Genomic DNA, 448,066 nt, shown 5'->3' with positions numbered 1-448,066 from the left:
TTGTTACCCTTCTGCCAAAATGGTCACAACCGGCGAGCGCTTCGCGCTGAATCTAAGACCCTTGGGGGCGGCGGGTCAGTCGGGGGCGCGTCGCGCCGGTCCCGACCGTTTCGATTAGCCTGGCGGCCCTTCCGTCGCGCCCATCGAGCAGCTTTCCTCGACGGCCTTCGATGACCCACCCCAAAAGCAAAAGAACCCCCCTGTTCGGGAGGTTCTCCTGAAAGGACGGTTGGACTTTTGGGAAATGCAAACGTCCCGGAAGGCCAGTCTGCTACCACATCTTTGCAGAAAATGCAAATTAGATGCGGCGGGCTTCGCCCAGACCAATGCCGAGCTGGTGTGCCTTCGCCCGCAGCGCAGCCGGCGTGCGCTTCATCGTCTTGGCGACCTTCGCGATCGGCGTCCGCGCCTTCGAGTGCGCCTTCAGCGCCTTGATGTCATCGCGTGAGTAGCGCTCCCGCGTCTGAATCTTCGTCTTCTTCTTGGCTGGCATTACATCTCCTTCATGCTTCAGGTGAGAAAGTGCGGAATCCGCTCGAACGCCGCGATCAACGTTCTGTTCCCTATTTTTCCGAGGGATTTGTGGGCGTGTAGATGCCGGGGCGCTCCGCGCCATTCTCATAACCGAGCACCGCGTCGGGCAGCGTCGCGTTGAGCAGCATCACACAGATGTGTATCGCAATCGCGAGCAGCAGCGTCAGCAAGGCGACCGACAGCGTGGCCTTGCCGGCCAGGACTAATGATTGCATCGAAACCTCGAAATAAGAAACGGACGGCCCCGACAAGGCCTGGGGGCTGATCAGTTTTGCCGAGACCGTCCGAGTGGTCCAAGTCAGGACGAGCGCGGGGTGCCCGCCCAATGTGACGAGAATGTGGATTGCAGAAAATTTGCTGCAAGCTTGCATTTGCAGAGCTGCCTTGCAGGAGCGCAGGTTCAGTTCCGCGTCAGCATGAGCAAATGCAGCGAGCGCTCCGCGCTGATCTTTAGAACCAAGAGGAGGAGGCCGTGTTGGCCGCGATGACCGACGACACTAACCTCTACGACGAAGTTGCAAACGCCGCGGCCCTTGCGCCGGTCATTGCCGGCGGCATGATGCTGTGGTGGATCGAGAGGCTGGGGGAGGGAAACATGAGCGATCCAGGCTTCACCGTCGTGCAGCTGCGCCAGCTGATCGCCATGCGCGACATCATCCGCAAGATCCTGCGGGGCCCGAACCCGGAGAAGGAGATCGCCGCCTGGGCGATGCGTGGCGGCAAGGCCGAGGTGATCCCGTTCCCCGTCAGAACTGATCAGCCACGCGAGAATAGGCGGGGTGCGCCCGGTTCTTGACCTTGATCCAGTCGCACGTCCGCGGCCGGTAGCGGCGCTCGCGGTGCTTTGACACCAAACCCTCGAGCCCCATGCGGCAGGCCGCGTCGAACAGAGTGGGCCCGATCTCGCCCTGCTCGAAGGGCGCGATGAAGATGCCCTCGGGCCGGCGGTGCAGCAGTTTGGCCAGCCGGCTCTTGCGCTCGAACAGCGGCAGGTCCCGCAGGTCATCGCCGTCGAGCACGACCAGGTCGAAGGCATAGAGCTGGGCGTCGTCGTTGTAGTGGCCAGAGTGCAACCAGTCGAATTGCGAGATGCCCTGGACGTCGAGCACACAGATCTCGCCGTCGATGACGAAGCGCTGCTGCTTCATCTTCAGCGCCGCCTCGGCGATCATCGGATAGCGCCACGTCCAGTCGAGCCCGGCCTTCGAGAGCACCTGCACGGCCTTACCCTCGCGGACCACGCGCCCGCGGTAGCCGTCGTACTTCACCTCGTGGATCCAATCGGGGCCGGCCGGGACGACCTTCTTCGCCGCCGGCCTGCAAAATTCGAACTTGGTTGGCATAGCCGGCATCTATGCACCGCCGGCCAAATTGCGAGTTAGAATTGGCGCAGCGGCAGCAACAGCTGCACGCCGAGCGCCCGCCCGGTGAAGCGCTCGATGAACTCACGCACAGTCTCTGTGACCTCGAACCCTTCCGCGACCCGCTGCTCCAGCTCCTTGGCGACATCTTCGGTGGCGTCGCGCGACCAGCCTTCGAGCGGATTGAACGCCACCACGCGCAGCGGATGGTCGTACTGGCCGCTGAGGAGATCGCTGATCAGGGTCCGGTAGTCGGTCCGGTCCTCGTCCGTCTCACGCCAAGCCGGGCCGCTGCTGAAATCCTCCAGCACCAGGTACATGTCCCGGTCGAGCCGGTCTGCTGGGATGATCGAGGGCGAGGCCATACGCGGAACTCCACTGACCGGAGTCCAAGTTAGTCATGACCGGATGGAATGCGAGTCGCCGAGGCCCCGGTGCGCCGCCTGGACATGCCGCTCGATCGAGGAACTGGTGATCTCCTCGCCGCAGAAGCAGCGAGCCCGGCCGCTCTCGCGCTGGGTTGGCATCGGCAGCCGCTCGTCGTTCATCCGGTCCTTCCAGGCGTGCCAGTCTCGCGACCGACGCCAGATCTCGAAGTGCGCCTCGGTGCGGGTGGAGAGCAGCTTCCGCCAAGCCTCCTCGAAGCCGTCACGCGCCTGCTCGAAGGACTCGGCTGTCCCGTTGGTCGCCTGGCCCGGATCACAGCCGGGGTAGAAGCCGCAGTTCCAGCCCCACTGCGGGGCATTGGTCGGAACGCCGGCACGCTTGCCAATGTGACCGACCCGGACGTCGCCGTAGTAGATGAACCATCCGCCGGCTCGGTGAGGATCTCCGTCAGGGCGTCGGGTGAGCTGGGGCAATTGTGTCAAACCTGTGGTTTCTGACAGGCCCCGCACATGGGGCGGGGCGCTGTCGCGCCCAGATCTAACCCGACACGCGCGCCGCCGCGAGGGGACCACCGGCAGCAGGTGCCGGTGTGGTAATTTGAACACGGCAGGAGCTGCCGGTTGCAAGCGGCGGGAGCTGCCGCTACCACCGGCAGGAGCCGCCGGTACCACCGGCAGGAGCTGCCGCTGAACCATCATATAACCATCAGTGAACCATCACCCTAACCGGTGACCGCCTCCGGCTGGTCGATCGGATCGGTTTCAACACCTGGGACGAATTTCGCCTGGAACTGTTGAAACCACACGCCGGGCGAGTTCCCGAATTTGCATTCCATTTGCATTGCTCTTGACGAAACCGGGGGACCGGTGTATTGGTCGGCGTAGATTAGCATTCGTGCAATCATTCAAACCTCTGTTCGCCCCAACCTCGGAACAGCCGGCTCAAACCCGCGCTGATCCGGGGGACGGCGGCCTTTTGTCCAATTCAACCCGGGAGCCGCGACATGATGGACGACATCGTCTTCGTCGCTGTGCTCGGCCAGCTCATGATCAAGCTGGTGCTCCTGTGCACAGGAGCCCTCACGATCGGAGCGATCACTTTGATCGTCGCGACATTGCTGGCGCCGGATCCAACCGACGAGGCTCCGCAATGAGTTCCGATCCCATCCTCAATTCCGTCATCGGCTTCGAAGTCGCCTGTCTCATGGCGCTCGGCCTGATGACGCTGTCGTTCCTGCACTGATTACCCAGAGCCCGGTCTCGTCTGAACGGCGAGCCGGGGCACCATTCCAAGCGGAGACATCATGGGCGTGATGGAAAAGCTGACGAATGCGGCACTCGACGCATTCGAAGACGAGCTGAAGTGCTGGCAGCGTGTCGGCACCTGGTCTCCGAAGACAACGCGGCTGATCAGGTATCCGCTCATGCGTGATCTCGGTCCGATCGGTCCCGCCGATTACGTCCCGGCGATCGAGGAGAGCGTCCAGATGGTCGAACTGCCGGACGACAAGGTCCACATGTTCATCGTCCGCGCTGCCATGGAGAAGGCGGTCACCGCCGTCCGCGAGGAGCTCGGCCGATGATCCCGCCGGAAATCACCCAGCTCATCATCGGCATCGCCCTCTCGATCGCCTTCGCCATCGTCATCGCCGACATGGGATGAAGCCTGATCCGATCTCGACATCGCCGCTGGCGATGCAGGCCTACCAGGTCATCAAGCAGCTCGAAAAGCACGTCGGCACCGTCGAGGCGCAAGCCTGGATGCTGCGCGGCAACGAGCTACTGGGCGGCATCACGCCCATCACCGCGATCAAGGAAGACCGACTTCCGGACGTCCAAAGGGCGGCCCGCGTCGTCGCCATGGAGAAGGGCGTCTTCACATGAATGCAGTTATCGCCGAGACCACGCATATCGCGGAGCAATACATCAAGGCCTTCGGCCTCGACACCCGCTTCTGGCGTGTCTTTCGCCACTCCGACAATCCGGCCGGACACCGCTTCGACCGCCTCGTGATCATCCGCCCGCACTGGCGCGTCACCTTCGAGCAGTACGCTGCTTTCGAAGAGCGCTGTGAGAACTGGTTCACGCGGGTCAGTCACGACGGCCAATACGCGATCCTCTGACATGACAGGGCACTATCCCATGGCGTACTTCGCCTTCGCTTACATCGCTTGCCTGCTCGCCGCGCTCGCCGCGTGGGTTACCCACGTTGTGGTCTGCATCAAGTCGGCGTCCTACCTGTTCCTGATCGCCGGAGCGGTCCTGCCGCCTGTCGGCGTGATCCACGGCTGGGGCGTCTGGCTGGGGGTCTGGTGATGATCATCGAAGCCATCCTCATCATGGTCGGCCTGATCGCAATCGGCGGCAAGATCCGCGACGGCATCGAGTACGCCGCAGACGAACTATCCTATCGCCTCGACCGCGTCATCGATTTGCTGGAGCGGGATGAAGAGGAAGACGAGTAATGCCGTTTCCTCTCTCCGTCTTCATGTTCAGCTACGCCATCTGGCAGGCCTCGATCGAGCGCGCATTCACCCTCAATCCTTTCGAGGTTCGTTATGACCCGCCGAAGGCTACCCGATCGGCGGAAGCTTCCGACCACGATTAAGATCGGCATCTACGTCTACACTCTGAAGCACTGGGATCCCGCCGAGGCCGAGGAGAAGGAGTGCCTCGGTCTGTGCGACCGCTTCAACTTCATCATCTACGTGCGTAACGACCTGCCGGACTCATCGTTCGCGGAAGTGCTTGAGCACGAGATCAACCACGCCTGCTGGCACGCGGCAGCTCTCAAGAGCCGCGCCCAGGAAGAGACCGTCGTGAACCGGCTGACGCCGGTCATGATCATGGCCCGACGCGACAATCCGGAAATCTACGCCTGGATCGATAAGGCCATCGCCCAGAAAGAATGACCATGCTCAACGCAATGGTGGCCGACACCAAGAAGGCGGCCGAAGCGATGATCGCCTGGCTGCGCCTCGATCCCAAGCAATGGGAGCCGGTGGTGTACGGGCAGGTCGTCACCAAGCTCTACTCCAACGCAAAGCTGATCCGGCCGCTCAGCGGCGTCCAGCAGGCCCACACCGACTGGGTCTTGGAGAAGCTCATCCCAAACCTGTGCCTTTCGGTTTCGACTGTCCCGCCGCACTGGGGCATACCGCAAGAGCACGTCGCCTGAGGACATTATGGCCAAGAAAAAGAAGATCATCAGCAAGGCGAGGGCGCTCCTCGAAATCCTGCTTGAACGACGCCGCCGCAGGAAACGCCTGAAGGCATCTGGCGGCTAACATCGATACCCGGAACTGTTTGTGTAACAGGGAGGCGCGCACCGAAGGGTCGTCGCGCACCGTCTGACCCAGCCCGGCTGCACGGCTGCGGGGTTTCCCTCCTTTACCCGCCCCGTGCGCCAGAGAACAAATCAGCTGCGCCCACGGCTGCAAAACCTCTGGCTCCATCAAGCCCCAGGAGCGGTGACGCAAACATGCGTCCAGCGCAAGAACTGCGCGATGGCGATGGTGCCCCACGAGCCCTGTAATCCGACACGAGGTGCGTCGCTCTTGCTTTCTCTCCTCGGTGCCAAGGTTGCCAGTATGCTGAAACACGGACATTCACGAGACTGCGGCGAAAGCCCAACGTACAGGTCGTGGGTCGCAATGATCCAGAGGTGCTACGATGAAGATGCCACTTCATACGATCGATACGGCGCTCGCGGTATCACTGTGTGCGACCGCTGGCGCTTTGGCGCCGATGGAATGTCCGGCTTCGAATGCTTCCTCGCCGATGTAGGAGAGCGTCCGTCGCTGGAGCATTCGATCGACAGGATTGAGAACGAACTGAACTACGATCCCGACAACTGCAAATGGTCGACCGTCAAAGAGCAGAACCGCAATAGGCGGTCCACGCGCTGGGTCGAGTTCATGGGCAGGACGATGTCGCTCGCTGAGGCGATCGAATTGTCGGGACTGCCACAAGCCAGAGTGAAGCGCCGGCTCTACGTCTACAAGTGGACGGTAGACGAGGCGCTCGCTGCCCGCTGAGTTCGTGGCGCATGATTCGAGGCTCCAGTTTCGAGAGCACCCGGGCTTGCTGCTGGCTCGACCCGGTCGCGAATGACCCATTAGCCGACTCGGCCTCAACCGTCCGACGGGTATTGAAGGTCGCGAGGAAGGCTTTGGCCAAATGCGGCGGTGTTCGCTAAGCGATCGGACTATCCCGCAGACCCCTCGCCTGTCGTCCGCAGTTCGCCCAGCGGCAGCGCTGGCGATTGCAGGATCCTGAACGGCTCGACGCCATCGGCGCGCGGACTGGCGACCGCGAGATGAATGTTCTTCTCCAGCAGTCCGGGCGTGGTGCTGCCGAACACCACGAAACCGAACGCGTTCCCGAACTTGGCCTGCAATGTCAGGATGTGCTTCTCTGGTGAGAGCGAGAACTTGTATTCGAACTGATCGTTCAGGTAGGTGCCCGATCGCGTCAGCAACGGCGCGTTGCCTGCGAGGTGCTGCAGGCTTTCGAACAGCTTGTATCCGCCGTCGCGCGCCACGTCGGCGTTCGTGTACCAAGTCATCGCGAGGCCACCGTCGTTCGGGAAGATGTCCTGCGTGTGTCGCCAGTAGATGCCCTTGGCGAGCTTCGCGGCGAGCACGTCGACGGCCTGGCGCATCTCGTCGGTGATCTGCCACTCGCCGCTCGCCTGCGGTTGTCCGTCCTCTCCGATCGCCAGCATCCGTTCGAACATGCCAGGGTGCCGCTTGTGCGCCCGTGCCATCAGGCCGGGCACCTTCCCGTCCCGATCGCCTCTGTTCTCGAGCGGATCGACGCGGGCCAGCATAGCGATCAGCAGGTCGTCGTCGCGCGTGCCGCCGTTGCATCGATCGCATGCTGGGAACTCGAAGCCTTCCGGCCACTGCCGGTTCTGAAACATCGCGCGCGGCGGGCAGTGCTCGATCGTCGTCGACGGCGTGACACCACCGCAGAACGCGCAGACCGGGTGCGCGAGCAGGAAGGCTTTGCGGTGTCGTGTGGCGGATCCCATGGTGGTGGAGACCTAGCAGTGAGTCGCCGGTCTGGCAAACCGTCCGCCCGGCAGATTTATGGGTTCACGGCCTAAATTTCTCGGTGCCAGCCGAAACGTCAAATAAAACGACATAGGGGTGGCTGGTTAAATGAGGCCATGCGTCAAGCCGCGCGCTCGCTTTTGCGAGCACAGCCCGTCATCGCATTCGGTGACGGGCATCCAATTCGCCAGTGTAGCTCAACGGTAGAGCAGCGGAATCATAACCCGCAGGTCGTTGGTTCAACTCCTCCCGCTGGCACCAATTCGGTCGAGGACGGAACGGCCTCCCGTCGCGCCACGATGACGGTGGCAAAGTAGCGATCCGCCTCCTGTTTGGCGGCGCGAAGAGATGCGGGCGTGGGCAACCCACCGACCGAACAGTTTAAGCCGCAAGGCGCACGCCAACCCCCAACAAAGGCGTCCCGACGACTGGGAAATCCGTCGCGAGAAGAAATCGGGCGGGGGATCAATCATGCATCGGGGTCCTCCGGCGTAGGCGGCCGGTCTCCAAAACTGCGCTGCGAGAGTTCGAGTCTCTCCTCCGGTGCCAACAAAAATGAGAAGAACGGATGAGCACGTTACGGTATCGGGTCATATCCCCGAGCGGAATCCACATCGGCACTGACTTCTACGACACGAATGAGATCGTCATCCTCACCGAGCGTGGCGCCAAGTACCTTCTCATCAACAAGCAGATCGCACTGGCTTCTGAACAGGCGCCGGTTGGAGTGCCGGATGGTCCGAGCGAGGATGACGTCGAGATCGACATCCACGTCAACAACAAAGAGAAGACGGTTTCGCTGACTGAGCTTCGGGATCTATTTCCTCGCGTCCAGGGGCCGGAGGGCGGCCCTGGACCGCAGGGGCGTCCTGGACCAAAAGGCGACAAGGGCGACAAGGGTGACGTTGGTCACGGCATTGCGCTGAAGGGTGCGGTCGCGAGTTATCTTGAGCTTCCCGCGCACGCAAATGATGGCGATGTTTACCTTGATCAGGGCACCGGTCACGGGTTGGCCTGGTCAGACGGCAACTGGATCGACATTGGGCAATTTAAGGGTCCAAAGGGCGATCCCGGAGAGTCTGGTGATCCATCCTACGCAGTGCAGACGGAACAAAATGCTGCGGCTGCTGCGTCATGTGCACTTCAAGCGGCTCAATCAGCAGAGGGTATTTTCGAGGCGGAGGTTGCTGCACAAGCAAGCGCAAGTGCGGCTGCTAACAGTGAGAGCAACGCGCGATCCCACAAGGACGCCGCGGCCACCAGTGAGAGCAACGCAGCATCCAGTGCCTCAGTTGCATCTACGAGTGCGACCAGCGCTTCAAACTCGGCCTCTGATGCGGCAACTTCGGCCAGCCACGCGGCGACCTCTGAGGCAAATGCGGCCACTTCGGAAAGCAACGCGCTCGCGAGCAAGAATGCTGCTGCTACCAGCGCAACCAATGCAGCAACCAGCGAGAGCAACGCACTTGCCTCGAAAAACGCTGCAGCCACCTCAGCCGCGAACGCTGCAACATCTGAGAGCAACGCGCTAACGTCTAAAAACGACTCTGCGACGTCGGCATCCAACGCGGCGACGAGCGAGAGCAACGCACTCAGCTCCAAGAACGCTGCGGCCATCTCGGAAAGCAACGCGGCAACCAGTGAAAGTAATGCTGCGACGTCGGCCTCAAACGCGCACACCAGCGAACTCAACGCGGCCACGTCCGCGTCGAACGCTGCTTCTGCGGTTCAGGCTGCTGCCGGCACGGCTTTGCCTGTTGGCGACGACGGCGCTGGCGCGGTAGGCACGGGTACGAAGTGGGCGCGCGAGGATCACAAGCATCCCACGGACACCACTCGTGCTCCCGTGGACTCGCCGAATTTTACTGGCACTCCCACGGCACCGACGCCAACTGCTGGTGACAACAGCACCAAGGTTGCCACCACGGCATTCGTGATGGCTAATGCCGGCGGCGCCCCTGCGACCGCAGCGCCTCTCGCTGACGGCACGGCTGCTGTTGGTGTGTCGACCAAGTACGCGCGTGAGGATCACGTTCATCCCACGGACAGCTCTCGTGCGCCCGTAAATTCTCCGGGCTTCACAGGGTCGCCTACCGCTCCAACTCCGACGGCTGGCGACAACAGCACAAAGCTCGCCACCACGTCCTTTGTTGCCACGGCTGTGTCGAATCTCGTTGGATCGGCCCCCGGGACGCTCGACACGCTCAATGAGCTGGCTGCCGCTCTCGGCAACGACGCCAACTTCTCGACCACGATCAGCGCTGCTCTCGGCAACCGCCTGCGGGTTGACACCAACGCGCAGGGTCTGACCGGCACGCAGCAGACCAATGCCCAAACCAATCTTGGCCTCGGTAACGCTGCGACCAAGAACGTCGGCACCACCGCCGGTACGGTCTGCGCTGGTGATGACTCCCGCTTCACCAATGGCGCATTCTCGACCCTCACGGTCGCGGGTAGCGCCGTCTGGCACGCAGGCAACTTCAACCCTGCCAGCTATGCGCCAGCCGCCAGCCCGACTTTCTCCGGTGTGATCGTTACCGGTGCAGTGTCTTCGCCCATGTCGGCGGACTCGACTGCCTCGATCCAAGTCCGCAACAACGGGGGCTCCGGCGACGGCGCCTTGGCGATGATCTCGTTCCTCGCGCAAGGCGCCTACGGCATCAAACTGGGCATCCGCGCGGACGGCTATTTCGGCCTTGGCGGTTGGTCGCGAGCGGCTTGGTCATGGTACTCGGCCCCGAACAGCGACATGGTCGCGGGTGGTAACATCACTGCCTATTCCGATCCGGATCTGAAGGACGACGTCAGCCCCATCGCAGATGCCATCGACATCATCCGGCAACTCGACGGTGTTCGCTTCACCTGGAACCACAAGACGAGGCTCATCGGTCGCCCCGGCGAGCGCGATGTCGGTGTGCTCGCCGACCAGGTCGAAGCCGTGCTGCCGGAAATCGTCGGCCGCTCGATCCCGGACGATGAGAACGACGGCAAGCAGTGGCGCACTGTCGCTTACGACAAGCTTGTTCCGGTCCTCATCGAAGGCGTCAAAGCGCAGCAAGACGTGATCGAGCGGCAGCAAACGCAGCTCGATGCTCTGCTGGGTTGGGCGCGATCGAACGGTTTTCCCGGCTAAGCCTTCATCACCGTAACCTCTTAAACCACAGGCCGCCCTTCGGGGCGGCTTTTTCTTTCCTAAGGAGACCGCTATGACCATCAAGCAAGCCGCCAAGAAGGGTGTCGCCCACCTGCTCGAAGCCGGCATGAAGAAGAAGACCTGGACCCTGGCCGAGAACCGGAAGTGGACGGCGGCCTACAACGCGCTGCTGAAGCTGGCCGAGTAAATGTGGGTCTTCAAGCTGCTCAGCTTCATCCCTGGACTGGCGTCCGGGTTTCTGGAGTGGCTCAACAAGAAGACCGACGCGGATCTGGAGAAGTGGAAGACCGCTGTCGGCGGTGACGTGACGCTCAACGTGGCTGAGCTGCGCTACAAGGTCGAGGTCGCCCGGATGGCGGCCGAGATGCGCAAGGATGACCGCGAGCACTGGTTCACGGCGTGGATGGTTCCCGCTGCATTCGGCGTCTTCCTGCTCCATGTCGCGGCCATCGTGCTCGATTCCATCCCGCTGTTCGGCCACGAGGTCGGCAGCTGGCAAATCTCAAAACTCCCGGCGCCCTACGACAGCATGCAGTGGAACGTGATGCTCACGGTCTGTGGCGTGGCCGGCGTCTCGTCCCTCAAGAAGATCTTCTCAAAATGAAACCCCTAACCGACACCACCTTCGTCGAGGCAATTGAAGGTGCAACAAAGCCGATCGTCATCAAGTTCGAGGCGAAGTGGTGCCAGCCCTGCAAGGCGATGACGCCGCTGCTCAATGACATCGAGAAGCAGCGCGGCGACGTCGATTTCTACACCGCAAACGTCGAGCACTGCATGCTGGTCACGCAGCGCTACAAGGTCAACCAGATCCCAGCCCTGTTGGCGATCGACAAAGGCGTCGTGACCGCGATGCGGACCGGCGCCGGCTCCAAGGCTGAGATATTGCAATGGATCAAAACGGCGCTGCCGACCCGCGAGGGGTCGTAGGCTTCACCATCGACTTCGAGTCGATGAGCATCGTGTACGAGGGCGGCTTCTCGGTTCCGATCGTCGCCATGATCGATCGGTTCGACATGGAGACCGACGATCCCGAGGAGGCGGAAGAGATTCTCGTTCGAGTGCCTCCTGACGGTTACGTGGTCGTGATCGTCATGGACGACATCATCGATAGCGAGGTCGTCATCCCCGAACTCAAACACTGACAGTCGAGAAGAAGAACAAGAAATGACTGATCTGCCCAAACGTCGCCGCGGCCGGCCGACGAAGGAGGAGGCTGCTGCTCGCGAGGCCGCAGCCAAAGCCGCCGCCGAGAAGGAAGCCAAGGAAACCGCGTTTCTCGATGAGCTTCTCGCTCGCCCGATCGGGCCTCGCAAGACGAAGCTCCAACCTGATGAGGATACGCTACGTGCCCTGGCTGAGATCGCACGCCTTTTCGGTACACAAGAGGAGGCCGCCGCAATCCTCGGTGTAAGCCCTCGGACCCTGACCAACTTCTTCAACGCATATCCCGATGCGCGTGAGGTCTGGGACGACGGACTGATGCACGCAAAGGTCTCGCTGCGAAGGAAACAGATGGCGCTGGCCGACAAGAACGCGCCAGCGTCCATCTTCCTCGGCAAGAACTACCTCGGCCAGAAGGACGAGAACCACACCAACCTCAATGTCCGCAAGGAAGCGACCGAGATGTCGGAGGACGAGCTGCTTGAGCTTGCCAGCCGCGCGAAGAAGCCCAAGGCGGAGGAGAAAAAAGAAAGCGTCCACTGATGAAGGGCCGACGTACCTCAGAGGATGTGCGTCGGCAACGCATCGCGGCGCTCATGAACCCCCACCGGCCACTCATCGTGCCGGCCCCCAGCGAACCACGGCAGGATAGTCAGCGACCGGCTGACGACGTCCCCTCCGTGGTCATCGCTCCACCCGAGCAGATCGAACCGCCCAAGGAGCCCGAACCAGTTCGGGAGACTGAGCCGTCGCCTGCTCCAACCCCTCCAGCCATCGACCCCGGTCCACCAAAGGAGACTACCATGCCATTCGTACCCAACCTGCCCACCGTCGTGATCGTGGGCGCTGACAAAGGCGGCGTCGGCAAGACCACGCTGTCCCGCGTCATCCTCGACTATTTCGGCGCCCAGGGCCTTGCGACCCGTGCTTTCGACACCGAGAGCCCGAAGGGCAGCCTGAAGCGCTTCTTTCCGTCCATCACCGAAGTCGTCAACCTGCGCGACTCCGATGACCAGGTGAAGGTGTTCGACACCATCGGCACCTCGGCGATCACGCTGATCGACATCCGGGCCGGCCTGCTCACCGACACGCTGACGCTGCTGACCGAGATCGGCTTCCTCGACATGGTCAAAGACGGCAAGGTCAACACCGCCGTCATGCACGTCATCGGCTCGACGATGGACTCGTTCGGCGAGATCGAGGCGACCTCGAAGCTCCTGGCCGGTGCGAAGCACTGCATCGTGCTCAACCGCAACAACGGCGCTGAGTTCTTCAAGGGCATCGACGATGTGGCCCGCCAGGCGCTCAGCCTCGGCAGCTCGATCATCGATGTCCCGATGCTCGATCCGCGCGCCATGGAGCACGTCGATGCGGCGTCCGTGCCGTTCGGCGAGTTCGAGAAGGATCCGAAATTCTCCTTCGTGATGCGCGGCAAGGTTCGTCACTGGGAGAAGCAGGTCTTCGCTCAGCTCGACGCTGCCGACTTCAACATCCACTAAAGGCTGTTCGCAGTCCGTTCGATTTCGGAAAGAAGTTGCCCGTGTTTGGAAAGGTTTTTCCGGGCACGGGACGTTCCGCGAACCAAACAAGTCCCCTGACGGGATCGCGTCACCGCGCGACCGCAATACTAAGTCCTGAACTGACAGGACGATCCGCTTGGCCAGCGGGCGTGGGGACCTCCTTTTCACTCTGACCGAGTCGCCGCTTCGGGGGCGTTCGCTGCGTATCGCAGCCTCGGTCGGAGTCTAAACCGCGTCGCGGCGGCGTCGCTCACCTTCAAAAACAATCACAAACAACGAGGTGTGATGTCTTTCTTCGATGAGTTCAACCTTCGACAGGTGCTGTCCCACCTCCTGGAATCCCACACGGAGCACGTCCGTTTGGGAGACGGTCGCTATCGGGCGATCGAAACTCACCTCCACCAACTGAAGGATCTATTCATGGCTCTTACCCCTGCTGTCCAGGCTCTCGTCGACCAGGATGCTGCTCTCAAGGCGGCTGTTCATGGTCTGCACGGCAAGCTGGACGAGGTGTCGTCCAAGGTCGCTGATCTTCAGGCCCAGCTCGCCGCGGCGCCCGCCGCCGGCATCTCGGCCGAGGATCTCGAAGCGATCAAGGACGTGACCTCCGACATCGCGGCCACCGTCGCGGAAGCGCAGGCTGCTGTTGCTCCGGCCGCTCCGGTCGAAGCAGCTCCGGCTCCCGAGGCTCCGGTTGCTGACGCGCCGGTCGCCGATGCGCCCGCTGCCGAGGCTCCGGCTGCCGATGCGCCGGTCGCCGACGCTCCCGCTGAGGCGGCGCCCGAGGTTGCCCGCAACATCTAACCTGTAATTCCCCTGAGAAGGGGAGTTCATCTGCGCTCTGGCCGGGCACTGTCTCGGCTGGAGCCTTTTTTTTGCGAACACAATGAACCCGTACACCGATGTCTCCCCCGAGGAGGCAGCGGCCGAAATCCTGCGTCGTAGGAGGGGCCGCGAGCACCTCATCGACTTCACGCAGTACACGCTTCCGAAATATTACGCCGACCCGTTTCACTTCAAGGTCGCCGAAGCGCTGGAGCGAGTAGAGCAGGGGCTCTGCAAACGACTGATGATCTTTGCGCCTCCGCGGCACGGCAAGTCCGAGCTGTCGACGCGGCGCTTCCCGGCCTACTTCATGGCCAGGAACCCCAGCAAGAACATCATCTCGGCCTCGTACAACTCAGACTTTGCGACGACGTTCGGCCGTAACGTCCGCGACATCATCAAGGGCCGCGAGTTCGAGCGGCTCTTCCCGAGCGTCAAGATTCGCTCCGACCTGCGCGCTGCCGATGAATGGCAGCTCGATTACGACTGCGGTGGCGGTCAGTACTACGCGGTCGGCGTCGGCACCGGTACCACCGGTAAGGGCGCCCATCTCTTCCTGATCGACGACCCGATCAAGGACCGCAAGGAAGTCAAGTCGGCATCGTTCCGCGATGACCAGTGGGACTGGTACCGCGACGTCGTCTACACCCGTCTGGAAGAGGATGCAGCTATCGTCCTCACCCTGACGCGGTGGCACTACGACGATATCGCCGGCCGCCTCATCGAGCTGATGAACGACGGCAAGGGTATCCCGTGGGAGATCCTGTATCTGCCGGCGCTGCCTTACGTGAAGAAGACGCCGGACGGCGAAGTGATCCTCAATGAGGATGGCACCGTCCCTGGCGATCCTCTCGGCCGCAAGCACAACGAGCCGCTCGCGCCACACCGCTTCTCCTACAACGCGCTCTTGGATCGCCTCGACGTTCTCGGCGAGCGGTCCTTCGCTGCTCTCTATCAGCAACAGCCGATGGCGGACGACGGCGGCATGTTCCGCGCTGACTGGTTCGTCCCGGTCGCGCTCGCCGATCTGCCGCCTCGCCGGGCTCGAGTTCGCGCGTGGGATTTGGCTGCATCAGCTGACGGTGACTACACGGTCGGCGTTCTGATGTCGAAGGATGCCAGCGGCATCTTCTACATCGAGAACATCGTCCGCTTCCGCGGGTCACCGCTCGAAGTCGAAAAGAAGATCTTCGAGACGGCCAAGAACGATGGCCGCTCGGTCCAGATCTCTCTCCCCCAAGACCCAGGCCAGGCCGGCAAGAGCCAGGCGCAGGGCTTTATCCGCCGGCTCGCCGGCTACATCGTCAAGGCACAACGCCCCACCGGATCGAAAGAGGTCCGCGCTGCCGCATTCGCTGCGCAGTGCGAGGCCGGCAACGTGAGAATGGTCCCAGGTCACTGGAATACCTGCTTCACGGATGAGTTGGAAACCTTCCCGCTTGGTACCTACGACGACCAAGTGGACGCGGCATCCGACGCATTCAACGCGCTCCTCGGTCCCAAGAAGGCGGCAGTCCTTGACTGGTAACGTCAGGACACCATCCAGAAATGGCCGACACTCAAGTCAAGTACACCCCGTCTCCGAAGGCGGGTAACCCCGGCCTGTTGTCTTCCGCAGCCACGACCATGCAGCAGCGCACCCGAATGCTGCGCGCGGTCTACGGCGGCACGGAAACGATGCGGGCCATGGGCGCGGAGTTCCTCCCGCAATACGACAAGGAAAACGACACCCGCTACAATTCGCGACTCGCCTCGACCTTCGCTCTCAACAAGATGCGTGAGGCCGTGGACGCTGCGTCGGCGAAGCCGTTCCGGACGTTGCTGAAGGTGATCAACAGCGATCCTGACCTCGATCTGTGGGTCCAGGACATCGATCTGCAGGGCAACCACCTGCACGTCTTCGCCCACCAATTCTTCAACAACGCCCTGCTGGACGGCATGTGCCACTTCCTGGTGGACCACCCGGACACCTACAACATGAAGAGCCTCGCCGACCAGAAAGCGTCCGGCGCTCGCCCGTTCATGAAGGCGTTCAAGGTCGACGATGTTGCTGCAGCCTACGACATGTATGTCGGCGGTGACGTCAAGACCGTCCACGTCCGCATCCGCAGCCAGCGCGCCGAGCGCGACGGCTTCAAGGAGGTGCTTTACAACCAGATGCGGGTGATCGAGATCGACCCGACCAAGACGTCCGGCATCGTCCAGCTCTGGGAGCAGAAGGCGACCTCGGGCGGCTCGAACTGGGACTTCATCGAAGAGACACCGCTCCAGAACATGGCCGAGGTGCCGTTCGTGACCATGTATGCCGGCGAAAAGGAAGCCGACTACCAGGTCCGCCCGGTCTTCATCGATCTCGCCTACAAGCAGATCGAGCACTGGATCTCGACCTCTGACCAGCGCTCCATCCTGTCGGCGGCGCGCTTCCCGATGCTGGCCTGCTCCGGCGTCCAGATCGATCCCGATGACGAGGCGCAGTTCGCGATCGGCCCCTACAAGGTGCTCTACGCTCCCGAGGCCAACGGTCGCTGGTACTTCGTCGAGCCCAAGGGCACGGCGATCGAGTCCGGCCTGAAGGACCTCGAAAAGCTCGAAATGCAGATGGACATGATGGCGCTGAACCCGGTCACGGGCACGCATCGTCAGTACGTTCCGCAGAACGAGCGCGACATCCAGGAGACCCGGGTCCACTCGGTCGTCCACGACTTGGCCATCCAGTGCCAGGACGCGATCGAGAAGGGCATCCGCTTCATGGGGCAGTGGACCGGCAAGGACTACAGCCAGGTCCAGGTCATCCTCAACACCGAGTTCTCGAACACCAAGGACCGGCTGCTTGAGGTCGCCCAGCTCGCCACCCTGTGGCAGAATCGCGGTATCAGCCGCGAGGTGCTGTTGCAGGAGATCCGTGCCCGCAACCTGCTCGGTGACGATTTCAATCTCCAGGCCGAGCTGGCTCTCTGGCAGAAGGTCGACGAGATGATGGCGACTGGCGGTGACAACATGTTCCCGGGACGCTGGACTCAGGCAGATCCTGCCAAGGAGTCCGGTGGAAGTTCGGGGTCATCGACCACCGGCACGCCTCCGGCCGCTTCGGCAGTTCCGGCTGCTCAGCCGAAGCCGAACTTCCCGCCCGGCCAGCTGCGTCCGAGAAAGCAAATCTGAGCAAATCGGATTGACTTGCCGGAATGCAATTGGTATTTGCCGCGGTCCTATGTCCAGGGTCGAGCTGACATTCAAAGCGGAACAGTATTACTGCGTGCCCTGCTCTTTGAAGCAGGGCACGCTGGTGACTGAGCTTGTCAGGATGATCCCGAAGTCCGTGGTGATGTTCGGTAAGCTGGTCGGTGACGAGTACTACTGCTGCCCGATTTGCTTTGACCCTAAGTTCAACGTCAAGGGTAAGACGAAGGTCAAAGATGGAGCCCGGATCAAGCAAAAGCCAGCTGTGGCAGCGGATTCTGAAAGCACTGGAGCAGGACCCGGAGGCGATGGCGCGAAAGCGTCAGTTCTACGAGTCGTCGCAGACAATGGAAGCGTGGAAGGAGACGCTGAAGCCTGACCCGGTGTCCCAGCTGGTGGTCGAGCAGCGTCGGTCGAACATGCTGAAGTTGGCGATCGTCTTCGCCCTTCTGGCCCTGTCGGCGCCCGTCTGGGTTCCAGGGCTCTTCACCCTCTACCTCGTCGTCTACATGTGGCTGCACTAAGGCCGTTTGCAGGCCCCTTGCATTGGGGGCTTGACAAAAGGCGGGTACTGTGCTTTTTCATTTGCTTGAATGCAAATGGAGTGCCCGTGCAGCTCTTCACCCGCAATATCTTGGTCCAAGCCTTCAAACTGCCCCTCTGGGGCCAGGTTGCCGACGAAGTTCCACCTGCGTGGCTGGTTCGTCGCCTCCAGTCGGGCGAACTTTCGATCAACCGCCTCGGCGGTCTCACGATGAACACCCAGTGGGGCGTGCAGTCCTGCGCAGCTGGTGACTTCGTGCTCCTCACTGAGGATGACCAGATCCAGTTCGCGACCCCCGACGAGTTCGAGAAGCTCGAACCCGTCGAGCAGCTGCAGCAGGCAGCTTAATCGAGGAGCCCTCCGGGGCGGTCAGGTCTGCAACCTCGTTAAACAAACGCAGGCGGGCGGTCGGTAAGCCCTCCGTAGGATCCGACACGATCCAGAAGCCGCATAGGACGCTCTCTCCGGGCCTCCTATGCGGCTTTTTCGTTTCCTCGCTCTGACACTTCCCCGCTCGTGCCAACGCATGGGCGGGGACTTTTTCGGCCGCGCCGGGCCAGCATAGCGGCGACAGGTTCTTTTCTGCGCTCCCCGATCGGATTGAGCGCAGTTTCAGCGGTCTCAGCTCGCATCCCGCACAAGACGAGCAGAGATACCCCAAAGAGCGTGTCGCACGCCCACGCCGCCGCTGAACAATCTTGGCAAGTAGCTCAGATCGGTAGAGCGCCTCGCTGTTAACGAGGATGTCGCAGGTTCGAGACCTGCCTTGTCAGCCGCCACACCAGTTTCGCCAGCATGACCAACCGAGCGCCGGGATGGCCTCGGAACGATCGCTGCTGGCTCCTCCGATTCCCCGACCTCTCGGGGATATCGCCGGCCCTCAGGCGGGATGCTTGACGGGCCTTTTATCACGAGGGGCGGGACGCCCCGCATTTCCGGGATGGATATGCTTAAAGCAGTCGTTACTGATCTCAACACCGTCGACGAAGCTCACCGTGGCTTTTACGTCGAGAAGGACGGGAAGTTCTTCCTCAACGTCACCGCCAGCGAGGGCTACGAACTCGACAACGTCCAGGGCCTCAGGAGCGCCCTCGGAGCGGAGCGCAACAACGTCGCCGTTCTGAAGGAGAAGCTGAAGCCCTACGAAGGCCTCGACGTGACCGCGGCTCGCACCGCGATCGATCGTGTGGCCGCATTCGGGGAAATCACCCCTGACGCAGCCAAGACGGCCATCGAGACGGCAGCACGACTGTCCGCTATCGATCCCGCGAAGGAAGCTGACAAGCTCGCCAACGAAAAGTTCGAGACCCACAAGGGCCAGCTCACCGCGCAGTTCAACCTGCGTGAGACCGAGCTGACCACGAAGGTCAAGGGCTTGGAGGAGACGAACGCCAGCCTCACGGGGCAGTTGCAGACGCTGGTTCGCGACAACGCGATCAAGTCTGAACTCGCAAAACTCAATCCGCTGGACGATGCGCGGGATGCCATCGAACTTCTGGCGGGCCAAATGGTCCAGACCAAAGTGGTCAACGGGCAGGTGACGGTCGAGGTTCTCGACGTCAACCGCAACCCGCGGATCAAGGACCACCTCGGTTCTCCGTTCACCATCGCTGACCTGCTCGTGGAAATCCGCGAGACGAAGCCTTCTCTGTTCAAGCCGGACGAGAAGCGTGGACTGGGCACCCAACCGGGCACCACTCCGGCTGCACCCACGGGCGTTGTGAACCCCTGGTCGGCGGAGACCCGCAACATCACCCAGCAAATGGTGCTGGAAAACACCAAACCTGAACTGGCCAAGCAGCTCAAGGCTGCAGCCGGCGTCACGGACTAACACCCGAAAACGTCTGCCTTCATCGCACCGCCGGGGTCATTGCGCTCCGGCGTTTGCATGAATGCAAAGCTGCTTCCTGAAAAGCAAAGGCCGGTCAAAACTCAAGAGTGAGAAATGACTGAGACTCGTCTCGCGGACATGATCGTCCCGACCAAGTTCAACAAGTACGTCCAGGTCCTGTCGACCCAGAAGTCCGAGCTGTTCCAGTCGGGCATCATCACCGACCTGACCAGCGTCATCGACGCCGAGATCGAAGGCAAGACGGTCAACATGCCGTTCTTCAACGACCTCGATGCGTCCGACGCTGAGCAGGTGCTCGACGACACCACCGACCTGACCGTCAGCAAGATGACTTCGGGCCAGGACGTGGCCGTGAAGCTTCTGCGCGGTAAGGCGTTCGGCTCGACCGATCTGGCGGCCGACCTCTCCGGCGCCGACCCGATCGACGCTATCGCGAACCGTTTCGCCGACTGGTGGAACAAGCGCATGCAGACCGCTCTGCTCGCGACCCTGGCCGGCGCCATGGGCTCGACCGACATGGCGGCCAACGTGAACGACATCTCCGCCCTGACCGGCGGTGCCGAGTTCTTCGACGCCGACTCGTTCATCGACTCGGCCTTCTTGCTCGGTGACGAGCAGGGCGGTCTGAGCGCGGTGGCCGTCCACTCGCTGACCCTCAAGGCGATGGTGAAGGCCGACCTGATCGACTTCGTGCCCGACAGCCAGGGCAAGCTGACGATCCCGACCTACCTCGGCAAGACCGTCATCGTCGACGACTCCATGCCGGTCTCCGGCGCGGGCGCGAACCGCGTGTTCACGACCTACATCTTCGGCCCCGGCGCGGTCGGCTTCGGTGAGAAGTCGCCCAAGGTGCCGGTGGAAGTCGAGCGCCAGGCTCTGAAGGGCATGGGCCAGGAGTACATCGTGAACCGCCGCCAGTGGGTCATGCATCCCCGCGGCATCAAGTGGCTCGGCACCAACCAGGCCGGCGTCACCCCCGCGAACTCCGAGCTGGCCGACGTCGCCAACTGGAAGCGCGTGTACGATCCGAAGATCGTCCGCATCGTCGCCTTCAAGCACAAGCTGGCGGCCTAATCGTCACTGACGGTTAGAACTGAAACACAAGGCCCTCCTCGGGAAACCGGGGAGGGTTCTTTGTGACTCTGGAGACAATCATGATTGGAGCGAAGGGCTTTCGGGCCCGTGAGGCGGCTGCGAACTACAAGCGCCGTGATCGTCGGCTCGCCTCTGAAGAGGTCCGTGCTGCTCGCGCAGCCCAGCTTCCCGGCGTGTCCTATCACGCCAGCGAGGAAGTGAAGGACGACGTAGCTGCAAAAGCTGCTGCGGAAGCCGCCGCCAAGGAAGCCGCCGAGAAGGAGGCTGCCGAAAAGGCTGCTGCCGAAGCCGCTGAAAAGGAAGCTGCCGAGCAGGCTGCTGCCGAAACCACCGAGCAGGCTGGCGATGACGCAGGCGAGCAGGCCGGCGAAGAGACTGCCGACAAGCCCGCCAAGAGCAAGAAGAAGAAGTAATCATGACCTACGCGACCAAAGAGGACATCGACGAGCTTTACGGCACTGACCTCCTTGTTCGCGTAGCCGATTACAACAAGGACGGCACGCCCGACCCGGAAGTCGTGGCGCGCGGCCTTCAGGGTGCCGACGAGGTTTGTAACGCCTATCTGTCGGCGCAGTACACCATCCCGGTCGTTCCAACGCCGGGTGTCGTCCGGACCTGTGCCATCGACATTGCCGTCTACAAGATGGCGCTCGGGCGCGGCGTCCGCACCGACGAAATGCGGGTGCGCTACGAAGATGCGCTCGCACTGTTGGAGAAGACTTCGACTGGCAAGGTCGGCCTCGGCTTGCCGCCGACGACCGTCGACAATGGCGACGGCACGACGACCACCACCGATCCCAACGTGAAGCGGAGCGGGCGGTCGTTCGATACCGGGAGGGCCTGATGCCGGGCCTTCAGCTAAAGATCGACCTCAGCCACATCACCAAGCTGAGTCAGCGAATCCAGCGCCTGCTTCACCAGTCAGAGGATCTGACCCCGGTGATGCGTCAGGCTGCCGACTACATGGTCAACTCGACCCGTAATCGCATCCTGCGAACCAAAACTGGTCCTGATGGCGAGCGGTGGAAGGCGATCAGCGAACTGACGGCGCAGCTGAAGGGCAGCACCTCGATCCTGTTCGAGCACGGCGATCTGGCCAGGAGCATCAAGATCGGCGACGTCAGCAATGACGGCTTCATGATCGTCACCGATGCTGAGCAGGCTCAGTGGCTCCAGGGGGGCGTCCGCAGGGTGAAGGGCAAGTACCGGCCGAAGAAGCCGGCGCCGCAAATTCCGCCGCGCCCGTTCATGGGCTTTTCGGCAGAAAACAATTCCCGGATCGCAAGGATGATCCGTGACTATCTCAACAACTGAGGGAGCGACAGATGGGCAAGATCGTCGACTTCCGCCAGAACATCATGGACGGGCTGAAGCTCCTGCTCCCTGAGCTGGACGTCGAATGGTACGACGGACTCTTCGACGAGCACGACATCGCCGACTGGACGCTGAAGACCCCGTGCGCGCGTGTCGCCGTCATGAACGTGCCGACCGAGCACACCACGACCGGCGAGCTGAATGCCTGTCTCCGTGTGGTCTGCGTCATCATCGACGAAAACAAATACGCCGAGCTGGATGGCGATGCTCGCGCCTGGGACATGGTCGAGAAGGTCGCTGTCTGGGCCAACCAGAATTACTTCGGCAATCCGGATGCTTCTGCGGCGACGAAGATCAAGTTCCAGCGACTGAGTCAGCCGGTGCTGCGCCGCGAAGGCGTGTCCGTTGGCGTGGTCGAATGGCAGAGTGATCTGATGATCGGTACCAACAAGGCGCGCGAGCGTGACACGGTCTACTACAACGGCCAGAGGGTCACGCAGGTGCCGCAGAGTACGGTCATCGCCCGCGGCAACGTTCACACCGAACTCTTCAGCCGCAACGACGAGATGGATGTAACACCAGAGGTGCCGTAATGGTTCGCGCAATCCACGCCATGGAGCGCAGGCTCCAGGACTTGGAGCGCAAGTTCCAGAACAAGGAGCGGCTCGGAAAGATCGTTCAGGTCAAGTACGAGAAGGATCGCTGGTACGTCAAAATGAACGACGGCGATGACCAAACGCCGTCCGGCAGCGAGACCTTCTCGCAGCAGGATACGTTCAAGAGCACCTGGATGCCGTGGCAGAGCTTCTCGCACGGCACCATCAAGTATTCGACGCCGCCGAAGGTGGGGCAACATGCCCTGCTGCGATCGGTCGGCGGAATGCCGGAGCTTGCGACGGTCGAGCCGTATCACTACGGCCCTGACACTCCGTCGCCGCACGGCAAGCAGGACGAAACGGTTGGCCTGATCCACGAGAAAGAGGATCAGCAGCACTGGGTCCATCAGACCAAAGACTCCAACCACCTGATCATCAAATCCAAGAAGCAGGGCGGGGGCATCCCTGGCCTGGGAGACATCGGCGGTCTCGGCGATCTTGCAGGACTCGGTCAGCTGGTCGGCCTGAGCGGCATGGACTTCTCCGGCATGCTCGGCGGCCTCGGCAATCTGAGCAACCTCGGCAATCTCGCCAATCTCGACATCTCGAACCTGACCAACATGACGCAGCTCACCCAGCTGACCCAGCTCGGTGGCCTCGCCAACATCTCGCAGCTCGCAAACATCGGCAACCTGGCCAAGATGGCCGGCCTCCCCGATCTGGCGAAGCTCGGCAACATCGTGAACATCGCACAGCAGGTCAAATCCGCTGGGCTGATGGGTGTCGTCGGCAAGATGATCGGCGGCGGCGCTGGCGGTGCAGCTGGCGTTCCGGCTTCGCTTGGCGGTGGTGGTGGTTCTGGCGGCGGCGGTGACGCGGCCGGCGGCGGTGGCCAAGGCCAGTCGCAGCAAACGCAAGCACCGAAGCTTCCTGAGGTCTCCGAGGACGGCGAAGACGGGGTGACCCGCACGCTGAACGACAAGGAGAAGATCCTCAAGACGGTCGGCAAGAACAAGTCCTACTACCGGCAGGACGAAGAGAAGGTCAACATCCGCTACGGCGAGAAAGACGCCAAGGGCGACGTCCTGATGGACGAGAACCAGGTCAAGGTCCAGTTCAAGGACAAGAAGGCCATGGTGAAGTGGACCGAGGAAGATCTCACCGTCCAGATGGGCGATGACGACAAGTCCAAGATCCACCTGACCGAAGATGTCGTTCACCTCTCGCAGGGCGAGAACGCCCACATCGAGATGAAGGAAGACGGCATCCTCTACAAGGTCGGCGAAACGTCGATGTACCTGGCGGATGACGGCCTGACCATCACGGCGGGCGGCACCTTCTGGAAGTTCTCCGGCAGCGGTCTGCATCAGACCGGCGGTGACATCGGCCACAACAAGAAATCCATCGGCTTCTTGCACATCCACGGTGCAACGCCGCCTCCGAGCCTGCCTTTCAACGGCGACGAGGGCGCTCCGCATACTGGCGGTCCCACGGACGCTGGTGGCGGACCCGACCCCGGCACAGGCACGGCATAAGAAAGAAGAAACATGAAAGAGTACACCGTTGTCCGCGACTTCTGGCGCAAGGGCATCCTGCAGACTGCAGGTTCTGTGATCTCCATGGTCGAAGCGGAAGCCAAGTACCTCATGCATGCGCTTGAGGAAAAGGCGACCGAGGTCGAGCAGAAGGTCGAGAGCGCAGTCAAGAAGGCACGGGCTGCTGTCAAGCCCATGACCGTGGCTGTTGCGGAGGCGCCTGCCGATGGCGAGCCTTCCAACTAAGCACCTGGTCGACATCGACCGTGAAACCGGCGAGCTGATCTCAGGCTGGCCGCGCATCAAGCAGAGCATCTACGTCATCCTCACCACCCGCCTCCGATCGCGGATCATGCGGCTGTGGTGGGGGTCTGACTTCCTCAACATCCAGGACAAGCCCGGCAACGAAGAGGTTCTCTTCGGCGGCATGATGGCGGCTATCGCCGCGATCAACACCTACGAGCCGGAGTTCAAGGTGACGAAGGTCGCGATCGATGCGTTCGACTCGACCGGCGATATCACCTTCACGATCGAGGGACACGACCTCGTGGATGCTCAGCTGAAGAGGACAAAGCAAACGATCTAACGGGAGCCTCCCAATGCCCAGTTTCGAGTCTCCCGCGCTTTACATCGACTTCGCGAGACTTCCGCCTCCTCAGGTCATCGAGGAGATCGACTACGAGGTGCTGCTCAAGCGGTACCAGGACGACGTAGTCGCAAAGAACGCCAAGCTCGCAGCGGCTATCGCCCTGGAGCAGTCGCCCACCAACATCATCCTCGAGTCCGAGGCCTACGGCGAGATGATCGTCCGCAAGCGGATCAATGCCGCAGCGCGGGCGTGCATGCTGCCGTTCGCGAACGGCTCTGACCTCGAAGTCATCGGCGCCAGGTTCAACGTGGCGCCGATGGACGGCGAAGACGACACCCGCCTCCGCAGGCGGATCCAGCTCTCGATGGAGAGCTTCACCACTGCCGGAAGCACCGGCGCCTATATCTTCCACGCTTTGAGCGTCTCGACCGCAATCCGCGACGCATCGGTTGTCGCGGAGCGTGGGACGGGCAGGGTCACCGTGACGATCATGGCGGACGGCACCAACCCGGTGCCGCCTTCGTCGATGGTCGACGCGGTCTATGACCGGCTCATGTCAGATGGCATCAAGCCTCTGACCGACGACATCTCCGTCCTGCCGGTCGTCAAGATCCCGGCGGACATCGAAGGAAAAATCACGCTCTATCCTGGCCCGGACGCCTCGTTGGTCGTCGCAGATATCAACAAGGCGCTGCAGTCGCTTCGCACCCGAGTCTCAATGATCGGTCGCGATCTGAAGCGATCCGCGATCCTCGCGGCTCTCAACCAAGAGGGTGTGCAGAACGTCGAACTCGATTTCGATGATATCAACGTCGGACCCGACTCGGTCGTCTGGATCGAATCCGCCAGCGTGAGCATCTCAAGCTTTCGCGAGGAATAATCCATGGCCGAGCGCCTGATGGACAACATCCTGCCGCCGAACGCGACGGTCTATGAGCGCACGCTCGCCTCTGAGGTTGAGCGGCTGCTTGCTCTGGATACCGATCGCATCCGGCGGCTGTGGGATCCTTTCCGATGCCACATCGACGACCTGCCGTACCTTGCCTGGTCCTTTTCGGTTGACCTCTGGGATCCGAACTGGCCCGAGGCCAAGAAGCGCAAGATTGTCGCCGATGCGATCAAGCATCACCGGCTGAAGGGCACCAAGCTTGGTGTCTCGACCTACCTCGACATCGTGGACTGCGCGCTGAACGACCTGATCGTTCCGCCCGCGCGTGGCTACCGCATCCCGGCGATGACGAACGAAGAGTTCATGTCGTGGCTGGTGAAGTTGCCGCAGATCCGCATGTATCCCTACGTGATCCGCGATCCGGCCGGCCCCCGCGAGTTCCGTATGCCGGTCAACTACTTCCGGAACGACAATTTCCGGGAGAAGAGCCTCGGGCCTCAGCTCTACGGGCGCAAGGCGTCGATCTACAAGAACGGCGTCGAAGCCTTTGTGAAGCTCGAAGCGATGACCGAGATCGGCGGCCAGGCCGTCGAGCGGGTCTCATTCGGATCGTTGTCGAACCGTGACTATCACACCGATGGTTTCCGCGGTCACAAGTTCTACGAACCCACGGATGCGACGGACAACATCGTCACCGTGCGGATCAATCAAGCTGCTTCCGATCTGATCTCGGTGACGCCGGGCCTCACGCCGCAGGACGTCAAGCCGGTTCAGGTCTCGGAGGTGCATACGGCTTATCCGGCCCAGCACTTCCACGATTACAACGGATCGTGGCGCGGCGAGAACTTCCGCTGCGAAACGGACGCGGCCCATTGGGTCTACGACCGCATTTCGCTGCACAGCAAGGATGACCTGCCCGCAGGTCTGTCCGCCAAGTCTTATCGCGGGCACATGCGATACGGCATCCCGGCCTACACGGCGCAAGCGAAGGTCAGCGTCCCGCTGCTGCGCTCGCCGGCACAAGGCTTCGGTGGCCGTTTTCGCAATGGCTTCCGCGTTCCCACCGACATGTCGAAACTCGACGACGCCTGCGGGGCGATCGTCGCCGCCAAGCCCCTCCGCGACACCGTCCTCGTCGACACGGTCAATTACCGAGTCGTGCGCCTCAGGGAACGGCGTCGACTGGGAACGTTCAAGCTCGGCGAAATCAAAAAGGTCGCGTAGCGATCTAGGACCATCAAGATCAACCCCAAGCCGCCCCTCAACCGGGCGGCTTTTTCATTTTGGGAACACCAGTGGAAAACAAAATCATCTTCCATGCGAACATCGACGATGATCCGACCGACTTCACGCGGTTGCAGGATTTCGCCGAGGCTTCGCTCGATCACGTCGTCCTCGACGGCATCAGCAACCTGACCAAGTACACCGGCTTTGGAACGACTAAGTCGGCAGTGACTCAGATCTCGGTGCAGCCTGGCCGCCTCTATTCGGCCGGCAAGGTCTACTCTTCGTCGGAGACCGCCTGGAGCAAGGACTTCATCACGCAGCTACCGGTCGCCGGCAAGCGCATCGCTTCGGTCGTGACCTGGGGTCAGGAGACGGACACCGACATCCGCCCGCGTCAGTTCCTGATCAACGCCGAGACCCGCCAGGCGGAGCCGCAGGCCGTGCCGTTGGTTCACGCCCGTGTCGCGAGCCTGAACGTCGTGCTCGGCACCGAGGCTCCGGACCCGAGCGCGCCGCTGGTTGACGCTGGCTACACGGTCATCGCCAACGTGGTCCTGACGCCGACCGGCGTCGACACGATCACGATGATCACCGACAACCAGCTGCCGAGCGTCCAGGCACACGAGCAGCGCATCGACGACCTCGAAGTCTTCGAGGAGACCGCTGGTCTCCAGATCAAGACGCTGGCGTCCGACATTGCGGCGCTCAAGGAAGCGGGCTCTCGCGGTGACGTCGATGCGGCCACTATGGGTCGCACCCTGACTCGTCTGGCGGTGCTCGAGTCCAAGAACGGTGTGGTCTACAACGCGATCGACTCGGACGCGAACTTCTTCCTCGACACGTCGAAGACGCTGCTCACCGACCCGCTGTCGCATGTGAAGTGCGAAGAGGGCATCCGAATGCCATCGGCTGCCGAAGGCGCTGCGGCGCTCCAGATCTTCAACCCGCTCGATCCGAACGCGACCATCAAGAACGGCATCATGTTCCCGGCCTACACCCGGCAGGCATGGCTCCAGTCTGGCAGCATCACGGGCGAGCTGCAGGTTGCAGCCTACTCGGTGCAGTCCTTCGACATGGTCCAGAAGATGATGTCGAAGCAGCGCATCCGCTACGGCGACGAGTTCTACGTCTGTACGAACAGCCTGTTCTGGCAGACTGGTACCTACAACGGCGCCGGCCTGTTCTTCCGCGACGGCCAGACCTACGAGGTTGAGAACCCGGAGGCCACGCCGTACCACGCATTCATCCGTCTGCGTCAGATCTGGATCGACACCTGGCAGGAGCCCTATTGGGAGAAGGTGATCACCACGAACACGGTGCTGGGAACTCAGATCGCTGAGACCTGGCTCCAAGGCCAGAACATGTGGCTCGATGCTGTCGGCGTCTGGTTCACCCGTCTGGCGGCCTCCGGTTCGTGCCATTTCGCGATCTGCGAGGTCTCCGATTACGGTCTGCCGAACACGAAGGCGGTCATCGCTCAGACCACGATGCTCCGCGAGCAGCTCGTTCAGGGCGGCGAGACGGTCGTCGCGTTCCAGCCAACCTTCCTCCAGGCCGGTAAGCGCTACGCTGTCGTCGTGACCACGGCTGCCGACCACTGGGTCGCCACGGTCCCGGGTCAGAGCTTCACCTCCGGCACGTTCTTCTACGTGCTCGATGGCGCATACGCTCAGGGCGATGCGTTCAAGGACCTCTGGATGCGGCTCTATCGCTGCAAGTTCAACACGGCCCGTGCGGTCATCAACTTGAATCCGTTGCAGCTGGCCGGCGGCATCCTCGCGATCGACCTGCTCACCGGAACGGTCATCCCGGACGGCACTTCGCTCACGTATGAGATCCAGATCGGATCGACCTGGTACAACTTCCTCGACGTGGACAAGTACATGCTCGGCCAGGGCGGCACGATCCCGCCGCTGCTGCCGCTGCGAGCCGTCTTCAACGGCTCGGTGGACTGTATGCCGGCGATCAACCTCGCCGACAGCTCGGTCTTCGTGTCCCGCCCGGACGTCTATGCACAGCACGTCTCCACGACGCGCACGCTGCCGGCGGCCTCCACGTCGATCCGCGTGATCGAGCGCTACGAGTACTTCGATCCGGTATACCACACCGCGAGCTGCAAACTGCTCACGGGCGCTGGCTTCGGAACGCAAGTCTCGCCGTCTTCGGTCACCACCTGGATCGACCCGGTCGACGGTGCCTACGAGCGAACCTACGTGTTCAACCTCGGTGCCGCGATCACGCAGTTCCGGAAACTGACCCGTCTCGACACCTCGACCAACCAGCGTGTGTTCCACGTCGGCTGGCAGAAGGACTACGCCGTCTAAGGCGAGAAGGACAACCACAACATGACCGACAACACGAACGCGGCCACCCCCGAGGTGGTCGCGGTAGAACCGGCTGCGCCCGCTCCGGAGCCCGTCTATTACGACGTGAAGCTCAACGCGCGGTTCACCTGGCAAGACTTCAATTACCTGCCGAGGGATCATCACATCGTCGATAAGACCATCTTCGATGCGATGACGGCTGCGGGGGTGGTTGCCGATGTCAAGCAACTATCCTGAGCTAGTATTCACCGAGGATGAAGACTTCACGGCAGATCGTTTGAACTCGGCGATGGGGGTGATCGATAGTCGCCTCCGCGCCCTGGAGCCGTTTACTCCGTCATGGCAGCAAGCGGTTAACGATCTGCGTGACGTCGGTCTTTCTCGGCTGAACGACACCATTCTGCCGGCGTACAACCGCATCCAGCTGTTGTCGACGCTCGGCTTCCTCTTCGCTGGTTCGTCCAGCGAGGTCACTCTCACCGACGAGATGACTGCGACTTTCATCATCGACGATGAAACGCAGAAATCTCTGTTCACCCCGACGCCATTCCTGGCGCTGACCCGGTCCTCGACGATCGACGACTACGCGATTGCGCGGTTGATCTCGTATGAGGCGGCGACCGGCACCTTGATGGTTAAGGTGAAGGCGATCACCGGCAACCCCGGTCCTCACTCGGACTGGCAGGTTGGCGCGCTGGCGGCCAGTACGGCTGCGGCGATGGAATACTATGCGCAGATCGATGCGGCAAGGAACCAGGCTAATGCCGCGAAGGCCTCGGCCGCTGCAGATCGCATCCAGACTGGACTTGACCGAGTCCAGACCGGCGCAGACGTCATTGCTGCGAATATCGCCAAGGAGGCGGCACAAGCGGCTGCTTCGGGTGCTGGCACCTGGGATCCGACCAACTACGCGCTGAAGACGTATGTCGACAGCAAGATCGCTGCAGTGGTGGGCGCGGCTCCGTCGACGCTCGATACGCTGCAGGAGATTGCGGCCCAGTTTACGACGGATCACAACGCATTCAACACGCTGACCACCACGGTGTCCGGCAAGTTGCAGAAGTCGTTCAACTTGAGCGACCTGACCGATACGGTCGCAGCGAGGGCCAATCTCGGAATCGCCTTTGCCAACCCGACCAGCAAGTCGGGGATGGCAGCGGTCAATGGATCGGCTGTGACCTACATGAGGTCGGACGCAGCTCCTGCGATCGACCCGGCTATCAATCCGACCTGGACTGGCAAGCACATCTTCCAGTTCAACTCTGGACAGACCTACCTGCACAACTATTCGAGTTGGGGCGGCTTGTCGGTCTACGCCCCCGACCAGGGGTCTGCATTCATAACCTTCCATCGCGGCGCTTACGCGATGCAGATGGGTCTCGACGGCGACAACTGGTTCCGATGGGGTGGCTGGTCTGACGGTGCTTCGTACCGCCTGGCACTCGGTGCTGGTGGGCTGGTCTACACGCCTGGCGGCTTCGGCGCTGCGACGACGCCTGTATCCGGCCAGCTCCGCGCTGCCGGCGACATCATCTACGGCGTCTCCGACGAGAGACTGAAGACCGAAATCGAGGTCATCGAGGATGCGCTGGAGAAGATCGCCCAGCTCCGCGGTGTCACCTGGTCGCAGAGCGATCTGGCCAAGGAATTGAAGGCGCCCGAGCAGCATGGTCGCAAGGCCGGTCTGCTGGCTCAGGATCTTCAGAAAGTCCTGCCGGAAGCGGTAGGCCTGGCGCCGTTCGATGCCGATAAGAACATGAAGAGCAAGTCGGGCCTCAACCTGCTGAACATCAAGTACGACCAGGTGACTGGTCTGCTGGTCGAAGGCATCAAGGCGCTGAAGGACAAGAACGAGGCGCTAGAAGCGCGGCTGGCCAAACTCGAAGCAGCATTGGGGGTGTAAGAGATGGCGGTTCCTGCATCAGGAGCGGTCGCCTTTTCGACCGTCAACTCCGTCTTCGGCTTGGGCACTGCGATGAGCAGCTACGTCGGCCGGACCTACTACTACTACAGCGGCGGCGTGTGGACCGGAACTTTCCCGGGATCCAACTTCCCGATGTCCCTGTTCTACGGGAAATCGAACCACGACGAATGGAACTGTGCCTGCGATTGCAATTGCAATTGCGGCAAATGAGGTCACATGGATACGAAGTTCACCTTCAAAGTGAAGGACTGGAGCGCTGATGGCTCAGCCCGCGTGGAGTACATCCACGCCACGCTCGGCACCGTCACCAAGTCAGTCTTCATCCCGCTAAACTTCTCCGAGGAGGAGCAGCGTAGCGCGATCGTCATGCAGTTCCCGTCAACCATGTTCCACTCTCGGTGGCTTGGTTACCTGCAGCGCGAGGCTCCGCTTCCGGCACCCGCCGCCATGGAAGGGGAGTTCGTGTTCAGCCTTGAACGGCCGGATGACAATCTGGTCGAGCAGGCGCATGAGATCGAAAAGGTCTGATGCGCCGCAAGCGTCTGCGGTTCGGCAGCTTTATGGTCACGCTCTTCACCTGCTATGCGGGTGAGGAGCGGATCATTCCTCCTGGCGAACTGAACCGGGGCATCACTGAAGCCCCGATCGATGATCTGATCAAGATCAACAAGAATGCCAAGCCGCTGAACCCAATCACGGTCTTCACCAAGGGATCGTTCGAGATGGACCTCGGCTGGGACAAGCCATTCCCCATCAAGGCGGGTGAGGGTGGATATAGAGGCGCTTTTGCGGAGCGCCTGGACAACATTCGGCTACGTGCAGTCGAAGATGGTAGTGAATATCACTGCATTCTTCCGCTCGATCGAACGGCTCGATACTGGGACAGGCGCCCGGTGAGCTGTGACGCGGGTCAATCGATCGAGCTTTCCGCCGGCCATTTTCTCTACGTCGCGACGGGCGAGATCGAGATCGGCGGCAAGACCTTCACCGGTCCTGCCATGGTGGAGTCCTCCAAGGACCAGACTGCAACGGCCACAGAGCGTGTGATCGGTGCAAAGATATGGATCTGAGTTTCAAACCCAAACACTACCTCCCGGTCCTGTACACGGGATTGGCTGCCCTCGTGCTCGGCGCGATCCTCGTGTTGACCGGCGTGGTTTGGTGGCCGTGGCTGCTGCTGACCTGGGGTGTCTACTGCTTCCTGGCCATCACCAATTCGGCCGGTCACCACCGGCTCTTCTGTCATGGCTCATACGAGACATCGACGTTCTGGGAAGTGTTCCTGATCCTGACCGGGACACTGTCCTGCTACAGCTCGTCGCTGCAGTATTGCGTGACCCACAGCTGGCACCACAAATACGCCGACACTGATGGGGATCCCCATCACTTCGAGTCGTTTTGGGACGTGTTCCGCGAGAGCTATCGCATGGAGAACGCCCCGCTCAGCAGCCGCAAGGCAATGGCCAGGCTCCTGAAGCGTCCGGGTCATGCCTTCTTTCATCGCTACTTCTGGGCTTTCCCGGCCCTGTTGGTGATGATCCTGGCCTTCATCGGCTGGAAGGTGCTCCTGTTCGGATATGTGGCTCCTGTCGGTGTCATCCTCTTCTCGGCGGCGATGTTCAACTTCCTGTCCCACGACGACGACGGCCCGAACAACAAGACAATCGCGTTGTTCGTCTCGGGTGAGGGCAGGCACAAGCTCCATCACGAAAATCCGCACCTTTGGGATTTGCGGCAGAAGTGGTGGCACATCGATCCGAGCGCCTGGCTCATCATGCTCATCAAGAGGTAACGATGCCGACGATCCGCTTCCTGACGCCTGCGGACTATCCTGACATCTGCGACATCCTGGACCAGCACACCAGCGGTCCAGGTGCCTACGCAAACGATAGGGATGCGCCTCCGTCGCAATACTTCCATGACCACGCCAAGGAGTTCATCGACAGGATGTTCTTCGAGGCGATGTCAAACTTCTACGGCTACTTCGACGACGAGGGGCGGTTGGCTGCCTTCTGCCTGTTCGTTCGTTGGGAGAACGTCACAGACATCACCATCAGCATCAAGGTAGAAAACCCGTCACTCGATCTCCCTCGTGCGGAGGGCGCCCGATGGTCGGACGCAACGATCGAGTTGGTGAACTGGGGTATCGGCTATTTCTGGTCGGAGGGTGTGACCACCTTCTGGACCTTGCAGATGAGGGGGCAGGAGCCGGCAAGCTTCATGGCCCATCCGAACTGCATCCTCAATCAGTACCAGCGTGAGAAGGTCTTGGATCTTCCGGCCGGCACGAGGCCGCCGGCAGAGTACAGCAGGGTGACGTGGAAGCTGCTGTTCCAGGATGCCTCGATCGTAAAATACACCGATCCGCTTCCGCTGGCGGAATATCTGAAAGCAAAGAATGATCCGACTGGAGATGCTGGATAGGGACGGGGAGGTCGTGCCCCTGTTCTATGATCAGCACACGTCACGACTGATGGACCAGAACGGCTGGCGAGCCATCGACTTCACCGGGCACCCGCTTCTCGACGCCGAGCCTGTTGAGCGTCGCAAGTTCATCGCCGTCGATTACGACGAGCCGGGCAAGAAGGTCAGGGCCATCAAGAAGCTGAAGATTCAGCTCGGCCTCGGCTGCAACTATTCCTGCGCCTACTGCCTCCAGGCAGTCCAGATCCACAAGGCTGCGGCGACATCCACCCGCGATGCCAGCGAGTTCCTCGCCAACATCGACAACTGGATCGAGCAGCCGGAGGGCATGGACAAGGTCGAGTTCTGGGGCGGCGAGCCGCTCCTCTACTGGAAGAAGATCGAGATCCTCGCTCCGGCGCTGAAGGAGAAGTTCCCGAACGCCAAGTTCTCGATCATCACCAACGGGTCGCTCCTGACCCGGGAGATCATCGATCAGCTGAAGGCCTGGGATTTCTCGGTGTCGATCAGCCACGACGGTCCCGGACAGAGCATCCGCGGTGAGGACCCCTTCGAGGACCCGTACAAGTTCGCGTTCATCCAGTATGCCTTCAAGCAACTGCATCCGCGCTTCTCGTTCAACTCCGTGCTGACGCCGTCGAACAACGATGCCAGCGAGATCATCGACTGGTTCCAGGATTACTTCCCGGAGTGCAACGTCGTGTTCGAGGGCGTGGTCCACAGCTACGCCAGTGATCCGTCGTCGATCTTCACGGTCGAGCAGCTCCAGCAGTTCAGCGACCGCCTCGCACACCAGCTGGTGGATGGCAGCGCGCTCCGCTCGCCTGGCATGGTCGACAAGCTGCGCAGGGCTACCGAGTCGCTCGTCAACGAGCGCCAATCGGACACGCTCTTCCAGAAGTGCGCGATGGACACGCCGGAATACCTGGCGGTCGATCTCAAGGGCAACGTGATGACCTGCCAGAACGTGGGCGCCAACGGCAACCACAAGATCGGGCACGTCAATGACTTCGAGAACATCGCGCTCAACACCTCGCGCCATTGGAGCAAGCGCCCCGAGTGCCAGAGCTGCCCTGTGTTGCAGCTTTGCCAGGGCGCCTGCATGTACCTGGGCGGCGATAACTGGACGCACAGCTGCAACGCTGAGTTCTACTACAACCTGGCCTTCTTCCGGGTCGCTCTCTACGGGCTGACCGGTCGATGGCTGGCGGCCTTCGGTGGCGACATCGTCCGGCCGACGCTGAAGAAGGATCGCGATGTCCAAGTTCGTTAAGCTGGCCGCCCAGCTGGACAAGATCCCGCACCTCGATCTCGGCCGGAGCTTCGACGTGGCCCGGCTCCAAACGGAGCTGGACGCAATGGACCCGGCCCTCTTCGTGCCGTATCGGTCCAAGAGCCACAACACCAAGCACATCGCCAAGTCCTGGCACGGCCTGTCCCTGATTGCTCCGGGCGGCACGATCCACACCGATCTGACCGAGGAGCCCTACGCGGGCCGGACGGACTGCGTGTGGACGCCGATCGCCGAGGCCAGCCCCTACATCAAGCAGGTCATCACCGAGCTTGGTGGCGAGGGGCAGCGCGCCCGCTTCATGTGCATGCGGGCCGGTGGCAGCCTGACCTGGCATCGGCACGGCACCGAGATTTCGATCGAGCAGGGCAACATCATGGGCCAGCTCAGACCGAACTGGTACGAAGTGATCGTCCATGTCCCGGTGAGATCGACTCCGGAATACAGCTACGAGGTCATCGCCGCTCACGACTACGAGCTGGGCGACTTCTTCGAAGCCGGTCTGGAGGTTCACCAGATGAACTATCCGGAAGGCGAGGCGTGGGCCTTCAACGGCACCCACTACCACAACGTCTTCAATCGCTCTGCGACGGTGGATCGCTACTCGATCATGCTGACGGCGGATATCAGAAGGAAGAAGACCTTCGACATCGTGTCGAAAGCGGTCGCTGCCTACGACGGGCCGCTGATCGAGAGGAGCATCTGATGTCGAAGTTCGTTGATCTGGCCGGGAAGCTCGACCGCATCCCGCACCTCGATCTCAGTAAGAAATTCGATACGGGTCTCTTACAGGCAGAGCTGGACAGCATCGATCAGGCGCTGTTCGTGCCATACAAGTCAGTCAGCAAGCGGCATCGCGAAATGGTCGCCAAGAGCTGGCAGGGCGTTTCGCTGATCTCTCCGGACGCCACGCTTCACGGCGACCTGAGCGAAGAGTACGTCGGCTCCCCGCCGACCTTCGGATGGACAAGCCTCGCCGATCAGGTTCCTTACATGAAGGAAGTGATCACGGAGCTGGGCGGTGTCGGGCAGCGCGTGCGCCTGATGCGCGTCCAGCCGGGCGGTCGCCTTGCTTGGCACCGACACGGCGGTGAGGTTTCGACGGCCGGCGAGAGCGGGCGCTTCAACGGCGCCGAGCTTCGGCCGAACTGGTACGAGCTGATCGTGCATGTGCCGGTCAGGACCAATCCGGACTTCAGCTACGAGGTCGCAGAGGTGGTCTCATACCAGATCGTCGATTTCCTGACCGAGCAGCCGGCGGTGCATCGCAAGAACTATCCAGCAGGTGAGGCATGGGCCTTCAACTCGACCCACGTCCACAACGTGTTCAACCGCTCCAAGACGGAAGCGCGATACGCCTTGATGCTCAACCTCGACATCAGGATGCGAAAGACGTTCGAGATCGTTTCGAAAGCCGTCGACCGCTACATCGCGAACGGCGAGGGGCCTTTAATGCCAGGGCTCTGAAATGGAAACTGTCCTTGCTTCGGGACCGCCTGACGTTCTCGAAGATTCGTTCCGGGTCGCCACCAACGAGGATTGGACTCGTGACTGGCAACTCAAAAGCGGTGACGATGTCATCCCGTTCCAGGCTGGCTGGAAGCTGTACATGCAGCTCCAGCAGGATGAATCCGGCGACATCGCCATCATGTGCTCAACCGACAACCGCCGGCTCATGGTCATCGACCAAGACGCCGGAAAATTTGGACTGAGGGTGAAGCAGGCCGACGCCTGTCAGGTCACTCCCAGCGCCTACGTATATGACATCGTCCTCGTTGCTGGCGATGGCATCTACCGCCTCGTCGCAGGCTCAATCGCGGTCGATCGCGGGATCACAACGGTCCCCGGTCTGGAGAAGTGGACTCACTATCCGCTGATCAAGCGACCGTAACATCGCCAACAACTCCAACCCTCCAGCCGCCCCTCCCGGGCGGCTTTTTTGTTTGGGAGAACCATACGTGACTGTTCAATATCTCCACGGCGTCGAGACGATCGAACTCGATAGCCCCTCTGGCCCGGTCGAGACCGTCAAGTCGAACGTGATCGGCTTGGTCGGCACCGCGCCCGACGCAGACCCGGACATTTTCCCGCTCAACACTCCGGTGGCTGTGTTCGCTGACGCCCTGAAGGCTGGTCAGCTCAAAAGCGAAGGCACCCTGCTCGACGGCATCGACGCCATCTTCAGCCAGAAGTCGGCTGTCGTGGTCGTGACCCGCGTTGCCGAAGGCGTGAGTCAGGAAGAGACCTGGTCGAACGCTGTCGGTTCTCCGACCGGCAAGACCGGCGTCTGGTCGCTGCTCAAGGCACGTCCGACCCTCAAGGTGATCCCGAAGCTGCTCGTCGCTCCGGGCATGACCAGTGGTCGCCCGACCAACGGCGTGAAGAACCTCGTGATCGCGGACCAGGGTTCGGCCTACGTGCTCGCAACCACGACCATCACCATCGAAGCGCCCCCGGCCGGCGGTCGTCAGGCCACGGCGGTGCCGCAGGTGGTTGGCGGCAAGCTGACCGGAGCGATCATCACCGACCCCGGCTACGGCTACACCGCTGCTCCGGCCGTGACGGTCGCGGGCGCTGGTGCCGGTGCCACGGTCACCGCAACGCTCGGCCACGTCGCCAACCCGGTTGGTGTCGCCCTCGCCTCGATCGTCGATCGCCTCCGCGCGGTGGCGTTCCTGGATGGTCCGGGCACCGACTACGCCGATGCGGTCGAGTACCGCAACGACTACGGTAGCCAGCGCATCAGCATCGTCGATCCGGGCGTTCTGAGCTGGGATACCGAGAACTCCATCTACGTGACGAAGCCTGCTTCGGCCTACGCGGCCGGCATCCAGGCTCGCATCGATGAGGAGAAGGGCTTCTGGTACTCGTTCTCGAACGAGGTCATCCAGAACATCGGTGGCCCCGCCCGTCCGGTCGACTTCATGCCGAACGACCGTGACTGCGAAGCGAACATGCTCAACGCGGCCCAGATCACGACCATCATCCACGATGACGGTTTCCGCTTCTGGGGTCTGCGTGGCGCGGGTCAGGACCCGCTCTGGGCCCAGCTCTCGGTTCGCCGCACCGCGGACATGGTCTACGAGAGCCTGGAGCGCGCCGAGCGTTCCCGTCTCGACAAGCCGTTCAGCTACCAGCTGCTCTCGGGCATCGAAGGCGACGTCAACTCCTACCTCCGACTGCTCCGCGCTCGCGGCGCCCTGATCGGCGGCAAGTGCTGGATCGACCCGACCGTCAACACTCCGCAGACCTTCGCTGCGGGCGAGCTGACGGTGGACTTCGATCTCGAGCCCCCGGCTTGCTTGGAGCACCTCCAGTTCCGCGCTCGCCGTAACCCGCAGTACTACACGGACTTCATCGAGCAGTTCTCGCGGGCGATCACCAACGCCTAAGCGTCGGCCATCACCAACCATCACCAACAATGAGCTAGTCACGAGCCGCTCGGTCCTACGGGGCCGGGCGCGCTCTGGCATGGCCGGAGAAATAAATGACCAACCTTCGTGACTCCAACATCCTCCAGGACTTCACGGTCTGGATCGACGACGTGGGCAAGATCGGCGAGGCCCCCGAGTTTCAGCCGCCGGAAATCAACATCTCCGTGGAAGAGTTCCGCGGCGGTGGCATGGACGGCACCGTCGAAATCCCGATGGGCATCGAAAAGATCGAGTTCGACTTCCAGCTTCACACCTGGGACGAGCAGATCTGGACGAAGCTGGGCTATGGCCCCGGCTCGCTCGACGTGCCGATCACCTTCCGCGGCTACCTGCTCACGCCGGGCGGCGCTGAGAAGGGCGTCTACATCTATACCCAGAGCCTGATCAAGTCGATCAAGCCGGGCAAGGTGAGCGCCGGCAAGAAGGTCGAAATGACGATCAGCCTGGTGGCGAACTACTACCAGCACATCGTCGACGGCAACACGCTGGCCGAGATCGACGTCTTCAACAAGGTGACGTTCCTCAACGGTCAGGACAAGAGCGCGTTCGCTCGCCGGACGCTGGGCTTCAACTACTAAGCCCCAACCAACACGCCAACCAACCTCAGGCCTCGCCATTCCGGCGGGGCCTTTTCTTTTACCCCAAGCATAGGTGTGCAACCAAATGGCTAACGAAGTTTTCAACCTCACCCACCCCTTCGAGTACCGCGGCGCGAGCTACGTCGAGTTCAAGCCCCGCCGGCCGAAGGTTCGTGACCTCCGCAACTTCATCAAGAACGTCGACAAGGACGGCGTTGGCGCGATGGAGAAGGTGCTCGCTGACCTGTGCGAGGTCGACGACAAGGTCATCGCCGAGATCGACATCGAGGACTTCGCTCCGATGAAGGCGTGGTTCGAAGGTTTTTTGAAGCCCATGCTGAGCGGATCGGACGAATAATCCAGGACGCTTTCCCGATCTTCGAGCGGTTCGGATGGACCCTCGAAGACGTGGAGAACATGGAGTTCTTCGACTTCTGCCTCGTGGCGGACGGCGTTTATGAACTCAACAAGCGTGACGCTGAAATAGCGGCAAAGGCTCGGGGCGGGAAATAGCCCCGGGCCATTTTTCTTTGTATCTATGGAGCGGTTCGTGGAGAAATCTCGACGTCAAAGCTAGGTTGTCCCTAGAGAACGACCTCTCGCCCGAAATGCGGCGTGTCGCCGAGGACATTAAGCGCTTCGAGAAGAATGCTCAGCGTCTGAAGAAGTCGTTCGAGTTTCCGCTCAAGGGATCGATCCTCGACTCGAAGGTGCTGGGCGAGGTCCAGAAGGAACTCGGACAGACTGGCAAGAAATTCAACCGGCTCACCAAAGACCAGATGGCGTGGGCCCGCGAGCAGAAGCGTATCGGTGCGCTCACGACCGACACGTGGCTCGACATCAAAAATCACATCGATGACGCGGTCAAAACATTCCAGAGTGCGACCGGCAAGAAAAAGAAGGAACTCGCAAAGCAGTTGAAGGATGACATCGGGTACGCCCGAGCATTCCGATACGTCTATCAGGGCGAGCATGAGCGTTATGAACGCGCCGTGGAGCAGCACCATAGGGCGCTGACCCGACTTGGCCTGATGAAGCAGAAGCGGGAGGAAGCGGTCGCTCGCGCCAAGCAGCGAGCAAACGACAAACAGGCGAAGGACGAGGCCAGAGCCGCCGCCCGCGCCGAGCGTGAAGCGAAGCGTCAGGCTGAAGCAGCGGCCCGCGAGGTCCGCAGGCAAAACCGTATTCGCGAGCGCGAAGAGCGCCAGCATGCCGAGAACATGGTTCGTGCGCGCCGGGCTGCATTCCGCAGCGCCAGGCGCTTTGTGAACATGGCTGGCAACAGCGGTCGTGGCATCGGTCCTGGACTGGGCTCGGCCGTCAGCGCTGGTGGCGCGATCTTGGGAGCGCGCTCTGCGATCCGTGCGTCGACCACCGTCGACACCGAAAAGGCCTATGCCCAGATCTTCCAGGGCATGACCGCGGAGCAGGCCGACAAGCTCTACAAAGAGTGGGCTGTTCCGACCGGCGCCAGGATGGGCATCAGGCCCTCCGAGCTGATGCGCTCGACGAACGAAGCGGTGCAGCAGGGTGTGCCGGAGGATCTTGCTCCGAAGTACGCCGAACTCGTCACCAAGGCGGCAAAGCAGCTGCGTATGCCGACCGCACAGCTGACCGAAAGCTTCGGTCCGATGATGGCGCAGCTCAGAGGCCAAGGCCGGCTGAAGACCACTGACGACGCCGAGAAGTACATCAACCTCGCCGTGACCATGGCGAACCAGTCGGCGGCGACCCGCGAATCCGTCATCTCCGCGATGCGTACCGGTTTCGGTGCGACCGATTTGATGGGTATGGACGACGCTCACGGCATGGCCTTGATGACGACGCTCATCGAAGGCGGCTCGCAGGGCCAGCAGGCGGCGCGCGGCGTCGGCCACATGGCTCAGCGTCTGGCAAATATGCCGCTGCATGCCAGGAACATCCGGCGCAAGGAGACCCGGTCGGCTGAGGATCAGTTGTTCCTCCAAGCGCCGAGCAAGCTCGGCTACGGCAGCTTCGAGGAGATCTCGCGTCGGTTCAAACAGAATCCGAACCAGGCTCCGTTCGAGTTCCTGCAGCGGTTCAACCGCATCAAGGACGTCCAAGAGCGATCCAACCTATTCTTCGCCCTGATGGGTCAGGACTTTGCGCGGTTCGAGCTGAACGTCGTGAAGATGTCGGAGAGCGTCACCCGCAACATCGACCTTGCCAACAAGGCGATGGGTGAAAAGCCGGGCGACAATGCTCTGTCGAGGGGCTTCGACGTCTGGCTGACGACGTTCGAGTCCATCCAGGAACGTATCGGGGCAATGTGGGAGCCGATCATCGCCGACCTCGGCGACGGCTTCAAAGACTTTGCCCATGACTTCATGGATGTCTTTGCCGACTTCTCGAAGAACCTGACGGGCAACCTCAAGAAGTACGTTCAGGAGTTCGGTCGCGGTCTGATCGCGGGCTTCGGCTTCAATTCGCTGAAGGACCTGCTGCGCTACATCATGCCCACCGAGGGCATGAACCCTGACAGCTTCTTCAAGTTCGGCAAGGGCTTGGCGGAAGGCATCAAGAGCGTTGGCTCGGCTATCGCGTCTGCCGGCAGGCTGATCATCGCGGCCTTCGGCGGCAATCCGGCAAGTCCGGAAGCGCTCGGAAAGCTGGTTGGCCAGATCGGCGCGCTCGTTGCGGCATTGGGACTGCTGTCTCCGGTGCTGACCGTGTTCGCATCGATGGTCACGATCATCAACGGACTCGCTGTTGCCTTGGGCGCTCTCGCCGCCACGGCGGTCGGCAGGTTCCTGTTGAGCAGGGTCGGCGCCCCTGGCGCTGCTCTGGCAATCGCATCTGACCCGCGCAGCAACAGCACCCAGGACATCACTGGCCTTCAGGACGCACTGCGCGAGGAGAAAGCGAAGAACAAGGCGCTCGGTCTCGACAAGGAGACCAGGCGCAAGCTCAAGCGCCTCCAGAACTACAAGACGCCGGCTGAGGCAGATCCACTGTTCCAGCCGACGAGCTACACCGGCTCGACCGATTTCTCCGGTCGGGCCCGAGTGCGCAGCCAGGTCGACGAGCTGAGCGATCAGCTCAAGAAGTTCGGCGGCACCGTCGAGCGCGCGTCGTTCATCGGCTCGACCGGAAGTGCATTCTCCGGGTACGGCACCGGCTATCGCGGCGGTGGCGGATCGGGCGGAAGCGCTATCTCTTCCGTCCCGTCCTCGCTGACGCCCGGCGGTGGCGGCGCATACAGCCTGTTCAGCAGCACTCCGGGTGGGGCACTACCCAACTTCGGTGTGGGATCTGGCGGTATCATCCGTCGCAGTGGCGGCGGTGGCGGTGGCGTCGGTGGCACCGACATCCCGGCAGGCGGACCGGCAGACATGTCAACCGGTGAAGGTCTCGCCGGCAACTCCTTCTTGGCGGCCCGTCGCGCTCGCTTCGGCGAAGAGTTCAAGAACGATCCGAACCTGAGACTGCACCTCGCGGCCATGCAAATGACCGAAGGTGCCAGCCGGGGCGGAACGATCGAGAGTCTCATGAACCGCACGGACATGCAGGGGTCTTCTCTCCGGAGGATGCTCGGCTACACCGCTGACGGCAGGATCAATCCGAGGAGCTTCTACGGACCCATCCGTCGAGGCGAGCTTGGACCTGCAATCGAGAAGCTCAAGCGTAACCCGAAGCTGTTCCAGTACTATGACGGCTTCACGCAGCGCGCTCTCGAAGGCAGCCACGTCGTCGGCGGCCATACCGACCAGGGCTTACCCACCGATCCCAACGGATCGGCGCGGACCGGTATCCCTGGGCTCAGGCTCCGCGATTCGAAGACCGGCAAGTTGGACGGCAACGAGTTCACTGACTGGGTTGGTCCTGGATCGGGTTGGGGCAAGGGTCGCGCAGGCGCGATCAACTATCGCCGCTTCATCGAGCAGGGCATCAGCGCCGTGCCATCTGGCGCGGACGCAGTCAAGAACGTTCCTGCTCCGCAGTCGAGCGCCCCGATGAGGGGTGGCTTTGGTGCGGGTGGCGGCGGCAACGTCGCGATCCACATCAACGGCAACAGCCACGATCCGGAAGCGCTCGCAACGCTGATCCAGCGTCGCGTCGACGAGTCGATGAACTGGCGCACCCACGACAGCGAGTCTGAATACACCTGATGTCTGCGTTCGCTGACATCCGGGAATGTCGGCGCTCGCTTACATAACTATCCCGGCCCTACGGGGCCGGGCTTCCCCTTCAATTCAGATGAGAGGATTCCATGGCATCTGTGCTCATGGGTCTGGGTTCGCTCGACCCGAAACAGCCTGACAACCAGATCCTTTTCTACGTTCCCGTCCCGACCCAGGACACCCCTGGCTTCGAGACGCTGCAGCGTGACGCGCAATACACCTGGGTCTCGAACGACCGCCTGTCCCGTGACCCGGCGATGCAATTCACCGGTCCCGGCGAAGAGAATATCTCGGTCGAAGGCCGGATGTTTCCGTACCATTTCGGCGGTCTCTCCACTCTCGACCGGCTGCGTGACGCTGGTCGCGCCGGTAAGCCATACATTCTCGTCCGATTCTATCCGCTGGCGGATGAGCTGGACGCGAAGCAGAGCATTGCCGAGGTCGCCTTCAATAATAAGGTCGTCTGGGGTTGTCAGAACCTCGGCAACTTCGTCATCAAGCGGGTCCGGACGGTCGAGTCGAAGATTGGCGCGGTTGGTATCGCGCACAAGATTGACTTCACGCTCGAACTGACGCGCTACGGCGATGACCTCATATCCGTAACCCCTGGCGATGTTGGGATCTTCAGCTGATGACCACCTACGTCACTAAGATGTTCGACCGGCTCGACCGCATCTGCTACGACAGGTACGGTTCGACCAGCAATCAGATCGTCGAGTGGGTCATGGATCAGAACCCTGGCATCGAGATGTGCGCGATCGTTCTGCCGCTCGGCATCACCATCAATCTTCCCGATGCCCCGAGGAAGCTGACGCCGCCTCCGGTGCTCAAGCAAATCTTCCTCTGGAAGTGACTCATCCGCGTTCGCGTATAAAAACGAAAACTATACGTGAGCGCGTATAGAAATCCCCCTGGCAAAGTAAGTCATAGCTTCTTTTTCTGAGGAAATAAGCCCCGTGTAACCGTGGCAGGAAGCTACGCTTGAGTCAGACAGGCCGTCCTTTGGGGCGGCCTTTTTCTTTTTGGAGGCTGTGCGTGTCTACCAGCTACACCCCGATCTACCGGATTGAGAAGGACGGGGTCGATATCACCAACAGGTTCAACGATCGAACCACCCAGATCAAGGTCGAGTTGACGGCCGGCGGTGGCTCGGGCGATCGGTGCGAGATCGTTATCGATGACCGCGACTGGGCCCTGGAGAGGCCGGCCGGAGCTGCAAAAATCCAGGTCTGGCTGGGCTACCAAGAGATTGGCCTGGCCTACATGGGCACGTTCGAGGTCGATGACGTGATCCTCCAGGGAATGCCGCGATCGATGCAGCTGACCGGCACGTCCACCGGTTTCAACGACATGAAGAAGGCGCCGCAGATCGCCAACTGGGACAACAAATCCGTCGCAGAGATCCTGGGCGAAATCGCCGGTCAATCTGGCCTTGGCATGTCAATCTCGGAAGAGCTTGGCAGCATGAAGATCCCGTTCAAGAACCAGGTGGTCAGCAACCTCCACCTGATCCACGAACTGGAGCGCATCACAGGCGCTGTCGGAAAGGTTGTCGATGGCAACCTGATGTTCGTTCCGCGAGATTCGGACAACAGCGCGAGCGGGGTCTCGTTGCCGATGCTGGTCCTGCAGCCCGAGCACTTCGGGCAGTGGCGGGTTCGCTTCACGAGCACGCCAAAATACACGGGCGTCAAGGCGCGCTGGTGGGACGAGGCAAGCAAAACGTACAAGGCCGTGGAGGCTGGTGTCACTGGTTTGCTGAGCGGCGGTGCAGGAGCCACTCCGTACACGATCGGCTCACAATTCCTATCGCAGGCAGAGGCCCTGGCCGGAGCACAGTCGAAAGCGCGGGCGCTGAAGCGAGCCGAGAAGGAGGGCAACTTCGACCTGGCAAAAGGTGATCCCTGGATACGTGACCAGCAGAAGATCATCATCACCAAAATGCGCGAGGGCATCAACGGCGGCTACACCGTCGACAAGGCCATCCACACGTACATCAAAAGCACAGGCATCAGAACGACGCTTGAATGCCGGGCACCGGGCGATGACGTGGACTACTCCGACCTGAGTGAGGGTCCGTATTTCCTGCTTCAGCCGAAGCCCGGCGAGCCGATGGGGACCGTGATCCCGGACGGCTCATTCAATGGGTCCGTTCCGTTCTAACGAAAGCACTAAATGTTCAGTCAAGAGATCATCGACGCCATCGTCGCGGCGGCGAACAAAGAAGGCTGGCCCGCTTCGGCGCTGCTGGCCGTGGTCGAATGCGAGACGTCGGGCAAGCCGTTCGAAGTTGACGGTCACACCCCGACGCTCCTGTTCGAGCGACACAAGTTCTATTCCGAGCTGCAGGAGCATGAGCCGAGCAAGCTGAAGGCGGCTATCGCCAAAGGCCTGGCCATCCCGAAGTGGAGCCGGAACACCCAGTACAAGGACCAGGGCACTTCGTCCGGCCGCCTCAGCGTCATCGCCAAGGCACGAGCCATCGACGAGGAAGTCGCCAACAGAGCGGCGTCCTGGGGCCTTGGCCAGACCATGGGCTTCAACGCCGAACGCCTCCACTACGATAGCGCCACCGCCATGGTGGACGAGCTGTCCCGCGGTATCGCGGAGCAGATCGATGCTCTCGTTCGCGAGATCAAGTCCAGCCACCTCGACCGCTATCTGGTCGCCAAGAACTGGGCAGCCTTCGCGAAGGGCTACAACGGCGCTGGCTACAAGCAGAACAAGTACGACACCCGCATGGCAGCGGCGGACGCCCAGTGGGCACGTCGTCTGGCGAACGGCGATCTGAACGCCAAGCCCGGCAAGGCCATCACGCTGGTCTATCAGACCAAGCTCAAGGAGCTGAACTACCCGATCGGCAAGATCGACGGCGACTGGGGCGACCTCACCACGGGCGCGACCTCCGCGTTCCAGCGGCGCGAGGGCATCAAGATCACCGGTCATCCAAACGACGAGACCACCGAGCACCTCGACAAGGTCAACGAGCCGCGCCCTGTGGTGCAGGAGCGTGCCGAGTCGACGGTCGATGACCTCAAGGCTGCGGGCTCGCAGACGATCGAGGCTGCGACCAAGGGTTCCACGCTCACGAAAGTCATCGTGGGTGCCGGCGCTCTCGGCGGTGCTGATCAGGCCGGCGTCCTCGACCAGGTGCAGGAGACGGTTGGCAAGGTCCAGAGCGCGAATGCGGTCCTGGACTCCATCCATGACCTCGCCATCGGCCTCAAGCCGTACTGGTGGGTCGGTCTCATCGTGGTCGGCTTCGTCATGTGGCGCTGCTACGGCGACGTCATCAAGGCCCGTCTTGCCGACCACCAGAGCGGCGCGAACATCGGCAGGTAATCCATGTCCATCATCGAAAAGATCGTGGGGGCTCTCCCCACGGTCCGGGATCGTGCGCGCACGGTCCTGGACTTCGCAATGTCCACCAAGGGCAAAGTCATCCTGGCTCTCGCCGCAGCGGTCATCGCTCTCGGTCACGCACACCACCGAGGGGTCGAGAGCCAGGAACCTCGGATCGCACAGCTCACGAAAGAGCTGGGTGAGGTGAAGAAGGAGCTGGGTGAGGCGAAGCTGAAGGCGGCCATAGTCGTCCAGCAGACCGCCGCTCCCTCGCCCAAGGTGCAGAATTGGCTCGAAGAGCAGGCTCGCGTCAACGAACAGCTCGACCTGAAAGTGAAGACCTATGAGAAAGAACTGGCAAGGCGTCCTGCGGGCAATGGTGATCGCCTCACTGACGCTGAGTCTCGCCGGCTGCTTGACATCCGGTAACGAGGATCTCCGCGACGTTCCTCCCACCCTGGCGGACTGCATCAAGATCGCCAGGAAGGTGGCGCTGCCGCCGATCCAACCGGGCATGAGCAAGGTGGCGCTGATCGCGCAATACCGGGCGGCCCTCATCAAAGCCGATAACCGCATCGAAGGGGTCGCTGAGTGCCTCGCCGAGATCGATACTCTGGGGGCTCAGAAATGAACTCTAACGATATCCTGTCCTACCTGACGAGCCTGGCGGGACCGCTCATCGCGGCAGCCGGCTTCGTCAGTGGCGTCTGGTACCGCATGGAAAACCGAGTCGAGAACGCCCGCAAAGAGGCGAGGGAGTCGGTCGACAAGGTCCGGACCGAAGCCAGCGACAAGTCTCACGCCGTCGAGAAGGAACTCGCCGAGCTGAAGCTCAAGATGGCCGAGGAATACGCCTCCTGGGACACCGTGCGTGCCATCGAGAGCCGTCTGACCGAGCGGATGGACGGCCTCTCTGACGCGGTCATGAAGATGCCCGACGCCGTGGTCGATCGCCTCATGAAGTATCTCGCAATAAAGCCGGCGCCCTAAGACCGGCAAACTGAGACTTGCCCCTGGCCATCGTGCCGGGGGCCTCTTTTTTTATGCCCGGATTTGCCGCAAATTTGCACGAATGCAAATTTTGTGGTAGGCGGTCAACCAGAATTTCCATCCATTCATGGGGTTCCATGCTCTCCACCGAAGAACGCGCCCGCAGAAAACAAGTCATCGAAGACCTTCTCAAGCTGGGCTACCACCCGCAGGGTCAACGTGGAGGCCTTGCCTCCGCCACCAAGACTGCGGAGCGCCGCGAAGGCATCAACTATCCGAACTGGGTCCGCACTGAGGAAGCGCTGAAGCGCAAGCGCAAAGAGCACTTCGCTGTCGACTGGTCCCTGTTCGTCCCGCCCGCACCCGCCGCCACCGTCACCCGCGGCTCCGAGGAGGCCGGCGAAGAACTGTCTGCCGAAGACCACGCGCACAAGCGCGCCCAGGATCTCTCGGGAGAGGTTACCGATCTCATCACCCGCTCGAACTACCCGGTCATCAACCCGGACGCCATCATCATCGACTCCTACCTTGTCCGCCGTTACGATCGCGAGATCGGCGGTTACGTCATCAAGGAGGGCACGCCGCGGACGTGGATGACCGACACCTTGCGTGTCGCCCCGATCACGGATCCGCGGAACCAGAACTTCATCTTCACTGGCGCTCAGAACGACGCCATGCTGCATGAGGAGTTCTGGGCGAACCTGCTCGCCTATGCAGCCTATCTCGACGCCAAGATCATCGTCGGTCCCTGGACCTACGAGACGCAGTGGTGGGCCGAGAACAATCCGACCGCGCGTGCCTACGCCACCGAGCTGACGCCGTATCTGTGCTTCGGCCAGATGAAGATCGGCGACAACTTCGTGTTCTGCGGCGAGATGAACACGCTGCCGACTGCCTCGCAGCCGATCTCCGATCTCGTCACCTACAGCCGGGGCCGCTGGGCCGTGTTCCCGCACGCCAAGCGCCAGCTCAAGAGTGTGCCCTCGACCGATCCCGCCATCCAGGCGCATCAGGTCATGACCACGGGCGCGGTGACGCGGCCGAAGGTGATTCCCCGTAAGGCGGGCGTGAAGTCCATCTTCCACCAGGTCATCGGTGCAACCGTCGTGCAGTTCGACGAGGCCGGCGACGTGTTCTGCCGCCAGATCACCGCGAGCGAGGACGGCTCGTTCTATGACCTCGACGCCCATGTGTCGAACGCCGAGGTCACGACAGGGCACCGCGTCAAGGCGCTGACCTGCGCCGACATCCACGTCCGCAAGCTCGATGCCGCCAACACCATGGCGACGTTCGGCTGGGACATGCGCGGCAACGTGGCGAAGTATCGGAACAGCGTGGTCGATGTCCTCAATCCCGAGAACATCATCGTTCACGACATCTTCGACAACGAGCCCGGCAACCATCACCACGTCGGCGATAACGCCTACAGCTACGAGATGGCGATCCGGGGCCGCGACAGCGTCGAGGAAGAGACCGTCCAGTGTGGCGACTTCCTGATGCGTACTGCCGGCGACGACCGCCAGATCATCGTGGCGGAAGGCAACCACGACCTGGCGCTGGAGAAGTATGCGAGGGAAGGGCGCTACCGCAACGACGGCATCAACGTCCGCTTCGGCCTGCAGCTCGAAGATGCGTATCTCGGCTACGTCGAGGCGCGCTCTGAGGCGATCGACAACGACCAGCCCGTGCCGCGCTTCTCGCTGTTGGAGCACGCCATCCGCCTGAAATACCCGGAGATGCGGGCTGCGGTCGAGTGGTGTCACGACGGCTATTCGCGGCTAATCGACGGCATCGAGGTCGGCAACCACGGCTTCCGTGGAGCCAACGGCGCCAAGGGCACGGTCGCTGGCTTCGCCCGCATGGGCCGCAAGATGACGATCGGAGACAAGCACACCGCCGAGATCAACGAAGGCGTCTACGTGGCAGGGGCAATGAACCTGCGGCATGGCTACAACCGCGGACCGAGCGGCTGGAGCGTCAGCCATGTGGTTCAGTACCATGATGGTAAGCGAGCCATCATCACGCTCCAAAAGGGAAAATGGAGGCCTGAGAAACCGGTTATCCGGCTTCCGGCTGTGTCTTCTGCTGCCTAAAGGTTTGCTTGAATGCAAATATTCGAACTGCGAGAGCGCGTTCTCGATCTCCTGGAGTACGACCCAGTCGATGGGTCGTTCACCTGGATCCGTCCGACGCATCCCCGCATCAAGCCGGGCCAACTCGCCGGCAGCGTGGGCGAGAACAACAACCGGTACGTCCGCATCAAGATCGATGGCGTGACCTGCGCGTTTCGCGGGATCGTGAGCGCGGATTTCAGGGGATCGTGAGCAGAGATTTCAGACGATCGTGAGCAACGATTTCGCGGGATCGTGAGCAAGGCTTTCGGAGCCTTGCAGCGCTTCGGCCGACAACTCAACCGGCTTAGGGATGACCTCGTGGTTAACGAGGAAGTCCAATGCCTACCCAGAGATTGTCGATGCGCCGGATCAAGGAAGTCCTTCGGTTAAAACATTTTCAAGGCCTGCCAGAGCGGGCCATCGCGCGGAGCGTGGGCGTCAGCAACGGCGTTGTGCACAGCTACCTGAGCCGCGCCCGCTCTGCTGGGTTGAGCTGGCCGCTTCCGGAGGGAATGACCGATGAAGACCTGGAGCTTTTGCTTTTCCCGGCCCCACGACCAGCGTCTCAGAGCCCGCAGCGGCCGGTGCCCGACTGGAGCTACATCGATAAAGAGCTCCGCCGGCGCAACGTAACCCGTCGCCTGCTCTGGGAGGAGTATCGCGCCGTTAATCCCGACGGTTTCGGGTACACGTGGTTCTGCACTACCTACGAGGCCTGGAAGGGGCGGGTCCGACCTTCGATGCGGCAGATTCATCTGGGCGGCGAGAAGGTGTTCGTGGATTTCGCCGGCGACACCATCGACATCGTCGATCCCCTGACCGGGGAAGTGCAGCCGATGAAGCTGTTCGTCGCGGCGATGGGCGCTTCGAACTACACCTACGCCGAGGCCTGCCCCAGCGAGAGCTTGGCCGACTGGATCCGGGCCCACGTCAACTTGTTCACGTTTTTGAGCGGAACGCCGACGTTCGTGGTCTGCGACAACCTCAAAGCCGCCGTCAGCAACCCCGACCGCTACGATCCCGGCCTCAATCGCACTTATGCCGAGATGGCGAGCCATTACGGCACGGCCATTCTCGCCGCACGGCCGCGGCGCCCAAAAGACAAGGCGAAGGTCGAGGTCGCGGTGCAAATCGCCCAGCGCTGGATTCTGGCCCGGCTGCGCAATCAGCGCTTCTTTTCCCGGGCCGAGCTCAACGCCGCCATCAAGACACTCGTCGACGAACTCAATGCTCGTCAAATGCGTGGCTTCGGCTCAAGCCGCGCCGAACTGTTTGCCGAACTCGACAAACCCAAGCTAACCCCGCTGCCAGATCAGCCTTATGCCTTCGCACGCTGGAAGCGCTGCCGCCTCGCTCCCGATTATCATGTCGAGGTCGACGGCCATTGGTACTCCGCGCCGTATCGTCTGATTGGCGAGCTGGTCGATGCCCGTATCGACGATCGGACGGTCGAGATCTTCCACAAGGGCCAGCGGATCGCCAGCCATGCCCGCGCGCCCAACCGACGCGGACACACCACCATCGCCGACCACATGCCCAGCGCCCATCGCCGCTACGGCAAATGGACCCCCGCCGCGGTGATCGCCGCCGGCGAGCGGATCGGTCCTTCGACAGCAGCGTTTTTCCAGGCCGTGATCGACGCCCGCCCCCATCCAGAACAAGGCTTTCGAACCTGCCTTGGCATTCTGGCGCTCGTCAAAAGCTACGGCGCCGAACGCCTCGACGCAGCCTGCCGGAGGGGCATCCTCATCAAGGCGCGCTCCGTCGCCTCGATTAGATCGATCCTCCAGAACGGCCTCGATCGCACGTTCTTCGACGAATCTTTCGAGCACCAGCCCCTGCGCCACGGCAACATCCGCGGACGCGACTACTTCCACTGAAGCAAGGAGAGACCCGGCATGCTTAACCACCCAACCCACGAACGGCTGATCGAGCTTGGCCTGACCGGAATGGCCAAGGCCTTCGAGGAGCAGCGCCGATCGCCCGATCTCGAAGCCCTGCCGTTCGAAGATCGCATCGGCCTGTTGGTCGACCGCGAAGCCGCCGAACGCGACACCAGGCGGCTCACCACGCGCCTCAAGATCGCCGCACTGCGCCAGACTGCTTGCGTCGAGGACGTCGATCTGCGCACCCCGCGGGGCATCGACCGCGCCGTTTTCGCCAAACTCGTCGAAGGTCGCTGGATCGATCGCCACGAGAATTTGCTCGTCACCGGGGCAACCGGCCTGGGCAAAAGTTGGTTAGCCTGCGCGCTCGGCCACAAGGCCTGCCGCGACAACCGATCAGTCCTCTATCATCGCGTTCCAAGGCTGTTCGAGGCGCTCGCGCTCGCGCGCGGAGACGGACGTTACGCTCGGCTCCTCAAAAGCCTCGGCCGCGCTCAGCTTCTGATTTTGGATGATTGGGGACTATCGGTGCTCACCGCCGCGGAACGCCGCGATCTGCTCGAAATCCTCGAGGACCGCCATGGCCGCGCATCCACCATCGTCACAAGTCAGCTCCCCGTGGACACCTGGCATGGAGCCATTGGGGACCCCACGGTCGCCGACGCCATTCTCGATCGCCTCGTCCACAACGCCCACCGCCTCCAGCTCACCGGAGAAAGCATGCGAAAACGCAGCGCCAAAACCATCACCCTTGACGGCCAACCAGAACACTGACTCTATCTCCCATCGGCCGTAGCGGGCTGCTCACGATCGTCTGAATTCAGTGCTCACGATCGCGCGAAATCGATGCTCACGATCCGTGAAATCCGCAGCGTGACCTACTACGGGCACCGGCTGGCATTCCTGATCATGGAAGGCTGGATGCCGGATGAGGTCGATCACGAAGACCTCAACCGCAGCAACAATGCGTGGGCGAACATTCGCCCAGCAACTCGTGCTGAGCAGAACCGCAATCGTCCAGTCCAGAGCCGCAACAAGCTCGGGATCAAGGGCGTGTCGTTCGAGTACGGGCGCTATCGCGCCAAGATCCGGGTCGACGGCCGGTCGATGAATCTCGGTTCGTTCACGACAGAGCAAGCAGCCATTGAGGCCTACGCAACCGCCTCTCGCCGCCACCACGGCGAGTTCGGTCGCGCGTCTTGACGATTGCATGAATGCAAACAAAGGAAAGCGAAAGTGACAGTAGTTGGTCTTTCGGGGTTCGCTCAGTCGGGTAAGACGACGGCGGCCTTGTACCTGGAGAAGAAATACGGCATCCGCCGTAAGCAGATCGCCGAGCCGCTGCGGGCCATGCTCGCGGTGCTGCTCAAGGCGAATGGCATGTCGAGCGATATGATCACGCGCTACCTGGAGGGCGACCTCAAGGAGTCCGTGATCCCGGAGCTTGGCGTGACCTCCCGTTATGCGCAGATCACCCTGGGCACCGAGTGGGGCCGTGAGCTGATCGGCGATGACGTCTGGGCCAACACCTGGGAGCGCGGCATCGAGGACGGCGATTCCGTGATGAACGACTCCGTCCGCTTCCCGAACGAGGCTCACGCGATCCGTCGCCGCGGTGGCGTGGTCATCATGATCAAGCGTCCGGGCACCAAGCCGGCCAAGTTCAAGTGGGGCAAGCTTGGCGAAGTCCTCTACGACAAGCTCGGCCTGCTCTGGGGCGTCCACGACAGCGAGCGCATCGACCGGATCAAGCCGGACTTCGTCATCCACAACGACTCCAGTGTGGAGCAGCTCTACGCGGATCTGGATGAGGCCATGGCGCTGCACTTCAAGAAGGTGCAGCGGACCTCGTTCGCTGGCTCAAAGGCTGCCGCCGGCGCCGCTGTGGGCCTCGCGCTCGCGAGCGCATCGGGGCTGTAATGGAGCAGTCCCGCGTAATGTCGCTGGTTGAGGTGGTGACGTCGAGCCTGATCGGGTTCGTCGTCTCTATCTGGGCCAATTACGCCGTGCTGCCGCTGTTCGGGTTCAAGGTGAAGCTCGCTGAGAGCTTCGCCATCACCCTAATCTTCATGGTGATCTCGATCATCCGCAGCTATCTGGTCCGCAGGTTCTTCGCGGTCTACCTCAAGCGCTTCGCTGCCTGGTGCCAGGAGATCTGCGACGACTTTTCGAGCAGAGGCACCTGACGTGAAGCAGCTCCGTTGATCAAAATGCCACCTCCGCCAGCGACGTCACGACGCTATAGTCGACGCCGATGCTCTCAAAATGCTTACGCCCGCAGGCGATCTTCTGGTTTTCCTTCGTCCGCAGCTCTTCTGAGTCCACAGTGCTTTTGGTTTCTCGCACGAAATAGAGCTTCTCTTCGCGCTCGGTGACAAAAGCCCAATCGGGATTGTAGGAGCCGATGGGCGTGTCAATCTTGAACCAGGACGGCAGCTTGACGAAGAGCTTGACGTTCTCGTTACTGTCCAGATCGCGAGCGAACTGCTTTTCGACTTCTGATTCGTACTCAATCGCATCGAACAGCGACTTCTCGCGGTTCTGCACCTTGTAGAGGTTGCTCAGATAGCGGACGATCCCTTCCTCCGCGTCCTGCTCGATGCGGCTCTGCTCCCAGTGCGCGCCCGCTACCTTCTCGTACTTGATGCCCTCCAGCATCAGGTCATGGAGCGCGCGCGAGATTTCCTTGGCGACGGCCGCCATGAAGGCCTGCGGGTTGATCTTGAACTCGGCGAGCCTCCCGGAGCGTTTGAGGATTTCGGCAAGCGTATGCCGGGTCAGCTCGGTTTCCTTCTGCAAGAAGGCGAGGATGTCCGGCAGCACCTTGACCGGCTCCGCGTCGCGCACGTGGGTGGCGATCTGCCTGTCCGCCGACACGCCTGCGTCGGTGATATCCACCTCTACAACGGTCGTGGCAACGCGCGGCGCCTTGATCGGCTCGATCTGCTTGATGCGCGCAAGCGCGCGGTCGATCAGGTCTGCCGTATCGAAGGTGACACGATAGCGGGTGCGGTGCTTGATCTTCTCCCACAGTTTCTGGAAGTCCTCGCTCAAGTGGACTTCCTTGCGGAATTTCAGCTCGCGCCGGTCGCGGGCATTGACGATGCGGTTCTTGAAGACCTTGCGGTTGACCTCGTCGGTGATCGCGGCCCGCAGGTCTTCGTAGCCTTCCGGCACCTTCAGCTCGAAATGCGGGTTCTTAGGATCGAACTTATCGAGGATGTCTCCCGCCGCGTTGAGATAGCCGTTGGCAACAAGGTCGGCCCAAACCTTGGCCGACTCGTCCTGCCCGATCTCGGCCTCCGTCCCGTCTTCCGCGCGCCGCACAAGCTTCGCAAAGGCGATCTTCTCGACCTTGCCGAAGCGGATGCCGAAATCCTCCTCGAACTCGGTCTGAAGGGTGCGGGCGAAGTCTTCATAGGACTCGTTGGCAATGACGGTCAGCCGGTTCACGGTTTCATCGTGCACGCGCTCGCCCGCCTCGTTGACGGGCAGGCGCAGCCCGCGCCCTATCTCCTGCCGCTTCTTATCGGCGGACTGGGTTTCATTGAGGGTGCAAATCTGGAAGACGTTAGGATTATCCCACCCCTCGCGGAGGGCCGAGTGCGAAAAGATGAAGCGCAGCGCAACGTTGGGATCGAGGAGCCGCTCCTTGTCGCGCATGATGAGGTTATAGGTGTCTTCGTCGTCGGTGGTATTGCCGCGCGTGTCCTTCGCGTGGCCCTGCTTGTCCTGCGAGAAGTAGCCGTTATGCACCTCGTCAACGTCGAACGGGATCAGACCCTTATAGATCGGCTTGACCGTCAGCTCCCGGTAAGCCTCCTCGAACCATTGCCCGATCTTGCCAAGACTGGTCGTGCCGTCCTCATTGTAAATGCGGTAATTGGCGACGCGGTCGATGAAGAAGAGCGAGAGCACCTTGATGCCCTTGCCCTTGAGCGCGCGCTCCTTCTTGAGGTGCTGCTCGACGGTTTCATAGACCTGCGCCTTCATGATGTCGTCGGCGAGGCCCCCGGTTTCCTGCCCCAGCTCAAGGAACCGACCCTGATTGAATTCGACGTACTCGGAGCCGGGCGTGCAGTCGATGTTCTGCACCATGTACCCGTTGCGGTACGCTTCGCGCTCCTCCGACTTCACAAACAGGTCGTCCCCCTGCTTCACCCAGAGCTTGGTCGGCTTCGGCCCCAACTTGCCTTCCTTGTGAATCTCAAGGCGGGCGCGGATGCCGTTCGTATTGTCCGTGCTTATCAGCTTCACATAGGCGTCGTTGAAATTCTCGTCCGAGCGGACGGACGCCACCTCGATCCGTTTCACAAGGCGCAGGTCGTAAGCCTTGATGGGATCGAGCTTGTAGACGAGATTGTACGGGTTCCTGTGCGTCGCGCTGTAGCGCAACGTCACCATTGGATTGAGATTGCCGATAGCCCGGCGCGATTTCTCGGTCGTATCTACGCTCTGCGGTTCGTCAATGATGACGATGGGATTGGCGGCCTGAATGAACTCGATAGGCCGCCGCCCGGACATGCGGTCGTTTTCGCGGTTGATGACGTTGAGCTTCTTCAGCTCGTCCTCGGTCATGTCCGCCAAGTCCTTGTCCGCAACATCCTTCTGAAAGGACTGGATGTTGATGACCATGATCTGAATCTGGTTGCTGGTCGCGAACTGCCGCACCTTGCCAAGGCGCTTGCTGTCGTAAACGAAGTGATCGAACGGCGCCTTGTCGTAGAGCGTCTCGAAATGCTCCTTCATCACGTCGATGCTCTTGAGCACGCCCTCGCGGATGGCGACGCTCGGCACGACGATGATGAACTTCTTGAAGCCGTACGTCTTGTTCAGTTCGAATATGGTACGCAGGTAAACGTACGTCTTGCCGGTGCCGGTCTCCATCTCGACGGAGAACTCGCGCCCCTCAAGCGCCGCGACCTTCTCGATCTCATTGACTTCCTGCGTCCGTTGGACGTTCTTCAGTAACTCGTCGTCGGGCAGGTTGAGCCGGTTGCCCATGCCAAGCTCGGTCTGGAACAGCCCGCCGATCTGGATCGACTGGAACGCCATCGCCCCGGTCTGCACGAAGGGCTGGCCGTCGAACACGCCGACGACGGCACTGATCGCATCCTGCTGATACTGAAGGGAGGGGTCGAACTTAAGCTTCATCCGACCACCTCAATCGCGTCCGGAAGCGAATCGTACTTCGCGATATTGCAGGGTGGGCAGGCCACCTGGCCGTTCGATACCGTGGTTTTGCCGCCTTTCGAATGAGGCACCCTGTGATCAGCGTGCCAGTCAGACCAACTTAGCTTCTCACCCTTGCAGTGAGTGCGGATCTGGCAGCAGCCGTCATCCTTGCGATAGATCGCAAGCCGTTGTTCCGGGGTGAAAGCGCGGATGGCATCGATCGTGGGAATATCGGGACAGGCAAGAAAGAAGCGCTTTTCGAGGGTTTCGAGGCGCCCCCTGATCGACTCTTCACCGTCAGTCGAATAGCTGGTTAAGCGCCGGTACTCGACAAGCTGAGAATCTCTGTGCTCTTCATCGAGTTCTTCCTGCTGGCGGCGCTCAGTTTCGAAGCCGATGAACCAGCTCGCAACCGCCGCCTCGGTGCCCGTGTGTACATACGTCTCCATGAGTGTCGAAGCGAGGCAATAGAGCGTAATGACGTTGTACCGCTCCAGCTCGGGAGTTTTGTCAGGAAACGCCCGGAGCAGATAGTCCAGAACACGCCGAACCTTCTTTGCTACCTTTCCGTTCGCATCAAAGGCCGCATTTTCCGAGTACATCCGGTTCAGATCGGCGTCACGAACGCTTGTCGGCCCGCCTGCCATTTCCAGGCAAACCACCTGCGCTGCGACCTGATCGAATGTAAACCGGCTGTTGCTGAACTTGCAGCTTTCGAAGAATTTGTGCTGCGCAAGCGACTTCACGAAGTCGCGCATCTGCCCTTGCATGGCATTGCGCTTCTCCTGAGCCTTAAGGGTCGTACCGTTTTGAAGCCGCAGGAACATGTCGCGGACTTCATCTTCTTCTTCGTTCTGCACGGCATCATCGACAATGACCACGTCCACAGGGTAGGCATCGAAGATCGTACTAACATCGAGGTCGAGTTGATCGTAGGTCTTTCCCGCGCAGGGAAAACCATTGACGGGATCGGCGTCCCTCGCAAGCGCAAATTCGCCAGCCCGAAACTCCCAAATGGTCCGCAGCCGCTGCTGCCCGTCGATAACCTCGTATTTGATACCGTCGGGGCGATTGACGGCGCGCCAGTACATCTTCGGCACGTCGTACTCACGCAGAATGGAATCGATCAGAAGTTGCTTTTGCTTTTTCGACCATGCGGGAGGGCGCTGATAGTCCGGCGTTGGATCAATGCGGTTCTGCCAACTACAAATCGTGGAGATCGGAAGGGGTTTCTTGCTCATTCTCATGGTCATCCCCCTCACACCGTCTTGAAGACGATTTCTGATTCCTCGGCCTTAGCCCGCGCCCGGAAGGTCTGAACCGCATTCGCCTTGAGCTGGTCGTTGCCCTTGAAGCCTTCGTCCAGGCAGATGACCTGCAACGGATTCGCCTCGGCCAACGCATCGATCAGTTCCGGCGTGATCTCCTTTTCAAGACAGATGAGCAGCGTGCCATCCTCGATGGAGAACGTATCCCTGCCAGCAAGTTTGATCGCCTGAACCTTGGTCGTCAGCGGAAAGCCTGCTTTGAGGAGCAATTCGTAGAGAACGTCTTCGGCAGTGCTGGCGTCCGATAGGTGGTCGATGTGCATTTCAATCTGTTCGCCAAGATCGGATTCCGCAGTTGCATCGGCATCCCATACCTTGAAATTCGAACGCGAGAGACCGAACGCCTTGAATCCCATATCGAAAGAAACCTGCCCCTCCAAGGCGAGTTCACCGGAGTTCTCGGAACTGATCTTCTCCGCCGCTCGCCTCATTCTGTCACGGCCAATGTCGGCGATTGTCTTGTAGCCGGACTTGAAAGCTGCTGATTTTGGATCACAGATTTCCGGCAGTTGAACCATTATAAAGCGCCTGCTGCCGCCATCTTCCGCGTTTAGTCGCATCACAGATTCTGCGGTGCTGCACGATCCAGCGAAGAAGTCCAGAACCGTCAGCTCTTTGTCGTTGCCACCGCAATATACAATCAAGCGAGCAAGAATCTCGTGATCCTTCGGATTATCAAAGATCTTCTTTCCCATGAGCGACCTTAGATACTTCACTGCCACTTGGGCCTGCTTGTAAATGACGCTCGGCATCACCTGAAGACCAACGGCAGTTTCCTCCTCATTCTCGCTGTCCGCTTCCTCGTCGATCTCCTCAGGCTCAACGTCGTCAAGTTCCTCCGGAATGGGGACCAGATGGGCTTTTCGAAACGGCGGCTGAGTGTGATCCTCGCGAAAGACCACAAGACCCATCGCGATTTGACGTTGCATCGTTTCTGGCTCGGAGAAGCGCCAACCGGCCTCCGGAACCGCGCATGGCTTCTTGGTTACCGGATGCATTACGTCATACCTCGGGCCGCCGCCGCCCGGCCAAGAAATATCCCGATCCCTCCATGGCCCATTGTTGTCGACCCACTTGTATCTGCTCAATTTCTTGGAAGGATGATTTTTAGGAAGCGACGCATACCATTCCCTGAGATCGGATTGCACGGCCTCATCGTCATCACCATGCTTGGCGCGGAGGGCTTGATATTGCGCGATTATCTCCTTGGCGCCGGGCTTTGGCTCGCGCCACACCGTCTTTAGCTCTCTGAGGTTGGCCAACGATTTTGCGTAAACGAGGAGATACTCGTGCCCTATCGAGAATAACTTTGCGTCGTTCTTTCGCGTCTTTTCCCACACCAATTGGGCAACGAAATTTTCCTCACCGAAGATGTCGTTACAAAGCTCTTTCAGGTGGTGCACTTCTTCATCGGATATGGAGAGAAGCATTACACCATCTTCAGTAAGAAGATTTCGCGCAAGATAGAGGCGCGGATACATCATACTGAGCCAGCGCGAGTGATAGCGACCCGATGCGTCCGTGTTGGTCGCGAACCTTCGGCCTTCGGCGTCGATCTGACCCGTGTACGCGAGATAGGTTTCAAGCGTCTCCGCATACTTGTCAGGGTAGATAAACTCCCCACCCGTGTTGTAGGGAGGATCGATGTAGATGATTTTGATTTTGCCGAAGTACGCCTTCTGAAACAGCTTCAGGATTTCGAGATTGTCGCCTTCGATAAACAGGTTCTGGGTCGCATCGAAATCGACCGACTCCTCGCGCAGCGGCTTGAGGGTCGCCACGCTCGGCTGCTGAATGATCTTCATGCATTCGGCCTTGCCGGGCCAGTTGAGGCCGAAGCGCTCCTTTCCGGGATCGACCCATTCGCCAAGAACGCGCTTGAGCTGATCGAAGTCAATGATGCCTTCCGCGAACACCTGCGGGAACGCCTGCCCGAGGTAGCGTTTTAGTTCGCCGCGCTTCTCCGCCGCCACGTCCATTGACGCGAGGCTCATCTTTTCCGGTTTCGGTTCCGGCTTGTTCATGGGCTCTTCCTCACACAATCTCGAACCTGACGGCGAACAGCTCCTCGTCGGATACGCTCTGCCCGAGGCGCTCTTCCACTTGATCCAGAAGGCCGTCCTTCTGGACCTCAATCTCTTTCGCCGCGGCGTCGTAGGCGCGCCACGCTTCATCCCGTTTGGTTTCCAGCGTCCGCGCCTGCCGCTGTAGCGCGAGCTTGTCCGGCAAATTGCCGGTCTGGCGGATTTCCTTCTTGAGCGCCTTGATCTGCTCGTCCAGTTCCTTCAAATCGGCCTTCAGCCCGGCGCGCTTGTCTTCCGCCCAGTTGTCCAGCTTATCAATTTCCTCGTCGAACCATGCAGATTGCCGCGCGGCCATGCCGTCAAGGATCGTCTTGCGCTCGCTTTCGACGGTTTGCTTGACCGGATCCGGCAAGCTCAATTCTGACGCGCCGTTAGTGCGGGCGGGAAGCTCAAACAGGCGCATGGCGGCCTTCGGGTCCAGCCGTCCGCCGTCCTCGGTCATGGCCACCAGGATGATATGATCCTGATCATCGGCCCCGCGCACGGAAAGCTTGTGCGCGACCAGGGTGCCGGACTTGCCGACAAAGCGCTCGATAGCCACGGCTGTCTGCGGCCAGGCCGTGTAGTCGAATACGATGGACGCGCCATTGAGCTTGCGCGAAGCGGCGGTGGAGAGAAGGTGCTGGGCCAGCGGATGGCGGAGCCGGTAGCGGTGACCGTCGATGCCGTGACGGGACATGAAATAGCTGCCCGGCGTGACATTGATCCCGGCGGGCGCACCCTTGAGGGTAAATGTGAAATAGTCGTCGTCAAACTTCGCCTGCTTGCCAAGCTCGTGCTTCGTGACCGCCCAAAGCATCCGCGCATAGCGGTCGAGATATTCCTTGCTCTGGCTCATGTTGATCTTGAGACGGTCGTGCACCTCGGCGTCGAAGTTTTCAAGCAGCTTGCGGCGGGTGTCCTCCATCGGGATGCTGATGTTCGATTCCATTTCCGTGCGCAAGCGCTCAAACTCGCTTTCGATGTCTTCGGTCGAGCGGCAGTTCTGGTAGATCGACACGATGCGCTTTTCGAACTCGACGCCGGATTCAATCGCGCCGAGCACTTCATCGGATGCGCCGAAGACGCCGGAGAAGAGCTTGAACTTCTCGGCGAGCAGCTCGTACACACGCTGGTCGGCGGCGTTGTTCTTGTTGAGGAAGTTGACCACGACCACGTCGTAGCGCTGGCCGTAGCGGTGGCAGCGCCCGATGCGCTGCTCGATCCGCTGCGGGTTCCAGGGGAGGTCGTAATTGACCACCATGGAGCAGAATTGAAGGTTGATGCCCTCGGCAGCGGCCTCGGTCGCGATCATGATCGCGGCCTTCTCGCGGAAATAATCGACGAGCGCCGCGCGCATGTCGGCGGTGCGCGAGCCGGTTACGCGGTCGGTGCCCTTGTGCCGTTCCACCCAGGCCTCATAGATGGCTTTGGACTGCGGGTCTGAATTCGAGCCGTTGAACAGGACAAGCTTGCCGTCGTAGCCGTTCGCGCAGAGCAGCCGGACGAGATATTCCTGCGTGCGGCGCGACTCGGTGAAGATGATGGCCTTCTCGGCGCTGCCAAGCTCCAGCGCCTTGGCGAAGCCCGCGCGCAGCGCGCTGAGCAGTGCCTGTCCCTTCGCATTTTCCGAGATCGAGACGGCGAGATCGCGGAAACCACGCAGGTCGGCAATCTCCTGCTCGATATTGGCGATGTCGGCGGGCGTGAGAAGCTCTGGCTCGCCGCCCTCCTCTTCCCATTCGTCGGCGACGTCCTCGAACTCCTCGTAGTCCTCGGCGATCTCCTCTTCGAGCTTCTGGCGAAGGTTCTTGTCGTCGCGAAGCTGGCGCTCCAGCTTCCGTGCGAGGGTGTCCAGCGCCCCGGCAATGGCGAAAGTGGATGATGCGAGCAGCTTGCGCATGATGAGCGTCATCAGCGTGCGCTGGCTCGAAGGCAGCGCCTGCAAGGAGGGCCGCCGCAGATAGTCCGACACCATATCGTAGAGCTTCTGCTCCGCCTCGGTCGGCACGAACTCCTGCGTTATGGGAATGCGATTGGTGTACCGGATATATTCGAGCACCTGCCGCCGCAGCGTCCGGTGGCACACAGGTTTCAGCCTGCCCTTCAGCTCGTCAAATAGGTTGTCGCCTGCGAGGCGGGCATACTGCGCGCGGAAGCTCTTGGCATCGCCGAAGGCATAGTCGTCGATCAGACTGACAAGCCCGTATAGCTCCATCAGCGAATTCTGAAGCGGCGTTGCCGTAAGCAGCACCTTGGGGGCGTTCGCAAGCGCGCCCTTGAGCGTCTTGCCGATGCGGTTGTCTGGCCGGTAGACGTTGCGCAGCCGGTGCGCCTCGTCGATGACAACCAGATCCCACGGAATGACCATCAGCTCTTCGGCATGGCGTGCGGCGAACTGGAAGGAGCAGATGACAAGGGCCTTCTGCTCGAAAGGGCGGCGGACGCCATCCTTCTTCATCTTGTTGTAGTTGCGAGCCTCAAGGATGACCGTGGGAAGGAAGAACTTTTCGGCGATCTCCTGCGACCACTGCTTGCGAAGGTTGGCGGGCGCGATGACGAGTATGCGGCGCCGCCCCTCGGTCCATTTCTGCGCAAGAACGAGGCCGGCCTCGATCGTCTTTCCGAGGCCCACCTCATCGGCAAGAATTGCTCCCTTGGAGAGGGGCGATTTGAATGCGAACAGCGCGGCCTCCACCTGGTGCGGGTTGAGGTCAACTTGCGCATCCAGGAGCGCAGCCGCGAGTTTCCCCGCGTCGGCGACGGAATGCCGCCTACCGAGCTCATGAGCATAGAGTTTCGCGTGGTATTCCGTCGTCACCCCTGCCGCCCCTGCCGCTTGGTCTGGCGCTTTGTCCGGCTCTCGATTCCCCCCGGTCGAACCGCCACGAGCCACCCACCTTGAAGGCGGGAATCGCACCCTTGGTGGTCAACTTGTAGGCCATCTTATTGATCTTCAAAAGCGCGGTCCCTAGGAATGTGGCAAAACATCGATAATCCTATTGTATTCAAACACTTGGGTGACGATTCGGAGGATGGTCAGGCGCGCAGCTCGGGGATGGCGATGTACCCCCGGCTGTGACGCCGGGGGAGTTTCTGCTTGAATACTTCAGAGGTGTATTTCTTCATGTGGGCGAGACCCAGGCTCGGATGCGGTTGCGCGAGTAGACAGCCTCTCGGACGCGGCCACCGTGGTTGCCGCTGATGACGATCGGATCACCGTTCTTGGTGAAGCCTGACACGATGCCGACGTGTCCACCGCCGCGGCGGCCCATGGTCACGACTGCTCCGACCTGCGGGGCGATGTGCTGATGACGCTCCCATGAGAGCGCACGATCATCGACGTCCTGGGCGCCAGTGATCTTGCGTAGGAATGCCGAGCACCAAAGAGTGGTACGGACTCCGACCTGGCTCGCAGTGTCGCCGACGAATTGGCGAGCACGGGAAACGATACCATTTCCTGCTGCGGAGCCTTGCTGGAATCCGTCTTGGAAACCAGAGATGAACGACGGTTGCTCCACCGGCTGCTGCACCACTTGGTGATGGTGGTGGCGATGACGATGATGGGGACGAGCTTCGGCCGTACTTACTGTCACGGCTAAGGCAGCGGCGCAGAGCAGCGCCGAGATCACTCTCTTCACAATATTCTCCTGGGTTATGCTGCTTGGGATGCGATCGGATCGATCGCGGTCTTCAGCTCCGGCTCACCGACCGGAGTGAATTTCTCGAGTTGATCGCCGAAGGCGTCCCAGCCAGGACGCAGCCGTCGCGCGAACACGTCTGCCTTCGGGTACGGACCTGCGATGCGCTCAGCGAGGTCGTAGCCTTCCTCGGGCTTGCGAGAGTGCTCGCGCCGCGGCGACAGGATTGCGGAGCGGCAGCCACGGTCATGGACCTTTGGCTTGCCGATCTTTCCGATCAGGAAGGGCTCGTGGCAGTTGCGGAGAACGTAGCCGGTGCCGAAGGTCGGCCGGCTGTTGTCCTTCGTCATCTTCACCCACACGCCATTGCTGACGTAGGTGACGCCCCATCGCTTGAAGCACTCGATTGCTTCGAGGAGCATGGGAGCTGTGGTGTAGAGCCAGACCCACATGCCATCGGGGTGAGCCAGCTCTGAGATCGGCAGCGAATAGATGCGCTCGATGTCCCAGCACTCGTAGTGCTGCTCGGCTGACTTGCCTTTGCCATCTTCGGAGTACGTCTCGAAGCGCCAGGGCGGATCGATCTTGGCGAGCCCGTAGTGTCTTCTGACCAGCGGGAACAGGGCGAAGTTATCGTTCATTTGCTCTCTTTGCATTCAAGCAAACAACAGGACGCACGTATCCCGTCGATGCTGTTGGATTAGTGACAGACGATCGATCGACCCATGGTGCGGCAGTTACCGCTCGGGAAGTCCGACTTGATCAGCTGCTGGCACCGCTCGTTGCAGGGCACCAGAAGCATGAACGCCAGGATCGATGCGATGATCGTCACGCCGAAGCCGAAGAACCACATCAGCGCGGCGTTAAAGTCAGATCGAAGTGGCGGCCGACGTAGAAGGCCTTTTTGTTTCGATCGTTCATTGGGACGCTGACGGCGATGTTCATCCACGGGCGCCATTCAGCGTCGGCTACCGCGCGCCCCTGGCCTTTGACGTGGAGCTTGTCGCCCATATCCAACACCTCCAGCACATGTCCTTCGATCTTCACTTCGGCTCCTCCAGCCACTTCGGTTTCCAGTCCGCCGCCTCTTCGATGAAGGACGGCTTGATGATGTCTGCCTTGCTCTCCGCCATGATCGCCTGCACGAGCAGGGCATCAGGCAGGATTGACTGACACGGCTGCTTCTTGATGGGCCGCTGGCAGTTGGCCGCAGTCAGCTTCTCGCGGACGACGAACATCTCCCGGTCAGGACCGAAGCGCTCGATCAGGCCATCCTTCTTCAGCCGGCCCTCGCGCTTGCACTGGGCGCACGCCACGCGGACGTAGGGCAGCGGCCAGTCGTCGAGCCTCATGGACGGAACCCGGTGTACTGGATGTACCCCGGCTCCTTCGTCTTCTGGTCGAGGTCGATCAGTTTCCAGCGGACGCCGGCCTCGTCATAGAGAGCGTGCGCCAGCTTCATCGACTCCGCCCAGCGCTCGATGTCGTAGGTGGGCGAGACGATGCGCTTGATGCCCGCCTGGATGATCAGCTTGGCGCAGCCTGCGCACGAGAAGAAGGTCGTGTAGATGGTGTAGCCGTGCAGCGGCTCCCGCGCCGTCAGGATAGCGTTGGCCTCCGCGTGGACCACCAGCTCGTACTTGGTCGGACGATCGTTCAGGCGCTCCCGCGTGTCAGCGATCCCGCGTGGAAAGCCGTTGTAGCCCCAGGCAGCCGTGGTCCTGTCAGGGCGCACGATGACGGCGCCGACCTTGGTGCTCGGATCCTTGGAGGCCTCGGCGTATTCCTTGGCGCAGCGGATGAAGTGACGATCCCACCAGTCCTGGTCGCGGCGATCGGTCTGCTTCAGGTGGACGAAATCCGTGTCCATCACGCCACCTCTTTCTGGTTCAGGTGGTCATAGCCGTCGCTGTCGGTGCATGGCGGGCACTTCGTCACCTTGCCGGACGCGATGAACCGCTCGATCTGGTCGAGGGTGTCGGGCGTGAGCATAGCCTTGCCTCCAGCTGCGCGGTAGCGATGCACGGCGCGGGCGCGGGCCTGGATCTTCGGCGACAGCGTGGCTTCGAGCTGCTCGACCGCGGTCTTGTCGAGGTTCAGTTTCGGCGGCTCGCTGCGATAGCGCTGCCGGTGGATTGCCGCTTCTTCCTTGCTGAGGCCCAGCTCGATCTCCTTCGCCGTGCGGCGGAATCTCTTGCCGTCAGGCATGATGATGGTTGGCTCGGTGACCGAGACCTTTGCGCGGACGCCGCGCTTGGCCATAGCCTGCTCGCGGGAGAGGCCGAGCCGGATCTCTTCCTTGGTGCGGCGGAAACGCTTGCTAGTCTTATTGTCGTCGCTCTCACGGGGAAGTGTCGCGACAGACAACGCATCTGTTGCTACGACGCGCAGCCTGCGGCGACGGACGACAGGCGAGTGTGTTGCTGTTGCAACATTTTCCTGAGACGGTTGCTCGCGCTCCGAAGCATGCGGAACGACGCCGGCATTTGCGGCGTTGGGGAGCACGTCAACAGCGACGGCTTCAACCCTGGTTGAGTAATTTCCCGCCAGGGTGCTCGTTTTATTTGCGCGCAAACGATGGAACAGTCCCGAAACACTTGAGAAAAGTGGCGTTACAAAATTGCGCAAGGTTGATCTCCGTTTGCATTATTGATTTGCGTTACTACAGCAAATGCAAACTATCAATAGCCAATTGTTGATCGCCAGCAGCGGCAATTAGGTCAAAATGGCCGGTTTTTCAGGGGTTCTATGTTGAACCCCGTAGGGCCACGGATATGACACAATTACTTGCATTTTTCTGCAGCTGGCTTTAGTGCAAACAGAAGTAGCGGGACCGCTGGGGTCCCGGAGGAAATGGCTTTGTTGCCCAATGAAAAACAGTTTCGAATACCGTAGTTACGTAATTTCCAATGAGAGAGGCCGTTACGTCGCCCGGCCGGAAGAAGGCGACGACTTCTGCATTAAGTCCGTCTACCTGCTGCGTGTCCTGCGCAGCGTCGATGCTCTTTGGACAGCACTTGATCAGATCGGAACAGCAGCCGCTGTGACGATTCCCATGTGGATCAGAGAGTGGCTCGCTGAACCGGTCGACTTCATCGACCTTGATCTGGCAAACGGAGCGGAGCCTCCCTCAACTCAGGTCCAGATCATCTCCTTCCCGACGCACAAGGTTGCCTATATCGGCAAATCTGCGGCCACCGCTTAAGAACAAAAGGCCTGGGCGATGCGTGAGAACTTCGAATATCGGGGGTATGAGGTTTCACGGAACGGCGCTAACTACGTCGGTCGCTCGCTAGATGACGGCGATGACTTCGTTTTGGTCTCGCGCGATGTCGAGCGGATCACTCAGGCCATAGATCAGCTCTGGGACGGGCTCGAAAATGGTATCCCCCCTGACTGGCTCAGGGGCTCAACCATTGATCTCGACGAGCCATCGGTCGCTGAGCACATCGGAGTGGCCGCGCAACCGCGACCACTTAATAGGTCTGGGCACCAACGTTGCATTCAGATCTTGCTCGCACTGGCCATGTTCTCCATCGCCGTGCCCTTGGCCATCTTCATGCATTTCGAGCTGTCGGAGTGCGAGCCGGAAATCGTGTTCACTCTCGCTGTGAGCGCGGTTGCCATGATCGACATGATGCCGGCGCTTCTGCTCTCCGTGTTCTCGGCTTTGGCATTTAACTTCTCAATCGTGCCGCCGGAAACCACGTTCACGGCGCCGACCAGGGGAGAGATCGTCTATTTCCTGATCAACATCATCGTGTCTATCGCGATCCCGCTGCTTCTCGGCTGGATCGGAGGGGCACGAAGGGCTCGAGTCCGTACTCCCAACACCTGATGTGCCACGACCTCCGGGGAAGGCGATGGCATACTCCGGCCGGCCTTCGCGCAGCATGCGCTCGTTCCGGTACGGACCCGCCGCGGCGTCGTAGAGTTTGCCGCGGCGGTTTCTTCTCACTACAGCTCCGGGACGAGTGATGTTGCCCCAGTCAGCCGGGTATGGATCGACGGCGACACCGCGGTCCTCCGCCCACGCACGCGCGAGCAAATCGGCGCCCGACATCTCGCCTTCGATGATGCAAGTGATCAATCGATCGACGTGAACCGCATCCAACACCTGGTACAGCCACCGCCGGTCGTCGAAGTCACGACCGCCGAAGACGACGACCCGCATCAGGTGTGCTCCTTCAGCCAGCTCAGCTGCTCGCCGAACGCAAAGCCAGGCATCGGCACCACGATCTCTTTGAAGCGATCGAGCAATGGCATCTCCAGGTGACGTCGGTAGTTGAGACCGGCGAGGACGACGGCCTCGTCACCCCGCACCTGGGCCAGGTCCATCTGCTTGGTGACCAGCTTGGCCCAGCCGCGCCGCTCGGCGATCGGCATCTTGTTGAGCGTCTTCTCGTAGGGCTCGATCACCCGGTCGGGTTCGACCAAGCCATAGGCGGCCGAGAGGATGAACCAGCGGTCGGCTATGGCGTGGGCATATCTTCTCGCCATGACGAACCATGGCGAGATGTAGAGGCGCTCCGCCGGCCGAGCCGAGTCGGCCTTGGTCTTCACGCAAGAGACGAACGCGACCCTCATTCCGGTAACCCCCAGTTCCGATCTGGATCGTTGCGACGATTGTTGATGTGCTCGTCGGTGATCGTGTGATGACTGCCGTCCGAACCGGTGAGCCATCCGGCCCAACGGGTTGTCTTGCCGCTGTTGGACAGTTGAGGCGACCAATGGTCGACGTAGGTGACACCGTTGAACACCAGCGGGTTATCGCTCTTCCATTGCTTGCGCTTCTTTCCTGGCTGGTGAGGGCACTGCTCCATCCAGTTGTAATAGGCGTCGATCGGATTCTTCGGATTGCGGCGACGTTCTTCACGGCGTGCCAGCCACTCCTGGTGCTTCGCCTCTTCGCGAGCGCGCTTCGCATCTTCCTTCCGCCGCTGTTCCTTGTACTCGTCAGACTCCATCCACTCCTTGATCCAGGGCTCGATCTCGGGCTCTTCGTCGCTTTCAACCGGCTCGGGGTCTGGAGGCGGGATCGTCCCCGTCTCCATCGCCTGCTTCAGCCTCCTGTGGAACGACATGCCCTCGTAGTTGATCCGGACGCTTCGGCGTCGGAGGTCGCGACGTTGGTAGTCGTCGACGACAAAGTTCCTGTCCGTCCAGAACTTGACGGTGCGTGCCACCGTCCCGCTAGACAACTTCAGCACACGTTCTATGTCTCGCAGGTAGCCGCCGCCTGTGTGCTCAGCGAGCAGGATGAAGGTCTGCAGCGTGTTCATGGTCGGGCGACCACCCAGCTCGGCCTTGATCATCTCCAGGGCTAGGGGTGCGTTCTTAATATCGATGGTCATGGTCCTTTATGATTCCACTTTCTCGAACTGGCCAGCGGACTGCCACTGGAGCGATCCTGCCAGCACGATTTCGCCGCGGCTGGCGCCAACCGCCTCGACACGCCTCGGCTCCCGACGATTGGTGTCTGGGATGGGGGCGCCGTTGTCATAGAGAACCTGGCGCACCAAGTCCCCGATCTTGATTGGTTGGCCGTTGATGTCTGGGACGGTCCTCATCTGTTTCAACGCTTCACTCTGGGTTGGTGGGGCGGGGCCCGCCGCGTATGCAGCGGACCCCAACGCTTCACGATCGGCCGCCAAAGGGGTTGGGCATCATCTTCATCGAGCGCTGTCGGCTCGTGACAGCGTCCTTCGCCGCCTTGGGAGCTGCGGCGCCCAGTTGCGTTACAACGCTCTCCAGCGCCTGCCAATCGGCCACGCTGTTGTTCCAGGGATGCAGCGACAGGGCGACCGCCTGTGCGTGCAGCTCGGCATTGCCGCGCCGGCTTGCGGGCTTGGCCTTGCCCATCACCGGAACGCCTTGCAGTAGTCACCACTCCTGAACGTCCCGGATGGGCAAGCCGTGCCCGGGACGTAGGGGTAGGCGCGCGGGGTGTCCTGGTGGAGCGCCTCGCACTTGTTGCCCACGCCCACGTAGCCGGTGGGGCACGTGCCATGGCGCGGCAGCCGCTCTCGGCCGTCACGGGTGGGGGTCGGATAGGGGCTCTCAGCGACCGCCGCAGCGGCGCTGATAATGGTCAGAGACAGCGCTGCGATCACACAGCGCGCGAGCGTCGTTGTCATGTCGTTCTCTCGATTTTGGTGATGTGCTATCGTGGACGAAGCCAGCACAGAAGGGGAATGATCGGCAAACCATTCTGTGCACCAATCTGTGCACCGAGAATTTGCCGATTTTGTAAGTGCTTGATTTCAATGGTGGGCCCGGCAGGACTCGAACCTGCAACCAGACCGTTATGAGCGGCCGGCTCTAACCATTGAGCTACAGGCCCCGCCGCGAGGCGGCCGATTCAGGGGCGGCCGGCAACGGTGCGCGGTTCGTTTACAGGGCCTGAGGCGGAGGTGCAATCCTCAAGCGTTTTCAAGGCGAAGCGGGTCTCGGCCCGCGTCGGGCAATGCGTGGAACGGGGCTGATCGAGGGAACGCCAGGGGTGTGTGGAACGCGCGGCGCGGTGACGGTCGCCGAATTCGGAATAGTCGCATTCTGCCACTGTTTTGCCCGACAAGTCAAACGACCTCGCGATCATCCGGCCGCGCCTCATTTAGCGCGTCCGTAAGCCCCTGTGATTGCTCAAGTCTTCTACTGTGCATGGGGTTGTTTTCGCACTTTTTGCTTTGAGAGGGCCTGTCGGCCCCCTCAAACGTCGTGCCGGCGAGCGGCGGCCTCCGCGGCGGGGCCGGTGCCTAGCCCGTCCTATTCGTGAGAGTGCGGCTTTTTGGCCCGATTGATGCGGCCGCACATCTTGTCTGACGAGGCGCACAGGATTGCCTTCGGCTTTTCGCCGCCTGACGACCGGTACTTTGCAACGCGCTTGAGGGATGGGTTGGGCGAACGGGGGCGGACGCCCCGCCGGTCAAGGACCGAGCGGCAGCAGCGCGCCGGGCAAGCCGCAGATCAGGTCGGCTTCGGGACATGCCGCGGCAAACGCAAGGCGAATGCGGCTCGTGGTCTCGACGACACGGGCGGCGATTTTCAAGAGCCGAAGACGCAGCGTCGCGAACTCGGCAGCGGCCAATTCCCGGGCTTTGGGAATGGCGTCGCGCACGGTCAGCATCAGCCAATAAGCGGCCGTATGGAGCACGAGACGGACCTGGTTGGCGAGCGCCGAACGGCAGCTGGTGCGATCGGAGGCGAGCTGCGTCTTATGCAGCTTGATCAGATTCTCGGCTTGGCCGCGCGCGCAATACAGGCTGTCGTAGATCCACTCGGCCGAGCCGACATCGAGGCTGGTGACGACGAAGCGGATGTCGAGGCCGAGCATCGTCGCCTCAATACGGGCGACAGTGCGCCGTTCGCGATCCCAGGACTTTGCCTTGTGGCGCGTCTCGGTATAGCCACGCAGAACCGGCAGGTTCTCGATGGCGCGTCGCGTGCGGATGTCGTCGGCGACCTCGTCGACTTTTCTGGCGAGAGGCTTGGTGCCGGACAGACCGAAGATGTAGTCGATGCCGTTGGTCTCGCACCACGCCATTGCCTCCGGCCGGGCATAGTGCCCGTCGCCACGGAACGTAATTTGCGTGTTGTGCCATCGCGTCCGGATATGCCGTACCAGGCGGCGCAGATGGGCACGCACCTCGACGCCGCCCGGCGTCTTGCCGGGCCGCAGCACGACGGCCACGGGCCGGCTCTTCTCCGTGTCGTAGACGTGGATCGGCAGGAAGCAGCGTTCGTCATAATGAGCGTTGAACAGCGAGAGCTGCTGATGGCCGTGGACGACGTCGCAGGTATCATCGATGTCGAGCGTGACGGATGCCGGCTCGCGCGGGTAGCTATCCATCCATGCGTCGACCAAAGTGTAGGTCAGCCGGATCACGTCGCGCAGGCGCGGAGCATTCTCCAGCCGCGACAGCGTCGGCTGGGAACACAAATCCCGGCCCGTGTCCGGTAGGCGACCGCAGGCCAGTTTGAATGCCGGATCGGACCTCAGATGATCGAGGTCGTCGGCGTCCTCGTAGCCGCAGCAGATCGCGAACATGCGAGCGCGGAACATATCGACCAGGCTGTGCACGACCCGCGTCGGATCGCGCCGATCCGGGAACACCCGGGCCAGATTGTTGGCCAAACCGAGACGCCGCTCGGCCATCGCCAGAAGCATCACGCCCCCGTTCGAGGTTAGGCGCCCACCATCGAAGGCAGCTGTGACTTTCTTGGCGTGAACGGCTGGAAACGAGAAGGGCGGAATCGTATCGTCGGTCATGGCGGGCGTGGCGTTCGCGGTTGGAGGTGATGGGGTTGGCTTCGCAACCGAATCCTACGCCGCATCAGCGCTTTACCCCTCAGGCGCACTCTTACGAATAAGACGGGTTAAGTTGAAGAAAGATTGAGTGACTCCCGATCATTTCTGTGCCGAAACGTGGAGTCGCGGTCGTGCCGCGTCCAAAGAAACAGAGCTGGCCCCGCAAATTCGGACAGTAGCTTGAGTGGATTTTCTGCCTGACAGCGGCGAGGATTCTTGCTGCGAATCAGGAGCGAAGATGACGAAGAAGAGCCGCCGGACGCATTCTCCGGCATTCAAGGCGAAGGTTGCTTTGGCTGCGGTCAAAGGCGACAAGACACTGGCGGAGCTGGCGCAACTGTTTGATGTTCATCCGAACCAGATCACGATCTGGAAAAACCAGCTCCTGGAAGGCGCCGCCGGCGTGTTTGGGCATGACAAGACATCGGCCGAGACGCCGGTCGATTTGAAGGCGTTACATGCCAAGATCGGCGAGCTGGCGTTGGAAAACGATTTTTTGTCCGGCGCGCTCACCAAGGCGGGCCTGCTGAGCGCAAAGCGATGATCGACCGCGATCATGATCTTTCTATCGTGCGCCAGGCGAAGGTCCTGAAGCTGGCTCGCAGCACGGTCTACTATGAACCTCGGCCAGTTTCGGCCGAGGACCTTGCCTTGATGCGTCGGCTCGATGAGCTGCATCTCGATTATCCCTTCGCGGGAGCGCGTATGCTGCGATCGTTGCTGCGGCGGGAGGGCGTATACGCCGGTCGCCGCCACATCGCGACGCTGATGAAGCGCATGGGGATCGAGGCGGTCTATCGTCGCCCGAACACGAGCAAGCCGGCTCCGGGTCACAAGATCTACCCGTACCTGTTGCGCGGATTGAAGATCGAGCGGCCCGACCATGCGTGGGCAATGGACATCACCTACATTCCGATGCGGCGTGGCTTCGTCTATCTCGCGGCGGTCGTCGATGTGTTCAGCCGACGGGTCCTGGCCCATCGCGTCTCGATCACAATGGAGGCGGCCTTCTGCGTCGAAGCGGTCCAGGAGGCGTTGGCGAAGCACGGCAGGCCCGAGATTTTCAACACGGATCAGGGCAGCCAGTTCACCAGCCTCGAGTTCACCGATGTGCTGCTGGACGCGAAGATCGCCATCAGCATGGACGGCAAGGGCGCCTGGCGCGACAACGTGTTTGTCGAGCGGCTCTGGCGCACGGTCAAATACGAAGAAGTATATCTCCGCGCCTACGACAGCGTGTCCGAGGCGCGAGCGTCAATTGCCAAGTATCTGGCCTTCTACAATCAGGGACGCCCTCACTCGAGCCTTGACGGGCGCACGCCCGACGAGGCTTACTTCGGCACGCAAGCTATGGTGATGGCCGCATGACCGTCGCCGACGGTTTTGTCGTCGCTCTGGTCGGGCTACGCCCTCCCGACGCAACGACAAAACCGTAAAGCCCCGCGTTCAGCATAACCCGGCAGGAATCCACTTAAATCCAGCGGGGCGCTGTCCAAACAACCGGGGCCAGCTCTAATTGTCGAAGATCAGCTGCACCTTGTTGGAGATGATGTCGGGGAACGCGATGGCCGAGCCGCGATAGGGCACGTGCACCATGGCGCACTTCGTCATCACCTTGAACAGCTCGGCCGACATGTGCACCGAGGTGCCGTTGCCGGACGAGGCAAAGGAGATCTTGCCGGGGTTGGCCTTGCAATAGTCGATGAACTCCTGAACCGTCTTCGGCGGAAACGCGTTGGAGACGACCAGCATGTTGGTGAGTTGCATGATGCTGGCCACCGGCACGGTGTCGCGCAGGAAGTCGAACGGCAGCTTCTTGTAGAGCGAGGTCGAGATCGCGTTGTTGGGCGCGACGAACAGCAGCGTGTAGCCGTCCGGCGGCGAGTTGATCGCGGCGGCGGCGGCGATGTTGCCGCCGGAGCCGGTGCGGTTCTCGACGATGACCTGCTGGCCGAGCCGCTCCGACAGCCACTGCGCCATGATCCGCGCCACGATGTCGACCGGGCCGCCGGCGGAAAAGCCGATCAGCCAGTGCACGGGACGGTCGGGATAGGCGGCGGAGGCGGGAAGGGTGGTGCTGAAAAGACCTAAGAGGACTGCGAGCCCGAACAAACCGTGACGCAAAATTCGCACCATGACGTCTCCCATTGCTTTATTGTCGTTGGCTGCATGCTTTCACAAAATCGGGTCGCTGCCTATATCGTCGCAAGTCGGTGTTGACGCAGGTCCGCCAGGAGCGACCATGAGATTCGCGATGATCCTTCTCGGTGCGGCGCTGCTCGCAAGTCCCGCTGCCGGCCAAACCGGAGGCACGGCCATTCCGACCACGACGATCAGCCAGACAATCAGCCTCGGCACCGCGACGCCCGGCGGCGGCTTCCCGCTCTACGGCAACGCCTTTGCGGAGGTGATGAACGCGGCCGATCCGCAATTGTCCATCGCCCCCCGCAACACCAGGGGCAGCAACGAGAACATCCCGCTGCTGGAGAAAGGCGAGCTCGATCTCGCGCTGGTCGCGGGCGAGCCGGCCTATGAGGCCTTCGCCGGCATCGGCCGCGCACCCGTGCGGCTGAAGATCCTCACCGCGATCTATTCCAACCCCGGCATGTTCGTGGTGCGCGCGGACAGTCCCTACAGGACGATCCGCGATCTCGTCGGCCAGCCCGTCGCGTTCGGCGCGAAAGGCTCGGGCTTGCCGATCCTGGCGCGCTACGTGCTGGACGGGCTCGGCCTGAAGCAGGACGAGGACTTTAGGGCGGTCTATCTCGACCGCGCCGGCGATGGCCCGGCGATGGTCGAGGACGGCCGCGTTGCCGCGCTGTGGGGCGCCGGCATCGGCTGGCCCGGCTTTGCCGCGGTGGCCTCAAGCGCGGCAGGCGCGCGCTTCATCGCGCCCAGCGCCGAAGAGATCACGCGCATCCGCGCCAGGCACGCGTTCCTGAAGCCGCTCACCGTGCCGGCGGGCTCCTACCCGAAGCAGACGGAGCCGATCGCTTCGCTCGGCTCCTGGAGTTTTGTCCTCACGCGCGAGGATCTGCCCGACGATGTCGCCTACCGGCTCGCGAAGACGCACGGCGTCGAGGCGACGTTGTGCAGGAAGCTCGCGCAGGCCTGCGAGACCAATGCGGCGAACACGGTCGCGGCCGCGCCGAAGGCCGAGCTGATCCATTCGGGCGTGATGAAGTATCTTCGCGAGATCGGGGTGGTGAAATAGCGAATGGCGAGTTGCGAATAGCGAATGGAGGTGTTCCCCCATTCGCCACTCGCTATTCGCCGTTCGCCAATCTCACTTCTTCACCATCGCACACGCCGGGTCCGGCGGGCCGAACGCCTTGTCGCCGGAGATGGTCGTGAGGATCTTGTAATAGTCCCACGGATATTTGCTCTCCTCCGGCGTCTTCACCTGCACCAGCCAGAGGTCGTGCACCATCAGATTGTCTTCGCGCAGCTTGCCGTTGCGGGCGAAGAAGTCCTCGATCGGCTTTTCCCGCATCTTGGCGGCGACCTTGAGCGGATCGTCGGTGCCGGTCTCCTTGATGGCGTTGAGATAGTGCATCACGCTGGAATAGACGCCGGCCTGCCACATCGACGGCATCTTGTTCAGCTTGGCGAAATAGCGCTTCGACCATTCGCGGGTCTTGTCGTCCATGTCCCAGTAGAACGACGTGGTCAGGAGCAGGCCTTGCGCCGCCTGCAGGCCGAGTCCGTGGATGTCGGTGATCAACGCGAGCAGCGCCGCCATCTGCTGGCCGCCCTTGAACACGCCGAATTCCGAACCGGTCTTGATCTCGTTCATGTTGTTGGGGGGACCGGCGGCAATGCCGATGATCTTGGCCTTGGAGGCCTGGGCCTGCAGCACGAAGGAGGAGAGGTCGGGCGTTGCCAGCGGCGGCCGTACCGAGCCCAGCACCTTGCCGCCATTGGCGGTGACGACGGCGGACGCATCGCGCTCCAGCGAGTGGCCGAAGGCGTAGTCGTCGGTGATGAAGAACCAGCTGTCGCCGCCGCGCTTGACCACGGCGTCCGCCGTGCCGACCGCGAGCGCGCGGGTGTCGAACACCCATTGGATCGCGTAAGGCGAGCAGAACTTGCCGTGGAAATCCGCGGTGCCGGTGGAATGGGTGATGAACAGCCGCTTCTTCTCGTTGGCGACGTTCTGCACCGCGAGGCCGACCGCGGAGACCGGCACGTCGACGATCAGATCGACCTGCTCGACGTCGTACCAGCGCCGCGCGAGCGAGGCGCCGATATCGGCCTTGAGCTGGTGGTCGCCGATCACGACGCGGATCGGCTTGCCGAGCACGGTGCCGCCGAAATCGTCGATCGCCATCTGCGCCGCGGTCACCGAGCCCTGGCCGGTCGGCGCGGAGGCGGGACCGTTCATGTCGGTGAGCACGCCGATCTTGACGACGTCGTCGGAGACCTGCGCCATTGCGGCACCCGGCAGCAATGCCGTCACCAAGGCAGCCGCGACCGGCAGTCCAAATCTGGTTGGATACACGCTTGTCCTCCCCTGAGCCGGCTCGTTGGCCGGTGTTGCATCCGGGTATGGCCCGGCTGAACTGGTTTCTTTTGCAACTATTCGGGGGCGGGCGTCAATGTCAGGCTGCGAAGCGGATCTGTCCTGCGGGCGAGGGATCGTAGCCGGTCAGTTCCTCGGCGCGCTGGTGCAGCCGCCGGTCGTTCAGGAAGCGGAGCACGGCCTGCATCGCCGGGCGGAAATAGCTGCGCTGCCGCATCGCGAGGTCAAGATTCTCCCAGACCAGCGGCACGAAATCGAGACCGGCCGAGCGCGCCGCGGCGCGGGTCGCGATGCCGCAATCGGCCTGGCCGGCGCGGACCAGTTCGGCGAGATCCGGCCCGGTCAGGGCCGCGGTTTCGATCCGGCGCAAATCGCGCGTCGAGGCGCCCGCGCGCTTCAGGAGCACGTCGAGCAGCATCTGCGCGCCCGTGCCCTGTTGCCGCATCGCCATCCGGGCGCCGAGTGCAAGCACGTCGGTCAGGCCGTGCAGCCGCTTGGGATTGCCGTGCGGCAGCACCAGACCCTCTTCGCGGCGCACGAACGCGACCAGCACCACATCATGCAGGTCCGGCGTCGCCCGCAGGGCTTCGATACTGGCATCGCTGGCGAGATCGTCGGAGGGGGTCAAGGCGTGGAAGTGCACCGCCGCGGCCATCACCTCGTTGCGCTGCAGGCGCTCCAGCCCGCGCGCGCTGCCCTCACTCATCGATCCCAGGCCAGAGCCGGATTCGCGCAGGCTCCAATCCAACAGTTCGTCCTGGCTGCCGCCGACGACCGGCGGCGGCTCCGCGATCAACATGCCGGCCGGACGTGCCAGGCCCGACAGGACCCAGAGGTCGAGCTCGTGCCGCGGGAAGAGCCATTTCCCCGTCACTTTGGTGCAGGGGATCGCACCCGTGGTGACGAGTTCGTAAAGCTTGCGTTCGCCGAGCCGAAGATATTCGGCGGCTTCACTGGTCGTCAGGAATTCCATCCTGCATTCCTATGCAAATTATTGCTTCTTTTTGACGCCCGACGCAGGTGGAATTCTGCATTTCAGATTTTTTGTCGGCGGGAACCATGCCCGATCATCTCGCCGCTTTGCAATACATCCCGCACGCGCGTTTTCTGCTTTGGTGAACGATCCTGAATCAATCTCGCGCGGCGCGCTCGGCGGCGTTGCCGAAACTTCCCGGGCGGGCCGCGCGAAAACGCGTCACGAGTGCGGCGCAATCGCTCATCATCATGATCGCGTCATAGCCAAGGGAACCCCGATCATGGGCCGCCTGTCCGTTGTATTTGCGCTGCTCTGCGGGCTTGCCGCGGGCATTGCGGCGTCATCCGCGCAGGACCGCGGCCTCGTCCTCGCCACGACCACGGCGACGCAGGAGTCCGGCCTGCTCGATCATCTGCTGCCGATCTTCCGCGACAAGACCGGCATCGAGGTCACGGTGATCGCGCGGCGCGCCGACGAAGTGCTCGACGGGGCACGACGGGGCGAGGTCGACGTCGTGCTGATGCACGCGCGGCCGCAGGAAGAGAAATTCGTCGCCGACGGATTTGGCGTGAAGCGCTACGACGTGATGTACAACGATTATGTGCTGATAGGGCCGAAGAGCGATCCCGCGGGCGTGAAGGGCAAGGACATCGCGACGGCGCTGAAGGCGATCGAAGCCAAGGGCGCGCCGTTCGTGACGCGCGGCGATCGGTCGGGCACCCACGCCGCGGAACTCGCGCTCTGGATCGTCGCCGGCATCGACATCGCCGCCGCCAAGGGCGCCTGGTATCGCGAGGCCGGGCAGGGCATGGCCTCGGCGCTCCACGCAGCGCGCGCCGCGAATGCATATGTGCTGGCGGACCGCGGCAGCTGGATCGCCTTCAAAGATCGCGGCGATCTCGACATCGTCGTCGAAGGCGACAGGCGCCTGCTCAACCAGTACGGCGTGATGCTGGTCAACCCAGAGAAGTTTCCGAACGTGAAGAAAGACCTCGGGCAGGCCTTCATCGACTGGCTGACATCGCCGGAGGGGCAGACGGCGATCGCCGGCTACAAGGTCGACGGGCAGCAGCTGTTCTTCCCCAACTCCGACAGGTCGGGCGGTTGAAGCCCGCATCGCCGGCGGTTGCCAAAGCGGGCGATGCATGGTCCATCATGGCGCATGACCCAGCGCCTGCCGCCCTCGCTGACGCCGCTCGACACCGCGCTCGCCGCGTTGCTGCGAGGCGTTGATCCCATCGCGCCGATGGAGGTGCCGTGCGCGGAAGCGGCCGGCTGCATCGCGGCGGGCACGCCGCTGCTCGCGGCCCGCCCGTCCCACGACATCGCCGCCGCGGACGGCTGGGCGCTGCGCGCCAACGATCTCGTCGGCGCGTCCTCTTATTCGCCGCTGCCTTTGACAAGCGCGCCCGTGTGGGTCGAGGCCGGCGACGCGATGCCGGCGGGATCCGACTGCGTGCTCGATGCCGATGCCGTGGAGGTGTCGGGGCCGCTCGTGCAGGTGCTGGCGGAGGGCGTGCCCGGACAGGGCGTCCGGCGCGCCGGCAGCGACATCGCCGAAGGCGCGCCTGCCGGCGCCGAGGGCCATCCGGTCGGTGCGGCCGATCTCCTGATGGCGCGCGTTGCGGGTCTGGAGAAGCTGGGCGTACGGCGGCCCCGGCTGCATATTGTCAATGTTCCGGGCGCAACGGCAACGACGCATATGGTCGCCGGGCTCGCGCGGGCGGCGGGACTCGACGTCGAGACGCGTCACGCTCGAGCACGCGATGAAGCATCGATTGCCGATGTGCTCGATGCGTCCTCTTGCGATCATCTGCTGATGATCGGCGGCAGCGGCGTTGGCCGCCATGACGCCGCCATCACGGCCCTGGCCCAGCGCGGCGAGGTGATGGCGCACGGCCTTGCGCTCCAGCCCGGACGCACTGCCGCGGTCGGACGGCTCGGACAGGTTCCCGTCGTCGCCTTGCCGGGCTCGCCCGATCATGCGCTTGCGGCCTGGCTCGCGCTCGTGCTGCCGCTCGTCGATCGTCTGTCGGCGCGCCGGCCGCGCCGACGGGTGACCTTGCCACTTGCGCGAAAAGTCGCATCCGGCGTCGGCATCGCCGAGATCGCTTTGCTGGCCGGGGAACATCGCGCCTGGATGCCGCTTGCCGTGGGCGAATGGCCGCTTCAGGCCATCGTCCGTGCGGACGCGTGGCTGCACATTCCCGCCAGTCACGAGGGATTTGCGGCAGGTACGCCGGTCGATGCCCATCTGTTGCGGGAGTGATATGGGTCCTGGCATGACGATGATCCCGAAATCACCGGACCGCAGCGCGCTCGAGCAGGAGCAGTTCCTCAGGATACTCTCGCGCGAGGAGGCCCTGGCGCGCTTCGAGGCGGCCTTGTTCCCGCGCACGCTTCCGAGCGAGTCGCGCAAGCTCGCTGCCGCGCTCGGTGCGGCACTCGCCGAAGACGTCACCGCGCCGATCGACGTGCCGCCGTTCGACCGGTCCAATGTCGACGGCTTTGCCGTGCGCTCCGCGGATCTTACGGCGGCCGGCGAGGGCGCGCCCGTGCGCCTCGCACTGAATGGCGAGACCATCCATTGCGGCACCGCGCCGAGGCTGCAGGTGGCGGGCGGCACCGCGACGCCGATTGCCACCGGCGGTCCGCTGCCGCGCGGCGCCGATGCGGTGGTCATGGTCGAACACACCCAGCCGGCGGGCTTCGATGCGATCGACGTCCGTCGCGCCGTCTCGCCAGGGCAATTCGTCTCGTACGCCGGATCCGACATCGCGCGCGGCGAGGCGCTGCTGCGCGCCGGCACTCTCATCGGCTCGCGTGAGATCGGCATGCTGGCGGCTTGCGGCATTGCCAAGGTGAGTGTCGTGCGCAAGCCGCGGGTTGCCGTGATCTCCACCGGCGACGAACTGGCTCAGCCCGGCCAGCCGCTCGCACCTGCCGAAATCTACGATACCAACGGCGCCATCGTCGCGGCCGCGATCGACGAGAATGGCGGCGAGGCCATCTTCCTCGGTGCCATTCCCGACGACGAAGCCAGGCTCGAAGCGGCCATGCGCCGCGCGCTTGCAAACTCCGACATGCTGGTGCTGTCGGGCGGTACGTCGAAAGGCGCGGGCGATCTCTCCCATCGCATCATCGACCGGCTCGGCGCACCCGGCATCATCGCGCATGGTGTTGCGCTCAAGCCCGGCAAGCCGCTGTGCCTTGCGGTGTGCGACGGCAAGCCGGTGGTGATCCTGCCGGGCTTTCCGACCTCGGCGATGTTCACCTTCCACGACATGATCGTGCCGGTGCTGCGCAAAATGGCCGGCCTGCCGCCGCGCGCCGATGCCAAGGTCAACGCGACTGTGCCGGTGCGCATCGCCTCCGAGCTCGGTCGCACCGAATTCATCATGGTCTCGCTGGTCCAGGGCAGGGACGGCCTGATCGCCTATCCCTCCGGCAAGGGGTCCGGCGCGATCACGTCATTTGCGCAGGCGGACGGTTTCTTGCGCATCGATGCGCTGGCAGACCAGATGCCGGCCGGGACTGAAGCCGAAGTGACGCTGTTCACGCCGCATGTGCGCGTGCCCGATCTCGTCATCGTCGGCAGCCATTGCACTGGCCTCGATCTCGTCACCGCACCGCTCGCGCATGCCGGCCTGACGGTGCGCTCAATCGCGGTCGGCAGCCTCGGCGGGCTTGCGGCGGCCAGGCGCGGCGAATGCGACCTCGCGCCGATCCACCTGTTCGACGATAGAAGCGAGACCTACAACACACCTTATCTCGTCGAAGGGCTCGAGCTCGTCCCCGGCTGGCGGCGGATGCAGGGCATCGTGTTCCGCAAGGGCGACACGCGCTTCGAGGGCCTGAACGCGAAGGATGCGGTCGCTGCCGCGCTCGCTGACTCCACCTGCATCATGGTCAACCGCAACCAGGGCGCCGGCACACGCATCCTGATCGACCGGCTGCTCGGCGGCGTGCGGCCGGAAGGCTATTGGAACCAGCCGCGTTCGCACAATGCGGTTGCGGCGGCTGTCGCCCAGCGCCGCGCCGACTGGGGCATGACCATTGCGCCGGTCGCCCATGCGGTCGGCCTCGGTTTCATTCCGCTGGCGGAAGAGCATTACGACTTCGCGCTGGTGACGGCGCGCAAACACCGGCCGGCCGTGCGGGCCTTTCTCGACGCACTCGGCTCGGACGAGGCGCGCGCGGCACTCGAGCGAGCGGGATTTCGGCCTGCATAGCAACCTTGCGGGAGACCTCGCGCGCCAACATCTGGCTGGAGGAAAGGACCAGCACGCGCAGGGTCTATGGTGACGGGGCTGGTGGTACCGCTGGCGGCCTGAGCGGAGCGGTCTGGTCTAGGGCCATGAACTTGGACGGCCGCCGCAGCGACCAAGGGACGTGAGCCAGATCATGACCGCGTCAACATCCGCAAATTTCCGCAAGATTGCTGCACTCGTCGCAGCGGCCGGCACGCTGTTCTGGCTCTACACCTTCTACTTCATCGCTCATGTCCCGTCTGGGGACGGCACCGGCTTTCAATGGCTCGCGGTGTTTCCGCTGGGCATGATCTTCATGCTGTTCTTCGTGCCGGCCTGGCTACTGATCGCGATCGGCCGCTTGCCGCGGTTCACCATCGTGGTCGGCCTCTGCGGCCTGATCGCGTTCGCGATCATCTGGTCGCAGCTGCTCAACGAGTTTCCGAAATCTTGAAGTTGCTAGGATGCCTCATCCAGCGCCGCCAGGCGCTCGGCTTCGGAGATGTCCTCGACCGTGTTGGCATTGAAGAACGGATCGAGCGGCTCCGCCGGCCACGTCACCGTTGCGAGCGGATAGCGCGCGGTCCAGCGGTCGATCTTGCGGAGGTCCTCGACGACCAGCGCGTGGCGCAGCTCGTTGCGCAAGGCGACGCGCCACAGGCCGATCACCGGATGCGACTGCTTACCCGATGCGGCGACCGCAAGCTGCGCATTCTCACGCGCGCGTGCGTCATGCAGCCGTGCGACGAGATCGCGCGGCAGGAACGGGCAGTCGCCGGCGGCGCTGAGCACCCATTCGATCTCCGGCCGGTTCGTCGCGGTCCAGTCGAGCGCAGCGAGGATGCCGGCGAGGGGACCGGGAAAGCCGGGCACGTCGTCAGCGACGACGTGCAGGCCGAACGCAGCAAAGCGGGCGGGATCGCCGTTCGCGTTGAGGATCAGCCCGCTGCACTGGGGCGAAAGGCGCGCGATCACGCGCTCCAGGATGGTACGCCCCCCAATGGTGCGCATCGGCTTGTCGCCGCCGCCCATGCGCCGCGCGAGACCGCCGGCGAGCAGCACGCCGAGAGTCGAAGGAACGCTCGTTGCCGGAACCCTAGTCGTCACCACCTTCACCCTTGCGCTTGTGCCTAGCCGACTCCTCCTCGACATAAGCAAGGTTCTGGTCGTAGACGATGCGCTCCTCGCCTGCGAGCGCGATGAAGCGCTTTCCGCGGGTGCGTCCCACCAGCGTCAGCCCGACCTGCCTTGCGAGATCGACGCCCCAGGCGGTGAAGCCGGAGCGCGACACCAGAATCGGAATGCCCATGCGGACGGTCTTGATCACCATCTCCGAGGTGAGACGCCCGGTGGTGTAGAGGATCTTGTCGCCAGGCTCGACGCCGTGGCGGTACATCCAGCCCGCGATCTTGTCGACCGCGTTGTGGCGGCCGACGTCCTCGGTGTAGCAGAGCGGGGTGCCTTCCTTGCACAGCACACAGCCATGGATCGCGCCCGCCTCGAGATAGAGCGAGGGCATGGTGTTGATGGTCTGCGTCATCTGGTAGAGCCAGGAGGTGCGCAGCTCGGCCTTCGGCAGCGCGACGCTCTCGACCGCCTCCAGCAGATCACCGAAGGCGGTTCCCTGCGCGCAGCCCGAGGTCTGCGTGCGCTTCTTCAACTTGGCTTCGAAATTGGTGTGGTGGGAGGTGCGCACCACGACCACCTGGAGGTCGTCGTCGTATTCGACCTCGGTGACCACGTCGCTAAATTTCAGCATGTTCTGGTTCAGCAGATAGCCGAGCGCCAGATATTCGGGATAGTCGCCGATCGTCATCATGGTGACGATCTCCTGGGCATTCAGGTAGAGCGTCAATGGCCGCTCCATCGGGACCTTGATCTCGACCCTGGCGCCGGTCTGGTCGGTCCCGGTCACGCTCTGGGTCAGGCGCGGGTCGTCGGGGTTGGGGATGATCAGGGGTACCGGGGCTTTGTCGATCTTCATCATGGCGGCGAGGTTAGCATGACATTCGGGTCAAGCCGATATATGCATGGCGGAGAGATAACGAAATGCCGCTTCGTCGTCTTTGCGAGCGCAGCGAAGCAATCCGGACTCCCACGCTGCGCTCGCAATGACGGGGAGAGGCCGCAGGTTCCATCGGCCAGCGAGCCGTTGGCGGAGTCGAACGGTTATGAAAGTCATCGGTCTTGCGGGCTGGAGCGGTGCGGGCAAGACCACGCTGTTGACGCGGCTGATCCCGCATTTCAATGCGCAAGGCCTGCGCGTTTCCGTGATCAAGCATGCGCATCACCAGTTCGACGTCGACGTGCCCGGCAAGGATTCCTGGCGCCATCGTGAGGCCGGCGCGGCGGAGGTGCTGGTCGCTTCCTCGAACCGCTGGGCCCTGATGCATGAGCTGCGCGGGGCGGCGGAGCCGCGGCTGCCGGAGCTGCTCGGCAAGCTCTCCGCCGTCGATCTCGTCGTGGTCGAGGGTTTCAAGCGTGAGCCGCACCGCAAGATCGAGGTGCACCGCGCCGGCAATGGCAAGCCGCTGCTGTTTCCCGATGATCCCGGGATTGCCGGAATCGCGAGCGACGTCGCGATTGACACAAGGCTGCCGACTGTCCATCTCGACGATATCGCGGCTGCCGCGGAACTGTTGCTGCGCGCGGCGATGCCGGTCGAGGAAGCGGTGGCAAAGAGCGCCGCGATACGCTGACGAGGCACCATGGCGCAACTATCGGACGATTGTTTTGCCTTCGGCGGTCCTATGATGTCGGTCGACGAAGCCGTTGGCCTCATCACGACGCGTGTCAACGCGATTGTCGATCTCGAAACCGTGGCGCTGGTCGATGCCGACGGCCGCGTGCTCGTGCGCGATGTGGCCGCACCTTTGCCGCTGCCGCCGTTCACCAACTCCGCCGTCGACGGGTACGCCCTGCGCAACGCCGACCTTCCGGAAAGCGCCGAACGGGCATTCCCGCTCGACGGTCGCATCCAGGCCGGTGGTCTTGCACAGGCGCCGATCAAGCCCGGTCACACCGCGCGCATCTTCACCGGCGCGCCGATGCCGCCCGATGCGGACACCGTCTTCATGCAGGAGGACGTCCGCATCGATGATTCCGGCAGGATCGTGCTGCCGCCGGGGTTGAAGCGTGGGGCCAATGTCCGTCCCGCAGGCGAGGACATTCCGCAAGGTCACGTCGCGCTCCGTGCCGGCCAGCGCTTGCGACCGCAGCATGTCGCCCTTGCCGCCGCATTCGGCCTGACGGGGCTCGAGGTCGTCAGGCGCATCCGTGTCGCCGTGTTCTCGACCGGCGACGAATTGGCGTCGCCCGGCGAACCGCGCACCGCCTCGCAGCTGTTCGATTCCAACCGTTTCATGCTGATGGCGATGCTGCGCCGGCTCGGCTGCGAGGTCAGCGACCTCGGCATTCTGCGCGACGAGCGGACGTCGCTCGCGAACGGCTTGAAGCAGGTCGCGGGTCACCATGACCTGATCCTCACCACCGGCGGTGTCTCGACCGGCGAGGAGGATCACGTCAAGGCGGCGGTCGAGAGCATCGGCTCGCTGGTGCTGTGGCGGATGGCGATCAAGCCCGGACGTCCTGTGGCGATGGGCATCATCGGCGGCACGCCGCTGATCGGATTGCCCGGCAATCCCGTCGCGAGCTTTGTGACGTTCGCCCATGTGGTGCGACCGACGGTGTTGGCGCTCGCGGGTGGCTTGCCGGAGCCGTTGACGCCCATCCCGCTGCGCGCGGCGTTCACTTACAAGAAGAAGGCCGGCCGGCGGGAATATGTGCGCGCCTCCCTGCGGCGCGCGCAGGACGGTGCGCTCGAGGCGATCAAGTTTCCGCGCGAAGGGGCCGGGCTGCTGTCCTCGCTGGTCGAGACCGACGGCCTCGTCGAACTCGGCGAGGACATCACGAATGTCGAGCCGGGGCAGGACGTCGGCTTCCTGTCCTACGCAGGTCTGCTCTAGTACCCACTTTTCGTGGAGCGTGAGTCGTGATTCAAGGTCGGGATGATACCCGAAGCAAGAGAAGTCCACCTTTCGAGGAAAGATCGCAAGGTGCTTGAGGCGTGCTGTCGCTCACCGGTGACGTTGCAGCGCGATTTGAAGCGGGCGCGGATAGTTCTGTTGGCGGCGGATGGGCGCAGCACCCGGTCGATCGCCAAGGAAGTTGGGGTCCAGCCGCGGATTGTCAGCCTTTGGCGGCATCGCTATGCCGACCATGGCCTTGAAGGGCTGCAAGACAAGCCGCGGCCTGGCAAGCAGCCGATCTATACGAAGACGACCGACAAGCGGATTCTGAAGCTGCTGGATAAGCCGCCACCGCAAGGGTTTGCGCGCTGGACCGGCCCCCTGCTGGCCGAGGCGCTGGGCGATGTCGATGTCCAATATGTCTGGCGGTTCCTGCGCAGCCACAAGATTGACCTGGTGGCTCGCAAGTCCTGGTGCGAGAGCAACGACCCGAACTTTACGGCCAAAGCCGCCGATGTTGTCGGCCTCTATGTCGCGCTGCCGGCGAAGGCCATTGTGCTGTGCGTGGACGAGAAGCCCTCGATCCAGGCTTTGGAGCGAGCGCAGGGTTATCTGAAGTTGCCCAATGGCCGCGCCTTGACCGGCCAAAGCCACGATTACAAGCGGCATGGCACCACAACATTGTTTGCGGCGCTCGAAGTCGCCACCGGAAAGATCATCGCGACCCATTCAAAACGCCGGCGCCGCGTCGAGTTTCTCGATTTCATGAACAGCGTCACCGCGGCTTTTCCGAACCGCAAGCTTCACGTCATCCTCGACAACCTCAACACCCATAAAAAGAACGAGGACTGGCTCAAGGCCCACCCCAACGTGCAATTTCATTTCACGCCGACAAGTGCGTCATGGCTCAATCAGGTCGAAGTATGGTTTTCCATCTTGCAGGGGCAGTCGCTCAGCGGCACCTCCTTCACGAGCCTCAAGCAGCTTCAGGAACACATCGATGCCTACGTCAACGCATACAACGACAGAGCCGAGCCCTTCGTCTGGACCAAGAAAAAGGTCCGTCAACGCCGTTTCAAAGGCCGCCGTATCACTCAGCTCTGATTCCGGGTACTAGGCGCCTTTGCGTTGACGCGATCGACTGGTCCCGCCATGTTGCAGCCATGACCCGAACGACGCTCGATCTCACCGGACTGAAATGCCCGCTGCCCGCCCTCAAGACGCGCAAGGCGCTCAAGCCCTTGCAGCCGGGTGATCAGCTCGAGGTTCACTGCACCGATCCCCTGTCGGTGATTGACATTCCGAACCTGATCCGCGAGACCGGCGACAAGGTCGAGATCACCGAGCGCAACGAGGCGCGCATCGTGTTCCTGGTCGAAAAGAGCGGCGCCCTGTAAAAGGGCGAATGTTCACGGCGGCGACGTTTGACTATGCTGCGCCTGCGGGGGAACGGCCGTAGCTTCGCTGCAATGCGAAAGACGCCGATTGTTGCGGTGGATGATCTCAAACCCAAGATTCTCAAACCTAAGACATCGGGCATGACTTTCTCAACATCGAGGGCAAGCGCAACCGCAAATTCCGCGGTGGGACGCGAGCCTGACGTCAAGCTCGGCAAGACGGCCGCAGGGCCGGAGTTCAGCGCGCTGGCGCAGGCCTCCATCCTGATCGTTGACGACGAGCCGGGCATGCGCAACTTCCTGGTGCGCACGCTTGCGCCGCGCTGCAAGCTAGTGGACGAGGCGGCCGATACCGACCAGGCTTCGCGCAAGCTCGATTCCAACCGCTACGACGTCGTCATTCTCGACAACATCATGCCCGGCAACGAGGGGATTGAGGAATGTCCCTGATAGTGAGTCTGACGAATCATTTCCGGAGGTGGTCGAGGTTCGGGACCCCCACCATCCTTTGTGGGGGCGCTCATATCGAGTGATTAGGAAGATCGGTCAGCGAGGCCGAGGCATTCCCGCTTCGTATGAAGTTGAGTATCGCGCAGGAAGCAGTCTTCTGATTCAAGCAACCGCAATCGAATATTATGAGCAAGAGGCAAATCAGATTAAGCTGAGTATGGAGGCTCTACTCGAGCTTTTATCGACAGCGGATTGTCCCGACGCACATGAGCATGGATCCAGCCGATCTTTGGTCGACGCTGACGCCCGCGCTCCGACGCCAGATCGTCGAAGACGTCGCCGCAATTTTGGCGGAGATCCCTCATGAAGTCCGAGCTGGTCACACCAAGCCACTTGGCGCGCAAAGCCGTAGTCTACATCCGGCAGTCGACGCCCCATCAGGTCGTAAGCAATCAGGAGAGCCTGCGCCTTCAATACGCGCTTCGCCAGCGCGCCCGCGAACTCGGATTGGCGTGAGGCGGCCATCGACGTGATTGATGCCGATCTCGGGTTGAGCGGCGCGTCTATAGCACAGCGTAACGGCTTCAAGGAACTCGTTGGCCGTGTTGGCCTGAGTGAAGTGGGACTCATCCTGTCGATCGACGTGACCCGCTTGGCGCGTAATTGTACCGACTGGTATCCGCTCCTGGATATCTGTGGTCTACGTGGCTGCCTGATCGCCGACCGCGATGGTGTCTATGATCCGGGCACTCCCAACGGACGGTTGCTTCTCGGGCTGAAGGGTTCGATCTCCGAGCTTGAGCTACATACGATCCGCAGCCGGCTGACCGCCGGCCTGCTGGCCAAAGCCGAACGCGGCGAACTTGCGGTTATGCTGCCAATCGGGCTGATGCGGGACCCGAGCGGTGTGGTCGTTAAGGATCCCGACATGGCCGTGCAAGGGCGGCTCGGTCTCGTCTTCCAGTTATTCCTGCAGCTGCGCAGCGTTGCCAAGGTCATGCGAGCGTTGAACGAGCGTGACCTGGAACTGCCGCGTCGTGATCGATATGGCGATTTGTGCTGGACGCGCGCGACGCTGGCTGCCGTCGCGGCGATCTTGAAGAACCCCGCATACGCGGGCGCCTTTGTCTATGGACGAACCCGCTTCCGGCCGCCGAAGCGGGAGGGGGCCCTGCCACAAAAGGCTCCGCGGCCGATGGAGGAGTGGCGGATCGTCGTTAAAGATCGATATCCAGCCTATATCGACTGGCCAATTTATGAAAAAATCCGATCCGTCATCAGAGATAACCGAGCCGAATACATGCGCATCAAAACCCGCGGCGCGCCTCGCAATGGCGAGCTCCTGCTCCACGGCATTGCCTGGTGCGCACGATGTGGCCATAAGATGTACGTCCGCTACAAGGGCGGCGGCGAATATGTATGCAATCACCTGCGTACCCAGGAAGGTCAGCCAACCTGCCAACACATCCGCGCCGCCCATATCGATGCAGCCGTTGGCGACGCATTCCTAACCGCACTAGTACCCGGAATCAGAGCTGAGTGATACGGCGGCCTTTGAAACGGCGTTGACGGACCTTTTTCTTGGTCCAGACGAAGGGCTCGGCTCTGTCGTTGTATGCGTTGACGTAGGCATCGATGTGTTCCTGAAGCTGCTTGAGGCTCGTGAAGGAGGTGCCGCTGAGCGACTGCCCCTGCAAGATGGAAAACCATACTTCGACCTGATTGAGCCATGACGCACTTGTCGGCGTGAAATGAAATTGCACGTTGGGGTGGGCCTTGAGCCAGTCCTCGTTCTTTTTATGGGTGTTGAGGTTGTCGAGGATGACGTGAAGCTTGCGGTTCGGAAAAGCCGCGGTGACGCTGTTCATGAAATCGAGAAACTCGACGCGGCGCCGGCGTTTTGAATGGGTCGCGATGATCTTTCCGGTGGCGACTTCGAGCGCCGCAAACAATGTTGTGGTGCCATGCCGCTTGTAATCGTGGCTTTGGCCGGTCAAGGCGCGGCCATTGGGCAACTTCAGATAACCCTGCGCTCGCTCCAAAGCCTGGATCGAGGGCTTCTCGTCCACGCACAGCACAATGGCCTTCGCCGGCGGCGCGACATAGAGGCCGACAACATCGGCGGCTTTGGCCGTAAAGTTCGGGTCGTTGCTCTCGCACCAGGACTTGCGAGCCACCAGGTCAATCTTGTGGCTGCGCAGGAACCGCCAGACATATTGGACATCGACATCGCCCAGCGCCTCGGCCAGCAGGGGGCCGGTCCAGCGCGCAAACCCTTGCGGTGGCGGCTTATCCAGCAGCTTCAGAATCCGCTTGTCGGTCGTCTTCGTATAGATCGGCTGCTTGCCAGGCCGCGGCTTGTCTTGCAGCCCTTCAAGGCCATGGTCGGCATAGCGATGCCGCCAAAGGCTGACAATCCGCGGCTGGACCCCAACTTCCTTGGCGATCGACCGGGTGCTGCGCCCATCCGCCGCCAATAGAACTATCCGCGCCCGCTTCAAATCGCGCTGCAACGTCACCGGTGAGCGACAGCACGCCTCAAGCACCTTGCGATCTTTCCTCGAAAGGTGGACTTCTCTTGCTTCGGGTATCATCCCGACCTTGAATCACGACTCACGTTCCAAGAAAAGTTGGTACTAGCGCCGGCCGAACTCGATGCCTTGTCGCGCTCCCGCCGGGTGCAGCAGCAGACGAACAATGCGCTACGCTCCAGTGCAGAACGAGAGCTCGAGCGCAAGCGATACACGGCGGCGCTCGCCGAACGGCAGTTCAACCGAGCTGATCCAGATAATCGGTTGGTCGCCTCGGAACTCGAGCGTCGATGGGAAGCGGCGCTAAACGACGTGCGCGCCGCCGAAGAGGCGCTTGCCCGACAGACGCCGCCCAAAGCCATCACACAAGTGGCCATAAGCAAGGAGCTCAACGACAAGGTCATCAGCCTCACCGGCCGCCTCCCGCAGATATGGGGTGACGAGACTATCTCGGATGCGCATCGCAAGGCGTTGTTGCGATGTCTCATCGAAAAGGTCGTTCTCGACCGCGGTGAGCGCGACTTGGCCCTGGCTAGGATCGTCTGGCGGGGAGGCGCCGTGACGGAGCTCGAAGTGAAGATGAGCGTCAACTCCGTCACCAGATTGACGCGAGGCACAGAGATGCGGGAACGCCTTCTGACGCTCGCTCGCGACGGCGTCCCAGACGACAAGATCGCCACAATCCTTACTCGGGAAGGTCACCGCTCTCCCCGTTGCGCCGATAAGGTGCTGCCTATCACCGTTGGGCGGCTCCGTCGTGCCGCCGCCATCAAGGTAACTGCCCAGCGCAGCCGATGGGAGCATGACGACTCATACCTCAGCCCGCCCGAACTGGCCCGAAGGCTCGAGATTCCAGTAAACTGGCTCTATGTTCAGATCCGAACCAAGCGTTTGCTAATTGATCGCCAGCCCAGCGGCGCCTATCTCTTCCCGAATACACCATCCGTTCTTCACGCCATCGGAGACCTTCGAAACCACGTCATCGCGCAACTTGATCTAAGAATCTGTCAGCCTAACAAGGAGGGGCATCAACATGGGTGATCGAAGAATGGCGTCGACTGGCTCGCCGAGCAGCGCGCCGTCGGCTTCTTCGCCGATGCCATCCTGATCACCGCCTATGCCGACCTCGACACCGCGATCCAGGCCCTGCGCGCCGGTGCGGCCGATTTCGTGCTCAAGCCGTTCCGCTCCAATCAGATCCTCAACGCGGTGGCACGATGCCTCGACCGCGTCCGTCTCCAGCGCGAGAATTATGTCCTGCGCTACGCTCTGCGTGCCTCGTCCGACCGCACCTTTCTGCGCGACAATCTGGTCGGACAGTCGGCAGCGACGCTGCGCGTGCGATGAGACCATCGCACGCGTCGCGCGCCTGCCGACCTCGATCCTCCTCACCGGCGAATCCGGCACTGGCAAGGAAGTGGCAGCGCGGTCGATCCACTCGCTGTCCGACCGCGCCGACAAGCCCTTCGTGCCGGTGAATTGCGCGGCGATCCCGCCGGACATGATCGAGGCCGAGCTGTTCGGACACATCAAGGGCGCCTTCACCGGCGCCGATTCGGGCCGCGAGGGCTTGTTCCTGTATGCCCATGGCGGCACGCTGTTCCTCGACGAGATCGGGGAGCTGCCGCTGCCGATGCAGAGCAAGCTGCTCCGCGTGCTCGAAGACCGCCGCGTCCGTCCGGTCGGCTCCGAGCGTGAAGTTCCGGTCGACCTGCGCTTCATCTTCGCGACCAATGCCGAGCTTCAGCAGGAGGTCGAGAAGGGCCGCTTCCGGGCCGATCTGTTCTACCGGCTCAACGTGATGCAGATCCGCCTGCCGCTCCTGAAGGATCGCGGCGACGACGTGCAGGAGCTTGCCACCATCTTCATGAGCAAGCTGTCGGTGCAGTTCGGCATGCCGCCGGTGCCGATCGACGCCTCGGTGCGGGCGGCGCTCGCAAGCTATGACTGGCCGGGCAATGTGCGCGAGCTGCGCAATTTGATCGAGCGCACGCTGATCCTCGGCGCCTTCCCCGACGATTTCGCCGGTCCCCGCAACAACGGTCAGTCGGCGCCTGCCGACAGTCTTGCGGAACTCGAGCGCCGTCACATTCTCGGCGTGCTGAAGGAGGTCAATGGCAACCGCGAGGAGGCGGCTCGGCGCCTCGGTATCTCGCGCAAGACCATCGACCGCAAATGCGCGTTGTGGGATGTCTGATGCTGCCGGCCGCAGCGACGAGCCCGTGCGGGGACGCTCCGTCCGCTTCCGGCTGCTCGCGATCGCGCTGCTGCCGATGCTGGTCATCCTGCCGCTCCTGCTCGGCGTTGCGATCTATCGCTGGAACGCGAAATTCGACGCGACCCTGATCTCCAAGGTGAACGGCGATCTCACCATTGCCCACCAATATCTTGCCCGCATCCTGGAAAAGACCGGCGTCCAGATCCGGGCGCTCAGCCTGTCGGCCCGCTTCCACGAGGTGCTGGCGCCGGAGGCGCGCAGCTCCCTGCAGAAGCTGCTCGACGAGACCCGCAGGGAAATCGGTCTCGATTTCCTGTATCTGACCAACGGTCGCGGCGACGTCCTGGCTTCATCGCCGCCGTTGCAGCATCAGCCGAGAAGTGACTGGCCGATCATCATGTCGGCGCTGTCGGGCCAGGTCCCTGCGACGGGCGTCGACATTTTCGGCAATGACGAGCTCGCCGCAATTTCGCCGGCCCTGGCCGAGCGCGCGCGATTGGACCTCGTGCCGACCCCGAACGCGGTGCCGACCGACCGCAGCACGGAGACGCGCGGCATGGTCGTGCATGCGGCGAGTCGGGCGATGCTGCCCGACGGTGGCGCCGCTGCGCTGGTTGGCGGCACCCTGCTCAACCAGAACCTGGAATTCATCGACACGATCAACGACCTTGTCTATCGCGCGGCGAGCCTGCCGGAGGGCAGCCAAGGCACCGCGACGCTGTTCCTGGACGACGTGCGGATATCGACCAACGTCCGCCTGTTCGAGGGACGGCGCGCGCTCGGCACGCGCGTGTCGGCGGCGGTGCGCTCGGCCGTGCTGGGCGAGGGGCGCACCTGGCTCGACAGTGCCTTCGTGGTCAATGACTGGTACATCTCCGCCTACGAGCCGCTGGTCGACAGTTATGGCAAGCGGGTCGGCATGCTCTATGTCGGCTTCCTGGAGAAGCCGTTCAGCGAAGCCAAATACCAGACATTGGTGATCATCGTCGCAGCGTTCATCGCGATCACCGCCGCGACCGTGCCGATCTTCCTGCGCTGGGCGACCTCCATCTTCATGCCGCTGGAGCGCGTCACGGCGACGATCGCCGAGGTGGAGCGCGGGAACCTCTCCGCCCGCACCAGCATGCCGGTGTTGGGTGACGAGATCGGCCGCGTCGCGGTTCATCTCGACAGTCTGCTCGACCAGATCCAGGAGCGCGACCGACAGCTCCGGGAATGGAATGAGGAGCTGAACGTCCGCGTGCGGGAGCGCACCCGGGATCTCGAGCACGCCAATCTCAAGCTCGAGGCCACCACCAAGCAGCTCATCATGTCCGAGAAGCTGGCTGCGATCGGCGAGATCACCGCCGGCGTTGCCCACGAGATCAACAATCCGATCGCGGTGATGCAGGGCAATCTCGACGTCATCCGCAGCGTGTTCGGCGCCGATGCCGACAAGGCGAAGGTCGAGTTTCGCCTGCTCGACGAGCAGATTCACCGCATCAGCCAGATCGTGACCAAGCTGCTGCAGTTTGCAAGGCCGGAGGAGTATGCCGGCTATGTCGAGCGCCATGCGCCGGCCAGCGTCATCTCCGACTGTCTGCCGCTGGTGCAGCATCTTCTGAACAAGACCGAGATCGCCGTGGTCAGGGACGATCGCGCCAACAGGCTCGTGCTGATGAACCGCAACGAACTGCAGCAGGTACTGGTCAATCTCATCGTCAACGCGATCCACGCCATGCCGGACGGCGGAACCCTGACGCTCCACGCCTTCGATGCCGAGCACGACGGCCATCAAGGCGTCGCCATCGAGATCGCCGACACCGGCATCGGCATGAGCACTGAGGTGATCGAGAAGATATTCGATCCCTTTTACACCACGAAGCGGCGGCAAGGCACCGGGCTCGGCCTCTCCATCAGCCAAACGCTGATCGAGCGCCAGGGCGGACAGATCACGGCCGAAAGCCGCGTTGGCTCCGGAAGTACATTCACGGTGTGGCTGCCGGAAGCGGCCTGATTGGACATTTTGTCCGAGGCTTCCAGGACATTCTGTCCGGCGCGGCACATTGCGCTGCGGGAAGTCGTTGAATCGTCACGATGCGACTTCTGGCACGCGCGTTGCTCATCTCAGGACAGGGTGTTGAGGGGGATGAGGGCGCGATAGCCGTCATTGCAACGCTGATTGCGAGGCGAAGGGACAACCCGCGATCGGCTGCTTGCTCGGCGCATATGACGCGAGGCGCACCGGATAATTCCGCTTCGGCATGAAATTCGACCTGTCATGCGCGGCTGCCGAGCTCGCGCGCGACCGGTCTCAAACCGATTTGCCGGCAAGGCCGCGCCTGGGAGGTAATGCTTATGACGACTGCCGATACTGTTCTTGCACCGGTCGGTGCTTCCGGCTTGCTCGATCGTGAACGCACGATCGCGACGGCCGGCTTCAATCGCTGGCTGGTGCCGCCGGCGGCGCTGTGCATCCATCTCTGTATCGGCATGGCCTACGGCTTCTCGGTGTTCTGGCTTCCGCTGTCGCGCGCGATCGGCATCACGGCGCCGAAGGCCTGTCCGGACATGTCGCTGTGGCAGGAGCTGTTCACCACGAGCTGCGACTGGAAGGTCGCCAGCCTGGGCTGGATGTACACGCTGTTCTTCGTGCTGCTCGGCGTCTCCGCCGCGATCTGGGGCGGCTGGCTCGAGCGGGTCGGTCCGCGCAAGGCCGGCTTCGTCGCAGCTCTGTGCTGGTGCGGCGGCCTGTTTCTCGGCGCGATCGGCATCTACACCCACCAGCTCTGGCTGATGTGGCTGGGCTCGGGCGTGATCGGCGGCGTCGGTCTTGGCCTCGGCTACATCTCGCCGGTGTCGACGCTGGTGAAATGGTTTCCGGATCGCCGCGGCATGGCGACCGGCATGGCCATCATGGGCTTTGGCGGCGGTGCCATGATCGGCGCGCCGCTGGCGAATCTCCTGATGAACTACTTCAAGAGCCCGTCCTCGGTCGGCGTCTGGGAGACGTTCGTTGCGATGGGCGTCATCTACTTCGTGTTCATGATGATCGGCGCGTTCCGCTATCGCATTCCGCCGACCGGCTGGCAGCCCGAGGGCTGGACCGCGCCGGTCAAGGCCAATGCGATGATCTCCAAGAACAACGTCCACCTGAATAACGCGCACAAGACGCCGCAGTTCTGGCTGATCTGGTGGGTGCTGTGCCTCAACGTCTCCGCCGGCATCGGCGTGATCGGCATGGCCTCGCCGATGCTTCAGGAGATCTTCGCCGGCAAGTTGATCGGCCTGCCCGACGTCGGCTTCAATCAGCTCGATGCCGGACAGAAGGCGCAGATCGCGGCCATCGCCGCGGGCTTCGCCGGCCTGCTGTCGCTGTTCAACATCGGGGGCCGGTTCTTCTGGGCCTCGCTGTCGGACAAGATCGGACGCAAGAACACCTACTACACGTTCTTCATCCTCGGCATCGTGCTTTACGCGCTGGCCCCGACCTTCGCGGCGATGGGCTCGAAGCTGCTCTTCGTGCTCGGCTTCGGCATCATCCTGTCGATGTATGGCGGCGGCTTCGCCACCGTGCCGGCCTATCTCGCGGACATGTTCGGCACCCAGTTCGTGGGTGCCATCCACGGCCGGTTGCTGACGGCATGGTCGACCGCGGGCATCATCGGCCCGGTCGTGGTGAACTACATCCGCGAGTTCCAGCTCGCGGCCGGCGTTCCCCGCGACCAGCTCTACAACACCACCATGTACATCCTCTGCGCGATGCTGGTCGCAGGCCTGATCTGCAACTACCTGATCAAGCCCGTCGACTCGAAGTGGCACATGAGCGATGCCGACGTCGCCAAGCTCCAGGCCGCGAGCGCCAGCGCCGCCGCCGCAGGACCGCACGGCTCCTACGGCATCGGCTTCGGCGGGCTCGACGCCAAGACGGCGCTGTTCTGGGCCTTCGTCGGCGTGCCCCTCGCCTGGGGTGTCTGGAAGACGCTGGAGAGTGCGGTCAAGATTTTCTGATCGCGCATTCACCGCCGGCAGCGCGCCATGCGCGCTCCCGCGATACGATTTCGCTATCGCAGCATGGGAAGCCTTTATTGATCTCCAGACCAATTCGGGCTTCGTTCTGTCATCAGGCGCGTTGTGACGAGCGCAAGGCTGTGTTCAGGCAGGAATCATGGTTGGCCTTGGGCCGCGCTTAACTGCTTCCGAGTGCATGAGAAATCGCTTGGCATCTGGCATGCCAGAAGCTAGAAGTGGAGCCGTTCTAAAAGTCGAGATCGGGACGAATCGATGAGCCATGACGACGTGCACAAGGTCCGCTCCTTCGAGCATCCCGGAGAGGGACGCCGGCGCGCCAAGGCGACCCCGAAGGGACGCCAGGTCGATCCGGCCGCTGCGCATGAAATTGAGTTGCTGCTCGGCGACCGTCCACGGCGGCGCGACCTGCTGATCGAATATCTGCACCTGATCCAGGACAAATATCACCAGATCTCGGCCGCGCATCTGGCAGCCGTCGCCGACGAGATGAAGCTCTCCTTCGCCGAGGTGTTCGAGACCGCGACCTTCTACGCCCATTTCGACGTGGTGAAGGAGGGCGAGCAGGATATTGCGCCGCTCACCATCCGCGTCTGCGACTCCCTCACTTGCGCGATGCTCGGCGGCGAGAAGCTGCTGCAAGATCTGCAAAGCAAAGCTGGACCGGGCATCCGCGTCGTGCGCGCGCCCTGTGTCGGCCGCTGCGACACCGCACCCGCTGCCGAGGTCGGTCACAACTTCGTCGATCACGCCACCGTCGACAATGTGATGGCGGCGGCAAAGGCCGGCGACACTCACGCGCATCTGCCCGGATATGTCGACTACGACGCCTATGTCGCCGGCGGCGGCTACAAGCTGCTGGGCCGTGTACGCTCGGGCGAGCTGCCGAAGGACGATCTCCTGAAGGCGCTCGACGACGCCTCGCTGCGCGGGCTCGGCGGCGCCGGCTTCCCGACGGGGCGCAAATGGCGCGCGGTGCTGGGAGAGCCCGGCCCGCGGCTGATGGCGATCAATGGCGACGAGGGCGAGCCCGGCACGTTCAAGGACCGCTACTATCTGGAAACCGATCCGCATCGTTTCATCGAGGGCATGCTGATCGGCGCGCAGGTGGTCCAGGCCTCCGACGTCTACATCTATCTGCGCGACGAATATCCGGCCGCGCGCGAGATCCTCCAGCGCGAGATTGCAAAGCTGCCGCCGGGCGGCCCGACGCTGCACATGCGGCGCGGCGCCGGCGCCTACATCTGCGGCGAGGAATCCTCGCTGCTCGAGAGCATCGAGGGCAAGCGCGGCCTGCCCAGGCACAAGCCGCCTTATCCGTTCCAGGTCGGACTGTTCGGCCTGCCGACCCTGATCAACAACATCGAGACGCTGTGGTGGGTGCGCGACATCGTCGAGAAGGGCGCCGACTGGTGGAAGGGCCATGGCCGCCACGAGCGTCACGGCCTGCGCAGCTTCTCGGTCTCCGGGCGCGTGAAGAATCCCGGCATGAAGCTCGCGCCCGCCGGCATCACCGTGCGCGAGCTGATCGAGGAATATTGCGGCGGCATGGCCGATGGCCATCAGTTCTACGCCTATCTTCCGGGCGGCGCGTCCGGCGGCATTCTGCCGGCGTCGATGGACGACATTCCGCTCGATTTCGGCACGCTGGAGAAATACGGCTGCTTCATCGGATCGGCCGCGATCGTGATCCTGTCGCAAAAGGACAGCGTGCGTGCGGCGGCGCTGAACCTGATGAAGTTCTTCGAGGACGAGAGCTGCGGCCAGTGCACGCCGTGCCGGGTCGGAACCCAGAAGGCAGCGCTGCTGATGCAAAAGCCGGTCTGGAACCGTGTCTTGCTCGAAGAATTGAGCCAGGCGATGCGCGATGCCTCCATCTGCGGGCTCGGACAGGCGGCATCGAATCCGCTGTCCTCCGTGATCAAATATTTCCCTGACGAGTTCAAGGAAGCGGCCGAATGACGAAGATTACGTTCGAGCTCGACGGCAAGCAGGTCGAGGCCAATCCCGGCGAAACGATCTGGCAGGTGGCAAAGCGCCAGGGCCGCGAGATTCCGCATCTGTGCTATTCGCCGGCACCGGATTATCGCCCCGACGGCAATTGCCGCGCCTGCATGGTCGAGATCGAGGGCGAGCGCGTGCTGGCGGCGTCCTGCAAGCGCACCCCGTCGGTTGGCATGAAGGTGAAGACCGAGTCCGCGCGCGCGGTGTCGGCGCAAAAGATGGTGATGGAGCTGCTCGTCGCCGACCAGCCGGCGCGCGAGACCTCGCACGATCCGGATTCGAAATTCTGGCACTGGGCCGAGACGACGGGCGTCACCGAGAGCCGCTTCCCCGCCGCCGAGCGCTGGGCGACCGACGCCAGCCATCCGGCGATGCGCGTCAATCTCGATGCCTGCATCCAGTGCGGCCTCTGCGTGCGCGCGTGCCGCGAGGTCCAGGTCAACGACGTCATCGGCATGGCCTATCGCAACCATGGCGCCAAGATCGTGTTCGACTTCGACGATCCCATGGGCGAGTCCACCTGCGTCGCCTGCGGCGAATGCGTGCAGGCCTGTCCGACCGGCGCCTTGATGCCGGCCGTGATGCTGGACGAGAAGCAGACCCGCGTGACCTATGCCGACAGGAAGGTCGACTCGCTCTGCCCGTTCTGCGGCGTCGGCTGCCAGGTGACCTACGAGCTCAAGGACGAGAAGGTGATCTATGCGGAGGGCCGCGACGGCCCCGCCAATCACAATCGTCTTTGCGTGAAGGGCCGCTTCGGCTTCGACTACATCCACCATCCGCATCGCCTGACCAAACCGCTGGTGCGGCTGCCGAATGCGAAGAAGGACGCCAACGACCAAGTCGATCCGGCCAATCCGTTCACCCATTTCCGCGAGGCGAGCTGGGAGGAAGCGCTCGACATCGCGGCCAGGGGACTCGTCAAGATCCGTGACGAGAAGGGTGTGAAGGCGCTGGCCGGCTTCGGTTCGGCCAAGGGTTCGAACGAAGAGGCCTATCTGTTCCAGAAGCTGGTGCGCACCGGTTTCGGTTCGAACAACGTCGACCATTGCACCCGCCTGTGCCACGCATCGTCGGTGGCAGCGCTGTTCGAAGGCTTGAGCTCGGGCGCGGTGTCCGCGCCGTTCTCCGCCGCGATGGATGCCGAAGTGATCTGGGTGATCGGCGCCAACCCGACCGTGAACCATCCGGTCGCCGCGACTTTCATCAAAAACGCGGTCAAGCAGAACGGCGCAAAGCTGTTCGTGATGGATCCGCGCCGGCAGACGCTGTCGCGTCATGCGACCAAGCATCTGCAGTTCAAGCCCGGCTCGGACGTCGCCATGCTGAACGCGATGATCAACACGATCATCACCGAGGGCCTCACCGACGACCAGTACATCGCCGGCTACACCGAGGGGTTCGAGGACCTCAAGGAGAAGATCAAGGAGTTCACGCCGGAGAAGATGGAGCCGATCTGCGGCGTCCCGGCGCAGACGCTGCGCGAGGTGGCGCGAACCTATGCGCGGGCGAAATCGTCGATCATCTTCTGGGGCATGGGCATCAGCCAGCATGTCCACGGCACCGACAATGCGCGCTGCCTGATTGCGCTGGCGCTGATCACCGGCCAGGTCGGCCGTCCCGGAACCGGTCTGCATCCGCTGCGCGGCCAGAACAACGTGCAGGGTGCCTCCGACGCCGGGCTGATTCCGATGTTCCTGCCGGACTATCAGCCGGTCGGGCGCGACGACATGCGCGGCGCTTTCGAAAAGCTTTGGCAGCAGGATCTCGATCCCGTCCGGGGCCTGACCGTGGTCGAGATCATGAACGCGATCCATGCGGGCGAGATCAAGGGCATGTATATCGAGGGCGAGAACCCCGCGATGTCCGATCCCGACCTCCAGCATGCCCGCCAGGCGCTGGTCATGCTCGATCATCTCGTGGTGCAGGATCTCTTCGTCACCGAGACGGCGTTCCACGCCGACGTCATCCTGCCGGCCTCGGCCTTCGCCGAGAAGGAGGGCTCGTTCACCAACACCGACCGCCGCGTGCAGCTCGCGCGTCAGGTGATCAAGCCGCCCGGCGATGCGCGGCAGGATCTCTGGATCATCCAGGAGATCGGCAAGCGCATGGGCCTGCCGTGGAATTATGCCGGCGCCGGCGACGTCTTCACCGAGATGGCGCAGCTGATGCCGTCGCTGAAGAACATCACCTGGGAGCGGCTGCTGCGTGAAGGCGCGGTGACCTATCCGGTCGACGGTCCGGACCAGCCCGGCAACGAGATCATCTTCACCACGGGCTTCCCGACCGCGAGCGGCCGCGGCAAGATCGTGCCGGCCAAGGTGATCCCGCCGGACGAGTTGCCTGACGCCGAATACCCGATGGTGCTCTCGACCGGCCGCGTGCTGGAGCACTGGCACACCGGCTCGATGACGCGCCGCGCGCAGGTGCTCGACCAGATCGAGCCGGAGGCGGTCGCCTTCATGTCACCGAAGGACATGCGCAGGAAGCAGCTCGCACCCGGCGACTTCATTCGGCTGGAGACACGGCGCGGCGCCGTCGAGGTCAAGGTCCGCTCCGACCGCGACGTGCCGGAGAACATGGTGTTCATGCCGTTCTGCTACGCGGAAGCAGCGGCGAACCTGTTGACCAACCCGGCGCTGGACCCGTTCGGCAAGATTCCCGAATTCAAGTTCTGCGCGGTGCGTGCCGAGCGCGCGGAGATGCGGGACGCGGCGGAGTAGGACTTGGCGCACTCCGCGGTCTTTCGACGTCACGAAGCCGCCAGGCCCTCGGTGTCGTCCCGGCGGAACGCCGGGACCCATACCGCGTGATTCACTCGAGTGGGGACGGTCGCAGTCCCGGACCACGAGTCTTCGCCAAATTCCTCCCTGGGGTTATGGGTCCCGGCGTTCGCCGGGACGACACCGGGTTTGTGGCGCGGGTGTGGATTCCATCGCATCGCTTCGCTCCTCGCAATGACGGTGGTAAACGTGGCTCATGTCCAAAGTCACGCCCGCTACACGCACGCTCACAGCCGCCGGTGTTGCCTTCACCGTCCATGCTTACGACTACGATCCCGACGCCGAGAGCATCGGCCTTCAGGCGGCTGCCGCCCTCGGCGAGGACCCGGCACGGGTCCTGAAGACGCTGATGGCGCTGGTGGATGGCAAGCCGGTCTGCGTGATCGTGCCGTCTGACCAGGAGGTCTCGATGAAGAAGCTCGCCGCTGCCGCGGTCGGCAAGTCGGCGCAGATGATGAAGCCGCCCGAGGCGGAGCGCGTCACCGGCTACAAGGTCGGCGGCATCAGCCCGTTCGGCCAGCGCAAGCCGGTACGTACCGTGATCGAGCAGAGCGCGCTCGCGCACGAGCTGGTCTATCTCAATGGCGGCCAGCGCGGATTGCAGGTGCGGCTGGAGCCGGCCGATGTGCGGGATGTCTTGAAGGCGGTCGTGGCGGATGTGCTGGCGTGACGGAGCGGGATCGTGAGGTGCACGCTGCTGCTGTGGTTCGCGGCGCTGCTCGGCATCGCTCTCCCGGCTGAAGCGCATCAGGTCAACCTCGTCACGGCGCGCGTGGCGCTGACCGCCGATCGCACGGTGAGCGTCGAGATCGGATTGAAGGGCAGCGATGTCGATCGCCTGATCGGCACGAGGACCTATGATGCAAGACAGGATACGGTCGATCCTGCGGCGGTCGAAGCTGCCAGATCCGCCATCCTCGTCTATATGAGCACGCACCTGAATGTGACAGGCGGCGCCAGGGCTTGTTCGGCCGGAGATGCAGCGATCCTGGCGGACGGCGACGGCATCATCTATCGCAACAGCTTTGCCTGCGCCGAGGCCCCCGGCGACCTGATCTATCGCTCGACCGTGCTGACCGAGAAAGACCCGGCCGCGCGACAGGTCGTGCTGATCGCGCAGGGCAGATCGGAAGCGCAGGCCTTGCTCGACGCCGGCAACACGACGGTCACGCTCTCGACCGCGCCGCCGCCGCTGTGGTCGACGATGCAGCGTTATCTCCTCACGGGTATCGAGCACATCTTCCTCGGCTACGACCACGTCGCATTCCTGATTGCCGTGGTGCTGTGGGCGAGACGGCTCATTCCGGTCGTCAAGATCGTGACGGCCTTCACCATCGCCCATTCGATCACCTTGTCGCTGGCCGCGCTTGATGTCCTCGTCATCCCGAGCAGCCTCGTGGAGCCCGCGATCGCGGCCTCGATCGTCTTCGTGGCCGTGGAGAACTTCTTCTCGCGCGATGTCGACAAGCGCTGGCGCATGGCCTTTCTGTTCGGACTAATCCACGGTTTTGGTTTCGCCGGTGCGCTTCGCGAGATCGGGCTGCCGCCCAACGCAGCGGTGCCGGCACTGGCCGCCTTCAACATCGGCGTCGAGATCGGACAGGTCGCGATCGTCGCAGTCGCGCTGCCGATCCTCCGCCTGGCCGATCGACTGAGTGCTGAGGATCGGTCCGAGCCGGTGAGGGCGGCGGGGCTGGTCTACGCAGTGTCCGCGGTGATCGGCCTGCTCGGCGGCTATTGGCTGCTCGCGCGCGTCCTCGAAGCCTGATTTCGGGCCGCGCCAGCGGCGAGACAAAACTTCACCCCTGAACGGGCGGCCTCCCCGCGGCACCGCATGCGGCCCCATGCACTTGAGTTCGCTCACAAGCCCTGTATAGAAGTGGAAGTGAAATAGAATAACGTTCTGACTAACAGAACGATGGAGAGGGAGGAACGAACCGATGGAATCCGAACGCGTCCATCAAGGCGGTGGCCCGCCGGTGTCGTTCACGCCCGGCGCCGTCATCACGGCCTTCGAGGCAATCCCCGACTTGCTGGCACGCGATGCTGCTCTGACCGCCCGCGGGCGCTGGCTCGACGTCGACTGCCTGCTTGGGCCGAGCACGCAGCCATTTCACGTTGCCATCCGCGCCGGGCAGATCGTGGATATGACGCCGGCTCCAGCGCTGATGCGTTCCTGGCGTTTTTCCTATCGCGCAACACCTGCCGCGTTCGCCGCCTATTGGCAGCAGATGCCGCCGGCAGGCTGGCACGATCTGCTGGCGATCAATAAGCGCGGCCATGCGACGCTTGAAGGCGATCTGCATCCCTTCATGACGCATCTTTCAGTACTTCAAGGATCTTTTGGCGCTGCCGCGACAGAACGGTTTTGGAGGTGCGCCATGAACGGATTCATCGAGCCGATCATTGGACGCTACGTCCATATCGAAGTCAATGGAGAGATCAACCGCATCTACTTCGAGGAAAACGGCAGCGGCATTCCACTGGTCTGCCTCCACACCGCCGGCTCCGATGCGCGGCAATGGCGACATCTGCTCGTGGATGACGAGTTCACCAGGCATTTCCGCGTCATCGCCTTCGACATGCCCTGGCACGGCAAGTCCAATCCGCCGGACAGCCAATACGGCACCGAATATCGGCTGACCACCGCAAGCTACACCGCGATCATCCGTGCGTTCTGCAACGCGCTGAAGCTGGAGCGCCCGGTGGTGATGGGCTGCTCGATCGGGGGCCGTATCGTGCTCAATCTCGCCATCGAGCATGCGCACGAATTCCGCGCCTTGATCGGGCTCGAGGCGGCGGACAGAGCTGGCCCCGCAAATTCGGACAGTAGCTTGAGTGGATTTTCTGCCTGACAGCGGCGAGGATTCTTGCTGCGAATCAGGAGCGAAGATGACGAAGAAGAGCCGCCGGACGCATTCTCCGGCATTCAAGGCGAAGGTTGCTTTGGCTGCGGTCAAAGGCGACAAGACACTGGCGGAGCTGGCGCAACTGTTTGATGTTCATCCGAACCAGATCACGATCTGGAAAAACCAGCTCCTGGAAGGCGCCGCCGGCGTGTTTGGGCATGACAAGACATCGGCCGAGACGCCGGTCGATTTGAAGGCGTTACATGCCAAGATCGGCGAGCTGGCGTTGGAAAACGATTTTTTGTCCGGCGCGCTCACCAAGGCGGGCCTGCTGAGCGCAAAGCGATGATCGACCGCGATCATGATCTTTCTATCGTGCGCCAGGCGAAGGTCCTGAAGCTGGCTCGCAGCACGGTCTACTATGAACCTCGGCCAGTTTCGGCCGAGGACCTTGCCTTGATGCGTCGGCTCGATGAGCTGCATCTCGATTATCCCTTCGCGGGAGCGCGTATGCTGCGATCGTTGCTGCGGCGGGAGGGCGTATACGCCGGTCGCCGCCACATCGCGACGCTGATGAAGCGCATGGGGATCGAGGCGGTCTATCGTCGCCCGAACACGAGCAAGCCGGCTCCGGGTCACAAGATCTACCCGTACCTGTTGCGCGGATTGAAGATCGAGCGGCCCGACCATGCGTGGGCAATGGACATCACCTACATTCCGATGCGGCGTGGCTTCGTCTATCTCGCGGCGGTCGTCGATGTGTTCAGCCGACGGGTCCTGGCCCATCGCGTCTCGATCACAATGGAGGCGGCCTTCTGCGTCGAAGCGGTCCAGGAGGCGTTGGCGAAGCACGGCAGGCCCGAGATTTTCAACACGGATCAGGGCAGCCAGTTCACCAGCCTCGAGTTCACCGATGTGCTGCTGGACGCGAAGATCGCCATCAGCATGGACGGCAAGGGCGCCTGGCGCGACAACGTGTTTGTCGAGCGGCTCTGGCGCACGGTCAAATACGAAGAAGTATATCTCCGCGCCTACGACAGCGTGTCCGAGGCGCGAGCGTCAATTGCCAAGTATCTGGCCTTCTACAATCAGGGACGCCCTCACTCGAGCCTTGACGGGCGCACGCCCGACGAGGCTTACTTCGGCACGCAAGCTATGGTGATGGCCGCATGACCGTCGCCGACGGTTTTGTCGTCGCTCTGGTCGGGCTACGCCCTCCCGACGCAACGACAAAACCGTAAAGCCCCGCGTTCAGCATAACCCGGCAGGAATCCACTTAAATCCAGCGGGGCGCTGTCCAAACAACCGGGGCCAGCTCTGTGCTCGCCGGTCAGCTTCCACTTCAATTACGATACTTACGCGCTGTCGAAGCTCACCAGCGACGCGATCACGCGGGCCGGCGGCAAGACCTGGTACTTCGTGACGGCCGACTATGCCTTCGGCCACGCACTTCAGCGCGACGCGACCAAATTCATCGAGGCCGCCGGCGGCAAGGTGATCGGCTCGGCCGCCCATCCGCTCGGCACCGCGGATTTCGCGTCGTTCCTGTTGCAGGCGCAGGGTTCCAAGGCCGACGTCGTCGGGCTGGCGACGTCGGGCGCGGACGTGCAGACCGCGATCAAGCAGGCGGGCGAGTTCGGCATCGTCGAAGGCGGTCAGATGCTCGCCGGTCTTCTCGTCTTCATCACGGACGTGAATTCCCTCGGCCTGAAGGTCACCCAGGGCTTGCAGGTGACGACTTCGTTCTACTGGGACCTCAACGAGCAAACGCGGGCCTGGTCGAAGCGCTATGCCGCTCTGATGGACGGCAAGGTCGCGAGCATGGTGCAGGCCGGGGTCTATAGCGGCGTCCACCACTATCTTGCCGCCGTGAAGGCGGCGGGCACGACGGATGCGACGGCCGTTGCCGCCAAGATGCACGAGATGAAAGTCAACGATATGTACAATAAGGACGTTGCGATCCGCGCCGACGGGCGCGTGCTGCACACCATGTATCTGGTTCAGGTGAAGAAGCCGGAGGAGTCCAAGTACAAGTTCGACTATTACCGGATCGTCAGCTCCAAGCCGGGCGAAGAGGTGTTCCGGCCGATGAGCGAAGGCGGCTGTCCGCTGGTGAAATGAATGCGTCGACCGGGCGGGCCTGCACCCGCCCGGTCATGGGATTTTCGAGGGAGAATAACGGAATGTCTGGTTCGATTGGGTTCATCGGTCTCGGTGTCATGGGCGAGCCGATCTGCCGCAACCTCTTGCGCAAGAGCGGGCGGCCGGTGCTGGCGTTCGACCTCGCCGCAGAGCCGCTGGCGCGGATCGTTGCGGATGGAGGGACCGCGGCGAGATCGGTCAAGGATGTCGTCGGCGGCACCGAGACGATCTTCCTGTGCCTGCCCAGTGCCAAGCATGTGATGTCGGTCTTCGAAGGCATCCTGCCGGCCATCGGAAGCGGCCAAACCGTGGTCGATCTCGGCACCTCCGATGTCGGCCTGACGCGGTCGTTCGCGAAGCAACTCGCTGACAAGGGCGCGCTCTGGATCGACGCGCCGATCGCGCGCACGCGGCAGGCTGCGCAGGACGGCACGCTCAGCGTCATGGTTGGCGCGACAGTGGAGCAGTTCGCGAAGGTCGAGCCGCTGATCCGGCATTTCGCCACGGACGTCACCCTCTGTGGCGACACCGGGGCCGGGCAGGTCACGAAGATCCTCAACAACATGGTGCTGTTCGAGACCGTCAATGCGCTGGCCGAAGCGGTCGCGATCGCCAAACACAGCGGCGTCGAGCCGAAGCTGCTGCTGGAGACCCTGTCCAAGGGGTCGGCGGACAGTTTTGCCCTGCGTAACCATGGCATGAAGGCGATCGTCGCCAAGGAGTTTCCGCTGCGCGCGTTCTCGACCGAGTATGCAATGAAGGATCTCTCTTACGCGCTGGAGCTGGGTGCGCGGGCCGGGCTCAATCTGCGCGGCGCCGCGCTGATGCGCACGATCTTCCAGGAGACGATCGACAAGGGCATGGGCGACGCTTATTTTCCCGTCATCGCAAAGCTCATCGATCCCTCCGGATTCCCTGACTAGGAGACCGCATGCCTTCGTCCGGTGTCGCCGCCGTCGACCGCGCCCTGAGCATCCTTGCGGCCTTCGAGGATGCGCCGGAGCCGATGACTCTGGCCGAGCTCGCCCGGCGCACCAAAATGTACAAGAGCACACTGTTGCGGCTGATGACGTCGCTCCAGGAATTCGGCTATCTCGTGCAGTTCGCCGACGGTCGTTATCATCTCGGCCCGACGCCGTTCCGGCTCGGTGCGGTCTACCAGCGCAGCAACAATCTGCATGATCGGGTGGTGCCGCTGTTGCGGCAGCTCGTGGCCGACGGCACCGAAAGCCCGTCGTATCACGTGCGGCATGACGCCAAGCGCAGGCTCTGCGTCTTCCGCGTCGATTCCCAGCATTCGACGCTCGACCGGGTCGAGGCCGGCATGCTCCTGCCGCTCGACCGCGGCGCAGCCGGCCGCGTCATCCTCGCCTTCGACGGCGAGAAAGGCGAGGGCTACGACGAGATCCGAAAGGACTGCATCGCAATGTCCTTTGGCGAGCGTGATCCGGATTGCGCCGGACTTGCCTGCCCGGTGTTCGGCCCCGCTGGCAAATGCGTTGGCGCCTTGTCGCTCTCGGGGCCGAAGCTGCGCTTCACGCGGAACAATATCAAGGCGATGACGTCGCTGTTGCTGAAGGCTGCCATCCGCCTGACGCGCACGCTGGGCGGTCCGACCGAACTGCTTGACAATGCCTTGCCGGCCTCGGCTGAAGATGTGCGTCCCGCGCGCAGGGTGAGGCGGTAGGCGGCCTATTGCTTCTGCAACAATTTCAGCCGGCAGCGCAGCGCTTCGCGAATGTGTGCGCGCGCGAGCTTTTCCGCCTTGTCGCCGTCGCGCGCGGCGATGGCCTCGATGATGGCCTGATGCTCGCTATGACTGGTCGAGGGGCGCCCCGATACGGTGAAGGTGGTCGGGCCGAGCAGGGCGATCCAGTCCTGCAATTCCCGCGAAGCGTTGTCGAGATAGCGGTTGCGCGCGGCGCGGCAGACCGCCTCGTGGAAGGCGCGGTTGAGCCGCGCCATCTCGGCGGCGTCGGTCTGCGGCGCCTCGACAAAAGCCTGCTCGATGTCTCGGAGCGCGTCGATCTCCGTCGTTGAGGCGTGCTCGGCGGCGAGGCGCGCGGCGGCGCCTTCCATGATCTCGCGCATGGCGTAGAGCTCAAGCACCTCGGAAATGTCGAGATTGCGAACGATCAGCCCGCGGCCAGCGGCGGGCTCGACGAAGCCGCGTGCCGCGAGGCGGCCCAGCGCTTCCCGCACCGGCGTGCGGCTGACCTTCAGCCGCTGGGCGACTTCCTCCTCGCGCAGGCGGTCGCCGGCGCGGTAGCTGCCGGCCTGGAGCGCCTCGCACAGCGAGCGGAACACGGCTTCGCCCAGCGCAACGCCGGCGCTGCGCGAAATCGACCCGCCTGTCCTTGCCGGGCGTCTGGCCATGATCCCTCGATGCGCATCCTGCCCATGCAGAGATGCCGCTTGCGTGCCTTCTGTATATCTTTGTATACAAAGGTGCGCAATGGCGGATCGTCTCCATCGAGACCGCCTGCTGACAGAATGTCTCCAACCTTTGTCGCATCAGGCAGACGGCATGAGCAGCAAATACGACGTGTTGGTGATCGGCGGCGGCAATGCGGCGCTGTGCGCGGCGATCAGCGCCAGGCGCGGCGGCGCCTCGGTGCTGGTGCTCGAAGGAGCACCAAAATTCTATCGCGGCGGCAACACCCGCCACACCCGCAACATGCGCTGCGCCATGACGCGGCAACCGAAATCCTGACCGGTCCCTATACGGAAGAAGAGTTCTGGGAGGACCTGTTGCGCGTCACCGGCGGACAGACCGACGAGATGCTGGCGCGCCACATGATCCGCGAATCCAAGGACATCTTGAACTGGATCGTGGAGCAGGGTGTGCGCTGGCAGCCTTCGCTCGGCGGCACGCTGAGCCTCGGCCGCACCAACTCCTTCTTCCTCGGCGGCGGCCGCGCGATGCTCAACGCGCTGTATCTCACCGCCGAACGGCTCGGTGTGGAGGTCGAATACGACGCCGAGGTCACCGACCTCGCGATCGAGGACGGCATGTTCCTCGCTGCCCGCCTCAAGCGGCCGATCAAGGGCGAGACCGAGATCCGCGCGACCTCGCTGGTCGCCGCCGCCGGCGGCTTCGAAGCCAACATCGAATGGCTGAAGCAATATTGGGGCGAGGCCGCCGACAACTTCCTGATCCGCGGCACGCCCTATAATCGTGGCTCGATCCTGAAGATGCTGCTCGACAAGGGCGTGCAGGAGGTCGGCGATCCCACCCAGTGCCATGCGGTCGCGATCGACGCCCGCGCGCCGAAATTCGACGGCGGCATCATCACGCGGCACGACTCGGTCGTGTTCGGCATCGTCGTCAACAAGCACGCGCAGCGCTTCTACGACGAGGGCGAGGACATCTGGCCGAAGCGCTACGCGATCTGGGGCCGGCTGGTTGCGGCGCAGCCCGACCAGATCGCCTACATCATCTTCGATTCGACCGTGGTCACGAGCTTCATGCCGACGCTATTCCCGCCGATCGCCGGGCAGACGGTGGCGGAACTCGCCGGCAAGCTCGAGCTCGATCCGGCCGCGCTGGAGAAGACCATCACCGAGTTCAACGCCGCGGTGCGGCCCGGCACCTTCGACCATACCATCCTGGATGACTGCCGTACCGAAGGCATCACGCCGGAGAAGACGCACTGGGCGCGCCGGATCGAGACACCGCCTTATCTCGCCTATCCGGTCCGGCCCGGCATTACCTTCACCTATCTCGGCACGCGCGTGAACAAGGAGGCGCGGATGCTGATGGAGGGCGGCAAGCCGTCGGCCAACATGTTCGCGGCCGGCGAGATCATGGCCGGCAACGTGCTCGGCAAGGGCTATGCCGCGGGCATGGGCATGACCATCGGCAGCGTGTTCGGGCGGATTGCGGGACGGGAAGCGGCGAAACATGCACGGAACTAGGATTCTCGACGAAGCAGACCGTCTGATGACGGTCTGCAATTCCTGCCGCTATTGCGAGGGCCTGTGCGCCGTGTTTCCGGCCATGGAGATGCGCCGCGCCTTCTCCGACGGCGATCTCAATTATCTCGCCAATCTCTGCCATGGCTGCGGCGCCTGCTACGTCGACTGCCAGTTCTCGCCGCCGCACGAGTTCAACGTCAACGTCCCCAAGACGCTGGCGGTCGCGCGCGCGGAGTCCTATGCGGCCTATGCCTGGCCGCAGGCGCTGTCCGGTGCGTTCGCGCGCAATGGCCTCGTCATCAGCATCATCGCCGCGCTCAGCATGGCCGCCTTCATCCTCGGCTTCGCTGCGCTCAACGATCGCAGCGTGCTGTTCGGCGTGCACACCGGGCCAGGCGCCTTCTACAAGCTGATGCCACATAACACCATGGCCGCTCTGTTCAGTGCCGCCTTCCTCTACGCCATCCTGGCCCTCGCCATGAGCGTGCGCGCCTTCTGGCGCGACATCGGCGCACCCATTGGTGGCCGCGCCGACGGCGGGTCGATCTTTCAGGCGATCCGCGACGCCGGCGAGCTGCGCTATCTCCATGGCGGCGGGGTCGGCTGCTACAACGAGGACGACAAGCCCACCGACCGGCGCAAGTTCTATCACCACCTGACCTTCTACGGCTTCCTGCTATGCTTCGCCGCGACGTCGGTGGCAACGCTCTATCACTATCTGCTCGGGCGCGAGGCGCCATATCCGTGGTGGGACCTGCCCGTGGTGCTGGGCTCGCTCGGCGGCATCGGCCTGATCATCGGGCCGATCGGCCTGTTCACGGCCAGGATGCGCCGCGATCCGGCATTGCTTGACGAGAGCCGTTACGGCATGGATGTCGGCTTCATCGCCATGCTGTTCCTGACCGGCCTCACGGGAATGCTGCTGCTGGTCCTGCGCGAGACCGGCGCGATGGGGCCGCTGCTCGCGCTGCATCTCGGCGCCGTGTTCGCGCTGTTCATCACCATGCCCTACGGAAAGTTCGTGCACGGCATCTACCGATTCGCCGCGCTGGTGCGCTACGCGCAGGAGCGGCGAACCGCGGCGTGACAGACGAACCCGGTCGCCGCCCTTACGCCACCTCCCGGTCGGGCGCCGACGCCTGCTCGCGCGCCATCGCCGTTGCCGTGACATAGTCGGTCTTGCCGGTGCCGAGCAGCGGCACCTTGTCGACCACCATGATCGCAGCGGGCACGGTCAGCTCGGAGGCGCCGATCGCCTTGGCCTGACCCTGCATCGCGCTGCGTTCGGCGTTCTTCTGCGTCGTCAGCAAGACGATGCGTTCGCCCTTGCGCTGGTCTGGGATCGACACTGCGACAGAGGCCGCCTGCGGCCACAGCGCGGTCGCGATGGCTTCGACCGCCGACAGCGAGACCATTTCGCCCGCGATCTTGGCAAAGCGCTTGGCACGGCCCTTGATGGTGATGAAGCCGGCGGCGTCGATCGCCACGATGTCGCCGGTGTCGTGCCAACCCTCGGCCAGCACTTCGAGCACGCCGGGATTTTCGGCCCTGAGGTAACCGAGCATCACGTTCGGCCCGCGCACCGAGAGGCGTCCACCGTCCTCGATGCCGGGGACCGGATCGAGGCGGCTTTCCATCAGCGGCGACAGGCGGCCGACGGTGCCGGGACGGTTGGCCATCGGCGTGTTCATCGCCAGCACCGGTGCCGTCTCGGTGACGCCGTAGCCTTCGAGGATGCGGATGCCGTAGCGCTCCATGAACACCTGCCGCGTGCGGTCCTTGACCGCCTCGGCACCGGCGATCACGAGGCGCAGGGTCCGGAAGTCGTAAGGGTGCGCCGAGCGGGCGTAGCCGGTGAGGAACGTGTCGGTGCCGAACAGGATCGTCGCGCCGGTCTGGTAGATCAGCTCGGGCACGATCCGGTAGTGCAGCGGCGAAGGGTACATGTAGATCGGGATGCCCGCCAGCATCGGCATCATCATTCCGCCGGTCAACCCGAAGGAGTGGAACACAGGCAGCACGTTGAACACCTTGTCATTGGCATTGGCGTCAACCCGCGCCAGCGCCTGCGCCGCGTTGGCGAGGATGTTGCGGTGGGACAGCACGACTCCCTTGGGCGTGCCTTCCGAGCCCGAGGTGAACAGCACGACGGCTGGATCGCTGGCCTGGCGGGACACGCGTGGCGCGGTGCCGGCGAGCAGGCCCTTGATCTTGTCGACGGCACCGATCGAGGCGCGGACGTCTTCGAGATAGACGACTCGCGCCTCGGTGGAGATCGCAGTCATCAGCTTGTCGAGCTTGCCCTTCTCGATGAAGGCCTTCGACGTCAGCACGGTGTTGACCTGCGCGGCCTTCATGGCGGCGAGGACGTTGACCGGGCCGGCCGAGAAGTTGAGCATCGCCGGCACCCGGCCGATGTTCTGCAGCGCCATGAAGACGGCGGCAACGCCCGCCGAGTTCGGCAGCAGCACGCCGACATTCTCGCCGACGGCGGTGCCGCTCTCCAGCTTGCGGCTCAGGACCTGCGCGCCGAGGATCAGCTTGCGATAGGTCAGCCTGGTGCCGAGCGCGTCCTCGATGATGACCTTGCCGGTGTCGCGGTCGCGATAGGCGTGTCCGAGCGCTTCGAACAGCGTGTGATCGAGCATGGCGTTCTTCACGAGCGCGTCGATCATGACGTCCTGCAGTGCGGCGCCGGCGGCATTGCGGCGCGCCTTGCCCCTGAGCGTTTCGTCGACCGGGAGCTTGACCGGCGGAAGGATGGTGACTGTCACGCGCGGAAACCACGACCGCTTGATCTGGCTGCTGTTGAGATAGCTGAGATATGAACGCTGCGCGCCTTCGATGCGAACCGGCACGACCACGGCGTCGGCCTTGTCCGCGATCATCGCGGTGCCGTCATAGACCTTCATCAGCGAGCCGGAGACGGTGATGCGTCCTTCCGGGAAGATCACCACCGGTTCGCCGGCGGCAACGAGCTTGATCAGGTCGCGTGCGGCCAGCGGCTTGGTCGGATCCATGGTGTAGTGCTTGACGACGCGCAGGAACGGCTTGGCCCACCAGGCCTTGGCGATGCCGGTATCGACCGCGAAGCTCGCGTCGATCGGCAGCACGGCGTGCAGCAGCGGGCCGTCGATCAGGCTGACATGGTTGGGCGCGATCAGCATGCGCGTGCCCGGAGGCGGCAGGTTTTCGAGACCGCGGACCTCGGTGCGGAACAGCGCGCGGAAAAGCAGTCCGCCGAAGTCGCGCACGCCTTCCTTGCCCCATTTGGTCAGGACGAACCAGACCGCGCCGAAGCTGGCGAGACCGAGGCCGAAGAAGATCCAGCCGATATGGAGACCGGCCGCCTGCAACAGCGCGACGAACAGCGAGCCGACCACCATGAAGGCAGCCTGCAGCACGTTGCCGGCGGCGATGATCCGGGCGCGCTCGGACGGCGCCGACCAGGCCTGGACCGCGGCAAAGGACGGCACGACGAACAGGCCGCCGCCGAAGGCAAAGGCGACGAAGTCGACCAGCATGCGCAGGCCCGCGAACGAGGTCGCGAAACCGGTCGCAGTAAGGTCCTGTGCCTTGGCGGTCACGCCGATAGCCCAGGCGAGATCGAGGCCGGCACATCCCATAACGATGGCGCCGATCGGCACCAGCGCAAGGTTGGGGCGAACGTGGCTCAGGCTTGCTGCAAACAGCGAGCCGATGGCGATGCCGATCGCGAAGATCGCAAGACACAGCGTCACCACGCCCTCGGTGCCGCCGACCACGTCCTTGACCAGCGCCGGCAGCAGCGACAGCACGATGGCGCCGACCAGCCAGAACCAGGAGACGATCACGGTACCGTCCCACAGCCGGTGGTCGGCGTGCAACGTCCTGAGCAGGCTCAGCGTCGAGGTCCAGGGATTGGCATCGACGGGCAGATCGGGCGCGGAGGGCGTTGTCTGCGGAATGCGGGACGCGAACACCCAGGACAACAGAGCCAGCACGACCACGGCCGATGCGACCCAGCCCATATGCGCGGAGCCTGCCACGAACTGACCGCCGGCGACGGTGCCGAGCAGGATGGCCATGAATGTTGCGCCTTCGACCAGCGCGTTGCCGGTCGCGAGCTCGCCGAGCTCGAGCTGGTCCGGCAGCATGGCGTACTTCACCGGGCCGAACAGGGCGGCGATGACGCCGAACAGCGCCAGCGCTGCGAACAGCAGCGGCACCGAATGCAGGAAGAAGCCGGCAGCGGCAAAGCCGGCGGCGAAGATCTCGGCGAATTTGAGCCGCCTTGCGACGACGGATTTGACGTACTTGTCGGCAAGCTGGCCGCCGAGGCCCGACAGGATGAAATAGGGGAAGATGAAGACGGCGCCTGCGACCGTCACCAGGGCATCGCCGTGGCCCATCGCTGCACTGTAAAGCAGGATGATGACGAGTGCGTTCTTGAGCACGTTGTCATTGAGCGCCGAGAAGAATTGCGCCCAGAACAGCGGCGCGAAGCGGCGTGACGACATCAATTCCCTGATCATGACCAGTCCTGTTTTGGAAACGCATCTTGGGGTTGTTACGCTGTCGGTGGGGCGTCGGGACCAGAGATATGCAATGGGCAAATTGCGAGGTGAGGACGATCGTCCGGCTCGCTTTGCGCCGTCGCTCCTTCCGATCCTGTTGGTCTCCGATTGGCGTCGTTAGGTTCGCAAATGACTTTGGAGGCGGCGTATCGGGCTCCGGCAGGAGGGCCGCAGCTCCACGGATATTGCGCCGGGCGATGAGGAAAAGCTGAACCGCATCGCCGAGGGCCGCGCTATTTGCCGCGAATGTCGGGGCATGGTGGGTCCAACATTGTAGCCGGCTCTTGCATTCGAACCGATCGGAGCGTGCCGGCTGCGTCTCAGGTGAGATGGGCGAGGTGCCGAAACGGCGAGAAACGACCGAGTAGGCTGAACCGGCGCCGCTCGTGGCGGGCTCGGGCGCGGTTCGTGTGCCACATCCGGAAGGTCGCGCGGCGCTCAGCAAGCACGCCGGCAATGTCGCAGGCATTGGCGATGCGATCGATCGGCGCCATCACGACCTTGAGGGCGGCCCGGCCGAGGCCGGTCACGAGAGCCGTGGCGTCATCGACGAAGGTGGCGGCGATATCAACAGCGAGGGTTTGCATTTCGCAGGTCTCCGAGTTAAATTGAACAATGTTCATATGGGTAGCTTGAAAATGAACAATGTTCAAGAAGAATCGCTGCGCGACCAGAAAAAAAATCGGCGGCGGCGCCAGATCCTGGAGATCGCCCGCGGCATTATCGCAGCTAAAGGGCTGAGATCATTGAAGGTTCGGGACGTTGCCGAGGCTGTCGGCTGTTCGGTTGGCAGCGTCTATAATGAGTTCGGCGACTTCGACGGGGTCATCCTGACCGTCAATCGGGAGACGGTTCAGGCGCTCACGGCGCGGCTGCGGGGCGTTCCCGTCGAGGATCCGGTTCGCCAGCTCTATGGGCTTGCCGAGACCTATCTCGATTTCTTTGCCGGACACGCCAATCTGCTGCGCTCCTTGTTCGAGCATCGGATGGAGGACGATCGACCTTATCCGGACGACATCCTTCAGATGGTGATGGATGCCTTCGCGCTGATGCATCCACCCCTGGTGCGGCTCTTGCCGGATGCGGATGACGTGAAGATCGCGCTGCTGTCGCGCACGCTGTTTTCCGCCGTGCATGGCATCATCTCGCTCGGCCTCGAGGAGCGCATGGTGGCCGTGCCGCCGCAGATGCTGCGCCAGCAGATCGAACAATTCCTCGACGTGCATCTCAGAGGGCTTGGGATTCTGCCCCAGCGCTGACAGCGGCGAGCCGCGTCAGACGCGCGCAGCTTCGCGCGGGCGGGTTGCGACGGCGACGGCGCCCGGACTTCCGCTCTCGACCTGAACGCGGTTGCGTCCCTTTTCCTTGGCGCGATAGCAGGCAGCATCCGCGCGCCGCATCGCATCCTCGAGCGTGATGTTGCGGTCGGCGATGCAGGTCACTCCGATGCTGGCGGTTACCGCAAAGCAACGATCGTCCCAGGCGAAGCTGAGCAGTTCGAGCGATCTGCGCAGACGCTCGGCGATGTCGACGGCATCGAAGGGCGAGCATTGCGGCAGGATCAGCCCGAACTCGTCACCGCCGAGCCGGGCCACCAGATCACGCGCGTGCCGGCCCTGTTGCAGGAGGCGCGAGACATCGCGGAGCAGCCGGTCACCGGCAAGGTGGCCACAGCTATCGTTGACGCTCTTGAACTGGTCGAGGTCGAGCAGGATCAGGCCGAGCGTACCCGCCGCGGCATTGTTCAGCTCGCTTTGCAGGCGCGCCTCGAAGGCGCGACGGTTCGACAGGCCGGTCAGCCAGTCGTGCGATGCCTGCCAGGCCAGACGCTGTGTCTCGGCATGCAGGGCGTTTTCGAACGCCTGTCGTTGCAGCACCAGCCGCCGCGTATGCCAGATCAGAAGCAGGATCAGCGCCGCGGCGGTGACGATGTTGATGCAAATCAGCGTCACCTTGATGGCGCGGGAGCCTTCACCGAGGACGGTGGAGAACCGCTTGGCATGCACCGTGAACTGGGTATTGAGCTCCGAGAGCCGCGACGACAGGAATTGCAGGCGGCCGTCTTGAATGGGACCGTTCTCCAGCTCGGAGCGGATCAACTCGCCGAACACGCTCAGCTCCAGCAGCATGGGATCTGTGGCCGCCCATTCCCGGATGGCGTCCTGGAGGAAGCTGACGCGGTTGAAGTAGAGAAACAGCCAGATCAGTCCTGGTACGTCATCGGGATGGTTGCCGCCCTGCAGGAAGCCGATACGGGCGGCCTCGACGTCGACCGGATCGCGTTCGAGCGCCCAGCGCGCGAACTCGTCCCCGATGGGAACGGCGAGCGCGGCCTGGTACTGCGCGAACTGGCTGGCCTCGCCCGAATGCAGGTAGCGATTGAGGAAGTAGACGGCATTCTTCTGCGAGCGCGACCATAGCGCTTCGCCCGCGACATAGGCGCGGACCGACGACATCACCTCGAGGCTGAATCCCGCGATCGCCGCCTGGAGCACGACGACCATCACGAAAGGCGAGTCGAGCTTGATGACGTGAAGGAAGCAGTGTCCCTCCGCCGACGTCGCTGTTCTGCGAAACACCTTATTCCCCAAGTCGATCAACGATCCCAACGGAGCGTTGCGCCTGCAACGCCAAGTAGACGGGATGGTTGCTTAACTCGACCTGAATGGTGCGGAGGACTCCGTCGCAGGGTGAAGCCGTCGTGAAGCAGGTGCCCGCAAATCGCTTCAAATGCCGGCGAACCGGGACCGGCGCGGCATCGGCGAGCCAATGCAGCGCATTCGTCGTGCGCGGTTCACCTGATCGAGGGAGCCGGTTCGGCTAGACCAGCACCGGCTTGCGCACGCGGCCTGCGTCGCCGAACACGCGCAGGTAACGCTCGATCTCCGAGGGAAGGCCGGTTGCCTTCTCCGGATTGTCGGAGAGCTTGACGGCCGGATGACCGTCGACCGACGAGACCTTGCAGACCAGCGAGATCGGATCGAGGTTGAACGAGCCGTCCGGCGTGCAGCCGACGAAGTCGTTGGTAAGGTTGGTGCCCCAGCCGAAGGAGAGTCGCACGCGCCCGGTGAAGTGGTGATAGGTCTCCTCGATCGAGCCGACGTCCATCGCGTCGGAAAAGACGAGCAGCTTATCCCTGGGGTTGCGGCCCTTCTTGTCCCACCAAGCGATGATCTCCTCGCCGGCCTGGATCGGCGGCGCGCTGTCGGGGCGGAAGCCGGTCCAGTCGGCGACCCATTCCGGCGCATCGCGCAGGAAGGCCTTGGTGCCGAAGGCGTCGGGCAGTGCGATCAGGAGATTGCCGCCATAGGTCTGGCGCCACTGATCGAGAATGCGGTAGGGCGCCCAGCGCAATTCCTCGTCGTCCCTGGCGAGCGCGGCCGCGACCATCGGCAGCTCATGCGCGTTGGTGCCGATCGCTTCGAGATCGTTGTCCATCGCGAGCAAAACGTTAGAGGTGCCGATGAAGGAGGAGCCCAGGCCTTCCTTCACCGCCTCCACGCACCAGCGCTGCCAGAGGAAGCCGTGACGGCGGCGGGTGCCGAAGTCGGAGAGCCGCAGGTTCTCGAGCTTGCGCAGCCGTTCCACCTTGGTCCAAAGCTTGGCCTTGGCGCGGGCGTAGAGCACGTCGAGCTCGAAACGGCCGCGGCCCTTCATCGCCGCGCGCGAGCGCAGCTCGTTGAGGATGGCCAGCGCCGGAATCTCCCACATCGTGGTGTGGGTCCACGGTCCGTGGAAATGCAACTCGTACTGGCCGTCGACCTTGCGCAGCTCGTATTCGGGCAGGCGGAATTCCGCCAGCCAGCGGATGAAGTCGGCCGAGAACATGTGGGTCTTGCCGTAGAAGGTGTTACCGGCAAGCCAGATCAGCTCTTTCTTGCTGAAGCGGATGGTGCGGGCGTGATCGAGCTGGGCGCGCAGCTCGCCCTCGTCGATGATCTCGGCGAGCCGCACATGGCGCGAGCGGTTGATGACCGAGAAGGTCACCTGCTGATCCGGGTAATCTTCCCGAATCATTTGCAACATCAATAGCTTGTAGAAGTCGGTATCCAGCAGGCTGCGGATGATGGGATCCAGCCGCCAGCTGTGATTGTAGGTCCGGCTCGCAATGTCGGTCACTGTCATGGGGGGATTTTAGCGTGGCTCCCCTTGCGCAACCAGTGGGTTTGGCGGGAATCAGGTTTTGCGGCGGAGGGCCGCTCGTTCAGGCGGTGGCCGTCGCCGCGACAGTCTCGAGCTGGCTCCTGATCCAGCGATGGGCCGGGTCTTTCTGATAGCGCTGGTGCCAGACCATGAACATCGGCAGCTCGGCCAGCGTTCGCGTGCGGGAGGCCAATGGTATTCGCGTTTGCGCGAAATCGCGCATCACGCCGGGCGCGAGCAGGCTCGGCATGCTCGCAAGCATCTTCGAGCCGCGCAGGAAGGACGGCACGCCGGAGAAGCTCGGCACGGAGATCGCGATGTCGCGGTGAAGCCCGTTCGCTGCGAGCCTGCGGTCGAAGTCCAGCCGCTCGTTGTCGGTGTAGACCACGGTGATGTGACGCGCCGCGAGATAGGCGTTGCGGCTGGCAGGCGCAGCACGCGCCTTTGCATCGTAATAGCAGACATAGTGATCCCTCAGCAGCCGCTTCTGCACGATGTCGACGCCTGACGGCGGCAGCGGCGTGATCAGGAGATCGCAGCGATTTTCGCGCAGCATCGCGGGCGAAGGCGATTGCGAGGGGATCACGCGCAGGTTCAGGCTCTTCACCTGCTCGGCGACGTGACCGAAGAACCGCGGTAGCAGCAGGTCGCGCTGGAAGTCGTTGGCGGCGATCGTCAGCGACAGCTGGGCCTGCGCCGGCGCGAAGCTGACGCCGCCGGCAAAGCTGCGCATCTCGTCGATCAACGCGCGCGCCTTCGCGGCGAGGGCCTGGGCGTGCGCCGTGGCGACGATGCCGCGGCCGGATTTGGCGAACAGGGGATCGCCGGCAATTCGCCGCAGCTTGTTCAGCCCGTGGCTGACCGCCGATTGCGTCAGGCCGAGCCGTGTCGCCGCCGCCGTCACCGAACCTTCCTCCAGCACGGCGAGGAACAGCTCGAGAGCGTGGCCGTCGAGGGCCAAATGATCAATTTCCTTCATGTAATTCATTATAAGCGATCTATTTATCTTGAGAATAGACCGTTCCATGATCTCCCGACAAGCCGCGCGCCCGGACCCGGGCGCCACAGGGAGAGACAACGCCGATGAATGCCCAGGCGCCAGCCTTGCGGGATCCCCGCCTCAATCGTCCCGAGCCCTTTACGCCGCCGCTCGGCGACGGCGGCTTCTTCCAGCGTGACCGTTCCATCCATCCGCCGGCGCATGCGCCGGGGTACAAATCCTCGGTGCTGCGCTCGCCGCGCCAGGCGCTGTTGTCGCTGGAGAACTCGGTCTCGGAGATCACGGGGCCGGTGTTTGGGCACAATGATCTCGGCCCGCTCGACAATGACCTGATCCGCAACTACGCCAAGGACGGCGATCCGATCGGCGAACGCATCATCGTCCATGGCCGCGTGCTGGACGAGACCGGCCGCGGCGTGGCGAACACGCTGGTCGAGTTCTGGCAGGCCAATGCCGGCGGCCGCTACCGGCACAAGAAGGACACGTATCTGGCGCCGATCGACCCGAATTTCGGTGGCTGCGGCCGCGCGCTGACCGACGAGACCGGTTACTACTATTTCCGCACCGTGAAGCCGGGTCCTTATCCCTGGCGCAACTACGTCAACAGCTGGCGCCCGGCCCACATCCACTTCTCGGTGTTCGGCTCGGGCTTCGCGCAGCGGCTGATCACGCAGATGTATTTCGAGGGCGATCCCCTGATCCCGGTCTGCCCGATCCTGACGACGATCCCGGACAAGGATGCGCTCGACCGCCTCGTCGCGCCGCTCGACCTCAACGCCTCGTCGCCCTTCGACTCGCTCGCCTACCGCTTCGACATTGTCCTGCGCGGCCAGCGCTCAACCTATTTCGAAAATCGTACCGAGGGGAACTGAGCCATGCCGCAGCCGCTCAACTATCTCAAGGAAACCGCCTCGCAGACGGCCGGGCCCTACGTCCATATCGGCTTGATCCCGGCGATGGCCGGCTTCGACATCTTCGAGAAGAACTTCTCCAACGTGCTGGTGACGCCGAACACTGCAGGTGAACGCATCACGCTGGAAGGCAAGGTGCTCGACGGCACCGGCACGCCGCTGCGCGACGTGCTGCTGGAGATCTGGCAGGCCAACGCGGCTGGGCGCTACAACCATCCGGCCGATCGCTCGGCGGGCGCGCTGGAGCCGGAGTTTCGCGGCTGGGGCCGCGCCGGTTCCGACTTCGAGAGCGGCCTCGTCACCTTCGAGACCATCAAGCCGGGCGCGATCACCGACAAGGCGGGCCGCAAATGCGCACCGCACATCAATGTCTGGGTCGTCGCGCGTGGCATCAACATCGGCCTCAACACGCGGCTCTACTTCCCGGACGAAGAGGCGGCCAACGCCGCCGATCCGGTGCTCAACCTGATCGAGCAGCCGACCCGTCGCAAGACGCTGATCGCAACGCGCAGCGAGCGCGCCGGCAAGGTCGTGTACTCCTTCACGATCAATTTGCAGGGGCCGGAGGAAACGGTGTTCTTCGACGTCTGAGGTGCCAGCGGCCGTCCCCGGTTCATTCCACCCGGTCGCTCCGATTGATGGATCCGCGCGCGAGGAATTGCGGTGGCTGCCGCACCTCGCGCGATCCCGGCCGGTCGACCGGATCGCGCGCCACTTTCGGTTTCAGGTCTGCCAGGTCGATGAACACGTCCGCCTGCCGGCGCAGGTCGTCGGCGACCATGGGCGGCTGAGTGGAGAGTGTGGAGACGACCGTCACGCGGACACCGCGGCGTTGCAAGGCCTCAACCAGCGACCGAAAGTCCCCATCGCCCGAGAACAGCACGATCTGATCGACGTGTTCGGCGAGCTGCATCGCACTCACGGCAAGGTCGACATCCATGCTGCCCCTCACCTTGCGGCGGCCGGTAGTGGCGTCGACGAACGTAAACGGTACGAGAGGCCCACGGAGCCACGGACTTGGTGCGGACGGCCTACGCACCGCGCTTGAAGCGTATAGGCATCCAGAACTGCCGGAGGGCCTCGACGGTTGCTGGAATGTTGCGCCAGGCGTTTTGGATGATGGGCTGCGTTCCCAGCGTGCGCCGGGCCGGGGGTAGCAAGGGTCGACCGGCGTCGTCGATGCAATGGACCAAGATCGGCCGCAGCATAAGGTGTTCGGTTCCATTCGGGGGGAGAAGCCGCGACCAGACGAGAAGCCGAAGCTTCATGACGGCGTAGAAGCCCATGCACCAGGGCTGCGGGTCGACTTCGCCGTCCGGTGATCGCACGAACAGCGGCTCGAAGCTCTCCGGTCTCGTCGACAGCGTCTCGCTGATAGCGTTGTGGCGCATCAGCGTGGCGGCGATTGCCGAGAACTCCTCGGTGTCGTGATTGAAGGCGTCGGGATCTACGCCGAGGAGCGGGCACACCCATTCCTCGGACGCCATCGAGACCGGCCCGGCGACGACCGCGGCCACCGCGCCATCGAGCATGGAGAGCGACGTCGCCCGCGGATGCCGAAGCGTCGGCGACCTGGCGCGCTTGCTGATCCATTGCCCGAGCCGTTCGAACGACATGGCATAGTCCGCCATCGTCGTCTTGCGTGCTTTTCGCGTTCCCCGCCCTTGCTTCGGCTTCGTCATGCCACGGCCCGCTTTTCGGCTTCGCGTGCGGCCTTCCAGTTCCAGGCCAGAAGTTCGTGAAGCTGGTTGGTCTTCGTGGCGCCGCTCACCATGCGATCGAGAACGTCGACGAGATACGCCTCGGGGTCGAGGCCATTCAATTTCGCTGTGTTAAGAAGCGAAGCGAGTATCGCCCAGGTCTCGCCCCCGCCTTCGTCACCACTGAACAACGAGTTCTTTTTTCCGATCGCAATTGGCCTGATCGATCGTTCGACCGTGTTGGTGTCCGGCTCGAGCCGCCCGTCATCCAGGAACGTCGTCAGGCCCTGCCAGCGTTCGAGCATGTAGTCGATCGCCTTGATGAGCGTCGAGCGGCGGGAGATCCCGTCCTTCACCGCGATCAGACGGGCCCTCAACGCCTCCATCAGCGGCTTCGTCTCGGCCTGTCGCGTCGCGCGGCGTTCCCCAGCATCGAGACCGCGGATCCTCTCCTCGATCGCGTAGACGGCCGCAATGCGCTCGATGACCTCCGCGGCGAAGGGTGAGTTCGTCGTCTTGTGCACCCTCACGAAGTTGCGGCGCGCGTGAACGAGACAATACGCCAGCTGGATCTGGCCCGACATCATCGCATCGCCCGCCAGCGAGGCGTAGGCGGCATAGCCGTCGACTTGCAGCACGCCTTCGAAGCCGGCTAACTGCGCCACGATCTCCTTTTTGCCGCGACCACCTGCGAACACGTAGGCGACCGCCGGCGGCGCCGGCCCCTTCCACGCCCGATCGTCCGTCGCGTGCGCCCAGAACTGGCAGATCCTCGTGCGGCCGCGTCCCGGATCGAGCACTGGCATCGGCGTCTCGTCGCAGAACAGCCGCTCGAAGCCGTGCATAGTCTTCAGTTGCAGATCGTAGAGGCCCCTGACCAGCCACGCCGCGCTCCCCATCCAGCGCGCCAGCGTCTGACGGTCGACGACGACACCCTGACCCGCCAGGATCTGCGTCTGGCGATAGAGCGTCGATTGCCAGGCATATTTGGCCGCGGCGATATGCGCGATCAGCGCCGTCGTTGCCATGCCGCCCTCGACGAGCCGCGCCGGTGCCGGGGCCTGGACAATCGGGCCCTCACAGGAGCGGCAGGCGTATTTTGGACGGATCGTGCGGAGCACGCGCAGCCACGCGGGAACCCGATCGAGCGCTTCGCTGCTCTCCTCGCCGATCCGATGCATCTGACCCGTGCAGCACGGGCACAGCGTGGACGCCGGCTCGATCACCCGCTCGACCCGAGGCAGATGCGCCGGCAGCGCGCCGATGTTGCGCTTCGCTTTGCGCCGCTCCGGCCGCGGCGCGTCCGGTTTGTCGTCATTGGCCGGGAGCTGTGAGCCGGCGGTCCGTTCCAGATCAAACGCGATCTGTTCGGCGCAGACGATCGCCGCGCGCTCCGATCGTGCGCCGAAGATCAGGCTCTTCAACGTGGCGATCTCTGCGCGCAGATCATCGTTCTCGCCTTCGAAAGCCAGCACCATCTCGGCAAGAGCCGCAGGGTCAGAGGGGAGATCTTCGGGGCGAAGCGCCATATCGCAGAGCTACACGAACGCACTCGCAATCGCCAGCAAAACAAGACGCTTCAGGCAACCTTCGTCGGCCGCTTCGTCACCTTCGGGACCACACGCGACCACTCCGCAAGACCTTCAATCAGCATCGCCAGTTGCGCCCCCGTCACCGGCATCGTACCCTCGCGAACAGGTGGCCAGGCAAAGCCCCCATTCTCCAGCCACTTCGTCGCTAGAACCATTCCCGAGCCGTCAAAAACCAGTAGCTTCAAACGATCCGATCGCTTCGATCGGAAGACATAAACGTCACCGCTGTAGGGCTTGCCGCCTAATCCCTCCGCTACCAGCGCGACAAGGCCATGAACGCCTTTACGAAAGTCAATCGGCTGCGTCGCGACGAACACACGGACCATTGGACCGAAAGAGATCATCGCGTCGATCTCACCGCCGCCAGCACGCGCTCCAGCGTCGCGGCGTCGACGCCGACGGGCACGCGCACCGTCGCGCCCGCGATCATCACCTCGATCCGCTCGGCCGGATCCGTCAGAACATGCGCCTTATCGATCGCGTTCGGCTGCGCCTCGACGGCGGCCTGGAGCCTGACTTGCACGAACTGCGGCGCTTCGCTCGACGCGAGCCGCGCCTGGCGCCGCCACACACTGAGCAGTCCCCGGTTCACCCCGTTGCGTCGAGCCACCTCGGAAATGCTCGTCTCCGGATCGGCACTCTCGGCCACGATCCGCGCCTTCTCCGCATCGCTCCAACTGCGCCGTCGCCTCTCCCCTGTGATCACCTCGATCCGCTGATAGGAGGCGGCATCATGCCCATCTTGATGTCTGTCTTGATGCATGGAACGAGCGTCCCTCGCGTTGTCAAATCCACGCGCGAGTCTCGCTCATCCCGTCCACCTAAACGAGGTGGGGTCGTCGTACCGCTATCCGACGAACTCCTTGGTGAGCTTGGTGACGACGGTGTATCCGTTGTAGTCGAGCCAATCGATCAGCGGGCGGATTGACGAAAACTCCTGATCCTCGATGACGGTCGTGTAGTAAAAGGCGCGCAGCAGCGTACCCCGGCTTTGAAACTCGCTGAGCAACCGCCTGTAATCGATGTCGAAGCCGAGCGCCTTGGAGGTGGCATAGAGATTGGAGCCATCGATAAAGAGCGCGATCTTCCCAAACGAAGACATTATGCACAAATCCCGAGTTCGACACGAAAGCTGACGGATCCAGCCGAAATGGCACGATGTGTCGGCCGGAAAATACTGAAGGCGCCGATGGCTTGCTGAAAAGGCGGCGCAGACGACCGGACAGGGGTGGCCGCCTTGCGCCGAGGTTAGGGAGGTTCCATGCCACCAGCGCCAGGGCGCTGAATGCAGTCACGCTAAGGCGCGCGCATTCGCCGCTCAATTGTACGGAGGTAAAGGGCCTCTATCCAAAGGATAGCACCCCTTATACGAAGGTAAGTGGGGCGCGCCGGTCATGCAGCTGCGCACGAAACGCGCGCGGCGATACGCCCGTGGCCGCCGCGTAGACCCGGCTGAAATAGGCGGGATCGTCGAAGCCGAGGGCGTAGGCGATCGTCGAGACCGGCAGGTTGGTGTAGACGAGGTTGCGCCGCGCCTCGCGGATCAGCCGGTTGAGGATCAGATGCGAGGCGGTGTCGCCGGTCGCCGCCCGCGTGATCCGGTTGAGATGGGTCGGCGTGATCGACAGCGCGCCTGCGTAGTCCGCAACGCTCCAGCGCTCCAGATGGTGCTGTTCGAGCAGCGCCTCGAAGCGGCGGAATAGTCCGCTTTCCGCCGTGCCGTTGCCGCCGCTCTCGCCCGTGAGCGCGCGGGCCACGAGCCCGATCATGGCCGACGACAAGGCGCGGAGCACATGCGCACGGCCGAAATCACGCGCGGCGTGTTCGGCGAAGATCTGCTTCATCGTAGCGCGGATCTGCGGCGTGCCGCGCACCACGGCCGATTGCGACAGCGCACCGCGCAGGCCCTCGGCGGCGAGCAGCGCCTCATCCAGAATCTCCGCCGCGATGGTCAGCACCCAGCCCTGGGTATCAGGCACGAAGCGGAAGCCGTGGACGTGGCCGACAGGCACGTTGACGATCTGCATCGGCCTTAACGGCACCACGCGTCCGTCGAGCGTGGCCTCGCCGCCGCCGCGCTCGATCAGCAGCACCTGGTGCAGCCGGGCATGGCGATGCACGGCCAGCGTCCAGTCGTGCAGCACCGAGCGCGACGCGATCGTCTCGCAATGCACGACGTCGGGCAGATCGCCGGACTCGCCGAACAGATTGTAGACCCGGATCGCCGGGCCAGGGGCTGAGCTTCTCATGTTCGAATAGTACAAGACAATGGCAAAACCCTCCATCGGTTTGCAGCGCTGAATCTGCAAAAAAGTGCCGACGGGAGGACGCAAAAATGAAAGTTCAGGTCTGTATCATCGGCGGTGGGCCGTCCGGGTTGTTGCTGTCCCAGCTTCTGCACCTGAAGGGCATTGATACAATCGTTCTGGAGAAATACAGCCGCGATCACGTGCTCGCCCGCATCCGTGCCGGCGTGCTCGAGCACGGCTTTGCCAAGCTGATGCGCGAGGCCCAGTGCGGCGAGCGGATGGACCGCGAGGGGGAGATCCACCAGGGCTTCGAGATCGCCCATGACGGCGCGCTCTCCAAGATCGACCTGCACAAGCATTCCGGCGGCAATTCGGTGCTGGTCTACGGCCAGACCGAGTTGACGCGCGACCTCTACGAGGCGCGCGACCGGCTCGGCGGCAAGGTCGTGCACAATGCCGAGGACGTGACGCCGCACGATCTGACGTCGGACCGGCCCTACGTGACCTATCGCTCGAACGGTGAAACGATCCGCATCGATTGCGACTACATCGTCGGCGCTGATGGTTTCCACGGCGTCAGCCGCAGGTCGATCCCGAAGGACGTTCTGCGCGAATATGAGAAGGTCTATCCGTTCGGCTGGCTGGGGGTGCTGTCGCGCACCAAACCGGTGTCGCCCGAGCTGATCTATGTGAAGCACGAGCGCGGCTTCGCGCTCTGCTCCCTGCGCTCGCAGGTGCTGAGCCGCTACTACATCCAGGTGCCTTTGACCGACAAGGTGGAGGACTGGAGCGACGATGCGTTCTGGGCCGAGCTGAAGCGCCGCCTGCCGGAGCAGGTCGCCGGCCGCCTGATCACCGGGCCGTCGATCGAGAAGAGCATCGCGCCGTTGCGCAGCTTCGTCGCCGAGCCGATGAGCTACGGCCGGCTGTTCCTCGCCGGCGATGCGGCCCACATCGTGCCACCGACCGGCGCACGCGGACTGAACAGCGCCGCTTCCGACATCTACTATCTCTACCACGCCTTGCTCGCGCATTATCAGAGCGGCGACGATTCCGGTCTCAAAGGCTATTCCGCCAAGGCGCTCGCGCGGATCTGGAAGGCACAACGCTTCTCCTGGTGGATGACGATGCTGCTGCACCGTTTTCTCGACCGGCTCGAATACGAGGACCGGCTTCAGCAGACAGAGCTGGACTATCTGCTCTCGTCCGAGACGGCACAGCGCCTGCTCGCGGAGAACTACGTGGGGCTGCCGTTCTAGAGGCGGCGATCTCTCTTTCACCCTCCCCTTGAGGGGGAGGGCAATCGCATATGAGGAAATGCGGCGGGAAACTTGCCTGCGGCCATCCTTCGAGACGCCCGCCTCCGGCGAGCCCTCAGGATGAGGGCGGAGTGTGCGGCAGCAGTTTCAACGGGCACCGATGCCACTTAGCCTCATCCTGAGGAGACCGCAAAGCGGTCGTCTCGAAGGACGAGGCGCTTGCTCAGGCCCGTCCGAAAGTCATATGCGATAGCCCTGCCCCTCCAGGGGAAGGTAAGGGCCGCTACTTCCCTTCCAGCGTGTTGACTGGTGTCCAGTCCGGCAGTGGTGGATCTGAGATGAGCGCTCGCGCGCGTTCGGCAAACAACGCCGACGCTGGATCAATCCTCGCGACCTGATCGAACGCGTCAGCGGCCTTCGCGAACTCCCGTGAGCGCCAGCACGCCAGCCCCTCCGCATACGCCGCAGCCACCTTGGTCTGCTCGTCGCTCGCGGCGTCCTTCTCCGCCAGCGGCTCGAACACCCTGATCGCCTCGCCGCGCCCCTGGACCCTGATCGCATCGAGCTCGCGCCAGGCGAAGGTGTCGTTCGTCTGCGCCATCGTGGTTTCTGACGCCATGATCGCGGTGCCGTAGTATTTGTTGGCGCCCTCGAGCCGCGAGGCGACGTTCACGGTGTCGCTCATCACGGTGTAATTGAAGCGGCGCCGCGAGCCGATATTGCCGACCACGGCTTCGCCGCTGTTGAGTCCGATGCGATGCGACAGGCCGTGGCCGGCGAAGGCGGGATGGCCGGCATTGAGCTCCGCCAGTTTCTCGTAGCACTTCAGCGCGGCACGAACCGCGTTGCGCGCGTGCGCGGGATCGTCGGCCGGCGCGCCAAACATGGCGACGATGGAATCGCCGATATATTTGTCGACGTAGCCGCCATGGCTTTCGATGATGTCGGTCATGGCGGAGAGATATTCGTTCATCAGCGTGACCAGCTCGACCGGTGTGATGGTCTCCGCGATCGAGGAGAAGCCGCTGAGGTCGGAGAAGAACATGGTGACGTTGCGCATCTCGCCGCCGAGCGCCGGCATCTTGCCGGACGCCACCATGGTATCGATGACCTCGGGCGCGAGATAATAGGCAAAGCTCTTGCGGAGGAAGCGCTCGTCGCGATCGGCCAGCACGAACCGGTAGCCGATCATCATCGCCAGCGCGGCGAGGCTTGCCAGGGCCGGTTCGACAAGAGGCAGCGCCAGCGCATGCGCGAACGCACCGACGGCGAAGGCTGCGTAAACGGCGATGACGGCGAGCCAGGCGGTCACCGCGCCGACCGGTGCAAGCATGCAGGCCGCGCAGGCGATGATCGCCGCGAGCGCAATCGTGAGAGCGGTCCGCGCGGCAAAGCCGGGCTCGGTCACCGCGTCTTGCTCGATCAGATTTCGGACCGCAGCGGCATGCACGAACACACCCGCGATGTCGCTACGGGCCTGCTGCGCGGTGCCGGCGCGGGCGGGCAGGGCGCATCGTGGCGCGGGCGAGCCGTCATAACCACCAGACAATCGCATCGAGGTCAGCTTGCGGTCCTCGAAGTTGAGGATGGTGCCGAGCAATACCACCTTGCCGTCGAAGCCGCGGCGGAAGAAATCGCGGTCGCCCTTCTCGGCGCAGGCGCGCAGGTCGGCGAAAGAATAGGTCGGGACGTCGCGGCCCAGGCCGCGAAAGTTGAGCGTCAGCGTGTTGGGCACCGCGCTGGGAATCGCATAGCCGGACAACCCCATCGCGCCGGATGGGCCGATCGCGGGCGTCGCGCCGAGTGCCCGCGCGGCGAGTTCGACGGCCATCGCGGGCACCGGCTTGCCATCGATGGAGAAACTCAGCGGCATCCGCCGGATCACGTCGTCGGGGTCGGTATGGACGTTGAGAGCGCGGATATTGTTCTTCACCGCCAGCTGCTGCGCGCGGTAGGGCCTCTCCGGATGGTCGTTGCTCAGGATTTCGCCGAGCACCAGCTTGCCGGTGTCGGAGATCTGCCGCAGGGCTATCAGGTAGTCCCGGTCAAAGCCCTTCATGCGCGTGCCGAGCGGCGCGTCGCCAAAGGAAATCTCGGATTGTTCGATCGAGCTCGGAAAGATGACGTCGAAGCCGATCACCTTGGCCCCGCCCTCGGCGATGCTCCCGAGCACCCGACCGATCTCGCGCGTCCAGGTCTGCGTCGGCGATCCCTTGAAAGGCGGGGTGTCGTAGGTCTCCCCGTCGATCGCCACCACGACGACCGGCGACGTGGCGGGGTCACGGCGATCGCCAATGACCTTGCCGCGCAGCGCCGTGAGGATGTCGAGGGAGAGACCTTGCAGCGTTTGAAGCGGCGGTGACGTGAAGACCGCGCCCGCAAGGAGCGCAATCAGGATCGTCGCAAAGATGTCCCGCCTGCCGATCCGCCGCATCGCGCCTTCGCGGAGCCGCCTATTCGAGCCGCAGCAGGCGGCCGACGATCGGCGTCGGCGATGACGTGGCGCTGGCGTCGATCTGGAAGGCGTAGCGCTTGGTGCCGAGAATAGCGAGATAGCTGCCGCCGGGCGTCAGCGACTTCCCGGCCTTGGCGAAGTCATAGAACTTGCCGCCGACCATGGTTTCGTTCCTGAGCGGCACGGTGATCGTGGGCTCCTTGCCGTCGGTGCGCTCGATCACCAGCGTGCTCCCGCTCCTGGCCTGCACCAGCGGAGCGACGCCGTAGAGCGTCGGCAGCTTGGATGGGGCGCTCTTCGCGTCCGACCGCACGGTGCGGAAGGTCGTTGCGGCGCTCTGGTTCGCCTGGCGCTCCGACAGTTTTGCCGCATTGGTATCGCAGGGCACCTTCTCCCGCTTGACCTCGCCCAGCTGCACGGTGCTCTGCTCGGTGCCGACCAGAACGACGCCCTCGCTGATCGTCTCGCGCTCGCACGATTTGAGGTAGCTGAGCGTGATGCTGGCCTTCGGCCCGAGCTTGATGATCTTGCCCGGCGCCACATAGTCCATGAACGCGATACCCTCGACCTTGCCCTGGACGTCCTCGACGATCGCGGCAGGAGTCTGCGCCAAAGCGGGGGCCGCAAGGAAGAATGCGCCGACACAGGCGCCAATCAGGCTTTTCATGGGAATTCTCATCCAATTCGACGATGCTCTGCCGCCCCGTCCCGGTTCAATGCGTAGCAGCAGGGCGCCCCGGGCAAGTGTGACCAGAATCACTCTTGGTTATTGGTGCCACTCTAGCAGGAACAGGTTCAAACCGGCGACCGGAGAAAAATGAAGCCGCGGCAAGATGTTGGCGGATCGCCAATGTCAGGCGGTCGGGACGGCACCGGCCGAATGGCCCCCGATCGAACCGCTCTCCGCAGTACTCACTAAGACGGAGCGAGAGGGGCCTCGGTCCTCTGAAAAGGAGTTGCCCGCTGGCCGGCGGCGATCTCGACCACCTCGTCCCAGCGCGACAGGAAGGCCTCGACGCAGGCTGGATCGAACTGCCGGCCCGCGTTCTCAGCCAGGTAATTGCGCGCCGCCTCGAGCGACATCGGCTCCTTGTACGGCCGCCGCGTCGTCAGGGCATCGAAGACATCGGCAACTGCGACCACGCGCGCGGCGACCGGGATTTCATCGGCCTTGAGGCCGTTCGGATAGCCTGCGCCGTCCCAGCGCTCGTGATGGCCTGCGGCAATTTGCGCGCCGAGCTGAATCAGCTCGCAGCTGGAATCGGCCAGGATCCGCTCGCCGATCGTCGCATGCGTCCGGATCACCGCCATCTCCTCGTCGGTGAGCTTGCCCGGCTTGAGCAGAATGTTGTCGGGAATGGCGACCTTGCCGACATCGTGCAGGGGAGCGGCCAGATAGATGTCGCGGCACAGCCGGGCCGGCAAACCGAGTTGGTTGGCGATGATACGGCTGTACCTGGCGACCCGCAGCGTGTGCTCGCCGGTGTCGTTGTCGCGGTATTCGACCGCGAGCGCGAGCCGCAGGATGATCTCCTCCTCGCGCTCGCCGAGCTTTCGCGTTGCTGCTGCGACGTCGCTGGCCAGATGCGCAGCGCGGTCGTTGAGCTTGCGCACGGCTGCACCAAGCTGAATTAAATTCCGCAGGCGCACCGTCATCTCGAGGCTTTGTGGCTGCTTGGGCAGAAAATCGGTTGCACCGGCCTGCAGCGCTTCCATCTTGACGTCATCGGTCTGACGCGAGGTGATCATCGCGATCGGGATGTCGGTGCAGCCGGGAAGCCTGCGGAAGGCGCGGATGAAGCCGATGCCGTCCATATGCGGCATCTCGTAGTCGACCAGCACCAGATCGAAGACGCGCTCCTGCGCGCAGGCCAGCGCCTCCACGGGATCGAGGAAGGTGGTGGCCTCGACCAGACCTTCAGCCTCGATGTGACGTTTCAGGAAGTTGAGGACGGAGCGGCTGTCATCAACCACGAGCGCTTGGGTCAGCATTGGTGGCCGGGGCTCTCTTCGCTGGCAAAGACACGAACCCCAGCCATAGCCCAAGCGAATTTAACGCGAAGCAAACGGCCGCACCGATGCGCACGTCTCGATGACATCTCGGCAGGTTGTGCACGCTTGCGCACAGTTGCGCGAATTCCGAGCGAGTGTGACCCGTAGTTGTACGGATGCCCGCGTTAGGAGTTTGCTCACTCGACTCAAGCGAAACGTGTAGCGGAATTTTAGCAAAGGCGGGGCAGCGATGGCGCTCAATCCGACGGAGCCGAAGTGGTCGTTGCGGTTACCCGCGGACTGCAGCATCGCAGCCATTCGCAATGTCTACGAGCTCATTCGCGAGGCGTTCGGCCGCCAGGAGCGGCTCGAGATCGACTGCTCCAGCGTCGACAAGGCCGACGTGACCTCGATCCAGCTTCTGCTGTCGACCGCCAAGACGGGCGAGGCCCAAGGCCGTCCGGTGGTGCTCACATCATTCTCCCAGTCTCTGCGCAACACCCTTCGCCGCGCCGGCTTCGCCAGCGAGGCGATGATCGATCAGCACTTCCCGCAAAAGAAAGATGGCACCTGATGGCCACGATTCTTACCGTCGACGATTCCCCCAGCATCCGGCAGATGATCAAGGTCGTGCTCGAGCCGGCCGGTCACAACGTGATCGAGGCGGGCGACGGCGCCCAGGGGCTCGCCAAGGCGCAAGCCGGCAAGCTCGATCTCGTCATCACCGACCTCAACATGCCCGTCATGAACGGACTGGAGCTGATCCGGGCACTGCGTAAGCTGCCGAGCGCAGTCGGCATGCCCATCGTGTTCCTGACCACCGAATCAAACGAGGCGGTGAAGCAGGAAGCCAAGAGCGCCGGCGCTACCGGCTGGATCACCAAGCCCTTCAAGCCTGAGCAGTTGCTCTCCGTGGTCGCCAAGCTGGTGCGCGCATGAGTGCGATGGATCCGACCGAGATCTTCCGCCAGGAAGCCAGCGAGCTGTTCGAGGTTCTGGAAGGGGCCCTGCTCGACCTCGGTCAGCGTCCTGACGACCGCGAACTGGTCGATTCCGCCTTCCGCGCCCTGCATACGATCAAGGGTTCGGGCGCCATGTTCGGCTTCGACAAGGTCGCCTCCTTCACCCACGAATTCGAGACCGCCTTCGACCGCGTCCGCAAGGGCGAGATCAAGCCGACGCAAGAGCTGATCTCGGTCGCGCTCGCCGCCAAGGACTACATCCGCGCGCTGATCGAGGATCCGCAGTCGACCGACGACGTCATCGGCGAAGCCATCCTCGACGACCTCAAGCGCTTCGTTTCGTTCGACCAGCCCGTCGCTGCGGTCGTCGAGATCGCCGAGGCGCCGCCGCTGGCACCTGGCGGAAGCAAGCAGGCCGGCTGGCACCTCTATCTGGAATTCGAATCCCACATCCTGCGCAACGGCTCGAATCCGCTCGACCTGTTGGAGGATCTCTGCAAGCTCGGTCCGTGCTTCGTCGTGCCTGTCACCGACGGCATCCCGTTCCTCGACGAGATGGAGCCGGAAGACTGCTACCTGAAATGGGACGTCAAGCTGCACGCGGCCTGCAACAAGGACGCGATCGACGACGTCTTCATGTTCGTCCAGGACGAGATGAAGTTGACGCTCTCGCCTCTGGAGCATGTCGAAACGCCCGCGCCTGCACCGCTCTTTCAGCTCCTCGACGAGGAGCCGGCCCCCATGGCCGAGACGCCTGCGCCCCCGGTCGAGCTTCCCGCCGCGCCGGTCGCCGAGCAGCCCGTCGCCAAGAGCGAGCCCAAATCTGAACCGAGGCCGGAGCCGAAACCCGAAGCCAAGCGCGAAGAGCGCGGCATTGCCACCGTCCGCGTCCAGGCCGAACGTCTCGACGAGCTGATGGATCGCGTCGGCGAGCTCGTCATCGCCCAGGCGCGGCTGACCCAGCTCGCCGCGTCCGGCTCCGACCTCTCGATCAAGATGATCGCCGAGGAGATCGAGCGCCTTGCCTCGTCACTGCGCGACACCACGATGGGCGCCCGCATGGTGCCGATCGGCTCCTTGTTCGGCCGCTTCCGCCGCCTCGTGCACGATCTGTCGCGCGATCTGTCCAAGCCGGTCGAATTCGTCACCACGGGCGAGGATACCGAGCTCGACAAGACCATGATCGAGTGCCTGGCCGATCCGCTGGTGCACCTGATCCGCAATGCCATCGACCACGGCATCGAAGATAACGCCACGCGCGCTGCCAATGGCAAGACCGAGCAGGGCCGCATCGAGCTCGCCGCCGTCCACTCCGGCGCGCAGGTGCTGGTCACCGTGAAGGACAATGGCGGCGGCCTCAACACCGCGCGCATCCGCGCGAAGGCGGAAGAGCAGGGTCTGATCGCGGCCGGCGCCGTGCTGACCGATCATGAGATCCACCAATTCCTGTTCCACCCCGGCTTCTCGACCGCCCAGACCATCTCGGCGCTGTCGGGCCGCGGCGTCGGCATGGACGTGGTCAAACGCACCATCGAGAACATGCGCGGCTCGATCGATCTGTCGACCAGGCCGGGACAGGGCACCACCGTGACGCTGCGCCTGCCTTTGACGCTCGCGATCATCGAGGGTCTGCTGATCCGCGTCGGCGAAGGCCGCTACATCATTCCGCTGCCGGCGGTTGAGGAGTGCGTCGAGCTGACGGCCGAGGACGAGCGTTCGCGCGGCCGCAACTTCCTCAATGTGCGCGGCAATCTCGTGCCCTTCCTTCGCCTGCGTGACATTCTCTCCGCCGAGGGGACGCCCGACCAGCACCAGAAGACCATCATCATCTCGACCGGCGAGACGCAAGTCGGCCTCGTCGCGGACCAGATCATCGGCAACCACCAGACAGTGATCAAGTCGCTGTCGAAGCTGCATTCGGACGTGACCATCTTCTCCGGCGCGACCATTCTCGGCGATGGCACCGCAGCCTTGATCCTGGACGTCGCCCAGCTCGTCGCTCTGGCGCAGTCGAAGGTCGAGAAGCACATCAGCGAGGCGGCGTGATGAACCAGCAGCAGGTAGACGCAATGCAGGTGGTGATGATCGGCCTCGGCGACGAGAAGTTCGCGCTCGACGCCGGTCTCGTTCGGGAGATCATCGATCCGGTGCCGGTCACGAAGGTCGCAGGGGCACGGGATTTCGTGCCCAGTGTAATCAACGTGCGCGGCAACGTTATCCCTCTCGCCGATCTGCGCATCCGCTTCGGCATGCCGCAGACCGACAGCTCGGCCGATTCGCGCATCGTCGTGATCGAGATCGAGATCGAGAACGAGCCGGTTCTCGTCGGCGTCACCGCGGACAAGGTCTACGAAGTCACGGAGATCTCCCAGGCCGACGTGCAGCAGACGCCGCGGGTCGGAATGCATTGGAAGCCGGAATACATCCGCTTCATCACCAAGTGGCGTGAAGAGTTTGTCATCGTTCCGAACATGGAACGGATCCTGAATTGAAGCCTGCGGGCGCGTTAAGCTATTGGGGGCACTAAGAGCTGGCCCCGCAAATTCGGACAGTAGCTTGAGTGGATTTTCTGCCTGACAGCGGCGAGGATTCTTGCTGCGAATCAGGAGCGAAGATGACGAAGAAGAGCCGCCGGACGCATTCTCCGGCATTCAAGGCGAAGGTTGCTTTGGCTGCGGTCAAAGGCGACAAGACACTGGCGGAGCTGGCGCAACTGTTTGATGTTCATCCGAACCAGATCACGATCTGGAAAAACCAGCTCCTGGAAGGCGCCGCCGGCGTGTTTGGGCATGACAAGACATCGGCCGAGACGCCGGTCGATTTGAAGGCGTTACATGCCAAGATCGGCGAGCTGGCGTTGGAAAACGATTTTTTGTCCGGCGCGCTCACCAAGGCGGGCCTGCTGAGCGCAAAGCGATGATCGACCGCGATCATGATCTTTCTATCGTGCGCCAGGCGAAGGTCCTGAAGCTGGCTCGCAGCACGGTCTACTATGAACCTCGGCCAGTTTCGGCCGAGGACCTTGCCTTGATGCGTCGGCTCGATGAGCTGCATCTCGATTATCCCTTCGCGGGAGCGCGTATGCTGCGATCGTTGCTGCGGCGGGAGGGCGTATACGCCGGTCGCCGCCACATCGCGACGCTGATGAAGCGCATGGGGATCGAGGCGGTCTATCGTCGCCCGAACACGAGCAAGCCGGCTCCGGGTCACAAGATCTACCCGTACCTGTTGCGCGGATTGAAGATCGAGCGGCCCGACCATGCGTGGGCAATGGACATCACCTACATTCCGATGCGGCGTGGCTTCGTCTATCTCGCGGCGGTCGTCGATGTGTTCAGCCGACGGGTCCTGGCCCATCGCGTCTCGATCACAATGGAGGCGGCCTTCTGCGTCGAAGCGGTCCAGGAGGCGTTGGCGAAGCACGGCAGGCCCGAGATTTTCAACACGGATCAGGGCAGCCAGTTCACCAGCCTCGAGTTCACCGATGTGCTGCTGGACGCGAAGATCGCCATCAGCATGGACGGCAAGGGCGCCTGGCGCGACAACGTGTTTGTCGAGCGGCTCTGGCGCACGGTCAAATACGAAGAAGTATATCTCCGCGCCTACGACAGCGTGTCCGAGGCGCGAGCGTCAATTGCCAAGTATCTGGCCTTCTACAATCAGGGACGCCCTCACTCGAGCCTTGACGGGCGCACGCCCGACGAGGCTTACTTCGGCACGCAAGCTATGGTGATGGCCGCATGACCGTCGCCGACGGTTTTGTCGTCGCTCTGGTCGGGCTACGCCCTCCCGACGCAACGACAAAACCGTAAAGCCCCGCGTTCAGCATAACCCGGCAGGAATCCACTTAAATCCAGCGGGGCGCTGTCCAAACAACCGGGGCCAGCTCTCTACATGCGGTTTACGGTCAAAGCCAAGTTGGCGAGCGCGTTCGGCCTGATCATCGTCCTGTCGATGGTCGCGGGCGGTATCGCATATCTCAAGCTCACCGACATGATCCACGGGTCCGAGGCACTGATCTCGCGTGCGAATCGCATGCAGATGGGCGCTCAGATCGAGATCAAATCTTCTGTCGCAGGTGAGAGCGGAGAAGAACGCGATCATCGCGCCCGAGAACGAGACCGACATGTTCATCGCCGACATCCCCAAGATGCGGGCGGCGAACAATAAGTTGAGAGAGGAAGTTTACGCCCTTGCAAGCGAAGGCGGAAAGCGGCTGCTCGAGAAGTTCGCGGTCGTTTACGACAAGATGAACAACGAGCAGGATCAGACCGTCAAGCTGATCAAGACGGATCGGCCCAAGGCCGCCGATCGGACGGTGCACGAAGGGCGGAAGGCCATTTCGGAGGCCGTCGACGCAATCGATGCCTACGTCGTGTTCACGAAGAAGAGCATGGCCGAGGAAGCCGAGAATACCCGGGCAGAAGCCGCCAAGGCCCAGATGATCGTCATCGTGCTCGTGATGGTATCGCTCGTGATAGCAGTCCTTGCCGCGCTGTGGATGGCGATCAGCATCAGCCGCTCGCTCAGCCGCGCCGTTGGTCTTGCAGGAGCGGTCGCTGCCGGTAACCTCACCCAGACCATTCCCTCGGCCAGCAACGACGAAATCGGTGATCTCATTCGTTCCCTGAACGGCATGGTGGAGAAGCTCCGGCAGGTCGTGTCGGAGGCCCTGACGGCGGCGCAGAACGTCTCTGCAGGCAGCCAGGAGCTTTCCGCCAGCGCCGAGCAGCTCTCGCAGGGTGCCACCGAGCAGGCCTCGTCGGCGGAAGAGGCGTCCTCCTCGATGGAGGAGATGGCTTCGAACGTGAAGCAGAACGCCGACAACGCCAACCAGACCGAGAAGATCGCCGCGCAGTCGGCCAAGGACGCAGAAGCGTCCGGAGCTGCCGTAGGCCGCGCCGTGGATGCGATGCAGACGATAGCCGAGAAGATCACCATCGTGCAGGAAATCGCCCGCCAGACCGATCTGCTCGCGTTGAACGCGGCCGTCGAAGCGGCTCGCGCCGGCGAGCACGGCAAGGGCTTCGCCGTGGTCGCGTCCGAAGTGCGCAAGCTCGCCGAGCGTAGCCAGGCGGCCGCCGCCGAAATCGGCACCCTCTCGACCGAGACCGTCAAGGTTGCGCAGGAAGCCGGCGAAATGCTGGGCAAGCTCGTGCCCGACATCAAGAAAACGGCCGAACTTGTCCAGGAAATCACCGCTGCCTGCCGTGAACAGGACGTTGGCTCCTCGCAGATCAATCAGGCGATCCAGCAACTCGACAAGGTCGGTCAACAGAACGCCAGCGCCTCCGAACAGGTGTCCTCGACCTCCGAGGAACTGGCTTCGCAGGCCGAGCAGTTGCAGTCGACGATCGCCTTCTTCCGCATCGAGGACGCTGCGCGCAAGTCGATAGCTCCCCAGGAAGTCGACCGGGCCGTTGGTCAGCTTCGCGCCAAGGCGGCGAAGATGGCGGCGGTCGATCGCCGCGGCAAGGCACCCGCAGGCAGGCCCGCAAAGGCCCTGAGGGTCGCGGGCGGAGGTGGATTCGCCTTCGACATGGATGACGGCGGCGACGAACGCGACGCCGAGTTTCAGCGCTAGACGTTCTTCCGGGACGCGGGCTGTCGCGCTCGCGTCCCCTCAAAATCAGACCGGGCCGAACCCGAGGGAATTCGAACATGAGATTCACCGTCAAGGCAAAGCTGGGCAGCGCTTTTGGTGCCGTTCTCGTCCTGTCCATGATCGCAGGCGCAATCTCATATTCGAAACTCAGCGACCTCGCGAGCACGACGGAGGTCGTCATCGGGGCCGCCGGACGATCGAGCAAAGCCGCCGAACTCGAGCGGGATCTTCTGCTGCAGGTGCGGGCCGAGAAGAACGCCATCATGGCGCAGTCGGACGCGGATTCCGAGCGTTACGTGGCTGAGCTCCGGAAGGTTCGCGAGAACCTGCTCAAGACCAGGGACGAGATCTACGCCACCGCCACAGAGACCGGCAAGAAGATGCTCGATAGGTTCTCGGGGCTGTATGCGAACATGAACGCCGCCGAAGACGAGGCGCTCAAACTGGCCCGCACCGACAAGGCAAAGGCGGTCGAGCATTCGACCAACGAAGTCCGCCGCGCCGTCGGCGAGGCCACCAAGGCGCTTGACGAATACCTTGAGTTTCTGAAGAAGTTGATGTCCGACAGATCGGATGAGGCCAGGGCGGAGAGCAGCCGCGCCCAGATGCTGTTGATGAGCATCCTCATCGTATCCTTGCTCCTGGGTGCCGCTGCTGCAACCTTGATCGCGCTGAGCATCAGCCGATCCCTCATGCGCGCGGTCGGCCTTGCCAACGCGGTCGCCATCGGAGATCTCAGCCAGACGATCGAGGTCAAGAGCGATGACGAGGTCGGTGATCTCATCAAGTCGCTGAACGCGATGACTGGAAATCTCAACGCGACCGCCGCAATCGCCAACGAGGTCGCGCAAGGCAATCTGGCCGTCGAAGCCAGGCGTCTATCCGACAAGGACACTCTGGGAATCGCGCTGGAGCGCATGATCGCGAGCCTGAATGCCAATGCGGAGTTGGCCAACGAGATCGCACAGGGCAATCTCACGATCGAAGCCAAGCGGATGTCTGACAAGGACAAGCTCGGCATCGCGCTGGAGATGATGGTGCAGAGGCTCCGGCAGATCGTCTCGGAAGCCCTGACCGCGGCCCAGAACGTCTCGGCGGGCAGCCAGGAGCTTTCCGCAAGTGCCGAGCAGCTCTCGCAGGGAGCGGCCGAGCAGGCCTCATCGGCCGAGGAAGCTTCCTCTTCCATGGAGGAGATGGCTTCGAACGTGAAGCAGAACGCCGACAATGCCAATCAGACCGAGCGGATCGCCGCGCAGTCGGCGAAGGACGCAGAAGCAAGCGGCGCGGCCGTCGGGCGTGCCGTCCAGGCGATGCAGACCATCGCGGAAAAGATCACCATCGTCCAGGAAATTGCGCGGCAGACCGACCTGCTGGCGCTCAATGCGGCGGTCGAGGCCGCCCGCGCCGGCGAGCACGGCAAGGGCTTCGCCGTGGTGGCCTCGGAGGTGCGCAAGCTCGCCGAGCGCAGCCAGGCGGCCGCCGCCGAGATCGGCACTCTCTCGACCGAAAGCGTGAAGGTTGCCCAGGAAGCGGGCGGCATGCTGTCCAGGCTCGTTCCCGACATCAAGAAGACGGCCGAACTGGTCCAGGAGATCACCGCGGCCTGCCGCGAGCAGGATGTCGGCGCGGCCCAGATCAATCAGGCGATCCAGCAGCTCGACAAGGTCGGCCAGCAGAACGCCAGCGCGTCCGAGCAGGTGTCCTCGACCTCGGAGGAGCTCGCCTCCCAAGCCGAGCAATTGCAGTCGACGATCTCGTTCTTCCGGATCGAGGAGAGCGGGAGGTCCAAGGCTGCTCCGCAGGAGATCGAGCGTGCCGTCGGTCAGCTTCGCGCCAAGGCGGCGAAGATGGCCGCGCCCGACGGCGCCAGGAGGCCGGCTGTCAGGCCGGCTCGGGCCCTGAAGGTCGGCGGCGGCGGCTTTGCCTTTGAAATGGACGAAGCCGATGACGATCGCGACGCGGAGTTTCAACGCTAAACGGTCCGAACGGGCCTCTCTCGAACATCTTGATCGAATGGACGCATCATGGCCGCAACCTCGCAATACCTGACGCTCGGTCTCGCCGGCGAGACGTTCGGCATCAGCATTCGCAATGTCCGGGAGATCCTGGACATGCGGCCGATCTCGCGGCTGCCGCATGCGCCGAGCTTCCTGCTCGGCATGATCGATGTGCGCGGCAGCGGCTATCCGATCGTCGACCTCAGGACCAAGCTCGGCCTGCCGAACGTAGCGGCGACCGAGGCCACGCGCATCATCATCCTCGACGTGCCGATGAAGGACCGGCTGGTCGGCGTCGGCTTTGTCGCCGATTGCGTGTTCGAGGTCACCGATATCGACGAGCAGGCGATCGAGCCGATCCCGGAAGTCGGCGGGAAATGGCAGTCCGACTATGCGGCCGGCATCGGCCGCAAGGGGGAGAAGTTCGTCGTGATCTTCGATCTCGCCAAGCTGATGGCCAACGACGAGATCCCCGGCGGGGCTGGCGCGGAGGCGCCGCGGGCCGCCTGAGTTCAAGGGCGAAGCGTAGCAGATCGTAAGCACCCATAATCAATGAGACAGAGAATGAGATTTACCGTCAAAGCCAAGCTCGCGAGCACCTTCGGCGTGGTCATCGTGCTGTCCATGATCGCCGGTGCGGTCGGTTACATCAAATTATCCGAGATGATCGCGACCGCCGACCAGCTGGTCAGCCGCTCCAATCGCATTGAGAAGGCCGCGGAGCTCAAGGAGGGCGTGCTGTTCCTGTTGCGCGACGAGAAGAACGCGATCCTCGCGGCTACGGATGCGGAGTATGACGAGGCCGCCGCTGATCTCGTCAAGACTCGCGAAGCGCTCACCAAGTCAAAGGACGAAATCTACGCTGCCGCGAGCGAAAACGGAAGGAAGCTGGTCGATAGGTTCTCGGCGGCATTCGGCAGGATGAATGCGTTCCAGGACGAGACGGTCAGACTAGCCCGCACCGACAAGGCGAAAGCCCTCGAGCGCTCGATGCGCGAAGGACGCAAGCTGGTCGAAGATGCGCTGGAGAGTGCCGACGGCTACATCAAGAACGCCAAGAAGAACATGGCCGACCAGGCGGAGCAGTCAAAGCAGGACGGCGTGCGAGCCGAGATGCTGCTGATCAGCCTGGTCATCGTCTCGCTTCTGATCGCGGTCGCTTCCGCGAGCTGGATCGCCGTCAATATCAGCCGCGGGCTTGCCCGTGCAGTCGGTCTCGCCAATGCGGTGGCGGTCGGCGACCTCAGCCAGAAGATTGCCGTATCCAGCAACGACGAACTCGGCGATCTCGTGACGTCGCTCAATGCGATGACCGGGAATCTGAATGCCACGGCGGATATCGCCAACGAGATTGCGCAAGGCAACCTCACGGTCGAAGCCAAGCCGCTGTCGGACAAGGACACGCTGGGCCTGGCACTCGAACGCATGGTGGAGAAGCTCCGGCAGATCGTCGCAGAAGCGCTCACCGCCGCGCAGAACGTCTCCGCCGGCAGCCAGGAACTCTCCGCGAGCGCCGAGCAGCTCTCGCAGGGCGCGACCGAGCAGGCCTCCTCCGCCGAGGAAGCCTCCTCCTCGATGGAGGAGATGGCCGCGAACGTGAAGCAGAATGCGGACAACGCCAGCCAGACCGAGAAGATCGCCGCGCAGTCGGCCAAGGATGCGGAAGCCTCCGGCGCAGCCGTTGGCCGCGCCGGCAGCGCGATGCAGACCATCGCCGAGAAGATCACGATCGTGCAGGAGATCGCGCGTCAGACCGATCTGCTGGCGCTCAATGCCGCAGTGGAAGCCGCGCGCGCAGGCGAGCACGGCAGGGGCTTTGCCGTGGTCGCCTCCGAGGTGCGCAAGCTCGCCGAACGCAGCCAGGCGGCAGCGGCCGAGATCGGCACGCTCTCGACCGGCACCGTCAAGGTGGCGCAGGAGGCCGGCGCCATGCTGTCCAAGCTCGTTCCCGACATCAAGAAGACCGCCGAGCTCGTCGAAGAGATCACCGCGGCCTGCCGAGAGCAGGACGTCGGTTCGTCGCAGATCAACCAGGCAATCCAGCAGCTCGACAAGGTCGGCCAGCAGAACGCCAGCGCATCCGAGCAGGTGTCCTCGACCTCGGAAGAGCTCGCCTCGCAGGCCGAGCAGCTCCAGTCAACCATCGCCTACTTCCGCATCGAGCAGGGTGGAAAGGGTCACGCCGCCGCGCCGATCGACCGGGCAGTGAATCAGCTGCGGGCCAAGGCGGCCACTATGGCGGCGGTCGAGCGTCCGGCGCGGAAGCCGCTGGCCAAGCCGGCGCGTGCCGTGAAGGCTGCCGGTGGCGGCGGTTTCGCCTTCGACATGAACGACGGGGAGGACGATCGGGACGCCGATTTCCAGCGCTATTCTGACGGATCGGCCCCCCATCGGCGGGCCGATCCGTCTTCGGCAATTTTAGTTAAAGTGTAGGATTCAAGATGCTCCGTATGGCCGGTTATGCAATGCAGGTGGCCGTCCCGGGTCGGGGCAGGCGGCCATGATGCCCGCCATGCAGGATACGGCCGTGCATCTGTCCGACCGCCACTTCCGGACCATTGCCGAATTGATCGAGGGCCAGGTCGGCATCAAGCTGCCGCAGGGCAAGCGGCTGATGCTGGAGGGACGGCTGCACAAGCGCGTGCGCGCGCTGAACTTCTCCGACCTTAATGAATACGTCGAGAACCTGTTCGAGGCGGACCATTTCGACACCGAGCTCACTCATCTCATCGATGTGGTGACGACCAACAAGACCGATTTCTTCCGCGAGCCGCAGCACTTCACTTTCTTGCGCGAAGTCGCGATTCCCGCCCTGCTCAAGGCGCGTGGACGGAGAAGCGCGAATCTGAAGATCTGGAGCTCGGCGAGCTCGACCGGCATGGAAGCCTACACGACCGCGATGGTGCTGGACGACATGACGCGGACCGGCTCGCGCTTCCAGTACCGCATCCTCGGGACCGACATCTCGACCGCGGTGCTGCGCCTCGCCAGGACGGCGATCTACAACCGCGACGTGCTCGCCCCCGTGCCGGAGCAGTTCGTGAAACGGTATTTTTCGTCGTCGCGCGACAAGTCGCGCGGCGAAGTGCGGATCGTGCCTGAGCTGCGGCGCATGACGCACTTCATGAGGATGAACCTTATGGACAAGTCCTATCCCGTCGATCGTGACGTCGATATCATCTTTTGCCGCAACGTCCTGATCTATTTCGAGCGCGAGACCCAGCGCAAGGTGGTGGAGCAATTGTGCAGCCATCTGCGTCCGGGCGGCTATCTGCTGGTCGGGCATTCGGAATCGATGTTCACAGTGCCGTGCCTGGGCTGAAGCAGGTTCAGCCAACCATTTTCCAGATCTAGCCGGAGCGCAACCAGAATGCCGAGGGAGAAAGTTCGCGTGCTGATCGTGGACGATTCGGCGTCGGTGCGCCAAATCCTGCTGACGATCTTGAGTGAAGATCCCGAGATCGAGGTGATGGCGACCGCGTCCGATCCGTTCGTGGCGGCCAAGCGGCTCGAGAAGGAGCTGCCTGACGTCATCATCCTCGACCTCGAAATGCCGCGCATGGACGGCATGACCTTCCTGCGCAAGATCATGGCGCAACGTCCGATACCGGTGATCATCTGCTCCTCGTTGACCGAGGAGGGCTCGAACGTGATGTTCGAGGCGTTCGAGGCGGGGGCGGTCGACATTGTGCCGAAGCCGAAGATCGACACACGGCAGGCGCTGCTCGAATGCTCCACGCGGCTGCGTGAGGCCGTGAAGTCGGCCGCCCGCGCCCGGGTGCGCCCGCGCGCGGAGCGTCGCGCAATCGAGAAGAAGCTGACCGCCGATGCCATCATCCCGCCGCCGGTGCAGGGCAAGGTCCGGCCGACCACGGAACGCATCGTGTGCATCGGTGCCTCGACGGGCGGCACCGAAGCGCTCAACGACGTCCTTGAAATGCTGCCGCCGCACTGTCCGCCCATCGTCATCGTCCAGCACATGCCGGCAGGCTTCACCGCAGCCTTTGCCAGGCGTCTCGACGGCGTCTGCCAGATCCGGGTCAAGGAGGCCGAGGACGGCGAACCGGTGCTGCCGGGTTGCGCCTATATCGCGCCGGGAGCCCGCCACATGCTGCTCCAGCGCATCGGCCTGCGCTACCAGATCGCGATCAAGGATGGGCCGCCGGTGTCCCGGCATCGTCCGTCCGTCGACGTGTTGTTCCGTTCGGCGGCCCAACATGCCGGCGCCAACGCGCTCGGCGTGATCATGACCGGCATGGGCGATGACGGCGCGCGCGGAATGCTGGAGATGCGCAAGCTCGGCGCCTCGACGCGGGCGCAGGATGAAGAGAGTTGCGTGGTGTTCGGCATGCCCAAGGAGGCCATCGCCCATGGCGGCGTCGAGAAGGTCGTATCGCTGAACCATATCCCGCGCGAAATCATGCTCTGGTATCAGACCGGGCACGTTGCGGTGGCAGGTTGAGCGCAATGTCCGTCATTCCCGCCGACACGCTTGCCGACGCGATCGCCGCGATCGAGGACGTCTCCTCGCGTATCGAGGACGTGTTCGCGCGCGTCGGTCACGAGCTCGGGCGCGGACATCTCATCTTCAAGGAGCTGAACCAGGGCCTCGCAACGCTTTCCTCGGAACTCTCCGGCGCAGAGATCGAGGGCGCCGCGACCGCGCTACAGGAGATCGCAGCGCGGCTGAGCGACCTGGCGCAGGCGCTGCCGGCCGAAAGCGCCCTGCTCGAGACGATCGGCAAGAGCACGGCGGAGGCGTCCGCCTTGCTCAAGCCGTTGTTCAAGCACATCCAGATGATCACCATCATCGCCCGCAGCGCGCGGATCGAGGCAGCCGCGCTCGACGGCGATCGCGAGGGCTTTCTCGCCTTCACGCAGGAGGCCTATGATCTCGGCAAGGCTGTGCAGGGCGCGATCGAAGGCTGTGCGCGGGATCAGCAGCGCCTTTCGGAGGCGGTCGCCACCGCATTCGGCCGACAGAAGGAGTTCGAGAGCCGCTACCGGAATCAACTGGCGGCGGAGAGCGCCGAACTCGGCTCCGCCTATTCCGGATTGCACGACCAGCGCCGCAACAGCAGCCATCTGGCCGACCGCGCAGGTTCCAGCACCAGGAAGATCGCCGAGGCGGTCGGCAGCGCGATCGTTTCCTTGCAGGCGGGCGACAGCACGCGTCAGCGTCTCGAGCACGTCTCCCACGGTCTCGGCCTTGTGTCTGGAGCCGCCCCGAGCCTCGTTCCCGAGCCGATCGCGAGCGATGACGGCGCGCGTGCGATCTGCCAGCTGCAGGCGGCCCAGCTCAGGGATGCCCAGCGCGAGTTCGGCGGCGACATCGGCCAGATCGTTCGCGCGCTGACCGCCATCCTGCACGATGCGGGCAGCGTCGTCGGGCACGGCCGCACCTTGTTTGGCGGCGAGGATGGCGGCTCGTCGTCGTTCCTGACACGCATCAAGCAGACGCTGGCGCACGCATCGACCCTGATCGCCACCTGCGAGGGGGCGGGCCGCTCGGTCGACGAGGCGCTCGCGATCGTCGAGGATACGCTGACGAAATTTCGCCAGGCGATCGCCGGGCTGGCCGAGGCGACGATCGATATCACGCTGATCGGAATGAATGCGGGCCTTAAGGCCAGCGCATCTCGGCAGCCGCGGCAGCGCTTTCGTCGTCATTGCCAACGAGCTCAAGGCAACCGCCGACCATGTCTCGGTGGGAGCGGGGCGTTTGAGGCCCGTGCTCGACGGCATCGAGCGGTCGGCCGGGGAGCTGAAGGAGCTCCGCGTGCAGGGCGATCCCACGCAGCTCGCCAAGCTCGAACCGCAGATCCTCCAGGCGCTGCGCGAGGTCGAGGCCGGCAATGAACGGCTCGGCAAGCTGATGAGCCGGCTCGTCGATGAAGGTGCGGAATTCGAGGGGCTGATGAATTCGGCGCAGGGCCTGATGACCACGCTCGGCGAAGCTTCTGCGGCATTGCCCGCGGTCGCGGCGCGGCTCGAGGCCGCGAGCGCAGCCGCGCAGCAGCCGCGGCCGCAAGCGCGGGACGAAGCGGTGCTCGACCAGCTCTTTGCGCGCTACACGATGGAACGCGAGCGCGACGTGCACCGGGAGTTCCTGCAAACCTTCGGGCTGGGGTCGATCGCCGCCGTGCGCCCGGTCGAGGCAGTCGAGACCGCGGACGACGGCATAGAATTGTTCTGAGCTTGCTGCGGGCGCCGCCTCCTGCGCCGGCGAAATTTGACGGATTGACTTTGCACGGCGTTAACCGTGGCGGAATGCTCGCCGCCGCGGTCATTGTCGCGGCCCCACGGTTCGTTGCAAATACGCATGGAATTCATGGGTGGATGTTTCCATGCTGAAAGAGGGCAAATACGCAGCGTGGTTCAGAACCGCGCAAGCGCAAGGCACCGGTATCGTGCATGTGGCCCAGGGTCGGATTTCCGGCAGTGACAGCTTCTTCACCTATGGCCCCGTGGGTCGGTCAAAATCCCCCGGGTATGGTCACTTGAAACTCCCCCACCTGATGATCGCCGTCAGCGCCGCTGAACAGCAGTAGCCGGTCAGGCAGGACGTTTATGTTCGACCCCTTTAGCCAGCAAGGGGCCGGGGAGTTGAACGTCTTGAAGCGACATCTGCAAAGCACCGTACTTACATTACTTGATCGCAACACCAGCCAGCGCGAGATTCACCGGCTGACGGGTGTCGATCGCAAGACGATCCGGCGTTATCAGGCGCTGCGGGCCGGTGCGGAGGCAAATTCCCCCGGGGAAGTGACCACCGGCTCGGTGAGCGCGGACGGCCAAATTCCTCCACCCCGACCACCGGCTTTTGGGACATCGGAAGCGACGGTCACCAGCAGCCTGGCCCGTTCGGCTTGCGAAGCGCATCGGACGTGGATCGAAGAACAGGTCCGGCTGAAGCGGAACGCGCAGGCGATTTACCAGGACCTGGTTGATCAATTTGGCTTTCCGTCCAGCTACCAGAGTGTCAAGCGGTTTGTGCGCCGGTTGCGGCACGCTGATCCTGAGCAGTTTGATCGTCTTGAGTTCCTCCCCGGCGAGGAAGCTCAGGTCGACTATGGCGAGGGCGCGCCGACGGTTGATCCGAAGAGCGGGCGGTACCGTCGTCCCCGCCTGTTCGTGATGACGCTACGCTACTCGCGGCGCAGCTTCCGGCGGGTAGTCTGGAAGTCCAGCCAACAAGTCTGGGCGCAGCTCCACGAAGAGGCGTTCCGGTATTTTGGCGGGGTCCCCAGCTATGTCGTGCTCGACAACCTGAAGGAAGGCGTCCTCAAGCCGGATTTGTACGAGCCCCAGCTCAACCCGATTTACAGCGCGATGCTGGCTCATTACGCCGTGGTCGCCGATCCCGCGCGCGTGGCCGATCCAAATCGGAAAGGATGCGTCGAGAATGCGATTCAACATACCCAGGGCACTGCGCTGGCCGGACGGCGCTTCGAGACGCTGGAGGCGCAAAACGAGTTCTTGAGGCACTGGGAGGAGAACTGGGCTTCCAAACGCATCCACGGCAGCACGCGCCGTCAGGTCGAGGCGATGTTCCAGGAAGAGAAGCCGCACCTGCGGCCGCTGCCTGTCGCTCCCTTCCGCATCTTCACCGAAGTCGTCCGGACTGTCTGCGACGACACCACCGTACGCGTCGACAACAGCTATTACGCCGCGCGGCCCGCGCCGATCGGCAGCCAGGTCGTCGTGCGCATCTACACCACCACGATCGAGATCCGTGATCGCCACACCCGTGCGCTGCTGCGTGTTCATTCCCGGATGGCGCACCCCGGTTCTGTCGTCCTGCCGACCAGCGAACGGCCGTTCAACCCGTCGCGGCAAACCGCCGTGCTGCTGGCGAGCGCCGAGCGCATCGGACCGCAGACCAGGGCCTTGTGCCAGCAGGTGTTCGACACCGAAGGGCGCCCCGGACAGCGCGCGATGTGGGGCATTGTCGGGCTGGGCCGGAAGTATCCGGCGCGGCTGGTCGAGCAGGCCTGCGCGCACGCCATCGACAACCGCATCTACCGCTACAAGCACGTGCGTGCGACCGTCGAGCGGTTGTTCGAACAGGCGATCGAGCAGGTTGGAGTGACGCCACAGCCGGCATCGCCGCTCACCCAGGATCATCCGCTGATCCGTACCCCCGCGGAATACGGCGACCTCTTCAGCCGCGCTGTGCGGCGCGACGCCGACGACAATGGTCGGCAGGCCGAGGCTCACGACGATCACGCCACGGCAATCCGCGCTCGTGTCGCCTGCGCAACCCCGGCCAACTCCGGCGCCACGAGCGCTCCCGCTGCACCTTCTCACCTTAAACTGGAGACCTAGCCACATGATGACCATGCCGGAAATTGAGCGTTGCCTACGACAGCTGCGCCTGTCGGGTGTCCGCGACACGCTGCAGACGCGCGTGCTCCAGGCGCAGGGCGCCAACCAGCCCTTCCTCGAGACCTTCTCCCTTATCCTGCAGGATGAACTGGACCGTCGTCAGTCCCGTCTTATCGAGCGGCGATACCAGCAATCCGGGCTCGACGAAAAGCTGACGCTCGCCGAGTTCGACTGGTCCTTCAATCCCAAACTGCCACGTCAGACCTGCTTCCAGCTCCACACCCTGGCGTTCATTGCCGCTGGCGAGAACGCTCTGCTTGTTGGCAAACCTGGCACCGGGAAGTCGCACATCGCCAAGGCGATTGCCTATCAGGCGATCCTGCAAAGCCACAAGGTCCAGTATCTTGAGACCGACGACTTCTTCCACCGCTACGCCCTGAACTCTCCGGCACAACGCGAGGTCCGGCTGCGAACCATCATCGACTGCGATCTCCTCGTGCTGGACGATCTATTCCTCGCACGCGCCATCCCCGACGACGCCGGCACTTTGCTGCAGACCCTGATCCATCAGCGTTACAAACTGCGCCGCAGCGTCATCGTCACCTCCAATCGCGTCGTGCAGGATTGGGGGGCATACCTTGGGGACAACACTATGAGCACGACGATCCTCGATCGCCTTATGCATCATTGCCATCTGCTTGAGTTCGACGGACGCAGCTATCGGCTCAAAGAAGCCGCTGAAGCTCTTGCCCGGGAAACAAACTCAAACTAACAGTCCCTTGTCCTGCCTCGCGGGTGGAGGAATTTGACTGACCACACCCGGAGGAATTTGAAGTGACCCGCGGGGCCTATGGCGGCTCCTATCAGTTCCATGACGACCAGCGATTCACGGCCGTCCTCACCACACGGCGACATGCCGACGGCCCGCCGACCGTGTTCGGGCTCGACGAAGTCGAGGTCGAGCTCTCCGGCGTGTATACCGGCGCGATGGCGACCTGTTCGGGAACGGCCCGGCAAGCGCCTGACGTGAAGTTCGAGGTGACGCTGATCTACAGTCAGGAAGACGCGCCGGCTGCCGACGCCCGCAGCGCGGTCGTGAAGCTCAAGGCCGACAAGCTGCCCAAGGGGCTCGACGCCCGTTCCCGCACGCGGCGTCCTTTCACGGCTGGCTCGCCCAAGTAAGAGCCAGATCGACGGCGATCCGCGCAGCGCCACAAGAAGCTCGCACCTGCCGCCCTGATTAGCGTTGCGTTGACATTGTTGTCTCGAAGTTGCGTCGCAGCCGCGCTGAAGCAACGCTGCCTTTAGAAGCGAGAGCTAGTACCCGGAATCAGAGCTGAGTGATACGGCGGCCTTTGAAACGGCGTTGACGGACCTTTTTCTTGGTCCAGACGAAGGGCTCGGCTCTGTCGTTGTATGCGTTGACGTAGGCATCGATGTGTTCCTGAAGCTGCTTGAGGCTCGTGAAGGAGGTGCCGCTGAGCGACTGCCCCTGCAAGATGGAAAACCATACTTCGACCTGATTGAGCCATGACGCACTTGTCGGCGTGAAATGAAATTGCACGTTGGGGTGGGCCTTGAGCCAGTCCTCGTTCTTTTTATGGGTGTTGAGGTTGTCGAGGATGACGTGAAGCTTGCGGTTCGGAAAAGCCGCGGTGACGCTGTTCATGAAATCGAGAAACTCGACGCGGCGCCGGCGTTTTGAATGGGTCGCGATGATCTTTCCGGTGGCGACTTCGAGCGCCGCAAACAATGTTGTGGTGCCATGCCGCTTGTAATCGTGGCTTTGGCCGGTCAAGGCGCGGCCATTGGGCAACTTCAGATAACCCTGCGCTCGCTCCAAAGCCTGGATCGAGGGCTTCTCGTCCACGCACAGCACAATGGCCTTCGCCGGCGGCGCGACATAGAGGCCGACAACATCGGCGGCTTTGGCCGTAAAGTTCGGGTCGTTGCTCTCGCACCAGGACTTGCGAGCCACCAGGTCAATCTTGTGGCTGCGCAGGAACCGCCAGACATATTGGACATCGACATCGCCCAGCGCCTCGGCCAGCAGGGGGCCGGTCCAGCGCGCAAACCCTTGCGGTGGCGGCTTATCCAGCAGCTTCAGAATCCGCTTGTCGGTCGTCTTCGTATAGATCGGCTGCTTGCCAGGCCGCGGCTTGTCTTGCAGCCCTTCAAGGCCATGGTCGGCATAGCGATGCCGCCAAAGGCTGACAATCCGCGGCTGGACCCCAACTTCCTTGGCGATCGACCGGGTGCTGCGCCCATCCGCCGCCAACAGAACTATCCGCGCCCGCTTCAAATCGCGCTGCAACGTCACCGGTGAGCGACAGCACGCCTCAAGCACCTTGCGATCTTTCCTCGAAAGGTGGACTTCTCTTGCTTCGGGTATCATCCCGACCTTGAATCACGACTCACGTTCCAAGAAAAGTGGGTACTAGTATTGCGGCCGGTCAAGCGTGGTGGAAGAACATGCCTCAAATCTGGATGACATACGACGAACTCGGTGCGCTGTGCGGCTGCGGCGCCATGGAGGCCCGGGACCGCGCCATCCATTTGTCACTCGATCGTCGCAAGAGCCGCGATGGGATGACACGCGTCAAACTCGATCCGGCACTGATGGTCGAATTCTTTGCATCCGTTCGCGAGACGGATTTCGATCTCGCCATTGAAGTGCTGCAGAACACCCATCGGCAGATGGCCGGACTCCTGGCTCCCTCCGAATCCCGCAACAGGCGTGGGGTGGCTTGAGCCGGCCGCCTTAGGAAGGTGGTCTGGGCAAGAAAGCCAAGATCATCTGGGCGAGCATGACGCCCACGGTGCCTCCCGCCGCCTTCTGCAACACGTCGAGGAAGCCCGGATCGCGGTCGGGTATGAACGCCTGCATCAGCTCCAGCCCCATAGCAACCGCGATGACGAGAGAGCAGGCCAGGCCGAATCGGCCGGGCAGCAGGAAGGAGAGCAGGAAGCCGAGCAGCCCGTAGGCACTGAAGCGCTCGATCACGACGACCCAATAGGCCTCGTGATGCCCCATGAGCGCGGGTCTACCCGCCAGCCTCGCCAGGGTGGCATAGACGATCAGCGCAAGACAGATGCTCGCAGCTGCTATGAGGTGGTTCCTGCGCATGGCGCCAACATACAAGGTTGGTTGTCCGTCAGGTTCGAAAGCCGAAAATATCGTTAAAAGGGGTCTGCCGCATCAAAGCGCCACTCGCACAGGCCTGCTTTCAAGGTAATACATTCGGGCGGTTCGACGTTGCAGGCGCAGCGACGGACTGTGCGGCGTGAGGCGTTCGGCGTGAGGCGCGCGCTGCCGCGCCGAAGTCAGGTCTTCTTGCCCGTCTTCGACTTCAACGAAAGGCCAAGCCGTAACGCCATGCGCTTGACTGCATCGGGTGAGCGCCCGAGAATTTTCGCCGCTTGTTCCAGCGAGGCTGAAGACTTCGCCAACTCCATGAGCCGGCGGTCTTCCTTGAATGACCAGGGCCTGCGCGCCATAGCGAAATGATCCTCTCGTCGACACAACGACAAAGCCGCCAAGCGGACCCATATTCGCTCGACGGCTTTGCTTGGGTGGGGCCGGGCCTTGGGGAAGCCCGGTGCGAGAGATGGATAAGGAAAGCGTGAAAATTCGCAACAAACAACGCGGATTAGGCTAACCTCTCAACCTTACCGAGAAGAAGTTCGTGCATGGCGCTCCGTATGATCACGGATGTTTCGTCAATGTCGTCTGCAACCGCCCGCGGCCGCATTCGAAATGCGCCGAAGCCGTCGTCATCAAATGCGAAGCGCAGACGCTGCCCCCAACATGAACGAGGGACATCAGGGGCTGCCGCCGCGGATGAAGTTGGATGGCTCGAGCTCAAGTGCCAGCAGGAAGAAGGCTTGGCTGGTCTAATCGCACAAAGCCGGCCGGGGCGGGCGCAAGCTTTAGGCTTTGTTAACTATGTCTGACCGATGGTATGCCGCCTGAATCTCGAATGTGGGATGGCCCAAATGTTTCAGCTGTTCCTGAGAGCGCGCGCACACAATCTTCTCGGCTCCCGCCGCGAGGACAAGACCTTCAAGGCGCGCTCCGCCGAGCGTGATGCGGAGACCGACCGCGCGCGGATCGGTGCCGTCCTGGCGGCGATCGAGACAGCATTGCAGGAAGCGGAGAGGGAGCAGGCCGGCCTCAACCGGCGTGTCGACGATGCCCTCGCGCGTGCGTCCGTCACCTTCGGAAACGGCACCGACGAATATCTCGAGCGGGAGCCTCTCGACAATCATCATCAGGATCTCTTTGCGGCCGACATTTCGAACGGCCAGCGCCGGCTCAAGGAATTGGCAAGCAGCATTGCTCACCTGAAGTTCGTCAAGACCGCAATGCTCACACGCTTTCCCGATTTCAAACCGCCGCAGCTCAACAGCTAGTATCGGGAAGGCGGCTCGATCGCGTGGCAATTCGCGCTCGTTTGCCGTTTGGTGCTCCGATCCTTTTTGATATGGTTCGGCAACCATTCACGGATTGAGGGAGCGCAGCGGTGCCGGTCAAAAATGTGCGGACGTTGGTTGGATTGGCAGGTGCTTTGACGCTGGCCGCGCCGGCGACGGCTTCGGCCATCACTGCCGAAGTGGCGCGCGCATGCGACGCCGCCGTGGCCAAGGCCTTTCCACCCAGGCAAATCGGCAACCCCGCGGCCGGGAGCGCCAAGGGAACGGGCAAGGACCAGCGCGAATACTTCCAAAAGTGCGTGGCCAACAACGGCAAGGTCGACGATATGCCGGCGGCCGCGCCCAAGGACAACAAGCCTGCCAAATAGAAGGCAAAGGCTGCGTTATCGCCGGGGCGGCGGGCAGGGCGAGTAGAACGCGCCGTTCGCCGCATTGATGCGCTCGACGCATTGATTGGGATCGGTGATCGTCCCAGCGACGGTGAAGTCATAGCCCATGCCCTTGACCACCACGACGTAGCGGCCTGGCGCGAGCGTGAAACCGTCTTGCTCCGGTTGAAGCAACAGCATTCTCGACTGGTCGTCGATCGGACCTACCTTGTAGGGGTAGGACATGCTGCGGATGACCCAGGAATCGCCGGCGCTGACCATGGCCGCTTTGCCGGTGGCATCGACGCCCATCGACCGGGAGACTTTCGCGATCACCCGAACTTCGGTCCCGCTTGCATCGACACCCCCGTCGGGCCTGAACACGATGAATTTGACATCGCCGTCCATCAAAGTGGTCGCGCTTGGCGTGTTGATGGCTGCCGAGATTGCGACGCGCCGGTCCGGTATCTTTCCAGGCACCGGCCTGAGCTCATGGAGCTGGCCCTCGCTCAAGGCGTAGACCCCGAATGTCGTCGGCAGGGGGATCGAGGGTTGTGCAGCTTGCGCCGGCTCCTTTGCGCTCTCCGGCAGTCGTTCGGCGGTCTCGCTGACCGAGGGAGTCGGAATCGCGGTCGCCTGAGGCTCCGGGCTCTTGGGCGTACGTTCGGGCATCGCCACCTGCGACAATGCCGTCAGGTGTGCCTTCAGCCGCGGCCAATAGACGACCGCGGTGCCGACGCCCGCAATGAGCAGGAGGATGGTGATCAATCGAACGAGAGAATTGAAGGCGCCGCTCCGTTTGGGTTGGTCAGGCGATCTTGGCGGTGCGGCAGGACGCCGCGGCATCTCGGCAGTCACCGGAATGGCCGATGACGCCAAGGCAGCCGGCGTCGGAATAGGCGGGGGAACGGGGACGTTCTCCGGTGGAGAATTCGCCATGGGGCCCGCGGCATCCTTGGTCGGTGAAGACCTCTCGCTTCGCTCAAAGGCGCGTTCGACCTCCCGAATGGCGCGTTCGAGGACTTGCTGGAGCTCTCGCGCTTCCCGCGCGTCGGCGTGGGTGAATTGTTCCAGGAGCTTGATGCGGGCCAACTCGTAGACGACGTCGCGCATCTGTCGGGGGTCGTCAGAGATGTCGCGGATCCGTGCCGACAACAGACGGACAAGTCCGGCCTTGATCTCTTGCGCCTTCGAGGCGTTGGTTGCTGTGTCGCCGGGCTCCGTCATCAAGGCCGATCAACTAGCCCGGATAGTGCTGTTTCGCTAGGCTTTTCACCCTGGCTTCCCTCGGCCGCGGTGGATCGCTTTGATGATCCGGCCTGCAAAGGTCCGGCGCGATCGTCTCGAAGAGCTTGCTTTTGAGCAGAAACCTGTGACATTTCGCCCAGCTCCTCTTTCCGGTGTTTGACCATGCGCGGCGTTTTGACAGCGATCATGTTTTCGGCCTTTCTGGTTCAGTCTGCTTTCGCGCAAGGAACCAAGGATCGGGCCAACACCACCAGCTCCAGCATCGTGACAACACAGGATAAGAAGAAACAGACCACCCAGGCTGCCTCCCGGCCGACCGCTGTCCGGAATGTGGCGGGAAGCCTTCCTGCCGGGCAGTCGGCTCAAGGTGTCTGGCGGGATGGCAAGCTGATTGCCGTGCCTCGGTGAGGTCATGCAACGAACCGTGAAGGAACGGTGTTCGCCTCCCTGACGTTCTTGCTAGGGAGATGTCGCACATGAAACGATTAATCTTGATCACGTTCGCACTTGTCGCGCCTGCCGGCGCCTCGGCTCAGGGCGTCAACGACCCCTCGACGCCCAATCGCAACGTGATCATCGTCAATCCGTCGCAGCCCGCGCGCCCCAACGCGACGCGGAATATTCCGAGCCGGATCGAGCCTCCGGTGACGAGTGGCGCACGGGCCCGGCCCTATCACGGGAATACAACCCGGGGTAGCGGGTCGGGCTACCGTTACTAGAGTATGCTGCACTGGAGCATGCTCCGCGGAACGACGGATTTATCCTGGTCTCATCGCGCTTGAGCCGCGGTTAGGCGTGCTCTATTGCGGGTTGACTTCGACCTCCAGGGTCGACGTTCCCAGGTCGTGCCGGTTCTTGCCTGAGATCAGCAGCGTAAACTTGTCCTGGCTCGGAGGATGGTTTTCTGCCGAATAACGAAAGCCGGACCCCACCACCGCAAGTTGTCCCCGCGATGGTCCGCTCACGACCGATACGTTGAAGATCTGCATGTACGACCAACGCAGTCCCTGGATGCAGTCGGCTCCAGGAGCAATGGACATGGTCCACTTCACCGTATCATCCGACAAGGCGAACGGCGTTCGTTCCTTGACGCAGAGAGGGCTCGCCTGCGCCGCGAGGCCAGACATGGCGGAGACCGCAACGACAACAGCCAACAGCAACATCGGTCTTGCAAGCATTCTCGGCAACTCCACGAGCGGACGCCGAAGGTAGCAGCAATGAGCTAATGAGGTCTTAGACCGGAGCTGGCTGCCCTAGCCGATCGTATGACGTGGAACTCACGTCCCCTCGATCAACCCGGCGGACCTCCTCCGAACCATGCCATCCTACCCCTGTTGTGCCCGACGGATCAAATCGAATTTCGGAAAACTCGTAACTCATTGATTTGGCTGGGGCCGCCTACTGTGCATGGGGTTGTTTTCGAGCTTTCGAGGGGGAAGGCGCCAGGTCAGGTGTTGAATATGTTAGTCGGCCCGTCATCCGCCGCCCGCCAAACGACTTGCGTGCGAATCTACCGTCTCGCAATTGTTGCAATTGGCAACCTCATAGGCTGAACTTGCTGTGGCCTCTGACTGCTGTTGGTCTCATTGGAGTCATCGGAATGCAATCCATGCGCCGCAATTCCGTATCAGATCGCCGGATGCTGGGAGACGAACCGGTCAGAGCGATCGTGGCCGTCGCTGTCGGACTTGCCATGTATCTTGCCTGTCCGCTCTTGTGTTTTGCTCAGAGCGAACCTGAGCCCTCGCTCAGCGACTATCTTCCACCGAGCGAGCCGGAAGTCTCGCGCGATGAATGGCGGCAGCGCATCGAGGAGGCACGGCGCCGGGCCAAAGAAGCCTCGCGCGAGCGGCGCGAGCATCCGGAGCTCTACAAGCCCACTCCCGAAGATCCGGACATCGTTGCGACCGAACGTCTCCTGCGCGATGACAGCCTGCAACGCGGCGACATCGTTACGACCAAGAAGGGCATGTTCGTCTACCAGGGACGATCCGACCAACCGCGCCGCGATCAGGACTTCGTGCCCGTCAACCCGAAATCCCTGCGCTGAATTAGTACCGGCGCAGAATCTCGTTGAATTTGGGATCGGTGACCTTCGTGGTCTCGAGCAGCAGGGACTTGCCTTGCGGCGTCGCCTGCACATAGGCCGCGATCAGCAGAGGCTCGTAACGCGAGCGATTGGCCAGCGCCGAGCGGATGTCGGATTGCGCCAGGAGCTTGATCTCTTCATCGGTCGCAGCCGCGCTCGCGGTCACCGTCCGGACGCGAGAGAAGGCAACATCGATCGGCACCGCGCCGGTCAGGTAAGACATCTTCACCGCAGGCGTGACCGCCTCACCGGCCTGAGCCTGTAGCGTGCCAAGCGTCAGCCATAGCGCGGGCCTGATCGGCGAGACTTTCAAGGCGGTGACGACCGCGCCTTGGGCCGCCCTGTTGTCGCTGGCTTTGCTGGTCGCTTCGGTCGAAGGGCGGTGGAGAACGTCAGCAGCAATCGCTGCCGCGTAATTCGCCAGCAGGTCGCCATCCCATGACACGGATGCCAAACCGGCTGAGGCAGCCAGCTTCGTCTTGTCAGGCGGAATCTGGCCCAAGAACAAATCGGTGGCGCGAAAGCTGGGTCGTATCAGATCGCCATAGAACGCGATGCCGGCGTGAAGCGCCAGCACGATTGCGGTCAGGATGCCGATGACGCGGAGCAGGATCACCGAAGTTCGGCCCAAGCTTTCAAATTGCCATCAGACTATCGCCTTGGATCGTCAGCAGCGTCAAGTTTCCGGTCGCGTAAGCGCCGGTGTCGATGTTGATGCGGTTGGGTCGGATATCGGGTGCGCTGACCGGCGTATGACCGTGCACGATATATTTGCCGAAGCGCTCCTCGGAGGCGAGGAATTCCTCGCGGATCCAGAGCAGATCCTCATCCTTCTGGCGATCGAGCGGGATGCCCGGCTTGACGCCGGCATGGACGAAAAAGAAGTCGCCGCAGGTAAAGGACGAGCGCAATTGCTGGAGGAAGGCCAGGTGCTCCGGCGGCAGCGCGCGTCTCAGTCCCTCGATCAATTCGACCTGCTGCTCCGCGGACGGGTTCATCGTCGGCGTGATGCCGTAGGAGACCAGCGTCAGCAGGCCGCCATAGTGGCGCCATTCCTGCAGGCGAGCGGGGTCCTTGAGCACCTCGAGCAGGAAGACCTCGTGATTGCCCTTCAGGCAGACCGTCTCGTGCGATTTCGAGCGCGCGATCAGGAGATCAAGAACGGCGCGTGAGTCCGGACCGCGGTCGACATAGTCGCCGAGAAAGACCTGAATGGCGCGCTGGGGGGCCGAGTGGGCAAGGTCGACGTCAATCACGGTTAACAGCGATTGAAGCAAATCGGCGCGGCCATGCACGTCGCCGATCGCATAGACGCGAATGCCATCGGGAAGCCGAGGCTTGATCTTCTTTCGAAAGCGGGAGGAAAGGCCCATCAGGTCGGTCGAATCGCTGCCAGCGTCACGAGCGGAACGTCGCGACCGCTCTTAGCAGAACAAGTCCCACATCGGTATTCTTAATTGTTTCCAACCGATGAGCCCGCATTTTGATTAAAGGATTACGCGGCCGTTGAGCCGTATTTCAAGACGTCTCGCGTAGCGTCTCCTCAACAAGAATGGGGAGCGCAACATGCGCAAAGTGGTAAAGTTTCTGGCGGCCGTGGCCGCGATCGTGGTTGCTGCGGGGGTGCAGCAGAAAGCGGAAGCCGCCTTCGTCGGTACGCCGATGGGGCTGCGCGGTGCCATCCAGTACATCAAGTTCGATCAGCCGACGCTGGCGCCGATGGCGTTCACCATGTTCTGCCTGAAGTACAAGGACGAGTGCAAAAAGCTCGATCACACCGTAGGCTTGTGGTTCATTTACAACGTAGCCGAATACGGTGGCCCCCGATTTTCGAGATGCCGCGGTGGACAGCATACTAGCCCGTCCTATTCGTGAGAGTGCGGCTTTTGGGCCCGATTGATGCGGCCGCACATCTTGTCTGACGAGGCGCACAGGATTGCCTTCGGCTTTTCGCCGCCTGACGACCGGTACTTTGCAACGCGCTTGAGGGATGGGTTGGGCGAACGGGGGCGGACGCCCCGCCGGTCAAGGACCGAGCGGCAGCAGCGCGCCGGGCAAGCCGCAGATCAGGTCGGCTTCGGGACATGCCGCGGCAAACGCAAGGCGAATGCGGCTCGTGGTCTCGACGACACGGGCGGCGATTTTCAAGAGCCGAAGACGCAGCGTCGCGAACTCGGCAGCGGCCAATTCCCGGGCTTTGGGAATGGCGTCGCGCACGGTCAGCATCAGCCAATAAGCGGCCGTATGGAGCACGAGACGGACCTGGTTGGCGAGCGCCGAACGGCAGCTGGTGCGATCGGAGGCGAGCTGCGTCTTATGCAGCTTGATCAGATTCTCGGCTTGGCCGCGCGCGCAATACAGGCTGTCGTAGATCCACTCGGCCGAGCCGACATCGAGGCTGGTGACGACGAAGCGGATGTCGAGGCCGAGCATCGTCGCCTCAATACGGGCGACAGTGCGCCGTTCGCGATCCCAGGACTTTGCCTTGTGGCGCGTCTCGGTATAGCCACGCAGAACCGGCAGGTTCTCGATGGCGCGTCGCGTGCGGATGTCGTCGGCGACCTCGTCGACTTTTCTGGCGAGAGGCTTGGTGCCGGACAGACCGAAGATGTAGTCGATGCCGTTGGTCTCGCACCACGCCATTGCCTCCGGCCGGGCATAGTGCCCGTCGCCACGGAACGTAATTTGCGTGTTGTGCCATCGCGTCCGGATATGCCGTACCAGGCGGCGCAGATGGGCACGCACCTCGACGCCGCCCGGCGTCTTGCCGGGCCGCAGCACGACGGCCACGGGCCGGCTCTTCTCCGTGTCGTAGACGTGGATCGGCAGGAAGCAGCGTTCGTCATAATGAGCGTTGAACAGCGAGAGCTGCTGATGGCCGTGGACGACGTCGCAGGTATCATCGATGTCGAGCGTGACGGATGCCGGCTCGCGCGGGTAGCTATCCATCCATGCGTCGACCAAAGTGTAGGTCAGCCGGATCACGTCGCGCAGGCGCGGAGCATTCTCCAGCCGCGACAGCGTCGGCTGGGAACACAAATCCCGGCCCGTGTCCGGTAGGCGACCGCAGGCCAGTTTGAATGCCGGATCGGACCTCAGATGATCGAGGTCGTCGGCGTCCTCGTAGCCGCAGCAGATCGCGAACATGCGAGCGCGGAACATATCGACCAGGCTGTGCACGACCCGCGTCGGATCGCGCCGATCCGGGAACACCCGGGCCAGATTGTTGGCCAAACCGAGACGCCGCTCGGCCATCGCCAGAAGCATCACGCCCCCGTTCGAGGTTAGGCGCCCACCATCGAAGGCAGCTGTGACTTTCTTGGCGTGAACGGCTGGAAACGAGAAGGGCGGAATCGTATCGTCGGTCATGGCGGGCGTGGCGTTCGCGGTTGGAGGTGATGGGGTTGGCTTGCAACCGAATCCTACGCCGCATCAGCGCTTTACCCCTCAGGCGCACTCTTACGAATAAGACGGGTTAAGTTGAAGAAAGATTGAGTGACTCCCGATCATTTCTGTGCCGAAACGTGGAGTCGCGGTCGTGCCGCGTCCAAAGAAACCGGCGCGAGCGGCCTATTAGACGCGGTAGGTGCTCAGCCTCCGAAACGAGACTATCAAGCATGAAGAGATCGAGCGCGAGGCAGAGGTTTTATTTGTGTTGAATTCTTGCTTCTCGATAGTGGTCTGAAATCGTATCATCGGTCATGGCGGGCGTGGCGTTCGCGGTTGAAGGTGATGGGGTGGCTTCGCAACCGAATCCTACGCCGCATCAGCGCTTTACACCACGCTCGCCAGCCTCTCAGGCGCCCTCTCGCGAATAAGACGGGCTAGGAAGGCCATGGCCATAGAAGATGTTGTCGCCAAGGATCAGAGCTACGGAATCTGAACCGACAAAATCTCGTCCCACGATGAAAGCGTCGGCCAACCCTCTCGGAGCATCCTGAGTGGCATACGCGAAGCGCAATCCAAATTCTTCGCCGTCACCCAGGAGGCGCTGGAAGAGTGGTTTGTCTTGGGGGGTAGAAAAGAGCTGGCCCCGCAAATTCGGACAGTAGCTTGAGTGGATTTTCTGCCTGACAGCGGCGAGGATTCTTGCTGCGAATCAGGAGCGAAGATGACGAAGAAGAGCCGCCGGACGCATTCTCCGGCATTCAAGGCGAAGGTTGCTTTGGCTGCGGTCAAAGGCGACAAGACACTGGCGGAGCTGGCGCAACTGTTTGATGTTCATCCGAACCAGATCACGATCTGTGCGCGTTTCGCGGGATCGTGAGCGCGGATTTCAGGGGATCGTGAGCAGAGATTTCAGATGATCGTGAGCAACGATTTCGCGGGATCGTGAGCAAGGCTTTCGGAGCCTTGCAGCGCTTCGGCCGACAACTCAACCGGCTTAGGGATGACCTCGTGGTTAACGAGGAAGTCCAATGCCTACCCAGAGATTGTCGATGCGCCGGATCAAGGAAGTCCTTCGGTTAAAACATTTTCAAGGCCTGCCAGAGCGGGCCATCGCGCGGAGCGTGGGCGTCAGCAACGGCGTTGTGCACAGCTACCTGAGCCGCGCCCGCTCTGCTGGGTTGAGCTGGCCGCTTCCGGAGGGAATGACCGATGAAGACCTGGAGCTTTTGCTTTTCCCGGCCCCACGACCAGCGTCTCAGAGCCCGCAGCGGCCGGTGCCCGACTGGAGCTACATCGATAAAGAGCTCCGCCGGCGCAACGTAACCCGTCGCCTGCTCTGGGAGGAGTATCGCGCCGTTAATCCCGACGGTTTCGGGTACACGTGGTTCTGCACTACCTACGAGGCCTGGAAGGGGCGGGTCCGACCTTCGATGCGGCAGATTCATCTGGGCGGCGAGAAGGTGTTCGTGGATTTCGCCGGCGACACCATCGACATCGTCGATCCCCTGACCGGGGAAGTGCAGCCGATGAAGCTGTTCGTCGCGGCGATGGGCGCTTCGAACTACACCTACGCCGAGGCCTGCCCCAGCGAGAGCTTGGCCGACTGGATCCGGGCCCACGTCAACTTGTTCACGTTTTTGAGCGGAACGCCGACGTTCGTGGTCTGCGACAACCTCAAAGCCGCCGTCAGCAACCCCGACCGCTACGATCCCGGCCTCAATCGCACTTATGCCGAGATGGCGAGCCATTACGGCACGGCCATTCTCGCCGCACGGCCGCGGCGCCCAAAAGACAAGGCGAAGGTCGAGGTCGCGGTGCAAATCGCCCAGCGCTGGATTCTGGCCCGGCTGCGCAATCAGCGCTTCTTTTCCCGGGCCGAGCTCAACGCCGCCATCAAGACACTCGTCGACGAACTCAATGCTCGTCAAATGCGTGGCTTCGGCTCAAGCCGCGCCGAACTGTTTGCCGAACTCGACAAACCCAAGCTAACCCCGCTGCCAGATCAGCCTTATGCCTTCGCACGCTGGAAGCGCTGCCGCCTCGCTCCCGATTATCATGTCGAGGTCGACGGCCATTGGTACTCCGCGCCGTATCGTCTGATTGGCGAGCTGGTCGATGCCCGTATCGACGATCGGACGGTCGAGATCTTCCACAAGGGCCAGCGGATCGCCAGCCATGCCCGCGCGCCCAACCGACGCGGACACACCACCATCGCCGACCACATGCCCAGCGCCCATCGCCGCTACGGCAAATGGACCCCCGCCGCGGTGATCGCCGCCGGCGAGCGGATCGGTCCTTCGACAGCAGCGTTTTTCCAGGCCGTGATCGACGCCCGCCCCCATCCAGAACAAGGCTTTCGAACCTGCCTTGGCATTCTGGCGCTCGTCAAAAGCTACGGCGCCGAACGCCTCGACGCAGCCTGCCAGAGGGGCATCCTCATCAAGGCGCGCTCCGTCGCCTCGATTAGATCGATCCTCCAGAACGGCCTCGATCGCACGTTCTTCGACGAATCTTTCGAGCACCAGCCCCTGCGCCACGGCAACATCCGCGGACGCGACTACTTCCACTGAAGCAAGGAGAGACCCGGCATGCTTAACCACCCAACCCACGAACGGCTGATCGAGCTTGGCCTGACCGGAATGGCCAAGGCCTTCGAGGAGCAGCGCCGATCGCCCGATCTCGAAGCCCTGCCGTTCGAAGATCGCATCGGCCTGTTGGTCGACCGCGAAGCCGCCGAACGCGACACCAGGCGGCTCACCACGCGCCTCAAGATCGCCGCACTGCGCCAGACTGCTTGCGTCGAGGACGTCGATCTGCGCACCCCGCGGGGCATCGACCGCGCCGTTTTCGCCAAACTCGTCGAAGGTCGCTGGATCGATCGCCACGAGAATTTGCTCGTCACCGGGGCAACCGGCCTGGGCAAAAGTTGGTTAGCCTGCGCGCTCGGCCACAAGGCCTGCCGCGACAACCGATCAGTCCTCTATCATCGCGTTCCAAGGCTGTTCGAGGCGCTCGCGCTCGCGCGCGGAGACGGACGCTACGCCCGGCTCCTCAAAAGCCTCGGCCGCGCTCAGCTTCTGATTTTGGATGATTGGGGACTATCGGTGCTCACCGCCGCGGAACGCCGCGATCTGCTCGAAATCCTCGAGGACCGCCATGGCCGCGCATCCACCATCGTCACAAGTCAGCTCCCCGTGGACACCTGGCATGGAGCCATTGGGGACCCCACGGTCGCCGACGCCATTCTCGATCGCCTCGTCCACAACGCCCACCGCCTCCAGCTCACCGGAGAAAGCATGCGAAAACGCAGCGCCAAAACCATCACCCTTGACGGCCAACCAGAACACTGACTCTATCTCCCATCGGCCGTAGCGGGCTGCTCACGATCGTCTGAATTCAGTGCTCACGATCGCGCGAAATCGATGCTCACGATCCGTGAAATCCGCAAGCTGGCGTTGGAAAACGATTTTTTGTCCGGCGCGCTCACCAAGGCGGGCCTGCTGAGCGCAAAGCGATGATCGACCGCGATCATGATCTTTCTATCGTGCGCCAGGCGAAGGTCCTGAAGCTGGCTCGCAGCACGGTCTACTATGAACCTCGGCCAGTTTCGGCCGAGGACCTTGCCTTGATGCGTCGGCTCGATGAGCTGCATCTCGATTATCCCTTCGCGGGAGCGCGTATGCTGCGATCGTTGCTGCGGCGGGAGGGCGTATACGCCGGTCGCCGCCACATCGCGACGCTGATGAAGCGCATGGGGATCGAGGCGGTCTATCGTCGCCCGAACACGAGCAAGCCGGCTCCGGGTCACAAGATCTACCCGTACCTGTTGCGCGGATTGAAGATCGAGCGGCCCGACCATGCGTGGGCAATGGACATCACCTACATTCCGATGCGGCGTGGCTTCGTCTATCTCGCGGCGGTCGTCGATGTGTTCAGCCGACGGGTCCTGGCCCATCGCGTCTCGATCACAATGGAGGCGGCCTTCTGCGTCGAAGCGGTCCAGGAGGCGTTGGCGAAGCACGGCAGGCCCGAGATTTTCAACACGGATCAGGGCAGCCAGTTCACCAGCCTCGAGTTCACCGATGTGCTGCTGGACGCGAAGATCGCCATCAGCATGGACGGCAAGGGCGCCTGGCGCGACAACGTGTTTGTCGAGCGGCTCTGGCGCACGGTCAAATACGAAGAAGTTTATCTCCGCGCCTACGACAGCGTGTCCGAGGCGCGAGCGTCAATTGCCAAGTATCTGGCCTTCTACAATCAGGGACGCCCTCACTCGAGCCTTGACGGGCGCACGCCCGACGAGGCTTACTTCGGCACGCAAGCTATGGTGATGGCCGCATGACCGTCGCCGACGGTTTTGTCGTCGCTCTGGTCGGGCTACGCCCTCCCGACGCAACGACAAAACCGTAAAGCCCCTCGTTCAGCATAACCCGGCAGGAATCCACTTAAATCCAGCAGGGCGCTGTCCAAACAACCGGGGCCAGCTCTGCCGCCGCCGCCGATCCCGACCGTATCCGGTTCTCGCCATCGGTCGTGCCGCCCTACATGCGGCGGTCGAAGTCGATCGAGACGCTGCTGCCGATCCTCTATTTGAAGGGGATCTCGACCGGCGACTTCTCCGAGGCGCTGGCGGCGCTGCTCGGCAAGGATGCTGCCGGGTTGTCGGCATCCGCCGTTGGTCGCCTGAAGGACGGCTGGCTCGACGAGTACGCCGCGTGGCAAAAGCGCGATCTTTCGGCCAGGCGCTATGTCTACATCTGGGCCGATGGCATCCATCTCGAAGCTCGCCTCGAGGACGAGAAGCAGTGCATCCTGGTGCTGATCGGCGCGACGCCGGAAGGCCGCAAGGAACTGGTCGGCTTCACCGATGGCGCCCGCGAGAGCGCGCACGATTGGCGCGATCTGCTGCTCGATCTGAAGCGGCGTGGGCTCGACGTGTCGCCGCGGCTCGTCATTGCCGACGGCGCGCTCGGGTTCTGGAAGGCCGCCGGTGAGGTCTGGCCGACAACGCGCGAGCAGCGCTGCTGGGTGCACAAGACCACCAACGTGCTCGCCAAGCTGCCAAAGAGCCAGCAGCCGAAAGCCAAACGCGCGCTGCAGGAGATTTGGATGGCGGAGTCCAAGGCCACCGCCGAGCTGGCATTCGACGCCTTCATCGAGAGCTACACACCCAAATACGAAAAGGCGGCCGACTGCCTCGGCAAGGATCGGGACACGCTGCTGGCTTTCTACGACTTCCCCGCCGAGCACTGGAAACACCTGCGGACGACCAATCCCATTGAAAGCACCTTCGCCACCGTGCGCCACCGCACGATCCGATCGAAGGGTTGCCTGTCCAACAGGACGGCGCTCGCGATGGTCTTCAAACTGGCCGAGGCCGCGCAGAAAAGTTGGCGTCGACTCGATGGTCACAACCAGTTGCCAAAACTCGTGCTCGGTGTGACATTCAACGACGGGATTGAGGTCATCGCCAAGCACGGCTGACCGTGAGCCCAAAACCGCCGCCGCCTGACCGGCCCGGCCGTCACCAAAATTTGGCGATAGCTCTGGCATCCGTCTCGCAACCAACTGTTCTGCCGCCCGAGCTCCCGTACGCTAAGGCACTGTTAGCAGTGTGCACCGCCGAAGAAGCGACGCAACGTTACAACTTGGATAAGGCCGATCTAGAAGTAGACGCAGCGGAAGTTTTGCGAGCTATGCGGGAAACTGGGTGATGACGGAATGAGATAGGCGGCGTATCGAGGCGGGTGTCGAGCCTGCCAGAACCTCAAGGAGAGCGATACGCCATGAACGAGCATAGCAACATTGTCCCACTGCGTCAGCCCGATGAGATCGACGATCCACTGACGAATATTTTGCGATCTGGAGCTCGGCAGCTGCTTGCGCAGGCTGTCGAGATGGAAGCCGAGGCGTTTCTCGCCGCGATGAAGGGCTTGAAGCTTCCCGATGGCCGCGACCGCCTCGTGCGACACGGCCATGGTCCAGTGCGGACGATCCAGACGGGGATCGGCGCCGTCGAAGTCGCCCGGGTAAAGATTGTAAACGGTACGAGAGGCCCACGGAGCCACGGACTTGGTGCGGACGGCCTACGCACCGCGCTTGAAGCGTATAGGCATCCAGAACTGCCGGAGGGCCTCGACGGTTGCTGGAATGTTGCGCCAGGCGTTTTGGATGATGGGCTGCGTTCCCAGCGTGCGCCGGGCCGGGGGTAGCAAGGGTCGACCGGCGTCGTCGATGCAATGGACCAAGATCGGCCGCAGCATAAGGTGTTCGGTTCCATTCGGGGGGAGAAGCCGCGACCAGACGAGAAGCCGAAGCTTCATGACGGCGTAGAAGCCCATGCACCAGGGCTGCGGGTCGACTTCGCCGTCCGGTGATCGCACGAACAGCGGCTCGAAGCTCTCCGGTCTCGTCGACAGCGTCTCGCTGATAGCGTTGTGGCGCATCAGCGTGGCGGCGATTGCCGAGAACTCCTCGGTGTCGTGATTGAAGGCGTCGGGATCTACGCCGAGGAGCGGGCACACCCATTCCTCGGACGCCATCGAGACCGGCCCGGCGACGACCGCGGCCACCGCGCCATCGAGCATGGAGAGCGACGTCGCCCGCGGATGCCGAAGCGTCGGCGACCTGGCGCGCTTGCTGATCCATTGCCCGAGCCGTTCGAACGACATGGCATAGTCCGCCATCGTCGTCTTGCGTGCTTTTCGCGTTCCCCGCCCTTGCTTCGGCTTCGTCATGCCACGGCCCGCTTTTCGGCTTCGCGTGCGGCCTTCCAGTTCCAGGCCAGAAGTTCGTGAAGCTGGTTGGTCTTCGTGGCGCCGCTCACCATGCGATCGAGAACGTCGACGAGATACGCCTCGGGGTCGAGGCCATTCAATTTCGCTGTGTTAAGAAGCGAAGCGAGTATCGCCCAGGTCTCGCCCCCGCCTTCGTCACCACTGAACAACGAGTTCTTTTTTCCGATCGCAATTGGCCTGATCGATCGTTCGACCGTGTTGGTGTCCGGCTCGAGCCGCCCGTCATCCAGGAACGTCGTCAGGCCCTGCCAGCGTTCGAGCATGTAGTCGATCGCCTTGATGAGCGTCGAGCGGCGGGAGATCCCGTCCTTCACCGCGATCAGACGGGCCCTCAACGCCTCCATCAGCGGCTTCGTCTCGGCCTGTCGCGTCGCGCGGCGTTCCCCAGCATCGAGACCGCGGATCCTCTCCTCGATCGCGTAGACGGCCGCAATGCGCTCGATGACCTCCGCGGCGAAGGGTGAGTTCGTCGTCTTGTGCACCCTCACGAAGTTGCGGCGCGCGTGAACGAGACAATACGCCAGCTGGATCTGGCCCGACATCATCGCATCGCCCGCCAGCGAGGCGTAGGCGGCATAGCCGTCGACTTGCAGCACGCCTTCGAAGCCGGCTAACTGCGCCACGATCTCCTTTTTGCCGCGACCACCTGCGAACACGTAGGCGACCGCCGGCGGCGCCGGCCCCTTCCACGCCCGATCGTCCGTCGCGTGCGCCCAGAACTGGCAGATCCTCGTGCGGCCGCGTCCCGGATCGAGCACTGGCATCGGCGTCTCGTCGCAGAACAGCCGCTCGAAGCCGTGCATAGTCTTCAGTTGCAGATCGTAGAGGCCCCTGACCAGCCACGCCGCGCTCCCCATCCAGCGCGCCAGCGTCTGACGGTCGACGACGACACCCTGACCCGCCAGGATCTGCGTCTGGCGATAGAGCGTCGATTGCCAGGCATATTTGGCCGCGGCGATATGCGCGATCAGCGCCGTCGTTGCCATGCCGCCCTCGACGAGCCGCGCCGGTGCCGGGGCCTGGACAATCGGGCCCTCACAGGAGCGGCAGGCGTATTTTGGACGGATCGTGCGGAGCACGCGCAGCCACGCGGGAACCCGATCGAGCGCTTCGCTGCTCTCCTCGCCGATCCGATGCATCTGACCCGTGCAGCACGGGCACAGCGTGGACGCCGGCTCGATCACCCGCTCGACCCGAGGCAGATGCGCCGGCAGCGCGCCGATGTTGCGCTTCGCTTTGCGCCGCTCCGGCCGCGGCGCGTCCGGTTTGTCGTCATTGGCCGGGAGCTGTGAGCCGGCGGTCCGTTCCAGATCAAACGCGATCTGTTCGGCGCAGACGATCGCCGCGCGCTCCGATCGTGCGCCGAAGATCAGGCTCTTCAACGTGGCGATCTCTGCGCGCAGATCATCGTTCTCGCCTTCGAAAGCCAGCACCATCTCGGCAAGAGCCGCAGGGTCAGAGGGGAGATCTTCGGGGCGAAGCGCCATATCGCAGAGCTACACGAACGCACTCGCAATCGCCAGCAAAACAAGACGCTTCAGGCAACCTTCGTCGGCCGCTTCGTCACCTTCGGGACCACACGCGACCACTCCGCAAGACCTTCAATCAGCATCGCCAGTTGCGCCCCCGTCACCGGCATCGTACCCTCGCGAACAGGTGGCCAGGCAAAGCCCCCATTCTCCAGCCACTTCGTCGCTAGAACCATTCCCGAGCCGTCAAAAACCAGTAGCTTCAAACGATCCGATCGCTTCGATCGGAAGACATAAACGTCACCGCTGTAGGGCTTGCCGCCTAATCCCTCCGCTACCAGCGCGACAAGGCCATGAACGCCTTTACGAAAGTCAATCGGCTGCGTCGCGACGAACACACGGACCATTGGACCGAAAGAGATCATCGCGTCGATCTCACCGCCGCCAGCACGCGCTCCAGCGTCGCGGCGTCGACGCCGACGGGCACGCGCACCGTCGCGCCCGCGATCATCACCTCGATCCGCTCGGCCGGATCCGTCAGAACATGCGCCTTATCGATCGCGTTCGGCTGCGCCTCGACGGCGGCCTGGAGCCTGACTTGCACGAACTGCGGCGCTTCGCTCGACGCGAGCCGCGCCTGGCGCCGCCACACACTGAGCAGTCCCCGGTTCACCCCGTTGCGTCGAGCCACCTCGGAAATGCTCGTCTCCGGATCGGCACTCTCGGCCACGATCCGCGCCTTCTCCGCATCGCTCCAACTGCGCCGTCGCCTCTCCCCTGTGATCACCTCGATCCGCTGATAGGAGGCGGCATCATGCCCGTCTTGATGTCTGTCTTGATGCATGGAACGAGCGTCCCTCGCGTTGTCAAATCCACGCGCGAGTCTCGCTCATCCCGTCCACCTAAACGAGGTGGGGTCGTCGTACCGCTATCTAAAGATTCGCGATCGCGCGGTGACCAGCGATGGCGAGCGGATCCGCTTCACCTCGGCGATCCTGCCGTTGTGGGCGCACGGCGCACGAAGAGCTTGGATGCACTTTTGCCGGTTCTGTACCTGCGAGGCATCTCGACGGGCGACTTCCAGGAGGCGCTGGCGGCGCTCTTGGGCAAGGATGCGCCGAATCTTTCTCCGGCGGTGGTTTCCAGACTGACGACGGAGTGGCAGCTCGAGTACGAGCGTTGGCAGAAGCGCGATCTGTCGGCGCGCCGGTACGTATACGTGTGGGCGGACGGCGTCTTCCTGCAGGCTCGCATGGAAGACCACAGCGAATGCATGCTGGTGCTGATCGGCGCGACGCCGGAAGGCAAGAAGGAACTCATCGGCTTCCAGGTCGGCGTGCGCGAGAGCACGCAGAGCTGGCACGAACTGCTCGTCGAGGCGAAAACCCGAGGGCTGAAGATCGCCCCGGAAATCGCCGTCGGTGACGGCGCGCTCGGCTTCTGGAAGGCGCTCGACGAGGTCTTTCCCGCCACGCGACATCAGCGGTGCTGGGTGCACAAAACCGCGAATATCTTGAACAAAGTCGCAGTGTCGGTACAGGCCAGCATGAAGAAGGATCTGCGCGAGGTCTATTTGGCGTCCAACCGAGCTTCGGCCGAAGTGGCGATCGATGTCTTTGCCGAGAAATACGGAGCGAAGTACGACAAGGCGGTCGAGTGCCTGACGAAAGATCGCGACGCAATGCTTGCGTTCTACGAATTCCCCGCGAGCTATGGCTGATTTTGGGTGACGCGGCCTGATCAGGCGGCGTGGCTTTCAGTGTTCGGAATGACTTCGATTCCGTCGATGAACTTTACACCGGCGATGACTTTCGGCAACTGGTTCGTGCTCTTCAATCGCCGCCAGGTCTTCGATGCGGCGTCGATGAGCTTGAACACCATCAGCTTCGCAGTTTGTTGCGACAGCGATCCCTTGGTCCGCACCGTTCGGTGGCGCACCGTGGCGAAGACGCTCTCGATCGGGTTCGAGCTGCGTAGGTGGATCCAGTGCTCAGCAGGGAAGTCGAAGAAGGCGAGCAGCGCATGGCGATCCTTGATCAGGCACTCCACCGCACGTCCGTATTTGACGTGGTATTTCTCGACGAAGACGTCGATCGCGGTTTCAGCTTCGGCCCGGTGTGGGGCCAGATAGATGTTCCGCAGGTCGTTCTTCATGGGGCCCTGCACGGATTTGGCGACCTTGTCGAGTACGTTGCTCACTTTATGGCACCAGCATCGTTGGTGCCGCGTGCCGGGAAAGGCCTCGTCCAGTGCCTTCCAGAAGCCGAGGGCGCCGTCGCCGATGGCGAGTTGCGGGGCAATCCGTAACCCGCGTTGCCGCAGGTCGATCAGGAGTTCGCGCCAGCTCTGCGCGCTCTCGCGCACGCCGACCTGGAAGCCGATCAGCTCCTTCTTGCCTTCCGGCGTGGTGCCAATCAGCACCAGCATGCATTCGCTGTGATCTTCCATGCGGGCCTGCAGGTACACGCCATCGGCCCAGATGTAGACATAGCGACGCGCCGACAGATCGCGTCTCTGCCAGCGTTCGTACTCGACCTGCCAATCGGCCTTCAGGCCGGCGATCACCGAAGGCGACAGGTTCGGCGCATCCTTGCCGAGCAGCGCCGAGAGCGCCTCCTGGAAGTCGCCGGTCGAGATGCCGCGCAAATAGAGGACCGGGATCAAGGCATCCAGGCTCTTCGTCCGCCGCGCCCATAGCGGCAGGATTGCCGAACTGAAGCGGAGGCGGTCGCCTGGCCCGCTCGCTCCGCGGTCGCGGACCTTGGGACGAGCGACCTCCACCGGACCGATGCCGGTCGCAATCTCGCGCACCGGACCGTGCCCATGTCGGACCAGGCGCGCTCGACCGTCGGGCAGCGTCAGATTGGCCGTGCTGGCCAGAAACGCTCCAACCTCGATCTCGATCGCCCTGGCAAGCAGGTCCCGCGCGCCGGCACGAACGATATCGGTCAGTGGATCATCAACCGCGGACGGCTGACGGAAAGCAAGAACATTGGTAGTCTCGGTCATGGCGTATCGCTCTCCTCGAGAGGTTCTGGCAGGCTCGTCACCCGCCTCGATACGCCGCCTTCCTCACACCGTCATCACCCAGATTCCGCCATAGCTCATTGCTATCGCCGGAGCGCTCTACGGACTCCTGCGATCCGAATCGTCCCCTGCCGAGTCCTACCGCGAACTAGCTGCGCCAACGGTCGTGCTGCTGGATGGATCGTTCGGCGCTCGATTTGCCGGAGAGATGGTTGCCGATAGGGAAGGCTTCTTTGCGCCCAATGTCGTGCTGCGAGCCGAGCCGAATGACCCCCATTTTGTGGCAACTGTTGCCCGCGAGCGCGCTATTGGCGTTACCAGCGGCCAGAAGTTCTTGCTCGCCGCCTGGGGCGGCATCCCGGTGACCGCTTTCGCGGCAAGCTTTCTCGACACGTCAATCGCAATATTTACATTGGAGGCCTCCGGGCTGCGCCGTCCAGCTGACCTGATCGACAAGCGTCTCGGCTACCGTAGGGGAAGCGAGGGCGAGGTGATCTTCGATGCCATGATGGCTCAACTCCGCCTTCCACGGAGCCAGATCGTCAAGGAGCTATGCGGGAAACTGGGTGATGACGGAATGAGATAGGCGGCGTATCGAGGCGGGTGTCGAGCCTGCCAGAACCTCAAGGAGAGCGATACGCCATGAACGAGCATAGCAACATTGTCCCACTGCGTCAGCCCGATGAGATCGACGATCCACTGACGAATATTTTGCGATCTGGAGCTCGGCAGCTGCTTGCGCAGGCTGTCGAGATGGAAGCCGAGGCGTTTCTCGCCGCGATGAAGGGCTTGAAGCTTCCCGATGGCCGCGACCGCCTCGTGCGACACGGCCATGGTCCAGTGCGGACGATCCAGACGGGGATCGGCGCCGTCGAAGTCGCCCGGGTAAAGATTCGCGATCGCGCGGTGACCAGCGATGGCGAGCGGATCCGCTTCACCTCGGCGATCCTGCCGTTGTGGGCACGGCGCACGAAGAGCTTGGATGCACTTTTGCCGGTTCTGTACCTGCGAGGCATCTCGACGGGCGACTTCCAGGAGGCGCTGGCGGCGCTCTTGGGCAAGGATGCGCCGAATCTTTCTCCGGCGGTGGTTTCCAGACTGACGACGGAGTGGCAGCTCGAGTACGAGCGTTGGCAGAAGCGCGATCTGTCGGCGCGCCGGTACGTATACGTGTGGGCGGACGGCGTCTTCCTGCAGGCTCGCATGGAAGACCACAGCGAATGCATGCTGGTGCTGATCGGCGCGACGCCGGAAGGCAAGAAGGAACTCATCGGCTTCCAGGTCGGCGTGCGCGAGAGCACGCAGAGCTGGCACGAACTGCTCGTCGAGGCGAAAACCCGAGGGCTGAAGATCGCCCCGGAAATCGCCGTCGGTGACGGCGCGCTCGGCTTCTGGAAGGCGCTCGACGAGGTCTTTCCCGCCACGCGACATCAGCGGTGCTGGGTGCACAAAACCGCGAATATCTTGAACAAAGTCGCAGTGTCGGTACAGGCCAGCATGAAGAAGGATCTGCGCGAGGTCTATTTGGCGTCCAACCGAGCTTCGGCCGAAGTGGCGATCGATGTCTTTGCCGAGAAATACGGAGCGAAGTACGACAAGGCGGTCGAGTGCCTGACGAAAGATCGCGACGCAATGCTTGCGTTCTACGAATTCCCCGCCGAGCATTGGGACCACTTGCGGACGACGAATCCCATCGAAAGCGTGTTCGCGACGGTCCGGCACAGAACGGTGCGCACGAAAGGTTCGTTATCGTCAACGACTGCCAAGTTGATGGTGTTCAAGCTGCTCTGCGCCGCATCAAAGACCTGGCGGCGGCTGAAAGGCACAAATCAGTTGCCGAAGGTCAGCGCAGGTGTCAGATTCGAAAACGGCATCGAGGTCATCCAAGTGCCGGAAAACCACGCCGCCTGATCGCCTCGTCACCCAAAATCCCGCATAGCTCGATATCGTGGGTCGCGACGCGCTCGGCGGCTCGCTCGATGCAGCCACCAAAGGCCGCAAGGACGAGCGCATTTATCTGCGTGCCGACAAGGCCGTTTCCTATGGCGACCTAATGGAGGTGATGAATACCTTGCGCAATGCCGGCTATCTCAAGGTCGCACTGGTCGGCCTCGACGGACGCAGCTGATGGCCGCGAATGCCTTCGCCCTGCACAAGCCGCTGGGTGAGCACGAGGGCGCGCGCTGGGGTGTCTCGGCGGCCGTGATCGTGGTGTTGCACGTGGCTGCCGCGCTGCTTGCGGCGAACTGGCTCAAGTCGCAGCCCGAGCACGGCGTCAGCCTGCCGGCGATCATGATCGACATGGCCCCGGTGACCTCGGCGCCGCAGCCGACGCAGGACGTCCTCGCCCCAGGACCGGTGATGCAAGAGGCCGACGCCTCGCCGCCCGAACCCGTCCAGCAGCAGGCCATCGAGGAGACCATCGCGCCGACGCCGCCGCAGGAGAAGCCGGAGGTGGTCGCGCCACCGGAGCAGAAGCTTGAGCCGACGCCGGCCAGGCCCGAGCCGGCGAAGACCGTGCCGGTCGAAAAGCTCGCTCCAGTGAAGCCGAAGGTGGTTCGCCGCGAGGCGAAGAAGCCGTCGGAGGCGACGCCCGCGCCGCGCACCAGCGCGCCGCCGCGCGCCGAGCGCGAGGCGCCGATGGCATCCGCCATGAGTGCGGGTGCGACGGCCTCCGCGATTGCATCCTACAATCAACGCGTCCGCGCGCATCTGATGCGCTTCCACCAATATCCGTCAGGTGGCGGCGGCCAGCGCGGCGTCGCGAGGCTGAGCTTCACCCTCAGCCGCAGCGGGCAAGTCACGTCCAGCCGCCTCGGCGGCTCGTCCGGCGTCGCCGTCTTCGATGCCCAGGCCATGGCGATGATCCGCCAGGCCTCGCCGTTCCCGCCGTTTCCGGATGAGATCAGGACCGGTTCGATGAGCTTTTCGATCCCGGTGGAGTTCACGGTGAGGTAGCGGGCGGTCTCCACGACTCAGACGTCGCCCCGGAGAAGCGTCAGCGCAGATCCCTAACCACGAGGCGTAAATTGACGAGGATCGGCCATTCCGATCTCGTTCGACAACCGCTCCCTACGGCTATGCGTCCCGGCTTTCGCGGGGACGCATAGCGGAGCTTGTGGCAGCTGTGGAGAGGCCGATCTGCTACTTCGCCTTCAGGAAATCCGCGACCTCGAGCAGCACGAACTCGTTGTCGTCGGCCTTGTTGGGATCGCGGCTGGAGGAGAACGGCAGGTTGTTGTCGTTGCCGACGATGATGTGGGTGTCGTCGACGCGATCGACGTTCTCGATGGTGAAGAACGGGAAGGTGTAGACGCCGTCGTTGAGCGGCTTCCGCGCCTTCTTGTCGGGATCCCTGATCTTCATCAGGTCGATATAGCCGATCTTGCGCACGGGCTTGCCGACATTGGCGTCGGAGAGCTCGATCTTGTAGACGCGCTTGAACTTGGCGAGGTCAGGGAAGCAGTTCTCGCCGCGGGTGCCCTGCGGGCAGGCCTTGTCGGCGGTGCCTTCGCCGTTGTCGCGCTCGATGATGAGGCCGGAGGCCTGATCGATCATGTTGAAGTCGCCGATGGCATTGCCGTTCTGCTCGAACACATACTGCCAGTAGCGGCCGGTGAACTTCTCCGCGGCGACGTCGAATTCGAGGATGCGGGCGGCTTCCTTGCCGTCGACCTTCTCCCAGTCCTTCTTCTCGGCATCCCACAGCGGTCCTTCGAGCAGGCCATAGAGGAACTTGCCGTCTTTCGACGAGGCGAAGCCCTCATAGCCCTTGGAGCGGCGGAGATTGACGTTGGTGTAGGTCGCGCCCGGCGCACCCGGCGTCGCGACCGCCCAATTGTCCGGCGAGCGCACCGGCTTGCCGTCGGCGACCGTGTCGAACACGCCGAGGATCTTGCCCGACTTGTCGGCCTTCAGGATATAGGGGCCGAACTCGTCGCCGATCCAGAAGGTGTCGCCGACGACCTGGAAGCCTTCGGTGTCGAAATCGGAGCCGGTGAGATAGCGCTTCGAGCTATCCTCATGCACGATGCGGAAGGGCACCTTCTTGTCGGGATCGTGCAGGAAGATGGTCTCCTGTCGCTCGATCCTGCCGCTCGCCCAATCCATCTTGTAGCGGTTCAGGTACAGCATCGAGTCCGGCGAGTTGGCGCGCGCACCCATGCCGTTGTCGGTGATGACCCAGAAGCTGCCGTCGGGCATGGTCTTGATGCCCGAATGACCCTGGAGCGGCTGGCCCTTGAACGGCAGCGACACGCCGGTCGGTCGCTCATAGGACTTGCCCATGACGGTACCAAGCGCGTCGACCCGCTTGCCGGTGGTATATTTGCCTGCAGTCTTGAGATCGGCGGGTGCGTCAGCCGGCGCGTCGATGAACGACTCGGCCGGCATCACCACGTGGCCGGCGAGCTTCGCCGGGAATTCGCCTTCGCTCTGCGCCAGCGCAGAACTTGCGGTGAGAATGATCGTTGCGACGGTGCTGAGAAGGGTCGCGCGCATGTGCGTCTCCTGTTGGTGGACGCACGCCTTATGCGGACGGCACGTTGCAGTTTTGTGAAGCCGGGCCAAAGGCCGCAGGCCCGGCTACTGTTTGGCGGCGAGGAGATCGGAATCGGGTTCGGTGACGCGGGATCCGATCTCGTTGCGCCTCAGGCAATCTTGCGAGCGAGGAAATCGCGGATCAGGGGCGTTACCTCGTCGAACCTGTCCTCGAGCAGGAAGTGGCCGGAGTTGATGAGATGAAACTCCACCTGGGGAAGGTCGCGCTTGTAAGGATGGGCGCCGTCGGCCGGAAAGATGAAATCATTCTTGCCCCACACGATCAGCGTCGGCGGCTTGTGCTTGCGGAAGTAGGCCTGCACTACCGGGTATAGCGGCAGATTGGTCCGGTAGTCGTAGAACATGTCCAGCTGGATTTCGTTGTTGCCGGGCCGGTCTAGCAGCGCCTGGTCATGGACCCAGTTGTCGGGCGAGATGCGGCTCACGTCGGACATGCCGTCGGTGTACTGGAATTTGGTCGTCTCCAGGGTCAGCAGCTTCATCAGCGCCTGACGGCTGCTGTCTGACCCGTCGGCCCAGTATTTCTTGATCGGATTCCAGAACTCCTTCAGTCCTTCGTCGTAGGCGTTGCCGTTCTGAACGATGAGGCCGCTCATACGCTCGGGATGTTTGAGCGCCAGCCGCCAGCCGACGGGCGCGCCGTAGTCCATGACGTACATCGCGTAGCGCTTGACGCCAAGCTGGTCGAGCAGACCATCGACGAGTTCGCCGAAACGATCGAACGTATACTTGAATGTCGCGCGCGGCGGCATGTCGCTCTGTCCGTAGCCCGGGTAGTCGGGAGCGATCACGTGGTACCGGTCGGCCAGCGCCGGAATCAGGTTGCGGAACATGTGCGACGATGTCGGAAAGCCGTGCAGCAGCAGCACCACGGGTGCATCCTTCGGCCCTGCCTCCCTGTAGAAGATCTTGATCCCGTCGACGGTCTTGGTCCGATGGTACGTGACTGGATAGTCCGCGGCTCTGGCATGATCGCGTTGCGGTTTCGCCGCGGCAGCCGGTGCAGCCGCGGCAACGGCAACTCCGGACAAGCCAAGGACGAGGTGTCGGCGATCGAGGCCGGCTGATGGGCCTGTGATGTTCTCGGTACTCATGTCGATCTCCCAGTCAATATCGGTGATGATTGTATTCGTCGGTACCCGCAGGTCCGGCGCAGCATTCTGCGATGATGTCGTCAAAGCGGCCGCTGGACTTGTGCTCGGCGGCTTATGGCTGGTGCGCCGGAGGATGCCGAAGGCAGATCCAATTCCATGCTGTCTTCGCGCGTGAGGCCGGGATGCCGGAATTGCGAGCAGCCGAATGATGTCCGGCGTTCGTCGATTGGTCGTTTTCCAGGCACCTTCCAGCCGTCCATTCCAAAGTCCGCAGCAAGCTTCGGGTAACCGATTGCGACCGGCGGGATCAGTCCATATGATCGAGAAGCTACTTCTCAGGTTACGGAAAGACGCGTCTGATGGACCGGCTGGAGGCGATGTCGGTGATCATCGCCGTCAATGAAACAGGAAGTTTCTCGGCAGCCTCCCGGCGCCTCAGGATGCCGGTCGCAACGGTCAGCCGAACGGTTGCCGAGCTGGAGGCACGGCTGAACGCCCAGCTGTTTCAGAGGTCGTCGCGCCAGATGACGCTGACCGATGCGGGACGATCCTATATCGAGGCCTGCAAGCGGATCATCGAGCAGGTGGACGATGCCGAGAGGGAGGTCTCCGGCGAGTACAGAAGTCCGAGGGGCGATCTCGCGGTCACGGCGCCGTGGGGACTGGGCCACATGCACCTTCTGCCGATCGCGCTCGAGTTCATGGAGGCTTATCCCGAGATCGCGCTGCGGCTCGTCCTTACCGATCACATCGTCAACACCGTCCACGAGAATATCGATGTGTCGATTCGTATCGGCAGTCTGCCGGACAGCAACCTGATCGCGACGCGGGTCGGCTCGGTCAGGTTCGTGCTCTGCGCCAGTCCCGGATACCTCGCGAAGCGGGGACACCCGAGCGAGCCCGCCGATCTCGCGTCGCACGATTGTATCGGCGTCGACAGCCACGCGGCGCAGAAGAGCTGGAAGTTCGTCAAGGACGGCAGCGAAGTCACGGTGCCGATACGGTCGAGATTGACGGTGAGCGACTCGGAAGCGGCGGTCGAAGCTGCCGTCGCAGGTGCCGGCGTCACGCGCGTGATGTCCTACAAGATGGAGGCTGCGCGACGTTCCGGCAAGCTCGTCCTCATGCTGGAGGAATTCGAGCAGGCGCCCTGGCCCGTGCATATCATCTACGCGGAGCGAAAGCCCGCTCCGCTCAAGCTCCGCGCCTTTCTGGATTGGGCCACGCCGCGGCTCAAAGCGCGGCTGGCCTAAAGCATGATCCGGAAAAGTGCGAAGCGGTTTTCCGGAAAGATCATGCGTAAACAACAATCTAAAGCGCGATGACGATTCATCCAAATCTCATCGCGCTTTAGCTACTCCTTCACCGCGCCGGTCAGCGAGGACACGTAGTAATCTACGAACAGCGAGTAGAAGATCGCGACCGGCAGCGAGCCGAGCAGCGATCCCGCCATCAGTGCGCCCCACTGATAGACGTCGCCGGTGACGAGCTCGGTCAGGATCGCGACCGGCACCGTCTTGTTGGCACCGCTCTGGATGAAGGCGAGCGCGTAGATGAACTCGTTCCAGGACAGCGTGAAGGAGAAGATGCCGGCCGAGATCAGGCCGGGCACCGCGAGCGGCAGCGTGATCCGCCGCAGGATCTGCAGCCGTGTGGCACCGTCGACCAGCGCGCACTCCTCGAGCTCGTAGGGGATCGACTTGAAATAGCCGATCAGGAGCCAGGTGCAGAACGGCACCAGGAAGGTCGGATAGACCAGGATCAGGGCAAGCGGCGAGTCGAACAGGCCGAACTGCACCACGACGGTGGCAAGCGGAATGAACAGGATCGACGGCGGCACCAGATAGGCGAGATAGATGCCGAGGCCGACATAAGGACTGCCGCGGAAGCGCAGCCGTTCGATGGCATAGGCGGCCAGCGTGCTCGCGATCAGCGACAGCGTGGTCGACCCGATCGCCACCAGCATCGTCGTCCACAGCCAGCGCGGATAGGCGGTGTTGAACAGCAGGTGCTTGATGTGCGCCAATGTCGGCGAGGAGATCCAGAACGGATTGTGCTCCTTGTAATTCATCAGCTCCGCGTTCGGCTTGAACGAGGTGACGGCCATCCAGTAGAACGGGAACAGCAGGATGAGCACGAAGCAGCCGAGCGGCAGATAGATCATCATCAGCCGCCGCAGCCCGGAATCCCAGGCCATGGTGTCGGGCGCGGCTTTGGCGTCCGCGGTCGGTTGCGCGACGGTGTCAGTCATTGCTTTCTCCCTGCTGCCATTTGCGGCGCGCCAGGCCGAAATAGGAGAACAGCGTCGCGAACACTAGGAACGGGATCATCGACACCGCGATCGCCGCGCCTTCGCCGAGTTCGCCGCCGGCGATGCCGCGCTGGAAGGCCAGCGTTGCGAGCAGGTGAGTCGAGTTGCCGGGGCCACCGCGTGTGATGGCGTAGACGAGCTGGAAGTCGGTGAAGGTGAAGATGATCGAGAAGGTCATGACGATGGCGAGGATCGGCATCATCATCGGGAAGGTGATGTAGCGGAAGCGCTGCCAGGCGCTGGCGCCGTCGAGCATCGCGGCCTCATAGAGCGAGGGCGAGATGGTCTGCAGGCCCGCCAGCAGCGAGATCGCGACGAAGGGAATGCCGCGCCAGATATTGGCGGCGATCAGCGAGAAGCGCGCCGGCCAGGGCGAACCGAGGAAGTCGACATTGCTGTCGCGCCAATGCAGCACGTCGACCAGCAGGTAGGAGATGATCGAGAATTGGGGATCGTAGATCCACCAGAACGCCAGCGCCGAGAGCACGGTCGGCACGATCCAGGGCAGCAGGATGATCGCACGCAGCACGCTCTTGAACGGAAAATGGTTGTTGAGTAGCAGCGCGAGCCAGAAGCCGAGGGCGAACTTCCCGAAGGTCGCGACGGCCGTGTAGAGGACGCTGTAGAACACCGCGTTCCACCACAGGGAGTCGGTGAGCAGGTACTGGAAGTTCTCCAGGCCGACATAGACGCCACGCCGGCCGATCGTGGTGTCGGTGAAAGCGAGCCAGATGCCCAGCCCGAGCGGATAGGTCAGGAACACCGAGAGCAGCCCGATCGCGGGCGCGAGGCACATCACGATCAGGAACGGCTTGTAGTCGAACAGCCGCACCAGCCAGTTCGGCTGCCGCTGCGCGAGTTCCGGAGAAGAGAAGGTCGTCACGGACATCAGTTTGTTGTCCTGTCGTTGAAGGTCACCACACCCTCATTGCGAGGAGCTCGCGACAAAATTGCGTAGCAATTTTGCGCTGTAGCGACGAAGCAATCCAGACTGTCTCCGCGGACACGCTCTGGATTGCTTCGCTTCGCTCGCAATGACGGCCGCTACTTCTGCCGCCGGAAGTACCGCTTGCAGCGCTGCTCGGCTTCGGCGGCCGCGGCCTCCGGCGTGGCCGCGCCGGTCGCGACGGACGCGAACATCTGGATCAGCACGTAGTCGGCGCTGACGGCACCCGTCGCCGTCGAGATCGGGCCCTTGTAGCCGTCGTAATAGGTGCTGTTCATCGTGTTCTTGAACAGCTTCACCTTGGGATCCTGCGACCACACGGTGGCCTCGGCATAGGCGGCCAGCGGCTGGGACCAGTAGCCGGAGTTGGCGTTGAGCCACGGCTCGTACTGGTCCTTTTCCAGCATGTATTGCAGGAAGGCCTTGGCGGCGTTGGGGTACTGGCTGTGCTTGAACACCATCGCGTTCAGCGTCAGGCCCGCCATCGGCGAGACCTTGGCGAGGCCCTTCGGCAACAATTGATGCTCGCTGTCCTCGGCAATCGCCTTGGTCGCCGGATCGTTCTTCAGCGAGAAGTACAGCGAGACGCCGTTGGCGGTCAGGGAAATCTCCTGCGAGGAATAGGCGCGGTTGTTGCTGACGTCGTTCCACGACGTCGTGCCGGCGATGAAGGTCGGGTACAACTGCTTCACCCAGTTCAGCGCGGCGATGGTCTCCTTGCTGTTGATGACGACGTTGCCCTCTTCGTCGAGCAGGGAGCCGTTGTGCGACCACAGCGCCCAGCTCGCAAAGCCGTTGCCGTCGCCCTTGGCGTTGCCGAGTGCGAACCCGGCCGGCTTGCCGGCCTTGTGCAGCTTCTGGCACAGGTCGAGAATCCCGGCATGGTCTTCCGGCACCTGGTCGAAGCCGACCGATTGCAGGATCGACTTGCGGTAGATCAGGGGGCCCGCGGTGGCACCGAACGGTAGTCCGATCCAGGCGTCGCTCTTGTTCTTCTTGCCGTAGCGCTGCGCCAGCGGCAGCCAGCCGCCATACCGCTTGTCGAGATAGTCGGCGACGTCCGTCAGCTCGATCAGCTTGTCGATGTAGATGTGCGGCGCATCCGAAAAGCCGATGATGATGTCGGGACCGGCGCCGGAATTGGCGGTCACCGCGGTCTGCTGGTTGATGTCTTCCCAGCCGACGAAGTCGACCTTGACCTCGACCCCGGTCTCCTTGGTGAACTTTGCCGCGTTGGCGCGGAACACGTCCTCGTCCGCCTGCACGAAGCGCACCGGGCGCAGCATGCGCAAGGATGCGCCCTTCTCGATCTCGCGCTTGGGTACCGCCACGTCGGCGGCCTTGATATTGGATGTTTGCGCTGCAGCACCGGTGGCCGCGAGCGTTGCAGCGGACAGGCCCAGCGCCAAGGCGTCACGACGTGTGATGTCGTTCCTCATCGGTTCCTCCCTATGATGTCTCCCTTCCCGGCGTTGATCGCCGGTGAAGGGCCGTTTCGGTCGTCGGCGCGTTCTACGCCGCCCGCCTAGCTGTTTGGGCCGCGGTCCATGCTGACGGGCTGCCAGCGGCGGAGCGCGGTATTCTGCAGCACCGACGGATTGACGCAGCTTACCGGCCACATGCCCTGGAGCACCAGTGACAATTCGTAGCCCACGCGGCGCTTGCGTGCCTCGTCAAACCGTGCCGAGGCCGAGGCGACGTGGGCTGTCAGGGTCACGTTCTCCATGCCGAGCAGCGGATTGTTGTGCGAGGGCGGTTCCTTCTCCAGCACGTCGAGGGCGGCATGCGCGATCCAGCCCTCTTGCAGCGCCTTGATCAGGCTCTCCTCGTCCACGGTGGCGCCGCGTCCCGTGTTGATGAAGATCGAACCCTTCTTCATCTGCCGAAAATGCTTCTCGGTCATCATGTGATGCACCTCGGGGCGGGCCGGGGCGTGCATCGACACGAAGTCGGATTGCGACAGCACCTCGTTCAGCGTCGCCGGGATGACGCCGTGGTCGTACATCAGGGTTTCCTGGATGAACGGATCATAGGCCATCATGCGCAGGCCGAACGGCGCCGCTCGCTTCGCAACTGCACGCGCGACGCGGCCGAACGAGATGAAGCCGAGCGTCTGGCCCATCAGCCTCGGGACCTTGAGCAGTGCCGGCCGGCCCTCGGCCCAGCGGCCGCTCCGCACCATCCTGTCCTGCTCGACCAGGCGACGGAAGCCCGCGAGCAGCAGCATCATGGCGTGGTCGGCGACCTCCTCGATGAAGGTGTCGGGGATGTTGGTGACGGGAATGCCGCGCGCGGTGGCGGCCTTGACGTCGACACTGTCGACGCCGACCGAGCCGAGCGTGATGACCTTGCAGCTCTCGAGCGCGTCGATGATCGACCTCGTGATCGGGATGCCCTTGGCGTAGATGGCGTCGGCATTCTTCGCGGCGGCGATGAACCCGGCCTCGTCGGCGGGCGCCTCGACGATCTCGGCATCGATCGGATCGAGCGCCTCGCGCTCATAGGAATAATCGCTGCCCGCGACGGTGAAGCTCGCACCCTTCGGCGTCACCACCCTGTATTTCGGCATTTTTCGCTCCCGATTTGGTTTGTCGGTTCTTGTTGTGACCCGCCTCCGCGGGCAGGCCTGTGCGTCTTTTACGCGAAATCGATGCGGTCGCGTACAATTCACGGTTGTCGGAGGGAGATAAATCTGCCGTTTCCGGCGAATGCGTCCGGGTTTCTACGGACGCATGTAAGTAAGTTGCTAAGGGCTCCCGCACTAAAAGTTGATTCGATTTTAGTCGATCTCGTCGCGTGCCCGTATCCCATCATTGCCGGAGCCAACCCGTGAAATTGAGCAATCTGAAGATCGCCCCGAAGCTCGGCATTCTCGTCGGCGTCACGCTGTTGGGTCTCTGCATCTCCGGCGTCCTCGCCGGCTACTTGATGAAGCAGGAGATGGTGAGCGCACGCATCGACCAGGCCAAGGCGATCGTGGAGATGGCGCGCAACTACGCTGCCGCGCTCAAGAAGCGCATCGACGCCGGCGAGATGACGAAGGACGCGGCGATGGCCGAGCTTCGCCGCTACGGCAACGCGATGACTTATGACAACGGCGCCGGCTACCTGTTCGGCACCTCATACGACGGCATCACCCAGCTCGCGCCCGATCCGAAGGTGATCGGCGCAAACCGCATGGACGTCATGACCAACGGCCGCAAGCTGTCCGTCGAACTGATGGACGGCGTCAAGGCCAAAGGGTCGATCCTGCTGCACTATGAATATGTGAAGCCCGGTCAGGAGAAGCCGATCCGCAAGATCGGCTACGCGGTCGCGGTGCCCGGCCTCGACATGTATCTCGGCACCGGCGCCTATCTCGACGACATCGATGCCAAGATGGGGCCGGTCTACTGGATGCTCGGCATTGCAATGCTCGGCATCGTCATCGTCGCCGGCGGCGTCGCCTGGCTGATCGGTCGCGGCATCAGCCGCCCGCTGGCGCTGCTCGGCGCCCGCATGAAGGACCTCGCCGACGGCAAGCTCGAGGGCGACATTCCGGGCGTCGGCCGCGGCGACGAGGTCGGCGCGATGGCCTCGACCGTGCAGATATTCAAGGACAACGCGGTTCGCATCCGCGCCCTCGAGAAGACCGAGGCCGATGCCAAGGAACGCGCCGCGGCGGAACGTCGCAGCGCGATGGAAGAGATCGCCCACGACTTCGAACGCAGCGTCAACGGCATCGTCCGCTCGGTCTCCTCGGCCGCCGCCGGCATGCAGACGACGGCGCAGTCGATGACGGCAACCGCCAGCGACGCCTCCTCGCGTGCCGCGACGGTCGGCGCTGCATCGCAAAAGGCCTCCGGCAATGTCGGCACGGTCGCGGCGGCCGCCGAAGAGCTGTCGAGCTCGGTTGCGGAAATCTCCCGCCAGGTCACCCGCTCGACCGAGGTCGCGAGCCGCGCCGTCAGCGACGCCGAGCGCACCAACGCCACCGTGCAGGTGCTCTCGACCGGCGCCGAGAAGATCGGCGAAGTCGTCAAGCTGATCCATTCGATCGCCGCGCAGACCAACCTGCTCGCGCTCAATGCCACCATCGAGGCGGCACGTGCCGGTGAATCCGGCCGCGGCTTCGCGGTCGTCGCCTCCGAAGTCAAGGCGCTCGCCAACCAGACGGCGAAGGCGACCGAGGAGATCTCCGCGCAGGTCGCGGCGATGCAGACCTCGACCAGCGACGCGGTCACGGCCATCTCCGGCATCACCCAGACCATCGCCGAGATGAGCGAGATCACCGCGGGCATTTCCGCATCGATCGAGCAGCAGGGCGAGGCGACCCGCGAAATCGCCCGCAACATCCAGTCGGTCGCGGCCGGCTCGAGCGAAATCAACGCCCATATCGGCAGCGTCACCTCGGCCGCGGAAGCGACCGGCAGCGCGGCCACCGACGTGCTCTCCAACGCGCGCGAGCTGGACAACCAGTCCGGCGCGCTGCGCTCCGCCGTCGACAACTTCCTCGCCAAGGTGCGGGCGGCGTAACTCGCTACGCAAAAACTCTACGCCGTCGTCATGGCCGGGCTTGTCCCGGCCATCCACGTTCGTGGGCGCCGCGCGCGCAGACAGACGTGGATGGCCGGGACAAGCCCGGCCATGACGGAAGATGTAGAGTAAGTGGCATTTGCGCGTGCCTACTGCTTCTCGATCTTCGCGTTGGTGATCAGCTTCTCCCACAGCACCAGCTGCTCGTTCACGAAAGTGCCGAGCTGTTCCGGCGTGCCCGAGAAGGCGTCCATGCCGAGCGTGGCGAGCTTGGCCTTGATCTCCGGATTCTCGACGATCTTCCTGATCTCGGTGTTGAGCCGGGTCACGATTTCCTTCGGCATGCCGGCCGGCCCGAAATAGCCCTGCCAGGACGAGATGTCGAAGTCGGGCACGCCGGCCTCCTGCATCGAAGGCAGGTGCGGCACCAGCGGCGAGCGGTCCTTGGTGGTGACGGCGAGTGCGCGCAGGGCGTTGCCGTTGACGTGGGGCAGGCCCGTCAGGATGTCGACGAACATCATCGAGACACGGCCGCCCATGACGTCGTTGAGCGCCGGCGGCGAGCTCTTGTAGGGCACGTGCAGGAGGTCGAGCCCGGCATTGTGCGCGAAGGTCGCACCCGAGTCGATCGCCGACGACGAGCCCGAAGCGTAGCTCAGCTTGCCCGGATTGGCCTTGCCGTAGGCGACGAGCTCGGCGACGGACTTGGCCGGCACTTCCGGATTGATGACCAGCATGAACGGCAGGTCGCCGGTGCGCGCGATCGGGGTGAAATCCTTGACCGGATCGTAGGTGAGGTTCTTGAGCAGATAGGGATTGGCCGAATGCGTGGTGTTGGTCGTCACCAGCAGCGTGTAGCCGTCGGGAGCGGCCTTCGCGACATAGGTCGCCGCGAGCATGCCGTTGGCGCCGGCCTTGTTCTCGATCACGATGCCGACGCCGAGCGCCTGCGACAGATGCTGCGAGATCAGCCGCGTCGTGGTGTCGGTGCCGCTGCCGGCCGCGAACGGCAGCACCAGCGTGATGTTGCGGCTCGGATAGTTGTCGGCTTGAGCCGTGGATGCTGCGGCAAGGCAAAGTACGGCCGCGCCGACGGTCCGCAGGTTTCGAATCAACGCTGAAATCATATTTGGTCGTTCCCTCTTTTTCGTTGGCGGGGAACCTAGCCGCTCGGAGGACAAAGAGAAAGATGCGTCGTCACTCGCTCATGTGCCCCGGGCGCAGTGCAGCACGTAGTGATGCGCTGCTGAACCGGGGCCCATGCCGCGGTAGACTGGGTCTCGGCTCTGCGCAGCGTCACTGCGTACCGCAGCGCGTCCGGGACACGAGCGCATCGTCCGTCTCGCGGAATTACTTCACCGCGGAGCCCTGGCGCGATGCGATCACGACGCCGGCGAGCACCAGCACGTAGCCGATCAGGTGGAACGCTTGCAGCTTTTCGCCCAGCAGCAGGATCGCCATCGCCGAGCCGAACACCGGCACCAGATGGAAGAACGGCGCCGCCCGGTTCGGCCCGATCAGCGCCACGCCGCGGTTGAAGAAGAGGTAGGCGAGGGTGGAGGGAAAGATCAGGATGTAGCCCAGCGTCGCCAGCGTGATCAGGTCGAATTGCAGCACGCGGCCGCTAGCGGCCTCCCAGATCGCCGTCGGCAGCAGCATCGTCGCGCCGCAGCAGGTGGTGAAGGACAGGAAGGAGAGCTGATGGATCTTCGGCCGCCGCGGGATGAAGGCGGAGTAGATGCCGAACGCCACCAGCGACGAGGCGAACATGATGTCGCCCCTGTTGAAGCTGATGCTCTTGAGCGCGGAGAGATCGCCGCGGAGGATGATGATCAGCACGCCGAGAAGCGAGATCGCGATGCCGCCGAGCTGCGCGCCCGTCAGCCGCACGCCGAACAGCACCAGCGACCACAGCGCCACGAACAGCGGACCTGCCGACTGGATCAGAAGCGCGTTCAGCGCCTCGGTGTATTGCATCGCCCAGTACGAGATCGCGTTGTTGAAGGCAAAGCCGACCAGCGACAGGAACAGCATCAGCGGCAGGCTCCTGCGCAGGGCGGGCCAGTCGCGCTTCAGATGCGGCCAGGCGAACGGCAACAGGATGAGGAATACGCCGTACCAGCGGATCGTGGTCACCGTCAGCGGCGGCACATGCGCGCCGACATGGCGTGCGAGCACGATGTTGCCGGCCCAGAACAGCGAGGTCAGGCTGAGCAGCAGATAAGGCTGGTTGTTGAGCCAGCTGGCCGGATTGGAGGCCGGTGGCGCGGGCGAAGCGGTCGTCATTGGCGTTGCATGCGAGCTTGCGCCGGATTGTCGTTGTGGCACAAGCCACAGGGCCGCAATGCTACAATGCAGACATGACCCGGGGAGGTGCCATTGGCGGTCAATATGTTGAACGTTGAGGGCCTGGAGCAACTCGATCCGCAGGCGCCGGTGGTGATGCTGAACCTGATGCGTTTCCATGCGCGTTAGCGCGACGGCAACGGGTCCGGCTGGGACGCTTATCTTCGCTACAGCGCGGTCACGGTGCCGATGATCAGGGCACGCGGCGGCACGCTACTCTGGACCGGCGAGGCCAAGGCGGTCGCACTCGGTCCGCACGACGGCAATGAATGGGACTTTGTGGCGCTGGTCTATTATCCGACGGTCTCGGCCTTTCTCGACATGATGACGTCGGAGGCTTACGAGCGCGAGGCCGATCCGCATCGCGTCAACGGCTGCGCCGAGCACCTCATCATCGCGACCAGCGAAGCCTACAGCAAGTTCAAGAAGTAGCTTGCGGCTATGTCGCCTGCTTTCTTGACGCTGCGAACACGCCCGCCAGCACCAGGGCGAAGCCGATGAAGTGGAACGCCTGCGGGTGTTCGCCCAGAAACGCCATCGCCATGATCGAACCGAACACCGGCACGACGTGGAAGAACGGCGCGGCGCGGTTGGCGCCGATCAGGCGCACGCCGCGATTGAAGCAGAGATCGGCGAGCGCCGAGGGGAAAACGGCGACGTAGAACAGGGTCAGCAGGTTCGGCCCGTCGAGCTTCATGACCGGGCGTGCGGACAGTTCCCAGATCTCCAGCGGAATGAGACAGGCGGTGCCGCAGCCGAAGGTGAAGGCGAGGAACGAGAGGCCGTGCATCGGCGGTCGCTTCAGCGATAGCACCGAATAGAGCGCGAAGATCAAGAGCGCGAGCAGGAAGATCAGGTCGCCCTTGTTGAAGTCGATGTTCGACAGCGTGGTGAAATCGCCATGCAGCAGGATGGTCAGCACGCCGCACATCGACAGCAGCACACCGAAGGCCTGCGCCGAGGTGAGCCGGATGCCGAGAATGACCAGCGACCACAGCGCCACGAGCAGCGGCGCGGCCGACTGCAGCAGCAGCGTATTGAGCGCCTGGGTATGCTCCAGCGCCCAATATTGCAGCGTGTTGAAGGCGCCGATGCCGGTGACCGAGAGCGTGACCATCAGGCCGAGCTTGCCGCGGATCGCGGGCCAGTCCTGCACGAGGTGCTTGAAGGCAAACGGCAGCACCAGCAGGAAGGCGAAGAACCAGCGCAGGAACGACAGCGTGACCGGCGGGATGTGTCCGGCGGCAAGCCGTCCTACGATGGCGTTACCGGCCCAGCACAGCGCGGTAATGCTGAGCAGCAGGTAAGGCTGGTTGGCGATCCAGCTGTGTCCGGATGTTTCCGCGCTCGTGGTGTGGCCGGTGGCGGACATGTGGCTGTTGGGGCCCCGCGTGGAGTACGCCGAAGCCTCCGGCCCGGCGAGACCCGGGCCGGCTGATCACCCGGCGCTGTCCAAAGACACGGAAATCGAGGTTGCATCAATGGGGGGCGGACGCATCGCGACCATGCAGCGGCGAAGGCGGCCTCTCACGCTTTGGTCGAAGCCATTGCGCCGGCCCGGAAGGTTTCTGGATTTTCGGGGGATATCAAAGGCTTGGAGTGCGCGTTGAGCCTGAAAAAAGCCCCGTTCTTGCTTGCCTAGAGGGGCTGCTTCCTTTATCCGGTTGGGCTGCCTCGCGTGCGAACGGCCTCGGCCGGGAATTGGGCTGGGCGCAGGCATGATCCCGGAAAAGTGGATCCCGGTTTTCCGTTCGGATCATGCCACTTACAGAGAAATCTTCGAAGGATTACCCGCGCATGGCCAATGTTGTCGTCGTCGGCGCCCAGTGGGGCGACGAAGGGAAGGGCAAGATCGTCGACTGGTTGTCGGAGCAGGCGGATATCGTCATCCGCTTCCAGGGCGGTCATAACGCCGGCCACACGCTGGTGATCAACGGCAAGACCTACAAGCTCGCGCTGCTGCCCTCCGGCGTGCTGCGCGAGGGCAAGCTGTCGGTGATCGGCAACGGCGTCGTGTTCGACCCCACCGCCTTTCTCGACGAGGTCACCAAGCTGAGGGCGCAGGGCGTCGATGTCAGCCCTGACAACCTGCGTGTCGCGGAAAATGTCACGCTGATCCTGCCGCTGCACCGCGAGCTCGATGCGCACCGCGAATCCGCCAGCGCCGCGACAGCGATCGGCACCACCCGCCGCGGCATCGGGCCGGCCTATGAGGACAAGGTCGGCCGCCGCGCCATCCGCCTGATGGATCTCGCCGACCATCAGACGCTGCCGCACAAGATCGACCGCCTGCTGGCGCACCACAACGCGCTGCGCCGCGGCCTCAACCTGCCGGAATTCGACAGTGCGGTGATCCTGAAAGAGCTGATGGCGATGGCGCCGCAGCTGCTGCCCTATGCCGAGACGGTGTGGCGGCTGCTCGACATCAAGCGGCGCGAAGGCAAGCGCATGCTGTTCGAGGGCGCCCAGGGCGCGCTGCTCGACGTCGACCACGGCACCTATCCCTACGTCACCTCGTCCAATACGGTGGCGGCGCAGGCGGCGACCGGCTCGGGCCTCGGGCCGGGCGCGGTCGGTTATGTGCTCGGACTCTGCAAGGCCTACACGACCCGCGTCGGGCAGGGCCCGTTCCCGACCGAGCAGGACAACGAGATCGGCCGCAAGATCGGCGAGCGCGGCCGCGAGTTCGGCACCAATACCGGCCGTCCCCGCCGCTGCGGCTGGTTCGACGCCGTGCTGGTCCGCCAGGCGGTCCGCACCTGCGGCATCAACGGCCTCGCGCTGACCAAGCTCGACATCCTCGACGGCTTCGATTCGATCGAGGTCTGCACCGGCTACAGGCTCGACGGCAAGGAGATCGACCATTTCCCGGCCGGCGAGGGCGCCCAGGCCCGGGTCGAGCCGATCTACGAGACCATCGAGGGCTGGAAGGAGCCGACCGCCAGCGCGCGGTCCTGGGCCGACCTGCCCGCCCAGGCCATCAAATATGTCCGGCGGATCGAGGAATTGGTGGGGTGCCCGGTCGCGCTGCTTTCCACCAGCCCCGAACGCGAAGATACTATCCTCGTGCAAAATCCGTTTGAGGCTTAACGATATCTTACCGGGACGCGCGTATAGTTGAGTAGAAATGGCTGATTACTATCCGCTGATCGCCCGCGCTATTGCCGCCTTGGACCCCAACGCTCCCGGCGAAAGCCGTCGCGCGCTCTATGAGAGGGCGCGCACGGCCCTGATCGCGCAGCTGCGGAGCGTGCAGCCGCCGCTTTCCGAATCCGAGATCACGCGCGAACGGCTGTCGCTGGAAGAGGCCGTTCGCAAGGTCGAATCGGAGGCCGCCCAGCGTGCCCGCGAGGCCTCTCGCCCGGGTGGCGGCGCCCGCGTCAGCAGCAGCGGCGATGCTTTTCGCCGGGCCAGCGCCCGCGCCGGCGAAGCCAACGCTCCCGCATCTCAGCCGGCTCCGCCGCGCACGCGACCGGCCCCGACGCCGCCGCGGGCCGACCGTCCGTCAATCAGCGTCGATGAGCAGGGCGAGGCCCCGCGCCCGCCGCGCGCTCCCCGTTTCGATGCCCCGCGCCCGCCGGGACCGTCCGTCCCGCCGCCGGAGCCGCCGCCCGCCGGGCGCGATCGCGCCGGTGCGCGCCGTCCGCCGGACATGGGACCCCCGCCGCCGGCACCGGGCGTGCGCGGCTTCCGCGACATCACGGCCGATGCCAATGATCTCGGCGGCGCTGCCGCGCAGGCGAGCCGCGCCGCGCGCCGCACCTATGCCAACGTGCCCTCGCCCTCGCCGGAATTCGACCGGCTGGAGCCGAGCCTGGAAAACCGCGCCGGCGAGTCCGAGGCGCCCCATTCCTACGACGAAGCGATCGAGGACGCCGAGCGCTACGCGCCGCCGTCGCCGCGTCCGCGCGCTGCGCCGGAGCGCGAGGCCAAGAAGCGCGTCCGAACCGGCTCTGCATTTCCGTTCAAGAGCGCGATCGCCGTCGGCATCGTGCTGATCCTGGTCGGCGCCGGCATCCTCTGGGGCAAGCAGGCCGTCCAGATCGTCAACGGCTTTCTCAAACCGTCCGCGACTCAGGTCGTGGAGACGCCGAGCCCGGCGCAGCCGCAGAGCAAGCCGAAGATTCCGGATCGCGTCGGCCAGCCCTCGGCCAGCGACCAGCCTGTCGCGCCGGTGGCGCAGAAGGTCGTGCTCTATGACGAGGATCCGTCCGACCCGAAGGGCAAGCAATATGTCGGTTCGGTGGTGTGGCGGCTCGAGCCGATCAAGGCCTCGGGCAACCAGAAGGCCGACGTCGCCGTGCGCGCCGACATCGAGATTCCCGACCGCAAGTTCAAGATGACGATGTCGTTCCGCCGCAACACCGACTCCTCGCTGCCGGCGAGCCACACCGCGGAATTGACCTTCATCCTGCCGCCGGATTTTCCGGGCGGCAGCGTCTCCAACGTGCCTGGCATCCTGATGAAGTCGAACGAGCAGGCGCGCGGCACGCCGCTCGCAGGCCTCGCGGTCAAGGTCACCGACGGCTTCTTCCTGGTCGGCCTCTCCAACGTCGATGCCGACCGGGCCCGCAACATCCAGCTCCTGAAGGAGCGCTCCTGGTTCGACGTGCCCCTGGTCTACGCCAACCAGCGCCGCGCCATCATCGCCATCGAGAAGGGCGCCCCCGGCGAGCGCGCCTTCAACGACGCCTTCGCCCAGTGGGGCGACTGAGTTAGGCGGCCACCGCTTCCGTCATTCCGGGGCGCGTCGCGCAAGCCCGGAATCCATCGTCCAGCGGACGACGCGGAGAATGGATTCCGGGCTCGACGCTGATGCGCCGCCCCGGAATGACACTCTGAATGAGCGAATGAGCGCTACCGCGCCGCCGCTTCGCGCTTGCGCGATGCCGCCGCGGCGGCGTGCTCGCGATCCATCACGGCGCGGCAGCCGGGGCTGACCTGCGACTTGTTCCGCACCATGCAGGCGGTGATCCGCGGGATATCCGGGATCTCACTTGAGCACAGCCGCATCGCATCGCCCGAGCACATCTGCTGCGCTTCTTGCGTGAAGGCGAGGCCAGGTGATGTCTGGAGTGCGAGGCTGGTGACGGCGAAAGCGAAGAGCGAAGCGATCGTCTGATGGCGTGTCATGCGGATGGGTCCCCGATTTCCCTAGGGCTTGAGCCACTTGGTTTTTGGGGCGCCGCACGCGGCTTGATCTGCCGTACGTCACAGCCTTCACGCCGGGAACTTTGGTCCCGCATGTGGTCGCTCGATCTCTTGATGCTCGAATCGAAAGTACTGCGCCGCCCGAGCGAAGTATGCGCCATTGGCACGCGGCTGCAATGGTCAGCGCAAAGGAATTCGCAATTGTTGCGCGCGAGTCACGTCGCGCGCGATCAGATCAGCCGATCGGAGGATGCGCTCGCTTATTCCGCATCGCTCACGCCGAGAGCGGCAGCGTGTTCCTCGACGGCGGTGACGCCCTTGGCCGTGAGCTCGAACAGATCGCCGTCCTTCATCACGTAGCCGTCGGCGATCAGTTGCCCGACCTTGCCCTGCCGCTCGTCGGCAAAGGCAACGGATTGGCTGATGTCCCGCAGGATCGAGAGTTGTTCGTCGCGCAACATGGCATCACTCTCCGTTCGCGGGGGGGCCGATCCTCACATGCCGTGGCTCTGAAACACCTTGCTGCAAGCGCGCGACAGCTTGGCGCGGTTGGCCTGCAGGCAGCCTTGCACGGCCATGTCGTTGCCGAGTTCCTTGCGGCAGAAGCGCGATGCATCCCGCGAGCAGGCCTTCTGCTCCTGCGGCGTGCCCATGTGGCCTTGGGCGAAAGCGGGGACACTCGAGAGGCCGCCCAGGGTTGCCAGCATGATTGTCGCCAGAACGAGTTGAGGGGACATTGGCGGCTCCAATCTGCCAGGGTTGAGTTCAGGTCCAGCATGAACTCGTCGCCTTGCCACTTGTTCCCCTCGGGTGGAGCCCGGCGCCCGCTGTTCAAGGTTCCCGCTGCGCTGCTATAATACTGGCGAAGGATGAGGGTATTTGATGAAACGCTATCTGGTGTTTGCGCTGGTCGGCCCGTTCGTGGGCGGGTTCCTGCTGCTGCTGACGACGACCTACCAGTCCGGCTATTGGACCCAGACCAGCCTCGGCGAGGTCGGCAAGCTGTTCGCGGTGTTCTTCAAGACCCTGCAATACAGCTATCTGTTCGGCTTCCTGCCCGCGCTGATGATCGGCGCGGTCGACGACATCCTGATCCATATCCGCCGGATCGGTCCGGGCCTGCGGATGCTCCTGGTCGGCCTGTTCGCCTTCGTCCTGGCGTCGCTCACCTATAGCTCGCGCGGGCCGGATTCGGGCGCGGTGCAGTTCATCCTGTATGGCCTCGTCGGATTCGTGCCGGCGGCAATTTCATCCTGGCTCGTGCATCGCTATGTCGAGGAGTCGCAGGCAGCGGCGGCGCCGACCTGACGCGCGGCATTCGATCGCGGCAGCAACCTCCGCCGCCGCGGCGCGTTGTCCAGAGACCATGACCATGTCCGACGACGACATCCTTGCTCCTCGCAGATCCCGTACGGGGAGCGGCTCGCGTGCGCCCTTTTCCGGCAAGCAGGCGCGCGGGCCGATCATCGACCAGGAAGGCCACGAGATCAGGCCTGAAAGCCTGGAGCAGGGATTTCGCGAGTTTCGCTTTGAGTTCCGGCAAGCGAGTCCGTTCGGCAATCTGACGCGCGAGCAGCGGATCGCGCGTATCGAGGCGATCGCGAAGCTGCTCGACGTCGCCTTCATCCTGCCCGGCACCAAAATCCGCTACGGCATCGACGGGCTGATCGGCCTGATCCCCGTGGTCGGCGACATCATCACCACCGCGATCTCGCTGTGGCTGGTGCGCGAGGCCCGCGCGCTGGGCGCGCCCTGGCACATCACGGCGCGCATGCTCGGCAATGTCGCGGTCGACGGCGTGGTCGGCCTGGTCCCGTTCGCGGGCGACGCCTTCGACGTGATGTTCCGCGCCAACATGCGCAACGTGCGCCTGCTCCGCCGCTGGCTGGAGAAGCAGCCGCGGATGTAGGATCGCTCCTCTCCGCAATTGATGCATATGCTCGAACGGTCGTCATGCCAGTGCTTGTCCTGGCTTGTCCTTGTCCTGGCTTGTCCGGGGCATCCACGTTCTTTGTGCCGCGGCGCGAGGCGTGGATGGCCGGGACAAGCCCGGCCATGACGCTATGGAAGCATGAAAGCCCAAACGCAAAAAGCGCGACGACCTTTCGGCCATCGCGCTTTCTGCGCACATCGGAGGGTTGCGAAAAGCTTATGCCGCGTCGGCGTCGGTCTCCGCGGCCGGCGCGGGCTTGGGCCGACGGGGCAGCGGGAAGGCTTCGCTCTCGTACAGCGAGCGGATGCCGTTCTGGTCGAAGCGGGCTTCCTCGACCTGGAGATAGGCGCCGTTCAGCGAATCCGTCGGCAACTGCTCCATCGCGAACTGCACGGCCTCGGCCGCGGTGCCGAACCGGCGATAGGTGAAACCTGCCCGCTTCTTCTTGCGGATCGCGGCAGGAAAGAGTTCGGCGGAGGTGTTGAAGTTGAACGGACGCAGTGGACGCATGGTCAAAGACCTCGTGATCTTCTCTGGGGCTTTAAGCGCGTGGGGTTGGGGAGGGCAGGAGCCGCCAGGCGGGCCCGCCGCATGTCATTCTCGCCCACTAATATAGGCCGATTTGACAGAAATGCGACCCCTGCGACGCGAGATGATGAATCCACGCATGGCAGCTCCGCGGGCGAAATAAATTTAGTTATTTCAACAACTTAGATGCTTCACATCTTGCCAAGAAGCAGCAGCACGATCAGCACCACCAGCACGACCCCGCCGATGCCCATGCCGGAATGGCCCAGGCCATAGCCGTAGCCGCCGAACCGGCCGGACAGGCCGCCGAGCAGATAGATGATCACCAGGATGATCAGGATGGTTCCAAGCGTCATGGCATCCTCCCTGGCGGTCGCCGAATGCGCTGATCGGCCGCACCGCCAAGGGAGAAAAGCACATCACACCGCCGGGTTCCACTGGGGAACCCGGCAGCGCGCAAGCTTATTTGGGCTCGAGCTTCAACGCCGCGGAATTGATGCAATAGCGCAAGCCGGTCGGCCCGGGCCCGTCGGGGAAGACATGGCCGAGATGGCCGCTGCATTTGGAGCAGAGCACCTCGGTGCGGATCATGCCGTGACTCGTATCCCGCTCCTCGTCGATATGGCTCTCGACCGCGGGCTGGGTGAAGCTCGGCCAGCCACAGCCGGAATCGAACTTGGCGTCGGACGCGAACAGCACATTGCCGCAGCCGGCGCAGACATAAGTGCCGGCGCGCTCGTCGTGCTCATATTCGCCCGAGAAGGGACGCTCGGTCGCCTTCTCGCGCAGCACGGCGAACTGCATCGGCGTCAATTCGCGCCGCCACTGCTCTTCGCTCTTGATGACCTTGTCGTCCGTGATCTTCGTCTTGGTGTCGGGCATGGGTTTCCCGTTTCTTCGGTGATCTCGATCAGTTGGTGGCCTTGCTGGCGTTCACCAGCGTCGGCTTTTCAATGTAGTTATCCGCAAATAGCTTTTTCAGGTTCTCGACCTTCGGGATGTCGTTATAGGCGATGTAGGGCTGGTTCGGGTGCAGCGTCAGATAGTCCTGGTGATAGGCCTCCGCCGGATAGAACGCCTCCAGCGCGCCGACCTTGGTCACGATCGGCTTGTTGAAGACCTTCGCACTGTTGAGCTGGGCGATATAGGCCTCCGCCACCTTCTTCTGCTCGTCGGACGTGGTGAAGATGGCCGAGCGATATTGCGGGCCGACGTCGGGGCCCTGGCGATTGAGCTGGGTCGGGTCGTGCACCACCGAGAAGTAGATCTGGAGGATCTTGCCGTAAGAGATCTTCTTCGGGTCGTACTTGATCTCGACCGACTCCGCGTGGCCGGTACGGCCGCTCGAGACGGTCTGGTAGTCGGCGGTCGCCTTGGTGCCGCCGGCATAGCCGGAGACCGCGTTGACGACGCCCGCGGTGTGCTGGAAGACGCCCTGCACGCCCCAGAAGCAGCCGCCGGCGATCACGGCGGTCTGGATGCCGCTGGCGGGCGTCGCGTCCAATGCGGGAGCGGGGATCACGACCGCCTCCTCCGCGGCGCGTGACGGCACGGCAAGGGCCAGCGTCAGGGCGGTGGTTGCGGCGAGCAGAAAGGCGAGGGCAGGTCGGCGCATGGCGGATCCTCTGGCAAGGGTGGGCAGTCTAAGGCGGGCCGGCGCGGGCGAATAGCCTCGCCGGCACTATCTCTGCCGAAGATACGACTGCCCCGCCCCGCTGTTACAGGCGGCCAGACACGAGTCCGTGAGGACGCCGGCGCACCGTCCCGCTCACGCCAGCGAATTGAACCAGTCGAACGCCGTCGGAGATCCGTTCAGAACGGTGCCTTCGCCGTAGAGGCTCGCCAGGAAGGTGCCGCGGTGGCTCGCGCCCTTGACGGGAACGCCGTCGGCGAAGTGCCCGCCGGCGACGACGGCCGGCTGCACAAGGCGCGGCGGCAAGGCCTCGTCGGCCAGTCCGTAGTAGAACTTGATCGGGGAATCGTAGTCCCAGAACGTCGTGCCATTGTCGCCCAGTTGGCGCATGAGCTTGCTGTTCGTATCGCTGGTGAAGCGATCGAAGAAGCCATCGACGAGGAAATCGCCGGCGGGAGGAATGCTCTTCGCGATCTCGCCCTCGAGGCTGTAATCGGACCAGTACTTCTCCGCGAACGCCTGATATTGCGGCTTGATCGCCGTTTTGAACAAGCCGTTCAGCCCGTAATAGCGCCGGTAACTTCCGAGCAGGACGATCATGCAGGGCGTGATCCAGGCCGGCGGCATCGGATACGAATTCTCAGAGGCCGGAATAAAAGCCGCGGCGTTCGCCCAGTAGTGGAAGCTCTCGGCGAGATTGTTGAACGGGCTCTGTGTCGCCGCCGCCCGCACCTTGATGCCGCGGCGCTGCATCTCCTGTTTCAGCCACTGAGTGTTCAGCGCGCCCTGCGACCAACCGTTCAGGAACAGGGATGACTGGCGCAGGCCGAGCTTGCGCAGTTCGAGCAGTCCCGCCTTCAGGATGTCGAGACAGCATTGCACGGTCGCGCCCTTCACAGCATAGGCTTCGCTCCGACCATTGCGATAGGGGCCCTTGCCGACATAATCGGCCGCGATGACGGCGTATCCGTTGCCGGCGAAGCGCTGCACGTTGAACAAGGTCTCGATCGAATCGACATTGTCGCGCAGCTCGTACGTCTCGTCCTCCAGCCGCAGCAGGTTCGAAGGGACCTGGTCGAACGAGAGGATCGTGCCGTGCTGCCATGACAACACCGGAACAGCGCCGCGCGCGCCCGCCGGGACGGCAAGCAGACCGCTGACCTTGACGCGTTCTCCCGTCTCCGGGATGCGCGTGAAGGTGACGATGCGCCTCAGCTCCACATCATGGCGTGCCGCATATTTGTCCGCAAAGCTCGCCGGCAGAATATTGCCTTCGTTGAAGACGGCATAGAATTTTGCCGCCAGCGCATTGAGCCGCTCCTTCGGGATTCGCACCGATCCGCCGGGCGCCGCAAGGGCAATCCCTGGAGCGGTGATCGACAGCGCGAGCGAACCGGCTGCCGCGCTCGCCGATTTCAGGAAGTCCCGACGGCTCGCTGTGAGAGTATCGGGATCGGTATCGGGATGCTCAGGCTTTGTTGCGCGCGCCGTCATTCGCTCCACTCCAATGCGGTTTTCGTACGGATACATCGCAAAGCCTAGCGAGCAGTGAATGCATCTCGGTGAAGCCGCTCACGCGGAAATCGGCGAGTTCTACACAACCACGCTGAGCCGCTTCGCCGCCCGCGTGATCCCGGTATAGAGCCACCGCGCCCGGGACTCCTGAAACGCGAAGCTCTCGTCGAACAGCACGACATCGTCCCATTGCGAGCCCTGCGACTTGTGCACGGTCAGCACGTAGCCGTAGTCGAACTCGTCATAGGGCTTGCGCTGCTCCCAGGCGATCTGCTCGATGCCGCCCTCGAAGCAGTCGGCGCGCACCGAGACCTTCGTCACCTTGTGGCCGAAATCCTCGTCCGGCGACAGCCGCATGCTGAGAATGCGGGATTTCGAGCGCGAGGTGTTGCGCGACTTCACGCGCCACAGGCCGCCGTTGAACAGGCCCTTCTTGCGGTTGTTGCGCAGGCACACCAGCTTGTCGCCGGCGACGGGAAAGACGTCCTCGATGTTCTGGCGCTGGCGCACCCGCATGTTGTAGGCGCGGCGGGTGTTGTTGCGCCCGACCAGGATCTGGTCGGCGCCCATGACGCGATCGGGGTCGAGCTCCTTCCGCGACACCACCTCGCTCTCGCCATAACGGCCGATATCGAGCTCGCGTCCCTCGCGGACGTCCATCGACATCCGCACGATCGGATCGTCCTGGGCCTGACGGTGCACCTCGGTCAGCATCGCGTCCGGTGAGGTGTTGGTGAAGAAGCCGCCGCCCTGGATCGGCGGCAGCTGCGCGGGATCGCCCAGCACCAGCAACGGGCAGTCGAACGACATCAGGTCGCGCCCGAGTTCGGCGTCGACCATCGAGCATTCGTCGATCACGATCAGCTTCGCCTTGGAGGCCGGCGCGTCGTCCCACAGCTCGAAGCTCGGCTGCTCCTCGCCGGATTCGCGGGCGCGGTAGATCAGCGAGTGGATGGTGGACGCGCCGTCGCAGCCCTTGTTGCGCATGACCAGCGCCGCCTTGCCGGTGAAGGCGGCGAACTTCACCTCGCCGTCGACGCCGTCGGCGATGTGCCGCGCCAGCGTCGTCTTGCCGGTGCCGGCAAAGCCGAACAGGCGGAACACCGGCGGCGTGCCGTTACGGCCCGGCTTGGCCTTGAGCCAGTCGCCAACGGCCTTGAGCGCGGCATCCTGATGCGGGGTGAAAGTGGCCATGTCTGTCTTGAGGAGGGGCGAAAAGAGGCGATTCGCCGATGCCCAAAACTAACCATTCGCCCCGCCGGTTCAAGCGCGGTCGCCCCGCAATTGCCGGTGGGGCACCCGCATGTGAGCCTTGCAAGAGATCGTCATGCCCGGGCTTGTCCCGGGCATCCACGTTCCTTGTGCCGTGTGGTTAGGCGTGGATGGCCGGGACATAGGCGAGCGGAAGCGACGCCGTCCTTCGGACGGCTATGCCCGGCCATGACGCGGTGAGAGCTGAGGCTACTGCCAGCCGGGAACGCCGCGCATGTCGGGCAGCTGGTGGGCGATGCCCTTGTGGCAGTCGATGCAGGTCTTTTCCTTGGTGAACAGGAAGCGCTGGTGCGCCACCGAGGCGCGCGGCGATTGCTTGGTGATGTCCATGGAATCGGCGCTGTGGCAGTTGCGGCATTCCAGCGAATCGTTGGCCTTGAAGCGTGCCCATTCGTGGGCCGCCAGCTCGAGGCGGTGATCCTGGAATTTCTCCCTCGTGTCGATCGTGCCGAAGATCTTGCCCCAGACCTCCTTGGAGGCCTGCATCTTGCGCGCGATCTTGTCGGTCCAGTTGTGCGGCACGTGGCAGTCCGGACAGGTCGCGCGCACGCCGGAGCGGTTGGAGAAGTGGATGGTCGACTTCAGCTCGGCGTAGACGTTGTCCTTCATCTCGTGACAGCTGGTGCAGAACTTCTCGGTGTTGGTCAATTCCAGTGCGGTGTTGAAGCCGCCCCAGAAGATCACGCCGGCGACGAAGCCGGCGAGCACCAGGGTGCCGAGGGCGAACACCGAGCTCGGTCGTGTCAGCACCCGCCAGAGCTCCAGCGCGAAGGCCCAGCTTCGCGCGAGGAAGCTGCGCTTGGCCTTCATCCCGGCATCAGGCTCGTCAGCGGTTGTCGTCATCGGCGGCCACCCGGGCTTGCGCGCGACAGCAGCGTGTCGATGTCGATGAAATCGTTGCTGACCGGCGGATTGGCGGTGTTCTGCGGCACGTGGCATTCCGTGCAGAAGAAGCGTCGCGGCGAGACCGAGCCCAGGAACTGGCCGTCGCGGTCCATAAAATGCGTGATCGACACCATCGGCGCCTGCGATTCAGCGGTGCGCGCCCGCGCGTGGCAGGACAGGCATTTGTTGCCGTTGAGATCGACCTGGTAGCCGTCGATACTGTGCGGGATGACGGGCGGCTGCTCCGGATAGTTGCGCACCTCCTTCTCGGAGGTGTTGCGGTTCGGCAGCATCGGCGGCGCCGGGCCCTCGTCGTTGAGCGGGGTCGGGCCGCGCAGGCCTGACGTCACCGTCTGCGCGGTGAGCGAGCTCGCGCCGGCTGCGACCGCGAAGGCGAGCAGAGCGATTGCGGATCGTTTCATCATGACATGTTCACCCGCTCGATGCGCACGGCGCATTTCTTGAAATCGGTTTGCAGCGAGATCGGATCGGTTGCGTCCAGCGTCACCTTGTTGATCAGCTTGGATTCGTCGAACCACGGCACGAACACCAGGCCGCGCGGCGGCCGGTCGCGGCCGCGAGTCTCGACGCGGGCGCGGATGAAACCGCGGCGCGAGACCACCTTCACTTCATCCCCGCGGCGGAGCTTGGCTTCCTGGGCATCGTCCGGATGCATGAAACAGGCGGCCTCGGGGAAGGCCTTGTAGAGCTCGGGCACGCGGCGCGTCATGGTGCCGGAATGCCAGTGCTCCAGCACGCGGCCGGTCGAGAGCCAGTAGGGATATTCATTGTCGGGCGATTCCGCCGGCGGCTCGTAAGGCAGCGCGAAGATGCGCGCCTTGCCGTCGGGATGGCCGTAGAACTGCACGTCGGTGCCCTGCTTGACGTAGGGATCGCTGCCCTCGCGGAAACGCCATCTGGTTTCCTGGCCGTTGACGACAGGCCAGCGCAGGCCGCGCTCGCGGTGATAGGTGTCGAATGGCGCGAGGTCGTGGCCATGGCCGCGGCCGAACTGGGCGTATTCCTCGAACAGGCCCTTGTGCACGTAGAAGCCGAACGCCTTGGATTCGTCGTTGAGATAGCCCGGCTCGATGTCGGTAACCGGGAATTTGTCGACCTGGCCGTTCCTGTAGAGCACGTCGAACAGCGTCTTGCCGCGGACGTCGGGCTTCTTGGCGATCAGCTCCTCGGGCCAGACTTCCTCGATCTTGAAGCGCTTGGAGAACTCCATCAGCTGCCAGAGGTCGGATTTCGATTCGCCGGGCGCCGAGACGAGCTGATGCCAGAACTGGGTGCGCCGCTCGGCATTGCCATAGGCGCCCTCTTTCTCCACCCACATCGCGGTGGGCAGGATCAGATCGGCGGCAAGCGCGGTCACCGAGGGATAGGCGTCCGAGACCACGATGAAATTCTCGGGGTTGCGGAAGCGAGCTATGGCGGAATCTGGGTGATGACGGTGTGAGGAAGGCGGCGTATCGAGGCGGGTGACGAGCCTGCCAGAACCTCTCGAGGAGAGCGATACGCCATGACCGAGACTACCAATGTTCTTGCTTTCCGTCAGCCGTCCGCGGTTGATGATCCACTGACCGATATCGTTCGTGCCGGCGCGCGGGACCTGCTTGCCAGGGCGATCGAGATCGAGGTTGGCGCGTTTCTGGCCAGCACGGCCAATCTGACGCTGCCCGACGGTCGAGCGCGCCTGGTCCGACATGGGCACGGTCCGGTGCGCGAGATTGCGACCGGCATCGGTCCGGTGGAGGTCGCTCGTCCCAAGGTCCGCGACCGCGGAGCGAGCGGGCCAGGCGACCGCCTCCGCTTCAGTTCGGCAATCCTGCCGCTATGGGCGCGGCGGACGAAGAGCCTGGATGCCTTGATCCCGGTCCTCTATTTGCGCGGCATCTCGACCGGCGACTTCCAGGAGGCGCTCTCGGCGCTGCTCGGCAAGGATGCGCCGAACCTGTCGCCTTCGGTGATCGCCGGCCTGAAGGCCGATTGGCAGGTCGAGTACGAACGCTGGCAGAGACGCGATCTGTCGGCGCGTCGCTATGTCTACATCTGGGCCGATGGCGTGTACCTGCAGGCCCGCATGGAAGATCACAGCGAATGCATGCTGGTGCTGATTGGCACCACGCCGGAAGGCAAGAAGGAGCTGATCGGCTTCCAGGTCGGCGTGCGCGAGAGCGCGCAGAGCTGGCGCGAACTCCTGATCGACCTGCGGCAACGCGGGTTACGGATTGCCCCGCAACTCGCCATCGGCGACGGCGCCCTCGGCTTCTGGAAGGCACTGGACGCAGGCCTTTCCCGGCACGCGGCACCAACGATGCTGGAGAGCTGGCCCCGCAAATTCGGACAGTAGCTTGAGTGGATTTTCTGCCTGACAGCGGCGAGGATTCTTGCTGCGAATCAGGAGCGAAGATGACGAAGAAGAGCCGCCGGACGCATTCTCCGGCATTCAAGGCGAAGGTTGCTTTGGCTGCGGTCAAAGGCGACAAGACACTGGCGGAGCTGGCGCAACTGTTTGATGTTCATCCGAACCAGATCACGATCTGGAAAAACCAGCTCCTGGAAGGCGCCGCCGGCGTGTTTGGGCATGACAAGACATCGGCCGAGACGCCGGTCGATTTGAAGGCGTTACATGCCAAGATCGGCGAGCTGGCGTTGGAAAACGATTTTTTGTCCGGCGCGCTCACCAAGGCGGGCCTGCTGAGCGCAAAGCGATGATCGACCGCGGTCATGATCTTTCTATCGTGCGCCAGGCGAAGGTCCTGAAGCTGGCTCGCAGCACGGTCTACTATGAACCTCGGCCAGTTTCGGCCGAGGACCTTGCCTTGATGCGTCGGCTCGATGAGCTGCATCTCGATTATCCCTTCGCGGGAGCGCGTATGCTGCGATCGTTGCTGCGGCGGGAGGGCGTATACGCCGGTCGCCGCCACATCGCGACGCTGATGAAGCGCATGGGGATCGAGGCGGTCTATCGTCGCCCGAACACGAGCAAGCCGGCTCCGGGTCACAAGATCTACCCGTACCTGTTGCGCGGATTGAAGATCGAGCGGCCCGACCATGCGTGGGCAATGGACACCACCTACATTCCGATGCGGCGTGGCTTCGTCTATCTCGCGGCGGTCGTCGATGTGTTCAGCCGACGGGTCCTGGCCCATCGCGTCTCGATCACAATGGAGGCGGCCTTCTGCGTCGAAGCGGTCCGGGAGGCGTTGGCGAAGCACGGCAGGCCCGAGATTTTCAACACGGACCAGGGCAGCCAGTTCACCAGCCTCGAGTTCACCGATGTGCTGCTGGACGCGAAGATCGCCATCAGCATGGACGGCAAGGGCGCCTGGCGCGACAACGTGTTTGTCGAGCGGCTCTGGCGCACGGTCAAATACGAAGAAGTTTATCTCCGCGCCTACGACAGCGTGTCCGAGGCGCGAGCGACAATTGCCAAGTATCTGGCCTTCTACAATCAGGGGCGCCCTCACTCGAGCCTTGACGGGCGCACGCCCGACGAGGCTTACTTCGGCACGCAAGCTATGGTGATGGCCGCATGACCGTCGCCGACGATTTTGTCGTCGCTCTGGTCGGGCTACGCCCTCCCGACGCAACGACAAAATCGTAAAGCCCCGCGTTCAGCATAACCCGGCAGGACTCCACTTAAATCCAGCGGGGCGCTGTCCAAACAACCGGGGCCAGCTCTCTGGTGCCATAAAGTGAGCAACGTACTCGACAAGGTCGCCAAATCCGTGCAGGGCCCCATGAAGAACGACCTGCGGAACATCTATCTGGCCCCACACCGGGCCGAAGCTGAAACCGCGATCGACGTCTTCGTCGAGAAATACCACGTCAAATACGGACGTGCGGTGGAGTGCCTGATCAAGGATCGCCATGCGCTGCTCGCCTTCTTCGACTTCCCTGCTGAGCACTGGATCCACCTACGCAGCTCGAACCCGATCGAGAGCGTCTTCGCCACGGTGCGCCACCGAACGGTGCGGACCAAGGGATCGCTGTCGCAACAAACTGCGAAGCTGATGGTGTTCAAGCTCATCGACGCCGCATCGAAGACCTGGCGGCGATTGAAGAGCACGAACCAGTTGCCGAAAGTCATCGCCGGTGTAAAGTTCATCGACGGAATCGAAGTCATTCCGAACACTGAAAGCCACGCCGCCTGATCAGGCCGCGTCACCCAAAATCAGCCATAGCTCTGCGGAAGCCCGGATAGGTCTCTTCGTTGATGTTGGGGCCGGCCTGAAGGTTGTTGTTGACCTGCACCCAATAGGCGTTGATCAGGCCGTCCTTCAGCATCCGGCTCTGCAGCACGGCGTGTGCGCCGTTCTTGTCGGGAATGGTGCCTTCGGGCAGCCGCCAGATGTGCTCGGCGTGATCGCGATGCGCCTTGTTGGTGACGACCATGTCGGCGGGCAGGCGGTGCGAGAAGGTGCCGACCTCGCGCGCGGTGCCGCAGGCCGAGGGCTGGCCGGTCAGCGAGAACGGGCTGTTGCCGGGCGAGGAGATCTTCCCGGTCAGCAGATGGATGTTGTAGACGAGGTTGTTGCACCAGACGCCGCGGGTGTGCTGGTTGAAGCCCATGGTCCAGAACGAGACCACTTTCGTCTTTGGATCGGCGTAGAGCTCGGCGAGAGCTTCGAGACGGTTGAGCGGCACGCCCGACATTTCGGCGGCCTTCTCCAGCGTGTACTCGGAGACGAACTTGACGAACTCGTCATAGCTCATGTCGGTGGCGTCGTTGGGCTTCGCCGCGCCCGTCGCCTTCTTCTGCAGCGGATGCTCGGGCCGCAGGCCGTAACCGATGTCGGTCTGGCCGCGCTTGAACACGGTATGCGCGGCGACGAAGTCCTTGTTGACGCGGCCGGTCTTGATGATGTGGTTGGCGATGGCGTTGAGGATGTAGAGATCGGTCTGCGGCTTGAACACCATGCCGATGTCGGCGAGGTCGAACGAGCGGTGCTCGAAGGTCGAGAGCACGGCGACGCGAACATGCGGCGCGGAGAGCCGGCGGTCGGCCAGGCGCGTCCACAGGATCGGGTGCATCTCCGCCATGTTGGAGCCCCACAGCACGAAGGCGTCGGTGGCCTCGATGTCGTCATAGCAGCCGGAGGGTTCATCGATGCCGAAAGTGCGCATCATGCCGGCCACGGCGGAGGCCATGCAGTGGCGCGCATTGGGATCGATGTTGTTGGTGCGGAAGCCGGCCTTGAACAGTTTGGAGGCGGCATAGCCTTCCCAGATCGTCCACTGGCCGGAGCCGAACATGGCGACGCCGTTCGGGCCGCGCTTCTTGATCGCCTCCTTCCACTTCAGCTCCATGATGTCGAAGGCTTCGGTCCAGGACACAGGCGTGAACTCGCCGTTCTTGTCGTACTTGCCGTTCGTCTTGCGCAGCAGCGGCTGCATCAGGCGGTCGTGGCCGTACATGATCTTGGAGAGGAAGTAGCCCTTGACGCAGTTGAGGCCGCGATTGACCTCGGACTTGGTGTCGCCATGGGTGGCGACGACGCGGTTCTCCTTGGTCGCGACCATCACCGAGCAGCCGGTGCCGCAGAAGCGGCACGCGGCCTTGTCCCACTTCATTTCGCTGATGTTCCGCTCGGCGACGAGATTGGCGGCGAGCGCCGGAGCGGGCATGCCAGCGGCAGCGGCCGCGATCGCGGCCGCCTCCAACTTCAGCATCTGGCGGCGGTCGAGCTTGGGCGATGTCATGATGGCTCTTTCTGACTCAGGCGGTTTCGATGGCGTGGAAGACGAGCGCTGCGGAATAGACGTTTGGCAGCGACTGGATGGTGTTGAGCAGGGTGCCGAGGCTGCCGGCATCGGGCGCCTCGGTCACGACGACGAGCTTGCCGCGCGCGTCGCGGCCGTAAATCTCGCAGCCGGGCAGCGCGGTGATCTCGGCTTCGAGCTCGGCGAGACGTTCGGGCCGCGCCTGCACCAGGATGCTCGCGATCTCGGCGCCCGGCGGCGCGATGATGCGATCGGCGCTGAGCACCCGGCCGGTGATCAAGGCACGGCGGTTGAGTGCGTGTGGGGCGGCCTGGGCCATGATGGCTGTCTTTCGCTTCAGGGGAATCAATGTCGGGAGGGCGGGCCGGGAGGGCCGGCAAACATCTGGTAGATCCAGACCCCGAGCCCGTAGCTGCCGACGGTTCCGACCGCGAGGACGGGCATCACGACCGCGGTCAGGAACAGGAAGGCGAAAATCTCCATGCGCTTACGGCGCACACGCGAAGTCGCGTCGTCTGGGGCCGACATATTCGGTCTCATCTGAAATGTGGGGATTAGGACGGCATCCGGGCCGTTGCCTTGCTGCACTTCTGATGCAATCGGGCCGCCGCGGCGTTGATCTGGATCAATGTGCCGGCTTGCGCGGATGTCGCAGCGCTGCGTCGCGGCGGTGCGCCTTGCCGCGCACAGGTGCGGGATTCTTCTCCCGCACGGCGGAATTGCCGCTCCGTAGACAGCGCCGCCTCACCCACTAAGATGCGATCAACAACAATAAACGGGAGGCGTCATGAAGTTCGGCATCTTCTACGAGCTGCAACTGCCACGGCCCTGGATGCCTGGCGACGAGCTCAGGCTCTACCAGAACGCGCTCTCGCAGATGGAACTCGCCGACAGTCTCGGCTACGACCACGCTTGGGTCCTCGAGCATCACTTCCTCGAGGAATATTCGCATTCGCCCTCGCCGGAATCGTTCCTGGCCGCAGCGAGCCAGCGCACGAAGAACATCAGGCTCGGCCACGGCATCCTCCAGCTCACCACCAACCATCCGGCGCGAGTCGCCGAACGTGTCGCGGTGCTCGACCTGCTCTCGAACGGCCGCTGCGAATTCGGCATGGGCGAGAGCGCGTCCATCACCGAGCTCACTCCGTTCGGGCGCGACATGGAGACCAAGAAGGAGGTGTTCGAGGAGGCGGTCGCCGCGATCTTCCCGATGTTCAAGGATGCCGGCAGCGAGCACCACGGCAAGTATTTCGACATCCCCTTGCGCAACGTGGTGCCGAAGCCGGTGCAGAAACCGCATCCGCCGCTGTGGATGGCGTGCTCGCAGCTGCCGACCATCGAGCGCGCCGGCCGCCACGGCTTCGGCGCGCTCGGCTTCCAGTTCGTCAGCGCCGATGCCGCGCACGCCTGGGTGCACGCCTATTACAATGCGATGACCAAGCGGCTGCACAAGCTGGCCGATTACGAGATCAACCCGAACATGGCGCTGGTCTCGTTCTTCATGTGCGCGAAGACCGACGAGGAAGCGCGTGCGCGCGCCGACGGGGCCACCTTCTTCCAGTTCGCGCTGCGCTTCTACGGCGCGGCGCAGAACCGCCAGCGTCCCGCGCCCTACACCGTCAACATGTGGGATGAGTACAACAAGTGGAAGCGCGACAACCCGGAAGCGCAGGAGGCGGCACTGCGTGGCGGCCTGATCGGCTCGCCGGAGACCATCCGCAGGAAGCTGAAGCGCTTCCAGTCCTCGCACATCGACCAGGTCATCCTGCTCAACCAGGCCGGCAAGAACAGCCATGAGCACATCAGCGAATCGCTGGAGCTGTTCGGCCGCGAGGTGATGCCGGAGTTCCAGAACGATCCGGCGCAGGCCGAATGGAAACGAGGCGTGATGAGCGGCGAGATCAAGCTCGAAGAGATCGACACCCGGGCTTTTGCGGATCGCTACGGCAAGCTCGCCAACAATGTTGCGCCGGTGAAGGCGGCGGCGGGCTAGGCTGTCCGTTAAGTCATGCTGCTGACGCAATCTCTGTCTTAGTCGGCGGCAACTTAAAACACTGCGTGGGAACCACCCCGGTTCGCACAACGGTTCCATAGCCAAGGGGTTTGGCTCGAACCCGCAAAACAACGGCGCAAGCTTCATAAACGCTTCCGCGTTCGCTTGCCTGTTTGCGGTTCTCGGAACCGACGATCGAAAATCACAGGAGATATAATGCTGTTCCGCTCGAGCGCCGCGATTTGCGGCGCCCTGGTTGCGCTTGCCGTTTCCGTTGCCGTTGCCCGAAGTGAAACGCGTGGGGTTCACTCAAACGCCGTCGTCGATGCCGCTTCCGGGGATGCGGTCGTTGGCGCTGCATCCATGTACAATCCGTTCAAGCCCGGCAAGGAGGAGGGCGGTCCGAGCACAGCCTCCGGCGAGCGATACGATCCCTCTGTCTGGGCGGCCGCCATCAAGACGAGTCTGCGCCGGAAGTTTGGTGGGGTCCAGTTTGGTGCCAGGCCGAAATATGCCCTCGTCGAGGCCGTCGGCAAGAAGGTCATCGTCAAGATCAATGACGTCGGACCACTCAGGCCCGGCCGCATCATCGACTTCAACGAGCGCACGATGCGCCATTTCGATCCGAGCCTCGAGCTCGGAGTCATCGGTGACGTGCGAGTTAGCCCGCTTTCAGGGGACTATTGGACACCGGGGCCGGTGGGCTGAACATCGCTCGCGATTGAATTGCACCCGCGTTGGCGACTTCCGTCGCTGGATCCCAAGCCGAGAAACATGACGAGGAAGAGAACGGGCATGCGCCGCTGGCCGTTGTGTCAGTTCACCTGTCGTTTCATTGCGAATGTCTACACGCTAGAGTAGCTCTTCACGAGCTGGAAGCGATTATCCTCAGTGGATTCCCGATGACAGGCCTTTGGGTGCTCGGATTTGTGTTCGGCGTCGACCTGATCCCTCACGGCATAGCCTGGCTAACCTATGCATGGCCGCCGGCGGCGAGAACGGCATAGCGGAAACGAGTCGATAAAAGGGAGTGCGCTGATGGCGATCGCAGCTGAAAGACCAATCCTCCTGATCAAGAAACTCGCGGGTATCCTTCTCCTGCTTTTCGGCTTGCTATTCACGGCGCTCGGCTTGAGCAGCGAATCCAGCGGAGTCACCGCGATCGGTGTTGCCTTCCTGGTTGCTGGCGCGATCTTCCTGGTTCTCAAGATCATGAGGCGCAACCAGGGCGATCCGCTCTGACCGAGGCCGCGGGATCGGTCTGTCGCTGCGAGAGCCATGCACGGCATCGCAATCGCGAAGGTCTGGCCGCTTCAACCGAACGCAGCCGATACGCAACGAGAGGGGCCGTGCGCGATGATGTCAGGAGCTCTCTTGAACAAATTGTACAGCGCGCGGCGGATCCGACCGTCGATGAGCGGAATATGCCGTTTGCTGTCGATCGCGGTGGTGCTCTCGACCTGGCTCGGTGGAGCGAGCCTGGCGCAGCAAGCGCTTCAGGCAGGTGGCGCGGCCACGCTCTTTCAGAACGTCCGCATCTTCGATGGCAAGAGCGCCACGCTGTCCTGCCTCCTCCAACGTCTTGGTGCGCGGCAACAAGATAGAATCAATCTCGCTACAGCCGATAGCGGTCGATAACCCGGCGGACATTCGCGTTGTCGAGGGCGGCGGACGCACACTGATGCCCGGCCTCATCGACAACCATTGGCATGCGATGTTGATCCGGGTCACGCCGGCACAGTCGTTCGGCGACGTCGGCTACGTCAATCTTGTCGCTGGCGACGAGGCCACGCACACTCTCATGCGCGGCTTTACCAGCGTTCGAGATGTGGGCGGGCCGGTGTTCGGGCTCAAGAGCGCCATCGACGAAGGTATCATCAAGGGTCCGCGCATCTATCCGTCCGGCGCGGTCATTACTGTCACGAGTGGGCATGGGGATTTCCGCCAGCTTACCGACCTGCCGCGGACGATCGGCGGCATGCTCACCCGCATGGAACAGACCGGCGGGGCAATGATTGCGGACAGCCCCGACGAGGTCCGCGTCCGTGTCCGCGAGCAGCTCATGCAAGGCGCTTCCCAGGTCAAGTTGACGGCTGGCGGCGGAGTGTCGTCGCCTTTCAGTCCGATCGACGTGACCACGTTCACCGAACCCGAAATACGCGCCGCCGTTGAAGCGGCTGAGAATTGGGGCACGTACGTCGCTGCGCATGCCTTTACGTCTGCTGCGATTCGGGGAGCCATTGCGGCTGGGGTGAAGTGTATCGAACACGGCTTCCTTATGGACGACGCAACAGCGAAACTGATGGCGGAGAAGGGTGTTTGGCTGAGCATACAGCCTCTCCCCGAGGATCTGAGGCTGGGCTTTCCCGTAGGCTCCATCCAGCGAGCCAAGGCGGATGAGGTCTGGCCCGGCATCGCCAGATCCTACGAGTTGGCGAAGAAGTACAAGATCAAGACGGCGTGGGGCACCGACGTCCTGTTCTCTGCAGCGCTGGCGCGCCAACAGGGGGCTATCCTGGCCTCACTCGCTCGCTGGTACACGCCCGCCGAGGCGCTGACCATGGCGACATCGACGAACGCCGAACTGCTGGCGCTGTCGGGCAAGCGGAATCCCTATCCCGGCAAACTCGGCGTCGTGGAACAGGGCGCACTCGCGGATCTGCTGCTCGTCGACGGAAATCCCCTGGACAATATCGGCCTTCTTGCCGACCCCGCCAACAACTTCAAGATCATCATGAAAGATGGAATTATCTACAAGGATGCGCTTGCCCGTTAGCAGCAACGCATCGCCCTGTTCGATGGACGAGGTCGCGCACGATCCCGAAGCGAACTACCAACCCGTGCCGGGCAATTCGGCCTCTGGTCCCTCAGCGAAGCGCCGGCGCACCTCGTTGAGGTCCGCTTAGTAGGACATGGCGGACTGGATTTGCTCAGGGTGAGTTCTTCGCATTTTGACCATGAGCCGACCTCGCGCTGCGGAGTAGTTCACTCAGCTTCGAGCGAACCATCGTGCGACTGGCTCGCCCGCCAGATTTATCGTACACTCGTCTTAGTTGAGGCTTTCGCGCCATGGACGGAAAGCGGCGAGTTCCGAGCGGACGCAGGCTATCGGCGATAATGGCCGCCGACGTCGCGGGCTATTCGCGGCTCATGCACGACGACGAGGAGGCCACGCACGGGCGTCTTACGACGCTCCTTGCCGATGTTATCGAGCCGACAGTGGCGGAGCACGGAGGCCGCATTGTCAAGAACACCGGCGACGGGTTCTTGGCCGAGTTTCCGAGCGCGGTCCAGGCAGTTCGAGCGGCCGTGCGCTTCCAAAGCGCTGTTGGCGGCCTGCAGCGGAATGATGCGAAGGGCAGACGCCTTCTTTTTCGCGTGGGCATCAACATAGGCGATGTCATCGTCGAGCCGCACGATATCTTCGGCGACGGTGTGAATATTGGGGCTCGCCTCGAAAGCATCGGGGAGCCAGGCGGCATCTGCATCTCGTCTTCGGCCTACGATCAAGTTCGCGGAAAGGTCGATATGGCGTTCGAAGACATGGGGCCGCAGGCGCTGAAAAACATTGCCGAGCCGATACGTGTCTGGCGCGCAAAGCTGTCGGACTCGGAAGTCCCGAAGGAGGTACCGGAGCAAGCGGTGTCCGCTGGCGCCGGCGGCTTGCTGGTTCAAATCCGGGGCCGTCTGAAGCTTGCTGGCGGCGCGCTCGCGTCGGTCGCCACGGTGGTCGGCGCGGTCGGCCTCGTCGGTTATTGGAATGTCTGGAACACCGTCCGCACTGACGTTTTGCCGGACGGGCAAAAGACACAGAGAGAGGCAGCGGCCCGGCCCGATATCGCTCCCCGCTTGTCTCTCGTCGTCCTGCCCTTTGCAAACCTCAACAACGATCCGGAGCAGGACTATTTCGCCGACAGTATTACGGCCGATTTGACGACGGATCTTGCGCGAATGCGCAATGCATTTGTCATCGGACGCGGGACGGCTTTTACCTATAAGAACAGGCAGGTCGATCTGAAGACGCTCGGTAAGGACTTGGGTATCCGCTGGGCCGTACAGGGCGCGGTGCGGCGCGCCGGAGAACAGGTCCGGGTCAACGTGTCGCTTACAGATGTTGCGAGTGGTCGCGACATCTGGTCCGATCGTTTCGACAGTGATCGCACGAATGTCGCCGTCTTGCAGGACCAGATCACAGTACGGCTCGCCCGCTCGCTCAATATTGAACTTATCCAAGCCGAAAGCCGCCGTAGCGAAACGGACCGATCGAAGAATCCGGACGCCATGGACTTCACTATGCGGGGCTGGGCAAAGTCCTATGAGCCCCGATCGAAGACGACAATTGCGCAAGCAAAGGAGCTATTCGACAATGCACTGCGCCTCGACCCAGACTACGTCGATGCAATGATCGGGAAAGCGTGGTGCCTGAGCCCCCCTATTAATTTGCTCTCCGGATGGCCTGTGTCCGTGGTGGAAGACAATAAGACGGCAACCAATCTCATCGACAGAGCCCTTTCGAAAAGCCCGGCAAATGCAATGGCCCACGTGGTCAAGGGAGACACTCTTCGATTTGGTAACCCTGAAGAGGCGCTGCATCAATACGACGCTGCGCTTGAAATCAATCCGAATTTCCCGGCCGCCTACTCAGGCAAAGGAGATGCACTAATCCTCGCCGGGCGGGCACGCGAAGCCCTCTCCGTGACGCAGCTAGCCCGTCCTATTCGTGAGAGTGCGGCTTTTGGGCCCGATTGATGCGGCCGCACATCTTGTCTGACGAGGCGCACAGGATTGCCTTCGGCTTTTCGCCGCCTGACGACCGGTACTTTGCAACGCGCTTGAGGGATGGGTTGGGCGAACGGGGGCGGACGCCCCGCCGGTCAAGGACCGAGCGGCAGCAGCGCGCCGGGCAAGCCGCAGATCAGGTCGGCTTCGGGACATGCCGCGGCAAACGCAAGGCGAATGCGGCTCGTGGTCTCGACGACACGGGCGGCGATTTTCAAGAGCCGAAGACGCAGCGTCGCGAACTCGGCAGCGGCCAATTCCCGGGCTTTGGGAATGGCGTCGCGCACGGTCAGCATCAGCCAATAAGCGGCCGTATGGAGCACGAGACGGACCTGGTTGGCGAGCGCCGAACGGCAGCTGGTGCGATCGGAGGCGAGCTGCGTCTTATGCAGCTTGATCAGATTCTCGGCTTGGCCGCGCGCGCAATACAGGCTGTCGTAGATCCACTCGGCCGAGCCGACATCGAGGCTGGTGACGACGAAGCGGATGTCGAGGCCGAGCATCGTCGCCTCAATACGGGCGACAGTGCGCCGTTCGCGATCCCAGGACTTTGCCTTGTGGCGCGTCTCGGTATAGCCACGCAGAACCGGCAGGTTCTCGATGGCGCGTCGCGTGCGGATGTCGTCGGCGACCTCGTCGACTTTTCTGGCGAGAGGCTTGGTGCCGGACAGACCGAAGATGTAGTCGATGCCGTTGGTCTCGCACCACGCCATTGCCTCCGGCCGGGCATAGTGCCCGTCGCCACGGAACGTAATTTGCGTGTTGTGCCATCGCGTCCGGATATGCCGTACCAGGCGGCGCAGATGGGCACGCACCTCGACGCCGCCCGGCGTCTTGCCGGGCCGCAGCACGACGGCCACGGGCCGGCTCTTCTCCGTGTCGTAGACGTGGATCGGCAGGAAGCAGCGTTCGTCATAATGAGCGTTGAACAGCGAGAGCTGCTGATGGCCGTGGACGACGTCGCAGGTATCATCGATGTCGAGCGTGACGGATGCCGGCTCGCGCGGGTAGCTATCCATCCATGCGTCGACCAAAGTGTAGGTCAGCCGGATCACGTCGCGCAGGCGCGGAGCATTCTCCAGCCGCGACAGCGTCGGCTGGGAACACAAATCCCGGCCCGTGTCCGGTAGGCGACCGCAGGCCAGCTTGAATGCCGGATCGGACCTCAGATGATCGAGGTCGTCGGCGTCCTCGTAGCCGCAGCAGATCGCGAACATGCGAGCGCGGAACATATCGACCAGGCTGTGCACGACCCGCGTCGGATCGCGCCGATCCGGGAACACCCGGGCCAGATTGTTGGCCAAACCGAGACGCCGCTCGGCCATCGCCAGAAGCATCACGCCCCCGTTCGAGGTTAGGCGCCCACCATCGAAGGCAGCTGTGACTTTCTTGGCGTGAACGGCTGGAAACGAGAAGGGCGGAATCGTATCGTCGGTCATGGCGGGCGTGGCGTTCGCGGTTGGAGGTGATGGGGTTGGCTTCGCAACCGAATCCTACGCCGCATCAGCGCTTTACCCCTCAGGCGCACTCTTACGAATAAGACGGGTTAAGTTGAAGAAAGATTGAGTGACTCCCGATCATTTCTGTGCCGAAACGTGGAGTCGCGGTCGTGCCGCGTCCAAAGAAACCGGCGCGAGCGGCCTATTAGACGCGGTAGGTGCTCAGCCTCCGAAACGAGACTATCAAGCATGAAGAGATCGAGCGCGAGGCAGAGGTTTTATTTGTGTTGAATTCTTGCTTCTCGATAGTGGTCTGAAATCGTATCATCGGTCATGGCGGGCGTGGCGTTCGCGGTTGAAGGTGATGGGGTGGCTTCGCAACCGAATCCTACGCCGCATCAGCGCTTTACACCACGCTCGCCAGCCTCTCAGGCGCCCTCTCGCGAATAAGACGGGCTAGCTCTTCGGCTCAGCCCCAGGGATCCTTCTGCTGTCGCTTGGCGTTGGACTCTCTGCCATGCACACCTGCACCTGCACGATTATCAAGAAGCAATCGAAGAATGCAGGCGGACGCTCAACATGAACAGCGCGTACTGGTTCGCCTTTATAGGTCTGGTCTCGGCTTACGGGGCGACCGGACAATTTGAGCAGGCACGGCTGAGCTTAGCCGAATTCAACAAGATCCGACCAGACTTCACGATCCAATGGTATCGTGATTTCGGTTACGCACTCACGAGAAATCCGCAGTTCCGCCGTGAGTTCGACGACATTCTCGACGGACTCAGGAAGGTAGGCGTGCGGGAGCACTAGCCCGTCCTATTCGTGAGAGTGCGGCTTTTGGGCCCGATTGATGCGGCCGCACATCTTGTCTGACGAGGCGCACAGGATTGCCTTCGGCTTTTCGCCGCCTGACGACCGGTACTTTGCAACGCGCTTGAGGGATGGGTTGGGCGAACGGGGGCGGACGCCCCGCCGGTCAAGGACCGAGCGGCAGCAGCGCGCCGGGCAAGCCGCAGATCAGGTCGGCTTCGGGACATGCCGCGGCAAACGCAAGGCGAATGCGGCTCGTGGTCTCGACGACACGGGCGGCGATTTTCAAGAGCCGAAGACGCAGCGTCGCGAACTCGGCAGCGGCCAATTCCCGGACTTTGGGAATGGCGTCGCGCACGGTCAGCATCAGCCAATAAGCGGCCGTATGGAGCACGAGACGGACCTGGTTGGCGAGCGCCGAACGGCAGCTGGTGCGGTCGGAGGCGAGCTGCGTCTTATGCAGCTTGATCAGATTCTCGGCTTGGCCGCGCGCGCAATACAGGCTGTCGTAGATCCACTCGGCCGAGCCGACATCGAGGCTGGTGACGACGAAACGGATGTCGAGGCCGAGCATCGTCGCCTCAATACGGGCGACGGTGCGCCGTTCGCGATCCCAGGACTTTGCCTTGTGGCGCGTCTCGGTATAGCCACGCAGAACCGGCAGGTTCTCGATGGCGCGTCGGGTGCGGATGTCGTCGGCGACCTCGTCGACTTTTCTGGCGAGAGGCTTGGTGCCGGACAGACCGAAGATGTAGTCGATGCCGTTGGTCTCGCACCACGCCATGGCCTCCGGCCGGGCATAGTGCCCGTCGCCACGGAACGTAATTCGCGTGTTGTGCCACCGCGTGCGGATATGCCGTACCAGGCGGCGCAGAAGGGCACGCACCTCGACGCCGCCCGGCGTCTTGCCGGGCCTCAGCACGACCGCCACGGGACGGCTCTTCTCCGTGTCGTAGACGTGGATCGGCAGGAAGCAGCGTTCGTCATAATGAGCGTTGAACAGCGAGAGCTGCTGATGGCCGTGGACGACATCGCAGGTATCATCGATGTCGAGCGTGACGGATGCCGGCTCGCGCGGGTAGCTATCCATCCATGCGTCGACCAAAATGTAGGTCAGTCGGATCACGTCGCGCAGGCGCGGAGCATTCTCCAGCCGCGACAGCGTCGGTTGGGAACACAGATCGCGGCCCGTGTCCGGCAGCCGTCCGCAGGCCAGCTTGAATGCGGGATCGGACCGCAGATGATCGAGGTCGTCGGCGTCCTCGTAGCCGCAGCAGATCGCGAACATGCGCGCGCGGAACATATCGACAAGGCTGTGCACGACCCGCGTCGGATCGCGCCGATCCGGGAACACCCGGGCCAGATTGTCGGCCAAGCCGAGACGCCGCTCGGCCATCGCCAGAAGCATCACGCCCCCGTTCGAGGTCAGGCGACCGCCATCGAAGGCAGCTGTGACTTTCTTGGCGTGAACGGCTGGAAACGAGAAGGGCGGAATCGTATCGTCGGTCATGGCGGGCGTGGCGTTCGCGGTTGAAGGTGATGGGGTGGCTTCGCAACCGAATCCTACGCCGCATCAGCGCTTTACACCACGCTCGCCAGCCCTCAGGCGCACTCTTACGAATAAGACGGGCTAGCGCCATTGCTCGCTGGCAAGGCCACGAACTTCCGCTTATGGCCCCGTTCGAGGCATCCAGCAATATCCGCTCTGTGGCCGCTATCGGGGAAAGCGGAAGTCCCCCGGGGCGCGCAATTTTGGGCGCAGACTGGCACGGCTATCCAGTTGCCGCGGGTCGGTTACCGGCTTCTCGCACGAGCGTTCGCGCGCCATCGCTCGGGGAGGCTCTGCGGCGAGGCGGCCGGTTTCCACTGCAGGGACACGAGCCAGTTGTCGAAGACCGTGTTGAAGCTCCCGGACTGGTACGAGAAGTTCTCGTACGCCGGCCAAAAGTAACCGCCATCGGCTGCGTAGGTGAAGAGCGTCCAGGTATGGGGCTTCTTCCAGAACGCGTTGCCGCCGTCCGGGTCCCCGTCGAGGGCGCTGAAGTCGAGGAAAAGCCAGAGAGGTGCATTCTTGGTGCCGAGGTTCGTATCCGGCGAGTTGAACTGCAGCGCGTTCCAGTAGATCCCAGGTCCGGCTCCGGGATCAGCATCGTCCACGAGCTTCTGCAGCCGCCAATAGAAGCTCGCGTCGCCGGTCATGGTGGTCTCGCCGGTGAACGTGATCAGGCCAGCCTGCGGGCCTGACTGGATGATGCCGCTGATGGAGGTGGTCCCGCTGATTGTTCCGCTTCCTTGCAATATGCCGCCGGGAGCAGGCGTATCGGTGCCGGTCGCTGCAATGGTGACCGGGCCCGAGACCGTCCCACCGTTCATGAACAGTGTGCCCGACTCGCCGACAACAACCGCGCCGGTCACCGTGCCGGCGACCTCCAGCGTCGCCGCGTAGGATACCAGCACCTCGCCGGCACCCGTTGCTGATCCACCGGTAGCGCCGGCAATCAGCGTCCCCCCATTGACCCTGATAGGACCGGAAAGCGTGCCGCTGCTGTCTGCACTCAGGGTCAGCGTGCCGGGACCGAAGATCGTCAGGCCCGCCGATCCCTTGATGGCGGCTGCGATCTGCGAACTACCGCCGCTGGCATTGGTGTAGATCAGGCCTTCTGCCGCGCCGAACGATAGGCTCGCAGTAGCGATGCTGCCGCCGTTCATGATGAGGCCCGCGGCGTCGCCGCTCGCCTGGCTTCCGACCAGAATGCTCGCATCGCCGCCCGTAATCGCCCCGCCGTTCACTTCGAGCGCCGCCACCTGCGGCACGCCGCCGCTCTCGACCGCCTGGCTGTCGACGACCTCGTAGACGGCATCGGCCGGAACGTCGTTGATGCTGACATCCGTCGAGGACACGGTCGCCGCGCTCGCGAAGCCCTCGGAGGACGAATAGGTCAGAAACTTGCCCGAGCTGGCCGCGTCGTCGTCCTCTCCGAGAATGTAGGGAGCGACGATCCCGTTCGTGACGATGGGCAGGTTTGCTCCCGTTCCTGCCACGAACACCTGTTGCGTCAGCCCAAGCTGGGCCATGCCGCCGCCCGGCACGATAACAAGAGTTCCGCCGGGGTTGCGGACAATGTTCGTCAGGGTACCGTCGTCATTGCCCCCGATCACGACGCGATAGTTGCCGCTTCCGGAAAGCTGCAAGGCGCCTCCCGTAGAGCCGATGACGAACGTCGCCAGAGATCCCGAGGCGATCTGCACATCGACCGTCGCGCCGTCCGAACGAAGCTCGAGTATTCCGCCGTTCGTCACCATCATCCTGAAGCTGCCAAATGGTGTGCCGGATGTCCGGGTACTTGCCAGCGTCCCGGCGCCTACGGTGTTGTGTCCTATCAGCTGGTTCGTGTTGGTGAGCAGGAGCGTGCCTTCGCCGTATTTGTGGAGGCCGCCCAGCCCGCAGATCGGCGCGACGACGGTCAGCGTGCCGCCGTTCGTGTTGATGACCTTAGGCTTGTTGATCGTCCAGGTGCTGGGTTCATATCCGGATGTCGAGGGCAGCGCCGACGGTGAGATCGCCCAAGCTTGCCCCTGCCAGAGCACGGCGTAGACGCCCCACCCGGTGAGCGCGTCGGTGACGACCTGGCTGTAGTCTTCGGAGGGGAGCGGCAGATTTTCCAGCGTCCATCCGCTGGGCATCTGCGCGATCTGGACGGTCTGCGGATTGCTGGACGGGAGGTTGGGTACGTTCTCGAACGAGGCGGGGAAAGCGTTGTTGATGGTGATCGTGCCACCCGTCAGGTTCACCGTGAGCGGCGCGAGGACATGGCCGCCGCTATTTTCCATGTATCCCTTCGTCGTCTGGGAAACGGAAAACCAGCCAACCGCGAAATTGGCCAAGACAATCGTCTGCGGACTCTCGGACACGTTCGGGGCCAACTGATCGGCGAGCCACGCGAGGTCCGGATTGGAAGTGCTCGTCAACTGATAGAGATCAGGCCCGATTCCGCAGGCCGATAGATAGTCGGCCATCCCGCTCGTCATGCCGTCCACGAAGCTGCCGCTCTCGCTCGACGTCAACATCAAGCCCGCGACCACCCTTTCCAGGTTGATTGCCACGGGGTCGTCCTCGCCGTTGTAGACCACAGGAGCAACCTGCGTGAAGCCGTTTGCCGACAGCCAGTAAAGGCCCATGACCATCGACGTCGGGCCGCAATAGGCTTCACCGTCCCCTGGCAGGCTCTGCCCGAAGGGCCCGAAATCGGTCTGGATGATCGAAGGCGTGCTCGTGATGGGGTCTTTCCACATGGGGCTGGTCCACTCCTGTCCGACAAGGCCACGGCACGCGCTTGAGCCGCAGGTTAATGTCTTGTTAATCGCGCGACACAACTTATGGGTACTTTAATGAGTTTATGCTGTCTAAGAGTGTAGAGCGGAATCCTGAAAATACGCAAGCTGGGTCTCCAGCTTGGCCGGCAGGGACGGCTCAGGAGTTCAAGCGCGGGCCGCCGACCGGCAGCATGTCCATCGTGAGTGGCGCATATCTGCCGCCAGCGGCGATGCCCTGCGGCAGGGCCTGATAACAGGTGGTGTCGCGGCCGGTCCGCGTAACGCGAACGTCTACTTCTGAGGCGTGCTGCGAATCCTGGAAGTGGCACCTTTGAGATATGGCGACCGGCTCTGAAGATGTCCGTTCATTGGGGTAGACCGGAAGTACCCGACTGACTGCTCAAACGGCGCCTTTGACTCATTGCGGATGTAAGCACGAGCGGTCATTGTACGAGCAAACATTGGCTGCCTGTGCGCTCCCATGAGATCAGGATGCGCGTTTCGCGGGATCGTGAGCGCGGATTTCAGGGGATCGTGAGCAGAGATTTCAGACGATCGTGAGCAACGATTTCGCGGGATCGTGAGCAAGGCTTTCGGAGCCTTGCAGCGCTTCGGCCGACAACTCAACCGGCTTAGGGATGACCTCGTGGTTAACGAGGAAGTCCAATGCCTACCCAGAGATTGTCGATGCGCCGGATCAAGGAAGTCCTTCGGTTAAAACATTTTCAAGGCCTGCCAGAGCGGGCCATCGCGCGGAGCGTGGGCGTCAGCAACGGCGTTGTGCACAGCTACCTGAGCCGCGCCCGCTCTGCTGGGTTGAGCTGGCCGCTTCCGGAGGGAATGACCGATGAAGACCTGGAGCTTTTGCTTTTCCCGGCCCCACGACCAGCGTCTCAGAGCCCGCAGCGGCCGGTGCCCGACTGGAGCTACATCGATAAAGAGCTCCGCCGGCGCAACGTAACCCGTCGCCTGCTCTGGGAGGAGTATCGCGCCGTTAATCCCGACGGTTTCGGGTACACGTGGTTCTGCACTACCTACGAGGCCTGGAAGGGGCGGGTCCGACCTTCGATGCGGCAGATTCATCTGGGCGGCGAGAAGGTGTTCGTGGATTTCGCCGGCGACACCATCGACATCGTCGATCCCCTGACCGGGGAAGTGCAGCCGATGAAGCTGTTCGTCGCGGCGATGGGCGCTTCGAACTACACCTACGCCGAGGCCTGCCCCAGCGAGAGCTTGGCCGACTGGATCCGGGCCCACGTCAACTTGTTCACGTTTTTGAGCGGAACGCCGACGTTCGTGGTCTGCGACAACCTCAAAGCCGCCGTCAGCAACCCCGACCGCTACGATCCCGGCCTCAATCGCACTTATGCCGAGATGGCGAGCCATTACGGCACGGCCATTCTCGCCGCACGGCCGCGGCGCCCAAAAGACAAGGCGAAGGTCGAGGTCGCGGTGCAAATCGCCCAGCGCTGGATTCTGGCCCGGCTGCGCAATCAGCGCTTCTTTTCCCGGGCCGAGCTCAACGCCGCCATCAAGACACTCGTCGACGAACTCAATGCTCGTCAAATGCGTGGCTTCGGCTCAAGCCGCGCCGAACTGTTTGCCGAACTCGACAAACCCAAGCTAACCCCGCTGCCAGATCAGCCTTATGCCTTCGCACGCTGGAAGCGCTGCCGCCTCGCTCCCGATTATCATGTCGAGGTCGACGGCCATTGGTACTCCGCGCCGTATCGTCTGATTGGCGAGCTGGTCGATGCCCGTATCGACGATCGGACGGTCGAGATCTTCCACAAGGGCCAGCGGATCGCCAGCCATGCCCGCGCGCCCAACCGACGCGGACACACCACCATCGCCGACCACATGCCCAGCGCCCATCGCCGCTACGGCAAATGGACCCCCGCCGCGGTGATCGCCGCCGGCGAGCGGATCGGTCCTTCGACAGCAGCGTTTTTCCAGGCCGTGATCGACGCCCGCCCCCATCCAGAACAAGGCTTTCGAACCTGCCTTGGCATTCTGGCGCTCGTCAAAAGCTACGGCGCCGAACGCCTCGACGCAGCCTGCCGGAGGGGCATCCTCATCAAGGCGCGCTCCGTCGCCTCGATTAGATCGATCCTCCAGAACGGCCTCGATCGCACGTTCTTCGACGAATCTTTCGAGCACCAGCCCCTGCGCCACGGCAACATCCGCGGACGCGACTACTTCCACTGAAGCAAGGAGAGACCCGGCATGCTTAACCACCCAACCCACGAACGGCTGATCGAGCTTGGCCTGACCGGAATGGCCAAGGCCTTCGAGGAGCAGCGCCGATCGCCCGATCTCGAAGCCCTGCCGTTCGAAGATCGCATCGGCCTGTTGGTCGACCGCGAAGCCGCCGAACGCGACACCAGGCGGCTCACCACGCGCCTCAAGATCGCCGCACTGCGCCAGACTGCTTGCGTCGAGGACGTCGATCTGCGCACCCCGCGGGGCATCGACCGCGCCGTTTTCGCCAAACTCGTCGAAGGTCGCTGGATCGATCGCCACGAGAATTTGCTCGTCACCGGGGCAACCGGCCTGGGCAAAAGTTGGTTAGCCTGCGCGCTCGGCCACAAGGCCTGCCGCGACAACCGATCAGTCCTCTATCATCGCGTTCCAAGGCTGTTCGAGGCGCTCGCGCTCGCGCGCGGAGACGGACGTTACGCCCGGCTCCTCAAAAGCCTCGGCCGCGCTCAGCTTCTGATTTTGGATGATTGGGGACTATCGGTGCTCACCGCCGCGGAACGCCGCGATCTGCTCGAAATCCTCGAGGACCGCCATGGCCGCGCATCCACCATCGTCACAAGTCAGCTCCCCGTGGACACCTGGCATGGAGCCATTGGGGACCCCACGGTCGCCGACGCCATTCTCGATGGTCTGAGCCCCTCGCTTCATCCAGCAATGGAAAGAGTCCCGGTTGAATATGAGCCCAAGGGGCTCGGTGAAGCAACGGGGCGGGGCGCGGAGCCCTCGGCATAGCGCAGCGTCCCGTCCCGTTGCGGCCCAAGAGCGTTGCGTTTGGCGTATTCGGTCGGCGTGAGGTTGCCCAGGGCGCTGTGCGGCCGGGCGTTGTTGTAGTCGTCTTTCCAGGCCGCCAGCACGGCTCGCGCCTGTGCGAGCGAAGTGAACAGCGTCTCATTGAGAAGTTCATCGCGCAGGCGGGCGTTAAAGCTCTCGATGAAGGCATTCTGGGTCGGTTTGCCGGGCGCGATGTAGTGCCACTCGATCTGCCTCTCTTGGCTGAAGCGCAGCACGGCCATTCCGGTCAGCTCAGTGCCGTTGTCGGACAGGCACATCGCCGGCCGGCCGCGCCAGGCAATGATGACATCGAGCTCGCGTGTGACCCGCAGGCCCGACAGCGAAGTATCGGCGACGAGCGCCAGGCATTCGCGAGTGAAGTCGTCGACCACAGCCAGAATCCGGAACCGTCGGCCATCGGCGAACGCATCCGACAGAAAGTCGAGACTCCAGCGCTGGTTGGCGCCTTGCGGGATCGCCATTGGCGCCCTGCTGCCGAGCGCCCGTTTACGGCCGCCACGCCGGCGGACTTGCAGCCGTTCCTCGCGATACAGACGTCGAAACTTCTTGTGGTTCATGACCAGCCCCTCGCGGCGCATCAGCACCAGCAGACGACGGTAGCCGAACCGGCGGCGGATGGCCGCCAGCTCGCGCAGGCGGGCGCGTACGGCCGCATCATCGGCTCGCCCGTTGCGATAGCGCACCGATGCGCGATCTGCCCCCAAGGCTTTGCACGCCCGCCGTTCGCTCACTTCGAAGTTGGTCCGCAGATGAGCGACGGCCTCTCGCCTCGCGGCGGGCGTCACCATTTTTTTGACGCAACGTCCTTGAGCATGGCGTTGTCGAGCATTGCCTCGGCCAGGAGCTTCTTCAGCTTGGCGTTCTCGTCCTCCAATGCCTTCAGCCGCTTGGCATCGGATACCTCCAGGCCACCGTACTTGGCCTTCCATTTGTAGAATGTTGCGCTCGAGATCCCGTGTTTGCGGCAGACATCAGCCGTCGCCACACCCGCCTCCTGCTCCCGCAAAATCCCGATGATCTGCTCTTCCGTGAACCGACTTGGCTTCATGGTCCATCTCCTCAGAGGTGACGGACTCTACCCATTCTTGGAGGAGTTTGCGGGGCTCAGACCATCGATCGCCTCGTCCACAACGCCCACCGCCTCCAGCTCACCGGAGAAAGCATGCGAAAAACGCAGCGCCAAAACCATCACCCTTGACGGCCAACCAGAACACTGACTCTATCTCCCATCGGCCGTAGCGGGCTGCTCACGATCGTCTGAATTCAGTGCTCACGATCGCGCGAAATCGATGCTCACGATCCGTGAAATCCGCAATCAGGACTTACATCTTTCAAATCACCCAGAAAATTCTCCGTTTTCGGCTACAGCATCAGCCATGGCACGCTGCTGCTGAGAAGCGGAAGGTCCGACGAGCATGACCTACGCCTCGACGTCTTGATTAAAGATGTTCGCGCGCTCGAAATTAGATCCTGGTTTGAAGGCATTGAAATAATTGAGGTCGAACCAAGCTTCTTAAATGACTTTCCAAGTAAGCCGATTGATATGCTCGATGTCGGTCTCAAAGTTTACGCGTTGCTTGGAACAGGATGGCGAGGGTTTGTTGTTGGAGGCGGCGTCTTCTTCCACGAAGATAATGCAGGCTTCATGGAGCCAAGTGCATTATTGCCGAAGATTGGCGAAAGGTGTGACTTCCGCTAGTGGGCCCTCAGCCGTCCAAGGTCATGACCCTTTGGACATCGGCTGTCAGACGGATACCGGGAGTGGCTATCCGAAGGACTAGTACCCGGAATCAGAGCTGAGTGATACGGCGGCCTTTGAAACGGCGTTGACGGACCTTTTTCTTGGTCCAGACGAAGGGCTCGGCTCTGTCGTTGTATGCGTTGACGTAGGCATCGATGTGTTCCTGAAGCTGCTTGAGGCTCGTGAAGGAGGTGCCGCTGAGCGACTGCCCCTGCAAGATGGAAAACCATACTTCGACCTGATTGAGCCATGACGCACTTGTCGGCGTGAAATGAAATTGCACGTTGGGGTGGGCCTTGAGCCAGTCCTCGTTCTTTTTATGGGTGTTGAGGTTGTCGAGGATGACGTGAAGCTTGCGGTTCGGAAAAGCCGCGGTGACGCTGTTCATGAAATCGAGAAACTCGACGCGGCGCCGGCGTTTTGAATGGGTCGCGATGATCTTTCCGGTGGCGACTTCGAGCGCCGCAAACAATGTTGTGGTGCCATGCCGCTTGTAATCGTGGCTTTGGCCGGTCAAGGCGCGGCCATTGGGCAACTTCAGATAACCCTGCGCTCGCTCCAAAGCCTGGATCGAGGGCTTCTCGTCCACGCACAGCACAATGGCCTTCGCCGGCGGCGCGACATAGAGGCCGACAACATCGGCGGCTTTGGCCGTAAAGTTCGGGTCGTTGCTCTCGCACCAGGACTTGCGAGCCACCAGGTCAATCTTGTGGCTGCGCAGGAACCGCCAGACATATTGGACATCGACATCGCCCAGCGCCTCGGCCAGCAGGGGGCCGGTCCAGCGCGCAAACCCTTGCGGTGGCGGCTTATCCAGCAGCTTCAGAATCCGCTTGTCGGTCGTCTTCGTATAGATCGGCTGCTTGCCAGGCCGCGGCTTGTCTTGCAGCCCTTCAAGGCCATGGTCGGCATAGCGATGCCGCCAAAGGCTGACAATCCGCGGCTGGACCCCAACTTCCTTGGCGATCGACCGGGTGCTGCGCCCATCCGCCGCCAACAGAACTATCCGCGCCCGCTTCAAATCGCGCTGCAACGTCACCGGTGAGCGACAGCACGCCTCAAGCACCTTGCGATCTTTCCTCGAAAGGTGGACTTCTCTTGCTTCGGGTATCATCCCGACCTTGAATCACGACTCACGTTCCAAGAAAAGTGGGTACTAGGGTCCAGACTCAATTGAGCCAATATGCGACGAGAGCGGCGAGATGAACAGCGGCCAAAAAATTACGGGCGAGCTTGTCATATCGCGTGGCGATGCGCCGGAAGTCCTTGAGCCTGCAAAAGCAGCGTTCGATGACATTTCGTCCTTTGTAGGCGCGTTTGTTGAAGCGATGGATGACGACACGGTTAGATTTATTGGGGATTACGGGCTTGGCGCCACGACGAATGATTTCGCCGCGAAGCTTGTCGCCATCATACCCTTTGTCGGCGAGGAGCACGCTCATGGGTGGCGCGAGCGCCAGGACATCGGGAGCCGCAGCGATATCGGCATCCTGGCCTGGAGTCAGATGCAGGACGACCGGCCGGCAGAGCGGATCGCTCAGCGCATGGATTTTTGTCGTGCGGCCTCCGCGCGAGCGGCCGATTGCTTGATTGTGCTCCCCCCTTTTCCGCCGGAGGCACACCGGTGAGCTTTAATCGAGGTCGAGTCGAGCGACAGTACGACGCCGTCTTCGCCAGGCTTGGCCAGCGCTTCGAAGATTGCGCACCATCGTCCTCGCTTGGCCCAGCGATTGAAGCGATTGTAGATCGTCGTGTAAGGGCCGTATTCACGTGGACAATCACGCCATCGTGCACCCGATTGCAGCATGTGAATGATGCCGCTGACGATGCGTCGGTCGTCGTCCCGATCCGGCCCCGTCAGTCCCCTCGGCAGATGCGGTTCGATACGCGCCCATTGCCTGTCGTTCAGCCAAAACAAACCAGCGCGCATTCTCTCGCCCCCGAATCAACACGTAGGCAAGAGAATCACGTGGCGCTATTTAGGTACAGACCCTAGGGCAGCCTTTGACCCAAACTGGGGCTCCGCCGAACGATTGCGTTGCTTTACGCAGCGCGATCCTTGTCCGACTGTTTCTCGACTGCGGTCGCGGTTTCTTCGAACCCCTTTTCGTAATTGGCCGCAAACCGTTCGATGCTGTCGGCCCACATCCTCAGCATTGAGACCTGAAAGTGCATAATTGGCTTCAAGGAAATCATACCGATTTCTGTCGCTGCGGTTGTGCGCTTTTGGGCGTCGCGCGCGAGACGGTCTGAGTTAGAGGTCTTGTCTGCCATGGCTGCTTGCTCCTTCGCGTTGATTAACCCCAAAGCTACCTGCCAGGTTGTACACCACGTGATGCTAACCGTTCGGCCAAAGCCTGATCTGCCGCGACTCTCGCACGTCGGTCGTCATGCAGTTCGTCCAGAGTCTTGAGGTAAGCGACCGCGCTATTTGCAAGAGATCGAAATCATATTCGCCGGCATGGCGAAGATTGGCGACGTGGCGAAAGAGGGCGGAGCGCCCTGTTGTCGTTCTCACTGATACCGCTATCGACCAGCAAGTAGTTCCGCCCAGCGAACGCACGTGCGCCTCTCTGGCCTGAGAAGTCATGGGCATGGCACCTGCCGAAGGTGAAGGACTGATGACCCCATTCGTTCCGCGAATTTCTCAGATGTAATGTTGTTCCGTAGGTGCACCGCAAGGTGTTTCGCGAAGATGTCAGTGCTGCGATCGGCGAGTCCCTAAAGCAATCGGTCGAGGCGGTTGGCTGTTACGGACGCGAGGACTCCGACTCTCTAGGCAAAAGAAACAGGGTCCACCAAGGATCTAATCTGCATCTTAGTCATCACCCGTGGCGGTGTGCACTTCGAGCTATGGCTGATTTTGGGTGACGCGGCCTGATCAGGCGGCGTGGCTTTCAGTGTTCGGAATGACTTCGATTCCGTCGATGAACTTTACACCGGCGATGACTTTCGGCAACTGGTTCGTGCTCTTCAATCGCCGCCAGGTCTTCGATGCGGCGTCGATGAGCTTGAACACCATCAGCTTCGCAGTTTGTTGCGACAGCGATCCCTTGGTCCGCACCGTTCGGTGGCGCACCGTGGCGAAGACGCTCTCGATCGGGTTCGAGCTGCGTAGGTGGATCCAGTGCTCAGCAGGGAAGTCGAAGAAGGCGAGCAGCGCATGGCGATCCTTGATCAGGCACTCCACCGCACGTCCGTATTTGACGTGGTATTTCTCGACGAAGACGTCGATCGCGGTTTCAGCTTCGGCCCGGTGTGGGGCCAGATAGATGTTCCGCAGGTCGTTCTTCATGGGGCCCTGCACGGATTTGGCGACCTTGTCGAGTACGTTGCTCACTTTATGGCACCAGCATCGTTGGTGCCGCGTGCCGGGAAAGGCCTCGTCCAGTGCCTTCCAGAAGCCGAGGGCGCCGTCGCCGATGGCGAGTTGCGGGGCAATCCGTAACCCGCGTTGCCGCAGGTCGATCAGGAGTTCGCGCCAGCTCTGCGCGCTCTCGCGCACGCCGACCTGGAAGCCGATCAGCTCCTTCTTGCCTTCCGGCGTGGTGCCAATCAGCACCAGCATGCATTCGCTGTGATCTTCCATGCGGGCCTGCAGGTACACGCCATCGGCCCAGATGTAGACATAGCGACGCGCCGACAGATCGCGTCTCTGCCAGCGTTCGTACTCGACCTGCCAATCGGCCTTCAGGCCGGCGATCACCGAAGGCGACAGGTTCGGCGCATCCTTGCCGAGCAGCGCCGAGAGCGCCTCCTGGAAGTCGCCGGTCGAGATGCCGCGCAAATAGAGGACCGGGATCAAGGCATCCAGGCTCTTCGTCCGCCGCGCCCATAGCGGCAGGATTGCCGAACTGAAGCGGAGGCGGTCGCCTGGCCCGCTCGCTCCGCGGTCGCGGACCTTGGGACGAGCGACCTCCACCGGACCGATGCCGGTCGCAATCTCGCGCACCGGACCGTGCCCATGTCGGACCAGGCGCGCTCGACCGTCGGGCAGCGTCAGATTGGCCGTGCTGGCCAGAAACGCGCCAACCTCGATCTCGATCGCCCTGGCAAGCAGGTCCCGCGCGCCGGCACGAACGATATCGGTCAGTGGATCATCAACCGCGGACGGCTGACGGAAAGCAAGAACATTGGTAGTCTCGGTCATGGCGTATCGCTCTCCTCGAGAGGTTCTGGCAGGCTCGTCACCCGCCTCGATACGCCGCCTTCCTCACACCGTCATCACCCAGATTCCGCCATAGCTCTGCACTTCGTCGTGCACTCTGATGCGCCCAATGGAGCGCTTCATTCATGAGAATATCCGCCTAGACCGGCGACTTCTTGAGGAGGAGAAGAATGAGGACGAGCTGGCCCTCATCCGAAAGCTCCTAGCCGCAGAAGAAGCCAGAGACTGCCCGCAACCCCGCGTGGGGGCTCGACACAATCGAAGGCAATAACCTTCGCGGTAGATGAGCGCGCGCTTCCCCTGCCCACACAGAACTCCGCGGCCAGAGTTTGCTTCTGAGAGGTTGCCTTGGTTGGCGGTTGAGGGTGCTCTCGATTTTGGTTTGCCCCCGGCGTGGGAGCACGACGGAATCTGTTTCCGTTTGAAGTCTTTGAACGAGCTGGGCCATCGGGCTTGCGATGATAGGAGAGGCGACGCTCCACGAGACGGTCCGCCTGCGCGAGCTCATGGTCCAGGATTATTGGATGGCTGCATCCCTTGAAAGGCGCCCGGGAGCATCTAGATAACGTCCAGAAACCATCCGGGGAGATGGTATACGGATGTTTCGCTATGGCCGGTAACATACATGAGCTGCGACCCAAAGCCCCCGACACCGAGAAGATCACGATCAACCTTGGCTATGTCGATCTCGGTCATGTCGATCTTATGGTTCAGGAAGGGTTCTATTCGAACAGGACCGATTTCATCCGGACAGCAATCCGGAACCAGCTCGAGCGTCACGTAGAGGTCGTCAGACAGTCCACGGCCCGGAAGAACCTGGACCTCGGGCTGCGCAACTACACTCGCGAGGATCTCGAAGCGGCACGGAGCGCCGGCGAGATGCTGCAGATCAATGTTTTGGGCTTAGCCACCATCGCCCAGGACGTCACTCCCGAGTTGGCTCGCGCCACGATCGCGTCGGTCTCGGTGCTGGGGGCCCTACACGCCACTTCCGCGGTCAAGGCCGCTCTCGCCGACAGAACGAGGTGAACGATGCTGAATCAAGACATAGTCCGCGAAGCAACCCGCCTCACGCGTGCCGGCCAACTGGTCGAGGCCACCGCGCTGCTGCAGCGCATGCTCCAGGGCGGTAGCGCTCCAAGACCGGAGGCGCGGAGCGCCTCTCAGGCTCCGCTCTCGCGGCTCGATCCGCTTGCCATCGACGCCACGGCCGAGCTTGTCGAGGAGCGGGAAGCTCCGCAGAGCGCACCGGCCCGCTCTGCTCAGGGACGCAGACGCTCCTTATCGCTCGACGGCATCCGGGATTTTTCCGGGCTCGGCCTGCGAAGTCCGATCACGCGCGCTCCTCTGTCGCCATCGGACATCGTGCCCGAGGGCACACGCTTCATCGCCGGTACCTTCAGTAGCGGCGCGGGAAGCCGGACCTACAAGCTGTTCATCCCAAGCCGCTGCCAGGGACAACGGCTTCCCCTGATCATCATGCTTCACGGCTGCACCCAATCGCCGGACGATTTCGCGGCCGGCACCCGGATGAACTTCCTGGCAGAAGAGCAGAATTGCTTCGTGGCCTATCCTGAGCAGCCGAGCGGAGCCAACCAGTCGAAGTGCTGGAACTGGTTCCGCACGAGCGACCAGCGCCGCGGCGGGGGCGAGCCCTCGATGATCGCCGGCATTACCCGCCAGATCATGCGCGACCATTTGATCGATCCGAAGCGCGTATATGTCGCGGGTCTGTCGGCCGGCGGGGCCGCCGCCGCCATCATGGGCGCAACGTATAGCGACCTGTACGCGGCCGTCGGTATTCATTCAGGCCTCGCGTGCGGAGCCGCGAGCGATCTTCCCTCCGCGTTCGTCGCCATGCGGCAGGGAGGCGGCTCCAAGGCAATTGCGGACGGCAAAACTTCTGTACCGACCATCGTTTTCCATGGCGATCGCGACACAACGGTGCATCCAAAGAATGGCGATCAGATTATCGAGCAGTCCGCCGGGGCAACGAGGCCGGCGATGAAGGTGCTTCGCGGACGCGTCCCCCACGGCCATGCCTATACTCGCACCGTCCTGATCGACGGCGCCGGTCGGGCGATTTCCGAACACTGGAACATCGATGGCGCCGGACACGCGTGGTCTGGCGGCAGCCCTGCCGGGTCCTACACTGATCCGCAAGGCCCGGATGCGACGAGGGAAATGCTGCGCTTCTTCCTCGAGCATTCGCTCGGTGAGTAGTCTGGCTTCACAGGGCGCTCAGAAGAGCGTGCGTGCGATTTATCTCAGGTTATTCGACCAACAGTGCACGGGCTTGGAACGCCACGTCACAAAGCCTGTTGTCCTTGCAGAAATGACCGTTTTGGTCGCACCCCCATTTTCTTGGAGCGTCAGATGAGCAAACGCAAAGCGGCGACAGCGGCAAAGCGCGTCCGCAACCCGAAAATGGCCGCGCGGGCCCAACGGAACAAGCAGGCCATTGTTAGAAGCCCGAAAGAGAATTCACTTCACCCTGCTGCGGAAGACTCGGTCGAATCGCCTCTTCATGATGATCCTGAGCACCAGGTTCCCGTCATTGAGCCTGAGGCGGATGCTTTAGTAGATGATCGCAGCCAGAGAATGACAGATAGCGATCCAACGAAAGGCTTTGCTCTAGCGACAGCAAACATGCAGGCGCAACAAGCGAAGCTTCTTGAGATAGCCGGGGCCAACGCGCAATTCGCTGTTGAATTCGGCCTGAGACTTGCGACGATCAGGTCACCAATCGAATTTTTCAGCGTCATTACGGAGTTTACAAGCAGACGGGTCGATATGTTCGCGCAGCATTCGAAAGAACTGGCGGCATATCCGTTCTGGCGCATCAAGCCGCTCCGGGAAGTCACGGCTCTGCCGGGACGATAACTGCAAGCCGTACCCTGCGGCAAACGATGGACGCAAATGCGGATCACGCACGCGCCGATCAGGGTTGCTTGCTTTCGGCTGGGGAGGCCGGCTCACAACGAGGGAGCGGAATCAGCGCTGGCCATCTCGTGCCGCTGATCCGAGGTACCCACCATCGCGAATATAGGTTGACACCTTTCGCAACTGAAGCCGCTCTCGACCGTCTCCGGTCAATTTTTGGCGGAGTGATTAGAAGGCCCAGCTTTGATGGGCTCTTCCACGGTCCTTGTCTAAGTCCTTGACCGTTCCGGCTCAACTAGCTGCGGGTGAGGCAGGGGCAGATGTTCGGTTGTCGGTGTATCCAACGGAGTAACAAGGTCCGCTGATGGCCCGTGGCTGACCCTCGCGCGAGCGACCGTGACTTCCGGTTCGCGAGCTAGACCTGACCATCTCTAATCCAAGAGCGGAGTCGCAGTTTGACCCTGGCTGTGTGAAAACGGCGAGCGGCTGTTATGATTCTCCCGTGATTCTTTTGGGGGAATCGATGAGGCGCTTTGTTGAAGAGGCGGATCGTGGGCAGCGGACGCTGTTGCCCGAATGCCTCGATGATTTCATTGACGAGAGTAACCCAGTTCGCGTGATCGACGTATTTGTCGATGCGCTCAGTTTGGCTGAGATGGGCTTTGAGGGTGCGGAGCCGGCGGCCACCGGTCGGCCGTCGTACCATCCCTCGGTTCTCCTGAAGCTTTACATTTACGGCTATCTAACCCGTCCTATTCGTGAGAGTGCGGCTTTTGGGCCCGATTGATGCGGCCGCACATCTTGTCTGACGAGGCGCACAGGATTGCCTTCGGCTTTTCGCCGCCTGACGACCGGTACTTTGCAACGCGCTTGAGGGATGGGTTGGGCGAACGGGGGCGGACGCCCCGCCGGTCAAGGACCGAGCGGCAGCAGCGCGCCGGGCAAGCCGCAGATCAGGTCGGCTTCGGGACATGCCGCGGCAAACGCAAGGCGAATGCGGCTCGTGGTCTCGACGACACGGGCGGCGATTTTCAAGAGCCGAAGACGCAGCGTCGCGAACTCGGCAGCGGCCAATTCCCGGGCTTTGGGAATGGCGTCGCGCACGGTCAGCATCAGCCAATAAGCGGCCGTATGGAGCACGAGACGGACCTGGTTGGCGAGCGCCGAACGGCAGCTGGTGCGATCGGAGGCGAGCTGCGTCTTATGCAGCTTGATCAGATTCTCGGCTTGGCCGCGCGCGCAATACAGGCTGTCGTAGATCCACTCGGCCGAGCCGACATCGAGGCTGGTGACGACGAAACGGATGTCGAGGCCGAGCATCGTCGCCTCAATACGGGCGACGGTGCGCCGTTCGCGATCCCAGGACTTTGCCTTGTGGCGCGTCTCGGTATAGCCACGCAGAACCGGCAGGTTCTCGATGGCGCGTCGCGTGCGGATGTCGTCGGCGACCTCGTCGACTTTTCTGGCCAGAGGCTTGGTGCCGGACAGACCGAAGATGTAGTCGATGCCGTTGGTCTCGCACCACGCCATTGCCTCCGGCCGGGCATAGTGCCCGTCGCCACGGAACGTAATTTGCGTGTTGTGCCATCGCGTCCGGATATGCCGTACCAGGCGGCGCAGATGGGCACGCACCTCGACGCCGCCCGGCGTCTTGCCGGGCCTCAGCACGACCGCCACGGGCCGGCTCTTCTCCGTGTCGTAGACGTGGATCGGCAGGAAGCAGCGTTCGTCATAATGAGCGTTGAACAGCGAGAGCTGCTGATGGCCGTGGACGACGTCGCAGGTATCATCGATGTCGAGCGTGACGGATGCCGGCTCGCGCGGGTAGCTATCCATCCATGCGTCGACCAAAGTGTAGGTCAGCCGGATCACGTCGCGCAGGCGCGGAGCATTCTCCAGCCGCGACAGCGTCGGCTGGGAACACAAATCCCGGCCCGTGTCCGGTAGGCGACCGCAGGCCAGTTTGAATGCCGGATCGGACCTCAGATGATCGAGGTCGTCGGCGTCCTCGTAGCCGCAGCAGATCGCGAACATGCGAGCGCGGAACATATCGACCAGGCTGTGCACGACCCGCGTCGGATCGCGCCGATCCGGGAACACCCGGGCCAGATTGTTGGCCAAACCGAGACGCCGCTCGGCCATCGCCAGAAGCATCACGCCCCCGTTCGAGGTTAGGCGCCCACCATCGAAGGCAGCTGTGACTTTCTTGGCGTGAACGGCTGGAAACGAGAAGGGCGGAATCGTATCGTCGGTCATGGCGGGCGTGGCGTTCGCGGTTGGAGGTGATGGGGTTGGCTTCGCAACCGAATCCTACGCCGCATCAGCGCTTTACCCCTCAGGCGCACTCTTACGAATAAGACGGGTTAAGTTGAAGAAAGATTGAGTGACTCCCGATCATTTCTGTGCCGAAACGTGGAGTCGCGGTCGTGCCGCGTCCAAAGAAACCGGCGCGAGCGGCCTATTAGACGCGGTAGGTGCTCAGCCTCCGAAACGAGACTATCAAGCATGAAGAGATCGAGCGCGAGGCAGAGGTTTTATTTGTGTTGAATTCTTGCTTCTCGATAGTGGTCTGAAATCGTATCATCGGTCATGGCGGGCGTGGCGTTCGCGGTTGAAGGTGATGGGGTGGCTTCGCAACCGAATCCTACGCCGCATCAGCGCTTTACACCACGCTCGCCAGCCTCTCAGGCGCCCTCTCGCGAATAAGACGGGCTAAACCGAGTGCAGTCGAGCCGGCGGCTGGAACGAGAGGCTGGGCGCAATGTCGAGGTGATGTGGCAGAGCTGGCCCCGGTTGTTTGGACAGCGCCCCGCTGGATTTAAGTGGATTCCTGCCGGGTTATGCTGAACGCGGGGCTTTACGGTTTTGTCGTTGCGTCGGGAGGGCGTAGCCCGACCAGAGCGACGACAAAACCGTCGGCGACGGTCATGCGGCCATCACCATAGCTTGCGTGCCGAAGTAAGCCTCGTCGGGCGTGCGCCCGTCAAGGCTCGAGTGAGGGCGTCCCTGATTGTAGAAGGCCAGATACTTGGCAATTGACGCTCGCGCCTCGGACACGCTGTCGTAGGCGCGGAGATATACTTCTTCGTATTTGACCGTGCGCCAGAGCCGCTCGACAAACACGTTGTCGCGCCAGGCGCCCTTGCCGTCCATGCTGATGGCGATCTTCGCGTCCAGCAGCACATCGGTGAACTCGAGGCTGGTGAACTGGCTGCCCTGATCCGTGTTGAAAATCTCGGGCCTGCCGTGCTTCGCCAACGCCTCCTGGACCGCTTCGACGCAGAAGGCCGCCTCCATTGTGATCGAGACGCGATGGGCCAGGACCCGTCGGCTGAACACATCGACGACCGCCGCGAGATAGACGAAGCCACGCCGCATCGGAATGTAGGTGATGTCCATTGCCCACGCATGGTCGGGCCGCTCGATCTTCAATCCGCGCAACAGGTACGGGTAGATCTTGTGACCCGGAGCCGGCTTGCTCGTGTTCGGGCGACGATAGACCGCCTCGATCCCCATGCGCTTCATCAGCGTCGCGATGTGGCGGCGACCGGCGTATACGCCCTCCCGCCGCAGCAACGATCGCAGCATACGCGCTCCCGCGAAGGGATAATCGAGATGCAGCTCATCGAGCCGACGCATCAAGGCAAGGTCCTCGGCCGAAACTGGCCGAGGTTCATAGTAGACCGTGCTGCGAGCCAGCTTCAGGACCTTCGCCTGGCGCACGATAGAAAGATCATGATCGCGGTCGATCATCGCTTTGCGCTCAGCAGGCCCGCCTTGGTGAGCGCGCCGGACAAAAAATCGTTTTCCAACGCCAGCTCGCCGATCTTGGCATGTAACGCCTTCAAATCGACCGGCGTCTCGGCCGATGTCTTGTCATGCCCAAACACGCCGGCGGCGCCTTCCAGGAGCTGGTTTTTCCAGATCGTGATCTGGTTCGGATGAACATCAAACAGTTGCGCCAGCTCCGCCAGTGTCTTGTCGCCTTTGACCGCAGCCAAAGCAACCTTCGCCTTGAATGCCGGAGAATGCGTCCGGCGGCTCTTCTTCGTCATCTTCGCTCCTGATTCGCAGCAAGAATCCTCGCCGCTGTCAGGCAGAAAATCCACTCAAGCTACTGTCCGAATTTGCGGGGCCAGCTCTCAGTCCCAGTCGGGTCCAAAGCCGGCACCGGCGTTTCGCTGTGGCAGGAATGGATAATGAATCACGACGGCCGCAAAGATGGCGACAGCGATAATTGCTGACATCAGCATCCATGCAGTGCCCGCGCGATCCGGAGTCCAGCGGTATCGCCAACTGGATCGATGCCTTTTTGGATTGGGGTGCTTCACCGTCGTGCCGTCGATTGGTCTCGCGGACATTTTGCGTATTCAAGCGGTTCCGCCACCCTTGTTGGCCTGGGATCCGGCCGTGCCCATCCCAAGCTCGAGAGCAGCAGCGATTCGCTCCAATCCGGCATTCGTTCTGCGCGTTTCGGCAATCTGCTGCTCATACAGATCGATCATCGTGGCGCCTGACGAAGTGCGTTGGCGCATCGCACGCATCGCGAGGATCGATCCACCCACTATCAGGATGAACGGCCACCAAGAGTACATCGCAAGCAGTATATCGGCTACGGTCATCCTCAACCTCCCAAGCCAGTAACTTCGACTATTTCCTGTTGTTCTTCTCGAGAACAGCTGCGATCCTCTCCATCACAGCGCTCATCCGGTGTGTTTCTGCGAGGTGCTGCTCCCGCAATTCGATCATCGATGCCCCGGAAGCTGCGCGTTCCCGGCACAATCGCCCTAACACGAACCATCCCGCAGGTATCAAGATGACTGGCCACGCGTAGTAAAGGACAACAGCCCAATCGGATGGTTGCATGCGATTTTGCGCCAAAGCTTTTCGATGATTGCAACTTAGGCGTTAATCGATCAGCTTGCACGTGAGGCGCGTGCTCACGATTAATAGATCATTGCCGGAGGCTCACGAAACAGACCAATGCCGCCCGTCCCTCTCGCTGGGGACAGACGCCGGCCGCGGAGTTCGCTAATCTGCCCTGAAGCACACAAAACCCCAGGAGGTAACGCCTTGAGCACCGCGCCGCGCATCGACATCGACCCGGCCGCCTTCTGGGCCGATCCCTATCCGATGCTCGCGAAGATGAGGAAAGAGGCGCCGATCGCCTTCGTGCCGCAGCTCGGCTCGACGCTGCTGACGAGCCGCGACGACATCTCGATCTCCGAGAAGCAGATCGACGTGTTCTCCTCGCACCAGCCCGCCGGCCTGATGAACCGGCTGATGGGCCACAACATGATGCGCAAGGACGGCGAGGCGCACCAGGTGGAGCGGCGCGCGATGTTTCCGACGGTCTCGCCGAAGACCGTGAAGGCGCACTGGACCGCGCTGTTCCAGGCCCATGCCGATCGCATCATCGACGCGATCGAACCTGGCCGGATCGATTTCATGCGCGACTTCGCGCTGCCGTTCTCCGGCGAATGCCTGAAGTCGATCACCGGCCTCACCAATATCGGCTTCGAGGACATGGATGCGTGGTCGCAAGGCATGATCGAGGGCATCGCCAATTACGCCGGCGATCCCGCGGTCGAGGCGCGCTGCCACGCCGCGACGTCGGGGATCGATGCGGCCATCGACGACATCCTGCCGGTGATGCGCAAGCACCCGGACCAGAGCATTCTCGGCGTCCTTCTCGCCTCGGGCATGCCGATGGAGAGCGTGCGCGCCAACGTCAAGCTCGCGATCTCGGGCGGGCAGAACGAGCCGCGCAAGGCGATCGCCGGCACGGTCTGGGCGCTGCTCACCCATCCCGAGCAGCTCGATCTGGTCTTGCGCGGTGAAGTGTCCTGGCTGCAGGCGTTCGAGGAATACGCCCGCTGGATCTCGCCGATCGGCATGTCGCCGCGCCGCATCGCCAAGCCCTGGAGCATTCGCGATGTGTCCTTCGAACGCGACGAACGCGTGTTCCTGATGTTCGGCTCCGCCAACCGCGACGAGAAGCATTTTGAGCGCGCCGACCAGTTCGACGTGCGGCGCGACACCACCAAGAGCGTCGCCTTCGGCGCCGGCCCGCATTTCTGCGCCGGCGCCTTCGCCTCCCGCGCCATGATCGCCGACGTCGCCCTGCCGACCGTGTTCGCCCGCGCGCCGCGGATCGAGATCGCTGACGACGAGCCGGTACGGATCGGCGGCTGGGCGTTCCGCGGGCTGCTCAATCTGCCGGTGAAGTAGTGCCCACTTTTCTTGGAACGTGAGTCGTGATTCAAGGTCGGGATGATACCCGAAGCAAGAGAAGTCCACCTTTCGAGGAAAGATCGCAAGGTGCTTGAGGCGTGCTGTCGCTCACCGGTGACGTTGCAGCGCGATTTGAAGCGGGCGCGGATAGTTCTGTTGGCGGCGGATGGGCGCAGCACCCGGTCGATCGCCAAGGAAGTTGGGGTCCAGCCGCGGATTGTCAGCCTTTGGCGGCATCGCTATGCCGACCATGGCCTTGAAGGGCTGCAAGACAAGCCGCGGCCTGGCAAGCAGCCGATCTATACGAAGACGACCGACAAGCGGATTCTGAAGCTGCTGGATAAGCCGCCACCGCAAGGGTTTGCGCGCTGGACCGGCCCCCTGCTGGCCGAGGCGCTGGGCGATGTCGATGTCCAATATGTCTGGCGGTTCCTGCGCAGCCACAAGATTGACCTGGTGGCTCGCAAGTCCTGGTGCGAGAGCAACGACCCGAACTTTACGGCCAAAGCCGCCGATGTTGTCGGCCTCTATGTCGCGCCGCCGGCGAAGGCCATTGTGCTGTGCGTGGACGAGAAGCCCTCGATCCAGGCTTTGGAGCGAGCGCAGGGTTATCTGAAGTTGCCCAATGGCCGCGCCTTGACCGGCCAAAGCCACGATTACAAGCGGCATGGCACCACAACATTGTTTGCGGCGCTCGAAGTCGCCACCGGAAAGATCATCGCGACCCATTCAAAACGCCGGCGCCGCGTCGAGTTTCTCGATTTCATGAACAGCGTCACCGCGGCTTTTCCGAACCGCAAGCTTCACGTCATCCTCGACAACCTCAACACCCATAAAAAGAACGAGGACTGGCTCAAGGCCCACCCCAACGTGCAATTTCATTTCACGCCGACAAGTGCGTCATGGCTCAATCAGGTCGAAGTATGGTTTTCCATCTTGCAGGGGCAGTCGCTCAGCGGCACCTCCTTCACGAGCCTCAAGCAGCTTCAGGAACACATCGATGCCTACGTCAACGCATACAACGACAGAGCCGAGCCCTTCGTCTGGACCAAGAAAAAGGTCCGTCAACGCCGTTTCAAAGGCCGCCGTATCACTCAGCTCTGATTCTGGGTACTAGTACCCACTTTTCTTGGAACGTGAGTCGTGATTCAAGGTCGGGATGATACCCGAAGCAAGAGAAGTCCGCCTTTCGAGGAAAGATCGCAAGGTGCTTGAGGCGTGCTGTCGCTCACCGGTGACGTTGCAGCGCGATTTGAAGCGGGCGCGGATAGTTCTGTTGGCGGCGGATGGGCGCAGCACCCGGTCGATCGCCAAGGAAGTCGGGGTCCAGCCGCGGATTGTCAGCCTTTGGCGGCATCGCTATGCCGACCATGGCCTTGAAGGGCTGCAAGACAAGCCGCGGCCTGGCAAGCAGCCGATCTATACGAAGACGACCGACAAGCGGATTCTGAAGCTGCTGGATAAGCCGCCACCGCAAGGGTTTGCGCGCTGGACCGGCCCCCTGCTGGCCGAGGCGCTGGGCGATGTCGATGTCCAATATGTCTGGCGGTTCCTGCGCAGCCACAAGATTGACCTGGTGGCTCGCAAGTCCTGGTGCGAGAGCAACGACCCGAACTTTACGGCCAAAGCCGCCGATGTTGTCGGCCTCTATGTCGCGCCGCCGGCGAAGGCCATTGTGCTGTGCGTGGACGAGAAGCCCTCGATCCAGGCTTTGGAGCGAGCGCAGGGTTATCTGAAGTTGCCCAATGGCCGCGCCTTGACCGGCCAAAGCCACGATTACAAGCGGCATGGCACCACAACATTGTTTGCGGCGCTCGAAGTCGCCACCGGAAAGATCATCGCGACCCATTCAAAACGCCGGCGCCGCGTCGAGTTTCTCGATTTCATGAACAGCGTCACCGCGGCTTTTCCGAACCGCAAGCTTCACGTCATCCTCGACAACCTCAACACCCATAAAAAGAACGAGGACTGGCTCAAGGCCCACCCCAACGTGCAATTTCATTTCACGCCGACAAGTGCGTCATGGCTCAATCAGGTCGAAGTATGGTTTTCCATCTTGCAGGGGCAGTCGCTCAGCGGCACCTCCTTCACGAGCCTCAAGCAGCTTCAGGAACACATCGATGCCTACGTCAACGCATACAACGACAGAGCCGAGCCCTTCGTCTGGACCAAGAAAAAGGTCCGTCAACGCCGTTTCAAAGGCCGCCGTATCACTCAGCTCTGATTCCGGGTACTAGGCCGGTGGTGCTCGGGGCACCTAGTCCTCACACGTTCGGTGTCATCGCCCGGCTTGACCGGGCGATCCAGTACTCCGAGACGGTTGTGGCTGAATCGATGGGCGGCGGCGTACTGGATTCCCCGCCTGCCGCCTTCGCTAAAGCTTCGGCGCCCCTAGACCTTAACCTCGGCGAAGCCTTGGCGTAGCCGGGTCGCGGGGAATGACAGCGGAGATGGTGGAAGCTTCGCGCCCCAGTACCCCCAGTCCACCATGGTGCCATTCTGCCACTGTATTGCCCGACGGGTCAAGTGAGTTTCGCTAAATACGAAATTCGTTTCGTAACAAGACCTTGGCTACTGTGCATGGGGTTGTTTTCGCATTTTCATGGTGCTGGGGCGCCGTGCGTTCCGATTGTCACGTTCGCGTGCGGAAAAATTCGCTCTGCATTCGCTCCGCGGATTGAAAGATTAATCATGCGCCGCGCCTCGCGCGCAGTGCGCGCATCGCTATTTTTCCGCACGTCTCGACACCTCCGATAAGCCGCACCATCATCCGAGCAACACGAATGAATGACGGCCGCATGCGGCCGGGAGTGTGGAATGCGGCGTCGAGACTTTCTGAGACTTTCCGTTGGAACTGCGGCCGTCGCCGCGTTCGCCTCGCGCGGCAACGCGCAAGGCGCGGTGAAGGAGATTCGTATCGGCTATCAGAAGAACGGCGTGCTGGTCATCACGCGCCAGCAGGCCGCCCTGGAAAAACATTTCACCCCGCAAGGCATCGAGGTGAAATGGGTCGAATTCTCCTCGGGGCCTCCAATGATGGAGGCGATGAACGTCGGCAGCGTCGATTACGGCGCGGTCGGCGATTCCCCGCCGGTGTTCGCCCAGGCCGCGGGCGCCGCGATCGTCTATGCCGCCGGCCAGCCCATCACCAACGGCCAGGGCATCCTGGTGCCGAAGGATTCGCCGATCCGCACCATCGCCGAATTGAAGGGCAAGCGCATCGGCTTCACCAAGGGCTCCAGCGCCCACAACATCGTGGTGCAGACCCTGGAGAAGGCGGGCCTCACCTATGCCGACATCAAGCCGGTCTATCTGACGCCGCCGGACGCCGGGCCTGCCTTCGCCAATGGCAGCATCGAGGCCTGGGCAATCTGGGATCCTTACCTCGCGATCGGCGAGACCAGGCAGAGCGGCCGCATCCTGATCAATGCGCGCGAGGTCACCAAGACCAATTCGTTCTACATCGCCAACCGCGACTTCGCGAAGAACCACGGCGCGATCCTGCAACAGATCGTCGACGTCACCACCGCGACCGCCAGATGGGCCGAGCAGCACCGCGACGAGGTCGCGAAATCGCTCGCTGCGGTCACCGGCATTCCCCTCGACATCCAGACCATCGCCGCGAACCGTTCGTCATTCGTGGTCGGCCCCGTCACCGACGACATCGTCGCGACCCAGCAGGGCGTCGCCGACCGCTTCTACAAGCTCGGCCTGATCCCGAAGCCGATCGTCATCCGCGACATCGTCTGGCGCAACCCGGCAGCCTGACCGTGCCGACCGGCCTTCCCATCCACAAGGGTTTGAACATGAGACGTATCATTCAGCGCCTGATCGCGGCCATCGTGCTCTCGATCGGCATCGTCGCCGCCGCAGTCGGCACGACCTACGGTTAGGAGCACATCCATGAGCCAATCCAGGAGCAATATCCTCTGGTTCCTGCCGACCCATGGCGACGGGCGCTATCTCGGCACCGGCATCGGCGGCCGCGAGGTCGACTTCAACTATCTGCGCCAGATCGCGCAGGCCGCCGACCAGCTCGGCTATTTCGGCGTGCTGATCCCGACCGGCCGGTCGTGCGAGGATTCCTGGATCGTCGCCTCGAGCGTGGCGCCGTTCACCGAGCGGCTGCGCTATCTCGTGGCGGTCCGTCCCGGCCTGCAATCGCCGAGCGTGGCGGCGCGCATGACGGCGACGCTCGATCGCATCTCGAACGGCCGGCTTCTCGTCAACGTCGTCACCGGCGGCGATCCCGTCGAGAACAAGGGCGACGGCGTCTTCCTCGGCCATGACGAACGCTACGAGGTCACCCGCGAGTTCCTCAATGTCTATAGCGACCTGCTCGCCGGCAAGACCGTCAATGTCGAAGGCAAGCACATCCATGTCGAGGGCGGCAAGCTGCTGTTTCCTCCCGTGCAGTCGCCGCGGCCGCCACTCTATTTCGGCGGATCGTCCGATGCCGGCATCGACGTCGCCGTCGACACCGTCGACAAATATCTCACCTGGGGTGAGCCGCCGGCGCAGGTCGCCGAGAAGATCGCGAAGGTGAGGGAGGTTGCCGCCGCGCGCGGCAGAAAGCTCTCCTTCGGCATGCGCCTTCACGTGATCGTCCGCGAGACCAATGAAGAGGCCTGGAGCGCTGCGAATGAGCTGATCAGGCATGTCAGCGACGAGACCATCGCGCTGGCGCAGAAGAACTTTGCCCGCATGGACTCGGTCGGCCAGCAGCGCATGGCGCAGCTCCATGGCGGCAGGCGCGACAAGCTCGAGATCGCGCCGAATCTGTGGGCCGGCGTCGGCCTCGTGCGCGGCGGTGCCGGCACGGCGCTGGTCGGCGACGCCCAGACCGTCGCGGCCCGCATCAAGGAGTATCAGGATCTCGGCATCGATACCTTCATCATGTCGGGCTATCCGCATCTGGAGGAAGCCTATCGCTTCGCCGAGCTGGTGTTCCCGCTGCTCTCGCTGGAGCAACCGAGCAACGTGACGAAGCTCCATTTCAACGGCGGTCCCTTCGGCGAGACCGTCGGCAGCGATCTCCGTCCGCAGCACCGGGTGTCACAGTCATGAGCCTGATCGACAGCGTTTCGCTTCCGCGCAGCCTGCGCCTGCCGCGCCTGGACGGCCTGATCCAGTGGATCGTGCCGCTCGCCATCATCGCGATCTGGCAGGTCGCGAGCGTCACCGGCTTCGTGCCGACGCGCGTGCTGCCGGCGCCGAGCGACGTCGTGCTGGCCGGCTGGAAGCTGCTGCTTTCCGGCGAGCTCGTCCGCAACATCTGGGTCTCGTTCTGGCGCGCCTCGATCGGCTTCCTGATCGGCGGCAGCATCGGTTTCGCGTTCGGCCTCGCCAACGGCCTGTCGCAGCTTTCGGCAAGGCTCACCGACACGACGCTGCAGATGGTGCGCAACGTGCCGCATCTGGCGCTGATCCCGCTGGTCATCCTCTGGTTCGGCATCGACGAGAGCGCAAAACTCTTCCTGGTGGCGCTCGGCGTGTTCGTCCCGATCTACCTCAACACGCTGCACGGGATCCGCACGGTCGATCCCCAGCTGATCGAGATGGGCCGCATCTACGGCATGACCGACGGCGAATTGTTCCGCCGCGTGATCTTCCCGGGCGCGCTGCCCTCGATCTTCGTCGGCATCCGCTTCGCGCTCGGCATCATGTGGCTGACCCTGATCGTCGCCGAGACCATCGCGGCCTCCTCGGGCCTCGGCTACATGGCAATGCAGGCGCGCGAATTCATGCTGATCGACGTCGTCGTGCTCTCGATCCTGATCTACGCCCTGCTCGGCAAGCTCGCCGACAGCGCCTCCCGCGTGCTGGAGCGCCTGACGCTCTCCTGGCACTCCGCCTTCCAGAAACGTTGAGCAAGAAATACTGGGAATCACATGCAGACAGCGCTTCGTATCTCCCTTCCCGAGACCGAGCTCGCCAGCCGCGCCAATTTCGCCCCTCATGCGCGTGTCGTGCACGAGGAGCGTCCGGTTCACACCGGCGGCCGGCCGCTCAGCATCCGGGGCTTGCGCAAATCCTTCGGCGACAACGAGGTGCTGCGCGGCATCGATCTGCACATCCCCGCCGGCCAGTTCGTCGCGATCGTCGGCAAGAGCGGCTGCGGCAAGAGCACGCTGCTGCGTCTGATCGCCGGCCTGGACGGGATCGACGCCGGCAGCATCAGCTTCGGCGGTGACGTCCAGCCCGAAGACATCCGCGTGATGTTCCAGGAGCCGCGGCTGCTGCCCTGGGCCCGCGTGCTCGCCAATGTCGAGGTCGGCCTCGGCCGCGATCGTGCCTCCAGCGATGCGCATGCACGTGCCGAGAAAGCCTTGGGCGAGGTCGGTCTCGCCGACAAGCGCGACCAATGGCCCTCGGTGCTGTCGGGCGGCCAGAAGCAGCGCGTCGCGCTCGGCCGCGCGCTGGTCTCGCGCCCGCGTGTGCTCGCCTTCGACGAGCCGCTCGGTGCACTGGACGCATTGACCCGCATCTCGATGCAGCGGCTCCTGGAACGCGTCTGGCGTGACCAGGGCTTTACCGCGATCCTGGTGACCCACGACGTCTCCGAGGCCGTCGCCTTGGCGGACCGGGTGCTGGTGATCGAGGAGGGCCGGATCGCCCATGACGTCACGGTCAACGCGGCCCGGCCGCGCCAGCGCGGCTCGGCCGAGCTCGCAAGCCTTGAAGGCTCGATCCTGAGCCACCTTTTGTCGGCGGACGATCGTACCTAAATATGAGGGAATCCCCGCTCCGGGGAGCAATGCCATGAATGTAGTGCCCCGCGATCTCATGACCGAAATCCCCGTCTCGTCCGCCGATTTTCGCGGCGCCATGCGCCACCTCACCGGCGGCGTCAGTGTCATCACCGCCGGGCGGGGCAAGGATATTACGGGCATGACCGTGACCTCGGTCACCTCGCTGTCGGTCGAGCCGCCGACGCTGCTGGTCAGCATCAACCGCGATGCGTCGTCCTTTCCGTTGATCAAGCGCCACGGCGCCTTTGGCGTGAACATCCTCAACGCCGACCAGCTCGAGATTGCCGAGCGCTTTTCCGGCAAGGGCGGGCTGAAGGGCGCCGACCGCTTCGCAGGCGCCAAATGGGTGACGGCGGTCTCGGGCGTTCCCCTGCTGTTCGGCGCATTGTCCGCCTTCGATTGCGAGGTCGAGGAGATCGTCGAACGCCACTCGCACGGCATCGTCATCGGCCGTGTCAGGGACATCAGGAGCTCGGCCCGCACCGCGGCCCTTGCCTATTGGCACGGCCAGTATGTGGCGGTCGACCAGGACGAGGACGCAGCCAGGCTTGCGGACGTCAGCCTTCCCGCGCGCGGCCGGCGCGGCATTTGATCGCCGCGCGTATCGGCGCGGAAGGCTGGCCTTTTCTCCGTCGTCGCTCTAGAAGCGCCTGAACCCCCATGCGGGACGGCAAGAGCTATGGCTGATTTTGGGTGACGCGGCCTGATCAGGCGGCGTGGCTTTCAGTGTTCGGAATGACTTCGATTCCGTCGATGAACTTTACACCGGCGATGACTTTCGGCAACTGGTTCGTGCTCTTCAATCGCCGCCAGGTCTTCGATGCGGCGTCGATGAGCTTGAACACCATCAGCTTCGCAGTTTGTTGCGACAGCGATCCCTTGGTCCGCACCGTTCGGTGGCGCACCGTGGCGAAGACGCTCTCGATCGGGTTCGAGCTGCGTAGGTGGATCCAGTGCTCAGCAGGGAAGTCGAAGAAGGCGAGCAGCGCATGGCGATCCTTGATCAGGCACTCCACCGCACGTCCGTATTTGACGTGGTATTTCTCGACGAAGACGTCGATCGCGGTTTCAGCTTCGGCCCGGTGTGGGGCCAGATAGATGTTCCGCAGGTCGTTCTTCATGGGGCCCTGCACGGATTTGGCGACCTTGTCGAGTACGTTGCTCACTTTATGGCACCAGCATCGTTGGTGCCGCGTGCCGGGAAAGGCCTCGTCCAGTGCCTTCCAGAAGCCGAGGGCGCCGTCGCCGATGGCGAGTTGCGGGGCAATCCGTAACCCGCGTTGCCGCAGGTCGATCAGGAGTTCGCGCCAGCTCTGCGCGCTCTCGCGCACGCCGACCTGGAAGCCGATCAGCTCCTTCTTGCCTTCCGGCGTGGTGCCAATCAGCACCAGCATGCATTCGCTGTGATCTTCCATGCGGGCCTGCAGGTACACGCCATCGGCCCAGATGTAGACATAGCGACGCGCCGACAGATCGCGTCTCTGCCAGCGTTCGTACTCGACCTGCCAATCGGCCTTCAGGCCGGCGATCACCGAAGGCGACAGGTTCGGCGCATCCTTGCCGAGCAGCGCCGAGAGCGCCTCCTGGAAGTCGCCGGTCGAGATGCCGCGCAAATAGAGGACCGGGATCAAGGCATCCAGGCTCTTCGTCCGCCGCGCCCATAGCGGCAGGATTGCCGAACTGAAGCGGAGGCGGTCGCCTGGCCCGCTCGCTCCGCGGTCGCGGACCTTGGGACGAGCGACCTCCACCGGACCGATGCCGGTCGCAATCTCGCGCACCGGACCGTGCCCATGTCGGACCAGGCGCGCTCGACCGTCGGGCAGCGTCAGATTGGCCGTGCTGGCCAGAAACGCGCCAACCTCGATCTCGATCGCCCTGGCAAGCAGGTCCCGCGCGCCGGCACGAACGATATCGGTCAGTGGATCATCAACCGCGGACGGCTGACGGAAAGCAAGAACATTGGTAGTCTCGGTCATGGCGTATCGCTCTCCTCGAGAGGTTCTGGCAGGCTCGTCACCCGCCTCGATACGCCGCCTTCCTCACACCGTCATCACCCAGATTCCGCCATAGCTCGGACGGCAATGGAGCGGATCGATGAAACGCGTTGCAACCTGGGCCTTCTACGCCGTCGGCGCGCTTGCGATCGCCTATCTCGCGCTCTACGCCTACGCGATGTTCTCAGGCTCTCCGATCGTGCCGGGCGACCCCATCCACATCTTCCGCAAGCCCGACGCGCCGAGTTATTCGTGAGGCTCGGGAGGTCTCGTAGGGTGGGCAGAGCGAAGCATGCCCACCGTTATCTCGTATAAAAGGCGATGGTGGGCACGGCGCAAGTGCGCCTTTGCCCACCCTACGGCACCTTCATTCACCCCCGCAGAATCGCCAATGCCAGCGCCTGTGCGCGCGGCACGATGCTGTCGAGCTCGAGATATTCCTCCGGCGTGTGCGCGAGCCCGCCGACCGGGCCGAGGCCGCAGATGGTCGGCGTGCCGACCGCGGCGGTGAAGCCGGAATCGGCGCAGCCGCCGGAGAATTCGCCCTGCAGCGTGGTGAGGCCGACCTGTCTTGCGGCGGCCTGATAATTTTCGAACAGCACTTTCGAATCCGCGCTCTGCACCACCGGCACGAACTCGCCCTTGATCGTCAGCGTTGCACTCGTGCCCGGCACGTAGGATGTCGTGACGATCGTCTCGATTGCGGCCATCACCCTCGCGCGATCCGCAGGATCGACATAACGCAGGTCGATCTGGCCCTCGGCGTAGGGCGCCGTGGTGTTGACGGACTGGTCGCCCGAGACGAGGCCGACATTCAGCGTGATGCCCTTGTCGAGATCGGTGAGCGCATGGATATGCACGATCTTGTGCGCGAGCTCGCCGATCGCGCTGATGCCCGCGGCGAAATTGGCGCCGGAATGCGCGGCCTTGCCGGTGATGCCGAGATGCATGAAGATGCCGCCCTTGCGGCCGGTGACGACGTTGCCGGTGGGACGGCCCGGCTCGGAATTGAACACCGCGCGGGCGGCGCGTCCCTCCCGTTCGATCACCGGGCGCGAGGAGGGCGAGCCGATCTCCTCGTCCGAGGTGATCAATACCTTGATCGGGTGCGGTGAGCCGCCGAATTTGTGGAAGGCGGTTGCCACGAACACGTTCATGACGAGACCGGACTTCATGTCGGCGACACCCGGTCCATAGGCGCGGCCATCTCGAATCGTGAAGGGACGCCGCCCGGCCTCGCCCTTGCCGAACACGGTGTCGCGATGCCCCATCAACAGCACGGGCTTCTCGTTGCTGCCGGGCTTTGCCACCTCGGCATGGATCGCATCGCCGAAGGTGGCGTTGGCCTCGCGCCGGAACGGAATGCCGTGCTCGGCAAAGTGCCGCTCGAACCGCGCACCGACTGCATCGACGCCTTCCTTGTCGTAGGATCCGGAATCGATGTTCACGACGTCGCGGAGCAGATCGATCATCGCCTGCCGCTGCGACGCCAGCCAATCCGTGATTTGAGCTTCAGACATGTTCATCCTCGCGTGATTCTCGCAGGGTTATAGGGCCTGGCGTCGCCATGGCCTAGTCACGCGGCGCGGTTCGGTCATGCGAAGGATGCTCTTGAGGTTCGTCATTTCGCTGCGCTCGCAATGACGAGGTTGGCAGCCTGCATCAAACAAAATGCCCGGGACCAGCCCGGGCATCTGCGTTCTCTCAACCAGCGGGGCCGCCTACGCCCCCATCATCGGCATGCGCGGATACTCGCCCGGCGTTCCCGCGGGCGGGATCGGGATGCCGCCGTCGGCATATTCGTTGAGCTTGTTGCGCAGCGTGCGGATCGAGATGCCGAGGATGTTGGCGGCATGGGTCCGGTTGCCGAGGCAGTGCTTCAGCGTCTCCAGGATGAGGTCGCGCTCGACATCGGCCACGGTGCGCCCCACCAGTGCGCGCGTCACCTGCTCCGCGGCCATAGTGGCATGCGCCACGGCCGGCGCGGTCTTGGCGAGATCGAGGCGGTCGCCGTCCGGCGTGATGATGGCGTCGGGTCCGATCTCGTCGCCGTGCGCCATCAGCACCGCGCGGTGCATGGTGTTTTCGAGCTCGCGGACGTTGCCCTGCCAGCGGTTGCCGGAGAGCACGCGGCGGGCTTCCGCCGAGATCGGGCGCAGCGGCACGCCGTTGGCCTCCGCATACTTCTTCACGAAGTGCTGGGCGAGCTCCAGGATGTCGGCAGGGCGCTCGCGCAGGGGCGGGATCTTCAAATTGACGACGTTGAGGCGGAACAGCAGGTCCTCGCGGAACGTGCCCTCGCGCACGGCTTCGACGAGATTGCGGTTCGAGGTCGCGATGATGCGGATGTCCACCGGCACCGGCTTGGTGCCGCCGACGCGATCGATCACGCGCTCCTGGATGGCGCGCAGCAGTTTCGATTGCAGGCGGACGTCCATCTCCGAGATTTCGTCGAGCAGCAGCGTGCCGCCGGTCGCTTCCTCGAACTTGCCGATGCGGCGCGCGACGGCGCCGGTGAAGGCGCCCTTCTCGTGGCCGAACAGCTCGGACTCCAGGAGGTGTTCGGGGATTGCGGCGCAGTTGATCGAGATGAACGGGCGCTTGGCGCGCGCCGAGCGGGTATGGACGTAACGGGCCAGCACTTCCTTGCCCGTGCCGGATTCCCCCGTGATCATCACCGAGGCGTCGGAGCCGGCGATCTGCTGGGCGAGCTTGATCACCTTCGCCATCGCCTCGTCGCGATAGACCAGCTCGCGGGAATCGTTGGCGACGGCGGCGAGCACCGCGGCGATCAGCTCCGGGTCCGGCGGCAGCGGGATGTATTCCTTGGCACCGGCGTGGATCGCGGCGACCGCAGCGCGGGCGTCGTTGGTGATGCCGCAGGCGACGATCGGGGCGTGGATGTGCTCGGCCTCCAGCCGCAGCACGAGGTCGCGGATGTCGAGGGCGACGTCGACCAGCAGGAGGTCGGCGCCCTTGCCGCCGCGCAGCACGCGCATCGCCTGCTCGTGATCCTCGGCATGGGTCACGGTGGCGCCGTTCTCCATCGCGATCTTGGTGGCGGTGGTGAGCTGGCCCTTCAATGTGCCAACGATGAGAAGCCGCATGTCAGTCTCCTGTCCGTCTGTTCGCGCTGCCGCGCGTCATGTCCTTGTGCTAGCCGCGTTCGGCCTTGATGATTTCCGTCATGGTCACGCCGAGCTTGTCCTCGACCAGGACGACCTCGCCGCGGGCGACCAGCTTGTTGTTGACGTAGATGTCGATGGCTTCGCCGACGCGCCGGTCGAGCTCGAGCACCGTGCCTGGCCCGAGCTTCAGGAGCTCGCCGACGTCCATCTTCGAACGGCCGAGCACGGCCGAGACCTGCACCGGCACGTCGAACACCGCTTCGAGGTCGGCGGCGGCACGCGCCGCATATTCGTCCTCGTTGTAGCCGACGTCGGTGCCGGTCGGCGGCATCGGGCCGTTGAGATCGGGCAGCGGGACCTGTCCGTCTGTTTCGCTCATGGCTTAATTCCCCCTGCGGGACGCGATATAGCGTCCGACCATTTCGTCGATCTTGGCCGTGATGGCGCCGCGCTCCAGCACGACGCCGCCATCGGCCCACTCGATCCGGCAGTCGCCGGTGGCGATTTCCGGCTCGGCCAGGATCACCAGCCGGCCCTCGAAGCCGCTCTGCTTGGCGAGCCGCTCGATCTTCTCGCGCGCGGCGTCGTAGAGCGCATCGTTGATGCGGACGACGAGATGCGGCGTCGCGACCAGATGCGAGAAGCAGTCCTTGACCAGCGCGACGACCTCGCCGAGCGGCTCGGCGGCGACGAGATCGGCGCACAGCTTGCGCGCCACCGCGACCGCGACCTCGACCGCCTCGGTCTCCATCCTGGTCTCGATGTTGCCGATGCCGGAGGCGACGCCCCGAATTGCGATGTTGATCTCCTCCATGGCGAGTGCGACGCGGCGGTCGCTCTCGGCCTTGGCCTCGTGCTGGCCGGCGGCAAAGCCCTGCTGGTAGGCACGCGCCTCGGCTTCCGCGATCTTCTGGGCGATCTCGGCTGCCGTCGCGGCCTTCTCGCGCGTCGTCCGCTCGGGCGCCGCGAAGTCGGTATCGAACAGGAATTTTGCCGGAGCGGCCATCAGTACACCAGCTCGTCGTCGGCGCGGTTCTTGGTCAGCATGATCTCGCCCTTTGCGGCGAGGTCCTTGGCGAGATTGACCAGAAGCGCCTGCGCCTCGTCGACGTCGCGCAGGCGCACCGGGCCCATCGCCGCCATGTCGTCCTGGAGCATCTTCGCCGCGCGCGAAGACATGTTGCCGAAGAAGAAGTTGCGGACGTCCTCGTTGGCGCTCTTCAGCGCGACGCCGAGCTTGTCCTTGTCGACGTTGCGCATCAGGGTCTGGGCGGAGCCAGAATCGAGCTTCACGAGGTCGTCGAAGGTGAACATCAGCGCCTTGATGCGCTCGGCCGATTCGCGGTTGTCCTCTTCCAGCGAGGTGATGAAGCGGGTTTCGGTCTGGCGGTCGAAATTGTTGAAGATCTCCGCCATCACCTCGTGGGCGTCGCGACGACGGGTCTGCGACAGGTTGGACATGAATTCGGTGCGCAGCGTCTTCTCCACGCTCTCGATCACCTCCTTCTGCACCGCCTCCATCTTCAGCATGCGGTTGACGACGTCGAGCGCGAGCTCCTCGGGCAGGATGCCGAGCACGCGGGCGGCGTGCTCCGACTTCAGCTTCGACAGCACCACGGCGATGGTCTGCGGATATTCGTTCTTGAGGTAGTTGGCGAGGACCTCTTCCTGCACGTTGGAGAGCTTCTCCCACATGTTGCGTCCTGCGGGGCCGCGGATCTCATCCATGATGCCGTTGACGCGCTCCGGCGGCAGGTATTGCTGGAGCAGGCGCTCGGTGGCGTCGAAATTGCCCATCAGCGCGCCGGAAGCCGACATGCGCGAGACGAATTCGAGCAGCATGTCCTCGACGGTTTCGACCTCGACGGTGCCGAGCGTCGACATCTCCAGCGAGAGCTGGCGCACCTCGTCGTCGTCGAGCAGGCTCCAGATCTTGCCGCCATATTGCTCGCCCAGCGCCAGCATCAGGATCGCAGCACGCTTCGGCCCGGCCAGCGCCTCGGTCTTGCTGCCGCCGCGGCTGCCGGCGCGCTGGCCCAGCGTGGAGATCACGCTGGTGATGTCGTTCGAATTGGCGTTTTGCAGGGAGGCGGCCATGTCAGATCACTTCTTGATTCACTTGGCAGAGTTGCGTGGCTTGGGTTATTTCGCGGGTTCGGTGAGCCATTGGCGGATGATGGCGACGGTTTCGTTGGGGTTGCGCTCGGCGAGCTCGCCGACGCGATGAACGGACTGGGCGTGGACCTGGCCCTGGATGGTGGCGACGTCGATGGCGCTGGCGGCGCCGCTCGGCAGCAGCGGCTGGCCGGAGGTCGGCGCGGCCTCTTCCGACGCGGCGGGGCCCGTCAGCACGCCGGAGATGGCGGCGGCGACCTCGTCGGAGGCGAGGATGCGCTTGACCAGCGGGCGGATCACCAGGAACAGCACGACCAGGCCGAGCAGCATCATCACGCCGAGCTCGACGAAGTACATGACGTCGTCCTTGGTGAACTGGAGCATGCCGAGGAAGCCTGAGGACTCGCCGATCGGCGCGGTTGAGGGCGCGTCGGCAAAGCGCAGATTCACGACCTCGACCTGGTCGCCGCGCTTCTGGTCGAAGCCGATCGCCGAGCGCACCAGGGTGGCGATGCTGTCGAGCTGCTCCTTGGTGCGGTCCTGGTAGGCCAGCTCGCCCTTGTCGTTCTTGCTGTAGATGCCGTCGACAAGCACCGCGACCGAGATGCGGTTGACCCGGCCGGCTTCGGTCACTTCGGTCTTGGTGGTGCGGGAGATCTCGTAATTGTTGGTCTCTTCGGACTTCTTGCTCTGGTCCTTGGCGACGGCGGCAGCGTTGTTCTGCTGGTTGCCGGGCAACTCGTTGTTGACGGTGACCTGGCCGTTGTTGTCGGCGGTCATGCTCTGCTCTTCGCGGGTCTGGCTCGAGCGCAGCACGCGGCCTTCGGGGTCGAACTTGTCCGAGGTCTGGGTGATCTTGTTGAAGTCGAAATCAGCGGAGAGCTGCACGCGGGCGCGGCCCGAGCCGACCACGGAGGACACGATGTCCTCGACCTGCTTGCGCATGCGCTTTTCGAAGGCGATGCGGCGCTCGTCTCCGACCGTCTGCTCCGGATCGGTCGCCGCGCCGTCGGCGAGCAGCTGCCCGGCCTCGTCGACGATCGAGACCCGCTGCGGCTTCAGCCCGTTGACGGCGGAGGCGACGAGATGGCGGATGGCGCGGATCTGCTGGGCTTCCAGCGAGCCGCGGACGCGGACCACGATCGAGGCCGACGGCTCCGGCGCCTCGCGCGCAAACAGCGGGCGTTCGGGCAGCACCAGATGGACGCGCGCGGTCTGGATGCGGTCGATGGCGCGGATGGTGCGGGCGAGTTCGCCCTCCAGCGCGCGGAGATGATTGATGTTCTGGACGAAGGAGGTGGTGCCGAGTGCGTCCGACTTGTCGAACACCTCGTAGCCGACACCGCCACCCTTGGGCAGGCCACCCTCGGCGAGCTTCATCCGCAGCCGCGTGACCTTGTCCTTGGGCACCATGATGATGGAGCCCTCATTGCGGATCTCGAACTGGATGCCCTGGCGTTCCAGGTCCTTGATGATGCTCGAGGAGTCCTCGACGCTGAGGTCCGTGAACAGCGTCGTCATCTGCGGCGTGGTGACGCGCATGATGACGAAGGCGAAGAAGCCGATGAGCGCGGCAGTGACCGCGATCATCGCCCCGAACCGGGCGGCACCGATACTCTTCAGAAAGTCCGCAAGCCCTTGCAAGCAACCGCCCCAACAGATTCGGCCGCTTTCACCGGAAAGGCCGAGTGGGCAATTATTGCCTAGGTGATGGTTTCGATATGGTTAACGAGAGTTAAGAGGTCGGACAAAACTGCATCATCAAAAAAATCGGCCTCGCAGGGCGAGGCCGATTTTCGTCAAAAGCCGCAGATTTCCGGATCGCCTACTGGCGATATTGCTGGATGCGGGTGGTGCGAAGACCCGCCAGACCGTGCTGGTCGATGGAAAACTGCCAGGAGAGGAATTCGTCGACCGTCAGGGTATAACGGCTGCAGGCCTCCTCGAGCGAGAGAAGTCCACCACGGACAGCGGCGACGACTTCGGCCTTGCGGCGGATGACCCAGCGTTTGGTGCCCGGAGCAGGCAGATCCGCGATCGTCAACGGACTGCCGTCCGGCCCGATGACGTATTTTACCCTCGGGCGATGGGGTTCTGTCATGGCGTACTCACAAACTCTCAACCACTGAACTCACGCCAGTAACCCTACGCCCCGCGGCTTAAAAATCCGCTAAGCCTAAGGCTTCAATACAATTCTCGTTGAAACTTGCGGGAACACGGCCGTCTCGGCCGGCGGGAGACGCGATTCCGGCGGGCCAAGTGGGGCAGAAGGTAAATACTTTACTAACGAACCGAACCCGAGCGCGGTGCCGCCGAGGCCCCAACCGTCGTCCCGGGGCGCGCGTAGCGCGAGCCCGGGACCCATAACCCCAGGGAGTAGTTCTTACGAAGACTCGGGGGTTACTGCCTTACGCGAAAACGACTTCCTGGGTTATGGATCCCCGCTTTCGCGGGGATGACACTGAATTTGTCGTTGCAGCGTTTCCCCTCAATAGGCGCTTGTCGCGATGATGCTCTTGACCTGGCTCAGCGTGTAGCTGGCACCGTCGATGGTGAGCAGCGGCGGCGACTGGGTCAGGTCGACCGACGACACCACGCCCTGCACCTGCGCGGCGATGCCGACATTGTTGTTCGCCACGTCCTTGCCCGTGGCCGAGATCGTGTACTTGCCGTCGGGCCATTGCGTGCCGTCATTGCCCATGCCGTTCCAGGTGAAGGGAATGTCGGTGCCGGCGGAGGAGCTGTATTTGCCGGTGAACACGGTCTGGCCGCTGGAATTGGCGATGGAGATCTCGACGGTGGAGTCCGTCGGCACGTTGAGATGCCAAATCGCCGCCGAGTTCGTCATGCTCGTCGTCGAGCCGTCGACCAGCGCGGTCTTGCCGACGAAGCCCAGCGCCTGGGTCGCCTGCGTGGTCTGCTGGAGGGTGACGAGCTGGGCCAGCGAATCGTTGGTCTTGAGCTGCTGCTCGACGCCGGCGAACTGCACCAGCTGCTGGGTGAACTGGTTGGTGTCGAGAGGATCCAGCGGGTTCTGGTTCTGGAGCTGCGTCGTCAGCAGCGTCAGGAAGGTCTGGAAATTGCCGGCGAGCGTCGACCCCGTGGTCGAGCTCATCGAGTTCGACGAGGAGGATTTCGGGATATCGGTCGTCCCGGAGACGACGGAAGGGGCGGTGGCGGCATTCGTAGTGGCCATTTTCGAATACTCCTCACACTCTGATGTCGACGCCGCTGCTCGACCCGAGCATGCGGCCGTAGCCGCGTCCGACGGGCGCGGCGGCAACGGTTTCGTCCTCGCTGATGATCAGCCGGCGGGCATTGCCGCCATTCTCGTGATTCTGCCCGGAATTCTGGCCCGATGAATTCTGGTCGCGCAGGCTGAAGGACAGCCCGTTGCTGCCGGTCTTGAAGCCTGCATCGTCGAGCGCGCGCTGCAATTGCGGTGCGTCCTGCTTGAGCATCGACAGCGTCTCCGGCTTCTCCACCGTGAGATGCGAGGTGACCTGGCCGTTGCGGTCGACATTGATGCGGACGTCGATGCGGCCAAGCTCTGCCGGGTCGAGGCTGATGTCGAACCGGGACTTGCCGGCGCGAATGGCAGCCGCGATCTCGATCGGCACGCCGCTGATCGGCACGGCCGCATGGCTTGCGGCGGGTCGCGGTGAGCGTCGCGGTCGATGCTGTGGCGGCCGAGGTCGTGTTGGTCAGCGGCGCCTGCACGGCGGAAGCGGCCTGCGCGCCGGTATCCGTCGGCGCGATGGTGGCTTGCGCGCCCGCATGCGCGTGCGTGGCTGGCGCGCCTTGTGCCGGGTCGGCGGCGCGGTCGGCGAGGGCTGCCTTGGCCTCGGTCGCTCCGCCATCTGCTTGCGGCTTTGCGGCTTGCGGATGCGGCCGTCGCGGTCGCCGGAGCCTGCGCGGCGTTCGCCTTGCCGGTGTCCTGGCCGATATTCGAGACGTCGGTCTGGGCCTGCGCGGTTGCGGCGTCCTTGAACGAGGTCTTCGGCGTGCCCGGGCTGACGGCAGCGATCAGTCCGCCATTGGCCTTTGCATCGGTCGCGGTCGCCTCGCTCGCTCCGGTCGCGGTCTCGCCGAGCGTCGTCGTGGTCTCGGCATCGACCTCGGCGCCCGCGGCCTTGGCGCTCTTGTCGCCGGCGGTATCGGTCTTGGTACCGGCGATCTGCGCCGCAGTGGAGGCACTGGCGGCAAGACCTGCTGCGGCGATCGTCAGCGGCGAGGCGGCAGCATCGCCGGCCTGGCTCGCAGCCGCATTCGGATCGGCCGGCACGACGGGCGCGGCAACGACAATCGCGTTCGGATCGGGCAGGGTGGGCTGCGTCGCATCGGTCGACGCGGCGGCAGCCGCATCGACGGCGGCGGCAGGAGCGTCGGCGCCGTCGGTCTTGTCGCCCTTGGTCTCGTCGGATTCGTCCGCCGATTTGGTGTCCGATGTCTCGGACTTGTCCTTGATCTTGCCGGCGTCCTTGGCGGAATCGCTGGCCGCGTCGCTCTTGTCGTTCTTCGCCGGTGCAGACGTCTCGGTATCGTCGCTCGCCTTGCTCTGCGAAGGCTGCTCCGTGGAAGAGGTGTCGCGCGGACTCCGGTCGGATGCCGTGGAGGATGACGTCGAATCGCTCCGGCGCGGGGCTGTGTCCTGCGCCTGCGCCTTGTTGCTGATTGCCTGGGTATTGCTGTCGACCAGCGAGCCGAAAGCGTCGCTCGCGGGCGTGTCTTTCGAGGCTTGCGACCGGGCAGGCTTTTGCTGCGTGCTCTGGACTTGCACGGCTGCCACGACATCTGACGTACGACCAACCACAGGCGACCCCTTGGAAGCAACTTCGGACAAGGGGTAGCAAGGAGCGGGCCAACGTCCCTCCATGTATATTTATATAACAAAATCAATGCGTTGATTGTTTATGTCGCCGCCCGGCAGCGCGCCGCGTCCCCGCCATTTCTGCCGGCCCCGGCAAGAATTGCCCTAAGCTGGCTGCCCGCATGATTGCTTCACCGGAATGCCGCCTATATTAAAGAGGTCACCCTCAGCCGCTTTCGACTTGGGCAGCCGTGCCCCTCGGGAACTAAAGTTCCGGGGGATCGCCGATGCCCCGCGAGAAGGCACAGGAATCGCGGATCGCGCTACGCCGCCGTCACAACGCTTTAAGGCCCATGCTGAACAGTCTGGATCTCGAAGGCCGTCCCGAAGACACCAGGGTCGTCGTCGCCATGTCGGGCGGCGTCGATTCTTCGACGACGGCTGCGCTGCTGAAGGCGGAAGGCTACGACGTCGTCGGCATCACGCTGCAGCTCTACGACCATGGCGCGGCGACCCACCGCAAGGGCGCCTGCTGCGCGGGCCAGGACATCCACGACGCCCGCGATGTCGCGGCCAAGCTCGGCATTCCCCATTACGTGCTCGACTACGAGGACCGCTTTCGCGAGTCCGTCATCGACAACTTTGCCGACTCTTACGCGCTCGGCGAGACGCCGGTGCCTTGCGTCGAGTGCAACCGCTCCGTCAAGTTCCGCGATCTCCTGAAGACCGCGCGTGAGCTCGGCGCGCAGGCGCTCGCGACAGGCCACTATGTTGCCTCCCGCCGCCTGCCCGATGGCTCGCGCGCGCTGGTCTGCGCGGCAGATAGCGACCGCGACCAGAGCTATTTCCTGTTCGCGACCACGCGCGAGCAGCTCGACTTCCTGCGCTTTCCGCTCGGCGATATGACCAAGCCGCAGACCCGAGAGCTCGCGCGCCGCTTTGGGCTCGCGGTCGCCGACAAGCACGACAGCCAGGACATCTGCTTCGTGCCGACGGGCCGCTACACCGACATCATCACGCGCCTGCGTCCGAACGCGATGGACCCCGGCGACATCGTCGATCTCGACGGACGCGTGCTCGGCCGGCACAACGGCATCGCCAATTTCACCGTCGGCCAGCGCCGCGGCCTCGGCATCGCATCCGGTTCGCCGCTGTTCGTGGTGCGGCTGGATGCAGCGCACCGCCGCGTCGTCGTTGGTCCGCGCGATGCGCTGAAGATGCACCGCATCGTGCTGCGCGACGTCAACTGGATCGGCGATGGCGACATCGACAGCGCGATCGGCGGCGGCCTCGAGATGTTCGTGCGCGTGCGCTCGACCCGCAGCCCCCAGCCGGCGTGGCTGCGCGGCGGCAATGGCCAATACGAGGTCGAGCTCGTCGCCGGCGAGGAGGGCGTCTCGCCCGGCCAGGCCTGCGTGTTCTACGACGCAGCAAGCGGCCAGGCCCGCGTGCTGGGCGGCGGCTTCATCCAGAGCGCTGCGGCGAAGGTCGGCGCGGGCACCTCGCGCCCGCTGGCGGAAGCGGTCCGCGGCTGATCATCATGAGATCATCGGACTGCACTCTCGCGACACCGGAAGTGCGCTCCCTCTCCCGCCTGCGGGAGAGGGTTGGGGAGAGGGTGCTTCCGCAATGGGATACTCCCGGTGGGGAGAGAACCCCCACCCGCGCCTTCGGCGCGACCTCTCCCGCATCCGCCTTCGCCAAGGCTTCGGCGGACAAGCGCGGGAGAGGCTCCAGACCGCGCGCGGGGCAGGATCCGTTCTCACCAACAAACACACATTAGAGAATCTTCGCAAGGGCAGGGGGCATGGCAGCAGACATCTCGCGGGCCGGGGTCGAGAAGGCCTATGGCCGCTGGGCGCCGGTCTATGATCTCGTGTTCGGCAAGGTGTTCGACGCCGGAAGGCAGTCGACCATCGCGGAGGCCGACCGCATCGGCGGCCGCATTCTCGACGTCGGCGTCGGCACCGGGCTTTCGCTCTCCGACTACGCGCGCACGACGAAGATCTGCGGCGTCGACATTTCCGAGCCGATGTTGCGCAAGGCGCAGGCGCGCGTGCGCGCGCTTCGCTTGAGCAACGTCGAAGTGCTCTCGGTGATGGACGCGAAGAACCTCGCCTTCCCCGACAAATTCTTCGACGCGGTGGTCGCGCAGTATGTCATCACTGCCGTGCCCGATCCTGAAGGCACGCTCGACGAGTTCGTCCGCGTGCTCAAGCCCGGCGGCGAACTGATCCTCGTCAACCACATCGGCGCCGAGAGCGGCCCCCGAAAGCTGTTCGAACTCGCCTTCGCCCCCATCGCCCGCCGCCTCGGCTGGCGCCCGGAATTCCCGTGGGCCCGCCTCGTCAACTGGGCCGCCAGGCACGGCGGCATCACCCTCACCGAGCGCCGCCCCATGCCGCCGATGGGACATTTCTCGCTGATCCGCTACCGCAAATCGTGATCGCGTGACATGGGAACAGGTGACGCCGCGCGGGCGTTTCCTTTTCATGCGCACGACATCACACATCATTCTGGCCGGCCTCCTGATCGCCGCTTCAGGCAGCGCGATCGCGCAGGCCCCGCCCGCCCCGGCGACGCCGCCGCAACAGACCGCGCCGCCGTCCCCGCAACACGCGGTGAACTGCACGCCGCAGGACCGTCCGAATCGTGAGGCCGACGGCACCACCACCGGCCAGTCCCGGGAACCGCTCGGCGACAAGCTGGCCAAATCCGACGGCGTGCTCTGCCCGCCCTCCGGCATCGACCCCGAGATGCATGCGCCAGCCCCCGACACCGGCAGCAACACCCCGGTGATCCCGCCCCCCGGCAGCCCCGGCGGCGATCCGAATGTGAGGCCGAAATAGGCCTTTAGTCCCCCCAGAATCTCGTCGTGCCCGGGCTTGTCCCGGGCATCCACGTTTCTGGGCTGCGAATGAAGGCGTTGAAGGCGTGGATGGCCGGGACAAGCCCGGCCATGACGAACGCATTGAAAAAGAGGCCGTATTCGCCAGGCGGCTTGTTCGACGTGGCCTCGGCGAGGCCGGAAAAAGGCGGCCCACTTTGCTTGACTTCCCGTCGCCCGCTTCTTTATATGCCGCGCGTTCGCGAGATCGGCCTCAGTCGCCGCCGCGATCCCTGTGGCGGGGTAGCTCAGCTGGTTAGAGCACGGGAATCATAATCCTGGGGTCGGGGGTTCGAGTCCCTCCCCCGCTACCAATCGTTCGATTTTGGCCGCTAAACTACGATTTCCTGCGATCTCGTCCGCCGACGGCAGGAAGCCGAGCCGCTGCGTGAATTGCGTCGGCTGCAAGGGCCGCGCCTACGGTCGGGAAACCCCGTTCCCGGCACAGACGCGCATCGCGCTTCAGAACGGATCTACGGGAACCGCGAAGATATAGCCGACGCCGCGTTCGGTCTGAATGACGCGCGGCGCACTCGGATCGACCTCCAGCTTGCGCCGCAGCCGCAGCACCTGAACGTCGATGCTGCGGTCGAAAATGTCTTCATGAATGCGGGTCGCCTGAAGCAGATGCTCGCGGGTCAGGGGACGCTGTGGCGCCTCGAGAAACGCTAGCAACAAGGCATATTCTCCCTTGCTGAGCGGGACCTGCGCTTGACTGGGATCGATGAGCTTTCGGCCACGCCGCTCCAGCTTCCACCCATTGAAGCGATAGCCTCCGCGCTCGGGATCGCGGGCGCGCGCGGCTCGGCCTATCTCCTGCCGCCGCAACACCGCCCGCACGCGTGCCAGCAGCTCGCGAAGCGAGAACGGCTTGACGATGTAGTCGTCGGCGCCGAGCTCGAGTCCGACGATGCGATCGATTTCGTCTGGGCGGTGGCCCGTCGTGATGATGACAGGCACATCGGAATGAGAACGGATCTCCCGCAGCACATCCAGACCGTCGTCCTGACCAAGGCGAAGGTCGAGAATGATCAGGCTGGGCCGGCCGGCCTCGAAATGATGTTTGAGTTCGGACCTGTTGCACGCCGCCCTGGTCGGGACATTGTGCTCCTCCAGATATTTGATCACCATCTGTCGCAAGGCGGGATCGTCATCGACAACTACGACGTGGCCAATTCCATGCATACTTCACTCAAAAATCCGCTATCGCATCCTGATCCCTGAGGATACCAGGGTCGAATCCAAACGAGCGCAATTCTCCCGGCAAGCCGCCAGCGAGATCCTGGCCGTGACATTCACGACCATCCTCATGGAACAAGGAGGCACTTGCCATCGCGTAGCGGTCTCGCCCTTTCTCAATCCGCACGGTCAAAGCGGCGTGATGTCTCGGTCATCAATTGTCGCTTCCGACCAAAGTCGCCGCCGTATCTCTGCGGCGCGCAGAACGCGCTCTTCCGACTACGAGCGCAGAATTACCGTCCCATTTCAGGCCCGGCAGCCCGCGTTACAATCGTAATCCAAATGCGTCATTACGGCTCGCGTCGTGCGGCTCGGCATCAATCTCCCCGGCAATGAGCCCACGCTCGAGGGGAGAGACTTCTCCACATCATCGGCGAGCCGCGAGCTTCGTGTCGTGTCCGCGCAGGAGCGACTATGGCCGGTCCGAACGATCAGGCGGTTTCAGCGGTAGCGATATCGCGCACGCGAAGTCCTGATGTAGCGCGCACGTCCTATCCATGACGGGCGGTCGTTCGCAACCGGGACGATCGACGTGATCGAGATAGGGGAATGCCGATGTACAAACGATTTGGGCGACGGACGGCGCTCGCCGCTTCGTTGCTGTTCAACTGGGTGCCCGCCCTTGCGGCCGATGCAAGCACGACCAGTGCGGTTCACGGGATCGCAGCCGGCTCGCTTGGCCAGGATCAAGCCTCGGAGCATGCCGGCGCGTTCCGCCAGGCTCCCATAGGTCACCGGCAGCCGCGGTCAGGCGACATTCCGGAGGGGATGCGTCTGTCGCCGCTTGAACTGGAGCTGCGACGGATCGATGAGGAGGTCGATCGCAGACTGATCATCTGCCGCGGCTGTTGAACCCCAAGCCATCCAGGGTGGACACGGTGCTCGAGCGCCCCAATGGGCAATGCGTCAACTGCGTCAAGAGTTGACGCTGTCGAACTTGATGCCTCACGCTTGACTGCGTGGAGGTGACAGCGCCCGTTCGCGTGGCACTCGTGTCCATTCCGAGCCGAAGGATTCACCTTGGCGCAGAACAAGACCAGGCGCCCGCCGGAAGCGGGCGCCTTGAGGGAATGGTTCACCAAGGGCCATTCGATCGGGTTTCTCTCCTATGCGATAGCCCGGACAAGAGAGGGGATCGTTTCCCAACCCAGGGCTATGTCACCTTGCTGCTCGGCGGGAGCGGGCGGGCTTCATGGTGGCGGCGCGCGGCTGCGCGCGTCGTTGTCTTTCCAGACGGTGGATGATCCGGAGAACCTCCAAACGTGTGTCGATGCTGGCGAATTCGTCGGCCATCTGGGTGGCGCGCATGCGGTAGGAAGGACGATCAAGCACTGTTCGCGTGGCCTCTCGCAGTGCTTCAGATGTCGGTGCGTTGGTCGCCAGGTTGATCCCGACGCCCGACCACGCCACGCGTGCATTGACGTCAGCCTTGTCCTCGATCAGGCCCGCCGTAACCAGAGGGATTCCGAAGCTTAGTGCCTGGTTGATGGTGCCATAGCCTCCGTTGGTGACGAGTGCATCCACGCGGGGGAGCAGCCATTCGAACGGCAGATAGCTGGCAAGCCGCGCATTGGAGGGTATGGGTCCGGGGATCGTTTCAATCGGTCGGCCGCCGGCGGTGGCGACAACCAGCAGGTCGGGCTCGTTGGCGAGAGCCGCAAATGTTGGCGCGAGCAGGAGCCCGAAATTGTGGTTGGCCACGGTACCCTGTGTGACCAGGACGACCTTGCGTGAACCGTCCAGCTCGTGCGCCCAAGGCGGCAACGGGCCCTGATTTCGAATGATAGGCGGCGTTCCGACGAAATGCACCGTAGGTGGAAGCTCGCGCGGGAATTCGAAGCTCGGCACTGACAGCTGCAAGTAGGCATCGGCCAGGCCGACGACGGAATGGAAGAGCGGCACCGACACCGGTCCCACGCCGTAGGTCTTCAGCACCCCGTTCAGTTTGCGCAGGACGGGCTGGTCGACGTTGGCGTCGTGATCTCCCGCCAGGACGGCGTATTGCTCGCGCTGCTCCTTCGTCGTCGCAGGTGGCAGGCCAACGAAATCCGGTGCGCCGTCATCGCGCTTCCAGTGCAAGAACGATGTGCCGCAGAGCACGATCGGTGGCCTCATCTCGCGCGGTCCGAGCAGCATCGGCAGGACGCCGAACAGCAGGTCATCGCCGACGATGACGTCGGCTTGAAATTGCTTCAGCGCCTCGCGAAGGCCTTGGTCCTGGGCAGGGATGGCATCGACGAAGAGGCGTTCGCAGACGATGCGCAGCCACTGGGATCCCGGTGGGATATCCTTCAGTTCGGGAATCGGCGAGGGCAGATCCGGCCCGTCGAAATCGGCGTCGGCCGGAAGAGGAAGGAATTGCGCGCCGCTGGCTTCGATGCGATCGCGAAATGCGGTCCCGGTCAGGAAGGCGATCTCGTGGTCGTCGTCGAGAAGTATCCGCGTGATCGCGAGCATCGGACTGATGTGGCCCGCCGCAGGCGTCGAAGCGATGAGAATCTTCATGGTTGGCCTCTGATTGTCGAACCTCGACCGTGGCTGGTCGACTAGCAGAGGGAGGGTGCTAAGCTGCCTGTTACGGCCAAGCTTCGGCGCGCCTCCAATTGGTTACGGCGGCAACGCAGCAAGGCCAATTCGGGACGCAGCCCAGCTTGCGCACGTCCCAGTGCGCGGCGGCTACCAGCTCGACGGCGGGAAGCTGCGGCTCGCAGCGGTGCCGTTCGGAACCCTCCGACACGTACGGCACAATGCCAGCCGCCCCAGTCGATAGGCGACAATGTTGCCTAAGAGACAACCGATGTTGCAGCCGTAGCATGAATTTGCCGATCAGCAATGATGTGGACATCGCGGTGCCCGAGGTTTCCTAGTACCCACTTTTCTTGGAACGTGAGTCGTGATTCAAGGTCGGGATGATACCCGAAGCAAGAGAAGTCCACCTTTCGAGGAAAGATCGCAAGGTGCTTGAGGCGTGCTGTCGCTCACCGGTGACGTTGCAGCGCGATTTGAAGCGGCGCGGATAGTTCTGTTGGCGGCGGATGGGCGCAGCACCCGGTCGATCGCCAAGGAAGTTGGGGTCCAGCCGCGGATTGTCAGCCTTTGGCGGCATCGCTATGCCGACCATGGCCTTGAAGGGCTGCAAGACAAGCCGCGGCCTGGCAAGCAGCCGATCTATACGAAGACGACCGACAAGCGGATTCTGAAGCTGCTGGATAAGCCGCCACCGCAAGGGTTTGCGCGCTGGACCGGCCCCCTGCTGGCCGAGGCGCTGGGCGATGTCGATGTCCAATATGTCTGGCGGTTCCTGCGCAGCCACAAGATTGACCTGGTGGCTCGCAAGTCCTGGTGCGAGAGCAACGACCCGAACTTTACGGCCAAAGCCGCCGATGTTGTCGGCCTCTATGTCGCGCCGCCGGCGAAGGCCATTGTGCTGTGCGTGGACGAGAAGCCCTCGATCCAGGCTTTGGAGCGAGCGCAGGGTTATCTGAAGTTGCCCAATGGCCGCGCCTTGACCGGCCAAAGCCACGATTACAAGCGGCATGGCACCACAACATTGTTTGCGGCGCTCGAAGTCGCCACCGGAAAGATCATCGCGACCCATTCAAAACGCCGGCGCCGCGTCGAGTTTCTCGATTTCATGAACAGCGTCACCGCGGCTTTTCCGAACCGCAAGCTTCACGTCATCCTCGACAACCTCAACACCCATAAAAAGAACGAGGACTGGCTCAAGGCCCACCCCAACGTGCAATTTCATTTCACGCCGACAAGTGCGTCATGGCTCAATCAGGTCGAAGTATGGTTTTCCATCTTGCAGGGGCAGTCGCTCAGCGGCACCTCCTTCACGAGCCTCAAGCAGCTTCAGGAACACATCGATGCCTACGTCAACGCATACAACGACAGAGCCGAGCCCTTCGTCTGGACCAAGAAAAAGGTCCGTCAACGCCGTTTCAAAGGCCGCCGTATCACTCAGCTCTGATTCCGGGTACTAGCCTCAACGTCACCTGCCGGGTGGCGCCTGGCGAACAGAAAATGGGAGCCGCATCCTTGAACCGTCGCGACTGTCTGATCACCAGCTGCCTTGCACTGAGCGGGCTCGCAAAACCCGCTGCTGCCAGCGTTGCACAGTCGGATCTCATCCGGCTTTCACTGAACGAGAACCCGTTCGGCCCATCGCCCCGCGCGCTCGCGGCGGTCCGCGATCAACTTGGCGAACTGTGCCGCTATGGCGGGGATCTCGGAGTCGCGCTCACGGAGTTGCTGGCCTTGCGCGAACACGTGCCGGACGACCAGATCGTGATCGGCGATATCCTCAAGCCGCTCGGATTGCATCTCGCCCAAGGCGCGCCGCTCGGAGCCGAGTTCATCTATTCCGAGCCGGGTTATGCGGCCCTGGTGGATGCGACGCGGCCAAGCGGCGGGGTCGTGGTCGGCGTTCCTCTCAATTCGAGGCTTGAGAACGATCTTGACGCCATTGCTGCCAAAGTCAACGAACGGACGCGGGCGATCTACCTCGTCAATCCTCATAATCCGTCGGGCACTGTCAGCGATCCGGCAGATTTTCGCGCTCACGTTCGCGCGATGTCGAAGCAAACGGCCGTCATTGTCGACGAGGCCTATCTGGAGTTCGATCCTGATTTCGAGAAGCGAACGGTCATGGATCTCGTTCGGGCGGGGGAGAACGTGGTCGTGTTCCGGACCTTCGACAAGATGTTCGGATTGGCCGGTCTCGGGCTTGGCTATGCGGCGGCGCCTCCGGCGCTCGCAACGTCGCTTAAGCGGGCCGGGTTCGGCCGGGTCGACGCACTTGATCGGCTCGCACTCGTGGCGGCGGCAGCAAGTATACGGGATATCGATTATGTGGCGACGACGCGTACAAAGGTCGCCGCCGAGCGAGACAAATGGCACCACTTGCTCGCCAGTCTGAAGCTTCGCCACTCCGACTCGCGGGCAAACTTCATCTTCTTCGAGGCCGACCGTCCTCAGACCGAGATAGCTGCGGCCCTGCGGAGCAAAGGTATCGACATTGGCCGCGCCTTTCCGCCGCTTGAGCGCTGGGTCCGTATCACGATCGGTCTGCCGCACGAGAACGCGGCGACGCGTGCTGCCGTTGCCGAACTATTGCGGTGAGACCACCTCGATCGCGCCTTTGGCGGCTCCACTGTCCCGGCCGCGATCCGACTGCCTCCTCAGGGCAATCGCATCATTCGTGAGCTGAGCGCGCGTCTCGAAGGATGGACACAGAGAAAACGCTCCCATATGCGATTGCCCTGCCTCTGTCCGGGAGCGGCCTCGTATCCTTCCCTGCCTGACAGAGACGTGAGTTGATCGCGGTCGCGGCCGTAACTACGTGAAGCGTCGACAGTCTCACCAGTTCCTCAGTCCTCGCCTTTTGCGACAACGGAGTGTCATATTGAATGAACGTTGTGGAGTATCCGATCGGCGGCGGTGCGACCATTTCGGTGCAGGAGCAGCCTGGTGTTCTGAGGTGTTTTCGATCGTTCCCACTATCCGACATCATCGAAGCAATCTGGGACTGTGACATTCCCGATGGCGATTTCGCCAAGTCGCTTACGATCAAGTGCCCGCCCGGCACATCCTTGCAGCTGATCGGCCAGTACCGGAAGCCGGCCAGAATTGCACAGAGCGAGACGGTCCTTCCGTCAAAATGCGCTACCCATGTTCAGTCGCATGCTCTCACTCTGTTCCCCACGGGAGCGTTCGGAGCCGTCATCGTCTGCCTCAGGCCGGACGCAGCCAGCCGCATCGTCAAGGCTCCGTTCAGGGAGTTCGCGAACGCCAGTCTCTATCTCGGGGATCTGTTCGGCAATTGGGAAGTCGAGATGTGTGACGACCTGCTCGCCGGGGCGAGGACGAGCCACGAGCGGATCGCCGGTGTCCAAGCCTTCCTGCTTAGGCAACTGAGTCCCCAAATAGACAGTCTCGCCAACCGCGCGGCTGGGTATCTCAGAAAAAATCCGGGCATGCCCGTCAGCGCGCTGGCTGCGCTGCTCGGCACCAGCGAGCGCAACCTGTCACGCGGCTTCAAGCGAGCCTTCGGCCTCAGCCCGAAGCGGTTTGCGCGCCTTGCGCGGTTTCAGAGAATTCTCGCCGAGCGGCGCATCGACCGCTCCTGGGCGCAGGTCGCCCATGCCTGTGGTCTTTCCGATCAAGCCCATCTCATCGGCGAGTTCCATGATCTCGTGGGCGAGGCACCGACGCAATTCTTCACGCGCGAGCTGCACATCGGCGCCGACGGAATGGACGAAGCCAACCTCATCATCCAGCGAACGGCCAGAACGGTCGATCGCAATTAGTTGATGCGAACTTCCGAAACGGCCAAGAACGGTCTTGAACGTTCACCTAGCTGAAACGCATTGGCTATTTCGAGCGAAGGTGAAGCATGTTGGCACCCCTGAGAGACCCCGGGCCGGTTGAGAACGCGGCGGAGAATCCCTCCGTCCACTCCGGCTTACCTCGGATTCGCGATAGTGCGGGTGCGACCACCTGCGCGGCGCACAATATCCTCCTTGTCGAGGACGATCCGGAAACGCGCTCGTCGGTCGTCGATCTTTTCGAAGATCATCATTTTGCCGTTCACGCCATCTGCCGCCGGCATGAGATCAGTCGATACTTCGCCTGCAATCATCCAGATTTGCTCATTCTCGACTTGCAACTGGGCCAGGACAGCGATTTGAACCTTTTGAGGGAGCTTCGATCCCGCTTCGACGTCCCAATTATCGCGACCGGCGACCGCTGCGACGAGATCAGTTGCGTAATTGCCCTCGAGCTCGGGGCCGACGACTATATCGCCAAGCCCCTCGGCCTGAGGGAGTTGCTCGCGCGCGCTCGCGCCGTGCTTCGGCGGCAGAAGTGCGGTCGGACGGCTCGAACGAACGGCTCGCAGCGCGGCGGGTTCAGGTTCTGCGGCTGGACGCTCGAACGCCGCGCCCGACGGCTGGTTAGGCCGGACGGCACTCCCCTGATGCTGACGAAAGCCGAATACGTCCTGCTCGTCGCTTTCCTCGAAGCACCGCAGCAGACGCTCTCGCGCGAGCAATTGCTGCAGGCAACCCGAATCCACGAGGATGTGTTCGATCGGAGCATCGATGTGCGGGTCTGGCGTCTCAGACGCAAGCTCGAGATCGATCCGCGCGCGCCCGAGATCATCAAGACCCAACGCGCTATCGGCTATCTGTTCACTCCCCCGGTTGAGGCCTTCTAACCGGCGAAGCGCGGGCTTTGATTCGGTCGCAGCGTCCCGCAAGCACCACGGAAGCGCGCCGAGACGTGAGCGATTCACGTCGGTCACGTAAACCTGACGCAGCCGTCCGAAACTGCCAAGACGGATATCGCCGATCTTGTCACGCTGGCCCGGGTGCGATTGTCTCGATGAGAGAGGAACGATGAGCAATTCGGAGAAAGTGGCTGTGGTGACCGGGGCATCCCAGGGAATCGGCGCCGGAATAGTCGAGAAATTCCTCGACAACGGCTACCGCGTCGTCGCCTGCTCGCGAAACATCACCAGCAGCGGTCGGCCAGATCTTGTCGAGGTGGCCGGCGACGTCTCACGGCCCGAAACCGCCCGACTCGTGATCAAGGCAGCGAGAGAGCGCTTCGGCCGCCTCGATACCTTGATCAACAATGCCGGTGCCTTCCTGTCGAAGCCCTTCACCGAGTACACGGAAGGCGAGTTTGCGAACCTCGTCCAGGTCAATCTGGGAGGTTTCTTTCACATCTCGCAGCTGGCCATTGCCCAGATGCTTCGTCAGGCGAGCGGCCACATCATCAACATTACGTCCAGTCTCCTGGCCGAGCAGCCGGTGAAAGGATTGCCCGCGGCTTTGACGGCAATCACCAAGGGCGGCGTCAACGCGGCGACACGGTCGCTTGCGATCGAATACGCGGATAAGGGCATCCGTGTGAATGCGGTAGCTCCCGGCGCGGTTCGCACGCCGATGCATGCCCCCGAGAGCCATGGGTTTCTAGCCCGTCTTATTCGCGAGAGGGCGCCTGAGAGGCTGGCGAGCGTGGTGTAAAGCGCTGATGCGGCGTAGGATTCGGTTGCGAAGCCACCCCATCACCTTCAACCGCGAACGCCACGCCCGCCATGACCGATGATACGATTTCAGACCACTATCGAGAAGCAAGAATTCAACACAAATAAAACCTCTGCCTCGCGCTCGATCTCTTCATGCTTGATAGTCTCGTTTCGGAGGCTGAGCACCTACCGCGTCTAATAGGCCGCTCGCGCCGGTTTCTTTGGACGCGGCACGACCGCGACTCCACGTTTCGGCACAGAAATGATCGGGAGTCACTCAATCTTTCTTCAACTTAACCCGTCTTATTCGTAAGAGTGCGCCTGAGGGGTAAAGCGCTGATGCGGCGTAGGATTCGGTTGCGAAGCCAACCCCATCACCTCCAACCGCGAACGCCACGCCCGCCATGACCGACGATACGATTCCGCCCTTCTCGTTTCCAGCCGTTCACGCCAAGAAAGTCACAGCTGCCTTCGATGGTGGGCGCCTAACCTCGAACGGGGGCGTGATGCTTCTGGCGATGGCCGAGCGGCGTCTCGGTTTGGCCAACAATCTGGCCCGGGTGTTCCCGGATCGGCGCGATCCGACGCGGGTCGTGCACAGCCTGGTCGATATGTTCCGCGCTCGCATGTTCGCGATCTGCTGCGGCTACGAGGACGCCGACGACCTCGATCATCTGAGGTCCGATCCGGCATTCAAGCTGGCCTGCGGTCGCCTACCGGACACGGGCCGGGATTTGTGTTCCCAGCCGACGCTGTCGCGGCTGGAGAATGCTCCGCGCCTGCGCGACGTGATCCGGCTGACCTACACTTTGGTCGACGCATGGATGGATAGCTACCCGCGCGAGCCGGCATCCGTCACGCTCGACATCGATGATACCTGCGACGTCGTCCACGGCCATCAGCAGCTCTCGCTGTTCAACGCTCATTATGACGAACGCTGCTTCCTGCCGATCCACGTCTACGACACGGAGAAGAGCCGGCCCGTGGCCGTCGTGCTGCGGCCCGGCAAGACGCCGGGCGGCGTCGAGGTGCGTGCCCATCTGCGCCGCCTGGTACGGCATATCCGGACGCGATGGCACAACACGCAAATTACGTTCCGTGGCGACGGGCACTATGCCCGGCCGGAGGCAATGGCGTGGTGCGAGACCAACGGCATCGACTACATCTTCGGTCTGTCCGGCACCAAGCCTCTCGCCAGAAAAGTCGACGAGGTCGCCGACGACATCCGCACGCGACGCGCCATCGAGAACCTGCCGGTTCTGCGTGGCTATACCGAGACGCGCCACAAGGCAAAGTCCTGGGATCGCGAACGGCGCACTGTCGCCCGTATTGAGGCGACGATGCTCGGCCTCGACATCCGCTTCGTCGTCACCAGCCTCGATGTCGGCTCGGCCGAGTGGATCTACGACAGCCTGTATTGCGCGCGCGGCCAAGCCGAGAATCTGATCAAGCTGCATAAGACGCAGCTCGCCTCCGATCGCACCAGCTGCCGTTCGGCGCTCGCCAACCAGGTCCGTCTCGTGCTCCATACGGCCGCTTATTGGCTGATGCTGACCGTGCGCGACGCCATTCCCAAAGCCCGGGAATTGGCCGCTGCCGAGTTCGCGACGCTGCGTCTTCGGCTCTTGAAAATCGCCGCCCGTGTCGTCGAGACCACGAGCCGCATTCGCCTTGCGTTTGCCGCGGCATGTCCCGAAGCCGACCTGATCTGCGGCTTGCCCGGCGCGCTGCTGCCGCTCGGTCCTTGACCGGCGGGGCGTCCGCCCCCGTTCGCCCAACCCATCCCTCAAGCGCGTTGCAAAGTACCGGTCGTCAGGCGGCGAAAAGCCGAAGGCAATCCTGTGCGCCTCGTCAGACAAGATGTGCGGCCGCATCAATCGGGCCCAAAAGCCGCACTCTCACGAATAGGACGGGCTAGAGCATTTCATGTTTTGATAGAAGCGTATCCAGCGTTTTCGAAGTAGTTGCTGCATTCGTTGGGCTGGATGGTTGTGATGAGGTCGCCGATATGGCGGCAAATGTCGTCAACCGTGCGTTTCTGGGCGGAACGCATCCAGTGCTTGATCTTGGCGAAGGTCTGTTCGATCGGATTGAGGTCGGGGGAGTATGGCGGCAGATACCAGAGCCTGGCGCCGGCCGCTTTGATCAGGCTGCGCAGGGCAACAGACTTGTGGCTGCCGAGATTGTCCATGATGACGATGTCGCCCGGCTGAAGCTGCGGGACGAGAACCTGCTGAACATAGGCGCGGAAGCATTCGCCGTTGATTGGGCCGTCGAACAGGCAAGGGGCGGTGAGACGGTCACAGCGCAAGGCGCCAAGGAATGTCAGCGTCCGCCAATGACCATGTGGCGTGAAGCTCCGCACCCGCTCGCCTTTTGGCCCCCATCCGCGTAATGGAGCCATGTTGGTCTTGATCCAGGTCTCGTCGATAAAGACCAAGCGTCGAGGGTCGAGATTGGCCTGCCATGAGCGCCAGCGCTGGCGTCTACGTGCGATGTCGGAGCGAGCCCGCTCGAGCGCGAGCAGCGTTTTTTTGAACCGCAGCCCTTCGCGGCGCAGGAACGTCCAAACCGCATTGTGGGAGACCTTGACCCCGCGCGCGGCGAGTTCGTCCTTGAGGGCGTGCAGCGTCAAATGCGGCGTCTGACTGATCCTCTCCTTGATGAAGGCGCGATGCGGCTCAAGAACGGGCTTGCGATGGCCGCCCATCTTGCCAGGGGCCACTGAGCCGGTCGCTCGATAACGTTGCGACCACTTCACAATTGACGACACCGCAACGCCAAACCGCGATGCCACCGAACGGCAGCTAGAGCTGGCCCCGCAAATTCGGACAGTAGCTTGAGTGGATTTTCTGCCTGACAGCGGCGAGGATTCTTGCTGCGAATCAGGAGCGAAGATGACGAAGAAGAGCCGCCGGACGCATTCTCCGGCATTCAAGGCGAAGGTTGCTTTGGCTGCGGTCAAAGGCGACAAGACACTGGCGGAGCTGGCGCAACTGTTTGATGTTCATCCGAACCAGATCACGATCTGGAAAAACCAGCTCCTGGAAGGCGCCGCCGGCGTGTTTGGGCATGACAAGACATCGGCCGAGACGCCGGTCGATTTGAAGGCGTTACATGCCAAGATCGGCGAGCTGGCGTTGGAAAACGATTTTTTGTCCGGCGCGCTCACCAAGGCGGGCCTGCTGAGCGCAAAGCGATGATCGACCGCGATCATGATCTTTCTATCGTGCGCCAGGCGAAGGTCCTGAAGCTGGCTCGCAGCACGGTCTACTATGAACCTCGGCCAGTTTCGGCCGAGGACCTTGCCTTGATGCGTCGGCTCGATGAGCTGCATCTCGATTATCCCTTCGCGGGAGCGCGTATGCTGCGATCGTTGCTGCGGCGGGAGGGCGTATACGCCGGTCGCCGCCACATCGCGACGCTGATGAAGCGCATGGGGATCGAGGCGGTCTATCGTCGCCCGAACACGAGCAAGCCGGCTCCGGGTCACAAGATCTACCCGTACCTGTTGCGCGGATTGAAGATCGAGCGGCCCGACCATGCGTGGGCAATGGACATCACCTACATTCCGATGCGGCGTGGCTTCGTCTATCTCGCGGCGGTCGTCGATGTGTTCAGCCGACGGGTCCTGGCCCATCGCGTCTCGATCACAATGGAGGCGGCCTTCTGCGTCGAAGCGGTCCAGGAGGCGTTGGCGAAGCACGGCAGGCCCGAGATTTTCAACACGGATCAGGGCAGCCAGTTCACCAGCCTCGAGTTCACCGATGTGCTGCTGGACGCGAAGATCGCCATCAGCATGGACGGCAAGGGCGCCTGGCGCGACAACGTGTTTGTCGAGCGGCTCTGGCGCACGGTCAAATACGAAGAAGTATATCTCCGCGCCTACGACAGCGTGTCCGAGGCGCGAGCGTCAATTGCCAAGTATCTGGCCTTCTACAATCAGGGACGCCCTCACTCGAGCCTTGACGGGCGCACGCCCGACGAGGCTTACTTCGGCACGCAAGCTATGGTGATGGCCGCATGACCGTCGCCGACGGTTTTGTCGTCGCTCTGGTCGGGCTACGCCCTCCCGACGCAACGACAAAACCGTAAAGCCCCGCGTTCAGCATAACCCGGCAGGAATCCACTTAAATCCAGCGGGGCGCTGTCCAAACAACCGGGGCCAGCTCTCCTGCTCGAACGAGTGCGCAGGACGGGTGCGAAGATCGTGTCGTCGGCAACCATCGTCGAAGAGGCGTTGTGGCTCGAGGATTCCGGTTGTGATGCGATCATTGCCCAGGGATTTGAAGCCGGTGGGCATCGAGGCACGTTTCTGCACCGGGATCCCACCCGGCAGGTCGGTCTCATGGCCCTCGTTCCGCAAATCGTCGATGCAGTACGGGTGCCCGTCATAGCAGCCGGGGGCATCGCCGATCCCAGGGGAGTTGCTGCAGCATTCGCCCTCGGAGCTTCGGGCGTCCAGGTCGGTACCGCCTTTCTGTTTTGCGAGGAAGCGAACGTCTCCCCTCTGTATCGAGAGGCGGCGCGCTCGACGCCGCCCGAGCAAACGGTGATCACCAACGTCTTCACCGGACGTCCTGCGCGCGTATGCGACACTCGGGTCGTTCGAGAGCTTGGCCCGATCGGGATCGACATGCCCGAGTTCCCCGTTCCGGCGGCTCCGCTGGCGCCGTTGCGTGCTGCATCCGAAGGTCAAGGGCGCACGGATTTCACCCCGCTGTGGTGCGGTCAGTCAGCGCGCCTGGGCCGCGCGCTTTCGGATGCCGCGTTGACGAGATGGCTGTCGGATGCCCGCGAGCACGGATCTCAACCATCGGTGACGAAAGTCGGTGATTGAGGTCACCATGCCCACCAAGTTTTCATAGCCGGGGTATTTACCCCGACCCTTGGATCAGTCGGGCAGGGTGGGCTCTCGATGGCGACTGAGGAACGGGAGCGTCGTCGAGCCAGGACAGCCTGCGCAGAAGCTTTCAAGGTTCGTTTGCCGGACCGGTTCATTCCGCAGTAGCGCATTGAGATCATCGCCGAGATATTCCTATCCGCCCGAGGCGCCTTCAGCACGCCAAGCCGAACCAGGCTTTGGCGCGTGCGGCGATCGGCTGAGGAAATCCTGAGCCCGGTGCCGCCAGCGGCAGGCCGGACGGCATACGCCCTTTTCGTGTCGAAGCATGCGCCGTCGACCTGCCCGGCGACGTCAGATGTGATAGATGTCGATCACGTGATGAATGTAGTCGTTCTTCAGCACGACCTTCTTTGCTTTGATCAGAGGACGATCGCCCGTTGCGTCAATCGTGTAGAACGACACGCCGAAATAGTTGTCGATCGTCTTGTATCGATAGCTCAACGTCAGCCAGTTGAACCGGAGATCGACGATTCCGTCGGCCTGAGCGCTGATCTCGATATTGGAGATGTTGTGGAGCGTGCGCGGCTCCGGGGTGCTGGCGCTCGACCGTTCGGTCTTGATGCGGAAAACGCGATCCTCGAGGCCGCTGCGGCTGGGGTAGTAGATCAGGGAAACGTCGGTCTGAGGATTCTCGACCAGGCAGTCGTCGTCATCCCAGGCTGGCATCCAGAACCGCACATCCGGAGCATAGAAGGTCAGCCAGGTGTCCCAGTCGCGATCGTCGAGGGCGCGGGCCTCAGCATAGAGAAATGCTTCGAGTGCGGGTAGGGTGATCGTGGTCATGCGTCATCGCCATGAAGTCGCGCCGCGCGCTGTCGCAAGCCTGGCGGCTTGCCAGCAGCGCTGCGCCGAGTTGTGTGGAGTGTCGCCGGCCGCCAACGAGCCACCGGCGACGAGGTTGAAGCTCTCTTGTCCGCCGATGCGGCCACCCTTGCTCCTGGCGTGGCGGGCAGCCGTGCGCCGATTGTCCGCCATCTACAGCGGCTGACCGGTGGAGCGGACCACGATCTCGCTGATATCCACGTCGGCCGGCTGCTCGATCGCATATGCGATCGCCCGTGCCACGGACTCCGCTGGAATTGCTTGCTGGTAGAAGCCCATCACCATGTCCTTTGCGGCGCCGGTGGTGTTGTGCTTGAGTTCGCTATCGACGATGCCGGGCTCGATCGATGCGACCCGGATCCCGTCCCCAGCTTCGACGCGCAGGCCATCGGAGATCGCCCGGATCGCAAATTTCGTTGCCGAGTAGACGGTCCCGCCCGGCGCGAAGACCTTGAAGCCCAGCACGGAACTCAGGTTGACGAATTGTCCTGACTTCTGCCTCTGGAAGACGGGCAGGGCCGCAGCAATGCCGTGGAGGACGCCACGTATGTTGACGTCGATCATGCGGTCCCACTCGTCGATGCGGCACTCGGACAGCGCAGCGATGGGCATGACGCCGGCATTGTTCACGAGAACGTCGATGCGGCCGAAATCTTTTACTGTGCCCTCGATGAAGTTGGCGACGTCGACCCGTTTCACCACGTCGACGGTATAGGCCTTGCCTCTCCCGCCCGCTCTATCGATCTCTGCGACGATCGCGTCGAGCCGTTGGCGGCGGCGGGCGCCTATCGCCACGATCGCCCCCTTGGACGCCAGCAGCTTGGCCGTCTCCGCGCCGATCCCGCTCGAAGCGCCTGTGATTGCGACGATTGTTCCTTCGATGTTCTTTGACATGTCGTGCTCCTGTTGCCTTGATAGTCATGAAGACGGCTGGTGCCGCCATGGCGTGCTCAAATTTCGTCTCCGTGCAGCACCGCTTGTCGCAGCGTGTCCAGCCAGTAGCGGTGCTGGACGAGGAAAAGACCTTCGCTATCGGTCTTGGTGCCGCTCCTCAGTGGGTGAAGATCAATGGCCTTGGCTTCTTCGTCGGCTCCCTCGATCCATTGTGACGAGCCGCGCGATAGGTCGTTCCAACGCATGGTTCTTGCCATGTAGGCCTGTTGGCATGCCCGGAATTCCTCGAGGTCGTCAGGCGTTGCCATGCCGCTGGCGTTGAAGAAGTCCTCATACTGACGAATGCGTCGTGCCCGCTCTGCCGGCGGCTCGTTCTTCGGCGCGATGCAGTAGATCGTCACCTCGGTTTTGTCCGCTGCCAGCGGCCGGGCTACGCGTATCTGCGAGCTCATCTGGTCCATCAGGTAGAGGTTTGGATAGACGCAGAGATTGCGCAGGTTTTCGACCATCCATTGCGCTTTGGCCCGTCCATGCCTCGCCGTGAGATCGTCGAGGTGCGCGTAAAGCGGACGTGATGTAGGGTCAGCCCATCTGGACCAGAGCACCAGATGGCCGTTTGCAAATGAGTAGTAGCCGCCCTCCTGCTTGCTGAGCTTGCCGACGTCGATTGCCTTGATGTTGTCCGTCGCCGCGTTGCGACGGCTCGTCGTCGCCACGTAGTTCCAATGGACCGAGGACACATGATAGCCGTCGGCCCCATTCTCGGCCTGCATCTTCCAGTTTCCGTCGTAGACGTAGGTCGATGAACCGCGCAGGACCTCGAGGCCATCGGGAGACTGATCGACCATCAGGTCGATGATCTTTCTGGCCTCGCCGAGATATTCCGTCAGCGGCTTCACCGCGGGGTTGAGGCTGCCGAAGATGAAGCCGCGATAATTGTCGAGCCTGGCAATCGCCTTCAGATCATGCGAGGCCGCCTTGTTGAACTGCTCCGGATATCCGGCATCGTCCGCATCCTTGACCTTCAGCAGCTTGCCCGAATTGCTGAAGGTCCAGCCGTGAAACGGACAGGTAAATGTGATCTTGCGGCCACGCTTGTAGCGGCAGAGCATTGCGCCGCGATGGCTGCACGCATTGATGAATGCGTTGATCGCGCCGTCCTTGCTGCGTACGACGAAGACGGGCTGGCGTCCCATCCACGTGGTGAAATAGTCGTTGTTGTCGGCGATCTGGCTTTCGTGCGCGAGATAGACCCAGTTCCCCTCGAATATGTGCTTCATCTCGAGCTCGAAGAATTCGGCGGAGGTGAAGATCTCGCGGTCGCAACGAAACAGCCCATTGGCGGCGTCCTCGACAACGGCCGCTTCCAGGCGTTCTAGGATGCTCGATGACATGACGGGACTCCCGAGAATGACCGATATGTCGCCGTCGAAGCTGGCACGGCGACCTTGGCGAGTGACCAGAATAGGGACGGAGCAAGACTCACGTCACTGGACTGCCGCGCCCTTTCTGCTTGGACGGAGACGACCGGCTTGATGTCCCGCTGCTGTGTGGAGTGTCTGTGTCGTGAACGATCGTGATGCGATGTCCACTTTGGTCGGCGCGCTCTGCTGACTAGACTTTGGCCGTCCCAGGAGGATGGCCATGCATTCGGGCAACGTGAGTACCGACTTTCTCGGCGCGCCAAGTCTGGATTACGATGCGTGGCGGGATGCGGTCCGTACGATTTGCGGCCGGCACAGTCCCGGCGGAATCGATCCGGAGGCCTTCTCGGGCCGGGCGCGCGCGCGAAATATCTGCGGTTTCAAGGCCGTGGACGTGAGTTTCAATGCCCGAAGACTCGAGCGCACGCATCGCGACGTCCGTGCCGACGCAGTCGACCACTACTACGTCCTGTTTCAGATGACCGGCCGATCGATGGTCGTGCAGAACGATCGGACGACGGAGCTTGACGTCGGTGACGTTGCGCTCGTCGATGCGGCGCTGCCCACCACATATCTGGCCGAGGCAGGCGGCCATTGGGCTTCGCTGCAACTGTCGCGTCGATCGGTGACGTCTCATCTCGGGTCGGATCCGCGATGCCCTTGCGAGGGCAGGGGCGCGACTGCCGCGCGTTTGCTCCGCCAGCTGCTTCATGAGGACGTCGAAAACGGGGCCTATCCATCAACTTCGGCGGATGCCTATATGCGTCTGGCCATCTACGATTTGATCGGCGCACTTTTTGCGCCATCCGAAGGTGAGGACGTTCTCCGCCATACCGACAAGCTGTTCACGCGAATTTGTGCAATCGTCAGGGGCGGCTTTGCCGATCCGGCGTTCGGCCCCGGCGATGTCGCGGACCAGGCCGGAATTTCGTTGCGCTATCTCCAGAAGCTCTTCACGCAGAGAAATTCGACGTGCACTCAGTTCATCAACGCAGTGCGTCTCGATCATGCCCTTGCCCTCTTGAAGCGCAGGTCGGCCTTGAGAACCAGCCAGTCCATCAGTGATATCGCCTACGCCTCCGGCTACAGCGACTATACCAACTTTCATCGCAGGTTCCGCTGCCGGTTCGGTCAAACGCCGGGCTCGATCGTCGGCGAAGAAGGCCGCACCGGAAGCGATGGAATGGAGCTCGCCGCGCGATGATTGTTTTCGCGAAGTCAACGCGGATGGGGGCGATCAGGCCAGCTTGGGCAAGCGCTCCATGTCCCTGATCGTGTCGATCAACTGCCGGAGCCCCGGCGGCGTCTGGCGCCGGCCCGGGTAGTAGATTGTCAGTGGGGCCCCCTCGGAGGCCCATTCCGGCAACACCAATTGCAGAAGGCCTGCCTCGAGCTCCGCTGTGACCCTGCGCTTCAGGCAGTAGGCAAAGCCAATTCCCCGCACGGCGGCATCGACCGCATGTTCTGTTTCGTTCGCGGTCATTGGGCCGCGAACGGGCAATCGGAGGAGGTCCGGGCCATTTCCCAGCTCCCAGGGATAGTTGCTGTTGTCTCCCACGCGCATTTGGATGCAAGGCAAGTGCAAGAGGTCCGTCGGATGCGCGGGAAGGCCGATGCGCTCGATCAGGGCCGGGGAGGGCCACCACCACCCATTCCAGAGGTCTGGTGAGGGCAACGCCAATCATGTCCTGCGGAACGCGATTGCCATAGCGCATGCCGGCATCGAAACCTTGGGCGACGATGTCGACGAAATGATCGTCCACAGTGACGTCCAGATGCACGTCGGGATAGGTCGCGAAAAACGTGCACAGTGCCGGGCCGAGCACCAGCCGGGCGGCGTCTCGCGGAACGTTGATGCGAAGGGTCCCCACCGGGAGATCGCGATGGTGTTCGAGCGAATGAAGAGCGTCGCTGATCATTTGAAAGCCGTTCGTCAGCTCGCGCGCCAGCCCTTCGCCCGCTTCAGTTGGTGTGATCGAGCGGCTGGTGCGGTTGAGCAACCGTACGGCAAGGGCCGCCTCCAGCTTGCGTAGTCTATGGCTCAAGGCCGATGTTGTGACCCCAAGCTCGACTGCGGCTTTGACCATGCTGCGGTGGCGAACGATGGTCAGAAAGATGTTCAGGTCCGCGAGTGTCGCTCGGTCCAGACTGCGCACGGTGGCTTGCCTTGCTGATCGTTTCTTCCTCTCGGAGTATAAACTGGCTGGGAAGAGCAGAGTTTCGCCGAGGCGGCGCCGGCACCAGCGACGCCTCCGCAGCGGCAGCGGCTCGGTTCCGAGGGCGCCCAGCAACAGCGGAGGGCATCGTGGGCCGCTGTTGCAGAGGCGTCGAGTTGGCGGGCGCTAGGCGGGGAACTGGGGCAGCGGCGCGTTGTCTTCGATCAACCGCTGGCGCTTCAGCTCTTCCCAAAAGCCCGGAGGAACGGTTGCCATCATCGAGCTGGCATTGGCCAGAGCCTGAGCTTCCGTGTGGGCGCCGACGACCAGCGATACGGCGACATCCGGTGCTGACGAGAACTGCAGCGCGGCCGTGCGAAGATCAACGCCGAACTGGTTGGCGATGGCGCGCAGCTTGTCCCGCTTGACGATGTGCTCCGCCGGGATCTTCCAGCTGTTCTGGCCGTAATTGTATCGCGAACTACCAGAGATGAAGCCGGCATTGAGGGATGATCCCACGACGAAGCTCACGTTCTTTTGCCGTGCGACTGGGAAGAGATTGTTCAGCGCATTGGCGTGATCGATCAGGGAGTACTGCGAGGCGAGCAGGCACACGTCAGGGTCCGCCTCCTGCATGACGCGCAGGATCGGTTCCGGCGTGTTTACCCCGATCCCCCACGCCTTGATGATGCCCTCCTCCCGCATCCTGGACAGCGTAGGGAAGGCACCCTTCATTGCGATCGCGAACTCCTCCTGCCACGGGCGTGGCAGCAGTTTGTTGTCCGAGGATATATCGTGCACGAACACGACGTCGATGCGATCGATACCGAGTCCCCCGTGGGTCGGTCAAAATCCCCCGGGTATGGTCACTTGAAACTCCCCCACCTGATGATCGCCGTCAGCGCCGCTGAACAGCAGTAGCCGGTCAGGCAGGACGTTTATGTTCGACCCCTTTAGCCAGCAAGGGGCCGGGGAGTTGAACGTCTTGAAGCGACATCTGCAAAGCACCGTACTTACATTACTTGATCGCAACACCAGCCAGCGCGAGATTCACCGGCTGACGGGTGTCGATCGCAAGACGATCCGGCGTTATCAGGCGCTGCGGGCCGGTGCGGAGGCAAATTCCCCCGGGGAAGTGACCACCGGCTCGGTGAGCGCGGACGGCCAAATTCCTCCACCCCGACCACCGGCTTTTGGGACATCGGAAGCGACGGTCACCAGCAGCCTGGCCCGTTCGGCTTGCGAAGCGCATCGGACGTGGATCGAAGAACAGGTCCGGCTGAAGCGGAACGCGCAGGCGATTTACCAGGACCTGGTTGATCAATTTGGCTTTCCGTCCAGCTACCAGAGTGTCAAGCGGTTTGTGCGCCGGTTGCGGCACGCTGATCCTGAGCAGTTTGATCGTCTTGAGTTCCTCCCCGGCGAGGAAGCTCAGGTCGACTATGGCGAGGGCGCGCCGACGGTTGATCCGAAGAGCGGGCGGTACCGTCGTCCCCGCCTGTTCGTGATGACGCTACGCTACTCGCGGCGCAGCTTCCGGCGGGTAGTCTGGAAGTCCAGCCAACAAGTCTGGGCGCAGCTCCACGAAGAGGCGTTCCGGTATTTTGGCGGGGTCCCCAGCTATGTCGTGCTCGACAACCTGAAGGAAGGCGTCCTCAAGCCGGATTTGTACGAGCCCCAGCTCAACCCGATTTACAGCGCGATGCTGGCTCATTACGCCGTGGTCGCCGATCCCGCGCGCGTGGCCGATCCAAATCGGAAAGGATGCGTCGAGAATGCGATTCAACATACCCAGGGCACTGCGCTGGCCGGACGGCGCTTCGAGACGCTGGAGGCGCAAAACGAGTTCTTGAGGCACTGGGAGGAGAACTGGGCTTCCAAACGCATCCACGGCAGCACGCGCCGTCAGGTCGAGGCGATGTTCCAGGAAGAGAAGCCGCACCTGCGGCCGCTGCCTGTCGCTCCCTTCCGCATCTTCACCGAAGTCGTCCGGACTGTCTGCGACGACACCACCGTACGCGTCGACAACAGCTATTACGCCGCGCGGCCCGCGCCGATCGGCAGCCAGGTCGTCGTGCGCATCTACACCACCACGATCGAGATCCGTGATCGCCACACCCGTGCGCTGCTGCGTGTTCATTCCCGGATGGCGCACCCCGGTTCTGTCGTCCTGCCGACCAGCGAACGGCCGTTCAACCCGTCGCGGCAAACCGCCGTGCTGCTGGCGAGCGCCGAGCGCATCGGACCGCAGACCAGGGCCTTGTGCCAGCAGGTGTTCGACACCGAAGGGCGCCCCGGACAGCGCGCGATGTGGGGCATTGTCGGGCTGGGCCGGAAGTATCCGGCGCGGCTGGTCGAGCGAGGGTGTCAGTAACTCGGTGTAAGATGGTTTCTGTGAGTTTACCTTTGACAGGAGACTCACATGGCTACGGATTTTTCACCTGAGATTTTGGACCAGCTTCTTGCCGGGGGCAGCCTCAAGCCAGAAGACTTAGCCGGCGAAGACGGGCTTTTCAGACGACTGAAGAAGGCGCTTCTGGAGCGCGCACTGGGTGCGGAGCTGACCCACCACCTTGGCTATGAGAAGGGCGACCCGGCGGGCCGCGGGTCGGGCAACAGCCGCAACGGCACAAGCAGCAAAGCGCTGTTGACGGACGACGGCGAGATCGAGATCGAGGTGCCGCGCGACCGCGCCGGCACGTTCGAACCGGTGATCGTCGCGAAGGGCCAGACCCGCTTCGACGGCTTCGACGAGAAGATCATCAGTCTCTACGGGCGGGGCATGACGGTACGGGAGATCCAGGGCCATCTGGCCGAGCTCTACGGCACCGAGGTGTCCCCCGATCTGATCAGCAAGGTCACCGACGCGATTCTCGACGAGGTCCGCGAATGGCAGAGCCGGCCGCTGGAAGCGATCTATCCGGTGGTCTTCTTCGACGCGCTCAGGGTCAAGATTCGCGATGAGGGGATGGTCAAGAACAAGGCAGTCTACGTCGTGCTGGGCATCACTGCATCGGGCGAGAAAGACGTGCTCGGGCTTTGGATCGAGCAAACCGAAGGCGCCAAATTCTGGCTCAAGGTCATGAACGATCTGAGGAACCGCGGCGTCGCCGACATCCTGATCGCCGTCGTCGACGGTCTGAAGGGCTTTCCCGAGGCGATCAACAGCGTCTTTCCCAAGGCGATGGTCCAGACCTGCATCGTGCATTTGATCCGCAACAGCCTATCCTTCGTGTCCTGGAAGGATCGCAAGGCGATCCTTCCCTCGATCAAGGCGATCTATCATGCCGAGAATGCCGACGCCGCTCTGCTCAGGCTCGAGGACTTCGAAGCCGAGTGGGGCAAGCGCTATCCCGCGATCGGGGCGGCCTGGCGCCGGGCGTGGGAGCACGTCATTCCGTTCTTCGCCTTCGCGCCGGAGATACGCAAAATGATCTATACCACCAACGCGGTCGAGGCGCTGAACCGTTCGCTGCGCAAGATCATCAAAACACGCGGCAGCTTCCCCAACGACGAGGCGGCGATGAAGCTGCTTTACCTCGCCATCAGAAATGCCGGCATCCATTGGCGACGACCGGTTGCATGGACGGCCGCAATGGGCCAGTTTGCCATCCAGTTCGGCGAGCGCTTTGCAGGCTCAGCGGACTGACCCCATGGGGTCAGTCCGCTGACCCCGCAAACCCCTCACAGAGACGCTCTTACACAAAACTTCTGACACTCCCGGTCGAGCAGGCCTGCGCGCACGCCATCGACAACCGCATCTACCGCTACAAGCACGTGCGTGCGACCGTCGAGCGGTTGTTCGAACAGGCGATCGAGCAGGTTGGAGTGACGCCACAGCCGGCATCGCCGCTCACCCAGGATCATCCGCTGATCCGTACCCCCGCGGAATACGGCGACCTCTTCAGCCGCGCTGTGCGGCGCGACGCCGACGACAATGGTCGGCAGGCCGAGGCTCACGACGATCACGCCACGGCAATCCGCGCTCGTGTCGCCTGCGCAACCCCGGCCAACTCCGGCGCCACGAGCGCTCCCGCTGCACCTTCTCACCTTAAACTGGAGACCTAGCCACATGATGACCATGCCGGAAATTGAGCGTTGCCTACGACAGCTGCGCCTGTCGGGTGTCCGCGACACGCTGCAGACGCGCGTGCTCCAGGCGCAGGGCGCCAACCAGCCCTTCCTCGAGACCTTCTCCCTTATCCTGCAGGATGAACTGGACCGTCGTCAGTCCCGTCTTATCGAGCGGCGATACCAGCAATCCGGGCTCGACGAAAAGCTGACGCTCGCCGAGTTCGACTGGTCCTTCAATCCCAAACTGCCACGTCAGACCTGCTTCCAGCTCCACACCCTGGCGTTCATTGCCGCTGGCGAGAACGCTCTGCTTGTTGGCAAACCTGGCACCGGGAAGTCGCACATCGCCAAGGCGATTGCCTATCAGGCGATCCTGCAAAGCCACAAGGTCCAGTATCTTGAGACCGACGACTTCTTCCACCGCTACGCCCTGAACTCTCCGGCACAACGCGAGGTCCGGCTGCGAACCATCATCGACTGCGATCTCCTCGTGCTGGACGATCTATTCCTCGCACGCGCCATCCCCGACGACGCCGGCACTTTGCTGCAGACCCTGATCCATCAGCGTTACAAACTGCGCCGCAGCGTCATCGTCACCTCCAATCGCGTCGTGCAGGATTGGGGGGCATACCTTGGGGACAACACTATGAGCACGACGATCCTCGATCGCCTTATGCATCATTGCCATCTGCTTGAGTTCGACGGACGCAGCTATCGGCTCAAAGAAGCCGCTGAAGCTCTTGCCCGGGAAACAAACTCAAACTAACAGTCCCTTGTCCTGCCTCGCGGGTGGAGGAATTTGACTGACCACACCCGGAGGAATTTGAAGTGACCCGCGGGGACCGAGTCGCTGGAGACTGTCTTCGATCGAACGCTTCACGCCGTCGGCCGAATAGTCGAAAACGACGTTGTTCGGCGAATTCCCGTAAGGAAAATTCGATCTGGCATCGTTCTTTGGAGATGCCTTGAGCAATTTTCCAACTTTGGTGGAGATCAGATAACTGTCGCGAGGCTGATTGTGCAAGAACATGCCGAAGCGCCGCTCGGCAGCGCCCAACCCGTACCACGGTGAAACGTCAAAGTAGCGGATGCCGGCTTTCCAGGACGCTTCCAGCGTTTTCATGGCGTCTTCGTCGGTGACGACCTCGAACTCGTTGCCCTGTGGCACACCGCCGAGCCCCAAGCGGTGTCCCGATGTGAAGATCTGTTTTGCGCGATTGGTCATGGTTCTGTCTCCGTGAGGGGGCTGCTGTGCGGCAGTTGCCAGCGACGGCGCCAGGATGGTCCCAGCTGCGGCAGCTCCGGCGATTGTCAGGAAATCACGACGGCTGTTCGTTTTGTCAGGCACGAGACTCCTCCTTCGCGAGTGATATGGTTCGGCTAACAATCGAAAGAAGGTTACGTTCGTTGAGCTGTGCTCAATGCCGCCTTGATATCGGCGTGATCGGTTGGGATCCCAATGCTCATGTGCGAGCCGCCTTGTTACCATTGTAATCGTCGCGAGTTGGGCGCTTCGCTGCGAGCGGGGGCCAGACACCAGATGCTTTGTGACAGCAACTCTCTAAAACGTGTGCTGCGGTTCGGGGGGCCTTCCTATATCTTCGGGGGAGCCGCGACATGGAACACCCAAAGGACTGCAAGACCGACCGCGCTAGCCACCCATCCTCGGAATTGATGCGGTCGGATCGTCCATTGCCCCCAAGCGACACCTCAAAGCGCCGGGTGCCACTCTGTCTTGTCGTCGAGGACGACATGACCATGCGGCATCTGGTGACCAACTATCTCGAAGACCATGACATTCGGACCCTCTCTGCCTCGCGACGAGAGGAGGTCCCGGCTCTTCTTCTCCGCAGTTCACCGGACCTCGTGGTGCTCGATCTTCGCCTTGGTCAGGAGGACGGTCTGGATCTGCTGCGCGAGATACGCGCTCAATCGGATGTGCCGGTCATCATCACGACGGGGCATCGGCGCGACGAGATCGATCGCGTGATCGGCCTTGAGTTGGGTGCGGACGACTATTTGACGAAGCCCTTCGGCCTGAGGGAACTCGTCGCCCGCATCAAAGCCGTTCTCAGACGACGAGAGGCCGCCCCGTCCCTGGCCCAGCAGCGTGATGCCGAGAAAGGCCGCTTGCGCTTTGGCAGCTGGGAGGTCGATCGGCGCCTGCGTCGGCTGACAAATTCGCACGGCGAACCAGTCGGCCTCACGAAAGGCGAGTATGCGCTGCTGATGGCCTTCCTCGATGCGCCGCAACAGCCGCTCTCCCGTGAGCATCTCTTGCAGGCGACGCGTCTGCACGAGGATGTATACGACCGGAGCATCGACGTGCAGGTGCTCCGGCTGCGCCGCAAGCTGGAAACAGATCCGAGTGTGCCGTCCGTCATCCGGACCGAACGCGGCGTTGGCTATGTCTTCACGCTATCGGTGGAGCGGCTTTGACGGTCGGAGCGGTGAGGAGCCGCCCATTCGGCGGCGGGCTGGTAACATGGCTCGCCGCTTCGAATGTGCCGGAATTCGTATTACAGGTGTAGTCGTTTTGGCCCGCGTTGGAATGTCCTGGAAACGTGACGGCAGCAGAGTCTTCCATGCAAACGACATGGAGACGATCATGCTGATGGTCAAGAAGACAACATGCGATGGTCCACGAAGCGCGATACAGGAACGACCTGACGAACCTGCTCGCCACAAACGATCTCTGCCCGGAACAAGGCCCTCATCCTGGCCCGCGCCAATCGATGAAGGTGCGCTTCAACCGAAGGTGACGAGGCGCATCACGAATGTCCTCGCACGATCGGCGATGGTCCCGGCCAAGGCGTTTGTCGATTTTACGGTGACCGTTGGCTCCGTTCTGACTGCCGAGTTCCTTGCTGGTTGTGCCGCCTACGCTTGTGCGATGTATCCATACTATGCTGTGCCGGAAGAACGCGAAGCGGAAGTCGAGCTCGAGCCCGTTTCCGATCGGGCGAAGAGCGATCGGGCGCACAGGGCGCGGGGAAACCTGCGCTTGATCGCGCGTCAGGTGAGCCTTCCGGTCGAGGACGTGGAATCGCATCGGCCACTGCCGCTGCCGGATGCGCAGCCGTTCATGTCCGACGTTCCCCTCGTCAGTCGGCCCGCGCAATCGTCCCCAGCCTGGTATGCATCGATCGGCGCGGCGGCGCTGGCGCTGGGCAGATCGATCGCCGAGCGCAGGGCCGTGCGACGCTCCGTGGCCGAACTGCGTCAGCTCGATGATCGGCTCCTGCGAGACATGGGGCTTTGTCGTCTCGATATCGAAAACGCAGTCAAAGGTGAAATCGATCTGAGATGAAATCGATTGTGGCAGCCGTCTGCGCAACAGTGTTACTTGCAGGAGCGTTTGCCGGCCTCGGGCCGTCGACGGTATCTTCTTCGACGGCCCCGACCGAAGCCGATGGCGAGCCGATCACGCCGATCCCGCCGCCGCCGCCGGCTGATCCCCGAAAACTCGCTCTGGGCGAGCGCCTTTTTGGCGATACGCGGCTGTCCGCCGACGGGAAGTTTGCCTGCTCATCCTGCCACGACCTCCGCACCAATGGAGCGGGTGGAGGCAGGAGCCGGAATCCGGCCTCAGGGCAGCTCGACACGCTCACCGTGTTCAATGCAGCTCTGAGCTTTCGTCTGACGTGGGAAGGCCGTTTTCGCAGCTTTTCCGATCAGACGGAAGATTCGATCAGCAGCCCGACCGGCATGCGCAGCACCGTTGCCGACGTCGTGCTGAAGTTGAAGGCCGATGCGGCCCTGAACAGGCAGTTTCGTGCTGCCTACGGCCGCGACGTCGATCGCGACAGCCTGCTCGATGCCATCTCGACATTCGAGCGATCCCTGCTCACGCCGGGCAGCCGCTTCGATCGGTGGCTCACAGGCGATGCATCCGCGCTCTCTCCGGCCGAACTCGAAGGCTACATGACCTTCAAGGCTTTCGGCTGCAGCGCGTGCCATCAAGGCGTCAACATCGGGGGCAATCTGATCGCCCGTCAGGGCATCTTCCGTCCCCTGGTTGCACGCGGGCCTTTCCGGGTTCGTGTGCCGAGCCTGCGCAATATCGCCGTGACCGCACCCTATTTCCACGACGGAAGCGCCGCCACTCTCGAAGACGCTGTGCGCCGGATGGCGGCTGCGCAGCTCGATCGGACGTTGAACGATGATCAGGTTGCCTCGCTGGTAGCCTTCCTCGGAACCTTGACGGGCAACTACCGTGGCAAACCCGTGACCGGAGCGGCGCCATGAGGGCCGTGCGATGGGCGGCGGTCGTGATCGGGCTGTCGGTTCTGCTGACCTGGTTCTCATGGCGCGCGGTGAATCCGGAGGCGGAACTATATGATCGTGCGCTGATGGAAATCGATCGTTTCGGCATGATCGAGGACGCGCTGTACCGTGACCTCTTCACCGCCCGCGCAGGCCTGTTACTCAATTATGATCCATTGGTCAGCGAGATCGATGGGCTGCACAAGGCCATCGCCCGCTTGCGCGCAACCGTCGAGGTCGACAACCAGACCGCCGACATGGTCAATCGGCTCGCCGCCTCGGTGGACCGACAGGAGGAACTGGTCGAGTATTTCAAGAGCCAGAATGCGGTCCTGCACAACTCGCTGTCCTTCTTCGCGCGTTTCGCTGCGAATTCGGACCAGCGCGATCTGGACCTCGCCATCAGGTCGGCGGGGACGGCCATCCTCCACTTGACGCTGGACACGTCGTCGACTGCGGTCAAAGAAGCCGAGGATCGCCTGGACGAACTGGACGGGCAGGCGGCCGAATCCGGGCAGGTGGTCCTGATCGAGCCCTTCCTCGCTCACGGCCGTTTGTTGCATCGGCTGCTGCCTTCGGTCGACAACATCCTGAAGAAGATGTTGACGCTGCGACACAAGCAGGATCAGGCGGCCTTGCGCGCGACTATCCTGGACCGGCAGGTCACCTCGCGAAATTCGGCCCGCTTCTATCGCGCAATGCTCTACGGCTCCTCGATCGCGCTGATCGCATTCCTGATCTATCTCGGTCTCCGGTTGAGATCACGCGCCAACGCGCTGCATCGACGCGCGGCGCTGGAACACATTATTGCGGACATATCGATGAATTTCATCAATGCGACTCCGCAAGGCATCGAAGCGGAGATCCAGCGAGCCATCGCTTCGTTTGGAACTTTCGCAGGATCCGATCGCGTCTATGTCGTCGTGTCCGGCGCGACGACACGGTCGTATGTCTGGCATCAGCCGGGCAGGGAGTTCCCGCCGGGCTGGCCCGAAGCCGCGGTCGATCTGGCCTGCCGGATGGTCGACGGGGAAGGAGTCGTCCACGTGCCCGACGTGCGCCGCATGCCCGTGGGCGACAACAAGCTCTTCCTGGAGGACATGGGTCTCGGGGGATGGGCATGTGCGATCAATAGCGATCGTCAAGGCCGCATGGTCGCGTTCGGCTTCGATGCCGTCGGTTGCAAGTGTCGCGTTTCTCACGCTGGCGAACTCGTTCTCCTGCGTATGGCTTTGGACACCTTCATCCATGCAGTCGAGCGGCAAAGTGTCGACGAGGAGCGAAATCGCCTGCAGAAGCGCCTGCAGCAGGCGCGCCGCATGGAGAGGATCGGCACCTTCACCAGCGGCATCGCTCACAACTTCAATAACATCCTGGGAGGAATCCTCGGGTATGCCGAAGTGATGGAAGAGCACGCCCGCTCCAGCCCGGCACTGGTGCGCCATCTCGCGGGGATACGGCGAAGCGCAGATCGGGCCCGCGATCTCGTCAGTCAAATCCTCATGTTCGGTCGCCGCTGCGACATTCGTCGCGATTCCGTCAGCATAGGTGCGCTCGTCGCCGAGACGGTCTCGCTGTTGCGCGTTGCGCTGCCGCCCCGGATTGAAATGGTCGTCAGACAGCATCCGGCCGGATTGATCGTCATTGGCGAGAGCGTGCAGCTGCAACAGGTCATCATGAACCTGTGCAACAACGCGGCGAACGCGATACCGGAGTCCGGACGAATTGAGATCGAGATCGAGCTGCACGAGGTGCTCGATCCGATCTGCCTCAGCCACGACAAGATCGAGCCTGGCCAGTACGTGCGAATTTCGGTTTCGGACACGGGGGCGGGCATGGACGGACCGACATTGGACCGGATATTCGAGCCGTTCTTCACGACGAGGTCCAGCGGAAACGGATTGGGACTCGCAACGGTGAGGGAGATCGTTCTCGACCACGGCGGAGGGATCAATGTGCGCAGTTGTCCAGGCGAGGGCAGCCATTTCGACGTCTGGTTGCCGCGGGCCACGGCGGCGGTCTTACCGGAGCCGCGCCCGCCGGCGCATGTGACGGGACAAGGCAAGGTCGTGATGCTCGTGGCCGGCGACCGTCACCGCCTGCTCGCCGACGAGGAAATGCTGGCTGCGCTCGGCTTCGAAGCCGTGGGCTTCGCGACAGCCGAAGCCGCACGTGCGGCGTCCAAGGCAGTTCCGGATCGGTTCGACCTCGTGGTCGTCGGCCCGGTCGGCGCGTTCGGGCAATCGCTTGAACTGGCGACCGTGCTGCATCACGAGCTTCCGTCTGTTCCGATCGTGCTTGCGACCAGAGCGGTATTCGAAATCGGCGCCGATGCATTGTTGGCGGCCGGCATTTCTGACGTCGTGCGATGGCCCATTGTTGCCGAGGAGATTGCGATTGTCCTGTCGCAGATCTCCCGCGTCGGCAGGCGCGAGGTCTCGAGGCGACTGATATCGGAGGCGTCAGCGACACTTCCGGCGTTATCGTGATGCGGAGCAATTGGCGAGACGGAAGGACCGGCGGACTTTCCTATCACCTGACGCTTTTCGGCGCGCAAGGGTGCGAGTTGGGATGCCCTCCAAAAGGAAACAGGATCAACGGAAGCGTCGTAATAGATGTGACGGTGTAGAATCGCCTCTCACGGCTGGGTAAGCTGGCGGCCTACTGGAATAGCCGAGGGCGGCGGCGATGGTCCGGGCCGCCTCCATGACGTGAACCGAATACTCCCTGATCTGCTTGCGCTTGACGCGGGTGTCGGGGCCGGACATGCCGATCGCTCCCACCAGTTCGCCGGAGCGGCCGAGGATCGCGCAAGCGCAGGCCGCGATGCCCTCGCGCCATTCGCCATGCAGCACGGAGGAGTAGCCTTGCGCGCGTGCCAGCTCGATGTCCTCCCGCAGTTCCTCGATCGTCGTTCGCGTCGTTTCCGTGTAGCGCCTCAGATGCGGCCGGAATCGTTCCAGGTAGTCATCAGGCATATGTGCGAGCATCGCCTTCCCCGTCGCCATGGTGAAAGCGGGTGCGCGCATGCCCACGCTCGTATGGGCGCGGATATGGTGAGCGCTTTCGATCTTGTCGACGTAGACGACGTCGGTATCTTCGAGCACGGACAAGTGAATGGTTTCGCCGGTGATCTCGGCAAGCTTCGTCATTGCCGGTCGCGCGACGTTGATGAGGTCCATCCGGTGGATGACATGGCTGCCGAGCGCCCAGATCTTGGTCGTGAGCTCGTAGGTGCTGTGCGGGGGGATCTGGCGCACATAGCCTTGGGACTGCAAAGTCATCAGCAGCCGATGCACGTTGCTCTTGGTGAGCTTCAGCTCGCTCGCGAGGTCCGTGACCCCGCGGGGCTGCTCGCTCAGAGCAAGTGCTTCCAGGAGACGCAGTCCCTTGGTAAAAGCCTTATCCATCCACCAGCCAAAATAGAATGATCTTTCACTCGATCTAGCATGGCCACGCGAACGGCAATAGCCCAGGTGTGGAATCAGCCCCGATCCTTTCGGATCGGGGCCGATCAACCTGCCTACTGAGCGAGCAAGGCGTTGAGCTTCTCCTGCCCGTACTCTTCATTGGTGGAATTTCCGGCCGGCGAAGTCGCGCCCCAATAATCCGGGCTCCATTCGATCGCTTTCGAGACGTTGTCCGGGTTGTTGGCCCAGTAGCGCGCGAGCTTCTTGTCGGTCGCGGCCTCGAACACGATCGGGGAGGGAAGGGCGACCGGGAAGGTCGAGGTGAGCTGCGCCGCGCGCTTGGGCTCGAGCCGCCAGGACAGCAGTTTCAGCGCGTTGTCGTAGTTCGGCGCTCCCTTGGGGATCGAGAAGAAGTCGTAGTAGACGAAGCCCTGATTGAAGGTCAGCTCGATCGGGGCGCCCTCGAGGGCGAGCTTGCTCATCGAACCGGTGTAGGCCATGCACATGTCGGCCTCGCCATCAAGCAGGAGCTGCGGCGGCTGCGCGGCCGTCGTCCACCATTTGGCGATGTGCGGCTTGATCTCCTTGACCTTCTTCAGCGCGCGCTCCATGTCGATCGGATAGAGCTTGCTCTTCTCCACGCCGTCAGCCATCAGCGCCGCTTCGAACACGAAACGCGGCCAGGCGGGCATGCAGCGCCGGCCGGGGAATTTCTTCACGTCCCAGAAGTCGGCCCAGGTGGTCGGTACATTTTCACCCTTGTACTTGTCCTTGTTGTAGACGAGGCCGACCCCGATCACCTGTAATGCCACGCCCTTCTTGCGCTTCAGCTTGTCCGGCATCGCCGCCAGCGTCTGTTTCGCCGCGTCGGACAGCTTGGAATAGTCAAGGTCGGCCAGGCAGCAGTCGCCGAGCAGCTTCGTCTCCTGGTCGAAGATGAACGTCAGGTCCCATTGCGCCTTGCCGGCTTCGGCTTGAGCCTTGATGCGCGGGCCGCTACGGGCCTCCTGGACGGTGACCACCTTGATCCCGGTCTCCTTCTCGAACGGGTCGTACATCACCTTGCGCAATGCATCGCCATATCCGCCGCCCGGATCCTGCATGATCACGACGTTGCTCTGCGCCTGAGCCAGACCCGTCCCCATCGCGACGAACAGGGCCGAGGCCAATACGGAAGCCGATAGTTGCAAGCGTTTCATTCCCAGCATTTCTCTTTCCTCCAGTTGAAATTGATCTGCGTCACGTCGCCTTCCGCGACGTGGCGAGAACGGGTCGTGCAAGGACGAGCCCTGCGACCACCAGAAGCACCTCCAGCGTCGAGACCACGGCCAGCACCGGGTTGAGCCGATAATTGATGTCACCCCACAGCATGAGCGGAAGCGTCTTCAACTGCGCGCTCGACAGAAACAGCGTCAGCACCAGCTCGTCGAACGAGTGCAGGAAGGCAAAGAATGTCGCCGCAGCCAGGCCCGGCATGATGGCAGGCAGCGTCACCAGGCGGAACACGGTCAGGGACGATGCGCCATGGACGGCAGCCGCCTGTTCGAGCCTGGTATCGACGCCTTGAAGCGATGCGGACAGGATCACCACGACGATGGGAAGGCCGCCGATCGCATGCGCCGCGGCAAGGCCGAAGACGGAGCCGACGAGATCGAAACGCAGGAACAGGCTGTAGAGCGACAGGCCGAGCACGACCGGAGGGACGATGATCGGACTTACGAGAAGCAGCATGATGGCGGATTTGCCGCGAATGCTGCTCCTGACGATGCCGAGCGCGGCCGACGCGCCCAGCACGATCGCGATTCCGGCGGACATCGCCGCGACGACCAGGGATGTCCAGAACGCCCGCATCCAGTTCGAATCGGAAAAGAACTGCTCATACCAGCGCAGTGAGAAGCCCGGCGGCGGGAAGGTCAGATAGCTTGCGCTGCTGAACGAAATGATCATCACCACGATGATCGGCAGGATGAGAATGGCAATGACCAGGCCGCCCATGATGCGAACGGTCCAGGTCCCGCAGCTCGCCGGCAGGCGGCCGAACAGCCTCAGAAGCGGCCAGCCGATCACATCGGCGGCTGCGGCGCCGAGGCTGCGGCGGCCGACATCGGCGGCGTGGCGGTCTGTCGTCCTCGGTGTGGCCTCCGTCAGCTTGCGGCCGCCCCAGATGAACTCGAATCCGAGGAAGCGTCCGGCCACCGCGACCACCGCCAATGTGATCGTCAGCAGCACCACGCCCAAGGCCTGCAGGAATCCCTCCGAGGTGACCGAGTCTGCCTGCTGGGTGATATGCATGGCAAACATCTGGTCCCCGGGTCCGCCGAGCAGGGTTGGCGTAATGAAGAAGCCGATCGCGGCGACGAAGACGAGCAGGAAGCCGGCGCCCATGCCGGGCAAGGTCAGTGGCAGCATCACGCGCCAGAAAGCCGCAATGGGTCCGGCACCGCTGGCCAGCGCCGCGCGCGTCAGGCTTTGATCAAGCCGCGCCACGCTGGAATAGATCGTCAGCACCATCAACGGCAGAAGCACCGCGGTCATGCCGAGAAGCACCGTGCCGCGATTGAACAGCAGCTGCACGGGCTCGCTCAATATGCCGATCGAAACCAGCATCTTGTTGACATCCTGACGACGCGGCTATTCTCGGCATCGAAGATGGCCGGACGATCCGCATCTGGAACGGCCGCGGGGAGTGCTTTGCGACGGCAGAAATCACCGACAAGGTCCGTCGGGGCGTGCTGGTGCTTCCGACCGGTGCCTGGTTCACGCCGACGGGTAATAGCGGCCTCGAGGTCGCCGGCAATCCGAACGTGCTCACGCTCGATATCGGCACCTCTCAATTCGGCCAGGGCTGCTCGGCCCATACCTGCCTCGTGCGAGTCGAGCCGTACGCCGCCGATCGGCGCGATGCGTTCGAGGCCTATCAGGAAACGCTCGTCGCGCTCGCGGCAGTCTAACAGGAGCTTGGAACATGTCTGCGCCCGCCATCAGCCGCTTTCCCGTCCCCGATATCGCGACACTCCCCGAGGATATCCGCTCGCGGATCGAGGCGGTTCAGGAGAAGTCCGGCTTCGTCCCCAACGTCTTCCTGACACTCGCGCATCGTCCTGACGAGTTCCGGGCGTTCTTCGCCTATCACGACGCGCTGATGGACAAGCCCGGGCCGATCACCAAGGCCGAGCGCGAGATGATCGTTGTCGCGACCAGCAGCGCCAATCAATGCCAGTATTGCGTCGTCGCACACGGCGCCATCCTGCGCGTGCGCGCGAAGAATCCGCTGATCGCGGACCAGGTCGCCGTCAACTACCGCAAGGCCGATATCACCGCCCGGCAGAGGGCGATGCTCGATTTCGCGATGAAGGTCTCGGCGCGCGCCTATGAGGTGGACGACTCCGACATCGTCGATCTCAAGGGACACGGATTCACCGAGGAGGACGCCTGGGACATTGCGGCCATCGCTGCATTCTTCGGCATGTCGAACCGCCTCGCCAACGTCACCAGCATGCGTCCGAACGACGAGTTCTTCGCGATGGGACGCTGAACGCCGCGGACGAAAACTGAGATGGTATCGTTGGTCATCGACAGACGCTTCCGGGGCCCGCCCAATTCCGGCAACGGAGGCTACGTTTGCGGATGTCTCGCAAGGCACGTCGCCGGAGACGCCGAAGTGACGTTGCGCGCCCCGCCGCCGCTGGAGCGGCCGCTCGACGTGCTGACGAAGGCCAACGGCGCGATCGAGTTGCGCGAAAACGACGGGCTGCTCGCGACGGCGCGTGCAGCAGGCATTGATGTGTCGGACATTCCCCGGGTGAGCTACGCGGCGGCCGAAGAGGCGGTCGGCAGAACGCCCTACGACGAGCAGACCCACAACCTTCCGGGATGCTTCGTCTGCGGCCCCGCACGTGGCCATGGCGACGGTCTCCGGATCTTCGCAGGTCCGCTGCAGGCGGGGGCAGTCCCGGGCAAGCCCGTCGTATTCGCGGCCTCCTGGGTGCCTCACGATAGTCTGTCCGGCGAGGACGGTCATGTCGCGCCCGAATTCGTCTGGGCCGCTCTCGATTGCCCGACCGGCTATTGCAGCGTGGGCGCCCGTCACCTGGGATTGAACGGTGACGAGACGGTCCTGCTCGGACGCATGGCCGCTCGGATCGATCGCCGGCCGCGTCCCGGAGATCGATGTGTGGTGGTGGCGTGGCCGACGGGGCGGGAAGGCCGCAAGCTCTTTGCCGAAAGCGCCCTGCTTGATGCGAAGCAGGAGGTGCTGGCGACCGCGCGAGCCACCTGGCTGTTGGTCGACCGGCAGGTCCAGCTCGGAGCAAGTGCATGAACGCGAATTGGAAACAGGGCATGAGCGACTGCGATACAGAGCTCGAACTTCGTCAATCCATCATCGACGCGTGCCGCGAGATGGCGGCGCAAGGCATCAACCAGGGAACGTCCGGAAACATCAGCGTCCGAACCGAAGACGGCATCCTGCTCACGCCGTCCGGTCTTCCATACGACCGCATGAAGCCCGAGGACATCGTGGCCATGAAGTGGGACGGCTCGTGGACCGCGTCGGCCGGCAACGTTCCGTCGACGGAATGGCGCTTTCACCTCGACATCCTGAAGTCGAAGCCGGAGGTTGGCGCCGTGGTTCATGCCCATCCGATCTTCTGCACGATCATCGCGATCATGAATCGCTCGATCCCCGCGATTCACTACATGATCGCCGCTGCCGGCGGAAACGACATTCCCTGCGCGCCCTATGCTCAATACGGCACGGCGGAGCTGTCGCAGGCTGCCCTGAATGCGCTTCGCTATCGCCGCGCCTGCCTGCTCGCGCATCACGGGCTGATCGCCGTCGGTCCCAACCTGCGCAAGGCCATGTGGCTCGCGGTGGAGGTCGAGGTGCTCGCCAAGCAGTATCACGGCTGTCTTCAGCTTGGTTCTCCTCCGCTGCTGCCGGACGAGGAAATCGACAGCATCCTGAAGCGATGGGGGCAGTACGGCCTGCGCGATAGCGAAGGCAAGCCCAAAGCCCCCCAGCCGTTGAGCTAGATCACGATCAAACCACTGTCCTGCGAGAAATCATGGCTCACACTCACGACGTCAGCGTCTGCGGTACTTATATTCTGGATATTCTGGGGGTCCCGGTGACCGAGATTCCGCCCGGCGGCGGCCGCTTGCTGATCGAAGAGATTCGGCTGGCGGTCGCAGGCACCGCCGGCGGAACGGTCGTCCCTTGCGCGCGTCTCGGTCTGAAGGCGCTCGCGGTTGGCGCCGTCGGCTCCGACGAGAAGGCAGACTGGATGCTGAACGCGCTGGAGCGTGAAGGCATCGACATCTCTCTCATGGAGCGGATGGCCGGCAGTCCGACCTCGGCCACCATCCTGCCGATCCGGCCTGACGGCTCGCGTCCGGTCATGCACGCGAGGGGCGCCTCCGCCCGCTGGCGGATCGCACCCGAAGTGCAAGCGGCCGCCTGCCGCAGCAAGATTCTGCATCTCGGCGGGGTTGGCTCCCTGCTCGCGATGGATGGAGCGCCTTCCGTTGCATTGCTGCGCGACGCGAAGGCGGCCGGTTGTACGACGACGCTCGATCTCATCCAGGCGCGGGGTGAAACGCTGGCGCTGGTCGAGCCGCTGCTGCCTTATGTCGACTTCTTCATGCCGAGCATCGATGAGACCAATGCCATGGTCGGAACCGACGATCCGGCCGCGTGTGCGCGGTTCTTCATCGACAAGGGCGCGGGGGCCTGCGCCATTTCTCTCGGTGCCGATGGTTCGTTCGTGATGACACGCGACGGACGTCAGTTCACGGTGCCGGCGTTCGAGGTGGCGGTCCGCGATACCTCGGGATGTGGCGATTCCTACACGGGCGGCTTCATCGCGGGTCTGGTTCGCGACTGGGACCTGCTCAACTGCGCCAAGCTCGCGACCGCGACGGCCGCGATCGTCGCGACGGGGCTGGGTTCGGGCGCCAATCTCGTGTCGTTCGACGAGACCGTGAAGGCCATGAACACCCTCCCGGTCCGCAAGCCTGCTCGCGCCTGATCCATTCACACCGGCAAAAAACCATTCATCCGAACAACAGGGGAGAACGCAACATGGCCCGACATGCGATCGTGACGGGAGCAAGCCGCGGAATTGGCCGCGCGATAGCCATCGGCCTTGCAAGGCGCGGCTACGATCTCGCGCTGACCGACATCGCAGCCCAGGAGAAGGTCCTTCTCGAGACCGTTGCAGAGGTCAGGGAGCTTGGCGGCCGATGCATCCCGGTGCTGGGCGATGTGAGCGATGTCGGCGATTGCAGGCGGACCGTGGCTGAAGCCGTCCAGGGACTTGGGCACATCGATGTCCTCGTCAACAATGCGGGGATTCTCAGGCTGGCGACCATCGACGAGCTGACGACCGAGACTTGGGACCAGACGTTCGCCGTCAACACGCGCGGCGTGTTCCAGATGACCCAGGCCGTGGTGCCCCATATGAAGGAGCGCAAGTACGGACGGATCGTCAACATCGCCTCGCTCGCCGCCCGAACGGGCGGTCCGGGACAGTCCCACTACGCTGCATCGAAGTCGGCCGTGGTCGGCTTCACGCGCGTCTCGTCCATGGAGTTCGGAGGTCACGGCATCACCGTCAATGCCGTATGTCCAGGCATCATCGTGACTGAGATGGGGATGAACAATCTCCGCGATCCCGAGCGGGTCGCCTATTTCGAGAAGATCACGGACCTGCACCGGCTCGGGCAGCCGGAGGATGTCGTCGGTCCCGTGGCGTTCTTTGCGTCAGATGATTCCGCGTTCGTGACCGGCCAGGCCCTCAACGTGGACGGAGGCATCTTCTACAGTTAGCAGCCGGATTGTGCGCCGAAAGAACTCGCTACTGGGCTGGTTCCAGCGTGTCGGTTCGGATCCGAAGCTCCCCGTAAGCCCCAAGGCTTCGTGCGGAAGAACGGCCCTGACGGGTTCGTCTCGCAGCGAGTTTCTGGCTCCCTCGACAGGGCCGGTGTGGTGCTGATGACTTTCGCGGCATGAGACAGGCGAGAAGGACATCGGCTCCCGGGAGACGGGCGCAGGAACTCTTGCACATGGTCGAAGCTTGACTCCGCGGGCCAGCGTCGCCGCCGATGGCTGGCCTGCACGGCCCCGCCTCCAACCCCCCGTACCCCCAAGGGTGGGGCCGTGCTTCCAAAGCAGGAGGTGCAATTGTCCGAGCCGACCGAGCAAGAGATCAGAGAACGCGCGCATCGCCTGTGGGAGCAAGCCGGCAGGCCCGAAGGCCGCGAGGAAGAGTTTTGGCACGCCGCCGAGCAGGAACTGCGCAACGAGGACAAGTCGAACACGTTGCGGACGCCGGATACGCTGTGACCGACAAGACCTGCCCATTCTGCCAGAGACTGGGATGGTCTGCGCACTAGTACCCACTTTTCTTGGAACGTGAGTCGTGATTCAAGGTCGGGATGATACCCGAAGCAAGAGAAGTCCACCTTTCGAGGAAAGATCGCAAGGTGCTTGAGGCGTGCTGTCGCTCACCGGTGACGTTGCAGCGCGATTTGAAGCGGGCGCGGATAGTTCTGTTGGCGGCGGATGGGCGCAGCACCCGGTCGATCGCCAAGGAAGTTGGGGTCCAGCCGCGGATTGTCAGCCTTTGGCGGCATCGCTATGCCGACCATGGCCTTGAAGGGCTGCAAGACAAGCCGCGGCCTGGCAAGCAGCCGATCTATACGAAGACGACCGACAAGCGGATTCTGAAGCTGCTGGATAAGCCGCCACCGCAAGGGTTTGCGCGCTGGACCGGCCCCCTGCTGGCCGAGGCGCTGGGCGATGTCGATGTCCAATATGTCTGGCGGTTCCTGCGCAGCCACAAGATTGACCTGGTGGCTCGCAAGTCCTGGTGCGAGAGCAACGACCCGAACTTTACGGCCAAAGCCGCCGATGTTGTCGGCCTCTATGTCGCGCCGCCGGCGAAGGCCATTGTGCTGTGCGTGGACGAGAAGCCCTCGATCCAGGCTTTGGAGCGAGCGCAGGGTTATCTGAAGTTGCCCAATGGCCGCGCCTTGATCGGCCAAAGCCACGATTACAAGCGGCATGGCACCACAACATTGTTTGCGGCGCTCGAAGTCGCCACCGGAAAGATCATCGCGACCCATTCAAAACGCCGGCGCCGCGTCGAGTTTCTCGATTTCATGAACAGCGTCACCGCGGCTTTTCCGAACCGCAAGCTTCACGTCATCCTCGACAACCTCAACACCCATAAAAAGAACGAGGACTGGCTCAAGGCCCACCCCAACGTGCAATTTCATTTCACGCCGACAAGTGCGTCATGGCTCAATCAGGTCGAAGTATGGTTTTCCATCTTGCAGGGGCAGTCGCTCAGCGGCACCTCCTTCACGAGCCTCAAGCAGCTTCAGGAACACATCGATGCCTACGTCAACGCATACAACGACAGAGCCGAGCCCTTCGTCTGGACCAAGAAAAAGGTCCGTCAACGCCGTTTCAAAGGCCGCCGTATCACTCAGCTCTGATTCCGGGTACTAGTCTAACAGGTCGGTCGCCCGTAATCCCTCGCAAGACAGAAAAAGCCGCCGGGTTCCTCGCCCTGGCGGCTTTCGAAAGTCCGTAGCTGTCGATCGTCTCCGCAGCTCGTGCGTACCGCCGTTACCTTGTTTGCGGCCATGCCTGGTCTTTGTAGGGAAAGGCGCGTGCTTCTGCTGTGATCTGGAGCACACAATGGAAGGGATTCGGTCCATGTCGCCTTCCGGATCCCGGCGCTGCACCGCGATAAGCGCGTTCGCGACGCGCGATCTGCGTTGCAGCTTGTCCGGGACCCGAGAGATTTCGGCGAACTCCCCCCTCAGCTCCGATACCACGCCGCCAGATTCCACGTGATGGTGTCCCAGCCCGAGATGTCGGTCATGAGGCTGTTGACGCTCGCGTTGACGATGTGGCGCGAGAGCAGTGGCAGGAACACATTGGCCCCGCAGAAGATCTCGTCGACCTTCATCAGCAGCGCGGCGCGCTTGACCGGGTCGAGCTCTTTCTGCGCGGCCTTGTAGGCCTTGTCGGCTTCGGGATCGGAATAGCGCGAGTTGTTGCGGCCGAGCCACTTGTTGTCCTTGGTGGCGATCTCCCAGGAGACGCACTGGTTCAGCAAGCGCTCCGGATCGGGCTGCGGCTGCGTCGTGTTGTACATCTCCATGTCGGCATAGAATTTCGAGTAGGTGTCGGGGTTGCCGACGTCGGAGGAGAAGAACACCGATGCGGTGACGGCCTTGATCTCGATCTCGATGCCGGCTTTCTGGCAGGCCTGCTTGATGATGGCCTGGGTCTTCTGGCGCGGGGCGTTGGTCGAGGTCTGGAAGACGTATTTGAGCTTCTTGCCGTCCTTCTCGCGGATGCCGTCCGCGCCCCTGGTCCAGCCGGCCTCGTCGAGGATCTTGTTGGCCTTGTCGATGTCGAACTCGTATTTCAGCTTGGGGGACTTGAACTGCCTGGGCGCGTTGACGAAGCTCGCGGTCGCGACGGCGCCGCGCCCGTAGATGAATTTCTGAATCGAATCGCGGTCGATCAGGAGATTGATCGCCCGACGAACGGCGGGATCGGACAGCGTCGGGTGCTTGGTCTTGACGCTCGAACGCTCACCGTCGACCTCGGTCCAGGGGTCCGTCGTGTTGAGGATGATGAATTCGACATTGCCGGAAGGCGTGATGTCGAGCTTGCCTTTGCCGCCCGCCTCCATGCGCTTGAGGACCTCCTCCTCCACCTGCATGTTCCAGGCAAAGTCGTATTCGCCGGACTGCAGCACCGCGCGCGCCGCAGACACCGCGTCGCCGCCACCCTTGACCTCGAGCGTATCGAAATGCGGCTGGTTCTTGACGTGATAGTCGGGATTGCGCTCGGCGCGGATCATGTCGCCCGGCTTGAACTCGACGAATTTGTACGGACCGGTGCCGACCGGCTTGAGATTGCCCGGAGCCTCGCGCGACTTGGCACCGACATAGTCGCCGAAATGATGCTTTGGCAGGATCTGGCCGACCGAGCCGCCGACGAACGGGTCGGCCCAGAACGGCGTCGGCGCCTTGAAGAGCACCTTGACGGCGTAGTCGTCGATCTTCTCGACCTTGATGTCCTTGTAGGAGCCCGTGGTGTAAGCCGCGGTCGCGAGGTCCGCGGCGTACTGCCAGGTGAAGACGACGTCGTCGGCGGTGAAGGGCTTGCCGTCGTGCCAGTTGACGCCCCGCTTCAGCGTCCAGATCACGCTCATGCCGTCCGCGGCAAGGCCGCCGTTCGCCTTGGTCGGCACCTCGGCGGCCAGGCAGGGAATGAGATTGCCGTCCTTGTCCCAGCCGGCGAGCGGCTCGAAGAAGATGCGCGTGGCGATCTGGTCCTTGGTGCCGATCGCGAAATGCGGATTGAGCAGGGTGGGCGCCTGCCAGAGCAGGATCTTGAGCGTGCCGCCGCCGCCGGCCTTGGTCGGCTTGATTCTCGTTCATCGGACGACCTCCACCTGCACAAACCGTTTCCGGCAACCCATCAGTAGGCAAGCGTGGCGTCTGCCATCGCCACGTCGGAACGAGCGTCGCGACAGCCTGCCTTGCTTCACCTCGGCGATCAAACCGCGGATCTCCATCCAGAAGGTCGCCGCGATCGATTTCGCGCAGCGGGGAAGCGAATACGGTTCCATATTTGTCGCAGACCTACGGAGACCAAGATGTCGTTTCGCCTGCCTCTGATCCTCTCGGCCGTGCTCGCCGCATTGTCCTCCGCAGCCGGGGCCGAGACCATCAAGATCGGGGTGACGCCGGGGCCGCATGCGCAGATCCTCGAGGCCGTGAAGCCGATCGCCGCCAAGCGCGGACTCGATATTCAGCTCCTCGAATTCTCCGACTACGTGGTGCCAAACGCGGCGCTCGATTCCGGCGACATCCAGGCCAATTCGTTTCAGAACCAGCCTTACCTGGACAACCAGAAGGCCGACCGCGGCTACAAGATCGAGGCCGTCGGCCTGACCGTGAATTTCCCGATCGGCGTCTATTCGAAGAAGCATAAAGCCTTCGCCGACCTCCCCGAGGGCGGCAAGGTCTCGATCCCGAACGATCCGACCAATGGCGGCCGCGTGCTGCTGCTGCTGCGCGACAAGGGCGTGATCAAGCTGAAGGAAGGTGTCGGCTTCAAGCCGACGGTGCTCGACATCACCGAGAATCCCAGGAAGCTGAAGTTCATCGAGGTGGACGCGGCGCAGGCGCCGCGCGCGCTCGACGACGTCGACGCCGCCGCGATCAACACCAATTACGCAACCCAGGCCGGCCTCGATCCGGTCAAGGATCCGATCCTGCGCGAGGATCCCAAGGGTCCCTACGTCAACCTGATCGCCGTCCGCACCGCCGACAAGGACAAGCCCTGGGTCAAGATCCTCGTGGACAGCTACCACACGCCCGAGGTCAAGGAGTTCGTGCTGACCAAGTTCAAGGGCGCCGTGCTGCCGAGCTGGTAGGGGGGCGCAAACGGCGCGAAATCCGTCCCACTGAGATGAAACTTCGGTCAGTTCATTCGCTCTCCGGTCAAAAAGGCAAAAAAATTCCAATGCCATGATGCGATCATTTCATTCCGGAACGGGCCATTTGGGAGAGATTTGTGCCGGGTCAGGGATCGTATCGAACGGCTGTGGTGACGGGAGCATCGAGCGGCATCGGGGCCGCGACAGTCGAAAGGCTCGCCGCCGCTGGATTTGAGGTGCACGCCATCGCCCGGCGCACCGAGCGGCTGAAGGAACTGAGCGAACGCACGGGCTGCATCGCGCATGCACTCGATATCACCGACGCCGAATCCTGCCGCAAGGCGATCGGTGACCTCGATGTCGATATCCTCGTCAACAATGCCGGCGCCTCGCACAATGCCCGGCTTTACGATTACCCCTTCGAGAAGATCGACCAGCTGATCGACCTGAATTTCCGTGCCGTGGCGCACCTGACGCGCTGCGTTCTGCCGGGCATGATGAGCCGCAACAAAGGGCACGTCGTCATCGTCAGCTCGATGGCGGGCCATTATCCGATGCTCGGCTCGGCGATGTACTCCGCGACCAAGGCGGCGGTGTCGCAATTCCTCGACGTGATGCGGCTCGACACCAACGGGTCGCGCATTCGCTGGACCGAGATCGTACCGGGCCGGGTGGCGACCGAGGCCTTCGCGGTGTCGAGCGGCGACGCCAAACTCGCCAAGGAAAAGTTTCTCGACGGTAAGGAGCCGCTGCAGCCGGCGGACATGGCCGACATGATCATGTTCGCTTTGTCGGCCCCGCCGCATGTCAACATCAGCCGCATCGATGCCTATCCGACCCGTCAGGCATCAGGCGGATTTGTCTACTCCGAATGACGAAATTTCAACGCGAGAAGGTTTTGCTGATGTCGTTCACCAGACGGAATGTGGTCGCCGGTTTTGCTGCGGCAGGACTTGCGGGCGTCGCGATGCCCGCCGTCGTATCTCGCGCGTACGCCGCCACCCCGAAGAAAGGCGGCCTGCTCAGGATGTGGATCGCCGAACCGGTGATGCTAACCGGCGCCTTCAACTCGACCGGACAGATCTACGAAATCTCCGGCAAGCTGTTCGACGGGCTCGCGCGCTACGATTTCGACCTCAATCCGAAGCCGCAGCTCGCACTGTCCTGGGATATCTCCGCCGACGGCAAGTCGATCACGTTCAAGCTCAGGCCCGGTGTGAAGTGGCACGATGGCAAGCCGTTCACGGCGTCCGACGTCCAGTTCTCGGCGCTGAAAGTCTGGAAGGAGCTGCATCCGCGCGGACGCTCGACCTACCGCTATCTGGCCGACGTCGAGGTGCCGGACGCGCTGACGGCGATCTTCAAGTTCGAGCGCCCCTCTCCCTATGTCATGAACTCTCTCGCCTCCGTGGAATCCCAGATCCTGCCGCGGCATCTCTACGAGGGCACCGACATCCTCACCAATCCCGCCAATTTGAAGCCGACCGGCACCGGTCCCTTCAAGTTCAAGGAGTGGCAGCGTGGTCAGTACATCATCTTCGAGCGAAATCCGGACTATTGGGATGCGCCGAAGCCTTATCTCGACGGTGTAGTGATGGTGATCATACCGGACGCGGCGTCTCGTGCGGTCGCGCTGGAGGCGGGCGAGCTCGACGTTGCCGGCGCGATCCCGGTGCCGCTGGCCGATGCGCACCGGCTTGCGGCCCTGCCGACGCTCGAAATCCCGGTGCAAGGCAGCGAGGCGCTGGCGTTCCAGGCCTTCATGGAGCTCAATTTGCGGCGTCCCTATTTCCAGGACGTTCGCGTGCGCCGGGCGATGTACCACGCGATCGATCGCAACTTCGTTCGCAAGAGCATCTATTTCGACTTCGCCAAGGCGGCCACGGGGCCGATCTCCTACGAGAACGCAAAGTTTTATACGGCCGATGTCCCTCAATATGAGTTCAGCATCGCCAAGGCCAATGCGCTGCTCGACGAGGCCGGCATGAAGCGTCAGAGCGACGGGCTGCGCTTCAAGATCACCCATGATCCTCTGCCGGCTGGCGACCACTTCTCGCGCACGGGCGACTATTTCAAGCAGCAGATGGCGCAACTCGGCATCGCCGTCGACATCAGGAACCAGGACTTCCCGACCTATTACCGCCGCGTCTACAAGGACTATGATTTCGACACCACCTCGACAGGCGCCTTCGGGCTGACCGACCCGACCGTGGGGATCCAGCGCTTCTACTGGTCCAAGAACATCGTGCCCGGTGTCGCCTTCTCCAACGGGAGCGGCTACAACAGCGCGGAGGCCGACAAGGCGCTGGAAGACGCCCAGACCGAGGTCGATCCGACCAAGCGCGCCGGTCTGTTCCGCGATTTCCAGAAGATCGTCATGACGGACCTTCCGTTGTTTCCGATCGCCGACGCGCGTTACATCACGATCAAGAGCAAGACGGTCATGAATATCGAGGTCGATCCGCTCGGCGCTCACGGCAGTTTCGCCGAGGCCTATTTCGCCCGCTAGCAAGGACGCAAGACGCCATTGTCCCGCTACGCCATATTTTTGCTCCGTCGGCTCGCACAGGCCTGCATCATCGTCGTGGGCATCGTCTGCGTGAATTTCGCGGTGGTTCACCTCGCGCCAGGCGATCTCGCCGAGGTGATGGCCGGGCAGGGCGGCGGCGGCGATGCCGGCTATGTCGCACTGCTGCGCGAGCGGTTCGGTCTCGACCAGCCGCTGTGGGTGCAGTTCCAGCGCTACGCCCTCAACCTGCTGCGTCTCGATCTCGGCTACTCCTTCAAGGACAACATGCCGGTCGCCACCCTGATTGCCGACAAGCTGGCGGCAACCGCGATCCTGATGATTGCCTCGCTTGGAACTGCGTTCCTGCTCGGGATCGGCCTCGGCACGCTCGCGGCTGTCCGGCACAACTCGCTGTCCGACGTCGTCATCTCGCTCCTGGCGCTGATCGGCTACGCCACGCCGCTGTTCTGGCTTGGTCTGCTTCTCATTCTCCTGTTCACGGTCAAGCTCGGCTGGCTGCCGTCGAGTGGCATGCGCACGATCGGCGTGCCGGTTTCCGGCCTTGCCGGCGTCCTCGACGTCGCCCGCCACGCCGTGATGCCGGTGCTGACGCTCACGGTATTCTACATGGCCGTGTTCATCCGCCTGATGCGCGCCTCCGTGCTGAACGTAGCGTCGCTCGATTTCGTTCGTACTGCCTACGCCAAGGGCATGAGCCGGCGGCAGGCCTACACGAAGCATGTCGTCGGCAACGCGTTGCTGCCGATGATCACCATGCTCGGTGTCAACGCCGGCGGCATCCTTGGCGGCTCCGTCGTGGTCGAGACCGTGTTCGGCTGGCCCGGCCTCGGCCGGCTGACGTTCGATGCGATCTTCGCCCGCGACGTCAATCTCCTGCTCGGCATCCTGTTCTGTTCGTCGCTGCTGGTGGTGATCACCAATCTCGTCACCGATCTGGTTTCGGCCTGGATCGATCCCCGCATCGAGGTGGCCGCATGACCTTGCGTGCATTCCGACAGACGCCCTGGGGGCGGCCGCAGGTCTTGGTCGGTTGCGCCATCCTGCTCGCGATTCTGGCAGCGGCGCTGTTCGCGCCGCTGCTGTTTCCCGAGGGACCATGGCCCGCGGTCGGCACGCCCTATACGCCGCCGTTCCAGAGCACCGCGACGCCCCTGGGCACCGACACACTCGGGCGCGACGTGGTCGCCGGCCTGCTCTACGGCGCGCGCGTGTCCTTGATCGTCGCGGTCGCCGCGACCGCCGCCGCGATCGCGGTGGGTATCCTGATCGGCGCCATCGCCGGCTATGTGCAGGGCTGGGTCGACGATCTCCTGATGCGCATCACCGAGATTTTCCAGACCCCGCCGAACTTCATCTTCGTCATCGCGCTCGTGGTGATCCTCAAGCCCTCGATCGTCGCCATCATCGGCGCCATTGCGGTAGTGTCCTGGCCGCCGATCGCGCGTCTGGTGCGTGCCGAGTTCATGTCGCTGCGTAACCGCGAATTCGTGTTGTCCTGCCGCCTCGTCGGCGTGCCGCCGGCTAAGATCATCTTTGCCGAGATCCTGCCGAACTGCCTGTCGCCGGTGATCGTCACGAGCTCGATCATGGTGGCCACCGCCGTGCTGCTGGAAGCGGGGCTGTCCTTTCTCGGGCTCGGCGATCCAAACGTGATCTCGTGGGGCGGCATGGTCGCCATCGGCCGGCCGGCGCTGCGCAGTGCGCCTTATCTCTCGGTCTTTCCGGGGATCGCGATCTTCGTGACCGTCATCGCCATCAACCTCGTCGGCGAGGCGCTCAATGAAACCTTCGATCCAAGGCGCAGGCGCCGTTGATCGAAACTCCATCCGAAAAGACGGCATCGACATGAACAGCTCCCTGAAGGCTCTGGAAGACAGGCTCAGCCACGAGATGAAGCTGTTTTCCTACCCGGCGCGCGCCTGGCCGTTGAAGCACCAGGCCGAGGACGGTACCTCTATGGTCGACGTTCTCATCGTCGGCGCCGGGCAGGCGGGCATCGCGGCAGCTTTCGGACTGCTGCGCGAGCAGATCACCAACGTCCTGCTGATCGACCGCTGCGATCCCGGCCAAGAGGGGCCCTGGGTCACCTGGGCGCGGATGCGGACGTTGCGCACCGTCAAGGAACTGACCGGGCCGGACAACGGCTTGCCCGCGGCCGCATTCCGTTCCTGGTACGAAGCGCGCAAGGGTGCCGGGGCGTGGGACGAACTCGTGCGCATCCCGAAGGAAGAGTGGATGGAATATCTGCTCTGGCTTCGCGATTATCTCGCGCTGCCGGTCGAGAACAACACCAGCGTCGAGCGGATCGAATACGCGGGCGAGGCCTTGCGCGTGACGCTGGAGACGCCGCGCGGCTCGCGCGTCGTGGTGGCGCGCAAGGTGGTGGTCGCCACCGGCATCGATGGTGCCGGCGGCCCCAACATCCCGGCTTTCGCGCACTGCGCGCCCCGGCATCTATGGGCGCACAGTTCCGAGCCGGTCGATTTTACGGCGTTGAAGGGCAAGCGAGTTGCCGTGCTCGGCGCCGGCGCCTCGGCGTTCGACAACACCGCCACTGCACTGGAGGCCGGCGCGCGCGAAGTCCGGCATTCGGTGCGGCGGCCGCGCCTGCCGGAGGTGAGCGCACTGCGCTATCTCGAATTCGCCGGCTTCTTCCGCAACTTCCGCATGCTCGACGATGCGCGCAAGCTGCGCTTCATGCGCCGCTATTTCGCGCTGCCGACCCCGCCGCCTGCCGATACGCTGGAGCGCTGCCGCGCCCACGCCAATCTTGACCTGAGGCTCTCGGACGGCTGGACCGCGATGCAGGCGGCCGGCGATGGGCTTGCGATCACCACGCCGAACGGTACCTTCGAGACCGACTTCGCCATCCTCGGCACCGGCTTCAAGGTCGACCTTGCCAAGGTGCCCTATCTGGCGCCCCTCGTTCCGGACATGCTGTTCTGGAGGGACCGCTTCACGCCGGGCTCCGACAGGGTCGACACCCACATCGCAAACTATCCGTACCTGACGCCGGGCATCCAGGCGGTGGGGCGAACCCCGGAGGCGGATCGGGTCTTGCGCAACCTGCATCTGCTCAACGGCGCCGGCCTCATGAGCGAGGGGCCGATCTGCACCGGCATCAACGGCATGCCCTGGGGCGTCTCGGCGCTGGTGCAGGCGATCTCGCGCGATCTGTTCCAGGCCGACGCGGACGTCTTCTACGAACAGTTCGCCGCCTACGACGTGTCGGATCCGAACGAAGGCTACAAGCCAGCCGCCGTCGCGCGCTGAAGCGGCGAACTCACATCGCCGCCGAGTGCCGCGACGAGCCCTCGCGGCCGCGGCCGGTCGAGGCATACATCAGCGGCAGTTCGGTCGTGGACTTGATCTGTTCCATAGCGAACATCGACGAGACGTCGTGCAGATCGATTTTCGCGATCAACCGCTGATAGAGGTCGTCATAAGCGGCGATGTCCGGCACGACTGCGCGGATCAGATAGTCGACGTCGCCACTGAGCCTGAAGAAGTCGACCACTTCCGGAAAGCTGATCACGGTCTTCTTGAAGCGCGCCGCCCATTCGGCGTTGTGCTGGTTGGTCCTGACCGCGATGAAGACGCTGACGCCGAGATTGAGCTTGTCGGCGTCGAGCAAAGCGACGCGGCGGCGGATGTAACCCGTACTTTCCAGCTTCTGGATGCGGCGCCAACACGGCGTCGAGCTCAGTCCGACCCGGTCTCCAACCTCCTGCACGGACAGGCTGCTGTCCACCTGGAGCGTCGCCAGTATCTTGCGATCGAGTTCGGCGAGCATGCGATCTCCGAATGCAGCGAAGAGAGTGGAAGTTTCGTGTTGCCGAGCTCAATTCCACGACAATGCTATTGCTGGATATCCGCGTTTGCGAGCAAAAAAATTCGTCATGCTGCCGTCAAAGGCGGCAGGAAGCAAGCAAACTGCGGCCCGGCTTCGCTACGCTCACGGCATCGCTGGAAGAGTTTCGCTGATGACGCCGCCTTGTCGTGAATGGGTCAATGCCTCGATACGCCGCATCGAGATGGAACGAACGCGCTGCGCCGAGACGCATCTGCTCAAGGTCGAGCTGCCCAGCATGCCCGGCCTGACGTTGTATCTGAAGGACGAGACGACGCATCTGACCGGCAGCCTCAAGCATCGTCTCGCGCGTTCGCTGTTCCTCTATGCGCTCTGCAACGGGCGCATCGGCCCGAACTCGACGGTGGTCGAGGCCTCCAGCGGCTCGACGGCCGTGTCCGAAGCCTATTTCGCACGCCTCCTCGGCCTGCGCTTCGTGGCGGTGATGCCGAGGACGACGACGGCGGAGAAGCAGGCCGAGATCGTCGCGAACGGCGGGGAGGTCCATCTCGTTGACGAGCCCGGCGAGATCTACGCCGCTGCCATCCGCATCGCCGATGAGACCGGCGGCTGCTATCTCGACCAGTTCACCTTTGCCGAGCGCGCGGTCGACTGGCGGGTCGACAACATCGCCCAGTCGATCTTCCATCAGATGTCCGAGGAAGAGCACCGTGTTCCGACCTGGGTTGTGTGCGGCGCCGGCACCGGCGGCACGGCCGCGACGATCGGCCGCTACATCCGCTATCGCGGTCTCACCACGCGGCTCTGCCTCGCGGATCCCGTGGAATCGGTCTACCACCGACATATGGCCGACCGGAACGTGCGGACGTGGCGGGGCCGCTCTGTGATCGAGGGCATCGGCCGTCCGCAGGTCGAAGCATCCTTTGTCGCGGACCTGATCGAGCGCACCATCGCGGTGCCGGATGCGGCGAGCATCGCCGCGGCGCGCGTGATGTCCCGGTTCATCGGAAGGTCCTGCGGCGGATCGACTGGCACCAACCTCTGGGCATCACTGCTGATCATGCAGGAGATGGCCGCGGCCGGTGAGCGCGGCGCGCTCGTTACGATCCTGTGCGATTCCGGCGAACGGTATCGCAGCACGCTGTTCGAGGATACTTGGCTTGCGAAACGCAAACTGTCTTGCGCGCCCTATCAACGGCAGCTCGAAGCCATGCTTGCCGTGCCCGACGTGTCGTCGGATCCGGCGCGCCCGGAGCCGATTCAAGCGCCGCCGCCGCGCGCCCGTGTCGGAGGTTGATCGCTTCCATGCGCAGCGCCGGGCAGAGAATGGATTTTCCGATTTCAGCCGCACGCCGCGTGTTCCGGCCTCCGGCTTGCGAAGGGCCGAATAACGACGTAGCAGCTTTGCACAATGCCGCCTTGTGCAAGGCGGAAGCCATGGACATCATCGGGCCCGGGCCGGCTGGAGATCATCAAAGGCTAATGACGAACGCGGGGTTTGGGGCGTGAGTGCGATGGGCTTGTCAGTCAGTGGGGAGCGCGATGCGACGCTGCTCCAGCTCGACGACCTCGCGGTGAGCCTTCCGCCCGGGGCCGATCGCGCGTTCGCCGCCGAGTGCGTGTCGCTCAACGTGAAGCCCGGCGAGGTCGTCTGCGTCGTCGGCGAGAGCGGCTCGGGCAAGTCGATGACGGCAAGCGCCGTGATGCGCCTGCTGCCGCCTTCGACTTCGATTGCGCGCGGCCGCATCCTGTTCGAAGGGCAGGATCTCGCCTCCCTGCCGGAAAACGCAATGCGCCGGATCCGCGGCGCGCGCATCGGCATGATCTTCCAGGACCCGATGACGACGCTCAATCCGATCAAGCGGATCGGACGGCAGATCGCCGAGATGTTCGAGCTTCACACTGATCTCGGCCGCGAGCAGATCGGCGCTCGCGTCCTTGCGCTGCTCGAGAGCGTTCACATCCGCGATCCCGAGCGCGTCATGCGGTCCTACCCCCACCAGATCTCCGGCGGGCAGCGTCAGCGCGCGATGATCGCGATGGCGCTGGCGCTCAAGCCGCGCCTGCTCATCGCCGACGAGCCGACCACCGCGCTCGACGTCACCACGCAGGCGCAGATCCTCGCCCTGATCCGCGAGCTTCAGGCGAGGACCGGCACGGGCGTGCTCTTCATCACCCATGATTTCGGCGTCGTCGCCGACATCGCCGATCGCGTCGCGGTGATGCAGTCGGGCCGCATCGTCGAGCAGGGCACGGCGCAGCAGGTGCTTGGTGCACCGAAGCATCCCTATACCCGCCGGCTGATCGCCGCGGTCCCGAAGCTGATCGCGCCGCCGCCGCGCCCGCAGGCTCAGGACAAGGTGCTGGTGCTCGACAAGGTCTCGAAGGTCTACGCCTCGCCGGGACTGTTCGGCTTCGGCAAGCGGCACACGCTGGCCGTCAACGAGGTGAGTCTGGAATTGCCGCGCGGCGCCACGATCGGGATCGTCGGCGAGAGCGGATCGGGCAAGTCGACGCTGGCACGCTGCATCGTCCGTCTGCTCGAACCCGACGCCGGCAAGATCTGGCTGGACGGCATCGACTACGGCGCGCTCAAGCCGCGCGAATTGCGTAAGCGTTCGAAGGCTATGCAGATGGTCTTCCAGGATCCCTTCGCCTCGCTCAATCCGCGGCGCCGGGCGCGCGACCTGGTGGCTCAGGGCCTGCTCGAGCTCGGTGTTCCCCGCAGCACCGCCTACGCGCGGGCGGCCGAGCTGTTCACCATGGTCGGTCTCGATCCGGCCGCACTGGAGCGCTATCCGCATGAGTTCTCCGGAGGCCAGCGCCAGCGTATCGGCCTTGCACGTGCGCTGGCGCTCGAACCAAAAGTGCTTGTCGCCGACGAGCCGGTCTCCGCGCTCGACGTCATCGTGCAGGCCCAGGTGCTGGATCTGCTCGCCGAGCTGCGTCAGCGGCTTGGCATTTCGTTGGTGTTCATCACCCATGATCTGCGCGTCACCGCGCAAATCTGCGACTTCGTCGCGGTGATGCAGAACGGACGGCTCGTCGAGCAGGGGCCGACGGCGTCCGTGTTCGCCGGGCCCGAGCATTCCTACACGCAATTGCTGCTCGGCTCGATCCCGGGGCAGCGCTGGGTGGCGCCTTCCGCATATGTGGCGGTCGGCAATGCATAGGCAGTCCGGGACGACGATCCGAGTTTGCGCAAGACAGAGTGCCGCAAGGAGATGGACGAGATGACGTCGGCTCATTTTGACGAGGGCATGGCGCTGAAACGCAAGATGCTCGGCGACGACTATGTCGACCGTGCCTGGTCGGAAGCGCAGAACGATGATTTCGCGATGGCCATGCAGGAGGTCATGACCGAGGCCGGATGGGGTACGGTTTGGAAGCGTCCGGGCATCGACATCAAGGCGCGGCTGATGATGAATCTTGCGATGTTGACGGCGCTCAACCGGCCCCACGAGCTCGCGATCCACCTGCGCGGAGCGATACGCAACGGCTTTACGCGGGAGGAAATCCGGGAAATCCTGATCCACACCGGGCCCTATTGCGGCTGGCCGGCGACGCTGGACGCAGTCCGTGTGGCACGGCGCGTCTTTGCGGAAACGGAGACCGGGGGCAAGGCTGGGTGATGGCACGGCAAAAGACTGGACTCCGGAGGCTCGTGAGCGAACGATGATCGGCATGACACGGTCGGCAAAGCCGAAGAGACTTGGATTTTTCACGCGGTTGCTCGACGAGGCACCGCCGGCGGACCGCTATCGCTACGCCGCCGAGCAGATCGTGCACGCCGAGAAGGCCGGGCTCGATTCCGCGTGGATCGCGCAGCATCATTTTCACGAGCGCGAGGGCGGCCTGCCATCGCCCTTCACCTTCCTCGGCTACGTCGCCGCGCAGACCTCGCGCATCCGCCTCGGCACCGGCATCGTCACGCTGCCGCTGGAGAATGCGGTCAGGGTTGCGGAGAACGCCGCGGTGCTCGATCTGCTCTGCAACGGCCGCTTCGAGCTCGGCGTCGGCACCGGCGGCAATCCCTCGGCCTTTGCCGCTTTCGGCCTCGACAGCGCCCAGCGCAACGAGATCTTTGCGCGCAATCTCGAAATCGTTCGCACGGCCTTGGTCGGCAAGCCGCTCGACGGCGGTGACACGCTCTATCCGCTGCGGCCACAATTGGACAAGCGCATCTGGCAGGCGACATTCTCGGTCGCGGGTGGCGCCCGGGCCGGCAAGGCCGGCGACGGCCTTTTGCTGTCGCGCACCCAGCCGCGGGCCAAGGATGCGCCGAAGGCCACGCTGGCTGAGATCCAGAACCCTATCATCGACGCCTATCTCGCAGCGCTGCCGTCGGGATGCGAGCCGCGCATCATGGCTTCGCGCAGCGTCTTCGTCGCTGACGACCATCGTGAGGCGATGCGCCTCGCAGACATCGGACTGCGGCGCGCGCTGCCGCAATTCATGAAGGGCGGTCACCTTCCCCCGGGCGAGACGCTGGAGGAGATGATCACCGCGTTCGACACCCATGTCGGCGCCGCCGACGAGGTGATCGCCTCGGTCCGCACGGATGCCACGCTGGAGCGGGTGACCGATCTCGTCTTCCAGGTGCATTCGGTCGATGCGCCGCATCCTTATGTGCTGCGATCGATCGAGCTCGTCGCCGACAAGGTCGCGCCGGCGCTGGGCTGGACCCGGACGGCACCCGAAGTGGCGCTGGCGGGCTAGCCGGAATGAACATGTTCGCGCTGCACGAGGCTGACTGATGGGTACACAAGATATCATCGACACGCTCGCCGGGATCGAGCCAGGATCGGCTCTCGACGCCATCCGCACGCGTCGTCTTCAGGCGCGCGAGAATGCGCAAAAGAGCTATCTCGCCCTGTTTGAGCCGATCGACCCGAGCGAGTTTTCGCTTTCCGAGCGCGCGGCGGTCGCGGCCTTCGTGACCGGGCTTCATGGCGAGTCCCCCGTCGCCGCCTTCTATCGCGAGAAGCTTGCCACGAGCGCGGATGCAGCGTCCGTGCTCGAAGCGATCAAGGCCGAGACCGAGCACGGCAAGACGTCCGGGCCGTACGGCGCCTATCCGGCCGGTCCGTTGTCGATCGAGAACACGGCTGGGCTGATCTATCGCGTGAGCGCGGAGCGCAAACCTGTCCTCGGCACCCGGCTGGTCGCGGCACTGGAGCACGCGCATCTCCTGGTGTTCCACCCGCGCGATGCCGCGTCCGCCGACATGAAGGCGTTGCTGGCCGCCGGCTGGTCGAGCACCGGCATCGTCACGCTCTCTCAGCTCGTTGCGTTCCTGTCGTTCCAGGTGCGCGTCGTCAGCGGTTTGCGCACGCTCGCAGCAGCAAGCGCGCAGGAGGTCGCATCATGAACACCGTCAACCCGCCCGTCGTCTTCACCCAGGACGAGCTCGGCTGGGTCTCGTGGATCGATCCGCTGCCCGAGACCGAGCTGACCGAACGGCACTTCGCCGGTCTGGTCGACCGCGCCCGCGCCAAGTCGGAATATTTCCGACTCCTGGTGCGCGATCCCGAGGTGCTGGAAGCCCGCACCAGGACCGACAAGGACATCTTCTATAATGTGGCCGACGGCCTGCCGCGCGCCGAGCGCGAGCTCGCGGCGGCGGCAACCTCGCGCTACAACGGTTGCATCTACTGCGCCTCCGTGCATGCGCGGTTCGCCAGCACCTACTCCAAACGCCGCGACGACGTGCAGCGCCTGCTCGACGAAGGCATCAAGGCCGATCTCGGCGAACGCTGGAATGCCGTGGTCAAGGCGTCCGTGGCGTTGGCCGCGACGCCGATCGCGTTCGGTCCCGACAATATCGCGGAGCTGCGCCGTGCGGGGCTCGACGATGCCGAGATCGTCGACGTCATCAACGGCGCCTCGTTCTTCAACTGGGCGAACCGGCTGATGCTGTCGCTTGGCGAGCCCTCGAAATAGGCAATCTCACCGGCACGAGAATTGCTGCTGTTTCAACGTTGAATGGATGGAGCCGTGCATGAGCAACATCGATCGCCGTACCTTGGTCAGGGGCTCACTCGTCGCCATGATGGCGGGAGCGGCGTTTTCGCGCGCCGCCCTTGCGCAATCCGCCGAACCGATCCTGCTCGGCGTCAGCGGTCCCTTGACCGGGCCAAACGCGCAATATGGCGCCCAGTGGAAGCAGGGCTTTGATCTCGCGCTTGACGAGAGTCACGCCGCCGGCGGCATCAACGGACGCAAGCTCGCCTACCAGTTCGAGGACAGCCAGAGCGATCCGCGCCAGTCGGTGGCGATCGCCCAGAAATTCGTCTCCGATCCCCGCATCGTCATGGAGCTTGGCGATTTCTCCAGTCCTGCCTCGATGGCGGCCTCGCCGATCTATCAGCGCGGCGGCCTCGTGCAGTTCGGCTTCACCAACTCGCACCGTGATTTCACCAAGGGCGGCGACTTCATGTGGAGCACGTCCGTCAGCCAGGCCGACGAGCAGCCGCTGCTGGCGTCTTATGCCGTCAGGCGCCTTGGCCTGAAGAAGCTCGCGGTGCTGCACCTCAACACCGACTGGGGCCGCACCAGCCGCGACCATTTCGTCAAGGCGGCGAAGGAGTACGGCGCCGAGATCGCGGTGACCGAGGGCTACATCGCGGAGGAGCGCGATTTCCGCTCGACGCTGGTGCGCGTGCGCGACGCCAGTCCGGACGGGCTGATCCTGATCTCCTACTATTCCGACGGTGCGCTGATCGCCCGCCAGGCCCGCCAGGTCGGTCTGAAGCAGACGATCTGCGCGGCAAGCTCGGTGTACTCGCCGAAATTCCTGGAGCTCGGCGGTGAAGCGGTCGAGCACGTGCATCTCGGCACGCGCTATTTTCCCGAGGATCCGAGGCCCGAGGTGAAGAAGTTCATCGCGGGCTTCAAGGCCAAGTACAACGGACAGGAGCCCGACGCCTTCAACGCCTATTCCTATGACGCGATGAACATGGCGGCCGCCGTTGTGAAGATCGGCGGCACCGACCGCCGCGCCATCCGAGACGCCTTCGCCAAGGTGAAGGACGTCTCCAGCGTCATCTACGGCCAGGCGACGTTCGACGTCGAGAGCCGCCGCGTCAAGGGTGCCATGAACGCCGAGCTCGTCGTGCGCAAGGGCCAGTTCACGCTGTGGGACGGCAAGCCGACCTGACCTGATGGCCGGCGTGGGCGCTCCGGCCGCACTTCTCTTTTCGCGGGGATCATCGCTTGTCTTCCTGGCTCGACTACACGATCAACGGGCTGATCGTCGGCAATGTCTACGCTCTCGTTGCGGTCGGGCTCGCGCTGATCTTCGGCGTCAGCCGGCTGATCAACTTCGCGCAAGGATCGATCTACCTGGTCGGCGCCTATATCGGCTGGGTCGCGGTGGTGCGGCTGCATACGCCGCTGCCGCTGACCATCATCGTGGTGGCGGTGGCCGCCGCGATGGTGGGCCTGATCATCGAGCGGTTCGGCCTGCGTCCGCTCCAGAACTCGGTGCGCATCGCGCCGCTGCTCGCGACCATCGGCATCAGCTTCGTGCTCGATCAATTGGTGATGCTGACCTTCTCGCCCAATCCGCGCGCGCTGCCGAGCCAACTGCCTGACGTTCGCTTTCAGCTTGGTGGCGGCACCATCGGACCGCTCGATCTCCTGATTGCCGGCGTCGGCATCACCAGCGCGCTGCTGCTGTTCGTGTTCCTGCGTTACACCAAGCTCGGCTGGGCCGTGCGCGCCACCGCGCAGGATCGCGACGCCGCCATGCAGATGGGCGTCGATGTCAACCGCGTCAATCAGGCGGTGTTCGGCATCGCGGCCGCGCTCGGCGGCGTTTCCGGTCTGCTGGTCGGCATGTACTACAACCAGATCGACACCGCGATGAGCCTGCAGGCGACGCTCAAAGGCGTTGTCGCGGAAGTGGTCGGCGGCGCCGGCAACGTGCCCGGCGCGGTGATCGGCAGCCTGCTGCTCGGACTGGTGGAGAGCTACGGCGTCGCCGTGTTCGGCACCAGCTATCGAAATCTGTTCGCGTTCCTGCTGCTGGTCGTCGTGCTCGTGCTGCGCCCGAACGGCCTGTTCGCCAGCGCGCGGCAGGCCCCGCCCGAGCCGCTCACCGGTACCTTCATCGCGCCGAGCCGTCCGGTCCGCATTCCGCGCTGGGCTCTGTTGGTCGCGGCTGCTGCTTTCGCGGTCCTGCCGTTCTTCCCGGTGTCCTTCTACGTGCTCCAGACCCTGATCAACGCCTGGCTGCTCGGCATGCTCGCGCTCAGCCTGACGCTGGTCGCGGGCACGATGGGCCAGGTCTCGCTCGGTCACGCCGCGCTGCTCGCGATCGGCGCCTACACCTCCGCGCTGCTGTCACTGACGCTGGCCGTTCCGGTCGGCCTTGCCGTCATCGGCGGCGGCCTGATGAGTGCTGCGCTCGGCACGCTGTTGATCTCCCCATCGTTCCGCCTGCGCGGGCATTATGTGTCGATCGCGACACTCGCCATCGGTGAAATCGTCTCGCTGGTGATCCTGAATTGGGAGAGCGTCACCCGTGGTCCGATCGGCATCTCAGGCATCCCGCCGCTGTCGCTGTTCGGCCATGACCTGATCAGCCCGTCCTCGGTCTACTGGTTCAGCTTCGCGGTGATGCTCGTGCTGGCGCTGCTGCAAGGACGGCTGCTCGGTTCGCATCTCGGTCGCAGCTTCCGCGCCATCCGCGACGATGACATCGCCGCACGTGCCTATGGCCTCAGCCTGAACCGCTACAAGTCGCTGGCCTTCATCTTCGGCGGTTTCGCCGCCGGCGTCAGCGGCGGCATCGCCGCGCATCTTTACTCCTATATCAACCACGAGACCTTCAACACGCAGCAATCCATCCTGGCGCTGACGGTCGTGATCCTCGGCGGTCTCGGCAACGTCGTCGGCGCGATCGTCGGATCGGTCGCGTTGGTCGGCCTGCCCGAACTCTTCCGGATCGCGGCCGAGTACCGCATCCTGATCTACGGCATCGTGCTGCTGCTCCTCGTGCGATTCAGGCCGCAGGGCCTGTTGGGGACGATCTGATGGCGGAGCATCACGCGTCCATGTTGTCCCTGCGCGGCCTGACGCGTCGCTTCGGCGGCCTCACCGCGGTCGATACCATTGATCTCGACCTCGCCAAGAGCGAGCTCATCAGCATCATCGGCCCGAACGGCGCCGGCAAGACGACGCTGTTCAATCTCGTGACCGGGCTCGACCGGCCCGATGGCGGCGCCGTACGCTTCGAAGGCCAAGACATCACCGGTCTCTCGCCGGAACGGCTCGCGGCCGAAGGCATCGCCCGCACCTTCCAGCTCGGGCGCGTGTTCGGCAATCTCAGCGTCATGGACAACGTCCTGATCGGCGCGCACACGCGTCTGCGTGCCGTGAAGCCGGCGGTGCCGGTGATCGGCCCGCTCCTGGAGCTGGGGCTGGCGCTGCTGCGGCCCGCCAGCGTCAAGGCGGAAGAAGAACGATTGCGCGAGGAGGTGAAGGCTATTCTCGCCCGCTTCGGCGAGCGGCTGCTGCCGCGGATCGACCAGCCCGCCTATAGTCTGTCCTACGCCAACCGCCGCCGTGTCGAGATCGCGCGTGCGCTCGCCTTGAGGCCGCGCCTCTTGCTGCTCGACGAGCCCACGGCCGGCATGAACCCGACCGAGACCGCGGAGATGCAGGGCCTCGTCGCCGAGCTGAAGGCGGAAGGGCTGACCATCCTCCTGATCGAGCACAAGCTGGAGATGGTGATGCGCCTGTCCGACCGCGTCATGGTCATGGACGAGGGGAAGAAGATCGCGGAAGGGCCGGGCGAAGAGGTGCGTGGTGATCCCAAGGTGATCGAGGCCTATCTCGGCCACGGGCTATCAGGCACGACGGAGCAGGAGAGTGCGGCATGACGAATCCTTCGCCCGAACCGCTGCTGGCCCTGTTCAACGTCAACACCTTCTACGGCCAGGCCCAGGTGCATTTCGACCTGTCGATCACAGTTGCGCGCGGCCAAATCGTGTGCCTGCTCGGCGGCAATGCCAGCGGCAAGTCGACGACGATGAAGATCATTCTCGGTCTGGTCAAACCGCGCTCGGGCGAGGTGACGTTCGACGGCGCCTCGCTGATCGGCCTCTCCACGCCGCAGATCGTCCGCCGCGGCATCGCCTCGGTGCCGGAGGCGCGGCGGCTGTTCGCAGACATGAGCGTGCGCGAGAACATCCTGATGGGCGCCTTCGTGCGCAACGACCGTGAGGCGGTGGCGCTGGATCTCGACCGGATGCTGACGCTGTTCCCGAAGCTCGGCCAGCGGCTGTCGCAGCGCGCCGGCTCCTTGTCCGGCGGCGAGCAGCAGATGGTGGCGATGGCGCGCGCGCTGATGAGCCGGCCGCGCATGATCGTGATGGACGAGCCGACCATGGGCCTGTCGCCGCTCTACGTCGACCGCGTGCTGGAACTGATCCGCAGCATCAACCAGGTGGGCGTCTCGGTGTTCATGGTCGAGCAGAACGCCAGCCTCGCGCTCGAGATCGCACATGAAGCCTATGTGCTGCAGACCGGCAGGATCGTGCTGTCAGGTCCGGCGCGAGCGCTGAAGGATGATCCGCGGGTGCGCGACGCCTATCTCGGCGGCTCCGAGGCGGCGTAGCTAGTCGAGTGCGCTGACGCGCCCGCACCATCATGGCCCGGCTTGTCCCGGCCATCGCCGTCTGGAACCGCGGCACGACGCACCTTCTCCGGGACTAGCCAGTGTGACCAATCTATGAAAAAATCATACCGTTGGCGCGACAGGGTGTGTAGCGGGACGGAATGAAGTTCGTGACGAAATTGTCTGAGCGGGCGACCGAGCCCGGAACGGTGGTGCTGCTCGCCTGGGCCTTCTCGCTGTTCGGCGACCGGCCGACGGTGATGGCGACCGCGCTGCTGGCCTGGGTCTTCGGCCTCCGCCATGCCGTCGATGCCGATCACATCGCCGCCATCGACAATGTCGTGCGCAAGCTGATGCAGACGGGCGGCGTGCCGCGCAGCGCCGGTCTCTATTTCGCGCTCGGCCATTCCACCGTGGTCATGGTCGCGACCATGCTGCTGGCGCTCGGCGTCGTGAGTCTTGGCGGTGACAGCCTGCTCAAGGAGATCGGCGGTCTGATCGGCACGTCAGTGTCGGCGCTGTTCCTGCTGGTGATCGCGGCCATCAATCTCGCCATCTTCGCCGGCCTGTGGCGGACGTTTCGCATGGCGCGAGAGCAGGGCGTTCACGATGCCGCAGGCCTCGATGCGCTTCTCGCCCGCCGCGGCGTGCTGGCGCGGCTGCTCGGGCCGCTGTTCCGTCTGGTGACGAAGCCGTGGCATATGTATCCGCTCGGGTTCCTGTTCGGCCTCGGCTTCGACACCGCGACCGAGATCGGCCTGCTCAGCATCTCCGCCAGCGAAGCCGCGCGCGGCGCCTCGCTCGCCGATGTCCTGGTCTTCCCGGCGCTGTTCGCCGCCGGTATGGCGCTGGTCGACACCGCCGATTCGGCGCTGATGGTCAGCGCCTATCGCTGGGCCTTCGTCGATCCCCTGCGCAAGCTCTGGTACAATCTCACGATCACCGGCGCCTCCGTCGCGGTCGCCCTGTTCATCGGTGGCATCGAAGCGCTCGGCCTGATCAGCGATCGGCTCGGTCTCTCCGGCGGCATGTGGACGCTGGTCGATGGCCTGAACGAGTCGCTGGCGAATGTCGGCTTCGCCGTGATCGCGCTGTTCGCGATCGCATGGCTCGCCTCGATCGTGCTCTATCGCCGCATGTTCTCGGATGACGGGCGACGTTCCGCGGACGCGGTAGAAGGCTTCGATGCGACCGAGGCCGTCGTGGTGAGACGTCCCTGATTTCTACCGGTTCAGAGCGAAGCCGCGCTCGGTACCTGTTCCACCGGCAAGTCGTCGGCGTTGGGATCGCCCGGCGCCGTCGCCCAGGCGAGTTCCACCAGCGTCACGATCCGGCGTCCGCCGCCATCGAGCTGGCAGACGATCAGGCCCTGCTCTTCCATGTAGCCGAGCAGCCGCTGCGCGCGGCGCAGCGAATGCGAGCCGTAGGCGCGGGCGATCGCAGCATCGCCGGGACACGGCCAGCCTTCCTTGGCCGCGCGCGCGATCATCATGAACACGCCCTGCATGTCGTCGGGCAGGATCGAGGCACGCAGCGTGACGTCCTGCCAGGCGTCGTCTTCAGTGAGATCAGTCCCCAGCCCGGCGCGCGCATGCGTCAGCATGCGGCGGAATTCGTTGAGATCCGGCACCGCCGCGCCGAGGCCCTCGATGCGGCAGCGGACCACGAACTCCTGATAGAGCACGCCGATGGCGCGGAAGCCGGCATCGGGCTCCGCCAGCACGGCGCGCAAGGTGCGGGCGACGCGTTCGCGCCGCTCGGCGAGTTCTTCCGCGCTGACCGGCACCTCGGCCACCTCGGGCCCGATCTCCGGCGCTGCGGCCGCCTTCGCTGCGCGAAGCTGCTCCAGCAGATCCGGCGCAGGCCGGCGCTGCGGCCGGCTGGCATCGGGCGGTGGTGCCGCCAGGATCACGGCGCGCGCATTCTCCAGGGTTGCCTCCGGCAGCGGCATCAGCCGCGGCGTCGAGTTGCGCGGGCTTGTATCGGTCGGGCCGATGTTCAGGCGCAGCGGACGGCGCGACAGCGCAGGTCCCAGCGCCATGAACTGTCCGCGCTCGAGATCGCGAAAGGCTTCGGCCTGCCGCCGCTCCATGCCGAGCAGATCGGCGGCGCGCGCCATGTCGATGTCGAGGAAGGTCCGTCCCATCAGGAAGTTGGAGGCTTCCGCCGCGACGTTCTTGGCGAGCTTCGCCAGCCGCTGGGTCGCGATGATGCCGGCGAGCCCGCGCTTGCGGCCGCGGCACATCAGATTGGTCATGGCGCCGAGCGACAGTTTTCGCGCCTCGTCGGAGACTTCGCCGGCCACGGCCGGCGCGAACAGCTGCGCCTCGTCCACCACCACCAGCATCGGATACCAATGGTCGCGGTCGACGTCGAACAGGCCGCCGAGGAAGGCTGCGGCGCGCCGCATCTGGTTCTCGGCGTCGAGCCCTTCGAGATTGAGCACGGTTGAGACGCGATGCAGCCGGGCACGCTCGCCCGCGACCTGAAGGCCGCGCTCGGTATGGTCCTCGGCCTCGATCACGAGATGGCCGAAGCGCTCGGCCAGCGTCACGAAATCGCCCTCGGGATCGATGATGGCCTGCTGCACCCACGGCGCGCTCTGCTCCAGGAGCCGCCGCAGCAGGTGCGATTTGCCGGAGCCCGAATTGCCCTGCACCAGGAGGCGGGTCGCCAGCAGTTCCTCGAGGTCCATGGCGGCCGCGGCGCCTGCCGTGGTCTGCCCCATCTCGATCGCAACTGTCATGTCCCCGACTCAAGTCCCCATCATTCGCGGACAGGGGCTTATCAATCCCGTCGCGGCGCGTCGAGCGGCGCGGGGCGAATCATGCCGCGTTGCCCACGACGGGGTTCAGGCGTGCCCGGATAGCCGTAGAAGCGCGGGCCGATAGGGGGCTTGCGGATCATCGTCCTCGGTCTCGGGGATCGCGCAGGAGCCGAATTCCTGCCTGATCCGCTCGATCTCGGCGATTCGCTCGTGCAGCCGCTGCAAATGCTCAGGCGACGTCGCCTTCCAGAATCGGAACGTGTCGGCCGTGAGCGGCAGGAAGGCCGTGCCGAACGGCGTCGGATCGGGAACGGCAGTGCGTCCAAGCAGCAGGAATCGCTCGGTGCCGGAGACGACGAGGGTGGCATAGCCGCGGTTTCCGATCCGCCTGATGCCGTTCAGCGACCATTCGGTGAGCTTGCTGAAATATGGCTCCTCGCGCCAGCGATCCGGGCAGCCGTCGTCGACGGTGACATTGACGGCGTCCTGGCTGAAATGCACGACGAGGCCGGCCGTCTCGGGAAACCAATCGTCGTCGAGATGGCCTTGCAACCAGGCGCACGCGAATGAGCGGCACATTTGCGGGCGGCGGTCATAGATCGTGCACCCCGTGCCCGTCTGCCAATGCCGGCACAGCTGGTTCACCGGCTTGTCGACCGCGGCCACTTCGAGGATATCGCAGCAGGCGTTGCACGATCCGCATTGCCGGGCCGGCCGGGTCGTCTTCGGCAGGCCGGTCGCGCGAAAGCCCTGTCCGTCGCGGACCAGCAGCTTCTGCTTCTCCAGCGCGTTCAACGCACGTTCGATCTTGAGACGGGACAGTCCGGTGGCGTCGATCACGCCCTTCATCGTCGTCGCGCCCGCCTCGACTGCGCGGACGACGCTCAGCATCGCCTGATCCATTCTTGTTGTTCTTGTTTGGCTTCTCAGCAGTGCATAGCGATCGCGCCGGAACAAACGGACCGGCTAACAGGTCGCGAAAACCTGACTTAGAAACGTATCTTGCTCATCTCCCCGTGGCAGGGCAAGACGCCGTGCCCGTCCTGCGCGCATGCAACGTTTGCGCGAATGAAGGACCTGCACGTGTGCGAGCTTATTTCACGTGGAAATCGGCTCGCTTTGCCCACGAAGTGCCGGGATATGGCGACCGGCATGCGGTCGTCTCACGCAGTCGTGATATCAGCGATCCGCGCGCGGGGCGTGTGGCCGATGAGGCGCAAGGATTGTCGTTGAGTTTGTGCCACACCGGGAACAGCGTCGCGCCGAAGCTGGGTGAGCGGCAATGCAAAGAGGTGATCCCACGCTCGGCACGGAATGACGCAGATCAAGATCCGCGAGCCCCAGTCCTGTTATTCGGCCGTATGACTTTTCTGACCTTCATCACGGCGGCCTATTTCCTGCTGGCGGTGCCGGGGCCGACCAACACCTTGCTCGCGACATCAGGCGCAGGGGCTGGCATCTCGCGCTCCCTTCATCTGCTCGCGGCGGAGCTGTGCGGCTATCTGCTGGCGATCGCAGTGCTCCGGCTGGCGCTTGGTCCCGTCATCAACGACATCCCGATTGCGGCGATCGTGCTCCGCGTCGCCGTGACCGTCTACATCCTGTGCCTCGCCGTCATGCTCTGGCGTGTCAACACGCGCGAGCTGCGCGAGGGAGCTGCGGTGACGTTCGGTCAGGTGCTGCTGACGACCCTGTTGAACCCGAAAGCGCTTGTCTTCGCGTTCCTGCTCCTGCCCCTGGGGGCCGGGCCGCTTGAACTATTGCCCTTGCTCGGCGTGATCGCGCTTCAGATCGTCACTGCCGGAGCCGCGTGGATCATTCTGGGCGCAACGCTCGGCCGCGGCGCCCGCCGCCTCGGGCATCCCGACCTGATCGCGCGCACCGGCGCGGTCACGCTGGTCGCCGTGACCGGCCTGATCTGGCTTCAATCGTTCCTGATCGCCTGAGCGCCGACGTCGCCGGAGACGGCGCGTTATGGCGCGCCCGATCCACCCTGCACGATCTTCTCGTTCAGCTTCTGGTCCACGGTGTCGACGGTGCGGTCGATCTCGGCGTTCGGCACGCCGAGCTGATGCGAGATCAGTTTCACCAGGAGGTCGACGCGCTCGATGAAGGGCGCGCCGCTTGCGACTGCGCGCGCGGCCGAGGACGGCTTGAGCAGGCTTTCGGCGGCCTTGGCGTATTTCGCGAACGGCACCTGGTCCTGCGGATCGGCGCCGAGCCGGCGGGCGATCGCGTCGACATGGTCGTAGATCGTCTGCGAGCGCTTGAGATCGCCGTGCACGGCGTCGCGGATCGACTGCGGCTCGCTGGGCGTGATGCAGCGGTAATTGCCGGTGAGCAGCATCGACCATTTCGCCAGCGGCACGAACAGCGAGTCGAACACTTTCAGCTTCACCGGCACGTCGTGGCCGTCGAGCGTCACGGCGTCGATGTCGGCTTCGAGCTCGCGCAGCAGCTTGTTGTGCTTCTCGTCGGCAAAGACCGATGCCTTGAAGTTGGTCGGCAGGCCGACATGAAGCACGTTGGCGGCTTCCTCCGGTGGACGGAATGCCTGCGGGTCGGGCGAGCACAGCGTCACCAGCCCCGGCTCGAACCGCTCCCACACCTGCGCATTGGTGTAGGCCTCTTCGAGGTCCATGTCGGCGAGTGCCGGAATCCGCTTCAGATAGGGCAGCGGCGGCATGTTCATGATCGACAGGCACGGCAGTTTCGCCGCGGCGATCTTGACCATGAGAACGCGCACCGTGTGGTTGGTGTATTGCGGCTCCTGCATCGCAAGGCCGACCAGATCGTAACGGGAAAGGTCGACATTGGCCGGCGTGACCGCATCGAGCTTGCCGGGCAGGTCGCGCGAGAAGATCGCACGGTGCGCCGCCTCGTCGCGCAGCTTGATACGCACCTCGGTACCGTCGCGATTGATCAGCTCCGCGGTCTTGGCGCGGCAGACCAAGGTCACGTTATGCCCTGCCATCAGCAGCTTCGTGCCCAGCAGGGAGCCGTAAGAAGCCCCGAGAATCAATATGTTGCGCGCCATGCTCCGTCCCTTTGACTGTGTACTATTTTCAGCCCCTGCCCGTTCTCCGCGGGCGAGTTGGCGGCATGTAAGGCGAACTGCGGGAAGTTGGCAACTGGGATAATGCATACAAGGAAGCGCCGCTGCCCCGGAGCTGGGGCTCGGACCTTGGCGATTGAGCTTCCCGAATTGGGTTGGCGTTTCGGCTATTCCACTCCTCGCGGGCGCGACCGTCGTCGTCACACGCCCTTCGCGAAAGGCTGTCACAATGGAAGATCTTGGCCTCTCTCCTGCGGGTTTGGCACACGATGGTAGTGCGCTGCACCCTTCACCACATCGTGCTTTCACAATCGAGGCTTACACGGGCATGTGTCTTGTGTCGGCACGAGTGGTTTTGACTCGCCGGTCACAACAAGAAACGACAAAGCCCGCTGCGTAAACCTCGCAGGTTGCGTGGCGCTAAACTGTGTATCAGCGACGGAGCTGGGACGTGACGATTGGGGTGAGCCGGCCGGGATTTTGTGCCCAAGCCCGCTCGTTTGAAATGTGGATCGCTTTGCGCAGCAGCTTTGCTGCGCGGCGCTGCGCAGAGCGCGACGCCGGCGAGTCTGAACGCAGGTCCGCGCAATGGTTGGCGGCGGCGTTCGGGGGCTGACATGGAAGGTGAAACTTCGCCTCACCGTTCGTGCGACGGCGCCGGACGAAATCTGGCTCACTTGCGGGATCGAGCCTCCCAGTTTTTCGAAAGCCTGTCCGTCATGGAGCTTGCGCACGAGTCGGACCGGCATCTGTGGATTTCGGACTGGTTGAGGGTCGCCGACGACTACCGGGTATTGGCCGAATCTGCGCGCGAAACGCGTTCGGCTCAGATTGCCGGGGAAGCGTGGCTGTGCTCGCTGACGGCCCTCGAAGTCGTCAGAAGTCTGAGTAGTCCGGGAGATGTCGAGAGTGCCGACCTCGCAGACGAGGTTGGCAGCGGCCTGAGAGGCCTCGAGACAGAGGCTGGTCTGCCGATTGAGCGCGTCAAGATCGACTGCTTCGATCAAGGCGCCCTGGCTGGCTTCTTCCTGCCCGCGCTTCGTCGCGGCTCTGCCGCGCCGGCGGTGATCTGCGTCAGCGACGACGATGCCACCTTGGGCTCGATGATGAGCAGGCTGTTGCCCGCCTCGCTCTGCGGGACCATGTCGCTGCTGCTGGTCGATTCCGGCAATTCAACCGTTCATCGCTCCTTCAAGCCGGAGCACAGGCTTCAGTTCTGGTTGGACTACCTGGAAGCCCGCCCCGATGTCGACCCGCGGCGGATCGGTATCTACGGCGAAGGGGCGGGCGCCGCTCATGCCTCCCGCCTTGCGCTCTCGGATCGCAGGATCGCCGCCGCCGTGTGTGACGGCGGGCTTGTGAGGCCGGTCATGTGTCAGGCGTCACTTCGCTGGATGACCGGCTTCGGGCAGACCGTCCCTGACGAGGTCTCGAGAGAGGCAATGCTGCCGCCGCGTCGAGTCCCGTGCCCGCTGCTCATGGTCGTCGGGAGTCGCTCCATGGAATGGGAGCAGGATGCTCTCGAGCTGCAAGCCGACTACCGGCGGATTGGAGCCGATTGCTCGGTCGTCGTGCCCAACAACGTCCCGCACCCGCTCGGCGAGGTCGAGAATTTCGTTGCCGTTGACGACTTCATTGTCGAGTGGCTCGACAGCAAGCTTGGAACTGCCCGCAAGCTCGACCCGGTGACCCACCTCTAGCCTGGTCCGGCGGCATTGCAGGACCCCGCGGCGCGACGACAGCAGCGTCCGGCTCGCATTCTGGGCTCGGCATCGGCCGATCAGGACGCGTCGATAGCCAGCAATCGCGCAGCCAGCCGGGCGTTCTTGGCGATCATTGCGAGCGAAGCGTTCAATTCAGCCAAGGTCTTTTCGTCCAAATCGTTGAACATCGTCGAATTCAGGGCGAGCTTTCGCTTCGATAATTTCTCGATCTCGGTCGTCGCCTTCGCCGTGAGCGACATCAGGACGAAGCGGGCATCGTCCGCGGCCGGTCGTCGTGACAGAAAGCCGCCTTTTTCGAGGGTCTTGGTCTGGTTGGTCACGAAAGCCGGGTGGACCCGCAGCTTCTTGGCGATGTCGATCCCGGCGACGCCGCGCCCCTCGTCCAGTTCGGTGATCGCCATCAGGATCAGCCATTGCGGCTGGGTAATGCCCAGCAGTCCGGCCCAGCTGGTGTGAATGTTCTCCAGCTGCGAGTGAATTTCGACGACGTTCCAGACGAAGTCCATGATCGCCCTGTCGAGTTTCTTCTCGATCATCCAGCTGCCCCATTCTGCTCTGATCGTTCTTCTTGTTGTGCCCTGGAGCAGTATTTTAGCCGGATATTGCGGAGCCGTCTCGGACTTCGCGTAAAGATGGAACGGTAGACACCGCATCGCAAAAACAAATCGGCGCTTCGGCGATTGCAAAAAACAATTAATTAGATTACGTCTCTTCACACTCAGAATTTGCTGCTCTTGACCGTTGCGACAGGCAGCGATGTGAGACCTCCAAGAAAGCCCCCGGGATGCCCCCTGGGGGCTTTTTCTTTTGTTTCAAACCGTTTCTTAGGTGTTTGGGCCGCCTGTTGCGCCCGGGCAACATCCCCGATTGAAGTTTCAATTCACTGGATCAATAAATTGAGGCAATGAATTTTATAAACTATACGTGAGGTACGACGGAGGGGGGGCACCTCGCTGTCGTTTCAGTCCGGACCTTCAGTGCGGATCTGAATTGAACGGAAATCAAAGAGGGTAAAGCGGCCTCCGCCGAGGAGCCGAGCCCCCTGAACCGACGTGGAGGTTTACCAATGAAGTTGACGAAGACGCTCTTTCTTGGCTCGGCAGCTGGCCTGATGGCCGTCTCCGGTGCGTTCGCAGCCGATCTTCCCGTGAAGGCCAAGGCCGTCGAATACGTGAAGATCTGCTCGCTGTACGGCGCCGGCTTCTACTACATCCCGGGCACCGACACCTGCATCAAGCTGGGTGGTTACCTGCGCGCTGAAGTCGCGTTCAACACCAACAGCAACTACGGCATCTCGAACGGCGCTCCTGCCGGTGCGCACAACCGTCTGAGCAACTACTACTCGATGCGCGCTCGTCAGGATCTCAACATCGACACGCGCACCGCGACCGAATACGGTGTCGTCCGCACCTACTTCGACGCGGTCTTCACCTGGACGACCGGTGGCTACGTCGGCACGGGCTCCGGTACGGGCGCGACTGGTTACACAGCCACGACGGCTGGTACCACTACCATCAACTCGACCGACGGCGGCACCTCGGGTGGTTCGCTCGGCGTGTACTACGCCTTCATCCAGTTCGCCGGCTTCACCATGGGTAAGGCCGTGTCGCAGTTCGACGCGCCCTGGACCAACTATCCCGGCAACAACATCGACAGCCTCGTCGGCGGCAGCGGCACGGTCACTGGTGTCAACCAGTTCACCTACACCGCTGACTTCGGTCAGGGCATCACGGCGGCCTTCTCGGCCGAAGATGCGACGGCCTACTACCAGGCCGGCAACCTCAACATGACCGGCGCGACTGCCGCTGGCATGGTTGGCGGTTCGTATGGCTCGAATGCCATCGGCGGCTCGCGTTCGCCGAACCTCGTCGGTATGGTCCGTGTCGACCAGGCCTGGGGTCTGTTCCAGGCATCGGTTGCCGCGCATGACAACCACGTCGCCTATTACGGCGCGACCGAGACCACTGGTCACCCCGACGACAAGTGGGGTTGGGCGGTTCAGCTCGCTCTGTCGATCAAGAACATCCCGACCGGCGCGGGTGACACGATCAACATCCAGGGCGTCTACACGGACGGTGCGACCCGCTACAACTTCCAGAACCTGGCGGGCAGCTCCTACCAGATGTACGGCAGCTCGGGCACTGCCTACCAGAGCGTCGGCTTCGCCAATGCTCCGGATACCGTGTACGTCACGGGTTCGCAGCAGGAGACGGTCAAGACCTGGGGCTTCCGTGGTGCTTACACCCACAACTGGGATCCCTACTGGAACACCGCGCTCTACGGTGCTTACGCTCAGGCCCAGTTCGGCACGCTCGCCAAGACCACGCTCTGCGGCGCCGGCGGTGCTGGCGGCGTGTTCGGCGGTCTCGCCGGTGTCACGGGTTGTAACCCTGACTTCGCCGTTGGCCAGATCGGTATCATCACCCGCTGGACTCCGGTCAAGAACCTCACCTTCTCGGGTGACCTGAACTGGACCCGTCTCGACCAGAAGTACTCGGGCACTGCCGTGCTCAGCCCGGCTGCCAACACGGCCAAGCCGACCGCTGTGTACGAGCTGAAGGACCAGGACAGCTTCACGCTGCTGCTCCGCGCCCAGCGTAACTGGTAAGATCTGTCGAAGCATTTCGACGAGCACCCGGCGGGAAACCGCCGGGTGTTTTTTTGTTGTACGGTACGTGCCATGCAACTGGATCATTTGTCCGATCGCGCGCTGCGGCCATCCGGGCGTCCGCGCCTGAGACGCGATTGTCGGATGTCGTTGCGCGCGACCCCGGGGGCGGGGGCTTTGCTGTGTCGCCCTCTGTCAACCCGGTGTCGCGAAAATATTCCGCTTTACCGAAATTCGGATTTAGCGTATGCGTCGCCCATCCCGGCTCATCCTTGAGGGGCGATCATGTGGTCGTCATTGTCGCGAGCCGGGCTTGCGGTGGACGCGGCAGCGTCGTGCACGAGAGGTGAAGGGCAGGGCGGATTGCTCTCCGTGAGCCCGAAGCTGCGTGCGGACGAGCGGCGCTGCTAGGCTTCGTCTCGCCTGTAAGTTTCCAGCTCCGTCGACAGGGCTGGGAAAACTGCGGGCGAAATGGCGGGCCGCGCGTACGGCAAAACCGTGTGGTCCTGGCCGTCGTTGCTACGGTCAAGCTCTTGCGGAGGCGGCAGTCGCGTCAACCGGCGCGATGCCGGTGAATTTCGCAGGAGTGAGGGAGGCCAGAACGAACTCGGCTCCCGGGAGAGCACGGCATAAGCCGTCCGACCATCGCGCAGGGAAGGCCGAGTGATTGGCACCACCTGTATGCTGCTGTGCGGTCTCTTTGCGCTACATCTTCGCGCAGCAGACCGTGGGTGCGAGGTCAGCACCCGGTCTTCCCTGCGCCCTCTTGGCTCGAGAGGGTGAGCGACGAAGCAAAGCTCGGGCGAATTCGGCCGCGAGAACGCGAAGCCATGTCTGCAAGTTGAGATGCGGTGTTGGGACTGCGATGGCGCCTGTGCTCCGCAATGCGAGTTGGAAACAGGCTTGAGGAGCAGACGCGCGCTGGATGAAACTTTGGAATCCCTCCAGGGAAACGCACAGGATCTGCTTCGCTGCGCTTGCAATGCCGACGTGCTCCCGGGAGGGACACGTGCGCGTCTCGAAGAGATTCTTCCGCTGCGAGATCTTCCGCAAGTCTTGGGTCGTCATCCCAGGTTGCGGTCGGGTCGTCCGCCTCACCCCCGGCTCGCCACGCGCGCGGGGTCGAGATGCTGCTCGATCTTGGGGCGGTCGCGCGTGCGCTCGAAACTGGTGCAGAGCAGCTCGGTCTCTTCGAGCGAGACCGGCGCACGATAGAGCCGGCACATGAATTCGGCGGTTGCACGTCCCTTGCCGGTGCCCGGACCGCGCTCTGCGAGAAACATGCAGTCCCGGCAGATACTGGCATTGAGCCGCTGATGGGCTGCATCGAGGTGATTGAGGATCTCGCGGAGAGAGTCGCGCAACCTGATGCACTCGTCGGTCCCGAGCGAAGTGACCGCGTTCACCACGTGATTGATCGGGTCGTGCTGGCTCAGGCATTTCTCGCCCTGGGCGGTGACGTGCAGGACGACAGAACGCTTGTCCTCATGCGACGGCTTTCGCTCCAGAAAAGACTTGCCCTCCAGAGTCTTCACGATCTGCGATGCAGTCGCTCGGGTGGCGCCGATGAAGCCGGCCAGCGCGGACGGGGTGCGCGAAAATCTGTTGGCGCGGCCGAGAAAGCGCAGCGCCATCCACTCCCGATCGCGCAATCCATGCTGATCGCCTTCGAAATACCAAGCCCTCGCCGCCTGAACCAGCAGCTCGACGGCTTCTCGCGCCAACGGCATGGAATTCTACCTCGTCCCCGGAACTTTGTCTGCGGCGCCCCGGAGCCGCTCTGCGCCCTGAGTGTGCGACGAGCCTGTCGTGCCGAACTCTCGTTCAAAGGCACGGACCGCAACGCGCCGCACCTTGGCCGTTGCGGAACGCATCGTCCGGAACGAGAGGCTGCGTCGATGGCATGCCAGCAGCGTCGTCGTCGCGCGGGAGCCCGGGTTGCCGTCACCGGCAGACGGTGGATCGGAGTGGTTCAACCGAAGCCCCCAAAGTTCAAGTCACAGGCAGACGTTTCTTTTACTCGAGCGAAACGATGAATGAGCTTCTCAACAAAATCAAGTCAAGACGCTCGCTGAGACTGGATGTCGTCGTAAGCGGTTGTAACGTTCAAGACAATCGCGCTCTTCGGGACACATGATGGTGAACGCAATGCGCTACCCGACGAGCAACATGCGTCTGACTTTGCGAGCGGCTGATTGCGCGGCATGTTGTTGTCTGTCGTCGACGCAAATTGACCGAAGCTTGTGCACGACGATGATGTGTGTCGGCACGTCATCCACAACTTGTGCGTTCCGGCGGAGAATCGCCCAAGGGAACTCACAGGAATTACACGTGGCGGTTGTCGTCGCTCTGTTCGCAGAATCGTCGCGCTGGATTGCTTGCACCGCGGCGGCGCGTGGTGCTCACCCGAACGGTGACGGGCTCATGACGGAAATCGGTGATGGATCTGGGAACGCATGCGCGGGAAGCGCAACGCCATGCGCAATCTCCTGTCGAAAACCACGAGCAGGACGGGCGGCAGGCGCCTCTCATACGCCGCCTCACCCTTCCGTTCGCTGGTCGCCCTTGAGCATGTCCCGGAGCTCGCGGAACGGATCGGCGCTCGGCGGAGCCGAAGCGCCTTGCCGCATCGCGTTGTAGATTCTCGGAACCATGTCGACCGCCTGATCGAGACCCGAATCACGTCCCGACTGATATCCGCCCATCAGGCGAAGATCGCGCGTGTCCTCGTATTGCGCGATCATGGCGCGCAGCTTGCTCACCAATTCGCGCTCCTCGGGGTCCCAGACGTTATGGGCGAGGCGTGAAACCGACGCCAGAACATCGACGGCCGGATAGCGCGCCTGGTCGGCGATGTGCCTGGAGAGCACGATGTGCCCATCAAGCGTGCTGCGGATGGTGTCGGCGATCGGCTCGTTGTGATCGTCGCCATCGACCAGCACGGAGAAAATCCCGGTAATCGTGCCGGATCCCTCCTCGCCTGGACCGGCGCGCTCCAGGAGACGCGGCAAATCGGTGAAGACCGTCGGTGCGTAGCCGCGCGCGACCGCGGGCTCCCCGGCGGCGAGCGCGACCTCGCGGGCCGCATGGGCGAAACGGGTGATCGAATCGACCATGAGCAGGACCGATTCGCCCCGGTCACGGAAATATTCGGCGACCGCCATGGCCGTCTTCGGCGCCAGCCGCCGCATCATCGGGCTTTCGTCCCCCGTCGACACGATGGTGACGGCGCGGTGACGGTCGGTGCCCAGCACGTCCTCGATGAACTCGCGCACCTCGCGGCCGCGCTCGCCGACCAGGGCCAGCACGACGGTGTCGAAGCCCTGGCTGCGGGCGAGCATCGCAAGCAGCGTCGATTTGCCGACGCCGGAGCCGGCGAAGATGCCGACGCGCTGGCCGGCGCAGATCGGCGAAAACAGGTCGATGACGCGTACGCCGGTGCGCAGCGGCTTGTGCACGCGAGCGCGCTTCATGGCCGACGGCGCCTCCGCTTCCGCCGAGACCGCCTGGGGTCCCTGGATGAGGGGGCCCTGTCCGTCCAGCGGTGCGCCGAGGGCGTTGATGACGCGGCCCTTCCAGCTCGGATCGGGCGCGAAGGACAGAGGCGGCATCCGGTAGGCGACCGAGCCGAGCCCGCCGGCAAATTGCCGGTCGAACGGCTTGGCAACGATGCCGTCGCTGTCGATCCGCACCACCTCGCCGATCTGGCGCTTTCCGGCCGAATTGACGCCGATGAGCTCGCCGAGCCTGACGAAGCGCGACAGGCCGGAGACGCGGAAATGCGTCGGTGCGATCTCGGAGATCGCGCCGCTGACGCTTGCCAGGGGAGTGCTCTGCTGAAGCTCCAGCAGCGCCCACTCGAGTTGCCGAAGAGCGTTCAAGGAAACCGTCCAACCTCAATCTCAACGCGCGCGAGGCGCGGTCTACTTGCCGGGTTCGCCGAGTGTCCGGATCGCGTTTTGGAGCGAGCTCTCGGTGCCCTCGATCATCGAATTGGTGCCGTCGAAGGCGCGCGAGGCCGAGATCAACCGCGTCAGTTCGAGCATCGGATTGGCGCCGGAGCCCTCGACATAGCCCTGCTTGAAGCCGTCCCGGGAGAAATCGGCAATGGCGGTCGCCGGCCGGTCGGGCGTCACGCCGGAATTGCCGTAGCGTTCGAGATTGGCGTCGGCTGGAATGTTGAACAGGCCGATGGTGCCGATCTCGTTGTTGTCCTGGGTGATCGCGCCGCTGCGCGCGATCGAGATCGGTCCGCCGTTGGGATCGAGCGTGATCTGCGCGCCGCCGGAATCGACGACGGGGAAGCCGCTCACGGTCTGAAGATCGCCGTTGGGAGCGATCTGGAGGCGGCCGTCGCGCGTGTAGACCGTGCCGTTCGGACCGGCGAAAGCGATCCAGCCCTGTCCGACCACGGCGACGTCGAGCGGGTTGCCGCTCTCGGTGATGCTGCCCATCTCGCGGGAGATGATGTTGTCGCCGGGCGAGGAGAACGCCACCGGCGTCGGGCCCGCCTTGGAGAGCACGGTCTCGAACTTCACCACGTCGGTGCGGAACGCCGCCGTGTTGACGTTGGCGACGTTGTTGGCGATCGTCTGGAGGCGCTTTTCGAGGGCGACCTGCGCCGACAATCCCACATAGAGGGCCGATTGCATGGCTTACCTGTTGAACTTGATGTTCTGAAGTGTCGTGAGCATGTTGGTATCCATGCTGATCGACGTCGCGGCACCGGCGATCAGGACCAGCGCGGGGTTGGTCGAGGGATCGTTCTGGGCCTGGGTCGCATCCCACATCGCCGCGAAGCGCTGCACGAACTTGGTGACCTTGGCCGGGTCCTGGAAGTCGGTGAGATCGATCTTGCTCGCGATCAGCTTGGCCTGCGCGTCGATGTCGGCCGAGCTGATCGTCGACGGCAGGCCGAGCGCGGTCTGAACCACCTGCGTCAACGCCTTGTCGGCGAGGATCTGGTAGGGGGTCGTGATCGTGGAAGCCTTGCGGGTGAAATACAGCGCCAGGCGCAAGCCTTCGTTCTGATTGCCGGCCTTCTCTTCCATCGTCTGCGTGACGTATTGGGTCGCGGTGCCGGTCGTAGCTGCTGTGGTCTGCGTTGCCTTGTCGCCGAGGGCAGCGAAATTGAAGGCGGTCGCGAATTGCCGGTAGCGGGTGTCGGTCAGCTTGTTGGCGAAGGCGTCCTTGCTCGCAACGCCCTCGGTCAGCACCTTGCGCATGAACGCCTTGGCATAGGTCATGTCGCTGAGGCCGTAGGCCTTCATCGCGTAGGAATAGAGACGATAGTCCTTCAGGAAATCGTCGATGGTCTTCACGTTGCCGATATGGCTGAGGAAATAGTCGGTCTCGCGGCTGACGTCAGGCTGCTGTGCGACCTGCGTCAGCGACTTGCCCATGTCCTTGGTCAGTCGGGTGTAGTCCGCGATGGTGGATAGCATGACGCGCGCCCCTCTGGCCGCTGTTGCGGCTTCGCCTCAAACTGCCGCGTATTGCTTGCGCGAGGCTGGCGACGAAGAAGCCAGCCTCGCGCAAGCGTGGCCGACTAGATATTCCCGATGGGATCGGCGATGGAGCGGCGCGTTGGGCAGTTTCGTGGGGATTTTCATCACGGTAGCGGCACTGCTCGGCGGCTTTGCCGCCATGGGCGGGCACCTGGCCGTGCTCATGCAGCCGTGGGAATTCGTCATCATCATAGGCACCGCGGTCGGCACCTTCATCCTGGCCAATCCGTGGAAGACGGTCGTCGACAGCGGGGTCGCCTGCATGCAGGCCATCACCAACGCGGTGCCTGGCCAGCGCTATTACCTCGACCTGCTCGGCGCGCTGCACGCTTTGATGCGTGAGCTGCGGGGCAAGGGCCGCAACGAGGTGGAGGCGCATATCGACGATCCCTCGTCGTCCGAGATCTTCAAGGCATTCCCCAGCGTGCTCGGCGACCCTTCGGTGCTGCAGTTCATCTGCGACTATGTCCGCCTCATCATCATGGGCAACGCACGCACGCACGAGATCGAGGCGCTGATGGACGAGGAGATCCACACTATCGTCAAGGGCAAGCTGGCGCCTTATCATGCGCTGGTGACGGTCTCGGAGGCGCTGCCGGCGCTCGGCATCGTCGCCGCGGTACTCGGCGTCATCAAGGCGATGGGCGCGCTGGACCAGTCACCGAAGCTGCTGGGCGGCTTCATCGGCGCCGCCCTCGTCGGCACTTTCGCCGGCATCTTCCTGTCCTACGGCATCATTTCCCCCTTCGCGGTGAAGATCAAAATGATGCGCGAGAAGAAGTGCCGGCCCTACATCATCGTCAAGCAGACGCTGCTGGCGTTCATGAACGGCGCCATGCCGCAGATCGCCGTCGAGCACGGCCGCAAGATGATCTCGAGCAGCGAACGTCCCTCGATCGACGTCGTCGAGAACGAGACCATCGCAGGTCCCAAGCCGGTCGTGGCCGAAGCCGAACCCAAGGCGGCGCGCGCATGATGATGGAAGACGCCGAAGTGGATCAGCGCAAGCAGCTGCCGAACTACCTGCTGGACGCTGCCGGCATATCGATCGAGCGTATGCCGATGCTCAATGTGATCTTCGATCGCATGGCGGCATCGTGCACCGACAGCCTGCAGCCGATGGCCGGAACGCCCTGCTATTTCTCGGTCAACGGCATCTCCAACGACCGTGTCGGCGATATCATCAAGGACTACGAGGCCAACGCGGTCGCGGCGGTGCTGTATGCTGAGCAGTGGGACTCCCGCGTCATCATCATGCTCGACCGTGATTTCGTGTTCACGATGGTCGAGGCGATGTTCGGATCCGACGGCGCCGAGCCGCCGCTCGACGTCGAGCGCGCGTTCTCGAACATCGAGCTCCGCCTGGTGCAGGCACTGTTCGAGCGGTTTGCCAAGGCGCTGCAATCCGCCTTCGCCGGCACTTCGAACGTCACCTTTCGCGTGGAGCGGGTCGAGACGGCGATGGCTTCGCTGGCGATCGGGCGAAGCGGCAACATGTCTATCTGCGCGAACATCATGCTGCAGGCGCTCTACCGCGGCGGCCAGATGTTCCTCATCATCCCGCACTCCGCGCTCAATCCGCTCCGGCAGAAGGTTGCTCATGTCGTGGTCAGCGACGGTCGCGCGGCCGACCCACGCTGGCGCGAGCAGATGGAGAGCGAGGTCCACCGGACCGAGGTGACGCTCAGCGCGGTGCTCGACGAGAAGACGGTGTCTCTCGGCGACGTCGTGAAGTTCCAGGTCGGGCAGGTGCTCGAGCTCGAGGCCACGCCGCGCACGCTGGCCCGTCTCGAAAGCAACAATCAGGTGCTGTTCTGGTGTCAGATCGGTCAGCTTGACGGCTATTACGCCATGCAGGTGGCAGATCCGGTCGACCAGAAACGGGAGTTCGTCGATGATATCCTATCTCGTTGATGCCGTGCTGCTGATCGCGCTCGCCTTCACCAGCATGCGGGTGACAAGGATGCACCGCGAGCTGGCGCGGCTACGCAGCTATCAGGGCGAATTCTCGACAATCGTGCACGAGACGGCGGGCGCCTTCGACACGGTCATCACGGCGGCGCACGATTCCACCGCAAATCTCGGACGGCTCGCCAACGTGCTGAGCACGAAGATTGATCAGGCCCACGAGGCGATCGCGGCGCTCGATGCCAGAAGCGGCCTTGCACCCGCCGCGACGGCAGGCGGCGCCGACTTGAACAAGCATTGAAGCCGAAGCCGGCAGGACGACTACGATCGGAACGCCACGGCGCTCCGGCAGCGGACATACCAAGAGGCGATACCAGATGGCGCAATCCTTCGACTATGAATCTGCACCCGCATCGGCAGAGGCCGAAACGTCTCCCCTTGAGCGGCTGGCGGAGATCGCCCAGCGCACGGCCGAGGAGACCGGCAAGTTCGCCAATATCGACGCCATCCTGCGGATCCCCGTGACCATGCAAGTGGTGCTCGGCTCGGCGACCATTCCGGTGGCGAACCTGATGAAGCTTGGTCGCGGCGCGGTGGTTCCGCTCGATCACCGGGTCGGAGAGCCCGTCGACGTCGTCGTCAACGGCCGCATCGTCGCCCGCGGCGAGGTGGTCGTCGTCGAAGAGGACAATTCCCGCTTCGGCGTCTCGCTCACGGAGATTGTTGGTCCGCTGGGCCAGGGTGATACCTGATCATGGCGGCACCGGTCGGCATCGCGCCAGCCAAGCAGCGAGGTGTTACCACGCTGGGCGGCACGGAAAAGGTTGCCGCGCTCCTGCTGGCGATGGGCCGGCAGGCGGCGGCGAGCGTGCTGCAGCAGTTCGAGCCGCAGGAGATCCGCATCGTCACCAAGGCGGCGGCGGAGCTGCGGCCGATCACTGCGCAGGAGCTCGAGGGAATCGTCGAGGAGTTCGCCCAGCAGTTCTCGATGGGCGCCAACATCCTCGGCACCCTCGGCGGCCTGGAAGCCGTGCTCGGCGACGTGCTTCCGGCCGACCAGGTCTCGCAGATCATGTCGGATCTGCTCGGCAATTCGAGCCGGTCGGTATGGGACCGCGTCTCGTCGGTGTCTGAAAACTCGCTCGCGAGCTATCTGTCCAAGGAGCATCCGCAGACGGCGGCGCTGATCCTGTCCAAGGTCAAGCCAGCCTGCGCCGCCAAGGTGATGAGCCAGCTGCCCTCGAGCCTGCGCAACGAACTGATGCGGCGCGTTCTGAGCCTCAAGCCGATCGTCGACGATGCCATGCGCATCATCGAGAAGACGTTGCACGAAGACCTGACGCTGAACTTCGCCCGCAACCTCGGTGCCGACACTTACGCCCGCGTCGCCGACATCATCAATAAGATGGAGCGCGGTCATATCGAGGACATGCTGAAGAGCCTGTCGGAGAAGCGGCCGAAGTCGGCCGAAGTGCTGAAGGAACTGCTGTTCACCTTCGACGACGTGGTCAACCTGACGCCGAAGGCGCGCACCATGATCTTCGACCAGGTGCCGACCGATCGCATCGTCGTCGCGCTGAAGGGCACCGACAAGCATTTCCGCGAGCTGATCCTGTCCTCGGTCGCCTCGCGCGTCCGCCGCGTCGTCGAGCACGAGCTCGCCATCGGAGAGCCGTCGAACCAGCGCGACGTGCTGGAAGCGCGACGCGTGATCACCGATCTTGCGCTCGAGCTGGCGGAGAAGGGTGAAATCGAGCTCAACCCCGAGCAGGAGGATGAGCTGGTCTTCCGCTGACCGCTGAACGGGCATGGCAGAAACATCCGATCCGGAGAGCAAGACAGAAGAGCCGACCGAGAAGAAAGTCCGTGATGCGCTCGAGCAGGGCAAGATTCCGGTCTCTCGGGAGGCCTCCATATTCGCCTCGATGGCCGCGCTGATGGTGATCCAGGCCTTCCTGATCGGCCAGGGTGTGCAGCAATTGACGCCGACGCTGAAGAGCCTCCTCGACGATCCCGAGGGCTTCCCGCTCAGCACGGGCGCAGACGCGCAGAACCTGCTCACCGTGGTCGGACTCCAGGCGCTCCGGTTCCTGGTGCCGCTGGTCGTCATCCTGGTGGTGTTCGGGCTCGCCGCCTCGCTGCTGCAAAACGCCCCGCGCGTGGTGCTCGAGCGCATCAAGCCGGACTTGAACCGGATCTCCCCGATCAGCGGCTGGAGCCGTTTGTTTGGGACGCAGGGCCTGATCGAGTTCGCCAAGTCGCTGTTCAAGCTTGGCGCGGTGAGCGCCGTCGTCGCCTTCGTGCTGCGCTCGTCCGAAGCGAGGGCGTTCGAGGCAATGTACACCGATCCGGTCGCGCTGCCGGAGATGATTCTCAACATCGCGATGCGGATCGTCTCGGCGATCTGCATCGCGACCATCGTCCTGGTGGCGATTGATCTCGCCTGGGCGCGCTTTCACTGGCGGCGCGAGCTGCGCATGACGAAGCAGGAGATCAAGGACGAGCACAAGCAGGCGGAAGGTGATCCGCTGATCAAGGCGCGGCTGCGCTCGCTGGCGCGCGACCGTTCGCGCCAGCGCATGATCGCCTCGGCCTCGCGCGCGACGCTGGTGATCGCGAACCCGACGCATTTCGCGATTGCGCTGCGCTACAAGCGCGAGGAAAATGCCGCGCCGCTCGTCGTGGCCAAGGGCATGGACGTGATCGCGCTGAAGATCCGCGAGGTTGCCGAGCAGAACCGAATCCCCGTCATCGAGAACAAGGCGCTGGCGCGCGCGCTCTACGAGGCGGTCCAGGTCGATCAGGTGATTCCGGCCGAATTCTTCCGACCCGTCGCCGAGATCATCTACTTCCTCCAATCCAAGCAGACGCCGCGGCCGGAGAAGGTCCAGTAGAATTTCGGAGGATGGCGTCTGCCTCATCAGCCTGACGAAAGCTTGACTCCCTAAGCTTCCCTCGAATGGACCAGAATGGGGCTGTCGTGGGACCGCTTTATCTCTTTGAACTCGCATCGTCGCAGGCGCGGTACCTCGAACTCCGCCAGTCGACCATCGCCACGAATGTCGCCAACGCCAACACGCCGGGCTTTCGGGCGCGCGACGTCGAGCCGTTCAACAAGGTGCTCGACGGCATGCCGGTCAGGCTTGCGACGACGTCGCCGTCACACATGCAATTGTCCGCGACCGAGACCGACACGCGGGCGACCGCGAAGAAGGACAGCTGGGAGGTGGTTCACTCCGGCAACTCAGTCAGTATCGAGCAGGAAATGATAAAGGGCAGCGACGTCAATCGCGACTATTCGATGAACTCGGCGATCGTGCGGTCGTTCCACCGCATGGTTCTGTCGAGCGCAAAAGCCTGAGGTGAACTGACATGTTGGACTCACTGCAAGCTTCGTTGACGGTCGCGAGCTCCGGGCTCGAAGCGCAGTCGACGCGCATGCGCATCGTCTCGGAGAATCTCGCGAACGCCACCTCGACCGGGCGCATTGCCGGCGCCGATCCGTATCAGCGCAAGACCATCACCTTCGATGCCGCGATGGACCGCGCCTCGGGCGCGCAGCTCGCGAAGGTCAAGGAGATCGGGGTCGACACCACGCCGTATCGCGTGGAGTACGATCCGGGACATCCCGCTGCCGACAAGGCCGGCTACGTCAAGCTGCCGAACGTCAACATGATGATCGAAATGGCCGACATGCGGGAAGTCAACCGGTCCTATGAAGCCAATCTTCAGGTCGTGAAGCAGGTGAGATCCATGCTCGGCATGACCATCGATCTTCTGAGGAGCTGACAATGCTTGAGGCGATTTCATCCACGGCGATATCAGCTGGCCAGGCGGCTAGCCGCGCCACCGAGACGCAGGCCGTCTCGCCCGCGGCGACCACGGCGATCCAGACCGGTGACGACGTCGGCTTCGAATCCGTGATGAAGCAGGTGACGACCGACGCGATCGGGACGCTGAAGGCGGGCGAGGCGGCGTCGATCTCGGCGATGCAAGGCAAGGAATCGACGCGTCGCGTCGTGGAGGCGTTGATGTCGGCCGAGCAGGCCCTGCAGACGGCGGTCGCGGTTCGCGACAAGGTCGTGCAGGCCTACCAAGAAGTCGTTCGGATGTCGATCTGACCTGAAGGAATGAAATAAGTGAAATCGCTCGCCATTGCGGCCACGGGCATGAACGCCCAGCAGACCAACATCGAAGTCATCGCGAACAACATCGCCAACATCAACTCGACCTCGTACAAGCGGGCGCGCGCGGAGTTCACCGATCTGTTCTACCAGATGGACCGCATGCAGGGCGTCGCGAACGTCAACGGCTCCTCGCCGATCCCGGAAGGCGCAAATCTCGGCCTCGGCGTCAAGTCGGCGGCGATCCGCAAGCTGCACATCCAGGGCGCGCTGACCCAGACCGGCAACCCCTACGACCTCGCGATCAACGGTCGCGGCTGGTTTCAGGTGCTCGGTCCCAACAACGAGGTGCAATACACCCGCGCGGGCTCGTTCAATACCAATGCCAACGCCCAGCTCGTCACGATCGACGGCTATCTCCTGGATCCCGCGATCACCGTGCCGCAGGGGACGGTCGAGGTCACGGTCAACGCCACCGGTCAGGTGTTCGCCAAGCTGGATACGGAAGTGAACCCGCGGCAGATCGGTCAGCTCAACCTCGCCAACTTCGCCAATGAAGCGGGCCTGGAGCCGCTGGGGGGAAATCTCTATCGCGAGACCACGGCGTCCGGCACGCCGGTCGTCGGGCTGCCCGGCGACGCCGGCTACGGCAAGATCAACCAGAAATGGCTCGAAGCCTCCAACGTCGATCCGGTCAAGGAAATCACCGAGTTGATCTCGGCGCAGCGCGCCTACGAAATGAATGCCAAGGTCATCCAGGCCTCGGATGAAATGGCCCAGACGGTCTCGAAGGGCATGCGCTAGTTCCGGTGTCTCGATGTTGAACAGGGTGGGCCTGATCATGCGCGGGTTGGCCGCCGTGCTGCTGGTTCTCGTCGCGGCGCGCGGCGCTGCGGCTGAGGAGAAGCGGCTTCCCGTGCCGGCCGTCTCGATCCGCGCCGGCGAGCTGATCCGGGAGGAGATGATCACCGAACGCGCCTTCGCGCCGAGCCTGCTCGGCGTCGCCATGTTCATCGAGGGCCGTCAGGTCCTGGTCGGCCGCATGGCGCGGCGCGCTCTGTTTCCGGGCCAGCCCATTCCGACCAATGCGGTGGAAGAACCCCTGGACCGTCGCCCGCGGTGCCACGGTCAAGGTCGTGGTCGAAGACAGCGGCCTGTCCATCGTCACCTACGGTTCGGCGATGCAGTCGGGTGCCGCCGGCGCACTCATTCCGGTACGCAATACGGATACCGGGGTGATCATCAGGGGCGTCGTCCAGCCGGACGGCACCGTCAAGGTCGTGGACGGGTCATGACAAGACTCCTGCTTGCGCTCGTCCTGCTCATGTCGGTCACCGGCGCCCAGGCGGCCGTCCGCGTCAAGGACATCGCGGACATCAAGGGTTTGCGCGAGAACCAGATCGTTGGTTACGGCCTCGTCATCGGCCTGAACGGCACCGGCGACACGCTTCGCAACGCGCCGTTCACGGAACAGTCCCTGCAATCGATGCTCGAGAACATGGGCATCAACGTCAGGAACGAGACCACGAGCACCAACAACCCCCCGCGTCCGACGACGCTGCGCACGCGCAACGTCGCGGCGGTGATGGTAACCGCGGACCTGCCGCCATCGATCGGGCCCGGCGAGCGCATGGACGTCACCGTGTCGTCGCTCGGCGATGCGACGTCGCTGCTCGGCGGCACGCTGGTCATGACGTCGCTGCGCGCCGCGGACGGCGCCGTCTACGCGGTGGCGCAGGGCGCGATCACGGTCGCCGGCTACAGCGTCGGAGGCCAGGCGCAGAACGTCAGCCAGGGTACGCCGACGGCCGGGCGCATCCCGAACGGTGCGCTGGTCGAGCGCGAGGTGCAGGGAAGTCTCCGCGAGATGGAGTTCCTGGTGCTGGAGCTGAAGAACCCCGACTTCGTCACCGCGACGCGCATCCTCGACGCCATCAACCGATACGCCGGCGGACGCTACCGCGCGCAGATCGCCTTCGAGCGCGACTACCGCACCATCGTGCTGTCGAAGCCGCGTCACATCGGCCCTGTCCGTTTCCTGGCCGAGATCGGCGAACTGACGGTCGAGCCGGATACGCCGGCGCGGGTCGTGATCAACGAGCGCACCGGCACGGTCGTGATCGGGCGCGACGTGCGGATATCGACCGTTGCCGTGACCCACGGCAATCTGACGGTTCGTGTCACGGAGATGCCGGTCGTGTCGCAGCCGGCGCCGTTCTCGCGAGGGCAGACGGTGGTCGTTCCGCAGACCGTGGTCGAGGCCAACGAGGCGGGAGCGCAGGTGGCGATCCTGAGCGGGGTCGATCTCCAGCGCCTGGTGCGCGGGCTGAACCAGATCGGCCTGAAGCCATCGGGGATCATCGCGATCCTCCAGGCGATCAAGACGGCAGGCGCGCTCCAGGCCGACGTCATCGTGCAATGATGCATAAGCGTCGTGCAAGCTTGGTCGCTCAATGCTCAAGTCTCGACCGAGAATCGCACGCGGCCCGATGCTGAAGCTGGATCACAAAGCCAAACTCCTCCTGCTGGCCGCGGCCTCAATGCTCGCGAGCGCATCGCCCGTGCTGGCGCTGGACGAGGCCAGGCCGTCGAAGCCGCTCAACTTGCTCTCCTTCGCGCGCGCCCGCGCGGCGGGACCGCAGAAGCCGCAGGTGCCGGTCGCCCCGAATTCCGGCGAGAGTGCTTCGATCCGGGCGACGGCATGGGCGGCCGAAGAGTCGGGACCCGCGGTCACCGGGGCGATGCCGGCTTCCGAGACCCCGACACCCGCGCCTGCGCCCGCACCGGTCCGTCTGGCCAGGCCCGGCAGCGTCACGGCGCCGCCGAAGCCTGCGCCGCCGCAGGCTGCGCCGGCGCCGGACAACGAAATCGCCTTGTTCTGCAGCAACGTCGCCGATCCCGCCGTCGACGCAAGGCTGGCCTGGCAGCTCAAGGAGCTGGAGAAGGCCGAGAGCCAGCTGCGCGAGCGCATTGCCGAGGTCGAGGCCAAGCGCGCCGAATACGAGAAGTGGATGGCGCTGCGCGACGACTTCCTGAAGAAGGCCGAAGCGAGCGTGGTCGAGATCTATTCGCGCATGAAGCCCGAGGCTGCGGCGACCCAGATCGCCGGCATGACCGACGAGACCGCCGCCGCGGTGCTCGCCAAGCTCAGCCCGAGGAGTTCGAGCGCGATCTTCAATGAGATGGATACGGCTCGCGCGGCCCACCTTGCCGACCTGCTCGGCGGCATGCGTCGCGTGGATGACGGAAAGACCAAATAGATGAACAAGCCGATCCTCATCCCTTCGCTCCTGCTGGCGTCCGTGGTCCTGGCGGGATGCTTCCATGATCCGGCCGAAGTCCTGACCGGCCCGCAAATGTCGCCCGTCGGCAGCGGCCTGAGGATGCAGGCCGATCCGATCCCGGTGACGCCGCGCATGCGCACGCCTGTCAGCTATCGCTCGACCTGGGACGACGGCACCGATCTCTACCGCGATCCCCGGGCCCGGCGCACCGGTGACGTCGTGACGGTAATCATCTCGATGCAGGACAAGGCCAAGCTCGACAACAAGACCGACCGCTCCCGCGACTCCCAGGTCAAGTTCGGGCTCGACTGGCTGATGAACGTCGCAGGCTGGAGCGACACTGGCCAAGCCAATGCCAACCTCAACACCAATACCCAGATCAAGGGCAACGGCCAGATCGATCGCACCGAGGACATTAAGCTGTCGATCGCGGCCATCGTCACCGACGTGCTGCCGAACGGCAACATGATGATCAGCGGCTCGCAGGAATTTCGCGTCAACACGGAGATGCGCGTGCTCAACGTCGGCGGCATCGTACGTCCGCGCGATATCTCTCGAACCAACACGATCTCCTACGACAAGATCGCCGAGGCGCGCGTGTCCTATGGCGGGCGCGGAAATCTGTCGGACGTGCAGCAGCCTGGATGGGGACACCGGATCTATGATGCCGTGGCACCATTCTGAGGCTTGCCGACGGGTCGCGCCGCGATGGCAGGGGACGTTATGCGCCTGATTGCCGCCATCGTCGTGCTGACCTTGATCGCGATCGGCGCGGGCGCCCTTGCCGGCCTGCATCTGATCGCGGCCGCCGAGCGCGTTGCCGATGCGAAGAAGAGCGCCACGCCGCCGCCGATCGCCTCGAGCTACGCCGGCAGCGCGCGGCTCAGGAAACTGTCTCCGATCGTGACCAATCTCGCCGCGCCGGCCAACAACTGGGCGCGCATCGAAGCCTCCATGGTGACCGATAGCATGAGCGACGAGGATGCCGGCATTCTGGCCGCACACATCAGCGAGGACATCGTGACCTATCTGCGGTCGGCGACGGTTGCGCAGTTCGAGGGATCGCGCGGACTTCAGCATCTGCGTGACGACCTGACCGAGCGCGCCAACATCCGCTCGTCGGGCAAGGTCCGCGAATTGATCATCGAGACGCTGGTGATCCAGTGAGAGTGAAAGTCCTGCTGCTCGCATTGGTCCTGGTCGTGCTGCCCGAAGTGGCGCTGGCCCAGATTCCGGACCTGAATTCCCTGTTGCCGCCGGGAAACGGCTCGACCAGCGGCCGCATCATCCAGCTGATGGCGCTGATCACGGTGCTGTCGGTGGCGCCGGGGCTGCTCAGAGCTTCACGCGATTTGCGGTGGCGTTGTCGTTCCTGCGCGCCGGTCTCGGCCTCCAGACCACGCCTGCCAACCTGGTACTGATCAGTCTCGCGTTGTTCATGACCTTCTACGTCATGGCGCCGACCTTCGACAGGGCCTGGGAGACCGGCGTCCAGCCGCTGATGAAGAACGAGATCTCCGAAGAGCAAGCCTATCTGAAGATCACCGATCCGTTCCGCGAGTTCATGCTGGCCCATGTCCGCGACAAGGATCTCCAGACCTTCGAAGCGCTTGCCGCGGAAAGCTTCCGCAAGAAGTTCGACGACAAGCGCGTCGATCTGCGCGTCATCATTCCGGCCTTCATGATCTCCGAGCTCAGGCGCTCGTTCGAGATCGGATTCCTCATCATCCTGCCGTTCCTGGTGATCGACATGATCGTGGCGACGCTGACCATGTCGATGGGCATGATGATGATGCCGCCGACGATCCTCGCGCTGCCCTTCAAGATGCTGTTCTTCGTGCTGATCGACGGCTGGAACCTGCTGGCCTCCGGACTGGTGCGCTCGTTCTCTTAAGAGCCGAGATCGCTGACCGGCTGGATATGGTTAAGCGATTGGCGCGGGATATGGTTAGCGGCGGGTAATGTTAACCATATGATTTTACAGCGAAATTCTATCTGACCTTAATCTGGAGGCAAGATTCGGCGTGCTAGCAATGCGGCACGGCGGGTTGAGCTATGGCGGAATCTGGGTGATGACGGTGTGAGGAAGGCGGCGTATCGAGGCGGGTGGACGAGCCTGCCAGAACCTCTCGAGGAGAGCGATACGCCATGACCGAGACTACCAATGTTCTTGCTTTCCGTCAGCCGTCCGCGGTTGATGATCCACTAACCGATATCGTTCGTGCCGGCGCGCGGGACCTGCTTGCCAGGGCGATCGAGATCGAGGTTGGCGCGTTTCTGGCCAGCACGGCCAATCTGACGCTGCCCGACGGTCGAGCGCGCCTGGTCCGACATGGGCACGGTCCGGTGCGCGAGATTGCGACCGGCATCGGTCCGGTGGAGGTCGCTCGTCCCAAGGTCCGCGACCGCGGAGCGAGCGGGCCAGGCGACCGCCTCCGCTTCAGTTCGGCAATCCTGCCGCTATGGGCGCGGCGGACGAAGAGCCTGGATGCCTTGATCCCGGTCCTCTATTTGCGCGGCATCTCGACCGGCGACTTCCAGGAGGCGCTCTCGGCGCTGCTCGGCAAGGATGCGCCGAACCTGTCGCCTTCGGTGATCGCCGGCCTGAAGGCCGATTGGCAGGTCGAGTACGAACGCTGGCAGAGACGCGATCTGTCGGCGCGTCGCTATGTCTACATCTGGGCCGATGGCGTGTACCTGCAGGCCCGCATGGAAGATCACAGCGAATGCATGCTGGTGCTGATTGGCACCACGCCGGAAGGCAAGAAGGAGCTGATCGGCTTCCAGGTCGGCGTGCGCGAGAGCGCGCAGAGCTGGCGCGAACTCCTGATCGACCTGCGGCAACGCGGGTTACGGATTGCCCCGCAACTCGCCATCGGCGACGGCGCCCTCGGCTTCTGGAAGGCACTGGACGAGGCCTTTCCCGGCACGCGGCACCAACGATGCTGGTGCCATAAAGTGAGCAACGTACTCGACAAGGTCGCCAAATCCGTGCAGGGCCCCATGAAGAACGACCTGCGGAACATCTATCTGGCCCCACACCGGGCCGAAGCTGAAACCGCGATCGACGTCTTCGTCGAGAAATACCACGTCAAATACGGACGTGCGGTGGAGTGCCTGATCAAGGATCGCCATGCGCTGCTCGCCTTCTTCGACTTCCCTGCTGAGCACTGGATCCACCTACGCAGCTCGAACCCGATCGAGAGCGTCTTCGCCACGGTGCGCCACCGAACGGTGCGGACCAAGGGATCGCTGTCGCAACAAACTGCGAAGCTGATGGTGTTCAAGCTCATCGACGCCGCATCGAAGACCTGGCGGCGATTGAAGAGCACGAACCAGTTGCCGAAAGTCATCGCCGGTGTAAAGTTCATCGACGGAATCGAAGTCATTCCGAACACTGAAAGCCACGCCGCCTGATCAGGCCGCGTCACCCAAAATCAGCCATAGCTCCGGCGGGTTGGACCCCACCCACATCAGTCCAAAGGCATGATGCCGTCCCTCCGTACCGGTGAAAGCCCGGTATGTCCCCTCGTGAAAATGTATCGCGTACAAAAAAGGGACATTCGCAATGTCAAGCCTGCTTACGAACTCGACTGCCATGACCGCACTCCAGACCCTGCGGTCTGTGGGTTCGCAACTCTCCACCACGCAGAACCGAATCGCCACCGGTCAGCGCGTGGCCACCGCTTCGGACAACGCCGCCTATTGGTCGATTGCCACCTCGATGCGCGCCGACAACGCCGCGCTCTCCGCCGTCTCCGACTCGCTCGGTCTGTCGGCCGCGACCGTCGACACGGAGTACACCGCCCTGACCACGGTCATCGGCGACAAGGACTCCGGCTTGACCAAGCTCCAGTCGCTGCTGGTCCAGGCCAAGACCGCCGGTATCGACCGCACCAAGATCCAGGCGGACGTCACCCAGATCCAGCAACAGATGAAGAGCACGGCCAATGCCGCGACCTTCAACGGCATCAACTGGCTGAGCACGACGACCGGCACCACACCGACGAGCTTCAGCCTCGTGTCGTCGTACTCTCGCGTCGGCGGCACGCCCACCATCGGCTCCATCACCGTGACGACCGCCAACTACACGCTCTACTCCAGCACGCAGACCGGCATTCTGGACACCGTCAGCGGCAGTGCGTCGGTCGACACGATCAACATCTCCGCGCTGACGGACTCGGCAGCTGACCAGACCACGCTCGATGGCTACATCGCGCAGGTCACGACCGCCATCAACTCGGTGGCCGCGTCCGCCGCCAATCTCGGTGCCGTCAAGAACCGTATCTCGACCAACTCGGAGTTCGTGAAGTCGCTGATGGACTCGGTTGATCGCGGTGTCGGCCAGCTCGTCGACGCGGACATGAATGCGGAATCGACCCGCCTGGCCGCTCTTCAGGTTCAGCAGCAGCTCGGCGTTCAGGCGCTTTCGATCGCCAACAACAGCAGCCAGAGCATCCTGTCGCTGTTCCGCTAAGGCTCAAGTCATCGGAGGAGGGCCGCGCTTCTCGCGAAGCGCGGCCCTTTCATTGGGGCGTGACGCCACGCGTACGCCGTCATTTCGGCTCCCTGTTGCCGCTGGAGCACAGCGCCACAAGCCTCGCACAAGCTTCGCTCGCTAACCTCGCCGTTACGACAGATTGGGCCTTGAACCCGCGTTTGCGGGAAGCCCAAAGGCATGACGCCGCCCTGTCGTACCGGTGCAAGCCCGGTATGTCCCCCAAGCTCGATTCAATCTTCAAAGGGACATCAAAATGGGTTCTAGTCTTCTCACCAACTCCTCCGCCATGACCGCGCTCCAGACCCTGCGGTCTGTCAGCGCGCAACTCGCCACCACCCAGAACCGGATCTCCACCGGCCAGCGCGTGGCCACCGCTTCGGACAACGCCGCCTACTGGTCGATCGCGACGTCGATGCGCTCCGACAACGCCGCGCTCTCCGCCGTTTCCGACTCGCTCGGTCTGTCGGCCGCGACCGTCGACACCGAATATACCGCTCTGACCTCGGTGATCGGCGACAAGGAATCCGGCCTGACCAAGCTGCAGGCGCTGCTGGTCGAAGCCAAGACCGCGGGTATCGACCGCACCAAGATCCAGGCCGACATCACCCAGATCCAGCAGGATATGAAGCTCAAGGCCAATTCGGCCACCTTCAACGGCATCAACTGGCTGAGCACGACGACCGGTACCACTCCGACGAGCTTCAATCTCGTATCGTCGTATTCGCGTGTCGGCGGCACGCCCACCATCGGCTCCATCACGGTGACGACTGCCAACTACACGCTGTACTCGACCACGCAGACCGGCATTCTGGACACGGTGAGCGGCAGCGCGTCGGTCGATACGATCAACATCTCCGCGCTGACCGACTCCGCGGCTGACCAGACCACGCTCGATGGTTACATCGCGCAGGTCACCGCTGCGATCAACTCGGTGAGCTCGGCCGCTGCCGATCTCGGTGCGGTCAAGAACCGCATCTCGACCAACTCGGAGTTCGTGAAGACCCTGATGGACTCCGTGGACCGCGGTGTCGGCCAGCTCGTCGACGCCGACATGAACGCGGAATCGACCCGCCTCCAGGCTCTGCAGACCCAGCAGCAGCTCGGCGTTCAGGCGCTCTCGATCGCCAACCAGAACAGCCAGAGCATCCTGTCGCTGTTCCGCGGTTAAGCGGCGCTTTCGAAACGACCGTGCTCCCTCAGGGAGCACGGTCCCCGCCATGATCGGCGGATGCGACGGCACACAACACGCCGACATCGACCTTCCGACGCCAGACTTCATGCAATAAGCCGCAGCCGATGGCGCTGCCATGCGCCCGAGCGTCGGCTTGTGGCCGCCGAACGGATTACGTCGTCCTGGCTTCTTGCAAAATTGCAACGCCCCGCCAGCGAACTGACACATTCGCGGCCTCGCGCAACCTTCAGACAAGGTTGGCAGCTGAGTGTCCTGTACGTTCGCATTGGTACGAGGTCATATGCTCAGTCGTGCGCAGATACAGCAACTGCTCAACAATCTGCTGGAGCTTGGGCCGCGACGCCTGATGGCCTTGGGACTGATCGGCTTTGCCGTTCTCGTCACCGTCGTCGGCGGTACCTATTATCAGCCGCCCGGAGTTCGAGACGCTCTATACGGGCCTCACACGCGAAGATGTGACGCGCATGGGCGCTGCGCTGCGCGAGCAGAACATCGCGTTCGACGTCAATACCGCCGGCGATGCGGTCTCGGTGCGCCCGAGCCAGACCATGCAGGCGCGGATGCTGCTTGCCGAGAAGGGGCTGCCGACCAGCGCCAACTCCGGCTACGAGCTGTTCGACAAGATCGGCTCGCTCGGCCTGACGTCGTTCATGCAGGAGGTCACCAAGCTCCGCGCACTGGAGGGCGAGATTGCGCGCACGGTGCAACTGATGAAGGGCGTGAAGGCGGCGCGGGTGCATATCGTGCTGCCGGTCCGCGGCTCGTTCCGCGCGACGCAGCAGCCGCCATCGGCCTCGGTCGTGCTGCGCACCGACGGCGCGATCGAGGCGCGCACGGCGCAGTCGATCCGTCATCTCGTCGCCGCCGCCATCCCCGGCATGAGCCGCGACAAGGTGACGGTGCTGGACGCCGACGGATCGATGCTGCTCGCCGAAGAGGACGAGGCGAGCGCCGCGCCGACCAAGATGGCGAGCCTTCAGAAGACGGTCGGCGGCATGGTGCAGGAGAATATCCGCAAGGCGCTGACGCCGTATCTCGGCCTCGACAATTTCGAGGTGAGCGTTGCGCCGCAGCTCTCCACCGACAAGCGGCAGATCAACGAGACGGTCTATGATCCCGAGAGCCGCGCCGAACGATCGGTCCGGAACGTGCGCGAGAAGGAATCGTCGCAGAACGCCGACCGCTCGACGCCGACCACGGTGCAGCAGAATCTTCCCGACCAGCAGGTGAATGCCGGCGGCGGCAAGAACTCCAGCGAGGACAAGAGCCGCCGCGAGGACGTCACCAATTTCGAGGTCTCGTCCAAGACCACGACGACGGTAAGCGACGGCTATTCGGTCAAAAAGCTCTTCATCGCCGTCCTGGTCAACCGTGCGCGGCTGGTCGCCGATCTCGGCGACAAGAGCAACCAGGCCATCGTCGACAGCAAGCTTGCAGAGATCAGTCAGCTCGCGGCGACGGCGGGCGGACTGGACAAGACGCGCGGCGACCAGATCCAGGTGACGGCGGTCGACTTCATCGAGGGATCGCGTGAGCTGGCGCCGGTGCCCCCGATCAGCTTCGTCGAGATGATCAACAAGCAGCTCGGCAGCGTCATCAATGCAGTGACGATCCTGGCGGTTGCTGCGATGCTGGTCTGGTTCGGGCTTCGGCCCGCGGTCAACGGCATTCTGACCCATCGCGCGGAGCAGGAGCAGGCCGAGGCGGCTGAGGCCGCCCAAATCGAGGCTGCGGCGGCCCTTGCGTTGCCCGACAGCGAGGAGGCCGAGCTCAATCTCGTCGAGGACCTCGAAGGCAAGATGCAGCGAACGCCGCAGAAGCGGCTGGAGCAGATCGTCCGGCTCGATCAGATGCAGGCGGCTGCGATCCTTAAAGACTGGATGCGACGTGAGGAGGCGGCATGAACGCGGCAATCGGAAAACTCCTGACGCAGTTCGACGCGAATGGCCGGGTCAAGTCGTCGCCGCCTCCGTCGGCGAAAATCCAGGACGTGCTGACGAGGTCGAAGGAAGCCCGGCGCGAGCCGCAACCTCAACCGCAGCCCCAGGCCCAGCAGCAACCGCAGCTACAGGCGCCGCCTCCGGCGCCCGCGACGGAAGCTCCGCCCGCCAACCTCCTGGACGATGCCTATCGGCGAGGCCATGCCGCCGGCGTCGCGGAGGGCGAGGCCAAGTTGGCGGAGGAGCGCGTCCGCGGCGCGATCCGGCTCGGAGAGGAGCGGGCCAAATGGTCCGACCAGCAGGCGGTCGCGATCGTCGGCGGCTTCGAGGCGGCCTGCCGGGAGATCGAGAGCAACATCGCAAGCTCCGTTGCGCGGATATTGCTGCCGTTCCTCACCGAGGCGGTGCGCAACAAGGCAATCGAGTCACTGGTCGAGCAGATTGCGGTGCTGACCGGCGGTTCACCGGTGCCGGTCTTCAAGGTCACGGGCCCGAGCGAGCTGCTCGACCTCGTGAAGACGCAGCTCGAGGCTTCCAGGCGAACCGGCATCGCGTACGAGGCCGCCGATACCTTCGAGGTCCGCGTCGTGGCCGACCAGACCGTGATCGAGACGCAGATCTCCGCCTGGAGTGAACGCCTCAAGGAAGCGCGCCGGTAGTCCGCCATGGAAGAGGTCAAGCATGAGATCGTGATCGTCCGCCGGCGCAGCGCCTTCGCCGAGGAGGCGCATCATGGCGGCGTCTGGAAGATCGCCTATGCGGACTTCATGACCGCGATGATGGCGTTCTTCCTGGTCATGTGGCTGCTCAATGCGCTCAACCAGGACCAGAAGCAGGTGGTCGCGAGCTATTTCAACCCGATCAAGCTCGCGGAGAACGCGCCTGCTCCAAAGGGTCTCAAGGATCTCTCCAAGAAGGAGCCGTCCTCGTTCGAAGGCCAGGACGGCAAGCGTCAGCCGGCCGGGCCGAACGAAGAACGTCGCGGTGACTCTCCGACGGCCGAGAAGCCGGCCTCCTACGAGGAGAAGGTCCTGTTCCGCGATCCCTATGCAACGCTCGCGGAGATCGCCAACAGCGCGAACCAGTCCACGGGTCAGCGGCGTGCCGGCGCTCTGACGTCCGTCGAAGAGGAGGGCCTCAAGGGCGGCGACGCCTACCGCGATCCCTTCGATCCCGGCTATTGGAGGCTGGCGCCGCAGGCGTCCAAGGACGCCGATCGTTTCATCGAGAGCGAGCCCAAGCCGAATGCCTCCGCGCGCGACGGTGCAGCCGGACCAAACCCGGGCGAGCCGCAGGCACGCCGTGCCAAGGCGGAAGAGGCCGGCGGAAGCGTGGCTCCGAACGCGGACAGTCCGTCCGCAAGCCTGTCGCCCCTGTTGCCGCCGGGCCCCGCACCCACGCAATCCTCGCGCGAGGGCAGCGCCCAGTCTGGCGTTCAAGCCAATGCCGGCCCCCAGGCGCGTCCCAACGACACGGCAAAGGAGTCCGAACCGCGCGATGCGGCGCAAACGCAGCAGCCGACCCTCAAGCAGCTTCAGTCCGCGATCGCGGACGCGCTGTCGGATATCAAAGCGGGGGCGGGGCCGGCGGCCGAGGTGCGTCAGGTCGAGGAAGGTCTCCTGGTCAGCCTGACCGACGATGCGAGCTTCGGCATGTTCGCGGTCGGCTCGGCCGAGCCGCGGCCCGAGCTGATCCGCGTGATCGACAAGATCGGGCCGCTGCTGACGAAACGCCAGGGCATGATCATCGTGCGCGGCCATACCGACAATCGGCCGTATCGTTCGGAAACCTACGACAATTGGCGGCTGTCGACTGCCCGTGCGCAGATGGCCTATTACATGCTGGTTCGCTCCGGCGTCGATGCGCGGCGGATCGAGCATATCGAAGGTTACGCCGACCGGCGGCCGAAGCTTCCGAACGATCCGGCGGCCGCACAGAACCGCCGGATCGAGATCCTGATCCGGGAGAAACGCCCTTGATCAGGCTGCTGCGCCGCGCCGCCTTGCTGCTGCTGCCGTTCACGGCGGCGAGCGCGCTTGCCCAGCCTGCGCCCCAGTCCGGCGAGCCCTATGAGCTCGTCCGTGCGCTACAGGCGGTGCAGGACGGCATCGCCAACGGCGACACCGCCGCGCACAGCAGCCACATCGCGCTGATCCGGCAGATCGGCGAGAAGTTTCTCGCGGCCGATCCCGCCGTGTGGAGCAATCCGCAGAACAGCCAGGCCGTGGTCATCTACCTGCTCAGCGGCGGTGCGCCGCAAGTCGTCCGCAAGCTGCCGCGCGACAGGATGAACGTCGACGAGCGGCTGTTCAATGGTGCGCTCGCCTATGTCGAGGGTCGTCAGGACGACGCGCGGGAGCTGCTCAAGGACGTCAAGCCGCGGACGATTCCCTCGGGCCTAGTACCCGGAATCAGAGCTGAGTGATACGGCGGCCTTTGAAACGGCGTTGACGGACCTTTTTCTTGGTCCAGACGAAGGGCTCGGCTCTGTCGTTGTATGCGTTGACGTAGGCATCGATGTGTTCCTGAAGCTGCTTGAGGCTCGTGAAGGAGGTGCCGCTGAGCGACTGCCCCTGCAAGATGGAAAACCATACTTCGACCTGATTGAGCCATGACGCACTTGTCGGCGTGAAATGAAATTGCACGTTGGGGTGGGCCTTGAGCCAGTCCTCGTTCTTTTTATGGGTGTTGAGGTTGTCGAGGATGACGTGAAGCTTGCGGTTCGGAAAAGCCGCGGTGACGCTGTTCATGAAATCGAGAAACTCGACGCGGCGCCGGCGTTTTGAATGGGTCGCGATGATCTTTCCGGTGGCGACTTCGAGCGCCGCAAACAATGTTGTGGTGCCATGCCGCTTGTAATCGTGGCTTTGGCCGGTCAAGGCGCGGCCATTGGGCAACTTCAGATAACCCTGCGCTCGCTCCAAAGCCTGGATCGAGGGCTTCTCGTCCACGCACAGCACAATGGCCTTCGCCGGCGGCGCGACATAGAGGCCGACAACATCGGCGGCTTTGGCCGTAAAGTTCGGGTCGTTGCTCTCGCACCAGGACTTGCGAGCCACCAGGTCAATCTTGTGGCTGCGCAGGAACCGCCAGACATATTGGACATCGACATCGCCCAGCGCCTCGGCCAGCAGGGGGCCGGTCCAGCGCGCAAACCCTTGCGGTGGCGGCTTATCCAGCAGCTTCAGAATCCGCTTGTCGGTCGTCTTCGTATAGATCGGCTGCTTGCCAGGCCGCGGCTTGTCTTGCAGCCCTTCAAGGCCATGGTCGGCATAGCGATGCCGCCAAAGGCTGACAATCCGCGGCTGGACCCCAACTTCCTTGGCGATCGACCGGGTGCTGCGCCCATCCGCCGCCAACAGAACTATCCGCGCCCGCTTCAAATCGCGCTGCAACGTCACCGGTGAGCGACAGCACGCCTCAAGCACCTTGCGATCTTTCCTCGAAAGGTGGACTTCTCTTGCTTCGGGTATCATCCCGACCTTGAATCACGACTCACGTTCCAAGAAAAGTGGGTACTAGGCGGACAGGTCGCGCTGGTCCAGGGCGCGCTGTTCGCGCGCGCCGAGGCATCGCTCGCGATCGAGCGTCTGGACGATGCGCGCCTGCTGTCGCCCGGCACGCTCGTCGAGGAGGCGGCGCTGCGGCGCGAGATCCTGCTGGTGGGTCAGGCGGAGGATTTCGAGAAGTTCGAGTTCCTGACGCTGGCCTATATCCGCCATTACCGCAACTCGATCTATGCCGGCGATTTCTGGCAGCGATTCTCCACGGGGCTGACGCAGTCGAGCCTGGCGCTCGACGAGCGCCGTTTTGCACGGATCACGGCCCTGTTGGAGCAGATCGATCGTGCGAGCCGCCTCAAGCTGTACCTCGTGATCGCGCGCGCCGCGATGGTGCGCGGACGGCTGGCCGTGACCCGGCTTGCCGGCGAACGGGCGCTGGCGCTCAGCGCCGACGCCTCGGCGGATCGCGAGCGGGCCCATTTCTTCCGCGGCGCCTCGCGGGTGCTCACCGACGAATATGACGGCGGTCTCGCCGAGCTGAAGGCGCTCGACCGGTCGAAGCTGCCCGAGCGCGACGTCCCCCTTCTGAATGCCACGGTGCAGCTCGCGCTCGACGTCCGCAAGCCGTTCGCGGGCGGATCCGTTGCGGCTGCCGACAAGCCTCCGGCTACGCCGGCGAGGCTCGATCTGTCCTCATCGACCGTGACGCTCGCGCGCGCGCAGAAGCAGCTCGGCGAGCTCGAACTCCTTACCAAGGACCCGCCGTCCATGACCAAGCTCAGTGGAACCTCCGGACAGCTCTTCTCGGGTCTCGCCGAGAGCCTCAACGTGCGCGGGACTTCACGATCCGCAAAGAGCGCCGGAACCAGATCGCAGGCAAACTCGTCGTTCAACGATCTGCTCCACACCGTCTCGAATCTCGCGAAGCAGGCACTGAGCGATGGTGCCGGCGACACGACCGCGAAGACCGGAACGCTGCGCACGCGCCTGGCCCATTCCAACGAGCAGGAGAAGCCGAAGGACGCGACGGTGCGCGAACTCATCGCAGCATCCGAGGAACCAGAGGCCACAGAGGAACCCTCCGACAACAAGGCCGACAGGTCGTCGGAGAAACTACGACCGGTGGATCAAGCTGCCGGGGCGGACGTCCAGGGTCAATCGGGCATTGCCGTGGTGGTCGGGCAGGAGATCGCTGCCGCGCCTGCCGTGAAGACGCAGCTGCAATTGCCGTCCGCCGACAAGGACGGACCCGCCCGCGACGAGCGGTCCTCCACGACGAAGCGCGAGGCTTCCGGCACGGGCGCGGCGAAGGTGGCGACGGTCGACACCGCCCCATCCGGTGTCGCTCCCGCCGCCGCGCGCTCGCAGGCTACGGCTTCGCAAGCGATGAGCGCGGCTCAATCGGCACCGACGCAAGGCACGGAGGCTTCGAGTGCAATGCCCGCATCAGCGGGCTTCGAGGCGGTCACGGCCAATGTCGAGCGCGCCGCCAAGGCCTCGGCGCGCGCCGCACTGCCCGAGACGACCAAGGTCACCGTGGTCCAGCAGGAGACCCATCTGCCGCCAGCGCAGTTCAACGCCCCGCAACAGGTCGCCAATGCAGTCGTCGCCGAGCTCAAGGAGTCCTCGGCACCGGCGGCGTCGGCTGCGCCGCACCTTGCGGCTTCCCAGACCAATGCGCCGGATCAGCCGCTCAGGATCCTGACCGTCAATCTCGAGCCGCCGGCGCTCGGCAACGTCACCGTGCGCCTGCGTCTCGTCGGCACCGAAGTGTCCGTCCAGCTTGCGGCCGAGCGCAAGGACACGAGCCAGATGCTCGACCAGCAGCGCGACCAGATCCGCGATCTCATGCAATCGGCGGGCTACGTCGCCGACGTCGCGCCGGTCCAGCACGGCTCGCTGGACGGATTCCAGAGCGGCTCCGGCCAATCGCAGCCGCAGCTCTCGGGCCAGCACCAGCCCTCGTCGCAGTCGCAAGGCACGTTCGGCGGTGCCGGCACGTCATCGGGGCAATCCGATGGCGGTGCGAAGCAGGCCCGGCAGGAGCGCCAGTTCAACCAGGAGACGCGTCATGATCAGGACGTGGCGCCGCATCATCGTCGCGGCCCTGTTTATCTCTAGTGCGAGCGCTGCCCAGGCGTCCGCCGACATTGCGCGCCCCTGCGAACGCGAGATGGCGCGCGCGGCTCGGCAGCACGGGATTCCGCTCGGCATTCTCTACGCCGTCGGCCTCACCGAGACCGGTCGGCGCGGCGCGCTGCATCCTTACGCCCTCGGCGCCGACGGCCAGACCGTGTTCGCCAAGGACACGGATGACGCAATCGCGAATTTCGAGACGATGCGCAGCAAGGGGATAAAGCTCATCGACCTTGGCTGCATGCAGATCAACCACTATTACCACGGCGAGAAGTTCGCTTCGGTACGGGCGATGTTCGATCCCGCCAGGAACGTCGACTACGCCGCGCGCTTCCTGAAGGAGCTGAAGCAGCGCGAAGGCAATTGGACCATGGCAGTCGCGCGCTACAATGCCGGTCCCAACAACCAGCCGGCGCAGAAGCGGTACGTCTGTCACATCGTCGCTCATCTCGTATCGAGCGGTTTCGGCGCGTGGACCGACAAGGCGCGCTCGTTCTGTCAGCCGAAAACGACATGACAACATGAAGTTGTGCATCGCTTCCAATCATCAGCCCCGCGCAAGCAAGACCCCCCATTGTAGCTGCAACCTACCAAAGGAGCCTAATTCATGAGCCTGTATGGTGTTATGCGCACCGGCGTTTCCGGTATGTCTGCGCAGTCCAACAAGCTGTCGACGGTCTCGGACAACATCGCCAACGTCAACACGACCGGCTACAAGCGGGCTTCCACGGAATTCTCCTCGCTGATCCTGAAGAGCGGCTCCGGCAATTACGATTCCGGCGCCGTCGAGACCACGGTCCGCTACGCCATCAGCGACGCGGGACACACGCAGTTCACCACGTCGACCACAGACCTCGCCGTCCAGGGCAACGGCTTCTTCGTGGTCTCGAACGCCAACAACACGCAGCAATATTTGACGCGCGCCGGCTCGTTCGTGCCAGACGCCCAGGGCAATCTGGTCAACGCGGCCGGCTACTATCTTCTAGGACAGCCCGGTCTCGTGACCAACTTCTCGCAGAACAGCCTGTCCGGCATGCAGATCGTCAACGTTGCTCAGGTTCCGCAGGTGCCTGTGCCGTCGACGGCGGCAACGCTCACGACCGGCAACCTGGATCCGAAAGCGGCTGTTATCGCCGGTCCGCCCGGCCCGGCGTCATACTCATCGAAGAGCTCCATCGTGGCCTACAACAATATCGGCCAGGCCGTTACGCTCGACGTCTATATGTCCCACACGGCGACGGCTGCCGGCTCGGATACCTGGCAGATTCAGGTCTATGACTCCGCGACGGGCACCTCGCTCGGCGCCGCCACCACGTTCACCTTCGACACCACGGCGGCCGGCAGGGGCGCGCTGGACGCGGCGAGCCCGACCGGTCTCACCGTGACCGTCCCCGGCGGTGCGGCGCTGACCATGGACCTGTCGAACATGACGCAGGTCGGAACCGACTTCAGCTTCAAGACGACCGTCAATGGCAGCGTTCCCTCGGCCATCGACAAGGTCGACGTCGACGATGCGGGCCACGTGACGGCGATTCTCAAGAACGGGCAGCAGCTGACGCTCTACACGATCATGCTTGCCGACGTCGCGAGTCCCGACAATCTGACGCCCGAGCCGGGCAACGTCTATTCGACCAACCTGGATTCCGGCAACGCGCAGGCGGGAAATGCCGGCACCGGCGGGCTCGGCACGATCCAGTCCGGCGCCCTGGAGGCCTCCAACGTCGACCTCGCGGACGAACTCACCGGGATGATCGAGGCCCAACGCGGCTTCACTGCGAACTCGAAATCGTTCCAGACCGGTGCCGACCTGCTCGACGTCGTCGTCAACTTGAAGCGCTGAATTCTTCAGCGCCCATTCCGGGCAAGAGCAACCCATGTCCCTGACCTCCGCTCTCGACTCCGCTCGCGCTTCGCTCATGGCGTCGGGCATTCAGTCCTCGACGATCTCGCGCAACATCGCCGGTGCCAGCGCTGCCGGCTATTCGCGCAAGATCGCCGTGCTGGACAATCTGCCAAATGCCGGCGTCTATGTCGCGGCGATCCAGCGCGCCGCGAGCGGCGGCCTGTTCACCAACGTCCTGACCGCGACCTCGGCGTCCGCCAAGCAAAGCGTGATCTATGACGGTCTCCAGAAGATCGCGGCATCGACCGTGGATGATCCCGAGCTCGATCAATCGCCGACGGCGCAGCTCAATGCGCTGAAGCAGGCGCTGCAGAAATATGCCAACGCCCCGGACAACACCACGCTGGCGCAGGCGGCGGTCGCGTCCGCCAAGGACATGGCCACCGCGCTGAACCAGGCGACCCGGACCGTGCAGTCGGTTCGCGAGGGCGCCGATGCCGACATGAGGACGTCGGTCCAGAACATCAACCAGTTGCTCTCCCAGTTCGAGACCGTGAACACCGCGATCGTGAAGGGCACGATCTCCGGCGACGACATCACCGATTACCTCGACCAGCGCGACAACATCGTCTCGCAGCTGTCGCAGGAGGTCGGCGTCACGATGTCGATCCGTCCTAACGGCGACGCTGCGCTTTACGCCGACAGCGGCGTCGTGCTGTTCGACAAGACGGCGCGGACCGTGAGCTTTGCGTCGACGAATGCCTACACCGCCGGCACCACGGGCAATGCCGTCTACATCGACGGCGTCCCCGTGACCGGGGCCAATTCGGTGATGCCGCTGAAGTCGGGCAAGCTCGCGGGCCTCGCCCAGCTGCGTGACCAGGACGCCGTCACCTATCAGAGCCAGCTCGACGAAATCGCGCGCGGCCTGATCAACACTTTCAGGGAAAGCGATCAGACCGCCGCGGCGCTGCCCGACGTCCCCGGTCTGTTCACCTATCCCGGCGCGCCGGCCATGCCCGCGAGCGCCACCGTCTCGGTGGGCCTCGCCGGCACGATCTCGGTCGCCGCATCGGTCGATCCGGCCCAGGGCGGCAACCCGAACCTGCTGCGCGACGGCGCGATCAGCGGCAACCCCGCCTACCAATACAACACCGCGGGCAACGGCGGCTACTCGACCCGGCTGCAGCAGCTCATCGACGGCATGGATGCGTCGCAGCCGTTCGATCCAACAACGCAAGGCAAGCCGAGCGGCAACCTGATCGACTTCGCATCGTCGTCGACGAGCTGGATCGAGAACCAGCGCAAGACCGCCAACGACAACTCCGAGTACCAGAACACGCTGCTCAACCGCAGCATTACGGCGTTGTCGAACGTCAACGGCGTCAACATGGACGACGAGATGGCGCTGATGCTCCAGGTCGAGCGAACCTACTCGGCCTCGTCAAAGATCATTTCGACCGGCGATGAGATGCTGCAGAGCCTGCTGGCTGCCGTAGGGAATTAAGTCATGATGAGCGCAAACTACGTCTCGACCTTGATGCTGTCCTCGTCCTTGAGGTCCTCGATCACGAATAACCAGGCTGCGCTGAGCAAGGCATCGACGGAGGCGACCACCGGTCGCTTCTACGACGTTGGCCTCGAGCTTGGTGCCACGACGGCAAGCGACCTCACGCTGCGGGCTGACTTCAGCTTCGCCGATCAGCTCGTCGACACCAACGGGCTTGTCGCGGGACGCCTGGACGTGACGCAGAACCGCATCACCCAGCTCAGCAAGACGGCGACGGACTTCCTCAAGGACCTGATCGCGGCCCGCAGCACCGACGGCGGCGGGCGGGTCATCCTGCCGCCTGCGGCCTCCAATCTCCAGGATCTAATCGGGGCCTTGAACGTCTCCTACAACGGCTCGTATCTGTTCTCGGGCATCAACACGCAGAACGCGCCGATCACGGCCTATACCGCCGGCTCGGCCAGCAAGAATCAGGTCGACGCCGATTTTCTCGCGACCTTCGGCTTCGCGCAATCTTCGCCCGCCGTGGGCACCATTACCCCGGCCCAGATGCAGACCTTCCTCGACACCACGTTCGATGCCGAGTTCGCGAGCCCGGCCTGGAATACCAACTGGTCATCGGCCACCGACCAGACCATGCAAAGCCGCATCTCGACGACCGAGATCGCCGATACGTCCGTCAGCGCCAACGAGGCCGGCTTCCGCAAGCTCGCCGAGGCCTACACCATGATGGCCGATCTCGGGAATGTAAACCTGAGCCAGGAGACGTTCCAGGTCGTCGTGGACAAGGCGATCGGCCTCGTCGGTGAAGCCATCACGGACCTCGCTGCGCTTGGCGGCAGCGTCGGCACGGTTCAGCAGCGGATCACCACCGCAACCGAAAAGCTCAAGACGCAGCAGGACATTCTGAACAATCAGATCGTCGGTATGGAGAAGGTCGACCCGACCGAAGCCTCGGTCCGGGTCAACACCCTGCAGACCCAGATCCAGACCGCCCTGGCGCTCACCTCGCAGCTCCAGAAGATCAGCCTCATCAATTATCTCTGAGCCAAGGCTGCCCCTGGAAGCCTCGTAACCTTTGTCTAGTTGTTCGGTCTCCTGCGAAGAGTGGTCCTGATGACGTTTGAAGCCTATGAAGCCGTCGTTGACGAAAGTGGCTATGAGGCGCGAAGCCGCGAGCGGCAGGCGCTCACTCTCGGAATCGACCGGCTCGAGCGGATCCAGAAGGGTCGCTTCAGCGCCGAGGACCTGGTCGAGAGCCTGCTCTATGTGCGGCGGCTGTGGACGATCTTCATCGAAGATCTTGCGCACCCGGAAAACGGGCTGCCGGACAAGCTGCGCGCCGACATCATCTCGATCGGCCTGTGGGTCGTGAAGGAAGCCGATCGTCTTCGCGAGCAGAGGTCGAACGACGTGGAGCAACTCATCGAGATCAACCGCCTGATCAGAGACGCGCTCTAATGAAGATTTCCTTGCGGGCGGGCGAGCGGATCTACATCAACGGCGCGGTGCTTCGCGTGGACCGCAAGGTCTCCGTCGAGCTCGTCAACGACGTGATGTTCCTGCTCGAAGGGCAGATCATGCAGGCTTCCGACGCCACCACGGCGCTGCGGCAGCTCTATTTCATCGTCCAGCTCATGCTGATGAACCCGACCGACGTCCGCGACGCTGCGGCGCTCTACGCGCAGCATCACGCCGCCCTGTGTGCTGTATGCGAGAACCGCGAGATGCTCGACGGACTCGGCGCGATCGACGAACTGGTCGGGTCGACCCGCTACTTCGAAGCGCTCAAGCGAATTCGGGCGCTGTTCCCGGTGGAGCAGGCCATCCTGGCCGGCGCCGCCACCGTTTCCCCATTCGAGGCTGCCTGACAGCGGAGAGGCCAGATGAACGTCACCAGCGCAACCGACACGACCGGAAATGGCTCCAGTTCGAACAGCACGAACTCGCCGACGTCGAGCAACAGCGTGGATTACAACACGTTTCTTCAGCTCCTCATCGCCGAGATGAAGAATCAGGATCCGACCAATCCGATGGATACCTCGCAATATATGAGCCAGTTCGCCCAGCTCTCGACGGTCGAGCAGGCAATGCAGACGAATTCGAAGCTGGACGCGCTGCTGTCCTCGCAGTCCTTGTCGCAGGCCAACGGGCTGATCGGGAAGACGGTCAGCTTCACCGATTCGACCGGTGCCAGTTTCAGCGGCAAGGTCGTTTCGGTCTCCATCAACAACGACGGCTCCATCGCGACCCTCGCGGACGGCACGAAGGTCGCCGTCGGGCCCGGGCTCACGATCAGCCAGTCATGAACGAGCGGGACGCTCTCGATATCGTCCAGGCCGCGATCTGGACCATCATCGTCGCCTCCGGCCCCGCGGTCGGCGCCGCGATGCTGGTCGGCACCGTCATCGCGTTGATCCAGGCCCTGACCCAGATCCAGGAGGTGACACTGACCTTCGTTCCGAAGATCATCGTCATTCTCCTGGTCGTTGCCGTCTCGGGCTCCTTCATCGGCGCGCATCTCTCGACCTTCACCGAGATGGTCTATTCGCGGATCGAGCACGGCTTCTGATCCGGACAGCCCCGGCACCACCCTCGCGTAAGCTTTGCGCGGCAGATTGCGGGCGGACCCTCCTGCCGGTGACCCATGGCCGATACGTTAGCTGCCAGCCTGCCCAGCCCGCGCCGCCTCGGAGCGGACGCCTTCTTCGCGGCCGGCATCGTGACCATGCTCACGATCCTGTTCCTGCCGATTCCTCCGATCCTGATCGATCTCGGCCTTGCATTCTCGATCGCGCTGTCGGCGCTGATTCTGATGGTCGCGCTATGGATTCAGCGACCGCTCGACTTCTCGGCCTTCCCGACCGTGCTGCTGATCGCGACGATCCTGCGCCTGGCGCTGAACATCGCGACGACGCGTCTGATCCTGTCGCGGGGCGGGGAGGGCGAACAGGCCGCAGGCCATGTCGTTGCCGGCTTTTCGAAGTTCGTCATGGGCGGCGACTTCGTCATCGGCCTGATCATTTTCGCGATCCTTGTCACGGTGAATTTCGTCGTGATCACCAAGGGTGCGACGCGTATCGCCGAGGTCGGCGCGCGTTTCACCCTGGACGCCATTCCGGGCAAGCAGATGGCGATCGACGCGGATCTCTCCGCCGGCCTGATCGACGACAAGGAAGCCCAGCGCCGCCGGCGTGAGCTCGAAGAGGAGAGCGCGTTCTTCGGCGCCATGGACGGCGCCTCGAAGTTCGTCCGCGGCGACGCCATCGCCGGCCTCATCATTACTGCGATCAACATCTTCGGCGGCATCGTCATCGGCGTCACCCATCACGGATTGACTCTTTCCCGCGCCGCCGACGTCTACACCAAGCTCTCCGTCGGCGACGGTCTGGTGTCGCAGATGCCGGCGTTGATCGTGTCGCTGTCCGCGGGCCTCCTGGTCTCCAAGGGCGGCACCAGGGGCTCGGCCGAGCAGGCGGTGCTGCGGCAGCTCGGCGGCTATCCGCGCGCGGTGTCGGCGGCCGCGCTGATGATGTTCGTGCTGGCCCTGATGCCGGGGCTGCCGATGGCGCCGTTCGTGCTGCTCGGGGGTGTCATGGCCTTCGTCGGCTATTCGCTGCCGAGGCGGCAGGCGGCGCGGGAGCGCAAGGAGGCGGCATCCAAGGCCGACGAGCGCGCCCAGGCCGAGGCCAAGGAATCGGTGAAGGAGCAGCTCAAGACCGCCGAGATCGAGCTGGCGCTCGGCGGCCACCTTTCGGTCCATCTCTTGGGCTCGCGCACCGAGCTCGCCCACCGCGTGGGCAAGATCCGCAAGAAGTTTGCCAAGCAGTACGGCTTCGTCATTCCCGAGATCAAGCTCACCGACAATCTGTCGATCGATCCCAAGAGCTACCAGATCCGGATCCATGACACGCGCGTTGCCCATGGCGAGCTCAGGCTCGGCGAGGTGCTGGTGCTGGTCGACAAGGACGGCAAGCCCGACGTGCCGGGCGACGAGGTGATCGAGCCTGCCTTCGGCATGAAGGCGCTGTGGGTGACGGAAGCCTTCACCGACGAGGTCAAGCGGCAGGGCTGTAAGCCGGTCGACAATTTGTCGGTGCTGCTCACCCATTTGAGCGAAGTGATCAGGGCGAACCTCGCCCAGCTTCTGTCCTACAAGGACATGCGCGGGCTGCTCGACCGGCTCGATCCCGAATACAAGCGCCTTGTCGAGGATCTCTGCCCCTCGCAGATCTCCTATTCGGGCCTGCTGACGATCCTCAAGATCCTGCTGGCCGAGCGCGTGTCGATCCGCAACCTCCATCTGATCCTCGAGGCGATCGCGGAGATCGCGCCCCATGTGCGGCGCTCCGAGCAGGTCGCAGAGCACGTGCGGACGCGGCTTGCCCAGCAGATCTGCGGCGACCTCTCCGACAATGGCGTGCTCAACGTGGTCCGTCTCGGCAACCGCTGGGACCTGGCGTTCCACCAGAGCCTGAAGCGCGATGCCAAGGGTGATGTCGTCGAGTTCGACGCCGACCCGCGCCTGATCGAGCAGTTCGCGACCGAAGCCAGCGCCGCGATCCGCAAATTCACCGAGAACGGCACCAGCGTGGTGCTGGCGGTGACCCCCGAAGCCCGTCCCTATGTCCGGATGATCCTGGAGCGGGTGTTCCCGACCCTGCCGATCCTGTCGCATGTCGAAGTCGCGCGCAGTGCCGAGATCAGGGCGCTCGGAGCCGTATCGTGATCAGCGGCCTCGCCGACAGCGTACTGGTGACGTTCATCGTGTTCTGTCGCATCGGCGCCTGCCTGATGCTGGTGCCCGGCTATTCCAGCGTCAACGTTCCGCCCCAGGTGCGCCTGTTCGTCGCGCTGGTCACGACGTTTGCGCTGACACCGATCCTGATCGCGGTCCTGAAGCCGCTCACGGACAACGCGGCACCGCTGACGCTGGCGCTCCTGATCTGCTCGGAGCTCGTGGTCGGCAGCGTCATCGGGCTCGGCGGGCGCGTGTTCTTCCTCGCGCTCCAGACCATGGCGACCATGATGGCGAGTGCGATCGGGCTCAGCAACATCCCGGGCACCCCGGTCGGCGACACCGATCCGGCGCCGGCCCTGGTGCCTCTGATCATGGCGGCCGTCACCACGCTGTTCTTCATGACCGACCAGCATTGGCAGGTGCTGCGCGGGCTGATGAACTCCTACGACGTCTGGCAGCCCGGCAGCAAGCTTGGTGGCAGCATGGCGCTCGACCTGCTCGTCGGCCGACTCTCGGAAGCGTTCGTGCTGACGCTGCGGATCACCAGTCCCTTCATCGTCTATTCGGTGATCGTCAACCTGGCGGTCGGCCTGATCAACAAGCTGACGCCAGCGATCCCGGTCTATTTCATCTCCGTGCCCTTCGTGCTGTTCGGCGGCTTCCTGCTGCTCTATCTCACCAGCGACGAACTGCTGACGCAATTCATGCTCGGCGTCTCGTCGTGGCTGGCGGAGTGACCCGGTCATGACGTCGCGCGCGGACAAGCTCGGCCGGATGGTCTCGCTCGTGAAGCTCCAGCTTCGGCTGTCTGAATGGCAGCTCGCGCAACTGCGGCAACAGGAGCGCAGCCTGCAGGACGAGCAGGCATGGCTGGTCGGAGCCCTGAACGACGGCAGGGCGCCAGCGGGATCGTCGAGCGAATCGATCGCGCGGCGCCTGAACAGGACGAGCGTCGGCGCACGCGTGGTGCAGGTGCAGGCCGCGCAGCAGCTCGACCAGGTCCGCGCGGAAAGCCGCCGCGTGAAGCAGCTCGAGGAGGTCGCGAAGGCCGCGCTCGCCGACAAGCTCCGTGACGCGGAGAAGCGCGCGCTCGAGGAGATGACGGGAATAAACCCTGCCGTGCGCGCGTGGATGCCACGGCCAGCCAACCGGGACAAGATATGATCGTGACCGCGACACCCGACCTCGTTCTCGATGTCCTCGAAGCCGCCGATCCCGTGACACAGCGCGCGGCGACCGCGAAGCTCGACGCCTTGAAATCCGCCGATGCCGACTTCGCCGCCACGATGGACGCGGAGATCGGCAAGGCTGCCGCCGGTCAATCCGCGAAGGTCTCGGAATCGCAGCTGGGTGCAGTGAACGGTCCGCCGGTGCAGGTGATCAAGGCGCCGGCATCCGGCGATGTCTATCGCAAGTTCGAAGCGTTCATCCTCCAGACCTTCGTCGAGACGATGTTGCCGAAGGAGTCGGAGGAGGTGTTTGGCAAGGGCACGGCTGGCGGCGTCTGGAAGTCGATGCTTGCGGAGCAGCTTGGCAACCAGCTGGCAAAGGGCAAGGGCATTGGCATTGCCAGGCAGCTCGCCGCCGCACATCCGGCCGGACCGGACGCGGCGGGGAAGGCTGGATCATGATCTGCGAACGGGTGACAGAAGTTGAGGGGTGAATTTCCGATGCAGGCACAAGAAGGTGCGGCGGCCATGACGATGGACCAGGCGGTCGCGGACACCGAAATGATGACGACGGAAGCAGCAGCAAGCGATGCGCTGCTGCCCGTCCTGCTGCCGATCGCGGGCGGCGAGGCCGTGGTCGAGGCCGCGGATGCGGTGAGATCGGACGAGGTGCGCGGCCTGCTGGCCGCAATCCGCCGGCTCGCGAATATCGTCGAGGAGGAGACGGCCGCGCTCGCGACGGGTCGGAAGATCGATTTCGACGACTTCAGCGCGCGGAAGAGCCGGAGCATGCTCGAATTCGTCCGCCTGATGCGGGCGCGGATGCACCTCGGCGGTGAAGTCGAGATCACCGAGGAGATCCAGCGCCTGCGCGAGAAGCTCGAGCGGAATCGTTCCATTCTGGAAATGCACTACGATGCGGTGCGTGAGGTCGCGAGCATCATCGTCACTGCGATTATACCGGTCGCGCAACGCAGGACGGAAAATGATCAGGCTGGTGCTGGCCGGACTGTGGGTATGCATCCTCACCGCGGGCACGAGCTATGCGGTTGCCTACTGGAAGGAGAACGGCAGCCTGCTGCCGGCGAAGGACGAATATCTCGACGGGCTGCAATATCAGAAGACGCGGGCACTGAGCGTGCCCATGGTCGAGAACGGCAATGTGCAGGGCTACATCGTCGCGCGCTTCGTCTACACCGTCGAGGGGCGGACCATGCACCAGCTGAACGTTCCGCCGGAACCGTTCGTCGTCGACGAGGCCTTTCGCAGGATCTATGCCGACGAGCGTCTCGATTTCAGGAAGCTCGCCCGTTACGACCTCTCCATCCTGACCACGGCCATCAAGCAGCGTGTCAACGAACGGATGCAGGCTGAAATCGTTCAGGACGTCCTGGTGGAGGACTTCAACTACGTGTCCAAGGAAGAATTCCAGCAGAAGCCGTAGAGCAAGCCATCCGGAACGGCGTTTCCGGGAGGATCGCGCCCCAAATGGCCAGCTGACGCCGGCGCCACGATAGTCGCGCCGCGAATGCAGGCATATGTCCTGCCGCCTCTGCCGCTGAAAGTACAACGGCCTCTGCGAAGTTGCTCGCAGAGGCCGTTGCAGGTTTGGCGGCAGCCTCCTGCCGCGTCAGTTTCCGGCCGGATAGGCTGCCGGGGCGGCATGGGCTCTGTTCAGGAGGATCCCGACCTCGTCGAGCTCCTGCACCGGCTCGTCGAGGGTCTCGCCGGCCGGGATATTGAGGCGGTATCCGACGTAGCGTCGGGCCACGATCGCGTCGAAGCCGAGGCGGTCGCGGAGCTTCTTGCGCAGCTTGCGGACGTGACTCTCGATCACGCTCTCGTCGAAGGTGGACTCGAAGATGCCGTAGACCGCGTTGAAGATCTGCGTCTTTGTGATCCACTTGCCGTGGTTTGCGACCATATATTCGAGAATGCGCAGTTCGCGGCGGGGCAGGGTGAGGGCGTGGCCCGCGATCTCGGGGTCACGGCCGTTGAAGAAGACCTGAATCCTGCTCTCGCAGGGCCTCGGCAGCTCGCCTACCCGGCGCCGCGCGATCGCGGCCGTCCGGGCGAGGATCTCCCGCAGGTGAACCGGCACGTGCACGACGTCGTCGACGCCCGATTCGAACAGCTCCAGCGTGTTCTTGAGCATCTTCTGGCCGCTCACGGCGATGATGGGCGCCGAGGAACGCTTGCGCATCGCCCGTGGCAGACTTCCGCGTGCATCGCAATCCCCGAGGAGAAAGGCGTCCACCGCTGCCAAATCCGATTCACTCGCGGATTGCAGCCAGTCCCAGAATTCTCCGGAAGAGAAGCCGATCGACGACACACCTTCGCGAACGAGCCCTCCGACGTAGCTGTTCGCGACGCTCTCGCGATCATCAACGATAATATACATCAGTCTTTCGCCCCTGTTTCGCACTTGTTGCGGCCGGCTGGTTGTTGTGATGCTCCGGCTCGGCAACGATGCTGTTTGACGACATTCCTTCCCGCGAACCGTTGTTATGGTTTCGATATTCGCGGGCAGCCCTACGCATTCAGTGCTTGCGTCACGCAGGCCTGCTACATCAACTCGATACTGAACGCTTACTGGCGTGAGGCCCGGCGGGTGCCTTGCGGGTCACCTCGCGGAGCGGATTGAGAAACGACCTAGTACCCACTTTTCTTGGAACATGAGTCGTGATTCAAGGTCGGGATGATACCCGAAGCAAGAGAAGTCCACCTTTCGAGGAAAGATCGCAAGGTGCTTGAGGCGTGCTGTCGCTCACCGGTGACGTTGCAGCGCGATTTGAAGCGGGCGCGGATAGTTCTGTTGGCGGCGGATGGGCGCAGCACCCGGTCGATCGCCAAGGAAGTTGGGGTCCAGCCGCGGATTGTCAGCCTTTGGCGGCATCGCTATGCCGACCATGGCCTTGAAGGGCTGCAAGACAAGCTGCGGCCTGGCAAGCAGCCGATCTATACGAAGACGACCGACAAGCGGATTCTGAAGCTGCTGGATAAGCCGCCACCGCAAGGGTTTGCGCGCTGGACCGGCCCCCTGCTGGCCGAGGCGCTGGGCGATGTCGATGTCCAATATGTCTGGCGGTTCCTGCGCAGCCACAAGATTGACCTGGTGGCTCGCAAGTCCTGGTGCGAGAGCAACGACCCGAACTTTACGGCCAAAGCCGCCGATGTTGTCGGCCTCTATGTCGCGCCGCCGGCGAAGGCCATTGTGCTGTGCGTGGACGAGAAGCCCTCGATCCAGGCTTTGGAGCGAGCGCAGGGTTATCTGAAGAGAGCTGGCCCCGGTTGTTTGGACAGCGCCCCGCTGGATTTAAGTGGATTCCTGCCGGGTTATGCTGAACGCGGGGCTTTACGGTTTTGTCGTTGCGTCGGGAGGGCGTAGCCCGACCAGAGCGACGACAAAACCGTCGGCGACGGTCATGCGGCCATCACCATAGCTTGCGTGCCGAAGTAAGCCTCGTCGGGCGTGCGCCCGTCAAGGCTCGAGTGAGGGCGTCCCTGATTGTAGAAGGCCAGATACTTGGCAATTGACGCTCGCGCCTCGGACACGCTGTCGTAGGCGCGGAGATATACTTCTTCGTATTTGACCGTGCGCCAGAGCCGCTCGACAAACACGTTGTCGCGCCAGGCGCCCTTGCCGTCCATGCTGATGGCGATCTTCGCGTCCAGCAGCACATCGGTGAACTCGAGGCTGGTGAACTGGCTGCCCTGATCCGTGTTGAAAATCTCGGGCCTGCCGTGCTTCGCCAACGCCTCCTGGACCGCTTCGACGCAGAAGGCCGCCTCCATTGTGATCGAGACGCGATGGGCCAGGACCCGTCGGCTGAACACATCGACGACCGCCGCGAGATAGACGAAGCCACGCCGCATCGGAATGTAGGTGATGTCCATTGCCCACGCATGGTCGGGCCGCTCGATCTTCAATCCGCGCAACAGGTACGGGTAGATCTTGTGACCCGGAGCCGGCTTGCTCGTGTTCGGGCGACGATAGACCGCCTCGATCCCCATGCGCTTCATCAGCGTCGCGATGTGGCGGCGACCGGCGTATACGCCCTCCCGCCGCAGCAACGATCGCAGCATACGCGCTCCCGCGAAGGGATAATCGAGATGCAGCTCATCGAGCCGACGCATCAAGGCAAGGTCCTCGGCCGAAACTGGCCGAGGTTCATAGTAGACCGTGCTGCGAGCCAGCTTCAGGACCTTCGCCTGGCGCACGATAGAAAGATCATGATCGCGGTCGATCATCGCTTTGCGCTCAGCAGGCCCGCCTTGGTGAGCGCGCCGGACAAAAAATCGTTTTCCAACGCCAGCTCGCCGATCTTGGCATGTAACGCCTTCAAATCGACCGGCGTCTCGGCCGATGTCTTGTCATGCCCAAACACGCCGGCGGCGCCTTCCAGGAGCTGGTTTTTCCAGATCGTGATCTGGTTCGGATGAACATCAAACAGTTGCGCCAGCTCCGCCAGTGTCTTGTCGCCTTTGACCGCAGCCAAAGCAACCTTCGCCTTGAATGCCGGAGAATGCGTCCGGCGGCTCTTCTTCGTCATCTTCGCTCCTGATTCGCAGCAAGAATCCTCGCCGCTGTCAGGCAGAAAATCCACTCAAGCTACTGTCCGAATTTGCGGGGCCAGCTCTGAAGTTGCCCAATGGCCGCGCCTTGACCGGCCAAAGCCACGATTACAAGCGGCATGGCACCACAACATTGTTTGCGGCGCTCGAAGTCGCCACCGGAAAGATCATCGCGACCCATTCAAAACGCCGGCGCCGCGTCGAGTTTCTCGATTTCATGAACAGCGTCACCGCGGCTTTTCCGAACCGCAAGCTTCACGTCATCCTCGACAACCTCAACACCCATAAAAAGAACGAGGACTGGCTCAAGGCCCACCCCAACGTGCAATTTCATTTCACGCCGACAAGTGCGTCATGGCTCAATCAGGTCGAAGTATGGTTTTCCATCTTGCAGGGGCAGTCGCTCAGCGGCACCTCCTTCACGAGCCTCAAGCAGCTTCAGGAACACATCGATGCCTACGTCAACGCATACAACGACAGAGCCGAGCCCTTCGTCTGGACCAAGAAAAAGGTCCGTCAACGCCGTTTCAAAGGCCGCCGTATCACTCAGCTCTGATTCCGGGTACTAGATCAGTTGCGCCAAGTTGCTCATCGCTTCCGAACACTGCTGAACTGTGTCGATCTCCTCGCCAACTGGCGAGAATCACTTGAGTAGGACCGTAACAATTGCCGATTTCCGATCAAGCGTGCGCAGCAAAGCGGTTGCTACACGTGCTTGATGCTGTTGATTCATTTCCGGTTGTTGCTTGGTATATTCAATCGCATCAGTTGATTTGGTTTCCAAACTAGTACCCGGAATCAGAGCTGAGTGATACGGCGGCCTTTGAAACGGCGTTGACGGACCTTTTTCTTGGTCCAGACGAAGGGCTCGGCTCTGTCGTTGTATGCGTTGACGTAGGCATCGATGTGTTCCTGAAGCTGCTTGAGGCTCGTGAAGGAGGTGCCGCTGAGCGACTGCCCCTGCAAGATGGAAAACCATACTTCGACCTGATTGAGCCATGACGCACTTGTCGGCGTGAAATGAAATTGCACGTTGGGGTGGGCCTTGAGCCAGTCCTCGTTCTTTTTATGGGTGTTGAGGTTGTCGAGGATGACGTGAAGCTTGCGGTTCGGAAAAGCCGCGGTGACGCTGTTCATGAAATCGAGAAACTCGACGCGGCGCCGGCGTTTTGAATGGGTCGCGATGATCTTTCCGGTGGCGACTTCGAGCGCCGCAAACAATGTTGTGGTGCCATGCCGCTTGTAATCGTGGCTTTGGCCGGTCAAGGCGCGGCCATTGGGCAACTTCAGATAACCCTGCGCTCGCTCCAAAGCCTGGATCGAGGGCTTCTCGTCCACGCACAGCACAATGGCCTTCGCCGGCGGCGCGACATAGAGGCCGACAACATCGGCGGCTTTGGCCGTAAAGTTCGGGTCGTTGCTCTCGCACCAGGACTTGCGAGCCACCAGGTCAATCTTGTGGCTGCGCAGGAACCGCCAGACATATTGGACATCGACATCGCCCAGCGCCTCGGCCAGCAGGGGGCCGGTCCAGCGCGCAAACCCTTGCGGTGGCGGCTTATCCAGCAGCTTCAGAATCCGCTTGTCGGTCGTCTTCGTATAGATCGGCTGCTTGCCAGGCCGCGGCTTGTCTTGCAGCCCTTCAAGGCCATGGTCGGCATAGCGATGCCGCCAAAGGCTGACAATCCGCGGCTGGACCCCAACTTCCTTGGCGATCGACCGGGTGCTGCGCCCATCCGCCGCCAACAGAACTATCCGCGCCCGCTTCAAATCGCGCTGCAACGTCACCGGTGAGCGACAGCACGCCTCAAGCACCTTGCGATCTTTCCTCGAAAGGTGGACTTCTCTTGCTTCGGGTATCATCCCGACCTTGAATCACGACTCACGTTCCAAGAAAAGTGGGTACTAGTTTTGCACCGTGGCGGGTGTAAAGTTCCGCATCCCCGTGCAATTGCAGCTGTTTTGAGTAGAGCAACGGTCTTGCAAATCGAGCCCTCTTCAACCCCGGATTGACTCTGGCGCTTGTCTTTCCACATGCGACAAGTCGACTCACTTGTGGCGACACGACTCCACCTTGGTGAAATCTTGGCGAGTGTGTGTCTTTCGAGTCGCACTATCGCCGCGTGTATGACGCGATCCGACTCATGCAGCGCCGCATCGCGCGCTATGGAAAGTTTTCCATGCACACGTTTCAGGCAAGCTTCGGCAAATAACGTCACCGTTCGACACATCGAACGAACGGAGCATTTCATATGTTGTCCGATGGACAAGCTCGTCCCAACGCGACCGCGGATGCTTCCGCTGCGGCGAAGCCGGCTCCGGAGGCGCGCGATACAAGGGATGGTGCGACGCGAGCGGACAAGCCCGCTGCAAGCGCAAAGCGTGTATCGACCGCGGCGAGCGACGAAGCTCTCGCGAAGGAAGCTCTCGAGGGGCTGAAGCGCATTCGTGCCAAGGCGCGCCTCGACAAGATGGCGATCCCGAAACCTGCGCCGGCCGTGATCAAGCCGGCCGTGATCGTGGCGAAGCCGCCGCCGCCCCGTCCGACATGGGTCGCACCGCTCGCAACTCTGGCGGTCGCTGCCATGCTGGTGGTCTGCGCCTGCACCGGCGTGATCGCCTATCTCACCACCCAGCCCGCTCAGAACAACGTTGCGACCAATACCGAGATCAGGAACCTGCGCGAGACCGTGGCGCAACTGCGCAGGCAGTTGTCGGGCGTGTCCGAAAATCTCGATGGCTTGCGTACTGCGGTCGATCAATCGAGCAAGGCGACGAATGATCGCTTCGGCAGATTTGCCGAGAACCTGGACCGGATCGAGCGGGTGAGCTCGTCCTCGACGGCGAAGCTCGACAAGCTTGCCCAGGCACAGGTTCAGGCCCAGGCTCCGGCGCCGGCGATGGCGCAATCGCAGCCGGCGTCGCAGCAAGGACCGATGATGGCTTCGGTCGCGGCGCCCGAATTCACGGGCTCGGTGCCTGCGTCCGAGCGTACGTCGGTGCCGCGCAAGACGATCAAGGGCTGGTCAGTCCGCCAGGCCTATGAGGGGATTGCGATCCTGCAAGGCCCGAACGGGGTCATCGAGGCCGTACTGGGACAACAAGTGCCCGGCCTCGGTCGCATCGAAGAGATCAGAAACGAGAACGGGCGCCTGGTGGTGGAATCCAGCGGCGGCGTCATCTATTCGTCACGCAAGGCAACGCCTTGACCAGCCTTCTATTGACGGTGATGCTCGAAGCTGGTGCATAGCAGATCGACCTCCGTCTCCGCGATCGGTGCACGAAACAGGCGGCAGCTGAACTCGACCGTCGTCTTGCCGTCCGTGGTGGTGCGATCTTCCCGCAGGAAGATGCATCGCTTGCAAACGTCGGTGTGATGCCGCTGCGAGCTATGCGGGATTTTGGGTGACGAGGCGATCAGGCGGCGTGGTTTTCCGGCACTTGGATGACCTCGATGCCGTTTTCGAATCTGACACCTGCGCTGACCTTCGGCAACTGATTTGTGCCTTTCAGCCGCCGCCAGGTCTTTGATGCGGCGCAGAGCAGCTTGAACACCATCAACTTGGCAGTCGTTGACGATAACGAACCTTTCGTGCGCACCGTTCTGTGCCGGACCGTCGCGAACACGCTTTCGATGGGATTCGTCGTCCGCAAGTGGTCCCAATGCTCGGCGGGGAATTCGTAGAACGCAAGCATTGCGTCGCGATCTTTCGTCAGGCACTCGACCGCCTTGTCGTACTTCGCTCCGTATTTCTCGGCAAAGACATCGATCGCCACTTCGGCCGAAGCTCGGTTGGACGCCAAATAGACCTCGCGCAGATCCTTCTTCATGCTGGCCTGTACCGACACTGCGACTTTGTTCAAGATATTCGCGGTTTTGTGCACCCAGCACCGCTGATGTCGCGTGGCGGGAAAGACCTCGTCGAGCGCCTTCCAGAAGCCGAGCGCGCCGTCACCGACGGCGATTTCCGGGGCGATCTTCAGCCCTCGGGTTTTCGCCTCGACGAGCAGTTCGTGCCAGCTCTGCGTGCTCTCGCGCACGCCGACCTGGAAGCCGATGAGTTCCTTCTTGCCTTCCGGCGTCGCGCCGATCAGCACCAGCATGCATTCGCTGTGGTCTTCCATGCGAGCCTGCAGGAAGACGCCGTCCGCCCACACGTATACGTACCGGCGCGCCGACAGATCGCGCTTCTGCCAACGCTCGTACTCGAGCTGCCACTCCGTCGTCAGTCTGGAAACCACCGCCGGAGAAAGATTCGGCGCATCCTTGCCCAAGAGCGCCGCCAGCGCCTCCTGGAAGTCGCCCGTCGAGATGCCTCGCAGATACAGAACCGGCAAAAGTGCATCCAAGCTCTTCGTGCGCCGTGCCCACAACGGCAGGATCGCCGAGGTGAAGCGGATCCGCTCGCCATCGCTGGTCACCGCGCGATCGCGAATCTTTACCCGGGCGACTTCGACGGCGCCGATCCCCGTCTGGATCGTCCGCACTGGACCATGGCCGTGTCGCACGAGGCGGTCGCGGCCATCGGGAAGCTTCAAGCCCTTCATCGCGGCGAGAAACGCCTCGGCTTCCATCTCGACAGCCTGCGCAAGCAGCTGCCGAGCTCCAGATCGCAAAATATTCGTCAGTGGATCGTCGATCTCATCGGGCTGACGCAGTGGGACAATGTTGCTATGCTCGTTCATGGCGTATCGCTCTCCTTGAGGTTCTGGCAGGCTCGACACCCGCCTCGATACGCCGCCTATCTCATTCCGTCATCACCCAGTTTCCCGCATAGCTCTGCCGCTGCTCGGCTGCGTCGGACTGATCCAGCACGTGCCGGAACGTGTCGCGGAAGCGGGTCTTGACGTCGTCGTCGAGAACGGCAATCGCCTCGACGAGAACGTTGACGGGGTCGCGCACCAGGAATTTCTTGCCCTGCTGGGTCACGCTCAACATCACCGACCGCTTGTCCGTGGCCGAACGTTTTCGTTCGAGGTAGCCGAGCCGCTCGAGCTCGCCGATGATGAACGAGGCGGTGCCCCGCGTGGTGCCGACGTAGCTCGCCAGCGCCGACGGCGTTCGGGAAAACCGGTTGGCCCGGGAGAGGAAGCGCAGCGCCATCCATTCGCGGTCGCGCAAGCCGTGCTTGGTGCCTTCGAACCACAGGATTCGCGCGGCCTGCTCCAACAATTCAATCGATTCGCGAGCCAAGTTCATTTCAGTTCCAGGTCGTATAAACGTTTATTCAATTGAGCCTTGGGTAGCGCAATCTGGGTGGACGAGAATGAAGCCCGCAGGCGCTCCTTCGTCCGTTGATGGGCGGCGGATCGCGCTTGGGGGAAGAAGCCTCTCCGTTTCGGAGATGGAACTTCCGGCCGTGGACTAGTGCTTCACAAAGAAAGTTCGAGTAAATCGCGCGGCTCGGATACTCGGAAAATTTCAATCAAATGACGACGGTTCGCCCGCGAATTGGCGATGATATGCGATGCGCGAGCAACACGATCTGTCATTGCCGCCGCTGCAGTGGCCATTTGTTGCGGCCGAGCATGTCGAGCGTGCGAACAGGGGCATCCTTCGCAACCTCTCGCAGTGTGGCCGGCCGGGAAAGAACCATATTTTTCGGTTAATGGATGTTGCGATGCAATGTAGCTAGCCCGTCTTATTCGTAAGAGTGCGCCTGAGGGGTAAAGCGCTGATGCGGCGTAGGATTCGGTTGCGAAGCCAACCCCATCACCTCCAACCGCGAACGCCACGCCCGCCATGACCGACGATACGATTCCGCCCTTCTCGTTTCCAGCCGTTCACGCCAAGAAAGTCACAGCTGCCTTCGATGGTGGGCGCCTAACCTCGAACGGGGGCGTGATGCTTCTGGCGATGGCCGAGCGGCGTCTCGGTTTGGCCAACAATCTGGCCCGGGTGTTCCCGGATCGGCGCGATCCGACGCGGGTCGTGCACAGCCTGGTCGATATGTTCCGCGCTCGCATGTTCGCGATCTGCTGCGGCTACGAGGACGCCGACGACCTCGATCATCTGAGGTCCGATCCGGCATTCAAACTGGCCTGCGGTCGCCTACCGGACACGGGCCGGGATTTGTGTTCCCAGCCGACGCTGTCGCGGCTGGAGAATGCTCCGCGCCTGCGCGACGTGATCCGGCTGACCTACACTTTGGTCGACGCATGGATGGATAGCTACCCGCGCGAGCCGGCATCCGTCACGCTCGACATCGATGATACCTGCGACGTCGTCCACGGCCATCAGCAGCTCTCGCTGTTCAACGCTCATTATGACGAACGCTGCTTCCTGCCGATCCACGTCTACGACACGGAGAAGAGCCGGCCCGTGGCCGTCGTGCTGAGGCCCGGCAAGACGCCGGGCGGCGTCGAGGTGCGTGCCCATCTGCGCCGCCTGGTACGGCATATCCGGACGCGATGGCACAACACGCAAATTACGTTCCGTGGCGACGGGCACTATGCCCGGCCGGAGGCAATGGCGTGGTGCGAGACCAACGGCATCGACTACATCTTCGGTCTGTCCGGCACCAAGCCTCTCGCCAGAAAAGTCGACGAGGTCGCCGACGACATCCGCACGCGACGCGCCATCGAGAACCTGCCGGTTCTGCGTGGCTATACCGAGACGCGCCACAAGGCAAAGTCCTGGGATCGCGAACGGCGCACTGTCGCCCGTATTGAGGCGACGATGCTCGGCCTCGACATCCGCTTCGTCGTCACCAGCCTCGATGTCGGCTCGGCCGAGTGGATCTACGACAGCCTGTATTGCGCGCGCGGCCAAGCCGAGAATCTGATCAAGCTGCATAAGACGCAGCTCGCCTCCGATCGCACCAGCTGCCGTTCGGCGCTCGCCAACCAGGTCCGTCTCGTGCTCCATACGGCCGCTTATTGGCTGATGCTGACCGTGCGCGACGCCATTCCCAAAGCCCGGGAATTGGCCGCTGCCGAGTTCGCGACGCTGCGTCTTCGGCTCTTGAAAATCGCCGCCCGTGTCGTCGAGACCACGAGCCGCATTCGCCTTGCGTTTGCCGCGGCATGTCCCGAAGCCGACCTGATCTGCGGCTTGCCCGGCGCGCTGCTGCCGCTCGGTCCTTGACCGGCGGGGCGTCCGCCCCCGTTCGCCCAACCCATCCCTCAAGCGCGTTGCAAAGTACCGGTCGTCAGGCGGCGAAAAGCCGAAGGCAATCCTGTGCGCCTCGTCAGACAAGATGTGCGGCCGCATCAATCGGGCCCAAAAGCCGCACTCTCACGAATAGGACGGGCTAGACGGTTAAGTCCGGTACACGCGCGATCCAGGGACCGAGTGTCCGTGGGAGATGGACAGGCAGGCGAGGCTCGACTTTGAAACGTGCCGCCTTCTTGGCCGCGATCGGCAACATCCTCGAATTTCGACGACTCGTGCTCGCAGGCTGGTGATTTGCGTTTCGCCGGCAACTATTGGCGAATGCGTCGCCCCAGGGGTAGCAGGCAGCAGGAAGGAATGGACCGATGAGCTTCGAAACCACCATGGCATCCGACGTCGTCGGGCTGACCAAAAGCGCCCCGGTCTCACGTCGCGGATTCATGAGTGCCACCGCGGCCGTTGCGGCGGGCTATACGCTTGCGGCCGGGCCCGTGCGCGCCGGGGTGGTCACGACCGACACCAATGGTCTTGAGGCCGGCGATGCCAAGATCAAGGTCGGCTCCGAGGAGATGCCGGTCTATTTCGCCCGCCCGGCCGGCAATACCAAGGCGCCGGTGATCGTCGTGGCGATGGAGATTTTCGGCGTGCACGAATACATCAAGGACGTGACGCGGCGCCTGGCCAAGCTCGGCGCGTTCGCGGTCGCGCCCGACTATTATTTCCGCAAGGGCGTCGACCTGACCAAGGTCTCGGAGCTCAAGGACCTGCTGCTGGTGGTGAACGCGAAGCCGGACGCCGAGCTGTTGTCCGATCTCGATGCGACGGTGGCGTGGGCTGGTTCGCAAGGCGGTGACGTCACCAGGCTCGGCATCATCGGCTTCTGCCGGGGCGGCCGCACGGTCTGGGAGTACGCCGCCCATAGCGGCGCTCTCAAGGCAGGCGTTGCCTTCTATGGCACGCTGGTCGATCCTGCCAATCCGGCGTGGCCGAAGAGCCCGATGCAGCTCGCGCCCGAGATGAAGGCGCCGGTGCTCGGCCTTTACGGCGGCGCTGATACCGGCATTCCCGTCGCCCAGGTCGAGCAGATGAAGGCGGCGCTCGAGCAGAACAAGAAGACGGCCGAATTCAAGATCTACCCCGAAGCGCCGCACGGCTTCCATGCCGATTATCGCGGCAGCTACCGCAAGGACGCCGCGGAAGACGCCTGGAAGCAGGCGCAGGCCTGGTTCAAGAAGTACGGCGTGTTGAGCTGATGCATGGTTTCGAAGGGCGGCCCGATCGGCCGCCCTTTTGATTTGCACGCAGCGACCTCACTTCGTCATCGCGCCGTAGACGATGTCCTGGACCTGCTCGCGGTAATATTTCCTGAGCTCGCCAGGCGCGGCCGTCCCCACCACGACGACGAGACGCTCCTTGGGATCGCAGAAGAACTGCGTTCCGTAGGCACCATTCCACGTGAACTCGCCGGGATTGCCGGGGACTGAAGACAATCCTTCGCTGGTCCGGACCGCAACCGAAAGGCCGAAGCCGAAGCCGCCGCGATGCGGCTCGACATTGGCCACCTTGTTCTTGATCTCGGGGCCGAGGTGATTGGCTGTCATGTGATGCACGGTCTTCGGACCGAGGATGCGCTGGCCGTCCAGCTCACCGCCGTTGAGCAGCATCTGTCCGAAGCGGATGTAGTCGCCGACCGTCGCGAACGAGCACGCGCCGCCGCAATCGAACTTGGTCGGGGTGTCCAGGAGCTTGATGGCCTGCGGCTTGCCGGTGAGCGGATCGTTCGTGAACGGGCGGGCAAGGCGAGGGCGCTGGGCGTCGGTCGGGTGGAAGGTCGCATCCTTCATGCCGAGCGGCTGCCAGACGTTGGCGGCGAGATAGTCGCCGAGCTTCTGCTCGCTCACCTTCTCGACGACCGCGCCGAGCACGTCGATCGAGAAACCATACTCGAACTCGGTCGAGGGCTGATGCGCCAATGGCAGTTTGGTGATGCGGTCGATGAAGGCCTGGGTGTCGCCCTCGATCGCCGGCGCGACGCCGTCGGGATATTGCCGCGCCAACGGGCTCGATGAGTCCGGGCGGCCGCCATACATTAATCCCGACGTGTGCCGGTAGAGATCGTGGATGAAGATCGGCGAGGCCTGCGGCTCGAGCTTGAGCGAACCGTCGGCCTGGGGAACGCCGACCTTCATGTCGGCGAAGCCCGGGTAGTAGTCGGACAGCCTGGCCTGGAGCGGCAGCCGTCCCTGCTCCATCAGGGTCAGGCCGGCGACCGCGGCCATTGGCTTGGTCATCGAGGCCAGCGCAAAGATCGCATCGATCGGCATCGGCGTGCTCTTGGCGGGATCGAGCATGCCATAGGCCTTGTAGTGGACGAGCTTGCCGTCGCGCGCGATGGCGACCACTGCGCCGGGTACGCGCTTGGCCGCGATTTCGCGCGCGAAGAAGCTATCGAGGCGCGCAAGGCCTTGTTTCGAAAAACCGACGTCGTCGGGATTGGCTTCGGGCAGCGGCGCGGCGCGCGCCGCACCGAGCGTGACGACGGCAGTCGCAGCGATCATGGCGATCGTCTTGTTCATTGCATTCTCCCAAGAGGCGAGCTCGTTGTGTGGTGGCTCGCTCGATGGCTAGATCACGGCCGCACCGGGATGAAGTCAAGCGCGGGCAAGGCATGTCTGGGAGGCGTGGGAGTGCAGGAACCCTATCGTCCTTCGCCTGCCCGCCACAGCGCGTCGAGGCCGTGCCGATAGGTGGGGTAGGCCGGCGAGACGCCGAGCTCGCGCTTCAGTTTCACGTTGGAGACACGGGCGCTGCTGGCATAGAAGCTGCGGGCCATTGCCGACATCTCGGCGGTCGCGAACGCTTCTTCTGGCGGCGGCGCCACGCCCATCAGCTTCGCCGCATAGGCGATCACGTCCTGCGGCGGCGCGGGCTCGTCATCGCAGACGTTCCAGGGGCCGCCGTTCGGATATCGAATAGCGGCCATGATCGCGCTGGCGATGTCGTCGACGTGGATGCGGTTGAAGACCTGTCCCGGCTTGATGATGCGCCTCGCCGTTCCCGCGCGCAGCGTCGCGAGCGCGTTGCGACCGGGACCGTAGATTCCCGCGAGCCGCAGGATCGCCGCATCGCCGCGCGCCGCGTCCGTCCAGGCCTGCTCCGCGGCAACCCGCATGCGCGTGCGGTCGAGGACGGCCTGCGGCGGCGTGCTCTCGTCGACCCACGCGCCGCCGTGATCGCCGTACACGCCGATGGTGGAGAGATAGACGACCTTGCGGCGGCCTTCCTGTAGCACGTTGCCGAACGCCGTGATGGCGGGATCGCCGACGCTGCCGGGCGGGATCGATACCAGGAGGACATCGGCGTCGCGGACCTGTTGAACCGTCTCTTGCGACGGACGGCCGCTGGAAAACGGATGCACCTCAACGCGGGCGAGGTCGTTGCGTTGCGCGGGGTCGCGCACGGTGCCGGCGACATGCGAGAAGCTGCCGCCGTGCTGGCGAACGAAGTGCCGGGCACTGTAGCCGAGGCCGAGGATGAAGAGCCGCATGCGTCTCCTGTGCAGGTCGGAGTTCCCGCTCGCGCCGTGGCGCCCCACGCTCATAAGAGATTTTTGGGTCCGGCAAAAGATATTGCGATTTGTCTCGCCCGCCACTGCGGGCAATGCTCGCACGTCACAGCCAGGTCGGGAGGGAGGCGTCGTTGGCGACCGGATCGATCATTCAGGCGGGAGCGCCCGCGGCAGCGCGATGCGATGGCGGTGAACTGATCCGGCGCGCGGCTGCGCTGATCTTCGACGTCGACGGCACCCTCGCCGAGACCGAGGAACTGCACCGCCGGGCCTTCAACTTCGCCTTCGCCCGCCACGGTCTCGACTGGCGGTGGGACCGTGCCGTCTACAAGGAGCTGTTGCGGGTCACGGGCGGCAAGGAGCGCATGCGCGCCTACCGCACGAGGCTGGGGACCGCTCCACCATTGTCGGACATGGACATCGCAGAGCTGCACCGCATCAAGACCGCGCATTATGCCGAGCTGATCGAAACTGGCTGCTGCCCCTTGCGGCCGGGCGTGACGAATCTGCTCGCTGCGGCCCGTGCGCGCGGCCAGCGGCTTGCAATTGCGACCACCACCTCGCACGGCAATATCGATGCGCTGCTCTCGCAGGCCCTGGGCAGGCGCTGGGCTGCGGATTTCGAGGCGATCGTCGCCGGCGATGACGTGCGGCACAAGAAGCCTGCGCCGGACGTCTATCTCGAGATCCTGGTGCGGCTGAAGCTAGGCGCGGCGGACTGTGTCGCGATTGAGGATTCCGCCAACGGTCTGGTTGCGGCCTCGCGTGCCGGCATCCCGGTTTGGATCACGCGCAGCATGTTCTTTGGGGACGATGACTTCACCGCGGCGCGGGTCGTACTGGACGACCTGTCGGAACTCGGTGCCGCCAAATAAAAAACTGAGGAACAACCCCATGCACAGTAGATCACGCCTACGTGATCGCTACGGTCAGTGGACGCGGTGACTCGTTCTATCGTCCTCGGCCTGTTCGACAATCTGCGCGATCGGGCTGGACTGGTGGTGCACCAGGCGCCAGTCGTCGCCGACACGACGAAAATGGTTCGCGGCGGCCAAGGCGGTGCCGTCGACGATCTCGATGCAGAGCACCCGCGCGCTGTCGCCATCGACGATCGCCTGCGGCTCGGCGCAGACGATCTGCGGCCGCTCCGGGTTTGCAGGATGTCGCGCCAGCTACCGATCACGGTGGCGCGCCCGATGATGGCCGGCCAGCCGGGATGGATGCAGGAGATGGCGTCGTCATCCGCCCACATCCGTTGCATTTCGTCGAAATCGCCGGTCGAAAAGGCGGCGTAGAAGGCCGCGTTGGCGGCGATGACCTTGCTGTCGTTTGCCATGCCTCCGGGGTGGGGCAAGGACAGGCAAAAATCAAGCGCGACTTCCGTCGATTTTGGCCGCAGTGCAGCATTCAAGTTCGCGCCCGCTCTGTGGGCGGTCCACACTGGGGAAGGCGGGCGAAGACGCATCATCCGATCGCAAAATCGGCTGCCGTCTCCGCGTGAATGGCCGTCGTGTCGAACGTCTCGACCGAGGTATCGTCCTGGCCGACCAGCATCGTGATCTCGGTGCAGCCGAGGATCATGCCCTCGGCGCCGCGGGCGACGAGGGCCGCCATCACCTCCTGATAGCGACGACGCGAGGGAGCGGCGACGTTCCCGAGGCACAGCTCCTCGTAGATGATGCGGTTCACATCGGCGCGCTCGTCGGCCGGAGGAATCAGCACATCGAGATCATGCGCGCGCAGCCGATCGATGTAGAAATCCTGCTCCATCGTGAACTTGGTGCCGAGCAGCCCGACCCGCCGGTATCCCTTGGCCCGAATCCGCTGCGCCGTCGCGTCGCCGATGTCGATGAACGGAACGGTCACGCTGGCCGTGATCTCGGGCGCCAGTTTATGCATCGTGTTCGTGCAGAGCACGATCGCGCGCGCCCCGGCGCTTTCGAGCCGCCGTGCGACCTCCGCCAGGCTGGCCGCCGCCTCCTGCCAGCGGCCGGCATACTGCATCTGTTTGATCTCCTCGAAATCGTAGGAATACAGCAACAATGGTGCCGAATGCAGCTTGCCCATGCGGTCGCGGACCCGCTCGTTGATCAGCTTGTAGTAGAGCGCGGTGCTCTCCCAGCTCATGCCGCCGATCAGGCCGATGGTTTGCATTCCAGTGCTCCCAGCAGTGATTCAATTGGATCGTAGACGAAGGCGCCGAAGCCCGGTAGCCGTCCCTTGATTGCGGCACCTTCGTTGTGTCATTGTTCCCTCGCGCCGATTTGATCCTCAGCTTGCGGGCGCTTCTACAAATGCAGCTAAAGAGAACCGCTATCCCTGCATCGTCCCGCATTGCGTGAATCGTCGGCCATCTCGACTGGGAGGGTCAAATGAAATTTGCTGCGATCGCGGATGTGCACGGGAATCTCCCGGCGCTGGACGCCGTCCTTGCGGACATTGCCGCGCTCGGTATCGACGAGGTCGTCAATCTCGGAGACCACGTCAGCGGGCCGCTCGAGGCGGCAAGAACCGCAGACCTGCTCATCGAGCGCGGCTTTCCGTCGGTGCGGGGCGATCAGGATCGAATTCTCCTGGAGCTCCGGCAGGCGGGTACTTCGGCGCGCAGTGATTTCCAGCAACTCGCGCGCAAGCATTTCGATTGGATGGCAAGCATGCCACCCACGCTGATGTACAGAGACCGCGCGTTCCTGTGCCATGCGTCACCTGGGAACGATGCCGCCTTCTGGCTCGATCATATAGCCGATGACGGCGGCGTGCGCGCCAGTCCGATCGAGGCGATCGAGTCCGAAGCCGCGGGAATCACTGCCCAGGTCATCCTGTGCGGGCATACTCACGTTCCGAGGGTCGTTCGTCTGAGGGATGGGCGACTGGTCGTAAACCCCGGCAGCGTCGGGCTGCCTGGTTACGACGGCAAGTCGCCTGTGCCTTACGTGGTTGAGGTCGGCACGCCCCACGCGTGCTACGCCATATTGGAGCATGCCGGACGCGCCTGGAGCGCGACGATCCGCTATGTGCCCTACGATAGCGCAGCCATGGCCGCACTGGCGCGCAGCAAGGGCATGCTCACCTGGGCGAGCGCGATTGCAACCGGTTGGGTTCGGCCGGAGCGAAGTTGGGCTGGCACCAGGTCAGAACGGCGCTCCATGGTGCCGCGCTGACGCTGCGGACCTCGAAGCGCTCCGGTATCTGTTCACGGATCTGGTCCAGGGTCGCCGCGACTCGGGCGGTCGTGCAAAGGGCAGGGACGGGCATGCCGCCTGCGCAGGCTGCGAAAAGCCTTTCGATCTTGCGTGTCCTGTCGGCCTGTCCTACGCCACGTCCGAACGTAATTTTGCGAGGCGGTGAGGGGCATCGCCGAAGTCTCGAGGGAGCCGACATGACCATTCGCAACACCCGCACCGGGGGCCAGATCCTGATCGATCAGCTCGTCGCCCAAGGCGTCGAGCGCGTCACCTGCGTGCCGGGCGAGAGCTATCTGGCGGCGCTCGATGCGCTGCATGACAGCCCGATCGACGTCGTGATATGCCGGGCCGAAGGCGGCGCTGCGATGATGGCGGAAGCCTATGGCAAGCTGACCGGCCGCCCCGGCGTCTGCTTCGTCACCCGCGGCCCCGGCGCGACCAATGCCAGCCACGGCGTCCACATCGCGATGCAGGATTCGACGCCGATGATCCTGTTCGTCGGCCAGGTCGACACCGGCATGCGCGAGCGCGAGGCGTTCCAGGAGCTCGACTACAAGGCGGTGTTCGGCTCCATGGCGAAATGGGCGGTCGAGATCGATCGCCCCGACCGCATTCCGGAGCTGGTGGCGCGCGCCTTCCGCGTCGCCATGCAGGGCCGCCCCGGTCCCGTGGTGATCGCGCTGCCGGAGAACATGCTGACCGAGACCGCCGCCGTTGCCGATGCCATGCGCATCGAGCCCGCCGTGAGCTGGCCGGCGCCTGCCGATATCGAACGCGTTGGTGCGATGCTTGCGAGCGCCAAGGCGCCGCTCGTCATTCTCGGCGGCACGCGCTGGACCGATGAGGCGACCAGGAGCATTGCGCGCTTTGCCGAGCGCTTCGACCTGCCGGTCGCGACCTCGTTCCGCAGGGCTTCGCTGATCGATGCCGACCATTCACACTATGCCGGCGATCTCGGCATCGGGCCGAGCCCGGGCCTGAAGGCGCGCATCGAGGGCGCCGATGTCATTCTTCTCGTCGGGGGCCGCATGTCGGAGATGCCGTCCTCGTCCTATACGCTGCTCGACATTCCGACCCCGCAGCAGAAACTGAATCCATGTGCATCCCGGCTCCGAAGAGCTCGGCCGGGTCTATCAGCCGGCGCTTGCGATCCAGGCGACTCCCGCCGCCTTCGCCGCCGCCGTCGAGACGCTGAAGCCCGCCGGCGCGGTGGCCTGGAAGGGCGAGGCCGCCAAGGCGCACGCCGATTATCTCGCCTGGACCGGGAAGGCGCGCGAGCTGCCGGGCTCGTTCCAGTACGGCCAGGTGATGACGTGGTTGCGCGACCGCCTGCCGAAGGACGCTATCGTCTGCAACGGAGCCGGCAACTATGCCGGCTGGATCCATCGCCATCACCGCTTCCACAGCTTTGCCGCCCAGCTCGCGCCGACTTCGGGCTCGATGGGCTACGGCGTTCCGGCCGGCGTGCTCGCCAAACGGCAGTATCCGGATCGCGTCGTCGTCGCGTTCGCCGGTGACGGCTGCTTCCTGATGAACGGCCAGGAATTCGCGACGGCCGTGCAGTATGACGCGCCGCTGGTCGTCATCATCATCGACAATTCGCAATACGGCACCATCCGCATGCACCAGGAGCGCGACTATCCCGGCCGTGTCGTCGGCACCCAGCTCAAGAATCCGGACTTCGCGATGTATGCGAAGGCGTTCGGCGGCCATGGCGAGCGCGTCGAGCGCACCGAAGAGTTCGCGCCGGCCTTCGAGCGCGCGCTCGCTTCCGGCAAGCCGTCGATCCTTCACTGCATCATCGATCCGCGCGCGATCTCGGTCGGCAAGGATTTCGTGCCCGCGGTGAAGGCCTAAGCGATGTCGGCCGGCCGCCACGTCGCCATCATCGGTGCCGGCGCGATCGGCGTGATCAGCGCGATCGAGGCCCTGCGCGAGGGCCATCGCGCCACGCTGATCGATCCGGGCGAGCCCGGCGGCGAACAGGCGGCGAGCTACGGCAATGCCGGCTGGCTGTCGTCGCATTCGGTGATCCCGCCGGCCGAGCCGGGCATCTGGATGAAGGTGCCGGGATATCTTTTGGACCCGCTCGGCCCGCTCGCGATCCGCTGGTCGTACCTGCCGAAGGCGTTGCCCTGGCTGATCAAGTACCTGCTCTCGGGCTGGACCGCGGCGCGCGTCGAGACGACGGCCTTTGCGTTGCGTGATCTCCTGAAGGACGCGCCGTTGCTGCACCGGAAGCTCGCGGAAGAGGCGGGCGTCCCTGAATTGATCGAGCGCAACGGCGTGATGCATGTCTTCCCGTCGCGAGGCAATTTCGACAGCGACCTCGGCTGGCGCCTGCGCAAGAAGGTCGGCGTCCAATGGCTCGAGCTCAACGCGGACGAGATGCGGCAGCGCGAGCCGGACCTGCATCCGCGCTACACCTTTGGCGTGGTGGTGGAGGAGGCCGGCCGCTGCCGCGATCCCGGTGCTTACGTTGCTGCGCTTGCCAATCATGCGATCGCCAGCGGCGCGAAGCACGTGCGCGCCAAGGCGACCGGGCTCAAGCTCTCCGGCGGCAAGCTCGTCGCGGTCATCACCGAAACCGGCGAGATCGCATGCGATGCCGCTGTGGTCGCGGCGGGTGCCCGCTCGAAGCAACTCACCGCGTCGGTCGGCGATCCCCTGCCGCTGGAGACCGAGCGCGGCTATCATGTCGTGATCGAGAATCCGGAATCGGGCCCGCGTAGTTCGATGATGGCATCCGACGCCAAGATGGTGGTGAACTGGACCAACAAGGGCCTGCGCGCCGCCGGCACGGTGGAGATCGCCGGCTTGGAGGCAGCGCCGAACTGGAAACGCGCCGAGATCCTGCGCAGCCACCTCCTCAGCATGTTCCCGAAGTTGCCGAAGGACATCCCGGCCTCGCGCATCAAGACCTGGTTCGGCCATCGCCCGAGCATGCCGGACGGGCGTCCCTGTATCGGCTACGCGCGCGCCTCGCGCGACATCGTCTATGCCTTCGGCCACGGCCATGTCGGCCTGGTCGGCTCGGCCCGCACCGGCCGTCTCGTCGCCCAGCTCGTGAGCGGCAAGGCGCCGGAGATTCCACTCGCGCCGTTCGCGCCCGACCGTTTCCTCTGAGAGCGTACCATGAGCACCTCAGCCAGCCCGTCCTCCCGTATCGCCCGTGGTGGCAAGGCTATCTATGGCGCGCCGCTCGGCATCCTGATGCTGGAGGCGCGCTTCCCCCGCATTCCCGGCGACATGGGCAACGGCACGACCTGGCCGTTCCCCGTGCTCTATCGTGTGGTGAGCGGCGCCTCGCCGGAGAAGGTGGTGCTGAAGGGCGCCGCCGGCCTGCTGCCCGACTTCATCGACGCGGCCAAGGATCTGGTGCGGCTCGGGGCCGAAGCCATCACCACCAATTGCGGCTTCCTCTCGCTGTTCCAGAAGGAGATCGCGGCGGCCGTCGGCGTTCCCGTCGCGACCTCGTCGCTGATGCAGGTGCCCTGGGTGCAGGCGACCTTGCCGCCGGGCAAGCGCGTCGGGCTCGTCACGGTGTCGGGCTCGACCCTGACGCCGGCCCATCTCGAAGGCGCCGGCGTGCCGCTCGACACGCCGCTGGTCGGCACCGAGAACGGCAAGGAGTTTTTCCGTGTCCTGATCAAGGCCGAGAAGGACGACATGGACATTGCGCAGGCCGAGCGTGACGTGGTCGAGGCCGGCAAGCAGCTCGTCGCCGAGAATCCCGACGTCGGCGCCATCGTGCTCGAATGCACCAACATGCCGCCTTATGCCGCAGCGCTTCAGGCCGAAGTCGGGCTGCCGGTCTACGACATCTATTCCATGATCACCTGGTTTCACGCCGGACTGCGCCCGCGCGTCTTTGCGTGAACGCGTCCGCGAGATCGTCACAAGTCCTGGAGCGAACCCATGAAACTATCCGGCAAGGTCGCCGCCATCACCGGCGCGGCGCGCGGCATCGGCAAGGCCTGCGCGAAGAGATTCCTGGACGATGGCGTCAAGGTCGTCATCTCCGATGTCGATGCAAACGGCCTCGCCGCGACGGCTGCCGAGCTGGGGCGGCCGGACGCCTTGCGCACCGTGGTCGGCAATGTCGCCAAGCGCACTGACGTGGATCAGCTCGTCGCGACCGCCGTGAAGGAGTTCGGCCGGCTCGACATCATGGTCAACAATGCCGGCGTCGCCCGCAACCGGGACATCCTCGACATTACCGAAGAGGAGTTCGACGAGATCATCGGCATCAACCTGAAAGGCGCATTCTTCGGCGTGCAGGCGGCGGCGAGGCAAATGATCGCGCAGGGCGGCGGCGGTGTCATCATCAACATGTCCTCGGTGAATGCGCTGCTCGCGATCCCGGCGCTGGCGACCTATGCAATGTCCAAGGGCGGCATGAAGCAGCTCACGTCGGTCGCGGCTGTCGCGCTCGCCCCGCACAACATTCGTGTGGTGGCGGTTGGCCCCGGCACGATCCTGACCGACATGGTGGCCTCGTCCATCTACACCTCGGAGGATGCCCGCAGGACCGTGATGTCGCGCACGCCCGCCGGCCGCGGCGGCGAGCCGAGCGAGGTGGCATCGGTCGTGGCGTTCCTTGCCAGCGACGATGCGTCCTACATCACCGGCCAGACGATCTATCCCGATGGCGGCAGGCTGATCCTGAACTACACGGTGCCCGTGAAGGAGAAGTAGGCACGTTGCCGCCCCACACTCGATGTCATCGCCCGGCTTGACCGGGCGATCCAGTACGCCGAGGCGGTCGTGATCGGATCGATGGGCCGCGGCGTACTGGCTTCCCCGCTTTCGCGGGGAAGACAGTCGTCGTGAGGCAGGCAGTCTGCCTCACTCCGCCGCAACGGTCAGCCCATATCCCAGCCGCTTCGAGATGCCGCCGGCGCAGTCGCGCAAGGCATGCGCGATGGGGCTGTCCCAGCGCGCATCGAAAGTGCCTTCCGGCCCCATCGCGGTGATGACCAGCGCGACGTGGCCGGAATGGTCAAATACGGGCGCCGAGAATGCGTTGACGCCGGGCAGGGGATCGCCGAGCGCACGGGCAAGGCCGTGCTTGCGGACCTCGGCGAGTATCTCGGCGACCTTCGCGCCCTTCACCGCGCGCTTCGGATTGTAGCCGACGCCGCGACGATCGAGCCCGCTTTCGAGCGCGGCAGCGATCGTCTTCTCCGGCAGGAACGCCGCAAAAGCCCGGCCCGTCGCGGTCTCCAGCAGTGCCATCACCGAACCGGCCCGCATCACGATGTGGACGGGCTGGGCCGGCTCTTCGAGCTGCACCACGGTTGGACCGTGCGTGCCCCAGACGGCGAGTGAGACTGCATGTCCGATCTGGTTCGCGAGCGCGGCGATCCTGGGACGCGCGATGCGCACGCCCGAGAGCCGGCGCAGGCTGATGAGACCGAGCTCGAGCGCCAGCGCGCCGATCTCGTAGCGGCCGGTGGTTTCGTCCTGTTCGATCAGGCCGATGCGGGAGAAGCTGGCGAGATAGGGATGCGCCTTGGCCGGCGTCATGCCGGCCTCGCGGGCGAGATCGCGCAGCATCATCGGCTCGCCGCATCTTGCGAGCGCGCGGAGCAATTCTCCGCCGACCTCGATCGACTGGATGCCGCGGCTTTCTCTCTTCATGCGCCTCCTGGCGGGTGGCCTACGCTGCGTCGCGCCTGGCGGCGCTGTCGGCAAGATGTCGTCCGGCAATGTAACCGAAGGTCAGCGCCGGCCCAAGGGTGATGCCGGCGCCGGGATAGTTGCCGCCCATGATGCTCGCCATGTCGTTGCCGGCGGCATAGAGGCCGGGAATCACCCGGCCTTCGGCGTCGAGCGCCCGCGCGTTCTCGTCGGTGACGATGCCGGCATAGGTGCCGAGATCGCCGATCACCATCTTGATGGCGTAGAACGGTCCGTTTTCGATCGGCGCGACGCAGGGGTTCGGGCCGTGCAGTGCGTCGCCCTGGTAGCGGTTATAGGCCTTCGAGCCCTTGCCGAAGGCAGCATCGTGACCGAGTGGGGCGGTCGCATTGAACTGCCTGACCGTTTCGGTGAACGCCTCGGCATCGATCCCGGCCTTGGCCGCGAGCGCCTCCAGCGTGTCGCCGCGCATGAGATAGCCGGACTTCAGGTGATGGCCCAGCGGCATCGGGAAGGGCGGCACGCAGCCGAGGCCGTATTTGCGCAACGTCTTGTGATCGCAGACGAGGAAGGCGGCGATCTCCTCGCCGGGCCTGGCCGCCTTGACCATGGCCTGGACGAAGTCATGATAGGAATTGCCTTCATTGGCAAAGCGCTTGCCGTCGCGCATCACCGCGATCACGCCGGGCTTGGCGCGGTCGATGAAATGCGGCATCACGCCCTTCGAGCCGTCCTTGCGCGTGGTCAGCGACACCGGCACCCAGGCTGCCGCGTTCGGCAGGCGCTCCTCGACTTGCCCGCCGGCGGCTTCCGCCAGGCGTAGTCCATCCCCGGTATTGCCGGTCGGCCCCGGCGAATAGTGCTCGTTGCCGGTCGGTGCATGCGGAAACATCCTCTTGCGCCGTTCCACATCATGCGGAAAGCCGCCGCAGGCGAGAACGACGCCCTGGCGTGCCCGGATGCGCACGTCGCGTCCCTCGCGCGAGACGATCGCGCCGGTGACGGCGCCGTTCTCGACGGTCAGCTCGCGCACCGGCGAGGACAGCCACATCGGAATCTTCAGATCGAGCGCGGATTTCGCGAGGCGCCCGGCCAGCGCGTTGCCGTTCGTCAGCGTCATGCCGCGGCCGTAGCGCAGCACGTCCATCAGATGCCGCGACAGGCGCTTGGCGACATAGACCGCCGAGGTCAGCGACTTCGTCACCCGCATGAAATGGATGATCTCCTTGCCGGAGCCAAGCATCATGCCGAACACGGTGAGCTCGGGCAGCGGCATGCCCAGCGTCTTGATCTGATCGCCGAGCTCGCGCCCGTCGAACGGGCGCGTCACCATGGAGCGGCCGCCCTGCGCGCCGCCGGGCGCCTCGGCATGGTAGTCCGGAAACACCAGCGGCATGTCGAAGCGTAGCGCGGTCTTGGTGGTGAAGAAATCGACCGCCTCGGGGCCGGCGCTCAGGAAGGCATCGACCCGCGCGGCGTCGTAATTGTTGCCGGCCTCGTGGCGAAGATAGGTGCGGGCCTGTTCCGGCGTCTCTTCGATGCCGTAGGCCTTTGCCAGCGATGTACCGGGAATCCAGAGCCAGCCGCCGGAGCGCGCGGTGGTGCCACCGAAGCGCGGCTCCTTCTCGACGATCAGCACATCGAGGCCGCGGGAGCGCGCGGTGATCGCGGCCGACATGCCGGAGCAGCCCGATCCGGCCACGAGCACATCGCACTCGTAAGTCTCAATGGCGCCATGCTCGTTGCCGGTCATGCCTCACCTCATTTCTTCAGGAGCGGACATTTGGATTCGGAGACGGGGCGAAAGGCGTCCTCGCCCTTCACGGTCTTGACAATATCCAGATAGTCCCACGGCTCCTTCGATTGCTCGGGCGTCTTCACCTTGGCGAGGTACATGTCGCGGATGACGCGGCCGTCCTCGCGCAACTTGCCGCCGTGAACGAAGATATCCTCGATCGGCAGCTCGCGCATCCTGGCCATCACCTTGGCGGAATCGTCGGTGCCGGCAGCCTTGATGGCCTTGAGATAATGCAGCACCGACCCGTAGACGCCGGTCTGGATCATGGTCGGCATCACCTTGGTGCGCTCGTAGAACTTCTTCGACCAGGCGCGCGTGGCCTCGTCCATGTTCCAGTAGGACGCCGTGGTCATGTAGGTGCCCTGCGCGGCCTTCAGGCCGATCACGTGCACGTCGGTGTCGAACATCAGGAGGCCGACCAGCTTCTGGCCGCCCTGGACCAGGCCGAACTCGCCGGACTGCTTGATGGCGTTGTCGGTATCCTGGCCGGCATTGGCGAAGGCGACCACGTCGGATTTCGAGCTCTGCGCCTGGAGCGCGAAGGAGGAGAAGTCCGCCGTGTTGGTCGGATGCTTGACGCCGCCGAGCACCTTGCCGCCCATCTCGTTGATGAAGCGGGTTGCGTCCTTCTCGAGCTGCTGGCCGAAGGCGTAATCGGCCGTGATGAAGTACCAGGACTTGCCGCCTTCCTTGATGACGGCCGAGGCCGTCACCTTCGACAGCGCGTAGGTGTCATAAGTGAAGTGCACGGTGTTCGGGCTGCACAGCTCGTCCGTCAGGGAGCTGGCGCCGGGACCGGACAGCAGCGCGATCTTGTTGCGCTCGCGCACCATGTTGTGCACGGCGATCGCGATGCCGGAATTGGGAATGTCGACCACGGCGTCGACCTTGCCGTTGTCGAACCAGCCGCGCACGATCTGCACGCCGACGTCGGTCTTCATCTGATGGTCGGCGCTGATGACCTCGATCGGCTTGCCGAGCACGGTCGGCCCGAACTCCTCCACCGCCATCTTCGCGGCTTCCACCGAGCCCGGCCCGCTGTTGTCGCGGCCCCAGCTCGACAGATCCGTCAGCACGCCGATCCGCACCACGTCGTCGGAGATCTGTGCGGTGGCCGCCGTGGTCATGGCAGCTGAAGTCATGGCCGCGAGCATGGCGCAGGCCAGAAGCCCTTTCATTGCCGTTTCCTCTCTTTTTGGCCGCTTGGCGCGGCGGGGTGAGAGCTGGCCCCGGTTGTTTGGACAGCGCCCCGCTGGATTTAAGTGGATTCCTGCCGGGTTATGCTGAACGCGGGGCTTTACGGTTTTGTCGTTGCGTCGGGAGGGCGTAGCCCGACCAGAGCGACGACAAAACCGTCGGCGACGGTCATGCGGCCATCACCATAGCTTGCGTGCCGAAGTAAGCCTCGTCGGGCGTGCGCCCGTCAAGGCTCGAGTGAGGGCGTCCCTGATTGTAGAAGGCCAGATACTTGGCAATTGACGCTCGCGCCTCGGACACGCTGTCGTAGGCGCGGAGATATACTTCTTCGTATTTGACCGTGCGCCAGAGCCGCTCGACAAACACGTTGTCGCGCCAGGCGCCCTTGCCGTCCATGCTGATGGCGATCTTCGCGTCCAGCAGCACATCGGTGAACTCGAGGCTGGTGAACTGGCTGCCCTGATCCGTGTTGAAAATCTCGGGCCTGCCGTGCTTCGCCAACGCCTCCTGGACCGCTTCGACGCAGAAGGCCGCCTCCATTGTGATCGAGACGCGATGGGCCAGGACCCGTCGGCTGAACACATCGACGACCGCCGCGAGATAGACGAAGCCACGCCGCATCGGAATGTAGGTGATGTCCATTGCCCACGCATGGTCGGGCCGCTCGATCTTCAATCCGCGCAACAGGTACGGGTAGATCTTGTGACCCGGAGCCGGCTTGCTCGTGTTCGGGCGACGATAGACCGCCTCGATCCCCATGCGCTTCATCAGCGTCGCGATGTGGCGGCGACCGGCGTATACGCCCTCCCGCCGCAGCAACGATCGCAGCATACGCGCTCCCGCGAAGGGATAATCGAGATGCAGCTCATCGAGCCGACGCATCAAGGCAAGGTCCTCGGCCGAAACTGGCCGAGGTTCATAGTAGACCGTGCTGCGAGCCAGCTTCAGGACCTTCGCCTGGCGCACGATAGAAAGATCATGATCGCGGTCGATCATCGCTTTGCGCTCAGCAGGCCCGCCTTGGTGAGCGCGCCGGACACAAAATCGTTTTCCAACGCCAGCTCGCCGATCTTGGCATGTAACGCCTTCAAATCGACCGGCGTCTCGGCCGATGTCTTGTCATGCCCAAACACGCCGGCGGCGCCTTCCAGGAGCTGGTTTTTCCAGATCGTGATCTGGTTCGGATGAACATCAAACAGTTGCGCCAGCTCCGCCAGTGTCTTGTCGCCTTTGACCGCAGCCAAAGCAACCTTCGCCTTGAATGCCGGAGAATGCGTCCGGCGGCTCTTCTTCGTCATCTTCGCTCCTGATTCGCAGCAAGAATCCTCGCCGCTGTCAGGCAGAAAATCCACTCAAGCTACTGTCCGAATTTGCGGAGCTCTGGTGGTTGTGGAGGTAAATTAGAGAATAGCGAATAAGTTTGTCAATGGCGAATAGCAGTGGTCGCGAGGTTCCGTCTTCGATGCCACCACGTCGTGGAGATAGACACGCAGCCGCCTCAACACCCGTCATTGCGAGGAGCCCTTGCGACCAAGCAATCCAGATCGTTTCCGCGGATCAAGTCTGGATTGCTTCGCTGCGCTCGCAAGGGCGGTTGTGGAGGCCGCGGCGCAAAATCCCGCGCCGTCATCCTGTGAGAGACAACACCTCCACAGATTGCAACCATCACAACGATTGGCCATGATGCGCACTGGAATCGTTGGGGCAGGGCATGACGGCAGCAACGGAGGTCTCCGCTTCCGCGGAGAAATCGACGACGGCGCATGTGGTGTGGGCGAGCGCGCTTGGCACTGCGATCGAATGGTACGATTTCCTGATCTACGGCACGGCCGCGGCGCTGGTCTTCAACAGGCTGTTCTTCCCGAGCTTCGATCCCTTCGTCGGCACGCTCGTGGCATTCTCGACCTATGCGGTCGGCTTCGTGGCGCGGCCGATCGGCGGTGCCATTATCGGGCATTACGGCGACCGGCTCGGCCGCAAGACCATGCTGGTCGCGACCATGATCGCAATGGGGCTCGGCACCTTCCTGATCGGCTGCCTTCCGACCTATAGCCAGATCGGCATCTGGGCGCCGATCCTGCTCGTCTGCCTGCGCTTCGTTCAGGGCATCGGGCTCGGCGGCGAATGGAGCGGCGCGGTGGTGATGGTGATCGAGCATGCCGGCAATCGCCGCGGCTTCTACGGCAGCCTGGTGCAGATCGGCTTTCCCGTCGGGGTCGCCGCGTCCACGGGCATCTTCGCACTGATGACGAAGCTGCCCGAGGCGGACTTCCTCAGCTGGGGCTGGCGCGTGCCGTTCCTGATCAGCATTCTGCTCGTCGGCGTCGGCTTCATCGTGCGGCTCAAGCTCGCGGAGACGCCGCACTTCAAGGAAGTGGTCGAGCGCAAGGAGGTGCTGGCGCAGCCGGCGCTCGAGGTGCTGCGCCGCGACTGGCGCAGCTTCCTCCTCGCGGTCGGCATCACGGTGTCGGAGGTCGGGCTCGCTTATCTCCTCACCGTCTTCACCGTGGTCTATGCCACGACAAAGCTCGGTCTGCCACGGCAGGTGATCCTGGATGCCGTGGTCTATGCCGCCATCGTCGAGTTCGCGACGCTGCCGCTTGCCGGCTGGCTGTCCGACATCTTCGGACGCAAGGCGCTGTATCTCGCCGGCGGCGTATTCTCGGTGGCGCTGGCCTTTCCGCTGTTCTGGTTCCTGGACACCAGGGAGCCGGCGCTGATCACCCTCGCGCTCGTCGTCACGATGACGCTGACCCATGCGCTGCTGTTCGGGCCGAAGGCCGCGTTCATGCCGGAGCTGTTCCGCACCCAGGTGCGCTACAGCGGTGCTTCGCTCGGCGCCAACGTCGCGGCAGCTTTGAGCGGCGGCTTCTCGCCGCTGATCGCGGCCGGGCTGCTGGCATGGGCCGGCTCGTACTGGGCGGTGTCGGTCTATATCATTGCCTTGTCGATCGTCACGATCATCGCGACCCTGCTGGCGCCGGAGACGGCACGGGGCCCGCTGAGATCCTGAAGGTCAGCCCCCGCCAGGGGACGCGGCGGCCCCGAAATTTTTCTCCGCCCCCCTCTTGAAAGCGGTCTCGGATTTTCTAAGTCGTTTTTCGCCGCGAGAGCGGTGTGCCGGATGCCAGGATCGGGTCCGGCACGGGCGCCGGGCTGGTCTTTCGGACCCGTCTGAATTCCCGCCTTGCGCTCCTTCGTATCCATCTTGCTCTTTGGAGGACTTGGTTATGAGGACCAGTTTTGATTTCGCGCCCCTGTGGCGCTCCACCATCGGCTTCGATCATCTGGCCGACCTCGTCGACAGCACGCTGCGCCAGGCGACCGAGGACAACTATCCCCCCTACAACATCGAGCGTTCCGGCGAAGACCATTACCGGATCAGCCTTGCGGTGGCAGGCTTCGGCGCCAGCGACATCACCGTGACGGCCGAGCAGAACGCGCTCACCATCGAGGGCAGGAAGCCCGAGACCGCTGCGCGCGAATATCTGTACCAGGGCATCGCCGCGCGTCCGTTCCGGCGCGTGTTCAATCTCGCCGACTACGTCCAGGTGAAGCAGGCCTCGTTCCAGGACGGGCTCCTGATCATCGACCTCGTCCGCGAGGTTCCGGAAGCCATGAAGCCGCGCCGGATTCCGATCGCGGGCGGCGCTCCTGCGGCATCGCAGATCGAGCAGAAGAAAGCAGCCTAAGCGCTCGATCGATTGAATGGCGGAACGCGGCGCGCGGATGCGCGGGCCGCGCTCCCGATGCATGAAGGAGAGAACCATGGCTTTTCGTGATCTCATTCCCTGGTCGAGAAACCAGGAGCTTGCGCCAGCGCGCGACAATTTCGATCCGTTCCTGACGCTTCATCGCGAGATGAACCGTCTGTTCGATGACGTCTTCCGTGGCTTCGGCGGGACCAGCCTGTCGCCGCTGATGGAAGGCCGGTTCGGCTGGCCGAAGGTCGAGCTCAGCGAGACCGACAAGACGCTGACCGTCTCGGCCGAACTTCCCGGCCTGACGGAGAAGGACGTCCAGGTCGAGATCGCCAATGGCGTCCTGACCGTCCGCGGCGAGAAGAAGGCGGAGCGCAACGGCGAAGGCAGGTACTTCACCGAGCGCTATTACGGCGCCTTCGAACGGCAGATCCCGCTGGAGGGCGTCGAGGAGGACAAGGCCGAGGCGTCGTTCAAGAACGGCGTCCTGACCGTGTCGCTGCCGAAATCGGAGAAGGCGCGCGAAGGCGTCAAGCGCATCGCCATCAACACGCATTGATGTCAAGCGGGACGGCGGCGTTCGGCGCCGCCGTCCCATCGTCGACAAACCCGTCCCCCCGGAAAGGAGCATGAGGGAGACACGCCGATGACCAACGTGAATTCCAATACCGGCACTCTCAATCCGCTGTTTCACCCTGCGGCCCATTACGACTCGCCTGCCGACGTTCTGAATGCGCCGGAGCTTTCTTCGCCCGAGAAGCGCATCATCCTGTCGTCCTGGGCGTCCGACATGTACGCGGTCGAATCCTGTCCCGCCTTGCGCGAGATTCCCGGCATGAGCCACACGGTCCGGCTCGCCGACATTCTGGCCGCCTTGCGCAGGCTCGACGGCGACAACGACAATGACGATCCGCCGCGGGGCGGCGGGGTGCCGATGCGGCCGCGGCGGCCATGGGCCGCCGCAGAGAGGCGGGCCGCATGATGTTCACACCGACCGTCCTCGGCCTCGTGCTGCTCGGCCAGGCCTCGGCAGCCTGTGCCGTTCCGTTCCTGGCCCTGCAGGGCTGGATCGTCGCATCGCGCGGCGAAGGCTGAGGCCACGCAGGTCGCGCATATCCACACAATAGAGCGACAGGTCACGAAGATGAATGCTGTGCGTCTGCTGTTCCTGGCCTTGCTGGTGCTGACGCTCACGGCGTCACAGCCTGCCGCCGGCCAGATTCCGGATCTGAAGACCGGCGGCCCGGTGCCGACCCTGGCGCCGCTGGTGCGCCAGGTGACGCCCGCCGTGGTCAACATTTCCGTGCACGGCCGCGTGCGCGAGGACAACCCGCTCTATCGCGATCCGCTCTTCCGCGAATTCTTCGACGTCCCCAGGCAGATCGAGAAGGAGGTCAATGCGACCGGCTCCGGGGTCATCGTCGACGCCCAGCGCGGCTACGTGCTGACCAACAATCACGTGGTCGAAGGCACCTCCGCCGTTCAGATCACGACCAAGGACGGGCGCCAGTTTTCCGCCAGGGTCATCGGCCGTGATCCGCCGACGGATGTCGCGGTGCTCCAGGTCCAGAACCCGGCCGGGCTCAAGGCGCTTCCCTTCGGCGACAGCGACGGGCTCGAGGTCGGTGATTTCGTCCTCGCGATCGGCAATCCGTTCGGCCTCGGCCAGACCGTGACGTCAGGGCTCGTCAGCGCGCTCGGCCGCACCGGGCTCGGCAAGCAGGGCTATGAGGACTTCATCCAGACCGATGCGGCGATCAATCCCGGCAATTCCGGCGGGGCGCTGGTCAGCCTGCGCGGCGAGCTCGTCGGCATCAACTCTGCGATCATCTCGCCGGCGGGCGGCAATGTCGGCATCGGCTTTGCCATCCCGGTCAACATGGCGCGCAAGGTGATGGAGCAGATCATCGTGAGCGGCCGCGTCGAGCGCGGCCGCATCGGCGTTTCGCTGAAGGACCTGCATCCCTCGATCAACAAGGGATTGAATCAAGGCGCCTTCATCGCCGAGATCGCTGCGGATTCGCCTGCAGAGAAGGCCGGCCTGCGCAAGGGCGATATCGTCACCGGAGCCGACGACCGCCCGATCCGCACCGCCGCCCAGCTCCGCAACACGATCGGTCTTGCGCGCATCGGCGAGGATGTGAAGCTCACTCTGCTGCGCAAGGGTGCGCCGCTCACCGCCACGGTGAGAGTGGCGCCAGCGACCGAGCCCAGCAGCGCGCTCGCAGGCCCCAACCGCCTCGTCCGCTGAACGAATGCGGGGACGAAGCGCGGAAGCTGGACGTCCCCTGCGATGGCAGGGCTATCGCATATGAAGGGCTATCGCATATGAGATGTCGCTATGGGCACCGGCTGTCTCCACGGCGTCATGGCCGGGCTTGTCCCGGCCATCCACGCCTTTCCACGCGGCACAAAGAACGTGGATGCCCGGGACAAGCCCGGGCATGACGACCTCTGCAAAATTCAAATGCGATTGCCTTGGGGTGACGGGGCGTGTGATCTCCCAGCTCAGGCGGCGCGGTGATCCAGTCCGCCTTGCAGGTCCCGGATCAGCCGCCGCTCGCGTTCGATGCGTTGGCGATAGAGCTCGCGCTCATGCTCGGTCTTGGCGCTTGCAAGGAGCAGCTCGTAATGGCCGATGACCTTCTCGCTGCCTCGAATGAGCAGGTCTCGCTGGCTGTTCATTGCGCTATCCCCGTCGCATTGGCCGGCGCTCCGGAAGCGCGGAAGCTGACAGGGAAGGTCGCCGCGGTCAGGCCATCGAGCGCCGATTGCTCTTCCGCGAGGCGTCTCTCGACGAACTGGCGCTCCAACTGAGACAGCCTGGTCTTCAGCAGACGCCGGTAGCGGTGGATGTTGTTGCGGTGCGCACGAATGCGGGCCAGATTCTCATCGAGCATCATCGTCTCTCCAGACGGTCGCGTTTGATCCTTTGATTGTCGAGAGGGTGAGAAGTCCTTTCGCCACGGAAAAATATGCCGCGGAAGATCGGTGTCAAGATCTGCGAAGGCGGTGCTGCTGCCGTGCTCGTGATCTCCAGGACGGCGTGGCGGCGCAGCAGAACCGCCGGGAGATCGGCAAGGGCTTCGACCCCGCCGCGGCGCTCGGCCCGATCCCTCCGGCCGGGAAGCAGCGTGCGCTCGGCACGTCTGGCGCTGGTCGTCTGGTTTGCCCGAGTTCCAATTTGGCCACTGCCTCTTGTCGGCCAGCAAGCGAACCTCGTGCGGCCATATTTCGGCAGGAGTGATTTCCCGAGAGGGAGGCGCTCCGATGACCAAAGCTCTGATCACCGCTGTTGCAATACTGGCGTGCGTGCCGGCGAGCGCGATTGCGCAGGAGCGCGCGGGCGATGCGGCGCTCGGCGCGGTGTCGGGCGCGGTCGTGCTGGGTCCGGTCGGTGCGGTCGCCGGAGCCTTGATCGGCTACACGGCCGGACCCTCGATCGCCCGCTCCTGGGGCATGAGAGGTTCGCAATCGGCAAGGCCTCGGCAGCCGCCGCGCCGGTCCGCCGCGACCGGCGGCCCGCCGCGCACGCGCGAGGCGATGGCAGCCAACGGCCAGATGAGAGCCGCCGGCAATCCGGCCCCACCGGTTCAAGCCGCGTCTGCCGTGCCGGCCCCAACCTCGGCGCCGCCCGTCCAGGGATTCGACTGAGGTCGGGACGTCAAGCCGAAGCCTGCGGGCGCAGCCGATCGAACGGACTTGGCTGCGCCCTGTTCTAGGGTTGACCGAGAATCTTCTTCGCAGCACGAAGGTGCGGCTTGTCGATCATCTGGCCATCGAGCCGCAGCGTGCCGGAATCGGGATTGCTCGCGAACGCCGCAATCACCTTCTCCGCCCATTTGCGCTCGGTGTCGGTCGGCTCGAACGCCGCGTTGACGATGTCGACGTGCTTGGGATGGATCAGCGCCTTTGCGGAGAAGCCGTCGCGCCGTGCCGCGCGCGTCTCGGCTTCGAGGCCCGCGAGATTATCGATGTCGGTGTAGACCGTGTCGATCGGCGCGACGTCGGCCGCCGCCGCGGCCATCAGGCAGAGATCGCGCGCCAGACGATAGGGGCTGTGGAAGACGCCGCCGCTCGCTTTCTCGGTCGCGCCGAGCGAGGCGGAGAGATCCTCCGCGCCCCACATCAGGCCGGCAAGGCGAGGGGAGCAGCCCTTGTAGCTGGCGAGCCCGAAGATCGAGCCGGCGGTTTCCGTCGCGACGCAGACGATGCGGGTCGTGCCGATCGCAATGCCGGCTGATGCTTCCAAGGCCTCGAGCCAGGTCGCGACCTGCCGCACGTCGTCGCCACCTTGCGATTTCGGCAGCACGATGCCGTCGGGCCTGCCCGGCATCACCGCGGCGAGATCGGCCAGCGTCATGCCGGTGTCGAGCGCGTTGACCCGGACATAGAGCTGATGTGGCTTGCTGCGGCCTTTCAGCATCGCAAGTGTCAACCCGCGCGCCTCCGCTTTCTTCTCGGTGACGACGGAATCCTCGAGATCGATGATCAGCGCGTCGGCCTTGCCTTCGCTCGCCTTCTCGAATTTGCGCGGGGAATCGCCCGGCACGAACAGCATCGAACGCATCAGACCGGCCTCTTGTGCATCATCGCCATGCGGCGGCATTTGCCGACGATCTCGTCGTTCTGGTTCAAGGCATGGTGCTCGAACTCGACGATACCGGCCTTGGGCCGCGATTTGGATTCCCGCACCGAGAGCACCTTTGTCGTGGCCCGCAACGTGTCGCCATGGAAGACCGGCTTTGGAAAGGTGACGTCGGTCATGCCGAGATTGGCGACGGTGGTCCCCAGGGTCGTATCATAGACCGTCATGCCGATCATGATGCCGAGGGTGTAAAGGCTGTTGAAAATGCGCTGGCCGAACTCGGTCTTCTCGGCGAAATGCGCGTCGATGTGGAGCGGCTGCGGGTTGAGCGTCAGCAGGCTGAACATGGTGTTGTCCATTTCCGTGACGGTCCGGGTCAGCGGATGCCTGAACTTCTGGCCGACGGAAAAGTCTTCGAAATATAGTCCGGCCATCGCGGTTTCCTCCCTGCGAAATTACGGCGCGCGCATACTTTCGCGCCGCATGACCCTATGCATGGTAGACACACTTCACGGATAAATTCACGTATCTGTGCGCGGATTTTCGAGCTAAAGAACGCGAGCGAAGGCACGCCCGGGCGCAGCAAGCGGCCACGGCCTTTGCGTGGGGAACGCGAAAGAAGGGAGATGGCGCGGTCGCGGCTCCCAAGAAGGAGACCAAGGACATGGATTTCGCGCTCACCGATCAGCAGGAAGCCATACGCGACGCCGTCGCCAAGATCTGCGAGGGCTTTCCCGATGCTTACTGGCTGAAGAAAGACCACGACGGCGGCTTCCCGCACGACTTCCACAAGGCTCTGGCGAACGCCGGCTGGCTCGGTATCTGCGTGCCGGAAGAATATGGCGGCTCCGGGCTCGGCATCACCGAAGCCGCGGTCATGATGCGCACCATCGCGGAGTCGGGTGCCGGCATGTCCGGCGCCTCCGCGGTGCACATCAACGTGTTCGGCCTCAATCCCGTCGTCGTGTTCGGCACCGAGGAGCAGCGTAGGCGCATGCTGCCGCCGATGGTCGAGGGCCGCGAGAAGGCCTGCTTTGCCGTGACCGAGCCCAACACGGGTCTCAACACCACGCAGCTCAAGACCCGTGCGGTCGCCAAAAACGACCGCTACATCGTCAACGGCCAGAAGGTGTGGATCTCGACCGCGCAGGTCGCGCACAAGATCCTGCTGCTGGCGCGCACCACGCCGCTGGAAGAGGTGCGCTCGCCCACCCATGGCCTCAGCCTGTTCTATACCGATTTCGACCGCAACAGGATCAAGGTCCACGAGATCGAGAAGATGGGCCGCAAGATCGTCGACTCCAACGAGCTGTTCTTCGAGGACTTTGAAATTCCGATGGAGGATCGGATCGGCGAAGAGGGCAAGGGCTTCGAGTACATCCTCGAAGGCATGAACCCCGAGCGCATCCTGATTGCCGCGGAAGCGGTCGGCCTCGGCAAGCTCGCGCTGTCGCGCGCCACCGAATACGCCAAGACCCGCGTCGTGTTCAATCGCCCGATCGGCAAGAACCAGGGCATCCAGCATCCGCTCGCAGTGAACTGGGTCGAACTCGAGGCCGCCTGGCTGATGGTGATGTCGGCGGCCTGGCAGTACGACAAGGGTATGCCGTGCGGCGCCGCGGCCAATGCCGCGAAATATCTCGCCGGCGAAGCGGGCTTCTCGGCCTGCGAGCAGGCGGTGATGACCCATGGCGGCTTCGGCTATGCCAAGGAATTCCACGTCGAGCGCTACTTGCGCGAAGTGCTGATCCCGCGCATCGCACCGGTCAGCCCGCAGCTCGCGCTCAGCTTCATCGCGGAAAAGGTGCTGGGGCTCGCGAAGTCGTACTGAACGAGTCTGGCGCAAGCCAGATAGGCGGCCTATTCGGCCGCGATCCGCTCCATCGCGATGGCACGGAGTCTGGCGCGCTGGATCTTGACGCCGTTGGCGCTGTCGGTGACGGGGAAGGCGTCCACCACGTAGATCCGCGCCGGCACCTTGTAGCCGGCGAGCCGCTCGCGCAGGCGTGCCGCGAGCGCTTCCTGCCGCGGCGGCTCCCCTGCCGGGATCACGAAGGCGACGCAGCGCGCCTGGCCCTTCAGATCGACAGCAACCACCTGCGCGTCGGCCACGCCGGTGCACGATTTGAGCTCGTCCTCGATCTCGCCCGGCGAGACCAGGAAGCCGCCGAGCCGCATCGCATCTCCGGCGCGCGTCTCGTAGACGAAGGAGCCATCGCCGCGCAGCCGGCCGATGTCGCCGGTGCGGAAGAACCCGTCGGCGGTGATCGCATCGCGCGTCGCCTCGGGATTGTTGAAGTAGCCGAGGAAGCGTGATGGTGCGCTGATCTCGATCTCCCCGGAGACGCCCTTGCCCGCAAGCTCGCCGGTCTCGATGTCGCGGACGCGGACTTTCGCATTTGGCGACATCGGCCAGCCGCCGCCCTCGATGCGGTCGGCGAAGGCATCACCGGCGCGGGCGATCGAAAACAGCGCCTGCACCTCGCTCGAGCCGTAGAGGCCGAACAACGGCATGCCGCGCGTCTCGGCCTCCGCTGCAAGCTCGCGCCAGCCGGGCTGAAACGCGGCGAAGCCGCAGACCTCGAGATTTGGAAATGGGCGTGGCGCATCGGTGAGGGCGAGGATGCGGCGGAACATCTCGTCCGAGCCGAAGGAGTGCGTGATCCCGTGCTCGCCAAGGATCTTCAGGGCCGGCGCGGCCTCGAAGGCGTCGAGTACATGGATGGTGGCGCCGGCTGCGATGAAACCGAGCAGGCTCGTCATGCCGAAGGTGCCGCAGAACGGCAGCATGGCCAGCAGCGAATGACGCTGGCAATCGAGACGGAGCGCGTGGGCAACGGAGGCGGCGTGCGTCGCCAGCGTTCGCTGCGAATGTGCGACGAGCCTCGGCCCCTTGGTCGTGCCTGATGTCGTGTAGAGCAGTACCGGCAGGTCGACGTCGCCTTGAACAGGCGGAGCCGGCGGATAGGACTTGTCGAAGGCATCGAACCGCACGCAGGGCCAGTGCGCCGGGATCGCATCCGCGCCGACCACGGCGAGCTTTTGCAGCGCGGGCACCTCGGCCTTGGCGATATCGGCGAGGATGGCGGCAAAGTCGATCGCGCGGAAAGCGGCCTCGACCACCATCAGCCTGGCACCGGACACCTTGAGCAGGTGCGCGACTTCCGCGCTGCGGTAGCGCGTATTGACGGCGGCGACGACCGCGCCGAGCCGTGCCGCAGCGAACAGCAGTGCCAGCCATTCGATCCGGTTGACCAGCCAGACCGCGACGACGTCGCCCTTGCCGATGCCTTGGGCCGAAAGCCAGGCGGCGGTCTGCTCGACCTTCGTCGAGAATTCCGCGCGAGAGACGGGTCTGCCGTCGAATACCAGGGCGGGATCGGCGGCCTCGGTCCGGATCAGCGATTGCAGCGAAAAATCGTTGGCACTCATGGCAATCGGAGTAACCCGATCGTGCCAAGCTGTCTACTTGGTGCCGAACATCCGGTCGCCGGCATCGCCCAGGCCCGGCACGATGTAGCCGTGGTCGTTGAGCCGCTCGTCGATCGCGGCGGTCCAGATCGGCACGTCGCCATGCTCGCTCTGAAACTGGGCGATGCCCTCGGGAGCGGCCAGAAGACAGACGAAACGGATGTCGCGGGCGCCACGCGCCTTGAGCAGGGAGGCGCCGGCGCAGGCCGAGTTGCCGGTCGCCAGCATCGGGTCCATCAGGATCACGGTGCGGTCGGACAGGTCCTGCGGCGCCTTGAAGTAATATTCCACGGCCTGCAACGTCTCGGGGTCGCGGTAGAGCCCGATATGGGCGATGCGCGCCGAAGGCATCAAGGCGAGCATGCCGTCGAGGAAGCCGACGCCGGCACGCAGGATCGGCGCCAGCGTGAGCTTCTTGCCGGCGATCTTCGGCGCCCGCATCGGCGCGATCGGCGTTTCGATCTCGACCAGCTCCAGCGGCAGGTCACGCGTCACCTCGTAGCAGAGCAGCATCCCGATCTCGTTCAGGATCTCGCGAAAGCTCTTGGTCGAGCGGTCCTTCTCCCGCATCAGGGAGAGCTTGTGCTGGACCAGGGGGTGGACGACGACGTTGACGTTGCTGGTGCTCATGAAACCGATCTACACGCTTCCGTGAAACTGCGCCAGATCGGGTTGGCCCTTTCCGTGGGAGACGCGGCCTAACCGGGCATCGCGACGGCGCTCCGGGCGCGGTTGCTCGCCTCGTAGGCAGCCATGGTCAGCTCGCGGTCGATCGCCATGCGCATGGCGTCCATGGCCGGCTGGCGCAGGCGCATCTTCGCGGTTGCATGCGACGGCTTGTGGATGGCGCGCAAGCCAGCGATGATCTTATCGAGCGTGGTGTCGACCATCTCCGGCGCGACCACGCGATCGAGAAGGCCAGCGGTCAACGCCTCCTCCGGCTCGTACATCTCACCCAGCGCGGCGGTCCGGCTGAGCCAGGCCGGATGCAGACGGGTGCGCGCGAGCTCGATGGCGAAGCTGGGTGGCGCGATGCCGATCGCGACCTCGTTCAGCCCCATGCGGTGCGGTCCGCGGGCGCCGAGCCTGACGTCGCAGGCGAGCAGCAGGAACGTCCCCATCGGGTAAGCATGGCCCTCCATCACGCCGATGGTCGGGTGCGGAACGGACATCAGCCGCAGCGCAAGCTCCGCGCCGGCCCGGACCATCTCGAGGCTCCTGGCGGCATCGCCCGAGGCGAACACTTTCAGGTCGAAGCCTGCGGAAAAGATGCCCGGCCGCGCCGAGCGCAGCACCACGATCTCCGCTTCCGTCTCGGCACGGTCGAAGGCGGCTGCGATCTCGCCCAGCATCGCGGCCGACATCGCATTGACCTTGCCGTCGTCGAGCCCGATCCGCGCCACGCCGTCTCTGAGTTCGTAGGTCACTCCCTTGGGCATCTGCCTCTCCCTGTCATGGTCATGTCTTGACTGTCGGAGGCTGATGTAGACCAATCAATATAATTCTTGACCGAAGGAGAGTAGTACGATGCCGGCCGTGCCAAAGCACCGTCAGCCCATACCCTGTTCCGCCGGCAGGGATTTGCCCGCACCGGCCTCAACGACATCGTCGACGTCAGCGGCGCGCCGAAGGGCTCGCTCTACCATTATTTTCCGGACGGAAAATCCTCGATCGCGGTGGCAGCGGTGGAGGAGGCGGGCCGTCGCGTCGCGGCGACGGTCGCCAAGCTCGCGGCGGAGTGCGGCTCGACCGGCGAGCTCCTGCGCGCGCACGCAAGGCTGCTGGCAGGCTGGATGCAGGGCTCCGGCTTCCGCAACGGCTGCCCGATCACGACCGTCCTGCTCGAGCTTGCGCCGCGCGAACGGGCCGTGTCGGAGGCCGGTCGCAAGGCCTATGCCGCGCGTCTATCGATCCTGCGTGACAAGCTGGTCGCCGACGGCTTCGCCAGGCCGCGGGCGGAGGCGCTGGCCGTGCTCTGCACGTCGGCGCTGCAGGGCGCATTGATCCAGGCCCGCGTCGAGCGTAGCCGCCGGCCGATCGAGGTCACCGCGGGGGAGCTGGCACGGCTGATCGAAGCGGAGCGGATGAGCTAGTACCCGGAATCAGAGCTGAGTGATACGGCGGCCTTTGAAACGGCGTTGACGGACCTTTTTCTTGGTCCAGACGAAGGGCTCGGCTCTGTCGTTGTATGCGTTGACGTAGGCATCGATGTGTTCCTGAAGCTGCTTGAGGCTCGTGAAGGAGGTGCCGCTGAGCGACTGCCCCTGCAAGATGGAAAACCATACTTCGACCTGATTGAGCCATGACGCACTTGTCGGCGTGAAATGAAATTGCACGTTGGGGTGGGCCTTGAGCCAGTCCTCGTTCTTTTTATGGGTGTTGAGGTTGTCGAGGATGACGTGAAGCTTGCGGTTCGGAAAAGCCGCGGTGACGCTGTTCATGAAATCGAGAAACTCGACGCGGCGCCGGCGTTTTGAATGGGTCGCGATGATCTTTCCGGTGGCGACTTCGAGCGCCGCAAACAATGTTGTGGTGCCATGCCGCTTGTAATCGTGGCTTTGGCCGGTCAAGGCGCGGCCATTGGGCAACTTCAGATAACCCTGCGCTCGCTCCAAAGCCTGGATCGAGGGCTTCTCGTCCACGCACAGCACAATGGCCTTCGCCGGCGGCGCGACATAGAGGCCGACAACATCGGCGGCTTTGGCCGTAAAGTTCGGGTCGTTGCTCTCGCACCAGGACTTGCGAGCCACCAGGTCAATCTTGTGGCTGCGCAGGAACCGCCAGACATATTGGACATCGACATCGCCCAGCGCCTCGGCCAGCAGGGGGCCGGTCCAGCGCGCAAACCCTTGCGGTGGCGGCTTATCCAGCAGCTTCAGAATCCGCTTGTCGGTCGTCTTCGTATAGATCGGCTGCTTGCCAGGCCGCGGCTTGTCTTGCAGCCCTTCAAGGCCATGGTCGGCATAGCGATGCCGCCAAAGGCTGACAATCCGCGGCTGGACCCCAACTTCCTTGGCGATCGACCGGGTGCTGCGCCCATCCGCCGCCAACAGAACTATCCGCGCCCGCTTCAAATCGCGCTGCAACGTCACCGGTGAGCGACAGCACGCCTCAAGCACCTTGCGATCTTTCCTCGAAAGGTGGACTTCTCTTGCTTCGGGTATCATCCCGACCTTGAATCACGACTCACGTTCCAAGAAAAGTGGGTACTAGCGTCCCGGGCCAAGTCCAGCTAAGGCGTCCGGCTGAGCCTCCGGCCCATAACCGATAGAGATTGGGAATGCCCGATACCGTCCAGGAAGTCTTGCAGGCCTTTGCCCGGGGTGAGCTCGTGGTCGTCACCGACGACGAGGACCGCGAGGGCGAGGGCGATCTGATCGTCGCAGCCTCGCTCTGCACCGCCGACAAGATGGCCTTCATCATCCGCCATACCTCCGGCATCGTCTGCGCGCCCGTGACGACCGAGGACGCGCGCCGCCTGCGGCTCGATCCGATGGTCGCCCACAACGATTCCGCGCACACCACCGCGTTCACGGTCTCGATCGACTACAAGCCCGATGGCGGCACCGGCATCTCCGCCGAGGAGCGCGCCTCGTGCTGCCGCGCGCTCGCCAATCCCAATGTCGGCGCCAACGACTTCGCCCGGCCCGGCCACATCTTCCCGCTGATCGCCAAGGACGGCGGCGTGCTGCTGCGCTCCGGCCATACCGAGGCTGCCGTGGACCTCTGCAAGCTCTCGGGCCTGCCGCCGGTCGGCGTCATCAGCGAGCTCATGAACGACGACGGCAGCGTGATGAAGGGCGAGCAGGTGGCCCGCTTCGCCGCCCAGCACAAGCTCAAGCACGTCACCATCGCGGATATGATCGCTTACCGCCAGGCGCGCGAAAAGCTGATCGAGCGGGTCTCGACCTTCGTCACCGAGAGCCCGATCGGTCCCTTGCAGGGCTATGCCTACCGCTCGCCGTTCGATTCCATCGCTCACGTCGCCTTCGTCTATAACGGCGTCGGCGACGGCAAGAACGTGCTGACGCGCTTCCACAAGCCGAACATCGTCAAGGACACCTTCACCGGTCACAAGCGCATGGCGGTCGTGCTCGAGCATTTCAAGAAATCGGGCCGCGGCGTGCTGGTCTACTTGCGGGATGGCGCGGCCGGCGTCCCCGTGGCGCCGTTGCCGGACGAGTCGTCGACGGAGGCCGACCGCAACCGCCAGTGGCGCGAGGTCGGCGTCGGCGCGCAGATCCTGCGCGACCTCGGCGTCACCTCGATCCGGCATCTCACCTCCTCGGTGCACGACTACAAGGGTCTGTCGGGCTTCGGCATCGAGATCGTCGCCAACGAGCAGCTCGAAAGCTGACCAAGACGTTTCCAGGTTCACGCCGTGGCGCGAGCCGGAACGACCGAAACCAGGATGCAATTGAACTTGTTGCCGCGGCGCTTTAGTTTGTCGGGCAATTATTGACGGAACCAGACGCGAAAGGACGTTTCATGAGCGTGCGCCCTCAGGCCAAGGACAAGCCGGCTGCGGCTTCTTTCCAGTGGGACGATCCGTTCCTGCTCGACGAGCAGCTGACCGAAGACGAGCGCATGGTGCGCGACACCGCCCGCGCCTACGCCCAGGACAAGCTGCTGCCGCGGGTCGCCAAGGCCTATCTCGAAGAGAAGACCGATCGCGAGATCTTCAATGAGATGGGCGAGCTCGGCCTGATCGGCATCACGCTGCCCGAGGAATATGGTTGCGCGAATGCGGGCTACGTCGCCTATGGCCTCGTCGCACGCGAGATCGAGCGGGTCGATTCCGGCTATCGCTCGATGAACTCCGTGCAGTCCTCGCTGGTGATGTACCCGATCTACGCCTATGGCGACGAGAACCAGCGCAAGAAGTACCTGCCGAAGCTCGCCAGCGGCGAGTGGGTTGGCTGCTTCGGCCTGACGGAGCCTGACGCCGGCTCCGATCCCGCCGGCATGAAGACCCGCGCGGAGAAGGTTTCGGACGGCTATCGCCTCACCGGCAGCAAGATGTGGATCTCGAACGCGCCGATCGCCGACGTGTTCGTGGTCTGGGCCAAGTCGGCCGCGCACGACAACCAGATCCGCGGCTTCGTGCTGGAGAAGGGCATGAAGGGCCTGTCGGCGCCGAAGATCGGCGGCAAGCTGTCCTTGCGCGCCTCGATCACCGGCGAAGTCGTGATGGACGGCGTCGTGGTTCCGGAAGACGCCCTGCTGCCCAACGTCTCCGGCCTGAAGGGCCCGTTCGGCTGCCTCAACCGTGCCCGCTACGGCATCTCCTGGGGTGCGTTGGGGGCCGCCGAGGACTGCATGCATCGCGCCCGCCAGTACACGCTCGACCGCAAGCAGTTCGGCAAGCCGCTCGCCGCGACCCAACTCGTGCAGAAGAAACTCGCCGACATGGAGACCGAGATCGCGCTGGGCCTGCAAGCCTCCTTGCGCGTCGGTCGCCTGATGGACGAGGGCAAGTTCGCGCCCGAGATGATCTCGATCGTCAAGCGCAACAATTGCGGCAAGGCCCTCGATATCGCCCGCACCGCTCGCGACATGCACGGCGGCAACGGCATCTCGATCGAATATCACGTGATGCGCCACGTCCATAACCTCGAGACGGTCAACACCTACGAGGGCACCCATGACGTCCACGCCCTGATCCTGGGCCGCGCGATCACGGGCATTCAGGCGTTTTTCTAGACGCCCAGGGAGCGAGGCGAGAAAACTCTCCTCCGTCATGGCCGGGCTTGTCCCGGCCATCCACGTCTTGGGCCGTGCGAAGAGCGTGGATGCCCGGCACAAGGCCGGGCATGACGAAGTCAGCAAGGTATGAGCAAGCCATGTCCGACAATGACGACGTCCAGTTCAACCGCAACTTTCCGCTGAAGCCCGGCTTCGTCGAGGAGGTCCGCCCCGGCGTGCGGCGCGTGCTCTGCAACAATCCGAGCCCGTTCACCTTCACCGGCACGGTCAGTTACATCGTGGGCAAGGGCAATGTTGCCATCATCGATCCCGGTCCGGACGATGAGGCGCATGCGGCTGCGCTACTTGATGCCGTGCGTGGCGAGACGGTGAGCCATATCTTCGTCACCCACACCCATCGGGACCATTCGCCGAACACTGCGCGCATCAAGCAGGCGACAGGTGCACCGGTCTATGCCGAAGGCCCGCATCGCGCCTCGCGCCCGCGTTTCGAGAGCGAGAAGCACAATCCGGAGTCCGGCGTCGACCGCGATTTTGCGCCAGACGTCAACCTCGCACACGGCGACGTCGTCGAAGGCGACGGCTGGCGGCTCGAGGCAGTGGCGACGCCCGGCCACACGGCCAATCATCTGGCATTCGCCTGGCCCGAGCGAAAGTTCAACTTCGTCGGCGATCACGTGATGGGCTGGTCGACCTCCATCGTGGCGCCGCCCGACGGCTCGATGATCGACTACATGGATTCGCTGGACCGACTCGCGGCACGCGAGGAGGATCTCTATTTCTCAGGCCACGGCCCCGAGATCCCCGAGGGCCAGCGCTTCGTGCGCTTCCTGATCCGTCACCGCAAGGCGCGTGAGGCCTCGATCCTGCACCGCCTCGCCAAGGGCGAGACCGACATCCCGACGATGGTCCGCGCGATCTATATCGGTATCGATCCGAGGCTGACGACGGCCGCCGGCTACTCCGTGCTGGCGCACCTCGAAGACCTGGTCGCACGCGGCGTGGTCGCGACCGATGGCGATCCCGTGATCGGCGGGACATACCGGATGGCTTGAGAGCGAATTGTGCATGGCGAGTAGCGAATGGAGAATAAAGCATCTTCCATTCGCCATTCGCTACTCTCTATTCGCCATTTTCACTTCTTCACCGTCTTCGCCGGCGCCTTGGGCGGCGCGACCGGCGTCTTCTTCACCGGCTTGAGCGCGTCGGCATCGGCGGCGGTGTTGAGATCGTCGATGAACTTCTTGATGCGCGCGGCGTTGCTGCCGAGATCGCTGTCGAAATTGCGCGAAGCGGAGCGCATGTCGACCCGGGAATCATCGCCATCCGACACGACCCTTATCGAAACGTCCTCGCGAAAACCCATGATCGGCGTGCGCGCCACCGCCTCGATGCGGCCGATGCGGCGCGGCGGCTGCGGCGCGCGCTCGTCGATGACGATCCATTTGCGCTTGTGCACGAGCTGGAGCGCGATTGCATAGGCGCGGTCGACGGAAATCTCGAGCTCGACGGGCACGATTTCGGGATAGAAGCGGCGCTGCTGCTCCGCCGAGTAGAGGCCGGCATAGACCGCGGTGTTGGTGCCCTCGCCGGTGCGCAGCCGCGCCATCGTGTCGAAGCGCGGCGGATCGATCGGGTCGGTGGTGATGTCGTAGATCGACGGCAGCTTGCGATATTGCAGGCCGAGATAGGCGGGATAGGCGAGGATCGCGCCGTCGATCAGGAAGGCGAGCAGGATGCGCGCCATGCCCCGCGAGCCGTTCTGCCAGATCGCGGCAAAGCCCGCGAGCCCGAACAAGATCGAGAGGCCGGCGATCGCGAGCCCGCCGAAGAAAGTCGCAAGCGCCGGCTTCGGCTCCAGGAAATCGAAGCGGACGACGATGACCGACACCACCACCGCCACCACCGCGAACACGGCCAGATTGCGCGCCCAGCTCGCCAGGCTGGACACGGGCTCCGACTGATAGGGAGCGGAAAACCTGCGGGCCATCGGGTGAGCTCTGCCGGATGTTGAGGGCGGCGCCGGCCGGTTTGGCGCGACGATACGCCGTTGAGACCACGGCCCGAGAGCAAATTCAAGGGACTCACCCTCCCCTGGAGGGGGCCGGGACGAGCGTAGCTCGCCCGTGGTCGATCGCGCGGAGCGCGAGCGGGGTGAGGTGACAGTCTCTCCGTCAAGGCGCTGCCCGTGTGGAGAGATCACCCCACCCCGTCTCACATTGCGCTTCGCTCCATGTCAGCCGACCCTCCCCCTCCAGGGGAGGGTGGCAGCCAGCCCGTTACGCGGCCGCGTTCGGGAAGCGATAATCCTTGAACTGGTCGCGCAGCGCCGTCTTCAGGATCTTGCCGGTGGCCGTATGTGGGATGCCTTCGACGAAGGCGACGTCGTCGGGCATCCACCATTTGGCGATCTTGCCATCCATGAACTTCAGGATGTCCTCGCGTGTGGCCTGCTGGCCCTGCTTGAGCTGCACGATCAAAAGTGGCCGCTCATCCCATTTGGGATGGAATACGCCGATCACGGCGGCTTCCGCCACGGCCGGATGGCCGACTGCGAGGTTTTCGAGGTCGATCGAGGAGATCCACTCGCCGCCGGACTTGATCACGTCCTTGGAGCGGTCGGTGATCCGCATGTAGCCGTCCTCGTCGATCGTCGAGACGTCGCCGGTGTCGAAGAAGCCTTCCTCGTCGAGGATGTTGGTGCCGACGCGGTAATAGGCCTTGGCGACCGCGGGGCCGGAGACCTTGAGCCGGCCGAACGTCTTGCCGTCCCAGGGCAGCTCCTTGCCGGCATCGTCGGTGATCTTCATCTGCACCGCGAAGGGCGCATAACCCTGCATCTGGAGCACGTCGAGCTTGGCATCGCCCGTCGCATTGTGGAACGGAGGCTTCAGCGCCGCGACGCTGCCGATCGGGCTCATCTCGGTCATGCCCCAGGCGTGACGGACGTTGGAGCCCATGTCGAGGAAGGCCTTGATCATCGAGCGCGGCATCGCCGAGCCGCCGCAGATCACCATCTTCAAATCCGGCAGCTTGAGATTGTTGGCGGCCATGTGCTGGAGCAGCATCAGCCACACCGTCGGCACGCCGGCGGTGTGCGTCACCTTCTCGGTCGAGAGCAGCTCATAGACCGAGGCGCCGTCGAGCTTGGCGCCGGGCATGACCAGCTTGGTGCCCTGCGAGGGCGCGGAAAAGGCGATGCCCCAGCTGTTGGCATGGAACAGCGGAACCACCGGCAGCATTGTCTCGGACGCGCTGGTGCCGAGCGCGTCGACATTGTTGGCCATCAGCGCGTGCAACACGTTGGAGCGATGCGAATACAGCACACCCTTGGGATCGCCGGTCGTGCCGGAGGTGTAACACATCGCGGCTGCCGTGTTCTCGTCGAACTCCTTCCACTTGAATTTGCCGTCGGCCTCGGCGATCCAGTCCTCGTAGGCGACAACATTCTTCAGCGTGGTCTCCGGCATATGCGCCTTGTCGGTGAGCACGACGTAGCGCTCCACGCTCGGCAACTTGTCGGCGATCTTCTCCAGGATCGGAACGAAGGTGATGTCGGTCATCACGATGCGGTCCTGCGCATGATTGATGATCCAGGCGATCTGCTCCGGGAAAAGGCGAGGATTGACCGTGTGGCAGATGGCACCGATCCCCATGATGCCGTACCAGACCTCGAGATGGCGCCAGGTGTTCCAGGCGATCGTTGCGACCCGGTCGCCGAGCTTGATACCGTCGCGCTCCAGCATCTGCGAGACCTTGAGCGCGCGCTTGTGGATCTCGGCGTAGGTGGTGCGGTGGATCGGTCCCTCGACCGAGCGTGTGACCACCTCCTGCTTGCCATGAATCCTGGCGGCGTGTTCGATGATCCGGTGGCAGAGCAGGGGCCAATCTTGCATCAAACCGAGCATTCCGACGTTCCTCCGAAAAGTCGCTGGGCGCGTTGTCGCTCTCAGCATTGGGCCAAAGACTTGTCATGACTTTTAGCCTGCCGGACTTTCGCCGCAAATGGTCTTGTCGCGGCTATATGTCCGTCGGCGCGGCAATGGTTACCGCCGCGCTCGGGCTGCTGCTCGTGCCTGTCGAGAGGGCAGAGGCGCGGAAATATCCTGGGCCACTCGATATCTTCGGCCTTGGTACACCACGGCCGCGCGCTGCAGCTCATGCCGCCAAGATTCCGCTACCAAGACCGCGCCCCGAAGAGGCTCCCAAGGCACCGAACAAGGCACCGAACAAGGTCTCGGACGAGGCCCCGCCGGAGGCAGGGGGGAAGTCGTCTCCAGACCAGCCGAGCGCCGACAAGCCTGCCGAGGCTGCGCCGCCACCCCAGAAACAGGTCTCAGCCTGCCGCCTCGCGCTGACGGAGGACATTGCGATCGCGCCCTCGATCCCGGACATCCGCGGCCCCGGCGCCTGCGGCGGCGAGGATCTGGTGCGGCTGGAAGCGGTCGTGCTGCCGGACAAGAGCAAGGTGACGGTCAAGCCGGCGGCCATCCTTCGCTGCACCATGGCGTCCGCGATCGCCGATTGGCTGCGCAAGGACATGGTGCCGCTGGCCACCAGCCTCGGCTCGCCCATCAGCGACCTCGACAATTTCGATTCCTTCGAGTGCCGCGGTCGCAACCGCGTCGCCGGCGCGCTGCTGTCCGAGCACGGCAAGGCCAATGCCATCGACATCCGCGCCATCAAGCTCGCCAATGGGCAGTCGATCGGCCTCACGGACCGCACGCTGCCGCGCGACGTTCGCGAGCGTGTGCTGCACTCGGTCTGTGCGCGCTTTTCCACCGTGCTCGGTCCTGGCTCGGACTGGTACCATGAGGACCACATCCATCTCGATCTGGCGCAGCGCCGCAACGACTACCGCATCTGCCAGTGGAACGTCTGGGATCCTCTGCCGCAGGTCGCCCCGCTCCTGCCGGCGGAACGTCCCGAGGAGGCGCCGCCGCGCGAGGTCGCGGCCAAGCCTGAGGCGAAGGAAGGTGCTGACGACGAGCCCGCGGAGAAATCGTCTTCACCTGAAGAGAAATCGCTCCCCGCAAAGAAGTCTTCATCGTCCAAGCAGGCAACAAAAAAGCGCCGGTAAAACCGGCGCCTTTTGTTGTCCAGAGGTCGTTGGCGATCAGTAGCTGGCCGCCTGGCCGGTTTGGCTGTTGCCGAGCGCCAATCGCGAATTGTACGGCGAGTCGCCGTGCTTGGGCTCGAGCACCACGACGAGGGTGCCAACCTTGACGCGATCATAGAGATCGATCGCGTCCTCGTTGGTCAGGCCCCCGTGGGTCGGTCAAAATCCCCCGGGTATGGTCACTTGAAACTCCCCCACCTGATGATCGCCGTCAGCGCCGCTGAACAGCAGTAGCCGGTCAGGCAGGACGTTTATGTTCGACCCCTTTAGCCAGCAAGGGGCCGGGGAGTTGAACGTCTTGAAGCGACATCTGCAAAGCACCGTACTTACATTACTTGATCGCAACACCAGCCAGCGCGAGATTCACCGGCTGACGGGTGTCGATCGCAAGACGATCCGGCGTTATCAGGCGCTGCGGGCCGGTGCGGAGGCAAATTCCCCCGGGGAAGTGACCACCGGCTCGGTGAGCGCGGACGGCCAAATTCCTCCACCCCGACCACCGGCTTTTGGGACATCGGAAGCGACGGTCACCAGCAGCCTGGCCCGTTCGGCTTGCGAAGCGCATCGGACGTGGATCGAAGAACAGGTCCGGCTGAAGCGGAACGCGCAGGCGATTTACCAGGACCTGGTTGATCAATTTGGCTTTCCGTCCAGCTACCAGAGTGTCAAGCGGTTTGTGCGCCGGTTGCGGCACGCTGATCCTGAGCAGTTTGATCGTCTTGAGTTCCTCCCCGGCGAGGAAGCTCAGGTCGACTATGGCGAGGGCGCGCCGACGGTTGATCCGAAGAGCGGGCGGTACCGTCGTCCCCGCCTGTTCGTGATGACGCTACGCTACTCGCGGCGCAGCTTCCGGCGGGTAGTCTGGAAGTCCAGCCAACAAGTCTGGGCGCAGCTCCACGAAGAGGCGTTCCGGTATTTTGGCGGGGTCCCCAGCTATGTCGTGCTCGACAACCTGAAGGAAGGCGTCCTCAAGCCGGATTTGTACGAGCCCCAGCTCAACCCGATTTACAGCGCGATGCTGGCTCATTACGCCGTGGTCGCCGATCCCGCGCGCGTGGCCGATCCAAATCGGAAAGGATGCGTCGAGAATGCGATTCAACATACCCAGGGCACTGCGCTGGCCGGACGGCGCTTCGAGACGCTGGAGGCGCAAAACGAGTTCTTGAGGCACTGGGAGGAGAACTGGGCTTCCAAACGCATCCACGGCAGCACGCGCCGTCAGGTCGAGGCGATGTTCCAGGAAGAGAAGCCGCACCTGCGGCCGCTGCCTGTCGCTCCCTTCCGCATCTTCACCGAAGTCGTCCGGACTGTCTGCGACGACACCACCGTACGCGTCGACAACAGCTATTACGCCGCGCGGCCCGCGCCGATCGGCAGCCAGGTCGTCGTGCGCATCTACACCACCACGATCGAGATCCGTGATCGCCACACCCGTGCGCTGCTGCGTGTTCATTCCCGGATGGCGCACCCCGGTTCTGTCGTCCTGCCGACCAGCGAACGGCCGTTCAACCCGTCGCGGCAAACCGCCGTGCTGCTGGCGAGCGCCGAGCGCATCGGACCGCAGACCAGGGCCTTGTGCCAGCAGGTGTTCGACACCGAAGGGCGCCCCGGACAGCGCGCGATGTGGGGCATTGTCGGGCTGGGCCGGAAGTATCCGGCGCGGCTGGTCGAGCAGGCCTGCGCGCACGCCATCGACAACCGCATCTACCGCTACAAGCACGTGCGTGCGACCGTCGAGCGGTTGTTCGAACAGGCGATCGAGCAGGTTGGAGTGACGCCACAGCCGGCATCGCCGCTCACCCAGGATCATCCGCTGATCCGTACCCCCGCGGAATACGGCGACCTCTTCAGCCGCGCTGTGCGGCGCGACGCCGACGACAATGGTCGGCAGGCCGAGGCTCACGACGATCACGCCACGGCAATCCGCGCTCGTGTCGCCTGCGCAACCCCGGCCAACTCCGGCGCCACGAGCGCTCCCGCTGCACCTTCTCACCTTAAACTGGAGACCTAGCCACATGATGACCATGCCGGAAATTGAGCGTTGCCTACGACAGCTGCGCCTGTCGGGTGTCCGCGACACGCTGCAGACGCGCGTGCTCCAGGCGCAGGGCGCCAACCAGCCCTTCCTCGAGACCTTCTCCCTTATCCTGCAGGATGAACTGGACCGTCGTCAGTCCCGTCTTATCGAGCGGCGATACCAGCAATCCGGGCTCGACGAAAAGCTGACGCTCGCCGAGTTCGACTGGTCCTTCAATCCCAAACTGCCACGTCAGACCTGCTTCCAGCTCCACACCCTGGCGTTCATTGCCGCTGGCGAGAACGCTCTGCTTGTTGGCAAACCTGGCACCGGGAAGTCGCACATCGCCAAGGCGATTGCCTATCAGGCGATCCTGCAAAGCCACAAGGTCCAGTATCTTGAGACCGACGACTTCTTCCACCGCTACGCCCTGAACTCTCCGGCACAACGCGAGGTCCGGCTGCGAACCATCATCGACTGCGATCTCCTCGTGCTGGACGATCTATTCCTCGCACGCGCCATCCCCGACGACGCCGGCACTTTGCTGCAGACCCTGATCCATCAGCGTTACAAACTGCGCCGCAGCGTCATCGTCACCTCCAATCGCGTCGTGCAGGATTGGGGGGCATACCTTGGGGACAACACTATGAGCACGACGATCCTCGATCGCCTTATGCATCATTGCCATCTGCTTGAGTTCGACGGACGCAGCTATCGGCTCAAAGAAGCCGCTGAAGCTCTTGCCCGGGAAACAAACTCAAACTAACAGTCCCTTGTCCTGCCTCGCGGGTGGAGGAATTTGACTGACCACACCCGGAGGAATTTGAAGTGACCCGCGGGGGTCAGGCGGATGCAGCCTGACGAGATCGAGGCGCCGATATATTCCGGCTGGTTGGTGCCGTGGATGCGGAACAGCGTGTCCTTACCCCCCGAATAGAGGTACAGCGCGCGGGAGCCCATCGGATTGTCCGGGCCGGGGGCGACATAGGTCGGTACGCCCAGACGCGAAATTTCGCCCGGGGTGGGGTGCCAGGCCGGCCACTCGGTCTTGCTGCCCACCTTGGCGATGCCCGACCAGGCCATGGCCTCTTCGCCAACGGTGATGCCGTAGCGGATCGCCTTGCCGCCCTCGAGCACGTAGTAGAGGTAATGGTTGTCGGAATCGACCACGATCGAGCCCGGCGATTCCTTGCGGTGGTATTCGACGATGGCGCGGCGGAACGGCTCTGCGACCGGGGTGTTCTCGTATTTGACCTTGGCGAGCAGTTCCTTGTCCTTCGGCTTGAACGACTTGGTGTCGGTCGCCTCATAGTGAGTGGCCTGCATGCAGCCCGACAGCATCAGGCCGGCGGCCAAAATCCCCAACATAACTTTCAGCGACGACATGGTTTGGTTCCAATCAAAACAATACCGTGCGGAAGGCTTGAGCTTGGCGCCCAAGTTCCTCGACTCCGTTAAGCCCATTATCGTTGAAATCTGCCACATCACTGACCGATATCGTTCGTGCCGGCGCGCGGGACCTGCTTGCCAGGGCGATCGAGATCGAGGTTGGCGCGTTTCTGGCCAGCACGGCCAATCTGACGCTGCCCGACGGTCGAGCGCGCCTGGTCCGACATGGGCACGGTCCGGTGCGCGAGATTGCGACCGGCATCGGTCCGGTGGAGGTCGCTCGTCCCAAGGTCCGCGACCGCGGAGCGAGCGGGCCAGGCGACCGCCTCCGCTTCAGTTCGGCAATCCTGCCGCTATGGGCGCGGCGGACGAAGAGCCTGGATGCCTTGATCCCGGTCCTCTATTTGCGCGGCATCTCGACCGGCGACTTCCAGGAGGCGCTCTCGGCGCTGCTCGGCAAGGATGCGCCGAACCTGTCGCCTTCGGTGATCGCCGGCCTGAAGGCCGATTGGCAGGTCGAGTACGAACGCTGGCAGAGACGCGATCTGTCGGCGCGTCGCTATGTCTACATCTGGGCCGATGGCGTGTACCTGCAGGCCCGCATGGAAGATCACAGCGAATGCATGCTGGTGCTGATTGGCACCACGCCGGAAGGCAAGAAGGAGCTGATCGGCTTCCAGGTCGGCGTGCGCGAGAGCGCGCAGAGCTGGCGCGAACTCCTGATCGACCTGCGGCAACGCGGGTTACGGATTGCCCCGCAACTCGCCATCGGCGACGGCGCCCTCGGCTTCTGGAAGGCACTGGACGAGGCCTTTCCCGGCACGCGGCACCAACGATGCTGGTGCCATAAAGTGAGCAACGTACTCGACAAGGTCGCCAAATCCGTGCAGGGCCCCATGAAGAACGACCTGCGGAACATCTATCTGGCCCCACACCGGGCCGAAGCTGAAACCGCGATCGACGTCTTCGTCGAGAAATACCACGTCAAATACGGACGTGCGGTGGAGTGCCTGATCAAGGATCGCCATGCGCTGCTCGCCTTCTTCGACTTCCCTGCTGAGCACTGGATCCACCTACGCAGCTCGAACCCGATCGAGAGCGTCTTCGCCACGGTGCGCCACCGAACGGTGCGGACCAAGGGATCGCTGTCGCAACAAACTGCGAAGCTGATGGTGTTCAAGCTCATCGACGCCGCATCGAAGACCTGGCGGCGATTGAAGAGCACGAACCAGTTGCCGAAAGTCATCGCCGGTGTAAAGTTCATCGACGGAATCGAAGTCATTCCGAACACTGAAAGCCACGCCGCCTGATCAGGCCGCGTCACCCAAAATCAGCCATAGCTCCAATTCCAGCTCTGAAGGGCTTATCCCGCGCTACGAGGGCCCAGCTGTGGCTTTTCTGCCGCAAATTTTGCGCTGTTGTGCGGGTTTTTCGGCAGGACGCGGCGAACTGTCGATTCCGTGCCACAGTTGAGCCTCGGGTCGCCACAAGTCTAAACGCCCCGTTAATGTTGTTGTCATCGTGAACCTGCCAGAATCGCGCTAAGGGCTGGCTGTCGCAGGATCTCTGGAGCTTTTCATGTTTTCGGTGTTTGTTCCCTCCGAGTCCGTCCTCAAGAAGGCGGTCATCGAGGATCTTGCTGCCGTGCCGGAGAACGCCGTCTGGATCGACCTGGTCAATCCGAGCGCGGCCGAGGACAAGGCGGTGGAGCGGCTCGCGGGCATCGCCATCCCGACCCGGGAAGACATGCAGGAGATCGAGATCTCCAGCCGCCTCTATATGGAGAACGGCGCGCGCTACATGACTGCGACGCTGATGTGCCACTCCGATACCGACATGCCCCGGACCACGGCGGTGACCTTCATCCTCGGCGACCACCGCCTGGTGACGGTGCGATATGACCAGCCGAAGCCGTTCGCGCTGGTCGAGGCCAAGCTCTCTCGCTCCTGCACGCCTTCCATCACCGGCGAGATGGTGCTGATGGAGCTGCTGGATGCGGTGAGAGCTGGCCCCGCAAATTCGGACAGTAGCTTGAGTGGATTTTCTGCCTGACAGCGGCGAGGATTCTTGCTGCGAATCAGGAGCGAAGATGACGAAGAAGAGCCGCCGGACGCATTCTCCGGCATTCAAGGCGAAGGTTGCTTTGGCTGCGGTCAAAGGCGACAAGACACTGGCGGAGCTGGCGCAACTGTTTGATGTTCATCCGAACCAGATCACGATCTGGAAAAACCAGCTCCTGGAAGGCGCCGCCGGCGTGTTTGGGCATGACAAGACATCGGCCGAGACGCCGGTCGATTTGAAGGCGTTACATGCCAAGATCGGCGAGCTGGCGTTGGAAAACGATTTTTTGTCCGGCGCGCTCACCAAGGCGGGCCTGCTGAGCGCAAAGCGATGATCGACCGCGATCATGATCTTTCTATCGTGCGCCAGGCGAAGGTCCTGAAGCTGGCTCGCAGCACGGTCTACTATGAACCTCGGCCAGTTTCGGCCGAGGACCTTGCCTTGATGCGTCGGCTCGATGAGCTGCATCTCGATTATCCCTTCGCGGGAGCGCGTATGCTGCGATCGTTGCTGCGGCGGGAGGGCGTATACGCCGGTCGCCGCCACATCGCGACGCTGATGAAGCGCATGGGGATCGAGGCGGTCTATCGTCGCCCGAACACGAGCAAGCCGGCTCCGGGTCACAAGATCTACCCGTACCTGTTGCGCGGATTGAAGATCGAGCGGCCCGACCATGCGTGGGCAATGGACATCACCTACATTCCGATGCGGCGTGGCTTCGTCTATCTCGCGGCGGTCGTCGATGTGTTCAGCCGACGGGTCCTGGCCCATCGCGTCTCGATCACAATGGAGGCGGCCTTCTGCGTCGAAGCGGTCCAGGAGGCGTTGGCGAAGCACGGCAGGCCCGAGATTTTCAACACGGATCAGGGCAGCCAGTTCACCAGCCTCGAGTTCACCGATGTGCTGCTGGACGCGAAGATCGCCATCAGCATGGACGGCAAGGGCGCCTGGCGCGACAACGTGTTTGTCGAGCGGCTCTGGCGCACGGTCAAATACGAAGAAGTATATCTCCGCGCCTACGACAGCGTGTCCGAGGCGCGAGCGTCAATTGCCAAGTATCTGGCCTTCTACAATCAGGGACGCCCTCACTCGAGCCTTGACGGGCGCACGCCCGACGAGGCTTACTTCGGCACGCAAGCTATGGTGATGGCCGCATGACCGTCGCCGACGGTTTTGTCGTCGCTCTGGTCGGGCTACGCCCTCCCGACGCAACGACAAAACCGTAAAGCCCCGCGTTCAGCATAACCCGGCAGGAATCCACTTAAATCCAGCGGGGCGCTGTCCAAACAACCGGGGCCAGCTCTGTGATCGACCGCTGCGCCGATATTCTGGAGCGTTGCGGCGCCGAGATCGATCAGGTCTCGCACGACATCTTCGAGCCCGAGAGCGAGCGCCACGGGCAGGCAAAGAGATACTCCCAGATCCTGATCTCGATTGGCCGCAAGGGTGATTTGACCTCGAAGGTTCGCGAGAGTCTGGTGTCGATCGGTCGCGTCGTGACGTTCCTGTCCGCGGTGGTCGAGGGCGTGAAATGGTCGAAGGACATGCGCGAGCAGCTCAAGACCATGCAGCGCGACGTCGCCTCGTTGACCGACCATGCCTCCTATCTCTCCAACAAGATCACCTTCGTGCTCGACGCCATGCTCGGCGTCGTCAATCTCGAGCAGAACAACATCATCAAGCTGTTCTCGGTGATGGCCGTCGTCCTGATGCCGCCGACGCTGATCGCCTCGGTCTACGGCATGAACTTCAAGGTGATGCCGGAACTCGAATGGGTGCACGGCTATCCGATGGCGCTGGTGATGATGCTGGCCGCCGCCATCGTCCCGTACTGGATCTTCAAGTGGAAGAAGTGGCTGTAGGAGTCATGCTCGAGCAAAGATCCCTACCGAGACCTTACGCCGCTCGCAGAGACACGGTAGATCGTGTCGCAGAATAGATCGGGATTGAGGCGGCGCCGTGATGTCCGCGCCATGCCGCAATTCCTCCGGTAAAATTTGAGCGGTGGGCTGAACGTTTGCGCGAAACTTGTCTGCGATAAGCAGTGCGTAGCCGCGAGGAACAGCCATGGTTGAGAAACACATAACGTCGCCCCGCAACGTCATCGATCTGGCGAACTATCGCCAGGTCCTGGCGAGCGGCAAGGCGCCGTCGATGTCGGCACGCATGTGCCGGCACTGTGGTGCTCCGCTGCTCGATGGTGAGAACGACGACGACTGCTCGACTGCATTCAGCACGGCCGCTCCGCGGCCACGCGAGAGGTCGCGTCGGATTCGACTCGATTGAGGAACGGAAGGTAAGGGCGATCCAGGCCTTGCGGCGGCGTTGTCTGGATCGCCTTGCTTCCGTCCTCCGGCAAACCAGCTAGCGCGTCACGATCTGCGCCGTCGAGACAACAGTCTCGGCGATCGCGCCGTCGCGGCTGAACGAGACGAGATGCTTTCCGACATCGCGCAGCATATCCTCGACATTTTCGCCCAAGACGTCCGGCGATGTCGACGAATAGGTGAGTGTGCGTTTCGCCAGGTCATGAAGGCCGACCAGGTGGCTGGTCTCGACTGTGACGAGTTGAGCCGGCCGAAACGAGCTGCCGCGAAAGAATGCGGCAAGGTCGCGGTGAGTCCGTGTGCCCCGACCGGTCGCCTTCCAGAGCCCGACTGGCGACCAGCGGCGCCGGATTTCGTTGTAGCCGTCAAGCCACGGGTTGCGGCCGTCGGTGGCGGAGAACGCGGCGCAGATGGCAATTACACCGTCGTGCGCGACCAGCCAGTCGAGCAGTGCTAGTGTCGGGTCGCGATCCATCCAATGCAGCGCGCGTCCGATCGTCACGATGTCGAAACTGCCGATATCGGGGGCAAGCGTTTCGGCCTTGCCTTCGATCAGCGTAACATGCCGCCCTGCGCCCCTTGCGGCATGGTGTGCCGCCTCGATCATCGCGGGTTCGGGATCGACGCCGACGACGCGACCGACATAGGGCCCGAAGCCGAGCGCCAAGAGCCCGGGGCCGGTGCCGAGGTCGATCAGGCTGCTCTCTCTGGAGAGACCAAGCTTTTGCGCGACGTTGCGAAACAATTCGCCCGGATAAGGCGGCCGCAAATGCTCGTAGAGTGAGGCGGTGCTCGCGAACCGGCCCATGCTTGCGCGCCTTGCCTAAACGTGCTGGCCGCCGTTGATGTGGATTTCGGCGCCGTTGACGTAAGAGCTGGTGTCCGTGCACAGCACGTAGATGATTTTTGCTACTTCGTCGGGCGTGCCGAGGCGGTGCATCGGGATCTGCTGCTCGACGATCTTCTCGGTGCCCGGCGACAGGATCGAGGTGTCGATCTCGCCCGGCGCGATCGCATTGACGCGGACGCCGATACGGCCGAAATCGGACGCCATCTCGCGCGTCAGCGAGGCGAGCGCGGCCTTCGAGGTCGCGTAGGCGGCGCCCGCGAAGGGATGCACGCGCGAGCCCGCGATCGAAGTGACGTTGACGACCGAGCCCTTGGCCACCTTCAATTCCTCGATCAGCCCGCGTGCCATCATGATCGGCGCGAAGAAGTTGACATGGAAGACATGCGTCCAGGTGTCGAGGTCGGTGTCGACCGAGCCGAGCCGGGAGCCGCCCGGGCCCTTCGGCGAGATCGCGGCGTTGTTGACCAGCGCATGCAGCATGCCGCCCTCCAGCCGGTTGCGGATATCGGAGATCGCGCGCGCAGTGTCCTTGGGATTGCCGAGGTCGACTTGGATGTGGTCCTCGGGCCCCGCGTCCCACGGGCAGTCCTCCGGGAAGGGATGCCGCGAGCACGTGATGACGCGCCATCCCGCCGAGGAAAAGCGGATCACGGTGGCGTGGCCGATGCCGCGGCTTGCTCCGGTCAGGAGCAGCGTGCGGCGCGGCGCATTGGACGAATGCGGCATGGACATCTTTCAGGTCGGCCCAAAGCTCGAGGCAAGTATCAAGATGAGGATCAAGGGTACATCCGCGCCTTGGACCATTTCTGGCCGGCGGCGTCACGGCGAAATTCGATGCGGTCGTGCAGGCGGAACGGGCGGTCGTGCCAGAACTCGATCCGCAGCGGCGTGATGCGCCAGCCGCTCCAGCCCGGCGGCCGCGGCACTTCGCCGATGACATATCTGGCCGCAACCTTGGCGATGGCCTGCTCGAAGGCGAAGCGGCTCTCAAGCTCTTGCGACTGCTTGCTCGCCCAGGCGCCGATCTGGGCCTGCTTGGGGCGGGTGGCGAAATAGGCGTCGGCTTCAGTGTCGGTCACCGGCGTCACGTTGCCGCGGATGCGGACCTGACGGCGCAGCGACTTCCAGTGAAACAGTAACGCTGCCTTAGGATTTGCGGCGAGTTCGCGGCCCTTCTGGCTGGCGATGTGGCTGTAGAAGACGAAACCTTCGGTATCGAAGCCCTTCATCAGCACCATGCGGACGTCCGGCAGCCCGTCAGGGCCGACGGTTGCGAGCGCCATGGCGTTCGGATCGTTCGGCTCGCTCTTGGTCGCCTCGTTCAGCCAGGCCTCGAACAGCGCAAATGGCTCGTCCGCGGCGGTGAAATCACCGGATGTTAAGGGTGTCTGGTGTTTCATCGAGGTCGTGTCGGTCATGTCTGGAGTCCGAGTTGCGTCCCGCGGCCCAAAATGCGTCCTTGTCCGCTACCGCCCTATATAGGGCATGGGATCGCGTTGGCCTATCGGCGATCCGGCCCTCCGGCCTCGTCGTGACGATGATTCTGGTCGGGCTCGGCGCCGGCGGCTGCAGCTTCTCCCGCAATGACACGAGTGCCTACGCCAAGACTGAGGACAGCGATCTCACCGGCTCGATCGCGCGGCCGGCGAGAGACGCGGCGCCCACCGAGACCGATCTCGCCTTCGCGCGCAATGCCGCCTCCGACGTCCTCAGCAAGGGCGACAAGGATTCCAGCCAGCACTGGGAGAATCCCGAGACCGGGGCGCGCGGCTCGGTGACGCCGATCGCCCAGTCCTATGCCGCCGAGGACGGACGCAAATGCCGCGACTTTCTGGCGAGCTACGTCAACGGCAGCACCGAAAGCTGGCTCCAGGGTGCCGGCTGCCAAAGCAGCCGTGGCCGTTGGCAGATTCATACGCTAAAGCCGTGGCGGAGCTAGGCACTGCGCTAGTTGCAAAAATGCCACTCTCTTCCCACATGATCCGCAGGTGGGGCGGGGAGCCCTTTGAAACAATTCGATTCTTGAAGGAGACGTGACGAATGCGCGACCCCTATGAGGTCTTGGGGGTGCCGCGGAGCGCCAGCGCTGCCGCGATCAAGGGCGCCTATCGCAAGCTGGCCAAGAAGCACCATCCGGACAGCAACAAGGGTGATCCGAAGGCTGCCGAGCGCTTCGCCGAGATCAACTCGGCCAACGAGATCCTCGGCGACGAGGACAAGCGCAAGCAGTTTGACCGCGGCGAGATTGATGCCGAGGGCAAGCCACGCTTCCAGGGTTTTCCTGGCGGCGGGGGGCCGCGCGGCCGCGCGGGTCCCGGCGGGTTCGAAAGCTATTCGTTCCGGAGCGGCGGGGCGGGTGGTGCCCCGGGCGGCGGCGCGTTCGAGGATATCCTCAACAGCATGTTCGGCGGCGGGATGCGCGGCGCCCGGCCTGGGGCCGGCGGCGGCGCCCAGTTCGAATTCGATACCGGCGGCATTGGGCTGGATCTCGATGTGAATGTCGCCATGTCCGTCTCGCTGGAAGAGTCGGCCAAGGGGGGCGAGAAGCGCGTCCGGCTGCCGACGGGCAAGGAGCTCAACGTCAAAATTCCGGCCGGCGTCACCGAGGGCCAGCAGATTCGGCTCCGGGGGCAGGGCGAGAGCGCGCAGGGCCATCCGCCGGGCGATCTCCTGATCACCATCAACATCGCGCCGCACCCGTTTTTCAAGGTCGAGGGCGCCGACCTCAGGATCGACCTGCCGGTGACGTTGTATGAGGCGGTGCTCGGCGGCAAGGTCCGCGTGCCCACCCTCGGGAATGCCGTGGAGCTTTCGGTCCCGAAGAACACCTCCAGCGGCCGGACCTTCCGCCTCAAGGGCAAAGGCTTGCCGAAAGCTGGTGGAACCGGGGATCTCTTCGTGACCATCAGGATTATGCTACCGGACGGGAACGACGCCGAGCTCGAAGCATTGATGGAGAAGTGGCGGGACCACCACCCCTACAATCCGCGTAGCGGGCTCGGCTAGGGCGCTATCCGAGGCCACCTCGACGATCGGAGCATGCTTTTCCCGAAAGGATGATGCTCAACTTGGGTCTGAAGCGCAGCGCGCTCAACGCTGACTTCAAGACGTGTCGGCTGTCCGGCGGGGCAGCCGTCAATAAGGTGCGGCCTCGAGAGGGGGACCAGCGCGGTACCAAAGCCCCAATCGAGGCCGCCCGCGTCGATCGGCGGATCGAACGCTGCTCATTTTCGCGTCATCATCCGGTGCGATAATGAGACGCGCCGATGTCTTGATTCCAAATTTTCAATGACGGAATCGAGGCATCCGCGTCCCGAAGCGCGTCGAGAGCGTGGCTTCGGCCATGGCGCTGCTGTCAGGTGCCGCTTTTCTCTACCTGGTCGTACACGGCCTGCGCCACCTTCGTCAGCCGCTCGCGATCACCCCCACCGCTGACGACGTAGCCGACGCCGCGTTCGGCCCAGAACAGCGCCTCGTCCTTGTCCGTTCTGGCGTAGCGCATCTGCGTCGCACCAGTCTCGGTCTTGGTGGCGTAAATCGTGTACCGCTCACCCGAGGCGCCCTCATACATCAGGAACGACGCCGGACCGCTCGGCCCGGGCAGAAGCCGGCCACCGACAAGCTTCAGCCCGCTCGCCTCCAGGTTCGGAGCGAACACCGTCCAGCCGCAGCGCCGGGTCAGCCAGGCCTGGAGATGGTCACGCTCGTTGCCGCCGACTTCGACGGGATGGCGGACCTCGACGACGTAGAGGCGGTGGGCATCGAGCGCGTCTGCCGTAAGCCTCTGGAACGTGGAGGGCGCGTTGGCGGCGCCATGTGCCACCCAGCCGGCCGTGCCGCCGGCGACGAAAGCAACCAGCACGGCCGCGGCGGCGCCATAGAGCCATTGCCGCGGGCGGCGCTCCAGCCGCTCGAGCTCCAGCCGTGCCGGCACCGACTCCTGCGCGACGGAATCGTAGCGGGCGTGCAGCATCTCGGCCATGGTCCGCCAGGATTGGACCCGCTCGGCATCGTCAGGATGGGCGGCGAGCCAGGCTTCGACGTCGGCGCGTCGTTCCGCCGGCAGCTCGCCGTCGACATAGGCGTGCAGCTCGTCTTCGGTCACCGGGATATTGCGGTCGTTCATATCGGTCGTCTCTGGCTCTGCGGCCCAAAAAATCGTTCGTGGCTCAACTTCGCTCGCGTCCTCGGCTGGCTGCGGGCGGACGATGTGCGATGCATCACGCTGTCCTCATTTCACCCGCCTGAGCGCCGGGCGCTCACCCTCCAGCGAGGCTTTAACATGGGCCCGTGCGCGTGCCAGGCGCGACATCACGGTGCCGATCGGCACGCCCTGGATGTCGGCGACCTCGCGATAGCTCATGCCTTCCAGCATCACCAGAAGCAGCACCGAACGCTGTTCCTCGACGAGGGTGGCCAGCGCCTTCTCGATGTCACGTCCTTCGGCCTCGGTCCCGCTGGCATCCGGGTTGTTCTCCGTCAGCGGCATGAATTGCGGCCGCCTTGCCAGTGAGCGCCGCCGGTTCTTGTTGAGGTTGGTCAGGATCGTATAGAGCCAGCTCCTGACGTCGCCCCCGAGAAACAGGCGTTCCGAACGCAGCGCGCGCACCAATGTATCCTGCACCAGATCGTCGGCCGCATCCGCATCGCGCGTGAGCGCGCGGGCGTAGCGCCGTAACGCCGGGATCATGACTTCCACACTCTGACGAAACGCGTTCATTGCGGTCTTGAAGTCCAAGCGTTCGGCGCGAGCGCCTCAACGATCATAACACCCGAGCGGAACGGCTATTCCGGCACTCGAAACAGCGTTAACGCCGCGTATTAGGGCTGTACCGCAGGGGAGGGCTGGTGTACCTCCAGACCTCAACGAGAGTTCGACGGGACGTTCAAATGGCGCAGAATTCAGGTCTGATGCAAGGCAAGCGCGGGGTGATCCTCGGCGTTGCCAACAACCGCTCGATCGCCTGGGGCATTGCCAAGGCATGCCACGCGGCCGGCGCCGAGCTCGCCTTCACCTATCAGGGCGATGCGCTGAAGAAACGCGTCGAGCCGCTTGCCGCCGAGATCGGCGGTCTCGTGCTCGGCCATTGCGACGTCACGGATGCCGCGACCATCGACGCCGCCTTCGCGGTGCTGAAGGAGAAGTGGGGCAAGATCGACTTCCTGGTGCACGCGATCGCCTATGGCGAGCAGCTCGACGGCCGCTACGTCGACACGACGCAGGAGAATTTTTCGAAGTCGATGCTGATCTCCTGCTATTCGTTCACCGCGGTGGCGCAGCGCGCCGAGAAGCTGATGACGGATGGCGGCTCGCTCATCACGCTCAGCTACTACGGCGCCGAGAAATGGATGCCGCATTACAACGTGATGGGCGTCGCCAAGGCTGCGCTGGAGGCCAGTGTGCGCTATCTCGCCGCCGATCTCGGCGAGAAGAACATTCGCGTCAACGCCATCTCGGCGGGACCGATCAAGACGCTCGCGGCATCCGGCATCGGCGACTTCCGCTATATCCTGAAGTGGAACGAATACAACGCGCCGATGCGGCGCAACGTCTCGACCGAAGACGTCGGCGGCAGCGCGCTGTACTTCCTCTCCGACCTCTCGCGCGGCGTCACCGGCGAGGTGCATCACGTCGATTCCGGCTACCATGTGCTCGGCATGAAGCGGCCGGATGCGCCGGACATCTCGCTGGGCGGGAAGGACTAGCCCGTCCTATTCGTGAGAGTGCGGCTTTTGGGCCCGATTGATGCGGCCGCACATCTTGTCTGACGAGGCGCACAGGATTGCCTTCGGCTTTTCGCCGCCTGACGACCGGTACTTTGCAACGCGCTTGAGGGATGGGTTGGGCGAACGGGGGCGGACGCCCCGCCGGTCAAGGACCGAGCGGCAGCAGCGCGCCGGGCAAGCCGCAGATCAGGTCGGCTTCGGGACATGCCGCGGCAAACGCAAGGCGAATGCGGCTCGTGGTCTCGACGACACGGGCGGCGATTTTCAAGAGCCGAAGACGCAGCGTCGCGAACTCGGCAGCGGCCAATTCCCGGGCTTTGGGAATGGCGTCGCGCACGGTCAGCATCAGCCAATAAGCGGCCGTATGGAGCACGAGACGGACCTGGTTGGCGAGCGCCGAACGGCAGCTGGTGCGATCGGAGGCGAGCTGCGTCTTATGCAGCTTGATCAGATTCTCGGCTTGGCCGCGCGCGCAATACAGGCTGTCGTAGATCCACTCGGCCGAGCCGACATCGAGGCTGGTGACGACGAAACGGATGTCGAGGCCGAGCATCGTCGCCTCAATACGGGCGACGGTGCGCCGTTCGCGATCCCAGGACTTTGCCTTGTGGCGCGTCTCGGTATAGCCACGCAGAACCGGCAGGTTCTCGATGGCGCGTCGCGTGCGGATGTCGTCGGCGACCTCGTCGACTTTTCTGGCGAGAGGCTTGGTGCCGGACAGACCGAAGATGTAGTCGATGCCGTTGGTCTCGCACCACGCCATTGCCTCCGGCCGGGCATAGTGCCCGTCGCCACGGAACGTAATTTGCGTGTTGTGCCATCGCGTCCGGATATGCCGTACCAGGCGGCGCAGATGGGCACGCACCTCGACGCCGCCCGGCGTCTTGCCGGGCCTCAGCACGACCGCCACGGGCCGGCTCTTCTCCGTGTCGTAGACGTGGATCGGCAGGAAGCAGCGTTCGTCATAATGAGCGTTGAACAGCGAGAGCTGCTGATGGCCGTGGACGACGTCGCAGGTATCATCGATGTCGAGCGTGACGGATGCCGGCTCGCGCGGGTAGCTATCCATCCATGCGTCGACCAAAGTGTAGGTCAGCCGGATCACGTCGCGCAGGCGCGGAGCATTCTCCAGCCGCGACAGCGTCGGCTGGGAACACAAATCCCGGCCCGTGTCCGGTAGGCGACCGCAGGCCAGTTTGAATGCCGGATCGGACCTCAGATGATCGAGGTCGTCGGCGTCCTCGTAGCCGCAGCAGATCGCGAACATGCGAGCGCGGAACATATCGACCAGGCTGTGCACGACCCGCGTCGGATCGCGCCGATCCGGGAACACCCGGGCCAGATTGTTGGCCAAACCGAGACGCCGCTCGGCCATCGCCAGAAGCATCACGCCCCCGTTCGAGGTTAGGCGCCCACCATCGAAGGCAGCTGTGACTTTCTTGGCGTGAACGGCTGGAAACGAGAAGGGCGGAATCGTATCGTCGGTCATGGCGGGCGTGGCGTTCGCGGTTGGAGGTGATGGGGTTGGCTTCGCAACCGAATCCTACGCCGCATCAGCGCTTTACCCCTCAGGCGCACTCTTACGAATAAGACGGGTTAAGTTGAAGAAAGATTGAGTGACTCCCGATCATTTCTGTGCCGAAACGTGGAGTCGCGGTCGTGCCGCGTCCAAAGAAACCGGCGCGAGCGGCCTATTAGACGCGGTAGGTGCTCAGCCTCCGAAACGAGACTATCAAGCATGAAGAGATCGAGCGCGAGGCAGAGGTTTTATTTGTGTTGAATTCTTGCTTCTCGATAGTGGTCTGAAATCGTATCATCGGTCATGGCGGGCGTGGCGTTCGCGGTTGAAGGTGATGGGGTGGCTTCGCAACCGAATCCTACGCCGCATCAGCGCTTTACACCACGCTCGCCAGCCTCTCAGGCGCCCTCTCGCGAATAAGACGGGCTAGCCCTAAGCCGGAATGCCCGTGCCCACGATCTACTTCCTTCGCCATGGCGAGACCGAGTGGAACGCGCTCGGGCGACTCCAGGGCACCAAGGACGTCCCGCTGAATGCGCGCGGCCAGGCCCAGGCCGTGCAGGCGGCCAGCATTCTGGCCGATCTGTTCAGGCGCGAGGGCAGGGACAGGGCGGCGCTGCCTTACGTGTCGAGCCCGCTCGGCCGTGCGCGGCAGACCATGGAACTCGCGCGTGAGCAGCTTGAATTGCCGGCTTCGGACTATTCGCTCGACGATCGCCTGCGGTGAGATCGGCTATGGCGTCTGGGAGGGGCTGACGCTGGCCGAGAGCGAAGCCTCCGATCCGGACGTCTATGCGAGGCGCCTCGCCGACAAATGGACCGTCGCGCCCGCGGGCGGGGAGACCTACGCGGCCGTGCAGTTGCGCATGCTCGACTGGTACGAGTCGCTTCTGGTCGATACGGTGGCTGTCGCCCATGGCGGCACCTGTCGGGCCCTGATGGTGGCCCTGGGCATCGAGACCCCTGGCAGCGCTGCGGAGCTCTTTATCGAGCAGGGCGCGGTCTACGTGTTCCGCGACGGCCGGCTGGAGAAGTTCAGTTAGGCTCCTCACCGTCATTCCGGGGCGCCCGAAGGGCGAACCCGAAATCTCGAGATTCCGGGTTCGATGCTGCGCATCCCCCCGGAATGACGGGAACGGGGTTGAACGCCGTGTTCCCGGGCGCTACCACAAGTCAGCACTGACTTACGAGCCAGCGAGCAGCGATGTCTTTCAACACCTTCGGCCACATGTTCCGCGTCACCACCTTCGGCGAGAGCCACGGGGTGGCGATCGGCTGCGTGGTCGATGGCTGCCCGCCCATGATCCCGCTCACCGAGGCCGACATCCAGCGTGATCTCGATCGCCGCCGGCCGGGCCAGTCACGCTTCACCACGCAGCGCCAGGAGCCGGATCAGGTGAAGATCCTGTCCGGCGTGATGGCGCATCCGGAGACCGGCGTGCAGGTGACGACGGGCACGCCGATCGGACTCCTGATCGAGAACACCGACCAGCGCTCCAAGGACTATTCCGAGATCAAGGACAAGTTTCGTCCGGGCCATGCCGACTTCACTTATGAAGCCAAGTACGGCCTTCGCGACTATCGCGGCGGCGGCCGCTCCTCCGCACGCGAGACCGCGATGCGCGTTGCCGCCGGCGCGATCGCGCGAAAAGTCCTGCCCGATGTGAGGGTGCGCGGCGCGCTGGTGCAGATCGGCCCGCACAAGATCGATCGCGACAAGTGGGACTGGGACGAGATCGCCAAGAATCCGTTCTTCTGTCCCGACAAGGACAAGGCCGCATTCTTCGAGACCTATCTCGACGGCATCCGCAAGAGCGGATCCTCGATCGGCGCGGTGATCGAGGTCGTCGCCGACGGCGTGCCGGCAGGTCTCGGCGCGCCTATCTATGCCAAGCTCGATTCCGATCTCGCCGCCGCGATGATGAGCATCAACGCGGTGAAGGGCGTCGAGATCGGCGCCGGCTTCGGCGCCGCAGAGCTTACCGGCGAAGAGAACGCGGACGAGATGCGCACCGGCAATGACGGCACGCGGTTTCTGTCCAACCATGCCGGCGGCGTGCTGGGCGGCATCTCCACCGGACAGCCGGTGGTGGTGCGCTTCGCGGTGAAGCCGACCTCGTCGATCCTGCAGCCGCGTCTCACCGTCGATCGGCAGGGGGCCGATACCGAGATCTTCACCAAGGGCCGCCACGATCCTTGTGTCGGCATCCGTGCCGTCCCGGTCGGGGAGGCCATGATGGCTTGCGTGCTGGCGGATCACTTCCTGCGCGACCGCGGACAGGTCGGGCGTTGATGTCGTGGTACTAGCCCACCGCGCAGCTTGACGGCCCCGCAACTTCGTCCGCAAATGCAGCCATGAACAGTTCCGAGCTTCAGCGCGTCTGCAACTGGCTGATCGACGGCGCTTGGTCGGCGGCGGAGCCGGACGAGATGATCGCCGATTTCTGCGAGCGTCTGGTCGCGGCGGGCCTGCCGCTATGGCGGTTCGGCATCTTCATCCGCACGCTGCATCCTGAAATCTTCGGCCGCAACTTCATCTGGCGGCAGGGCCAGGGAGTCGAAATCGGCAGCGTCGATTTTGAGATCCTGGACACGCCGGAATTCGCCCGCAGCCCGCTCCGCGTCGTGTTCGAGCAGGGGATCGAGGTGAGGGGACGCGCAAGCGATCCCGACAGCACGCGATTTCCGTTCCTCGACGACATGCGGGCGGAAGGCGCGACCGACTATGTTGCGGTGCCGGTGCCCTTTCTCGACGGCTCCAGCCACGCGACGAGCTGGATCACGCAACATCCCGGCGGTTTCAGCGACGACGACATCGCGGCAATCCGCTCCATCGTGACGCCGCTGGCGCGTGTCAGCGAGATCATCAGCCAGCGCCGTACCGCCGAGATGCTGCTCGACACCTATGTCGGCAATCGCGCTGGAGCGCGCATCCTCGGCGGCCAGATCCGCCGCGGTCATCACGACACCATGCAGGCCGCGATCTGGCTGTCGGACCTGCGCGGCTTCACCGCGCTGTCGGACCGGCTGCCGCCCGAGACGGTGGTCCAGATCCTCAATCATTATTTCGACTGCCAGGTCACGGCGATCCGCGGCCATGGCGGCGAGGTGCTGAAGTTCATGGGCGACGGCCTGCTCGCGGTTTTCCCGATCGACGAATATGTCGGCGATGCCGCGCATGTCTGCGCGCAGGTGCTGGAGGCTGCGCGCGAATCCCGCGCCAGCGTCGAGGCGCTCGCCTTTCCAGTCGGCGACGTCGTCGAACGCTTCCGCTTCGGCGTCGCGCTGCATGTCGGAAACATCCTCTACGGCAATATCGGCGGCGGCAACAGGCTCGACTTCACCTGCATCGGCCCGGCCGTCAACCTCGCCGCGCGGCTGGAGAAGATCACGGGTCGCCTGGGGCGCACCGTCGTCGCCTCGGAAGGTTTTGCCAATGTCTGCCAATACGATTGGCAGAAGCTCGGTGAATTCCCGATTGCGGGATTTTCCAAGGCACAACGCGTGTACGGGCTCGCCGAAGAAACGCCGGCTGTGATCGCCTAGCGGAAGGCGCGGTCAGCGGCGCTAGCTGCCGCGAACATACGACTGCTTCAGGCCCAGAGTTATGATCCTCAGAGTGATCCACAGCCTCAGCATCGCGAAGCTGAAGATGAACACGAAGTAGACCAGGTTCTTGGTGAACTGTGTCGCCGACGAGGTCTGCCAGAAATTCCAGATCGCGCTGCGCACCACTTCCTGCCCATAGGCGAGGGCGACGTTGATGACACCGAGCACGATCACGCTGACGCCGAGCCACACGCCGCGCCGCGCGAACTCACCGATGGCGGCGAACAATGCGATCTTGCCGTCATTGCGCTCGGCACGGACGATCATGAGGAGCACCAGCGTCGCGATCAACGCGCTCCAGAAACGCCCGAGATGCGTGAACTGGTCGAAAGCAACGCCATCGAGGCCGGCCATCAGGTGAGGCGCATACGCGACGTGGCCCGCGGCTGCGGTGCCGAGCGCAGCCGCGATCATCACCGAGGCGATCCGCCACAGAACCGAGAAGGACAGTTTCAACTGCTCCCCAAGCGTCAATTCACCGAGGGAGGATTGGCCTCCGGCCGCCTCGATCGATTGATGTGCCGTGGCAAAGAAGGCCAGCAGCACCGAAATGTCCGCGACGACAATTGCCGGCAAGGCGATCGCGCCGCCGCCAAATGCGATCACCCGCATGGCGGCCGCAAGGATCAGCCAGAGCAGGGCATGCAGCAGCCTGAACGGACCGAAAGAGGTCTCGGGGCGGGCCGGCCTGAGGTCGAGCCGTTTGCGCAGTGCGACTGTCATGCCGCCGTGGTGACACAGGAGATTGAACCTGCGGTAGCGCGGATCGGTAAAATTGATCCGAAGTGGAAGACCGCGTCCTATTCTTCCGGCTCGGTCGTGAACCGCAGCGGATAGCCCTTGGCGCGGCCGGCGTCGGTGGCGCGCGTCGCCTTGGTCTCGGCAACATCCTTGGTGAACACCGCGACGACGCAGGCACCCAGCTTGTGCGCGGTGATCATCACCTTGTAGGCCTGATCCTCCGTCATGCGGAATTCGGCCTTCAGCACCATGGTGACGAATTCGCGCGGCGTGTAGTCGTCGTTGATCAGGATGACCTTGTGCAGCCGCGGCCGCTCGACCTTGGTCTTTGTTCTGGTTTTCGGATTGGTGACGGTGTCGTTCAACGTTTCCTGAAACCCGGCCCTGAGGAGCTCCAGCCCTCTGATCATATTCCAGGCGCCCGGGCCTCTCCAAGGTGGTCGGTGCGCCGCCATCATGTCATTGCGGACGGGCAGGGATGCGCTGGTCGCGCTGCGCCCCTTAGGGGAGAGCGCGAACAAACTGCATTGCGGCGATCAGCGCCCCCACGGACAGCACCACCGATGCAATCATGTAGACGGCCGAGGCGACGGTCTGACCGCGCTCGATCAGATACCAGGCATCCAGCGAGAACGTCGAGAACGTGGTGTATCCGCCACAAATCCCCACCGTCAAGAATATCCGGGCGGTCTGCGGCAGGTTCCATCTCGTCGCGAACAGCGCGGCGAAGATGCCGATCAGGAATGATCCCGTCACGTTGATGATCAGGGTGCCCCAAGGAAAGTCGGTGCCGAAAGCGCGGCCCGAACCGATTGCAACGAGGTAGCGCACGACCGCGCCGAGCGCTCCGCCGGCGGCTACAGCCAGAATGTATTGGATGTTCAACGTCTCGTTCCCTGGTTTGTGACCTGCATTATTCGTCCTTTGCCGCCAGCCCGTTGCCGACCGTGAGCAGCCCGACGAGCGAGACCAGCGCGAAGCCGAGCCCTGCGAGGAACGTGCCTTGGGGACCATATGCGTCCCAAAGCGCGCCGGCGATCACGCTTGCGGCCAGCAGGGCAAGCCCGGTGAAAAGGTTGAAATAGCCGAATGCGGTGCCGCGCAGGCTCGGTGGCGCAGCGTCGGCGACGAGGGCCGAGAGCAGCCCTTGCGTTAATCCCATATGCAGCCCCCACAGCGCGACCCCGAGCGCGAGGCCGGTCAGATTCGGCAGCAGCGCCAGCGCGAGGTCGGCGCCGGCGAGGAAGACCAGACCGAGTGCGAGCAGGCCGGTCCTGCCGATCCGGTCCGACAGCACGCCGGCCGGATAGGCCGACAGGGCATAGACGATGTTCATCAGCACCAGCACCGCCGGCACCCACATCGCGTTGAGTCCGATGTTCTGTGCGCGCAGAATCAGGAAGGCCTCACTGAAGCGCGCGAGCGTGAAGACGATTCCGATCGCGACGACGCGCCAATACACCGCCCCGAGCTGCCGCATTGCGGCGAGATTAAGCGGGTTCTTCGCAGGCCCCCGGCTCGGGTCGGGCTCCGGCTCGTTCACAGCGAAGGCGATCAGTCCAAACGACAAGAACGCCGGCAACACTGCCACCCAGAACACGATCGTAAAATTGTCGACCGTCCACCACATCAGGCCGATCGCTGCGAGCGGCCCGACGAAGGCCCCGATCGTGTCGAGCGACTGGCGCAGCCCGAAACTCGCGCCGCGCAGGCCGACCGGGGCGATATCGGCGATCAGCGCATCGCGCGGTGCGCCGCGAATGCCCTTTCCGACGCGGTCGATGAAGCGCGCCGCCACCAGCCATTCGACGCTGGGCGCGAGCGGGAACAGCGGCTTGGTGAAGGCGGCCAGCCCGTAGCCGAGCGCGGCGAGCAGCTTGCGGCGGCCGAGCCAGTCCGACAGCGCACCGGAGAAGATCTTCGTGATCGAGGCGGTGGCCTCCGCAATACCCTCGATGAACCCGACGGTGAGCGTGGAGGCGCCGAGCACGGTGACCAGATAGATCGGCAGCAGCGCATGGATCATCTCGGAGGAGATGTCCATCAGCATCGAGACGAAGCCGAGCACCCAGATCCCTCTGGGCAGCGTCGTGCGCGCAGCATTCGGTGTCGGCATCGTCACGTCTTCTCCTGGCCTTCTCCGGCTGGCCTTCGTTACAAGGCAACAAAAAACCCGCCATCGGCGGGTATGTCCATGCTCCCGCCAAAGGCAGAGGCCTTGAGATTGCCTCTCCTCGAGCAGGAGTCATCAGCCAAGCACGGTCATCGACCGCCGGGCGGTTGTCGGGGGACTCCATCCCCATCTGTGCGACCAACCCTAGCATGGAAATCGTGCCGGACAAGTGGGCGGGGCGTGCACTCCACGCTTGCCGCCGTCATCCCGGGGCTCGCGAAGCAAGAACTCAGGCGCGCCCTTGCGTGCCTGAGAATCTCGTCATTACCGGTTCGGCTTTCTTCGAGTCGCCCCGGATTGACCAAGCCTGTGATCGCGCGTGCTCCGGTGACGCAAGCGCGGCAACACGGCGGCGTTTTCGCGCTGGCACACAAATTCTTAACTCGAATGTGAAGCGCAAGCGATCTTCGGCCTTTGCGGCAAGGCAATTGCATGTCACCATCGCGTCATACGACGGGAGACTGCGATGCGTTTGCTGTTCTCGATCGGGGCTGTGCTAGTGGCCGGCATGCTTGCCGGAGGGGACGTCGCGGGCATCGCGGCACCGGGACCCAAATTTGAATCGCCCGAGAGTCGATCTCAATCGCAAAGGCTGGCGGCCGACAAGGACGCGCAGGCGGTCGACGTCGAACTGATCCTCGCGGTCGACGTGTCCTACTCCATGGACATGGACGAGCTCGCGGTCCAGCGCGAGGGCTATGCGCAGGCAATCCAGTCGAAGGAGTTCCTGCAGGCGCTGAAGCTGGGTCCGAACGGCCGGATTGCAGTGACCTATTTCGAGTGGGCCGCCTCCAGCGACCAGAAGATGATCATTCCCTGGCGCCTGGTCGACGGACCGGAGACGGCGGACGCGGTCGCCGCCGAGATCATGAAAACGCCGATCCGGCGCGCCTCGCGGACCTCGATCTCCGGTGCAATCGCGTTCGCGATGCCGCTGTTCGATGAGGATCCCTATCGGGGCTTGCGCCGCGTCATCGACATTTCCGGCGACGGTCCCAACAACAATGGCGGTCCGGTCACGGTGGCGCGCGATGCCGCCCTGGAGAAGGGCATCGTCATCAACGGCCTGCCGATCATGGTCAAGGAGCCGTCCTACTCGACCATGGATATCGACAATCTCGATTTATACTATGAGGACTGCGTCATCGGAGGTCCCGGCTCCTTCGTCATCACGATCAAGGATCGCGACAAGTTCAAGGAAGCGATCCGCACCAAGCTGCTGATGGAAGTCGCCGGCCGCACGCCCGAGCGCCCCGTGATGCGCGTTGCCGACAAGGAGCCGCGCGTCAACTGCCTGATTGGCGAGAAGATCTGGTCGGACCGCTGGGGACGTTAACGTCGCGGCTGAGACCTTTTGCCAATCCCAACCGGCAGTTGAATTTAACTGCCCGTTAACCGGTGCATGGCCCTAATCAGACTGTTTCCTTCCGTTTCCAGCCGGCATCCCGACATTGCTGGAGCGAACGAAAGCGGGTTTTTCCAACCTGCCTTTGAGCAAGCCATGGCCATCGTCACGTCGAGCACCAACCAGATTTCGCCCGCCAACGAGCGGATGTATCGCCAGAGTGCTCTGGTCGGTGAATGGAAGGGCAATTGGGTCGGCAACAACCAGCCCGTCGGCTTCAAGGTCGTGAACATTCGCGGTGCCCGGGCGCAGGTCGAGTACACGCATAACGGTCGCACCGAGCGCGGCTTTGGCGAGGTCAACGGCACGCTTATCACCTTTGGCGGGGTCACAGTCGGCACCAAGGACGGGAAGAGTATGGTGCTGCTGTTCTCAGTGGGCGGCGCTGGCAAGCAGACCGCGAATCTCGAGAAGCAGGAGCCGCCGGCCTCCGACAGCCGCCTCATGGGAAGCTGGGGCGGCTATTCGAGCGACAACGGCAAGAGCGCGAGCTTCAAGGTGCTCTCCGTCAACGGCAAGGAAGCGCAGGTCAGCGTCACCACCGACGGCGTCACCCGCCAGGGCACTGGCATCGTCTACAAGAACGTCATCATGTTCGGACAGACGCAGATCGCGACCGACGACGGCAAGAACGGCAAGGTCATCTACCAGGTCGGCACGAAATCCTTCGTGGTGCCGGTGACGAAGTATCCGCCGGCGGATTCGTCGTCCTCGGTCGACAAGACGGCATAGCCGTTCACAGCGGCGTCCCGCCGGATCGTATCAGCGCCTTCAATTGCTGATCGACCTGCCGCAGGATCGCGCAGGCCCGTGCCAAGCCGCCATCCCCGATCAGCCGCCAGATTTCGTCGGACTGTTCCACCAGATGGGGAATCGTGAGGGGCAAGCCGGCCGTCTCGATGAGTGCGCCCTTTTCATTGATGAGATATCGACGGTTCAATGCAAACAGCACCTGCGCGATGCACGCGAGCGCTCTGTAGACGCAGCCCGCGACGTGGGTCCGCTCGTTGCGTGCTGTCGCAAGTTCCGCATTTTCGATGCTGAACAGGATTTCCCATTGAAAGCGCCGCAACAAGGCGCGGCCCAGATCCTCCGGATAGGGGAGCGCGATTGTCTTGAGCCGCGCGATCAGGCCTTTCGGATCGTGCAGAGGCTGACAATATGCGATCTCGCCCATCCAGATTGCCGAGCAGAAGCCATGTGGATGGCCGGGCTGGTAGGCCATGAGGACTGTACCGTTTCGGCAGTCCATCATGACTCGCTCGACGTTGTCGGCGTGACGGTACAGCAGATCGACCTTTTGTCGCTCGACCGACAGCCATGCGCCGCCGACGATCCATGGCCCCCATTCGCCGTATCTCGTTACGGTCGCAGCGCCGGGATCGTCGGCGATTTCCGTCACGACGGTCAGGAGCCGGTCCGTATCGAGCGGGCCGGCGCCAGCGCCAGAACAATACAGCCCGATGTCGTAGTCGGAGGAGGGATGTGCGCTGCCCCGCGCGCGTGAGCCGCCGAGCACGAGGGCTTGAACGCCCGGTACCTCGGCAAGAACGGACGTCAGGCGGGTGAGCAACGGATCGTGCGGCATCAGGTGCAGTTCCCCGGGAGGCCTGCAGCCGTGACACCGGCGCGGTCACTCCGCTGGCATTGATGAGGTTCGAGGAGTATAATTTGCTAGGTTGTTGACGGTAATCTGAATGTCCAAGTCTGCACTTTCATGTGCTCTTGCAGCTCTCGCGGTGCTCTGCCTCGGCGGAGAGCCGGTCCATGCGCAAGTTGCGCCGCTGAGATATTGGATTCCCGGCGGACCTTTCGGCCTCAGCGGTGGTGCCGGCCAGAGCTCCGACACCTACGGCAACTTCACGAGCTTCAATGCCGGCGATGCCGATTGGCGCACCAGCTCTGCGAACGGTTTCTTCGTCGGCAGCCAACGCGGCAATCTTGGTTTGAGCGGCTTCAGCCAGGCGGGCTCGATCGGCAATTTCAGCGCGCTATCTTATGACAGCACGCAGTTCGGCTATAACATGAAGACTGCGGGTGGCATGCCGGTCACGTTCTTTGCCGGTTTCGACACGCTGAAGTTCGGCAACGGCATTGGCAGCTCGCTGGCGCCGCTCACCTCCAGCGCTGCGCCCGGCTATGGCGGGTTTGCGGGTGTCGAATTCAAGCCGACCTCCAACCTCAGCCTGTCGTTCGGGGCCGGGTTCATCCAGCAGCAATCGGGACTTATGGACAGTGACATCAACTCGTCGATGCTGCCCGGCGAGTCTCCTGCGCTGGGCGGCCTTCGGCGCTAGTACCCGGAATCAGAGCTGAGTGATACGGCGGCCTTTGAAACGGCGTTGACGGACCTTTTTCTTGGTCCAGACGAAGGGCTCGGCTCTGTCGTTGTATGCGTTGACGTAGGCATCGATGTGTTCCTGAAGCTGCTTGAGGCTCGTGAAGGAGGTGCCGCTGAGCGACTGCCCCTGCAAGATGGAAAACCATACTTCGACCTGATTGAGCCATGACGCACTTGTCGGCGTGAAATGAAATTGCACGTTGGGGTGGGCCTTGAGCCAGTCCTCGTTCTTTTTATGGGTGTTGAGGTTGTCGAGGATGACGTGAAGCTTGCGGTTCGGAAAAGTCGCGGTGACGCTGTTCATGAAATCGAGAAACTCGACGCGGCGCCGGCGTTTTGAATGGTCGCGATGATCTTTCCGGTGGGGGAGTGTCAGAAGTTTTGTGTAAGAGCGTCTCTGTGAGGGGTTTGCGGGGTCAGCGGACTGACCCCATGGGGTCAGTCCGCTGAGCCTGCAAAGCGCTCGCCGAACTGGATGGCAAACTGGCCCATTGCGGCCGTCCATGCAACCGGTCGTCGCCAATGGATGCCGGCATTTCTGATGGCGAGGTAAAGCAGCTTCATCGCCGCCTCGTCGTTGGGGAAGCTGCCGCGTGTTTTGATGATCTTGCGCAGCGAACGGTTCAGCGCCTCGACCGTGTTGGTGGTATAGATCATTTTGCGTATCTCCGGCGCGAAGGCGAAGAACGGAATGACGTGCTCCCACGCCCGGCGCCAGGCCGCCCCGATCGCGGGATAGCGCTTGCCCCACTCGGCTTCGAAGTCCTCGAGCCTGAGCAGAGCGGCGTCGGCATTCTCGGCATGATAGATCGCCTTGATCGAGGGAAGGATCGCCTTGCGATCCTTCCAGGACACGAAGGATAGGCTGTTGCGGATCAAATGCACGATGCAGGTCTGGACCATCGCCTTGGGAAAGACGCTGTTGATCGCCTCGGGAAAGCCCTTCAGACCGTCGACGACGGCGATCAGGATGTCGGCGACGCCGCGGTTCCTCAGATCGTTCATGACCTTGAGCCAGAATTTGGCGCCTTCGGTTTGCTCGATCCAAAGCCCGAGCACGTCTTTCTCGCCCGATGCAGTGATGCCCAGCACGACGTAGACTGCCTTGTTCTTGACCATCCCCTCATCGCGAATCTTGACCCTGAGCGCGTCGAAGAAGACCACCGGATAGATCGCTTCCAGCGGCCGGCTCTGCCATTCGCGGACCTCGTCGAGAATCGCGTCGGTGACCTTGCTGATCAGATCGGGGGACACCTCGGTGCCGTAGAGCTCGGCCAGATGGCCCTGGATCTCCCGTACCGTCATGCCCCGCCCGTAGAGACTGATGATCTTCTCGTCGAAGCCGTCGAAGCGGGTCTGGCCCTTCGCGACGATCACCGGTTCGAACGTGCCGGCGCGGTCGCGCGGCACCTCGATCTCGATCTCGCCGTCGTCCGTCAACAGCGCTTTGCTGCTTGTGCCGTTGCGGCTGTTGCCCGACCCGCGGCCTGCCGGGTCGCCCTTCTCATAGCCAAGGTGGTGGGTCAGCTCCGCACCCAGTGCGCGCTCCAGAAGCGCCTTCTTCAGTCGTCTGAAAAGCCCGTCTTCGCCGGCTAAGTCTTCTGGCTTGAGGCTGCCCCCGGCAAGAAGCTGGTCCAAAATCTCAGGTGAAAAATCCGTAGCCATGTGAGTCTCCTGTCAAAGGTAAACTCACAGAAACCATCTTACACCGAGTTACTGACACCCTCTCCGGTGGCGACTTCGAGCGCCGCAAACAATGTTGTGGTGCCATCCCGCTTGTAATCGTGGCTTTGGCCGGTTAAGGCGCGGCCATTGGGCAACTTCAGATAACCCTGCGCTCGCTCCAAAGCCTGGATCGAGGGCTTCTCGTCCACGCACAGCACAATGGCCTTCGCCGGCGGCGCGACATAGAGGCCGACAACATCGGCGGCTTTGGCCGTAAAGTTCGGGTCGTTGCTCTCGCACCAGGACTTGCGAGCCACCAGGTCAATCTTGTGGCTGCGCAGGAACCGCCAGACATATTGGACATCGACATCGCCCAGCGCCTCGGCCAGCAGGGGGCCGGTCCAGCGCGCAAACCCTTGCGGTGGCGGCTTATCCAGCAGCTTCAGAATCCGCTTGTCGGTCGTCTTCGTATAGATCGGCTGCTTGCCAGGCCGCGGCTTGTCTTGCAGCCCTTCAAGGCCATGGTCGGCATAGCGATGCCGCCAAAGGCTGACAATCCGCGGCTGGACCCCAACTTCCTTGGCGATCGACCGGGTGCTGCGCCCATCCGCCGCCAACAGAACTATCCGCGCCCGCTTCAAATCGCGCTGCAACGTCACCGGTGAGCGACAGCACGCCTCAAGCACCTTGCGATCTTTCCTCGAAAGGTGGACTTCTCTTGCTTCGGGTATCATCCCGACCTTGAATCACGACTCACGTTCCAAGAAAAGTGGGTACTAGGATTGCATCACCAGCTCCGGCGGACGCCGCAGCGATCCCGGCAGGTCTGGACCGGTTCCGAAACGCATCACGATATCGGGACGCCGTTCGCCGAGGCCGAGTGAGGCCCCGAACTGCTGCCTCAGCGCCGCCACCTCGACCGGCTGGTTGATGAAGGAATATTTGAGTCCCAGCGCGGTCGCCTGCAATCCGAAGCGCTGGCAGGCGCGGCCGACCGCGATCCAGTGCGACTTGTCGCTGCGATCGGCAGCGAGCACGACGACGCCCGCAGAGCTGTCGAGTTCTTCGCGGTATTTCTTGTTTTCCCCGCCCTCGGTGAAGAAGAGCTTGAGAAGTGGCCGCGCCACCCACGAGGGCAGCGAGGGGTTTCCCGACGCGGGCGAGAACAATCCGTCCATGGTCGCGAGTGCCTCCGCCTCGTTGAAGCGAATCCAGCTGACGAGCTCGCGCATGAAGGCCTTGTCGCGCATTTGTGCCGAGTTGCCTTCGAGTACGTAGTCGGTGACCCCGGCGATCGCGGCGCGTTCGGTCATCAGGATCGCAGCGACGTTCGGTTCGCGACAGGCATCCTCGAGCCGACGCAATGTCTCCGGTGCGGCCGGCCTGCCGTCGAACGCTGCGCGGGTGCATTGCCTGATCGGAATCGCGGCCGCCAATGCCGATGTGTCCTGTGGGGCCTCGTCGAGCGTGATCACGATGCGGTCGCCGTCGACGGCCGCATCGGCGTGCCAGCCCAGCGTGGACGCGGCGAGGATGAGATTTTCGGCGGCACAGCCGAGACTGACGAAGAGATGATGATCGTCCGGATCGACGGCCGGACAGCGGCGCTTGAAGTCAGGCGCAATCGCGATGACGTTGCCGCGGACCGAAAAAATCCACGGCTGGGTGTTGTGGCTGTTGGCCGCGAGGGTGGCAAAGCGCACGAGTTCGCGATCCCGCGGCACGGCTTGCAGCGGAGCCCGGGACGACTTTACCGTCTCGTCATAGGTGTTCGCCGCCGCTGCGGCGGAGGGACCGGTGATGGCTGTTGCGGACAGCCCCAGCGAAGTCGCGATGAATTGTCGTCGGTCGAGCACGAACGTCCGCTCCGCATCTCATGGCACGGAACGCTTTTAGCGGCAGCGGAGGGCACGGTGATTGACTGGTATCAAGGTTGTCGGATCGATGAGGAGTTTGCAGCCTATCGGGCAAACCGCGCCACCAGCTCGACATGCGGCGTGTGGCGGAACTGATCGACCGGCACCACCGCCTCCAGCCGATAGCCGCCGTCGATCAGCAGCCGCGCGTCGCGGGCGAAGGTCGCGGCGTTGCAGGACACCGCGATCACGACGGGCGCCTTGCTCGCGGCGAGCTTCAGTGCCTGCGCCTGCGCCCCCTGGCGCGGCGGGTCGAACACCACCGCGTCGAAGTCGCGCAGCTCCGGCGGCACCAGGGGGCGGCGGAACAGATCCCGCGGCTCGGCCTTGATCGGCTTCAGGCCTGGTGTGCGCGCGGCCTTCGCGAGGGCCGCGACGGCGCCGGCGTCGCTGTCATAGGCCGTGACGCGGGCCTTCTCGGCAAGCCGCAGGGCGAACGGGCCGACGCCGCAGAAGAGATCGGCGACCTCCTTGGCCTTGCCGATGCGCTCGGCGACCAGTGCGGCGAGCGCCTCTTCGCCCGCCAACGTCGCCTGCAGGAACGAGCCCGGCGGCAGCGTCACCTCCGCGCGGCCCATCTTCACCGTCGGCGGAAGGCGCTGCAGCACCAATTCGCCGTGCCGCGTCAGCCGCGCCAGGCGGTGCTGCTCGGCGACACGCGACAGCGCCGTGACCAGCGGGGTCGGCAGCGGGCCGGAGCCGCGCACGTCGACATCGAGGCCGTTGGCGGTGGCCGTGACCTGGATGTCGAGCGGCTTCGTCACCGGCATCCTGGAAGTCAGCGGCTCGGCCAGCGCCCAGGCCGCATCGAGCGCACCCTCGAGCCCGGGATCGAGGATGGGGCAGCGATGGATCGGGATGACGTCGTGCGAGCTCGTGGCGGAGAACCCGACCTTGAGGATGTCATGCGTGCCGAACCGACCGTGCAGCGTGATGCGCCTGCGCCCGGCACCATGGGCGTCGACCAGCGGCGCCACCTCGCAATCAATGCCGGCCTGCGCCAGCGTTTCCACCACGATGTTGCGTTTCCAGGCGCGATACGGCTCAGTCGCCCAATGCTGAATGGCACAGCCGCCGCAGACGCCGAAATGCGGACAGAACGGCTCGATCCGTTCGGAGCTTGCCACCTCCACCGCGAGCAGCTTGCGGCGGTCGGGATGGTGGCCCACGACATGATCGACCTCGACGGTCTCGCCGCCGAGCGTATAGGGCACATAGATGGCTTCGCCGGCGTCGAGGCAGACGCCGTCACCGCGATGGCCGACATGATCGATCTTGATGCGCTCAACCACGGCGCGCGCCCAGGAAGAATTCGACATTGCCGTCGCCGCCGGTGATCGGCGAGGGGAATATCTCGATGTCGGTGCAGCCGAGCGAAGCGGCAAAGGCCGCGATATCGCCGCAGATCTCCTGGTGCACGGCGGCGTCGCGGATGATCCCCTTCTTGTTGTGCTTCCGGTCCGCCTCGAATTGCGGCTTGATCAGCGCCAGCAGGCTCGTCGGCGCGGCGGCCAGCGACAGCGCCACCGGTAGCACCGCCTTCAGCGAGATGAAGCTGACGTCGATCACGACCACATCGGGCCGCGCCGGCAGGCGCTTGCCCTCGTAGCTGCGGATATCGGTCTCTTCCATCGACACGATCCTGGGATGATCGCGCAGCGAGGGATGCAACTGGCTGGTGCCGACATCGATGGCGAACACCAGGCTCGCGCCGTTCGCCAGCAGCACCTCGGTGAAACCGCCGGTGGAGGCGCCGACGTCGAGGCAGACATGCTCCTCGATTTCAATCGGGTAGCGCTCCAGCGCCCCGGCGAGCTTGACGCCGCCGCGGGAGACGTAGGGATGTGCAGGCTCGGCCTGGATCACTGCGTCCTCGGCGATCGCCTCCGATGGTTTTGAAACCTGCTTGTCGTCGGCCATGACGAGCCCGGCTTCGATCGCCGCGCGCGCCCGCGCCCGGCTCTCGAACAGGCCGCGCTCGACCAGCAGGACATCCGCGCGCTTGCGGGGAGGGGGCATCGAATCTCCGAACGACGACTGAAGAGCTTATGTAGCGATCAATCGCGCGGCCGCCATCCGGACGCAAGCCTCGAACGCGCCGAGGTCGTGCCAGACGTCGATCGGCATCGTGGCCGGAGTTACCAGCGGGCAGCCGCGCAGCTCCAGCGCATGGATCATCATGAGGTTGTCGACGAGGCCAAAGTCCTCGACTATCAGCCCCTGTGCATCGACCAGCCGGCCGTCCTCGGTGGTGACGTCCATGAAACGGCCGACACGGTCGGCATAGGCTGCGCCGTCATTGGAATAGGCGAGACAGAATTTGCCGCGGCCGGCCATGTAGCCGAGCTCGTAGACGGTACCGGGGTCGGCGCCGGCGCCGCGGAACGGGGTGAGGTTGGCAATGATGGCAACCGCCTCGTCCATCATCGCCTCGTTGCCGCAAAAGATCTGTCGCGAGGCGTCGGGCGCGGCGAGGTCGATGGCGTTGTCGAGCGGATAGAGGCCGGTCAATCCGTGAGCCGCGCAGATATCGACCTTGCGCCGGCCGATCTCGACCGCGTCCGGCAGGAAAACGTCGGGGCCTGCCAGGT

Annotated in this window: 412 protein-coding genes, 5 tRNA genes, 52 pseudogenes and 1 riboswitch (1 of these 470 cut by a window edge); of the genes and pseudogenes, 295 read left to right on the top strand and 174 right to left on the bottom strand. The window is 63.4% G+C overall.

The genetic code is table 11. The annotated features are described in order from the left end of the window. Positions 1-298 precede the first annotated feature (298 nt). Positions 299-493 carry a hypothetical protein gene (locus ABIF91_RS07560; RefSeq protein ID WP_424578915.1) on the bottom strand — a complete coding sequence of 65 codons (195 nt, stop codon included), beginning with the start codon at positions 491-493 and terminating at the stop codon, positions 299-301. A gap of 70 nt (positions 494-563) precedes the next feature. Next, positions 564-749: a hypothetical protein gene (locus tag ABIF91_RS07555; RefSeq protein WP_424578914.1), complete on the bottom strand. Its 186-nt coding sequence runs from the start codon at positions 747-749 to the stop codon at positions 564-566. A gap of 269 nt (positions 750-1,018) precedes the next feature. Here ABIF91_RS07555 and ABIF91_RS07550 point away from each other — a divergent pair, with 269 nt between their 5' ends. Further along, positions 1,019-1,330, top strand: a complete 312-nt coding sequence (locus ABIF91_RS07550; protein ID WP_424578913.1) for a hypothetical protein — start codon at positions 1,019-1,021, stop codon at positions 1,328-1,330. On the opposite strand, the gene ABIF91_RS07545 is transcribed toward ABIF91_RS07550, so the two are convergent. From ABIF91_RS07545 to ABIF91_RS07535, 3 genes are read right to left on the bottom strand one after another with little or no spacing between them, the layout of a single operon-like run. Beyond that, positions 1,281-1,877 carry an RNA ligase family protein gene (locus tag ABIF91_RS07545; RefSeq protein WP_424578912.1) on the bottom strand — a complete coding sequence of 199 codons (597 nt, stop codon included), beginning with the start codon at positions 1,875-1,877 and terminating at the stop codon, positions 1,281-1,283. The genes ABIF91_RS07550 and ABIF91_RS07545 overlap by 50 nt on opposite strands. Positions 1,878-1,912: 35 nt before the next feature. After that, a complete protein-coding gene (locus ABIF91_RS07540) occupies positions 1,913-2,260 on the bottom strand; it encodes a hypothetical protein (RefSeq protein ID WP_424578911.1) in 348 nt (115 codons plus the stop codon). A gap of 33 nt (positions 2,261-2,293) precedes the next feature. Next, positions 2,294-2,764: a hypothetical protein gene (locus tag ABIF91_RS07535; RefSeq protein ID WP_424578910.1), complete on the bottom strand. Its 471-nt coding sequence runs from the start codon at positions 2,762-2,764 to the stop codon at positions 2,294-2,296. 521 nt (positions 2,765-3,285) lie between these two features. Between ABIF91_RS07535 and ABIF91_RS07530 the strand changes: the two genes are divergently transcribed. From ABIF91_RS07530 to ABIF91_RS07490, 9 genes are all read left to right on the top strand, one after another. Beyond that, positions 3,286-3,435 carry a hypothetical protein gene (locus ABIF91_RS07530; protein ID WP_424578909.1) on the top strand — a complete coding sequence of 50 codons (150 nt, stop codon included), beginning with the start codon at positions 3,286-3,288 and terminating at the stop codon, positions 3,433-3,435. 150 nt (positions 3,436-3,585) lie between these two features. Beyond that, positions 3,586-3,864 carry a hypothetical protein gene (locus ABIF91_RS07525; RefSeq protein ID WP_424578908.1) on the top strand — a complete coding sequence of 93 codons (279 nt, stop codon included), beginning with the start codon at positions 3,586-3,588 and terminating at the stop codon, positions 3,862-3,864. A gap of 76 nt (positions 3,865-3,940) precedes the next feature. Beyond that, positions 3,941-4,165, top strand: coding sequence for a hypothetical protein (locus tag ABIF91_RS07520; RefSeq protein WP_424578907.1), 225 nt, complete (start codon positions 3,941-3,943; stop codon positions 4,163-4,165). Then, positions 4,162-4,404 carry a hypothetical protein gene (locus ABIF91_RS07515; RefSeq protein ID WP_424578906.1) on the top strand — a complete coding sequence of 81 codons (243 nt, stop codon included), beginning with the start codon at positions 4,162-4,164 and terminating at the stop codon, positions 4,402-4,404. Before ABIF91_RS07520 ends, ABIF91_RS07515 begins: the two co-directional genes overlap by 4 nt. Positions 4,405-4,423: 19 nt before the next feature. Beyond that, the gene (locus ABIF91_RS07510) at positions 4,424-4,597 is read left to right on the top strand and encodes a hypothetical protein (RefSeq protein WP_424578905.1); all 174 of its coding nucleotides are present in this window, start codon (positions 4,424-4,426) and stop codon (positions 4,595-4,597) included. Further along, complete coding sequence (locus ABIF91_RS07505; protein ID WP_424578904.1) at positions 4,597-4,746, top strand: hypothetical protein; 150 nt, start codon at positions 4,597-4,599, stop codon at positions 4,744-4,746. Before ABIF91_RS07510 ends, ABIF91_RS07505 begins: the two co-directional genes overlap by 1 nt. Before the next feature lie 93 nt (positions 4,747-4,839). Beyond that, the gene (locus ABIF91_RS07500) at positions 4,840-5,193 is read left to right on the top strand and encodes a hypothetical protein (RefSeq protein ID WP_424578903.1); all 354 of its coding nucleotides are present in this window, start codon (positions 4,840-4,842) and stop codon (positions 5,191-5,193) included. Next, on the top strand, positions 5,190-5,459 hold the full coding sequence (locus tag ABIF91_RS07495; RefSeq protein WP_424578902.1) for a hypothetical protein: 270 nt from the start codon (positions 5,190-5,192) through the stop codon (positions 5,457-5,459). Before ABIF91_RS07500 ends, ABIF91_RS07495 begins: the two co-directional genes overlap by 4 nt. Before the next feature lie 574 nt (positions 5,460-6,033). Then, entirely contained in the window at positions 6,034-6,318 is a 285-nt protein-coding gene (locus tag ABIF91_RS07490) for a hypothetical protein (RefSeq protein ID WP_424578901.1), read from the top strand. A gap of 170 nt (positions 6,319-6,488) precedes the next feature. Here the strand turns inward: ABIF91_RS07490 and ABIF91_RS07485 are convergent, their stop codons facing one another. Next, the gene (locus ABIF91_RS07485; protein ID WP_424578900.1) at positions 6,489-7,316 is read right to left on the bottom strand and encodes a hypothetical protein; all 828 of its coding nucleotides are present in this window, start codon (positions 7,314-7,316) and stop codon (positions 6,489-6,491) included. A gap of 208 nt (positions 7,317-7,524) precedes the next feature. On the opposite strand from ABIF91_RS07485, the gene ABIF91_RS07480 reads away from it, so the two are divergent. The 56 genes from ABIF91_RS07480 (at position 7,525) to ABIF91_RS07205 (ending at position 53,454) form a co-directional block, all read left to right on the top strand. Beyond that, positions 7,525-7,599: transfer RNA gene (locus ABIF91_RS07480), tRNA-Met, on the top strand. 214 nt (positions 7,600-7,813) lie between these two features. After that, a tRNA-Trp gene (locus ABIF91_RS07475) sits at positions 7,814-7,887 on the top strand. A gap of 19 nt (positions 7,888-7,906) precedes the next feature. Continuing rightward, a complete protein-coding gene (locus ABIF91_RS07470) occupies positions 7,907-10,471 on the top strand; it encodes a tail fiber domain-containing protein (RefSeq protein WP_424578899.1) in 2,565 nt (854 codons plus the stop codon). Between the two features lie 73 nt (positions 10,472-10,544). Continuing rightward, entirely contained in the window at positions 10,545-10,679 is a 135-nt protein-coding gene (locus tag ABIF91_RS07465; protein ID WP_424578898.1) for a hypothetical protein, read from the top strand. Continuing rightward, a complete protein-coding gene (locus ABIF91_RS07460; RefSeq protein ID WP_424578897.1) occupies positions 10,680-11,096 on the top strand; it encodes a hypothetical protein in 417 nt (138 codons plus the stop codon). Next, the gene (locus ABIF91_RS07455) at positions 11,093-11,422 is read left to right on the top strand and encodes a thioredoxin family protein (protein WP_424578896.1); all 330 of its coding nucleotides are present in this window, start codon (positions 11,093-11,095) and stop codon (positions 11,420-11,422) included. Before ABIF91_RS07460 ends, ABIF91_RS07455 begins: the two co-directional genes overlap by 4 nt. Continuing rightward, complete coding sequence (locus ABIF91_RS07450) at positions 11,383-11,637, top strand: hypothetical protein (protein WP_424578895.1); 255 nt, start codon at positions 11,383-11,385, stop codon at positions 11,635-11,637. The genes ABIF91_RS07455 and ABIF91_RS07450 overlap by 40 nt, the downstream gene beginning before the upstream one ends. Positions 11,638-11,659: 22 nt before the next feature. Then, positions 11,660-12,199 (top strand): hypothetical protein, encoded by a 540-nt coding sequence (locus ABIF91_RS07445; protein ID WP_370198204.1) that lies wholly within the window; start codon positions 11,660-11,662, stop codon positions 12,197-12,199. A 260-nt stretch (positions 12,200-12,459) separates the two neighbouring features. Beyond that, positions 12,460-13,155, top strand: a complete 696-nt coding sequence (locus ABIF91_RS07440) for a hypothetical protein (RefSeq protein ID WP_424578894.1) — start codon at positions 12,460-12,462, stop codon at positions 13,153-13,155. Between the two features lie 441 nt (positions 13,156-13,596). Then, positions 13,597-13,980: a hypothetical protein gene (locus ABIF91_RS07435; protein WP_424578893.1), complete on the top strand. Its 384-nt coding sequence runs from the start codon at positions 13,597-13,599 to the stop codon at positions 13,978-13,980. Positions 13,981-14,062: 82 nt separating this feature from the next. After that, a complete protein-coding gene (terL, locus tag ABIF91_RS07430; protein ID WP_424578892.1) occupies positions 14,063-15,529 on the top strand; it encodes a phage terminase large subunit in 1,467 nt (488 codons plus the stop codon). A gap of 20 nt (positions 15,530-15,549) precedes the next feature. Next, on the top strand, positions 15,550-17,160 hold the full coding sequence (locus ABIF91_RS07425; protein WP_424578891.1) for a DUF4055 domain-containing protein: 1,611 nt from the start codon (positions 15,550-15,552) through the stop codon (positions 17,158-17,160). A gap of 254 nt (positions 17,161-17,414) precedes the next feature. Continuing rightward, positions 17,415-17,702, top strand: a complete 288-nt coding sequence (locus ABIF91_RS07420; protein ID WP_424578890.1) for a hypothetical protein — start codon at positions 17,415-17,417, stop codon at positions 17,700-17,702. A gap of 86 nt (positions 17,703-17,788) precedes the next feature. Then, on the top strand, positions 17,789-18,070 hold the full coding sequence (locus ABIF91_RS07415) for a hypothetical protein (RefSeq protein ID WP_424578889.1): 282 nt from the start codon (positions 17,789-17,791) through the stop codon (positions 18,068-18,070). A 351-nt stretch (positions 18,071-18,421) separates the two neighbouring features. Further along, a tRNA-Asn gene (locus ABIF91_RS07410) sits at positions 18,422-18,495 on the top strand. Between the two features lie 116 nt (positions 18,496-18,611). After that, on the top strand, positions 18,612-19,553 hold the full coding sequence (locus ABIF91_RS07405; RefSeq protein WP_424578888.1) for a hypothetical protein: 942 nt from the start codon (positions 18,612-18,614) through the stop codon (positions 19,551-19,553). Between the two features lie 114 nt (positions 19,554-19,667). Next, positions 19,668-20,648, top strand: a complete 981-nt coding sequence (locus ABIF91_RS07400) for a major capsid protein (RefSeq protein WP_370198220.1) — start codon at positions 19,668-19,670, stop codon at positions 20,646-20,648. A gap of 80 nt (positions 20,649-20,728) precedes the next feature. Then, complete coding sequence (locus tag ABIF91_RS07395; protein ID WP_424578887.1) at positions 20,729-21,082, top strand: hypothetical protein; 354 nt, start codon at positions 20,729-20,731, stop codon at positions 21,080-21,082. Between the two features lie 2 nt (positions 21,083-21,084). Beyond that, positions 21,085-21,513: a gp436 family protein gene (locus ABIF91_RS07390; RefSeq protein WP_424578886.1), complete on the top strand. Its 429-nt coding sequence runs from the start codon at positions 21,085-21,087 to the stop codon at positions 21,511-21,513. After that, positions 21,513-21,983: a phage virion morphogenesis protein gene (locus ABIF91_RS07385; protein ID WP_424578885.1), complete on the top strand. Its 471-nt coding sequence runs from the start codon at positions 21,513-21,515 to the stop codon at positions 21,981-21,983. Before ABIF91_RS07390 ends, ABIF91_RS07385 begins: the two co-directional genes overlap by 1 nt. A gap of 11 nt (positions 21,984-21,994) precedes the next feature. Then, the gene (locus tag ABIF91_RS07380) at positions 21,995-22,576 is read left to right on the top strand and encodes a hypothetical protein (RefSeq protein ID WP_370198228.1); all 582 of its coding nucleotides are present in this window, start codon (positions 21,995-21,997) and stop codon (positions 22,574-22,576) included. Then, on the top strand, positions 22,576-24,114 hold the full coding sequence (locus ABIF91_RS07375) for a hypothetical protein (RefSeq protein WP_424578884.1): 1,539 nt from the start codon (positions 22,576-22,578) through the stop codon (positions 24,112-24,114). Before ABIF91_RS07380 ends, ABIF91_RS07375 begins: the two co-directional genes overlap by 1 nt. A 12-nt stretch (positions 24,115-24,126) precedes the next feature. Next, entirely contained in the window at positions 24,127-24,360 is a 234-nt protein-coding gene (locus ABIF91_RS07370; RefSeq protein WP_424578883.1) for a hypothetical protein, read from the top strand. Continuing rightward, entirely contained in the window at positions 24,341-24,700 is a 360-nt protein-coding gene (locus ABIF91_RS07365; RefSeq protein WP_424578882.1) for a GPW/gp25 family protein, read from the top strand. Before ABIF91_RS07370 ends, ABIF91_RS07365 begins: the two co-directional genes overlap by 20 nt. Before the next feature lie 13 nt (positions 24,701-24,713). Further along, on the top strand, positions 24,714-25,583 hold the full coding sequence (locus ABIF91_RS07360) for a baseplate assembly protein (RefSeq protein ID WP_424578881.1): 870 nt from the start codon (positions 24,714-24,716) through the stop codon (positions 25,581-25,583). Positions 25,584-25,586: 3 nt separating this feature from the next. Then, the gene (locus tag ABIF91_RS07355) at positions 25,587-26,816 is read left to right on the top strand and encodes a phage tail protein I (RefSeq protein ID WP_424578880.1); all 1,230 of its coding nucleotides are present in this window, start codon (positions 25,587-25,589) and stop codon (positions 26,814-26,816) included. A 71-nt stretch (positions 26,817-26,887) separates the two neighbouring features. After that, positions 26,888-29,143 (top strand): hypothetical protein, encoded by a 2,256-nt coding sequence (locus ABIF91_RS07350; protein ID WP_424578879.1) that lies wholly within the window; start codon positions 26,888-26,890, stop codon positions 29,141-29,143. 21 nt (positions 29,144-29,164) lie between these two features. After that, entirely contained in the window at positions 29,165-29,380 is a 216-nt protein-coding gene (locus tag ABIF91_RS07345) for a hypothetical protein (protein WP_424578878.1), read from the top strand. Further along, positions 29,361-31,046, top strand: coding sequence for a tail fiber domain-containing protein (locus ABIF91_RS07340; RefSeq protein WP_424578877.1), 1,686 nt, complete (start codon positions 29,361-29,363; stop codon positions 31,044-31,046). Before ABIF91_RS07345 ends, ABIF91_RS07340 begins: the two co-directional genes overlap by 20 nt. A gap of 3 nt (positions 31,047-31,049) precedes the next feature. Then, positions 31,050-31,277, top strand: coding sequence for a hypothetical protein (locus ABIF91_RS07335; protein WP_424578876.1), 228 nt, complete (start codon positions 31,050-31,052; stop codon positions 31,275-31,277). 6 nt (positions 31,278-31,283) lie between these two features. Then, the gene (locus ABIF91_RS07330) at positions 31,284-31,595 is read left to right on the top strand and encodes a hypothetical protein (protein WP_424578875.1); all 312 of its coding nucleotides are present in this window, start codon (positions 31,284-31,286) and stop codon (positions 31,593-31,595) included. Next, entirely contained in the window at positions 31,595-32,137 is a 543-nt protein-coding gene (locus tag ABIF91_RS07325; protein WP_424578874.1) for a hypothetical protein, read from the top strand. Before ABIF91_RS07330 ends, ABIF91_RS07325 begins: the two co-directional genes overlap by 1 nt. Before the next feature lie 53 nt (positions 32,138-32,190). Beyond that, positions 32,191-32,859 (top strand): hypothetical protein, encoded by a 669-nt coding sequence (locus ABIF91_RS07320; protein ID WP_424578873.1) that lies wholly within the window; start codon positions 32,191-32,193, stop codon positions 32,857-32,859. Between the two features lie 2 nt (positions 32,860-32,861). Beyond that, complete coding sequence (locus ABIF91_RS07315; protein WP_424578872.1) at positions 32,862-33,491, top strand: hypothetical protein; 630 nt, start codon at positions 32,862-32,864, stop codon at positions 33,489-33,491. Continuing rightward, positions 33,466-34,764 carry a radical SAM protein gene (locus ABIF91_RS07310; protein ID WP_424578871.1) on the top strand — a complete coding sequence of 433 codons (1,299 nt, stop codon included), beginning with the start codon at positions 33,466-33,468 and terminating at the stop codon, positions 34,762-34,764. Before ABIF91_RS07315 ends, ABIF91_RS07310 begins: the two co-directional genes overlap by 26 nt. Then, positions 34,748-35,488, top strand: a complete 741-nt coding sequence (locus ABIF91_RS07305; protein WP_424578870.1) for a hypothetical protein — start codon at positions 34,748-34,750, stop codon at positions 35,486-35,488. Before ABIF91_RS07310 ends, ABIF91_RS07305 begins: the two co-directional genes overlap by 17 nt. Then, on the top strand, positions 35,488-36,249 hold the full coding sequence (locus ABIF91_RS07300; protein WP_424578869.1) for a hypothetical protein: 762 nt from the start codon (positions 35,488-35,490) through the stop codon (positions 36,247-36,249). The genes ABIF91_RS07305 and ABIF91_RS07300 overlap by 1 nt, the downstream gene beginning before the upstream one ends. A 1-nt stretch (position 36,250) precedes the next feature. After that, positions 36,251-36,673 (top strand): hypothetical protein, encoded by a 423-nt coding sequence (locus ABIF91_RS07295; RefSeq protein WP_424578868.1) that lies wholly within the window; start codon positions 36,251-36,253, stop codon positions 36,671-36,673. A gap of 67 nt (positions 36,674-36,740) precedes the next feature. After that, positions 36,741-38,174 (top strand): phage tail sheath subtilisin-like domain-containing protein, encoded by a 1,434-nt coding sequence (locus ABIF91_RS07290; protein ID WP_424578867.1) that lies wholly within the window; start codon positions 36,741-36,743, stop codon positions 38,172-38,174. A 95-nt stretch (positions 38,175-38,269) separates the two neighbouring features. Beyond that, on the top strand, positions 38,270-38,794 hold the full coding sequence (locus ABIF91_RS07285; RefSeq protein WP_424578866.1) for a phage major tail tube protein: 525 nt from the start codon (positions 38,270-38,272) through the stop codon (positions 38,792-38,794). Positions 38,795-38,879: 85 nt separating this feature from the next. Beyond that, positions 38,880-39,152 (top strand): phage tail assembly protein, encoded by a 273-nt coding sequence (locus tag ABIF91_RS07280; protein ID WP_424578865.1) that lies wholly within the window; start codon positions 38,880-38,882, stop codon positions 39,150-39,152. A gap of 250 nt (positions 39,153-39,402) precedes the next feature. Further along, positions 39,403-42,924 (top strand): phage tail tape measure protein, encoded by a 3,522-nt coding sequence (locus ABIF91_RS07275; RefSeq protein ID WP_424578864.1) that lies wholly within the window; start codon positions 39,403-39,405, stop codon positions 42,922-42,924. A 101-nt stretch (positions 42,925-43,025) separates the two neighbouring features. Then, complete coding sequence (locus tag ABIF91_RS07270) at positions 43,026-43,568, top strand: phage tail protein (protein ID WP_424578863.1); 543 nt, start codon at positions 43,026-43,028, stop codon at positions 43,566-43,568. Continuing rightward, positions 43,568-43,789 carry a tail protein X gene (locus ABIF91_RS07265; protein WP_424578862.1) on the top strand — a complete coding sequence of 74 codons (222 nt, stop codon included), beginning with the start codon at positions 43,568-43,570 and terminating at the stop codon, positions 43,787-43,789. Before ABIF91_RS07270 ends, ABIF91_RS07265 begins: the two co-directional genes overlap by 1 nt. Before the next feature lie 182 nt (positions 43,790-43,971). Continuing rightward, positions 43,972-45,099, top strand: coding sequence for a phage late control D family protein (locus ABIF91_RS07260; RefSeq protein ID WP_424578861.1), 1,128 nt, complete (start codon positions 43,972-43,974; stop codon positions 45,097-45,099). Positions 45,100-45,111: 12 nt separating this feature from the next. Beyond that, positions 45,112-46,278 carry an N-acetylmuramidase domain-containing protein gene (locus ABIF91_RS07255; protein WP_424578860.1) on the top strand — a complete coding sequence of 389 codons (1,167 nt, stop codon included), beginning with the start codon at positions 45,112-45,114 and terminating at the stop codon, positions 46,276-46,278. A 3-nt stretch (positions 46,279-46,281) separates the two neighbouring features. Next, positions 46,282-46,707 carry a hypothetical protein gene (locus ABIF91_RS07250; RefSeq protein WP_424578859.1) on the top strand — a complete coding sequence of 142 codons (426 nt, stop codon included), beginning with the start codon at positions 46,282-46,284 and terminating at the stop codon, positions 46,705-46,707. Next, positions 46,694-46,909 carry a hypothetical protein gene (locus ABIF91_RS07245; protein ID WP_424578858.1) on the top strand — a complete coding sequence of 72 codons (216 nt, stop codon included), beginning with the start codon at positions 46,694-46,696 and terminating at the stop codon, positions 46,907-46,909. The genes ABIF91_RS07250 and ABIF91_RS07245 overlap by 14 nt, the downstream gene beginning before the upstream one ends. After that, positions 46,906-47,268: a hypothetical protein gene (locus ABIF91_RS07240; protein WP_424578857.1), complete on the top strand. Its 363-nt coding sequence runs from the start codon at positions 46,906-46,908 to the stop codon at positions 47,266-47,268. The genes ABIF91_RS07245 and ABIF91_RS07240 overlap by 4 nt, the downstream gene beginning before the upstream one ends. Positions 47,269-47,285: 17 nt before the next feature. Further along, positions 47,286-49,361, top strand: a complete 2,076-nt coding sequence (locus tag ABIF91_RS07235) for a hypothetical protein (RefSeq protein ID WP_424578856.1) — start codon at positions 47,286-47,288, stop codon at positions 49,359-49,361. A gap of 12 nt (positions 49,362-49,373) precedes the next feature. Then, the gene (locus tag ABIF91_RS07230) at positions 49,374-49,592 is read left to right on the top strand and encodes a hypothetical protein (protein ID WP_424578855.1); all 219 of its coding nucleotides are present in this window, start codon (positions 49,374-49,376) and stop codon (positions 49,590-49,592) included. Positions 49,593-49,720: 128 nt separating this feature from the next. Continuing rightward, complete coding sequence (gene istA, locus ABIF91_RS07225; protein WP_060907903.1) at positions 49,721-51,262, top strand: IS21-like element ISFK1 family transposase; 1,542 nt, start codon at positions 49,721-49,723, stop codon at positions 51,260-51,262. Between the two features lie 18 nt (positions 51,263-51,280). After that, positions 51,281-52,042, top strand: a complete 762-nt coding sequence (gene istB / locus ABIF91_RS07220; protein WP_011090937.1) for an IS21-like element ISFK1 family helper ATPase IstB — start codon at positions 51,281-51,283, stop codon at positions 52,040-52,042. A gap of 72 nt (positions 52,043-52,114) precedes the next feature. Further along, positions 52,115-52,471, top strand: coding sequence for an HNH endonuclease (locus tag ABIF91_RS07215; RefSeq protein WP_424578854.1), 357 nt, complete (start codon positions 52,115-52,117; stop codon positions 52,469-52,471). An 87-nt stretch (positions 52,472-52,558) separates the two neighbouring features. After that, positions 52,559-53,188: a hypothetical protein gene (locus ABIF91_RS07210; RefSeq protein WP_424578853.1), complete on the top strand. Its 630-nt coding sequence runs from the start codon at positions 52,559-52,561 to the stop codon at positions 53,186-53,188. Then, a complete protein-coding gene (locus ABIF91_RS07205) occupies positions 53,188-53,454 on the top strand; it encodes a DUF7220 family protein (RefSeq protein WP_424578852.1) in 267 nt (88 codons plus the stop codon). The genes ABIF91_RS07210 and ABIF91_RS07205 overlap by 1 nt, the downstream gene beginning before the upstream one ends. Before the next feature lie 19 nt (positions 53,455-53,473). On the opposite strand, the gene ABIF91_RS07200 is transcribed toward ABIF91_RS07205, so the two are convergent. From ABIF91_RS07200 to ABIF91_RS07150, 11 genes are all read right to left on the bottom strand, one after another. Further along, positions 53,474-56,422: a type III restriction-modification system endonuclease gene (locus ABIF91_RS07200; protein WP_424578851.1), complete on the bottom strand. Its 2,949-nt coding sequence runs from the start codon at positions 56,420-56,422 to the stop codon at positions 53,474-53,476. After that, positions 56,419-57,684, bottom strand: coding sequence for an HNH endonuclease family protein (locus ABIF91_RS07195; RefSeq protein ID WP_424578850.1), 1,266 nt, complete (start codon positions 57,682-57,684; stop codon positions 56,419-56,421). The genes ABIF91_RS07200 and ABIF91_RS07195 overlap by 4 nt, the downstream gene beginning before the upstream one ends. A gap of 17 nt (positions 57,685-57,701) precedes the next feature. Beyond that, complete coding sequence (locus tag ABIF91_RS07190) at positions 57,702-59,795, bottom strand: site-specific DNA-methyltransferase (protein WP_424578849.1); 2,094 nt, start codon at positions 59,793-59,795, stop codon at positions 57,702-57,704. 10 nt (positions 59,796-59,805) lie between these two features. Then, on the bottom strand, positions 59,806-62,655 hold the full coding sequence (locus tag ABIF91_RS07185; RefSeq protein ID WP_424578848.1) for an SNF2-related protein: 2,850 nt from the start codon (positions 62,653-62,655) through the stop codon (positions 59,806-59,808). Between the two features lie 304 nt (positions 62,656-62,959). Continuing rightward, complete coding sequence (locus tag ABIF91_RS07180; protein WP_424578847.1) at positions 62,960-63,466, bottom strand: CHAP domain-containing protein; 507 nt, start codon at positions 63,464-63,466, stop codon at positions 62,960-62,962. A gap of 23 nt (positions 63,467-63,489) precedes the next feature. Beyond that, complete coding sequence (locus ABIF91_RS07175; RefSeq protein ID WP_424578846.1) at positions 63,490-64,116, bottom strand: MT-A70 family methyltransferase; 627 nt, start codon at positions 64,114-64,116, stop codon at positions 63,490-63,492. 59 nt (positions 64,117-64,175) lie between these two features. Further along, entirely contained in the window at positions 64,176-64,328 is a 153-nt protein-coding gene (locus ABIF91_RS07170; RefSeq protein ID WP_424578845.1) for a hypothetical protein, read from the bottom strand. Next, complete coding sequence (locus tag ABIF91_RS07165; protein WP_424578844.1) at positions 64,328-64,522, bottom strand: hypothetical protein; 195 nt, start codon at positions 64,520-64,522, stop codon at positions 64,328-64,330. The genes ABIF91_RS07170 and ABIF91_RS07165 overlap by 1 nt, the downstream gene beginning before the upstream one ends. Then, on the bottom strand, positions 64,519-64,827 hold the full coding sequence (locus ABIF91_RS07160; protein ID WP_424578843.1) for a hypothetical protein: 309 nt from the start codon (positions 64,825-64,827) through the stop codon (positions 64,519-64,521). Before ABIF91_RS07160 ends, ABIF91_RS07165 begins: the two co-directional genes overlap by 4 nt. Then, positions 64,824-65,345, bottom strand: coding sequence for a deoxycytidylate deaminase (locus ABIF91_RS07155; RefSeq protein WP_424578842.1), 522 nt, complete (start codon positions 65,343-65,345; stop codon positions 64,824-64,826). Before ABIF91_RS07155 ends, ABIF91_RS07160 begins: the two co-directional genes overlap by 4 nt. Continuing rightward, entirely contained in the window at positions 65,345-66,103 is a 759-nt protein-coding gene (locus ABIF91_RS07150; RefSeq protein WP_424578841.1) for a hypothetical protein, read from the bottom strand. The genes ABIF91_RS07155 and ABIF91_RS07150 overlap by 1 nt, the downstream gene beginning before the upstream one ends. Before the next feature lie 241 nt (positions 66,104-66,344). On the opposite strand from ABIF91_RS07150, the gene ABIF91_RS07145 reads away from it, so the two are divergent. Continuing rightward, positions 66,345-66,680: a hypothetical protein gene (locus ABIF91_RS07145; RefSeq protein ID WP_424578840.1), complete on the top strand. Its 336-nt coding sequence runs from the start codon at positions 66,345-66,347 to the stop codon at positions 66,678-66,680. An 18-nt stretch (positions 66,681-66,698) separates the two neighbouring features. Further along, positions 66,699-67,313 carry a DUF4118 domain-containing protein gene (locus ABIF91_RS07140; protein ID WP_424578839.1) on the top strand — a complete coding sequence of 205 codons (615 nt, stop codon included), beginning with the start codon at positions 66,699-66,701 and terminating at the stop codon, positions 67,311-67,313. A gap of 159 nt (positions 67,314-67,472) precedes the next feature. On the opposite strand, the pseudogene ABIF91_RS07135 reads toward ABIF91_RS07140, so the two are convergent. The 7 genes and pseudogenes from ABIF91_RS07135 to ABIF91_RS07105 form a co-directional block, all read right to left on the bottom strand. Beyond that, positions 67,473-67,649, bottom strand: a pseudogene (locus tag ABIF91_RS07135) (DUF2493 domain-containing protein); the annotation flags it as partial. After that, positions 67,649-68,062, bottom strand: coding sequence for a DUF6884 domain-containing protein (locus tag ABIF91_RS07130; RefSeq protein ID WP_424578838.1), 414 nt, complete (start codon positions 68,060-68,062; stop codon positions 67,649-67,651). The gene ABIF91_RS07130 and the pseudogene ABIF91_RS07135, both read right to left, overlap by 1 nt. Beyond that, positions 68,059-68,829: a hypothetical protein gene (locus ABIF91_RS07125; protein ID WP_424578837.1), complete on the bottom strand. Its 771-nt coding sequence runs from the start codon at positions 68,827-68,829 to the stop codon at positions 68,059-68,061. Before ABIF91_RS07125 ends, ABIF91_RS07130 begins: the two co-directional genes overlap by 4 nt. 283 nt (positions 68,830-69,112) lie before the next feature. Next, a complete protein-coding gene (locus ABIF91_RS07120; RefSeq protein ID WP_424578836.1) occupies positions 69,113-69,337 on the bottom strand; it encodes a hypothetical protein in 225 nt (74 codons plus the stop codon). Then, entirely contained in the window at positions 69,337-69,612 is a 276-nt protein-coding gene (locus ABIF91_RS07115) for a hypothetical protein (protein ID WP_424578835.1), read from the bottom strand. The genes ABIF91_RS07120 and ABIF91_RS07115 overlap by 1 nt, the downstream gene beginning before the upstream one ends. Positions 69,613-69,742: 130 nt before the next feature. Next, a tRNA-Ile gene (locus ABIF91_RS07110) sits at positions 69,743-69,818 on the bottom strand. A 582-nt stretch (positions 69,819-70,400) separates the two neighbouring features. After that, a complete protein-coding gene (locus ABIF91_RS07105) occupies positions 70,401-71,744 on the bottom strand; it encodes an IS1380-like element ISBdi2 family transposase (RefSeq protein ID WP_208086440.1) in 1,344 nt (447 codons plus the stop codon). Positions 71,745-72,021: 277 nt separating this feature from the next. On the opposite strand from ABIF91_RS07105, the gene ABIF91_RS07100 reads away from it, so the two are divergent. Continuing rightward, positions 72,022-73,151 (top strand): IS3-like element ISRj2 family transposase gene (locus ABIF91_RS07100; protein WP_129557670.1). Its coding sequence is split into 2 segments (ribosomal slippage): positions 72,022-72,274 and positions 72,274-73,151, totalling 1,131 coding nucleotides; the frame shifts between segments, so codons are not numbered across the junction. 147 nt (positions 73,152-73,298) lie between these two features. On the opposite strand, the pseudogene ABIF91_RS07095 reads toward ABIF91_RS07100, so the two are convergent. Beyond that, a pseudogene (locus tag ABIF91_RS07095) lies at positions 73,299-73,919 on the bottom strand (Bug family tripartite tricarboxylate transporter substrate binding protein); the annotation flags it as partial. 106 nt (positions 73,920-74,025) lie between these two features. On the opposite strand from ABIF91_RS07095, the gene ABIF91_RS07090 reads away from it, so the two are divergent. Further along, positions 74,026-74,997, top strand: coding sequence for a TAXI family TRAP transporter solute-binding subunit (locus ABIF91_RS07090; RefSeq protein ID WP_424578834.1), 972 nt, complete (start codon positions 74,026-74,028; stop codon positions 74,995-74,997). Positions 74,998-75,069: 72 nt separating this feature from the next. Here the strand turns inward: ABIF91_RS07090 and ABIF91_RS07085 are convergent, their stop codons facing one another. Then, positions 75,070-76,284: an ABC transporter substrate-binding protein gene (locus tag ABIF91_RS07085; RefSeq protein WP_035677699.1), complete on the bottom strand. Its 1,215-nt coding sequence runs from the start codon at positions 76,282-76,284 to the stop codon at positions 75,070-75,072. 100 nt (positions 76,285-76,384) lie between these two features. After that, on the bottom strand, positions 76,385-77,278 hold the full coding sequence (locus ABIF91_RS07080; protein WP_028181363.1) for a helix-turn-helix transcriptional regulator: 894 nt from the start codon (positions 77,276-77,278) through the stop codon (positions 76,385-76,387). A 283-nt stretch (positions 77,279-77,561) separates the two neighbouring features. On the opposite strand from ABIF91_RS07080, the gene ABIF91_RS07075 reads away from it, so the two are divergent. From ABIF91_RS07075 to ABIF91_RS07060, 4 genes are all read left to right on the top strand, one after another. Further along, positions 77,562-78,389, top strand: coding sequence for a substrate-binding domain-containing protein (locus ABIF91_RS07075; RefSeq protein WP_028181364.1), 828 nt, complete (start codon positions 77,562-77,564; stop codon positions 78,387-78,389). A 54-nt stretch (positions 78,390-78,443) separates the two neighbouring features. Beyond that, entirely contained in the window at positions 78,444-79,550 is a 1,107-nt protein-coding gene (locus ABIF91_RS07070) for a molybdopterin-binding protein (protein ID WP_028181365.1), read from the top strand. A gap of 1 nt (position 79,551) precedes the next feature. Next, positions 79,552-81,513: a molybdopterin biosynthesis protein gene (locus tag ABIF91_RS07065; protein ID WP_155252042.1), complete on the top strand. Its 1,962-nt coding sequence runs from the start codon at positions 79,552-79,554 to the stop codon at positions 81,511-81,513. Positions 81,514-81,685: 172 nt separating this feature from the next. Then, on the top strand, positions 81,686-81,985 hold the full coding sequence (locus tag ABIF91_RS07060; RefSeq protein WP_035677710.1) for a hypothetical protein: 300 nt from the start codon (positions 81,686-81,688) through the stop codon (positions 81,983-81,985). A gap of 5 nt (positions 81,986-81,990) precedes the next feature. Here the strand turns inward: ABIF91_RS07060 and mobA are convergent, their stop codons facing one another. Both mobA and ABIF91_RS07050 read right to left on the bottom strand, forming a co-directional pair. Continuing rightward, positions 81,991-82,683, bottom strand: coding sequence for a molybdenum cofactor guanylyltransferase MobA (gene mobA, locus ABIF91_RS07055; protein WP_162131076.1), 693 nt, complete (start codon positions 82,681-82,683; stop codon positions 81,991-81,993). After that, positions 82,628-83,518 (bottom strand): formate dehydrogenase accessory sulfurtransferase FdhD, encoded by an 891-nt coding sequence (locus tag ABIF91_RS07050; protein ID WP_028181369.1) that lies wholly within the window; start codon positions 83,516-83,518, stop codon positions 82,628-82,630. The genes mobA and ABIF91_RS07050 overlap by 56 nt, the downstream gene beginning before the upstream one ends. A gap of 184 nt (positions 83,519-83,702) precedes the next feature. Between ABIF91_RS07050 and mobB the strand changes: the two genes are divergently transcribed. The 7 genes and pseudogenes from mobB (at position 83,703) to ABIF91_RS07015 (ending at position 88,889) form a co-directional block, all read left to right on the top strand. After that, complete coding sequence (mobB, locus tag ABIF91_RS07045; RefSeq protein WP_028181370.1) at positions 83,703-84,230, top strand: molybdopterin-guanine dinucleotide biosynthesis protein B; 528 nt, start codon at positions 83,703-83,705, stop codon at positions 84,228-84,230. A gap of 9 nt (positions 84,231-84,239) precedes the next feature. Further along, on the top strand, positions 84,240-85,496 hold the full coding sequence (gene glp / locus ABIF91_RS07040) for a gephyrin-like molybdotransferase Glp (protein ID WP_035677702.1): 1,257 nt from the start codon (positions 84,240-84,242) through the stop codon (positions 85,494-85,496). 42 nt (positions 85,497-85,538) lie between these two features. Beyond that, complete coding sequence (locus ABIF91_RS07035) at positions 85,539-86,603, top strand: IS630-like element ISRj1 family transposase (protein WP_424578833.1); 1,065 nt, start codon at positions 85,539-85,541, stop codon at positions 86,601-86,603. A gap of 59 nt (positions 86,604-86,662) precedes the next feature. Next, complete coding sequence (locus tag ABIF91_RS07030) at positions 86,663-86,896, top strand: sulfurtransferase TusA family protein (protein ID WP_035682848.1); 234 nt, start codon at positions 86,663-86,665, stop codon at positions 86,894-86,896. A 141-nt stretch (positions 86,897-87,037) separates the two neighbouring features. After that, positions 87,038-87,334, top strand: a pseudogene (locus ABIF91_RS07025) (response regulator); the annotation flags it as partial. A gap of 375 nt (positions 87,335-87,709) precedes the next feature. Next, on the top strand, positions 87,710-87,862 hold the full coding sequence (locus ABIF91_RS07020) for a hypothetical protein (protein WP_424578832.1): 153 nt from the start codon (positions 87,710-87,712) through the stop codon (positions 87,860-87,862). Between the two features lie 13 nt (positions 87,863-87,875). After that, entirely contained in the window at positions 87,876-88,889 is a 1,014-nt protein-coding gene (locus ABIF91_RS07015) for a recombinase family protein (protein WP_424578831.1), read from the top strand. Here the strand turns inward: ABIF91_RS07015 and ABIF91_RS07010 are convergent. Continuing rightward, positions 88,876-89,940, bottom strand: coding sequence for an IS630-like element ISRj1 family transposase (locus tag ABIF91_RS07010; protein ID WP_026192128.1), 1,065 nt, complete (start codon positions 89,938-89,940; stop codon positions 88,876-88,878). The genes ABIF91_RS07015 and ABIF91_RS07010 overlap by 14 nt on opposite strands. Before the next feature lie 84 nt (positions 89,941-90,024). On the opposite strand from ABIF91_RS07010, the gene ABIF91_RS07005 reads away from it, so the two are divergent. The 13 genes and pseudogenes from ABIF91_RS07005 (at position 90,025) to ABIF91_RS06945 (ending at position 107,568) form a co-directional block, all read left to right on the top strand. Next, on the top strand, positions 90,025-90,918 hold the full coding sequence (locus tag ABIF91_RS07005; RefSeq protein ID WP_249169981.1) for a hypothetical protein: 894 nt from the start codon (positions 90,025-90,027) through the stop codon (positions 90,916-90,918). A gap of 3 nt (positions 90,919-90,921) precedes the next feature. Beyond that, positions 90,922-92,074 (top strand): annotated as a pseudogene (locus ABIF91_RS07000) (sigma-54-dependent transcriptional regulator); the annotation flags it as partial. Then, positions 92,067-94,091 (top strand): sensor histidine kinase, encoded by a 2,025-nt coding sequence (locus ABIF91_RS06995; protein ID WP_424578830.1) that lies wholly within the window; start codon positions 92,067-92,069, stop codon positions 94,089-94,091. The pseudogene ABIF91_RS07000 and the gene ABIF91_RS06995, both read left to right, overlap by 8 nt. Positions 94,092-94,432: 341 nt before the next feature. Further along, entirely contained in the window at positions 94,433-96,085 is a 1,653-nt protein-coding gene (locus tag ABIF91_RS06990) for an OFA family MFS transporter (protein ID WP_028178255.1), read from the top strand. 273 nt (positions 96,086-96,358) lie between these two features. Next, positions 96,359-98,065, top strand: a complete 1,707-nt coding sequence (locus ABIF91_RS06985) for an NADH-ubiquinone oxidoreductase-F iron-sulfur binding region domain-containing protein (RefSeq protein WP_028178254.1) — start codon at positions 96,359-96,361, stop codon at positions 98,063-98,065. Continuing rightward, positions 98,062-100,830 (top strand): formate dehydrogenase subunit alpha, encoded by a 2,769-nt coding sequence (gene fdhF, locus ABIF91_RS06980; protein ID WP_028178253.1) that lies wholly within the window; start codon positions 98,062-98,064, stop codon positions 100,828-100,830. Before ABIF91_RS06985 ends, fdhF begins: the two co-directional genes overlap by 4 nt. A gap of 256 nt (positions 100,831-101,086) precedes the next feature. Next, the gene (ybaK, locus tag ABIF91_RS06975) at positions 101,087-101,560 is read left to right on the top strand and encodes a Cys-tRNA(Pro) deacylase (protein ID WP_424578829.1); all 474 of its coding nucleotides are present in this window, start codon (positions 101,087-101,089) and stop codon (positions 101,558-101,560) included. 12 nt (positions 101,561-101,572) lie between these two features. After that, entirely contained in the window at positions 101,573-102,658 is a 1,086-nt protein-coding gene (locus ABIF91_RS06970; RefSeq protein WP_028178251.1) for a HupE/UreJ family protein, read from the top strand. 172 nt (positions 102,659-102,830) lie between these two features. Beyond that, complete coding sequence (locus ABIF91_RS06965; RefSeq protein ID WP_424578828.1) at positions 102,831-103,745, top strand: alpha/beta fold hydrolase; 915 nt, start codon at positions 102,831-102,833, stop codon at positions 103,743-103,745. A 37-nt stretch (positions 103,746-103,782) separates the two neighbouring features. Further along, positions 103,783-104,912, top strand: a protein-coding gene (locus tag ABIF91_RS06960; protein WP_129557670.1) for an IS3-like element ISRj2 family transposase whose coding sequence is annotated in 2 segments (ribosomal slippage) — positions 103,783-104,035 and positions 104,035-104,912 — 1,131 coding nt in all. Because the reading frame shifts where the segments join, the coding sequence is not laid out codon by codon here. Positions 104,913-105,032: 120 nt separating this feature from the next. Beyond that, the gene (locus tag ABIF91_RS06955) at positions 105,033-105,860 is read left to right on the top strand and encodes an ABC transporter substrate-binding protein (RefSeq protein ID WP_424579088.1); all 828 of its coding nucleotides are present in this window, start codon (positions 105,033-105,035) and stop codon (positions 105,858-105,860) included. Between the two features lie 62 nt (positions 105,861-105,922). Next, a complete protein-coding gene (locus ABIF91_RS06950) occupies positions 105,923-106,804 on the top strand; it encodes an NAD(P)-dependent oxidoreductase (RefSeq protein WP_028178247.1) in 882 nt (293 codons plus the stop codon). Between the two features lie 8 nt (positions 106,805-106,812). Continuing rightward, positions 106,813-107,568: an IclR family transcriptional regulator gene (locus ABIF91_RS06945; protein ID WP_424578827.1), complete on the top strand. Its 756-nt coding sequence runs from the start codon at positions 106,813-106,815 to the stop codon at positions 107,566-107,568. Between the two features lie 5 nt (positions 107,569-107,573). Here ABIF91_RS06945 and ABIF91_RS06940 read toward each other — a convergent pair whose 3' ends face one another. Then, entirely contained in the window at positions 107,574-108,257 is a 684-nt protein-coding gene (locus tag ABIF91_RS06940) for a GntR family transcriptional regulator (protein WP_028178245.1), read from the bottom strand. A gap of 151 nt (positions 108,258-108,408) precedes the next feature. On the opposite strand from ABIF91_RS06940, the pseudogene tcuA reads away from it, so the two are divergent. Both tcuA and tcuB read left to right on the top strand, forming a co-directional pair. Continuing rightward, a pseudogene (gene tcuA, locus ABIF91_RS06935) lies at positions 108,409-109,799 on the top strand (FAD-dependent tricarballylate dehydrogenase TcuA). Beyond that, a complete protein-coding gene (tcuB, locus tag ABIF91_RS06930; RefSeq protein ID WP_028178244.1) occupies positions 109,786-110,886 on the top strand; it encodes a tricarballylate utilization 4Fe-4S protein TcuB in 1,101 nt (366 codons plus the stop codon). Before tcuA ends, tcuB begins: the two are co-directional and overlap by 14 nt. A gap of 22 nt (positions 110,887-110,908) precedes the next feature. On the opposite strand, the gene ABIF91_RS06925 is transcribed toward tcuB, so the two are convergent. After that, a complete protein-coding gene (locus ABIF91_RS06925; RefSeq protein WP_424578826.1) occupies positions 110,909-114,313 on the bottom strand; it encodes an acyl-[ACP]--phospholipid O-acyltransferase in 3,405 nt (1,134 codons plus the stop codon). Positions 114,314-114,675: 362 nt separating this feature from the next. After that, positions 114,676-114,942: a hypothetical protein gene (locus ABIF91_RS06920; protein ID WP_028178242.1), complete on the bottom strand. Its 267-nt coding sequence runs from the start codon at positions 114,940-114,942 to the stop codon at positions 114,676-114,678. 51 nt (positions 114,943-114,993) lie between these two features. On the opposite strand from ABIF91_RS06920, the gene ABIF91_RS06915 reads away from it, so the two are divergent. Continuing rightward, positions 114,994-115,614 carry a TetR/AcrR family transcriptional regulator gene (locus tag ABIF91_RS06915; RefSeq protein ID WP_028178241.1) on the top strand — a complete coding sequence of 207 codons (621 nt, stop codon included), beginning with the start codon at positions 114,994-114,996 and terminating at the stop codon, positions 115,612-115,614. 15 nt (positions 115,615-115,629) lie between these two features. On the opposite strand, the gene ABIF91_RS06910 is transcribed toward ABIF91_RS06915, so the two are convergent. The 3 genes from ABIF91_RS06910 to ABIF91_RS06900 form a co-directional block, all read right to left on the bottom strand. After that, complete coding sequence (locus ABIF91_RS06910; protein ID WP_424578825.1) at positions 115,630-116,934, bottom strand: GGDEF domain-containing protein; 1,305 nt, start codon at positions 116,932-116,934, stop codon at positions 115,630-115,632. A gap of 241 nt (positions 116,935-117,175) precedes the next feature. Further along, entirely contained in the window at positions 117,176-118,480 is a 1,305-nt protein-coding gene (pncB, locus tag ABIF91_RS06905; RefSeq protein ID WP_028178239.1) for a nicotinate phosphoribosyltransferase, read from the bottom strand. Between the two features lie 79 nt (positions 118,481-118,559). Then, positions 118,560-119,486: a LysR family transcriptional regulator gene (locus tag ABIF91_RS06900; RefSeq protein ID WP_028178238.1), complete on the bottom strand. Its 927-nt coding sequence runs from the start codon at positions 119,484-119,486 to the stop codon at positions 118,560-118,562. Between the two features lie 95 nt (positions 119,487-119,581). Between ABIF91_RS06900 and pcaH the strand changes: the two genes are divergently transcribed. Together pcaH and pcaG are read left to right on the top strand one after the other, a co-directional pair. After that, complete coding sequence (gene pcaH, locus ABIF91_RS06895) at positions 119,582-120,370, top strand: protocatechuate 3,4-dioxygenase subunit beta (RefSeq protein WP_028178237.1); 789 nt, start codon at positions 119,582-119,584, stop codon at positions 120,368-120,370. A gap of 3 nt (positions 120,371-120,373) precedes the next feature. Continuing rightward, positions 120,374-121,000, top strand: a complete 627-nt coding sequence (pcaG, locus tag ABIF91_RS06890) for a protocatechuate 3,4-dioxygenase subunit alpha (RefSeq protein WP_028178236.1) — start codon at positions 120,374-120,376, stop codon at positions 120,998-121,000. Between the two features lie 22 nt (positions 121,001-121,022). On the opposite strand, the pseudogene ABIF91_RS06885 reads toward pcaG, so the two are convergent. The 7 genes and pseudogenes from ABIF91_RS06885 to ABIF91_RS06855 form a co-directional block, all read right to left on the bottom strand. Continuing rightward, positions 121,023-121,391, bottom strand: a pseudogene (locus ABIF91_RS06885) (NYN domain-containing protein); the annotation flags it as partial. A gap of 49 nt (positions 121,392-121,440) precedes the next feature. Then, a complete protein-coding gene (locus ABIF91_RS06880; protein WP_063712394.1) occupies positions 121,441-122,091 on the bottom strand; it encodes a UPF0149 family protein in 651 nt (216 codons plus the stop codon). Further along, a complete protein-coding gene (tnpC, locus tag ABIF91_RS06875) occupies positions 122,088-123,638 on the bottom strand; it encodes an IS66 family transposase (protein WP_035681142.1) in 1,551 nt (516 codons plus the stop codon). Before tnpC (ABIF91_RS06875) ends, ABIF91_RS06880 begins: the two co-directional genes overlap by 4 nt. Before the next feature lie 50 nt (positions 123,639-123,688). Then, positions 123,689-124,045, bottom strand: coding sequence for an IS66 family insertion sequence element accessory protein TnpB (tnpB, locus tag ABIF91_RS06870; RefSeq protein ID WP_018273742.1), 357 nt, complete (start codon positions 124,043-124,045; stop codon positions 123,689-123,691). Further along, positions 124,042-124,464: an IS66-like element accessory protein TnpA gene (gene tnpA, locus ABIF91_RS06865; RefSeq protein WP_424578819.1), complete on the bottom strand. Its 423-nt coding sequence runs from the start codon at positions 124,462-124,464 to the stop codon at positions 124,042-124,044. Before tnpA (ABIF91_RS06865) ends, tnpB (ABIF91_RS06870) begins: the two co-directional genes overlap by 4 nt. 90 nt (positions 124,465-124,554) lie before the next feature. Further along, positions 124,555-124,803, bottom strand: a pseudogene (locus ABIF91_RS06860) (NYN domain-containing protein); the annotation flags it as partial. A gap of 262 nt (positions 124,804-125,065) precedes the next feature. Next, positions 125,066-125,986, bottom strand: a complete 921-nt coding sequence (locus ABIF91_RS06855; protein ID WP_028178234.1) for a helix-turn-helix domain-containing protein — start codon at positions 125,984-125,986, stop codon at positions 125,066-125,068. Between the two features lie 50 nt (positions 125,987-126,036). Here ABIF91_RS06855 and pobA point away from each other — a divergent pair, with 50 nt between their 5' ends. Beyond that, a complete protein-coding gene (pobA, locus tag ABIF91_RS06850; RefSeq protein ID WP_284282957.1) occupies positions 126,037-127,209 on the top strand; it encodes a 4-hydroxybenzoate 3-monooxygenase in 1,173 nt (390 codons plus the stop codon). 283 nt (positions 127,210-127,492) lie between these two features. On the opposite strand, the gene ABIF91_RS06845 is transcribed toward pobA, so the two are convergent. The 3 genes from ABIF91_RS06845 to ABIF91_RS06835 form a co-directional block, all read right to left on the bottom strand. After that, entirely contained in the window at positions 127,493-129,643 is a 2,151-nt protein-coding gene (locus tag ABIF91_RS06845; RefSeq protein WP_028178233.1) for an adenylate/guanylate cyclase domain-containing protein, read from the bottom strand. A 19-nt stretch (positions 129,644-129,662) separates the two neighbouring features. Next, entirely contained in the window at positions 129,663-130,331 is a 669-nt protein-coding gene (locus tag ABIF91_RS06840; RefSeq protein WP_028178232.1) for a hypothetical protein, read from the bottom strand. A gap of 248 nt (positions 130,332-130,579) precedes the next feature. Next, complete coding sequence (locus ABIF91_RS06835; protein WP_035717701.1) at positions 130,580-131,656, bottom strand: HD domain-containing phosphohydrolase; 1,077 nt, start codon at positions 131,654-131,656, stop codon at positions 130,580-130,582. Positions 131,657-131,906: 250 nt separating this feature from the next. Here ABIF91_RS06835 and ABIF91_RS06830 point away from each other — a divergent pair, with 250 nt between their 5' ends. From ABIF91_RS06830 to ABIF91_RS06755, 16 genes and pseudogenes are all read left to right on the top strand, one after another. Continuing rightward, positions 131,907-132,230, top strand: coding sequence for an STAS domain-containing protein (locus ABIF91_RS06830; RefSeq protein ID WP_028178231.1), 324 nt, complete (start codon positions 131,907-131,909; stop codon positions 132,228-132,230). Then, positions 132,230-132,595 (top strand): response regulator, encoded by a 366-nt coding sequence (locus ABIF91_RS06825; protein ID WP_028178230.1) that lies wholly within the window; start codon positions 132,230-132,232, stop codon positions 132,593-132,595. Before ABIF91_RS06830 ends, ABIF91_RS06825 begins: the two co-directional genes overlap by 1 nt. Beyond that, positions 132,592-134,664 carry a chemotaxis protein CheA gene (locus ABIF91_RS06820; protein ID WP_028178229.1) on the top strand — a complete coding sequence of 691 codons (2,073 nt, stop codon included), beginning with the start codon at positions 132,592-132,594 and terminating at the stop codon, positions 134,662-134,664. The genes ABIF91_RS06825 and ABIF91_RS06820 overlap by 4 nt, the downstream gene beginning before the upstream one ends. Next, positions 134,664-135,110 carry a chemotaxis protein CheW gene (locus ABIF91_RS06815; RefSeq protein ID WP_028178228.1) on the top strand — a complete coding sequence of 149 codons (447 nt, stop codon included), beginning with the start codon at positions 134,664-134,666 and terminating at the stop codon, positions 135,108-135,110. The genes ABIF91_RS06820 and ABIF91_RS06815 overlap by 1 nt, the downstream gene beginning before the upstream one ends. A gap of 122 nt (positions 135,111-135,232) precedes the next feature. Then, positions 135,233-136,362, top strand: a protein-coding gene (locus ABIF91_RS06810; protein ID WP_129557670.1) for an IS3-like element ISRj2 family transposase whose coding sequence is annotated in 2 segments (ribosomal slippage) — positions 135,233-135,485 and positions 135,485-136,362 — 1,131 coding nt in all. Because the reading frame shifts where the segments join, the coding sequence is not laid out codon by codon here. 150 nt (positions 136,363-136,512) lie between these two features. After that, positions 136,513-138,202 (top strand): annotated as a pseudogene (locus ABIF91_RS06805) (methyl-accepting chemotaxis protein). Positions 138,203-138,279: 77 nt separating this feature from the next. After that, complete coding sequence (locus ABIF91_RS06800) at positions 138,280-140,199, top strand: HAMP domain-containing methyl-accepting chemotaxis protein (protein WP_028181415.1); 1,920 nt, start codon at positions 138,280-138,282, stop codon at positions 140,197-140,199. Between the two features lie 48 nt (positions 140,200-140,247). Further along, positions 140,248-140,730 carry a chemotaxis protein CheW gene (locus tag ABIF91_RS06795; RefSeq protein WP_028181414.1) on the top strand — a complete coding sequence of 161 codons (483 nt, stop codon included), beginning with the start codon at positions 140,248-140,250 and terminating at the stop codon, positions 140,728-140,730. Positions 140,731-140,784: 54 nt separating this feature from the next. Further along, positions 140,785-142,653: a methyl-accepting chemotaxis protein gene (locus ABIF91_RS06790; RefSeq protein WP_080660025.1), complete on the top strand. Its 1,869-nt coding sequence runs from the start codon at positions 140,785-140,787 to the stop codon at positions 142,651-142,653. Positions 142,654-142,720: 67 nt separating this feature from the next. Continuing rightward, positions 142,721-143,574, top strand: a pseudogene (locus tag ABIF91_RS06785) (CheR family methyltransferase). Positions 143,575-143,590: 16 nt separating this feature from the next. Continuing rightward, complete coding sequence (locus tag ABIF91_RS06780) at positions 143,591-144,682, top strand: protein-glutamate methylesterase/protein-glutamine glutaminase (protein WP_028181413.1); 1,092 nt, start codon at positions 143,591-143,593, stop codon at positions 144,680-144,682. Between the two features lie 5 nt (positions 144,683-144,687). Next, positions 144,688-146,416: pseudogene (locus ABIF91_RS06775) on the top strand (chemotaxis protein). A 151-nt stretch (positions 146,417-146,567) separates the two neighbouring features. Next, positions 146,568-146,771, top strand: coding sequence for a hypothetical protein (locus tag ABIF91_RS06770; protein WP_284281486.1), 204 nt, complete (start codon positions 146,568-146,570; stop codon positions 146,769-146,771). Between the two features lie 19 nt (positions 146,772-146,790). Then, positions 146,791-148,548 (top strand): IS21-like element IS1631 family transposase, encoded by a 1,758-nt coding sequence (gene istA, locus ABIF91_RS06765; RefSeq protein WP_100214066.1) that lies wholly within the window; start codon positions 146,791-146,793, stop codon positions 148,546-148,548. 4 nt (positions 148,549-148,552) lie between these two features. Next, positions 148,553-149,320: an IS21-like element IS1631 family helper ATPase IstB gene (istB, locus tag ABIF91_RS06760; RefSeq protein ID WP_038952109.1), complete on the top strand. Its 768-nt coding sequence runs from the start codon at positions 148,553-148,555 to the stop codon at positions 149,318-149,320. Between the two features lie 77 nt (positions 149,321-149,397). Beyond that, positions 149,398-149,730 (top strand): annotated as a pseudogene (locus ABIF91_RS06755) (hypothetical protein); the annotation flags it as partial. Positions 149,731-149,878: 148 nt separating this feature from the next. On the opposite strand, the gene ABIF91_RS06750 reads toward ABIF91_RS06755, so the two are convergent. Next, on the bottom strand, positions 149,879-150,943 hold the full coding sequence (locus tag ABIF91_RS06750) for an IS630-like element ISRj1 family transposase (RefSeq protein WP_026192128.1): 1,065 nt from the start codon (positions 150,941-150,943) through the stop codon (positions 149,879-149,881). 77 nt (positions 150,944-151,020) lie between these two features. On the opposite strand from ABIF91_RS06750, the gene ABIF91_RS06745 reads away from it, so the two are divergent. Beyond that, on the top strand, positions 151,021-151,299 hold the full coding sequence (locus tag ABIF91_RS06745) for a hypothetical protein (protein WP_028181825.1): 279 nt from the start codon (positions 151,021-151,023) through the stop codon (positions 151,297-151,299). A gap of 10 nt (positions 151,300-151,309) precedes the next feature. On the opposite strand, the gene ABIF91_RS06740 is transcribed toward ABIF91_RS06745, so the two are convergent. Then, positions 151,310-151,675: a VanZ family protein gene (locus tag ABIF91_RS06740; protein ID WP_028181824.1), complete on the bottom strand. Its 366-nt coding sequence runs from the start codon at positions 151,673-151,675 to the stop codon at positions 151,310-151,312. Positions 151,676-151,872: 197 nt separating this feature from the next. After that, entirely contained in the window at positions 151,873-152,004 is a 132-nt protein-coding gene (locus tag ABIF91_RS06735; RefSeq protein WP_424579101.1) for a hypothetical protein, read from the bottom strand. 540 nt (positions 152,005-152,544) lie between these two features. On the opposite strand from ABIF91_RS06735, the gene ABIF91_RS06730 reads away from it, so the two are divergent. Beyond that, positions 152,545-152,961, top strand: a complete 417-nt coding sequence (locus ABIF91_RS06730; protein ID WP_028181823.1) for a hypothetical protein — start codon at positions 152,545-152,547, stop codon at positions 152,959-152,961. 110 nt (positions 152,962-153,071) lie between these two features. Next, the gene (locus ABIF91_RS06725; protein WP_244430202.1) at positions 153,072-153,350 is read left to right on the top strand and encodes a hypothetical protein; all 279 of its coding nucleotides are present in this window, start codon (positions 153,072-153,074) and stop codon (positions 153,348-153,350) included. Between the two features lie 15 nt (positions 153,351-153,365). On the opposite strand, the gene ABIF91_RS06720 is transcribed toward ABIF91_RS06725, so the two are convergent. Next, a complete protein-coding gene (locus tag ABIF91_RS06720; RefSeq protein WP_424578824.1) occupies positions 153,366-154,118 on the bottom strand; it encodes a hypothetical protein in 753 nt (250 codons plus the stop codon). 642 nt (positions 154,119-154,760) lie between these two features. Here ABIF91_RS06720 and ABIF91_RS06715 point away from each other — a divergent pair. After that, positions 154,761-155,006, top strand: coding sequence for a hypothetical protein (locus tag ABIF91_RS06715; RefSeq protein ID WP_028181820.1), 246 nt, complete (start codon positions 154,761-154,763; stop codon positions 155,004-155,006). A gap of 68 nt (positions 155,007-155,074) precedes the next feature. Beyond that, entirely contained in the window at positions 155,075-155,317 is a 243-nt protein-coding gene (locus tag ABIF91_RS06710) for a hypothetical protein (protein WP_155252097.1), read from the top strand. Positions 155,318-155,398: 81 nt separating this feature from the next. On the opposite strand, the gene ABIF91_RS06705 is transcribed toward ABIF91_RS06710, so the two are convergent. Next, positions 155,399-155,776 carry a hypothetical protein gene (locus ABIF91_RS06705; protein WP_028181819.1) on the bottom strand — a complete coding sequence of 126 codons (378 nt, stop codon included), beginning with the start codon at positions 155,774-155,776 and terminating at the stop codon, positions 155,399-155,401. A gap of 422 nt (positions 155,777-156,198) precedes the next feature. Between ABIF91_RS06705 and ABIF91_RS06700 the strand changes: the two genes are divergently transcribed. Continuing rightward, positions 156,199-156,648 (top strand): hypothetical protein, encoded by a 450-nt coding sequence (locus ABIF91_RS06700; protein WP_424578823.1) that lies wholly within the window; start codon positions 156,199-156,201, stop codon positions 156,646-156,648. Between the two features lies 1 nt (position 156,649). Here ABIF91_RS06700 and ABIF91_RS06695 read toward each other — a convergent pair whose 3' ends face one another. Together ABIF91_RS06695 and ABIF91_RS06690 are read right to left on the bottom strand one after the other, a co-directional pair. Further along, positions 156,650-157,318 carry a hypothetical protein gene (locus tag ABIF91_RS06695; RefSeq protein ID WP_424578822.1) on the bottom strand — a complete coding sequence of 223 codons (669 nt, stop codon included), beginning with the start codon at positions 157,316-157,318 and terminating at the stop codon, positions 156,650-156,652. A 4-nt stretch (positions 157,319-157,322) separates the two neighbouring features. After that, positions 157,323-158,060 carry a metallophosphoesterase family protein gene (locus ABIF91_RS06690; protein ID WP_028181816.1) on the bottom strand — a complete coding sequence of 246 codons (738 nt, stop codon included), beginning with the start codon at positions 158,058-158,060 and terminating at the stop codon, positions 157,323-157,325. 193 nt (positions 158,061-158,253) lie between these two features. On the opposite strand from ABIF91_RS06690, the gene ABIF91_RS06685 reads away from it, so the two are divergent. Further along, positions 158,254-158,562 (top strand): hypothetical protein, encoded by a 309-nt coding sequence (locus tag ABIF91_RS06685; protein ID WP_424578821.1) that lies wholly within the window; start codon positions 158,254-158,256, stop codon positions 158,560-158,562. 150 nt (positions 158,563-158,712) lie between these two features. On the opposite strand, the gene ABIF91_RS06680 is transcribed toward ABIF91_RS06685, so the two are convergent. Continuing rightward, complete coding sequence (locus ABIF91_RS06680; RefSeq protein WP_208086440.1) at positions 158,713-160,056, bottom strand: IS1380-like element ISBdi2 family transposase; 1,344 nt, start codon at positions 160,054-160,056, stop codon at positions 158,713-158,715. Between the two features lie 457 nt (positions 160,057-160,513). Continuing rightward, positions 160,514-160,714 (bottom strand): annotated as a pseudogene (locus ABIF91_RS06675) (sugar phosphate nucleotidyltransferase); the annotation flags it as partial. An 84-nt stretch (positions 160,715-160,798) separates the two neighbouring features. On the opposite strand from ABIF91_RS06675, the pseudogene ABIF91_RS06670 reads away from it, so the two are divergent. From ABIF91_RS06670 to ABIF91_RS06645, 6 genes and pseudogenes are all read left to right on the top strand, one after another. Next, positions 160,799-160,927: pseudogene (locus tag ABIF91_RS06670) on the top strand (transposase); the annotation flags it as partial. Positions 160,928-161,105: 178 nt separating this feature from the next. Next, on the top strand, positions 161,106-162,647 hold the full coding sequence (gene istA, locus ABIF91_RS06665) for an IS21-like element ISFK1 family transposase (RefSeq protein ID WP_424578820.1): 1,542 nt from the start codon (positions 161,106-161,108) through the stop codon (positions 162,645-162,647). A gap of 18 nt (positions 162,648-162,665) precedes the next feature. After that, a complete protein-coding gene (gene istB / locus ABIF91_RS06660; protein ID WP_011090937.1) occupies positions 162,666-163,427 on the top strand; it encodes an IS21-like element ISFK1 family helper ATPase IstB in 762 nt (253 codons plus the stop codon). 87 nt (positions 163,428-163,514) lie between these two features. After that, positions 163,515-164,419, top strand: a pseudogene (locus tag ABIF91_RS06655) (IS3-like element ISRj2 family transposase); the annotation flags it as partial. Between the two features lie 146 nt (positions 164,420-164,565). Further along, positions 164,566-165,589: pseudogene (locus ABIF91_RS06650) on the top strand (IS256 family transposase); the annotation flags it as partial. Between the two features lie 274 nt (positions 165,590-165,863). Further along, positions 165,864-166,115, top strand: a pseudogene (locus tag ABIF91_RS06645) (IS256 family transposase); the annotation flags it as partial. Between the two features lie 48 nt (positions 166,116-166,163). Here the strand turns inward: ABIF91_RS06645 and ABIF91_RS06640 are convergent. The 4 genes from ABIF91_RS06640 to tnpA (ABIF91_RS06625) are packed head-to-tail and all read right to left on the bottom strand — an operon-like array spanning position 166,164 to position 169,187. After that, the gene (locus tag ABIF91_RS06640) at positions 166,164-166,814 is read right to left on the bottom strand and encodes a UPF0149 family protein (RefSeq protein ID WP_063712394.1); all 651 of its coding nucleotides are present in this window, start codon (positions 166,812-166,814) and stop codon (positions 166,164-166,166) included. Further along, complete coding sequence (gene tnpC, locus ABIF91_RS06635) at positions 166,811-168,361, bottom strand: IS66 family transposase (RefSeq protein WP_035681142.1); 1,551 nt, start codon at positions 168,359-168,361, stop codon at positions 166,811-166,813. The genes ABIF91_RS06640 and tnpC (ABIF91_RS06635) overlap by 4 nt, the downstream gene beginning before the upstream one ends. Positions 168,362-168,411: 50 nt before the next feature. Then, on the bottom strand, positions 168,412-168,768 hold the full coding sequence (gene tnpB / locus ABIF91_RS06630) for an IS66 family insertion sequence element accessory protein TnpB (RefSeq protein ID WP_018273742.1): 357 nt from the start codon (positions 168,766-168,768) through the stop codon (positions 168,412-168,414). Further along, complete coding sequence (gene tnpA, locus ABIF91_RS06625; RefSeq protein ID WP_424578819.1) at positions 168,765-169,187, bottom strand: IS66-like element accessory protein TnpA; 423 nt, start codon at positions 169,185-169,187, stop codon at positions 168,765-168,767. The genes tnpB (ABIF91_RS06630) and tnpA (ABIF91_RS06625) overlap by 4 nt, the downstream gene beginning before the upstream one ends. Before the next feature lie 88 nt (positions 169,188-169,275). On the opposite strand from tnpA (ABIF91_RS06625), the pseudogene ABIF91_RS06620 reads away from it, so the two are divergent. Further along, a pseudogene (locus ABIF91_RS06620) lies at positions 169,276-170,057 on the top strand (IS256 family transposase); the annotation flags it as partial. A gap of 26 nt (positions 170,058-170,083) precedes the next feature. Here ABIF91_RS06620 and ABIF91_RS06615 read toward each other — a convergent pair. Continuing rightward, positions 170,084-171,352 carry an IS256 family transposase gene (locus ABIF91_RS06615; RefSeq protein ID WP_038952271.1) on the bottom strand — a complete coding sequence of 423 codons (1,269 nt, stop codon included), beginning with the start codon at positions 171,350-171,352 and terminating at the stop codon, positions 170,084-170,086. 184 nt (positions 171,353-171,536) lie between these two features. On the opposite strand from ABIF91_RS06615, the gene ABIF91_RS06610 reads away from it, so the two are divergent. From ABIF91_RS06610 to ABIF91_RS06595, 4 genes and pseudogenes are all read left to right on the top strand, one after another. Then, the gene (locus ABIF91_RS06610) at positions 171,537-171,956 is read left to right on the top strand and encodes an ABC transporter substrate-binding protein (protein ID WP_284280575.1); all 420 of its coding nucleotides are present in this window, start codon (positions 171,537-171,539) and stop codon (positions 171,954-171,956) included. Positions 171,957-172,012: 56 nt separating this feature from the next. Beyond that, positions 172,013-173,281 carry an IS256 family transposase gene (locus ABIF91_RS06605; protein WP_014497957.1) on the top strand — a complete coding sequence of 423 codons (1,269 nt, stop codon included), beginning with the start codon at positions 172,013-172,015 and terminating at the stop codon, positions 173,279-173,281. A 31-nt stretch (positions 173,282-173,312) separates the two neighbouring features. Further along, positions 173,313-173,498, top strand: a pseudogene (locus ABIF91_RS06600) (biopolymer transporter ExbD); the annotation flags it as partial. Then, on the top strand, positions 173,498-174,328 hold the full coding sequence (locus ABIF91_RS06595; protein WP_028179327.1) for an energy transducer TonB family protein: 831 nt from the start codon (positions 173,498-173,500) through the stop codon (positions 174,326-174,328). The pseudogene ABIF91_RS06600 and the gene ABIF91_RS06595, both read left to right, overlap by 1 nt. 186 nt (positions 174,329-174,514) lie before the next feature. On the opposite strand, the gene ABIF91_RS06590 is transcribed toward ABIF91_RS06595, so the two are convergent. Further along, the gene (locus tag ABIF91_RS06590; RefSeq protein WP_028179326.1) at positions 174,515-175,870 is read right to left on the bottom strand and encodes an esterase-like activity of phytase family protein; all 1,356 of its coding nucleotides are present in this window, start codon (positions 175,868-175,870) and stop codon (positions 174,515-174,517) included. A gap of 149 nt (positions 175,871-176,019) precedes the next feature. Beyond that, a complete protein-coding gene (locus ABIF91_RS06585) occupies positions 176,020-177,024 on the bottom strand; it encodes an alpha/beta fold hydrolase (RefSeq protein WP_051393913.1) in 1,005 nt (334 codons plus the stop codon). 359 nt (positions 177,025-177,383) lie between these two features. Between ABIF91_RS06585 and ABIF91_RS06580 the strand changes: the two genes are divergently transcribed. Continuing rightward, on the top strand, positions 177,384-178,277 hold the full coding sequence (locus ABIF91_RS06580; protein WP_028179324.1) for a LysR family transcriptional regulator: 894 nt from the start codon (positions 177,384-177,386) through the stop codon (positions 178,275-178,277). Between the two features lie 101 nt (positions 178,278-178,378). Here the strand turns inward: ABIF91_RS06580 and ABIF91_RS06575 are convergent, their stop codons facing one another. From ABIF91_RS06575 to ABIF91_RS06560, 4 genes are all read right to left on the bottom strand, one after another. Next, positions 178,379-179,275, bottom strand: a complete 897-nt coding sequence (locus ABIF91_RS06575) for a carbohydrate ABC transporter permease (protein ID WP_028179323.1) — start codon at positions 179,273-179,275, stop codon at positions 178,379-178,381. Then, positions 179,268-180,224, bottom strand: a complete 957-nt coding sequence (locus ABIF91_RS06570) for a carbohydrate ABC transporter permease (RefSeq protein ID WP_028179322.1) — start codon at positions 180,222-180,224, stop codon at positions 179,268-179,270. The genes ABIF91_RS06575 and ABIF91_RS06570 overlap by 8 nt, the downstream gene beginning before the upstream one ends. A 155-nt stretch (positions 180,225-180,379) precedes the next feature. Then, positions 180,380-181,720, bottom strand: a complete 1,341-nt coding sequence (locus tag ABIF91_RS06565; protein ID WP_028179321.1) for an ABC transporter substrate-binding protein — start codon at positions 181,718-181,720, stop codon at positions 180,380-180,382. 86 nt (positions 181,721-181,806) lie between these two features. Continuing rightward, on the bottom strand, positions 181,807-182,850 hold the full coding sequence (locus tag ABIF91_RS06560; protein ID WP_028179320.1) for a C-terminal binding protein: 1,044 nt from the start codon (positions 182,848-182,850) through the stop codon (positions 181,807-181,809). 260 nt (positions 182,851-183,110) lie between these two features. On the opposite strand from ABIF91_RS06560, the gene ABIF91_RS06555 reads away from it, so the two are divergent. Then, on the top strand, positions 183,111-184,796 hold the full coding sequence (locus ABIF91_RS06555) for a methyl-accepting chemotaxis protein (RefSeq protein WP_028179319.1): 1,686 nt from the start codon (positions 183,111-183,113) through the stop codon (positions 184,794-184,796). Between the two features lie 149 nt (positions 184,797-184,945). Here ABIF91_RS06555 and ABIF91_RS06550 read toward each other — a convergent pair whose 3' ends face one another. Together ABIF91_RS06550 and ABIF91_RS06545 are read right to left on the bottom strand one after the other, a co-directional pair. Next, complete coding sequence (locus ABIF91_RS06550) at positions 184,946-185,923, bottom strand: Bug family tripartite tricarboxylate transporter substrate binding protein (RefSeq protein WP_028179318.1); 978 nt, start codon at positions 185,921-185,923, stop codon at positions 184,946-184,948. Between the two features lie 223 nt (positions 185,924-186,146). Continuing rightward, positions 186,147-187,082, bottom strand: coding sequence for a DMT family transporter (locus tag ABIF91_RS06545; RefSeq protein WP_028179317.1), 936 nt, complete (start codon positions 187,080-187,082; stop codon positions 186,147-186,149). A 105-nt stretch (positions 187,083-187,187) separates the two neighbouring features. Between ABIF91_RS06545 and ABIF91_RS06540 the strand changes: the two are divergent. Next, positions 187,188-187,574, top strand: a pseudogene (locus tag ABIF91_RS06540) (DUF1330 domain-containing protein). A gap of 7 nt (positions 187,575-187,581) precedes the next feature. On the opposite strand, the gene ABIF91_RS06535 reads toward ABIF91_RS06540, so the two are convergent. Beyond that, positions 187,582-188,514, bottom strand: a complete 933-nt coding sequence (locus ABIF91_RS06535; RefSeq protein WP_424578818.1) for a DMT family transporter — start codon at positions 188,512-188,514, stop codon at positions 187,582-187,584. 425 nt (positions 188,515-188,939) lie between these two features. On the opposite strand from ABIF91_RS06535, the gene ABIF91_RS06530 reads away from it, so the two are divergent. Next, positions 188,940-190,232 carry an adenylosuccinate synthase gene (locus ABIF91_RS06530; RefSeq protein WP_028179315.1) on the top strand — a complete coding sequence of 431 codons (1,293 nt, stop codon included), beginning with the start codon at positions 188,940-188,942 and terminating at the stop codon, positions 190,230-190,232. 37 nt (positions 190,233-190,269) lie between these two features. Continuing rightward, on the top strand, positions 190,270-191,856 hold the full coding sequence (locus tag ABIF91_RS06525; RefSeq protein WP_028179314.1) for a hypothetical protein: 1,587 nt from the start codon (positions 190,270-190,272) through the stop codon (positions 191,854-191,856). A 143-nt stretch (positions 191,857-191,999) separates the two neighbouring features. Here the strand turns inward: ABIF91_RS06525 and ABIF91_RS06520 are convergent, their stop codons facing one another. The 3 genes from ABIF91_RS06520 to ABIF91_RS06510 all read right to left on the bottom strand — a co-directional run bounded on the left by ABIF91_RS06520 (position 192,000) and on the right by ABIF91_RS06510 (position 193,000). Then, positions 192,000-192,275, bottom strand: coding sequence for a hypothetical protein (locus tag ABIF91_RS06520; RefSeq protein WP_050994989.1), 276 nt, complete (start codon positions 192,273-192,275; stop codon positions 192,000-192,002). A 278-nt stretch (positions 192,276-192,553) separates the two neighbouring features. After that, the gene (locus tag ABIF91_RS06515) at positions 192,554-192,754 is read right to left on the bottom strand and encodes a hypothetical protein (protein ID WP_028179313.1); all 201 of its coding nucleotides are present in this window, start codon (positions 192,752-192,754) and stop codon (positions 192,554-192,556) included. Positions 192,755-192,787: 33 nt separating this feature from the next. Beyond that, the gene (locus tag ABIF91_RS06510; RefSeq protein WP_035675840.1) at positions 192,788-193,000 is read right to left on the bottom strand and encodes a hypothetical protein; all 213 of its coding nucleotides are present in this window, start codon (positions 192,998-193,000) and stop codon (positions 192,788-192,790) included. A gap of 175 nt (positions 193,001-193,175) precedes the next feature. Here ABIF91_RS06510 and ABIF91_RS06505 point away from each other — a divergent pair, with 175 nt between their 5' ends. After that, positions 193,176-193,601, top strand: a complete 426-nt coding sequence (locus tag ABIF91_RS06505; RefSeq protein WP_028179311.1) for a DUF5413 family protein — start codon at positions 193,176-193,178, stop codon at positions 193,599-193,601. Between the two features lie 58 nt (positions 193,602-193,659). After that, positions 193,660-194,202 (top strand): DUF4112 domain-containing protein, encoded by a 543-nt coding sequence (locus ABIF91_RS06500; protein ID WP_028179310.1) that lies wholly within the window; start codon positions 193,660-193,662, stop codon positions 194,200-194,202. Positions 194,203-194,442: 240 nt separating this feature from the next. On the opposite strand, the gene ABIF91_RS06495 is transcribed toward ABIF91_RS06500, so the two are convergent. The 9 genes and pseudogenes from ABIF91_RS06495 to ABIF91_RS06455 all read right to left on the bottom strand — a co-directional run. Next, positions 194,443-194,736 (bottom strand): hypothetical protein, encoded by a 294-nt coding sequence (locus ABIF91_RS06495; RefSeq protein ID WP_027560969.1) that lies wholly within the window; start codon positions 194,734-194,736, stop codon positions 194,443-194,445. Positions 194,737-194,945: 209 nt separating this feature from the next. Beyond that, positions 194,946-195,110: a DUF3309 family protein gene (locus ABIF91_RS06490; protein ID WP_035677634.1), complete on the bottom strand. Its 165-nt coding sequence runs from the start codon at positions 195,108-195,110 to the stop codon at positions 194,946-194,948. Positions 195,111-195,216: 106 nt separating this feature from the next. Further along, complete coding sequence (msrB, locus tag ABIF91_RS06485) at positions 195,217-195,636, bottom strand: peptide-methionine (R)-S-oxide reductase MsrB (RefSeq protein ID WP_028179309.1); 420 nt, start codon at positions 195,634-195,636, stop codon at positions 195,217-195,219. A gap of 28 nt (positions 195,637-195,664) precedes the next feature. Further along, positions 195,665-196,369 carry a peptide-methionine (S)-S-oxide reductase MsrA gene (msrA, locus tag ABIF91_RS06480; RefSeq protein ID WP_028179308.1) on the bottom strand — a complete coding sequence of 235 codons (705 nt, stop codon included), beginning with the start codon at positions 196,367-196,369 and terminating at the stop codon, positions 195,665-195,667. Between the two features lie 153 nt (positions 196,370-196,522). Then, on the bottom strand, positions 196,523-197,881 hold the full coding sequence (locus ABIF91_RS06475; RefSeq protein WP_085966586.1) for a twin-arginine translocation signal domain-containing protein: 1,359 nt from the start codon (positions 197,879-197,881) through the stop codon (positions 196,523-196,525). A 99-nt stretch (positions 197,882-197,980) separates the two neighbouring features. Continuing rightward, complete coding sequence (locus ABIF91_RS06470) at positions 197,981-199,096, bottom strand: ATP-dependent DNA helicase (protein ID WP_028179307.1); 1,116 nt, start codon at positions 199,094-199,096, stop codon at positions 197,981-197,983. Positions 199,097-199,363: 267 nt separating this feature from the next. Beyond that, positions 199,364-200,017 (bottom strand): NapC/NirT family cytochrome c, encoded by a 654-nt coding sequence (locus tag ABIF91_RS06465; RefSeq protein ID WP_028179306.1) that lies wholly within the window; start codon positions 200,015-200,017, stop codon positions 199,364-199,366. Next, entirely contained in the window at positions 200,014-200,484 is a 471-nt protein-coding gene (locus ABIF91_RS06460; protein WP_028179305.1) for a nitrate reductase cytochrome c-type subunit, read from the bottom strand. Before ABIF91_RS06460 ends, ABIF91_RS06465 begins: the two co-directional genes overlap by 4 nt. Further along, positions 200,481-201,530, bottom strand: a pseudogene (locus ABIF91_RS06455) (molybdopterin dinucleotide binding domain-containing protein); the annotation flags it as partial. The gene ABIF91_RS06460 and the pseudogene ABIF91_RS06455, both read right to left, overlap by 4 nt. Before the next feature lie 54 nt (positions 201,531-201,584). Here ABIF91_RS06455 and ABIF91_RS06450 point away from each other — a divergent pair. The 3 genes and pseudogenes from ABIF91_RS06450 to ABIF91_RS06440 all read left to right on the top strand — a co-directional run. After that, positions 201,585-202,404 (top strand): annotated as a pseudogene (locus ABIF91_RS06450) (IS256 family transposase); the annotation flags it as partial. 70 nt (positions 202,405-202,474) lie between these two features. Beyond that, positions 202,475-203,604, top strand: a protein-coding gene (locus tag ABIF91_RS06445; RefSeq protein WP_424579087.1) for an IS3-like element ISRj2 family transposase whose coding sequence is annotated in 2 segments (ribosomal slippage) — positions 202,475-202,727 and positions 202,727-203,604 — 1,131 coding nt in all. Because the reading frame shifts where the segments join, the coding sequence is not laid out codon by codon here. Between the two features lie 132 nt (positions 203,605-203,736). After that, positions 203,737-204,222, top strand: a pseudogene (locus tag ABIF91_RS06440) (transposase); the annotation flags it as partial. A gap of 34 nt (positions 204,223-204,256) precedes the next feature. On the opposite strand, the pseudogene napA reads toward ABIF91_RS06440, so the two are convergent. From napA to napE, 3 genes and pseudogenes are all read right to left on the bottom strand, one after another. Next, a pseudogene (napA, locus tag ABIF91_RS06435) lies at positions 204,257-205,771 on the bottom strand (nitrate reductase catalytic subunit NapA); the annotation flags it as partial. Between the two features lie 16 nt (positions 205,772-205,787). Beyond that, complete coding sequence (locus tag ABIF91_RS06430) at positions 205,788-206,111, bottom strand: chaperone NapD (protein ID WP_028181686.1); 324 nt, start codon at positions 206,109-206,111, stop codon at positions 205,788-205,790. Between the two features lie 26 nt (positions 206,112-206,137). Continuing rightward, positions 206,138-206,320 carry a periplasmic nitrate reductase, NapE protein gene (napE, locus tag ABIF91_RS06425; RefSeq protein WP_028181687.1) on the bottom strand — a complete coding sequence of 61 codons (183 nt, stop codon included), beginning with the start codon at positions 206,318-206,320 and terminating at the stop codon, positions 206,138-206,140. A 259-nt stretch (positions 206,321-206,579) separates the two neighbouring features. On the opposite strand from napE, the gene ABIF91_RS06420 reads away from it, so the two are divergent. From ABIF91_RS06420 to ABIF91_RS06400, 5 genes and pseudogenes are all read left to right on the top strand, one after another. After that, complete coding sequence (locus ABIF91_RS06420; RefSeq protein ID WP_028181688.1) at positions 206,580-207,785, top strand: LLM class flavin-dependent oxidoreductase; 1,206 nt, start codon at positions 206,580-206,582, stop codon at positions 207,783-207,785. Between the two features lie 216 nt (positions 207,786-208,001). After that, a complete protein-coding gene (locus ABIF91_RS06415; protein ID WP_080660059.1) occupies positions 208,002-208,493 on the top strand; it encodes a septal ring lytic transglycosylase RlpA family protein in 492 nt (163 codons plus the stop codon). Positions 208,494-208,823: 330 nt separating this feature from the next. Further along, the gene (locus tag ABIF91_RS06410; protein WP_028181690.1) at positions 208,824-209,027 is read left to right on the top strand and encodes a hypothetical protein; all 204 of its coding nucleotides are present in this window, start codon (positions 208,824-208,826) and stop codon (positions 209,025-209,027) included. Positions 209,028-209,198: 171 nt separating this feature from the next. Then, positions 209,199-210,561 (top strand): annotated as a pseudogene (locus tag ABIF91_RS06405) (amidohydrolase family protein). 341 nt (positions 210,562-210,902) lie between these two features. After that, on the top strand, positions 210,903-212,534 hold the full coding sequence (locus ABIF91_RS06400; RefSeq protein ID WP_196233546.1) for an adenylate/guanylate cyclase domain-containing protein: 1,632 nt from the start codon (positions 210,903-210,905) through the stop codon (positions 212,532-212,534). A 125-nt stretch (positions 212,535-212,659) separates the two neighbouring features. Here ABIF91_RS06400 and ABIF91_RS06395 read toward each other — a convergent pair whose 3' ends face one another. Further along, entirely contained in the window at positions 212,660-214,003 is a 1,344-nt protein-coding gene (locus ABIF91_RS06395; protein WP_208086440.1) for an IS1380-like element ISBdi2 family transposase, read from the bottom strand. A 579-nt stretch (positions 214,004-214,582) separates the two neighbouring features. Here ABIF91_RS06395 and ABIF91_RS06390 point away from each other — a divergent pair. Further along, a complete protein-coding gene (locus ABIF91_RS06390; RefSeq protein ID WP_284278881.1) occupies positions 214,583-214,813 on the top strand; it encodes a hypothetical protein in 231 nt (76 codons plus the stop codon). A gap of 166 nt (positions 214,814-214,979) precedes the next feature. Here ABIF91_RS06390 and ABIF91_RS06385 read toward each other — a convergent pair whose 3' ends face one another. Beyond that, positions 214,980-216,323 carry an IS1380-like element ISBdi2 family transposase gene (locus ABIF91_RS06385; protein WP_424578699.1) on the bottom strand — a complete coding sequence of 448 codons (1,344 nt, stop codon included), beginning with the start codon at positions 216,321-216,323 and terminating at the stop codon, positions 214,980-214,982. A 284-nt stretch (positions 216,324-216,607) separates the two neighbouring features. Further along, positions 216,608-219,106, bottom strand: a complete 2,499-nt coding sequence (locus ABIF91_RS06380; protein ID WP_028182285.1) for a hypothetical protein — start codon at positions 219,104-219,106, stop codon at positions 216,608-216,610. Between the two features lie 687 nt (positions 219,107-219,793). On the opposite strand from ABIF91_RS06380, the gene istA (ABIF91_RS06375) reads away from it, so the two are divergent. Both istA (ABIF91_RS06375) and istB (ABIF91_RS06370) read left to right on the top strand, forming a co-directional pair. After that, positions 219,794-221,335, top strand: coding sequence for an IS21-like element ISFK1 family transposase (gene istA / locus ABIF91_RS06375; protein ID WP_060907903.1), 1,542 nt, complete (start codon positions 219,794-219,796; stop codon positions 221,333-221,335). An 18-nt stretch (positions 221,336-221,353) separates the two neighbouring features. Further along, positions 221,354-222,121: an IS21-like element helper ATPase IstB gene (gene istB / locus ABIF91_RS06370; RefSeq protein WP_424578817.1), complete on the top strand. Its 768-nt coding sequence runs from the start codon at positions 221,354-221,356 to the stop codon at positions 222,119-222,121. On the opposite strand, the gene ABIF91_RS06365 is transcribed toward istB (ABIF91_RS06370), so the two are convergent. Then, a protein-coding gene (locus ABIF91_RS06365) for an IS3 family transposase (RefSeq protein ID WP_424578816.1) occupies positions 222,034-223,229 on the bottom strand; the annotation gives its coding sequence in 2 pieces (ribosomal slippage) (positions 222,034-222,978 and positions 222,981-223,229; 1,194 coding nt in all). The genes istB (ABIF91_RS06370) and ABIF91_RS06365 overlap by 88 nt on opposite strands. A 63-nt stretch (positions 223,230-223,292) precedes the next feature. Between ABIF91_RS06365 and ABIF91_RS06360 the strand changes: the two are divergent. Next, positions 223,293-223,398, top strand: a pseudogene (locus ABIF91_RS06360) (IS21-like element ISFK1 family helper ATPase IstB); the annotation flags it as partial. Positions 223,399-223,616: 218 nt separating this feature from the next. Beyond that, on the top strand, positions 223,617-223,880 hold the full coding sequence (locus tag ABIF91_RS06355) for a hypothetical protein (RefSeq protein ID WP_155252185.1): 264 nt from the start codon (positions 223,617-223,619) through the stop codon (positions 223,878-223,880). Positions 223,881-223,971: 91 nt separating this feature from the next. Here the strand turns inward: ABIF91_RS06355 and ABIF91_RS06350 are convergent, their stop codons facing one another. The 4 genes from ABIF91_RS06350 to ABIF91_RS06335 form a co-directional block, all read right to left on the bottom strand. After that, a complete protein-coding gene (locus ABIF91_RS06350; RefSeq protein ID WP_026192128.1) occupies positions 223,972-225,036 on the bottom strand; it encodes an IS630-like element ISRj1 family transposase in 1,065 nt (354 codons plus the stop codon). A gap of 55 nt (positions 225,037-225,091) precedes the next feature. Then, positions 225,092-225,852 (bottom strand): IS5 family transposase gene (locus ABIF91_RS06345; protein WP_110115998.1). Its coding sequence is split into 2 segments (ribosomal slippage): positions 225,092-225,513 and positions 225,513-225,852, totalling 762 coding nucleotides; the frame shifts between segments, so codons are not numbered across the junction. Between the two features lie 113 nt (positions 225,853-225,965). After that, positions 225,966-226,196: a hypothetical protein gene (locus ABIF91_RS06340; protein ID WP_028182436.1), complete on the bottom strand. Its 231-nt coding sequence runs from the start codon at positions 226,194-226,196 to the stop codon at positions 225,966-225,968. A 607-nt stretch (positions 226,197-226,803) separates the two neighbouring features. Next, positions 226,804-228,072, bottom strand: coding sequence for an IS256 family transposase (locus tag ABIF91_RS06335; protein ID WP_038952271.1), 1,269 nt, complete (start codon positions 228,070-228,072; stop codon positions 226,804-226,806). Between the two features lie 627 nt (positions 228,073-228,699). Here ABIF91_RS06335 and ABIF91_RS06330 point away from each other — a divergent pair. The 4 genes and pseudogenes from ABIF91_RS06330 to ABIF91_RS06315 all read left to right on the top strand — a co-directional run. Continuing rightward, complete coding sequence (locus tag ABIF91_RS06330; RefSeq protein WP_028182263.1) at positions 228,700-229,119, top strand: CopG family transcriptional regulator; 420 nt, start codon at positions 228,700-228,702, stop codon at positions 229,117-229,119. A gap of 3 nt (positions 229,120-229,122) precedes the next feature. Next, the gene (locus tag ABIF91_RS06325; protein ID WP_028182264.1) at positions 229,123-230,313 is read left to right on the top strand and encodes an extracellular catalytic domain type 1 short-chain-length polyhydroxyalkanoate depolymerase; all 1,191 of its coding nucleotides are present in this window, start codon (positions 229,123-229,125) and stop codon (positions 230,311-230,313) included. 153 nt (positions 230,314-230,466) lie between these two features. Beyond that, entirely contained in the window at positions 230,467-230,973 is a 507-nt protein-coding gene (locus tag ABIF91_RS06320; protein WP_028182265.1) for a Phasin protein, read from the top strand. Positions 230,974-231,496: 523 nt separating this feature from the next. Continuing rightward, positions 231,497-231,724 (top strand): annotated as a pseudogene (locus ABIF91_RS06315) (transposase); the annotation flags it as partial. A 161-nt stretch (positions 231,725-231,885) separates the two neighbouring features. Here ABIF91_RS06315 and ABIF91_RS06310 read toward each other — a convergent pair. From ABIF91_RS06310 to ABIF91_RS06300, 3 genes are all read right to left on the bottom strand, one after another. After that, positions 231,886-233,229, bottom strand: a complete 1,344-nt coding sequence (locus tag ABIF91_RS06310; protein WP_208086440.1) for an IS1380-like element ISBdi2 family transposase — start codon at positions 233,227-233,229, stop codon at positions 231,886-231,888. A 669-nt stretch (positions 233,230-233,898) separates the two neighbouring features. Beyond that, positions 233,899-235,028, bottom strand: a protein-coding gene (locus tag ABIF91_RS06305) for an IS3-like element ISRj2 family transposase (RefSeq protein WP_129557670.1) whose coding sequence is annotated in 2 segments (ribosomal slippage) — positions 233,899-234,776 and positions 234,776-235,028 — 1,131 coding nt in all. Because the reading frame shifts where the segments join, the coding sequence is not laid out codon by codon here. Between the two features lie 315 nt (positions 235,029-235,343). Beyond that, positions 235,344-235,595 (bottom strand): hypothetical protein, encoded by a 252-nt coding sequence (locus ABIF91_RS06300; RefSeq protein WP_051394065.1) that lies wholly within the window; start codon positions 235,593-235,595, stop codon positions 235,344-235,346. A 451-nt stretch (positions 235,596-236,046) separates the two neighbouring features. On the opposite strand from ABIF91_RS06300, the gene ABIF91_RS06295 reads away from it, so the two are divergent. From ABIF91_RS06295 to ABIF91_RS06260, 8 genes are all read left to right on the top strand, one after another. Beyond that, positions 236,047-237,204: a cytochrome P450 gene (locus ABIF91_RS06295; protein ID WP_424578815.1), complete on the top strand. Its 1,158-nt coding sequence runs from the start codon at positions 236,047-236,049 to the stop codon at positions 237,202-237,204. Between the two features lie 42 nt (positions 237,205-237,246). Then, entirely contained in the window at positions 237,247-238,311 is a 1,065-nt protein-coding gene (locus ABIF91_RS06290) for an IS630-like element ISRj1 family transposase (protein WP_026192128.1), read from the top strand. A 55-nt stretch (positions 238,312-238,366) separates the two neighbouring features. After that, entirely contained in the window at positions 238,367-239,431 is a 1,065-nt protein-coding gene (locus tag ABIF91_RS06285; RefSeq protein WP_225006049.1) for an IS630-like element ISRj1 family transposase, read from the top strand. Positions 239,432-240,024: 593 nt separating this feature from the next. After that, positions 240,025-240,975: a sulfonate ABC transporter substrate-binding protein gene (locus ABIF91_RS06280; protein ID WP_028182096.1), complete on the top strand. Its 951-nt coding sequence runs from the start codon at positions 240,025-240,027 to the stop codon at positions 240,973-240,975. Positions 240,976-241,110: 135 nt separating this feature from the next. Continuing rightward, positions 241,111-242,274 (top strand): FMNH2-dependent alkanesulfonate monooxygenase, encoded by a 1,164-nt coding sequence (gene ssuD / locus ABIF91_RS06275; protein WP_284279106.1) that lies wholly within the window; start codon positions 241,111-241,113, stop codon positions 242,272-242,274. After that, complete coding sequence (locus tag ABIF91_RS06270; protein ID WP_424578814.1) at positions 242,271-243,077, top strand: ABC transporter permease subunit; 807 nt, start codon at positions 242,271-242,273, stop codon at positions 243,075-243,077. Before ssuD ends, ABIF91_RS06270 begins: the two co-directional genes overlap by 4 nt. A gap of 21 nt (positions 243,078-243,098) precedes the next feature. Further along, positions 243,099-243,935: an ATP-binding cassette domain-containing protein gene (locus ABIF91_RS06265; protein WP_424578813.1), complete on the top strand. Its 837-nt coding sequence runs from the start codon at positions 243,099-243,101 to the stop codon at positions 243,933-243,935. Between the two features lie 34 nt (positions 243,936-243,969). Next, positions 243,970-244,551, top strand: coding sequence for a flavin reductase family protein (locus tag ABIF91_RS06260; RefSeq protein WP_028182092.1), 582 nt, complete (start codon positions 243,970-243,972; stop codon positions 244,549-244,551). A 115-nt stretch (positions 244,552-244,666) separates the two neighbouring features. Here ABIF91_RS06260 and ABIF91_RS06255 read toward each other — a convergent pair whose 3' ends face one another. Further along, positions 244,667-245,935, bottom strand: coding sequence for an IS256 family transposase (locus tag ABIF91_RS06255; RefSeq protein WP_038952271.1), 1,269 nt, complete (start codon positions 245,933-245,935; stop codon positions 244,667-244,669). A gap of 118 nt (positions 245,936-246,053) precedes the next feature. Here ABIF91_RS06255 and ABIF91_RS06250 point away from each other — a divergent pair, with 118 nt between their 5' ends. Next, positions 246,054-246,209, top strand: coding sequence for a hypothetical protein (locus ABIF91_RS06250; RefSeq protein WP_028180679.1), 156 nt, complete (start codon positions 246,054-246,056; stop codon positions 246,207-246,209). A 115-nt stretch (positions 246,210-246,324) separates the two neighbouring features. Here the strand turns inward: ABIF91_RS06250 and ABIF91_RS06245 are convergent, their stop codons facing one another. The 9 genes and pseudogenes from ABIF91_RS06245 to ABIF91_RS06205 form a co-directional block, all read right to left on the bottom strand. Next, entirely contained in the window at positions 246,325-247,473 is a 1,149-nt protein-coding gene (locus ABIF91_RS06245) for a M20 family metallopeptidase (RefSeq protein WP_284280632.1), read from the bottom strand. 201 nt (positions 247,474-247,674) lie between these two features. Then, positions 247,675-249,060: a sigma-54 interaction domain-containing protein gene (locus ABIF91_RS06240; protein ID WP_028180681.1), complete on the bottom strand. Its 1,386-nt coding sequence runs from the start codon at positions 249,058-249,060 to the stop codon at positions 247,675-247,677. Positions 249,061-249,109: 49 nt separating this feature from the next. Next, complete coding sequence (gene fliN, locus ABIF91_RS06235; RefSeq protein ID WP_028180682.1) at positions 249,110-249,460, bottom strand: flagellar motor switch protein FliN; 351 nt, start codon at positions 249,458-249,460, stop codon at positions 249,110-249,112. A 3-nt stretch (positions 249,461-249,463) separates the two neighbouring features. Continuing rightward, positions 249,464-250,087, bottom strand: coding sequence for a FliH/SctL family protein (locus ABIF91_RS06230; protein ID WP_028180683.1), 624 nt, complete (start codon positions 250,085-250,087; stop codon positions 249,464-249,466). Further along, positions 250,087-251,178 (bottom strand): flagellar motor switch protein FliG, encoded by a 1,092-nt coding sequence (fliG, locus tag ABIF91_RS06225; RefSeq protein ID WP_028180684.1) that lies wholly within the window; start codon positions 251,176-251,178, stop codon positions 250,087-250,089. Before fliG ends, ABIF91_RS06230 begins: the two co-directional genes overlap by 1 nt. Positions 251,179-251,223: 45 nt before the next feature. After that, positions 251,224-252,840, bottom strand: a complete 1,617-nt coding sequence (fliF, locus tag ABIF91_RS06220) for a flagellar basal-body MS-ring/collar protein FliF (RefSeq protein ID WP_424578812.1) — start codon at positions 252,838-252,840, stop codon at positions 251,224-251,226. Between the two features lie 181 nt (positions 252,841-253,021). Beyond that, a complete protein-coding gene (locus ABIF91_RS06215; RefSeq protein ID WP_002714638.1) occupies positions 253,022-253,297 on the bottom strand; it encodes a DUF1153 domain-containing protein in 276 nt (91 codons plus the stop codon). A gap of 387 nt (positions 253,298-253,684) precedes the next feature. Beyond that, positions 253,685-254,392 (bottom strand): flagellar hook assembly protein FlgD, encoded by a 708-nt coding sequence (locus ABIF91_RS06210; RefSeq protein ID WP_028180686.1) that lies wholly within the window; start codon positions 254,390-254,392, stop codon positions 253,685-253,687. A 13-nt stretch (positions 254,393-254,405) separates the two neighbouring features. Then, positions 254,406-256,009, bottom strand: a pseudogene (locus ABIF91_RS06205) (flagellar hook-length control protein FliK). Between the two features lie 350 nt (positions 256,010-256,359). Here ABIF91_RS06205 and mnmA point away from each other — a divergent pair. The 4 genes from mnmA to ABIF91_RS06185 all read left to right on the top strand — a co-directional run bounded on the left by mnmA (position 256,360) and on the right by ABIF91_RS06185 (position 259,207). Next, entirely contained in the window at positions 256,360-257,541 is a 1,182-nt protein-coding gene (mnmA, locus tag ABIF91_RS06200; RefSeq protein WP_028180688.1) for a tRNA 2-thiouridine(34) synthase MnmA, read from the top strand. Positions 257,542-257,813: 272 nt separating this feature from the next. Beyond that, on the top strand, positions 257,814-258,452 hold the full coding sequence (locus ABIF91_RS06195; protein WP_028180689.1) for a class I SAM-dependent methyltransferase: 639 nt from the start codon (positions 257,814-257,816) through the stop codon (positions 258,450-258,452). A gap of 46 nt (positions 258,453-258,498) precedes the next feature. Further along, positions 258,499-258,855, top strand: coding sequence for a hypothetical protein (locus ABIF91_RS06190; RefSeq protein WP_028180690.1), 357 nt, complete (start codon positions 258,499-258,501; stop codon positions 258,853-258,855). A 275-nt stretch (positions 258,856-259,130) separates the two neighbouring features. Next, positions 259,131-259,207: transfer RNA gene (locus ABIF91_RS06185), tRNA-Met, on the top strand. A gap of 148 nt (positions 259,208-259,355) precedes the next feature. On the opposite strand, the gene ABIF91_RS06180 is transcribed toward ABIF91_RS06185, so the two are convergent. After that, the gene (locus tag ABIF91_RS06180; protein ID WP_035677806.1) at positions 259,356-260,078 is read right to left on the bottom strand and encodes a response regulator; all 723 of its coding nucleotides are present in this window, start codon (positions 260,076-260,078) and stop codon (positions 259,356-259,358) included. Positions 260,079-260,681: 603 nt separating this feature from the next. Here ABIF91_RS06180 and ABIF91_RS06175 point away from each other — a divergent pair. Further along, positions 260,682-260,984 (top strand): hypothetical protein, encoded by a 303-nt coding sequence (locus ABIF91_RS06175; protein WP_424578811.1) that lies wholly within the window; start codon positions 260,682-260,684, stop codon positions 260,982-260,984. A 306-nt stretch (positions 260,985-261,290) separates the two neighbouring features. Here the strand turns inward: ABIF91_RS06175 and ABIF91_RS06170 are convergent, their stop codons facing one another. Then, the gene (locus ABIF91_RS06170) at positions 261,291-262,637 is read right to left on the bottom strand and encodes a nucleotide disphospho-sugar-binding domain-containing protein (RefSeq protein ID WP_035681630.1); all 1,347 of its coding nucleotides are present in this window, start codon (positions 262,635-262,637) and stop codon (positions 261,291-261,293) included. A gap of 404 nt (positions 262,638-263,041) precedes the next feature. Between ABIF91_RS06170 and ABIF91_RS06165 the strand changes: the two are divergent. The 6 genes and pseudogenes from ABIF91_RS06165 (at position 263,042) to ABIF91_RS06140 (ending at position 269,915) form a co-directional block, all read left to right on the top strand. Then, positions 263,042-264,105 (top strand): annotated as a pseudogene (locus tag ABIF91_RS06165) (IS630-like element ISRj1 family transposase). A 68-nt stretch (positions 264,106-264,173) separates the two neighbouring features. Then, the gene (locus tag ABIF91_RS06160) at positions 264,174-265,256 is read left to right on the top strand and encodes a pyridoxal phosphate-dependent aminotransferase (protein ID WP_424578810.1); all 1,083 of its coding nucleotides are present in this window, start codon (positions 264,174-264,176) and stop codon (positions 265,254-265,256) included. A gap of 287 nt (positions 265,257-265,543) precedes the next feature. Beyond that, on the top strand, positions 265,544-266,443 hold the full coding sequence (locus tag ABIF91_RS06155) for a helix-turn-helix domain-containing protein (protein ID WP_028182225.1): 900 nt from the start codon (positions 265,544-265,546) through the stop codon (positions 266,441-266,443). Between the two features lie 86 nt (positions 266,444-266,529). Further along, on the top strand, positions 266,530-267,351 hold the full coding sequence (locus tag ABIF91_RS06150) for a winged helix-turn-helix domain-containing protein (RefSeq protein WP_080660120.1): 822 nt from the start codon (positions 266,530-266,532) through the stop codon (positions 267,349-267,351). A gap of 181 nt (positions 267,352-267,532) precedes the next feature. Beyond that, complete coding sequence (locus tag ABIF91_RS06145; protein ID WP_424578809.1) at positions 267,533-268,165, top strand: SDR family NAD(P)-dependent oxidoreductase; 633 nt, start codon at positions 267,533-267,535, stop codon at positions 268,163-268,165. 406 nt (positions 268,166-268,571) lie between these two features. After that, positions 268,572-269,915: an IS1380-like element ISBdi2 family transposase gene (locus ABIF91_RS06140; RefSeq protein ID WP_208086440.1), complete on the top strand. Its 1,344-nt coding sequence runs from the start codon at positions 268,572-268,574 to the stop codon at positions 269,913-269,915. Between the two features lie 176 nt (positions 269,916-270,091). On the opposite strand, the gene ABIF91_RS06135 is transcribed toward ABIF91_RS06140, so the two are convergent. Next, complete coding sequence (locus tag ABIF91_RS06135) at positions 270,092-271,030, bottom strand: IS630 family transposase (protein WP_424579086.1); 939 nt, start codon at positions 271,028-271,030, stop codon at positions 270,092-270,094. 34 nt (positions 271,031-271,064) lie between these two features. On the opposite strand from ABIF91_RS06135, the gene ABIF91_RS06130 reads away from it, so the two are divergent. Beyond that, positions 271,065-272,194, top strand: a protein-coding gene (locus tag ABIF91_RS06130) for an IS3-like element ISRj2 family transposase (RefSeq protein ID WP_129557670.1) whose coding sequence is annotated in 2 segments (ribosomal slippage) — positions 271,065-271,317 and positions 271,317-272,194 — 1,131 coding nt in all. Because the reading frame shifts where the segments join, the coding sequence is not laid out codon by codon here. A gap of 147 nt (positions 272,195-272,341) precedes the next feature. After that, a pseudogene (locus ABIF91_RS06125) lies at positions 272,342-273,007 on the top strand (NAD(P)H-dependent flavin oxidoreductase); the annotation flags it as partial. 357 nt (positions 273,008-273,364) lie between these two features. On the opposite strand, the gene benB reads toward ABIF91_RS06125, so the two are convergent. The 3 genes from benB to ABIF91_RS06110 all read right to left on the bottom strand — a co-directional run bounded on the left by benB (position 273,365) and on the right by ABIF91_RS06110 (position 276,183). After that, positions 273,365-273,856 carry a benzoate 1,2-dioxygenase small subunit gene (gene benB, locus ABIF91_RS06120; RefSeq protein WP_035675587.1) on the bottom strand — a complete coding sequence of 164 codons (492 nt, stop codon included), beginning with the start codon at positions 273,854-273,856 and terminating at the stop codon, positions 273,365-273,367. A 192-nt stretch (positions 273,857-274,048) separates the two neighbouring features. After that, entirely contained in the window at positions 274,049-274,789 is a 741-nt protein-coding gene (locus tag ABIF91_RS06115; RefSeq protein ID WP_424578808.1) for an SDR family oxidoreductase, read from the bottom strand. A 56-nt stretch (positions 274,790-274,845) separates the two neighbouring features. Next, positions 274,846-276,183 carry a Rieske 2Fe-2S domain-containing protein gene (locus ABIF91_RS06110; protein ID WP_284281533.1) on the bottom strand — a complete coding sequence of 446 codons (1,338 nt, stop codon included), beginning with the start codon at positions 276,181-276,183 and terminating at the stop codon, positions 274,846-274,848. 250 nt (positions 276,184-276,433) lie between these two features. Here ABIF91_RS06110 and ABIF91_RS06105 point away from each other — a divergent pair, with 250 nt between their 5' ends. Next, positions 276,434-277,417 carry a helix-turn-helix domain-containing protein gene (locus ABIF91_RS06105; protein ID WP_424578807.1) on the top strand — a complete coding sequence of 328 codons (984 nt, stop codon included), beginning with the start codon at positions 276,434-276,436 and terminating at the stop codon, positions 277,415-277,417. Positions 277,418-277,450: 33 nt separating this feature from the next. Here the strand turns inward: ABIF91_RS06105 and ABIF91_RS06100 are convergent, their stop codons facing one another. The 3 genes and pseudogenes from ABIF91_RS06100 to ABIF91_RS06090 all read right to left on the bottom strand — a co-directional run bounded on the left by ABIF91_RS06100 (position 277,451) and on the right by ABIF91_RS06090 (position 279,194). Beyond that, positions 277,451-277,777 (bottom strand): LysR substrate-binding domain-containing protein, encoded by a 327-nt coding sequence (locus ABIF91_RS06100; RefSeq protein WP_424578806.1) that lies wholly within the window; start codon positions 277,775-277,777, stop codon positions 277,451-277,453. 121 nt (positions 277,778-277,898) lie between these two features. After that, positions 277,899-278,300, bottom strand: a pseudogene (locus ABIF91_RS06095) (LysR family transcriptional regulator); the annotation flags it as partial. Positions 278,301-278,555: 255 nt separating this feature from the next. Continuing rightward, positions 278,556-279,194: an aldo/keto reductase gene (locus ABIF91_RS06090; protein ID WP_284281538.1), complete on the bottom strand. Its 639-nt coding sequence runs from the start codon at positions 279,192-279,194 to the stop codon at positions 278,556-278,558. A 151-nt stretch (positions 279,195-279,345) separates the two neighbouring features. Between ABIF91_RS06090 and istA (ABIF91_RS06085) the strand changes: the two are divergent. From istA (ABIF91_RS06085) to istB (ABIF91_RS06070), 4 genes and pseudogenes are all read left to right on the top strand, one after another. Continuing rightward, a pseudogene (gene istA / locus ABIF91_RS06085) lies at positions 279,346-280,740 on the top strand (IS21-like element IS1631 family transposase); the annotation flags it as partial. A gap of 51 nt (positions 280,741-280,791) precedes the next feature. Then, a complete protein-coding gene (locus ABIF91_RS06080; protein ID WP_038960272.1) occupies positions 280,792-282,018 on the top strand; it encodes an IS256 family transposase in 1,227 nt (408 codons plus the stop codon). 74 nt (positions 282,019-282,092) lie between these two features. Continuing rightward, positions 282,093-282,437 (top strand): annotated as a pseudogene (locus tag ABIF91_RS06075) (IS21 family transposase); the annotation flags it as partial. A gap of 4 nt (positions 282,438-282,441) precedes the next feature. Beyond that, a complete protein-coding gene (gene istB / locus ABIF91_RS06070) occupies positions 282,442-283,209 on the top strand; it encodes an IS21-like element IS1631 family helper ATPase IstB (RefSeq protein WP_038952109.1) in 768 nt (255 codons plus the stop codon). Here istB (ABIF91_RS06070) and ABIF91_RS06065 read toward each other — a convergent pair. After that, positions 283,201-283,668, bottom strand: a complete 468-nt coding sequence (locus ABIF91_RS06065; RefSeq protein WP_424578805.1) for an aldo/keto reductase — start codon at positions 283,666-283,668, stop codon at positions 283,201-283,203. The two genes, istB (ABIF91_RS06070) and ABIF91_RS06065, sit on opposite strands and share 9 nt — an antisense overlap. A 449-nt stretch (positions 283,669-284,117) precedes the next feature. Here ABIF91_RS06065 and ABIF91_RS06060 point away from each other — a divergent pair, with 449 nt between their 5' ends. From ABIF91_RS06060 to ABIF91_RS06045, 4 genes are all read left to right on the top strand, one after another. Continuing rightward, complete coding sequence (locus ABIF91_RS06060) at positions 284,118-284,882, top strand: response regulator (protein WP_050995261.1); 765 nt, start codon at positions 284,118-284,120, stop codon at positions 284,880-284,882. Positions 284,883-285,051: 169 nt separating this feature from the next. Continuing rightward, positions 285,052-285,753 carry a DUF1127 domain-containing protein gene (locus ABIF91_RS06055; RefSeq protein ID WP_244430155.1) on the top strand — a complete coding sequence of 234 codons (702 nt, stop codon included), beginning with the start codon at positions 285,052-285,054 and terminating at the stop codon, positions 285,751-285,753. Further along, on the top strand, positions 285,750-286,691 hold the full coding sequence (locus ABIF91_RS06050) for a cytochrome-c peroxidase (protein WP_028177943.1): 942 nt from the start codon (positions 285,750-285,752) through the stop codon (positions 286,689-286,691). The genes ABIF91_RS06055 and ABIF91_RS06050 overlap by 4 nt, the downstream gene beginning before the upstream one ends. Then, a complete protein-coding gene (locus ABIF91_RS06045) occupies positions 286,688-289,198 on the top strand; it encodes a two-component system VirA-like sensor kinase (protein ID WP_050995262.1) in 2,511 nt (836 codons plus the stop codon). The genes ABIF91_RS06050 and ABIF91_RS06045 overlap by 4 nt, the downstream gene beginning before the upstream one ends. 105 nt (positions 289,199-289,303) lie before the next feature. Here ABIF91_RS06045 and ABIF91_RS06040 read toward each other — a convergent pair whose 3' ends face one another. From ABIF91_RS06040 to ABIF91_RS06030, 3 genes are all read right to left on the bottom strand, one after another. Further along, positions 289,304-290,119 (bottom strand): IclR family transcriptional regulator, encoded by an 816-nt coding sequence (locus tag ABIF91_RS06040; protein WP_028177941.1) that lies wholly within the window; start codon positions 290,117-290,119, stop codon positions 289,304-289,306. Between the two features lie 113 nt (positions 290,120-290,232). Then, positions 290,233-291,318: an extracellular solute-binding protein gene (locus tag ABIF91_RS06035; protein WP_244430157.1), complete on the bottom strand. Its 1,086-nt coding sequence runs from the start codon at positions 291,316-291,318 to the stop codon at positions 290,233-290,235. Positions 291,319-291,358: 40 nt separating this feature from the next. Next, positions 291,359-292,726 (bottom strand): ABC transporter permease subunit, encoded by a 1,368-nt coding sequence (locus ABIF91_RS06030; protein ID WP_424578804.1) that lies wholly within the window; start codon positions 292,724-292,726, stop codon positions 291,359-291,361. 26 nt (positions 292,727-292,752) lie between these two features. Here ABIF91_RS06030 and ABIF91_RS06025 point away from each other — a divergent pair, with 26 nt between their 5' ends. The 8 genes from ABIF91_RS06025 to ABIF91_RS05990 all read left to right on the top strand — a co-directional run bounded on the left by ABIF91_RS06025 (position 292,753) and on the right by ABIF91_RS05990 (position 298,621). Next, positions 292,753-293,070, top strand: coding sequence for a molybdopterin dinucleotide binding domain-containing protein (locus tag ABIF91_RS06025; RefSeq protein ID WP_424579085.1), 318 nt, complete (start codon positions 292,753-292,755; stop codon positions 293,068-293,070). Between the two features lie 14 nt (positions 293,071-293,084). Continuing rightward, positions 293,085-293,654, top strand: a complete 570-nt coding sequence (locus tag ABIF91_RS06020; RefSeq protein WP_028177934.1) for a peroxidase-related enzyme — start codon at positions 293,085-293,087, stop codon at positions 293,652-293,654. Positions 293,655-293,780: 126 nt separating this feature from the next. Then, positions 293,781-294,440: a hypothetical protein gene (locus ABIF91_RS06015; protein ID WP_347335865.1), complete on the top strand. Its 660-nt coding sequence runs from the start codon at positions 293,781-293,783 to the stop codon at positions 294,438-294,440. A 20-nt stretch (positions 294,441-294,460) separates the two neighbouring features. Continuing rightward, positions 294,461-295,153: an L-fuculose-phosphate aldolase gene (locus ABIF91_RS06010; RefSeq protein ID WP_028177932.1), complete on the top strand. Its 693-nt coding sequence runs from the start codon at positions 294,461-294,463 to the stop codon at positions 295,151-295,153. Between the two features lie 32 nt (positions 295,154-295,185). Continuing rightward, complete coding sequence (locus ABIF91_RS06005; protein WP_028177931.1) at positions 295,186-296,148, top strand: carbohydrate kinase family protein; 963 nt, start codon at positions 295,186-295,188, stop codon at positions 296,146-296,148. A gap of 53 nt (positions 296,149-296,201) precedes the next feature. Continuing rightward, a complete protein-coding gene (locus tag ABIF91_RS06000; RefSeq protein WP_028177930.1) occupies positions 296,202-296,948 on the top strand; it encodes an SDR family NAD(P)-dependent oxidoreductase in 747 nt (248 codons plus the stop codon). Positions 296,949-297,302: 354 nt separating this feature from the next. Then, positions 297,303-297,464, top strand: a complete 162-nt coding sequence (locus ABIF91_RS05995; RefSeq protein WP_080659892.1) for a DUF2934 domain-containing protein — start codon at positions 297,303-297,305, stop codon at positions 297,462-297,464. 92 nt (positions 297,465-297,556) lie between these two features. Further along, positions 297,557-298,621 (top strand): IS630-like element ISRj1 family transposase, encoded by a 1,065-nt coding sequence (locus tag ABIF91_RS05990; protein WP_424578785.1) that lies wholly within the window; start codon positions 297,557-297,559, stop codon positions 298,619-298,621. A gap of 329 nt (positions 298,622-298,950) precedes the next feature. Here the strand turns inward: ABIF91_RS05990 and ABIF91_RS05985 are convergent. Continuing rightward, positions 298,951-300,576 (bottom strand): annotated as a pseudogene (locus ABIF91_RS05985) (peptide ABC transporter substrate-binding protein); the annotation flags it as partial. Between the two features lie 231 nt (positions 300,577-300,807). Between ABIF91_RS05985 and ABIF91_RS05980 the strand changes: the two are divergent. The 6 genes from ABIF91_RS05980 (at position 300,808) to ABIF91_RS05955 (ending at position 307,396) form a co-directional block, all read left to right on the top strand. Beyond that, positions 300,808-301,590, top strand: a complete 783-nt coding sequence (locus tag ABIF91_RS05980; RefSeq protein ID WP_028177929.1) for a MetQ/NlpA family ABC transporter substrate-binding protein — start codon at positions 300,808-300,810, stop codon at positions 301,588-301,590. Between the two features lie 140 nt (positions 301,591-301,730). Beyond that, positions 301,731-302,468 carry an SDR family oxidoreductase gene (locus tag ABIF91_RS05975; protein WP_035674850.1) on the top strand — a complete coding sequence of 246 codons (738 nt, stop codon included), beginning with the start codon at positions 301,731-301,733 and terminating at the stop codon, positions 302,466-302,468. Positions 302,469-302,497: 29 nt separating this feature from the next. Further along, complete coding sequence (locus ABIF91_RS05970) at positions 302,498-304,102, top strand: ABC transporter substrate-binding protein (RefSeq protein ID WP_028177927.1); 1,605 nt, start codon at positions 302,498-302,500, stop codon at positions 304,100-304,102. An 18-nt stretch (positions 304,103-304,120) separates the two neighbouring features. Beyond that, the gene (locus ABIF91_RS05965) at positions 304,121-305,101 is read left to right on the top strand and encodes an ABC transporter permease (protein WP_028177926.1); all 981 of its coding nucleotides are present in this window, start codon (positions 304,121-304,123) and stop codon (positions 305,099-305,101) included. A 2-nt stretch (positions 305,102-305,103) separates the two neighbouring features. Further along, positions 305,104-305,937 (top strand): ABC transporter permease, encoded by an 834-nt coding sequence (locus ABIF91_RS05960; protein WP_407059930.1) that lies wholly within the window; start codon positions 305,104-305,106, stop codon positions 305,935-305,937. Positions 305,938-305,968: 31 nt separating this feature from the next. Then, positions 305,969-307,396, top strand: coding sequence for an NAD(P)-binding domain-containing protein (locus tag ABIF91_RS05955; RefSeq protein WP_028177924.1), 1,428 nt, complete (start codon positions 305,969-305,971; stop codon positions 307,394-307,396). A gap of 10 nt (positions 307,397-307,406) precedes the next feature. Here the strand turns inward: ABIF91_RS05955 and ABIF91_RS05950 are convergent, their stop codons facing one another. After that, positions 307,407-307,916, bottom strand: a complete 510-nt coding sequence (locus tag ABIF91_RS05950; protein WP_035717562.1) for an Lrp/AsnC family transcriptional regulator — start codon at positions 307,914-307,916, stop codon at positions 307,407-307,409. A 190-nt stretch (positions 307,917-308,106) separates the two neighbouring features. Between ABIF91_RS05950 and ABIF91_RS05945 the strand changes: the two genes are divergently transcribed. The 11 genes from ABIF91_RS05945 to ABIF91_RS05895 all read left to right on the top strand — a co-directional run bounded on the left by ABIF91_RS05945 (position 308,107) and on the right by ABIF91_RS05895 (position 319,778). Next, a complete protein-coding gene (locus tag ABIF91_RS05945) occupies positions 308,107-309,231 on the top strand; it encodes a PLP-dependent cysteine synthase family protein (protein WP_063709766.1) in 1,125 nt (374 codons plus the stop codon). A gap of 217 nt (positions 309,232-309,448) precedes the next feature. Next, positions 309,449-311,107, top strand: a complete 1,659-nt coding sequence (locus ABIF91_RS05940) for an ABC transporter ATP-binding protein (protein ID WP_424578803.1) — start codon at positions 309,449-309,451, stop codon at positions 311,105-311,107. Positions 311,108-311,194: 87 nt separating this feature from the next. After that, positions 311,195-311,566, top strand: coding sequence for a carboxymuconolactone decarboxylase family protein (locus ABIF91_RS05935; RefSeq protein WP_424578802.1), 372 nt, complete (start codon positions 311,195-311,197; stop codon positions 311,564-311,566). A 52-nt stretch (positions 311,567-311,618) separates the two neighbouring features. Continuing rightward, positions 311,619-312,653 carry a putative FMN-dependent luciferase-like monooxygenase gene (locus tag ABIF91_RS05930; protein WP_028177922.1) on the top strand — a complete coding sequence of 345 codons (1,035 nt, stop codon included), beginning with the start codon at positions 311,619-311,621 and terminating at the stop codon, positions 312,651-312,653. A 37-nt stretch (positions 312,654-312,690) separates the two neighbouring features. After that, positions 312,691-313,305: a CMD domain protein gene (locus ABIF91_RS05925; RefSeq protein WP_028177921.1), complete on the top strand. Its 615-nt coding sequence runs from the start codon at positions 312,691-312,693 to the stop codon at positions 313,303-313,305. Further along, positions 313,302-313,877, top strand: coding sequence for an alkylhydroperoxidase domain protein (locus ABIF91_RS05920; protein WP_028177920.1), 576 nt, complete (start codon positions 313,302-313,304; stop codon positions 313,875-313,877). The genes ABIF91_RS05925 and ABIF91_RS05920 overlap by 4 nt, the downstream gene beginning before the upstream one ends. A 58-nt stretch (positions 313,878-313,935) precedes the next feature. Next, positions 313,936-315,093, top strand: coding sequence for an ABC transporter substrate-binding protein (locus ABIF91_RS05915; RefSeq protein ID WP_028177919.1), 1,158 nt, complete (start codon positions 313,936-313,938; stop codon positions 315,091-315,093). Between the two features lie 56 nt (positions 315,094-315,149). Continuing rightward, a complete protein-coding gene (locus tag ABIF91_RS05910) occupies positions 315,150-316,973 on the top strand; it encodes an ABC transporter permease (RefSeq protein WP_028177918.1) in 1,824 nt (607 codons plus the stop codon). Continuing rightward, a complete protein-coding gene (locus ABIF91_RS05905) occupies positions 316,973-317,821 on the top strand; it encodes an ABC transporter ATP-binding protein (RefSeq protein ID WP_424578801.1) in 849 nt (282 codons plus the stop codon). Before ABIF91_RS05910 ends, ABIF91_RS05905 begins: the two co-directional genes overlap by 1 nt. Continuing rightward, positions 317,818-318,558, top strand: a complete 741-nt coding sequence (locus ABIF91_RS05900) for an ABC transporter ATP-binding protein (RefSeq protein ID WP_028177916.1) — start codon at positions 317,818-317,820, stop codon at positions 318,556-318,558. The genes ABIF91_RS05905 and ABIF91_RS05900 overlap by 4 nt, the downstream gene beginning before the upstream one ends. Positions 318,559-318,719: 161 nt before the next feature. Further along, positions 318,720-319,778, top strand: a complete 1,059-nt coding sequence (locus ABIF91_RS05895) for a HoxN/HupN/NixA family nickel/cobalt transporter (RefSeq protein ID WP_035717559.1) — start codon at positions 318,720-318,722, stop codon at positions 319,776-319,778. 11 nt (positions 319,779-319,789) lie between these two features. On the opposite strand, the gene ABIF91_RS05890 is transcribed toward ABIF91_RS05895, so the two are convergent. Together ABIF91_RS05890 and ABIF91_RS05885 are read right to left on the bottom strand one after the other, a co-directional pair. Next, a complete protein-coding gene (locus ABIF91_RS05890) occupies positions 319,790-321,304 on the bottom strand; it encodes an ATP-binding protein (protein WP_028177915.1) in 1,515 nt (504 codons plus the stop codon). Positions 321,305-321,409: 105 nt separating this feature from the next. After that, entirely contained in the window at positions 321,410-322,228 is an 819-nt protein-coding gene (locus ABIF91_RS05885) for a YkgJ family cysteine cluster protein (RefSeq protein WP_028177914.1), read from the bottom strand. A gap of 182 nt (positions 322,229-322,410) precedes the next feature. On the opposite strand from ABIF91_RS05885, the gene ABIF91_RS05880 reads away from it, so the two are divergent. Further along, positions 322,411-323,271, top strand: a complete 861-nt coding sequence (locus tag ABIF91_RS05880; RefSeq protein ID WP_424578800.1) for a LysE family translocator — start codon at positions 322,411-322,413, stop codon at positions 323,269-323,271. A 26-nt stretch (positions 323,272-323,297) separates the two neighbouring features. Here ABIF91_RS05880 and ABIF91_RS05875 read toward each other — a convergent pair whose 3' ends face one another. Beyond that, the gene (locus tag ABIF91_RS05875) at positions 323,298-324,362 is read right to left on the bottom strand and encodes a ketopantoate reductase family protein (RefSeq protein WP_284283087.1); all 1,065 of its coding nucleotides are present in this window, start codon (positions 324,360-324,362) and stop codon (positions 323,298-323,300) included. Positions 324,363-324,997: 635 nt separating this feature from the next. On the opposite strand from ABIF91_RS05875, the gene ABIF91_RS05870 reads away from it, so the two are divergent. Further along, positions 324,998-326,080: a hypothetical protein gene (locus ABIF91_RS05870; RefSeq protein ID WP_035674822.1), complete on the top strand. Its 1,083-nt coding sequence runs from the start codon at positions 324,998-325,000 to the stop codon at positions 326,078-326,080. Positions 326,081-326,160: 80 nt separating this feature from the next. Here ABIF91_RS05870 and ABIF91_RS05865 read toward each other — a convergent pair whose 3' ends face one another. Beyond that, complete coding sequence (locus ABIF91_RS05865) at positions 326,161-326,640, bottom strand: MarR family winged helix-turn-helix transcriptional regulator (protein ID WP_035674821.1); 480 nt, start codon at positions 326,638-326,640, stop codon at positions 326,161-326,163. A gap of 530 nt (positions 326,641-327,170) precedes the next feature. Between ABIF91_RS05865 and ABIF91_RS05860 the strand changes: the two genes are divergently transcribed. Further along, entirely contained in the window at positions 327,171-328,712 is a 1,542-nt protein-coding gene (locus ABIF91_RS05860) for a porin (RefSeq protein WP_035674819.1), read from the top strand. Positions 328,713-329,806: 1,094 nt separating this feature from the next. On the opposite strand, the gene ABIF91_RS05855 is transcribed toward ABIF91_RS05860, so the two are convergent. The 4 genes from ABIF91_RS05855 to ABIF91_RS05840 form a co-directional block, all read right to left on the bottom strand. Further along, complete coding sequence (locus tag ABIF91_RS05855) at positions 329,807-330,442, bottom strand: MarR family winged helix-turn-helix transcriptional regulator (protein ID WP_035670149.1); 636 nt, start codon at positions 330,440-330,442, stop codon at positions 329,807-329,809. 810 nt (positions 330,443-331,252) lie between these two features. Beyond that, on the bottom strand, positions 331,253-332,593 hold the full coding sequence (fliI, locus tag ABIF91_RS05850) for a flagellar protein export ATPase FliI (RefSeq protein WP_197968865.1): 1,341 nt from the start codon (positions 332,591-332,593) through the stop codon (positions 331,253-331,255). Between the two features lie 42 nt (positions 332,594-332,635). After that, positions 332,636-333,364: a flagellar basal-body rod protein FlgF gene (gene flgF, locus ABIF91_RS05845; RefSeq protein ID WP_035670156.1), complete on the bottom strand. Its 729-nt coding sequence runs from the start codon at positions 333,362-333,364 to the stop codon at positions 332,636-332,638. 3 nt (positions 333,365-333,367) lie between these two features. Next, the gene (locus ABIF91_RS05840) at positions 333,368-334,156 is read right to left on the bottom strand and encodes a DUF1217 domain-containing protein (protein WP_035670159.1); all 789 of its coding nucleotides are present in this window, start codon (positions 334,154-334,156) and stop codon (positions 333,368-333,370) included. Between the two features lie 142 nt (positions 334,157-334,298). Here ABIF91_RS05840 and motA point away from each other — a divergent pair, with 142 nt between their 5' ends. The 23 genes and pseudogenes from motA to ABIF91_RS05725 all read left to right on the top strand — a co-directional run. Continuing rightward, on the top strand, positions 334,299-335,195 hold the full coding sequence (gene motA / locus ABIF91_RS05835) for a flagellar motor stator protein MotA (protein WP_035670161.1): 897 nt from the start codon (positions 334,299-334,301) through the stop codon (positions 335,193-335,195). After that, on the top strand, positions 335,192-336,133 hold the full coding sequence (locus ABIF91_RS05830) for a flagellar motor switch protein FliM (RefSeq protein WP_424578799.1): 942 nt from the start codon (positions 335,192-335,194) through the stop codon (positions 336,131-336,133). The genes motA and ABIF91_RS05830 overlap by 4 nt, the downstream gene beginning before the upstream one ends. Then, positions 336,114-336,428: a hypothetical protein gene (locus ABIF91_RS05825; RefSeq protein ID WP_035670167.1), complete on the top strand. Its 315-nt coding sequence runs from the start codon at positions 336,114-336,116 to the stop codon at positions 336,426-336,428. Before ABIF91_RS05830 ends, ABIF91_RS05825 begins: the two co-directional genes overlap by 20 nt. A 76-nt stretch (positions 336,429-336,504) precedes the next feature. Further along, complete coding sequence (fliN, locus tag ABIF91_RS05820; protein WP_061877142.1) at positions 336,505-336,879, top strand: flagellar motor switch protein FliN; 375 nt, start codon at positions 336,505-336,507, stop codon at positions 336,877-336,879. A gap of 2 nt (positions 336,880-336,881) precedes the next feature. Then, positions 336,882-337,922: a flagellar motor switch protein FliG gene (locus ABIF91_RS05815; protein WP_035670173.1), complete on the top strand. Its 1,041-nt coding sequence runs from the start codon at positions 336,882-336,884 to the stop codon at positions 337,920-337,922. 13 nt (positions 337,923-337,935) lie between these two features. Next, positions 337,936-339,021: a flagellar biosynthesis protein FlhB gene (gene flhB / locus ABIF91_RS05810; protein WP_271531093.1), complete on the top strand. Its 1,086-nt coding sequence runs from the start codon at positions 337,936-337,938 to the stop codon at positions 339,019-339,021. A gap of 65 nt (positions 339,022-339,086) precedes the next feature. Next, positions 339,087-339,488, top strand: coding sequence for a flagellar basal body rod protein FlgB (gene flgB, locus ABIF91_RS05805; protein ID WP_035670177.1), 402 nt, complete (start codon positions 339,087-339,089; stop codon positions 339,486-339,488). An 11-nt stretch (positions 339,489-339,499) separates the two neighbouring features. Next, on the top strand, positions 339,500-339,916 hold the full coding sequence (flgC, locus tag ABIF91_RS05800) for a flagellar basal body rod protein FlgC (RefSeq protein ID WP_035670180.1): 417 nt from the start codon (positions 339,500-339,502) through the stop codon (positions 339,914-339,916). A gap of 2 nt (positions 339,917-339,918) precedes the next feature. After that, positions 339,919-340,248: a flagellar hook-basal body complex protein FliE gene (locus ABIF91_RS05795; protein ID WP_035670186.1), complete on the top strand. Its 330-nt coding sequence runs from the start codon at positions 339,919-339,921 to the stop codon at positions 340,246-340,248. A gap of 18 nt (positions 340,249-340,266) precedes the next feature. Then, complete coding sequence (gene flgG, locus ABIF91_RS05790) at positions 340,267-341,055, top strand: flagellar basal-body rod protein FlgG (protein ID WP_035670189.1); 789 nt, start codon at positions 340,267-340,269, stop codon at positions 341,053-341,055. A 37-nt stretch (positions 341,056-341,092) separates the two neighbouring features. Further along, positions 341,093-341,546, top strand: a pseudogene (flgA, locus tag ABIF91_RS05785) (flagellar basal body P-ring formation chaperone FlgA). Further along, entirely contained in the window at positions 341,543-342,673 is a 1,131-nt protein-coding gene (gene flgI, locus ABIF91_RS05780; RefSeq protein ID WP_035670192.1) for a flagellar basal body P-ring protein FlgI, read from the top strand. Before flgA ends, flgI begins: the two are co-directional and overlap by 4 nt. Positions 342,674-342,740: 67 nt before the next feature. Then, positions 342,741-343,511, top strand: a complete 771-nt coding sequence (locus ABIF91_RS05775; protein ID WP_284283083.1) for a MotE family protein — start codon at positions 342,741-342,743, stop codon at positions 343,509-343,511. Next, positions 343,512-344,219: a flagellar basal body L-ring protein FlgH gene (gene flgH, locus ABIF91_RS05770; RefSeq protein WP_035670198.1), complete on the top strand. Its 708-nt coding sequence runs from the start codon at positions 343,512-343,514 to the stop codon at positions 344,217-344,219. Positions 344,220-344,258: 39 nt separating this feature from the next. After that, positions 344,259-344,702 (top strand): flagellar basal body-associated FliL family protein, encoded by a 444-nt coding sequence (locus ABIF91_RS05765; protein ID WP_035670201.1) that lies wholly within the window; start codon positions 344,259-344,261, stop codon positions 344,700-344,702. Then, a pseudogene (gene fliP / locus ABIF91_RS05760) lies at positions 344,699-345,429 on the top strand (flagellar type III secretion system pore protein FliP). The gene ABIF91_RS05765 and the pseudogene fliP overlap by 4 nt, the downstream one beginning before the upstream one ends. A 254-nt stretch (positions 345,430-345,683) precedes the next feature. Further along, a complete protein-coding gene (locus ABIF91_RS05755) occupies positions 345,684-346,952 on the top strand; it encodes an IS256 family transposase (protein ID WP_038952271.1) in 1,269 nt (422 codons plus the stop codon). Positions 346,953-347,103: 151 nt separating this feature from the next. After that, complete coding sequence (locus tag ABIF91_RS05750; RefSeq protein WP_035670207.1) at positions 347,104-348,012, top strand: flagellin; 909 nt, start codon at positions 347,104-347,106, stop codon at positions 348,010-348,012. Between the two features lie 277 nt (positions 348,013-348,289). Beyond that, on the top strand, positions 348,290-349,204 hold the full coding sequence (locus tag ABIF91_RS05745) for a flagellin (protein WP_035670210.1): 915 nt from the start codon (positions 348,290-348,292) through the stop codon (positions 349,202-349,204). Between the two features lie 304 nt (positions 349,205-349,508). Then, a pseudogene (fliF, locus tag ABIF91_RS05740) lies at positions 349,509-351,132 on the top strand (flagellar basal-body MS-ring/collar protein FliF). Beyond that, positions 351,129-351,827 carry a hypothetical protein gene (locus tag ABIF91_RS05735; RefSeq protein ID WP_035670213.1) on the top strand — a complete coding sequence of 233 codons (699 nt, stop codon included), beginning with the start codon at positions 351,129-351,131 and terminating at the stop codon, positions 351,825-351,827. Before fliF (ABIF91_RS05740) ends, ABIF91_RS05735 begins: the two are co-directional and overlap by 4 nt. A gap of 6 nt (positions 351,828-351,833) precedes the next feature. Then, positions 351,834-353,147, top strand: a complete 1,314-nt coding sequence (locus ABIF91_RS05730; protein WP_035670216.1) for a MotB family protein — start codon at positions 351,834-351,836, stop codon at positions 353,145-353,147. Then, positions 353,144-353,569 (top strand): annotated as a pseudogene (locus ABIF91_RS05725) (chemotaxis protein); the annotation flags it as partial. The gene ABIF91_RS05730 and the pseudogene ABIF91_RS05725, both read left to right, overlap by 4 nt. 10 nt (positions 353,570-353,579) lie before the next feature. On the opposite strand, the gene ABIF91_RS05720 reads toward ABIF91_RS05725, so the two are convergent. Then, the gene (locus ABIF91_RS05720; RefSeq protein ID WP_026192128.1) at positions 353,580-354,644 is read right to left on the bottom strand and encodes an IS630-like element ISRj1 family transposase; all 1,065 of its coding nucleotides are present in this window, start codon (positions 354,642-354,644) and stop codon (positions 353,580-353,582) included. 42 nt (positions 354,645-354,686) lie between these two features. Between ABIF91_RS05720 and ABIF91_RS05715 the strand changes: the two are divergent. From ABIF91_RS05715 to ABIF91_RS05650, 14 genes and pseudogenes are all read left to right on the top strand, one after another. Next, positions 354,687-355,430: pseudogene (locus ABIF91_RS05715) on the top strand (chemotaxis protein); the annotation flags it as partial. A 9-nt stretch (positions 355,431-355,439) separates the two neighbouring features. Beyond that, positions 355,440-356,792, top strand: coding sequence for a flagellar hook-length control protein FliK (locus tag ABIF91_RS05710; RefSeq protein WP_035670222.1), 1,353 nt, complete (start codon positions 355,440-355,442; stop codon positions 356,790-356,792). Continuing rightward, the gene (locus ABIF91_RS05705) at positions 356,743-357,324 is read left to right on the top strand and encodes a transglycosylase SLT domain-containing protein (protein WP_035670224.1); all 582 of its coding nucleotides are present in this window, start codon (positions 356,743-356,745) and stop codon (positions 357,322-357,324) included. The genes ABIF91_RS05710 and ABIF91_RS05705 overlap by 50 nt, the downstream gene beginning before the upstream one ends. 90 nt (positions 357,325-357,414) lie before the next feature. Further along, positions 357,415-358,647, top strand: a complete 1,233-nt coding sequence (locus ABIF91_RS05700) for a flagellar hook protein FlgE (protein WP_035670227.1) — start codon at positions 357,415-357,417, stop codon at positions 358,645-358,647. A gap of 34 nt (positions 358,648-358,681) precedes the next feature. Beyond that, on the top strand, positions 358,682-360,157 hold the full coding sequence (flgK, locus tag ABIF91_RS05695; protein WP_284282813.1) for a flagellar hook-associated protein FlgK: 1,476 nt from the start codon (positions 358,682-358,684) through the stop codon (positions 360,155-360,157). Positions 360,158-360,160: 3 nt separating this feature from the next. Beyond that, positions 360,161-361,207, top strand: a complete 1,047-nt coding sequence (locus tag ABIF91_RS05690) for a flagellar hook-associated family protein (protein WP_424578798.1) — start codon at positions 360,161-360,163, stop codon at positions 361,205-361,207. A 69-nt stretch (positions 361,208-361,276) separates the two neighbouring features. Beyond that, complete coding sequence (gene flaF / locus ABIF91_RS05685) at positions 361,277-361,621, top strand: flagellar biosynthesis regulator FlaF (protein WP_035670236.1); 345 nt, start codon at positions 361,277-361,279, stop codon at positions 361,619-361,621. Further along, entirely contained in the window at positions 361,621-362,031 is a 411-nt protein-coding gene (gene flbT / locus ABIF91_RS05680; protein WP_035670239.1) for a flagellar biosynthesis repressor FlbT, read from the top strand. Before flaF ends, flbT begins: the two co-directional genes overlap by 1 nt. Before the next feature lie 15 nt (positions 362,032-362,046). Next, positions 362,047-362,469 carry a flagellar hook assembly protein FlgD gene (gene flgD, locus ABIF91_RS05675; RefSeq protein ID WP_284282812.1) on the top strand — a complete coding sequence of 141 codons (423 nt, stop codon included), beginning with the start codon at positions 362,047-362,049 and terminating at the stop codon, positions 362,467-362,469. After that, positions 362,466-362,732 (top strand): flagellar biosynthesis protein FliQ, encoded by a 267-nt coding sequence (fliQ, locus tag ABIF91_RS05670; RefSeq protein WP_027572776.1) that lies wholly within the window; start codon positions 362,466-362,468, stop codon positions 362,730-362,732. The genes flgD and fliQ overlap by 4 nt, the downstream gene beginning before the upstream one ends. Before the next feature lie 75 nt (positions 362,733-362,807). After that, entirely contained in the window at positions 362,808-364,889 is a 2,082-nt protein-coding gene (flhA, locus tag ABIF91_RS05665) for a flagellar biosynthesis protein FlhA (RefSeq protein WP_284282809.1), read from the top strand. Beyond that, a complete protein-coding gene (gene fliR, locus ABIF91_RS05660; RefSeq protein ID WP_035670248.1) occupies positions 364,886-365,638 on the top strand; it encodes a flagellar biosynthesis protein FliR in 753 nt (250 codons plus the stop codon). Before flhA ends, fliR begins: the two co-directional genes overlap by 4 nt. Positions 365,639-365,645: 7 nt before the next feature. Beyond that, the gene (locus ABIF91_RS05655) at positions 365,646-366,065 is read left to right on the top strand and encodes a hypothetical protein (protein ID WP_284282808.1); all 420 of its coding nucleotides are present in this window, start codon (positions 365,646-365,648) and stop codon (positions 366,063-366,065) included. Beyond that, complete coding sequence (locus tag ABIF91_RS05650) at positions 366,062-366,532, top strand: rod-binding protein (protein ID WP_035670254.1); 471 nt, start codon at positions 366,062-366,064, stop codon at positions 366,530-366,532. The genes ABIF91_RS05655 and ABIF91_RS05650 overlap by 4 nt, the downstream gene beginning before the upstream one ends. Here the strand turns inward: ABIF91_RS05650 and ABIF91_RS05645 are convergent. Then, positions 366,527-367,108 carry a hypothetical protein gene (locus ABIF91_RS05645; protein WP_424578797.1) on the bottom strand — a complete coding sequence of 194 codons (582 nt, stop codon included), beginning with the start codon at positions 367,106-367,108 and terminating at the stop codon, positions 366,527-366,529. The two genes, ABIF91_RS05650 and ABIF91_RS05645, sit on opposite strands and share 6 nt — an antisense overlap. Here ABIF91_RS05645 and ABIF91_RS05640 point away from each other — a divergent pair. Further along, positions 367,056-367,514 carry a hypothetical protein gene (locus ABIF91_RS05640; RefSeq protein WP_035670256.1) on the top strand — a complete coding sequence of 153 codons (459 nt, stop codon included), beginning with the start codon at positions 367,056-367,058 and terminating at the stop codon, positions 367,512-367,514. The genes ABIF91_RS05645 and ABIF91_RS05640 overlap by 53 nt on opposite strands. Positions 367,515-367,700: 186 nt before the next feature. On the opposite strand, the gene ABIF91_RS05635 is transcribed toward ABIF91_RS05640, so the two are convergent. Beyond that, entirely contained in the window at positions 367,701-368,471 is a 771-nt protein-coding gene (locus ABIF91_RS05635) for a winged helix-turn-helix transcriptional regulator (protein ID WP_348522440.1), read from the bottom strand. Positions 368,472-368,768: 297 nt separating this feature from the next. On the opposite strand from ABIF91_RS05635, the pseudogene ABIF91_RS05630 reads away from it, so the two are divergent. Continuing rightward, positions 368,769-369,347, top strand: a pseudogene (locus ABIF91_RS05630) (IS630-like element ISRj1 family transposase); the annotation flags it as partial. Positions 369,348-369,493: 146 nt separating this feature from the next. Here the strand turns inward: ABIF91_RS05630 and ABIF91_RS05625 are convergent. Next, a protein-coding gene (locus ABIF91_RS05625; RefSeq protein ID WP_129557670.1) for an IS3-like element ISRj2 family transposase occupies positions 369,494-370,623 on the bottom strand; the annotation gives its coding sequence in 2 pieces (ribosomal slippage) (positions 369,494-370,371 and positions 370,371-370,623; 1,131 coding nt in all). A 74-nt stretch (positions 370,624-370,697) separates the two neighbouring features. Between ABIF91_RS05625 and ABIF91_RS05620 the strand changes: the two are divergent. Then, a pseudogene (locus ABIF91_RS05620) lies at positions 370,698-371,201 on the top strand (IS630-like element ISRj1 family transposase); the annotation flags it as partial. 242 nt (positions 371,202-371,443) lie between these two features. On the opposite strand, the gene ABIF91_RS05615 reads toward ABIF91_RS05620, so the two are convergent. Next, a complete protein-coding gene (locus tag ABIF91_RS05615; RefSeq protein WP_026192128.1) occupies positions 371,444-372,508 on the bottom strand; it encodes an IS630-like element ISRj1 family transposase in 1,065 nt (354 codons plus the stop codon). A 389-nt stretch (positions 372,509-372,897) separates the two neighbouring features. Between ABIF91_RS05615 and ABIF91_RS05610 the strand changes: the two genes are divergently transcribed. Continuing rightward, a complete protein-coding gene (locus ABIF91_RS05610) occupies positions 372,898-373,854 on the top strand; it encodes a hypothetical protein (RefSeq protein WP_028182380.1) in 957 nt (318 codons plus the stop codon). An 8-nt stretch (positions 373,855-373,862) separates the two neighbouring features. Here the strand turns inward: ABIF91_RS05610 and ABIF91_RS05605 are convergent. The 3 genes and pseudogenes from ABIF91_RS05605 to ABIF91_RS05595 form a co-directional block, all read right to left on the bottom strand. Further along, positions 373,863-374,036 (bottom strand): annotated as a pseudogene (locus ABIF91_RS05605) (MarR family transcriptional regulator); the annotation flags it as partial. Between the two features lie 26 nt (positions 374,037-374,062). After that, positions 374,063-375,331 carry an IS256 family transposase gene (locus tag ABIF91_RS05600; RefSeq protein WP_014497957.1) on the bottom strand — a complete coding sequence of 423 codons (1,269 nt, stop codon included), beginning with the start codon at positions 375,329-375,331 and terminating at the stop codon, positions 374,063-374,065. A gap of 97 nt (positions 375,332-375,428) precedes the next feature. Then, positions 375,429-375,845, bottom strand: a pseudogene (locus tag ABIF91_RS05595) (MarR family winged helix-turn-helix transcriptional regulator); the annotation flags it as partial. 543 nt (positions 375,846-376,388) lie between these two features. Between ABIF91_RS05595 and ABIF91_RS05590 the strand changes: the two are divergent. Together ABIF91_RS05590 and ABIF91_RS05585 are read left to right on the top strand one after the other, a co-directional pair. Next, positions 376,389-377,732, top strand: coding sequence for an IS1380-like element ISBdi2 family transposase (locus ABIF91_RS05590; protein WP_208086440.1), 1,344 nt, complete (start codon positions 376,389-376,391; stop codon positions 377,730-377,732). 392 nt (positions 377,733-378,124) lie between these two features. After that, positions 378,125-379,012, top strand: a complete 888-nt coding sequence (locus ABIF91_RS05585) for a dienelactone hydrolase family protein (protein WP_035670262.1) — start codon at positions 378,125-378,127, stop codon at positions 379,010-379,012. Positions 379,013-379,069: 57 nt separating this feature from the next. On the opposite strand, the gene ABIF91_RS05580 is transcribed toward ABIF91_RS05585, so the two are convergent. Together ABIF91_RS05580 and ABIF91_RS05575 are read right to left on the bottom strand one after the other, a co-directional pair. Further along, entirely contained in the window at positions 379,070-380,335 is a 1,266-nt protein-coding gene (locus tag ABIF91_RS05580) for a serine hydrolase domain-containing protein (RefSeq protein WP_028180767.1), read from the bottom strand. A gap of 122 nt (positions 380,336-380,457) precedes the next feature. Continuing rightward, positions 380,458-381,306 (bottom strand): SDR family oxidoreductase, encoded by an 849-nt coding sequence (locus ABIF91_RS05575; RefSeq protein ID WP_424578796.1) that lies wholly within the window; start codon positions 381,304-381,306, stop codon positions 380,458-380,460. A 113-nt stretch (positions 381,307-381,419) separates the two neighbouring features. Between ABIF91_RS05575 and ABIF91_RS05570 the strand changes: the two genes are divergently transcribed. Further along, positions 381,420-382,202, top strand: a complete 783-nt coding sequence (locus ABIF91_RS05570) for an HAD family hydrolase (RefSeq protein WP_085966144.1) — start codon at positions 381,420-381,422, stop codon at positions 382,200-382,202. A gap of 54 nt (positions 382,203-382,256) precedes the next feature. Here the strand turns inward: ABIF91_RS05570 and ABIF91_RS05565 are convergent. Continuing rightward, positions 382,257-382,663 (bottom strand): annotated as a pseudogene (locus ABIF91_RS05565) (nuclear transport factor 2 family protein). A 128-nt stretch (positions 382,664-382,791) separates the two neighbouring features. Continuing rightward, positions 382,792-383,481, bottom strand: coding sequence for an aspartate/glutamate racemase family protein (locus ABIF91_RS05560; protein WP_028180771.1), 690 nt, complete (start codon positions 383,479-383,481; stop codon positions 382,792-382,794). Between the two features lie 218 nt (positions 383,482-383,699). Here ABIF91_RS05560 and ABIF91_RS05555 point away from each other — a divergent pair, with 218 nt between their 5' ends. The 5 genes and pseudogenes from ABIF91_RS05555 to ABIF91_RS05535 all read left to right on the top strand — a co-directional run bounded on the left by ABIF91_RS05555 (position 383,700) and on the right by ABIF91_RS05535 (position 389,210). Continuing rightward, a complete protein-coding gene (locus ABIF91_RS05555; protein WP_050995211.1) occupies positions 383,700-384,488 on the top strand; it encodes a metallophosphoesterase family protein in 789 nt (262 codons plus the stop codon). A 218-nt stretch (positions 384,489-384,706) separates the two neighbouring features. Continuing rightward, positions 384,707-386,369, top strand: a pseudogene (locus ABIF91_RS05550) (thiamine pyrophosphate-binding protein). A 3-nt stretch (positions 386,370-386,372) separates the two neighbouring features. Next, positions 386,373-387,638 (top strand): NAD(P)/FAD-dependent oxidoreductase, encoded by a 1,266-nt coding sequence (locus tag ABIF91_RS05545; protein WP_028180772.1) that lies wholly within the window; start codon positions 386,373-386,375, stop codon positions 387,636-387,638. Between the two features lie 9 nt (positions 387,639-387,647). After that, the gene (locus ABIF91_RS05540) at positions 387,648-388,391 is read left to right on the top strand and encodes an aspartate/glutamate racemase family protein (protein ID WP_028180773.1); all 744 of its coding nucleotides are present in this window, start codon (positions 387,648-387,650) and stop codon (positions 388,389-388,391) included. Positions 388,392-388,430: 39 nt separating this feature from the next. Further along, positions 388,431-389,210 carry an SDR family NAD(P)-dependent oxidoreductase gene (locus ABIF91_RS05535; protein WP_028180774.1) on the top strand — a complete coding sequence of 260 codons (780 nt, stop codon included), beginning with the start codon at positions 388,431-388,433 and terminating at the stop codon, positions 389,208-389,210. 150 nt (positions 389,211-389,360) lie between these two features. On the opposite strand, the gene ABIF91_RS05530 is transcribed toward ABIF91_RS05535, so the two are convergent. The 4 genes from ABIF91_RS05530 to ABIF91_RS05515 all read right to left on the bottom strand — a co-directional run bounded on the left by ABIF91_RS05530 (position 389,361) and on the right by ABIF91_RS05515 (position 394,448). Further along, positions 389,361-390,155, bottom strand: coding sequence for an IclR family transcriptional regulator (locus ABIF91_RS05530; protein WP_028180775.1), 795 nt, complete (start codon positions 390,153-390,155; stop codon positions 389,361-389,363). Between the two features lie 19 nt (positions 390,156-390,174). Beyond that, positions 390,175-391,908, bottom strand: coding sequence for an FAD-dependent oxidoreductase (locus ABIF91_RS05525; protein ID WP_028180776.1), 1,734 nt, complete (start codon positions 391,906-391,908; stop codon positions 390,175-390,177). Positions 391,909-391,916: 8 nt separating this feature from the next. Next, entirely contained in the window at positions 391,917-393,131 is a 1,215-nt protein-coding gene (locus ABIF91_RS05520) for an ABC transporter substrate-binding protein (protein ID WP_028180777.1), read from the bottom strand. Between the two features lie 187 nt (positions 393,132-393,318). Continuing rightward, positions 393,319-394,448 (bottom strand): IS3-like element ISRj2 family transposase gene (locus ABIF91_RS05515; protein WP_424578686.1). Its coding sequence is split into 2 segments (ribosomal slippage): positions 393,319-394,190 and positions 394,190-394,448, totalling 1,131 coding nucleotides; the frame shifts between segments, so codons are not numbered across the junction. A 413-nt stretch (positions 394,449-394,861) separates the two neighbouring features. On the opposite strand from ABIF91_RS05515, the gene ABIF91_RS05510 reads away from it, so the two are divergent. The 5 genes from ABIF91_RS05510 to ABIF91_RS05490 all read left to right on the top strand — a co-directional run bounded on the left by ABIF91_RS05510 (position 394,862) and on the right by ABIF91_RS05490 (position 399,102). Then, a complete protein-coding gene (locus ABIF91_RS05510; RefSeq protein ID WP_035670274.1) occupies positions 394,862-396,163 on the top strand; it encodes an MFS transporter in 1,302 nt (433 codons plus the stop codon). A 217-nt stretch (positions 396,164-396,380) separates the two neighbouring features. Continuing rightward, positions 396,381-396,842: an Hsp20 family protein gene (locus ABIF91_RS05505; protein WP_028181167.1), complete on the top strand. Its 462-nt coding sequence runs from the start codon at positions 396,381-396,383 to the stop codon at positions 396,840-396,842. Between the two features lie 76 nt (positions 396,843-396,918). Continuing rightward, positions 396,919-397,410: an Hsp20/alpha crystallin family protein gene (locus ABIF91_RS05500; RefSeq protein ID WP_028181166.1), complete on the top strand. Its 492-nt coding sequence runs from the start codon at positions 396,919-396,921 to the stop codon at positions 397,408-397,410. An 87-nt stretch (positions 397,411-397,497) separates the two neighbouring features. Continuing rightward, entirely contained in the window at positions 397,498-397,833 is a 336-nt protein-coding gene (locus ABIF91_RS05495) for a hypothetical protein (protein WP_028181165.1), read from the top strand. A gap of 162 nt (positions 397,834-397,995) precedes the next feature. Further along, complete coding sequence (locus ABIF91_RS05490; protein ID WP_028181164.1) at positions 397,996-399,102, top strand: trypsin-like peptidase domain-containing protein; 1,107 nt, start codon at positions 397,996-397,998, stop codon at positions 399,100-399,102. Between the two features lie 257 nt (positions 399,103-399,359). Here the strand turns inward: ABIF91_RS05490 and ABIF91_RS05485 are convergent, their stop codons facing one another. After that, positions 399,360-399,536 (bottom strand): hypothetical protein, encoded by a 177-nt coding sequence (locus ABIF91_RS05485; RefSeq protein ID WP_162832035.1) that lies wholly within the window; start codon positions 399,534-399,536, stop codon positions 399,360-399,362. Next, positions 399,533-399,754 (bottom strand): hypothetical protein, encoded by a 222-nt coding sequence (locus ABIF91_RS05480; RefSeq protein WP_407059917.1) that lies wholly within the window; start codon positions 399,752-399,754, stop codon positions 399,533-399,535. Before ABIF91_RS05480 ends, ABIF91_RS05485 begins: the two co-directional genes overlap by 4 nt. A 367-nt stretch (positions 399,755-400,121) precedes the next feature. Between ABIF91_RS05480 and ABIF91_RS05475 the strand changes: the two genes are divergently transcribed. Then, positions 400,122-400,505, top strand: a complete 384-nt coding sequence (locus tag ABIF91_RS05475; protein WP_284279647.1) for a hypothetical protein — start codon at positions 400,122-400,124, stop codon at positions 400,503-400,505. A 64-nt stretch (positions 400,506-400,569) separates the two neighbouring features. Here ABIF91_RS05475 and ABIF91_RS05470 read toward each other — a convergent pair whose 3' ends face one another. After that, positions 400,570-401,421, bottom strand: a complete 852-nt coding sequence (locus ABIF91_RS05470) for an HpcH/HpaI aldolase/citrate lyase family protein (RefSeq protein WP_028181162.1) — start codon at positions 401,419-401,421, stop codon at positions 400,570-400,572. Continuing rightward, positions 401,421-401,876, bottom strand: a pseudogene (locus ABIF91_RS05465) (MaoC family dehydratase); the annotation flags it as partial. The gene ABIF91_RS05470 and the pseudogene ABIF91_RS05465, both read right to left, overlap by 1 nt. Before the next feature lie 227 nt (positions 401,877-402,103). Between ABIF91_RS05465 and ABIF91_RS05460 the strand changes: the two are divergent. Then, entirely contained in the window at positions 402,104-403,270 is a 1,167-nt protein-coding gene (locus ABIF91_RS05460) for an acyl-CoA dehydrogenase family protein (RefSeq protein WP_028181160.1), read from the top strand. A gap of 29 nt (positions 403,271-403,299) precedes the next feature. On the opposite strand, the gene ABIF91_RS05455 is transcribed toward ABIF91_RS05460, so the two are convergent. From ABIF91_RS05455 to ABIF91_RS05445, 3 genes are all read right to left on the bottom strand, one after another. Beyond that, entirely contained in the window at positions 403,300-404,871 is a 1,572-nt protein-coding gene (locus ABIF91_RS05455; RefSeq protein WP_028181159.1) for an AMP-binding protein, read from the bottom strand. A gap of 33 nt (positions 404,872-404,904) precedes the next feature. After that, on the bottom strand, positions 404,905-405,540 hold the full coding sequence (gene upp, locus ABIF91_RS05450; protein WP_028181158.1) for a uracil phosphoribosyltransferase: 636 nt from the start codon (positions 405,538-405,540) through the stop codon (positions 404,905-404,907). Positions 405,541-405,608: 68 nt separating this feature from the next. Beyond that, positions 405,609-406,349, bottom strand: a complete 741-nt coding sequence (locus tag ABIF91_RS05445) for a crotonase/enoyl-CoA hydratase family protein (protein ID WP_028181157.1) — start codon at positions 406,347-406,349, stop codon at positions 405,609-405,611. A 123-nt stretch (positions 406,350-406,472) separates the two neighbouring features. Between ABIF91_RS05445 and ABIF91_RS05440 the strand changes: the two are divergent. Both ABIF91_RS05440 and ABIF91_RS05435 read left to right on the top strand, forming a co-directional pair. Then, a pseudogene (locus ABIF91_RS05440) lies at positions 406,473-406,529 on the top strand (hypothetical protein); the annotation flags it as partial. A 57-nt stretch (positions 406,530-406,586) separates the two neighbouring features. Continuing rightward, positions 406,587-407,003: a hypothetical protein gene (locus ABIF91_RS05435; protein ID WP_244430103.1), complete on the top strand. Its 417-nt coding sequence runs from the start codon at positions 406,587-406,589 to the stop codon at positions 407,001-407,003. 9 nt (positions 407,004-407,012) lie between these two features. Here the strand turns inward: ABIF91_RS05435 and ABIF91_RS05430 are convergent, their stop codons facing one another. Next, positions 407,013-408,077 (bottom strand): IS630-like element ISRj1 family transposase, encoded by a 1,065-nt coding sequence (locus ABIF91_RS05430; protein ID WP_026192128.1) that lies wholly within the window; start codon positions 408,075-408,077, stop codon positions 407,013-407,015. Positions 408,078-408,190: 113 nt separating this feature from the next. On the opposite strand from ABIF91_RS05430, the gene ribB reads away from it, so the two are divergent. The 3 genes from ribB to ABIF91_RS05415 all read left to right on the top strand — a co-directional run bounded on the left by ribB (position 408,191) and on the right by ABIF91_RS05415 (position 411,671). Further along, positions 408,191-409,267, top strand: a complete 1,077-nt coding sequence (ribB, locus tag ABIF91_RS05425) for a 3,4-dihydroxy-2-butanone-4-phosphate synthase (RefSeq protein ID WP_028176985.1) — start codon at positions 408,191-408,193, stop codon at positions 409,265-409,267. Positions 409,268-409,398: 131 nt separating this feature from the next. Then, complete coding sequence (locus ABIF91_RS05420; RefSeq protein ID WP_028176986.1) at positions 409,399-410,613, top strand: acyl-CoA dehydrogenase; 1,215 nt, start codon at positions 409,399-409,401, stop codon at positions 410,611-410,613. Between the two features lie 140 nt (positions 410,614-410,753). After that, positions 410,754-411,671 carry an MBL fold metallo-hydrolase gene (locus ABIF91_RS05415; protein ID WP_028176987.1) on the top strand — a complete coding sequence of 306 codons (918 nt, stop codon included), beginning with the start codon at positions 410,754-410,756 and terminating at the stop codon, positions 411,669-411,671. 80 nt (positions 411,672-411,751) lie between these two features. Here ABIF91_RS05415 and ABIF91_RS05410 read toward each other — a convergent pair whose 3' ends face one another. Next, positions 411,752-412,606, bottom strand: a complete 855-nt coding sequence (locus ABIF91_RS05410; RefSeq protein WP_028176988.1) for a DUF1499 domain-containing protein — start codon at positions 412,604-412,606, stop codon at positions 411,752-411,754. Between the two features lie 289 nt (positions 412,607-412,895). Continuing rightward, entirely contained in the window at positions 412,896-414,524 is a 1,629-nt protein-coding gene (locus ABIF91_RS05405; protein WP_284279626.1) for a fatty-acid--CoA ligase, read from the bottom strand. Positions 414,525-414,589: 65 nt separating this feature from the next. Between ABIF91_RS05405 and ABIF91_RS05400 the strand changes: the two genes are divergently transcribed. After that, positions 414,590-415,696, top strand: coding sequence for an extensin family protein (locus ABIF91_RS05400; RefSeq protein WP_028176990.1), 1,107 nt, complete (start codon positions 414,590-414,592; stop codon positions 415,694-415,696). A gap of 36 nt (positions 415,697-415,732) precedes the next feature. On the opposite strand, the pseudogene ABIF91_RS05395 reads toward ABIF91_RS05400, so the two are convergent. Then, positions 415,733-415,879: pseudogene (locus tag ABIF91_RS05395) on the bottom strand (L,D-transpeptidase); the annotation flags it as partial. A 109-nt stretch (positions 415,880-415,988) separates the two neighbouring features. Here ABIF91_RS05395 and istA (ABIF91_RS05390) point away from each other — a divergent pair. Together istA (ABIF91_RS05390) and istB (ABIF91_RS05385) are read left to right on the top strand one after the other, a co-directional pair. Next, positions 415,989-417,746: an IS21-like element IS1631 family transposase gene (gene istA, locus ABIF91_RS05390; RefSeq protein WP_100214066.1), complete on the top strand. Its 1,758-nt coding sequence runs from the start codon at positions 415,989-415,991 to the stop codon at positions 417,744-417,746. Between the two features lie 4 nt (positions 417,747-417,750). Beyond that, positions 417,751-418,518: an IS21-like element IS1631 family helper ATPase IstB gene (gene istB / locus ABIF91_RS05385; RefSeq protein ID WP_038952109.1), complete on the top strand. Its 768-nt coding sequence runs from the start codon at positions 417,751-417,753 to the stop codon at positions 418,516-418,518. Here istB (ABIF91_RS05385) and ABIF91_RS05380 read toward each other — a convergent pair. Beyond that, positions 418,515-419,138 (bottom strand): L,D-transpeptidase, encoded by a 624-nt coding sequence (locus tag ABIF91_RS05380; RefSeq protein WP_424578794.1) that lies wholly within the window; start codon positions 419,136-419,138, stop codon positions 418,515-418,517. The two genes, istB (ABIF91_RS05385) and ABIF91_RS05380, sit on opposite strands and share 4 nt — an antisense overlap. Before the next feature lie 83 nt (positions 419,139-419,221). Here ABIF91_RS05380 and ABIF91_RS05375 point away from each other — a divergent pair, with 83 nt between their 5' ends. The 5 genes and pseudogenes from ABIF91_RS05375 (at position 419,222) to ABIF91_RS05355 (ending at position 423,488) form a co-directional block, all read left to right on the top strand. Then, entirely contained in the window at positions 419,222-420,451 is a 1,230-nt protein-coding gene (locus ABIF91_RS05375; protein ID WP_424578793.1) for an IS256 family transposase, read from the top strand. A gap of 268 nt (positions 420,452-420,719) precedes the next feature. Further along, positions 420,720-421,142: pseudogene (locus tag ABIF91_RS05370) on the top strand (CorA family divalent cation transporter); the annotation flags it as partial. A gap of 88 nt (positions 421,143-421,230) precedes the next feature. Next, a protein-coding gene (locus ABIF91_RS05365) for an IS3-like element ISRj2 family transposase (RefSeq protein WP_129557670.1) occupies positions 421,231-422,360 on the top strand; the annotation gives its coding sequence in 2 pieces (ribosomal slippage) (positions 421,231-421,483 and positions 421,483-422,360; 1,131 coding nt in all). Positions 422,361-422,503: 143 nt separating this feature from the next. Next, a pseudogene (locus ABIF91_RS05360) lies at positions 422,504-423,064 on the top strand (CorA family divalent cation transporter); the annotation flags it as partial. A gap of 205 nt (positions 423,065-423,269) precedes the next feature. Beyond that, positions 423,270-423,488, top strand: coding sequence for a hypothetical protein (locus tag ABIF91_RS05355; protein ID WP_035696491.1), 219 nt, complete (start codon positions 423,270-423,272; stop codon positions 423,486-423,488). A gap of 78 nt (positions 423,489-423,566) precedes the next feature. On the opposite strand, the gene ABIF91_RS05350 is transcribed toward ABIF91_RS05355, so the two are convergent. Genes ABIF91_RS05350 through pdxH form a run of 3 tightly spaced genes read right to left on the bottom strand, consistent with a single transcriptional unit; the run spans position 423,567 to position 425,797 of the window. Then, complete coding sequence (locus tag ABIF91_RS05350; RefSeq protein ID WP_028180371.1) at positions 423,567-424,337, bottom strand: class I SAM-dependent methyltransferase; 771 nt, start codon at positions 424,335-424,337, stop codon at positions 423,567-423,569. Between the two features lie 15 nt (positions 424,338-424,352). Next, positions 424,353-425,105, bottom strand: coding sequence for an SDR family NAD(P)-dependent oxidoreductase (locus tag ABIF91_RS05345; RefSeq protein ID WP_028180370.1), 753 nt, complete (start codon positions 425,103-425,105; stop codon positions 424,353-424,355). Between the two features lie 50 nt (positions 425,106-425,155). Continuing rightward, the gene (gene pdxH / locus ABIF91_RS05340; RefSeq protein ID WP_028180369.1) at positions 425,156-425,797 is read right to left on the bottom strand and encodes a pyridoxamine 5'-phosphate oxidase; all 642 of its coding nucleotides are present in this window, start codon (positions 425,795-425,797) and stop codon (positions 425,156-425,158) included. Positions 425,798-425,916: 119 nt separating this feature from the next. Between pdxH and ABIF91_RS05335 the strand changes: the two genes are divergently transcribed. Together ABIF91_RS05335 and ABIF91_RS05330 are read left to right on the top strand one after the other, a co-directional pair. Beyond that, positions 425,917-426,318, top strand: coding sequence for an RT0821/Lpp0805 family surface protein (locus ABIF91_RS05335; RefSeq protein ID WP_348522448.1), 402 nt, complete (start codon positions 425,917-425,919; stop codon positions 426,316-426,318). Between the two features lie 101 nt (positions 426,319-426,419). Beyond that, entirely contained in the window at positions 426,420-427,385 is a 966-nt protein-coding gene (locus ABIF91_RS05330; RefSeq protein ID WP_028180367.1) for a DnaJ C-terminal domain-containing protein, read from the top strand. Between the two features lie 349 nt (positions 427,386-427,734). Here ABIF91_RS05330 and ABIF91_RS05325 read toward each other — a convergent pair whose 3' ends face one another. Beyond that, on the bottom strand, positions 427,735-428,505 hold the full coding sequence (locus ABIF91_RS05325; RefSeq protein WP_424578792.1) for an anti-sigma factor family protein: 771 nt from the start codon (positions 428,503-428,505) through the stop codon (positions 427,735-427,737). Positions 428,506-428,610: 105 nt separating this feature from the next. Beyond that, positions 428,611-429,099: a sigma-70 family RNA polymerase sigma factor gene (locus ABIF91_RS05320; RefSeq protein WP_028180365.1), complete on the bottom strand. Its 489-nt coding sequence runs from the start codon at positions 429,097-429,099 to the stop codon at positions 428,611-428,613. 170 nt (positions 429,100-429,269) lie between these two features. Between ABIF91_RS05320 and fabI the strand changes: the two genes are divergently transcribed. Beyond that, positions 429,270-430,085 carry an enoyl-ACP reductase FabI gene (gene fabI, locus ABIF91_RS05315; RefSeq protein WP_028180364.1) on the top strand — a complete coding sequence of 272 codons (816 nt, stop codon included), beginning with the start codon at positions 429,270-429,272 and terminating at the stop codon, positions 430,083-430,085. Positions 430,086-430,251: 166 nt separating this feature from the next. Here fabI and ABIF91_RS05310 read toward each other — a convergent pair whose 3' ends face one another. Beyond that, positions 430,252-431,595: an IS1380-like element ISBdi2 family transposase gene (locus tag ABIF91_RS05310; RefSeq protein WP_208086440.1), complete on the bottom strand. Its 1,344-nt coding sequence runs from the start codon at positions 431,593-431,595 to the stop codon at positions 430,252-430,254. A gap of 472 nt (positions 431,596-432,067) precedes the next feature. Between ABIF91_RS05310 and ABIF91_RS05305 the strand changes: the two are divergent. The 3 genes and pseudogenes from ABIF91_RS05305 to ABIF91_RS05295 all read left to right on the top strand — a co-directional run bounded on the left by ABIF91_RS05305 (position 432,068) and on the right by ABIF91_RS05295 (position 435,171). After that, positions 432,068-432,668: pseudogene (locus ABIF91_RS05305) on the top strand (histidine phosphatase family protein). A gap of 161 nt (positions 432,669-432,829) precedes the next feature. Beyond that, complete coding sequence (gene aroC, locus ABIF91_RS05300) at positions 432,830-433,918, top strand: chorismate synthase (protein ID WP_028180362.1); 1,089 nt, start codon at positions 432,830-432,832, stop codon at positions 433,916-433,918. 62 nt (positions 433,919-433,980) lie between these two features. Further along, positions 433,981-435,171 carry an adenylate/guanylate cyclase domain-containing protein gene (locus ABIF91_RS05295; protein WP_028180361.1) on the top strand — a complete coding sequence of 397 codons (1,191 nt, stop codon included), beginning with the start codon at positions 433,981-433,983 and terminating at the stop codon, positions 435,169-435,171. Positions 435,172-435,192: 21 nt separating this feature from the next. Here the strand turns inward: ABIF91_RS05295 and ABIF91_RS05290 are convergent, their stop codons facing one another. From ABIF91_RS05290 to ABIF91_RS05275, 4 genes are all read right to left on the bottom strand, one after another. After that, positions 435,193-435,957 carry a hypothetical protein gene (locus ABIF91_RS05290; RefSeq protein ID WP_028180360.1) on the bottom strand — a complete coding sequence of 255 codons (765 nt, stop codon included), beginning with the start codon at positions 435,955-435,957 and terminating at the stop codon, positions 435,193-435,195. A gap of 77 nt (positions 435,958-436,034) precedes the next feature. Next, entirely contained in the window at positions 436,035-436,340 is a 306-nt protein-coding gene (gene clpS / locus ABIF91_RS05285) for an ATP-dependent Clp protease adapter ClpS (protein WP_028180359.1), read from the bottom strand. A gap of 136 nt (positions 436,341-436,476) precedes the next feature. Then, complete coding sequence (crcB, locus tag ABIF91_RS05280) at positions 436,477-436,860, bottom strand: fluoride efflux transporter CrcB (RefSeq protein ID WP_028180358.1); 384 nt, start codon at positions 436,858-436,860, stop codon at positions 436,477-436,479. A 28-nt stretch (positions 436,861-436,888) separates the two neighbouring features. Continuing rightward, positions 436,889-438,091: an MFS transporter gene (locus ABIF91_RS05275; protein ID WP_051393946.1), complete on the bottom strand. Its 1,203-nt coding sequence runs from the start codon at positions 438,089-438,091 to the stop codon at positions 436,889-436,891. Positions 438,092-438,207: 116 nt separating this feature from the next. Next, positions 438,208-438,285: riboswitch (Fluoride riboswitch) on the bottom strand. A 329-nt stretch (positions 438,286-438,614) separates the two neighbouring features. Between ABIF91_RS05275 and ABIF91_RS05270 the strand changes: the two genes are divergently transcribed. Together ABIF91_RS05270 and ABIF91_RS05265 are read left to right on the top strand one after the other, a co-directional pair. After that, positions 438,615-439,484: a DUF1194 domain-containing protein gene (locus tag ABIF91_RS05270; protein WP_028180356.1), complete on the top strand. Its 870-nt coding sequence runs from the start codon at positions 438,615-438,617 to the stop codon at positions 439,482-439,484. A gap of 165 nt (positions 439,485-439,649) precedes the next feature. Next, the gene (locus tag ABIF91_RS05265) at positions 439,650-440,285 is read left to right on the top strand and encodes a hypothetical protein (RefSeq protein WP_028180355.1); all 636 of its coding nucleotides are present in this window, start codon (positions 439,650-439,652) and stop codon (positions 440,283-440,285) included. Positions 440,286-440,289: 4 nt separating this feature from the next. Here the strand turns inward: ABIF91_RS05265 and ABIF91_RS05260 are convergent, their stop codons facing one another. Continuing rightward, the gene (locus tag ABIF91_RS05260; RefSeq protein WP_028180354.1) at positions 440,290-441,141 is read right to left on the bottom strand and encodes a nucleotidyltransferase domain-containing protein; all 852 of its coding nucleotides are present in this window, start codon (positions 441,139-441,141) and stop codon (positions 440,290-440,292) included. A gap of 109 nt (positions 441,142-441,250) precedes the next feature. Here ABIF91_RS05260 and ABIF91_RS05255 point away from each other — a divergent pair, with 109 nt between their 5' ends. Then, positions 441,251-441,850, top strand: coding sequence for a hypothetical protein (locus ABIF91_RS05255; RefSeq protein ID WP_028180353.1), 600 nt, complete (start codon positions 441,251-441,253; stop codon positions 441,848-441,850). Positions 441,851-441,859: 9 nt separating this feature from the next. Here the strand turns inward: ABIF91_RS05255 and ABIF91_RS05250 are convergent. From ABIF91_RS05250 to ABIF91_RS05220, 7 genes and pseudogenes are all read right to left on the bottom strand, one after another. Then, a pseudogene (locus tag ABIF91_RS05250) lies at positions 441,860-442,257 on the bottom strand (transposase); the annotation flags it as partial. Between the two features lie 75 nt (positions 442,258-442,332). Further along, positions 442,333-443,559: an IS256 family transposase gene (locus ABIF91_RS05245; RefSeq protein ID WP_424578759.1), complete on the bottom strand. Its 1,227-nt coding sequence runs from the start codon at positions 443,557-443,559 to the stop codon at positions 442,333-442,335. A gap of 59 nt (positions 443,560-443,618) precedes the next feature. After that, positions 443,619-444,293: pseudogene (locus ABIF91_RS05240) on the bottom strand (IS630-like element ISRj1 family transposase); the annotation flags it as partial. Between the two features lie 42 nt (positions 444,294-444,335). Next, positions 444,336-445,415: an Acg family FMN-binding oxidoreductase gene (locus tag ABIF91_RS05235; protein ID WP_028180934.1), complete on the bottom strand. Its 1,080-nt coding sequence runs from the start codon at positions 445,413-445,415 to the stop codon at positions 444,336-444,338. Between the two features lie 104 nt (positions 445,416-445,519). Next, positions 445,520-446,767 (bottom strand): class I SAM-dependent RNA methyltransferase, encoded by a 1,248-nt coding sequence (locus ABIF91_RS05230; protein ID WP_028180933.1) that lies wholly within the window; start codon positions 446,765-446,767, stop codon positions 445,520-445,522. Beyond that, a complete protein-coding gene (locus ABIF91_RS05225; protein ID WP_028180932.1) occupies positions 446,760-447,494 on the bottom strand; it encodes a TlyA family RNA methyltransferase in 735 nt (244 codons plus the stop codon). Before ABIF91_RS05225 ends, ABIF91_RS05230 begins: the two co-directional genes overlap by 8 nt. A 27-nt stretch (positions 447,495-447,521) precedes the next feature. Then, a protein-coding gene (locus ABIF91_RS05220; protein ID WP_035676308.1) for a nucleoside 2-deoxyribosyltransferase crosses the window boundary here: on the bottom strand, positions 447,522-448,066 show its 3' portion. Its footprint extends 10 nt past the window's final position; the window shows 545 of its 555 coding nt (coding positions 11-555); its start codon lies off the right edge, out of view; the stop codon is at positions 447,522-447,524.

Origin of the sequence: Bradyrhizobium sp. USDA 241, assembly GCF_049739505.1 — a bacterium.
In the GTDB taxonomy this organism is placed as follows: Bacteria; Pseudomonadota; Alphaproteobacteria; order Rhizobiales; family Xanthobacteraceae; genus Bradyrhizobium; species Bradyrhizobium liaoningense.
The sequence above is the reverse complement of the archived record's forward strand: the minus strand, read 5'-3'. Positions and strand labels throughout refer to the sequence as shown.

What these genes read in the sequence shown, in the direction of transcription:
- istA (WP_060907903.1), top strand. Translation starts at nt 49,721, where the DNA reads ATGCCTACCCAGAGATTGTCGATGCGCCGGATCAAGGAAGTCCTTCGG.
- ABIF91_RS05310 (WP_208086440.1), bottom strand. Translation starts at nt 431,595, where the DNA reads ATGACCGACGATACGATTCCGCCCTTCTCGTTTCCAGCCGTTCACGCC.
- ABIF91_RS06795 (WP_028181414.1), top strand. Translation starts at nt 140,248, where the DNA reads ATGGCCGCAACCTCGCAATACCTGACGCTCGGTCTCGCCGGCGAGACG.
- ABIF91_RS05460 (WP_028181160.1), top strand. Translation starts at nt 402,104, where the DNA reads ATGGATTTCGCGCTCACCGATCAGCAGGAAGCCATACGCGACGCCGTC.
- ABIF91_RS07190 (WP_424578849.1), bottom strand. Translation starts at nt 59,795, where the DNA reads ATGAACAAGCCGGAACCGAAACCGGAAAAGATGAGCCTCGCGTCAATG.
- ABIF91_RS05825 (WP_035670167.1), top strand. Translation starts at nt 336,114, where the DNA reads ATGATATCCTATCTCGTTGATGCCGTGCTGCTGATCGCGCTCGCCTTC.
- ABIF91_RS06250 (WP_028180679.1), top strand. Translation starts at nt 246,054, where the DNA reads ATGAAACGCGTTGCAACCTGGGCCTTCTACGCCGTCGGCGCGCTTGCG.
- ABIF91_RS06380 (WP_028182285.1), bottom strand. Translation starts at nt 219,106, where the DNA reads ATGTGGAAAGACCCCATCACGAGCACGCCTTCGATCATCCAGACCGAT.
- ABIF91_RS05705 (WP_035670224.1), top strand. Translation starts at nt 356,743, where the DNA reads ATGATCAGGACGTGGCGCCGCATCATCGTCGCGGCCCTGTTTATCTCT.
- ABIF91_RS07075 (WP_028181364.1), top strand. Translation starts at nt 77,562, where the DNA reads ATGGGCCGCCTGTCCGTTGTATTTGCGCTGCTCTGCGGGCTTGCCGCG.
- ABIF91_RS07065 (WP_155252042.1), top strand. Translation starts at nt 79,552, where the DNA reads ATGGGTCCTGGCATGACGATGATCCCGAAATCACCGGACCGCAGCGCG.
- ABIF91_RS06230 (WP_028180683.1), bottom strand. Translation starts at nt 250,087, where the DNA reads ATGGCCGCTCCGGCAAAATTCCTGTTCGATACCGACTTCGCGGCGCCC.
- ABIF91_RS06400 (WP_196233546.1), top strand. Translation starts at nt 210,903, where the DNA reads ATGGCCGCCGACGTCGCGGGCTATTCGCGGCTCATGCACGACGACGAG.
- tnpB (WP_018273742.1), bottom strand. Translation starts at nt 124,045, where the DNA reads ATGATCTCTTTCGGTCCAATGGTCCGTGTGTTCGTCGCGACGCAGCCG.
- msrA (WP_028179308.1), bottom strand. Translation starts at nt 196,369, where the DNA reads ATGCGCCGACCTGCCCTCGCCTTTCTGCTCGCCGCAACCACCGCCCTG.
- ABIF91_RS07465 (WP_424578898.1), top strand. Translation starts at nt 10,545, where the DNA reads ATGACCATCAAGCAAGCCGCCAAGAAGGGTGTCGCCCACCTGCTCGAA.
- ABIF91_RS05885 (WP_028177914.1), bottom strand. Translation starts at nt 322,228, where the DNA reads ATGGATCAGGCGATGCTGAGCGTCGTCCGCGCAGTCGAGGCGGGCGCG.
- ribB (WP_028176985.1), top strand. Translation starts at nt 408,191, where the DNA reads ATGCCCGATACCGTCCAGGAAGTCTTGCAGGCCTTTGCCCGGGGTGAG.
- ABIF91_RS07450 (WP_424578895.1), top strand. Translation starts at nt 11,383, where the DNA reads ATGGATCAAAACGGCGCTGCCGACCCGCGAGGGGTCGTAGGCTTCACC.
- ABIF91_RS05815 (WP_035670173.1), top strand. Translation starts at nt 336,882, where the DNA reads ATGGCGGCACCGGTCGGCATCGCGCCAGCCAAGCAGCGAGGTGTTACC.
- ABIF91_RS07325 (WP_424578874.1), top strand. Translation starts at nt 31,595, where the DNA reads ATGCGCCGCAAGCGTCTGCGGTTCGGCAGCTTTATGGTCACGCTCTTC.
- ABIF91_RS07030 (WP_035682848.1), top strand. Translation starts at nt 86,663, where the DNA reads ATGACCCGAACGACGCTCGATCTCACCGGACTGAAATGCCCGCTGCCC.
- ABIF91_RS06350 (WP_026192128.1), bottom strand. Translation starts at nt 225,036, where the DNA reads ATGATACCCGAAGCAAGAGAAGTCCACCTTTCGAGGAAAGATCGCAAG.
- ABIF91_RS06170 (WP_035681630.1), bottom strand. Translation starts at nt 262,637, where the DNA reads ATGAAGATTCTCATCGCTTCGACGCCTGCGGCGGGCCACATCAGTCCG.
- ABIF91_RS06990 (WP_028178255.1), top strand. Translation starts at nt 94,433, where the DNA reads ATGACGACTGCCGATACTGTTCTTGCACCGGTCGGTGCTTCCGGCTTG.
- ABIF91_RS06525 (WP_028179314.1), top strand. Translation starts at nt 190,270, where the DNA reads ATGGCTGATTACTATCCGCTGATCGCCCGCGCTATTGCCGCCTTGGAC.
- ABIF91_RS07300 (WP_424578869.1), top strand. Translation starts at nt 35,488, where the DNA reads ATGTCGAAGTTCGTTGATCTGGCCGGGAAGCTCGACCGCATCCCGCAC.
- ABIF91_RS06735 (WP_424579101.1), bottom strand. Translation starts at nt 152,004, where the DNA reads ATGGAGTTGGCGAAGTCTTCAGCCTCGCTGGAACAAGCGGCGAAAATT.
- ABIF91_RS05405 (WP_284279626.1), bottom strand. Translation starts at nt 414,524, where the DNA reads ATGCTCGGTTTGATGCAAGATTGGCCCCTGCTCTGCCACCGGATCATC.
- ABIF91_RS05585 (WP_035670262.1), top strand. Translation starts at nt 378,125, where the DNA reads ATGAGCTTCGAAACCACCATGGCATCCGACGTCGTCGGGCTGACCAAA.
- ABIF91_RS06210 (WP_028180686.1), bottom strand. Translation starts at nt 254,392, where the DNA reads ATGGCCACTACGAATGCCGCCACCGCCCCTTCCGTCGTCTCCGGGACG.
- tnpC (WP_035681142.1), bottom strand. Translation starts at nt 123,638, where the DNA reads ATGGCGCTTCGCCCCGAAGATCTCCCCTCTGACCCTGCGGCTCTTGCC.
- ABIF91_RS06590 (WP_028179326.1), bottom strand. Translation starts at nt 175,870, where the DNA reads ATGCGCGCGACCCTTCTCAGCACCGTCGCAACGATCATTCTCACCGCA.
- ABIF91_RS06560 (WP_028179320.1), bottom strand. Translation starts at nt 182,850, where the DNA reads ATGCCGAAATACAGGGTGGTGACGCCGAAGGGTGCGAGCTTCACCGTC.
- ABIF91_RS06215 (WP_002714638.1), bottom strand. Translation starts at nt 253,297, where the DNA reads ATGACAGAACCCCATCGCCCGAGGGTAAAATACGTCATCGGGCCGGAC.
- ABIF91_RS06155 (WP_028182225.1), top strand. Translation starts at nt 265,544, where the DNA reads ATGAACGTTGTGGAGTATCCGATCGGCGGCGGTGCGACCATTTCGGTG.
- ABIF91_RS05900 (WP_028177916.1), top strand. Translation starts at nt 317,818, where the DNA reads ATGACGAATCCTTCGCCCGAACCGCTGCTGGCCCTGTTCAACGTCAAC.
- ABIF91_RS05865 (WP_035674821.1), bottom strand. Translation starts at nt 326,640, where the DNA reads ATGATCGAGAAGAAACTCGACAGGGCGATCATGGACTTCGTCTGGAAC.
- ssuD (WP_284279106.1), top strand. Translation starts at nt 241,111, where the DNA reads ATGAGCCAATCCAGGAGCAATATCCTCTGGTTCCTGCCGACCCATGGC.
- ABIF91_RS05560 (WP_028180771.1), bottom strand. Translation starts at nt 383,481, where the DNA reads ATGCAAACCATCGGCCTGATCGGCGGCATGAGCTGGGAGAGCACCGCG.
- ABIF91_RS05730 (WP_035670216.1), top strand. Translation starts at nt 351,834, where the DNA reads ATGGAAGAGGTCAAGCATGAGATCGTGATCGTCCGCCGGCGCAGCGCC.
- ABIF91_RS06965 (WP_424578828.1), top strand. Translation starts at nt 102,831, where the DNA reads ATGGAATCCGAACGCGTCCATCAAGGCGGTGGCCCGCCGGTGTCGTTC.
- ABIF91_RS07530 (WP_424578909.1), top strand. Translation starts at nt 3,286, where the DNA reads ATGATGGACGACATCGTCTTCGTCGCTGTGCTCGGCCAGCTCATGATC.
- pcaG (WP_028178236.1), top strand. Translation starts at nt 120,374, where the DNA reads ATGCCGCAGCCGCTCAACTATCTCAAGGAAACCGCCTCGCAGACGGCC.
- ABIF91_RS07405 (WP_424578888.1), top strand. Translation starts at nt 18,612, where the DNA reads ATGCTTGACGGGCCTTTTATCACGAGGGGCGGGACGCCCCGCATTTCC.
- ABIF91_RS05510 (WP_035670274.1), top strand. Translation starts at nt 394,862, where the DNA reads ATGACGGCAGCAACGGAGGTCTCCGCTTCCGCGGAGAAATCGACGACG.
- ABIF91_RS06705 (WP_028181819.1), bottom strand. Translation starts at nt 155,776, where the DNA reads ATGCTTGCAAGACCGATGTTGCTGTTGGCTGTTGTCGTTGCGGTCTCC.
- mobB (WP_028181370.1), top strand. Translation starts at nt 83,703, where the DNA reads ATGAAAGTCATCGGTCTTGCGGGCTGGAGCGGTGCGGGCAAGACCACG.
- pdxH (WP_028180369.1), bottom strand. Translation starts at nt 425,797, where the DNA reads ATGACCGACACGACCTCGATGAAACACCAGACACCCTTAACATCCGGT.
- ABIF91_RS06005 (WP_028177931.1), top strand. Translation starts at nt 295,186, where the DNA reads ATGGCTCACACTCACGACGTCAGCGTCTGCGGTACTTATATTCTGGAT.
- ABIF91_RS06050 (WP_028177943.1), top strand. Translation starts at nt 285,750, where the DNA reads ATGAAATCGATTGTGGCAGCCGTCTGCGCAACAGTGTTACTTGCAGGA.
- ABIF91_RS05270 (WP_028180356.1), top strand. Translation starts at nt 438,615, where the DNA reads ATGCGTTTGCTGTTCTCGATCGGGGCTGTGCTAGTGGCCGGCATGCTT.
- ABIF91_RS05970 (WP_028177927.1), top strand. Translation starts at nt 302,498, where the DNA reads ATGTCGTTCACCAGACGGAATGTGGTCGCCGGTTTTGCTGCGGCAGGA.
- ABIF91_RS06065 (WP_424578805.1), bottom strand. Translation starts at nt 283,668, where the DNA reads ATGACCAATCGCGCAAAACAGATCTTCACATCGGGACACCGCTTGGGG.
- ABIF91_RS05535 (WP_028180774.1), top strand. Translation starts at nt 388,431, where the DNA reads ATGAAACTATCCGGCAAGGTCGCCGCCATCACCGGCGCGGCGCGCGGC.
- pobA (WP_284282957.1), top strand. Translation starts at nt 126,037, where the DNA reads ATGAAAGTTCAGGTCTGTATCATCGGCGGTGGGCCGTCCGGGTTGTTG.
- tcuB (WP_028178244.1), top strand. Translation starts at nt 109,786, where the DNA reads ATGCACGGAACTAGGATTCTCGACGAAGCAGACCGTCTGATGACGGTC.
- ABIF91_RS07195 (WP_424578850.1), bottom strand. Translation starts at nt 57,684, where the DNA reads ATGAGCAAGAAACCCCTTCCGATCTCCACGATTTGTAGTTGGCAGAAC.
- ABIF91_RS06770 (WP_284281486.1), top strand. Translation starts at nt 146,568, where the DNA reads ATGCTGAAAGAGGGCAAATACGCAGCGTGGTTCAGAACCGCGCAAGCG.
- ABIF91_RS05420 (WP_028176986.1), top strand. Translation starts at nt 409,399, where the DNA reads ATGAGCGTGCGCCCTCAGGCCAAGGACAAGCCGGCTGCGGCTTCTTTC.
- ABIF91_RS05635 (WP_348522440.1), bottom strand. Translation starts at nt 368,471, where the DNA reads ATGTATATTATCGTTGATGATCGCGAGAGCGTCGCGAACAGCTACGTC.
- ABIF91_RS06270 (WP_424578814.1), top strand. Translation starts at nt 242,271, where the DNA reads ATGAGCCTGATCGACAGCGTTTCGCTTCCGCGCAGCCTGCGCCTGCCG.
- istA (WP_100214066.1), top strand. Translation starts at nt 146,791, where the DNA reads ATGTTCGACCCCTTTAGCCAGCAAGGGGCCGGGGAGTTGAACGTCTTG.
- ABIF91_RS05860 (WP_035674819.1), top strand. Translation starts at nt 327,171, where the DNA reads ATGAAGTTGACGAAGACGCTCTTTCTTGGCTCGGCAGCTGGCCTGATG.
- ABIF91_RS07070 (WP_028181365.1), top strand. Translation starts at nt 78,444, where the DNA reads ATGACCCAGCGCCTGCCGCCCTCGCTGACGCCGCTCGACACCGCGCTC.
- ABIF91_RS06325 (WP_028182264.1), top strand. Translation starts at nt 229,123, where the DNA reads ATGCTGAATCAAGACATAGTCCGCGAAGCAACCCGCCTCACGCGTGCC.
- ABIF91_RS05765 (WP_035670201.1), top strand. Translation starts at nt 344,259, where the DNA reads ATGCGCCTGATTGCCGCCATCGTCGTGCTGACCTTGATCGCGATCGGC.
- ABIF91_RS07515 (WP_424578906.1), top strand. Translation starts at nt 4,162, where the DNA reads ATGAATGCAGTTATCGCCGAGACCACGCATATCGCGGAGCAATACATC.
- istB (WP_011090937.1), top strand. Translation starts at nt 162,666, where the DNA reads ATGCTTAACCACCCAACCCACGAACGGCTGATCGAGCTTGGCCTGACC.
- ABIF91_RS07495 (WP_424578902.1), top strand. Translation starts at nt 5,190, where the DNA reads ATGACCATGCTCAACGCAATGGTGGCCGACACCAAGAAGGCGGCCGAA.
- ABIF91_RS05700 (WP_035670227.1), top strand. Translation starts at nt 357,415, where the DNA reads ATGAGCCTGTATGGTGTTATGCGCACCGGCGTTTCCGGTATGTCTGCG.
- ABIF91_RS06815 (WP_028178228.1), top strand. Translation starts at nt 134,664, where the DNA reads ATGAACCAGCAGCAGGTAGACGCAATGCAGGTGGTGATGATCGGCCTC.
- ABIF91_RS05245 (WP_424578759.1), bottom strand. Translation starts at nt 443,559, where the DNA reads ATGGCTACGGATTTTTCACCTGAGATTTTGGACCAGCTTCTTGCCGGG.
- ABIF91_RS07280 (WP_424578865.1), top strand. Translation starts at nt 38,880, where the DNA reads ATGGCTAACGAAGTTTTCAACCTCACCCACCCCTTCGAGTACCGCGGC.
- ABIF91_RS06565 (WP_028179321.1), bottom strand. Translation starts at nt 181,720, where the DNA reads ATGAGGAACGACATCACACGTCGTGACGCCTTGGCGCTGGGCCTGTCC.
- ABIF91_RS05490 (WP_028181164.1), top strand. Translation starts at nt 397,996, where the DNA reads ATGAATGCTGTGCGTCTGCTGTTCCTGGCCTTGCTGGTGCTGACGCTC.
- ABIF91_RS06825 (WP_028178230.1), top strand. Translation starts at nt 132,230, where the DNA reads ATGGCCACGATTCTTACCGTCGACGATTCCCCCAGCATCCGGCAGATG.
- ABIF91_RS06740 (WP_028181824.1), bottom strand. Translation starts at nt 151,675, where the DNA reads ATGCGCAGGAACCACCTCATAGCAGCTGCGAGCATCTGTCTTGCGCTG.
- ABIF91_RS05945 (WP_063709766.1), top strand. Translation starts at nt 308,107, where the DNA reads ATGACGCCGCCTTGTCGTGAATGGGTCAATGCCTCGATACGCCGCATC.
- ABIF91_RS07310 (WP_424578871.1), top strand. Translation starts at nt 33,466, where the DNA reads ATGATCCGACTGGAGATGCTGGATAGGGACGGGGAGGTCGTGCCCCTG.
- ABIF91_RS06700 (WP_424578823.1), top strand. Translation starts at nt 156,199, where the DNA reads ATGCAATCCATGCGCCGCAATTCCGTATCAGATCGCCGGATGCTGGGA.
- ABIF91_RS06715 (WP_028181820.1), top strand. Translation starts at nt 154,761, where the DNA reads ATGCGCGGCGTTTTGACAGCGATCATGTTTTCGGCCTTTCTGGTTCAG.
- ABIF91_RS06290 (WP_026192128.1), top strand. Translation starts at nt 237,247, where the DNA reads ATGATACCCGAAGCAAGAGAAGTCCACCTTTCGAGGAAAGATCGCAAG.
- ABIF91_RS06800 (WP_028181415.1), top strand. Translation starts at nt 138,280, where the DNA reads ATGAGATTCACCGTCAAGGCAAAGCTGGGCAGCGCTTTTGGTGCCGTT.
- istA (WP_100214066.1), top strand. Translation starts at nt 415,989, where the DNA reads ATGTTCGACCCCTTTAGCCAGCAAGGGGCCGGGGAGTTGAACGTCTTG.
- ABIF91_RS07080 (WP_028181363.1), bottom strand. Translation starts at nt 77,278, where the DNA reads ATGGAATTCCTGACGACCAGTGAAGCCGCCGAATATCTTCGGCTCGGC.
- ABIF91_RS05875 (WP_284283087.1), bottom strand. Translation starts at nt 324,362, where the DNA reads ATGGCGCGCAACATATTGATTCTCGGGGCTTCTTACGGCTCCCTGCTG.
- ABIF91_RS05855 (WP_035670149.1), bottom strand. Translation starts at nt 330,442, where the DNA reads ATGCCGTTGGCGCGAGAAGCCGTCGAGCTGCTGGTTCAGGCGGCGAGG.
- ABIF91_RS07205 (WP_424578852.1), top strand. Translation starts at nt 53,188, where the DNA reads ATGGAGCAGTCCCGCGTAATGTCGCTGGTTGAGGTGGTGACGTCGAGC.
- pcaH (WP_028178237.1), top strand. Translation starts at nt 119,582, where the DNA reads ATGAATGCCCAGGCGCCAGCCTTGCGGGATCCCCGCCTCAATCGTCCC.
- ABIF91_RS07230 (WP_424578855.1), top strand. Translation starts at nt 49,374, where the DNA reads ATGCAAATATTCGAACTGCGAGAGCGCGTTCTCGATCTCCTGGAGTAC.
- ABIF91_RS06845 (WP_028178233.1), bottom strand. Translation starts at nt 129,643, where the DNA reads ATGCGGCGGATCGGCAGGCGGGACATCTTTGCGACGATCCTGATTGCG.
- ABIF91_RS06750 (WP_026192128.1), bottom strand. Translation starts at nt 150,943, where the DNA reads ATGATACCCGAAGCAAGAGAAGTCCACCTTTCGAGGAAAGATCGCAAG.
- ABIF91_RS06255 (WP_038952271.1), bottom strand. Translation starts at nt 245,935, where the DNA reads ATGACCGAGACTACCAATGTTCTTGCTTTCCGTCAGCCGTCCGCGGTT.
- ABIF91_RS06685 (WP_424578821.1), top strand. Translation starts at nt 158,254, where the DNA reads ATGCGCAAAGTGGTAAAGTTTCTGGCGGCCGTGGCCGCGATCGTGGTT.
- ABIF91_RS06410 (WP_028181690.1), top strand. Translation starts at nt 208,824, where the DNA reads ATGGCGATCGCAGCTGAAAGACCAATCCTCCTGATCAAGAAACTCGCG.
- glp (WP_035677702.1), top strand. Translation starts at nt 84,240, where the DNA reads ATGGCGCAACTATCGGACGATTGTTTTGCCTTCGGCGGTCCTATGATG.
- ABIF91_RS07425 (WP_424578891.1), top strand. Translation starts at nt 15,550, where the DNA reads ATGGCCGACACTCAAGTCAAGTACACCCCGTCTCCGAAGGCGGGTAAC.
- ABIF91_RS07275 (WP_424578864.1), top strand. Translation starts at nt 39,403, where the DNA reads ATGCGGCGTGTCGCCGAGGACATTAAGCGCTTCGAGAAGAATGCTCAG.
- ABIF91_RS05840 (WP_035670159.1), bottom strand. Translation starts at nt 334,156, where the DNA reads ATGCTATCCACCATCGCGGACTACACCCGACTGACCAAGGACATGGGC.
- ABIF91_RS07525 (WP_424578908.1), top strand. Translation starts at nt 3,586, where the DNA reads ATGGGCGTGATGGAAAAGCTGACGAATGCGGCACTCGACGCATTCGAA.
- ABIF91_RS06010 (WP_028177932.1), top strand. Translation starts at nt 294,461, where the DNA reads ATGAGCGACTGCGATACAGAGCTCGAACTTCGTCAATCCATCATCGAC.
- ABIF91_RS05415 (WP_028176987.1), top strand. Translation starts at nt 410,754, where the DNA reads ATGTCCGACAATGACGACGTCCAGTTCAACCGCAACTTTCCGCTGAAG.
- flaF (WP_035670236.1), top strand. Translation starts at nt 361,277, where the DNA reads ATGACGTTTGAAGCCTATGAAGCCGTCGTTGACGAAAGTGGCTATGAG.
- ABIF91_RS07250 (WP_424578859.1), top strand. Translation starts at nt 46,282, where the DNA reads ATGTCCATCATCGAAAAGATCGTGGGGGCTCTCCCCACGGTCCGGGAT.
- ABIF91_RS07160 (WP_424578843.1), bottom strand. Translation starts at nt 64,827, where the DNA reads ATGAGGCTCGACGACTGGCCGCTGCCCTACGTCCGCGTGGCGTGCGCC.
- ABIF91_RS07340 (WP_424578877.1), top strand. Translation starts at nt 29,361, where the DNA reads ATGTCAAGCAACTATCCTGAGCTAGTATTCACCGAGGATGAAGACTTC.
- ABIF91_RS07540 (WP_424578911.1), bottom strand. Translation starts at nt 2,260, where the DNA reads ATGGCCTCGCCCTCGATCATCCCAGCAGACCGGCTCGACCGGGACATG.
- ABIF91_RS07360 (WP_424578881.1), top strand. Translation starts at nt 24,714, where the DNA reads ATGCCCAGTTTCGAGTCTCCCGCGCTTTACATCGACTTCGCGAGACTT.
- ABIF91_RS06515 (WP_028179313.1), bottom strand. Translation starts at nt 192,754, where the DNA reads ATGTTGCGCGACGAACAACTCTCGATCCTGCGGGACATCAGCCAATCC.
- ABIF91_RS05265 (WP_028180355.1), top strand. Translation starts at nt 439,650, where the DNA reads ATGGCCATCGTCACGTCGAGCACCAACCAGATTTCGCCCGCCAACGAG.
- ABIF91_RS05690 (WP_424578798.1), top strand. Translation starts at nt 360,161, where the DNA reads ATGATGAGCGCAAACTACGTCTCGACCTTGATGCTGTCCTCGTCCTTG.
- ABIF91_RS06265 (WP_424578813.1), top strand. Translation starts at nt 243,099, where the DNA reads ATGCAGACAGCGCTTCGTATCTCCCTTCCCGAGACCGAGCTCGCCAGC.
- ABIF91_RS05295 (WP_028180361.1), top strand. Translation starts at nt 433,981, where the DNA reads ATGAACAGTTCCGAGCTTCAGCGCGTCTGCAACTGGCTGATCGACGGC.
- tnpA (WP_424578819.1), bottom strand. Translation starts at nt 169,187, where the DNA reads ATGCATCAAGACAGACATCAAGACGGGCATGATGCCGCCTCCTATCAG.
- ABIF91_RS05380 (WP_424578794.1), bottom strand. Translation starts at nt 419,138, where the DNA reads ATGTCGTCGCTGAAAGTTATGTTGGGGATTTTGGCCGCCGGCCTGATG.
- ABIF91_RS05290 (WP_028180360.1), bottom strand. Translation starts at nt 435,957, where the DNA reads ATGACAGTCGCACTGCGCAAACGGCTCGACCTCAGGCCGGCCCGCCCC.
- ABIF91_RS07420 (WP_424578890.1), top strand. Translation starts at nt 17,415, where the DNA reads ATGGAGCCCGGATCAAGCAAAAGCCAGCTGTGGCAGCGGATTCTGAAA.
- ABIF91_RS07175 (WP_424578846.1), bottom strand. Translation starts at nt 64,116, where the DNA reads ATGAACGATAACTTCGCCCTGTTCCCGCTGGTCAGAAGACACTACGGG.
- fliQ (WP_027572776.1), top strand. Translation starts at nt 362,466, where the DNA reads ATGAACGAGCGGGACGCTCTCGATATCGTCCAGGCCGCGATCTGGACC.
- ABIF91_RS05980 (WP_028177929.1), top strand. Translation starts at nt 300,808, where the DNA reads ATGTCGTTTCGCCTGCCTCTGATCCTCTCGGCCGTGCTCGCCGCATTG.
- ABIF91_RS05480 (WP_407059917.1), bottom strand. Translation starts at nt 399,754, where the DNA reads ATGATGCTCGATGAGAATCTGGCCCGCATTCGTGCGCACCGCAACAAC.
- ABIF91_RS07510 (WP_424578905.1), top strand. Translation starts at nt 4,424, where the DNA reads ATGGCGTACTTCGCCTTCGCTTACATCGCTTGCCTGCTCGCCGCGCTC.
- ABIF91_RS06520 (WP_050994989.1), bottom strand. Translation starts at nt 192,275, where the DNA reads ATGACACGCCATCAGACGATCGCTTCGCTCTTCGCTTTCGCCGTCACC.
- fabI (WP_028180364.1), top strand. Translation starts at nt 429,270, where the DNA reads ATGGCGCAGAATTCAGGTCTGATGCAAGGCAAGCGCGGGGTGATCCTC.
- ABIF91_RS07520 (WP_424578907.1), top strand. Translation starts at nt 3,941, where the DNA reads ATGAAGCCTGATCCGATCTCGACATCGCCGCTGGCGATGCAGGCCTAC.
- ABIF91_RS06340 (WP_028182436.1), bottom strand. Translation starts at nt 226,196, where the DNA reads ATGGCAGACAAGACCTCTAACTCAGACCGTCTCGCGCGCGACGCCCAA.
- napE (WP_028181687.1), bottom strand. Translation starts at nt 206,320, where the DNA reads ATGTCGGCCCCAGACGACGCGACTTCGCGTGTGCGCCGTAAGCGCATG.
- ABIF91_RS06415 (WP_080660059.1), top strand. Translation starts at nt 208,002, where the DNA reads ATGCTGTTCCGCTCGAGCGCCGCGATTTGCGGCGCCCTGGTTGCGCTT.
- ABIF91_RS06640 (WP_063712394.1), bottom strand. Translation starts at nt 166,814, where the DNA reads ATGACGAAGCCGAAGCAAGGGCGGGGAACGCGAAAAGCACGCAAGACG.
- ABIF91_RS06100 (WP_424578806.1), bottom strand. Translation starts at nt 277,777, where the DNA reads ATGCGCGTGGGAGACAACAGCAACTATCCCTGGGAGCTGGGAAATGGC.
- ABIF91_RS06020 (WP_028177934.1), top strand. Translation starts at nt 293,085, where the DNA reads ATGTCTGCGCCCGCCATCAGCCGCTTTCCCGTCCCCGATATCGCGACA.
- ABIF91_RS07090 (WP_424578834.1), top strand. Translation starts at nt 74,026, where the DNA reads ATGAGATTCGCGATGATCCTTCTCGGTGCGGCGCTGCTCGCAAGTCCC.
- ABIF91_RS06080 (WP_038960272.1), top strand. Translation starts at nt 280,792, where the DNA reads ATGGCTACGGATTTTTCACCTGAGATTTTGGACCAGCTTCTTGCCGGG.
- ABIF91_RS05655 (WP_284282808.1), top strand. Translation starts at nt 365,646, where the DNA reads ATGACGTCGCGCGCGGACAAGCTCGGCCGGATGGTCTCGCTCGTGAAG.
- ABIF91_RS06570 (WP_028179322.1), bottom strand. Translation starts at nt 180,224, where the DNA reads ATGTCCGTGACGACCTTCTCTTCTCCGGAACTCGCGCAGCGGCAGCCG.
- ABIF91_RS07365 (WP_424578882.1), top strand. Translation starts at nt 24,341, where the DNA reads ATGGCGAGCCTTCCAACTAAGCACCTGGTCGACATCGACCGTGAAACC.
- ABIF91_RS07435 (WP_424578893.1), top strand. Translation starts at nt 13,597, where the DNA reads ATGGCTCTTACCCCTGCTGTCCAGGCTCTCGTCGACCAGGATGCTGCT.
- ABIF91_RS06055 (WP_244430155.1), top strand. Translation starts at nt 285,052, where the DNA reads ATGCTGATGGTCAAGAAGACAACATGCGATGGTCCACGAAGCGCGATA.
- ABIF91_RS07490 (WP_424578901.1), top strand. Translation starts at nt 6,034, where the DNA reads ATGTCCGGCTTCGAATGCTTCCTCGCCGATGTAGGAGAGCGTCCGTCG.
- ABIF91_RS06780 (WP_028181413.1), top strand. Translation starts at nt 143,591, where the DNA reads ATGCCGAGGGAGAAAGTTCGCGTGCTGATCGTGGACGATTCGGCGTCG.
- ABIF91_RS06260 (WP_028182092.1), top strand. Translation starts at nt 243,970, where the DNA reads ATGAATGTAGTGCCCCGCGATCTCATGACCGAAATCCCCGTCTCGTCC.
- ABIF91_RS05600 (WP_014497957.1), bottom strand. Translation starts at nt 375,331, where the DNA reads ATGAACGAGCATAGCAACATTGTCCCACTGCGTCAGCCCGATGAGATC.
- ABIF91_RS06585 (WP_051393913.1), bottom strand. Translation starts at nt 177,024, where the DNA reads ATGAGTACCGAGAACATCACAGGCCCATCAGCCGGCCTCGATCGCCGA.
- ABIF91_RS06545 (WP_028179317.1), bottom strand. Translation starts at nt 187,082, where the DNA reads ATGACGACCGCTTCGCCCGCGCCACCGGCCTCCAATCCGGCCAGCTGG.
- ABIF91_RS05410 (WP_028176988.1), bottom strand. Translation starts at nt 412,606, where the DNA reads ATGGCCCGCAGGTTTTCCGCTCCCTATCAGTCGGAGCCCGTGTCCAGC.
- ABIF91_RS07130 (WP_424578838.1), bottom strand. Translation starts at nt 68,062, where the DNA reads ATGAGGGTCGCGTTCGTCTCTTGCGTGAAGACCAAGGCCGACTCGGCT.
- ABIF91_RS07550 (WP_424578913.1), top strand. Translation starts at nt 1,019, where the DNA reads ATGACCGACGACACTAACCTCTACGACGAAGTTGCAAACGCCGCGGCC.
- ABIF91_RS07390 (WP_424578886.1), top strand. Translation starts at nt 21,085, where the DNA reads ATGACCTACGCGACCAAAGAGGACATCGACGAGCTTTACGGCACTGAC.
- ABIF91_RS06105 (WP_424578807.1), top strand. Translation starts at nt 276,434, where the DNA reads ATGCATTCGGGCAACGTGAGTACCGACTTTCTCGGCGCGCCAAGTCTG.
- ABIF91_RS05990 (WP_424578785.1), top strand. Translation starts at nt 297,557, where the DNA reads ATGATACCCGAAGCAAGAGAAGTCCACCTTTCGAGGAAAGATCGCAAG.
- ABIF91_RS07500 (WP_424578903.1), top strand. Translation starts at nt 4,840, where the DNA reads ATGACCCGCCGAAGGCTACCCGATCGGCGGAAGCTTCCGACCACGATT.
- ABIF91_RS06385 (WP_424578699.1), bottom strand. Translation starts at nt 216,323, where the DNA reads ATGACCGACGATACGATTCCGCCCTTCTCGTTTCCAGCCGTTCACGCC.
- ABIF91_RS06575 (WP_028179323.1), bottom strand. Translation starts at nt 179,275, where the DNA reads ATGACTGACACCGTCGCGCAACCGACCGCGGACGCCAAAGCCGCGCCC.
- ABIF91_RS07485 (WP_424578900.1), bottom strand. Translation starts at nt 7,316, where the DNA reads ATGGGATCCGCCACACGACACCGCAAAGCCTTCCTGCTCGCGCACCCG.
- ABIF91_RS05745 (WP_035670210.1), top strand. Translation starts at nt 348,290, where the DNA reads ATGGGTTCTAGTCTTCTCACCAACTCCTCCGCCATGACCGCGCTCCAG.
- istB (WP_424578817.1), top strand. Translation starts at nt 221,354, where the DNA reads ATGCTTAACCACCCAACCCACGAACGGCTGATCGAGCTTGGCCTGACC.
- ABIF91_RS07200 (WP_424578851.1), bottom strand. Translation starts at nt 56,422, where the DNA reads ATGAAGCTTAAGTTCGACCCCTCCCTTCAGTATCAGCAGGATGCGATC.
- ABIF91_RS05795 (WP_035670186.1), top strand. Translation starts at nt 339,919, where the DNA reads ATGCTTGAGGCGATTTCATCCACGGCGATATCAGCTGGCCAGGCGGCT.
- ABIF91_RS05325 (WP_424578792.1), bottom strand. Translation starts at nt 428,505, where the DNA reads ATGAACGACCGCAATATCCCGGTGACCGAAGACGAGCTGCACGCCTAT.
- ABIF91_RS05545 (WP_028180772.1), top strand. Translation starts at nt 386,373, where the DNA reads ATGTCGGCCGGCCGCCACGTCGCCATCATCGGTGCCGGCGCGATCGGC.
- ABIF91_RS05915 (WP_028177919.1), top strand. Translation starts at nt 313,936, where the DNA reads ATGAGCAACATCGATCGCCGTACCTTGGTCAGGGGCTCACTCGTCGCC.
- ABIF91_RS05500 (WP_028181166.1), top strand. Translation starts at nt 396,919, where the DNA reads ATGGCTTTTCGTGATCTCATTCCCTGGTCGAGAAACCAGGAGCTTGCG.
- ABIF91_RS06510 (WP_035675840.1), bottom strand. Translation starts at nt 193,000, where the DNA reads ATGCTGGCAACCCTGGGCGGCCTCTCGAGTGTCCCCGCTTTCGCCCAA.
- ABIF91_RS06140 (WP_208086440.1), top strand. Translation starts at nt 268,572, where the DNA reads ATGACCGACGATACGATTCCGCCCTTCTCGTTTCCAGCCGTTCACGCC.
- ABIF91_RS05345 (WP_028180370.1), bottom strand. Translation starts at nt 425,105, where the DNA reads ATGCCGCATTCGTCCAATGCGCCGCGCCGCACGCTGCTCCTGACCGGA.
- ABIF91_RS06820 (WP_028178229.1), top strand. Translation starts at nt 132,592, where the DNA reads ATGAGTGCGATGGATCCGACCGAGATCTTCCGCCAGGAAGCCAGCGAG.
- ABIF91_RS07470 (WP_424578899.1), top strand. Translation starts at nt 7,907, where the DNA reads ATGAGCACGTTACGGTATCGGGTCATATCCCCGAGCGGAATCCACATC.
- ABIF91_RS07440 (WP_424578894.1), top strand. Translation starts at nt 12,460, where the DNA reads ATGCCATTCGTACCCAACCTGCCCACCGTCGTGATCGTGGGCGCTGAC.
- ABIF91_RS07255 (WP_424578860.1), top strand. Translation starts at nt 45,112, where the DNA reads ATGTTCAGTCAAGAGATCATCGACGCCATCGTCGCGGCGGCGAACAAA.
- ABIF91_RS06465 (WP_028179306.1), bottom strand. Translation starts at nt 200,017, where the DNA reads ATGACGACAACCGCTGACGAGCCTGATGCCGGGATGAAGGCCAAGCGC.
- ABIF91_RS06500 (WP_028179310.1), top strand. Translation starts at nt 193,660, where the DNA reads ATGACCATGTCCGACGACGACATCCTTGCTCCTCGCAGATCCCGTACG.
- ABIF91_RS06745 (WP_028181825.1), top strand. Translation starts at nt 151,021, where the DNA reads ATGCCTCAAATCTGGATGACATACGACGAACTCGGTGCGCTGTGCGGC.
- tnpA (WP_424578819.1), bottom strand. Translation starts at nt 124,464, where the DNA reads ATGCATCAAGACAGACATCAAGATGGGCATGATGCCGCCTCCTATCAG.
- fliN (WP_028180682.1), bottom strand. Translation starts at nt 249,460, where the DNA reads ATGAGCGAAACAGACGGACAGGTCCCGCTGCCCGATCTCAACGGCCCG.
- ABIF91_RS06245 (WP_284280632.1), bottom strand. Translation starts at nt 247,473, where the DNA reads ATGTCTGAAGCTCAAATCACGGATTGGCTGGCGTCGCAGCGGCAGGCG.
- ABIF91_RS06595 (WP_028179327.1), top strand. Translation starts at nt 173,498, where the DNA reads ATGGCCGCGAATGCCTTCGCCCTGCACAAGCCGCTGGGTGAGCACGAG.
- ABIF91_RS06995 (WP_424578830.1), top strand. Translation starts at nt 92,067, where the DNA reads ATGTCTGATGCTGCCGGCCGCAGCGACGAGCCCGTGCGGGGACGCTCC.
- ABIF91_RS05445 (WP_028181157.1), bottom strand. Translation starts at nt 406,349, where the DNA reads ATGCCCAAGGGAGTGACCTACGAACTCAGAGACGGCGTGGCGCGGATC.
- ABIF91_RS06175 (WP_424578811.1), top strand. Translation starts at nt 260,682, where the DNA reads ATGCCGATGTACAAACGATTTGGGCGACGGACGGCGCTCGCCGCTTCG.
- ABIF91_RS05950 (WP_035717562.1), bottom strand. Translation starts at nt 307,916, where the DNA reads ATGCTCGCCGAACTCGATCGCAAGATACTGGCGACGCTCCAGGTGGAC.
- ABIF91_RS07020 (WP_424578832.1), top strand. Translation starts at nt 87,710, where the DNA reads ATGAAGTCCGAGCTGGTCACACCAAGCCACTTGGCGCGCAAAGCCGTA.
- istA (WP_424578820.1), top strand. Translation starts at nt 161,106, where the DNA reads ATGCCTACCCAGAGATTGTCGATGCGCCGGATCAAGGAAGTCCTTCGG.
- mnmA (WP_028180688.1), top strand. Translation starts at nt 256,360, where the DNA reads ATGCTGAACAGTCTGGATCTCGAAGGCCGTCCCGAAGACACCAGGGTC.
- ABIF91_RS07295 (WP_424578868.1), top strand. Translation starts at nt 36,251, where the DNA reads ATGGAAACTGTCCTTGCTTCGGGACCGCCTGACGTTCTCGAAGATTCG.
- ABIF91_RS05610 (WP_028182380.1), top strand. Translation starts at nt 372,898, where the DNA reads ATGTTGTCCGATGGACAAGCTCGTCCCAACGCGACCGCGGATGCTTCC.
- ybaK (WP_424578829.1), top strand. Translation starts at nt 101,087, where the DNA reads ATGTCCAAAGTCACGCCCGCTACACGCACGCTCACAGCCGCCGGTGTT.
- fliN (WP_061877142.1), top strand. Translation starts at nt 336,505, where the DNA reads ATGGCGCAATCCTTCGACTATGAATCTGCACCCGCATCGGCAGAGGCC.
- ABIF91_RS06285 (WP_225006049.1), top strand. Translation starts at nt 238,367, where the DNA reads ATGATACCCGAAGCAAGAGAAGTCCGCCTTTCGAGGAAAGATCGCAAG.
- ABIF91_RS05430 (WP_026192128.1), bottom strand. Translation starts at nt 408,077, where the DNA reads ATGATACCCGAAGCAAGAGAAGTCCACCTTTCGAGGAAAGATCGCAAG.
- ABIF91_RS06000 (WP_028177930.1), top strand. Translation starts at nt 296,202, where the DNA reads ATGGCCCGACATGCGATCGTGACGGGAGCAAGCCGCGGAATTGGCCGC.
- ABIF91_RS06310 (WP_208086440.1), bottom strand. Translation starts at nt 233,229, where the DNA reads ATGACCGACGATACGATTCCGCCCTTCTCGTTTCCAGCCGTTCACGCC.
- ABIF91_RS06605 (WP_014497957.1), top strand. Translation starts at nt 172,013, where the DNA reads ATGAACGAGCATAGCAACATTGTCCCACTGCGTCAGCCCGATGAGATC.
- ABIF91_RS06835 (WP_035717701.1), bottom strand. Translation starts at nt 131,656, where the DNA reads ATGCTGACCCAAGCGCTCGTGGTTGATGACAGCCGCTCCGTCCTCAAC.
- terL (WP_424578892.1), top strand. Translation starts at nt 14,063, where the DNA reads ATGAACCCGTACACCGATGTCTCCCCCGAGGAGGCAGCGGCCGAAATC.
- istA (WP_060907903.1), top strand. Translation starts at nt 219,794, where the DNA reads ATGCCTACCCAGAGATTGTCGATGCGCCGGATCAAGGAAGTCCTTCGG.
- ABIF91_RS06880 (WP_063712394.1), bottom strand. Translation starts at nt 122,091, where the DNA reads ATGACGAAGCCGAAGCAAGGGCGGGGAACGCGAAAAGCACGCAAGACG.
- ABIF91_RS05920 (WP_028177920.1), top strand. Translation starts at nt 313,302, where the DNA reads ATGAACACCGTCAACCCGCCCGTCGTCTTCACCCAGGACGAGCTCGGC.
- ABIF91_RS05930 (WP_028177922.1), top strand. Translation starts at nt 311,619, where the DNA reads ATGACACGGTCGGCAAAGCCGAAGAGACTTGGATTTTTCACGCGGTTG.
- ABIF91_RS07105 (WP_208086440.1), bottom strand. Translation starts at nt 71,744, where the DNA reads ATGACCGACGATACGATTCCGCCCTTCTCGTTTCCAGCCGTTCACGCC.
- ABIF91_RS07330 (WP_424578875.1), top strand. Translation starts at nt 31,284, where the DNA reads ATGGATACGAAGTTCACCTTCAAAGTGAAGGACTGGAGCGCTGATGGC.
- ABIF91_RS07155 (WP_424578842.1), bottom strand. Translation starts at nt 65,345, where the DNA reads ATGGACACGGATTTCGTCCACCTGAAGCAGACCGATCGCCGCGACCAG.
- fliG (WP_028180684.1), bottom strand. Translation starts at nt 251,178, where the DNA reads ATGGCCGCCTCCCTGCAAAACGCCAATTCGAACGACATCACCAGCGTG.
- benB (WP_035675587.1), bottom strand. Translation starts at nt 273,856, where the DNA reads ATGACCACGATCACCCTACCCGCACTCGAAGCATTTCTCTATGCTGAG.
- ABIF91_RS05495 (WP_028181165.1), top strand. Translation starts at nt 397,498, where the DNA reads ATGACCAACGTGAATTCCAATACCGGCACTCTCAATCCGCTGTTTCAC.
- istB (WP_038952109.1), top strand. Translation starts at nt 148,553, where the DNA reads ATGATGACCATGCCGGAAATTGAGCGTTGCCTACGACAGCTGCGCCTG.
- ABIF91_RS06395 (WP_208086440.1), bottom strand. Translation starts at nt 214,003, where the DNA reads ATGACCGACGATACGATTCCGCCCTTCTCGTTTCCAGCCGTTCACGCC.
- ABIF91_RS07560 (WP_424578915.1), bottom strand. Translation starts at nt 493, where the DNA reads ATGCCAGCCAAGAAGAAGACGAAGATTCAGACGCGGGAGCGCTACTCA.
- ABIF91_RS06420 (WP_028181688.1), top strand. Translation starts at nt 206,580, where the DNA reads ATGAAGTTCGGCATCTTCTACGAGCTGCAACTGCCACGGCCCTGGATG.
- upp (WP_028181158.1), bottom strand. Translation starts at nt 405,540, where the DNA reads ATGAGCACCAGCAACGTCAACGTCGTCGTCCACCCCCTGGTCCAGCAC.
- ABIF91_RS05570 (WP_085966144.1), top strand. Translation starts at nt 381,420, where the DNA reads ATGCTCGCACGTCACAGCCAGGTCGGGAGGGAGGCGTCGTTGGCGACC.
- ABIF91_RS07345 (WP_424578878.1), top strand. Translation starts at nt 29,165, where the DNA reads ATGACCGACAACACGAACGCGGCCACCCCCGAGGTGGTCGCGGTAGAA.
- ABIF91_RS06115 (WP_424578808.1), bottom strand. Translation starts at nt 274,789, where the DNA reads ATGTCAAAGAACATCGAAGGAACAATCGTCGCAATCACAGGCGCTTCG.
- ABIF91_RS05485 (WP_162832035.1), bottom strand. Translation starts at nt 399,536, where the DNA reads ATGAACAGCCAGCGAGACCTGCTCATTCGAGGCAGCGAGAAGGTCATC.
- ABIF91_RS06550 (WP_028179318.1), bottom strand. Translation starts at nt 185,923, where the DNA reads ATGATTTCAGCGTTGATTCGAAACCTGCGGACCGTCGGCGCGGCCGTA.
- aroC (WP_028180362.1), top strand. Translation starts at nt 432,830, where the DNA reads ATGTCTTTCAACACCTTCGGCCACATGTTCCGCGTCACCACCTTCGGC.
- ABIF91_RS07335 (WP_424578876.1), top strand. Translation starts at nt 31,050, where the DNA reads ATGGCGGTTCCTGCATCAGGAGCGGTCGCCTTTTCGACCGTCAACTCC.
- ABIF91_RS07315 (WP_424578872.1), top strand. Translation starts at nt 32,862, where the DNA reads ATGCCGACGATCCGCTTCCTGACGCCTGCGGACTATCCTGACATCTGC.
- ABIF91_RS05710 (WP_035670222.1), top strand. Translation starts at nt 355,440, where the DNA reads ATGACCAAGCTCAGTGGAACCTCCGGACAGCTCTTCTCGGGTCTCGCC.
- ABIF91_RS05525 (WP_028180776.1), bottom strand. Translation starts at nt 391,908, where the DNA reads ATGACCGGCAACGAGCATGGCGCCATTGAGACTTACGAGTGCGATGTG.
- flgK (WP_284282813.1), top strand. Translation starts at nt 358,682, where the DNA reads ATGTCCCTGACCTCCGCTCTCGACTCCGCTCGCGCTTCGCTCATGGCG.
- ABIF91_RS07125 (WP_424578837.1), bottom strand. Translation starts at nt 68,829, where the DNA reads ATGACCATCGATATTAAGAACGCACCCCTAGCCCTGGAGATGATCAAG.
- ABIF91_RS05935 (WP_424578802.1), top strand. Translation starts at nt 311,195, where the DNA reads ATGGCGCTGAAACGCAAGATGCTCGGCGACGACTATGTCGACCGTGCC.
- flgD (WP_284282812.1), top strand. Translation starts at nt 362,047, where the DNA reads ATGAACGTCACCAGCGCAACCGACACGACCGGAAATGGCTCCAGTTCG.
- ABIF91_RS05720 (WP_026192128.1), bottom strand. Translation starts at nt 354,644, where the DNA reads ATGATACCCGAAGCAAGAGAAGTCCACCTTTCGAGGAAAGATCGCAAG.
- ABIF91_RS07285 (WP_424578866.1), top strand. Translation starts at nt 38,270, where the DNA reads ATGACCAACCTTCGTGACTCCAACATCCTCCAGGACTTCACGGTCTGG.
- ABIF91_RS07460 (WP_424578897.1), top strand. Translation starts at nt 10,680, where the DNA reads ATGTGGGTCTTCAAGCTGCTCAGCTTCATCCCTGGACTGGCGTCCGGG.
- ABIF91_RS05255 (WP_028180353.1), top strand. Translation starts at nt 441,251, where the DNA reads ATGTCCAAGTCTGCACTTTCATGTGCTCTTGCAGCTCTCGCGGTGCTC.
- ABIF91_RS06535 (WP_424578818.1), bottom strand. Translation starts at nt 188,514, where the DNA reads ATGTCCGCCACCGGCCACACCACGAGCGCGGAAACATCCGGACACAGC.
- ABIF91_RS07120 (WP_424578836.1), bottom strand. Translation starts at nt 69,337, where the DNA reads ATGGGCAAGGCCAAGCCCGCAAGCCGGCGCGGCAATGCCGAGCTGCAC.
- msrB (WP_028179309.1), bottom strand. Translation starts at nt 195,636, where the DNA reads ATGCCCGACACCAAGACGAAGATCACGGACGACAAGGTCATCAAGAGC.
- ABIF91_RS05750 (WP_035670207.1), top strand. Translation starts at nt 347,104, where the DNA reads ATGTCAAGCCTGCTTACGAACTCGACTGCCATGACCGCACTCCAGACC.
- ABIF91_RS06195 (WP_028180689.1), top strand. Translation starts at nt 257,814, where the DNA reads ATGGCAGCAGACATCTCGCGGGCCGGGGTCGAGAAGGCCTATGGCCGC.
- ABIF91_RS06730 (WP_028181823.1), top strand. Translation starts at nt 152,545, where the DNA reads ATGTTTCAGCTGTTCCTGAGAGCGCGCGCACACAATCTTCTCGGCTCC.
- flgI (WP_035670192.1), top strand. Translation starts at nt 341,543, where the DNA reads ATGACAAGACTCCTGCTTGCGCTCGTCCTGCTCATGTCGGTCACCGGC.
- ABIF91_RS05275 (WP_051393946.1), bottom strand. Translation starts at nt 438,091, where the DNA reads ATGCCGACACCGAATGCTGCGCGCACGACGCTGCCCAGAGGGATCTGG.
- pncB (WP_028178239.1), bottom strand. Translation starts at nt 118,480, where the DNA reads ATGACAGTGACCGACATTGCGAGCCGGACCTACAATCACAGCTGGCGG.
- ABIF91_RS07455 (WP_424578896.1), top strand. Translation starts at nt 11,093, where the DNA reads ATGAAACCCCTAACCGACACCACCTTCGTCGAGGCAATTGAAGGTGCA.
- ABIF91_RS06470 (WP_028179307.1), bottom strand. Translation starts at nt 199,096, where the DNA reads ATGGCCACTTTCACCCCGCATCAGGATGCCGCGCTCAAGGCCGTTGGC.
- ABIF91_RS06790 (WP_080660025.1), top strand. Translation starts at nt 140,785, where the DNA reads ATGAGATTTACCGTCAAAGCCAAGCTCGCGAGCACCTTCGGCGTGGTC.
- ABIF91_RS06855 (WP_028178234.1), bottom strand. Translation starts at nt 125,986, where the DNA reads ATGGAGGGTTTTGCCATTGTCTTGTACTATTCGAACATGAGAAGCTCA.
- ABIF91_RS05225 (WP_028180932.1), bottom strand. Translation starts at nt 447,494, where the DNA reads ATGCCCCCTCCCCGCAAGCGCGCGGATGTCCTGCTGGTCGAGCGCGGC.
- ABIF91_RS05505 (WP_028181167.1), top strand. Translation starts at nt 396,381, where the DNA reads ATGAGGACCAGTTTTGATTTCGCGCCCCTGTGGCGCTCCACCATCGGC.
- ABIF91_RS06040 (WP_028177941.1), bottom strand. Translation starts at nt 290,119, where the DNA reads ATGGATAAGGCTTTTACCAAGGGACTGCGTCTCCTGGAAGCACTTGCT.
- ABIF91_RS06430 (WP_028181686.1), bottom strand. Translation starts at nt 206,111, where the DNA reads ATGGCCCAGGCCGCCCCACACGCACTCAACCGCCGTGCCTTGATCACC.
- ABIF91_RS06330 (WP_028182263.1), top strand. Translation starts at nt 228,700, where the DNA reads ATGGCCGGTAACATACATGAGCTGCGACCCAAAGCCCCCGACACCGAG.
- ABIF91_RS07050 (WP_028181369.1), bottom strand. Translation starts at nt 83,518, where the DNA reads ATGATGAAGATCGACAAAGCCCCGGTACCCCTGATCATCCCCAACCCC.
- ABIF91_RS07010 (WP_026192128.1), bottom strand. Translation starts at nt 89,940, where the DNA reads ATGATACCCGAAGCAAGAGAAGTCCACCTTTCGAGGAAAGATCGCAAG.
- istB (WP_038952109.1), top strand. Translation starts at nt 417,751, where the DNA reads ATGATGACCATGCCGGAAATTGAGCGTTGCCTACGACAGCTGCGCCTG.
- ABIF91_RS06150 (WP_080660120.1), top strand. Translation starts at nt 266,530, where the DNA reads ATGTTGGCACCCCTGAGAGACCCCGGGCCGGTTGAGAACGCGGCGGAG.
- ABIF91_RS06280 (WP_028182096.1), top strand. Translation starts at nt 240,025, where the DNA reads ATGCGGCGTCGAGACTTTCTGAGACTTTCCGTTGGAACTGCGGCCGTC.
- ABIF91_RS06840 (WP_028178232.1), bottom strand. Translation starts at nt 130,331, where the DNA reads ATGAAAAGCCTGATTGGCGCCTGTGTCGGCGCATTCTTCCTTGCGGCC.
- ABIF91_RS06110 (WP_284281533.1), bottom strand. Translation starts at nt 276,183, where the DNA reads ATGTCATCGAGCATCCTAGAACGCCTGGAAGCGGCCGTTGTCGAGGAC.
- ABIF91_RS05735 (WP_035670213.1), top strand. Translation starts at nt 351,129, where the DNA reads ATGAACGCGGCAATCGGAAAACTCCTGACGCAGTTCGACGCGAATGGC.
- ABIF91_RS07370 (WP_424578883.1), top strand. Translation starts at nt 24,127, where the DNA reads ATGAAAGAGTACACCGTTGTCCGCGACTTCTGGCGCAAGGGCATCCTG.
- ABIF91_RS06035 (WP_244430157.1), bottom strand. Translation starts at nt 291,318, where the DNA reads ATGAAACGCTTGCAACTATCGGCTTCCGTATTGGCCTCGGCCCTGTTC.
- ABIF91_RS07060 (WP_035677710.1), top strand. Translation starts at nt 81,686, where the DNA reads ATGACCGCGTCAACATCCGCAAATTTCCGCAAGATTGCTGCACTCGTC.
- ABIF91_RS06145 (WP_424578809.1), top strand. Translation starts at nt 267,533, where the DNA reads ATGAGCAATTCGGAGAAAGTGGCTGTGGTGACCGGGGCATCCCAGGGA.
- ABIF91_RS06690 (WP_028181816.1), bottom strand. Translation starts at nt 158,060, where the DNA reads ATGGGCCTTTCCTCCCGCTTTCGAAAGAAGATCAAGCCTCGGCTTCCC.
- ABIF91_RS05830 (WP_424578799.1), top strand. Translation starts at nt 335,192, where the DNA reads ATGATGATGGAAGACGCCGAAGTGGATCAGCGCAAGCAGCTGCCGAAC.
- ABIF91_RS07545 (WP_424578912.1), bottom strand. Translation starts at nt 1,877, where the DNA reads ATGCCAACCAAGTTCGAATTTTGCAGGCCGGCGGCGAAGAAGGTCGTC.
- ABIF91_RS06945 (WP_424578827.1), top strand. Translation starts at nt 106,813, where the DNA reads ATGCCTTCGTCCGGTGTCGCCGCCGTCGACCGCGCCCTGAGCATCCTT.
- ABIF91_RS05890 (WP_028177915.1), bottom strand. Translation starts at nt 321,304, where the DNA reads ATGACAGTTGCGATCGAGATGGGGCAGACCACGGCAGGCGCCGCGGCC.
- ABIF91_RS07555 (WP_424578914.1), bottom strand. Translation starts at nt 749, where the DNA reads ATGCAATCATTAGTCCTGGCCGGCAAGGCCACGCTGTCGGTCGCCTTG.
- ABIF91_RS06615 (WP_038952271.1), bottom strand. Translation starts at nt 171,352, where the DNA reads ATGACCGAGACTACCAATGTTCTTGCTTTCCGTCAGCCGTCCGCGGTT.
- mobA (WP_162131076.1), bottom strand. Translation starts at nt 82,683, where the DNA reads ATGTCGAGGAGGAGTCGGCTAGGCACAAGCGCAAGGGTGAAGGTGGTG.
- ABIF91_RS06490 (WP_035677634.1), bottom strand. Translation starts at nt 195,110, where the DNA reads ATGACGCTTGGAACCATCCTGATCATCCTGGTGATCATCTATCTGCTC.
- ABIF91_RS06060 (WP_050995261.1), top strand. Translation starts at nt 284,118, where the DNA reads ATGCGGTCGGATCGTCCATTGCCCCCAAGCGACACCTCAAAGCGCCGG.
- flhB (WP_271531093.1), top strand. Translation starts at nt 337,936, where the DNA reads ATGGCAGAAACATCCGATCCGGAGAGCAAGACAGAAGAGCCGACCGAG.
- ABIF91_RS05475 (WP_284279647.1), top strand. Translation starts at nt 400,122, where the DNA reads ATGACCAAAGCTCTGATCACCGCTGTTGCAATACTGGCGTGCGTGCCG.
- ABIF91_RS06495 (WP_027560969.1), bottom strand. Translation starts at nt 194,736, where the DNA reads ATGCGTCCACTGCGTCCGTTCAACTTCAACACCTCCGCCGAACTCTTT.
- ABIF91_RS05940 (WP_424578803.1), top strand. Translation starts at nt 309,449, where the DNA reads ATGGGCTTGTCAGTCAGTGGGGAGCGCGATGCGACGCTGCTCCAGCTC.
- ABIF91_RS07115 (WP_424578835.1), bottom strand. Translation starts at nt 69,612, where the DNA reads ATGACAACGACGCTCGCGCGCTGTGTGATCGCAGCGCTGTCTCTGACC.
- tnpC (WP_035681142.1), bottom strand. Translation starts at nt 168,361, where the DNA reads ATGGCGCTTCGCCCCGAAGATCTCCCCTCTGACCCTGCGGCTCTTGCC.
- flhA (WP_284282809.1), top strand. Translation starts at nt 362,808, where the DNA reads ATGGCCGATACGTTAGCTGCCAGCCTGCCCAGCCCGCGCCGCCTCGGA.
- istB (WP_038952109.1), top strand. Translation starts at nt 282,442, where the DNA reads ATGATGACCATGCCGGAAATTGAGCGTTGCCTACGACAGCTGCGCCTG.
- flgC (WP_035670180.1), top strand. Translation starts at nt 339,500, where the DNA reads ATGTTGGACTCACTGCAAGCTTCGTTGACGGTCGCGAGCTCCGGGCTC.
- ABIF91_RS06940 (WP_028178245.1), bottom strand. Translation starts at nt 108,257, where the DNA reads ATGGCCAGACGCCCGGCAAGGACAGGCGGGTCGATTTCGCGCAGCGCC.
- ABIF91_RS05260 (WP_028180354.1), bottom strand. Translation starts at nt 441,141, where the DNA reads ATGCCGCACGATCCGTTGCTCACCCGCCTGACGTCCGTTCTTGCCGAG.
- ABIF91_RS06915 (WP_028178241.1), top strand. Translation starts at nt 114,994, where the DNA reads ATGAACAATGTTCAAGAAGAATCGCTGCGCGACCAGAAAAAAAATCGG.
- ABIF91_RS05520 (WP_028180777.1), bottom strand. Translation starts at nt 393,131, where the DNA reads ATGAAAGGGCTTCTGGCCTGCGCCATGCTCGCGGCCATGACTTCAGCT.
- ABIF91_RS05455 (WP_028181159.1), bottom strand. Translation starts at nt 404,871, where the DNA reads ATGAGTGCCAACGATTTTTCGCTGCAATCGCTGATCCGGACCGAGGCC.
- ABIF91_RS06950 (WP_028178247.1), top strand. Translation starts at nt 105,923, where the DNA reads ATGTCTGGTTCGATTGGGTTCATCGGTCTCGGTGTCATGGGCGAGCCG.
- ABIF91_RS06900 (WP_028178238.1), bottom strand. Translation starts at nt 119,486, where the DNA reads ATGAATTACATGAAGGAAATTGATCATTTGGCCCTCGACGGCCACGCT.
- ABIF91_RS05330 (WP_028180367.1), top strand. Translation starts at nt 426,420, where the DNA reads ATGCGCGACCCCTATGAGGTCTTGGGGGTGCCGCGGAGCGCCAGCGCT.
- ABIF91_RS07375 (WP_424578884.1), top strand. Translation starts at nt 22,576, where the DNA reads ATGGTTCGCGCAATCCACGCCATGGAGCGCAGGCTCCAGGACTTGGAG.
- flgH (WP_035670198.1), top strand. Translation starts at nt 343,512, where the DNA reads ATGAACAAGCCGATCCTCATCCCTTCGCTCCTGCTGGCGTCCGTGGTC.
- ABIF91_RS05925 (WP_028177921.1), top strand. Translation starts at nt 312,691, where the DNA reads ATGGGTACACAAGATATCATCGACACGCTCGCCGGGATCGAGCCAGGA.
- ABIF91_RS06335 (WP_038952271.1), bottom strand. Translation starts at nt 228,072, where the DNA reads ATGACCGAGACTACCAATGTTCTTGCTTTCCGTCAGCCGTCCGCGGTT.
- ABIF91_RS07270 (WP_424578863.1), top strand. Translation starts at nt 43,026, where the DNA reads ATGGCATCTGTGCTCATGGGTCTGGGTTCGCTCGACCCGAAACAGCCT.
- ABIF91_RS07145 (WP_424578840.1), top strand. Translation starts at nt 66,345, where the DNA reads ATGAAAAACAGTTTCGAATACCGTAGTTACGTAATTTCCAATGAGAGA.
- ABIF91_RS05755 (WP_038952271.1), top strand. Translation starts at nt 345,684, where the DNA reads ATGACCGAGACTACCAATGTTCTTGCTTTCCGTCAGCCGTCCGCGGTT.
- ABIF91_RS07380 (WP_370198228.1), top strand. Translation starts at nt 21,995, where the DNA reads ATGGGCAAGATCGTCGACTTCCGCCAGAACATCATGGACGGGCTGAAG.
- ABIF91_RS06580 (WP_028179324.1), top strand. Translation starts at nt 177,384, where the DNA reads ATGGACCGGCTGGAGGCGATGTCGGTGATCATCGCCGTCAATGAAACA.
- ABIF91_RS07305 (WP_424578870.1), top strand. Translation starts at nt 34,748, where the DNA reads ATGTCCAAGTTCGTTAAGCTGGCCGCCCAGCTGGACAAGATCCCGCAC.
- ABIF91_RS07035 (WP_424578833.1), top strand. Translation starts at nt 85,539, where the DNA reads ATGATACCCGAAGCAAGAGAAGTCCACCTTTCGAGGAAAGATCGCAAG.
- flgF (WP_035670156.1), bottom strand. Translation starts at nt 333,364, where the DNA reads ATGCAATCGGCCCTCTATGTGGGATTGTCGGCGCAGGTCGCCCTCGAA.
- ABIF91_RS05590 (WP_208086440.1), top strand. Translation starts at nt 376,389, where the DNA reads ATGACCGACGATACGATTCCGCCCTTCTCGTTTCCAGCCGTTCACGCC.
- ABIF91_RS06475 (WP_085966586.1), bottom strand. Translation starts at nt 197,881, where the DNA reads ATGACGGCGCGCGCAACAAAGCCTGAGCATCCCGATACCGATCCCGAT.
- ABIF91_RS07505 (WP_424578904.1), top strand. Translation starts at nt 4,597, where the DNA reads ATGATCATCGAAGCCATCCTCATCATGGTCGGCCTGATCGCAATCGGC.
- ABIF91_RS07385 (WP_424578885.1), top strand. Translation starts at nt 21,513, where the DNA reads ATGCCGGGCCTTCAGCTAAAGATCGACCTCAGCCACATCACCAAGCTG.
- ABIF91_RS06180 (WP_035677806.1), bottom strand. Translation starts at nt 260,078, where the DNA reads ATGCATGGAATTGGCCACGTCGTAGTTGTCGATGACGATCCCGCCTTG.
- tnpB (WP_018273742.1), bottom strand. Translation starts at nt 168,768, where the DNA reads ATGATCTCTTTCGGTCCAATGGTCCGTGTGTTCGTCGCGACGCAGCCG.
- ABIF91_RS05530 (WP_028180775.1), bottom strand. Translation starts at nt 390,155, where the DNA reads ATGAAGAGAGAAAGCCGCGGCATCCAGTCGATCGAGGTCGGCGGAGAA.
- ABIF91_RS06920 (WP_028178242.1), bottom strand. Translation starts at nt 114,942, where the DNA reads ATGCAAACCCTCGCTGTTGATATCGCCGCCACCTTCGTCGATGACGCC.
- ABIF91_RS06710 (WP_155252097.1), top strand. Translation starts at nt 155,075, where the DNA reads ATGAAACGATTAATCTTGATCACGTTCGCACTTGTCGCGCCTGCCGGC.
- ABIF91_RS05575 (WP_424578796.1), bottom strand. Translation starts at nt 381,306, where the DNA reads ATGCGGCTCTTCATCCTCGGCCTCGGCTACAGTGCCCGGCACTTCGTT.
- ABIF91_RS07400 (WP_370198220.1), top strand. Translation starts at nt 19,668, where the DNA reads ATGACTGAGACTCGTCTCGCGGACATGATCGTCCCGACCAAGTTCAAC.
- ABIF91_RS06190 (WP_028180690.1), top strand. Translation starts at nt 258,499, where the DNA reads ATGCGCACGACATCACACATCATTCTGGCCGGCCTCCTGATCGCCGCT.
- ABIF91_RS05870 (WP_035674822.1), top strand. Translation starts at nt 324,998, where the DNA reads ATGGAAGGTGAAACTTCGCCTCACCGTTCGTGCGACGGCGCCGGACGA.
- ABIF91_RS05640 (WP_035670256.1), top strand. Translation starts at nt 367,056, where the DNA reads ATGATCAGGCTGGTGCTGGCCGGACTGTGGGTATGCATCCTCACCGCG.
- ABIF91_RS07140 (WP_424578839.1), top strand. Translation starts at nt 66,699, where the DNA reads ATGCGTGAGAACTTCGAATATCGGGGGTATGAGGTTTCACGGAACGGC.
- ABIF91_RS06830 (WP_028178231.1), top strand. Translation starts at nt 131,907, where the DNA reads ATGGCGCTCAATCCGACGGAGCCGAAGTGGTCGTTGCGGTTACCCGCG.
- istB (WP_011090937.1), top strand. Translation starts at nt 51,281, where the DNA reads ATGCTTAACCACCCAACCCACGAACGGCTGATCGAGCTTGGCCTGACC.
- ABIF91_RS05895 (WP_035717559.1), top strand. Translation starts at nt 318,720, where the DNA reads ATGAAGTTCGTGACGAAATTGTCTGAGCGGGCGACCGAGCCCGGAACG.
- ABIF91_RS07445 (WP_370198204.1), top strand. Translation starts at nt 11,660, where the DNA reads ATGACTGATCTGCCCAAACGTCGCCGCGGCCGGCCGACGAAGGAGGAG.
- ABIF91_RS07170 (WP_424578845.1), bottom strand. Translation starts at nt 64,328, where the DNA reads ATGTGGTTCTTCGGCTTCGGCGTGACGATCATCGCATCGATCCTGGCG.
- ABIF91_RS05775 (WP_284283083.1), top strand. Translation starts at nt 342,741, where the DNA reads ATGCTGAAGCTGGATCACAAAGCCAAACTCCTCCTGCTGGCCGCGGCC.
- ABIF91_RS07240 (WP_424578857.1), top strand. Translation starts at nt 46,906, where the DNA reads ATGAACTCTAACGATATCCTGTCCTACCTGACGAGCCTGGCGGGACCG.
- ABIF91_RS07215 (WP_424578854.1), top strand. Translation starts at nt 52,115, where the DNA reads ATGCTCACGATCCGTGAAATCCGCAGCGTGACCTACTACGGGCACCGG.
- ABIF91_RS05470 (WP_028181162.1), bottom strand. Translation starts at nt 401,421, where the DNA reads ATGCGTTCGATGCTGTTCGTGCCGGGCGATTCCCCGCGCAAATTCGAG.
- ABIF91_RS05540 (WP_028180773.1), top strand. Translation starts at nt 387,648, where the DNA reads ATGAGCACCTCAGCCAGCCCGTCCTCCCGTATCGCCCGTGGTGGCAAG.
- ABIF91_RS06300 (WP_051394065.1), bottom strand. Translation starts at nt 235,595, where the DNA reads ATGACCGTAGCCGATATACTGCTTGCGATGTACTCTTGGTGGCCGTTC.
- ABIF91_RS07355 (WP_424578880.1), top strand. Translation starts at nt 25,587, where the DNA reads ATGGCCGAGCGCCTGATGGACAACATCCTGCCGCCGAACGCGACGGTC.
- fdhF (WP_028178253.1), top strand. Translation starts at nt 98,062, where the DNA reads ATGACGAAGATTACGTTCGAGCTCGACGGCAAGCAGGTCGAGGCCAAT.
- flgB (WP_035670177.1), top strand. Translation starts at nt 339,087, where the DNA reads ATGGACCAGAATGGGGCTGTCGTGGGACCGCTTTATCTCTTTGAACTC.
- ABIF91_RS06985 (WP_028178254.1), top strand. Translation starts at nt 96,359, where the DNA reads ATGAGCCATGACGACGTGCACAAGGTCCGCTCCTTCGAGCATCCCGGA.
- ABIF91_RS07395 (WP_424578887.1), top strand. Translation starts at nt 20,729, where the DNA reads ATGATTGGAGCGAAGGGCTTTCGGGCCCGTGAGGCGGCTGCGAACTAC.
- ABIF91_RS06390 (WP_284278881.1), top strand. Translation starts at nt 214,583, where the DNA reads ATGAACAGCGCGTACTGGTTCGCCTTTATAGGTCTGGTCTCGGCTTAC.
- ABIF91_RS05400 (WP_028176990.1), top strand. Translation starts at nt 414,590, where the DNA reads ATGACTTTTAGCCTGCCGGACTTTCGCCGCAAATGGTCTTGTCGCGGC.
- ABIF91_RS05580 (WP_028180767.1), bottom strand. Translation starts at nt 380,335, where the DNA reads ATGAACAAGACGATCGCCATGATCGCTGCGACTGCCGTCGTCACGCTC.
- ABIF91_RS06925 (WP_424578826.1), bottom strand. Translation starts at nt 114,313, where the DNA reads ATGATCAGGGAATTGATGTCGTCACGCCGCTTCGCGCCGCTGTTCTGG.
- ABIF91_RS05320 (WP_028180365.1), bottom strand. Translation starts at nt 429,099, where the DNA reads ATGAACGCGTTTCGTCAGAGTGTGGAAGTCATGATCCCGGCGTTACGG.
- ABIF91_RS05355 (WP_035696491.1), top strand. Translation starts at nt 423,270, where the DNA reads ATGGTTGAGAAACACATAACGTCGCCCCGCAACGTCATCGATCTGGCG.
- ABIF91_RS06240 (WP_028180681.1), bottom strand. Translation starts at nt 249,060, where the DNA reads ATGCGGCTTCTCATCGTTGGCACATTGAAGGGCCAGCTCACCACCGCC.
- ABIF91_RS05335 (WP_348522448.1), top strand. Translation starts at nt 425,917, where the DNA reads ATGATTCTGGTCGGGCTCGGCGCCGGCGGCTGCAGCTTCTCCCGCAAT.
- ABIF91_RS07265 (WP_424578862.1), top strand. Translation starts at nt 43,568, where the DNA reads ATGACCACCTACGTCACTAAGATGTTCGACCGGCTCGACCGCATCTGC.
- flbT (WP_035670239.1), top strand. Translation starts at nt 361,621, where the DNA reads ATGAAGATTTCCTTGCGGGCGGGCGAGCGGATCTACATCAACGGCGCG.
- ABIF91_RS06045 (WP_050995262.1), top strand. Translation starts at nt 286,688, where the DNA reads ATGAGGGCCGTGCGATGGGCGGCGGTCGTGATCGGGCTGTCGGTTCTG.
- ABIF91_RS05955 (WP_028177924.1), top strand. Translation starts at nt 305,969, where the DNA reads ATGAACAGCTCCCTGAAGGCTCTGGAAGACAGGCTCAGCCACGAGATG.
- ABIF91_RS05905 (WP_424578801.1), top strand. Translation starts at nt 316,973, where the DNA reads ATGGCGGAGCATCACGCGTCCATGTTGTCCCTGCGCGGCCTGACGCGT.
- ABIF91_RS05555 (WP_050995211.1), top strand. Translation starts at nt 383,700, where the DNA reads ATGAAATTTGCTGCGATCGCGGATGTGCACGGGAATCTCCCGGCGCTG.
- ABIF91_RS06505 (WP_028179311.1), top strand. Translation starts at nt 193,176, where the DNA reads ATGAAACGCTATCTGGTGTTTGCGCTGGTCGGCCCGTTCGTGGGCGGG.
- ABIF91_RS06030 (WP_424578804.1), bottom strand. Translation starts at nt 292,726, where the DNA reads ATGCTGGTTTCGATCGGCATATTGAGCGAGCCCGTGCAGCTGCTGTTC.
- ABIF91_RS06320 (WP_028182265.1), top strand. Translation starts at nt 230,467, where the DNA reads ATGAGCAAACGCAAAGCGGCGACAGCGGCAAAGCGCGTCCGCAACCCG.
- ABIF91_RS06460 (WP_028179305.1), bottom strand. Translation starts at nt 200,484, where the DNA reads ATGATGAAACGATCCGCAATCGCTCTGCTCGCCTTCGCGGTCGCAGCC.
- ABIF91_RS06530 (WP_028179315.1), top strand. Translation starts at nt 188,940, where the DNA reads ATGGCCAATGTTGTCGTCGTCGGCGCCCAGTGGGGCGACGAAGGGAAG.
- ABIF91_RS06680 (WP_208086440.1), bottom strand. Translation starts at nt 160,056, where the DNA reads ATGACCGACGATACGATTCCGCCCTTCTCGTTTCCAGCCGTTCACGCC.
- ABIF91_RS05650 (WP_035670254.1), top strand. Translation starts at nt 366,062, where the DNA reads ATGATCGTGACCGCGACACCCGACCTCGTTCTCGATGTCCTCGAAGCC.
- ABIF91_RS05615 (WP_026192128.1), bottom strand. Translation starts at nt 372,508, where the DNA reads ATGATACCCGAAGCAAGAGAAGTCCACCTTTCGAGGAAAGATCGCAAG.
- ABIF91_RS05350 (WP_028180371.1), bottom strand. Translation starts at nt 424,337, where the DNA reads ATGGGCCGGTTCGCGAGCACCGCCTCACTCTACGAGCATTTGCGGCCG.